The 461,373-nt window shown below is 39.5% G+C and carries 335 protein-coding genes, 10 tRNA genes, 3 pseudogenes, 2 CRISPR repeat arrays and 1 riboswitch (2 of these 351 cut by a window edge); of the genes and pseudogenes, 176 read left to right on the forward strand and 172 right to left on the reverse strand.

The features are described 5' to 3' along the window. The 3 genes from BQ5338_RS07550 to BQ5338_RS07560 all read right to left on the reverse strand — a co-directional run. A protein-coding gene (locus BQ5338_RS07550) for an efflux RND transporter permease subunit (RefSeq protein WP_071146212.1) crosses the window boundary here: on the reverse strand, positions 1-209 show its start. The gene continues 3,634 nt to the left of window position 1, outside the view; the window shows 209 of its 3,843 coding nt (coding positions 1-209); the start codon lies at positions 207-209; the stop codon falls past the left edge of the window. 58 nt (positions 210-267) lie between these two features. Beyond that, positions 268-828: a DUF3347 domain-containing protein gene (locus tag BQ5338_RS07555; protein ID WP_071146213.1), complete on the reverse strand. Its 561-nt coding sequence runs from the start codon at positions 826-828 to the stop codon at positions 268-270. Between the two features lie 221 nt (positions 829-1,049). Further along, positions 1,050-1,436 (reverse strand): HYC_CC_PP family protein, encoded by a 387-nt coding sequence (locus BQ5338_RS07560; protein ID WP_071146214.1) that lies wholly within the window; start codon positions 1,434-1,436, stop codon positions 1,050-1,052. A 321-nt stretch (positions 1,437-1,757) separates the two neighbouring features. Here BQ5338_RS07560 and BQ5338_RS07565 point away from each other — a divergent pair, with 321 nt between their 5' ends. After that, complete coding sequence (locus BQ5338_RS07565; protein ID WP_071146215.1) at positions 1,758-4,238, forward strand: TonB-dependent receptor; 2,481 nt, start codon at positions 1,758-1,760, stop codon at positions 4,236-4,238. A gap of 136 nt (positions 4,239-4,374) precedes the next feature. Here BQ5338_RS07565 and BQ5338_RS07570 read toward each other — a convergent pair whose 3' ends face one another. The 5 genes from BQ5338_RS07570 to BQ5338_RS07590 all read right to left on the reverse strand — a co-directional run bounded on the left by BQ5338_RS07570 (position 4,375) and on the right by BQ5338_RS07590 (position 11,124). Continuing rightward, the gene (locus BQ5338_RS07570) at positions 4,375-5,430 is read right to left on the reverse strand and encodes a TQO small subunit DoxD (protein ID WP_071146216.1); all 1,056 of its coding nucleotides are present in this window, start codon (positions 5,428-5,430) and stop codon (positions 4,375-4,377) included. A gap of 587 nt (positions 5,431-6,017) precedes the next feature. Continuing rightward, complete coding sequence (locus BQ5338_RS07575) at positions 6,018-6,482, reverse strand: methylated-DNA--[protein]-cysteine S-methyltransferase (protein WP_071146217.1); 465 nt, start codon at positions 6,480-6,482, stop codon at positions 6,018-6,020. Between the two features lie 12 nt (positions 6,483-6,494). Next, entirely contained in the window at positions 6,495-7,310 is an 816-nt protein-coding gene (locus BQ5338_RS07580; RefSeq protein WP_071146838.1) for an inositol monophosphatase family protein, read from the reverse strand. Positions 7,311-7,329: 19 nt separating this feature from the next. Beyond that, complete coding sequence (locus BQ5338_RS07585; protein WP_071146218.1) at positions 7,330-8,616, reverse strand: hemolysin family protein; 1,287 nt, start codon at positions 8,614-8,616, stop codon at positions 7,330-7,332. Positions 8,617-8,745: 129 nt separating this feature from the next. Next, positions 8,746-11,124, reverse strand: coding sequence for a TonB-dependent receptor (locus tag BQ5338_RS07590; protein ID WP_071146219.1), 2,379 nt, complete (start codon positions 11,122-11,124; stop codon positions 8,746-8,748). 112 nt (positions 11,125-11,236) lie between these two features. Here BQ5338_RS07590 and BQ5338_RS07595 point away from each other — a divergent pair, with 112 nt between their 5' ends. Beyond that, complete coding sequence (locus BQ5338_RS07595) at positions 11,237-11,713, forward strand: putative signal transducing protein (protein ID WP_071146220.1); 477 nt, start codon at positions 11,237-11,239, stop codon at positions 11,711-11,713. A 7-nt stretch (positions 11,714-11,720) separates the two neighbouring features. Continuing rightward, entirely contained in the window at positions 11,721-12,539 is an 819-nt protein-coding gene (locus tag BQ5338_RS07600; RefSeq protein ID WP_071146839.1) for an alpha/beta hydrolase, read from the forward strand. A 506-nt stretch (positions 12,540-13,045) separates the two neighbouring features. Here BQ5338_RS07600 and BQ5338_RS07605 read toward each other — a convergent pair. Together BQ5338_RS07605 and BQ5338_RS07610 are read right to left on the reverse strand one after the other, a co-directional pair. Next, entirely contained in the window at positions 13,046-14,458 is a 1,413-nt protein-coding gene (locus BQ5338_RS07605) for a S41 family peptidase (protein ID WP_071146221.1), read from the reverse strand. Positions 14,459-14,472: 14 nt separating this feature from the next. Next, positions 14,473-15,726: a S41 family peptidase gene (locus tag BQ5338_RS07610; RefSeq protein WP_071146222.1), complete on the reverse strand. Its 1,254-nt coding sequence runs from the start codon at positions 15,724-15,726 to the stop codon at positions 14,473-14,475. A gap of 220 nt (positions 15,727-15,946) precedes the next feature. Here BQ5338_RS07610 and BQ5338_RS07615 point away from each other — a divergent pair, with 220 nt between their 5' ends. Genes BQ5338_RS07615 through mnmA form a run of 3 tightly spaced genes read left to right on the forward strand, consistent with a single transcriptional unit; the run spans position 15,947 to position 18,789 of the window. Further along, positions 15,947-17,233 carry an O-acetylhomoserine aminocarboxypropyltransferase/cysteine synthase family protein gene (locus tag BQ5338_RS07615; protein WP_071146840.1) on the forward strand — a complete coding sequence of 429 codons (1,287 nt, stop codon included), beginning with the start codon at positions 15,947-15,949 and terminating at the stop codon, positions 17,231-17,233. Between the two features lie 17 nt (positions 17,234-17,250). Next, the gene (locus tag BQ5338_RS07620; protein ID WP_071146223.1) at positions 17,251-17,718 is read left to right on the forward strand and encodes a GNAT family N-acetyltransferase; all 468 of its coding nucleotides are present in this window, start codon (positions 17,251-17,253) and stop codon (positions 17,716-17,718) included. 6 nt (positions 17,719-17,724) lie between these two features. Then, a complete protein-coding gene (mnmA, locus tag BQ5338_RS07625; RefSeq protein WP_071146224.1) occupies positions 17,725-18,789 on the forward strand; it encodes a tRNA 2-thiouridine(34) synthase MnmA in 1,065 nt (354 codons plus the stop codon). 27 nt (positions 18,790-18,816) lie between these two features. On the opposite strand, the gene BQ5338_RS07630 is transcribed toward mnmA, so the two are convergent. From BQ5338_RS07630 to BQ5338_RS07650, 5 genes are all read right to left on the reverse strand, one after another. After that, positions 18,817-19,476 (reverse strand): response regulator transcription factor, encoded by a 660-nt coding sequence (locus tag BQ5338_RS07630; RefSeq protein WP_071146225.1) that lies wholly within the window; start codon positions 19,474-19,476, stop codon positions 18,817-18,819. Between the two features lie 58 nt (positions 19,477-19,534). Further along, entirely contained in the window at positions 19,535-20,962 is a 1,428-nt protein-coding gene (locus tag BQ5338_RS07635) for a Na+/H+ antiporter NhaC family protein (RefSeq protein WP_071146226.1), read from the reverse strand. Positions 20,963-20,979: 17 nt separating this feature from the next. Further along, positions 20,980-21,852: a VIT1/CCC1 transporter family protein gene (locus tag BQ5338_RS07640; RefSeq protein WP_071146227.1), complete on the reverse strand. Its 873-nt coding sequence runs from the start codon at positions 21,850-21,852 to the stop codon at positions 20,980-20,982. Between the two features lie 176 nt (positions 21,853-22,028). Further along, positions 22,029-24,440, reverse strand: coding sequence for a TonB-dependent receptor (locus BQ5338_RS07645; RefSeq protein WP_071146841.1), 2,412 nt, complete (start codon positions 24,438-24,440; stop codon positions 22,029-22,031). 148 nt (positions 24,441-24,588) lie between these two features. Next, entirely contained in the window at positions 24,589-24,915 is a 327-nt protein-coding gene (locus BQ5338_RS07650) for a hypothetical protein (RefSeq protein ID WP_071146228.1), read from the reverse strand. A 339-nt stretch (positions 24,916-25,254) separates the two neighbouring features. Here BQ5338_RS07650 and BQ5338_RS07655 point away from each other — a divergent pair, with 339 nt between their 5' ends. Then, on the forward strand, positions 25,255-26,298 hold the full coding sequence (locus BQ5338_RS07655; protein WP_071146229.1) for a sugar kinase: 1,044 nt from the start codon (positions 25,255-25,257) through the stop codon (positions 26,296-26,298). On the opposite strand, the gene BQ5338_RS07660 is transcribed toward BQ5338_RS07655, so the two are convergent. From BQ5338_RS07660 to BQ5338_RS07670, 3 genes are all read right to left on the reverse strand, one after another. Beyond that, the gene (locus BQ5338_RS07660; RefSeq protein ID WP_071146230.1) at positions 26,278-26,718 is read right to left on the reverse strand and encodes a hypothetical protein; all 441 of its coding nucleotides are present in this window, start codon (positions 26,716-26,718) and stop codon (positions 26,278-26,280) included. The two genes, BQ5338_RS07655 and BQ5338_RS07660, sit on opposite strands and share 21 nt — an antisense overlap. 210 nt (positions 26,719-26,928) lie before the next feature. Continuing rightward, positions 26,929-28,023: a peptide-methionine (R)-S-oxide reductase MsrB gene (gene msrB, locus BQ5338_RS07665; protein WP_071146231.1), complete on the reverse strand. Its 1,095-nt coding sequence runs from the start codon at positions 28,021-28,023 to the stop codon at positions 26,929-26,931. A 163-nt stretch (positions 28,024-28,186) separates the two neighbouring features. Next, a complete protein-coding gene (locus BQ5338_RS07670; RefSeq protein WP_071146232.1) occupies positions 28,187-29,050 on the reverse strand; it encodes an MBL fold metallo-hydrolase in 864 nt (287 codons plus the stop codon). A gap of 222 nt (positions 29,051-29,272) precedes the next feature. Here BQ5338_RS07670 and BQ5338_RS07675 point away from each other — a divergent pair, with 222 nt between their 5' ends. Further along, positions 29,273-31,315: a M13 family metallopeptidase gene (locus tag BQ5338_RS07675; protein WP_071146233.1), complete on the forward strand. Its 2,043-nt coding sequence runs from the start codon at positions 29,273-29,275 to the stop codon at positions 31,313-31,315. A gap of 58 nt (positions 31,316-31,373) precedes the next feature. Next, a complete protein-coding gene (cas13a, locus tag BQ5338_RS07680) occupies positions 31,374-34,790 on the forward strand; it encodes a type VI-A CRISPR-associated RNA-guided ribonuclease Cas13a (RefSeq protein ID WP_071146234.1) in 3,417 nt (1,138 codons plus the stop codon). A 91-nt stretch (positions 34,791-34,881) separates the two neighbouring features. Then, positions 34,882-35,709: direct repeats of the CRISPR family, unit length 36 nt; unit sequence TTTGTGAATGATCCCAATAGTGAAGGGAACTACAAC. 622 nt (positions 35,710-36,331) lie between these two features. Here cas13a and BQ5338_RS07685 read toward each other — a convergent pair. From BQ5338_RS07685 to BQ5338_RS07715, 7 genes are all read right to left on the reverse strand, one after another. Continuing rightward, complete coding sequence (locus BQ5338_RS07685; RefSeq protein WP_205409939.1) at positions 36,332-38,755, reverse strand: phosphoketolase family protein; 2,424 nt, start codon at positions 38,753-38,755, stop codon at positions 36,332-36,334. Positions 38,756-39,076: 321 nt separating this feature from the next. Further along, entirely contained in the window at positions 39,077-39,853 is a 777-nt protein-coding gene (locus BQ5338_RS07690; protein ID WP_071146235.1) for an energy transducer TonB, read from the reverse strand. Between the two features lie 89 nt (positions 39,854-39,942). Next, positions 39,943-40,953: a GGGtGRT protein gene (locus tag BQ5338_RS07695; protein ID WP_071146236.1), complete on the reverse strand. Its 1,011-nt coding sequence runs from the start codon at positions 40,951-40,953 to the stop codon at positions 39,943-39,945. A gap of 19 nt (positions 40,954-40,972) precedes the next feature. Further along, positions 40,973-41,674 carry an iron-sulfur cluster assembly scaffold protein gene (locus BQ5338_RS07700; RefSeq protein ID WP_071146237.1) on the reverse strand — a complete coding sequence of 234 codons (702 nt, stop codon included), beginning with the start codon at positions 41,672-41,674 and terminating at the stop codon, positions 40,973-40,975. A gap of 304 nt (positions 41,675-41,978) precedes the next feature. Further along, a tRNA-Glu gene (locus BQ5338_RS07705) sits at positions 41,979-42,050 on the reverse strand. A 121-nt stretch (positions 42,051-42,171) separates the two neighbouring features. Then, positions 42,172-48,165, reverse strand: a complete 5,994-nt coding sequence (locus tag BQ5338_RS07710) for a carboxypeptidase-like regulatory domain-containing protein (RefSeq protein ID WP_071146238.1) — start codon at positions 48,163-48,165, stop codon at positions 42,172-42,174. A 246-nt stretch (positions 48,166-48,411) separates the two neighbouring features. After that, positions 48,412-48,498: transfer RNA gene (locus BQ5338_RS07715), tRNA-Ser, on the reverse strand. Positions 48,499-48,821: 323 nt separating this feature from the next. On the opposite strand from BQ5338_RS07715, the gene BQ5338_RS07720 reads away from it, so the two are divergent. Beyond that, positions 48,822-50,483, forward strand: a complete 1,662-nt coding sequence (locus tag BQ5338_RS07720; protein ID WP_071146239.1) for a putative transporter — start codon at positions 48,822-48,824, stop codon at positions 50,481-50,483. A gap of 112 nt (positions 50,484-50,595) precedes the next feature. On the opposite strand, the gene BQ5338_RS07725 is transcribed toward BQ5338_RS07720, so the two are convergent. Then, complete coding sequence (locus tag BQ5338_RS07725) at positions 50,596-52,254, reverse strand: AMP-binding protein (RefSeq protein ID WP_071146240.1); 1,659 nt, start codon at positions 52,252-52,254, stop codon at positions 50,596-50,598. A gap of 105 nt (positions 52,255-52,359) precedes the next feature. Further along, positions 52,360-53,520: a dicarboxylate/amino acid:cation symporter gene (locus tag BQ5338_RS07730; RefSeq protein WP_071146241.1), complete on the reverse strand. Its 1,161-nt coding sequence runs from the start codon at positions 53,518-53,520 to the stop codon at positions 52,360-52,362. Positions 53,521-53,634: 114 nt separating this feature from the next. On the opposite strand from BQ5338_RS07730, the gene gnd reads away from it, so the two are divergent. The 4 genes from gnd (at position 53,635) to BQ5338_RS07750 (ending at position 58,458) form a co-directional block, all read left to right on the forward strand. Next, a complete protein-coding gene (gnd, locus tag BQ5338_RS07735) occupies positions 53,635-55,107 on the forward strand; it encodes a decarboxylating NADP(+)-dependent phosphogluconate dehydrogenase (RefSeq protein ID WP_071146242.1) in 1,473 nt (490 codons plus the stop codon). Positions 55,108-55,164: 57 nt separating this feature from the next. Beyond that, entirely contained in the window at positions 55,165-56,646 is a 1,482-nt protein-coding gene (gene zwf / locus BQ5338_RS07740; protein WP_071146843.1) for a glucose-6-phosphate dehydrogenase, read from the forward strand. After that, positions 56,643-57,353, forward strand: coding sequence for a 6-phosphogluconolactonase (gene pgl, locus BQ5338_RS07745; protein ID WP_071146243.1), 711 nt, complete (start codon positions 56,643-56,645; stop codon positions 57,351-57,353). Before zwf ends, pgl begins: the two co-directional genes overlap by 4 nt. Positions 57,354-57,750: 397 nt before the next feature. Beyond that, the gene (locus BQ5338_RS07750; protein WP_071146244.1) at positions 57,751-58,458 is read left to right on the forward strand and encodes a DUF1003 domain-containing protein; all 708 of its coding nucleotides are present in this window, start codon (positions 57,751-57,753) and stop codon (positions 58,456-58,458) included. Positions 58,459-58,845: 387 nt separating this feature from the next. Here BQ5338_RS07750 and BQ5338_RS07755 read toward each other — a convergent pair whose 3' ends face one another. Genes BQ5338_RS07755 through BQ5338_RS07780 form a run of 6 tightly spaced genes read right to left on the reverse strand, consistent with a single transcriptional unit; the run spans position 58,846 to position 65,239 of the window. Further along, the gene (locus BQ5338_RS07755; RefSeq protein ID WP_071146245.1) at positions 58,846-59,544 is read right to left on the reverse strand and encodes a LytR/AlgR family response regulator transcription factor; all 699 of its coding nucleotides are present in this window, start codon (positions 59,542-59,544) and stop codon (positions 58,846-58,848) included. A gap of 3 nt (positions 59,545-59,547) precedes the next feature. Then, a complete protein-coding gene (locus BQ5338_RS07760) occupies positions 59,548-60,609 on the reverse strand; it encodes a sensor histidine kinase (RefSeq protein WP_071146246.1) in 1,062 nt (353 codons plus the stop codon). Positions 60,610-60,635: 26 nt separating this feature from the next. Continuing rightward, positions 60,636-61,856: an ABC transporter permease gene (locus BQ5338_RS07765; protein WP_071146247.1), complete on the reverse strand. Its 1,221-nt coding sequence runs from the start codon at positions 61,854-61,856 to the stop codon at positions 60,636-60,638. A gap of 17 nt (positions 61,857-61,873) precedes the next feature. Beyond that, complete coding sequence (locus BQ5338_RS07770) at positions 61,874-62,617, reverse strand: ABC transporter ATP-binding protein (protein ID WP_071146248.1); 744 nt, start codon at positions 62,615-62,617, stop codon at positions 61,874-61,876. A 36-nt stretch (positions 62,618-62,653) separates the two neighbouring features. Next, positions 62,654-63,853 carry an efflux RND transporter periplasmic adaptor subunit gene (locus BQ5338_RS07775; RefSeq protein WP_071146844.1) on the reverse strand — a complete coding sequence of 400 codons (1,200 nt, stop codon included), beginning with the start codon at positions 63,851-63,853 and terminating at the stop codon, positions 62,654-62,656. Positions 63,854-63,907: 54 nt separating this feature from the next. Next, positions 63,908-65,239, reverse strand: coding sequence for a TolC family protein (locus BQ5338_RS07780; protein ID WP_071146249.1), 1,332 nt, complete (start codon positions 65,237-65,239; stop codon positions 63,908-63,910). Between the two features lie 259 nt (positions 65,240-65,498). Between BQ5338_RS07780 and BQ5338_RS07785 the strand changes: the two genes are divergently transcribed. The 3 genes from BQ5338_RS07785 to BQ5338_RS07795 are packed head-to-tail and all read left to right on the forward strand — an operon-like array spanning position 65,499 to position 68,433. After that, complete coding sequence (locus tag BQ5338_RS07785; RefSeq protein WP_071146250.1) at positions 65,499-65,717, forward strand: DUF4492 domain-containing protein; 219 nt, start codon at positions 65,499-65,501, stop codon at positions 65,715-65,717. Positions 65,718-65,727: 10 nt separating this feature from the next. Then, positions 65,728-67,281, forward strand: a complete 1,554-nt coding sequence (locus tag BQ5338_RS07790; RefSeq protein ID WP_071146251.1) for a cytochrome ubiquinol oxidase subunit I — start codon at positions 65,728-65,730, stop codon at positions 67,279-67,281. A gap of 6 nt (positions 67,282-67,287) precedes the next feature. Next, the gene (locus tag BQ5338_RS07795; protein WP_071146252.1) at positions 67,288-68,433 is read left to right on the forward strand and encodes a cytochrome d ubiquinol oxidase subunit II; all 1,146 of its coding nucleotides are present in this window, start codon (positions 67,288-67,290) and stop codon (positions 68,431-68,433) included. 454 nt (positions 68,434-68,887) lie between these two features. On the opposite strand, the gene BQ5338_RS07800 is transcribed toward BQ5338_RS07795, so the two are convergent. The 4 genes from BQ5338_RS07800 to wecB all read right to left on the reverse strand — a co-directional run bounded on the left by BQ5338_RS07800 (position 68,888) and on the right by wecB (position 75,419). After that, positions 68,888-69,844, reverse strand: coding sequence for a D-2-hydroxyacid dehydrogenase (locus BQ5338_RS07800; RefSeq protein WP_071146845.1), 957 nt, complete (start codon positions 69,842-69,844; stop codon positions 68,888-68,890). 36 nt (positions 69,845-69,880) lie between these two features. Beyond that, positions 69,881-71,152 carry a replication-associated recombination protein A gene (locus BQ5338_RS07805; protein ID WP_071146253.1) on the reverse strand — a complete coding sequence of 424 codons (1,272 nt, stop codon included), beginning with the start codon at positions 71,150-71,152 and terminating at the stop codon, positions 69,881-69,883. Between the two features lie 12 nt (positions 71,153-71,164). Next, the gene (locus BQ5338_RS07810; RefSeq protein ID WP_071146254.1) at positions 71,165-73,738 is read right to left on the reverse strand and encodes a DUF5686 and carboxypeptidase-like regulatory domain-containing protein; all 2,574 of its coding nucleotides are present in this window, start codon (positions 73,736-73,738) and stop codon (positions 71,165-71,167) included. A gap of 595 nt (positions 73,739-74,333) precedes the next feature. Beyond that, positions 74,334-75,419, reverse strand: coding sequence for a non-hydrolyzing UDP-N-acetylglucosamine 2-epimerase (gene wecB / locus BQ5338_RS07815; RefSeq protein ID WP_071146255.1), 1,086 nt, complete (start codon positions 75,417-75,419; stop codon positions 74,334-74,336). Between the two features lie 85 nt (positions 75,420-75,504). Here wecB and BQ5338_RS07820 point away from each other — a divergent pair, with 85 nt between their 5' ends. After that, positions 75,505-76,116, forward strand: a complete 612-nt coding sequence (locus BQ5338_RS07820; protein ID WP_071146256.1) for a trimeric intracellular cation channel family protein — start codon at positions 75,505-75,507, stop codon at positions 76,114-76,116. Between the two features lie 6 nt (positions 76,117-76,122). Here the strand turns inward: BQ5338_RS07820 and BQ5338_RS07825 are convergent, their stop codons facing one another. Further along, the gene (locus tag BQ5338_RS07825; protein WP_071146257.1) at positions 76,123-76,614 is read right to left on the reverse strand and encodes a DUF4251 domain-containing protein; all 492 of its coding nucleotides are present in this window, start codon (positions 76,612-76,614) and stop codon (positions 76,123-76,125) included. Between the two features lie 434 nt (positions 76,615-77,048). On the opposite strand from BQ5338_RS07825, the gene BQ5338_RS07830 reads away from it, so the two are divergent. Then, complete coding sequence (locus BQ5338_RS07830; RefSeq protein WP_071146258.1) at positions 77,049-77,552, forward strand: RNA polymerase sigma factor; 504 nt, start codon at positions 77,049-77,051, stop codon at positions 77,550-77,552. 291 nt (positions 77,553-77,843) lie between these two features. Next, positions 77,844-79,619: a biotin/lipoyl-binding protein gene (locus BQ5338_RS07835; protein WP_071146259.1), complete on the forward strand. Its 1,776-nt coding sequence runs from the start codon at positions 77,844-77,846 to the stop codon at positions 79,617-79,619. A 1-nt stretch (position 79,620) separates the two neighbouring features. Here BQ5338_RS07835 and mtgA read toward each other — a convergent pair whose 3' ends face one another. The 3 genes from mtgA to BQ5338_RS07850 form a co-directional block, all read right to left on the reverse strand. Further along, positions 79,621-80,322, reverse strand: coding sequence for a monofunctional biosynthetic peptidoglycan transglycosylase (gene mtgA / locus BQ5338_RS07840; protein ID WP_071146260.1), 702 nt, complete (start codon positions 80,320-80,322; stop codon positions 79,621-79,623). A gap of 146 nt (positions 80,323-80,468) precedes the next feature. Then, on the reverse strand, positions 80,469-81,143 hold the full coding sequence (locus BQ5338_RS07845) for an OmpA family protein (protein WP_071146261.1): 675 nt from the start codon (positions 81,141-81,143) through the stop codon (positions 80,469-80,471). Positions 81,144-81,278: 135 nt separating this feature from the next. Beyond that, positions 81,279-82,634: an MATE family efflux transporter gene (locus BQ5338_RS07850; RefSeq protein ID WP_071146262.1), complete on the reverse strand. Its 1,356-nt coding sequence runs from the start codon at positions 82,632-82,634 to the stop codon at positions 81,279-81,281. Between the two features lie 208 nt (positions 82,635-82,842). Between BQ5338_RS07850 and BQ5338_RS07855 the strand changes: the two genes are divergently transcribed. The 24 genes from BQ5338_RS07855 (at position 82,843) to BQ5338_RS07970 (ending at position 128,492) form a co-directional block, all read left to right on the forward strand. Then, positions 82,843-83,745, forward strand: a complete 903-nt coding sequence (locus BQ5338_RS07855) for a TIM barrel protein (protein WP_235816393.1) — start codon at positions 82,843-82,845, stop codon at positions 83,743-83,745. 46 nt (positions 83,746-83,791) lie between these two features. Next, positions 83,792-85,282 carry a DUF4992 family lipoprotein gene (locus BQ5338_RS07860; RefSeq protein WP_071146264.1) on the forward strand — a complete coding sequence of 497 codons (1,491 nt, stop codon included), beginning with the start codon at positions 83,792-83,794 and terminating at the stop codon, positions 85,280-85,282. Positions 85,283-85,314: 32 nt separating this feature from the next. Continuing rightward, entirely contained in the window at positions 85,315-88,695 is a 3,381-nt protein-coding gene (locus BQ5338_RS07865; protein ID WP_071146265.1) for a SusC/RagA family TonB-linked outer membrane protein, read from the forward strand. A gap of 12 nt (positions 88,696-88,707) precedes the next feature. Continuing rightward, the gene (locus tag BQ5338_RS07870) at positions 88,708-90,888 is read left to right on the forward strand and encodes a RagB/SusD family nutrient uptake outer membrane protein (protein ID WP_071146266.1); all 2,181 of its coding nucleotides are present in this window, start codon (positions 88,708-88,710) and stop codon (positions 90,886-90,888) included. A gap of 284 nt (positions 90,889-91,172) precedes the next feature. Next, the gene (locus tag BQ5338_RS07875; RefSeq protein WP_071146267.1) at positions 91,173-92,861 is read left to right on the forward strand and encodes a polysaccharide lyase; all 1,689 of its coding nucleotides are present in this window, start codon (positions 91,173-91,175) and stop codon (positions 92,859-92,861) included. A gap of 4 nt (positions 92,862-92,865) precedes the next feature. Then, a complete protein-coding gene (locus BQ5338_RS07880; RefSeq protein ID WP_078063430.1) occupies positions 92,866-93,546 on the forward strand; it encodes a DUF3826 domain-containing protein in 681 nt (226 codons plus the stop codon). Positions 93,547-94,068: 522 nt separating this feature from the next. Further along, a complete protein-coding gene (locus BQ5338_RS07885) occupies positions 94,069-94,998 on the forward strand; it encodes a glycoside hydrolase family 43 protein (RefSeq protein ID WP_071146268.1) in 930 nt (309 codons plus the stop codon). A gap of 21 nt (positions 94,999-95,019) precedes the next feature. Beyond that, positions 95,020-98,349 carry an MGH1-like glycoside hydrolase domain-containing protein gene (locus BQ5338_RS07890; RefSeq protein WP_071146269.1) on the forward strand — a complete coding sequence of 1,110 codons (3,330 nt, stop codon included), beginning with the start codon at positions 95,020-95,022 and terminating at the stop codon, positions 98,347-98,349. A gap of 15 nt (positions 98,350-98,364) precedes the next feature. After that, complete coding sequence (locus tag BQ5338_RS07895; protein ID WP_071146270.1) at positions 98,365-101,136, forward strand: glycoside hydrolase family 78 protein; 2,772 nt, start codon at positions 98,365-98,367, stop codon at positions 101,134-101,136. A 3-nt stretch (positions 101,137-101,139) separates the two neighbouring features. Beyond that, positions 101,140-102,474 carry a glycoside hydrolase family 28 protein gene (locus BQ5338_RS07900; protein WP_071146271.1) on the forward strand — a complete coding sequence of 445 codons (1,335 nt, stop codon included), beginning with the start codon at positions 101,140-101,142 and terminating at the stop codon, positions 102,472-102,474. Positions 102,475-102,481: 7 nt separating this feature from the next. After that, positions 102,482-104,452, forward strand: a complete 1,971-nt coding sequence (locus BQ5338_RS07905; protein ID WP_071146272.1) for a 6-O-methylesterase — start codon at positions 102,482-102,484, stop codon at positions 104,450-104,452. Positions 104,453-104,471: 19 nt separating this feature from the next. After that, the gene (locus BQ5338_RS07910; RefSeq protein WP_071146273.1) at positions 104,472-106,916 is read left to right on the forward strand and encodes a glycoside hydrolase family 95 protein; all 2,445 of its coding nucleotides are present in this window, start codon (positions 104,472-104,474) and stop codon (positions 106,914-106,916) included. A gap of 26 nt (positions 106,917-106,942) precedes the next feature. Further along, the gene (locus BQ5338_RS07915; protein ID WP_071146274.1) at positions 106,943-108,403 is read left to right on the forward strand and encodes a glycoside hydrolase family 140 protein; all 1,461 of its coding nucleotides are present in this window, start codon (positions 106,943-106,945) and stop codon (positions 108,401-108,403) included. 12 nt (positions 108,404-108,415) lie between these two features. Then, positions 108,416-112,198: a family 78 glycoside hydrolase catalytic domain gene (locus BQ5338_RS07920; protein ID WP_078063431.1), complete on the forward strand. Its 3,783-nt coding sequence runs from the start codon at positions 108,416-108,418 to the stop codon at positions 112,196-112,198. Between the two features lie 17 nt (positions 112,199-112,215). After that, positions 112,216-114,303 carry an aceric acid hydrolase gene (locus BQ5338_RS07925; protein ID WP_071146276.1) on the forward strand — a complete coding sequence of 696 codons (2,088 nt, stop codon included), beginning with the start codon at positions 112,216-112,218 and terminating at the stop codon, positions 114,301-114,303. Positions 114,304-114,318: 15 nt separating this feature from the next. Next, positions 114,319-116,160: a right-handed parallel beta-helix repeat-containing protein gene (locus BQ5338_RS07930; RefSeq protein WP_071146847.1), complete on the forward strand. Its 1,842-nt coding sequence runs from the start codon at positions 114,319-114,321 to the stop codon at positions 116,158-116,160. A gap of 60 nt (positions 116,161-116,220) precedes the next feature. Then, on the forward strand, positions 116,221-118,410 hold the full coding sequence (locus tag BQ5338_RS07935; protein ID WP_071146277.1) for an alpha-L-rhamnosidase-related protein: 2,190 nt from the start codon (positions 116,221-116,223) through the stop codon (positions 118,408-118,410). 307 nt (positions 118,411-118,717) lie between these two features. Beyond that, positions 118,718-121,321: a xylan 1,4-beta-xylosidase gene (gene xyl3A, locus BQ5338_RS07940; protein ID WP_071146278.1), complete on the forward strand. Its 2,604-nt coding sequence runs from the start codon at positions 118,718-118,720 to the stop codon at positions 121,319-121,321. 242 nt (positions 121,322-121,563) lie between these two features. Continuing rightward, positions 121,564-123,891: a TonB-dependent siderophore receptor gene (locus tag BQ5338_RS07945; RefSeq protein ID WP_394331132.1), complete on the forward strand. Its 2,328-nt coding sequence runs from the start codon at positions 121,564-121,566 to the stop codon at positions 123,889-123,891. Positions 123,892-124,356: 465 nt separating this feature from the next. Beyond that, positions 124,357-125,142, forward strand: coding sequence for a HipA family kinase (locus tag BQ5338_RS07950; RefSeq protein WP_071146280.1), 786 nt, complete (start codon positions 124,357-124,359; stop codon positions 125,140-125,142). Further along, complete coding sequence (locus tag BQ5338_RS07955; protein WP_071146281.1) at positions 125,139-125,996, forward strand: DUF3037 domain-containing protein; 858 nt, start codon at positions 125,139-125,141, stop codon at positions 125,994-125,996. Before BQ5338_RS07950 ends, BQ5338_RS07955 begins: the two co-directional genes overlap by 4 nt. A gap of 164 nt (positions 125,997-126,160) precedes the next feature. Beyond that, positions 126,161-126,231, forward strand: a riboswitch (Fluoride riboswitch). 156 nt (positions 126,232-126,387) lie between these two features. Next, a complete protein-coding gene (gene eno / locus BQ5338_RS07960) occupies positions 126,388-127,671 on the forward strand; it encodes a phosphopyruvate hydratase (RefSeq protein WP_071146282.1) in 1,284 nt (427 codons plus the stop codon). A 3-nt stretch (positions 127,672-127,674) separates the two neighbouring features. Then, positions 127,675-128,055 (forward strand): fluoride efflux transporter CrcB, encoded by a 381-nt coding sequence (crcB, locus tag BQ5338_RS07965; protein ID WP_071146283.1) that lies wholly within the window; start codon positions 127,675-127,677, stop codon positions 128,053-128,055. Next, positions 128,055-128,492 (forward strand): universal stress protein, encoded by a 438-nt coding sequence (locus BQ5338_RS07970; protein WP_071146284.1) that lies wholly within the window; start codon positions 128,055-128,057, stop codon positions 128,490-128,492. Before crcB ends, BQ5338_RS07970 begins: the two co-directional genes overlap by 1 nt. 227 nt (positions 128,493-128,719) lie before the next feature. Here BQ5338_RS07970 and BQ5338_RS07975 read toward each other — a convergent pair whose 3' ends face one another. The 4 genes from BQ5338_RS07975 to BQ5338_RS07990 form a co-directional block, all read right to left on the reverse strand. Next, a complete protein-coding gene (locus BQ5338_RS07975) occupies positions 128,720-129,721 on the reverse strand; it encodes a DUF4373 domain-containing protein (protein ID WP_071146285.1) in 1,002 nt (333 codons plus the stop codon). Positions 129,722-129,798: 77 nt separating this feature from the next. Then, positions 129,799-130,224 (reverse strand): hypothetical protein, encoded by a 426-nt coding sequence (locus BQ5338_RS07980; protein ID WP_139265212.1) that lies wholly within the window; start codon positions 130,222-130,224, stop codon positions 129,799-129,801. Between the two features lie 336 nt (positions 130,225-130,560). Then, a CRISPR array of direct repeats spans positions 130,561-132,709; the repeat unit is 36 nt; unit sequence GCTGTAGTTACTCTATAAATCAAGAGCATTCCCAGC. A gap of 74 nt (positions 132,710-132,783) precedes the next feature. Then, positions 132,784-136,023 carry a hypothetical protein gene (locus BQ5338_RS07985; RefSeq protein WP_071146287.1) on the reverse strand — a complete coding sequence of 1,080 codons (3,240 nt, stop codon included), beginning with the start codon at positions 136,021-136,023 and terminating at the stop codon, positions 132,784-132,786. Between the two features lie 13 nt (positions 136,024-136,036). Continuing rightward, the gene (locus BQ5338_RS07990) at positions 136,037-136,603 is read right to left on the reverse strand and encodes a Pycsar system effector family protein (protein ID WP_071146288.1); all 567 of its coding nucleotides are present in this window, start codon (positions 136,601-136,603) and stop codon (positions 136,037-136,039) included. A gap of 234 nt (positions 136,604-136,837) precedes the next feature. On the opposite strand from BQ5338_RS07990, the gene BQ5338_RS07995 reads away from it, so the two are divergent. The 3 genes from BQ5338_RS07995 to BQ5338_RS08005 all read left to right on the forward strand — a co-directional run bounded on the left by BQ5338_RS07995 (position 136,838) and on the right by BQ5338_RS08005 (position 147,069). After that, positions 136,838-139,489, forward strand: a complete 2,652-nt coding sequence (locus tag BQ5338_RS07995) for an alpha-d-galacturonidase (protein ID WP_394331133.1) — start codon at positions 136,838-136,840, stop codon at positions 139,487-139,489. Positions 139,490-139,550: 61 nt separating this feature from the next. Beyond that, on the forward strand, positions 139,551-143,798 hold the full coding sequence (locus tag BQ5338_RS08000) for a beta-d-glucuronidase/beta-L-arabinofuranosidase (RefSeq protein ID WP_071146290.1): 4,248 nt from the start codon (positions 139,551-139,553) through the stop codon (positions 143,796-143,798). Positions 143,799-143,841: 43 nt separating this feature from the next. Then, a complete protein-coding gene (locus BQ5338_RS08005) occupies positions 143,842-147,069 on the forward strand; it encodes a glycoside hydrolase family 2 TIM barrel-domain containing protein (protein ID WP_071146291.1) in 3,228 nt (1,075 codons plus the stop codon). Between the two features lie 111 nt (positions 147,070-147,180). Here the strand turns inward: BQ5338_RS08005 and BQ5338_RS16850 are convergent, their stop codons facing one another. After that, entirely contained in the window at positions 147,181-147,318 is a 138-nt protein-coding gene (locus BQ5338_RS16850) for a hypothetical protein (RefSeq protein WP_159431320.1), read from the reverse strand. Positions 147,319-147,476: 158 nt separating this feature from the next. On the opposite strand from BQ5338_RS16850, the gene BQ5338_RS08010 reads away from it, so the two are divergent. After that, complete coding sequence (locus BQ5338_RS08010) at positions 147,477-150,353, forward strand: glycoside hydrolase family 2 protein (RefSeq protein ID WP_071146292.1); 2,877 nt, start codon at positions 147,477-147,479, stop codon at positions 150,351-150,353. A gap of 302 nt (positions 150,354-150,655) precedes the next feature. Here BQ5338_RS08010 and BQ5338_RS08015 read toward each other — a convergent pair whose 3' ends face one another. Next, a complete protein-coding gene (locus BQ5338_RS08015) occupies positions 150,656-151,783 on the reverse strand; it encodes an AAA family ATPase (RefSeq protein ID WP_071146293.1) in 1,128 nt (375 codons plus the stop codon). A 474-nt stretch (positions 151,784-152,257) separates the two neighbouring features. On the opposite strand from BQ5338_RS08015, the gene BQ5338_RS08020 reads away from it, so the two are divergent. The 15 genes from BQ5338_RS08020 to BQ5338_RS08090 all read left to right on the forward strand — a co-directional run bounded on the left by BQ5338_RS08020 (position 152,258) and on the right by BQ5338_RS08090 (position 180,058). Continuing rightward, positions 152,258-153,238, forward strand: coding sequence for a fimbrillin family protein (locus tag BQ5338_RS08020; RefSeq protein WP_071146294.1), 981 nt, complete (start codon positions 152,258-152,260; stop codon positions 153,236-153,238). A gap of 265 nt (positions 153,239-153,503) precedes the next feature. Continuing rightward, complete coding sequence (locus BQ5338_RS08025; RefSeq protein WP_071146295.1) at positions 153,504-156,848, forward strand: glycosyl hydrolase; 3,345 nt, start codon at positions 153,504-153,506, stop codon at positions 156,846-156,848. Between the two features lie 8 nt (positions 156,849-156,856). Continuing rightward, on the forward strand, positions 156,857-158,293 hold the full coding sequence (locus BQ5338_RS08030; protein ID WP_071146296.1) for a sialate O-acetylesterase: 1,437 nt from the start codon (positions 156,857-156,859) through the stop codon (positions 158,291-158,293). Between the two features lie 15 nt (positions 158,294-158,308). Then, the gene (locus tag BQ5338_RS08035) at positions 158,309-160,534 is read left to right on the forward strand and encodes a DUF5703 domain-containing protein (protein WP_071146297.1); all 2,226 of its coding nucleotides are present in this window, start codon (positions 158,309-158,311) and stop codon (positions 160,532-160,534) included. Positions 160,535-160,548: 14 nt separating this feature from the next. Next, on the forward strand, positions 160,549-163,308 hold the full coding sequence (locus BQ5338_RS08040) for a glycoside hydrolase family 2 protein (RefSeq protein ID WP_078063459.1): 2,760 nt from the start codon (positions 160,549-160,551) through the stop codon (positions 163,306-163,308). 232 nt (positions 163,309-163,540) lie between these two features. Next, a complete protein-coding gene (locus BQ5338_RS08045) occupies positions 163,541-167,953 on the forward strand; it encodes a hybrid sensor histidine kinase/response regulator transcription factor (RefSeq protein ID WP_071146298.1) in 4,413 nt (1,470 codons plus the stop codon). Between the two features lie 64 nt (positions 167,954-168,017). Then, complete coding sequence (locus tag BQ5338_RS08050) at positions 168,018-169,703, forward strand: thrombospondin type 3 repeat-containing protein (RefSeq protein ID WP_071146299.1); 1,686 nt, start codon at positions 168,018-168,020, stop codon at positions 169,701-169,703. Beyond that, positions 169,703-172,798, forward strand: a complete 3,096-nt coding sequence (locus tag BQ5338_RS08055; RefSeq protein WP_071146300.1) for a DUF6298 domain-containing protein — start codon at positions 169,703-169,705, stop codon at positions 172,796-172,798. Before BQ5338_RS08050 ends, BQ5338_RS08055 begins: the two co-directional genes overlap by 1 nt. Positions 172,799-172,968: 170 nt before the next feature. Then, positions 172,969-173,553 carry an RNA polymerase sigma factor gene (locus BQ5338_RS08060; protein ID WP_071146301.1) on the forward strand — a complete coding sequence of 195 codons (585 nt, stop codon included), beginning with the start codon at positions 172,969-172,971 and terminating at the stop codon, positions 173,551-173,553. Positions 173,554-173,623: 70 nt separating this feature from the next. Then, a complete protein-coding gene (locus BQ5338_RS08065; RefSeq protein WP_071146302.1) occupies positions 173,624-173,872 on the forward strand; it encodes a hypothetical protein in 249 nt (82 codons plus the stop codon). A gap of 242 nt (positions 173,873-174,114) precedes the next feature. Beyond that, positions 174,115-177,546, forward strand: coding sequence for an isoleucine--tRNA ligase (gene ileS / locus BQ5338_RS08070; RefSeq protein WP_071146303.1), 3,432 nt, complete (start codon positions 174,115-174,117; stop codon positions 177,544-177,546). Between the two features lie 37 nt (positions 177,547-177,583). Continuing rightward, positions 177,584-177,964, forward strand: coding sequence for a TraR/DksA family transcriptional regulator (locus BQ5338_RS08075; protein WP_071146304.1), 381 nt, complete (start codon positions 177,584-177,586; stop codon positions 177,962-177,964). A 106-nt stretch (positions 177,965-178,070) separates the two neighbouring features. After that, the gene (locus BQ5338_RS08080) at positions 178,071-178,694 is read left to right on the forward strand and encodes a lipoprotein signal peptidase (protein WP_071146305.1); all 624 of its coding nucleotides are present in this window, start codon (positions 178,071-178,073) and stop codon (positions 178,692-178,694) included. A gap of 15 nt (positions 178,695-178,709) precedes the next feature. Further along, entirely contained in the window at positions 178,710-179,654 is a 945-nt protein-coding gene (locus BQ5338_RS08085; RefSeq protein WP_071146306.1) for a DUF4296 domain-containing protein, read from the forward strand. A 35-nt stretch (positions 179,655-179,689) separates the two neighbouring features. Continuing rightward, positions 179,690-180,058: a hypothetical protein gene (locus tag BQ5338_RS08090; RefSeq protein WP_071146307.1), complete on the forward strand. Its 369-nt coding sequence runs from the start codon at positions 179,690-179,692 to the stop codon at positions 180,056-180,058. Here the strand turns inward: BQ5338_RS08090 and BQ5338_RS08095 are convergent. Then, positions 180,053-180,826, reverse strand: coding sequence for a TrmH family RNA methyltransferase (locus tag BQ5338_RS08095; protein ID WP_071146308.1), 774 nt, complete (start codon positions 180,824-180,826; stop codon positions 180,053-180,055). The two genes, BQ5338_RS08090 and BQ5338_RS08095, sit on opposite strands and share 6 nt — an antisense overlap. Before the next feature lie 143 nt (positions 180,827-180,969). Here BQ5338_RS08095 and tamL point away from each other — a divergent pair, with 143 nt between their 5' ends. Then, complete coding sequence (tamL, locus tag BQ5338_RS08100; RefSeq protein ID WP_071146309.1) at positions 180,970-183,279, forward strand: translocation and assembly module lipoprotein TamL; 2,310 nt, start codon at positions 180,970-180,972, stop codon at positions 183,277-183,279. A gap of 113 nt (positions 183,280-183,392) precedes the next feature. On the opposite strand, the gene BQ5338_RS08105 is transcribed toward tamL, so the two are convergent. From BQ5338_RS08105 to BQ5338_RS08115, 3 genes are all read right to left on the reverse strand, one after another. Beyond that, positions 183,393-183,941, reverse strand: a complete 549-nt coding sequence (locus BQ5338_RS08105) for a DUF3332 domain-containing protein (RefSeq protein WP_071146310.1) — start codon at positions 183,939-183,941, stop codon at positions 183,393-183,395. A gap of 91 nt (positions 183,942-184,032) precedes the next feature. Further along, a complete protein-coding gene (locus BQ5338_RS08110; protein ID WP_071146849.1) occupies positions 184,033-184,464 on the reverse strand; it encodes a DoxX family protein in 432 nt (143 codons plus the stop codon). 202 nt (positions 184,465-184,666) lie between these two features. Next, positions 184,667-185,605 carry a ribose-phosphate pyrophosphokinase gene (locus tag BQ5338_RS08115; RefSeq protein WP_071146311.1) on the reverse strand — a complete coding sequence of 313 codons (939 nt, stop codon included), beginning with the start codon at positions 185,603-185,605 and terminating at the stop codon, positions 184,667-184,669. Between the two features lie 205 nt (positions 185,606-185,810). Between BQ5338_RS08115 and BQ5338_RS08120 the strand changes: the two genes are divergently transcribed. The 4 genes from BQ5338_RS08120 (at position 185,811) to BQ5338_RS08135 (ending at position 192,619) form a co-directional block, all read left to right on the forward strand. Next, positions 185,811-190,268 carry a DUF5113 domain-containing protein gene (locus tag BQ5338_RS08120; protein ID WP_071146312.1) on the forward strand — a complete coding sequence of 1,486 codons (4,458 nt, stop codon included), beginning with the start codon at positions 185,811-185,813 and terminating at the stop codon, positions 190,266-190,268. A 6-nt stretch (positions 190,269-190,274) separates the two neighbouring features. Beyond that, positions 190,275-191,003 carry a DUF5932 domain-containing protein gene (locus BQ5338_RS08125; RefSeq protein ID WP_071146313.1) on the forward strand — a complete coding sequence of 243 codons (729 nt, stop codon included), beginning with the start codon at positions 190,275-190,277 and terminating at the stop codon, positions 191,001-191,003. Then, positions 190,993-192,447 carry an AbgT family transporter gene (locus tag BQ5338_RS08130; protein WP_139265213.1) on the forward strand — a complete coding sequence of 485 codons (1,455 nt, stop codon included), beginning with the start codon at positions 190,993-190,995 and terminating at the stop codon, positions 192,445-192,447. The genes BQ5338_RS08125 and BQ5338_RS08130 overlap by 11 nt, the downstream gene beginning before the upstream one ends. A 98-nt stretch (positions 192,448-192,545) precedes the next feature. Then, positions 192,546-192,619, forward strand: a tRNA-Arg gene (locus BQ5338_RS08135). A 401-nt stretch (positions 192,620-193,020) separates the two neighbouring features. On the opposite strand, the gene BQ5338_RS08140 is transcribed toward BQ5338_RS08135, so the two are convergent. The 6 genes from BQ5338_RS08140 to sigZ all read right to left on the reverse strand — a co-directional run bounded on the left by BQ5338_RS08140 (position 193,021) and on the right by sigZ (position 197,918). After that, the gene (locus tag BQ5338_RS08140) at positions 193,021-194,013 is read right to left on the reverse strand and encodes an LLM class flavin-dependent oxidoreductase (RefSeq protein ID WP_071146314.1); all 993 of its coding nucleotides are present in this window, start codon (positions 194,011-194,013) and stop codon (positions 193,021-193,023) included. A 201-nt stretch (positions 194,014-194,214) separates the two neighbouring features. Further along, positions 194,215-194,370, reverse strand: a complete 156-nt coding sequence (locus tag BQ5338_RS16495) for a helix-turn-helix transcriptional regulator (RefSeq protein WP_235816394.1) — start codon at positions 194,368-194,370, stop codon at positions 194,215-194,217. Between the two features lie 209 nt (positions 194,371-194,579). Beyond that, a tRNA-Pro gene (locus BQ5338_RS08145) sits at positions 194,580-194,654 on the reverse strand. A gap of 259 nt (positions 194,655-194,913) precedes the next feature. Continuing rightward, positions 194,914-195,732: a helix-turn-helix domain-containing protein gene (locus BQ5338_RS08150; RefSeq protein ID WP_071146315.1), complete on the reverse strand. Its 819-nt coding sequence runs from the start codon at positions 195,730-195,732 to the stop codon at positions 194,914-194,916. Positions 195,733-195,795: 63 nt separating this feature from the next. Next, the gene (locus BQ5338_RS08155) at positions 195,796-197,118 is read right to left on the reverse strand and encodes an MATE family efflux transporter (RefSeq protein WP_071146316.1); all 1,323 of its coding nucleotides are present in this window, start codon (positions 197,116-197,118) and stop codon (positions 195,796-195,798) included. A 209-nt stretch (positions 197,119-197,327) separates the two neighbouring features. Continuing rightward, a complete protein-coding gene (gene sigZ, locus BQ5338_RS08160; RefSeq protein WP_071146317.1) occupies positions 197,328-197,918 on the reverse strand; it encodes an RNA polymerase sigma factor SigZ in 591 nt (196 codons plus the stop codon). A 400-nt stretch (positions 197,919-198,318) separates the two neighbouring features. Between sigZ and BQ5338_RS08165 the strand changes: the two genes are divergently transcribed. The 8 genes from BQ5338_RS08165 (at position 198,319) to BQ5338_RS08200 (ending at position 205,943) form a co-directional block, all read left to right on the forward strand. After that, positions 198,319-199,683: an MATE family efflux transporter gene (locus tag BQ5338_RS08165; protein WP_071146318.1), complete on the forward strand. Its 1,365-nt coding sequence runs from the start codon at positions 198,319-198,321 to the stop codon at positions 199,681-199,683. Positions 199,684-199,686: 3 nt separating this feature from the next. Beyond that, positions 199,687-201,993: a bifunctional glutamate--cysteine ligase GshA/glutathione synthetase GshB gene (gshAB, locus tag BQ5338_RS08170; protein ID WP_071146319.1), complete on the forward strand. Its 2,307-nt coding sequence runs from the start codon at positions 199,687-199,689 to the stop codon at positions 201,991-201,993. Positions 201,994-202,349: 356 nt separating this feature from the next. Beyond that, positions 202,350-203,192, forward strand: a complete 843-nt coding sequence (locus tag BQ5338_RS08175) for an MlaE family ABC transporter permease (RefSeq protein WP_078063432.1) — start codon at positions 202,350-202,352, stop codon at positions 203,190-203,192. Further along, entirely contained in the window at positions 203,189-203,971 is a 783-nt protein-coding gene (locus BQ5338_RS08180; RefSeq protein ID WP_071146320.1) for an ABC transporter ATP-binding protein, read from the forward strand. The genes BQ5338_RS08175 and BQ5338_RS08180 overlap by 4 nt, the downstream gene beginning before the upstream one ends. 8 nt (positions 203,972-203,979) lie before the next feature. Further along, positions 203,980-204,723, forward strand: coding sequence for an MlaD family protein (locus BQ5338_RS08185; RefSeq protein WP_071146321.1), 744 nt, complete (start codon positions 203,980-203,982; stop codon positions 204,721-204,723). 126 nt (positions 204,724-204,849) lie between these two features. Further along, positions 204,850-205,245: a DUF134 domain-containing protein gene (locus BQ5338_RS08190; RefSeq protein WP_071146322.1), complete on the forward strand. Its 396-nt coding sequence runs from the start codon at positions 204,850-204,852 to the stop codon at positions 205,243-205,245. A gap of 4 nt (positions 205,246-205,249) precedes the next feature. Then, the gene (locus tag BQ5338_RS08195; protein ID WP_071146323.1) at positions 205,250-205,567 is read left to right on the forward strand and encodes a NifB/NifX family molybdenum-iron cluster-binding protein; all 318 of its coding nucleotides are present in this window, start codon (positions 205,250-205,252) and stop codon (positions 205,565-205,567) included. Between the two features lies 1 nt (position 205,568). After that, positions 205,569-205,943: a NifB/NifX family molybdenum-iron cluster-binding protein gene (locus BQ5338_RS08200; RefSeq protein ID WP_071146324.1), complete on the forward strand. Its 375-nt coding sequence runs from the start codon at positions 205,569-205,571 to the stop codon at positions 205,941-205,943. A 9-nt stretch (positions 205,944-205,952) separates the two neighbouring features. On the opposite strand, the gene BQ5338_RS08205 is transcribed toward BQ5338_RS08200, so the two are convergent. Further along, complete coding sequence (locus tag BQ5338_RS08205; RefSeq protein WP_071146325.1) at positions 205,953-210,017, reverse strand: hybrid sensor histidine kinase/response regulator transcription factor; 4,065 nt, start codon at positions 210,015-210,017, stop codon at positions 205,953-205,955. Positions 210,018-210,239: 222 nt separating this feature from the next. On the opposite strand from BQ5338_RS08205, the gene BQ5338_RS08210 reads away from it, so the two are divergent. The 5 genes from BQ5338_RS08210 (at position 210,240) to BQ5338_RS08230 (ending at position 220,535) form a co-directional block, all read left to right on the forward strand. Continuing rightward, positions 210,240-211,733, forward strand: coding sequence for a hypothetical protein (locus BQ5338_RS08210; RefSeq protein ID WP_071146326.1), 1,494 nt, complete (start codon positions 210,240-210,242; stop codon positions 211,731-211,733). Between the two features lie 31 nt (positions 211,734-211,764). Next, on the forward strand, positions 211,765-214,797 hold the full coding sequence (locus BQ5338_RS08215) for a SusC/RagA family TonB-linked outer membrane protein (RefSeq protein ID WP_071146327.1): 3,033 nt from the start codon (positions 211,765-211,767) through the stop codon (positions 214,795-214,797). A gap of 6 nt (positions 214,798-214,803) precedes the next feature. Beyond that, positions 214,804-216,432 carry a RagB/SusD family nutrient uptake outer membrane protein gene (locus BQ5338_RS08220; RefSeq protein WP_071146328.1) on the forward strand — a complete coding sequence of 543 codons (1,629 nt, stop codon included), beginning with the start codon at positions 214,804-214,806 and terminating at the stop codon, positions 216,430-216,432. Between the two features lie 75 nt (positions 216,433-216,507). Beyond that, the gene (locus tag BQ5338_RS08225) at positions 216,508-218,106 is read left to right on the forward strand and encodes a glycoside hydrolase (protein ID WP_071146329.1); all 1,599 of its coding nucleotides are present in this window, start codon (positions 216,508-216,510) and stop codon (positions 218,104-218,106) included. A gap of 11 nt (positions 218,107-218,117) precedes the next feature. Then, a complete protein-coding gene (locus BQ5338_RS08230; RefSeq protein WP_071146330.1) occupies positions 218,118-220,535 on the forward strand; it encodes a glycoside hydrolase family 2 TIM barrel-domain containing protein in 2,418 nt (805 codons plus the stop codon). A gap of 215 nt (positions 220,536-220,750) precedes the next feature. On the opposite strand, the gene BQ5338_RS08235 is transcribed toward BQ5338_RS08230, so the two are convergent. The 4 genes from BQ5338_RS08235 to BQ5338_RS08250 all read right to left on the reverse strand — a co-directional run bounded on the left by BQ5338_RS08235 (position 220,751) and on the right by BQ5338_RS08250 (position 222,196). Further along, positions 220,751-220,975, reverse strand: a complete 225-nt coding sequence (locus BQ5338_RS08235) for a hypothetical protein (protein ID WP_071146331.1) — start codon at positions 220,973-220,975, stop codon at positions 220,751-220,753. Continuing rightward, positions 220,972-221,448, reverse strand: coding sequence for a DUF3990 domain-containing protein (locus tag BQ5338_RS08240; RefSeq protein WP_071146332.1), 477 nt, complete (start codon positions 221,446-221,448; stop codon positions 220,972-220,974). The genes BQ5338_RS08235 and BQ5338_RS08240 overlap by 4 nt, the downstream gene beginning before the upstream one ends. After that, entirely contained in the window at positions 221,445-221,873 is a 429-nt protein-coding gene (locus BQ5338_RS08245) for a DUF3791 domain-containing protein (protein ID WP_071146333.1), read from the reverse strand. The genes BQ5338_RS08240 and BQ5338_RS08245 overlap by 4 nt, the downstream gene beginning before the upstream one ends. Before the next feature lie 250 nt (positions 221,874-222,123). Next, positions 222,124-222,196, reverse strand: a tRNA-Lys gene (locus tag BQ5338_RS08250). Between the two features lie 205 nt (positions 222,197-222,401). Between BQ5338_RS08250 and ettA the strand changes: the two genes are divergently transcribed. Both ettA and BQ5338_RS08260 read left to right on the forward strand, forming a co-directional pair. Continuing rightward, positions 222,402-224,090 carry an energy-dependent translational throttle protein EttA gene (gene ettA / locus BQ5338_RS08255; RefSeq protein ID WP_071146334.1) on the forward strand — a complete coding sequence of 563 codons (1,689 nt, stop codon included), beginning with the start codon at positions 222,402-222,404 and terminating at the stop codon, positions 224,088-224,090. Between the two features lie 402 nt (positions 224,091-224,492). Further along, entirely contained in the window at positions 224,493-227,735 is a 3,243-nt protein-coding gene (locus tag BQ5338_RS08260; protein ID WP_071146335.1) for a TonB-dependent receptor, read from the forward strand. Between the two features lie 116 nt (positions 227,736-227,851). On the opposite strand, the gene BQ5338_RS08265 is transcribed toward BQ5338_RS08260, so the two are convergent. The 16 genes from BQ5338_RS08265 to BQ5338_RS08340 form a co-directional block, all read right to left on the reverse strand. Continuing rightward, positions 227,852-228,934, reverse strand: coding sequence for an endonuclease/exonuclease/phosphatase family protein (locus BQ5338_RS08265; protein WP_071146336.1), 1,083 nt, complete (start codon positions 228,932-228,934; stop codon positions 227,852-227,854). Further along, positions 228,934-231,567, reverse strand: coding sequence for a PAS domain-containing hybrid sensor histidine kinase/response regulator (locus BQ5338_RS08270; protein WP_071146337.1), 2,634 nt, complete (start codon positions 231,565-231,567; stop codon positions 228,934-228,936). Before BQ5338_RS08270 ends, BQ5338_RS08265 begins: the two co-directional genes overlap by 1 nt. Positions 231,568-231,651: 84 nt before the next feature. After that, positions 231,652-232,848 carry a glycosyltransferase family 2 protein gene (locus tag BQ5338_RS08275; protein ID WP_071146338.1) on the reverse strand — a complete coding sequence of 399 codons (1,197 nt, stop codon included), beginning with the start codon at positions 232,846-232,848 and terminating at the stop codon, positions 231,652-231,654. A gap of 24 nt (positions 232,849-232,872) precedes the next feature. After that, complete coding sequence (locus tag BQ5338_RS17200; protein WP_071146339.1) at positions 232,873-233,922, reverse strand: acyltransferase family protein; 1,050 nt, start codon at positions 233,920-233,922, stop codon at positions 232,873-232,875. A gap of 9 nt (positions 233,923-233,931) precedes the next feature. After that, positions 233,932-234,780, reverse strand: a complete 849-nt coding sequence (locus BQ5338_RS08285) for a glycosyltransferase family 2 protein (protein WP_071146340.1) — start codon at positions 234,778-234,780, stop codon at positions 233,932-233,934. Positions 234,781-234,792: 12 nt separating this feature from the next. Further along, positions 234,793-235,956 carry a glycosyltransferase family 4 protein gene (locus BQ5338_RS08290; protein WP_071146341.1) on the reverse strand — a complete coding sequence of 388 codons (1,164 nt, stop codon included), beginning with the start codon at positions 235,954-235,956 and terminating at the stop codon, positions 234,793-234,795. Positions 235,957-235,967: 11 nt separating this feature from the next. Further along, positions 235,968-237,017, reverse strand: a complete 1,050-nt coding sequence (locus tag BQ5338_RS08295) for a glycosyltransferase family 2 protein (RefSeq protein WP_071146342.1) — start codon at positions 237,015-237,017, stop codon at positions 235,968-235,970. 12 nt (positions 237,018-237,029) lie between these two features. After that, positions 237,030-238,190, reverse strand: a complete 1,161-nt coding sequence (locus BQ5338_RS16705) for a glycosyltransferase family 4 protein (protein ID WP_071146343.1) — start codon at positions 238,188-238,190, stop codon at positions 237,030-237,032. After that, positions 238,187-239,314, reverse strand: coding sequence for a glycosyltransferase family protein (locus BQ5338_RS16710; protein WP_071146344.1), 1,128 nt, complete (start codon positions 239,312-239,314; stop codon positions 238,187-238,189). Before BQ5338_RS16710 ends, BQ5338_RS16705 begins: the two co-directional genes overlap by 4 nt. Beyond that, positions 239,311-240,759 (reverse strand): lipopolysaccharide biosynthesis protein, encoded by a 1,449-nt coding sequence (locus tag BQ5338_RS08310; protein WP_071146345.1) that lies wholly within the window; start codon positions 240,757-240,759, stop codon positions 239,311-239,313. The genes BQ5338_RS16710 and BQ5338_RS08310 overlap by 4 nt, the downstream gene beginning before the upstream one ends. Positions 240,760-240,770: 11 nt before the next feature. Next, complete coding sequence (locus BQ5338_RS08315; RefSeq protein ID WP_071146346.1) at positions 240,771-241,703, reverse strand: glycosyltransferase; 933 nt, start codon at positions 241,701-241,703, stop codon at positions 240,771-240,773. A 519-nt stretch (positions 241,704-242,222) separates the two neighbouring features. Further along, positions 242,223-243,350 (reverse strand): glycosyltransferase family 4 protein, encoded by a 1,128-nt coding sequence (locus BQ5338_RS08320; RefSeq protein WP_071146347.1) that lies wholly within the window; start codon positions 243,348-243,350, stop codon positions 242,223-242,225. Between the two features lie 17 nt (positions 243,351-243,367). Further along, entirely contained in the window at positions 243,368-244,537 is a 1,170-nt protein-coding gene (locus tag BQ5338_RS08325; RefSeq protein ID WP_071146348.1) for a glycosyltransferase family 2 protein, read from the reverse strand. Beyond that, positions 244,534-245,823, reverse strand: a complete 1,290-nt coding sequence (locus BQ5338_RS08330; protein ID WP_071146349.1) for an O-antigen ligase family protein — start codon at positions 245,821-245,823, stop codon at positions 244,534-244,536. The genes BQ5338_RS08325 and BQ5338_RS08330 overlap by 4 nt, the downstream gene beginning before the upstream one ends. Positions 245,824-245,992: 169 nt before the next feature. Further along, a complete protein-coding gene (locus BQ5338_RS08335) occupies positions 245,993-248,191 on the reverse strand; it encodes a GumC family protein (protein WP_071146350.1) in 2,199 nt (732 codons plus the stop codon). 12 nt (positions 248,192-248,203) lie between these two features. Further along, a complete protein-coding gene (locus BQ5338_RS08340; protein WP_071146852.1) occupies positions 248,204-248,959 on the reverse strand; it encodes a TolC family protein in 756 nt (251 codons plus the stop codon). Between the two features lie 209 nt (positions 248,960-249,168). On the opposite strand from BQ5338_RS08340, the gene BQ5338_RS08345 reads away from it, so the two are divergent. The 13 genes from BQ5338_RS08345 (at position 249,169) to BQ5338_RS08400 (ending at position 263,636) form a co-directional block, all read left to right on the forward strand. Continuing rightward, positions 249,169-250,569, forward strand: a complete 1,401-nt coding sequence (locus BQ5338_RS08345) for a C1 family peptidase (protein WP_071146351.1) — start codon at positions 249,169-249,171, stop codon at positions 250,567-250,569. Between the two features lie 55 nt (positions 250,570-250,624). Then, positions 250,625-250,804 carry a hypothetical protein gene (locus tag BQ5338_RS16715; RefSeq protein WP_139265214.1) on the forward strand — a complete coding sequence of 60 codons (180 nt, stop codon included), beginning with the start codon at positions 250,625-250,627 and terminating at the stop codon, positions 250,802-250,804. Positions 250,805-251,023: 219 nt separating this feature from the next. After that, positions 251,024-252,382: a Na(+)-translocating NADH-quinone reductase subunit A gene (locus BQ5338_RS08350; RefSeq protein WP_071146352.1), complete on the forward strand. Its 1,359-nt coding sequence runs from the start codon at positions 251,024-251,026 to the stop codon at positions 252,380-252,382. A gap of 31 nt (positions 252,383-252,413) precedes the next feature. Continuing rightward, positions 252,414-253,592, forward strand: coding sequence for an NADH:ubiquinone reductase (Na(+)-transporting) subunit B (locus BQ5338_RS08355; RefSeq protein WP_071146353.1), 1,179 nt, complete (start codon positions 252,414-252,416; stop codon positions 253,590-253,592). Positions 253,593-253,604: 12 nt separating this feature from the next. Then, complete coding sequence (locus BQ5338_RS08360; RefSeq protein ID WP_071146354.1) at positions 253,605-254,306, forward strand: Na(+)-translocating NADH-quinone reductase subunit C; 702 nt, start codon at positions 253,605-253,607, stop codon at positions 254,304-254,306. A 3-nt stretch (positions 254,307-254,309) separates the two neighbouring features. After that, positions 254,310-254,942 (forward strand): NADH:ubiquinone reductase (Na(+)-transporting) subunit D, encoded by a 633-nt coding sequence (locus BQ5338_RS08365; RefSeq protein ID WP_071146355.1) that lies wholly within the window; start codon positions 254,310-254,312, stop codon positions 254,940-254,942. 19 nt (positions 254,943-254,961) lie between these two features. Then, on the forward strand, positions 254,962-255,561 hold the full coding sequence (gene nqrE / locus BQ5338_RS08370) for an NADH:ubiquinone reductase (Na(+)-transporting) subunit E (protein ID WP_071146356.1): 600 nt from the start codon (positions 254,962-254,964) through the stop codon (positions 255,559-255,561). Positions 255,562-255,582: 21 nt separating this feature from the next. Beyond that, on the forward strand, positions 255,583-256,827 hold the full coding sequence (gene nqrF / locus BQ5338_RS08375; RefSeq protein ID WP_071146357.1) for an NADH:ubiquinone reductase (Na(+)-transporting) subunit F: 1,245 nt from the start codon (positions 255,583-255,585) through the stop codon (positions 256,825-256,827). Positions 256,828-256,940: 113 nt separating this feature from the next. Further along, complete coding sequence (locus BQ5338_RS08380; protein WP_071146358.1) at positions 256,941-258,275, forward strand: DEAD/DEAH box helicase; 1,335 nt, start codon at positions 256,941-256,943, stop codon at positions 258,273-258,275. A gap of 994 nt (positions 258,276-259,269) precedes the next feature. Continuing rightward, the gene (gene serC, locus BQ5338_RS08385; protein WP_071146359.1) at positions 259,270-260,337 is read left to right on the forward strand and encodes a 3-phosphoserine/phosphohydroxythreonine transaminase; all 1,068 of its coding nucleotides are present in this window, start codon (positions 259,270-259,272) and stop codon (positions 260,335-260,337) included. 120 nt (positions 260,338-260,457) lie between these two features. Then, the gene (locus BQ5338_RS08390) at positions 260,458-261,378 is read left to right on the forward strand and encodes an NAD(P)-dependent oxidoreductase (protein WP_071146360.1); all 921 of its coding nucleotides are present in this window, start codon (positions 260,458-260,460) and stop codon (positions 261,376-261,378) included. Between the two features lie 219 nt (positions 261,379-261,597). Beyond that, entirely contained in the window at positions 261,598-262,845 is a 1,248-nt protein-coding gene (locus tag BQ5338_RS08395; protein ID WP_071146361.1) for a DUF1015 domain-containing protein, read from the forward strand. A gap of 179 nt (positions 262,846-263,024) precedes the next feature. After that, positions 263,025-263,636, forward strand: a complete 612-nt coding sequence (locus BQ5338_RS08400) for an IMPACT family protein (RefSeq protein WP_071146362.1) — start codon at positions 263,025-263,027, stop codon at positions 263,634-263,636. Positions 263,637-263,717: 81 nt separating this feature from the next. On the opposite strand, the gene BQ5338_RS08405 is transcribed toward BQ5338_RS08400, so the two are convergent. Further along, positions 263,718-263,915, reverse strand: a complete 198-nt coding sequence (locus tag BQ5338_RS08405; RefSeq protein ID WP_071146363.1) for a CDGSH iron-sulfur domain-containing protein — start codon at positions 263,913-263,915, stop codon at positions 263,718-263,720. A gap of 130 nt (positions 263,916-264,045) precedes the next feature. On the opposite strand from BQ5338_RS08405, the gene BQ5338_RS08410 reads away from it, so the two are divergent. Together BQ5338_RS08410 and BQ5338_RS08415 are read left to right on the forward strand one after the other, a co-directional pair. Further along, positions 264,046-265,131 (forward strand): HpaII family restriction endonuclease, encoded by a 1,086-nt coding sequence (locus BQ5338_RS08410; protein WP_071146364.1) that lies wholly within the window; start codon positions 264,046-264,048, stop codon positions 265,129-265,131. Positions 265,132-265,818: 687 nt separating this feature from the next. Further along, the gene (locus BQ5338_RS08415; RefSeq protein ID WP_071146365.1) at positions 265,819-266,382 is read left to right on the forward strand and encodes a nitroreductase family protein; all 564 of its coding nucleotides are present in this window, start codon (positions 265,819-265,821) and stop codon (positions 266,380-266,382) included. Between the two features lie 78 nt (positions 266,383-266,460). On the opposite strand, the gene gcvP is transcribed toward BQ5338_RS08415, so the two are convergent. From gcvP to BQ5338_RS08435, 4 genes are read right to left on the reverse strand one after another with little or no spacing between them, the layout of a single operon-like run. Continuing rightward, positions 266,461-269,310, reverse strand: a complete 2,850-nt coding sequence (gcvP, locus tag BQ5338_RS08420; RefSeq protein ID WP_071146366.1) for an aminomethyl-transferring glycine dehydrogenase — start codon at positions 269,308-269,310, stop codon at positions 266,461-266,463. Between the two features lie 30 nt (positions 269,311-269,340). Next, positions 269,341-269,979: an MBL fold metallo-hydrolase gene (locus BQ5338_RS08425; RefSeq protein WP_071146853.1), complete on the reverse strand. Its 639-nt coding sequence runs from the start codon at positions 269,977-269,979 to the stop codon at positions 269,341-269,343. Between the two features lie 21 nt (positions 269,980-270,000). Then, complete coding sequence (gene rsmG / locus BQ5338_RS08430; RefSeq protein ID WP_071146367.1) at positions 270,001-270,621, reverse strand: 16S rRNA (guanine(527)-N(7))-methyltransferase RsmG; 621 nt, start codon at positions 270,619-270,621, stop codon at positions 270,001-270,003. 37 nt (positions 270,622-270,658) lie between these two features. Continuing rightward, complete coding sequence (locus tag BQ5338_RS08435; protein WP_071146854.1) at positions 270,659-271,510, reverse strand: DUF3298 and DUF4163 domain-containing protein; 852 nt, start codon at positions 271,508-271,510, stop codon at positions 270,659-270,661. A gap of 147 nt (positions 271,511-271,657) precedes the next feature. Here BQ5338_RS08435 and BQ5338_RS08440 point away from each other — a divergent pair, with 147 nt between their 5' ends. The 5 genes from BQ5338_RS08440 to lipB all read left to right on the forward strand — a co-directional run bounded on the left by BQ5338_RS08440 (position 271,658) and on the right by lipB (position 277,859). Then, positions 271,658-272,125, forward strand: a complete 468-nt coding sequence (locus BQ5338_RS08440; RefSeq protein ID WP_071146368.1) for a hypothetical protein — start codon at positions 271,658-271,660, stop codon at positions 272,123-272,125. Positions 272,126-272,234: 109 nt separating this feature from the next. Further along, positions 272,235-274,451, forward strand: coding sequence for a TonB-dependent receptor (locus BQ5338_RS08445; protein WP_071146369.1), 2,217 nt, complete (start codon positions 272,235-272,237; stop codon positions 274,449-274,451). Next, the gene (locus BQ5338_RS08450; RefSeq protein WP_071146370.1) at positions 274,448-274,759 is read left to right on the forward strand and encodes a heavy-metal-associated domain-containing protein; all 312 of its coding nucleotides are present in this window, start codon (positions 274,448-274,450) and stop codon (positions 274,757-274,759) included. Before BQ5338_RS08445 ends, BQ5338_RS08450 begins: the two co-directional genes overlap by 4 nt. Before the next feature lie 173 nt (positions 274,760-274,932). After that, a complete protein-coding gene (locus BQ5338_RS08455) occupies positions 274,933-277,146 on the forward strand; it encodes a heavy metal translocating P-type ATPase (RefSeq protein ID WP_071146371.1) in 2,214 nt (737 codons plus the stop codon). 44 nt (positions 277,147-277,190) lie between these two features. Further along, positions 277,191-277,859, forward strand: coding sequence for a lipoyl(octanoyl) transferase LipB (gene lipB / locus BQ5338_RS08460; protein ID WP_071146372.1), 669 nt, complete (start codon positions 277,191-277,193; stop codon positions 277,857-277,859). A 139-nt stretch (positions 277,860-277,998) separates the two neighbouring features. Here the strand turns inward: lipB and trxA are convergent, their stop codons facing one another. From trxA to BQ5338_RS08495, 7 genes are all read right to left on the reverse strand, one after another. Next, positions 277,999-278,466: a thioredoxin gene (gene trxA / locus BQ5338_RS08465; RefSeq protein WP_071146373.1), complete on the reverse strand. Its 468-nt coding sequence runs from the start codon at positions 278,464-278,466 to the stop codon at positions 277,999-278,001. Next, on the reverse strand, positions 278,463-278,675 hold the full coding sequence (locus BQ5338_RS08470; protein ID WP_071146855.1) for a DUF6132 family protein: 213 nt from the start codon (positions 278,673-278,675) through the stop codon (positions 278,463-278,465). The genes trxA and BQ5338_RS08470 overlap by 4 nt, the downstream gene beginning before the upstream one ends. A gap of 594 nt (positions 278,676-279,269) precedes the next feature. Then, positions 279,270-280,046: an N-acetylmuramoyl-L-alanine amidase-like domain-containing protein gene (locus BQ5338_RS08475; RefSeq protein WP_071146374.1), complete on the reverse strand. Its 777-nt coding sequence runs from the start codon at positions 280,044-280,046 to the stop codon at positions 279,270-279,272. Between the two features lie 79 nt (positions 280,047-280,125). Continuing rightward, positions 280,126-283,341 carry a beta-galactosidase, LacZ type gene (locus BQ5338_RS08480; RefSeq protein WP_071146375.1) on the reverse strand — a complete coding sequence of 1,072 codons (3,216 nt, stop codon included), beginning with the start codon at positions 283,339-283,341 and terminating at the stop codon, positions 280,126-280,128. A gap of 45 nt (positions 283,342-283,386) precedes the next feature. After that, positions 283,387-284,247: an alpha/beta hydrolase gene (locus BQ5338_RS08485; protein ID WP_071146376.1), complete on the reverse strand. Its 861-nt coding sequence runs from the start codon at positions 284,245-284,247 to the stop codon at positions 283,387-283,389. 10 nt (positions 284,248-284,257) lie between these two features. Then, the gene (locus BQ5338_RS08490) at positions 284,258-286,246 is read right to left on the reverse strand and encodes an OPT family oligopeptide transporter (protein WP_071146377.1); all 1,989 of its coding nucleotides are present in this window, start codon (positions 286,244-286,246) and stop codon (positions 284,258-284,260) included. Positions 286,247-286,379: 133 nt separating this feature from the next. Further along, positions 286,380-286,775 (reverse strand): DUF1573 domain-containing protein, encoded by a 396-nt coding sequence (locus BQ5338_RS08495; RefSeq protein ID WP_071146856.1) that lies wholly within the window; start codon positions 286,773-286,775, stop codon positions 286,380-286,382. Between the two features lie 132 nt (positions 286,776-286,907). Here BQ5338_RS08495 and BQ5338_RS08500 point away from each other — a divergent pair, with 132 nt between their 5' ends. Further along, positions 286,908-288,044: an aldose epimerase family protein gene (locus BQ5338_RS08500; RefSeq protein WP_071146378.1), complete on the forward strand. Its 1,137-nt coding sequence runs from the start codon at positions 286,908-286,910 to the stop codon at positions 288,042-288,044. Positions 288,045-288,175: 131 nt separating this feature from the next. Here BQ5338_RS08500 and BQ5338_RS08505 read toward each other — a convergent pair whose 3' ends face one another. Genes BQ5338_RS08505 through BQ5338_RS08515 form a run of 3 tightly spaced genes read right to left on the reverse strand, consistent with a single transcriptional unit; the run spans position 288,176 to position 290,857 of the window. Then, positions 288,176-288,784: a DUF4923 family protein gene (locus BQ5338_RS08505; RefSeq protein ID WP_071146379.1), complete on the reverse strand. Its 609-nt coding sequence runs from the start codon at positions 288,782-288,784 to the stop codon at positions 288,176-288,178. 9 nt (positions 288,785-288,793) lie between these two features. Beyond that, complete coding sequence (gene yihA / locus BQ5338_RS08510) at positions 288,794-289,399, reverse strand: ribosome biogenesis GTP-binding protein YihA/YsxC (protein ID WP_071146380.1); 606 nt, start codon at positions 289,397-289,399, stop codon at positions 288,794-288,796. A gap of 12 nt (positions 289,400-289,411) precedes the next feature. Beyond that, positions 289,412-290,857: a sodium:solute symporter gene (locus BQ5338_RS08515; RefSeq protein WP_071146381.1), complete on the reverse strand. Its 1,446-nt coding sequence runs from the start codon at positions 290,855-290,857 to the stop codon at positions 289,412-289,414. A 126-nt stretch (positions 290,858-290,983) separates the two neighbouring features. Here BQ5338_RS08515 and recR point away from each other — a divergent pair, with 126 nt between their 5' ends. Genes recR through BQ5338_RS08530 form a run of 3 tightly spaced genes read left to right on the forward strand, consistent with a single transcriptional unit; the run spans position 290,984 to position 292,609 of the window. Beyond that, the gene (recR, locus tag BQ5338_RS08520) at positions 290,984-291,601 is read left to right on the forward strand and encodes a recombination mediator RecR (RefSeq protein ID WP_071146382.1); all 618 of its coding nucleotides are present in this window, start codon (positions 290,984-290,986) and stop codon (positions 291,599-291,601) included. Positions 291,602-291,603: 2 nt separating this feature from the next. Beyond that, entirely contained in the window at positions 291,604-292,047 is a 444-nt protein-coding gene (locus BQ5338_RS08525; protein ID WP_071146383.1) for a hypothetical protein, read from the forward strand. Between the two features lie 25 nt (positions 292,048-292,072). Beyond that, a complete protein-coding gene (locus BQ5338_RS08530; protein ID WP_071146384.1) occupies positions 292,073-292,609 on the forward strand; it encodes a GNAT family N-acetyltransferase in 537 nt (178 codons plus the stop codon). 18 nt (positions 292,610-292,627) lie between these two features. Here the strand turns inward: BQ5338_RS08530 and BQ5338_RS08535 are convergent, their stop codons facing one another. Further along, positions 292,628-293,218, reverse strand: coding sequence for a YqgE/AlgH family protein (locus BQ5338_RS08535; protein WP_071146385.1), 591 nt, complete (start codon positions 293,216-293,218; stop codon positions 292,628-292,630). A gap of 71 nt (positions 293,219-293,289) precedes the next feature. Continuing rightward, positions 293,290-294,606, reverse strand: coding sequence for an aminotransferase class I/II-fold pyridoxal phosphate-dependent enzyme (locus tag BQ5338_RS08540; RefSeq protein WP_071146386.1), 1,317 nt, complete (start codon positions 294,604-294,606; stop codon positions 293,290-293,292). A gap of 179 nt (positions 294,607-294,785) precedes the next feature. On the opposite strand from BQ5338_RS08540, the gene BQ5338_RS08545 reads away from it, so the two are divergent. From BQ5338_RS08545 to BQ5338_RS08555, 3 genes are all read left to right on the forward strand, one after another. Beyond that, positions 294,786-294,862: transfer RNA gene (locus tag BQ5338_RS08545), tRNA-Asp, on the forward strand. A gap of 102 nt (positions 294,863-294,964) precedes the next feature. Continuing rightward, positions 294,965-295,552: a sugar O-acetyltransferase gene (locus BQ5338_RS08550; RefSeq protein WP_071146387.1), complete on the forward strand. Its 588-nt coding sequence runs from the start codon at positions 294,965-294,967 to the stop codon at positions 295,550-295,552. 230 nt (positions 295,553-295,782) lie between these two features. Further along, positions 295,783-296,910, forward strand: a complete 1,128-nt coding sequence (locus BQ5338_RS08555; protein WP_071146857.1) for a hybrid sensor histidine kinase/response regulator — start codon at positions 295,783-295,785, stop codon at positions 296,908-296,910. 12 nt (positions 296,911-296,922) lie between these two features. Here the strand turns inward: BQ5338_RS08555 and BQ5338_RS08560 are convergent, their stop codons facing one another. The 6 genes from BQ5338_RS08560 to BQ5338_RS08585 all read right to left on the reverse strand — a co-directional run bounded on the left by BQ5338_RS08560 (position 296,923) and on the right by BQ5338_RS08585 (position 307,235). Continuing rightward, positions 296,923-299,784 carry a PD-(D/E)XK nuclease family protein gene (locus BQ5338_RS08560; RefSeq protein WP_071146388.1) on the reverse strand — a complete coding sequence of 954 codons (2,862 nt, stop codon included), beginning with the start codon at positions 299,782-299,784 and terminating at the stop codon, positions 296,923-296,925. Between the two features lie 12 nt (positions 299,785-299,796). After that, complete coding sequence (locus BQ5338_RS08565; RefSeq protein ID WP_071146389.1) at positions 299,797-300,870, reverse strand: energy transducer TonB; 1,074 nt, start codon at positions 300,868-300,870, stop codon at positions 299,797-299,799. A gap of 12 nt (positions 300,871-300,882) precedes the next feature. Then, positions 300,883-301,494, reverse strand: coding sequence for a radical SAM protein (locus BQ5338_RS08570; protein WP_071146390.1), 612 nt, complete (start codon positions 301,492-301,494; stop codon positions 300,883-300,885). A gap of 4 nt (positions 301,495-301,498) precedes the next feature. Beyond that, a complete protein-coding gene (locus BQ5338_RS08575) occupies positions 301,499-304,693 on the reverse strand; it encodes a UvrD-helicase domain-containing protein (RefSeq protein ID WP_071146391.1) in 3,195 nt (1,064 codons plus the stop codon). Positions 304,694-305,059: 366 nt separating this feature from the next. Further along, positions 305,060-305,680, reverse strand: coding sequence for a NanQ anomerase/TabA/YiaL family protein (locus BQ5338_RS08580; RefSeq protein WP_071146392.1), 621 nt, complete (start codon positions 305,678-305,680; stop codon positions 305,060-305,062). A 106-nt stretch (positions 305,681-305,786) separates the two neighbouring features. Continuing rightward, positions 305,787-307,235 (reverse strand): potassium/proton antiporter, encoded by a 1,449-nt coding sequence (locus tag BQ5338_RS08585; RefSeq protein ID WP_071146393.1) that lies wholly within the window; start codon positions 307,233-307,235, stop codon positions 305,787-305,789. Positions 307,236-307,409: 174 nt separating this feature from the next. On the opposite strand from BQ5338_RS08585, the gene BQ5338_RS08590 reads away from it, so the two are divergent. Further along, a complete protein-coding gene (locus tag BQ5338_RS08590) occupies positions 307,410-308,597 on the forward strand; it encodes a uracil-xanthine permease family protein (RefSeq protein ID WP_071146394.1) in 1,188 nt (395 codons plus the stop codon). Positions 308,598-308,917: 320 nt separating this feature from the next. Here BQ5338_RS08590 and hcp read toward each other — a convergent pair whose 3' ends face one another. Further along, positions 308,918-310,549, reverse strand: a complete 1,632-nt coding sequence (hcp, locus tag BQ5338_RS08595) for a hydroxylamine reductase (protein WP_071146395.1) — start codon at positions 310,547-310,549, stop codon at positions 308,918-308,920. Between the two features lie 255 nt (positions 310,550-310,804). Further along, the gene (gene fldA / locus BQ5338_RS08600; protein WP_071146396.1) at positions 310,805-311,314 is read right to left on the reverse strand and encodes a flavodoxin FldA; all 510 of its coding nucleotides are present in this window, start codon (positions 311,312-311,314) and stop codon (positions 310,805-310,807) included. A 195-nt stretch (positions 311,315-311,509) separates the two neighbouring features. Here fldA and BQ5338_RS08605 point away from each other — a divergent pair, with 195 nt between their 5' ends. Together BQ5338_RS08605 and BQ5338_RS08610 are read left to right on the forward strand one after the other, a co-directional pair. After that, on the forward strand, positions 311,510-312,214 hold the full coding sequence (locus tag BQ5338_RS08605) for a hemerythrin domain-containing protein (protein ID WP_071146397.1): 705 nt from the start codon (positions 311,510-311,512) through the stop codon (positions 312,212-312,214). Next, complete coding sequence (locus tag BQ5338_RS08610) at positions 312,204-312,812, forward strand: response regulator transcription factor (protein ID WP_071146398.1); 609 nt, start codon at positions 312,204-312,206, stop codon at positions 312,810-312,812. The genes BQ5338_RS08605 and BQ5338_RS08610 overlap by 11 nt, the downstream gene beginning before the upstream one ends. 142 nt (positions 312,813-312,954) lie before the next feature. Here the strand turns inward: BQ5338_RS08610 and gpmA are convergent, their stop codons facing one another. From gpmA to trpB, 14 genes are all read right to left on the reverse strand, one after another. Further along, on the reverse strand, positions 312,955-313,644 hold the full coding sequence (gene gpmA, locus BQ5338_RS08615; protein ID WP_071146399.1) for a 2,3-diphosphoglycerate-dependent phosphoglycerate mutase: 690 nt from the start codon (positions 313,642-313,644) through the stop codon (positions 312,955-312,957). Positions 313,645-313,919: 275 nt separating this feature from the next. Beyond that, positions 313,920-314,546, reverse strand: a complete 627-nt coding sequence (locus BQ5338_RS08620; RefSeq protein ID WP_071146400.1) for an acyltransferase — start codon at positions 314,544-314,546, stop codon at positions 313,920-313,922. A 15-nt stretch (positions 314,547-314,561) separates the two neighbouring features. Next, positions 314,562-315,470, reverse strand: coding sequence for a glycosyltransferase family 2 protein (locus BQ5338_RS08625; RefSeq protein ID WP_071146401.1), 909 nt, complete (start codon positions 315,468-315,470; stop codon positions 314,562-314,564). Continuing rightward, on the reverse strand, positions 315,463-316,602 hold the full coding sequence (locus BQ5338_RS08630) for a sugar transferase (protein ID WP_071146402.1): 1,140 nt from the start codon (positions 316,600-316,602) through the stop codon (positions 315,463-315,465). Before BQ5338_RS08630 ends, BQ5338_RS08625 begins: the two co-directional genes overlap by 8 nt. A 9-nt stretch (positions 316,603-316,611) precedes the next feature. After that, on the reverse strand, positions 316,612-316,977 hold the full coding sequence (locus BQ5338_RS08635) for a response regulator (RefSeq protein ID WP_071146403.1): 366 nt from the start codon (positions 316,975-316,977) through the stop codon (positions 316,612-316,614). 189 nt (positions 316,978-317,166) lie between these two features. Next, the gene (locus BQ5338_RS08640; protein WP_071146404.1) at positions 317,167-319,527 is read right to left on the reverse strand and encodes an LruC domain-containing protein; all 2,361 of its coding nucleotides are present in this window, start codon (positions 319,525-319,527) and stop codon (positions 317,167-317,169) included. 306 nt (positions 319,528-319,833) lie between these two features. Further along, positions 319,834-320,880, reverse strand: a complete 1,047-nt coding sequence (locus tag BQ5338_RS08645; RefSeq protein ID WP_071146858.1) for an asparaginase — start codon at positions 320,878-320,880, stop codon at positions 319,834-319,836. 192 nt (positions 320,881-321,072) lie between these two features. Further along, positions 321,073-321,846 (reverse strand): tryptophan synthase subunit alpha, encoded by a 774-nt coding sequence (trpA, locus tag BQ5338_RS08650; protein WP_071146405.1) that lies wholly within the window; start codon positions 321,844-321,846, stop codon positions 321,073-321,075. A 29-nt stretch (positions 321,847-321,875) separates the two neighbouring features. After that, positions 321,876-322,490: a phosphoribosylanthranilate isomerase gene (locus BQ5338_RS08655; protein ID WP_071146406.1), complete on the reverse strand. Its 615-nt coding sequence runs from the start codon at positions 322,488-322,490 to the stop codon at positions 321,876-321,878. 14 nt (positions 322,491-322,504) lie between these two features. Continuing rightward, positions 322,505-323,290: an indole-3-glycerol phosphate synthase TrpC gene (gene trpC, locus BQ5338_RS08660; protein WP_071146407.1), complete on the reverse strand. Its 786-nt coding sequence runs from the start codon at positions 323,288-323,290 to the stop codon at positions 322,505-322,507. A 4-nt stretch (positions 323,291-323,294) separates the two neighbouring features. Beyond that, on the reverse strand, positions 323,295-324,290 hold the full coding sequence (trpD, locus tag BQ5338_RS08665) for an anthranilate phosphoribosyltransferase (protein WP_071146408.1): 996 nt from the start codon (positions 324,288-324,290) through the stop codon (positions 323,295-323,297). 4 nt (positions 324,291-324,294) lie between these two features. Beyond that, on the reverse strand, positions 324,295-324,861 hold the full coding sequence (locus tag BQ5338_RS08670) for an anthranilate synthase component II (protein ID WP_071146409.1): 567 nt from the start codon (positions 324,859-324,861) through the stop codon (positions 324,295-324,297). Between the two features lie 17 nt (positions 324,862-324,878). Then, entirely contained in the window at positions 324,879-326,285 is a 1,407-nt protein-coding gene (locus BQ5338_RS08675) for an anthranilate synthase component I family protein (protein ID WP_071146410.1), read from the reverse strand. Further along, positions 326,282-327,475, reverse strand: a complete 1,194-nt coding sequence (trpB, locus tag BQ5338_RS08680; RefSeq protein ID WP_071146411.1) for a tryptophan synthase subunit beta — start codon at positions 327,473-327,475, stop codon at positions 326,282-326,284. Before trpB ends, BQ5338_RS08675 begins: the two co-directional genes overlap by 4 nt. Before the next feature lie 349 nt (positions 327,476-327,824). Between trpB and BQ5338_RS08685 the strand changes: the two genes are divergently transcribed. Then, the gene (locus tag BQ5338_RS08685) at positions 327,825-328,979 is read left to right on the forward strand and encodes an iron-containing alcohol dehydrogenase (protein WP_071146412.1); all 1,155 of its coding nucleotides are present in this window, start codon (positions 327,825-327,827) and stop codon (positions 328,977-328,979) included. Positions 328,980-329,053: 74 nt separating this feature from the next. Further along, positions 329,054-329,632: an HdeD family acid-resistance protein gene (locus BQ5338_RS08690; RefSeq protein ID WP_071146413.1), complete on the forward strand. Its 579-nt coding sequence runs from the start codon at positions 329,054-329,056 to the stop codon at positions 329,630-329,632. A gap of 375 nt (positions 329,633-330,007) precedes the next feature. On the opposite strand, the gene BQ5338_RS08695 is transcribed toward BQ5338_RS08690, so the two are convergent. The 10 genes from BQ5338_RS08695 to gltB form a co-directional block, all read right to left on the reverse strand. Continuing rightward, positions 330,008-332,197, reverse strand: coding sequence for a glutamine synthetase III family protein (locus tag BQ5338_RS08695; RefSeq protein ID WP_071146414.1), 2,190 nt, complete (start codon positions 332,195-332,197; stop codon positions 330,008-330,010). A 107-nt stretch (positions 332,198-332,304) separates the two neighbouring features. Beyond that, complete coding sequence (locus BQ5338_RS08700) at positions 332,305-333,735, reverse strand: ammonium transporter (RefSeq protein ID WP_071146415.1); 1,431 nt, start codon at positions 333,733-333,735, stop codon at positions 332,305-332,307. A 47-nt stretch (positions 333,736-333,782) separates the two neighbouring features. Further along, the gene (locus BQ5338_RS08705) at positions 333,783-334,139 is read right to left on the reverse strand and encodes a P-II family nitrogen regulator (protein WP_071146416.1); all 357 of its coding nucleotides are present in this window, start codon (positions 334,137-334,139) and stop codon (positions 333,783-333,785) included. A 159-nt stretch (positions 334,140-334,298) separates the two neighbouring features. Then, positions 334,299-335,012, reverse strand: coding sequence for a hypothetical protein (locus BQ5338_RS08710; RefSeq protein WP_071146417.1), 714 nt, complete (start codon positions 335,010-335,012; stop codon positions 334,299-334,301). Between the two features lie 113 nt (positions 335,013-335,125). Then, the gene (locus BQ5338_RS08715; RefSeq protein ID WP_071146418.1) at positions 335,126-336,358 is read right to left on the reverse strand and encodes an LL-diaminopimelate aminotransferase; all 1,233 of its coding nucleotides are present in this window, start codon (positions 336,356-336,358) and stop codon (positions 335,126-335,128) included. 66 nt (positions 336,359-336,424) lie between these two features. After that, a complete protein-coding gene (gene dapF, locus BQ5338_RS08720; protein ID WP_071146859.1) occupies positions 336,425-337,273 on the reverse strand; it encodes a diaminopimelate epimerase in 849 nt (282 codons plus the stop codon). 272 nt (positions 337,274-337,545) lie between these two features. Continuing rightward, complete coding sequence (locus BQ5338_RS08725) at positions 337,546-338,310, reverse strand: glycerophosphodiester phosphodiesterase family protein (RefSeq protein ID WP_071146419.1); 765 nt, start codon at positions 338,308-338,310, stop codon at positions 337,546-337,548. 129 nt (positions 338,311-338,439) lie between these two features. Then, positions 338,440-340,104, reverse strand: coding sequence for an asparagine synthase B (asnB, locus tag BQ5338_RS08730; RefSeq protein WP_071146420.1), 1,665 nt, complete (start codon positions 340,102-340,104; stop codon positions 338,440-338,442). Positions 340,105-340,155: 51 nt separating this feature from the next. Next, the gene (locus tag BQ5338_RS08735) at positions 340,156-341,496 is read right to left on the reverse strand and encodes a glutamate synthase subunit beta (protein ID WP_071146421.1); all 1,341 of its coding nucleotides are present in this window, start codon (positions 341,494-341,496) and stop codon (positions 340,156-340,158) included. 39 nt (positions 341,497-341,535) lie between these two features. Then, the gene (gltB, locus tag BQ5338_RS08740) at positions 341,536-346,080 is read right to left on the reverse strand and encodes a glutamate synthase large subunit (RefSeq protein ID WP_071146422.1); all 4,545 of its coding nucleotides are present in this window, start codon (positions 346,078-346,080) and stop codon (positions 341,536-341,538) included. Between the two features lie 363 nt (positions 346,081-346,443). Between gltB and glmS the strand changes: the two genes are divergently transcribed. Genes glmS through carB form a run of 4 tightly spaced genes read left to right on the forward strand, consistent with a single transcriptional unit; the run spans position 346,444 to position 354,556 of the window. Further along, entirely contained in the window at positions 346,444-348,288 is a 1,845-nt protein-coding gene (gene glmS / locus BQ5338_RS08745) for a glutamine--fructose-6-phosphate transaminase (isomerizing) (protein ID WP_071146423.1), read from the forward strand. A gap of 24 nt (positions 348,289-348,312) precedes the next feature. Beyond that, complete coding sequence (locus BQ5338_RS08750) at positions 348,313-350,196, forward strand: amidophosphoribosyltransferase (protein WP_071146424.1); 1,884 nt, start codon at positions 348,313-348,315, stop codon at positions 350,194-350,196. Positions 350,197-350,230: 34 nt separating this feature from the next. Beyond that, on the forward strand, positions 350,231-351,316 hold the full coding sequence (carA, locus tag BQ5338_RS08755; protein WP_071146425.1) for a glutamine-hydrolyzing carbamoyl-phosphate synthase small subunit: 1,086 nt from the start codon (positions 350,231-350,233) through the stop codon (positions 351,314-351,316). A 9-nt stretch (positions 351,317-351,325) separates the two neighbouring features. After that, a complete protein-coding gene (gene carB / locus BQ5338_RS08760; RefSeq protein WP_071146860.1) occupies positions 351,326-354,556 on the forward strand; it encodes a carbamoyl-phosphate synthase (glutamine-hydrolyzing) large subunit in 3,231 nt (1,076 codons plus the stop codon). Between the two features lie 165 nt (positions 354,557-354,721). Here the strand turns inward: carB and BQ5338_RS08765 are convergent, their stop codons facing one another. From BQ5338_RS08765 to BQ5338_RS08775, 4 genes and pseudogenes are all read right to left on the reverse strand, one after another. Then, complete coding sequence (locus BQ5338_RS08765) at positions 354,722-355,384, reverse strand: Crp/Fnr family transcriptional regulator (protein WP_071146426.1); 663 nt, start codon at positions 355,382-355,384, stop codon at positions 354,722-354,724. A 14-nt stretch (positions 355,385-355,398) separates the two neighbouring features. Next, positions 355,399-355,728, reverse strand: a pseudogene (locus tag BQ5338_RS16505) (ATP-binding protein); the annotation flags it as partial. A 71-nt stretch (positions 355,729-355,799) separates the two neighbouring features. Continuing rightward, the gene (locus tag BQ5338_RS08770; protein ID WP_235816419.1) at positions 355,800-356,405 is read right to left on the reverse strand and encodes a hypothetical protein; all 606 of its coding nucleotides are present in this window, start codon (positions 356,403-356,405) and stop codon (positions 355,800-355,802) included. A 19-nt stretch (positions 356,406-356,424) separates the two neighbouring features. Continuing rightward, positions 356,425-357,231 carry a metallophosphoesterase family protein gene (locus BQ5338_RS08775; protein ID WP_071146428.1) on the reverse strand — a complete coding sequence of 269 codons (807 nt, stop codon included), beginning with the start codon at positions 357,229-357,231 and terminating at the stop codon, positions 356,425-356,427. A gap of 283 nt (positions 357,232-357,514) precedes the next feature. Between BQ5338_RS08775 and BQ5338_RS08780 the strand changes: the two are divergent. Beyond that, positions 357,515-357,709: pseudogene (locus BQ5338_RS08780) on the forward strand (ABC transporter ATP-binding protein); the annotation flags it as partial. Here the strand turns inward: BQ5338_RS08780 and BQ5338_RS08785 are convergent. Continuing rightward, complete coding sequence (locus BQ5338_RS08785; RefSeq protein ID WP_071146430.1) at positions 357,671-359,032, reverse strand: MATE family efflux transporter; 1,362 nt, start codon at positions 359,030-359,032, stop codon at positions 357,671-357,673. The pseudogene BQ5338_RS08780 and the gene BQ5338_RS08785 overlap by 39 nt on opposite strands. A 128-nt stretch (positions 359,033-359,160) precedes the next feature. On the opposite strand from BQ5338_RS08785, the gene BQ5338_RS08790 reads away from it, so the two are divergent. The 4 genes from BQ5338_RS08790 (at position 359,161) to BQ5338_RS08805 (ending at position 363,306) form a co-directional block, all read left to right on the forward strand. Further along, on the forward strand, positions 359,161-359,811 hold the full coding sequence (locus tag BQ5338_RS08790) for an HAD family hydrolase (protein ID WP_071146431.1): 651 nt from the start codon (positions 359,161-359,163) through the stop codon (positions 359,809-359,811). A gap of 115 nt (positions 359,812-359,926) precedes the next feature. After that, positions 359,927-361,213: an NAD(P)/FAD-dependent oxidoreductase gene (locus BQ5338_RS08795; RefSeq protein WP_235816397.1), complete on the forward strand. Its 1,287-nt coding sequence runs from the start codon at positions 359,927-359,929 to the stop codon at positions 361,211-361,213. Between the two features lie 106 nt (positions 361,214-361,319). Further along, positions 361,320-362,141 (forward strand): 3-methyl-2-oxobutanoate hydroxymethyltransferase, encoded by an 822-nt coding sequence (panB, locus tag BQ5338_RS08800; protein WP_071146432.1) that lies wholly within the window; start codon positions 361,320-361,322, stop codon positions 362,139-362,141. Further along, positions 362,122-363,306: an MFS transporter gene (locus BQ5338_RS08805; RefSeq protein WP_071146433.1), complete on the forward strand. Its 1,185-nt coding sequence runs from the start codon at positions 362,122-362,124 to the stop codon at positions 363,304-363,306. Before panB ends, BQ5338_RS08805 begins: the two co-directional genes overlap by 20 nt. A gap of 182 nt (positions 363,307-363,488) precedes the next feature. On the opposite strand, the gene BQ5338_RS08810 is transcribed toward BQ5338_RS08805, so the two are convergent. The 3 genes from BQ5338_RS08810 to BQ5338_RS08820 are packed head-to-tail and all read right to left on the reverse strand — an operon-like array spanning position 363,489 to position 368,607. Then, positions 363,489-365,966 carry a glycosyl hydrolase family 95 catalytic domain-containing protein gene (locus tag BQ5338_RS08810; RefSeq protein WP_071146434.1) on the reverse strand — a complete coding sequence of 826 codons (2,478 nt, stop codon included), beginning with the start codon at positions 365,964-365,966 and terminating at the stop codon, positions 363,489-363,491. 26 nt (positions 365,967-365,992) lie between these two features. Beyond that, a complete protein-coding gene (locus tag BQ5338_RS08815; RefSeq protein WP_078063435.1) occupies positions 365,993-366,397 on the reverse strand; it encodes a diacylglycerol kinase family protein in 405 nt (134 codons plus the stop codon). Next, on the reverse strand, positions 366,397-368,607 hold the full coding sequence (locus BQ5338_RS08820; protein ID WP_071146435.1) for a RelA/SpoT family protein: 2,211 nt from the start codon (positions 368,605-368,607) through the stop codon (positions 366,397-366,399). The genes BQ5338_RS08815 and BQ5338_RS08820 overlap by 1 nt, the downstream gene beginning before the upstream one ends. Positions 368,608-368,795: 188 nt before the next feature. On the opposite strand from BQ5338_RS08820, the gene BQ5338_RS08825 reads away from it, so the two are divergent. From BQ5338_RS08825 to BQ5338_RS08875, 10 genes are all read left to right on the forward strand, one after another. Further along, positions 368,796-370,313, forward strand: coding sequence for a DUF4301 family protein (locus BQ5338_RS08825; RefSeq protein ID WP_071146436.1), 1,518 nt, complete (start codon positions 368,796-368,798; stop codon positions 370,311-370,313). A gap of 84 nt (positions 370,314-370,397) precedes the next feature. Continuing rightward, positions 370,398-371,564: a formate-dependent phosphoribosylglycinamide formyltransferase gene (gene purT, locus BQ5338_RS08830; protein WP_071146437.1), complete on the forward strand. Its 1,167-nt coding sequence runs from the start codon at positions 370,398-370,400 to the stop codon at positions 371,562-371,564. 256 nt (positions 371,565-371,820) lie between these two features. Then, positions 371,821-373,338 (forward strand): F0F1 ATP synthase subunit beta, encoded by a 1,518-nt coding sequence (atpD, locus tag BQ5338_RS08835; protein WP_071146438.1) that lies wholly within the window; start codon positions 371,821-371,823, stop codon positions 373,336-373,338. A gap of 42 nt (positions 373,339-373,380) precedes the next feature. Beyond that, entirely contained in the window at positions 373,381-373,626 is a 246-nt protein-coding gene (locus tag BQ5338_RS08840; protein WP_139265216.1) for a F0F1 ATP synthase subunit epsilon, read from the forward strand. A 414-nt stretch (positions 373,627-374,040) separates the two neighbouring features. Then, the gene (gene atpB, locus BQ5338_RS08850) at positions 374,041-375,135 is read left to right on the forward strand and encodes a F0F1 ATP synthase subunit A (protein ID WP_071146441.1); all 1,095 of its coding nucleotides are present in this window, start codon (positions 374,041-374,043) and stop codon (positions 375,133-375,135) included. A 56-nt stretch (positions 375,136-375,191) separates the two neighbouring features. Next, on the forward strand, positions 375,192-375,449 hold the full coding sequence (atpE, locus tag BQ5338_RS08855) for an ATP synthase F0 subunit C (RefSeq protein WP_071146442.1): 258 nt from the start codon (positions 375,192-375,194) through the stop codon (positions 375,447-375,449). Positions 375,450-375,461: 12 nt separating this feature from the next. Next, positions 375,462-375,962 carry a F0F1 ATP synthase subunit B gene (gene atpF, locus BQ5338_RS08860; protein WP_071146443.1) on the forward strand — a complete coding sequence of 167 codons (501 nt, stop codon included), beginning with the start codon at positions 375,462-375,464 and terminating at the stop codon, positions 375,960-375,962. Positions 375,963-375,975: 13 nt separating this feature from the next. After that, complete coding sequence (locus BQ5338_RS08865) at positions 375,976-376,542, forward strand: F0F1 ATP synthase subunit delta (RefSeq protein WP_071146444.1); 567 nt, start codon at positions 375,976-375,978, stop codon at positions 376,540-376,542. A gap of 44 nt (positions 376,543-376,586) precedes the next feature. Continuing rightward, complete coding sequence (atpA, locus tag BQ5338_RS08870) at positions 376,587-378,173, forward strand: F0F1 ATP synthase subunit alpha (RefSeq protein WP_071146445.1); 1,587 nt, start codon at positions 376,587-376,589, stop codon at positions 378,171-378,173. A 122-nt stretch (positions 378,174-378,295) separates the two neighbouring features. After that, complete coding sequence (locus tag BQ5338_RS08875; RefSeq protein WP_071146446.1) at positions 378,296-379,162, forward strand: F0F1 ATP synthase subunit gamma; 867 nt, start codon at positions 378,296-378,298, stop codon at positions 379,160-379,162. 86 nt (positions 379,163-379,248) lie between these two features. Here BQ5338_RS08875 and BQ5338_RS08880 read toward each other — a convergent pair whose 3' ends face one another. From BQ5338_RS08880 to BQ5338_RS08895, 5 genes are all read right to left on the reverse strand, one after another. Then, entirely contained in the window at positions 379,249-379,629 is a 381-nt protein-coding gene (locus BQ5338_RS08880; RefSeq protein WP_159431321.1) for a hypothetical protein, read from the reverse strand. A 75-nt stretch (positions 379,630-379,704) separates the two neighbouring features. Beyond that, on the reverse strand, positions 379,705-380,892 hold the full coding sequence (locus BQ5338_RS08885; RefSeq protein ID WP_205409934.1) for an IS256 family transposase: 1,188 nt from the start codon (positions 380,890-380,892) through the stop codon (positions 379,705-379,707). Positions 380,893-380,999: 107 nt separating this feature from the next. Further along, on the reverse strand, positions 381,000-381,167 hold the full coding sequence (locus tag BQ5338_RS16855) for a hypothetical protein (protein WP_159431322.1): 168 nt from the start codon (positions 381,165-381,167) through the stop codon (positions 381,000-381,002). A 12-nt stretch (positions 381,168-381,179) separates the two neighbouring features. Then, the gene (locus BQ5338_RS08890) at positions 381,180-381,875 is read right to left on the reverse strand and encodes a response regulator transcription factor (protein ID WP_071146448.1); all 696 of its coding nucleotides are present in this window, start codon (positions 381,873-381,875) and stop codon (positions 381,180-381,182) included. A gap of 178 nt (positions 381,876-382,053) precedes the next feature. Then, positions 382,054-383,541, reverse strand: a complete 1,488-nt coding sequence (locus BQ5338_RS08895; protein WP_071146449.1) for a sensor histidine kinase — start codon at positions 383,539-383,541, stop codon at positions 382,054-382,056. A gap of 153 nt (positions 383,542-383,694) precedes the next feature. Here BQ5338_RS08895 and BQ5338_RS08900 point away from each other — a divergent pair, with 153 nt between their 5' ends. Both BQ5338_RS08900 and BQ5338_RS08905 read left to right on the forward strand, forming a co-directional pair. Further along, positions 383,695-385,809, forward strand: coding sequence for an outer membrane beta-barrel family protein (locus BQ5338_RS08900; RefSeq protein ID WP_071146450.1), 2,115 nt, complete (start codon positions 383,695-383,697; stop codon positions 385,807-385,809). 211 nt (positions 385,810-386,020) lie between these two features. Continuing rightward, positions 386,021-387,688: a formate--tetrahydrofolate ligase gene (locus BQ5338_RS08905; protein WP_071146451.1), complete on the forward strand. Its 1,668-nt coding sequence runs from the start codon at positions 386,021-386,023 to the stop codon at positions 387,686-387,688. A 223-nt stretch (positions 387,689-387,911) separates the two neighbouring features. On the opposite strand, the gene BQ5338_RS08910 is transcribed toward BQ5338_RS08905, so the two are convergent. Beyond that, positions 387,912-388,412 (reverse strand): GNAT family N-acetyltransferase, encoded by a 501-nt coding sequence (locus tag BQ5338_RS08910; protein WP_071146863.1) that lies wholly within the window; start codon positions 388,410-388,412, stop codon positions 387,912-387,914. Positions 388,413-388,567: 155 nt separating this feature from the next. Here BQ5338_RS08910 and BQ5338_RS08915 point away from each other — a divergent pair, with 155 nt between their 5' ends. From BQ5338_RS08915 to BQ5338_RS08925, 3 genes are all read left to right on the forward strand, one after another. Continuing rightward, positions 388,568-388,894: a PadR family transcriptional regulator gene (locus tag BQ5338_RS08915; protein WP_071146452.1), complete on the forward strand. Its 327-nt coding sequence runs from the start codon at positions 388,568-388,570 to the stop codon at positions 388,892-388,894. A gap of 21 nt (positions 388,895-388,915) precedes the next feature. Then, entirely contained in the window at positions 388,916-390,025 is a 1,110-nt protein-coding gene (locus tag BQ5338_RS08920; protein WP_071146453.1) for a PspC domain-containing protein, read from the forward strand. A 194-nt stretch (positions 390,026-390,219) separates the two neighbouring features. Beyond that, on the forward strand, positions 390,220-392,757 hold the full coding sequence (locus BQ5338_RS08925; RefSeq protein ID WP_159431323.1) for a BamA/TamA family outer membrane protein: 2,538 nt from the start codon (positions 390,220-390,222) through the stop codon (positions 392,755-392,757). 31 nt (positions 392,758-392,788) lie between these two features. Here the strand turns inward: BQ5338_RS08925 and BQ5338_RS08930 are convergent, their stop codons facing one another. The 3 genes from BQ5338_RS08930 to BQ5338_RS08940 form a co-directional block, all read right to left on the reverse strand. Beyond that, positions 392,789-393,187 carry a hypothetical protein gene (locus tag BQ5338_RS08930; protein WP_071146454.1) on the reverse strand — a complete coding sequence of 133 codons (399 nt, stop codon included), beginning with the start codon at positions 393,185-393,187 and terminating at the stop codon, positions 392,789-392,791. Positions 393,188-393,225: 38 nt separating this feature from the next. Continuing rightward, positions 393,226-393,555, reverse strand: coding sequence for a GNAT family N-acetyltransferase (locus BQ5338_RS08935; protein WP_235816398.1), 330 nt, complete (start codon positions 393,553-393,555; stop codon positions 393,226-393,228). 329 nt (positions 393,556-393,884) lie between these two features. Beyond that, positions 393,885-394,106, reverse strand: a complete 222-nt coding sequence (locus tag BQ5338_RS08940) for a hypothetical protein (RefSeq protein ID WP_071146455.1) — start codon at positions 394,104-394,106, stop codon at positions 393,885-393,887. 257 nt (positions 394,107-394,363) lie between these two features. Here BQ5338_RS08940 and nspC point away from each other — a divergent pair, with 257 nt between their 5' ends. From nspC to cysN, 8 genes are all read left to right on the forward strand, one after another. After that, the gene (gene nspC, locus BQ5338_RS08945) at positions 394,364-395,497 is read left to right on the forward strand and encodes a carboxynorspermidine decarboxylase (RefSeq protein WP_071146456.1); all 1,134 of its coding nucleotides are present in this window, start codon (positions 394,364-394,366) and stop codon (positions 395,495-395,497) included. Between the two features lie 109 nt (positions 395,498-395,606). Next, positions 395,607-395,679 (forward strand) — tRNA-Gly (locus BQ5338_RS08950). Between the two features lie 20 nt (positions 395,680-395,699). After that, positions 395,700-395,782, forward strand: a tRNA-Leu gene (locus BQ5338_RS08955). A 31-nt stretch (positions 395,783-395,813) separates the two neighbouring features. Continuing rightward, positions 395,814-395,900: transfer RNA gene (locus tag BQ5338_RS08960), tRNA-Leu, on the forward strand. A gap of 11 nt (positions 395,901-395,911) precedes the next feature. After that, positions 395,912-395,984: transfer RNA gene (locus BQ5338_RS08965), tRNA-Gly, on the forward strand. Positions 395,985-396,262: 278 nt separating this feature from the next. Beyond that, positions 396,263-397,072: a sulfite exporter TauE/SafE family protein gene (locus BQ5338_RS08970; RefSeq protein WP_071146457.1), complete on the forward strand. Its 810-nt coding sequence runs from the start codon at positions 396,263-396,265 to the stop codon at positions 397,070-397,072. An 11-nt stretch (positions 397,073-397,083) separates the two neighbouring features. Further along, positions 397,084-397,989: a sulfate adenylyltransferase subunit CysD gene (cysD, locus tag BQ5338_RS08975; RefSeq protein ID WP_071146458.1), complete on the forward strand. Its 906-nt coding sequence runs from the start codon at positions 397,084-397,086 to the stop codon at positions 397,987-397,989. Between the two features lie 4 nt (positions 397,990-397,993). Next, complete coding sequence (cysN, locus tag BQ5338_RS08980) at positions 397,994-399,919, forward strand: sulfate adenylyltransferase subunit CysN (protein WP_205409940.1); 1,926 nt, start codon at positions 397,994-397,996, stop codon at positions 399,917-399,919. Between the two features lie 25 nt (positions 399,920-399,944). Here the strand turns inward: cysN and BQ5338_RS08985 are convergent, their stop codons facing one another. From BQ5338_RS08985 to BQ5338_RS09025, 10 genes are all read right to left on the reverse strand, one after another. After that, complete coding sequence (locus BQ5338_RS08985; protein WP_071146460.1) at positions 399,945-401,789, reverse strand: asparagine synthase-related protein; 1,845 nt, start codon at positions 401,787-401,789, stop codon at positions 399,945-399,947. An 18-nt stretch (positions 401,790-401,807) separates the two neighbouring features. Further along, on the reverse strand, positions 401,808-402,224 hold the full coding sequence (locus tag BQ5338_RS08990) for a lasso peptide biosynthesis B2 protein (RefSeq protein ID WP_071146461.1): 417 nt from the start codon (positions 402,222-402,224) through the stop codon (positions 401,808-401,810). Then, a complete protein-coding gene (locus tag BQ5338_RS08995) occupies positions 402,221-402,484 on the reverse strand; it encodes a PqqD family protein (RefSeq protein ID WP_071146462.1) in 264 nt (87 codons plus the stop codon). Before BQ5338_RS08995 ends, BQ5338_RS08990 begins: the two co-directional genes overlap by 4 nt. Before the next feature lie 10 nt (positions 402,485-402,494). Then, on the reverse strand, positions 402,495-403,355 hold the full coding sequence (locus tag BQ5338_RS09000) for a sulfotransferase domain-containing protein (RefSeq protein WP_071146463.1): 861 nt from the start codon (positions 403,353-403,355) through the stop codon (positions 402,495-402,497). Continuing rightward, positions 403,352-404,185: a P-loop NTPase family protein gene (locus BQ5338_RS09005; protein ID WP_071146464.1), complete on the reverse strand. Its 834-nt coding sequence runs from the start codon at positions 404,183-404,185 to the stop codon at positions 403,352-403,354. The genes BQ5338_RS09000 and BQ5338_RS09005 overlap by 4 nt, the downstream gene beginning before the upstream one ends. A gap of 125 nt (positions 404,186-404,310) precedes the next feature. Next, the gene (locus tag BQ5338_RS17125; RefSeq protein ID WP_262483082.1) at positions 404,311-404,436 is read right to left on the reverse strand and encodes a hypothetical protein; all 126 of its coding nucleotides are present in this window, start codon (positions 404,434-404,436) and stop codon (positions 404,311-404,313) included. Between the two features lie 77 nt (positions 404,437-404,513). After that, complete coding sequence (locus tag BQ5338_RS09010) at positions 404,514-405,422, reverse strand: methionyl-tRNA formyltransferase (protein ID WP_071146465.1); 909 nt, start codon at positions 405,420-405,422, stop codon at positions 404,514-404,516. Between the two features lie 14 nt (positions 405,423-405,436). Further along, entirely contained in the window at positions 405,437-405,982 is a 546-nt protein-coding gene (locus BQ5338_RS09015; RefSeq protein ID WP_071146466.1) for a phage tail protein, read from the reverse strand. 32 nt (positions 405,983-406,014) lie between these two features. Next, positions 406,015-406,548 carry a phage tail protein gene (locus BQ5338_RS09020; RefSeq protein WP_071146467.1) on the reverse strand — a complete coding sequence of 178 codons (534 nt, stop codon included), beginning with the start codon at positions 406,546-406,548 and terminating at the stop codon, positions 406,015-406,017. Between the two features lie 26 nt (positions 406,549-406,574). Beyond that, positions 406,575-407,159 (reverse strand): phage tail protein, encoded by a 585-nt coding sequence (locus BQ5338_RS09025; protein WP_071146468.1) that lies wholly within the window; start codon positions 407,157-407,159, stop codon positions 406,575-406,577. Positions 407,160-407,501: 342 nt separating this feature from the next. On the opposite strand from BQ5338_RS09025, the gene BQ5338_RS09030 reads away from it, so the two are divergent. Both BQ5338_RS09030 and BQ5338_RS09035 read left to right on the forward strand, forming a co-directional pair. Beyond that, entirely contained in the window at positions 407,502-408,515 is a 1,014-nt protein-coding gene (locus BQ5338_RS09030; RefSeq protein ID WP_071146469.1) for a nucleotidyltransferase family protein, read from the forward strand. Then, a complete protein-coding gene (locus tag BQ5338_RS09035) occupies positions 408,508-410,238 on the forward strand; it encodes an ABC transporter ATP-binding protein (RefSeq protein WP_071146470.1) in 1,731 nt (576 codons plus the stop codon). The genes BQ5338_RS09030 and BQ5338_RS09035 overlap by 8 nt, the downstream gene beginning before the upstream one ends. Positions 410,239-410,250: 12 nt before the next feature. Here BQ5338_RS09035 and cobI read toward each other — a convergent pair whose 3' ends face one another. Beyond that, complete coding sequence (gene cobI / locus BQ5338_RS09040) at positions 410,251-410,952, reverse strand: precorrin-2 C(20)-methyltransferase (protein WP_071146471.1); 702 nt, start codon at positions 410,950-410,952, stop codon at positions 410,251-410,253. 115 nt (positions 410,953-411,067) lie between these two features. Here cobI and BQ5338_RS09045 point away from each other — a divergent pair, with 115 nt between their 5' ends. Genes BQ5338_RS09045 through BQ5338_RS09055 form a run of 3 tightly spaced genes read left to right on the forward strand, consistent with a single transcriptional unit; the run spans position 411,068 to position 414,331 of the window. Next, complete coding sequence (locus BQ5338_RS09045) at positions 411,068-412,222, forward strand: ABC transporter substrate-binding protein (RefSeq protein ID WP_071146472.1); 1,155 nt, start codon at positions 411,068-411,070, stop codon at positions 412,220-412,222. A 9-nt stretch (positions 412,223-412,231) separates the two neighbouring features. After that, positions 412,232-413,269, forward strand: coding sequence for an iron ABC transporter permease (locus BQ5338_RS09050; protein WP_071146473.1), 1,038 nt, complete (start codon positions 412,232-412,234; stop codon positions 413,267-413,269). Between the two features lie 6 nt (positions 413,270-413,275). Further along, entirely contained in the window at positions 413,276-414,331 is a 1,056-nt protein-coding gene (locus BQ5338_RS09055; RefSeq protein WP_071146474.1) for an ABC transporter ATP-binding protein, read from the forward strand. Positions 414,332-414,699: 368 nt separating this feature from the next. Here the strand turns inward: BQ5338_RS09055 and BQ5338_RS09060 are convergent, their stop codons facing one another. Further along, positions 414,700-415,596 (reverse strand): helix-turn-helix domain-containing protein, encoded by an 897-nt coding sequence (locus tag BQ5338_RS09060; RefSeq protein WP_071146475.1) that lies wholly within the window; start codon positions 415,594-415,596, stop codon positions 414,700-414,702. Positions 415,597-415,704: 108 nt separating this feature from the next. Further along, positions 415,705-416,457 (reverse strand): GNAT family N-acetyltransferase, encoded by a 753-nt coding sequence (locus tag BQ5338_RS09065; RefSeq protein WP_071146476.1) that lies wholly within the window; start codon positions 416,455-416,457, stop codon positions 415,705-415,707. A gap of 285 nt (positions 416,458-416,742) precedes the next feature. On the opposite strand from BQ5338_RS09065, the gene BQ5338_RS09070 reads away from it, so the two are divergent. The 6 genes and pseudogenes from BQ5338_RS09070 to BQ5338_RS09095 all read left to right on the forward strand — a co-directional run bounded on the left by BQ5338_RS09070 (position 416,743) and on the right by BQ5338_RS09095 (position 422,806). Continuing rightward, positions 416,743-418,005 (forward strand): TolC family protein, encoded by a 1,263-nt coding sequence (locus BQ5338_RS09070; RefSeq protein WP_071146477.1) that lies wholly within the window; start codon positions 416,743-416,745, stop codon positions 418,003-418,005. Between the two features lie 4 nt (positions 418,006-418,009). Next, complete coding sequence (locus BQ5338_RS09075; protein WP_071146478.1) at positions 418,010-418,909, forward strand: HlyD family secretion protein; 900 nt, start codon at positions 418,010-418,012, stop codon at positions 418,907-418,909. Then, a complete protein-coding gene (locus BQ5338_RS09080) occupies positions 418,909-419,829 on the forward strand; it encodes an ABC transporter ATP-binding protein (RefSeq protein WP_071146865.1) in 921 nt (306 codons plus the stop codon). Before BQ5338_RS09075 ends, BQ5338_RS09080 begins: the two co-directional genes overlap by 1 nt. A gap of 10 nt (positions 419,830-419,839) precedes the next feature. Beyond that, positions 419,840-420,571: pseudogene (locus tag BQ5338_RS09085) on the forward strand (ABC transporter ATP-binding protein); the annotation flags it as partial. A gap of 3 nt (positions 420,572-420,574) precedes the next feature. Beyond that, entirely contained in the window at positions 420,575-421,678 is a 1,104-nt protein-coding gene (locus BQ5338_RS09090) for an ABC transporter permease (protein ID WP_071146479.1), read from the forward strand. 12 nt (positions 421,679-421,690) lie between these two features. Then, complete coding sequence (locus tag BQ5338_RS09095) at positions 421,691-422,806, forward strand: ABC transporter permease (RefSeq protein WP_071146480.1); 1,116 nt, start codon at positions 421,691-421,693, stop codon at positions 422,804-422,806. 108 nt (positions 422,807-422,914) lie between these two features. On the opposite strand, the gene BQ5338_RS09100 is transcribed toward BQ5338_RS09095, so the two are convergent. The 7 genes from BQ5338_RS09100 to BQ5338_RS09130 all read right to left on the reverse strand — a co-directional run bounded on the left by BQ5338_RS09100 (position 422,915) and on the right by BQ5338_RS09130 (position 430,909). Then, positions 422,915-423,343, reverse strand: a complete 429-nt coding sequence (locus BQ5338_RS09100; protein WP_071146481.1) for an Hsp20/alpha crystallin family protein — start codon at positions 423,341-423,343, stop codon at positions 422,915-422,917. A 217-nt stretch (positions 423,344-423,560) separates the two neighbouring features. Next, positions 423,561-424,649, reverse strand: coding sequence for a glycosyltransferase family 9 protein (locus BQ5338_RS09105; RefSeq protein WP_071146482.1), 1,089 nt, complete (start codon positions 424,647-424,649; stop codon positions 423,561-423,563). A 199-nt stretch (positions 424,650-424,848) separates the two neighbouring features. Then, positions 424,849-425,310: an alanyl-tRNA editing protein gene (locus tag BQ5338_RS09110; protein ID WP_394331130.1), complete on the reverse strand. Its 462-nt coding sequence runs from the start codon at positions 425,308-425,310 to the stop codon at positions 424,849-424,851. 32 nt (positions 425,311-425,342) lie between these two features. Beyond that, positions 425,343-426,575, reverse strand: coding sequence for a transglutaminase domain-containing protein (locus tag BQ5338_RS09115; RefSeq protein ID WP_078063441.1), 1,233 nt, complete (start codon positions 426,573-426,575; stop codon positions 425,343-425,345). 37 nt (positions 426,576-426,612) lie between these two features. After that, positions 426,613-427,335: a hypothetical protein gene (locus BQ5338_RS09120; protein ID WP_071146485.1), complete on the reverse strand. Its 723-nt coding sequence runs from the start codon at positions 427,333-427,335 to the stop codon at positions 426,613-426,615. Between the two features lie 248 nt (positions 427,336-427,583). Continuing rightward, a complete protein-coding gene (gene uvrB / locus BQ5338_RS09125) occupies positions 427,584-429,614 on the reverse strand; it encodes an excinuclease ABC subunit UvrB (protein WP_071146486.1) in 2,031 nt (676 codons plus the stop codon). Beyond that, positions 429,614-430,909, reverse strand: a complete 1,296-nt coding sequence (locus BQ5338_RS09130) for an NCS2 family permease (RefSeq protein ID WP_071146487.1) — start codon at positions 430,907-430,909, stop codon at positions 429,614-429,616. Before BQ5338_RS09130 ends, uvrB begins: the two co-directional genes overlap by 1 nt. 185 nt (positions 430,910-431,094) lie before the next feature. On the opposite strand from BQ5338_RS09130, the gene BQ5338_RS09135 reads away from it, so the two are divergent. From BQ5338_RS09135 to BQ5338_RS09155, 5 genes are all read left to right on the forward strand, one after another. Continuing rightward, positions 431,095-432,393 carry a phenylacetate--CoA ligase family protein gene (locus BQ5338_RS09135; RefSeq protein WP_071146488.1) on the forward strand — a complete coding sequence of 433 codons (1,299 nt, stop codon included), beginning with the start codon at positions 431,095-431,097 and terminating at the stop codon, positions 432,391-432,393. A 19-nt stretch (positions 432,394-432,412) separates the two neighbouring features. Next, positions 432,413-432,838 carry an amino acid-binding protein gene (locus BQ5338_RS09140; RefSeq protein ID WP_071146489.1) on the forward strand — a complete coding sequence of 142 codons (426 nt, stop codon included), beginning with the start codon at positions 432,413-432,415 and terminating at the stop codon, positions 432,836-432,838. 182 nt (positions 432,839-433,020) lie between these two features. Further along, entirely contained in the window at positions 433,021-433,827 is an 807-nt protein-coding gene (locus tag BQ5338_RS09145) for an outer membrane protein assembly factor BamD (RefSeq protein WP_071146490.1), read from the forward strand. Between the two features lie 15 nt (positions 433,828-433,842). Next, a complete protein-coding gene (locus BQ5338_RS09150) occupies positions 433,843-434,178 on the forward strand; it encodes a DNA-directed RNA polymerase subunit omega (protein ID WP_071146491.1) in 336 nt (111 codons plus the stop codon). A gap of 155 nt (positions 434,179-434,333) precedes the next feature. After that, positions 434,334-434,783, forward strand: coding sequence for a DUF4293 domain-containing protein (locus tag BQ5338_RS09155; protein WP_071146492.1), 450 nt, complete (start codon positions 434,334-434,336; stop codon positions 434,781-434,783). A gap of 150 nt (positions 434,784-434,933) precedes the next feature. Here BQ5338_RS09155 and BQ5338_RS09160 read toward each other — a convergent pair whose 3' ends face one another. Both BQ5338_RS09160 and BQ5338_RS09165 read right to left on the reverse strand, forming a co-directional pair. Continuing rightward, positions 434,934-435,617: a porin family protein gene (locus tag BQ5338_RS09160; protein WP_071146493.1), complete on the reverse strand. Its 684-nt coding sequence runs from the start codon at positions 435,615-435,617 to the stop codon at positions 434,934-434,936. 26 nt (positions 435,618-435,643) lie between these two features. Then, entirely contained in the window at positions 435,644-437,428 is a 1,785-nt protein-coding gene (locus tag BQ5338_RS09165; protein ID WP_071146494.1) for a PBP1 and LysM peptidoglycan-binding domain-containing protein, read from the reverse strand. Between the two features lie 164 nt (positions 437,429-437,592). Here BQ5338_RS09165 and uvrA point away from each other — a divergent pair, with 164 nt between their 5' ends. The 5 genes from uvrA to BQ5338_RS09190 all read left to right on the forward strand — a co-directional run bounded on the left by uvrA (position 437,593) and on the right by BQ5338_RS09190 (position 444,629). Then, entirely contained in the window at positions 437,593-440,418 is a 2,826-nt protein-coding gene (gene uvrA, locus BQ5338_RS09170) for an excinuclease ABC subunit UvrA (protein ID WP_071146495.1), read from the forward strand. 11 nt (positions 440,419-440,429) lie between these two features. After that, positions 440,430-440,909, forward strand: a complete 480-nt coding sequence (ybaK, locus tag BQ5338_RS09175; protein WP_071146866.1) for a Cys-tRNA(Pro) deacylase — start codon at positions 440,430-440,432, stop codon at positions 440,907-440,909. Positions 440,910-440,993: 84 nt separating this feature from the next. Next, the gene (locus BQ5338_RS09180; protein ID WP_071146496.1) at positions 440,994-442,505 is read left to right on the forward strand and encodes a peptide MFS transporter; all 1,512 of its coding nucleotides are present in this window, start codon (positions 440,994-440,996) and stop codon (positions 442,503-442,505) included. A 144-nt stretch (positions 442,506-442,649) separates the two neighbouring features. Continuing rightward, positions 442,650-444,041 (forward strand): protoporphyrinogen oxidase, encoded by a 1,392-nt coding sequence (gene hemG / locus BQ5338_RS09185; RefSeq protein WP_071146497.1) that lies wholly within the window; start codon positions 442,650-442,652, stop codon positions 444,039-444,041. An 18-nt stretch (positions 444,042-444,059) separates the two neighbouring features. Next, positions 444,060-444,629: a cob(I)yrinic acid a,c-diamide adenosyltransferase gene (locus tag BQ5338_RS09190; protein ID WP_071146498.1), complete on the forward strand. Its 570-nt coding sequence runs from the start codon at positions 444,060-444,062 to the stop codon at positions 444,627-444,629. 1,113 nt (positions 444,630-445,742) lie between these two features. Here the strand turns inward: BQ5338_RS09190 and BQ5338_RS09195 are convergent. The 4 genes from BQ5338_RS09195 to BQ5338_RS09210 form a co-directional block, all read right to left on the reverse strand. Further along, entirely contained in the window at positions 445,743-446,444 is a 702-nt protein-coding gene (locus BQ5338_RS09195; protein WP_071146499.1) for a type 1 glutamine amidotransferase, read from the reverse strand. Between the two features lie 135 nt (positions 446,445-446,579). Further along, positions 446,580-448,643, reverse strand: coding sequence for a dipeptidyl-peptidase Dpp5 (locus BQ5338_RS09200; RefSeq protein ID WP_394331134.1), 2,064 nt, complete (start codon positions 448,641-448,643; stop codon positions 446,580-446,582). Between the two features lie 209 nt (positions 448,644-448,852). Further along, positions 448,853-450,682 (reverse strand): membrane protein insertase YidC, encoded by a 1,830-nt coding sequence (gene yidC / locus BQ5338_RS09205; protein ID WP_071146501.1) that lies wholly within the window; start codon positions 450,680-450,682, stop codon positions 448,853-448,855. A gap of 29 nt (positions 450,683-450,711) precedes the next feature. Further along, on the reverse strand, positions 450,712-452,313 hold the full coding sequence (locus BQ5338_RS09210; RefSeq protein ID WP_071146502.1) for a CTP synthase: 1,602 nt from the start codon (positions 452,311-452,313) through the stop codon (positions 450,712-450,714). Positions 452,314-452,516: 203 nt separating this feature from the next. Here BQ5338_RS09210 and BQ5338_RS09215 point away from each other — a divergent pair, with 203 nt between their 5' ends. The 8 genes from BQ5338_RS09215 (at position 452,517) to rsxA (ending at position 459,807) form a co-directional block, all read left to right on the forward strand. After that, positions 452,517-453,887: a DUF3078 domain-containing protein gene (locus tag BQ5338_RS09215; RefSeq protein ID WP_071146503.1), complete on the forward strand. Its 1,371-nt coding sequence runs from the start codon at positions 452,517-452,519 to the stop codon at positions 453,885-453,887. A gap of 407 nt (positions 453,888-454,294) precedes the next feature. Beyond that, positions 454,295-454,717: a SoxR reducing system RseC family protein gene (locus BQ5338_RS09220; RefSeq protein WP_071146504.1), complete on the forward strand. Its 423-nt coding sequence runs from the start codon at positions 454,295-454,297 to the stop codon at positions 454,715-454,717. A gap of 7 nt (positions 454,718-454,724) precedes the next feature. Further along, positions 454,725-455,591 carry a Fe-S cluster domain-containing protein gene (locus tag BQ5338_RS09225; protein ID WP_071146505.1) on the forward strand — a complete coding sequence of 289 codons (867 nt, stop codon included), beginning with the start codon at positions 454,725-454,727 and terminating at the stop codon, positions 455,589-455,591. 36 nt (positions 455,592-455,627) lie between these two features. Next, positions 455,628-456,962, forward strand: a complete 1,335-nt coding sequence (gene rsxC, locus BQ5338_RS09230; RefSeq protein WP_071146506.1) for an electron transport complex subunit RsxC — start codon at positions 455,628-455,630, stop codon at positions 456,960-456,962. Positions 456,963-456,971: 9 nt separating this feature from the next. Beyond that, positions 456,972-457,967, forward strand: coding sequence for an RnfABCDGE type electron transport complex subunit D (locus BQ5338_RS09235; RefSeq protein WP_071146507.1), 996 nt, complete (start codon positions 456,972-456,974; stop codon positions 457,965-457,967). Continuing rightward, positions 457,964-458,611, forward strand: coding sequence for an RnfABCDGE type electron transport complex subunit G (locus tag BQ5338_RS09240; RefSeq protein WP_071146508.1), 648 nt, complete (start codon positions 457,964-457,966; stop codon positions 458,609-458,611). Before BQ5338_RS09235 ends, BQ5338_RS09240 begins: the two co-directional genes overlap by 4 nt. Positions 458,612-458,627: 16 nt before the next feature. After that, on the forward strand, positions 458,628-459,212 hold the full coding sequence (gene rsxE, locus BQ5338_RS09245) for an electron transport complex subunit RsxE (protein WP_071146867.1): 585 nt from the start codon (positions 458,628-458,630) through the stop codon (positions 459,210-459,212). A gap of 22 nt (positions 459,213-459,234) precedes the next feature. After that, complete coding sequence (gene rsxA / locus BQ5338_RS09250; protein WP_071146509.1) at positions 459,235-459,807, forward strand: electron transport complex subunit RsxA; 573 nt, start codon at positions 459,235-459,237, stop codon at positions 459,805-459,807. A gap of 128 nt (positions 459,808-459,935) precedes the next feature. On the opposite strand, the gene thiD is transcribed toward rsxA, so the two are convergent. Together thiD and tenA are read right to left on the reverse strand one after the other, a co-directional pair. Further along, a complete protein-coding gene (thiD, locus tag BQ5338_RS09255) occupies positions 459,936-460,745 on the reverse strand; it encodes a bifunctional hydroxymethylpyrimidine kinase/phosphomethylpyrimidine kinase (protein ID WP_205409941.1) in 810 nt (269 codons plus the stop codon). Positions 460,746-460,790: 45 nt separating this feature from the next. Then, positions 460,791-461,373, reverse strand: partial view of a thiaminase II gene (gene tenA, locus BQ5338_RS09260; RefSeq protein WP_071146511.1) — the 3' portion only. It continues 74 nt past the right edge of the window; only the last 583 of its 657 coding nucleotides appear in the window; its start codon lies beyond the right edge, outside the window — the gene reads right to left on this strand; it ends in the stop codon at positions 460,791-460,793.

Genomic DNA, 461,373 nt, shown 5'->3' on the forward strand with positions numbered 1-461,373 from the left:
TTTGGGGAACGTCCCATCCATTCGGTAGCCACAATTTGCTGGTTATCACCAATATCGGGAATTGCATCTACCGGTATTGGGTCTCTGGGTATAATCCCTCCGTGCCAATTGAAGGGTGAAGTCGATATACCCCACACCACAATCAACAATAATAAGAGTATTGTAACCAGCCTGTTATCAAGGAAATAACGAATGATTTTATTAATCATGAGTTACTGATTTTAAAGATGAAACAAATGAAGAAAATACTCCGAAACGTAAGGTCTCTTATTTTAGGGTCTCTTTGATGCTTCCACAAGTGAGCATTTGACTTCCAAAATAAGGATTGGCTATTTTCTTTTCACTTGTTAGCCAGTAGGCTCCTTTTTCGTCATTAGCCATGGGGCAGAAAGCTGCATAAACAGCTCCTTTATTCAGCACACCTTTCCTGAAAATTGAAATTAGTTCGTTGCTAATAGATGAGAATTCCTTACGCTGAGCATCTATTGTTTTTGCTGACGCTATTTTCTTTGCAGTGATGGTTATGCTTGCGGCAGCCGGAAGTACTTTAGCTGTTGCTGATAAAGAAAGAGCGGCCTTTTGTGCTGCTTGGAGATTGTCTGTTATTAATGCCTCATATAGCACGTGGTAGCTTTTATAGAGGGCTTCTACTTTAAGATCTTTAAATTCTACACTTGTTTGCGCACTTGCACCGGATGTGGCATCATAATGTGCCGAATGACGAATGTCTGCTGTTTGCTGGATATGAAGATTATTTGCGGAAAATAGTGTAGTAGTAAAAGCCAGGCTGAAAAGTATAATACAGCTTTTGTTGAATAGATTTTTCATTTTGTAAATGTTTAAATCGTTATAGTATATGATAATTGAATTTCATACTTATTTAGCTTTAGGACGTGGGGCACTTGTACAAGAACCGTTATTATCCTATAGTAGAAAAGTTGAAATATAAGGCTATACTTCTTGTCTCTCTTGTGTGGAAACAAAAATAATACAGCAATAGTTTCATGATACTTTAATTAATTACCGTAAAACTAATATACATGAGCGATTTAAATCAGAAATGTGCAATTATGAATGAATAGCGGAACGCTACTGCAATCAGGTGGAGATTTTTGCGGAACATAAGCTATATTGCATTGTTCGGGAGCGAGCAATGAATTCCATTCGGAGATGTCAAATAATAAAGTTGTAACGGAAGGAACGAAATCGGTGATGCTTAAATGCGCTACCTCCTGATCTAATGATAGCTTAATCAGTTTTGTATCAGTGGAACAACATTTGTGAGTATCGTGCTTCATGCCACATGCCGGACATACTGCTTCCTGCCATAGACTTACATCGGCAAGTTTGCCCATGCAATAATGGTAGTTAATCGTTATTCCTGAAGAAATAACGATGTACAGCAACATGAATATGGTTAGCAGATACTTTCTCATTTTGATTCTACAGATTCTAGAATACTTTTATAAAGATAACGCTTATCGCTTTATTTAAGTTGAAAATCGCCTTCTTTTTATATTTAATTATTATAATGTGTTCCAATGAGAATATCGTTAAATCGTTATAATATCTATTGAAGTTTTAATTTATAGTTAAAGCGTTGATCCTTCATTAAACTTTTTCTCTACTATTGGTATCAAAGTTAAATTAATAATGGAAGGGCCTGTTTGATTGACAGAAAACAATATTGATGACTTAACTGTTTCTTTGATTCTATTATAATAGCAGGCCTTTGAAATTCTAGACTAATTAATTGTATGAGACGAATAGCAATCTTTTTTTTATTAGCTTTATCCGTGTTAACTGTTTCTGCCGAATCAGTTAAAGGCGGTCTAATTATCGGCAAAGTATTGGATGCCGGAAGTAAACAACCTCTTGAATTTGCCAATATTAGTCTTCGTAAGGCCAATGGGAATAAAGAGTTTATTAAAGGTGCGGTGGCTGACCAGACAGGTTTATTTCGTCTGGATGCGCTAACGAACGGAAATTTTATAATTAGCATCACAGTAGTTGGTTACACGCCATTTGAGAAAGAAATTTCTATTGGAAGTAATCAAAAGAATATAAATCTGAAGAATGTATTGCTGAAGGAAGACACTCATTTATTGAGTGAGGTTCAGGTTGTGGGACAACGTTCTCAAATGAAATTTGAGATTGATAGAAAAGTCTTTAATGTGGATCAGAATTTGGCTACTACCGGAGGATCGGCCAGCGATGTATTGAGTAATATACCTTCGGTGCAAGTCGATCCTGAAGGAGAGGTGTCGTTACGCGGAAATGCTAGCGTGACGGTATGGATCAATGGAAAAGAATCGGGCCTTTCCGCCGAAAATAGAGCTCAGGTATTGGAACAGCTTCCTGCAGAATCCATCGAAAGAGTGGAAATTATCACAAATCCTTCGGCTAAGTATAATCCTGAAGGAACTGCTGGTATTATCAACATTGTACTGAAGAAAAATAGAAAAGCAGGCTATTATGGTAGTGTTCAAGCGGGGGTGGATACAAAAGGTGGATATAATGCCGGTGCTAACGTTAATTATAGTAGTGGAAAATTTGAGACTTTCCTAAACATAGGAAAACGTTTCAGAAAGCGAGATGGAGAAGGATATACAAATCGTACTAATCTCAATGAGGATGGCTCATCTTCCAGTTATTTAAATCAGTTACGTAGTAATGAGGATGCTGGAGGCCCTTATATGGCACGGACAGGTGGCACTTATCATCTTACCGATAAAGACCATTTAGGCCTTAATCTTTTCGGGTTGCTTGGGAGTGGAGATGAAACTGATCGATTGATCTACGAAGGTAATATACCTTTATCCTTTACTAAAAGTCAGCGCATTTCAAAAGCAAATAGAAATATTCATGTAGGTAATATAGAGTTAAATTATAAACGGGATTTTAGTGAGAAAAGTAATTTGGATGTTTCGGCTTCTTATAATATTTTTGCTTTTAATCCTAAAAGTAACTACAGCCAGAATTCGATTTTTGCTGATGGGAGTGAATCTTCTTCTTATCAGTTCCAAAATAATGATATGAACCGTACTCAATGGGAGTTTCAAGCTGACTATGTAAATGAGTTTGGCAATCAAAATAAGATAGAAGCCGGCTATAAAGGCGATTTTACCAAGATGAAAAGTCCGGTGGAGACGTATGGTGGAATATCAGAAGCGTCGGCCGTATTTAATGAAGATTTATATAACCGATTCACATATGATCAGGATGTGCAAGCTTTGTATACTACTTATTCAAAGAAAATTAATAAATTTGGATTGCAGTTAGGTTTGCGTGGGGAATATACGCGAACAACTACAAATTCTTTAGGCTATGGACAGACGAATGCTCAGCAACCATCTTATAAAGATAATTATTTTTCTTTGTACCCGAGTATGTTCTTGTCGTATCAGTTGCCGGATAATAATGAAGTTCAGCTAAACTACTCTCGTCGCGTATCCCGACCATGGGGTAGGCAACTTAATCCATTTATGGATCTTACCGACTCGACTAGTATCTCTTATGGTAACCCTTACTTGGTACCTGAATATTCTAACTCATTGGAGTTGAATTACATCAAGAATTGGGAGAGCCACACTTTGTCAGCTTCACTTTATTATCGGAGTACAGACAATGTGATTCAGCACATTAGCTATCGTGATGGCGATATCATGAAGAGAACTTATGACAATGTGGCTAAGTCGCAATCTGCAGGAACGGAGTTAATACTTAAAGATAATCTTTTCCGTTTTCTTGATCTTACCACTACGTTGAACTTTTATTATAACAAGTTGGATGGCTTTACTTATCTTCCTGAAGGAGTTACTACATCAATTGTGGGCAATGCGGATGAAAACTTTTCTTGGAGTGGACGAATGATAGCCAATGTAATGTTACCTTATGCTGTTTCTCTACAGGCTACAGGAAACTACGATTCTCGTCAGATAGTGGCTCAGGGATATACGAAGCCTAGCCATTCTATTGATTTGGGGCTTAGAAAATCGTTTCTTGATCGTAAATTAAGCTTGACCATTAATACTCGCGATATACTAAATTCCCGCAAGCGTATTACTGTGACTTCCGGATCAGGTTTCTCGCAAGAGTCTATGTTTGCCCGTTCGGGACGTGTTGTAGGTTTTACACTTACTTATAACTTTGGTAATATGAATGCCGGAAAGAAGGGAATGAAGCAAGACAAGCAACAGCAAGGAGCGGAAGATAATTCCATGGAAGAAGGTTTTTAGGTAATCGAACTTTTTCGCAAATATATATAATACAACTGAGAGGAGCGGAACATTTTCACAAGAAATGCTCCGCTTTCTCTTTTATAGTAAACCAAAGGAAGATCGTAAAACCATTTCTTTTGATATTAACAGGCTTTTAATGAGTAGATTGAGAAGAGAGTGTAACCTGTTGTTCCCATGTTATTCCACTTATATCTGTCAGTTTGATTTTGTAATTGCCTTCCGGCAGATTTAGTAGAACAGCGTCTTTTATACTCAACCTAGCTTTAGCACCCAAAGGTATAATGAGACTATGCTTGCCAGGCTTTACCTTTGTTACATAGCTGTTTTTTATATCTTCTTTTGGGAATGCTGCTAAATGATTATTATCCCGTTCCAAAACAATATTCCCTTTACTATCTGTTAGCGTGATGCCTATTAGGAAAGAACCATAAACATCCACTCCCTCTACTCTGTAGACCGTAAATGCCAATTCATTCTGGTTGAGGCTTGCTTCTGAAAGTTCAATCTTAGGAGTGACTGATTTATTATGTAGCTTACCCCATACTCCGTTGTGAAAATACTGATTGGTAAAGAGTGCTATGAAGAGAATGATAAGAGAACCTGTTAGCACACTCCTGTTGAGTAGTTTCGGGGCTAAAGGAAGATTCCCTGAAGCAATCCACGGAAACCATCTACTCTGGACAATGCCCAGTTTCTTATTTATGAGCAGTTGATCTAACGAATACTTTCCACTGCCTGAAAGGAAAATAGTAAAACCTGCGGCAACGCCTAGTATACCTATTTGCCATTCGTCCAGGCAAGTAGTGCCGAGCCAACCGGAACCTAATAAGATACCAGCTGCAAGGCTTAGTACTCCGAAACTCATTAATCGTGTGAAGAGTCCTAACATGAACAATAGGCCTACTATGCCTTCTATGATGGTGAAAGCCACCATAGCCCACCACAAAGATTCGGGATTGCTAACTAAATATTCGATGATTGGCTTAATGCCCAATGCGTTGGGGAGAAAATGATTAAATTTCTCTCCGATATATCCTGCTTCATCCGGAGAGAGTTTATTCTCGAGGATTAAGCGTCGCCAGAAAGCGGAGAAATAGGTCCAGCCAACAACCAGACGAAGGGATAATGTAAAAAGAGCAAGAGAGGAATACGCATGTTGCATTCCTGTCAGATGATTTGATTGTGTCATATTTGATCTGATTTAAATTTGTTTTCTTCAATAAAAAAAAAGAGGAAGTTTTGTGCTATTTTCTTTGAAGTAATAGAACAAAATTAAACAGATGAATCAAATCAGTAATGTTCTAAAAAGGATAAATAATGGAGCTCGGCAAGCAATATTATTTACTGTTTGCGATCGCAACGAAGGTTGGATTGTGGATAAGGGGGTGAATGAATAGAGAAAGGAAAGAGTTGCACAAGTTTTCCGAGAATTATCCGGATGTCCTTGTTGTGTAGAGGTTTTTTTTGTTTTTTGCAACACAACGATACAACTCCTTGTCTGGTTAGGCTTTTCTTTAGCTGTTTGCGAGCTAAAGGGTATGCCTAGCTGTTGCTTAATCTCTTGCTTTATAGGGCAATTGATCAGCAATAAGACCAGCAGTGGGTAGAGGATGGACGAAATTATATATTTATTCTTTTGTTGCATTATTCTTTCTCACTAACTCACTGTATCTGTGAATATTACAAATATAGGAAGTATTTTCTGAAGCTCGTTTGTTAGCATTCATTTTTTAAGAAAGAATAAAGCTTTTTTATTCGAAGTATTGATGTTACGGGCTATGGCTTTTTCTTCTCTACTTCGAGTAGCCTCTTTTTAATCTCCAAACCACCGGCATAACCAACCAAATCACCACTCGCTCCTATTACCCGATGGCAGGGTACAACTATGGGGATAGGATTACGGTTATTTGCCATTCCCACTGCGCGGGATGCTTTTGGATTTCCCGCTGCTATAGCTACCTGTTTATAACTCCATGTCTCTCCGTAGGGAATACTTTGGAGTACATGCCATACAATCTTTTGAAAAACGGTTCCCTGCGGATTGAGTGGCAAGTCAAATTGTTTTCTCGTGCCACTGAAGTACTCATTAAGCTGTTGAAAAGCTTGCTTGGTAAGTGCTGTTTCCTGTTCAATTCCGGTACCTTCGACAGCATCTTTAAAAGATATTTGTGTAATGCTCTTTTCGTCGGCGAAGATGCAGAGCTTGCCGATGGGTGTGGAGTAGGTGTAATAGTAAATCATTATAGTAAGGTGTTAAGGGTGAAACTGTTGAATAATATTTAGCAAATCTTGGTGAAGTTTGCCATTACTAGCAAGGACTTCCCGGCCGGAGTAAAATGAATCACTATTAGAAAAATCCGTTACTTTTCCACCTGCATTCATTAAAATAAGAGAGCCGGCAGCAATGTCCCACGGTCCTAAAAAAGCTTCGATGCGAGCCTCAAATCGTCCGGCAGCAATGTAGCAAAGTTCTGCGGCAGCAGCCCCTTGTATACGAGTACCACCCACTTTTCCGTAAAGACTATGTATTAGATAATCGGCCATGGGTTTATAAGCATTGAAATTATAGGGTAGGCCTAATTCAATAAAAGCGTCGTTTATAGAAGATATGTCAGACACTCTGATCTCTTCCTCGTTCAAATAAGAGGGTGCATCTTTATACGTCCAAAAGCATTCGCTGCGGCATACCTCGTAAACAACACCGAGCAATATTTCATTTCGGTTTCTTAGGGCAATGCTTACACAATACGGTGCATTATCGTGAATAAAGTTGGTTGTTCCATCTAGTGGATCAATTACCCAGCAGTATTCTTCTGTAGAAAGTTGGCCGGAACCCTCTTCAGCTATAAAACCAGCTTCGGGCAGTAATGCCGAGAGTTGAGCTACTAAGCGCCTTTCCGATTCTTTATCTACATACGACACATAGTCGTGGCTGTTTTTCTCTTCTACACGTTCTCTGCGAAAATTCTTTCGCTCCTCGCCTAAGAAAGTACCTCCTTCAATGGCTATGTCACGAACTTTTTCGGTGAGCAAGGCTAATTCGGAACTATTGTTGGGATCTAAATTCATTGCAATTCGTTTTTTTATATTATTTCTCTTTTTTGATGACGAGTAGTTTATCCACTCTGCCATTATCCATATCGATGATTTCAAATAGGAGATTCTTGTAAGAAAATGCATCTCCTACACGGGGAATGCGGCCAATAAAAAACATCGCCATTCCACCTAAAGTAGTAAAGCCTTCAGCTTCTAGGTCTTCATTATTTGAAATTCCCATTTCATCCATGAAATCGCTTACATTCATGGAGGCCTCTACAAGCATGGAACCATCCTGCCTTTTTACTATTTCTTCTTCCTCCGTCTCATCTTCTTCGAGTATATCTCCAAAGATGCTCTCTGTCAGATCGTGTAGGGTAATAATCCCTTCGGTGCCGCCATATTCATTCACCACTACACCAAATTTATTTTTATTCTTTTTAAATAGTTCCAATACTTTTTTCGCATATAGGCTTTCAGGAATGTATAATGGTGTACGAGCGATGCTCTTGAGATCAAATTCTCTATTACTACCTATCATCAGAATAATATCTTTTACCGAAACCACTCCAATGGTTTCGTCTTTGTTCATATCTACCAGCAGATAGTTACTGAAATGTCTTTTATCTATCGTATCCAATGTTTCTTCTAGCGTGTCTGTGGGAGATAGCACCACCAGATCTTTGCGGTAAGTCATTAGTTCATTAGCTCGTTTGTTTGAGAAGCGAAATACGTCTCGGAGCATTTCGGTTTCGTCTTTATCTATTACTCCCTGTTGAGAACTTTGGTGCAGAATCGTGCGAAGTTCTTCGTGAGTTAAAGGGCGCTCTTCGGTTTCTTTCATGCCTATAATCTTGTTTATGAAGCGAGTAGAAATACTCAGCAGCAAAACGAATGGAAATGAAATTTTGGTGAGTAAGGTCATGATCGGACTTAGTGCTAAGGCGTAACGTTCGGGATTGGCAAGCGCGATAGATTTGGGTACCAGTTCACCTATAATTAGTGACAGGTATGTGATAATGGATATCACAGTTATCATCGATAAATCACTTGCGTAAGGAGCAGTAGCAGGCATTTTCTCGAAAAGAGGAGTTACGTAATCGACCAACGTTACTCCACCGAATGCTCCCGTAATGATACCGATGAGCGTGATACCTATTTGAATCGCGGAGAGAAACTTTTCGGGCTGCTTGAGTTGCTTTAATACTGTTTTTGCAGCTTTGTCTCCTTTTCCGGCTAAGGTTGCCAATCTAGTTTTGCTGGATGCGACAAGTGCTGTTTCATACAAAGCGAAAACGCCGTTTAAAACAAATAAAAGAAGAATGATAATGAATTCCATAAATGTTTAGGATGGATTTGAAAGTGGAAATTTAGCTGATTTTAAGATACTACGCAAACAATTGCACTGATTATTGATAATTTTATCTGAAAGTAATTTATTTATAATGGAACAAGGCTCTTAATACTTTTAGAGTTCAACTGTAATTCCTATTGTGGGTAGTATAGTGCCGCTTTCTTTCTTGATGTATTTCATTTGGTATCGTTGTTCGGCTAGTGGCGCTGTGGGGTTCTCGATTACCCCTGTACTCATAAGTATATCCGGTTGCTTGAACTTACTGCCACTTATATTTTGTATGTCAATATAAAACCCTAACATGCAGCGACCAATATAATATGTTTTGTCTACCCTAACATCTATCTGTCCAAAGTTAGGCAGGCGTTCAGTGTTGTATCTTGAATAGTCATAATAAGGTTTACCTTGAGCATTCCATGCGCTGACGAGTGATGACCTATCTGTATCATACGGAGTATAAGGCGCACCTCCAATGTAACTAATCTTCATCCCCGCACTCCAGTTGCGCGGCAGATTATAGGTACCATTGAGATTGAATATGTAGCGATTATCCCAAGCAGAAGCCATGTATGGTGCTTCTTTACTGTTCCGATATTCACTTTTGAAGAGCGTGAAAGAAGACGATAAGTTAATCTTTTGCGCTACAATCCATTTCAGGAGTAACTCCATACCGTAGGAGCGACCTTCAGCGGTGGATAGTAATGCTTCGTTGCCTACTACTCCATAGTCATTGCCTTTGCAAGCCAGCGGAATGCCGTCTGCAATAGAGTAGGGGATGTTATCGTAATCTTTATAAAAACCTTCGGCCGAGAATTCCATTTTATTATTAATGCGCCAGCTCAGTCCAATGTTCTTTTGGCTGACGGACATGTAGCGGAGGTTTGCTTTATTGACTAGTACTCCGTCATTATCTTTAAATCCTATACTTGTATAGGCTGGAAGTTGATAGTATAGCCCGACACTTCCATTCAGATAGAGTTCAGTAGTTAAACGATAAGAGAGTGATAAACGTGGAGAAAGCTGCTTGCTAATATCCTTCATTTCATCGGAATAGTTGTTAGCGTCCGTTCGCATACCGAGTGATGCACTAAAGCGATCGTCTGTTGATTCGTAGGTTATCTTGCCGAAGATTCCCCATTTTACCAGGTTCATCCATGCGTGATAGTCTATGGTTTCTGCTTCGTTAGTGTATCTCTTTTGATAGGTATCATTTGAGTATTGCACATAGTCTACTTTAGCTCCGAAAGAAATTTTGGTAGATCCTATGGTAGAAGAGTTCTCCATGCGAAACTTTGTTTCTTGTTCGGTGGATCGCAGTTTCAAAGAAAGATTCTCTTCACTGCTTTCATCATTATCAGTGTACTTTGTGTTTCGGTTGTTCATGTAACTATGACTTAGCACGATCGTTTGCACATGGTGTCCCGCAAAATGTTTGTACACACCGCCCAGAGTAAAGGTTTCCTGTTGAATTTTTGGTAAATATCCTAGGATATACTTCGCATCTTCACCGTCCGGATCTTTATTTAAGCGCATGTTATCGATGCCGGCAAGTCCTAATAGCGTTAGCTCGTTGGCGGAGTTCAAACGGGTTTTCAACTTGAACTGCGCATCAGTATATGTAGGCAAAAAGGGCAGACCAAGTGCCTTGAAAAGAAATTGTAAATAAGATTGGCGAAGAGAAACCAAATAAGAAGTCTTTTTCCCCAGATGTCCGTTCGACGTCAGCGATGCCTCGGATGCACCTAAAGTCGCTTTAAATGAATTCTTTTCCATGTCTCCGTCACGAAGTTTAAAGTCGAGCACGGAGCTCATTGCATTACCTTTTTCAGCAGGAAAGGCTCCTGTATAGAAGTTTACTTCACGAATGAGATCAGCATTGATAATGCCTACCGGTCCTCCTGATGCTCCTTGTGTACTAAAATGATTGATGTTGGGAATCTCGACCTCGTCCAGATAAAAACGATTTTCTGAAGGTGCACCTCCACGGACTATCAAATCATTGCGATAACCTGCGGGAGAGAAGGCCACGCCGGGATAGGATTGTACTATGCGAGAGATGTCGCGATTTGCTCCCGGACTTTTCTCTATTTCTTGCAAACCGATGGTGCGAAGGCTAACAGGACTTTCAGCTCTTCGCCGAAAAGGAGAAGCAGTGACGGTGATGCCGGATAGTTCTGTTGGATTCTCCTCGAGCTCTATGGTGATATGAAGGTCTTTGGTGGAAAGAATGTATTCCGAGGTTATTGTTTCTTTGTAGCCAAGGGCAGAGGCTTGTAAGCGATAGATACCCGGCTTTAACAGAGGAATAGAAAAGTGCCCCGTAGAATCGGTACTTGTACCTGTGCTTGTGCCCAGTGCCACAACATTCACGAACTCCAGCGGTCGCCGACTAGTATTGTCAATCACTACACCTTTTATCCGATGCATTGGTTGAGCCAAAGTAATGAAAAGAGTAAAACTCAGAAGAATGGATGATACAATGATACGTTTCATATATTCGTAGTGGTTTTATGTGATTATTCAACAAACTAAAGTAAAAAAAAGTTTTCATTTTCGTTTTAAACCCTTACTTTTGTCTTTTCAAACCTCTAAATTTCAGACGCTTATGAAAACTATTCGACTGACTACGTGTGATAATGCAATACAAGCTCATTTGTTGCAGGGAGCTCTTGAGAACGAAGGGATCAAATCTATTTTGCATAATGAAAACTTTTCGACCTTGCTTCCTGCTTTAGCCAATATTATGGGTGGTGGCGTACAGGTGCTAGTGATGGAATGTGATCTAGAGAGAGCACTTGAAATACTATATCGCAACACTCCTCTAGATAAGAAGTATTGTCCTTATTGTGGTTCGGAAGATATTTATATTTCATTAGGTAAACGCAAATATTCAAAACTCTTTTTTGCTCTCTTTTCAGGTTTGTTAGCAGGTACACCATTGGGTAACATACGCAGTGTATATCAATGTAGTGTGTGTCGTAAGGACTTTGATGTTCCCGCCGAATATCCTTGCATTGAAAAACCGAATGAGGTGGCTGATGAAAGTTTCAACAATGTAACAGTTAATGATTCTAATAAATAAAAAAAGTATGCTTAGAAAAAGAAATCTTTTACTTGCCTTGCTTTTATTGGCGGGGCTTTCGGTACAAGCGGCAAAAGTCGATACCTTAATGGTAAAAAGTCCTTCGATGAATAAGGAGGTACAGGTAGTGGTGGTTACACCCGATGCGGCAATGGGAAAAAAAGCGGTGAGTTGTCCGGTGATTTATTTGCTTCATGGATATAGTGGCAACGCGCTTTCGTGGATAGCTCTGAAACCCGAATTACCGCAGATAGCCGACGAGAAAGGCATTATCTTTGTCTGTCCTGATGGTAAGAATAGCTGGTATTGGGATAGCCCCAAGAATCCTCAATATAAGTATGAAACATTTGTTTCGTCAGAGTTGGTACAATTTATTGATCAGCATTATAAAACGATAGCTGATCGTAAAGGACGTGCTATCACGGGACTTAGCATGGGGGGACATGGTGCTTTGTGGCTCTCATTTCGTCATAAAGATGTGTTTGGTGCAGCAGGAAGTACCAGTGGTGGAGTAGATATTCGTCCCTTTCCTACCAATTGGGAAATGACTACTCAACTGGGCGAATTTGCTGCTAATAAGAAATCGTGGGATGAGCATACGGTTATCAACCAGATAGATAAAATTCAGAATGGAGATTTAGCTCTTATCATCGATTGTGGAGAGAGTGATTTCTTTCTGGCGGTAAATAAAGATTTGCATGAACGTCTTTTGGGACGCGGCATCAATCACGATTTCATTACTCGCCCCGGGGTGCACAATGGCCCATATTGGCAAAATTCTATTGATTACCAGATTCTCTTCTTCAGCAAATACTTTACGAAGTAAGGAATCATAGAACATATCATCCAGTTATAAAGCCTGCCTTGCCGATACTTTGTTGGTAGGGCAGGCTTTAGTAATAATAGTACTAAAAGTGCTTTTTTGAGCTCATTCTTGTCAAGACTAGATTTATACATTCTTAACGGTGGGCATTCTTTATGCTAAAATATGCTCTTATGCTAACGAGTAATAGGAGGTGTTTTCGATGAAGAAGGGTGAAGTAGCAAGAGACGGTAGCAGATTCTAGAAGTGCAACCGTCTTTTTGAAAAGTGCAACCGTCTTTTGAGTAATCACAACGGTTCATTTGGGTGAAAATAAAGGTTCTTTGGAAGAGAATACGGTTGAGAGTAATAAAAAAAGGAAGAACTTTGAGCTTCTTCCTTTTACCGTAGTTTAATTTGAAACTACTTAATGATTATGTTGACAAAGATAATACATTAACTCACCAAAGTCAAGTCTTTCTGTTGAAAAGATGCATGCGCTCATACATTAATATAAGTACATTGTCAGCTTATCGAATGATCACTCCGTTGCTGTCCTTTCTATCCAATGAAGAAGCGATTTTCTTTAAATTCATCGAACTACGTGTAACGGATTTTGTAGCAGTTACCGTAGGAGTCCCGCCTATTAAGCCAAGAGCAGTACTTAAGAGCAATTCATTCGTGTCACCAAATGGGAGAAATTTATCCAGTGTTTCAGCTTCGTCACGTTTATAATCAGGAATAAAGCCTACTTTACCATATTCTGATTTACCACTTGCATTGTATAGTTTGCACACAATAGGTTGGAGAAGCCAAGGATACTTATCATCAGTGTAACTTACAGAACCTACATTCTTTCCTTCTGTCGTTTTACCTATCACAACTACCTCCATGTATGGCTTTAAACAATTGATAACCAGTTCGGAAGCGGAAGCTGTTTCAGCACTCACTAAAACATAGATTGTTTTTAAGTCAAGGTTTATTCCGCCGTTCAATAAACTAGATCTCAACGTAATCGATTCACTTTGAGGACTTTGATTATCATTGTATTGCAATGTACAGAACGTTTTTCCTAATGCACTTGCAGGGGCCAATATAGTTGAGAGTAACTGTGCCGAACTTAGCAAGCCACCATTGTTGTACCGCAGGTCGAGAATAAACTCATTTATACCTTTAAATGTATTTGATAAAGAAAGAAGCTCTTTGTTATATTTGGTGTCTTCATCAGTCTGCCCGGCTGTAAAATGATTATAGACCAGGTAGCCGACTTTTCTCCCATTCCAAGGGATAATTGTGTGATAATGCACTGGATCATCTTCTATTTTACGTGCAGCGCCTAGTTGAGTCTTTTCAGTCTGCGTGACAAATTTGCCATTACTATATTTTGCAATACTCAATTCCATTGCACTTGAACCATATAATACTTTATAATTACTTGTTGTGATAGAATCTGCATTCATTGTGAGAATCCAGTCGCCACGTTTTAATCCAGCTTCATCAGCGGGGCTATTGGGAGCTACATAAAGCAAATGCGCAGCAAACGTAACTCCATCACGTCGCAGTTTATAGAATATAAACTCAAATCCATAACTCTGCTCTAAGTTACTGATAGCTTTTGTGATCGTAGAGGTGCTCTCTATGTATGAGTAATAATAATGTTTTCCGTTTGAATCTTCATCTCCATCACTAGTCGATAGAAGCGATGAAAAGAACGTTTCCGGATCAGCGCTAAAATTAAGTTTACTTTGAGCAGGCATATCCGCATACCAGAGGTAGTTTTCACGCATGGTACTTTCAATCCATGCGTTCACACCAGTTTTTTCTGTAGGATCTATAATAAGTCCTGAATCATCGTCGTTGTCACCATCTTTGCAAGATGCATTCCCAATTAGCAGAACAATTAAGAGGAGAAATATGGGTAATTTATCTTTTATTTTATTCATAATATTAAGGAGGATTAATTAGAGGTTGTTGTAGGGGGAGTGTAAGTACCGTCGATGATGCTTAGTGCCGTGCCAAGAAGCAATTCTTTTGTGTTTCCAAAAGGTAAGAAACTTTCGAATGTCTCTCTACTTTCTATAACCACATAGTTGGGAATGAATCCGCTTTCGTAAGTGTCACCTTTTGCATTGGATAATTTGCATACGGCAATGTGAATAGCCCACATATATTTACTGTTTGTATAAGTGTCTAAGCCAAGATTGTTTCCTTTGGTTGCTGCTCCAATAACCACTACATTCATATACGGTTTGAGGGCACTGATCAGTAACTCTGCATTTCCGGAAGTCGTAGCGCTTACTAGCACGTATATTGTTTGTAGGTTTAAATTGGTTCCGGTACTTATCAAACTAGCATCAAAAGTGTTACTTACTTCCTGAGGGCTTTTTTTGTTATTGTATTTCATTGTACAGAAAGTTTTTCCAAGTGCACTTTCCGGTGCAAGTATTGTTCCCAATAGCCTGGCGGAGGGCATCGTACCGCTGTTGTTATAGCGAAGGTCGAGAATAAAGTTACTGACTCCTGAAAATTCTTTAGATAGACTGAGTAATTCGTTATTGTATGTCTCATCGGAATCGCCGATTCCTGCCGTGAAATGGTTATATACCAGATAACCAACTGCCTTTCCATCCCATGTAAAAACACTGTGGTAATAAATCGGATCATCCTTTGTGGCGCGAGCTACACTGAGTTGTTTGATCTCTGATGTTCCCAACTTACCATTGGCGTACTTGGCAACGCTAACTTTCAACGTACTTCCCTCGTCAAGAGCTGTTGAGGTGGTTGTCGTGATGGAGTCTCCGTTTATCGTTGTAATATAGTCTCCTCTGCTTAATCCAGCTTCAGAAGCCGGAGAATCTGCTATAACATAAAGCACTTGCGCTACATAGGCTTTTTTTGTTAGTTCGTATAGCTTATATTTTAGCCCGTAGTTATAATTGGTTGCTGTAAGGTCTTCTACAAAGGAATAACTGTCTTTACTCGTTGATACCGATTTGAGAAAGGTTGCCGGAGCGTTGAAGTAATTTAACTTAGATGTGGCCGGTATGTCTTCATACCAGTAATACTCTTGACGCATGGTGCTGTCAATCCAATGGTCTAATTCCGTTTGTTCTACATATTCTTTTCTCCGGTCTTCACCGCTACATGATGCGAAAGAGGTACAAACTGTCAGAATAAGCAAGATGGAATATATACTATTTTTAGCGTTCATTTCTTTACGATATTATTGTACGTGTTGCAAATATAGTTGATTCTATTCTCATCAGCTTAGATTATTCATTGAAAAAACAATAATTATAGACCAACTACCATAATCGTGGTATGAAAATGCCTTGAATGTGCGATTTTACCACTATGCATCTGCTGCTATCTTTGCATTATCAGACTTTAATCAAATAGATTATATAGAACTAACAAAAATAAGGAAGCTCATGGGAACAAAGAAATTGCATTTTGAGACACTACAACTACATGTAGGACAAGAAAATCCGGATCCGGCAACAGATGCACGCGCAGTGCCTATTTACCAAACCACATCGTATGTGTTTCGCGACTCGGCTCATGCGGCTGCTCGTTTCGGTCTGCAAGACCCGGGAAATATTTATGGTCGGCTGACAAACTCCACGCAGGGGGTACTTGAAGATCGCGTGGCAGCTCTCGAAGGAGGAGTAGCCGGATTAGCATTAGCTTCGGGTGCAGCGGCAGTGACGTATGCCATCGAGAATATTACCCGTTCAGGAGATCACATAGTAGCTGCTAAAACAATCTATGGAGGGTCTTATAATCTATTGGCTCATACATTGCCAACCTACGGAGTGACCACTACGTTTGTTGACCCGTCTGATCTTGGCAATTTCGAGAAAGCTATTCAACCTAATACCAAAGCTGTCTTTATTGAAACTTTAGGTAATCCTAATTCCAACATTATTGATATTGATGTTGTAGCAGCTATTGCGCATAGGCACAAAATTCCGCTTATTATAGACAATACTTTCGGCACTCCTTATCTCATTCGTCCCATCGAGCATGGTGCAGATATTGTTGTTCATTCGGCTACTAAGTTTATTGGCGGACACGGTACTTCACTGGGAGGCATCATCGTAGACTCCGGCAAGTTCGACTGGGTAGCTTCCGGTAAGTTCCCTCAACTTACTGAACCCGATCCGAGTTATCATGGCGTTCGCTTTGTGGATGCAGCGGGTTCCGCTGCTTATGTGGTAAGAATACGTGCCATATTGTTGCGTGATACGGGTGCTGCTATCAGTCCTTTTAACGCTTTTATTTTGCTACAGGGCTTGGAAACGCTATCTTTGCGTGTAGAACGTCACGTGGAAAATGCTTTGAAGGTGGTAGAATACCTTTCGAAACACCCCAAAGTGGCTGCTGTGAACCATCCTGCATTACTCGATCATCCGGATCATGCACTTTATAAACAGTATTTCCCTAAAGGGGCAGGTTCTATTTTTACTTTCGAGGTGAAAGGCGGTACCAAGGAAGCGCAGACATTTATTGATAGTTTGGAGATCTTTTCATTGTTGGCCAACGTGGCTGATGTGAAGTCACTGGTTATACACCCGGCAACTACTACTCACTCTCAGTTGAATGAGAAGGAGTTGGCCGAGCAGGGGATCAACCCCGGTACAGTTCGCCTTTCTATCGGAACGGAACATATTGATGATATTATTGATGATTTAGAACAAGCATTTAGCAAAATTTAATTAATAATCAAGCATGAATGACTGAGCTAAGAATTGAACTATATAAGTCCGCTTATCTCAGAGATTTTGTCCGCCTTAATTCAGAATGGATACAGACTTTCTTTCATTTGGAAAGCTCTGACCGAGTCGTACTTAACGACCCCGAAGGATACATTCTGAAGCAAGGTGGACAAATATTCTTTGCCGTAAACGAACAAGGAAGGCCTGTGGGATGTTGTGCACTTATCAATCATCCTTCAGAAGAATGCTTTGAGCTTGCAAAGATGGCCGTTTCGCCTCATTACCAAGGAAAAGGCGTTGGACGTTTACTCGGAGAAGCGGCGCTTGCTTATGCAAGGGGGCAAGGAGTGAAAACTGTTTTTTTGCAAGGAAATACTCGTATGGTAGCTTCCATAGTGCTTTATCGAAAGTTGGGTTTCAAGGAAGTACCTATTAGCAGAGCTGCATATAGTAGATGTAACATTATGATGGAATTGGATTTATAAGAAGATATGAATATTGCAACATTATTATCGGGAGGTGTAGACAGCTCTGTTGTCGTACACCTTTTGTGTGAACAGGGCCATAAGCCCACTCTTTTTTATATAAAGATAGGTATGGACGGAGCGGAATACATGGATTGCTCTGCCGAAGAAGACATTGAACTAGCTACGGCCATTGCCCGCAAGTACGGACTGAAACTGGAGGTGATAGATCTCCATAAAGAGTATTGGGATGGGGTGGCGAGTTATGCTATAGATAAAATAAAAAAAGGGCTTACTCCGAATCCGGATGTGATGTGCAATAAACTCATTAAGTTTGGTTGCTTTGAGCAGCAGGCAGGCAAGGATTTTGATAAAACAGCTACCGGACACTATGCTACTACAGTAGAGAAGGAGGGTAAGATATGGCTGGGTACTGCCAAGGATCCGGTGAAAGATCAAACAGACTTTCTTGCTCAGATAAATTATCTTCAGGTATCTAAATTGATGTTTCCCATTGGAGGATTGATGAAGCATGAGGTTCGAGATATTGCTTTGAAGGCTGCATTGCCTAGTGCTCGCCGTAAAGATAGTCAGGGAATCTGTTTCCTTGGAAAGATTAACTACAATGATTTTGTTCGTCGTTTCTTGGGGGAGAAAGAAGGCGCGATTATCGAATTAGAAACAGGCAAGCGTATCGGCACGCATCGTGGATATTGGTTTCATACCATCGGACAGCGTAAGGGACTAGGCTTGAGTGGCGGTCCATGGTTCGTCATCAGAAAGGATATTCAGGAAAATATTATTTATGTGTCTCATGGGTATGACGTTGAGACACAATATGGTTATCAATTCCGTATGCACGACTTCCATTTTATCACCGATAATCCTTGGGAAGAGCAGGGAGAGGAACACGACGTTACCTTCAAAATACGTCATACTCCTGAATTCCTGAAAGGACGACTAACTCGCATAGGAGATGATTATCAGCTTGTTTCTTCAGAGAAGTTACAAGGCATTGCTCCCGGACAGTTTGGTGTAGTATATGACAAAGATGCACGCATCTGTTTCGGTAGCGGAGAAATAGCTGGTTAAACAATCAAATAAGTGCCGGATATTACGCTAGATGTAATATTCGGCCAAATCTATAATTCCCGCACGGATGGCATACTTAGTCGCTTCGTGCACATTGTTCACTCCCAACTTGCGAAAGATATTCTTGCGGTGACTATTAATGGTATGAAAACTTAGATTCTTCTCTGCCGCAATTTCTTTTGTCGTCTTTCCCAATGCAATTTCTTTTAGTATTAACTTTTCACTTTGTGTTAGCAAACGATCGTCTTGTATAGCCGAGGATGTAGGTACACTGTTGCCGCTAATCAGCATGTTGCTTACGTGATTGCAGATGAAACGCTCTTTTCGAGAGGCACATTGCAGGGCTGTTGTTATCTCTTCTTTCGAATTATCTTTCATGGCAACACTGAAGGAAGTACCAGAGAATAAAACCTGACGCAAGAAATTCATGCTCAGCTCCTCAGAAAAGAGCAACCAATCCACTTCTTTGAAGCGCTCGTGTAGCACGATTAACTCTTCTGCTCCTCCAAAATCAAAAAGGGTATAATCCAGTACGACCACTGCTTCCTGATGTAGACGTAATTCCTTTATCAACTCAGCTTTGTTGTCAGCTTCCAGTAGTAAACTAACATCTTTCTGCCTGCTAAGCAGAAACATCAATCCTGCTTTGGAAATATCTTGGTTATCTGCAATGATATACTCTCTCATGTTTTTCCTTATTTAAAATAAAGCTCTACGTGCAAAAATACACTTTTCTATGAATTATTTACTGCTTCTTCACTATTTTATATCCGATGGTAGCAATGAAAATGCTCATTAGCGGACTAATAATATTGAAGAAACAATAAGGCAAATACGTCAAAGTAGGGACACTTAGAATCGTTGCTTGAGTCATTCCACAGGTATTCCATGGAATGAGTACAGAGGTCACTGTTACCGCATCTTCCGTAGTTCTGCTTAAGAGTCTACTCTCATATCCTTTATTCTTATAGATATTATTGAACATGTTTCCGGTGAGGATGATCGAGATGTACTGATCGGCAGTAGTTAGATTCAGAAATATGCCGGAACAGACAGTCGACGTTACCATGCTAACTCTGTTTTTCATGAATCGGACAAATACTGAGGTGATGCTACCTAGCATACCGCTGGCAGTCATGGCTCCACCAAAACACATGGCGCAAACAATGAGCCATACGGTATTTAGCATACCAGCCATACCTCGGGTAGCTATTAAATCAGTGAGTTCTACATTGTCAGTATGCAATCCTGTTGGCCCGTATAGGGTCATCATTAGGCCTTTATAGGCAGACTCGGCACCTCCATTTGGGAGACCGGAAATCTCTTGAAGCAAATCCGGTTGAAAGATGATAGCAAATATTCCTGCTAGCGCTGTAGAAATGAAAAGAGTAATGAGCGAAGGCACTTTTCGAGCTATCAAGATAGCGGTTGCCAGAGGCACTAGTAATACCCAAGGAGTAATATTGAATCTGCTGTTGAGTGCTGCAGAGAAGGAAGCAATGTGTTCTGTATTACTTGCCTCGTGTGATAAGCCGGCGATGGTAAAGATGATAATTGTGATGACCAATGACGGTATAGTGGTTATCATCATGTAACGAATATGCTTGAAGAGAGGAGTGTCTGTTACCGAAGAGGCTAGGATGGTCGTGTCTGATAATGGAGAAATTTTATCTCCGAAGTAAGCTCCTGATATGATCGCTCCTGCAATCCAACCTTCATCGAAGCCTTGCGCTTTTCCTATCCCCATCAATGCAATGCCGATGGTAGCAATGGTAGTCCACGAACTACCAGTCATCACCGACACTAACGCACAGATGATGCAAGTAGATGCCAGAAAAAAGTGTGGATGAATAATCTGTATTCCATAATAAATTAACGTAGGAACTATTCCACTTATCATCCAACTACCACTTAAAGCTCCAATAATAAGCAAGATGATAAGAGCCGTTGCTATACCTGCTATGTTATTGGTGATAGCTATTTCAAAATCTTTCCACCCTATTTTGTAGATGCCCATACCAATGACTACACATACCGATGTGGTGGTGAGGAGTGCTATCTGGCTACCACCATTCAGAGCGTCACTTCCAAATATACGTATGGTTGCGGCAAGTAGGGATACTAATAATAAAATGGGAATGATGGAGACTATTGGAGAAGGGGTCTTCTGCATATTTTAGGGTGTAGAGGTTAGGCTTCTATTCCGGTAAATGTTTTGAGGGCATACCCAATTAAGAAACTGACTCCGGCTACACTAAAGCTAAGCACTGCCATTTCAATGAAACGCTTTTGGAAGCTCTCTCCACGTGCCACAGCAGAGTAATAGTTAAATATAGCAATAATGAATAATGCCATCAGTAACATTAGCCCCAGTGCAATAAGTACATTGTCGATAAATACGAAAGGAGCAACCAATGCAGCAACTGTGATAATATATGCTATCCCTGTGTAAACAGCGGCTTTCACCGGATGCTTTTTATCTTCTTTTTCGGATTTTGTGGAAAGGTATTCTGATGAAGCCATGGATAGTGCAGCAGCAATTCCGGTAATACTTCCTGTAAGAGCAATTAGATGTGAATTATTGAGTGCCAATGTAAAACCAGCCAATGCGCCGGTAAACTCTACAAGTGCATCATTAAGCCCCAAAACGACAGAACTCATATATTCTAATCTCTCTTCATTAATCATGTCGATGAGCTTATGCTCATGATTCTCCTCATCTTTGGCCAGTTTTGTCAACTCTGGATATTCAGGATGTTCATAATACAATGCTTGCGCATCCTTTTCGTCTGCTTCCAACAATTTGATAGCGAATGTGAGTCCCAGAATACGTGCCAACCAATAATATTTGGCTATGCGCATGCGTTTGGGCTTAACGTCTGTTCCTGTAAGTTTCTTTAATATCTCATAGTGAGCTTTCTCTTCAACCGATATCTGTAAGAGTATTTTTTTATTTGCGTCATCCTTAACAATTGAAGCTAGTTGCGCATAGACAATGCTTCCGGTTAGTTCGTCTTCCTCGAAACGAATAAAGCTTTTAAGGGTCTCTTTATTTAGGCTCATGATTTTCTATAAATTAATGTATGCACAAAGGTATGATATTTATGGAAAAGGATTACATGCGTGTATCCTTTTTATTGATTATCTGATAAAATAATAGCAGGCTGCCTCGAAATAATGTTCTCGGAACAGCCTGCTTATTTATAATTCCTGCTATTCTATTTCTTACTTATTTTATCTTAAAAGCTTAGTGGAATCAGTAGTTTTATACCAAAGTTACGTCCCATATTATAGATACCTTGTCTTCCTGTTACAGAATTTTCATCGGCATATTTTAGCCTGCTCAAATGACTTTGATACGCCTTGTTAGTCAAGTTATTGGCTGTGAAATATAGCGAAGCCAACGTATGTCCTTTGTGCATGAAGTCCGTTCCGATAGAAGCGTTCAGTAGGGTATATGCAGCTGTTGCTGTTTCAGTTCCAAAAGCAGAGTATATATGATCTTGCTTCAAATTACACTCAACGCCAAACGAAACATAGGTATTATTCAGTGTTTTACCATGGCGGATTATGTCGTAACGAAGATCTGACATTAATTTAGGTGCAGGAGTAAAAGGTAAGTACTTAGTAGAATCAGGTTGATTGAGCTGAACTGAATTTACATAAGAGAAAGTGTTTTGAAAATGTAATCTTTCTACCGGATGAATGTCAACGCTGACTTCTCCTCCTAATATGCGGGCATTACCGGATACGAATTGATAGGTCTTATATCCGTCGGCCAACATATCTTCACCGTTACTGTTGAGCAGTTTGTGTGAGAAGATATAGTTGTTTATCCGATTTGCAAATAGCGATAGCTCTCCAGAGATGAATGGTGAAGAATATCCCAATCCCCAGTCGGCTTGCCAACTGTTTTCGGCTTTCAATCCAGTATTTCCTTTTTCGTAACGTATGGTTCCCTCATGAGCTCCATTGGATGCCAGTTCACTCATGTTAGGAGCTCTGAACCCTCTTGAAACATTCAATTTAGTATGCCATGAATCAAAAATCTGATAGGTTAATCCCACACTACCACTAATGCCACTAAAATTACGGGAGAAGTCGGCGAACTTCTCTTCTGCTCCAGCAGCATTTGCGTTTACTACTTCTTCGTCCTTATTTAAATACAGTGATTTTCCGTGATTGTGGCGATTATCGAAGCGCACACCCCCGCTTACGTCCAATTTGCCAAAGCTCCGGCTAGCCAAAGCGAAAGCACCAACATCAAATAAATTATATTCAGGAATGAGGAACTCTGTTCCTTTATTCATTGATTTTTGATACATACCGTTTACGCCCGCTACTATTTTGTAGCCACTTATCTCGGGTAGGGAATAGCGTATGTCATAGTTTACCGTATGCAATTGAAAGTAAAGTCCATAATCATTTGGCGACAGTATATTAGCGAATTCCTGACGACGGTTTTGCTGATAGCCGATGATTGTTTTCAAGTTTCCTTCTCCTAACACGATATTGTTATTCAAAACAGCTTTATAGTGATATACCTGTTGATAAGGCATCTGATGCTTATACGACTTACTATCCTTATCTGTTGCGACAACTTGCCCTTCTTCACCATCAATAATGGCAGGTTTCAGAAATCTACCAGTTGCTTCGTCTCGTTCACCTTCTACTATTCCAGGTGTGAGGTGATAGTAATCGAGTGTGAGGTGAGAATATCCCCAATTGCGATTGATTCCAAGTAAGCCGGAGACCGCTCTCTCCCTAAAGCCCGAATTATAAACATATCCATCGTATTTATTCTTGTAGGAGTGAGCCATTTTATCACTATATCTCCAATTCCAGACAAACCCGTTTTTGTTTCCGGCAGTGTTAACGGAGTAATTGAATAAGCCGTTGTTACTCTGATATTCCGTTGCCACATTTGCCTTTATTGAACCTACTGGTAGTATGGGATCCGATTGGAAATTGATAACGCCTGCCATTGCATCCGAACCGTAGGTTAAACTTGCCGGGCCCTTTAGTATCTCTACAGAGTTTACACTTTGAGCGTCTATCTCTATTCCATGCTCGTCTCCCCATTGCTGTCCTTCCTGACGTATTCCGTCATTTACGACCACTACTCTGTTGTATCCCAAACCTCTGATGACAGGCTTTGAGATGCTACTTCCGGTTGTTATTTCTGATACACCCGGTTGCTTTGCAATCGCATCTATAATGTTAGTCGATGATTGTCGTTCCAATTCTTTCTTTGAAACGTAAGATATCGGCGACGGAGTCTTTTTTATCAGCGAATTTCCTGTTAGTGATGTGATGACTACTTCGTTAATTTCAGCATTCGATTCTTTTAGTGAGAAATTAAGAATCTCAACGGTTTTCAAATCTATTGTCTGCACAATTGTTTGATGTCCTAGATAAGTCACTTGCAGAGTTGTCTTTATCGCAGGCAGATTGTTTATATGATAGTCTCCCTGGTTGTCACTTACGGCTCCTTTCTTCAATTCCGGGAAATAAATGTTCACACCAATTAATGGGCTTTTGTCTATTTCATCGATGATTTTACCTTTCAGTGATTTATTTCCCACCGGAGCGCTTGCAAATGCAGACGTTAGGGAAAGTAGAAATATAGCGATTATATATATTCTTTTCATTGTTATATAGTTATGAGTATCAGCCTCCAAATTGATCATTTGAAGTCTACTATCTGATTAATGGATATTTTTATTCTTAATCTGGATATACGAAACAGCTTCTATTACACATATAATAGAAGGTTATAAGAAAATAAGCAAAATAGGATCAAGCAATAGCAGGGGGAGCACGTAAACCGTGAGAATAAGAGATATTGAATGTTCCCTTATTCTGGTAGATCGGAACTTTGTAAGGAAGAAGTTCCGCTATGAATAATGTTACGTGAATAGATTCTGATTGAATAAAAGGGGATAGAGTGAAATCACAAATGGGACAATTATGATGTTCGTGTCCGGTGGCATTTGAAGATTGCTGTTGAGAAGAGGTTGTATCAGTATCGTTGTGATGATGAAATGACTTCACCACATTTATTGGCATGAATGCTAATATTAATAGCCATGCTATACTGATTCTCTTCCTGTTTTCTCTTTTCACCTTCTTAAAGAATAGCTCGTCAAAAGTAGAACTTTTACTTTTTTATGCAATGATGTCTTCACTTAATAAAGACTAATTTTATTCTTATTTGACTTAACAATAAATTTGCCCATAATGTTTAGGGAACAGGTCTATGGAGTGAAAAATTAGGGAAAAGCTTAAGGATTGAGAAGGTTTCAAAAGAATTAAGCGGATTTCTGGCGAATGATTTGCAGATCTCATTAAAATTGGGGAACATTGTATTCAAATTGAGCATGAAAGTTTCTCTTTTGATCGTTTGCATACTGTCTAAATAGCGTATATCAACGATGTGCCCAACTTTTATAGAACATTAAAAAAATGACAATGAAAGTAGTTACGTTTGGAGAAGTCTTGCTGCGCCTTACTGCACCCGAGAATCTTCGTTTTTCTCAGGCTAAAGATTTTATCGTTACTTATGGAGGCAGTGAAGCCAATGTTGCCGTTTCGCTGGCTAACTATGGTGTTCACACCAAGTTTGTTACTCGTCTGCCGGAAAATGAGATCGCCCGTGCATGTGTCATGACTCTTCGCTCACATCATCTCTCTACGGAAGGTATCGTGTATGGGGGTAATCGTTTAGGCATTTACTTTCTTGAGAATGGTGCTGTGGCTCGTAGCTCTAGTGTGGTTTATGATAGAGCTGATTCTTCTTTTTCCACTCTTCGTCCGGGTATGATTGACTGGAAGAGTCTTTTCGCTGATGCTTCTTGGTTTCACTGGTCGGGCATCGCAGCCTCTTTAACCCAAGGTGCAGCAGATGCATGTAGGGAAGCAATTGAAGTAGCCAATGAAATGGGATTGACCATCTCTTGCGATCTTAATTATCGAAGAAACTTATGGAAATATGGTAAATCGGCTAATGAGGTCATGCCTGAATTGGTAAAATACAGTGATGTGCTTTTTGGCAGTGAAGGAGAATATATGAATGTATTGGGAATCAATCCTGTAGGATTTAAGGCGCTTGACACTTCATATCCTATAGATATAAAGGGATTTGAGCGGGTAGGAGATGAAGTTCAGGCGATGGTGCCCAGATGCAAGAAAGTGTTTATTGAGTTAAGAAACTCAATGAATGCTAATCATGATTTGCTAGGCGGAATTCTCTATTCTGATGGAGCAGTGAAGCAATCGTGTATCTACGATGTGACGCATGTGGTAGATAAGGTTGGTACCGGAGATGCTTTTGTGGGAGGAATGATCTATGGCTTGATCGCTTATCCACAAGATGATCAGAGAGCTCTCGATTTTGCTTTGGCTGCTTCTTGCCTGAAAACGACCATTTATGGAGACTTTAATTTAGTAACTGTTGAGGAGGTAGAGAACCTGATGAAAGGCGATGGCTCAGGAAGGGTTTCCCGTTGAGCAAATGTAAAATTGCCACCAATGTTTAACGAATAGAAGCCCGGTCATTATTAGTGCCACCGATAGTCCTGTATAGAAGTATGCAATAAACGAGTCAGGGAGTAGGTGAAATGTACGTATGGTAATACCCATAGTCATCATAAATGCCATAATAATCCATCCTTTGGCATCAAAAAAGGCCAGCGGATGGTTTCTGTCATCTTTCTCAGCTATTCTGCGTGTATGTTTGCCATACAGTCTTTTGAAGATGAGGAAAAAGAAGATTGTGAATATTGCAATAGCTCCGGCAACTTTCCAAGGCCAGTATAGCGAATCACTCATCCAAGTAGTAATTCCTATTTTCAATATGTTGGCTCCCGCTATGATCCATACAATACCTGCGGTGATGATCAGTGTCTGTCTGCTTACTTGGTAACTCATTATTGATGTTTTGCATTATGGTTAATAAACAAGTTTCTTAATATTATCCGCATAAGAAACAAAAAACATCTGTGATTGTTGTATCGCAAGAATTTTACTACACCCGCAAGCCTCCTGAGAATGGTAAATAAAAGCAGTTAATTAAGCGTATTGAATTCACTACTTCAACGTGCTTAATTAACTGCTTCCACACTTTGAACTTATAGCGTTTTATTTCTTTGTCAAAAGAGGTATGTAATCAGCATATCCTTCCTCTTTCATCTTCTCTATTGGAATGAAGCGCAGAGAAGCACTGTTGATACAATAGCGTAATCCACCTTTTTCTGCGGGTCCGTCATTAAAGACATGCCCCAGATGGCTATTACCTGACTTGCTACGAACTTCTATCCGCTGCATACCAAAAGAAACGTCTTTATTTTCTTTAACCAGATTACTCTCTATCGGTTTAGAGAAACTTGGCCATCCGCAGCCGGAATCGAACTTATCGGTTGAGATGAATAACGGTTCTCCGCTCACGATGTCAACATAGATACCCTGCCGATGCTCATTCCAGTATTCGTTCTTAAAAGCCGGTTCAGTCGCACTTTTTTGCGTTACAGCATATTGTTCTGCAGTTAACTTAGTACGTAATGTGGCATCATCTGGCTTTTTGTAACTTGGCTCTGTTGCCAAAGCAGGAGGATTGGCCTTTTTTGCCACTTCGAACAACGAAGACGGAATGTGGCAATAGCCTCCAGGGTTTTTATCCAGATAATCTTGATGGTAATCTTCTGCTTTGTAGAAGTTTTCCATCGGCTTTATTTCCACAACAATAGGTTTAGAGTATGCTTTACCCAATTCTTGCACAGCCGATTGAATGACGGGTAAGTCAGCCGGATCAGTATAATAAATACCTGTTCGATACTGAGAACCTCTGTCGTGACCTTGCATATTGATGGTGGTAGGATCAATGGTCTGAAAATAAAGATCGATCAACTGTTTTAGCTTTACTTCCTGTGAATCATACTTCACTTTCACCGTCTCGGCAAAGTTAGTGCTCCCTGTACATACTTGCTCATAAGTAGGATTCTTGATATTACCATTGGCATAACCTACCTGCGTCTCTTTCACTCCTCGAATCAGTTTTATAAAATGCTCTGTTCCCCAGAAACAGCCGCCTGCAAAATAGATATCTTTCTCTATATTCATCGTTTTGTTTTTTAATTGTTCTTTCTTTTTTTTATTAGAATCATTTGGCGCCGAAGCAAAACTATACAAAAGTAATAATATACCCAGTATTAATAAAGGCTTAATAATCTTATTCATCTTACTTGGTTTTTTATATATAACAAATAGTTTAGGAAAAAGGAATCATAATAATTCGTAATATATAGTCGACGCTTATTCCGAATCCTGACATAATACTCTGGGATACTTAAATACATGCCAACAAATCAAGTATGGGAAGGGATCTGAAAAAGAGCGAATATCAATGATCGGATACAAACTTTTTGAAACTAGCCGATTTGTTTAATAGATATAATTCAGGGAAACTCTTCTTCAACTCTTCTGTTTTACTCTTCCATTCTTTTGTCAGATAAAGAGGCACATGCATGATGACGATTTTCTTTGGGTGCAGTGTTGAAATAATATATTTTAAATTGTCTTCAGTATTCAGCATGCCATAGTATAAAAAGGCGATATCTATATTCGGTTTCCAATCTTTGTTTTGTTCTAAATAAATCTTCATGTTCTCAATACTGGTGTCGCCCGAATGGAAAATCTGTACCCCATCCATCTCTATTGTATAAGCTACGTTGTACATGTATTGTTCTATATCAATATCCTTACGAAAAAAAGACAAATGCTTCATAGCATGAGCTGTGATATATACGCCATTGACATTTTTTGATTCATTTCTGTTTTGTTCGGGGGTAAGTTCTACGAACTGATTTTTATAGCTTACAAACCCAAACTGATCTCCATCAATAAAAACTAATGCCGGTCTATTGGTAACCAACTTAATATTGGGGAATTTATTTAGGTATTTTACCATCAGTTCCGGGCTACAATGATCTTTATGATAATGCGTCAGTAAATGCATTTCTATATGATCGAATGGAGTAGTTCCCTCCATTATGGCATCTACTGTATCTTTTTCAGGTACATCAAAGATACCGTAGCTTTCTGTGAAAAGTGCATCAATAAGTACTTTGTGATGATCCGTTTTTAGCAAATAACCTTCATTGGCTATATAAGTTACTTCAAGGTTGTATTTCTCCTTTTGGGCATGCAATTTTATGTGTAAACTTGGGATAAAAAGAATTGCAAGTAATAAAAAAGTGTGTTTCATATTATACTATTGTTTTAAAAGTTTATTTGAATTTTATTCAATAGAAATGTAGTGGCAATATATAGATAAAATGTTGAATATGGAGATAGGCAAGAAGGAAATTTGATTTGAATTTCATCGCAGATGAAATATTATGGATAGTGTATATACTTTCTTAGTACATGCGATTGTTGCATTGAAATATTATTGTACTTTTGAATATAATCTAACAAATAAGGAAAAATGAAATTTAATCCACTTATCTGTGGTCTCATTTTGGTGGCGACTGCAACAGCATCTTGCAAGCAGGCAAAGTCTTCAATAGAAAAAGGCGATGCTCTTGCTTCACACATTGACTCTACAACGAATGCCGGAGATGATTTCTTTCAATTTGCTAATGGCAAATGGTTTAAAGAAAATCCAATTCCGGCCAGTGAACAGAGTAACGGAATTTTTCAATTGGTTCAGGATACAATTAATGAACAGGTTCGTAAGATATGCGAATCATCTGTAGCAACTAAGAATGAACCAAAGGGAAGTAACAAACAGAAGATAGGTGACTTTTTTTATTCGGGGATGGATAGTCTTTCGCTCAATAAAAAAGGAATCAATGATCTGAAAAACGATTTGGATAAAATAGATAAGATCAAAGACCTGAATGGCATTATAACAGAAGCATCTTATATTCACACCGTCTCGTCGGCTCCACTGTTTAATATGTATGTTACTCAGGATGATAAGAATAGTAGCAAATATCAGGTGTATATCACACAGGGTGGATTGAGTATGCCAGACCGTAACTATTATCTTGATATGGACGCGAGCACTAAATCTATTCGTGAAAAATTTGTTACTTATGTGGGTAATATGTTTGGGATCATGGGCTACGAAAAGACCAAAGCTAAGCAAGCAGCCGACCGATTGATGGAAATGGAAACGGCCTTGGCTAAAACCTCCCGTAAGCGTGAAGATACCCGCGATCCATTGACAAACTATCATAAAATGGCGTTCGGTAAACTAGAGACACTAACATCAAACCTCGACTGGAAGTCTTTTATGAATGGAGTAGGACTGGCAAAGGTGGATAGCGTAGTGGTTGGCCAACCGGAATTTCTTACTGCCCTGAACGGTTATCTTAAGAAATATACAATAGAGGACTGGAAGAACTACCTTAAATTCCATCTGGTGAATGGATTGGCTTCCTATCTAGATGATAAGACTTATATGGAGGACTTCAACTTTTATTCCTCTACTCTACGTGGAATAAAAGAACCGAAGCCTAGATGGAAGAGAGTAGTGGAGAATACTGACGGATATCTTGGAGAGCTTATAGGACAGGTGTATGTAAACGAATATTTACCTAAAGGTACCAAAGAGAAATTAGAAGAAATAGGGAATGCTATTAAATCGGTTTTTGCTCAACGCATTAAGGCACTCGACTGGATGAGCGCAACTACCAAAGAGAAAGCATTGAAAAAACTCAATGCAGTGATTATGAAAGTGGGTTATCCCGATAAATGGAAAGATCTTAGCAGTATGCAGATTGATCGTACGTCTTATGTGAAAAATGTGATGAGTGCCAACAAATGGGCATTCAGCTACATGATAAATAAATATGGTAAGTCGGTAGATCGCACAGAATGGGATATGCAACCGCAAACTTACAATGCTTATTACAATCCGTCTAACAACGAGATCGTCATTCCGGGTTGCAATATCATTGTTCCGGGTTACGAAAGAAAAATGGCTGATGATGCTATCTTATATGCCATTATTGGTGCAACCTTTGGGCATGAAATCACTCATGGTTTCGATGATCAGGGTTGCAAGTATAATGAGTTTGGCAACCTGAGTGACTGGTGGACAAGCGAGGATAAAGCGCAATTTGAGAAAAAAACAAAGATGATCGTAAAGCAATTCAATGACTATGTGGCTGTTGACAGTCTGCACATCAATGGTGAACTGACTCAGGGAGAGAATATAGCCGACTTGGGTGGAGTGATTATGGGATTTGAAGCATTTAAGAAGACTAAGCAATACACGGATAACGAAATGATTGCCGGATTGAATCCCAGCCAACGTTTCTTCCTTGGTTACGCACTGACATGGATGCTCAATATGCGTCCTGAAGCCATGGCAAATCAGATAAAGAGCAATGAACATGCTCCTGCAAAATGGAGAGTTCTTGGTCCTCTCTCAAATATGCCTGAGTTTTACCAAACCTTTGGCGTGAAACAAGGCGATAAGATGTGGCGTCCGGATAGCTTGATTGTGAAAATTTGGTGATAAGTATTTTTTTTGTTGAGATAAGAAATCCTTGCAACTGTTGCTAATAAGAATAATTATGCGAATAACTAAAGTTAAAGTTAAGGAGAGCAGTGATCAAAAAGATAAAATGGTTTTGATTCATCGGAAGGTTGGGGAGGGAACGCTAGTTTTAGACGAGAATCTAGCGGACCTAACTGCTCCTATTATTGATAAATATAAAGATAAAAGCTTTGAACTTAGCCTTTTGAAGCAAACTCTTGTGAGTGAAAAGGAAATGAATATTCCTAAATGTGATAAATGCACTGCTAAAGAACGCTGCCTAAGTTGTAAACAGAGGGAGAAAAGACTGAAAGAGGTTAGGGGAGCGATTGAAAAAACGATTGGAGCAGTCATCGCAGGACGAGATATTATTCCAAGATTGAATATCTTTAACGAGGACGAAATTTGCTGGCTTATTAAACCAAAATTAAGAAATGAGTTTACTTTTAAAGACGTAAACAAGCAAGTCGTTAAATTAAATCTCCCAAAGGTATTAGTAGAATATTCAAAGAAAAATGATCCTACATTGTTTTTAGCCTATCAGCAGTGGATTGCTGCATATCTGAAAAATAAAAAAGGGCACATTAAAAAATCGATACTTAACAATCGAGTCGTTATTGATTATTCCGACGAAAGTAAACTAAGTAAAAGGAAACAGGCACTTGAGCTATGGGGAGAAGAATATGAAACTAATCAGAGAATTGCTCTTGAGTCATACCATACTTCCTATAATATCGGAGAATTAGTGACCTTATTGCCTAATCCAGAGGAATATGTGAGCGATAAGGGAGAAATTAGACCCGCATTTCACTACAAACTTAAAAATGTATTGCAGATGCATCAATCTACAGTGTTTGGGACTAATGAAATATTGTGTATTAACCCTATTTTCAATGAGAATAGGGCTAATATACAACTATCTGCCTATAATCTTGAAGTAGTGAAATACTTTGAACATTACTTTCCGATCAAGAAAAAGAAAAAAAATCTGAGCTTGAATCAAGCTATATATTATCTAAAAGTGGAAACTCTAAAAGAACGGCTTAGCCTACAGTTGGAGAATGCGCTACGTATGAATTTATTGCAGAAGGGAAAAATCAAAAAGCATGAATTCGATAAAAATACATGTAGTAATACTTTATCTCAGATCAAACGCGATGAATTCTTTGTCCTAAATCTTGTTGAAATGTGCGCTTTTGCAGCCAATAATATTCGTAATATAGTTGATAAGGAACAAGTGAATGAAATCTTAAGCAAAAAAGATTTATGTAATAGTTTAAGCAAAAACACGATTGATAAAGAGCTATGTACAAAGTTTTATGGTGCTGACTTTAGCCAAATTCCTGTGGCTATTTGGGCGATGAGAGGATCGGTGCAACAGATTAGAAACGAAATCGTACATTATAAGGCGGAAGCAATTGATAAGATTTTCGCTTTGAAAACCTTCGAATATGATGATATGGAAAAGGATTATAGCGATACTCCTTTCAAGCAATACCTGGAATTATCTATTGAAAAAATAGATTCTTTCTTTATAGAGCAATTGAGTTCAAATGACGTGTTGAACTATTACTGTACAGAAGATGTAAATAAACTGTTGAATAAATGTAAATTATCTCTTCGAAGAACATCTATTCCCTTTGCTCCAGGGTTTAAAACGATCTATGAGCTAGGTTGTCATTTGCAAGATTCGAGTAACACTTATAGAATTGGTCATTACTTAATGCTCATTGGAGGTAGAGTTGCTAACTCTACAGTAACCAAAGCATCGAAAGCTTATCCGGCTTATCGTTTCATGTTGAAATTGATTTATAATCATCTCTTTCTGAATAAATTCCTTGATAATCACAATAAAAGATTTTTCATGAAAGCAGTAGCATTTGTACTCAAAGATAATCGAGAGAATGCTCGCAATAAATTTCAGTATGCCTTTAAAGAAATTCGGATGATGAATAATGATGAGTCTATTGCTTCTTACATGAGCTACATACATAGTTTGTCTGTTCAGGAGCAGGAGAAAAAGGGTGATAAAAATGATAAAGTACGCTATAACACTGAAAAATTCATAGAGAAGGTATTTGTTAAGGGTTTTGATGATTTTTTGTCTTGGCTTGGTGTCGAATTTATTTTATCTCCTAACCAAGAGGAAAGAGATAAAACGGTTACTAGAGAAGAATATGAGAATTTAATGATTAAAGATCGGGTTGAACATTCCATAAATTCCAATCAAGAATCACATATTGCATTCTTTACGTTTTGCAAACTTCTTGATGCTAATCATTTGAGCGATTTAAGGAATGAATGGATAAAATTCCGGTCGAGTGGCGATAAAGAAGGCTTTAGCTATAATTTCGCCATAGACATTATTGAACTTTGTCTATTGACTGTAGATAGAGTGGAACAAAGAAGGGATGGATATAAGGAACAGACTGAATTAAAAGAATATCTAAGTTTCTTTATCAAAGGCAATGAGAGTGAGAACACGGTTTGGAAGGGATTCTACTTCCAACAGGATAATTATACTCCCGTTCTATATAGCCCAATAGAACTTATTCGTAAATATGGTACTTTAGAGCTCTTGAAGCTCATTATTGTGGATGAAGATAAAATTACTCAGGGTGAATTTGAAGAATGGCAAACACTAAAGAAAGTCGTAGAAGATAAGGTGACGAGAAGAAATGAGTTACATCAAGAATGGGAAGATATGAAAAATAAATCATCTTTTTCTCAGGAGAAGTGTTCTATATATCAAAAGCTATGCCGTGATATTGATCGTTATAATTGGTTAGACAACAAACTGCATCTGGTACATCTAAGAAAGTTGCATAATCTTGTTATTCAGATCCTCAGCCGTATGGCTCGTTTTATAGCTTTATGGGATAGAGATTTTGTCTTACTTGATGCTTCCAGAGCTAATGATGACTATAAACTGTTGTCTTTTTTTAATTTTAGAGATTTCATCAATGCCAAAAAGACTAAAACTGATGATGAGCTTTTAGCTGAATTTGGATCTAAAATAGAGAAGAAGAATGCTCCTTTCATTAAAGCCGAAGATGTTCCTTTGATGGTGGAGTGTATCGAAGCAAAAAGATCTTTTTATCAAAAAGTTTTTTTTAGAAATAATCTTCAGGTCTTAGCTGATAGAAATTTTATAGCCCATTATAACTATATATCTAAAACAGCAAAGTGTTCACTCTTTGAAATGATTATTAAATTAAGGACATTGATGTACTACGATAGGAAATTACGTAACGCTGTAGTGAAGTCAATAGCCAATGTTTTTGATCAGAATGGTATGGTTCTTCAGCTTAGTTTAGATGATTCTCATGAGTTGAAAGTAGATAAAGTTATCTCGAAGAGAATTGTTCATCTGAAGAATAATAATATCATGACTGATCAAGTGCCCGAAGAGTATTACAAGATTTGCAGAAGATTATTAGAAATGAAAAAATGAAGTTATTCTGCTTGTTATTAATAATAAAATCGTAATTTTGCTTTGGACTATTTTTGTATATCTCTGTTAATCAATGGAATATACAGTTCGTTTTGTGAATGATCCCAATAGTGAAGGGAACTACAACTAATTCTTAAACGAATCTTTTTCGTTGAGTTTTGTGAATGATCCCAATAGTGAAGGGAACTACAACGTCGTAATTAGTACTAAACATTAGCCTATTTTTGTGAATGATCCCAATAGTGAAGGGAACTACAACTGTGGGAACTATTTCTTTCGGAAGCTTAAGTTTGTGAATGATCCCAATAGTGAAGGGAACTACAACGTAAAAGTGCTGTTTGCTTCGTCCACCTCGTTTGTGAATGATCCCAATAGTGAAGGGAACTACAACGGGCGTATGCGAATAATGATTCTGCGTCTTTTTGTGAATGATCCCAATAGTGAAGGGAACTACAACGTATTTTACCAACTGCTTTCAAGTGTTCCATTTGTGAATGATCCCAATAGTGAAGGGAACTACAACCCCGGTATTTCTTACCTCCCAATTTATTGGTTTGTGAATGATCCCAATAGTGAAGGGAACTACAACAAAGGTAGACGAATGAAAGTAGAATTTAAATTTGTGAATGATCCCAATAGTGAAGGGAACTACAACACCTTTGCCTTGTACCAGTATGCGCCGGATTTTGTGAATGATCCCAATAGTGAAGGGAACTACAACCAATTACTACACCTTCTCCAGCACAGAGTTTTTGTGAATGATCCCAATAGTGAAGGGAACTACAACTAAGAAAAAACGCAAGAAAAATAAAAATAATTTGTGAATGATCCCAATAGTGAAGGGAACTACAACCAGAAGCGTAGCGATAGGTAAACGTATAATTTTGTGAATGATCCCAATAGTGAAGGGAACTACAACTTTAGCGCTTCTTTTCCAATCAAAGTTGTTTTTGTGAATAATCCTAATCGCTTGCGTCTTTAAACTTTACAAATAGGTCTGATTTAGTATATCATATAACTTCAGCGTGGTGAATTAACTAGTTCAGCGTGGTGAAGTAGTTAATTCACCACGCTGAACTAGTTAATTCACCAAACCCCTCTCAGGAGGCCTGTAGCGGTATGCCTGTAATCTTTACATTCTACACTACTAAACCTATGAATAACTATTCTTATCCGGTGAAATATGGATTTATAAAACAGCAATGTTTCTAGAATTTGCTCTTGGGTTCTGTACTGAAGAACCTACTGAACCAATATGGGTATATTCTAAAAAATGTGTTGTGGAAGGTTGAGAAATAAAAAATAGGAGGAAATAAGCCATCTTATTTTCCTCCTATTCAATTGATTCTAATCTTTGCAGAGATTCGTGAATTGGTTATCTATTTGATCTCACTTTTTTTAATAGGATCGAAGATTTTGTAAGCCAATAATTTTAGTCGATCATTGATAAGGAACCAGATTAGAGCATAACCCCAAACAAATATGGCCCAGTTCCAACCGAGTGGAGTCATAAATAAACCATATACGGCAATTAAAGTGGCTTATTTTGAATTACTCCATTTCCAGTTCAGGATTTCGGGCATATCCAGACCATTTTTATCAATATACTTCTTATGCTCAACCAGCTTATCTTGTACCAGCTTTTTCAGTTGGGCACCTCTTGCTCCTAATTGAGGAAGGCGATCAATGACATCCTCTACCAGATGGAATCGGTCTAGTTCATTTAATACAGTCATGTCGAAGTAAGTTGTAATGGTTCCTTCTTCTTTGTATCCTCTTACATGCATGTTTTCGTGGTTGGTGCGGCGGTAAGTCAATCGGTGAATTAGCCAAGGGTAACCGTGGAAAGCAAAGACGATGGGTTTGTCTTTCGTAAACAAGGCATCAAAGTCTTGTTCGCTCAGCCCGTGGGGATGTTCGGTAGCGGGTTGTAGCTTCATTAAATCGACTACATTAATTACTCGGATTTTTAGTTCGGGCAGGTGCTCTCGAAGAATGGAAACGGCAGCCAATGTCTCAAGGGTAGGCACATCACCGCAACAAGCCATCACCACGTCGGGTTCTTTGCCTTTATCACTGCTGGCCCATTGCCATACGCCAATTCCTTTGGTACAATGTTCAATTGCCTCATCCATAGTTAGCCATTGAGGTGCTTGATATTTACCTGCAATGACTACGTTAACGTAATGCCTGCTCCTTAGGCAATGATCCCATACGGATAACAAACAATTGGCATCGGGTGGAAGGTAAACGCGAACAATGGATGCTTTCTTGTTGACTACATGATCTATAAAACCGGGATCCTGGTGGGTAAAACCGTTATGAGCTTGCTGCCAAACGTGTGATGCGAGTAAGTAGTTGAGTGAAGCAATTTTCCGTCGCCAAGGCAATCCGGCAGTTACTTTCAACCATTTGGCATGTTGATTGAACATGGAATCTACGATATGGATGAAAGCTTCGTAACAGTTAAATAGTCCGTGTCTTCCGGTAAGCAAATAACCTTCGAGCCAACCCTCACATTGATGTTCGCTCAGCATTTCCATGACGCGACCCTCCGTGGCTAGAAATTCATCGTTCTCTTTTGTACGGGCGTCCCATTGTCGGTTGGTGGTTTCAAATACAGCGTTCAATCGGTTCGATAGAGTTTCATCCGGACCGAATATTCGGAAGTTTCGTTGTTCTTTATTGAGGTTGATTACTTCGCGCAAAAACACTCCAAGCTCGTGTGTGTCGGCAGCTTCGATGCCTCCCGGAGTAGGCACTTTAACGGCAAACTTTCGAAAGTCGGGCATAACGAGGTCCTGCAATAACAGTCCGCCATTAGCATGAGGATTAGCACCCATTCTTCGTTCTCCCTTAGGAGCTAGTTCGGCCAGCTCAGGCAGAAGACGCCCGTTTTTATCGAAGAGCTCTTCGGGCTTATAACTTTTCATCCAATCTTCAAGCAACTTTACATGAGTCGGGTGTTGGGCATCTGCCAATAATGGAATTTGATGGGCACGAAAAGTGCCTTCAATTTGTAGGCCATCCACTTCTTTCGGTCCTGTCCATCCTTTGGGTGACTTTAACACAATCATTGGCCAACGTGGTCGGGTGGTATCGTTATTGCTCCTTGCGTTGTTCTGTATGTTGCGGATCTTTTCAATAGCCTGATCCATTACGGAAGCCATGAGTTGATGCATGGTTTCCGGATCATCACCTTCTACATAATAAGGCGTCCAACCACATCCTCTAAGAAACTGATCTAATTCTTCAGGCTCTATACGAGCCAGTATGGTCGGATTGGCTATTTTGTAACCATTGAGGTGAAGGATAGGGAGTACGGCACCATCGTTAATCGGATCCAGAAATTTGTTAGAATGCCAAGAAGTGGCCAATGGTCCGGTCTCTGCTTCACCATCTCCAACGACGCAGGCTACTATGAATTTAGGATTATCGAGTACAGCTCCGAAAGCGTGACTAAGTGAATAGCCCAATTCTCCCCCTTCATGAATCGAGCCCGGACATTCGGGTGAAGCATGGCTTGGGATACCTCCCGGAAAGGAGAATTGAGTAAATAGTTTTTTGAGTCCTTCTTCATCCTGAGTAATGTTAGGATATATTTCGCTATAGGTTCCTTCAAGATAGGTATTACCCACTACAGCAGGTCCGCCATGACCGGGGCCAGAGATGTAAATCATATCCAGATCATACTTTTTGATGACTCTGTTTAGATGTGCATAGATGAAATTTTGTCCCGGGGTGGTGCCCCAATGTCCAAGTAGCATCGACTTTATGTGCGATAACTTCAGAGGTTCATGTAACAGAGGATTGTCGCGCAGATAAAGCTGGCCGACTGAAAGATAATTGGCAGCACGCCAATAAGCATTTATTTTCCGTAAAAACTCTTTTGATAATGGAGTATTCGCTCCATCCATCATTTTTGCAGACATATCTTCTTCAGCTATTTCGTTTGTTCTCATCATATAAAAGTTTTATTGATTAAGTGAAATGCTATTATGAAATGAGTAAATAGTAGATTACTCTATTTTTAGAACGTTATGGCTGTTATTTGTGTTTCGGATTAGAGCGTTTTTCTTTTTTATTTAAATTTTAGAAGGACTAGCTACCGATCAAAGTAATTCACATAAAGGACATGTCTTAGCAGGATGTGTTTAGGATCTACCTGTCTCTATTGTTGCATGTTCAAGGGGCACAATAAAGTTTTATCCCTCTGGTTAAGAGTCATTTTATTAATTAGAATGGATATTTTCTCAATTTGGGGTACTGTTTCAATGGAAGCTTTGTTACGGCCTGAATATAATGGGGAGTGTATATTTTACTGGAGTAAATTCATAATATCGTTTTTCATAATTCCGTATCTTTCCAGGTTTCCACTTGGGCATGGTTGAAAGAACTCGTACCGCTTCAGCATCTAATATAGGATTAACCTTACGAACTACTTCGATATGACTAATTGAGCCATCTTTCTCTATTGTCATCTGGCAAATAACTCTTGCTTTAGCATCAGCCTTTAAATGGCGTACCTCTTTGTTAATAAATGGTATAACAGCTCCCATTCCTCCTGGAAATTCAGGGAGAATTTCAAAATTGTCAATAAATATATGTTCATTATTCTCCTCTTCTTTTTCTCTTTTTAGTTTTTCTCTATATTGGTGGTGCTTTTCACTATTGAAAACAATCATGAGTTCATAATCGAAGGCTTTATTCTTTCCTTTCTTCTGTGCTGGTATTATATATGGAAAGCCGTAGATAATACTTAATGCTTCGTTCCTTAATCTAGGCTCTTTGCTTTTAATGACTCTAGCTTGCTCAACATAACCCGATTTATTTACTGTGAATTTGCACAATACGGTGTCTATTTTATTTTTCATGCGTATAGGCCATGACATGTTTCCCATGACAATATCATAAATATCCGATGGAAATATTGGTTCGGTAGATACTTTCTGTTTATTGCATGCAGTGAGATGTATAGACATTCTGCTCAGGTTATCGTTTTGAGCATACATTTGTAGGATGCTAAGCGATATTAATAATAATAAAAGGGTTCGCTGTCTCATATTATTAGGTTTATTTGAGGCAAATATATAAAAAAACTCCTACAATCATAAAGATCGCAGGAGTTATTTATATATAGTAATTACTTAAATTACTTGCCTAAAGCTTGAGCTACGTCTACAGCTACAGCTACAGTAACACCTACCATTGGGTTGTTACCAATGCCTAGGAATCCCATCATTTCTACGTGAGCAGGAACAGATGAAGAACCGGCGAACTGAGCATCTGAGTGCATACGACCCATTGTGTCTGTCATACCATATGAAGCAGGACCGGCAGCCATGTTGTCTGGGTGAAGAGTACGACCTGTACCACCACCTGAAGCAACTGAGAAATATTTCTTACCCATCTCGATACATTCTTTTTTGTATGTACCAGCAACCGGGTGTTGGAAACGTGTTGGGTTGGTAGAGTTACCTGTGATTGATACGTCTACACCTTCTTTATGCATAATGGCTACACCTTCACGAACGTCGTCGGCACCATAACATTTTACTTTTGCACGGTCTCCGTCAGAATAAGCTATCTCGCGAACAACTTTCAACTCTGATGTATAATAATCGAATTGAGTTTGTACGTAAGTAAAGCCGTTGATACGAGAGATGATCTGTGCAGCATCTTTTCCAAGTCCGTTCAAGATGCAACGAAGTGGCTCTTTGCGAACTTTGTCTGCTTTAGCAGCAATCTTGATTGCTCCTTCAGCAGCAGCGAATGATTCGTGTCCTGCAAGGAAAGCAAAACATTTAGTCTCTTCACGAAGCAGACGAGCAGCCAAGTTACCATGGCCAATACCTACCTTACGGTCGGCAGCAACAGAACCGGGAATACAAAATGCTTGAAGACCAAGTCCGATTGCTTCAGCAGCATCAGCAGCTACTTTACATCCTTTTTTCACAGCGATGGCAGCACCTACTACATACGCCCATTTTGCGTTTTCGAAGCAGATAGGCTGAGTTTCTTCACACGTTTTATAAGGGTCAAGTCCATTAGCGTCGCATATTGCGTTCGCTTCTTCTATGTCTTTGATGCCGTTAGCGTTCAAAATATCCATGATACCTTTGATACGACGGTCTTGACTTTCAAATTTTACTTCTCTAATCATTGTTTCTTTCCTCCTTATATTATTCGTGACGTGGATCAATGTGTTTAACTGCTCCCTGTTCCGCTGTTACGCGTCCGTACGTGCCGGTTACTTTCTTCAAAGCTTCGTTAGCATCTGTACCCTTCTTGATTTCGTCCATGAACTTGCCCATGTGTACGAATTCGTATCCGCAGATTTCGTCATTCTTATCAAGAAAGATGTTTTTGATGTAACCTTCAGCCATCTCGAGGTAACGAGGGCCTTTAGCCAAGGTTCCGTACAAAGTACCTACCTGGCTGCGAAGACCTTTACCTAAGTCTTCTAGACCTGCACCGATGATAAGACCGCCTTCAGAGAAAGCACTCTGAGTACGTCCGTACACAATTTGCAGGAATAGCTCACGCATAGCAGTGTTGATAGCGTCGCAAACAAGGTCAGTGTTCAAAGCCTCAAGAATTGTTTTTCCCGGAAGAATTTCGGCAGCCATTGCAGCAGAGTGAGTCATACCAGAACATCCGATAGTCTCAATTAAAGCCTCCTGAATGATACCTTCTTTAACATTAAGTGTTAGCTTGCAAGCGCCTTGTTGAGGAGCACACCAGCCAATACCGTGTGTTAAACCTGAGATGTCAACAATTTCTTTTGATTTTACCCATTTGCCTTCTTCGGGTATGGGAGCCGGTCCATGATTAGGACCTTTCTTCACAACACACATGTGTTCCACTTCGTGTGAATAAGTCATAATTAGCTCTTTTTTTTAGTGAAATAATATAATTTTGTAACCACAGAAATCTAATTGCCCGCAAAGTTACTCGTTTTATTTGGTTTATGCAATCGAGCCTTGATTCGTTTTTTAAGAAATCAATCAAATAAAAGACTGTAAATCTGGGTATTGCAAAGTGGAGATTGCACTTGTCTTCCTCCTGTTATTATAAATTTCGTTTTGTTGAAGACTTTTGTTTTTAATGGCTGTTTTCACTTGGCTGGAAAAAGTAAATCCCTGATAATAAAATTACCAGGGATTTACTTTTTAGCTTGTCAGCAAGTAGTGCGTCCGGGGGTCGAACCCGAGTTACCGCCGTGAGAGGGCGGCGTCCTAGCCACTAGACGAATGCACCATTATTTCTTTTCGGCTGCAAAACTACTAATACTTTTTTAAATGAACAAGCATTCATGCGCAATTATCTGATTTTTATTCATCTTCTCTCTTGTTAGAGGGAGGAAGCTTTATGCTAAAGGTCACTTAATTATCACCGATTTCATCTTTTCATTTCCATAGAAGGTAGGAAAGTACATTAACTCTGCCTTTGCTGGATTGAGAGAATATTTTCCGGTATATCTCGGAATAAGTTCGATGGTGAAGTGATGTTCACTTTTAGTGAGTTTGTTGCTGAAAATGACAATCTTTTCTTTGAAATATTCTCTATGCATTTCTTGCCAGTAGTTACCTCTCTCTTTTGTTTCGTAGGAGCATCCGGCAGGAATAGGTATTTCTATTTGAACATATTCGGCATCGGCATCGACCTTTACACTCACTTCGAGTTTAGCTACTTTGCCTGCTTTTAGATATGAAATGGTATCTTTATTTTCCATAAAGAAGGTTTTTACTGTAAAGCCTTTCTTTGATTCAGGTAGCGGTTTTTTATTCCATTCTTGTTGATAGGCTGTTACAAACAGAGGTAATGTGCCTCCTTTTTTAATATTGATAAGTCCTTTAGACTTTATTTGTTCAGTATAAGGGAACTTTGAAATTCTGTGCTCATTCACATACATATATGTTTCCTTATATTGATCATTTTTGCTCAACATATCTGGCATGATCGTTTCGATGATGCCAGATGACTCATAAGTATTCTGCCATGATCCATCTTGACGGCGTTCGAAAAAATAGTTTCTTATGTTATTCAGCTCCGTTTCATGTCCGTCAATATTCCTTAGAAGCCTATAAGCTATCAATGTATTTTCGGTATTGTTCTCATAAGGTAGGATGAAGCTAAGAGACTGTTTATCACCTTCTTTCGTATTTCCCCAATACATTGCCCCAAGCATAGTTTTATACGAGTCTTTCATTAAAGAATCTATATCTATCTGATCTTTCAATCCAATAGCAGACATCGTTAGCATCGATTTTAGCTTATCATTCACAGTACGGCTTTTTAGCTGCTCGTTAATTTGTTTAAAATATAGAGCGTAGTCGATTGGAGCATTCATACGTTTCAATAGCATAAGTCTGTCGAGTAACTCTTGCTTGGCCAATGGTATTTTATCCGGAGTAGTTAATCTCAAATTAGCGAGTCCGTCTTTTAGCTCCGCTTCGAACGTATTACATAAGCTGTTCTTATTCAAATAGGTTTTATATCCTGCATTCTCAGCATCTAGCATCGCACTTATGACCTGCTTCGATATCCATGATACGGTTTTTTCTTTATTCCACCATCCCCATAAGCCTTCTGAATTGCGATTTTTATTCAGAGAGTTAATCAGATTATTTATTTTTTGATCGTCTTTAAATTCTTTTCCCAACATCTCAGCGATTCGTTTCTTCGATAGCATCGCTTTTATTTTAGAAGCCATTTGCTCATTACACATATACGGATAACGCTCTACTTTATCAATCTCCCGAAGAAATACCTCGAGACTCGAAGCTTCGGCATGAATTGTAGTTGTACCTAATGTAGGATCTATATTGAGAGCATGCGTCGTTGTATCATTGATCACTCTAAAGTCGCCATGAGTTTGCAACATGCCCTGTTCAAGTATAGGAATAGATTGTTCTTCTCCATCAAAATAGCCATTCTGCATTTTCAATGAATAAGAGACTGTAAGACTGTCTCCTGTTTTAGCTTTGACGGGAATATAATCTATATGTGATGTAAGTAGTTTTATCTTTTCTTGCTGTATACTTCCTTTTAGATCAATACTTCGATCTACTTGAATCGTATCACCAAAATGATTGATTATTCGCCCAACAGCATTCAAACTATCGTCTCTAATAGCAAAGCGCGGAGTAGAAAGACGTGCGGTCAGGGCTTTAAACGATTTTATTGTCATTTGTTTTTTGTCAGTCTGCTTTTTGTTGCCAATGGCTATAAAGTAAGCATTCCAAGTTGTAATATCGTCAGGATAGGTGATCTCAAATGACGCTTCTCCTTTTTCGTTCGTTTTCAACTTTGGTTGCCAGAAAGCATCATCATGAAAATTCCGACGCATGGAGTTTCCAGCTTGTGTTGGCATAGACTTTGTATCATCATTTTTGTCAGTTGCCGTTGCACTCAAAGTATTGGTTTGAATCATAATAACACCATCTTTAGCTCTAGTGCCGTATATTGCTGTTGCACTATTGTCTTTCAATATATTTAGAGATATAATAGAACTTGCATCGATGTCTTCTAACTTGCCACTATACGGTAAGCCGTTAACTAAAATAAGAGGATTGGAATTTTTTGAATCACTCGAAGAACCTCTAATTGTTAGCCCTGCAATGCGTCCTTGTAATGTCTGTCTATCTAGTGCAGTATTTGAAGAATTATCATTGATAGTAATAGTAGACCCTGTTAAGAAGGATTTCTGCTCGCTTCCATATCCAACGACAACCACTTCCTGCAAACTTTGAGAATCCTCATTAAGCACGATTTTATAATTGTAACCTTCTGAGTATTTTACTTTTTTAGGAACATATCCTATATAAGTAAAAATGATTTCATCGCCTGCCTCTCCTGCCAATTCGAAATATCCGTCTAAGTCGGTAGTTGTCCCTACTTTGGTCTTATTTATAGTAACTGAAGCTCCAATAATTGGTTCCCCAAAATTATCGTATACTATACCTGTTATGATGCCTTTACGAGCATTGCTTTTTTTATAGCTTCCTGTTTCTTGTGCCGGAACGCTTATAATACTATCTATCTTAAAAGAATTATTGATGTATGGATTTCGACTAAAAACCTTTCTTGTATCTCGCTGAAATAAATTAAATGCTGTTTTAGCCAATTTGCTATTGGTGTCATATTCTATAGAGTCTAGTCTAAGGTAGTTTTGTCCGTTTGGGTGTAACGTTACTATTTTGCTATATGATGTAGAATCATTGAGTGCTATAGTTACGACCATATTGCCTACAGATAAGCTGTTGAAATTTCGAGTACCTCCGTAGAATAGCTGATAATCTTTGATCTCTTCTTTTTTCTCCGGTACAATAAGTATTAAAGAAGGCTTTATGTCCAAACCTTTGGTATCTTTTCCTAGATATAGGCTTAATCGACATTTATTATAATGTCTGTAGTTAAAGTTGGCAGAACCATTTGAGCTAGACAATGTGGTGATTAAACGCTTATTGAATTGTTCCCGAATGTTACTTGGGGTGAGTAGCTGTTCCTTGAAATTTGTTTTAGGAATATATTTTGGAATAGATCGCTGAAAGGGTAGGGCATTCCAGCTTTTTATCTTCTGATAATTGTTATATAAAAGATATTTGTTTCCTCCTTCAATTTCTATATTTGAAACTAGCTTATCATCAATATATAGAGACGCCATATTAGAGATACCATTCATGAAATTGCGAGAAGGAAAGGGTCCTGCAAGAATAGCAGAATTTATAGATCCTCTTAATGTACCATTATAACTGTTTCTCTTTATGTTGTTCAGATAATAATTTGTGTTACCTGAACTTATATAAGCCGGTAGCTCTAAATTTTCCCTTAAGTTAGGTAGTGCTAATCTGCCAAAGGTATTGTCCACAGTGATTAATTGCGATGATAACTGCTCAATCTCTTTTTCGCTCAATTCATTCTGCTCTTTCTTTTTTAATAGTTTCGATACCAACACAAATGGAGCAATGTCTTCATCTTGAATAGCTGTGCGAACATATGGAATCTTAGCATTAAAAGATAGAATATTTTTTGCTCCCTCCTCAATGCTCACATTATATACAAATATTTCTCGGTCATGCGTACGAAATTTCAGATTGTGTTTACCGGGAGTTACACAGAATGAATAGACATCAAGTTGCTGTGCCTGATCAAAATAATACAATCGTTGATCAATCCATAACATATGTACTCCTTGTAAAGCTCCATCTATAACGATGTATGGTGAAATTTGAGTTGTACCATCTATACTAGGCTCTGCATAAGAATAGTAGGTGTTGGGGTATAAGAATTTATAATATTCGACGGTATCCAATGCCATCTTGTCTTTCCATTTTCCCCATGTCATTTCAGCGCTTCCGGCAATGGAATTCTCTTCTGGATCATATTTTTTATTTGTAAACCCTTTGGCTTGTACGTATTTCCCTTTTATTGCTAAATCAGGCATTGAGTAGCTCTCAAATTTGGAAGTAAATGAGTAAGCAGTAATATCAACGTTGTTCACGGGCATTCTATTCTTATCGGTTACTGATACCAGAACATTTGTTTTTTGTCCCGGATATACGGAGGTTGGAGTAGAAACATCTATTGATATATTCTTCTGTGCGAAAGGAAGAGATTGCTTTATGCTTTTGCTCTCCTCTCCGAAAAGATAGGATAGTTGCATACTATAACCTTGCTCCTTTTTAGCTTTTACTGAGTAATTCAATTGTGTTGTATATCCTTTTGCTATTTCTTTATCTTTTCTGCGTATAATAGCATACCAAAAGGGTATTTGTGCAGGGTTATCCACAACGAGATATATCGAATCATTTTGGCGATAGAACTTGTATGCAAGTTGTTCTTCTCTTATATCGTCTAAAAAATAAGATTTTGTAGTATGCTTTGTTTTGATTGTAACGTCTGATGCTATCCAAGATACGGGCATGGAGTGTGGCAGCATGACAGAATCTACAGATAATATTGATCCATTTTCTCCTGCGATACTAATTTCAGCCATTATCTCTTGTGATTTGGCTTTATTCAACTCTTTCATCGTCAAGATGCCTTTCGATAAAGAGAAATCAATTGTATAGTCATCCGCCTTTTGTGAGAGTCTTTTTGATATAGTTCTTTTTTCGTTATCAGCACTCACGTATGTACACCTTACTTGATAATTGATAGATACATTTGCAGGGAAAATAGAATCGGGCAAGATAATCTCTTTTTCAGATAATCCGCTCATATCTACAGTCTGTGTCCATAATGTGTCGGGGATAAAGACTGACTGTGCCTTTTTTATTTTGTATTGATCAAATGGATTGGGTGTGACCAGAACGTCTACTTTACCATCATATACAGCCATCTCGTTTTCGTCTGTTACTTTAAATTTAAGTTTGACAGAATCTCCTTTTTCGTATTCTTCTTTCTCCGTTTGTGCGGTAAATTGAAGGCTCTTCAGTTCATAATCTTCGTATCTGAACCGGGAGCTGATTTCGTTATCTCTGTCTTTTCTTGTATTTAAAGCAATGGTATAATTGTTATCTAGCTTCAGATTAAGACTATCTGATAGCTTAAATTGATATTCATACATTCCTTGGCGATAGGATTTAAGATTTGCTAATGTAGTGTCTATCTTGTTCGGATAATAGCTGAATAGTTTTATATCAATAGGCTTGTCATAAGGTTCTCCGTTACGATTAGCCATGTAAGCTTTAAGTTTTACTGTTTCTCCTGGTTTATACTTTGGTTTGCTGAATACAATAAATCCTGTATATTTATTTTTTGTTGGACGATCATTGGGGTTGAATAACCTGTGAAAATTATACTTCGTTCTGCGCCATGTAGTTTTAAACATGTTGCTTTTATAGCGATATAGGTTCTGTTTTTCTATCTCAATATAATGATAAACCCCTTTATTGTTGACCTCTATTATTTGCTTGTTTTCTGCATTTTTTGTGTTGTAAGTCTGAGTGTTTTTGTCGAACTTGAGCGTTCTCGATCCACACCTCACTGTGGCATCATCTATCATATTGCCTAATGAGTCGTATAGGCAAAGCATCATTTGTTTGGCTGTCACAATTTTAAAGTATAAATCGTCGACGATATGATCTGTATACACAAGCTTATTACCTTCTGCTTTTACAATGATATAATTACCTCGAGAGAGTTTGGGGATATTGCCGTCTAAAGGGATTTTGTTTACCAATAATCGTAGCATATCCTCTTCAATAGGCTTATTCTGAAGGTGAATCTTTCGTAAATCATCTTTGCTTATACTATATATATATCGCTCTGATGAGTTACGTCTACTGTCGGATAATCGGGTTTGTCCAAATGCGGTAAATGAGATAACTAATAGTATAGTTGCTATGATAGTTGAATGTGTTTTCATTGTAGTATTTTATAAAAGAAGTCTATCAATTGCAAATCTAGAAAATAATTGGCTAAAAGGAAAAATATTGTCGTGCTTTTATTATACTCAAAGTCATATTTATACGATAGGTCACACTGTTTAATTAAGAAAATAAATGGTGTCTCTGTCTTATCAAAAAAAGAAAGATCCTTATAAAACTTTCGTCTTACAAGGATCTTTCTTTTTTGGCTTTGTTTTGGTGTCACTATTGTTTCACCTCCGTTGCGGAAGCGGGGGGATTCGAACCCCCGGTACAGTTACCCGTACGTCAGTTTAGCAAACTGGTGGTTTCAGCCACTCACCCACACTTCCTTTACCCGCATTTTCTCTCAAATGCGGTGCAAATATAGGATGAACTTTTGGACTACGCAAGTCTTTCTCTAATATTTTTTTAACTGTAGGCGCGTTAAACACTCTAATAATCTAATTTTCAAATAGATAAGAAATTGTTAGAGCTTTCATTTTTTTAGAGTTACAATGTTTTTATAATTACCTCTGATGGTAACTCTTTGTTCGTTGAATGGAACGATAGAGTAAGTAGCATGCTTTTGTAAAATTCGTTATGCCTCTTCTCTGTAGAATAGATGAATAGTTGTATCTTTGCAGCCCGATAAACCAGTTAATCGGTATAACACATGGAATGGATCTATAATTTATTCGTCGAGCATTCGGCTTTGCAAGCGGTGGTAGTTGTCTCATTAATTTCTGCCATTGGGCTCGGATTGGGTAAAATACATATATTTGGTATCTCTCTTGGAGTGACCTTTGTCTTTTTTGCCGGTATTCTCGCCGGGCATATAGGATTGTCAATAGATAGCCAAATGCTCAATTATGCGGAAAGTTTTGGATTAGTGCTTTTTGTCTACGCACTTGGTTTACAGGTTGGTCCCGGTTTTTTTGCTTCTTTTCATAAAGGAGGGGTGAAGCTAAATATGTTGGCTATGGCTATTGTACTAATGGGTACTATGCTTACAGTACTGGCTAGTCTCACTATCGGGATTTCGCTACCTGATGCAGTAGGCATCTTGTGTGGAGCAACAACGAACACTCCTGCGCTGGGTGCGGCTCAGCAGACACTCAAACAGTTGGGCTTGGGGAGCAATTCACCTGCACTAGGATGTGCAGTGGCCTATCCGCTGGGAGTGGTTGGTGTTATTCTTGCTGTGCTGGTCATTAGAAAAATATTTGTAAAGAAGGCTGATTTGGAAGAGAAACAGAAAGATGATACTAATAAGACATACATTGCCGCCTTTCAAGTACATAACCCTGCTATCTTTAATAAGAGTGTTAAGGATATTGCGCATTTTAGTTATCCAAAGTTTGTAATATCTCGTTTGTGGAGAGATGGCAACGTTAGTATCCCTACAAGCGAAAAAGTAATGAAGGAAGGCGACCGATTGCTGGTTATTACTTCGGAGAAGGATGTGCTGGCACTTACGGTATTGTTTGGCCAGCAAGAGAATACAGACTGGAATAAGGAAGATATTGATTGGAATGCGATAGATAGTCAGCTGGTATCTCAGCGTATTGTTGTGACTCGTCCCGAGCTGAATGGAAAGAAGCTTGCTTCTCTGCGCTTGAGAAATACTTATGGTATCAACATTAGTCGCGTCTATCGTTCGGGAGTGCAGCTGCTCGCTACACCTGAGCTAACTTTACAATTTGGCGATCGTCTTACGGTGGTAGGTGAAGCTGCTGCCATTCAAAACGTGGAGAAAGTGTTGGGTAATGCTGTTAAGAGCCTTAATGAACCTAATATGGTGCCTGTGTTTATTGGTATTGTGCTTGGATTGGCCATAGGCGCTATTCCTTTGGCTATTCCTGGTGTAAGTGCTCCGGTAAAGTTGGGGCTAGCTGGTGGGCCTATTATTGTGGGTATTTTGATTGGAACTTTCGGTCCGAGACTTCATATGGTAACTTATACTACGCGCAGTGCTAACCTGATGCTGAGAGCTTTAGGTCTTTCTATGTATTTGGCTTGCTTAGGGCTAGACGCAGGTACCCACTTCTTTGAAACGATCTTTCGCCCTGAAGGATTGCTTTGGATAGGAGTCGGTTTTGGTATGACGGTTATTCCTGTTTTACTTGTGGGCATCGTTGCCTTTAAGTTTATGAAGGTAGACTTTGGTTCAGTAGTGGGAATGATTTGTGGAAGCATGGCCAATCCGATGGCACTTAACTATGCCAATGATACCATTGCGGGTGATAATCCTTCTGTAGCTTATGCCACCGTTTACCCTTTGAGCATGTTTCTGCGAGTAATTATAGCTCAAGTAATTCTGCTCTTTTTCTTATGACACTCACATTTGTTTAATGAATAAACCTTGGCAATTTAGCGAATCAAACTTGTAGGTTTATCGTTAAATGGCCAAGGCAGTAGGTTCATTTATCTCTTGTCCAAAAGCTTTCTTAGCCTTTTGCTTCTTGATATAAGAATCTTTTAATGCTCTTCTTTGGAGTCTTCTCAAACTCTTCAGGATATATTTTCATTTTTGCAATCTGCGAGTAGGAAGGTAATGATTCATTGAGAGTTATGCGATTCTCTTCCATAACCCGTTCCATGTCTCCATTTCCTAATCCATGAGCAAATGCGTCTTCAAAGTCCGGGTAGACTAATCCGACAAGTTTCTCGTTTTGTTGTACAATGATACTCTCGGCAACATAGGGTAGATTGTTGAGCCTGTCTTCTATTTCTTCTGGATAGATATTTTGTCCGCTACCACTAAGCAGCATATTTTTGCTTCTTCCTTTGATGGTGATGTTACCTTCGGCATCCATTAAGGCAAGGTCACCGGTGTGTAGCCATCCATCTTTATCGATCACTTGAGCGGTAGCTTCTTCATTTTTATAGTAACCCAACATCACGTTGTCCCCGCGGCATATAATTTCGCCTACTACATTCTCCGGATCAGGGGAGAGAACTTTCACTTCCATACGTGGCACTGGCTTTCCGCATGAGGCCGGTTTAAATTTTTTCCAATCTTCGTAACAGATGATAGGGCCGCATTCAGTCATACCATAGCCTACGGTATAAGGAAATTCTATCATTTGCAAGAATTGTTCCACATCTTGATTGAAAGCGGCGCCACCAATTACTACTGCTGCAAAGTTTCCACCAAAAGCGTTTATCATTTCTTGGCGGACGGTAGCTTTTATTTTATCATTGATGATAGGTACTCTAAGTAATATCTTCATAGCCAAGCTCTCCAACTTAGGCAACACATTCTTCTTAATAATCTTCTCGATAATCAGAGGTACCGCGACTACCAGATTGGGTTTAACTTCGGCAAAAGCCTGGAAGATAATTTTAGGGCTGGGGGTGCGTGTCAGAAAGTATATTTGGCAACCTACGGAGAACTCATATAGAAACTCGAATGCTAATCCGTACATGTGAGCCATGGGAAGCATTGATACTATCTTATCACCGGGATTTAAATGTAATACCTCGTAAGCAAATGTCGTATTTGACCATAGGCTACGGTAGGGCAGCATCACACCTTTCGAATAACTTGTTGTTCCCGATGTATAGTTGATTGCTGCCATTTCTTCGGGCTGATCTTTATGATAATTGATATGTTCTTGCCGGAAGTTCTTGGGATATTTTTTGCCAAATAACTCGTTCAGATGTTCGCGCGCATTGGTTAGTTTTTCGCTTCTCGATAGTAAAACGGAGAAATCATTTACCAACACGATACCCTCGAGTAGCGGCATGGCACTTTCATTTAGATTTTCCCATACCACATCACCCACAAAGAGAAGTTTGGCTTCGGAATGGTTAACGATATGGTGTACATTGTCTGCTTTAAATTCATGCAGAATAGGAACAATAACTGCTCCATAAGTTATCGTAGCTAAGAAAGCGACTCCCCAGTGGGAGCTGTTTTTGCCGCAAATGGCAATCTTGTCTCCTTTCTGAATTCCGCTCTCTTCAAAAAGAATATGTATTTTTTCAATTTTGCGGGCTACGTCTTTATATTGAAGAGTGGCTCCTTTATAATCGGTTAAGGCATCCAAATCCCAGTTATTTATGATACTGTTTTGAATGTATGCGATAAAACTGTGTTCCATTGTTTTTTGCACATTTAGTTTAAAACTGCGCAAATATAGGCTTTTATCTGTGCATCACAAATAAAAAGAGTAGAAAAGTATCGGAGGCTTCACTTATTCCTGGCTCTATGCTTTCTTCATTATTTTATCAATAATAAGTGCAATGGCTCCGTCACCTGTAACGTTACAAGCCGTACCAAAACTATCCATGGCAATATAAAGAGCAATCATCAATGCTTGCGCAGACTGGTCGAATCCAAGAATAGATTGCAAGATACCTAATGCAGCCATAATGGCTCCACCCGGAACTCCGGGAGCAGCAACCATGGTGATACCTAACATGAAAATAAATCCGGCAAACATCGGGAAATCATGAGGCATGCCTTGCATTATCATTAAAGCTAAGGCGCAGGCTACTATTTTGAGAGTACTTCCAGATAGGTGTATAGTGGCACAGAGAGGAATAACAAACCCGGCTATATCTGCAGAAACGCCATTTTTCTTGGTTTGTTCTAATGTTACAGGAATGGTGGCTGCAGAAGATTGTGTGCCCAACGCGGTGAAATAAGCAGGCATCATGCGGCCTAGTAGCTTGAAGGGATTTCGTTTTACGAAAAGTGCGGCAATGGAATATTGAAATATGAGCAAAAAGATGTGAAGAAAGAAAATGATTCCGATGATTTTGATAAATACTATTAAAATAGAATAGACCTGTCCGGTAGAGGTCATGCTCAGAAAAATGCCAAATATATAAATGGGCAGTACAGGCAAGATGACGGAGTTGATCAACAGAAGAATAATATCTTGGAAATCTCTTGCTACTTCTTTGAGTGCATTGCTCTGTAAACTGGCAAGTCCCAACCCGAGGGTGAAAGCAAGAACGAGAGAGGTCATCACGCTCATTAGCGGAGGAATGGCTACTGAAAAGTAGGGAAGAATACTTTCACTTTGTTTTGCTATCTCAAGTGGCACTCCGGGAGTAATTAGCATTGGAAATACGCTTTGCCCCACAAAGTAGGACAGAAAGCCGGAGAATAGTGTGGCTCCATAGGCAATGAGCACAGTGATGAGGAGCAATTTACCTGCTCTATTGCCAATGTCGGCAATGGCGACGGTCACTAAGCCGAGTATAATAAGAGGTATAGAGAAACCAAGTAGCTCGCTAAAAAGTCCGTTGAAAGTGCTAAACAAGCGCACTATTGGAGATGGGAGGAAATAGCCGGAAATGATGCCTAACATAATGGCAATGATAATACGAGGCAACAGACCTATACGCTTTATTTTCATATTAAGATTGTATTGATGGATGCAAAAGTAGTAAATTCTCCCGAACAAATGCATGAAGCATATCGTTATACTCGAAAATAAGAATAAGAAACATACATTCCAAATATAAAAAATATGGATAATAAGAAATCGGATATAGGTCTTATTGGCCTAGCAGTGATGGGAGAGAACCTTGCTTTAAATATGGAAAGCAAAAATTGGCAGGTTTCAGTGTATAATCGTACGGTAATCGGAGTAGAAGAAGGTGTGGTCGATCGTTTTGTGAATGGGCGTGCCAAGGGAAAGAATGTACAAGGCTTTACTGAGATCAAAGATTTTGTTGAATCATTGGCGGCACCTCGCAAGATAATGATGATGGTGCGTGCCGGAAGTGCTGTGGATGAGTTGATGGACCAACTATTTCCTTTACTTTCTGCAGGAGATATACTGATTGATGGTGGTAATTCGAATTATGAAGATACTAACCGGAGAGTTGAACTGTCAGAATCGAAAGGTTTTCTTTTCGTTGGCTCCGGAGTATCCGGTGGAGAAGAAGGAGCTTTGAATGGGGCTTCTATTATGCCTGGTGGTTCTGCAAATGCATGGTCTCAGGTTAAGCCTATCTTGCAAAGCATTGCGGCTAAGACATCGGATGGTACTCCCTGCTGTGAGTGGGTAGGTCCTGCCGGGTCAGGACATTTTGTGAAGATGATTCACAATGGTATTGAGTATGGAGACATGCAGCTAATAGCTGAGGCTTACTGGATGATGAAGAATCTTTTGAGTGTTGATCATGAAGAAATTGCTTCTATCTTTGCTGGCTGGAATGAAGGAAAACTACGGAGCTACCTCATTGAAATAACGGCCAATATATTGAAGCATAAAGATAAGTCAGGTGACTATCTGGTAGATAAAATATTGGATGCTGCCGGACAGAAAGGAACAGGCAAGTGGTCGGTGATTAATGCGATGGAACTCGGTATGCCACTGGGGCTTATAGCCACTGCTGTATTTGAACGTAGCTTGTCTAGTCAAAAGGCTTTGCGCGAAACTGCTTCACATAGCTATAAACACGGACATCTGCAAGCGGTATACAACAAACCGGAGTTGGTGAAGGATGTTCATTCGGCACTTTATGCTTCTAAGTTAGTGTCTTATGCGCAAGGGTTTGCCGTATTACAGAAAGCATCAGATGCATTTGGTTGGAACTTGAATCTTTCATCAATCGCTCGTATGTGGCGGGGTGGGTGCATCATTCGTAGTGTATTTCTTAATGATATTGCAGCTGCATTCGAAGCTAAAGAAAAGCCCGAACATTTGTTGCTCGCTCCTTACTTTAAAGAAGAGATGAGACAGTTATTGCCGGGTTGGAAAAATTTGGTCGCTGCAGCAGTACGCGAAGAGCTACCTGTACCGGCATTTTCTTCTGCTCTGAATTATTTCTATTCTTTGGTCTCGGAAAAGTTACCAGCCAACATGGTTCAGGCACAGCGCGATTACTTTGGTGCCCACACCTTTGAGCGTACGGATAACTTGCGCGGAGTATTTTTCCACGAAAACTGGACCGGACATGGAGGGGATACGAAGTCGGGTACTTATAATGTATAACAGTTTATTTAAAATGAGATTATGGTGAATGATAAATATACAGAACGCCCTTTCGTTATGGTCATCTTTGGTGCTTCAGGCGATTTGACCAAGCGTAAGTTGATGCCTGCGCTCTATTCTTTATATAAAGAAGAGCGTTTGCCGAAAGAACTTTCAATACTAGGTATAGGGCGAACGGTATATACCGATACTGACTATCGCTCTTATATATTAAAAGAAATAAAGCTTTTTCTGAACTCATCTGAGCAAGATGGACCGATGATGGAAAGTTTTGTTTCACACCTTTATTACCTCTCTATTGATCCTGCGATTGAGAGTGAGTATGGCCAACTAAGTTGTCGCCTTGAGGAATTGAGTGGCGAAGAGCGCCCCGATAATTTACTCTACTATTTGGCTACTCCACCATCTTTGTACGGAGTGATTCCGTTACATCTTAAAAAATGGAGACTGAATAGTAAGCATGCGCGCATCATTGTAGAGAAGCCTTTTGGATACGATCTAGAGTCGGCTCAAGAGCTCAATCGCATTTATTCTTCGGCATTTGATGAACGCCAAATCTACCGTATTGATCACTTCTTGGGTAAGGAGACTGCGCAGAATCTGTTGGCTTTTCGTTTTGCAAATGGTATATTTGAACCGTTGTGGAACAGAAACTATATTGACTATGTGGAAGTTACGGCCGTGGAAAATCTCGGTATCGAGCAGCGTGGCGGATTTTATGATACAACAGGAGCATTGCGCGATATGGTGCAAAATCATTTGATCCAGTTGGTTGCACTGACGGCTATGGAACCGCCTGCTGCATTCAATGCGGATAGCTTCAGAAACGAGGTGGTAAAGGTTTACGAATCTTTAACTCCCCTCAATGAAGTGGATCTGGACGAGCACATTGTGCGCGGACAATATACAGTATCCGGTTCAAAGAAAGGTTATCGTGAGGAGAAGAATATTCCTGAGGATTCTCGTACGGAAACCTATATTGCCATGAAGTTGGGAATCAGTAACTGGCGTTGGAGTGGAGTACCTTTCTATATTCGTACTGGTAAACAGATGCCTACGAAGGTGACTGAGATAGTGGTACACTTCAAAGAAACTCCTCATCAGATGTTTCGCATGGCGGGAGATAAAGCACCCATTGCCAACAAGCTTATTTTGCGCTTACAGCCCAATGAAGGTATTGTGCTGAAATTCGGGATGAAACTTCCCGGCCCCGGCTTCGAAGTAAAACAGGTGATGATGGATTTCAGTTACGATAAATTGGGTGGTGTGCCTTCCGGTGACGCTTATGCTCGACTGATTGAGGATTGCATACAGGGAGATCCAACCCTCTTCACGCGGAGTGACGCTGTTGAAGCATCATGGCGCTTTTTCGATCCGATACTTCAGTATTGGAAAGAACATACGGAGGCACCTCTGTATGGATATCCAGCAGGCACATGGGGGCCGCTTGAAAGTGAGGCAATGATGCATGAGCATGGAGCTGAGTGGACTAATCCTTGTAAAAACTTAACGAATACTGATGAATATTGCGAGCTATGAAAAAAAATATTTATTCCTCTTCTATAGAGACGGCACGCGCATTAATTCTGCATATCGTTAACTTGGTATTGAATGAACCGGACAGGATGTTCGATATTGCATTTAGCGGTGGTAGCACTCCTGCATTGATGTTCGATTTGTGGGCCAATGAATATAAGGCAGTGACGCCTTGGGACCGTATCAGGGTTTGGTGGGTAGACGAACGTTGCGTGCGTCCTGAAAAACCAGACAGTAATTATGGTATGATGAGGATGCTTTTACTGGATGTGGTTTCGATTCCAGAAGCTAATATCTTTCGTATCATGGGAGAGAATAAGCCTAAGGAAGAAGCAGCTCGCTATTCAGCACTAGTGAAGGAGCATGTTCAGTCACAGGGTAATTTTCCTGTATTTGACATCGTATTGCTTGGTGCCGGAAACGACGGGCATACCTCTTCTATTTTTCCGGGGCAAGAGCAATTACTTATTTCCCCCGAGATTTATGAGGCTACCTACAATCCGAATACAGGGCAAAATAGAATAGCCCTTACCGGACAACCAATTATTAATGCTGCTCAAGTCATCTTCTTTATTATGGGTAAAGACAAAGCTGATGTTGTTTCTGAAATTTGTCAGTCGGGAGATACGTGTCCGGCTGCATATATAGCCCATCATGCCGGCGAAGTATTATTCTTCTTAGATCAGGCAGCAGCAAGTAAGCTTCAATAGCTTATTCTTTACAAATTGCTTTATTCTTAGATATCATATAAGTTCAGCGTGTTGAAGTAGTTAATTCAGCACGCTGATCTAGTTAATTCACCGCGGTGAATTAACTAGATCAACAAACCCCTCTCAGGAGGCTTGTATCGGTACCTAACTTATCTTTACATTATTCCTTCTTTATCGTTTAATTCTGGTATAACTCAATAGATATTATCACGAAGAATTTCCTTTTGTAATCCTTCTGATTAACCATTACTTTTCCATTCGTTAGCTATTTTTGTTTTATTATTTGTGTACGTAGTACTTTCTGTCTATATTGGTACGTCAAAATATAAATTTTGAATACAAGGAGTAAACGCCTGATTTAGATATTGCTAAAGAAACTAATTTAATAACAAATAGTATGGAAACCTTCATTAGTGATTTGTCTAACAAAGAATATCCGATTGCGGATAGAGTATCAGCAAAATCAGTAAGACTACCTATCATGCAATTGATAAGAAATGAACATTCCAATTTTGCAGACAACCAATATTTATCTTTGAGTGAATTGGATGTTTATAGAGAGAAACACATTGAGATTTTTATGAAAAAGCAAGTTGGTAAGATTACCAAATTAGAAAAAAGAGTCTTAACATCGCTGAAGGATAAAAAAACTATTTCTGATACAATTGAACGGGAAGATGAGCCTGTTTTAACTTTCGGACAGCGGGTTGCCGATAAGATTGCCGATTTTGGAGGTAGTTGGACCTTTATTATTTCGTTTCTGGTATCTTTGTTGGTCTGGATTTGTTTGAACATTCTCTGGCTTGCCAATAAGGGGTTTGATCCATATCCTTTTATTTTGTTAAATCTGATTTTGTCCATGTTGGCAGCCTTGCAGGCACCTGTTATTATGATGAGTCAAAACAGGCAAGAATCTAAAGATCGAGATAGGGCAAAGAAGGATTATATGATTAATCTGAAGTCTGAATTGGAAATAGAGATGCTTCATGAAAAGATTGACCATCTAATAATTAATGAGCAACAGGAATTGCTCGAAATTCATAAAACCCAGTTGGAAATATTATCTGAAATCTTGAAGAGAGTTGAGAGTATGCAAGAAAAGTGATTCTTCTAATTATTTCAATATATTTTAAACTTAGCTTAGTTAGTCCAGTTAGCATCTTTTTTAGTTTTTTGTATTATTACTCCGACAACTTTTCGACAACTTAAACCATCGTCCGACAACTTTTCGACAATTATTTAATGTCATATATGGAGCTATTCTCGGAATATCATTTCGCCTGTAGCGCCCTGTGGCAAACAAAAAATACTCCCTGATCCGTTCGCTTACGGGGGGAGTATTTACACAAAAACTAAACTAGACTTAACTAAACTATTCTATTGCGGAGTTTCACAACCCCTATCTGTTCTCTGCAAAGATATGTATTTGTTTTCTTTTGTGCAAACAGTAATCGACAAAAGAGCGTTTTCCATCGATAAAACACTTGTTGATTTAACTTCTTTCATCCAAGAAAAGCTGAAAGGCTTGTTTATAGCTGTCACTAATAGGAATATAAGTTTTATCGAAGACTATTCTTCCGCGATCTATGATCCGTATTTTCTCTTTCTGAACGATGAATGAGCGGTGTACACGCATGAAATGGCTACTTGGTAGCAATTCTTCCATTGACTTCATACTCATTAAAGACAAGATTGGCTTGACGCTATCTTCAAGATATATCTTTATATAATCTTTTAACCCTTCTATATAAAGGATCTTTTTTAATTCTATTTGTATGAGTTTATAGTCGCTTTTTACATAAATACTCTCTTTTTCTTCGGGTTTGTGTACTAGTTCGAACCACTGCACAGCTTTGTTGGCTGCCTGAAGAAAATCGACATACGAAATGGGCTTCAAAAGATAGTCGAGTGCGTTGACTCGATAACCATCTATCGCATATTGACCGAAGGCGGTAGTAAACACGATACGTGTATGAGGGTCTATCATTTGAGAGAATTCCAAACCATTCAGTTCGGGCATCTGTATGTCCAGAAATAACAGGTCTGTTTCATTAATTGGCAGTTCCTTCATTGCCTGCATGGCGCTAGAGTATTTTCCTATTAACTTCAGAAACGGAGTCTTATTGACGTAACTTTCCAATAAGCTGAGTGCTAAAGGTTCGTCATCTATAATTGCGCAATTGAGTACCATAATTTAAATTTTTGAAGGCATGAGGTATAATCTTGATATATATTCTTTTCCATTTTCTGAGATATATTTATCCCAAGTATAGTGCTTCGAATAGAGCAATTCTAAGCGTTTTTGCACTTGCTCCAGACCAATGCCCGAACCGCTTTTATCCATCTTTTCGTTTTTAGGATGGTAACTATTGATTATTTCGCAGCATATTTTGTTCTTATGCTCGGAAAGGAGGATGCGTATGAAACTGGGTTCTGTAGGAGAAATGCCGTGTTTGAAGGCGTTCTCTATCAGTGATATGAAAATCAAAGGAGCAATTTCAGTTTTACTGTCAGAACGGATATCTATTTGCGTCTCTACTGTAACGTTGCTGGTAAGGCGTATGCGCATCAATTCAATGTAGTTGCGAATAAAATCAGCTTCTCTGCCTAGTGGTACAAAGGTTTGCTGATTCTCGTAAAGCACATGGCGGAGTAGTTTACTAAGTTCCTGAACTGCTTGTTGAGCCTTATCGGTGTCGAAAGTTATTAAGGCGTAGATATTATTCAAGGTGTTCAGTAAGAAATGAGGATTTAATTGGTTGCGCAAGTTTTTTAGTTCTGCTTCCGTACGATTTTTTTCTGCTTCGCGTCGAGCTGATTCCGACACTCTCCATCGACTACTCATGCGAATAGCTATACTAAGTCCTATGGCAAATATTAAGCTGACGATGTCGCGAATGAAAAAGATCAATCTTGGGGGACGCTTATATTTATACATCGAATTTGGATCGATAACGGGTGGCATATCCATCTTTTGCCATACTTGTAAGGCTGCTCCGATGCCAATTAATAGTATTACATTATATATTATGTATTTTCGGGTTTTTTCGTTGAATAAAAGACGAGGAATTAGAAAGAAATAGTTTACATAAAAAATCACCAAAAAGGAAAAGAGTACTGAGGTATGACGAAAGTAAGCATTCCAGTCAACACTGTTGTTTTCTCGTTCCATGAAGAATGGGTAGCCAAACACAATGCTCCAGCTGATGATATGTATCATCGCTTCGAGTGTACGATTGGTGGTTTGTAATTTCATGTTTACAAATATAATGTTTTATTTCATTATTCGTATCTGATAGCATCTATTGGATCAAGATCGGCTGCTTTTTTTGCAGGATACCATCCAAAGAATACTCCGGTTACGGTACAAACAGCAAAACTCAGAACGACACTCCATGGCTGTATGTAAATAGGCCAATGAGCGAATATCTTTACTCCGAAGGATGCTCCAATACCGAGAATAACACCGATGATACCTCCGGTAATACTGATTAAGATTGCTTCTATGAGGAATTGACTCAAGATGTCTATTCCACGGGCACCAACAGACATACGTAGTCCGATTTCACGAGTACGCTCTGTAACACTGACGTACATGATGTTCATGATCCCGATTCCTCCTACAATAAGGCTGATGCCAGCAATGCATGCAAGCAGAGTTGTCATTAAGTCGGTCGTAGAGTTGAGCATAGTACTTAACTCTTGCTGAGAGCGAATATTGAAATCATCGTCGTCTGTTATTCTAAGTTTGTGATTGGTACGTAAAATAGAGCTTACTTCCGTGATGGCTTGCTCGGTCATATCTTCGGTGAGGGCAGATGCCATAATCCCTTGTAGATAAGTCACTGCGAGCATACGTTTCATTACCGTAGTGTAGGGAGCCAAAACAACTGCGTCCTGATCTTGCCCCATCGTATTATAGCCTTTTGCTTTGAGCACACCTACTACACGAAAGGGTATCTTGTTGAAGCGGATCACGTGTCCTATAGGGTCGCTTCCATCAGTAAACAGATTGTCGACAATGGTTTTTCCGATGACACACACTTTGGCGCTGCTCTGTATGTCGGCATCAGTAAACATATCACCGTTTTCTACCGTAAGTTGTCGAATAGAGAGATATTCAGTGTTTACTCCATTGACGCTGCCTGGATAATTATTGGCTCCATAGATAAATTGTCCAGAGCTACTAACGTTTGGGCTAATGGCTGCAAGATATTTTGTGTTATTTTGCAGAGACTGATAATCTGTTAACTTCAATGTTTGCATAGCAGAGGGATCTTGACGTACACCACCTCGCATATCGGCTCCGGGGTTAATCATGATCATATTCGATCCCATTTCGGCTATCTGGCTTTGGATACTTTTTTTCGATCCTTGTCCGATGGCAAGCATGGTGATGACCGAGGCCACACCAATGATGATACCAAGCATGGTAAGGAAGGCGCGAAGCTTATTGTTGGCCAATGCCCGTAGGGCTATTTTAAATAAATTTGTTCCATTCATAATGTGTGGTGGATATGTTAGAGTTCTTGGGGCATCGGTAGTGCAGCTAGTGTTGCAGCGGCCGAATGTATACTCGAGTTGATTTTATCTTCCTTGACTTGCCCATCTCGCAGCACAATGTTGCGACTGCTATATTGTGCTATTTCTGGGTTGTGAGTGACGAAGATAATTGTACGCCCTTCTTTATGCAATTGCTGAAAGAGAACCAAGATATCGAACGATGTACGTGTGTCGAGATTACCGGTTGCTTCATCGGCCAATATCACGGCAGGATTATTAACCAATGCTCGGGCAATAGCTACGCGCTGCATCTGTCCTCCACTCATCTGATTGCTTTTATGCATCAGACGATCTCCTAGTCCTACAGCTTCTAATGCTTCTATGGCTCGCTTTTTCCTTTCGATGCTATTCACACTAGCGTTGTACATCAAAGGTAATTCCACGTTTTCGATTGCTGTGGTTTTGGCAAGCAGGTTGTAACTTTGAAACACAAAACCTATTTTCCGATTGCGAAGTACGGCGCGTTCATTTTTACTCATGCTGCGCACAGATATGCCGTCGAGCAGATACTCTCCGCTGGTAGGAGTATCAACGCACCCCAACGTGTTGAGTAAGGTTGACTTTCCTGAACCGGATGTACCCATAATGGTTACGAATTCTCCTTCTTCGATAGAAAACGAAACGCCCCGGAGGGCATGTACCGTTTCTTCGCCTACCTGAAAATAGCGCTTAATATCATTCAGTTCTATAATTTTTTTCATTGCTTACTTCGTTGTAACATTTACTAGCTTAGACTATTATTTCTTTTTGTTGCCTCCTGGACGGGTAGGCATGAATGGAGATGATTCTTTTTGCTCTCCGCCTTTTACTGCTGATGTGTCACTCATCTCTCCAGGCATTTTACCAGCTACAGCATCGGTTATGATGAGTGTACCTTCGGCTATACCGCTTGTTATTTCTGTTAAAATGCCGTTACTAATGCCGACTTGTACTTCATGTGCAGTGAAAGTATTTCCTTCTCGTGTCCATAACTTATGCTTGCCCTGGCAATCTACTACTTTATCTTCAGTGCCAATGAATGATTTTTCGGGAGTGAAGCGCAATGCTTTGGCAGGAACGGATAATACACCGTCTCTTTCAAGTGTGTAAATAGTGATGCTGGCCGTAAGTCCCGGTTTCAACTTTAGATCCAGGTTTGGAGCAGATACTACCACTTCGTAGGTTACAACATTGCTCGTGGTGGTTGCTTCCTGACGCACTTGGGTCACTTTTCCTTCAAAGGTATCGTTAGGATAAGCATCAACGATAAAAGTAACGTGGAGTCCTTGACGAATATCGCCTATGTCGGCTTCATCAACGTTGGCCACTACTTGCATATTGGTCAAATCTTTGGCTATGGTAAATAGTGTTGGTGTGCTGAAAGACGCAGCTACGGTCTGTCCTTCCTCTACGGCTCGGCTTAACACGATGCCGTCGATAGGAGAATAAATAGTAGCATATCCAAGATTTGTCTCGGCTTTAGCCAAATCGTTCTTACTAATATCATACGAATTCTTTGCTTTCTCATAAGTATACAAAGATGTCTCGTAGTCAGTGTCCGATACTAATTGTTTGGCATGTAGAGTCTTTATACGGGTATAGTTCTTTAGCTGATATTCGTATTCGGTTTTGGCATTTGCCAATGTACTCTTCTTACTAGCCAACTCATTCAACAAATTGGTTTTATCAAGCTGGGCAATGATTTGCCCTTTTTTTACCACGCTATTGTAATCGGCATAGATTTTATTGACTATACCGGATACCTGTGTACCGACTTCTACTTGTGTAACAGGCTCTATTGTCCCCGTGGCCGTAACAGAGTTACTAATATTGCTCTTGATAACTTTGACTGATTCAAAAGTAACTTTATTCTTAGGTGTTGGTCCCCAGAACAACCATATAAGCGTTCCGGCTATCACCACTGCGACAATGATGAGAATGATTTTCTTCTTATTCATATATTGTTCTTTTATTGATAATGCTGACTTGTGCTCCTGCATTGATATTGCAATTTATAATTTGATGCTTTCTCCTTGATAGAAATGTAGCAATTGTGTGTTTAATATCGCCATATATTTAGCTTGAAGAACCTCTTGTTTGGCAGCCAACAGATTGTTTTTTTCAGTGAGTAATTCTACTGTATTCTTCATTCCCAAGTTAAACTGTTCGTCTATCAGATCATAACTAACTTGAGTACTGCGCAGTTTCTCGCTTGCAGCAGCATAACTTTGCTGTGCGCTGTTGGCATCAAGCCAAAGTCCTTCGATGGTTTTGAAGAGATTCTTTTCTTCATCCAGCATATTTAAAAGGCTTGTTTCTTTTTGCAGTTTAGCCTTCTCTACAGCGCTTTTCGTTTTTCGGTTATTAAATATAGGTACGGATAAAGTGAGGCCAACCGAGTTATTCCAGCCATTTTTTACTTGCTGCTCGAAGGTGAAGTCGCTGCCACTGGTGTGACTGGTTCCTGTTCCCGCTGTCAAATCAAGAGTGGGAAGGTATCCTGCGCGTGCAATGGCTACCTCCATTTCGGAAGTCTTAATGCTAAGCTTGCTTGCCTCGATCTCCGGTCGTAATGTTAGGGCAGCTTTGTACACATCTGTTTTTGTGGGAAGCAGGGTTAGTACGTCTTGGTCGCTAAGAGCAGGCATGGAGATTTGCATCTCTTCTTCTCCATCCAGCTCCAGCAACTGTTTTAATTGTAACTTGTAGTTTTGTAAAGTGGCTTGTGCTGTGACGAGTTGATATTTATCTGTGCTGCATTGCGATTCCAGCTGTGCATAATCACTCTGGGCAATGGAGCCGGCTGCTAACAGTTCTTTGGCGCGATCTCTCTGTGCTTCCGATACCTTTAAGGTGTTTTCGTTGATTTTAGCTGATTCGGCTGCATAAAGAATCTGCACATATATTTGTGTGATTGATGTTTCTATTTCATTCTTCGATTGTTCTACGGTCAGTTCGGCTATTTGCTTGTTTAGCTTCTCTTGTTCAACCGTTTTGAGCAGTTTGCCTCCGTTGTACACCGTCCACGAAGCATTTAGACCATAACTTCCGTTATAGCTATTTTTTTTCTGATTCGTATCTTCTGTTAGTTGGCGGTTTACATAGTTGTGACTACTGCTGAAAGATAGGTTAGGAAAGAGGGCTGCTTTAGCTGTCTTTATATCAACACTGCTGCTCTCTGCAGTAATACGATTTTTGCGGATGCTGATATTTTGCTGCATGGCATAATCTATACAGGTAGCGAGAGTCCATTCTGTTGGACGATCTTGTGCCTGTACATTTATGCCTAGCCCCATTGTTGCTATACAAAGCATTGTTACTGTCAATCTTCTTAGGTTTATCATATTCTGCTTCTTTTGATTTCTGTAAACAAAGATATCTCTGTTATATACCTCTTGCAAAAGCGATAGACCGTTGTTCACTATCTATCTGCCAATGCATCTAATTCATCGATATTCAATTGTCTATTTGACTTATATTTTAGCTTTTATTCGACTTTTCTTCTTTTACATCGATCATTCTTTGTCGATAATTGGTTTATTCTAAACTTATTTATTAGTTTTGCAATTGTTGAATAGATGTCAATATTGAATAGATAACAAGATGAAACAAATAATATTACGTGTATGGTATTTCTACCTCGAGGGCTTTCGAAGTATGACGCTTGGGCGAACTCTGTGGTTAATTATTTTAATTAAACTCTTTATTATGTTTTTTGTTCTTAAAATATTCTTCTTCCCTAATTTCCTTAATAACCGCCCTGAGGGTGAAAGTAAAGAAGAATATGTGGGTAATGAACTTATTAATCGTGCAATTCCTTAATATTTAATATATGATAGATAGTATTGATACTTCGTTGATTGATTGGTCGAGGGCGCAATTTGCTCTTACGGCTATGTATCACTGGATTTTTGTTCCGCTTACGTTGGGACTGGCTGTGGTGATGGGTGTAATGGAAACTGTTTATTACAAAACAGGTGATGAATTCTGGAAGCACACAGCCAAGTTCTGGATGAAGCTTTTTGGTATTAACTTCGCAGTGGGCGTTGCTACCGGTCTTATTCTGGAGTTCGAGTTTGGGACCAATTGGAGTAATTACTCATGGTTTGTGGGCGACATCTTTGGTGCTCCTCTTGCCATAGAGGGAATTTTGGCTTTCTTTATGGAAGCAACATTTATTGCAGTGATGTTCTTTGGATGGAACAAAGTGAGCAAAAGGTTTCACTTAGTATCTACCTGGCTCACAGGTCTAGGAGCTACGATATCTGCTTGGTGGATTCTGGTGGCTAATGCCTGGATGCAGTATCCTGTTGGGATGGAGTTCAATCCTGACACGGTACGTAATGAAATGGTCGACTTTATGGCTGTTGCCACTTCGCCCGTTGCAGTAAATAAATTTTTTCATACGGTACTTTCCAGTTGGGTGCTGGGTGCTGTGTTTGTAGTGGGTGTGAGTTGCTGGTTCTTATTGAAGAAGCGAAATCAAAAGTTTGCTTTGGCAAGCGTTAAAGTTGGCGCAGCTGTAGGATTGGTGGGTATTCTATTAACAATGTGGACCGGAGATGGTTCAGCTTACCAGGCAGGTCGTACGCAACCGATGAAACTGGCTGCTATGGAAGGTTATTACCATGGACAGAATGGTGCAGGATTAGTTGTTGTAGGTATGCTGAATCCTGACAAGAAAACATATGATGATGGCAAAGAGCCTTTCATATTCCGTATTGCTGTTCCTAATTTACTTTCTTTACTGGCTCAGCGTGATTTCAATGCATTTGTTCCCGGAGTGAATGATATCATGGAGGGAGGTTACATGTTGAAAGACGGTACGATTGCACTTTCTGCTTCTCAAAAGGTAGAGCGTGGTAAAAAGGCCATTGCTGCATTGGCGTCTTATCGTTTGGCTAAAAAGAGTGGAGACAAAGCGACTGCCGATTCAGCTTATGCTATTTTGCAAAGTAACGTTGCTTACTTCGGTTACGGCTACATTAAAGATGTGCACGAATTGGTGCCGAATGTTGCTATTACGTTTTATGCTTTCAGGGTGATGGTCTTACTCGGAGGTTATTTCCTACTCTTTTTTGTTGTTGTTTTGTTCTTGGCTTATAAAGATAAGTTGGCTTCTTTGAAGTGGATGCAATGGGTCGCTCTGCTTACTATTCCGCTAGGTTACATAGCTTCTGAAGCCGGATGGGTCGTTGCCGAATGTGGCAGACAGCCATGGGCTATACAAGATATGCTCCCCACTTCTGCGTCAGTATCAAGACTGGGAGTTGGTTCTGTACAAACTACATTCTTTATTTTCCTTGTTTTATTCACCGTTATGCTGATTGCCGAAATAGGCATTATGCTTCGTGAAATAAAGAAAGGTCCTCAAATTAATGATTAAAAAACTATGGATACATATATATTACTTCAGCATTATTGGTGGTTTGTGATTTCTTTGTTGGGAGCCTTGTTGGTACTTTTGCTTTTTGTACAGGGTGGCAATTCGATGTTGTTCTCTCTTCCGAAGAACGAGGAGCAACGTAAGATGATGGTTAATTCGACCGGACGCAAGTGGGAGTTTACTTTTACCACGCTGGTAACTTTTGGTGGAGCATTTTTTGCTTCGTTTCCTATGTTCTACAGTACAAGCTTCGGCGGAGCCTATTGGTTATGGATGATTATTCTTTTTAGCTTTGTGCTTCAAGCTGTTAGTTATGAATTCCAAAGTAAAGCGGGTAATCTGCTGGGGAAAAAGACATATCAAACGTTTTTGGTGATCAATGGAGTGGTAGGCCCTGTTTTATTGGGCGGTGCAGTAGCCACATTCTTTACCGGATCAGACTTTTATGTGAATAAGGACAATATGACGGAGTTGATGCCTATTATTAGTAGTTGGGGAAGTGCATGGCATGGACTCGATGCATTAGCTAATCCGTGGAATGTAGTGCTTGGTTTGGCTGTGTTCTTCTTGGCCCGAATTCTTGGTGCGCTATACTTCATTAATAATATCAATGATGACGACTTTGTGGCTCGTTGCCGTCGTTCTCTGATTATTAATGGTGGATTCTTCCTGGTGTTTTTCCTTGCATTTGTCATTCGTACATTGTTTGCAGATGGATTTGCGGTTAACCCCGATACTCAGGAAGTTTACATGCAATCATACAAGTATTTTATTAACTTTATTCAGATGCCTGTAGTACTTGCAGTCTTTTTGATAGGAGTGGTGCTTGTCTTGTTTGGTTTGGCTATGAGCATCTTGAAGAAGACTTTTGATAAAGGAATATGGTTTACAGGTGCGGGCACTGTGCTTGCTGTACTTGCTCTATTCCTTTGCGCAGGATTCAATAACACAGCTTATTATCCGTCTACAGGAGATTTACAGAGTTCACTTACTTTAGCTAACAGTTGCTCTAGTTTGTTTACACTCAAAACGATGGCTTATGTATCCATCCTTGTTCCTTTTGTGGTGGCTTACATCTTTTATGCATGGCGCAGTATTGATAATAAGAAGATTGATGCTGAAGAGATGAATGAAGGTGGGCATGCTTATTAATTGAACTGATTTATTTGAACGAAAAACTTGACTTTGGTACTTAAATGTGTTATCTTTGTCAATGTAATCATATAGTAGTTTTGATTTATACTACAGTAAAAGGGAGAAGTTGGTGCTTCTCCCTTTTTTTCGCCAATTACTTTGATCGTTTTAATAAAACCTTTCATTTCTCTTTATTTCGGTCGCTTTTAAGCAAAAAAGAACCGAGCAGTTGGTTATCTGCACGGTTCAGTTGACTCATTACACGGTTGCACTTTAGTTGGAAGACGGTTGCACTTCACCAACCTGCTTACTTTATCTCATTAAAGTGCCTTTATGTTTTTGCAAAACGCTTATTTGCTTGCCTGAAAACACCTCTGTGCTTTGAAAAGCTCTGTTCCTGTTAATAATAAATAAATCGTCTCTTGACAAGAATGAGTTCGCTCTTATGGTTTTCTGTAATTAATTGCTCTGTTTACTTAACAATATTATTGGTTGGCTTACCTGCAATGTAAGCTTTCACATTATCAAGCATGATACCCATTAATCGCTCGCGAGCTTCAAAGCTTGCCCAGGCAATGTGTGGAGTGATATAGCAATTCTTGGCTGTAAGCAATGGGTTGTCTGCTAAAGGAGGTTCGGACGAAAGTACATCCACACCTGCTGCATAAATCTTTCCTGTGTTCAGTGCATCGGCCAGAGCTTGCTCATTAACCAATTGCCCGCGAGCTGTGTTAATAAGGACTGCTGTGGGCTTCATTAGTGACAATCGGCGAGCACCAACAAGCTCCTCTGTTTCTTCGGTAAGTGGACAATGTAGACTGATAAAGTCGCATTCGCTAAATAATTCATCCAACTCCATCTTCTTTATCTCAGGAGGTAATTGTAGTGATAGCTTTGATGTAAAAGCAAACACTTGCATACCGAACCCGATAGCTATGCGAGCTGTGGTATATCCGGTATGTCCCAGACCAACTAGTCCTATCTTCTTTCCACGAAGTTCGATGAGTGGAGTATCCCAAAAACAGAAATCAGGGTTGTTGCTCCATCTTCCTTTGTGAACTTCATCCGAATGGTGTCTCACTTGCTGAGCAATGTTCAGGATGTGGGCAAATACCATTTGTGCTACCGATGGAGTGCTGTAGGCCGGAATATTGGTCACCACAATGCCGTGTTCTTTGGCGGCGGCAATATCTACTACGTTGTATCCCGTGGCTAGTACGCCAATATATTTTAGTTCGGGTAGTGCAGCCATGACTTCGGCTGTGAACAACACCTTATTAGTAAGGGCTACTTCAGCGCCAGCCAAACGTTTTAGAACTTCTTCGGGAGAAGTTCGCTCGTAGATGGTACACTCGCCTAAGGCTTTTAATTCATCCCATGAAAGGTCACCGGGGTTTGTTGCATAGCCGTCTAATACTATAATTTTCATCTTTTTATCTACTTTACTTGTTAAATTGCATTGCATTTACTTGCTATATTTCTCATTCCACAGTTTTTTCATCTGCTCCAGATGTTTGTTTTCTGCAGCATTGTTTTGTGGTTGCCAAATGCGGCGCTCTTTTAGTTCGTCGGGCAGATATTGTTGAGTAATGAAGTTCCCTTCATAGCTGTGAGCATATTTATAATCTTGTCCGTAACCCAGCTGTTTCATTAATTTAGTGGGTGCGTTGCGTAGATGTAGAGGCACGGGTAGGTTACCTGTTTCTCGTACCAACTCTAACGCACTGTCAATGGCAGTGTAGGCTGAATTACTTTTAGGACTTGTGGCTAGATAGATCGTTGCTTCTGCTAAAGGAATGCGTCCTTCGGGCCAACCAATTTTCATCAGCGTGTCAAAGCAGGCATTGGCTAGTAACAAGGCATTGGGATTGGCCAGGCCGATGTCTTCGGCAGCAGAGATGACAAGGCGGCGAGCAATGAACGCAGGATCCTCTCCACCTTCCACCATCCGGGCCAGCCAATAAATAGCTCCATCGGGATCACTTCCACGAATCGATTTAATGAAAGCGGAGATAATATCGTAATGCATTTCGCCATCTTTGTCATAGGCCAAAGGATTTTGTTGGAGTCGCTCGGTGACTAAACTATCGGTAATTACGACGATATTTTCTGTTTCCGAATCGACTACAAGTTCTAGTATATTGAGTAATTTTCGGGCATCTCCACCCGAAAAACGAAGGATAGCTCCAGTCTCTTTCAGCTCAATCTTACGTTCTTTCAAAACCGAGTCCGTTACAATGGCTCGTTGAAGTAATTCCAGTAGATCTTCTTGCTCCAGTGATTTTAGCACGTATAGCTGGCAACGGGAGAGGAGTGGGCGGATGACTTCAAAAGAGGGATTCTCGGTGGTTGCACCAATTAGCGTTACAGTACCGTGTTCCACAGCACCCAGCAATGAGTCTTGCTGTGACTTGCTGAAGCGGTGAATTTCATCAATAAAGAGGATAGGACTACTTTGTGAGAAGAAACGGTTACTTTTGGCTCTTTCTATCACGTCACGTACATCTTTCACACCTGAGCTCACAGCACTGAGACTGTAGAATGGTGTTTCCAACTTATTGGCAATAATTTGTGCCAAGGTCGTTTTCCCTACTCCCGGTGGACCCCATAAAATGAAAGAAGAGATTCGTCCGGCATCAATCATTTTGCGCAAGATAGCGCCTGGGCCAACCAAGTGCTTTTGCCCGATATATTCATCCAAAGTCTTTGGTCTGAGCCTTTCCGCTAGTGGTTGCATATGTATGTGGGTCTAAAATGTTACCATCATCATAAATCGGATACCATCTTTGTTGATGTTTGGATTATTGAGATATGTTAGTCGGCGCACATATTCTATATGCAATATTTTGAAGATGTTATGAATGCCGACACTTGCTTCTAAATAAGGAGTACCAGGGTCCATCACAAAACTGGTCGTGATTCCATCTCTTGTAGGAAAGCGGAATAAGTCACCGTCATTTGTATTCTTGTATGGATTATTTTTATCACTAAGTGATCCATACAGCGCACGGAATCTAAAAACCTCGCGCCATTTCAATTTCTTTAGAAGTGGTATGCGATTGAATAGCTTACCATTCATATCATACGTTAAAGACATGGAAGCATAACGATCATTGAGGAATTCCATGTTATTAATTAAGTTGAACGTTTCCCGTTGGGTGATGTATGACAAGTTTGCCTCTGGCAATATCAATAGCGGGAAAGGAACTTTGTTCCATTGTATGCCACCTTTAAAAGTTATGTCTACTTTTCCCCATGATGATAACCAGAAACGTTTCCAAGCACTTGCTTCGGTGAGATTGAAATTGTACTCTCCACCTAGCGCACCTTTTAATCCACTTGTTTGCGAAAGGGTAAATACGGGAGAGTCCAGAGAAACAGGCACGCGCCGTTGTTTGGTATTGACAAATGTTTCGCCCGGAGCGTAGCGTAATGTCACTCCAAGTTCACTCGTTGTTATATCATGTACGAGGGTATTGACCGTTTCGTCTGCGTTGTTACGTATATATTGCAGTTTCCCGGTTGGTTCGTCGTTACGCCGACGGCCCATCAACTTAACCGAAAAACCCCAATTAGTCTCCATTTCGTATTGGAGAGTCGCATCTCGTATATATGACATCTGGTCAACAGGTGCTGTTTTCCATGCTACGAATACATTGTCCTTATCCGTTGCGAGGAATTTATCCATAGGAGACATTACGTCAAAACTGTAGGATGCGGATATATTGTTTTTGGGAAATTCCCAAGGCAAATAAGTGCATTTAGGGAATGAATAGAGTACTTGTCCGCTATATTTCCATTTCTGATCTTTAAAGCCATAAGCTCCATAGCCGCTGAGGAACCAGTGTGGATCAAAATTTCCTGTGGTCTGTCCACTTAATCGCAGACGGGTGCCATCAATATAGTTACTAGAAACCATGGTGTTGATAGGGCCAAAGTCAAATTTACTGGGATGTTCCTTAGAGCCTGTTTCAACAAAATTTTCGATTAATGCTTTTGCGCTAAAAAGGACGAGCTTAAAGCCGGGTATTTGTTCTAACTGATTCATGAATAGATCCATGCTATTTTCGGTCTTAGTCAGTGGTACTTGCCTTACACTAGCCCAATAATCATCACTTTTGGTTAGCATATCTGTCTCTTTCATTACATCTCCCCGAAATTTGAATAATCGTTGTTCTATTGGGGTAAATTCGTAGTTGGTGTATTTTGTGGTACGCTTTACCTGTAATCCTTGCTGCGATTTAAAAAGAGAGAGATCAACTGTCATATCGTCATCCGTGAGTACCCAGTTCCCATTGGCTAATTGTTTATAGTCTTGAGTAATATCTAAATTATCAACATAATTGACTCCTGTTTTCTTTGGCAAGTTCATAAGGCATCTCTTTACCGCGTATGTAGAGTCTTTGAGTACGTATAGGTGTCCGGTAAAACCAAAATCCTGCGAATTTTGAGGCACAAATGTTAAGTGCACGCACTCGCGCTTATCTACCATAACAGTATCCATTAGATAATACTTATAGAAAGAAATGCCCGATTCAGAGATGGGACTAACGAAAGGAGTTTGTAACAGACGGATATTGTTATCGTATATATTTACGTCCGAAAAGACATCTTTAAGAATGGTCCCAACCATATCTCCAGTTGAAAAGAATTCTTCAATGCCACTTGAATTCATTCCTTTGATAATCGTCTTCTTGCTTTCCGGGTTTTTGCGGTAGATCGTTTGTGATGCTGTTTCTTGTATCGATATGGGCAAAATCATTTTATGGGTCTCAGGAGAAACTTCTACTTGCTTTGATAAGAACTTAAATTTCTTGTAGATGCCCTTTTGGAGACTTTCAGGAGTTACGTTGTTAATGGACATCTTCATCTTTTGGTACTTGTCGTACTGATAATACTCATTCTCTTCAAGCTTTTGAGCCGATTTATGATCAATTACTTTACGCATAAAGTCCACTGCCGGATTATTCTTTCGCGAGTATTTTTCCTTCTTAGGTTTTACTACTACTTCATTCAACTGAATGGATGCCGGAGATAGTTGTACGTTCAATTCTTTGGTGTCAGGGAGAATTTTGATTACTTTACTAATATATCCTATAGCAGAGAATGTTACTTTGTTCCACCCTTTTTTCGTTTCAATCTTGTAGGCGCCGTTTACATCAGTAATACCTCCCACACCCTTACCTTCGTAGAATACGGATATATACATCAAAGGCTCATGTGATATTGAATCAGTAACAATTCCCCTTAATTGTGCAAAAGCATTCGGGGTAAGGAATGCAAGTAAAAATAGTATAATAAATTTGTGATATTTCTTTTTCATACATGTCATAATCAAGGAGACAAAGTTAGTAAAATTGTTGTTATATTGATTATTGCTATAACAGTTTTTATGCTACTTTTTTGAATTCTAAGTATTTAACAAAGGTTTGGCTTTACATAATACTCATTAATATAAACAGTTCTTTTCCTTGCGTTGCACGATACAACAGCTACCCTTATATGTAATGAGGTATTGCATAGGGGTATGGCGATAGCATATTATCCAATGACATTTAGTTGCGCGCAGTACAATTGGAATGAATAAAAAAGAAGTTTTTAGCAAGTCGTTTGTCAATGTTTAGGAAACTGTTCAATACCCCTCTACAAGCGTTGTGAGAGGGGGTTGCTTAATTAACTAGTTCACCGCGGTGAATTAACTACTTCACCACGCTGAACTAGTTAATTCACCGCGGTGAAGTAGTAAGATCTATTTCGACTGTATTATATGTAAATAAATAGTGGTGATGAGGTTGGTTAAATGATATTGATATGTCACCTATTAATAAGTGTATTTGCACCTTTCTATTTTGATAAAAATAGGTCTTGTAAAGAGGTTCAAATAAGTAAACCAGCCCGTCTGCTCGAATAGAGAGGAATTATTCGTTCAGAAGTATTTGCACAATCCTTTCGGCTGTGCGTCCGTCCCAGCGTTCGGGCAATATGCCTTGTTTCCATTCTCCTTTCGCTAATTTATCCATGGTTTCACCCAATACAGACGGATTTTCTCCTACCAACTCATTGGTACCGATTTTCCAAGTCTCCGGATGTTCGGCGTAAGTGTTGAGAGTGATACAAGGAATGCCTAGGAAAGTTGCCTCTTCGGCTACATTGCCTGAATCGGTAACAATTGCTTTTGCCTTATTCATAAGAAAGCCAAAGGTAAGATAGCTTTGTGGTAATAGTAGGTGTAGATTAGGAGCTTTTATCTGCATTTCTTTAATTGCATCACTTACATATGAGTGTAATGGGGCTACAATGGGCATACCATTTGCTTTTTCAATAAGTGTCTCGAGCAATTCTTTGAAGTTCGCCTTGTTGGCTAGTAATGCATGGCGGTTGATAGTAAGTAGAATGTAGTTTTGTTCTTTCAATCCCAATACGCTGAACCACATAGGGCGAAGCAATCGGTTCCGATTATAGCGTATCGTGTCCACTAGAATATTACCTACATAATATACGTGTTCGTTCTCTGTTCCGGATTGATTCAAGTTACGATTTGCTATCATTCCGGCCGTAAAGAGGTAATCGGAGAGACCGTCAGTTATCATTCGGTTCACCTCTTTAGGCATGCTCATGTCAAAGGAACGTGTACCGGCAACTACGTGAGCAACTTTTATATTTTGTTTTTTTGCTACGATGGCGCAACTCATAGTCGAAGTCAAATCATCTACAACCAGAACCACATGTGCGGGATTCTCAGCCAACTCGCGCTCAAAAGCAATCATGATACCTGCCGTAAGTTCGGTAGAGTTATTGCTATTTACGCCCAAGTAGACATCAGGTCCTTTCATGTTCAGGTCAGCAAATAGGGAAGCATCCAGGCTACTATCTCTTTCTGTTCCCGTGTATACTAATCTGTAAAAAATTCGTTTACCTTGCGCCTGTGCAGCCTCGATGGCACGTACAATGGGCGCTATCTTCATGAAATTGGGGCGAGCCCCGGCCACGATTGTTATTTTCATCCTAGTTTTTTGCTATTATTCGGAATGCAAATGTACGGCTTCTTTTGGAAATTATTCGTTTCTTTGCAAACAAAAAGCTTAGAATATGCCAACATTTGTTCAGATTATAGAGTTCGTCGGTACGTTTGCTTTCGCTATCAGTGGCATCCGTTTGGCTTCTGCCAAGCAGTTCGACTGGTTTGGAGCCTATGTCGTTGGATTAGTCACTGCTATTGGCGGTGGAACCATTCGGGATTTATTGCTTGGTGTTACTCCGTTTTGGATGACAGATCCTGTATATCTCGTGTGCTCTGGATTAGCCTTGCTTTGGGTTATCTTCTTGGGAAAATATCTTATTCATTTGCACAACACTTTTTTTATTTTTGATAGTATTGGATTAGCTCTTTTTACAGTGGTGGGAGTGGGAAAAGCACTTGCTCTGGGTTACCCCTTTTGGGTTGCTATTGTTATGGGTAGCATAACTGGCGCTGCCGGCGGGGTTATTCGTGATGTGTTTATTAACGAAATACCTCTTATTTTTCGCAAAGAAATATATGCCATAGCTTGCGTCGTTGGTGGAATGGTTTATTGGGCGTGCGACTTTGCTAGTCTTAATCCGATGTTCACTCAGATTACTAGTGGAGTTAGTGTTTTCATTGTTCGTATTCTTGCCGTGAAATATAAAATCTGCCTTCCTATTCTAAAGGGAAACCAATAATTAATTTTATTTCTTTATTTTAAGTTCTCCAGAAAAGTCGATGGAGTCTCTATTCTGCATATCCACACTTATACTTGATAAACCTGAAGTAAAAATTGATATGTAGAATTTAAAAACATCTTCTTTGGTCCGGGCGGTGAATTCTATTTTAGCTGTACCTTTCTTATTATAAGTAAGTTTGTAGTTCTCTATAGGTGCTTTAAACGTGAGGCCGTCACCTCCGCCGTATGGGATAGAGTAAGCTCGTCCGTAGTAAGGGAGCCATGAGGATGCGGAATCATTCTTTATCTCAAGAGAGTAAGAAGAGGTCAATTGTACGTTAAGACCTCTGCGTGGAAGGGCTGTGTTCACTTCAATACAGTATCCTTTGGACTCAATCTCCCTTTTTACAGTTTGTTCTTTCTTCGCTCTTTTTTCCTCCTTACTCTGTGCTATGCTCCATTGTGTTCCAGTCACTAATAATAAAAATAAAACGAATAAGCGTATACTTCTTTTCATGTTCTTTTCTTTTTCGACACTCTAATGTAACACTAACACTAATACTCGATGCTTTGATTAACCAAAGGCTTCTTTTAACTATTTTCGAGCTTTTACGATCTTTCTTGTTTCCTAGGCTATTTTTATAATATAATTGACGTTTTTGGGTATTCTGCTTCTTTTGAGGCTCTTCTGATTACTTCTAAAGAGGAATTAAGCATCTCTCTTTACCTTCTCTAATTGTGAAAAATAAAAAGGAAAGACTTCTATTGTTTAAAATAAATTTTAAACGACGTTCTATTACACCTGATAGTTATCAAAAAGCGCCTGAAAACTATTATTTATCAGTTTTCACCCTAAATATAAACGGAATTTCCCTTGCTTTTTTCAGAAAAAAGGTTTATACTTGCATTCAGAGAATCACAATTTATATTCACTTATAAAATTAGCAAAGTATGAAAAGTTTAAGTTTTAAAAAAGATCTGATTAGTATTCAGGATGAGTTATTTCGCTTTGCATATAAATTAACTTCCAATAGGGAAGAAGCAAACGACTTGTTGCAGGAAACTTCATTAAAAGCTTTAGATAATGAAGATAAATATATCCCCGAGACAAACTTTAAAGGTTGGATGTATACCATCATGCGCAACATCTTTATAAATAACTATCGTAAGATTGTCCGTGATCAGACTTATGTGGATCAAACAGATAATTTGTATCATCTTAATTTGCCTCAGAATTCAGGCTTTGAAAGCACAGAAGGGGCATACGATCTCAAAGAAATGCATCGTATAGTGAATGCATTGCCTAAAGAATACAAAATACCATTTTCAATGCATGTGTCAGGCTTCAAGTATCGTGAGATTGCAGAAAAACTTGATTTGCCTCTTGGTACTGTGAAAAGTCGCATCTTTTTTACCCGACAGAGATTACAGGAAGAATTGAAGGATTTTGTATAATTAAATATACTTATCAACTAGATATATAAATGATTTATCATATCTAAGTCTTTTAATATGAGTAGGTTATATTAATTTGTGTGACTTTTGACTTGGAAATATATATTTAGTATAGATCATAAGGAGCAAGCAGTTTGAAAGTTCTACTTGCTCCTACCTTTTTATAAGGATGGTATATTATACATATTTTATGTAAAAAACGAGCTTGATTGTTGTCTTTATGTTATTTGAATGACTATATTTGTGGACACAAATTTCCCAAGTCAAGTCAATAGCATATAACCTAAAGCAATGAAAAAAGAGATTAAATTCAGCCTCGTCTATCGAGACATGTGGCAATCTTCCGGTAAGTATCAACCCCGGGTAGATCAACTAGTCAAAATTGCTCCCTTAATTGTAGAAATGGGCTGTTTCGCCCGAGTAGAAACGAATGGCGGTGCCTTCGAACAAGTGAACTTGTTGTATGGTGAAAACCCTAATAAAGCCGTGCGTGAGTTTACAAAACCTTTCAATGATGCAGGTATTCAGACCCACATGCTCGATCGTGGATTAAATGGACTGCGTATGTATCCTGTTCCTGCTGATGTTCGCCAACTCATGTACAAAGTAAAGCATGCACAAGGAGTCGATATTACGCGCATATTTTGTGGATTAAATGAAGTAAGGAATATTATTCCATCTATTAAGTATGCACTTGATAGCGGAATGATTCCTCAGGCTACTCTTTGTATTACTTTCTCTCCTGTGCACACTGTAGAGTACTATGTTAGCATTGCTGATCAACTGATAGCTGCAGGTGCACCTGAAATCTGTTTGAAAGATATGGCTGGTGTCGGACGTCCTGGAATGTTGGGGCGGCTAACTAAGGCAATTAAAGAAAAACATCCAGAAACTATTATTCAATATCATGGGCACTCGGGTCCGGGTCTCTCTATGGCCTCTATTCTTGAAGTCTGCGAGAATGGCGCTGACATCATTGATGTGGCAATGGAACCGCTATCTTGGGGTAAAGTACATCCAGACGTAATTTCTGTTCAGGCGATGCTCAAAGATAAAGGTTTTCAGGTTGCTGAAATCAATATGAAGGCATATATGAAAGCGCGTGCCATGACTCAAGAATTCATTGACGACTTTCTGGGTTATTTTATTGATCCAACAAATAAACACATGTCTTCGTTGCTATTAAAATGCGGATTGCCGGGTGGAATGATGGGGTCTATGATGGCTGACTTGAAAGGTGTACATTCGGGCATAAACATGATTTTGCGGAGCAAAAACGAGCCGGAATTGCACTTGGATGATTTGTTGTTGATGCTGTTTGATGAGGTGGAATATGTATGGCCTAAACTAGGATATCCTCCATTGGTAACTCCTTTTAGCCAATATGTGAAGAATGTGGCATTGATGAATGTCATGGCTTTGGTTAAAGGCGAAAGTCGCTGGAGCATGATAGATACTCATACTTGGAGTATGATTCTAGGTAAGAGCGGTAAACTACCGGGTGCCTTAGATGCTGAAATCATTGAGCTTGCTAAATCTAAAGGGTATGAATTTGTAGATGAAGATCCTCAAAAAAATTATCCGGATCAATTAGAAGAATATAGAGCTGAGATGAAAGAGAACGGATGGGATTGTGGCCCTGATGATGAGGAACTATTCGAATTGGCTATGCATGATCGTCAGTATCGTGATTATAAATCGGGTGTTGCTAAGAAGCGCTTTGAAGAAGAACTTCAACGGGCTAAAGATGCTGCGCTTGCTGTGCAAGGATTCTCTGAAGAAGAAGTGAAGAAAATCAAACGTGCTAAAGCTGAACCTATTACGGCCTTAGAAAAAGGACGTATTATTTGGGAAATTGACGTAACCTCACCTTCAATGCCTCCCGAAGTAGGACGGAAGTATACTCCAGATGACACTGTATGCTATATAGCAACGCCTTGGGGCACTTACGATAAGGTGATGGCTCATTTTGCAGGACGGGTTGTCGAAGTCTGTGCTAAGCAAGGTGAACTAGTGAATAAGGGCGATGTGTTGGCTTATATTGAGAGAGGTAGAGATATAGCATAAATTATTGTTTCCCCTTTTCTTTCTCAGGGAAAGGGGGAAGCATTCGCATCAAACGTAGTATTTGTTGTTGTCTTCGTTTAATATATGGCGAGGGTCGAGAAGAATCAAAACGTATAGGATTGGGCAATGTTGCAGCTATTAATGCACATTGCCCTTTATTTAGTTTAGAGGCTTGCGTGCCGAATTTATATTGGGCTGTTGCTTCAACTCCATAAAGGCCTTTTCCCATTTCAATAGAATTTAAATACACTTCCATTATGCGCTCTTTAGACCATGCTAGTTCAATCAGAGCCGTAAAATACACTTCAAACCCTTTTCTGAGCCATGACGATTGTGGCCAAAGGAATACGTTTTTTGCAGTTTGTTGACTGATCGTACTAGCTCCACGCTTCTTCTTCCTTTTTTCATTTTCTTTTATTGCTTTTTTTATTTCAACCATGTCAAAGCCATTGTGTGTTGGGAAGCGATTATCTTCAGAAGCAATTACAGCCATTGGCATGTAGGGGGACATCTCTTCGAACGATATCCATTCATGTTTCCATATAGGTTTAGTGCCATCAAAAAGTTGTTGTATACATCTGATAGGCATCAAGGGGGTGGCATAAACAGGTATATAGCGGTAGGCCACTACTGCAAAGATGGTAGAAAGAAAGAAAAAGATAATTAAATTACGGATACTGCGGAGTATTTTTTTTACGATCATAGTAGCGGTTTTGCTTTTGGATGTGATTGACAAAAAAACAGATTTCACAAATTACAAAGTCCAGTTTTTTTGTGGTCGAAGTAATCTGTGAAATCTTTGTTTTGTATTCAGCTAAGTAGTGAAAGAGTAAAGCTTCTCTAAATAGGTTACTTTCCTGCTTCAGCGTTTTTAATCATTTGCTGGCTGGCATACATGTAGATTTCTACACGACGGTTTTGCTCAGCACTAACAGCTTCGTTATATTGAGCGTATCCTACACCTTCTACAGATTTGAATTGAGAACTAGATACACCGGCTAGTTGAAGGTAATTACCGACTGCTTGTGCACGTTTGGTCGAAACAGTTTGATTAGCTTCATAGGTACCAACTTTATCGGTATGGCCAATGATTGCAATATCTAATGTTGGGTCAGCTCTTAAAATTCCGGCAAATTCGCTCAATGATTTTTTAGATGTAGCGCTCAAGGTAGAGGAGTTGAAACCAAAAAGGATACCTGATTCGAAAGTAACTTTCACAGCAGCTAGTCCATTGGAATCAGTAATTTTCTCTACATTTGCACCATCGATTGCAGCAGCAGCAGCAGCATTCTTGTCCATTTTACGGCCGATTACTGCACCAGCTGTTCCACCAACAGCGGTACCTATAGCTGCACCAATCAAGGCACCTTTTCCTTTACCTGCTATCCCACCGATTATCGCTCCTAATGCCGCGCCTGAACCTGCGCCAATAGCGCCTCCCTTTACAGTGTTACTTGTAGTACTACAACTTCCAAATATTAAGGAAGCACTTAAAAATAATGCTAAAAATTTGATCTTTTTCATAATCAGTTGTCTACGGTTTATTTTTAATGATTTCTTTTATTAAACAATACAAAGATACGAATAGTTTGTATATTGCAAATATTAATTTTGTCTAAATAGAAAATGTTAGATTGTAATTGCTTGGCACACAAAGAATTATATACTTTTTTTGAAATCAAGTTTTAGAGCTTTCTTTTTTATGATTGCAAACCAAAGGGCTAAAACGATTCCTTTAGCGATACTCGTAGAACTAATTGCCCACCATATACCTTCAATTCCCATACCCATTTGGGCAAAAAGAATAGCCAATGGTATTCTTATATAATTGAATATAATGCTTATTACAGCAGGAGGTACTGTGCGCCCAATGCCATAGAATACTCCTTGAGTGGTAATTTCTAACATCATGAAGAGTTGAGAATAGCCTGATATTCTTAGATATTCTCCTCCTGAGAGGTATGCCTTTTGTTCGGGAACGAATATCGAAAAGATCTCACTACCAAAGAAAACGAATAAAAGCGTGCAGAGAGTACCAAAAATGAAAGTCATCCATAGAGTTGTATGCCAAGCTTTGATTACTCGCGTGGTATATCCTGCGGCATAATTTTGTGCAATGAATGCCCCTAAAGCGGTAGAGAATCCTTGTGATGTATTCCATGTGATTGCTTCAATTTGCCCACCTGTGGTGAGTGTCATTAATCCTATATGTCCGCCCACTTCGGATGCCGTCCGACAAAGGAACATATTGACAAATGCAAATAAAACGTTAAATCCGGCTACCGGTGCACCTAACTTTAGAATGCGATAAGCGTATTTTTTGCGTAGTTTGGTGAAAAAAGGAAACCCTCCAAGGAGAACATCTCTCTTGCGCAACTGATATACGAATAAAACAAATACAATGGCCTGTGAAATCCAAGTAGCATAAGCCGCTCCATTTGTGCCTAAATCAAAACCGAAAATAAAAAGTGGGTCTAGAAGGATATTAAGAATCAGTCCGGTTCCGCTAATAAAAAATGGAACTTTGCTTCTCCCTGCTGCATTGTATATTCCGATAAATGCGGCTGATATAAAAACAAAAGGCAAGCTTGTTGAAACAATTCGGAGATAAGAAATAGCATTTTCTGTAATATGCTCTTCTAGAGCATATATATTAATGATTGGTCTTGCTAAGAAAAAAAGTATTCCTCCCCAAATAATGGAAATAATGAGCGCGATTGAAATGTTATGTGAAGCGAAACATCTTGCATCTTCCATATTCTCGGCGCCAATAGACTGGGCTACACTGACTTCAGAACCAACCTTATTGAGTAGGGATATAGATACCGACATCCACATCAATATTGCTACTGATCCTATAGCTGCAACAGATTCACTCCCTAATCTTCCTACCCATGCCATATCCGTTAGGCTATATGCCATTTGGATGAATGCTGTAGCCATAATTGGCATTGCCAGATTAAATAATTGACTACGAATGGGACCTTGTGTTAGCTTTTTAACTCCGATGTTCATATAAAGTTATCCTAATAATGTATTACTTTTGCGGCCCAATTGCGGAAATTATGGCAATGTTATAAGAGCGTGCAAATGTAGCTAAATTATGCGGCATAACCATTTATTCTTTTTTTTATAAGTTTTTCACCTTTAGTGATTACATAATTAATCATGCATCGTCTTTATGTATAAGGCTCTAAAAAAACAATAAACGAATTTGGCTATTATGCTTTCTAAATGCACTTTATTATTAATGCTTTACCTCTCTTCTACGTTTTCTTTGGAAGTAGAAGCAAATACGCTCAAGAACGAGAAGGATGGGCAACGATATAAAATAGCAGTGTGCGATTGGATGATAATGAAGCGTCAAAAGATAGGTTCATTTGAACTAGTCAATGAGCTAAAAGGTGATGGTGTAGAGATGGATATGGGAGGACTTGGTAAGAGAGATTCTTTTGATAACAAGTTGCGTCAACCATCTTTTCAAAAGTTGTTTAGAGAAAAGTCTAAAGAATACAATGTAAGTGTCTCTTCAGTTGCTATGTCAGGTTTTTATGGGCAATCCTTTGTCGCTCGTCCTAATTACAAGGATTTGGTTAAAGATTGCCTCAATACAATGAAAGTGATGGATGTTAAAGTTGCATTTTTACCTTTAGGTGTGCAATGTGATTTGAATAAGTATCCTGAGATACGCCAAGAATTGGTTTATCGTTTAAAAATAGTTGGCGATATGGCTTTAAAAGAGGGCCGAATAATTGGGGTTGAAACCTCGCTTGATGCGAAGGGTGAAGTTGCGTTGCTGAAAGACATTAATTCAAAAGGAATAAAGATCTATTATAAATTTCAAAACTCACTGGAAGCCGGTCGTAATCTGTGTGATGAACTTAGAATTCTAGGCAAAGATAATATATGCCAGATTCATTGTACAGATACTGACGGTACTTTGTTAGCCGATAATAAGAGATTGGACATGAATAAGGTTAAGCGAACTCTTGACGATATGGGATGGAGTGGTTGGTTAGTCGTGGAGCGTTCGCGAGATGCGAACAATGTTCATGATGTGAAAGCTAATTATGGAGGTAATATATCTTATTTGAAAAGTATTTTTCAAAAGAAAGATAGAATTTAACGTTATAAATATAATTTGTTTCAATTTAAAATTTAATCTATGAATTATGAAGAGTAAATTTAAGAATCTTGGTAGTCTTTGTTGCCTATCGATGTTTCTCTTTGTTATTTCTTGTGCCGATGGCATTAATGATAACGAAAGATTTTCGGGAGGCGTAAGTAATGCTCAATTGGAATCACCGAAAATTGATGATACTTGTTTTGCAACATTAGCTAATGACGATGGATCGGAGAGTGTGAAAGTTACTTGGCCTATAGTCTATGGTGCTGGTGGCTATTTATTTAATCTAAATATAGTGGATGATCCTTCTAATCCTATTGTACTCGTTAAGGATAGTCTTGTAGACGGATGCTCTGCCATCTTTCATAAACGGGCAGATACAAAGTATGAGGTCAGTGTTAAAGCATTGGGCAATGTGAAATTGAATAATAAAGAGGCTGCGTCTGCAACTGTATTTGCTTATTCTACGTTGGTTCCTGCTATAACGATTCCAGAAGGAGAGGATATTGCTGAATATATTATGGCAAATATCCAGCCGAGTGATAAAGAACAAGGTTTTGAACTTATTGGAGGTAAAACTTATACGTTAAATAGTCTTGTTGACTTTGATTTGAATACAGTTACATTCCGTGGTGATAAAACTAATAGAGCAACTGTTGTTGTTGGCCCCGATGGAGGATTGATGACTCAAGGCGGGCTAAAAGTTAAGTTTATTAATTTTGACTGTACAGAGATGCTTCAGACGGGAGTACTAACATTAAGTGCTAATCCTTCTGAGACTATATCTACTTTTGCATTGGGTTATAAAAACGATGGTGCAAATCAAGATGGTTTTGTGATTGAAAATCCTGTTATCTTTCAGGAATGCAATTTTAAAAACGTGAAGAACAGTTTCCTTTATGGAAATGGGAAAAACTGGAGCTTACGCGATTTTCGAATTACTGAATGTATTGTTCAACTTGATAACTCTGGATCTAATCCTGTAATTAATCTACAAGGATCAAGTAATGGCTTGATTAAGAATCTGACAATAAAAAACAGCACTTTTTATAACTTAAGTGATAATAGTTCTGCTTATTTTATTCGTTATGGTAACTCAAGTAATGCTCAGCCAAAGAAGATTTTTGGAGACTCGGGTAATTCTTCTGTTTTTGATATATTCAATAACACATTCAGTAAAACAATGAACGGCAAGGATTTTGCAAATAACCTTGCAAACACTAATACGCTAGTGTTTAATGTTCATCATAATATTTTCTACGATACATATCGCTTGAATAAGCTATTATCTTCTCAGGGCAAAAGATATACAAAGGGTAATACAATTTTTGGCGTCCTGAAATCAGTTGATTCCAGTGATACGGGTAAAAATGATTCTAGTGGGAATCCTTATGCTATTCTTGAAGATCCGGAATTCTCAGGCCCTATAGACCTTGCGTTTGATTTGAGCCGATCTGAAGGTGGTGTGAATTTCAAGCCTGCTGCTACAGTAGCTAATGATTATAAGAGTGGAGACCCTCGCTGGTATGGAGAATAATTATATGAACTACAAATTTTAATGCTATAATAATGAAATATAATAATAGTATAATCAAAATGTGTTTGGGCATTTTTCTGGTTTTTGTTCTGACTCTGTCTGCCCATGCCCAGAAGACCCAAACCTATAAAGGGGTTGTTCTCGATGAAGCGGAACAGCCAATAATAGGTGCTGCTGTAAAAGTAGTAGGTACGACTATAGGAGTGATTACTGATTTTGATGGTAAATTTTCGTTGTCAGTGCCTGAAGGAAAAATAGTTGAAGTCACTTTTGTAGGATATGTTCCACAAAAAATCTCCGATTTTAAAAAGGCAACTATTATACTCAAAGAAGATGCACAATTGCTTGATGAAGTTATTGTCGTTGGTTATGGAACTCAAAAAAAGGCTCATTTAACTGGAGCAATTTCTACTGTGTCGATGAATGATATCCAGGATCTTTCAGGTGGTGGTTTGGCCTCTTCGTTGAGTGGTATGGTTAATGGTTTGAGTGTTAGTGGTGGTCAATCTCGCCCGGGTGAAAATGCCCGTATTTATATTCGTGACACTAAGTCTTTAGGAGATGTGAATAGTGATTCTCAAGAACCTTTGTATGTAATTGATGGATATATTTATCCCAATGATATGAAAGTTGGTAATTCATCGGAAAATTTAGGAGCTGCTGCTTTTAATAACCTAGATCCTTCGGTCATCGAGAGCATTTCCGTTTTGAAGGATGCTGCTGCTGCTGTATACGGAGCCCGTGCTGCAAATGGTGTTATTCTTGTAACAACAAAAAAAGGGCAGTTGGGCGCACCTCAAGTTTCTTATAATGCAACTTTGGGTATTGCTGACGAAGTTTCACGTACCAAAATGTTAAGTGCATATAACTATGGGAGATTGTATAATGCAGTAGCTCTTGCCGATCCGACCCTTACTTCAAACCATACTACTGATTTGTTTCAAACAGATGAGTTGGAAGCAATGAAGGGACTTAATTATGATTTGCTCGATAAATATTGGAAAACCGCTTTCACCATGAAACACAGTGTCAACATCAGTGGAGCTACGGAGAAAGCTAGTTATTTTGCGGATATTTCTTATTTTACCCAGGATGGTAACTTGGGTAGATTAGACTATAATCGTTGGAATTTTCGTTCAGGTGTAGATGTGAAGGTTAGTAAATGGTTGAGAGCCAACTTAACTGTTTCCGGTGATTATGGAAAGAAGAACACACCAAATGTAAAGGTGGGTGGTACCAGCGATGAAAAAGATTATAATCTATTACTTACTCGCCCCTATTATATTCCGGAAGAAATAAATGGAAAACCGATTACTGCTTATGGAGTAAGTAATAAAGAAGTCGATGGGAATCAGAATTATTCATATTCAGTTCTTCAAAATTCAGGAGACTATAGTCGTAATATGACTTCAAACATGAGTGTCAATGGTAGTCTGGAATATGATTTTGGTTGGAATAATCTATTGAAAGGTTTGAAAATGAGGTTTTCGTATTCAAAGAGTATTAACTCAGATAAGAACAATCAATATGGTTCTGAATATAACATCTATCATTTGGCTGACCGTTCAGGAAGTGGCTCTCACTTATATACTCCGGTATCAGGTCAAGACTATGATAGCATCATCTCTGAAGATAATTTTAGTAGTTCTACGATCTCTAATGGCTCTCCCTCTTATCTGTCTCGTAACACGAGTCGTACGGACAATTATCAGATGAATTTCACCGCTTCTTATGCTCGTGATTTCGGTCAACATCATATAGGCGGATTATTTTCAATTGAGAAATCAGAAGCAGAAAGTGAGTACTTATACGGTTATGTATCTGATCCTTATACATTTACTACCGGTCAGTCTAATTCTGCAGAGGCTAATACAGAATCTACTACATTTACTCGTTCCGAATCAGGGACTATGTCTTATATCGGACGTTTAAATTATGCTTATGCTGATAAATATTTGTTTGAAGCCTTGCTTCGTTCCGATTCATCAACCAAATTTGCTCCAGAAAACTATTGGGGAATGTTTCCTTCCGCTTCTATCGGCTGGATTATTTCACAAGAAAGCTGGATGAAGAAAGTAAGCTGGGTGGATTATTTAAAGGTACGTGCTTCATTTGGTTTGACGGGTCGTGACAATACATATGCATGGCAATGGATGCAGGTGTATGCTCAAGATGCCAACAAAGGTCCAATGTTTGGGACGAATACTGGTAATGGTACTGAAAATCGTATCACCATCAATAAAACCAATTCAGCTGTAAATCGTGATGTACATTGGGATAAATCATATAAAGCAAATTTTGGTATTGATTTGAATACATTAAATAATCGTTTATCCTTTAATGTTGATGGATATTATACAATGAACCGTGAAATGTTGATGAATATTTCGCAGTCTATTCCCGGTATAGTTGGAACTCAATCGGCGGCACTTAACGTGGGCGAGATGGATAACTATGGCGTTGAATTTTCTGCGACATGGAGAGATAAGATTGGAAAGGACTTTAAATACAAGATAGGCATTAACACTGGCTATACAGATAATAAGGTACTTAATATGGACTGGGATACTCAATATCTTTATCGCCAGATTACTAAAGGACATCGTTCAGATGTTGGGACATGGGGTATGCAATGTGTTGGTATGTTCCGTAGTTTTCAGGATATTGAAGAGTATTTTACCAAGAACAATATTACCTCTTACATGGGGCGAACAAAGGACCAAGTGCGTCCCGGTATGTTGATGTATAAAGATGTACGCGGCGCTCAACAGGCAAATGGATCATATGCAGGGCCAGATGGTATTGTTGATAAAGACAATGATCAGGTTCAGTTGTCTAACCGTTCTAATCCTTATGCATTTACTACTAATTTGAGTGCAGAGTGGAAAGGTATTTCTTTAACAGCGCAGATTAGTGCTAGTTGGGGAGGTTACAGTATGATTCCGTCGGCAGCCTTAAAACCAGGTAGTAGTAGTAGTAGTAGTAGTAGTACTGATACTGATAATAATAATAGTAAGATTGGTTTGGAATACACAAATATGCCTTCTTTTTGGGATCCAGACAATATGTTTGTGTATAATGATATTTACGATGGCTCTGGTAATTTAGTGATGGCTGCTAATCGCGATGCTAACTTACCTAATTTGAGATATTCTAGTGTTAATAGTGTTGCATCTACTTTTTGGAGAGTGAGTGGCACTCGTGTTCAGTTGAATCGTCTGACTTTAGCTTATGCAATACCTTCCAGGTATATTAAGTTACTAGGTATTCAGAGTTGCCGTTTCAATGTTACGGGTCAAAATCTGTTGAGCTTTTATAATCCGTATCCTGATAATTTTATGGATCCGATGAATAGTTATGGAAGTTATCCTACTCTAAGAAAATTGACTATTGGTGTTAATCTTACATTTTAAACGAAGTTGACAATGAAAAGAAATAATATAAAATTGCTTAGTAAAGCTTTGATTTCAGTTCTTGCTTTATCTTCATGCAGCGATAGCTTTCTTGGTGATAAAAAGAATTATGATAATGTGAATGTTGGGATCTATGATTATTATACAGGCGCTAATGCCCGCGTATCTGATGTGTATTCTTGGTCGTTGCCTGATCCTAACTCAGATGCAAATTGGAAATACAATTGCACAGGAAATGCTGATGACCAATCAAAATCTACAGAAGAATATAGTGGATTCGGAGCATTTGTAGACCCTCAGGCTGAAATGACTGTAATGGGTGGAACTAAAGTGGTGGATTATTTTCACAATCAGGCTAATAATATTCAAGCTTCTGTTTGGGGACGCATTCGTAACATCAACGATGTAATTCAAGGTATTAGCGATGGCTCGCTGTCGCAAGAGGATAAGAATAAACTGTTAGGGCAAGTTTATTTTTTCCGTGCTTGGTGTTATTATAATTTAGTAAAATGGTATGGCGGTGTGCCTATTGTTAAAGATGTATTGGAACCGGTTGAGTCTTCAGCTGTTCCTCGTTCTTCGGCAAAGGCTTGCATTGAGTTTATTTGCGAAGATCTGGATAAATCTGCTGAAATGTTGACTGCTGCAACCACGAGTAATGGTTGGACGTCAGAAGATTGGGGACGTGTTACTTCCGGCACGGCTCTTGCACTGAAAGGACGTGTATTGCTACTTTGGGCAAGCCCTATGTTCAATAGATCGAATGACGTAGAACGTTGGAATACAGTTTACGAAGAAATTAAAAAATCAATTCCAATTATTAATTCATGTGGTTACAAATTATATCAAACCACTAGCAATATTAATGGTTCCGATTTTGCCGGAATATTTTCTACTGTTAACAATCCTGAAGCAGTCTTTGTTACGCTCTTTAACACGGTACAGTCAGGAGATGGAATGAAGAATAACAGTTGGGAACGTGGAATTCGTCCGAAAAATGCGACAGGTAGTGGTAAGGAGGCTTCTGCTATGTTAGTTGATATGTTCCCGATGGCAGATGGAAAGAAACCGGCACTTGCCAGTACTTATACGAAATTGGAAGGCTCAAGTTATACATACGATGAGAATTATCCTTTCATGAATCGTGATCCGCGTTTCTATCGTACGTTTGCTTTTCCAGGTGTACGTTGGGCCTATTCTGGTGACCCTACAGCTGCAAATGCTGATAATCCTTCTTACGGTGGTGGTCAGAATTATGAACTATGGAACTATGTGTGGTATACCAATGCTGACGATCAAACTGATTCAGAAAGTGGCAAGTCTTATGGTGCTGACAATCTGCTGTTAAACAAAAAAGGACTTTATGTACGTAAGCGTTCCGATGATCGTGATGTAAATGCTAATCCGCTATACACTTGGGCTGCTAGCGATAATAATGGTGGATTTGCATACTCAGCAGCTCCTTATATTGAAATTCGTTATGCAGAGGTGTTGTTGAATTATGCTGAAGCAGCTTGTGGCGCTGGACACATGGATGAAGCTGTTGCACAATTACAAGCAATACGTGCTCGTGCAGGTTATACTTCAGTTGATAATTATGGTTTGCAATTGAACTTATCATCTGATCAGGCAGCTTGTATGTCGGCAGTTCTTTATGAACGTCAGATAGAGTTGGCTTATGAAGGGAAGCGTTTTGATGACCTTCGTCGGTGGATGTTGTTTGATGGCGGAACCGGTAAAGCCGATGGAGCTCCTTCAACATGGACTCTAACTGGTTGGGGAGGAAATACCTGCACCTATTTAGGATTTAATCCAATGAACGGTCAACGTCGTGAAAATATGGAATTCCGTGTACAAGATTCTTATGGGTTAGGCAATACCACTATGGCTTCAGACCCTTTAGTTAATGCAAGTGTTGTTCGCCCCGCTGCTGTTGATTATCGTAAAGAATTGACAACTCAGTTAGAACAATTGAGAGAATTTTATGCAACTAAATTAGTTCGCAAGTTAAAGAAGGGGGACGCTCGTGATCTGAATCATATTAATTTGACTATGATGTTTTTCCCTAAGTATTATTTCTTAGGATTTGCTCAAGGAGCACAGAGTAGTAATAAAGATTTGGGACAAACTATTGGTTGGGAAGATTACAATCAAGCCGGTACTAATGGAACATTTGATCCATTGGCCGAGTAATCTCTGTTCTAATGTTCTTATGATTCTATAAAATTCTCTTTTTAGAGTTAACATATTATTAGTATATTTACGGGACGAGAGTCTGTGTGTGGTACTATTGATATTAGTGGGTTGGGATACTATATAAGTAACCCAATCCACTTTTTATTAAAGGTCTTCTTTCATCAGAATCTTTGAATTTTGATTTTTTTATAAAAAAGATCCCTTTCACCGATTACAAATGCCTAAAAAATTAGTCTAATTAGTAAAGCCGAACTAAGAAACTCAATACAATTCAAGACAATATGAAGAGAAAATGGATTTTAGTGATTTGTGCCGCAGCTTTGATGGCACCAATTTCCGTAGTTAAAGCGCAGTACCCCAAAGAACCTAAAGAGGTTCAGGAAGCTGTGAAAAAAATGATGAATGAAGAATACAAGCTGTCTGACGAAGCTTGGGCAAAGGCTCTGCCCCAAGTAGAAAAAGAAGCTAAAGAAGGTAAACCATATATTCCTTGGGCAGCTAGGCCAACAGACCTTCCTCAGGCAAAGGTTCCTTCTTTCCCCGGAGCAGAAGGAGGTGGCATGTACAGCTTTGGTGGTCGTGGCGGAAAAGTGATCACGGTAACTAACCTAAATGATCGTGGACCAGGCTCACTTCGTGAAGCTTGTGAAACTGGTGGAGCGCGCATTGTGGTATTTAATGTGGCGGGTGTGATTCGCATCAAAACTCCAATTATTGTTCGTGCACCTTATATTACTATTGCCGGACAAACGGCACCTGGTGATGGAGTTTGTCTTGCTGGTGAATCTTTTTGGGTAAACACACACGATGTGGTTGTTCGCCATATGCGTTTCCGTAGAGGAGAAACCAATGTTGGACGTCGTGACGACTCATTTGGAGGAAATCCGGTTGGTAACATTATGATAGACCATTGCTCATGTACATGGGGGTTGGATGAAAATATCTCTTTTTACCGTCACATGTTTAGCCCGGGAGAGGGTTACAAGGATCTGAAACTTCCAACAGTGAATGTGACTATTCAGAATACGATCTCTGCAAAAGCTCTTGATACATACAATCATGCATTTGGTAGCACGCTTGGTGGCGAAAACTGTTCTTTTATGCGTAACCTTTGGGCAAGTAATGCCGGACGTAATCCTTCTATCGGATGGAACGGAGTATTTAATTTTGTGAATAATGTAACCTACAATTGGGTGCACCGCTCTGTTGATGGTGGCGACTATACTGCACTTTATAATATCATAAATAATTATTATAAACCGGGACCCCTCACTCCGAAAAATACTCCTGTGGGACATCGTATATTGAAACCGGAATCAGGACGTAGTAAACTAGGCTATTATGTTTTTGGTAGAGTGTATTGCAATGGTAATATTATGGAAGGTTACGATGCCATCAGTAAAGATAACTGGGCTGGTGGAGTACAAGTACAAGAACAGCCTAATACGGATGGCTATACTGAAAACATGAGATGGAACGAGCCTTTCCCAATGCCTTCATTAACCATCATGCCAGCTAAGGATGCTTATAAATTTGTGATAAAGAATGCGGGTGCAACGATTCCTAGCCGTGATATTGTTGATCAACGCATTATTGAGGAAGTTGAGACAGGAAAAGCTTACTATAAGGAAGGTTTAGATCCAAACTCTTTCTATCAATTTGAACATCGTCGTTTACCAAACGATTCTTATAAGAAAGGTGTCATTACAGAAATCGTGCAAATGGGCGGGTATCCTGAATATAAAGGTACTCCTTATGTTGATACTGATAAAGATGGTATGCCTGATGCTTGGGAAAAAGCGAATGGCTTGAATCCGAATGATCCTTCTGATGCAATTAAAGATTGTACAGGTGATGGATACACTAATATAGAAAAATATATTAATGGAATTAGCACAAAGAAGAAAGTTGACTGGACAAATCTCAAGAACAACGATGATACTTTGGCTAAAAAAGGAAAATTAATGTAAGCTTATGAATAGGATTTATTTAAAAGGACTACCATTGTTCTTCTGTTTTCTGATTCTTACAGCTACTTCAGCTTTTGCGGTAGATTTGGATAAGCAAAATAGAGATCCAAAATATGTGGAGACAATTGTTGGTCGCTCTCAGAAGATAGTAGATAAGCTTAATCTTTCAGACAAGAAAGTGGCGGAAGATGTATGTAATGTGATTGCTAATCGCTATTTTGAACTGAATGACATCTACGAGAAACGTGATGCTAAAGTAAAACAGATAAAAGAATCAGGTGTAACGAGTACTGCTAAAAAGGATGCTCTAAGTGCAGCCGAATTTGAAAAAGACGCTGCTCTGTATCGTTCTCATTTTGCTTTTCCGGCTAATCTATCTCTTCTTTTAGATGAGAAGCAGATTGAGGCAGTGAAAGATGGTTTGACTTATGGAGTTGTGATGGTGACTTACGGTGCAACACTAGATATGATACCTTCTTTGAAAGAAGAAGAAAAAGCACAAATTCTAGCTTGGCTAGTTGAAGCTCGTGAGTTTGCTATGGACGCAGAGTCTTCAGGCAAAAAACATGAAGCTTTCGGCAAATACAAAGGTAGAATCAATAATTATCTCTCGAAGAGAGGGTATGACTTGGTCAAAGAACGTGAGCAATGGTACAAAAGGATTAAAGAAAAGGAATCCAAATAAGAAGCGATTATTTACAATATAGTCTTGATGGGAATGCGATTCAATAAAATGATTGCATTCCCATTTTTTTATGAATAATGAGAGTTATTACAGCGTTTTATTTTAATGCTTTGTAAATGTTTGAGAAAATCGAGCAAAACCCTTCTACAGGCGTTGTGAGAGGGGGTTGGTGAATTAACTAGATCAGCGTGGTGAATTAACTACTTCACCACGCTGATCTAGTTAATTCACCACGCTGATCTAGTTAAAACAGTTTTGATCCTATGTAATACCCCGTTAATGTTGACTATTTTCTTTTTTTTATTCTATGGTGGGCTGAACGTTTTGATCTAATACTCTAGCTTCGGTTGGCTATGATTTAAAAATAAGCCTTTTATTTTTAAATCATAGCCAAATGACTTTAGTTGCTCAAGGCTACAGTTAAAGAGAAATTGTAGTAAGTGATTGCAATGCGAATGAGTACATAAACCCCTTAAATCCGTCCTTTTTAAATAAAGAATTAATAGAAACTGTCGATAAAGCATGAATAAATATTTTAATCTTCTGGTTGTTTTCTGCCTCTTCTGTATCATGACATCTTGTCAAAAAGAAAAGGAGTATTACGTATTCACTTCTTTTCATGAGCCTGCTAATGAAGGCTTACGCTATCTTTATAGTGAGGACGGCATTCACTGGGATAGTATTTCGGGAACTTGGCTAAAACCGGAAATAGGGAAACAACAATTGATGAGAGATCCCTCCATGGTTCGTACTCCTGATGGCACTTTCCATCTGGTGTGGACCACTAGCTGGAAAGGTGATTTAGGCTTCGGATATGCTTCTTCAAAAGATTTGATACACTGGTCGGAACAAAAGATGATTCCTGTTATGGAACATGAACCTACTACGGTAAACGTTTGGGCACCGGAGATTTTTTATGATGATGAAAAGGAACAATTTATGGTCGTATGGGCCTCATGTGTTCCAGGTCGTTTTGCTCGTGGTATCGAAGAAGAAGATAATAATCACAGGTTATATTACATCACGACAAAAGATTTTAAAACAATTTCGGAAGCTAAGGTTTTGTATGACCCGGGCTTTAGCAGTATTGATGCTACTATCGTGAAGCGTGCATCAAAAGATTACGTAATGGTGCTAAAAGACAATACTCGGCCTAACCGTGATCTGAAGATAGCTTTTGCTTCTTCTCCTTATGGCCCTTATTCTCCTGCTTCTAAAGCCTTCACTCAACCATTTGTAGAAGGTCCTACTGTCGAAAAGGTTGGTGAGGATTATCTGATTTACTTCGATGTATATAAAAAGAAGATTTATGGAGCGGTGAAGACACGAGATTTTATTAATTTTACCAACGAGACAAAAGTTGTGAAGGTGCCAGAGGGACATAAACATGGAACGATTTGTAAAGTTCCTAAATTTGTTATTGAGAACCTTATTAAAAATCAAAAGAAATAACTCTTACCTATACTACAAGCCATGAAAAAATTAAGTAAATATCTCACTGCACTTACATTTGCTAGCTTTTTATCTACCTATTCTTTTGCGCAAGATAAAATTCATTATACAGGAACAGAACTCTCGAACCCTACATATCATGACGGTCAACTATCTCCGATTGTAGGAGTGCATAATATTCAAGTAATGCGAGCTAACCGTCAATTACCGGATGCTTCAAACGGAAACGGATGGACCTATAACCATCAACCTATGTTGGCATACTGGAATGGACAATTCTATATGCAGTATTTGTCTGATCCTGCTGATGAACATGTTCCACCATCGCAAACTTTTCTGACTACCTCTAAAGATGGCTACCATTGGACTAATCCAGCAATACTTTTTCCTACCTATAAAGTACCTGATGGATATACAAAACCGGGACGTACAGATGTATCTAAGAACTTGATCGCCATTATGCATCAACGCGTAGGCTTTTATGTTTCGAAGTCGGGTAGACTAATAACTATGGCCAATTATGGAGTGGCTTTGGACAAAAAGGACGACCCAAATGACGGTAATGGAATAGGGCGTGTAATACGAGAGATAAAGAAAGATGGAACATACGGACCAATTTACTTTATTTATTACAACCATGGTTTTAATGAGAAGAATACAGATTATTCTTATTTCAAGAAGAGCAAGGATAAAAGTTTTGTAAAGGCTTGTCAGGAGATTCTTGATAATCCCCTTTATCGTATGCAATGGGTAGAAGAGGCCGATAGAAATGATCCGATCATCCCTCTAAATAAAGAATATAAAGCATTTAATTATTATACATTGCCTGATGGTAAAATAGCTTGTTTGTGGAAACACGCTTTGACTTCAATTAGTGAAGATGGTGGCAATACATGGGCAGAACCTGTATTACGTGCTAAGGGCTTTGTGAACAGCAACGCTAAGATATGGGGACAACGATTGAGTGACGGTACGTATGCCACCGTTTATAATCCTTCCGAATTTCGTTGGCCGCTTGCCATTTCTTTGAGTGCAGATGGATTGGAATATACAACCTTGAATCTCGTTAATGGTGAAGTTCCTCCAATGAGGTATGGTGGTAATTATAAATCTTATGGGCCTCAATATGTACGTGGCATACAAGAGGGTAATGGCAAACCAGCAGATGGAAATCTTTGGGTAGCTTATAGTGTGAACAAAGAAGATATGTGGGCTGCTCGTATTCCTGTTCCTGTCCGTACAAAGGCTACGGCACATGCCAACGATGATTTTTCGGCATATTCGGATTTGTCTCAACTAACCGATTGGAACATTTATTCTCCACTTTGGGCACCAGTTTCTTTAGAAAAGGAAGAGGGTGTATCATGGCTTACATTAAGAGATAAAGATCCATTTGATTATGCTAAAATAGAAAGGAAAATACCGGCGACGAAGATGCTAACAGTTTCGTTTGATTTGTTGGCCGGGCAAAATGATAAAGGTACATTGCAGATTGAGTTCTTAGATGAAAATGGAATTGCATGTTCTCGTCTGGATTTGACGAATGACGGACTGTTTCGTGCCAAAGGTGGATCTCGATTTGGTAACATGATGAAATATGAAGCAGGAAAGAAATACCATGTTGAAGCGATTTTATCTGTAGCCGATAGAAATATTTCTGTATTTGTAGATGGCAAAAAGGTTGGTTTGCGTATGTTTTATGCTCCGGTAGCTTCAATAGAACGGATTGTGTTTAGAACCGGAGTACAACGGGACTTTCCTACGCCAGATACTCCTGCTGATCAGGATTATGACTTGCCGAATGCAGGATCTGAGGAACCAATGGCTTTCTATCGAATAGCTAATGTAAAGACATCATCTGCAGATACTGATGCTACGGCTACTTTTCTGAAGTATGCAGACTTTAGCCATTATGTTTCCTATTTTAATAATATGGAAGACGAAAACATTGCTCAAGCTATTCCTAATGCAAAAGCATCAGAATGGATGGAGAAAAACATCCCATTGTTCGAATGTCCGCAAAAGAACTTTGAAGAAATGTATTATTTTCGTTTTTGGAGTTTGCGCAAGCATATTAAGAATACGCCTGTCGGCTATGGTATGACAGAGTTTTTGGTTGATCGCAAGTATGCTGATAAATATAATCTTATAGCTTGTGCCATTGGCCATCATATCAATGAAAGTCGTTGGCTTCGAGATTATACTTATCTGGACCAGATTATTCACACGTGGTATCGTGGAAACGAAGGTGGTGCGATGGCGAAGATGAATAAGTTTAGTTCATGGAATGCGGATGCTATTTACAATCGTTATCTGGTAGATGGTAACAAGGCATTTTTGATTGATATGCTCAATGATTTAGACACTGAATATAAACGTTGGGAAAGTACCAATCGTTTGAAAAGTGGCCTTTACTGGCAGGGTGACGTGCAGGATGGCATGGAAGAATCTATTAGTGGAGGGCGCCGAAAGAAATATGCGCGTCCTACAATAAATAGTTATATGTATGGCAATGCTAAAGCTCTTTCTACTATTGGCTTGTTGGCCGGAAATGAGAATGTTGCGATGAAGTATGCTTTGAAGGCTGATACACTTAAAGATCTTGTAGAAAATAAGTTGTGGAACACTACGCATCATTTCTTTGAGACGCTGCGTACGGACTCATCAGCAAATGTGCGTGAAGCAATTGGATATCTTCCTTGGTACTTTAATTTGCCGGCAAAAGGTCAGTATGATGATGCATGGAAAGAGGTAATGGATGAAAAAGGTTTTTCTGCGCCTTATGGATTAACCACAGCTGAACGTCGCCATCCGGAATTTCGTACACACGGAGTCGGTAAATGCGAGTGGGATGGAGCTATCTGGCCGTTTGCCTCCGCTCAGACACTCACAGCAATGGCTAATTTTATGAATAATTATCCTCAGACAATTCTTTCGGATAGTGTGTATTTTCACCAAATGGAATTGTATGTAGAATCTCAATATCATCGTGGTCGCCCTTATGTAGGAGAATATCTTGACGAGGTAACAGGTTATTGGTTAAAAGGAGATCAGGAACGTTCACGTTACTATAATCACTCCACATTCAATGATTTGATCATTACGGGAGTGGTTGGCTTGCGTCCGCGTGTAGATAATACTATTGAGGTTAATCCGCTTATACCTGAAGGCAAATGGAACTGGTTCTGTCTTGATAACGTGTTGTATCATGGTCACAATGTTTCAATTATTTGGGATAAAGATGGGAGTCGTTATCATTCAGGAAAAGGACTGCGTGTCTTTGTTAATGGAAAACTAGTAGGACATACCGATAAACTTGAAAGATTGATCTGTAAGGATGCACTTAAGTAAGAATCGCTAATAATAATGATAAGAAATAGAATATTATTCCTGTTTGCTATTGCTTTGTTTTTATTCACCGGCTCGGTTAGAGCTATTGAGGTAACAAAGACAACCTGTGAAATGGCTGTTAATCCGCTTTGTGTGGCTGTTAAATCACCTCGTTTTGGTTGGCAAATGCACTCTTCTCAACGAGGGAGTATGCAGAAGGCTTATGCCATTGAGGTGTACGCTGTACAGAATGGCAAACGTAGTCTTGTTTGGCAAACAGATAAAGTTAATTCTACTCAAAGTCAGTTAGTTCAGTATGCGGGAGAAGCTTTACAACCCCTAACTAAGTATGTCTGGAGAGTTCAGGTGTGGGATGAAAATAATCGCCTCTCTTCTTGGAGTAAAGAATCTGAATTTCGCTTAGCTCCAGACTATTCATTCTTTGATGCCCAGTGGATAGGTGCTATCTCACGCAAAGATGCTAAGCTGCCTCAGGGACGGAAATTTCATGAAACGGACATGAGGAAACCTGAAGTAAAAGCATTGTGGGCAGCTGTAGATACCTTATCGAATAAGAGTATTTATCTTCGTAAATCATTCGTTGCAACAAAGCAAGTGGACGAAGCGATTGTATATGTTTGCGGGCTCGGCCATTATGAATTGAGTCTGAATGGCAATAAGATTGGTGAAAGCGAGTTTGCTCCATTGTGGAGTGATTACGATAAAACGGTTTATTACAATGTTTATGATGTAACTTCAAATATCCGTAAAGGAGAGAATACTGTCGGCGCTCTTTTAGGTAATGGATTCTATAATGCACAAGGTGGAAGATATAGAAAACTACAGATTAGTTTCGGGCCGCCGACTCTGTTGCTGAAACTCGTTATTAAATATAATGATGGAACAAAGAAGGAAATCCTTTCGGATGCTGATTGGAAGTACAGCTTGAGCCCGATTACCTTTAATAGCATTTATGGTGGTGAAGATTACGATGCTCGCTTAGAACAGGTTGGCTGGAATACTGTTTCTTTCAATGATTCTACTTGGAAGCCTGTGGTGCTGCAACAAGCTCCTAAAGGGCAATTGCGTCCACAGATGGCTACTCCGGTTAAAATAATGGAACGGTATGGTATTCAGAAAGTGACTAAACTGACTCCTGAACAAATAGTTGCCGCATGTAAATCGACCAAACGAACGGTCGATGCTTCAGCTTTTGTTCTTGACATGGGGCAGAATCTGGCCGGATTTCCTGAAATAACTGTCAGTGGTAAAAAAGGCCAGAAAATAACGTTGCTTGTTGCAGAAGCCTTAACGGATGAAGGTGCTGCAAATCAGCGCCAGACAGGTAGGCCATATTATTATGAATACACTTTGAAAGGTGATGGTGATGAAACTTGGCATCCTCGTTTCTCTTATTACGGGTTTCGTTATATTCAGGTGGAAGGTGCTGTACTTAGAGGACAAAAGAATCCCCAAAAGTTAGCTGTATTAAAAAGTATAAAGTCTTGTTTTATCTATAATTCTGCGACCAAAGTTTCCTCTTTTGAAACATCTAATGCGATATTCAATAGTACACATCGCATTATAAAAATGGCTATCCAAAGCAATATGCAGTCAATCTTTACTGATTGTCCGCATCGTGAAAAACTAGGATGGTTGGAAGAAACTCATTTGAATGGCCCCGGATTATTATATAACTATGACCTTACTTCATTTTTCCCTAAAGTAGTTCAGGACATAGCTGATTCTCAACATGATAACGGCATGGTACCGACTATTGCTCCTCAGTATGTCGTTTTTGAAGGTCCGGGAATGGATGATTTTGCAAATTCGCCTGAATGGGGTTCAGCAATGATAATATTACCGTTTATGTATTACGAGACTTATGGTGATAAGTCACTCATTCAAAAATATTATCGCAATATGCGTGCTTACCTTGATTATCTGACTTCGCGTGCAGAAAATCATATTCTTTCATTTGGATTGGGCGATTGGTATGATTATGGTGATTTCAAAGCAGGCTTCTCAAAGAACACTCCTGTACCTTTAGTGGCAACAGCCCAATATTATATGGATGCTTGTTATATGGTTCGTGCAGCGGAAATGGTTGGCAATAAATATGATCTTGAATATTATACTCGTTTAAGCCAAGACATTAAAGCTGCATTTAATGAGAAATTCTTCAATGCGGAGACGAAACAATATGGTACAGGGAGTCAGTGTAGTAATGCGCTTCCATTATTTCTAGAGATGGTTAATTCAGAATTTCGTCAAGCTGTATTAGATAATTTAGTGAAAGATATAAAAGCTCATGGTAATCGTTTGACTACAGGTGATGTGGGAAACAGATATCTTTTTCAAACTTTGGCTCGCAATGGACTAAATGAACTGATGTACACCATGCACAATCATGAAGATGCTCCGGGTTACGGTTTCCAGTTGAAGTTTGGTGCAACTACGTTGACCGAACAGTGGGATCCCAGACAGGGTTCTTCTTGGAATCATTTTATGATGGGACAGATTGATGAATGGTTCTTTAACTCATTGGCTGGAATCAAAGCAGATGCTGCTACTCCAGGATATCAAAACTTTATTATTGCTCCGCAAGTTGTTGGCGATTTAAAATATGTGAGAGCATCTTATGAAACACTTTACGGAGCGATTTCTGTTCATTGGGTACGCACTGACAAAGTATTTACTCTGAATGTAGAAGTACCCGTAAATTGTACTGCTAAAGTATACTTACCTGGCGAAGAAGAAGCCAAGATTGTAAAAAGCGGAAGTTATTCATTTACCAAAAAAATGTAGAATATGAGAATACGTATCTTGACTTTATTCATTGCAGCCGTATGTTTGGCATTGCCACTTCGTGCAGAGCGAGTAGATATGCAGAGGGCGGGTGCTAAAGCAAATGGTGTTACTCTGAATACAAATCTGATTAATAAAACCATTTTACGTCTGAGTAAGGCGGGTGGAGGTACACTTTTCTTCTCAGCAGGTAAATATCTGACGGGTGCTATTGTGATGAAAAGTAATATCACGATTGAACTGGAAGCTGGAGCAACATTGCTCTTCTCTGATAATTTTGATGACTATCTTCCTTTTGTTGAAACCCGCCATGAGGGAGTCGTGATGAAGAGCTTCTCTCCGCTTATATATGCTGTTGATGCAGAGAATATAACCATCAAGGGAGAAGGAACGCTTGATGGGCAAGGGAAAAAGTGGTGGACAGAGTTTTTTCGAATCTTAGTTGACTTGAAGGATAATGGTGTACGCGACTTAAATAAATATCAATCTCTTTGGGAAAAGGAGAATGATACAAAGTCAATTTATGCGGAAACTAATTCAGATTATGTTGCTACTTTGCAACGTCGTTTTTTTCGTCCTCCTTTCATTCAACCCATTCGATGCAAGAATGTGCGTATTGAAGGTGTCAAAATAACAAATTCACCTTTCTGGACAGTAAACCCGGAATTTTGTGACAACGTAACGATTAAGGGAATTACCATTAACAATGTTCCTTCTCCAAATACGGATGGGATCAATCCTGAATCATGCAAGAATGTACATATCAGTGATAGCCATATCTCGGTTGGTGATGACTGTATTACTCTAAAATCGGGCCGTGACCTTCAAGCTCGCAAGTTAGGTGTTCCGTGTGAGAACATAACTATAACCAACTGTACAATGCTATCCGGTCATGGAGGAGTAGTCATCGGTAGTGAGATGAGTGGAAGTGTACGTAAGGTAGTTATTAGTAATTGTATTTTCGACGGAACAGATAGAGGTATTCGTTTGAAGTCAACTCGTGGAAGGGGTGGAGTAGTAGAAGATATTCGCATCAGTAATATTGTAATGAGCAACATCAACAATGAAGCCATTGTAATGGATTTAATGTATAGCAATATGCCTGTTGAACCTTTAAGTGAGCGGACACCGATCTTTAGAAATATTCATGTGTCGGGTCTTACTGCTACAGGTGTGAAAACTCCGATTGTGATAAGAGGGTTGGATGAAGCACACATTACTGATGTATCTCTTCGTGATATCAATATAGAAAGCAAGGAGAAGCCTCACTTTCAGAATTGTGATCGCATAACTCTTGATGATGTTATAGTAAATGGTCAAAAGGTAATCTTAGAATAAAAAACAAATGAAGAAGATTTTTCTTATTGTATTATTAGTCAGCTTTGTTGGTGCAAATGCTCAGAACCTGACTTTCGAGAATAAGTTTGCTCGTCCCCTCAGTGAAGTGCTTACTGATATACAAGCACGTTTTCATATCCGTCTGAAATATGATGTAGATACGGTTGGTAAAATACTCCCTTATGCCGATTTTCGTATTCGTCCATATTCGGCTGAAGAATCTTTGACGAATGTTTTGTCTCCTTTTGATTACAAGTTTGTGAAGCAAGAAGGTAATCTGTATAAGATAAGGAATTATGAATATGCACGTCGTACTTCTGAAGACGGACAAAAGGCTTTGATTTATTTAAAATCATTGTATTCTGATAAAGAATCGTGGGAAAAAAGAAGGGCGAATTTGCGTAAGGAAGTTCGTGCAAGACTGGGTCTTGATTCATTACTAAATAAAAGAGTAAATGCGAAGCCTATTCTTTCCAAGATAAGAAAATTCGATGGATATACTGTTCAAAACTTTGCGCTCGAGACGCTTCCCGGATTGTATGTCTGCGGTTCTATCTATACCCCGAACTCTAAAGGCAAGCATGCTTTGATCATTTGTCCGAATGGTCATTTTGGAGGTGGGCGCTATCGTGAAGATCAACAACAACGTATGGGTACGCTTGCACGTATGGGAGCTATTTGTGTTGATTACGATCTCTTTGGATGGGGAGAGTCGGCCCTACAAGTAGGTAGCGCAGCGCATCGTTCGAGTGCGGCACATGTAATACAAGCTATGAATGGGTTATCTATTTTAGATTACATGCTCTCGTCACGTAAAGACATTGATAAAAGTAGAGTGGGAGTAAATGGAGGCTCAGGTGGTGGAACGCAAACGGTGCTACTTACTGCTTTGGATCAACGTTTTACAGCTGCTGCTCCTGTTGTAAGTCTATCTTCTCACTTTGATGGCGGATGTCCCTGTGAAAGCGGCATGCCTGTAACAATGGCTTGTGGGGGTACTAATAATGCTGAATTAGCAGCAATGTTCGCACCTCGCCCTATGTTGGTTGTGTCCGATGGTAAGGATTGGACAAGCAGTGTACCTGAACTGGAATTTCCTTATCTGCAATACGTATTTGGCTTTTATGGAGCAGTTGATAAGGTAACAAATGTGCATCTTCCTAAAGAGGGGCATGACTTTGGTCTGAATAAGCGCAATGCTGTATATGATTTCTTTATTTCAGCTTTCTCTCTGGATAAAACGAAACTGGATGAAAAACGCGTAACGATTGAGCCAGAAGAAGCGATGTATAGCTTTGGTAAGGATGGAATTCTTCTTCCGGCAACAGCTATTCGCTCTTTTGATAAATTGGCTGTTTATTTTGATAAAGGTCGCTTCTCTGTATTACAATCGAATATTAGCCTTGAAAAAAAAACTACAGATTGGGTCTCTTTTCTCAATTTGGAAGATAAAAAGAAAATCTCTTTTGTGACGACATTGGTTTATAACCACCTGCGTAGTGTACGTGAGTGGCACAATGAACATCCATATAGTACTGTTCCTGAAGGAATAAATCCATTGAATGGTAAACCTCTTAGTCAACTTGATCGTGAGATGATTGCTGATTCTGCTATGCCTAAAGAAGTGCATACAAAATTAATGAATGGTTTGCGAAAGGCTCTTACCGAAGAACAGGTTGAAGCTATCCTCGATAAATATACAGTTGGTAAGGTCGCTTTTACGCTGGCTGGATATCATGCTATTGTTCCTGATCTTACTGAAAAGGAAGAAGCTTTCATCTTGGAGAACCTGAAACTGGCACGTGAGCAGGCTATTGATTATAAAAGCATGAAACAAATCTCTGCTGTATTTGAAATATACAAAAACAAATGTGAAGAGTACCTTAATAATAATGGACGTAGTTGGAGGCAATTGTTTAAAGACTATGTGAATAAGGTAAAAGCGGAGAAGGCAGCTAAAGCTGCTCAAAAAAGATAATGTTTGAAAGATAAAACTGATGAATAGAATAAAAGCTTCTCTACTTTTTTTGTTGTGTATGTTGGCTGTAGATGCTTCTGCGGTTGACTACAAACTCTGGTATGATAAACCGGCTACTGTCTGGACTGAGGCTCTTCCTTTAGGTAATGGAAGGCTGGGTGCTATGGTCTTCGGTACTCCGGGGATGGAACAAATTCAGCTGAATGAAGAGACTATTTGGGCGGGGCGTCCTAATAGTAATGCCAATCCGGATGCGTTAAAGTATATACCTAAAGTTCGTGAGCTTGTCTTTGCCGGCAAATATCTGGAAGCGCAAACATTGGCTACAGAAAAGGTTATGGCCAAAACGAATTCGGGCATGCCTTATCAAACTTTTGGCGACTTACGTATCTCGTTTCCCGGGCATACTCGTTATACTCATTATTATCGTGAACTAAGTCTTGATTCAGCTCAGACGGTAGTGCGTTATCAGGTCGATGGGGTAAACTATAAAAGAGAAACAATAACTTCATTTACTGATCAGGTTGTGATGGTTCGCCTTACAGCAGATGTCCCCGGAAAGATCACTTGCACTTCTATCCTGACTACTCCTCATCAGGATGCCGTGATTGCTTCTGATGGAAATACCGTTACCTTGTCAGGTGTCTCATCCTGGCATGAAGGATTGAAAGGTAAAGTTGAATTTCAGGGAAGATTAACCGCTAAGATAGAAGGTGGTAAGATGAGCTGTAAAGATGGTGTGTTGGCTATTGAAGGAGCTAATGAAGCTGTACTGTATGTCTCTATTGCAACAAACTTTAATAACTACAACGATATTACCGGTAATCAGGTAGAACGTGCAAAAGCTTATCTTGACAAGGCACTGAAACATACTTATATCGAAGATAGAAAAGCACATGTTGCTTTTTTTAAGAAATATATGGATCGCGTCTCCTTCAATCTGGGAGAGAATCAATATAAGGATGTGACAACAGATGTTCGTATTGAGCGTTTCAAAGAAACTAATGATGCACACTTGGTCGCTACTTACTTCAAATTTGGTCGTTATTTATTGATCTGTTCTTCTCAACCTGGTGGACAACCGGCTAATTTGCAAGGTATCTGGAATGATAAACTTTTTCCGTCGTGGGATAGCAAGTATACTTGTAACATTAATTTGGAGATGAACTACTGGCCGGCAGAAGTGACTAACCTGACGGAATTAAATAAACCGCTTTTTCAGTTAACGAAGGAAGTGAGCGAAACAGGAAAGGAAACAGCTAAGACGATGTATGGTGCTAAAGGTTGGGTGCTACATCACAATACGGATATCTGGCGGGTAACAGGAGCGATAGATAAAGCGCCTTCGGGGATGTGGCCTTCGGGCGGTGCTTGGTTGTGCCGTCATCTATGGGAACATTATTTGTATACAGGCGATCTTGAATTTCTTCGTTCTGTTTATTCTATTTTGAAAGGAGCCGGACATTTTTTTGATGAGATTATGGTGAAAGAGCCGGTACACGGATGGTTAGTCGTTTGTCCAAGCAACTCTCCCGAGAATACACATGCCGGAAGTAATGGAGATGCAACCACAGCGGCTGGTTGTACAATGGACAATCAATTGATTTTTGATTTGTGGACTTCTATAATAAGCACTGCTAAATTACTGAATACAGATGAAGAGCTTGTTGCCCATTTAAAAGAACGTCTGAAAGAAATGCCGCCGATGCAAGTCGGTCGATGGGGACAACTGCAGGAGTGGATGTTTGACTGGGACGATCCTAATGACATTCATCGCCACATGTCTCATCTTTACGGCATGTTTCCCAGCAATCAGATATCCCCATATCGTACTCCGAAACTCTTTGATGCTGCACGTACTTCACTGATTCATCGTGGCGATCCTTCTACAGGATGGAGCATGGGGTGGAAAGTCTGTCTATGGGCACGCTTGTTAGACGGTGATCATGCATATAAATTAATTACCGATCAACTGTCATTGGTTCGTAATGAAAAGAAAAAAGGCGGAACATATCCGAATCTGTTTGATGCGCATCCACCTTTCCAAATTGATGGAAACTTTGGCTGTACGGCAGGTATTGCAGAAATGTTGATGCAGAGTTATGACGGTTTTATTTATCTTCTTCCGGCCCTTCCCTCTTTATGGAAGGAAGGAGAGATAAAAGGCCTTGTTGCCCGCGGAGGTTTTGAGATGGATATGAGTTGGAAAGATGGGGAGATTTCTCGTTTAGTAATTAAGTCACGTATTGGTGGTAATTGTCGCTTGCGCTCATTGGCAAAACTTTCGGGTAAGGGCTTGAAGCGTGCGAAAGGAGTAAACCCTAATCAACTATATGCTGTGCCGGAAGTTACTCAACCTTTGGTAAACGGAAAAGCTAAATTAAATAAGATAGTGTTGAAAGACACCTATCTTTATGATCTTGTTACAGAGGCGGGTAAGGAGTATATCCTTATGGGAAAATAATAATGATATAATTAAAAGACAACGATATGAAGACAAATGTTTTTAGGTATTTATTGATCCTTTTAGTAGTAATGGCAGGCAATACTGTTTCTGCTCAGAATAAAGCATATATTCCCTGGAAAAACGGGAAGTTGCTCGTTTCGAAAGAAGGACGCTATCTGAAACACGAAAATGGAGTGCCTTTTTTTTGGCTTGGAGATACAGGATGGCTTTTGCCTGAACGCTTAGATCGTGATGAAGCGGAATACTATCTTGAACAATGCAAACAACGTGGTTACAATGTCGTTCAAGTGCAAACCATAAATAATATTCCTGCAATAAACTTTTATGGACAATACTCTCATCCGGATGGTTTTAACTTCAAAGAAATAAATAAGAAGGGAGTATATGGCTATTGGGATCACATGGATTATATCATTAAGACAGCTGAAAAGAAAGGCATATACATCGGGATGGTTTGTATTTGGGGTAATTTGGTGAAAAGTGGACAAATGACAGTTAAAGAGGCTCAGGCTTATGGCAAGTTTCTTGCTGAAAGATATAAAGACCAACCTAATATTATTTGGTTTATTGGAGGAGATATTCGTGGAGATGTGAAGACGGCAGAATGGGAGGCTTTGGCTAAAAGTATTCGGGCTATTGATAAAAATCACCTGATGACTTTCCATCCACGTGGAAGAACTACTTCAGCTACTTGGTTTAACAATGCCGAATGGTTAGATTTTAACATGTTTCAGAGTGGACACCGTCGTTACGGACAACGTAATGGGGATGGTGATTATACTATTAAGGAAAACACAGAGGAAGATAACTGGCGATATGTTGAAAGCAGTCAATCAATGACTCCTTTGAAACCAATTATTGATGGCGAACCTAGCTATGAAGAGATTCCTCAGGGTTTGCATGATCCTAACGAAACTTTATGGAATGATAATGACGTACGTCGTTACGCTTACTGGTCAGTCTTTGCAGGGTCATTTGGTCACACGTACGGTCATAATTCTATTATGCAGTTTCTTAAACCGGGTGTAGGTGGAGCTTATGGTTGTACAAAGCCTTGGTATGAGGCACTCAAGTCACTGGGCTTCAATCAGATGGAGTATATAAAGAATCTGATGCTCACTTTCCCATACTTTGAACGCGTTCCTGATCAGACCGTGATTGCCGGTACTAACGGTGAACGATATGACCGCGCTATTGCTACGCGGGGTAATGATTATTTGTTGGTTTACAACTACACCGGTCGTCCTATGGATATTGATTTGAGCAAAATAAGCGGGTCTAAGAAGAATGTTTGGTGGTATAGTGCTAAAGACGGTAAATTGGAATATGTTGGCGAGTTTGATAGCAAAGTTGTTAATTTCCAACACGATAGTGGTTATTGCAGTGGAAATGATCAGATACTTATCGCTGTCGATTCTTCTAAAAATTATGTAGAGAAGGGCTGGGTAGCACTTCCTGATGCACAACAAAAATGGAATAAATAATATCTCCTGTCTATGAGTAAGAATAGAGCACTTTGTCTTTTTATTATCTGCTTACTTCTTCCACTCTCTATGTGGGCAAAGGTAGATATCACTTATTTACGTACCGAGCAGATGGTTAATCCGATGGGGATTGATGCCGAAACTCCTCGTTTGAGTTGGAGACTTGTTTCATCCGAACGTAATGTGTTGCAAACAGCTTACCATATTCTTGTTGCATCTTCTTTGGAGAAGCTAAAGAATGGTGAAGGTGATTTATGGGATTCCGGTAAGGTTCATTCCGATGCTTCTATTTGGGTGCCTTATAATGGAGCGCTCTTAAAGAGTAATATGTATTGCTATTGGAAAGTGAACAGTTACACTACTCGTGGAGAAACCGGCTGGAGTGAACCTGCTCGTTGGAGCATGGGACTTCTTTCTGAAAATAATTGGAAAGGACAATGGATTGGTGCTGATAAAGCTTTCGCATGGGATAGTGAAACACAGTGGAGCAGACTGAGTGCACGTTATCTACGTAAAGAATTTAAGCTTACCAAGAAAGTAAAACGGGCAACTGTTCATATAGCGGGTTTGGGAATGTATGAGCTATTAATCAATGGAGAGAAGGTGGGCGATCAAGTGTTGGCTCCTGCTCCTACAGACTATAGAAAAACGGTTCTTTACAATAGTTTTGATGTCACTTCTATGCTTAAAGCTGAGAATGCTATCGGAGTAACGCTAGGCAATGGTCGTTTCTATACTATGCGTCAGAATTATAAGCCGTATAAAATATCTACTTTCGGATATCCAAAGATGCGTTTGAATTTGATTGTGGAATACTCGGATGGTAGTAAGGAAACGATTGCAAGTGATTCTAGCTGGAAGCTGACTGCTGATGGTCCTATTCGTAGTAATAATGAATATGACGGTGAAGATTATGATGCCCGCAAGGAACTGAAAGGTTGGGCACTTATCGGTTACGATGATTCACAATGGGAGAAAGCTCAACGTGTAAGCATACCCACGGGAACTTTGCATGCTGCCATGGCTCCCAACATGAAAGTGATGGAAACAATCAAGCCTATTTCTATAAAGAAAGTGGAGAAAAAGTACATCCTTGATATGGGACAAAACATGGTCGGCTGGATTCGTATGAAGATTAAAGGCAATGCCGGTGATTCCATTCGTTTGCGTTTTGCTGAATTGCTGCAAAAGAATGGTGAACTCTATGTTCGAAATCTTCGTGATGCTCGGGTAACAGATACTTATATTGTTCGTGGAGATGAGGCTGGTGTTCAATGGTCACCTCGCTTTGTCTATCATGGCTTTCGTTATGTAGAAGTTTCGGGCTATTCAAATGCCCAACTGAGTGATTTTGTAGGTGAAGTGGTAAATGATGAGATGGAGACTCTTGGTTCATTTGAAACATCCAATTCGATTCTGAATCAAATCTATAAAAATGCTTATTGGGGTATTCGTGGCAATTATAAAGGATTGCCTGTTGACTGTCCTCAACGCAATGAACGTCAACCATGGTTGGGCGATCGTGCTACTGGTTCATTGGGAGAAAGTTTCGTCTTTGAAAACGGGCCTCTCTATGCTAAATGGATGGATGACATCCGTGAAGCACAGCGTGAAGATGGGTGTATTCCTGATGTGGCTCCGGCTTACTGGAATTACTATTCAGATAATATGACTTGGCCTTCTGTCTTGCTACTCTCTTCTGATATGATTTATACCCAGTTTGGCAATATGAAACCGATTGTGAAGAACTATTTTGCTATGAAACTTTGGCTTTCTCACATGAAGAAGGAGTATATGACAGAAGATTATATCGTAACAAAAGATAAGTATGGTGACTGGTGTGTTCCTCCAGAATCATTAGAACTGATACATAGTAAAGATCCTAATCGTCAGACAGATGGACAGTTGATTGCTACTGCTTATTATTTTAAGATGTTGAGCTTGATGGTTCGTTTTGCTAACCTTCAGGGATTTAAAGAAGACGCTGCAGAGTTTGATGCTTTGGCTGTAAAGGTTAAAAAGGCTTTCAATAATAAGTTTCTGACTGTAAAGAATGGAACATCACGTGTTCCGGGACATTTACTTTATCCGGATAGCATTTATTATGGTAACAATACTGTTACGGCAAATATTCTGCCATTGGCATTTGAGATGGTTCCTTCGCAATACCTTGATGAGGTCTCTAAAAATGTAATTGCTACTATTATTACGACCAACAACGGACAGATTAGTACCGGAATGATTGGAGTGCAGTGGTTGATGCGTGAGCTAAGTAAGATAGGGCGCGGAGATATCGCTTATCTATTGGCTTCGAATAAGAAATATCCAAGTTGGGGATATATGGTTGAGCAAGGTGCTACTACCATCTGGGAGTTATGGAATGGAAATACTGCTAATCCGGAAATGAATAGTGGTAATCACGTAATGTTGTTGGGCGATTTAATTCCATGGTGTTATGAAAATCTGGCCGGTATCCGTTCAAGCCGTGAAGAAGTAGGTTTTAAACACATCGTTCTTCGTCCTGACTTTGGAGTGCAAGAGTTGAGTAAGGTAGATGCTTCATATATAACCCCTTATGGTAAGGTAGTTAGTAAATGGACAAAGACTCCGATGCAGTTGGAATGGGATGTTACTATTCCTGCTAATTCCACGGCAGAAGTTTATTTGCCGAATGGAAAGAAGGAGCAGATCGGTTCAGGAAGTTATCATTATAGTGTTAATATTCCAACGCGTGATAAAGCGATACTTACGGATGAGTTTTTGTATGAAGAGGCTTCTTTCCCTGAATGCCATGCATCGACGATAGCTGAAATGCCCAATGGTGATTTAGTCGCTTCTTTCTTTGGAGGTACCAAAGAGCGCAATCCTGATTGTTGCATTTGGGTATGCCGCAAAGAAAAGGCAAGTGATAAGTGGACAGCTCCGATGCTTGCAGCTGATGGTGTGTTTAGTTCCACAGAGAGAAAAGCTTGTTGGAATCCGGTTTTGTTTCAAATACCCGGTGGTGATCTACTCTTATTTTATAAGATAGGTTTAAAAGTTTCCGATTGGAGTGGCTGGTTAGTCCGTTCCAAAGATGGAGGAAAAACATGGAGTAAACGTGAGGCATTACCTGAAGGATTTTTGGGTCCGGTAAAGAATAAACCGGAATTAATCAATGGTAAAATTATCTGTCCTTCTAGTACAGAAGGTAGCGGCGGTTGGCAGATTCATTTTGAAATATCAGATGATATGGGTAAAACTTGGCGTATGGTTGGGCCAATAGCTGCTTCAGAAGCGGTGTTGACGACTGATGCGAATAAAGTGAGTCTAAAAGAAGACCCCGAGGCAGGAGAAAATTTCAAAAATACAGGTAAGGTCGTTCAGGCCATTCAACCAAGTATCTTGAAACTTAAAGATGGACGTCTACAGATACTTTGTCGCACTCGTAACGGAAAGTTAGCAACATCATGGAGCCGTGACAATGGAGAAACCTGGGCACCACTTACTCTGTCTGATGTCCCGAATAACAATTCAGGAACAGATGCGGTTACTCTTAAGGATGGCCGTCACGTACTTATATATAATAACTTTGGAACCTTACCGGGGACTCCGAAAGGGGTACGTACTCCATTAAATATAGCTATTTCTAAGGATGGTGTGAAATGGGAATCTAAGTTGATACTCGAAGATAGTCCGATTAGTCAGTACTCTTACCCTGCTATTATACAAGGGAAAGATGGTAGAATTCATGCTATTTATACTTGGCGTCGTCAGCGTATTAAGTATCAGTGTATTGATCCTAAAAAACTTTGATCAATATTAGTAAGAAGATGAAAAGAATGAAATTAATATATCTATCGGCAATTGTTATGGTTGCCACTACTGTTTGTGCTCAAGATAAAGGGCTGACAGATATGAGTCATAGTCGCTTTGCCAAAATGCATAATACGGAGCTCGGAGCTGCTCGTTGGACAAATGGTTTCTGGGGAGATCGGTTTGCCGTTTGTCAGGATACGATGCTTCTTAACATGTGGAAAACATGGAATGCTCCCGAAATATCTCACGGATTCCGCAACTTTGAAATTGCAGCCGGTGTTTGTCAGGGCGAGCATTGGGGACCTCCTTTTCATGATGGCGATTTCTATAAATGGTTAGAGGCCGTTGCAGCTGTTTATGCGGTAAATAAAGATCCGAAGCTTGATGCGTTGATGGATAAAATGATTAAAGACATTGTTTTGGCTCAACGTGAAGATGGATATATTCATACTCCCGTCATTATAGAAGAGAAAAATAAAGGTGTGGACTCTCATAAAATAGAGAAAGAGACTGTTATCGGAACAAAAGTAGGAGCAGCAGATGAGAAAGGTGCATTTGCTAATCGTCTGAACTTTGAAACGTATAACCTTGGCCACCTGATGATGGCTGGTATCACTCATTATCGTGCAACCGGTAAGAAAACATTGTTCGATGTAGCTGTAAAAGCAACTGATTTCCTTTGGCACTTTTACGAAACGGCTTCGGCTGAGTTGGCCCGTAATGCTATTTGCCCCTCTCACTACATGGGTGTGGTTGAGATGTATCGGGCAACAGGGAATCCTCGTTATCTGGAATTAGCAGAGAATCTTATTAAGATTCGTGGCATGGTGGAGAATGGAACGGATGATAACCAGGATCGGGTGCCATTCAGTCAGCAGAAGACGGCTATGGGACATGCTGTTCGTGCCAACTACCTTTATGCAGGTGTTGCTGATGTGTATGCTGAGACAGGAGATAAGATGCTGAAGGAAAATCTGGAAAGTATCTGGAAAGATATTGTAACCCGTAAAATGTACATTACGGGAGCTTGTGGAGCGTTGTATGACGGAACTTCACCTGATGGAACCTGTTATGTGCCTGATAGTATACAGAAAGTACACCAGAGTTATGGTCGTCCTTTTCAATTGCCAAACAGCACGGCACACAACGAAACCTGCGCCAATATCGGTAATCTATTGTTTAACTGGCGTATGTTCCAGACTTCAGGCGAAGCCAAATATGTAGACATTGTAGAGACTTGTCTTTATAATAGTGTGTTGAGTGGCGTTAGTTTAGACGGTAAACGCTTTTTCTATACCAACCCTTTGCGCATCAGTGATGATTTGCCCTACACACTTCGCTGGCCGAAGGAAAGAACAGAATACATCAGCTGTTTCTGTTGTCCTCCTAATACCGTGCGCACCGTTTGCGAAGCGCAGAATTATGCTTATACTGTAAGTGACAAAGGAATCTGGTGCAACCTCTATGGAGGTAGCGAATTGGTCACTACTTTAACGAGTGGTGATAAAGTGAAAATCACTCAGGTATCTGATTATCCTTGGGATGGAGTCGTTCAACTAGCTGTTAATCAGGCACCTAAAAAGAAAGCTTTCTCAATTTTCCTTCGTATTCCGGAATGGTGCGAAAACGCCACGTTAAAGGTCAACGGGGAGGTCGTTAATAATCTGCTTAAAGCGGATACTTACGCTGAAGTGAACCGTGTATGGAAGAAAGGTGATCAGGTGGAGTTTGTAATGGATATGCCTGTGAAACTGATAGAATCCAATCCTTTGGTCGAGGAGACTCGTAACCAAACCGTCGTTAAACGGGGTCCATTGGTTTACTGCCTTGAAGGCATCGATATCGAAGGTGGACATAAGATTGACAACGTAGTAATTCCTGCTGATATTAAGTTCACTCCTAAGAAGATAGCAATAGCCGGAAGTCCGATGGTTGCTTTGGAAGGAATAGCTCAGTTGTTGCCTGAAGTGTCATGGAAAGGTACTCTTTATCGTGAAGTCGTTCAAAGTAACAAGCCGGTTAGAATTAGTTTGATCCCTTATTATGCATGGGGAAACAGAGGCAAAACAGAAATGACCGTTTGGATGCCACTGGGTAGATAATAACGAATGAAGAGAATGAATAAATCAATATATATGTTACTCTTGCTGATTCTGTCAGCAAGAGTTTCTGCTACAGATATATGGGTATCTCCTAATGGAAGTGATCTTGCTGTCGGAACCAAAGAAGCACCAAAACAAACACTTACGGCAGCGTTGCGTCAAGCACGTGAACTCCGTCGCTTGCAGTCAAAAAGCATAAAAGGTGGCGTTACCATCTACATGCAAGGTGGTAACTATTCGCTATACGAACCGATTTTTATTCGTCCGGAAGATAGTGGGACAGCCGATTCACCTACTCTTATTCGCTCTGTAGAAGGCCAACAGGCTGTGTTGAGTGGTGGCGTGCGTATATCTGGTTGGAAGAAGAGCAAAGGTAACTTATGGGTTGCGGATGTTCCAAACTTCAATGGGTATCCGTTGGACTTCCGTCAACTGTGGGTAAACGGCAGTAAAGCTGTTCGTGCTCGTGATGTGGCCGACTTTGAACAAATGGCTCGTGTCATCAATAACGATCCTGTAAAGCAGATACTTTGGGTTCCCACCAAAGCGATAGCTAAAATACGTAAAGCTCCATTTGCAGAAATGGTGCTTCATGAAATGTGGTGTGTAGCCAATCTACGCATTCAGTCAATAGAGGTACATGGTGATTCTGCTGCTGTACGATTTCATAATCCGGAAAGCCGTATACAATTTGAACACCCCTGGCCACGTCCAATGGTCACAACTGACGGGCATAATTCGGCTTTCTACTTGACTAATGCAATTGAACTTCTTGATCAGCCAGGAGAATGGTATCACGATATTCGTACCAATAAGCTTTATTATTACCCACGTAAAGGTGAAGTAATGACTTCTGCTGAGGCCGTTGTTCCTGCTATTGAAACGCTGGTTCAAGTAGAAGGTACACTCGATCGTCCGGTACAATATATTATTTTTAAGAACGTAGCTTTCCGTCACACTACTTGGATGCGTCCATCTCTTAAAGGGCATGTACCTTTGCAGGCAGGTATGTATCTGACAGATGGCTATCAGATAAATCCGAAGATCGTTCGCAATTACAATAATCATGAGCTAGATAATCAAGGATGGTTGGGGCGCCCTGCAGGAGCCGTTCAGATAATAGGAGGCAATCATATTGACTTCAATGGATGTAACTTCGAACAACTTGGTTCTACCGGACTCGATTATGTTTATGGTGCACAAGGTGGCAAAGTAGAGGGATGCCTCTTCCGTGATATTGCGGGCAATGGTTTGCTAGCCGGCAGTTTTTCTCCTGTATCGCTTGAGACACACTTGCCTTATGATCCTGCCGACCGCAGAGAAGTATGCAGTCACCTGACCATTGCCAACAATTACTTTACAGATGTTGCCAACGAAGACTGGGGTTGTCTGGCTATCTGCGCAGGCTATGTAAGCGATATAAACATAGAGCATAATGAGATATGTGAAGTTCCTTACAGTGGCATTAGCCTAGGATGGGGATGGACACAAACCGTAAACTGTATGCGCAATAATCGGATACATGCCAACCTTATTTACCATTATGCCAAACACATGTACGATGTAGCTGGTATCTATACACTGGGCTCACAACCGAAGTCGTTTGTTACCGAGAATTGTGTGCATAGCATTTATAAACCTGGATACGCTCACGATCCTAACCATTGGTTCTACCTTTACACCGATGAAGGTTCTTCCTTTATTGCAGTGAAGAATAACTGGACAGAAGGGGAGAAGTTCCTCAAGAATGCCAATGGCCCCGGTAACGAGTGGGAGAATAACGGTCCGATGGTGAATGATTCTATCAAAAATCGTGCGGGACTTGAACCTGAGTTTATATATTTGAAGAAGAAGTAAGTTTACTTTGAGCCATTTGTTTATTCGGAATCGTTATCGATAAATTTATTCTTAACTCTTATGAAAAAGAAATTAATAATTTCCCTTTTGACTTTAGCTTTTGCTGCACCCCTGTTGGCACAAACATGGATTTGGTATCCCGGTGATTACGAGTTATGGTTGGGAAACAAGATGAATAACCGTCGTACAGAACGCGGAACCTTTTTTCCACCCTTTTGGAAGATGGCTAGCCACTATGTTTTGGTGGAATTCAGCAAACAGATTGATCTGTTACAGCCCGAAGAGATAGAAATTGCTGTTGAAGGAAAATATAACGTGAAGCTAGACGGTAAATTACAGTTTGGCGCTCCTAAGAAGCTACTCTTGTCGGCAGGGAAACATAGTCTCAATATCAAGGTACATAATCAAGCTACTCCTCCGGCTATCTTTGTTAAGGGTAAGAGCGTCAATACCGATGCTTCATGGAAAGTAACTTTCGAAGATAAAGAGTGGATTGACGAAAGTGGTAAAGCCAGTGATACTTCTGCTACTGTTTATATGGCTGCAGGCTGCTGGAACTTCAATACTCCTCAAGAACTTCCTTCACAATTCCGTTTGGCTGTAGAGAAACAATCTGCAGTCAGCAAAAAAGAACTTGCAAGTGGCGAACTAATCGATTTCGGAAAAGAAACCTTCGGATACATTATTATTAAAGGATTGACAGGTGATGGAATTGTGAATATCTACTACGGAGAAAGCCCCGAAGAGGCACAGGATACAGAGCATTGTGAGACTCTCGATAAATTGCAGATAAAAGGAACATCTGTCATTAATCTGGCAACCGGCGTTTCTACTCCTTTGCTAAATGGCGAGTATACACTCGATAATAATAAAGCTTTCCGCTACGTTTATGTCACTACAGAAAAGGGTGTTCAGTTCAGCGATGTAAGTATGCTCTATGAGTATATGCCCGAAGAATATCGCGGTAGTTTCCGTTGTAACGATGAAGAGATAAATAAAATATGGGATGTTGGTGCTTATACGATGCACCTCACTACCCGTGAGTTCTTCATTGATGGAATCAAGCGCGACCGCTGGGTGTGGAGTGGAGATGCTCTGCAAAGTTACCTAATGAACTATTACTTGTTTTTCGATAGCGAATCCGTAAAACGCACCATCTGGCTACTTCGCGGCAAAGATCCGGTAACAAGCCATACCAATACCATCATGGACTATTCGTTCTACTGGTTCCTGAGTGTGTACGACTATTATATGTACACAGGGGATAAAGCCTTCGTGAGCCAACTTTATCCAAGAATGCAGACAATGATGGAGTATGTGCTTGGACGTACCAATAAAAATGGGATGGTAGAAGGTCTGACTGGTGATTGGATCTTTATTGACTGGGCAGATGGTTATCTTGAGAAGAAAGGTGAGCTTTCCTTCGAACAGGTACTTTTCTGCAAGAGTCTTGAGACAATGGCACTCTGTGCTAAATTGGTGGATGATAAAGAGGGGCAAACCAAATACAACGGTTTGGCATCGGCATTGCGTGCTAAACTCGAACCTACTTTCTGGAATGAATCGAAGAAAGCCATGGTACACGGTTGCATGAATGGTAAACAGAGCGAAGCTGTTACCCGTTACTCTAACATGTTCTCTGTTTTCTTCAACTATCTGAAAGACGATCAGAAACAGGAGATCAAACATTCTGTGTTGTTGAACGATAGCATCATGAAGATAACAACTCCCTACATGCGTTTCTATGAGCTCGAAGCCCTTTGTGCACTTGGCGAGCAGAATGCTGTTATGAAAGAAATGAAAGCTTACTGGGGTGGTATGCTTCGTGAAGGAGCAACTTCTTTCTGGGAAAAATATAACCCTGAAGATAAAGGCACTCAGCATTTGGCTATGTATGGCCGGCCTTACGGGAAAAGCCTTTGCCACGCTTGGGGAGCAAGCCCTATCTATTTGTTAGGGAAATATTATCTGGGCGTAACTCCGGTCAAAGAGGGTTATAAAGAGTTTGCTATCAAGCCTGTACTTGGCGGATTGAAATGGATGGAAGGTGATGTCCCTACTCCTAAGGGAAAGATACATATCTTTATGAATAAGCGTTTCATCAAAGTAGTGGCAGGCGAGGGCAGTGGCTATCTCTACTTCACAACTACCCGAAAACCGAAAGTTTCAGTAGGTAAGATTGAAGAAGTGACTAAAAATTCTTATCGTTTATGGATTGACACAAAAGAGGAAGTTATTGTAAAATACTAAATCTTAGCAAAACTTGTTTGTTGAACATAGCCCGGTACGGTGATTGCCTATAATCAGTGTATCGGGCTGTTTTTTTTGTCTTTTTAGGCAAACTAAATGTTTTGTCTTATCGTATTTTATGATACTATTGATAAAGAAAAGATCATGGAGATGATGAATTATTTGCTTGCTAATTAAGTAATTTCAACATTTTTTTGTTCATTCATCTGACATAAAAATCTATATTTGTAATCGTAAATAGTACAATAACTTGATACTATGATTGGATAGAAGAATTACCCTTGTTATAAAATAAACACATAATAGTATGAAAATCACAAACTTAATCAAACTACGGCATTTGGCTTTTACCCTCTGCCTATTACCAGTGGCGGCAATGGCGCAGGATGCTTATAAGAATCCTCAACTGACACCCGAACAGCGTGCTAAAGATCTTCTTCCACGCCTTACGCTGGAAGAGAAAGTCGGGCTAATGCAAAACACTTCCGTGGCCATTCCTCATCTGGGCATCAAGGCATACGATTGGTGGAGCGAAGCACTTCATGGTATTGCCCGTGCGGGAAATGCCACCGTTTTTCCTCAAGCCATTGGTATGGCAGCATCGTTTGATAATGCTCTTCTTTATAAAGTGTTCGATGCGGTAAGTGATGAGGCTCGCGTCAAATACCGTCAGTTCAGCAGCACCGGACAGCATGGACGCTATCAGGGACTTACCGTCTGGACACCTAATATCAATATTTTCCGTGACCCACGTTGGGGTAGAGGGCAAGAAACCTATGGAGAAGATCCCTACCTTACTAGTCAGATGGGGCAAGCCGTAGTTCATGGCTTGCAGGGAGATCCCAATGCCAAATACAACAAGCTACATGCCTGTGCCAAGCACTTTGCTGTACATAGTGGCCCAGAATGGAACAGACATACCTATAATGCTGAAAATATTTCGCCACGTGATTTGTGGGAAACCTATCTGCCTGCTTTCAAAGACCTTGTTCAGAAAGCCAAAGTAAAAGAAGTGATGTGTGCTTATAACCGTTACGAAGGTGATCCCTGCTGTGGTTCCAACCGATTGTTGATGCAGATTTTGCGAGATGAATGGGGATTTAAAGACATGGTAGTAAGCGACTGTTGGGCTATTGCCGATTTCTTTAATCCGATTCCCAAAGGGCATGGTACAGAACCCGACGCTGCTCATGCTTCCGCCAAAGCAGTGATGAGTGGTACTGATGTGGAGTGTGGCCCTTTTTATGGTAGCCTACCCGATGCAGTAAAGCAAGGACTAATCAAGGAAGACAAGATCAATGAATCGGTTATTCGCTTGCTCAAAGCTCGCTTTGAACTCGGTGAGATGGACGATCCATCCATCGTGCCATGGATGAAGTTGAAAGATGATGTAATCGGCAGTCCCGAACATCAACAGTTAGCTCTGGATATGGCTCGTGAAAGCATGACGTTACTTCAGAACAAGAACAATATTCTGCCACTCTCCAAAGATATTAAAGTGGCAGTCATGGGACCAAATGCAACGGATTCTGTAACCATGTGGGCAAATTATAACGGCTTTCCTTTCCATACAACCACTTTTTTAGAAGGAATACAAAGCAAGATTCCTGCTTCACAGCTTATCTACGAATTGGGATGTGGTCATACAGAAAGCAAAACACTCCTTAGCATGTTCGATCAATGCGCATTGAATGGTCAGCAAGGATTTGAAGCCATCTATTTTGGTAATAACACATTTGACGGTGAACCTGTTGCTAAAGGCTGGATAAATACCCCTTTTTATTTTAATGCAGCAGGTGGAACTGTATTTGCAAGTGGTGTTCCTTTGACTAATTTTTCAGCCCGTTATCATTCAATTTTCACTCCTGTAGAATCGGGCGATATATGCTTCTACCTCAATCTTGTCGGTGGATATAGCTTGTATGTTGACGGGGTGAAGCAAAATGGAGGAAAGAGTATTGGTCTTCCTACCAATGTCTATACCCTCAAAGCCGAAGCTGGCAAATCATACGATATTCGTTTGGAGTATAGCGTAAATTATGAAGGAGTGTTGGCCTTCAATATTGGCAAAGAGGTAGATCTTGACTTTGATAAGGTAGTAACTGCCGTTAAAGATGTCGACGTAGTCATTTTTGCCGGAGGAATTTCGCCTAAGCTTGAAGGAGAGGAAATGTCTGTTAAAATAGACGGCTTCAAGGGTGGAGATCGTACGAGCATTGAATTACCAGCGATACAACGTAACTTGCTTAAGAAACTGAAAGAAGCAGGCAAGAAGATCATCTTTGTGAACTGTTCCGGTTCGGCTGTTGGTTTGGAGCCGGAAAGTAAGATTTGCGATGCCATTCTTCAGGCGTGGTATCCGGGACAGGCAGCCGGAACAGCTCTGGCCGATGTCATCTTCGGAGATTATAATCCTGCCGGACGATTACCTGTCACTTTCTATAAGAATACAGCGCAGCTTCCCGATTTTGAGAATTACGACATGAAAGGTCGTACCTATCGCTTCTTTAAAGGCGAAGCACTCTTTCCGTTCGGTTACGGCCTAAGCTATACCACTTTTGCTTATGGAAATGCTGAGCTTGCCAAAACAACTGTAAAGGCAGGAGAGAAGGCTGTTCTAACCATTCCTGTAAGGAATACAGGTAAGAGAGACGGAGATGAAGTGGTGCAAGTGTACCTCAGTCGCCCGTCGGATATAGACGCCCCAATAAAAACTTTGCGTGGATTTAAACGCGTATTTCTTAAAGCTGGAGAAAGTCAACAAGTGAAAATAGAACTTTCGGCGGACGATCTTCAATGGTTTGATACAGCATCCAATACCATGCGCTGCCTTCCGGGGGAATATAAAGTACTCTATGGCAGTAGTTCTCTAGATAAAGATTTAAAGAGTTTGAAGCTTGTAGTGAAGTAGTCTAGAATCAAAGATCATTTATAAGAAGAGGCTGGGTCGTTATGACTCAGCCTCTTTCGATTGCCTACCTCATAGGCACTATTTATTTCACAGGGAATACCTGTAACAGGGTATTTTATCTCGCAGTTTAACTATTATATGCGATTGACACAAAGACTGTAAAAGCGGACCTTTGCCTGTGAAATAAATAATAACTTATGAATAAAAAAATCATCTTATTGAGTTTCATGCTCCTTTGTGTGATGCAGGTCTTCGCACAAATAAAAGGAATCGTAAGCGATGAAAACGGAGAACCTCTAGTTTCTGCCAGCATTGTTGTGCAAGGTCACAAAATTTATACCGTGACGGACGATAATGGTGCATATACATTAAACAATCTACCTAAAGGTACCATTCATGTTACTGTCAGCTACATTGGTTTTCAGACTATTACCCGACAGATAGATATGATTCAGGGACAACCTCAGAAAGCCGATTTTCGATTGAGTATATCTAATATTCTCTCTGAAATCGAAGTGTTTGGAGAACGTTACAAACAACCTGCTAAGCTTGATGCTATCACTCGTATGCCTCTTAGGCCGAGCGAGCAGATACAAAGTATCTCTGTTGTTTCTGATAAAGTGATTTCTGAACAAGGTGCTCTGAGCGTAACCGATGTTGCCCGTAATGTGCCGGGTGTGAGCTTATTTGGCTCTTACGGTGGCATTCGTGAAAGTATGTCTATTCGTGGTTACCGCGGTGTTCCTATCCTGAAGAATGGAGTTGGTATAGATTCCGATTTTCGCACCGCTTCTCTTACTTCTGACATGCAAGGCGTTGAGTCGGTACAGATCATCAAAGGTTCTGCTGCCATCACACAAGGCATTGGCAACGGTTTGGGTAGCCCCGGAGGAGTGATCAATGTAGTAACCAAAACACCTAAATTCGTCAATAGTGGTGAGGTTGCTTTCCGTACCGGTAGCTGGGGACAAGTACGCCCTACACTTGACGTACAGACTGTACTAAACAAGAAACGTAATGTTGCTTTTCGTTTGAATGGAGCCTTTGAGCGGGCGGACAGTTATCGCAAGTATATCAACAGCAACCAGATATATATTAACCCTTCGTTAGAATGGCATCCCGACGATAAAACGATTGTTACGCTAGAGTTAGATTATTTTAACCAAAACAAAACGCCGGACAGAGGTACTGTGAATCTGGCCGCCGACAGCGTGGAGGCTCTTTATAAACTACCTTATGACAGATTCTTAGGATTTAGTACTGATAATGCTCATACTAAAACGACGACTTATGCTGCCCGTGTCACTCGTTTTCTAACGGACAATATCTATCTAAGAGGTGCTTATTTCAAATCGGACTATAGTTTGGACAATACAGGTGCAAGCCTTTCCACAGTTGAAAAGGACAACTATAAAAAGCGTGCCCGTACTCTTGCTCGTTCATTGAGGGCTGATCGTAATTCTACACTACAACTTGACCTTATTGGTAAAGATCTCTATACTGGTCCTATCCGTCATACTTTTCAAGTAGGGTTTGACTACAAAACGACTGATCTTACTACTACCAGCTATACATCTGCAAAAGTAGATACCATTGATGTGACGCAGAACTTTACGAGTACCTTGCCTACGAGTGTGAAATCTCTCAAAATAGGCACACCCGTTTATTCCACTGAATCAAACTATGGCTTGATGGCACAAGAGGTCATGACCTTTAATCGCTACCTCAAAGCTGTACTCGGTTTACGTTATAGTTATAGTAGCAGTGAGAATGATACTTCTACGGGTACTACCACCGGTGATTCATGGAATCCCATGTTCGGATTAATGGTGACTCCGGTAAAGAACGTCAACCTCTTTGGCTCTTATACTACAACAACCAGTTTGCGTTCTGCTGCCCAGAAGAAAGAAGATGGCACAGCCATTGGTTCATCAAACTCTAAACAGTGGGAGTTTGGCGTCAAATCAGATTGGTTAGATAATAGACTTCGTTTCAACTTTACCTATTTCTATATCAAAAACTCGAATACTTCCTATGGTATATACGATGAATTGGGTAATAATGTGCTTTATTATGACAATGCCGGAGATTTGATTAGAGACGGGTTAGAAGTAGAGCTAAATGGACGTATCTTATCGAATTTGCAAGTAATGCTCGGTTATGCTTATGTTAACCCGCGCTATAAAAACAGTCCCGCATTTAAGGAAGGTTCAGCACCGATTAATACAACCAAGAATACTGCTAATGCCTGGCTTCACTACTCAGTAGAGAGAGGCTTCCTGAAAGGACTTTCTTTAGGAGCAGGAGCTTACTATGTAGGCAAGCGTCCGGTAAATGACTACACTATTAAGGTAGCGGTGCACAATACCACTCCTAATGTGAAACCGTTTGATATGCCGGCTTATACCACCATTAATGCTCAGGTTGCCTACACTTTCAAACATCTCACTACCCGTGTATTCTTTAATAATATATTTGATGAAATCGGTTATAGCTCTTACTATCGTGGAGGTTATATCAATCAGATTGATCCGAGAAATTTTGCCGTTAATCTGAGCTATTCATTCTAAGCAATAAGTTTCTTTTTTTTATAGCATAAGGAAGGGGTGCCAAATGGGTACCCCTTTTGCATCATCAGTTGAATGAAATGTGTTCATTAGAAATATCATCCCGCAATATTTTTACAATTAGACCTGATTTTATAGATCATATAACTTCACCGTGGTGAACTAGTTAATTAAGCACGGTGAACTAGTTAATTCACCGCGGTTAACTAGTTAGTTCAGCAAACCCCTCTCAGAAGGCCTGTAGCGGTAGGTGTGCAATGTTTACATTCGAATGCTGAGAAACCTATGAATTCAAAGAATTACAAGCGAAAGAAAAAAAGCATTGACCCTTGTCTTTATGCGTATTACTTACTTTGTGATGTCTTTTAGTACGCTTTATTTGTTGAATGTAATTTGCATGTTATATTTATTTTATACCTTTGTCACTCTTTATCATGTAAAAAAGAACATTAATAGTGAATACTTCTTATGAGTTTACCAGAATATAAGGCTATTGGATTTCAAGAGATTTTGGAAAGAGGAGGGCATTCAAAGCCTTGGATTGTACTTGTTGATCTTGAAGGAATGGCCAAACCCTATGTTGTGAAATTATATAAAACCATTGATATTGAAGCTCGCAATAAAATGACAGCTGAGGTGTTAGGTAATGTTCTGGCTGCTGAATTTGATTTGAATGCTCCGCCAGCTGCCATTATAGACTTTACTCCGGAGTTTCGTATGCAACTAAACTCTGAATGTGAGAATGTACTTCAGCAAATAGACGAACGTCCTAAATTCGGTTCCGAATATATAGAAGGAAGTTTCATTTATACCAACACTCTTGATAGAGAATACGTTAAAGAGCTGATTAATCCTGCAACATTATATGCGTATGATTATTTTATATGCAATGGAGATAGAACCTTTAATAAGCCCAATTTGTTGATTAAAGGCAGTGATGCCTATGTTATTGATCACGAAATGGCGTTAAACATAAAGCCTTTTTGTGACAATCTTAGAGAACGCATTCAGAATGATGGATTTGAATATCATGTCTTTCATAAATTTCTCACTAAGTATCGTGATAAAGAACATCTTTTTGATGAGTTTATAGAAAATCTTTATCATTTGAATTTGCAGCATATTGACTCTTATTTCTCTCAATTAGAGGGACTTGGATTTGATACACAAAAAGACTTAATTATCAGCTATTGGCAAGCGATTAAAGAAAAACCTAGTATATTTGTCGAAATATTAAGAACATCCATTCAATGAACAGACAACTCTTATATAGTATTTTGCAGTATAAGCACTCTGCCTTGTTAAAAGAAGCCGTGAATGTTGGTGTGCTCTTTTATTTTCCTGATGAAATTGAAAAACTGCATTTCCATTTTTCTACTCCCGAAAGAGTAAAAGCCATATATCCTGACTTTGATTCTCGTTACTTTAATGCTTTGCTAAGAGTTATTGAAAGTAATGTGGAAAAGTATTCAACAGATCTTATGGCCGACAAATTGTTGCAGAATGATTTTGAAGGTTTTATAAACTCCTATATACTTAAATATGACGATTCTGCTTTGCAATTCACCTCGATATATAGTGCAGTAAATGTATGGAGTAACATTCAGCAAGTTTTAGCAAATTATACATCTCTTTTATTACCTCTGACACAATCTGCTGAGTCGAAGCTAATTAGGCATGACGATAACTTTGTTATTAAGAAATTTAAGACATGCTTCATTTCCAATAATAAGAAAGAACTATTTGAACGCATCAATTCTCCCCAAATAGTTAGGGCAGAAGATTTTGAGCTTAAGTTCGATCTATCTTGGCAAAACGGAACACTGAATTTGATCAAGCCATTAAGTCTTGACTTATTGGATGAACAATCTATACAGCGAAAAACTGCTCAATATTGCGGTTACTTAGGGTGGATGGGCCGCTACTTGAGTGCTCATAATAGCCGTGTGGATTTTTTGCTATCAGAACCTCAAGATTCGAGTTTGCATAATACGTTTGAAAGATCTATCTCCTTATTGCAACGGGCAGATGCGAATAAGAAAATAGTCAGGTTGCAAGAAATAGAGGCGTATGCCGAAAAGGTGGAAAATGCATTACTGGCAAACTAGAAATTTAATGCTTTTGTTTCTTCATTATAAACTCTTTTGCTACCTGTCTTCGGTGACACTTCGTCTGGTCGATAAATTGTTGTTCTCTAACTTTGGTTGATAATCGATATCTTTGGGTTTTTAAAGATGCAAAAACTTTTTCTACCTTCAAGTTGTTATTGCTATATCACAGAGGGAATGGAACTTCCCTATAAATAAACCGCTAATATAAATAGCTGATAGTTCCTACTTAATTAATCAATAAAGATTATGATGGGTAGGAATTTTGTATTTATAGACTTCTCGGTTAGCGGTATAATTTCCGAAAACAGAATGAAAAAGAGACGCTCATGTAGTAGATACATGGGCTATGTTTGTTTGTATATATGTGTTTAATTAAAATAACTGAATTATGAAGATTACAAAAGTAGAAGCAATCGAGATTCTCGATTCAAGAGGAAATCCGACAATAGAAGCCGATTTAACATTGGAAGATGGAACAGAAGCCCGTGCGATGGTTCCCAGTGGTGCATCAACAGGCGAGCGGGAAGCAACCGAACTTCGCGATGGTGATAAAAAACGTTATGGAGGAAAAGGGGTTCTTAAAGCTGTAGAGAATGTAAATACTCTTATTGCAAAAGAAATTGTTGGCAAAAGTTTCGTAAGTCAACGAGAACTTGACTATCTGATGCTAGATTTGGATGGTACACCAAATAAGTCAAAACTCGGGGCAAATGCAATTCTGGCTGTCTCAATGGCTTATGCTCGAGCAAAATCTTTGAGTATGAAATTACCATTGTTCCAATATCTTGGTGGAAGCAATGCCTATGTACTACCTGTTCCCTGTATGAATGTCATTAATGGTGGGAAACATGCAGATAACAACGTCGATTTTCAGGAATTTATGATTGCTCCGCACAATGCTCCTTCTTTTAAAGAAGCTATACGTATGGGAGAAGAAGTGTTTCATTCATTGAAATCTGTGCTTAATGGCAAAGGTTACAGTACGGGAGTAGGCGATGAAGGAGGTTTTGCTCCTGATTTGAAATCAAATGAGGAAGCGGTCGAAGTCATTCTTGAAGCCATCAGCAAAGCAGGATATAAACCCGGTACGGACGTAAGTATTTGCCTTGATCCTGCAACCAGTGAATTGTGGGATAATGGTAAATATAAAATGTTTAAAAGCACAGGGAAACTTTTATCCAGTGATGAAATGATAACGTTGTGGGAAAGTTGGGTAAAGCAATATCCGATTGTCTTGCTCGAAGACGGATTGGCAGAAAACGACTGGGCAGGATGGCAGGCACTTACTAAAGAATTAGGCGGTAAGGTAGAACTCGTTGGTGATGATGTATTTTGCACAAATAAAAAGATACTGCAAGAAGGTATAAATAAAGGTGTAGCCAATTCCATACTCATCAAACTGAACCAAATCGGAACGGTGACGGAAACGTTGGAAACGATGGAACTGGCACGGAATAACGGTTACAACTGTTTTATTTCACATCGCAGTGGTGAAACCATCGATACGTTTATCTCCGACTTAACAGTTGGTTTGAATGCCGGTCATATTAAAACAGGTAGCGGATGTCGAGGCGAACGTATCGAAAAGTTTAATCAGTTCCTTCGCATAGAACATCAGCTCGCAGGCAACTCTGTATTTGCAGGAAAGAAGACCTTTAAGAATGCACAGTAGTAAATGGTTAAACAATTAGTATTAGTCTCGTTAGGCGGAGGTGTAGGAAGCGTTTTGCGTTACCTCGTAGCACTTGGTATTTCAAAGCTTTTTTCCTATGCCTTTCCTTTGGGTACTTTTATAACAAACATAACAGGGTGTTTCATTATCGGTATTTTAATGGGACTATCCGTTCGTTTTAGCCTTTTTGATAATGAGCTAAAATATTTATTAATCGTTGGCTTTTGCGGAGGGTATACGACTTTTTCAACCTTCTCATCGGAAAGCTTGAAACTATTTGAAACAAGCAACTATTGGACATTTGCTTTGTATATAACAGGAAGCATTATATCAGGCCTTATAGCAATATGGGGCGGAAATGTATTATCTAAAATAATAACATAATGACTTACAAGAAAATTTTAATAGCGGTAGATAGTAGGGAAAATTCTATTGATGTTTCCAAGAAAGGCTTTGAACTGGCAGAACAATTAAAAGCAGATGCAGCTTTGATTTTTGTCGTTGATAAGTCAAAAGCTACAGGTGATCCGGATGCTGGAATTATGCCGAACGAAGCATTAATGGTACTCAAAAAAGAAGCACAGGATACCTTGGAGCAATTGGTACGTCTGAATAACCAGACAAAAGAAACAATAAAATTTATGCCGGAAGGTTTTCCTAAAGAGGATATTTTAAAGACAGCCGAGGCTTGGGGTGCAGATTTGATCATTGTCGGTATACATGGAAGAAGTGGATTTACTCTTTGGGCGATGGGTAGCATCACACTACATATTACTCTACACTCTACAATACCTGTCATGATTGTACCTGTACGGAAGTAAAATTTTATTTAGACCGTGCAGTTGCCTCAACTGAACGGTTCTCTTTCACCATCTGAACGGCTCTCTTCCACCAACTGCACGGTTCTCTTGAACAGAGCATAGGTATTCATCTATCGACCATCCGAAATGCTACAGCAAATCGGTTGCCCCACTAAAGTGAAACTCTTGTGCCGGAGATCAAGAGAAGATGGTAGTGGCAGCATCAAGCAAGAGGTTGGCTCAAATACTTAATCCAACCACACGAGCTTCCTAGGAGGTGGACGAAGCGTTAAGTGAGCGATTGAGCTTGAGTGCAACAAGTTGAGTCGCCTATAACTACAATCATCATCGAAACAACCCGAAACGAGAAGTGGGTTTATATTGGATTGATTTGTCACCTCCCCAATATCAACATCAAAGCAATTTGAAACGAGGCATTTGGAAGTTGGCTTTTTGCTTCTTTCCTTTTTGCGGCAAACTAAAAATGGAAGAATAGAAACTTGGCAATTGTTGGTGGTTGTGGAAGTTGTTACGCGCGCAGTTGTTGTACCACAACAACCATACTTTTCTTTATCTTTTTCTACTTTACTTTCCTCTTCTAGAGAACGCATTGCAACTCGTTCATTATCAGTGTTTTGTAAAAGTGCATTTTGCGTTGTTTTTGCACTGTTTTGCATGTTATTTTGCGCATAGTTTTGTGCACTTTCAAACAGTTCAGTTGCACTGTTTTGCATCACTTTCGAGCAAGTTATATCAGACTCTTTTGCTGGTGAATTGACAACTTCCGAAGTGACAGTTCCGACAGTTTGTGTCTCCATTTTCGGTGCATACTCCTGTTGTGGCTCAGTCATCGAAACAGTTTTTTTCTGTCTCGCCACTCTTTTTGGCACTTTATTTGGAATTACAACCTCGGGCGTTTGAGCCTTTTTTGCAGCCATTGTTTTACGCTTTTCGTCAAGTGGCTTCATTCGTTTGCTGAGTCCGCGGGACGAGAAGTACTGCTCATCATCCAGCACAAACAAGTCGTATTTCTGGATAATGTCAGATAAATACTCTGTCGATAAACCAAACTCTCGAGCCAAGGCAGGAAGCAGAGAGAATGGCATCGAATAATTTTTCTGCATGCGCAGATACTCCAATAGACACCAATAAACACCGTATCCCTCAAGACCTTTATCGGCTTTGAGGCGTAATAGTTTAATGTTATAGTGCGCTGTTACATCGTGTGGAAAGTACTGATCATTTTTCATTCCCCAAAGGTCACGAAAAAGAAGAAACTTCCTGTTACGTTATAACGCAACAGGGATACAAATTATACTTAATTGGATTACAAATAATTGATAGTAAACACTATATCTTCCGCATTTGTTTTAGGTATGAGGTAGGCTACATGCCAAGGTTCAACTACAGTTGCTAAGTTCATCTTTACATTAATGATGACCTCATACTTATTATTCTCTGCTTTTGATATCTGCTTATCTATCTTCTCTATTCCACTCATAGAGATTCCTTCAATTAATAATAAGGTCGACTTTCCAAAATCGACAGACTCTAGATGGGGATAGTCAGAAAGTAATTTTTGAAATTCAATTTCATCATTGATTACAATAATCTTGTCTTCTTTGATTTTCGTATTATAATCGGAAGGAAGATTATAATAAGTATAGAACTCGGAAGTAGTATCATCATTACTACAACTGCTGCACAAGAATACTAGAGACAAAACGAGGAGTGACTTATTTATAAAATTCATAATGTAGTGTATATAGTTTGACATATATATTGTTGAATTGTATGATCACAAAGTAAATCAATAATTTGTTAGTTGTCATAGAAATCAGTTTCATTTTATGTTCTCCTCGTTACGTTTGATGAGATAGTATGTTAAACTCACTTCTTTTACAACTTTGCTTTATCTATAAATGAAGAATTAACTGATTTACTGCATTCTTTTTACTTTTATTTTTCCTCTTTTTTACTCTTTGGCCATCTGTAAGATCTGTATAGTTGTTTTGGTAAGTTATCTTCTATGCTGTTTAAGGGTTACAATAAGATTTTCCATGAACAAAACCTTTGTTGAGAAAGATGAGCTGTAGTTACTCTATAAATCAAGAGTATTCCCAGCTGTCGTACAAATTGGAGATCGATATTTGGCGCTGTAGTTACTCTATAAATCAAGAGCATTTCCAGCTCTAGGATGGAAACGATAATGAATCAGTTTGCTGTAGTTACTCTATAAATCAAGAGCATTTCCAGCTTTATACCGACTATGAGCTGAACTGCAATGGCTGTAGTTACTCTATAAATCAAGAGCATTTCCAGCAAGCTCAATAAGGGAGATAGTAAATTTATTGCTGTAGTTACTCTATAAATCAAGAGCATTTCCAGCTCATTGTCTTCTATATAGAGATGTAGCCAAGCTGTAGTTACTCTATAAATCAAGAGCATTCCCAGCGGAGGTGACGGATGGGATATAACGTTAACTGCTGTAGTTACTCTATAAATTAAGAGCATTCTCAGCTTGGTACGTACTTAGCATATTATATCAAGTGCTGTAGTTACTCAATAAATCAAGAGCATTCCCAGCTGCAACGAAAAAGATCACATGATCTATTGTGCTGTAGTTACTCTATAAATCAAGAGCATTCCCAGCAGTTGGTACAGAGATATCTATGAATTTTATGCTGTAGTTACTCTATAAATCAAGAGCATTCCCAGCAATCACAGCGTGTATAATCTTGTGAATCGTGCTGTAGTTACTCTATAAATCAAGAGCATTCCCAGCACGCTAGGACTATGGGAGATGATTACACGGGCTGTAGTTACTCTATAAATCAAGAGCATTCCCAGCTTAAATTCTTTGAAGGATAGTTATAATTGTGCTGTAGTTACTCTATAAATCAAGAGCATTCCCAGCTAAAACTCCACAAGAAGCATTAAAGCGTGCGCTGTAGTTACTCTATAAATCAAGAGCATTCCCAGCTATTGATGGCTATTACTGATGGTACTAGTAGCTGTAGTTACTCTATAAATCAAGAGCATTCCCAGCAGGAATGTACCACTGCCTCAACTGTTATTCGCTGTAGTTACTCTATAAATCAAGAGCATTCCCAGCTGGCCAATTAAATACTTAAATAAAATCTTAGCTGTAGTTACTCTATAAATCAAGAGCATTCCCAGCCCGTTCTTTATTTAAGCTCCACCGAAAAAGGCTGTAGTTACTCTATAAATCAAGAGCATTCCCAGCTTTTAAAGTTAGTACTTATTTCTCTAGCAGGCTGTAGTTACTCTATAAATCAAGAGCATTCCCAGCTTATCAAATTGGATTAAGTGAAATTGATTAGCTGTAGTTACTCTATAAATCAAGAGCATTCCCAGCTCCGTTGGTGCAATTTACAACGATGCTCTAGCTGTAGTTACTCTATAAATCAAGAGCATTCCCAGCCTATTTAAGATGCACTCCCTATGAAGTCTCGCTGTAGTTACTCTATAAATCAAGAGCATTCCCAGCCCTTCTGCTGAACTAGACTTCAACGGAAAGGCTGTAGTTACTCTATAAATCAAGAGCATTCCCAGCAGATATTGATAATAGATATCCTGAAGTCGGGCTGTAGTTACTCTATAAATCAAGAGCATTCCCAGCCGCGTTGAGCGTATGGAGTTGACTTCATGCGCTGTAGTTACTCTATAAATCAAGAGCATTCCCAGCACTATAAAGGCTAATGTCTGGTACACTTTAGCTGTAGTTACTCTATAAATCAAGAGCATTCCCAGCTGAGTACGTACACTGCACTGATGCGTTTATGCTGTAGTTACTCTATAAATCAAGAGCATTCCCAGCGCAAGGGGATTGAACCTACTAAGTTTGGCAGCTGTAGTTACTCTATAAATCAAGAGCATTCCCAGCGTTGCGCAAGGTGCTTATGATGCTGCACCAAGCTGTAGTTACTCTATAAATCAAGAGCATTCCCAGCGATGCAACTCACTATTACTTCTTCCAGTGCGCTGTAGTTACTCTATAAATCAAGAGCATTCCCAGCAGATGGTTGATATTGCCCTTTTGCATAAGAGCTGTAGTTACTCTATAAATCAAGAGCATTCCCAGCGTTACGTGCTCATAATAATTCGCTCTTTTCGCTGTAGTTACTCTATAAATCAAGAGCATTCCCAGCAAAGCTTAATGCAATCCTATCTACCGAGGCGCTGTAGTTACTCTATAAATCAAGAGCATTCCCAGCACAATTCTTTGCAATGGCTTACTAGAGCCATCTTAGTGTCAATTTGGTCTTTAAAATAAGAATAAAACTTCATACTAATGCTTGTATTTTTTCACTTTATCTTTTTCTAATGAATCGAGGCACTTATTAATCAAATCAAAGCCTGTGCCAAAGATGTCTATATATTCTTTAGTAGGATGAGTTTTGGTGAGTTTTATCAACTTTTCATTGTCTGGAATCAACAAATCGGCCGAAGGGACATCAGTATGAAATGCAGCATTGCGTAGCTGCACTAATTTAGCTACTTCGTCATCGTTCAAGATGTTGTAGGTACGCAGTGTCTCGGATAGTTCTTTAAAGGAAAGATAATTTTTATCGTTTTTCTTTTGCAAAGAATACTTGTTTATCACAACGTTTTCTAAATGGAATATTCTGTTTATAAATACTTTGCGACAGATGGTATAGGAATTTAATAATTCTGTTATGAAGTATTTCCTCTCACCTTTAACAGGAATGAATACGTTATCGGAACTCATCACAGATAGTTTTTCGTTTATCTTACTTATCTGTTCTTCTTTTGATAAGGTTTCATAAGCCCTCTCGCCAAAATGTGTTAGCTTATCTTCGTCGGTCAGCTCGTTTTTGGGCCTTAGTACTAATGTGTTGTGAGGTATTTCGCTGCCACATTCTATTAGTCCGCGCTCCACTAAAAGGTTGATAAGTCCCACGGTAAGCTTAGCCGGAAGCCTGTAGCGATTCTGCTTGTAGTGGCGGTAATAGAATGAGATGTTTGCCAGCAGTATCCCGTTTTCGGGATGAGCGATGGGCATTTGCAAGGACAAGTCTTGAAAGTCTTTACCAATAAGTTCCATGTTGTGCGGTGGCAAGCCCGCTTTTAGAGCATAGTAATAGGCGAAGTGGGAAAGTAAAGTGTCTTCACGGCGTATTTGGTAAAGACGCTTTTTTTGAGGGCCCGACATAGATTCCCATACGGAGTGATTCTGCAATGCATAAAAGTCGGGGATGAGCAGGACATTGTTGCCTGGCGAGGGGTATAATCCTTGGTGCAATGGCTGCTTAGCCTCGCCAAACCATTTGGTAAATAGCTCTTTGCTTATTAACTCCCTTAATTCAGACGGCATGCCTACGGCTGTGTGTTGGTGTCTGTCTACATTCAGTATGCCTGTCTGTAGCGGTTTGGGTGGCTGCTCTTCGTTTTGCGCAGCCTGTGGAGTGCGTGTATCTCTTAACCCCAGCCAGCGCATTTCGGTGTTGGGTTTCCACAATTCCGGATTGAATAGCCCACTTTTCAATTTGTCTGAATATACTTTCAAGGTACACATCCGGTACTCCATGCATTGCCTGAATAGTTCGGCAATGGTGTGGCAACTTGCTACATCTTTTTTATTAAGAGTGTTTGATAAACGCTTATCGATCCCGTGATTTAGGCTATTGTTTATCTGCTGATAATAGTTGTTTTTGGTTTTTGTTCCTCCTAACTGCTTCAGCAGGGTAATCAAATCAGATGCTTTTTCCTCTCTTATCTTTTGTGTTTTCTTGTATTCTCTGCTCCTATAGCTATTATCTTCTTCATCTTCGCGCTGGATGTAGGTGATGGGAGCCGGGCTCATGAAAGATAAGTATTTAATGATTTCCTGATAACCGTTTTTCCCTCCCGTTACTCCTTTATCATCTAATGCGTGAGTTGGGTTGGTACGTGCAGCACAGGTTATCATTTGATTCCATGTGTCTGCAATGGTTATAATGCGTTTATGTAGATTGGTTTCTTCTTCTTGCTGTTTGTATTTTTGTTGTAGATAAGCAATGCGGTTTTCTATTTCCGGACGAGTGACGATGTGCTTCTCTTTTCTGCCTGTTAGTTCGGGATATTTATTTGCCACGTAGTTAATGCAGGCTTTGGTTATTTCCACAAAGAAATCTTTTTTTCTATCTGGGAAATTGATTTCTACCTTATCATCTAAGGGAAAAAGAGTAAGGTATGCTTCGAGAATGGAACAAAGAGTTTTGCGACTCATCAGTCCGATAATGATTCGTCTACCTTCGCCTTTGCCTTGAATACATTGAAATAAAGCTTGAGAATATTCTCCTTTATCGTCTTTCTCAAAATAATAAGGGAAACCGCTTTCATCTCCGCGATCGTTTAATCGTGAGTTTTCATCATCAGGAATTTGCCATACTACTTTTTCATGGCGACGCAGAGGCTGTATACGCTCCGAAACTTTGCCTGGTTGCTGTTGTCTTTCTGCGGTTTTTTGTTTTACTGCCTTCTTATCTTCTACAGATGCATGGCGTGCCCATTTCCAGTTTATTTCTTTTCCACCTGCTCCACAAGCTTTATATTCTGTTTCCCAAAATTCCAGAGCCCATTCCATAAATTTATTCTTTTCTCGAATATCAAAGGAATATACCCTTTCATCTCCTTCGAGCCTTTCTTGGGGAATTCGTTTCAAATGTTCGAGTATGGAAAAGTATTTCTCTTTGAGCACAGAGTCTGCGGCTAATGAAAGATGGCTACGATGTCCTCTGGCTGCCCAATAGGTGTAAATATCTCGCGCATAGAGTACTTGTTTATACGGAGCACGCAGTTCTTCGGGGTAAGGTTCTCCGGGGTTAAGCAGACGAAAGTTTGTTCGCGCTTCTTCCGATCCGTCGGGCAGATGAGCAATCTCTATTGCTTCAAGAAACTCGTTAACACTATCTCTGTCCAGAAATAGACAGATAATGAATACTTGTGCTGTGAAGCTGAAGTAGGTGTTATTGATCTGACGATATTTATCCCTATGCTTAGTTGTCCGTTCGTATTTGCTCTCTTTAGTGCAAGTTTCGAATAGGCTGCAAGCATCTCTGAATTTATCAGGTACGGACGTTTTTGAATGATTTACGGCCTCCTGATACAGATTTTCTAACAGACTTTTAACTGATGATTCATGATAATTGGAAACGAGAGGTTCGGAATGGATGTTATGTGTACAATAGCAGCGAATGTCGAAGAGTAAATTTAACCAAGTAATAACTTCTTTGGCTTGTAAAGTTTGAATGCTTTGTTCTTCGTTTACTCTGTCTGTCTGATTTTTATTGGCTTTGAACTCGGTGTCGCTAAACAGTCGCTCTATGAAATAGAAATTGGTGTAGAGTTTGCGTGCCACTGTAATTTGGCGTTCAGTATTCCAACCTTTCACTTCTTCTGCTAATTCTTTCTTTGATGTACTGATACTATCGGTTTGATTGTCGCAAAGTTTCTCTATGGTATTAAGAGCAATGTTTGCGTAAAGAGCCATTGTTGGCTTTAAATTGACTATTTTATATTTCTCCATAGTGAATAAGATTTTAATTGAAAATGTATAGTGCAAGTGATAGAAAACTAAATAAGACTCCCGCACAAGTAAAATAGAGGGCGTAACGGAAAAGGTTGTATTTCCGTGAAGAGACACGAGCTGTGTGCATCGTGCAAGTAATCAGTGCTTCATCAGCATCGGTTATCTCGTAATCGGGCTGAGTCTTTTGCAGGAAAGAGATAAAGGCCTCATTCCCCAGATTGCTGAGTCCTTCGGTAGAATAGATACTTTGTAGTAAATCGTTTTTGTCCTCTTTATTACTCTCACTGCTTGTGTTTTTCTTCTTCTTTTCTTTGCTGGTTTTTTTTGGCATAAATGACCAGAGTGCAAGTAGAAGTGAAATGATTAGCAGAGTGCAAGAGAGTATAAAAAGGAAGCAATAAGTAAGATAGCAGAAGAACCAACTACTTTGGGATGTTTGCAACAAACCTAACAGAAGTGCTGTGTTGAATACAACCAAACTACCATTCTTGGCTTCAATGAAAGAGAGGGATCGGTTTACATACTCGTACACACTTTGGAGTGTGCTCTGAAAGGAGGAGTTGTGTGTGCTGCCCATAATGTATTACTTTTATTTATTTTCCCAAAAGTAAAGGTTATTTTCAGTGACGCCAAATTTATCAATGTAAGTTTGCGCTGTATGTTGTGAAATGAGCCAGCTTACCCACTGTATTGAGTACAAAACCCTTTCCTTACCGTCTCTTTTAGTATATAACGGAATTGAAATAGTAAATATCAAAGGTAAATAGAGATGGTGAAACTAAAAGGTCTTCTGGTGGGCATGGGAGCATTCCTGCTTTGCTCGTGCGGAGAAAAAACTGTAAGTATTATAACTACCCCGAATGCTACCAATCGTGCGCTGTTTGGAGCCGAACAATTGAAAACTACACTTGAACAATCGGGCTACAAAGTGGATTGGCGTACGGATGCGAATGGTAAAAAGCTAAAAGGGAAAACGATCTTTATTAATCAGGCAACGGATTCCATTACTAAAAAGGAGGGCTTCCGTATTACTACTAACGGTGATTTTACTGAACTTACCGGACAAGATGGTAACGGTGTGATCTATGCTTGCCATGAATTGATTGACCACATAAACAATAATAAGAACCTGAATTTTCCTACTTCGATGACAGATGCGCCTGAGATGGTGCTTCGCGGGTCGTGCGTAGGTTTGCAGAAAACAACTTATCTGCCCGGGCATGGTGTGTACGAATATCCTTATACTCCCGAAAACTTCCCTTGGTTTTATGACAAGGCACAGTGGATAAAATACCTCGATATGTTGGTGGCTAACCGTATGAATACGCTCTATCTATGGAATGGGCATCCGTTTTCTTCATTGGTGAAGTTGAAGGAGTATCCTTTTGCGTTGGAAGTAAGCGAGGAGACATTTAAGAAGAACGAAGAGATGTTCTCGTTTCTGACCAAGGAAGCCGATAAAAGAGGTATCTTTGTTATTCAGATGTTCTATAATATTTTGTTGTCAAAGCCTTTTGCTGATCATTATGGACTGAAAACGCAAGATCGTAACCGTCCTATCACACCGCTTATCAGCGATTATACCCGCAAGTCGATCGCTGCTTTTATAGAGAAGTACCCCAATGTGGGCTTGCTTGTTTGCCTGGGTGAGGCAATGGATACGTATGAGGATGATGTGGAATGGTTTACGAAAACGATTATTCCGGGTGTGAAGGATGGTTTGAAGGCACTTGGTCGCACAGATGAACCTCCTCTCTTACTTCGTGCACACGATACTGACTGCAAGATGGTGATGGACGCTGCTTTGCCATTATATAAGAATCTATATACGATGCATAAGTACAACGGTGAGTCTCTTACCACGTATGAACCTCGTGGCCCATGGGCTAAGATTCATAAGGATTTGAGCGAACTGGGTAGTATACATATCAGTAATGTGCATATTCTGGCTAATCTGGAGCCGTTTCGTTGGAGCTCTCCCGACTTTGTTCAGAAGGCTGTAAATGCGATGCACAATGTTCATGGGGCCAATGCGTTGCACCTTTACCCTCAGGCTTCATACTGGGATTGGCCGTATACTGCTGATAAATTGCCGGATGGCAAACGTGAGTTTCAGCTGGATCGCGACTGGATGTGGTACAAGACTTGGGCCAGATATGCTTGGAATTGTCACCGTGACCGTAAGGATGAAGTGTCTTACTGGGATAGCCAGTTGAGTGATTATTACGGGACTGATTCGGTAGCCTCACGTGAGATTCTGGAAGCGTATGAGCAATCGGGTGAAATCGCTCCGAAGTTGCTTCGTCGTTTCGGTATTACAGAAGGTAACAGACAGACATTACTGTTGGGAATGTTTATGAGCCAATTGGTCAACCCATATAAATATACCATTTATCCGGGATTCTATGAGAGCTGCGGACCGGAAGGAGAAAAGCTCATTGAGTATGTGGAGAAGGAGTGGAAGAAACAACCGCACGTAGGTGAGTTGCCGCTTGATATAATTGCCCAGGCAATTGAACATGGTGATAAGGCTGTAGCTGCTATTGACAAGGCTGCTGCGAATGTAACTAAGAATAAGGAGGAGTTTGAACGTCTTCAAAATGATATGCATTGCTATCGGGAATTTGCGTATGCTTTCAACCTGAAGGTAAAGGCGGCTAAGTTGGTGCTCGATTATCAATGGGGAAAGGATTTGAAGAACCTTGACGCAGCGATACCTTTGATGGAAGAGGGGCTTGTTCACTATCGCAAGTTGGTGGATTTGACTAAAGATCATTATCTGTATGCCAACAGTATGCAGACGGCTCAGCGTCGTATTCCTATTGGTGGTGATGGTGGCAAAAATAAAACTTGGGCGGAGATGTTGCTGCACTATGAGAAAGAGCTAACTAACTTTAAAGCTAATTTGGCTATGCTAAAGGAGAAACAAAGCGCTAAAACGGTTGCGGCTGAGGTGAAAATAGCTCCACTTACTCAGGGGAACGTTACTTTGTTAAGCAAACCATCTGTGGTGAAGTTGACCCAAGGGGCTTCGTTATTCTCTAACGTACCGGGTAAGGTGGAAGCTTTGGCTCCTGAATTGGAAGGACTTTATGCTTTCAATCTGAATGGCGACAGGCAGCGTGAAGTGGGAACCATGATTGAGTTCGAAGCTCATGAACCCGTTCAATTGCTGGTTGGCTATTTTCGTGATGACCAAAAGAAATATGCCAAAGCACCGAAACTAGAAATAGATGCAGCCGCTAATGACTATGGACAAGCAGAAGCGAAACTGACGAATGCTGTTCGCATTGATGGTATGCCTTTGGCTGATGTACATGCTTATAGCTTTGCGGCTGGCAAACATCAATTGCTTTTGCCTAAAGGGTATTTGCTGGTGTTTGGATTTACAAATAAAGAGATTACTCCTCGCAATGCTGCTTTGGCAGGAGCGGAGGAAACAATGGACTGGTTGTTTTACTAGTCCTTAAACTTGCAATTAGATAAGGAGAATCATCACTCTGGTTTTATTAATACTGACTACGATGAAAAAAAATGGTGTGCTTGTTCTGTTTTCGTTGATTGTTTGTTCTCTTTTTGCGCAAAACAGCGTTTCTCAAAAGAAGATGGAGGAGGTGTATGAAAAGATCAAAACGCCCTATAAATACGGACTTGTTCTGGCTCCGGAAACAAACAATTACAAAATGGATTGTCCCACCGTGTTTCGACAGGGCGATAAGTGGTACATGACCTTTGTTATTTACAACGGTCGTTCGGGCAATGATGGTCGTGGATATGAAACATGGTTGGCCGAAAGCGATAATCTGTTGGAATGGAAGACAAAAGGACGCATTCTTTCTTTTCGTAATGGTACTTGGGATACGAACCAACGGGGAGGATTTCCTGCTTTGCCGGACATGGAGTGGGGAGGTAGTTACGCTCTTCAACCTTATAAGGGAAACTATTGGATGACTTATATCGGAGGGGCCAATGCCGGTTATGAAGCCGGTCCACTTCGCATAGGCATGGCTTGGACGAAAGAGAAGAATCTGGGCGAAGCGGTGGAATGGGAATCAATGGACAAACCGCTTCTTTCTTCGGAAGATAAAGATGCACAGTGGTTTGAGAATCTGACGCAATATAAAAGTACGGTATACTGGGACAAAAAAAAGACGTTAGGTTATCCATTTGTGATGTTCTACAATGCGGGTGGTCGCCATCCGCAAACGCAACTGAAGGGGGAACGGATTGGTATCGCTCTTTCAAAAGACATGAAGAAATGGAAACGCTATGCCGGTAATCCTGTCTTTAGTCATGAAACGCAGGGAACGATTACGGGGGATGCGCAAATTCAAAAGATGGGTGATGTATATGTCATGTTTTACTTCTCTGCTTTTGCTCCTTCTCGTCAATATAAGGCGTTTAATACGTTTGCCTGTAGTTATGATTTAATCCATTGGACCGATTGGACGGGGGATGATTTGATTATTCCTTCCAAAAACTACGATAATTTGTTTGCTCATAAAAGTTGTGTGATTAATCACGATGGAGTGGTTTATCACTTCTATTGCGGGGTAAATAAAGATGATCAACGTGGCATTGCTGTAGCAACGAGTAAACCGATGGGGCGTTCGGCCGTTCGTTTCCCTCAGCCGGAAGAGAAGAACAGAAGAACGGTTCTGCAACTGGATAAGAATTGGAAGACTACGTTGCTGCTTGATCAGGAGAAAAAAAAGCTAACGGATAAGGTTTTGCCATCATCATTTACCAAAAGTGAACTTTGGCAGATAGTGAACATCCCTCATAACTGGGATGACTATTATGGCTATCGGCAGTTGACTCATGGCAATCTGCACGCTACTGCTCTTTATAAAAAGTCATTTACTGCTCCGAAAGCTCAGGCAGGAAAGCGTTACTTTCTACACTTCGAAGGGGTAGGGACTTATGCTACCATCACATTGAATGGGAAGAGTTACGGTCGCCATCCTGTTGGTCGTACCACACTGACACTTGATGTGACGGATGCTTTGAAACCCGGAGAAGATAATCTGCTGGAAGTGAAGGCGGAGCACCCTGAAATGATTTCGGATATGCCTTGGGTTTGTGGTGGTTGCTCTTCGGAGTGGGGCTTTAGTGAAGGCTCTCAGCCACTGGGTATCTTTCGTCCGGTAGTGCTTGAGGTTACCGATGAAGTACGCATCGAACCTTTTGGCGTACACATCTGGAATGATGATAAGGCGAAGACTGTGTACGTGGAAACGGAAGTAAAGAACTACAGTTCGCAGACTGAAAAGATTCAAGTGGTGAATAAACTCAATAATGCAGATGGCTTGAAGGTTTTCCTATTGGTGGAGGAGGTAACTCTTGCTCCGGGAGAAACAAAAATAATCAGGCAATCGGCTGTAGTAGAGAATCCTATCTTGTGGAGTGTGGAGAATCCTTATCTCTATAATCTGGCTTCGATGATTAAACGAGGCACGGCTACAACGGATGAAATAACGACTCCTTTTGGCATTCGAACAATCAGTTGGCCTGTAAAGCGTAAGGATGGCGACGGACGTTTCTACTTGAATGGAAAATCTGTCTTCATCAATGGTGTGTGTGAGTACGAACATCAATTCGGACAAAGTCACGCTTTCAGTAAAGAACAGGTCGCTGCCCGAGTGAAGCAAATAAAAGCTGCCGGATTCAATGCTTTCAGGGATGCACATCAACCGCACCATTTGGATTATCAGAAATATTGGGATGAAGATGGTATCCTTTTTTGGACGCAATTCTCTGCACACGTCTGGTATGACACGCCTGAGTTTAGAGCGAACTTCAAACAATTGCTTCGTCAGTGGGTGAAGGAACGTCGCAACTCTCCATCGGTAGTGATGTGGGGATTGCAGAATGAGAGTGTTCTCCCTCGTGAGTTTGCCGAAGAGTGTAGTGCTATTATTCGTGAGATGGATCCAACAGCGCAAAGCATGCGTGTGATTACTACTTGCAATGGGGGTGAGGGTACGGACTGGGATGTAGTGCAGAATTGGAGTGGCACGTATGGTGGCAAACCGGAAAATTATAAAGCTGAATTAGCTCAGTCGGATCAATTACTCAACGGTGAATATGGTGCGTGGAGAAGTATTGACCTGCATACCGAACCGGGAACTTTTGAGCAAAACGGGGTGTGGAGTGAAGATCGTATGTGTCAGCTGATGGAAATGAAGATCCGTTTGGCGGAACAGGCAAAAGATAGTGTTTGCGGACAATTTCAATGGATATTCAGCAGTCACGATAATCCGGGTCGCCGTCAGCCAGATGAGGCTTATCGGAAGATAGACAAAGTGGGACCATTCAACTACAAAGGATTAGTTACGCCATGGGAGGAACCGCTGGATGTGTATTATATGTATCGGGCTAACTACGTACCTGCTGCCAAAGATCCGATGGTTTACCTCGTGTCTCACACATGGCCGGACAGGTTTGCTACCGGTAGACGACGGACAACTGTTGAGGCTTATAGCAACTGTGATTCTGTATTGCTTTATAATGATGCGACAAATACTAGTCTTTTAGGACGTAAAAAGAATAATGGCATTGGTACCCATTTTATGTGGGAGCACAGAGATGTTCGTTACAATGTGCTTCGTGCAGTAGGTTATTACAAAGGTAAGCCTGTTGCTGAGGATGTACTTGTGCTCAATGGTCTGGAACGTGCTTCTCATTTTGATGCACTTTATAAGGACGTGAAACCTTTATTGAAAGCGGAGAGTGGACACGATTACTTATATCGGATAAACTGTGGAGGGGATAGCTACACGGATGAGTTCGGGCAGGTTTGGGCGCAAGATAATACAGCTGTATCTCACAGTTGGGCGCAAGATTTTGAAGGATTAAGTCCTTATTTGGCTAGCCAGCGTATGACCAATGATCCTATAAAAGGTACACGAGATTGGTCGTTGTTTCAGCACTTTCGTTTCGGCCGTCATAAGTTATTCTATGATTTCCCTGTCCCCGACGGAACATATCGGGTAGAATTTTATTTCATTGAACCTTGGCATGGTACGGGTGGCAGTGAAAAGACGGATTGTGAGGGTTTGCGTATCTTTGATGTGGCAGTGAATGGAAAGACTGTACTCAATGATTTGGATATTTGGGCAGAAGCCGGACACGATGTTGCTCTGAAGAAAGTGGTAACGGCAGAGGTGAAAGGTGGTAAATTGGAAATTTCTTTTCCTGAAGTGAAGGCGGGGCAAGCTGTTATCTCTGCCATTGCCGTGGCTAGAATCTCTTCTGCAAAATCAGGATCCGACAATAGTGTCGGGAGAATAGTTATGAATAATAGTACTTGGAGTTGGGCCAAAGCAAATACTGATACGATTGCACGAACGCCGAAAGAGTTGTTGCCTGAAGATAAAAACGCACGTAGCACTGTTACTTATGAAGCTGAAAAGGCAAAAATACAAGGTGCGTATAAAAAGATAGAGCACCGCAAACAGACTGGCATTTCTTTTAATAAAGTAGGCAATGGTAGCATTGAGTGGAACATTTCTACCGGACTGGCTCAGGTATATGCCCTTCGCTTTAAGTATATGAATACAAGTGGTAAACTGATAACAGTTCGCTTGAAGTTTGTAGCTGCTAACGGTACGGTATTGAAGGATGATGAAATAGCATTCCCCGAGGCTCCTGAGAAATGGAAATTGATGAGTACCACTACGGGAACATATATCAATGCAGGACATTACAAGGTAATACTTTCGTCTGCCGACATGAATGGGTTGTGGCTGGATGCTCTGGATGTGCAATAAGTATGTCGATTCAAGAAATTAAAGCTTTTAATAAGAAGAAAAGATGAAATTAGTTAATACACTACTGGGCACATTTTGTTTGCTGAGTGCTTTCTGTCAGGCACAGCAACCGCATGATTGGGAAAATCAACATGTGCTTCAGATAAATCGTGAGCCTGCCAGGGCTGCATTTTATGGATATGATAAGAAGGCGGGAGACCGCCTTTTATCTCTTGATGGAACATGGAAATTTCGCTGGACGCCTACACCTGATGGTAAGGTGGCTGATTTCTATACTACTGCTTTTAATGATCGTTTATGGACAGACTTCAAGGTGCCTGCCAACTGGGAGAACAATGGATATGGAACTCCTATTTATATCTCCTCCGGTTATTCTTTTAAGATTGACCCACCTAGTGTGATGAGCGAACCAAAGCAGACTTACACCACTTATAAAGAAAGGAATCCGGTAGGGCAGTATCGCCGTACATTTACGTTGCCGGAGACTTGGAAAGCCAATGGACAAACTTTTCTTCGTTTTGATGGGGTGATGAGCGCATTCTATGTTTGGATAAACGGTGAACGTGTGGGTTATAGCCAGGGAAGCATGGAACCTAGTGAATTTAACATCACTTCTTATGTGCATAACGGGAAGAATCAGATAGCTCTTGAAGTCTATAAATATAGCGATGGTTCTTATCTCGAAGATCAGGACTTTTGGCGCTTCGGAGGTATTCATCGGAGTATCACTCTCTTTCACACTCAAGATATTCGAATCAGTGATTTCGCTGTACGTACCTTGCTGGATAACACTTATACGAATGCTACCTTGCAGATAGATCCGAAATTCTCTGTTTTCGGAAGCGAAAAAGGGAAGGGATATAAGTTGGTTGTCACATTGATGGATGCGGAAGGACGATTGATCTCTTCTACTCCGGCCGATGTGGAGCCTATCCTCGATTTGGACCATAAGGCTTCTGTGATGAATGAATGGTTTCCGCAACGGGGGCCTCGTAAGATGGGGCGCATCAATATCCCTGTGATCAATCCGAAGAAATGGACCGCCGAAACTCCATCTCTTTATACTCTCCAATTGTGTTTGAACGACAGCACAGGACGTACCCAAGAGGTAGTAAACACCAAAGTGGGTTTCCGTAGTATAGAAATTAAGAACGGACAGATGTTAGTCAACGGAAAACCCATCCGCTTCAGAGGAGTAAACCGTCACGAACATGACCCGTTTACTGCTCGTGTCATGACAGAAAAACGCATGCTGCAAGATGTGCTGCTTATGAAACAGGCGAACATCAACGCTGTTCGCACCAGTCATTATCCGAATGTGCCTCGCTGGTATGAGCTGTGCGATAGCATCGGACTCTATGTCATGGATGAAGCTGATATAGAAGAACATGGTTTGCGTGGCACATTGGCCAGTACACCTGATTGGCATGCTGCCTTTCTGGATCGCGCTGTACGCATGGCCGAACGAGATAAAAACCATCCGTCGGTGGTGATGTGGAGCATGGGGAATGAGAGTGGTTATGGGCCTAACTTTGCTGCTATATCGGCATGGTTGCACGACTTTGATCCAACCCGTCCGGTGCATTACGAAGGAGCGCAAGGCTTGGAGGGTTATCCTGATCCGGCTACGGTGGATGTGATTAGTCGTTTCTATACACGTGTACAACAAGAATATTTAAACCCCGGCATTGCAGAGGGAGCCGATAAAGAACGTCCGGAGAATGCTCGTTGGGAACGCTTGCTAAGCATTGCTCAACGTACAAACGATAACCGTCCGGTGCTGACAAGCGAGTATGCACACAGTATGGGCAATGCGCTGGGAAACTTTAAGGAATATTGGGATGAGATGTATAGTAACCCACGCATGTTGGGTGGCTTCATTTGGGATTGGGTAGATCAAGGAATCTATAAAACACTCCCCGATGGTCGCACGATGGTGGCTTACGGAGGTGACTTTGGCGACGTACCTAATCTGAAAGCTTTCTGTTTTAATGGAGTGGTGAGAAGCGATCGGGAGATTACGCCTAAGTATATGGAGGTGAAAAAGGTTTATGCACCTGTTTATCTCAAATTGCTTGATGGTTCTTCTTTGCAGGTTGTTAACCATAACCATCACATCGGACTTGAAAATTATCGCTGTTTGTGGACGCTATCTGTCGATGGTAAAACCCGTAAACAGGGAGAACTTACTCTTCCTGAAGTTGCACCCGGTGATAGTGCATCGGTTGAACTTCCTTCAGCTATTCGTGATTTTTCTTCTCCTAAAGGAACAGATGTTCGTCTTTTGTGTCGCATCGTATTGCGTGAAGATGTTCTTTGGGCTAAAGCGGGGTACGAGGTTAGCTGGGAGCAATTCTGCCTGCAACAAGGCAAGCTCCCCGAAGCTGAAATGATTAATAAGGGTAAGTTGCAAGTGGATGAAAGGGATAAAAATCTGACTGTGAAAGGAAAAGGGTTTTCTGCTTCTTGGAATACACAGAGTGGAACACTTGTATCGTTGAATTATGATGGTCGTGAAATGTTGGCGCAAGCTCCTGTTACGCAAGCTTTTCGGGCACCGACAGACAATGATAAAGGTTTCGGCAACTGGTTAGCCAAAGATTGGGAACTTAACGGGTTGGATAAACCGACCTATGAATTGCAATCGTTCACTCATCGTTTACGAGAAGACGGTGCGGTAGTTGTGGAATCTAAAATAGCCAATAAATACAAGAACGGAGGCATTGTTACGACAACAACTTATACGGTTACCACGGATAGTGAGATAGATGTAAAATGTAAGTTTCTGCCTGTAGGTAACTTACCGGAGTTGCCTCGTCTGGGCATCACAATGGCTTTACCTGCCGGCTATGAAAACCTTACGTGGTATGGGCGTGGCCTGTCGGATAGCTATCCTGATCGGAAAACAGCTTGTACTATTGGTCTGTGGAGTGGTAAAGTAGCAGATCAATATACGCATTACCCTAGTCCGCAAGAAAGTGGCAACAAAGAAGACGTGGCTTTTCTGACCTTGACGAATGCCAAAGACCAGGGAGTGAGAATACAAGCGATCGAAAACAACTTCTCTGCATCGGCTTTGCACTATACTGCTCAGGATCTTTACACTACTGCACATGATTGTGATCTGGTCGCACGCAAAGAGGTAATTCTGAACCTTGATGCGGCAGTATTAGGTTTGGGCAACAGCAGCTGTGGTCCGGGAGTCTTGAAAAAATATGCGATTGAGAAGAAAGAACATACCCTTCATATACGCTTTGTACGAGTGAAGTAATGGATAATGTTGCTCATACAACAAACGGGGCTTTGTGTAGTCATTAACGCTACACAAAGCCCCTTTCTTTCTAACACTACCATGCAAACGGATAGATTTCTTTTTGGCGGCCTATTTCACTCTTCTGTTCAATTGGTTGCTAGCCTTGCTTGGTCTGGATTTACCAATACGTTTTCCGGTAGGCTGCACGTCTTTACCGTTTTTCTTAGGTAACACCCTTGTTGGCTTTGCTGGAGCTTTCTCTGTCATCTTATCTATTTATTAGAATTATTTCAAATCAGCTACAAAGATAGATAAATTTTGAAAACAACGCTTGTTCTTTATTTCTTTAAACAAATGTTGATGGGTACAAATGGACTTATACAGCGTCTATCTAAATAGAATAATGAACAAATATACGAATTATAATGATTGACAGACGATTAAAATGGCATCGCATTCTATCGGCTTTTTCGCTTTTGTTAGCGTCCGTAGCCACAGGAAGTGCGCAAAACAAGGTTCCGGTAACTGAAACTCACTATCTGTCGGGCCATGGAGCTGACGATATGGTACAGTGGGATTTCTTTTGTACGGAAGGACGCAATTCGGGTAAATGGACGAAGATAGGAGTGCCTTCTTGTTGGGAGTTGCAAGGTTTTGGTCAGTATCAGTATGGCATCAGCTTTTATGGAAAACCTTTTCCTGAGGGCATTGCGAATGAGAAGGGCATGTATAAATATGAATTTGATGTGCCTCAGCAATGGCGGGGCAGCCAGATAGAATTGCTGTTTGAAGCTTCGATGACAGACACTGAAGTGAAGGTGAACGGTCGTAAGGCTGGAAGCAAGCATCAGGGTGCATTCTATCGTTTCTCATACAACGTAACTGACATGCTGAAGTATGGAAAGAAGAATCTGCTGGAGGTAACGGTGAGCAAGGAGAGCGAGAATGCCGGAGTGAATCTGGCCGAACGTCGTGCTGATTATTGGAACTTTGGAGGTATCTTCCGTCCTGTATTCCTTGAGATAAAGCCCGCATTAAACATTCAAAGAACGGCTATCGATGCAAAGGCCGATGGTAGTTTTATAGCCAATTGCTATTTGAATAGTGCTGCCGATAATGTGAAGCTTCGTACGGTAATTTTTGATAAGAAGGGAAAGAAGGTCTCTGAAACGGTAACTCCGGTGAAAGCGGGAAGTGACTGGACAACCGTACGAACAAGCGTAAGCAATCCATTACTTTGGACAGCCGAAACCCCAGACCTTTATAAGGCCGAGTTCTCTCTTTTAGCACAGGATGGTAGCACTTTTCATCGTGAAACGGAATCATTCGGTTTTCGCACCATCGAGGTAAGGGAAAGTGATGGCTTATATATAAATGGCGTACGTGTGAATATCCGTGGAGTGAATCGTCACAGTTTCCGTCCCGAAACCGGACGAACATTGAGCAAAGCCAAGAACATAGAAGACGTGCTACTGATTAAGAGCATGAATATGAATTCTGTTCGTCTTTCGCACTATCCTGCAGATCCTGACTTTTTGCAAGCTTGCGACTCTTTGGGATTGTATGTGATGAGTGAATTGGGCGGTTGGCATGGTAAATATGATACCCCTACCGGAGTGAAGCTGATTGAAAGCATGGTGGAAAGGGACGTGAATCATCCTTCTATCATCTGGTGGAGCAATGGAAATGAAAAGGGATGGAACACGGAACTTGACTGTGAGTTTCACAAACACGATCCTCAAGCCCGTCCGGTGATCCATCCACAAGGAAACTTTAGCGGTTTTGAAACGATGCATTACCGTTCGTATGGCGAAAGTCAGGAGTATATGAGACTTCCGCAAATCTTTATGCCTACAGAGTTTCTGCACGGTTTGTATGATGGTGGTCATGGTGCCGGTTTATGGGATTATTGGGAAATGATGCGTAAACATCCTCGTTGCATCGGTGGATTCCTCTGGGTGCTGGCCGATGAAGGAGTGAAGCGTGTGGATATGAATGGTTTCATTGATAATCAGGGTAACTTTGGTGCCGATGGCATTGTGGGCCCTCATCACGAAAAAGAGGGTAGCTACTATACAATCAAGCAAATCTGGAATCCTGTTCAGGTGATGAATAAACAATTGACGAAGGCATTTGATGGTGTGCTACAGATAGAAAATCGCTATGACTTCCTGAATCTGAACACTTGTACTTTCAATTGGAAGTACGTGACTTTCCCTTTGGCTACGGATGGAAAGAAGGAGGTGAAAGTATTGAAGCAAGGTGAGGCAAAGGGTGAGAATATTGCTGCTCATCAAGCCGGAACCATGCGGATTGCTGGGGCGGTGAAAGATGCTGATGCGTTGATCTTAACTGCCGTTGATGCATTTGGTAAGGAACTATTTACCTGGAGTTATACTCTTGGCGAGATTGCTACAGCCAAAGAACTTACAGCAGATGGTGTTAAGCCAACTTACACAGAAACAGCTGAGGCGGTAGTTGCTAAGGCAGGTGGACGTGAATTTACTTTCTGCAAGAGAGATGGACAATTGAAAGCGGTAAAGGTAAGCGATAAAATTATCAGTTTTGCCAATGGCCCTCGTTTCATTGGTGCTCGTCGTGCAGATCGTTCTCTGGATCAATTCTATAATCACGATGATGAGAATGCCAAGCAAAAAGATCGCACCTACAGTGAATTTGAAGATGCCGGCATCTTTACCGGATTTGATATAAAGGAAGTTGAAGGTAAGTTGCTTGTTACAGCCAACTATAAGCTCGGCAACTTTGATAAGGCTCAGTGGAGCATCTTGGCTGATGGAACTTTAGTACTGGATTATACCTATAATTTCTCCGGAGTAGTAGACTTGATGGGTATTCGTTTCGATTATCCGGAAGATAAAGTGTTGAGTAAGCAATGGTTGGGTGACGGTCCTTATCGTGTATGGCAAAACCGTTTGCATGGTCCGCAATACAACCTTTGGGAGAATGATTACAATGATCCCGTTCCCGGTGAAAGCTTTACGTATCCCGAGTTCAAAGGCTATTTTTCCCATGTTTCGTGGATGAACATTCGTACAAAAGAGGGTGAAATTAGTATTACCAATGAGACTCCGGACACTTATGTGGGTGTTTATCAGCCACGTGATGGACGTGACAGATTGCTCTATACACTTCCTGAAAGCGGAATTTCTCTGTTGAATGTAATTCCTGCCGTACGTAACAAGGTGAATTCAACTGATCTCTGTGGACCATCATCACAACCTAAGTGGGTCGATGGTCAGCAATATGGACGTATTGTTTTCCGTTTTAACGGAACAAAATAATCTTTCAATCTTGAATCAATGTCGTTTAGTTAAGTGCGGTGTACCATTAGAATGAATAAAAAAGAAGCATTCAATAAGTTATTTGTTAACTTTTAAGAAATCATTCAATGCCCTTCCACAGGCCTTGTGAGAGGGGGCTGGTTAACTAGTTAGTTCAGCGCGGTTAACTAGTTAATTCACCGCGTTGAACTAGTTAATTAACCGAGGTGAACTAGTAAGATCCATTTGGACGATGTTATATGTAAATAAATAGTGGCAATGAGCTTAACTAAACGACATTGATTCAAGATTGACCAATTTACTTAAAAGCGTTGTTTCTTTAGCCATTGTCCGAAGAATCGATCATATACAGTATAAGTCTCTTCATTTTTGTATACCAACTCTTTGTCTATCAATGTTTTTAAGGCCGTATTCACACTACTTGCTGCTTTCAGGTTGTGTTTGCTGATAAACTTGTTCGAATTAACGGCAGACACAGATTCTTCCTTTGCTATTGCCTTGATAATTTTCGCCTGATTATTAGTCAGTAGGGATAGATAATTTTGGAAGATAAATTCATTTTCTAGAATGATCTCTTGTATGGCATTCTCTACTATCTCCGTTGTAATCTGTTTTATATTATAGCCATACAATCTATTTAGTATCGACTGTATATACCAAGTATGTCCGCTGAATTTTTGGTAGATGTACTGAAAAGCTTCTGGTAAAAGTACCTTCCCTTCTTTCTCAAAGAAACTTTTAGCAAAATCATAATACATCTCTTCGTTGATTTCTGTGAGTGCCATCATTTGTGTACTTTGATAGAAGGGTCTTTTGGCAGAGACAAATATTTCAGTCATAATATGCTGTTTGCTTCCTGCAAAAATAAAATGTACATTAGGAATAAACTGGATGTAAGAGCGGATCATTGCCTCCACACCTTTTTCCGGGTATTCTGTGATCTGCTGAAACTCATCGATGGCGATATAGCATTGTTTACCCGAAGCTGCCAGATAATCGAAAATTTCCTTTAACGTAATGCCTTCCTGTTCGGGTACTATTTCTAGTGAGACGGTTGGCATACCGGTCGCTTCATCTACCGTGATGGTGGGTCTGCAACTTTTAAAGAATCCTGTGATCTTTTTCAAAACTCCCTGTGATAAAGTATCCAGCTGTCCTAATACGGTACTCCCCACTAATGATACGAAATCATTCAAATTATTGGTCGGATAAATATCAATATAGAAACATTTGACATCCACTTTTGCCTGCTTCATTAGATAAAACGTATTCTTGATAAGCCCTGTTTTTCCCATTCTTCGAGGAGCAATCAGAGTCAGGTTTCGTTCATTTTCAAGTGCAGATAAGATCGTATCTGTTTCTTTCTTCCTGTCGCAGAAATATTCAGGACTGGTATATCCGTATATTAGAAATGGATTATTCTGTTTCATATTACGCTATTTACGTTACGTTAATTCCGTAACGCAAATAACGCAACTAATTAGGATTTTTCCTAAGAAATCGTCGTTTTCTTGCTCTCTCAGAACTGTAAAGCCCGAAAATAAGATGGGACTTTGGAAAGGAGATAGGCTTTATTCGGATATAAGCATAAGGATTTATTTATTCGGAAAATAATGAGACAAAGTTTAACTTTTAAAGAATAACCTCTGTAAGGTCTACTATGAAGTGTTGTATCTACATTGTGCTACAGCAAATAAGAATGTTATGAAAAGTAACCGCCTTATTATTAGTCTATATGCTATTAATCCCTTAACTTCGGAAATAAGAGGTCTATTTTAAAGATGCCATTCATATTCCTTCACTGATATTTGATTCAGCAAATCGAATCCTTTATTCAGTCTTAAAAGATAACTAGAATTATATAGCATTTATATAATAAATTTCCAATAGAAACAAAAAAACAAATGAAAAAGATTTTTATGTTCGCAGCTATCGCTTCCATGATGTTAGCGAGCTGTTCAAACGAAGATGAAGCAACTACAACACCGGCGGGAAAGAGTGAGCTTGGTGTTTCCGCCGTTATCACGGGGGCAGTGGTTACTCGTGGATTAACAGATGCTTTCGCAGCTGCAGATACAATTGGAGTTTTTATCGATAATCAAATAGGAGGTGAAACTGATTATACACCTGCAGCAGCTACGTATACTTATGGTGCTACAAATTGGGCCGCTCCTGAATTAGGTAAAATTTATCTGACTAATCAGATAGCTACCGTATATGCTTTCTATCCTAGGGGAATTGCGGGAGATGTTAATTTTACGACTAAAACACTTAAAGTGAATGTTGACTCTGTACAGAACTTTAGTGCTACTTCTCAAGAAGATTATATGTATGCTACTGCCAGAGCAGGAGTAGAAGAATCATATACATATCCTTTAGCGGTAGCGAGTAATGCTGTCGATAGTAATGATGTAGATTTGTTCTTTCACCATGTATTGAGTAAACTGTCTTTTATCGTTAATAAAGATGCTACTTATGCAGGAGCAGGATTATTGACTTCAGTAAGGTTGACAAAAGATGCAGGATTTCTTGCGGGTTCTGATCTTGGAACTGTTAGTTTGGGCGATGGTGTCATCTCAGGATTACATGCAACGTATGGCATTGTCTTTACCGGATCAACAACGATAAATGCGGCGGCTGGTACTACTGTTCTTGTTGAGGGATTGGTTGCTCCTATCGTTGCAACTACGGGCATAAGCCTTACATTAACTATTGACGGTAAAAACATGATTGTAACTCTTCCTGCTGTTGCTCCAGCTGATGCATGGTTGCAAGGGAAGAATTATACCTATACTATTAATGTTAAAGGTACTGAATTGAGTGTTGTTTCTGTTGCAATAACAGCTTGGGATGATTTAGCCGGAGGAGCAACAGACGCAAACTAATTAAAATTGACTTTATTTCAAATAAAGATCATGATGAAAGAACTTTAGAATTTATCTTCTTATAGTTCAAACGCCTCAACCCTGCAAAAGCAGTAGTTGGGGCGTTTCTTATAATCTGCTTTTTCTTGAAGTGATGATAGGAGATATTACCAATTGGATCTGGAGTGAGAATCAGTGGTCTTTGCTATAAGTAAGTTGAAATAATATATAAGGGGATGGGTACAACTCATCCCTTTTTTCGTCCTTTTATGAAAGGTGAACAGTCATGAATAACACTAAATCCCGTATACTACTGCTAGTTATCTGTTTGAGTGTCTTTGGCAATCTGATGTCCCAAGAGACCCTTCGTGAGTCTTTCCGTAATCCATCAGAGGAAGCGAAACCATGGACATTCTGGTACTGGATGTATGGTGCTGTTTCTAAGGAGGGTATTAAGGCTGACTTGGAGGCAATGAAGGAAGTGGGTTTAGGAGGTGCTTATCTGATGCCAATCCGTGAACCATCTCGATGGCCTAACTACGAAGGTGCGGTGAAACAACTTACTCCGCAATGGTGGGAGATGGTGCGCTACAGCATGCAGGAGGCTGATCGTTTGGGTTTGAAGCTTGGAATGCATATTTGTGATGGTTTTGCATTGGCAGGCGGTCCGTGGATCACTCCGAAAGAATCGATGCAAAAAGTGGTGTGGAGTGATACGATTGTCTCCGGAGGAATGATTAAGAAACTGGTATTGGCCCGCCCCGAAGCTTATGAAGGTTATTATGAAGATATCGCTCTGTTGGCTCTACCCGTTTCAGAAGAGGGTGACCAGCCTTTATTAAAAGGAGGACTGCAAAAGAATTCGGCGGATCTTTCGGTGAACGAGGTTTCTATCTCTCCGCTTTATAAAATCACTTGCGGCAATACGGATACCGGAAAATCCATTGATCCATCCAAAGGAGTAACGATAGCAGAGGATGGAGTGATTCGCTCTTCTCTTCCTTGCTGGATACAATACGAATATGCTCAGCCTTTTACCTGTCGCAACATCGAAATTGTACTGAATGGTAATAATTATCAGGCTCACCGACTGAAGGTGACGGTAAGTGATGACGGTGTGAATTTCCGTGAGGTAAAGCAACTGGTTCCTGCCCGCCAGGGTTGGCAAAATACGGATGAGAACTCAACGCATTCTATACCTGCTACCACAGCACGCTATTTCCGCTTTTACTGGACTCCGGTTGGTAGCGAACCGGGCAGTGAAGATATGGATGCTGCAAAATGGAAACCAAACTTAAAGATCAAACAACTTATCTTGCATAGTGAACCTCGTTTGAACCAATGGGAAGGGAAAGCGGGACTGGTATGGCGTGTGGCTCCCCGAACATCGTCTTCGGAAATAGGGGCGCAAGACTGCATTCGCAAAGAGCAAATCATTCATCTGACTGCTTTCATGAAGAATGGAGTACTTACTGCTAAACTTCCTGCGGGCAGATGGAGACTTCTTCGTATGGGGCATACTTCTACGGGGCACACCAACGCAACAGGCGGTACCGGAATGGGATTGGAATGCGATAAGTTTAGTGAAACAGCGGTTAAGAAGCAATTCGATAACTGGTTTGGTGCGGCTTTTGCTCAAACAGATTCCGTGTTGGCACGTAAGGTGCTGAAGTATATGCATGTGGATAGTTGGGAGTGTGGCAGTCAGAATTGGAGCGATAACTTCCCTGCCGAGTTTCTGAAACGCCGGGGTTACGACCTTATGCCTTATCTTCCTTTGTTGGCAGGTATCCCGATGGATAATGTGGCAAAGTCGGAAGAGGTGCTTCATGATGTACGTACAACGATTGCCGAATTAGTTGTGGATGTATTCTATAAAACGCTGGCTATGTGTGCAAAATCTTATGATTGCGAATCTTCTGCCGAATGTGTGGCACCAACGATGGTCAGCGATGGATTACTTCACTACAAGATGGTTGACCGTCCAATGGGTGAGTTTTGGCTTAATAGTCCCACCCACGATAAACCGAATGACATGCTTGATGCCATAAGTGGGGCACACATCTACGGCAAGAACATAGTACAAGCAGAAGGATTTACGGAACTTCGCGGTACGTGGAATGAAACTCCTGCCATGCTGAAAACGTTGCTCGATCGCAATTATGCGTTGGGCATTAACAAGCTTTTCTTTCATGTAAATGTGCACAACCCATATACAGATCGCAAACCCGGTATGACACTAGACGGTATCGGTCTTTTCTTTCAACGAGATCAAACATGGTGGAAAGATGGAGCGAAAGCTTTGGTTGACTATGCTTCCCGCTGTCAGGCTTTGTTGCAATACGGGCATCCGGTGGCAGATATTGCTGTGTTTATAGGAGAAGAAATACCCAGTAGGGCGGTGTTGCCTGAACGTTTGGTTCCCTCACTTCCCGGTATCTTTGGTACAGAACGGGTGAAGAGTGAACAAGTGCGTTTGGCTAATGTCGGTCAGCCCTTACGCGAACAACCTGTGGGAGTAAGTCATTCAGCTAATATGGCCGATCCCGATAAATGGGTAAATCCTTTGCGTGGATATGCGTACGATTCCTTTAATAGAGATGCATTGCTTCGTTTGGCCAAGGCAGAAAACGGACGGATGATACTTCCTGGTGGAGCATCATACAAGGCATTGATTCTTCCGTTACCTCATCCGATGAGTCCGGATAGTATTCCTTTCTCTGCCGAAGTACAAGCGAAGTTGGATGAATTAAGAAAAGCAGGTGTTTTGATTCCTCAGCTTCCCTATAAAGATGATGACTTCTCTGCTTATGGATTGCAGCGTGATGCAATTGTTCCCGAAGAGGTAGCATGGACACATCGCCGTGGTGAGGCAGCTGATCTTTATTTTATTTCTAATCAACAAGATAAGGAACGTACTTTCACCGTTAGTTTGCGCATTGCAGGAAAGAAACCTGAACTGTGGAATCCGGTGACAGGTGAGATTGATAAAGAAATAGCTTGGAAAGAAGTTGATGGTCGCACGGAGGTGTTGTTGACATTGGCTGCGGGAGAGTCTGTTTTTGTTGTTTTTCACAATCACATAACTACTTCTGAATCTGATTTGGCGAAAAACGTTTCAACTGCATCAACCGATAAGAATAAGAAGAAAACGATCTCTGAACCAATGGCGTTAGGTAATAGGGCGTGGACTGTTAGCTTTCCACTTATCAATAAGGTACTCATTAAAGATACACTTTTCGATTGGAGCCAATCGGAAGATGAACAGGTGAAATATTATTCGGGAACAGTTACCTATAAGACTTCTTTTAAGTGGAGTAAAAAGCCCAAAGGACGCATATTCTTATCGTTAGGTAAGGTAGCGGATGTGGCGACTATTCGAATGAATGGAATCAGTTGCGGTATTGTGTGGACTGCCCCTTACGAGGTGGATGTGACAGATGCTTTGAAGAAAGGTGTAAATATCTTGCAGATAGAGGTGACCAATACTTGGGCGAATGCGATTAAAGGTGCCGATAGCGGAAAAGCTCCTTTTGAAGGAATATGGACGAATGCGAAATACAGAATGAAAGAGGATGTACTGATTCCGGCCGGATTATTCGGTCCTGTGCAACTTCTTCAACAGAAATAAAGATAAACATGAATAGAAAAAACATTCAAAGAGAGACGCTGATTTTGTCTTTCTTTTTACTAGCAATGCTTAGTGCTCGGGCAGAAGTGAAACTACCCGCTATTTTTTCGGATGGTATGGTGATGCAACAGCTGTCAAATGCTAATTTTTGGGGAACGGCAACAGCCGGCAAGCAAGTGGTTATCATCACAGGATGGAATGCCAAGCAGTATCGCACGAAAGCGGATGCCGCAGGTCATTGGGCTGTTTCTGTGGCAACTCCTAAAGCAGGTGGTCCATACACCGTTTCTTTTAATGATGGAAAAGTAACAATATTGAAGGATGTACTTATCGGTGAAGTGTGGCTGTGCTCGGGACAAAGTAACATGGAAATGCCTATGAAGGGATTTAAGAATCAACCGGTAGAAGGTGCTAATATGGATGTGCTGAAGAGTAAGAATCCGAAAATCCGTCTGTTCACCGTGAAGCGTACTTCCACTTTGTTGCCTCAGAACGATGTGGTAGGCAACTGGCAGGAAGCTACTCCTAAATCGGTTTATGAATTTAGTGCTACAGCTTATTACTTTGGTCGCTTAGTGCAAGAGTTACTCGATGTTCCCGTTGGCTTGGTGGTTACCGCTTGGGGCGGATCGGCTGCCGAAGCATGGATGACGGAAGATATGCTGAAAGCATTTCCTGATGCAAAAATCCCTCGCACGGATGAAGACATCAAATCGAAAAACAGGACACCGACTGTGCTCTACAACGGTATGCTTCATCCATTGATTGGATTGACAATGAAAGGTGTAATCTGGTATCAGGGAGAAGATAACTATAACCGTGCGCATACGTATGCTGATATGTTTGCCACACTGATAAACGGATGGCGTGTAGCATGGAAGCAAGGAGATTTTCCTTTTTACTATTGCCAGATAGCTCCTTATGATTATGGAATTATCACTGAAAAAGGGAAAGAAATCATTAATTCTGCCTATCTTCGTGAGGCTCAGGCAAAAGTGGAGCAACGCGTGCCGAATACAGGGATGGCTGTTTTACTCGATGTAGGAATGGAAAAAGGCATTCATCCGGTGAAAAAACAAGTAGTCGGGGAGCGTTTGGCTCTATTGGCGTTGAGTAAAACGTATGGTGTTGAAGGAGTCAGTGGTGATAGCCCTTACTTTGATTCATTTGAGATAAAAAACGATACGGTGATGGTGCATTTCGCGAATGCTCCGATGTGGATCACGGGAAAGAGTTGTTTCGAATCCAAACTGTTCACCGTGGCGGGAGCCGATAAGGTGTTTCATCCTGCTAAAGCATGGATTGTACGTAGTAAAATGTACGTGAAGAGTGAGGAAGTGCCTCATCCGGTGGCTGTGCGCTATGCTTTTGATAACTATGTGGATGGCGATTTGTTTGGTGGCAATGGTTTGCCGATATCCTCCTTTCGTACGGATAACTGGTAGATATAAAAGATATTTATGAGGAAACTCTTTTCTATAATAGTTGTGTTAATGATTGGCGTGCCGTCTCTTTGGAGTCAGCATGCCAATGTTGTTTGGAACAGTCCGAGTCGTAATTCTTCGGAATCGATGCCTTGTGGCGGCGGAGACATTGGATTGAACGTTTGGGTAGAGAAGGGTGATTTACTTTTTTACATTAGTCGGAGTGGCACGTTCGACGAGCATAACTGCCTCCTCAAACAGGGAAGAGTAAGGCTTCGCTTGTCTCCGAATCCATTTTTGAATGCGTCTGATTTCCGACAGGAACTGAAACTGAACGAGGGTTATGTAGAAGTATCAGCCGGTGGAACGACCATACAACTTTGGGTGGATGTTTTTCATCCATTGATACATGTAGAGTTACAAAGTCGGCAGGCGCTTTCGGCAGAAGTCTTTTACGAAAACTGGCGATACAAAGACCGCCTTATTCGCAAAGGGGAAGGACAGCAAAATTCTTATAAATGGGTGATGGCAGAGGGGCTTGCTACGACAAAAGATTCTGTTGTGGCAAGTAAGAATGAAGTAATGTTTTACCATCATAATCCTTCCAATACAGTATTTGACGTAGCAGTGGCTCAGCAGGGAATGGATGCTGTGAAGGATAAGATGATGAACCCAATAAAGCATCTTACTTTTGGCGGCAAACTTTGGGGAAGCAACTTATCGTTTCTTGGGACGAAGGAAGATGTGTATGCCGGTACTGATTATCGGGCATGGCACTTTCGTTCTGTGAAGCCGACTCGCAAGCAGCAGATCCATATTGCTTTATATACGCAGCAAACTGCTGATATTGAGACTTGGAAGGAGGGGCTGACGCAGGTTATTACAGGAGATTTCCAAAAATATAAGAAGAGATCACATGCCTGGTGGAATGCTTTTTGGCAACGTAGTTTTATTGTTGCGAAGGGCGAAGCGGAACAGATTACCCGCAACTACACTTTGTTTCGCTACATGTTGGGTTGCAATGCATATGGCAGTGCACCTACGAAGTTTAATGGCGGTCTCTTCACGTTCGATCCTCTCCATGTAGATGAAAAGCTAAACTTTACGCCCGACTTTCGTAAGTGGGGTGGTGGAACGATGACGGCTCAAAATCAGCGATTGGTCTACTGGCCCATGTTGAAAAGTGGAGATGCCGATTTGATGATTCCCCAGTTTAAATTCTATCTGGCTATGCTCGGCAATGCGGAACTTCGTAGCAAAGTATATTGGAATCATCCGGGAGCTTGCTTTGCCGAACAGATTGAGAACTTTGGACTCCCCAATCCTGCCGAGTATGGATTTAAACGACCGGACTATTTTGATAAGGGAATAGAATATAATGCTTGGCTGGAATATGAATGGGACACGGTGTTGGAGTTTTGTCAAATGATATTGGAAACCAAAGATTATGCAGGGGCAGACATCTCTCTATATCTGCCGCTGGTAGATAGTGCATTGACTTTCTTCGATGAACATTACCGCTATCTGGCTCGGCAACGCGGGCGCAAAGAACTAGATGGCAATGGTCATTTGATTTTGTTTCCGGGTTCGGCTTGTGAAACGTATAAGATGACTAATAATGCTTCGAGCACCATTGCAGCTTTGCGTACGGTGTTGCAAACGTATGGTCGTAAACCGGAAATGCTAGCTAAGATTCCTCCTATTTCTCTGCGTACGGTCGGTGGGAAAGAGATGATTTCTCCCGCTAAAACGTGGGAACGAATCAATAACGTGGAGACTCCTCAGCTATATCCTGTTTTTCCATGGAGAATATATGGTGTGGGCAAAGATAGCTTAGAGATAGCTCGCAATACTTATTTATATGATGCCGATGCATTGAAGTTTCGCAGTCATGTGGGCTGGAAGCAAGATAACATCTGGGCAGCTTGTTTGGGACTGACAGATGAGGCTAAACGTTTGACTCTTTTGAAGTTGGCTGACGGGCCGTATCGTTTTCCTGCTTTCTGGGGACCGGGCTTTGATTGGTCACCCGATCACAACTGGGGAGGTAGTGGCATGATTGGTTTGCAAGAGATGCTGTTGCAGACCAATGGAGACAAAATATTGCTGTTTCCTGCATGGCCACCTGAATGGGACGTGCACTTTAAACTACATGCGCCTATGCAAACTACCGTGGAGGCAGAGTTGAAAGCAGGTAAACTAATCAACCTCAAAGTGACGCCGGAAAGCCGTCGGAAAGATATTGAATTATGGATAAAATAAACCCTATATACATCATGAAACATACGTTATTTGATAATGATAATTCATTCCAAGGATATAAGCATATCACTGAAAATGCAGTGAAGTATACGTTGTTCGTTCTTTTACTCGTCTTGTTCCCCAGCTCTATTTGGGCAGACAATTATCGTTCCGAAACATCGGTTGCCGGATTTATTCCTTTGTCCGGTTCGGGCAGAAAGGTGTATAACTTCAATCCGGGATGGCGCTACTTTAAGGGAGACGTGAAGGATGCAGAGAAGGTGAACTTTAATGATGCTACTTGGGCTGTAGTCTCCACTCCGCATACGGTGCAGTTGGAACCGGCAGAGTCTAGTGGAGGCCGCAACTATCAAGGAGTGGCATGGTATCGCAAGCATTTTATTGTTCCTGCGGATACGAAAGGGCAACAAGTAAGCATTTACTTCGAAGCCATTATGGGTAAGCAGGAAGTTTATCTTAACGGCAAATTGCTGAAGAAGCATTTGGGTGGCTATCTTCCGTTCTCTGTCAACCTCAGTGAAAACAGAGTGCAGGCAGGTGATTCTTGTGTGTTGGCTGTAATGGCAGATAATAGCGATGATAAAAACTTTCCTCCGGGCAAACCTCAATATACACTTGACTTTGCTTACCACGGGGGAATCTATCGGGACGTCTGGCTTATTGGGAAATCGGCCGTTGCCATAACCGATGCGGTAGAAGCCGGCAAAGTAGCTGGTGGAGGCGTGTTTGTACACTTTGATGGCATAACTGATAAAAGTGCTCTTGTATATGTGGATACGGAAGTGAAGAACAGTGGAACGATTAGAAAAGTAGTAACTGTAGAGACCATCTTTGCTGATGCTCAAGGGAAACCGTTAAAACGTGCATCGAATAGAGTCGTGCTGAGGCCGGGTGAAGCTCTAACGGTAAAGCAACAAATATCTTTGCATAAGCCCAATCTATGGTCACCGGATGCACCTTATTTATATAGGGTGGAATCCAGAATTAAGGAAGGCAAGGTATCGCTGGATGGAGGAATAACCCGTGTAGGTATTCGTAAAGCGGAATTTAAAGGTAAAGAGGGTTTTTTGCTTAATGGAAAGCCTTTCGGGCAGTTGATAGGAGCAAATCGTCATCAGGATTTTGCCTATGTAGGTAATGCTTTGCCCAACTCGCAACAATGGCGTGATGCAAAAAGATTGCGTGATGCCGGATGTCGCATCATACGTGTGGCTCACTATCCACAAGATCCCTCCTTTATGGATGCTTGCGATGAATTAGGATTGTTTGTTATTGTGGCTACTCCAGGTTGGCAGTATTGGAATAAAGATCCTGAATTTGCTAAACTTGTTCACCAAAATACGCGTATGATGATTCGGAGAGACCGTAATCATCCGTCGGTGTTGATGTGGGAACCTATCTTGAATGAAACCTGTTATCCGGAAGACTTTGCTCTCGAGGCATTGCAAATAACAAAAGAGGAATATCCGTATCCCGGACGTCCCGTAGCTGCAGCAGATGTACATTCGGCAGGGGTAAAAGAAAACTATGACGTGGTGTACGGTTGGCCGGGTGATGACGAAAAAAACATTGCCCAACAATGCATTTTTACCCGCGAATTTGGCGAGAACGTAGACGATTGGTATGCACACAACAATAATAACCGTGCCAGTAGAAGTTGGGGAGAGAGTCCGATGTTGGTGCAGGCACTTTCGCTGGCAAAGAGTTATGATGAAATGTATCGCACCAACGGGCAGTTTATCGGTGGAGCACAATGGCATCCTTTTGATCATCAACGAGGTTATCACCCCGATCCTTATTGGGGAGGTATATTTGATGCTTTCCGCCAACCAAAGTATGCGTATTATATGTTCCGCAGTCAGACGGCAGCCGATTTAAAGCTTCCGTTGGCTGAAAGCGGACCGATGGTTTACATCGCTCATGAAATGTCTCAATTCTCAGACAAAGATGTCGTTGTATTCAGTAATTGCGATTCGGTGCGCCTGTCTATATATGATGGAACTAAAAGTTGGACTAAACGGGTAATGCATGCAAAAGGGCATATGCCTAATGCACCGATTGTTTTTGAAAACGTATGGGATTTCTGGGAGGCTCGTGGATATAGCTATACGCAAAAAAACTGGCAGAAGGTAGATATGGTCGCTGAAGGAATTATCGATGGTAAAGTGGTGTGCTCAATGAAGAAGATGCCATCTCGCCGTTCTACCAAACTACGTCTCATGATAGATTCACAGAAACAATCACTTGTAGCCGATGGATCTGATTTTGTGGTGGTGGTGGCCGAAGTAACCGATGATAGCGGTAATGTTCGTCGATTGGCCAAAGAAAATATTGTTTTCTCAGTAGAAGGTGAAGGGCAGATCATTGGTGATGCTTCCATCGGGGCTAATCCTCGTGCAGTAGAATTTGGTTCGGCGCCCGTTCTAATCCGCTCTACCCGCAAGGCAGGCAAGATAATAGTAAAAGCGAGAGTGCAATATGAAGGTGTACATGCACCTTCGTCGGCGGAGATTGAATTGGAAAGTGTTCCGGCCCCATTACCTTTTTGCTATATGGAGGAAGACGCTCCAACTGCACCGTCCAGTTTGGTCAACAGAACCGTGCAGTTGACCAAAGAGAACCGTGCAGTTGACTCAACAGAACCGTGCACTTCAGTGAAGAGCACAGAGCAGTCGGCCAAGGAGGGAAAGAAAGTTTTAACCGAAGAAGAAAAGCGCCAATTGCTCATTGAGGTAGAAAGACAGCAGACCGAATTTGGCGAGAAGCATGAATAATATTCACGTATTTTCTTAATATTGACAAATGAGTATTTGCATTTGGATCTTATAACTTCAGCATGGTGAAATAGTGAATTAAGCGTGGTGAATTCACTATTTCAACGTGGTGAATTCACTACTTCTATTTACCCCTTTCAGAAGCCTTCTGTGGCATACTCTTGAATATTGACACAATATGCCTTTTTTTTAGTATCTTTGGAGCCACTTATTTAATAAAACTTCTTTTATTATGAAAAGAGTTCTTTTATTAATTCTGTTTTTCTTGTGTCTGCTATTCTCTGTATCGGCCTATCCTAATATGATTGTGGAGCATTATACGGTTGAACAAGGATTGCCTAACAACATTGTGCACTGCTCACTTAAAGGTAAGAATGGCTTTATGTGGTTTGGCACATGGTATGGCTTATGCAGTTTTGACGGCACAAAATTCAGAGCTTATAATAATCGAGACGGACTATATTCAGATCTTCCTCCCCGTAAAATACAGAGTATGCTTGAAGATAAGAATGGCTTTCTCTGGATGAAAACGGTCGATAGGAAGCTATATGTCTTTGACAAAGTGCATGAACGTTTTCATGCCGTCTACGATGATATGAAGGAGTATTCGGAGAACATTCAGATCATAAAGATTCAGAAGACTCTCGAGGGAGATGTGTTACTTCTTACTAAGGATAAGAGTTTGCTTCGCGCTTCAACTACAGTCGATGGTAAAATTGAAATTAAACTTTTGCATGATTCAGGTGTGAATGTGGCATTGTATGACTGGAAATTGCGCAACAATGTGTTTAGCGAAACGAAAGAATACATCAACTGGATTGGTACGGATTATAAAATATTCTCATATAGAAAAGGTCGTCAGATGTACTCTAAACCGGCCAATTTTATCACTGAGAAAATGGGTATTGATGCGACTACCGAATTTACTTGCGCTTTTGGTTCCGGAAAAGCTGTATGGATGACTGATAAACATGGTAATCTTTATCACATAGATTTATCCTCTGGGGTGGTCAGCAAACATCAACTGCCGGGAATAACGGCAGGAATAGAAAATTTGCTTGTAACCACCGATGCAGCTATTGTTTACATAAGTGTGGCTGGTCAGGGTATTTATGAATATAATCAGAACAGTCAATCTTTGAGGAAACTTCCTGTTTCGATGTTTCGAACACCGGTTTCTAGCTCATTCATAGACAAGTATGACAAAGCATGGTTTCAAGCAGGCAATGAAGGAATAATCTGCTACGATCCGTTGAATAATAACAGCAAACAATATCCTTTCCCTTCGGGGACACCTATTGGTGACTTCAATGTACAAGATGCTGATGAACAGGGACTCTTCTTCCTTACACCATCCGGAGAAGTGTTACTTTTTGATCGTGAAACGCATGCGATGATGCGTATGAATCAGATGAAGCAACTCTCAATAGATGAGGGTAATCATTTGTTTTTGGGACAATTTCTGGATAAAGATGGTATACTATGGCTTCTCTCTTCCACAGCAGGTGTGTATCGTGTAAACTTTCCTAAAAAGCAATTTAAGATACTTGATCCGCATAAATTTACTTCCGATGCTCAAAGCCCCAGTGTCACGTCAGCTGGAATAAAGGCTTTGTTTCAGGCACGAAACGGTGATATCTGGATTGGAACGCGCTGGCAGAAGGTTTATCGACTTGATAAAAATGGTAAGTTGAAGCAAATCTTTTCGGCTGAGAATTATCAGATAGGAAATGTATATCATATAATGCAAGACGACAAGGGCAATCTCTGGTTTTCGACTAAAGGGAATGGCTTAGTAAAGGCTGAACCCGATGAATCTTCTTCTCTTGGATTTCGATTTACCCGATATATAAATGATCCGCACCGCTCCAATTCTATTAGTGGAAATGATGTATATTTTAGTTTCCAGGATACGAAAGGGCGTATTTGGGTAGGGGTGCTGGCTGGAGGGCTCAATCTTATTATTCAAGAAAAAGGGCAAACGGAGTTTAAGCATAAATATAATGGATTGAAACAGTATCCATCATACGGGCTATATATGGATGTGCGCAATATGGCTGAAGATAAAGATGGTCGTATTTGGGTAGGGACAATGGATGGCTTGATGTCTTTTGATAGTAAATTCAAATCTCCTGATCAGATTGTGTTTGAGACATACAGGAGCGAAAGTGCGAGCTCAAACATTGCTGATAATGACATCTATGTGCTTTATAAAGATGAGGATGCCAACATTTGGGTGAGTGTATTTGGTGGTGGTGTGAATAAATTAACTGGCTATGATAAAGTAACTCATCGGCCACTGTTCAAGTCGTATGGACTGAAAGAAGGGTTAAACAATGATGTAGTGGTATCTATTGTAGAGGATAAGGATAAGAACCTATGGTTCGCTACAGAAGATGGGCTTTCTCTGTTTGACAAGAAGACTGAAAGGATAAGGAACTTCGACAAATATGATGGTTTTCTGAGTGTAAAGATGGAAGAAAACTCGGCTCTAAAAACATTGAAGGGTGAACTTTGGCTTGGTTGTAAGCAAGGAGTGCTGATCTTTGCGCCGGATAAACTGCAAACATTAAATGTGAGTTATCGAACTTATATTGTCGACTTCCTCATTTCCAACAAAGATATACGCAGCTTCAAGGACAAGCCAATTTTGATGGAATCCATTAAATATGCCGATTCGATAACGCTAAAACATAACCAATCGATGTTTACCATTGAATTTGCTGCTTTAAATTATTACAATCAAAATAGGGTTTCGTATCGCTATATTCTTGAAGGATACGAAAATGAATGGCACTCAAATGGGAAGAATCGTATAGCCTCTTATACCAATGTTCCTCCGGGAGACTATGTCTTTCGAGTTCAATCTATTGATGAGGCTAATCCTGAGTTGCTCTCAGAGAAGAGACTTGCCATAACTGTTTTACCTCCATGGTGGTTTACTTGGTGGGCATATTGCATCTATGCTGTTTTAGTAATGGCACTGTTGTGGGGTGTTCTTAAAGTATCTTTTTTCATGATAAAAATGAAGAATGAAGTCTATATAGAGCAACGTTTATCGGATTTAAAGATAAAATTCTTTACGAATATTTCACATGAACTTCGTACTCCACTTACGCTCATTAAAGGACCTATACAAGAAATTAAAGAGAAAGAAAAACTTTCTCCTAAAGGCGTGCAGTATGTAGAACTGATGGAGAAGAATACGAACCAAATGCTTCAATTGGTTAATCAAATTCTTGATTTTAGAAAGATACAGAGCGGCAAGATGCGCTTACATATCTCTCAGATAAACCTGAACAGTATGGTAAAATCCTTCCAAAAGGAATTTAGGGTACTGGCGGAGGAAAATGAAATAAGTTTCTCCTTCCAAGTGCCCGATGAGGTTATCTATCTTTGGGCAGATCAGGAAAAACTAGGTATTGTTATTCGAAACATTATCTCGAATGCGTTCAAGTTTACTCCTTCGGGCGGCAGTATCTTTGTCTCTATTGGCTTGGTAGAAGGTGCGGAACGTTGCTATGTGCGTGTAGAAGATACGGGAGTGGGCATACCTCAAAATAAATTGTCGGAGATATTCGAACGTTTCTCTCAAGGTGAAAATGCTCGTAATGCCTATTATCAAGGTACAGGAATTGGTTTAGCTCTCTCCAAAGAAATAATCAACCTGCATCATGGACTTGTTGCGGCAGAGAGTCAGGAACAGGAAGGTGCTGTCTTTACTGTAGAATTACTGTTAGGTAAGGATCATTATAAACGATCCGAAGTAGATTTCTATGTAGGTGGAAGTGAATTGGATGCTGACCAACCTGAAGAACAAACGGATGCTCTTGATGAAGAGGAATCTGACAAGGAAGATGAAATGGATTCTTCGTTGCCTACTTTGTTGTTGGTGGAAGATAATAAAGACTTAGGCAACTTGCTGAAACTCCAATTGGAGGATCGGTACAATGTTTACTTAGCCGTAAATGGGGTGGAAGGGTTAAAGAAGGTTCATCTGTATCATCCGGATATTGTTGTCACAGATCAAATGATGCCTGAAATGTCCGGAACAGAAATGCTGCAACGTATCCGCAAAGATTTTAAGATTAGTCATATACCGGTTATCATTCTTACTGCTAAAAATGATGATGAAGCTAAGACAAAAGCGATCAGTATGGGTGCTAATGCATACATCACCAAGCCTTTCAGCAAAGAGTATTTGATAGCCAGAATGGAACAGCTATTGGGCGAACGAAAACTTTTTCGCGAACGAGTTTGGCAGCAGTCGGATGAAAAACAACCGGATAGTTATGAACAATATCTAGTTAAGAAAGATATTCAATTACTTGATAAGATTCATCAGGTGATAGAAGAGAATCTTGATAACAGCGACTTTAATATTGATACTATAGCAGTTAATGTAGGTCTCAGTCGCTCGGCCTTTTTCAAGAAGCTGAAAAGTCTTACAGGATTGGCTCCAGTGGACTTGGTGAAGGAGATACGGTTGAATAAATCGATCGAATTAATTAAGAATTCGGACATGAGCATCTCAGAAATAGCTTTTGCCGTAGGGTTTAAGGATTCGGGTTACTATGGTAAATGTTTCCGCAAGAAGTACAATCAAACTCCGAAGGAATACATGAATGAATGGAGAAAAGTGTAGGACTACGATTACAATAAGTTTTCTTAATCGTCTTCATAATAATAGAACATAGAGAGTTTATAATATGAATAACATTAAGAAATTACTATCTGTTTTGGTATTAACAACCGCTTGTGCGTCATCGGTTGTTGCACAATATCCCATTATTCCAGATTCAACAAAAGCCAGGGCGGCACGTCAAGAGGCTGAGTTTGAACAAAAGTCTGATGCAGCTTGGCAGAAAGCTTTGCCAATTGTGCTTGAAGAGGCTGCTAAAGGGCACCCCTACAAGCCATGGGCCTCTAAACCAGACGATTTGCTGAAAGTAAATATACCTGTTTTTCCTGGCGCTGAAGGTGGTGGAGCTTATACTCCCGGTGGGCGCGGAGGAAAAGTAATTGTTGTAACTTCTTTGGACGATGAAGGTCACGGTACTTTTAGAGAAGCTTGTGAAACAGGTGGTGCACGTATTGTTGTGTTTAATGTTTCGGGTGTTATTCGTCTTAATAGCCCTATTCACTTAAGGGCACCTTACATCACTATTGCTGGCCAAACTGCTCCGGGTGATGGCATCTGCGTAACCGGTGCTTCTTTCCTAATTGATACACATGATGTGGTGATGCGCCACATGCGATTTCGTCGCGGAGTGCGAGATGTGGCTTTTCGTGATGATGCTGTAGGAGGAAACGCAGTAGGTAATATTATGGTTGACCATTGTTCGGCGAGTTGGGGATTAGATGAAAATATGTCCATCTATCGCCACGTTTATAATCGTGATGAAAAGGGTTATGGTCTGAAACTCCCAACTGTAAATATCACCATTCAGAATTCTGTTTTCTCAGAAGCTCTCGATTCATATAATCATGCTTTTGGTGCTACTATTGGTGGACATAACTGTATGTTTGCCCGTAATCTCTTTGCATCCAATATCAGTCGTAATTGTTCGATAGGAATGAACGAAGGATTTAATCTTGTGAATAATGTGATATATAACTGGTGGAATCGTTCGGTGGACGGTGGAGACCATACCAGTTTCTATAATATAATCAATAATTATTATAAACCGGGTCCTATCACGCCACTTGAAAAACCAATCTCTTATCGTATTCTTAAACCTGAAGCAGGAAGAGATAAAACTAAATCGCTATCATTTGGAAAAGCTTATGTAAATGGAAACATTGTGTTTGGCAACAAAAAAGTTACAGCCAATAATTGGGACGGTGGAGTTCAGCTGGCTGAAGATGTAAATGCGGAAGAATTTCTTGGAAAAATAAAAGCAAATGAACCGTTTGCCATGCCACACGTTACTATTATGTCTACAAAGAAAGCGTATGGTTTTGTATTGGATAATGTGGGAGCAAACTTTCCTAAGCGTGATGCTGTTGATGTACGCGTGATTAAGACTGTACAGACCGGGAAGGCTATTTATGTGGATAATGCATCGGAGTTTGTCTCTCCTTATGTAAAGAGAAGACTGCCGATTGATTCTTATAAGAAAGGAATCATTACTGATATTCGTCAGGTTGGTGGTTTACCTCAATATAATGGAACTCCATATCTGGACTCTGATAATGATGGTATGCCCGATGCGTGGGAAATCAAAAACGGTTTGAACCCGAATGATCCTTCCGATGCTGTGCTCGATTGTAATGGCGATGGCTATACTAATATTGAGAAGTATATTAATGGAATAGATACAAAGAAAAAGATCGATTGGACGAATGTGAAAAACAATCACGACACTCTGGCCGGACGTAAAAGCTTGTTATAATGAAAATATTGAATGTGAAATTTCTCCTTCTGGGATTACTGAGTATGGGGTTTGTGCAGGCTGCTGCACAAACTTTTGCTTTGCAGGTAAAGAATGATAAGTTGATTTACTCGAAAGATTCGAAAGGAAACCGAATTTTGGATTTTTCTTTTTGTGGTTATCGAAATTCGGATCAAGACATTCCGGATGTAAACACAGCTGTATTTGTCCCTTGTAAGAAAGGTGATAGTTCGGCTGAAATACAGAAAGCGATAGATTACGTTTCTTCTCTGGCACCCGACAAGAATGGTTTTCGTGGTGCTGTTTTGCTGGATAAGGGCGTTTATACTCTTTCTAAAGAATTGCGTATAAGCACTTCGGGTGTGGTGCTTCGTGGAACTGATAAGGAGAAAACGGTCTTACTGAAAAAAGGAGTAGATCGTGGTGCATTAATTTATGTAGAAGGAAAGAATAATAAGATCGTTCAAGATACGTTGAGCATTAAGTCGGCTTATGTGCCGGTGAACGATTGTACCATGGAGGTCTCTTCGGCAGTACAGTTGAATAAAGGTGACCGTGTGATGGTGTTGAGACCTTCGACTAAAGAATGGATTGCTTCCATTGGTTGCGATATTTTTGGTGGTGGAATTAGTTCGCTGGGGTGGAAGCCCGGCGATACGAACTTATACTGGGACAGAACAATTACGTCTGTAAACGGAAATAAGGTAACGCTTAATGTTCCCTTGACAGTAGCACTTGACGCTGTTTACGGTGAATCTAAAATATTACGTTATCGATGGACGGGACGTCTTTCTAATTCCGGTGTCGAGAATATGACTTTGGTGTCCGACTATAACAAGGAGTATCCAAAAGATGAAGATCATTGTTGGGTGGGTATTTCAATAGAGAATGCAGAAGATTGCTGGGTGCGTCGTGTGGACTTCAAGCACTTTGCGGGTAGTGCCGTAGCACTGCAGCGTAATGCTTCCAGAGTTACGGTAGAAGATTGCAAGTCGAAAGAACCTGTTTCTGAAATAGGAGGGATGCGCCGATGCGCCTTCTTCACTATGGGGCAGCTTACTCTTTTTCAACGTTGTTATTCAGAACAAGGTATTCATGATTTCTCGGTAGGATTTTGTGCTCCAGGTCCTAATGCGTTTGTGCAGTGTGACTCGAAAGAATCTTTGGGTTTTAGTGGTTCTATCAATGCTTGGGCTTGTGGGCTGCTGTTTGATGTGGTCAACATTGACGGACATAACCTGACGTATAAGAATTTGGGACAAGATAAAAATGGAGCAGGTTGGAATACGGCTAATAGCCTTTTTTGGCAGTGTAGCGCTGCCGAGATAGAATGTTATACTCCTTCCAAAGATGCACCAAACCGTGCTTATGGTTGTTGGGCGCAATTTTCGGGTGATGGTGAGTGGGGCGAATCGAATAATCACGTTCAACCACGCAGCATTTTCTATGCACAGTTGGAAGATAGATTACAGAAAGACTACTCTTTACGCGCACGTATTTTGCCAAGAAACACAAATGCCACCAGCAGTCCTGAAGTGGAAGAGGCTATGAGATTGACCCAAGAAGCCTATATTCCTCGCTTGACTTTGGAGGCATGGATAGGTCAAGGTACTTTTACTGCGGATGTAAATTCAGAGAAGGTTAGATCAATTGATAATATAAAATTTAAGCAGTTTGCTAGTACACAGAAGAAGCATTCCATTGGGATAGTAGATGGTCGTCTGGTGATGGATGGAGCTTTGATGGTAGGTGGCAGACAGGAAGTGCCTTGGTGGAATGGGCGATTAAGAACAAATTTTCTTTCTTCTGCCAAACCTCATATTACCCGTTTTGTGCCCGGAAGAGAGGGTTTGGGACTGACAGACAGGATAGACTCAGTTGTCAGCTATATGAAAACGAACAAATTGTTAGTACTCGACCATAATTACGGTTTATGGTATGATCGCAGAAGAGATGATCATGAACGTATTCGTCGTCGTGATGGAGATGTTTGGGGGCCTTTCTATGAACAACCTTTTGCTCGTAGTGGTCAGAGTACCGCATGGGAAGGATTGAGCAAATACGATCTTACTCGTCCTAATGCTTGGTATTGGTCGCGTTTAAAGCAATTTGCTGATAAGGGCGAACAAGAAGGCTTGTTGCTGTTCCATGAGAATTACTTTCAACATAATATCATTGAGGCAGGAGCCCATTGGGTGGATTGTCCTTGGCGTTCGGCTAACAACATAAACAGTACCGGATTTCCGGAACCTGTTCCTTTTGCCGGAGATAAACGTATCTTTATGGCAGATATGTTTTATGATGTGACGAATCCTGTTCGCAGAGAGTTGCATAGGCAATACATCAGGCAATGTCTGAATAATTTTGCCGATAATAATAATGTAATCCAATTGATCGGTGCTGAATTTACAGGACCACTACACTTTGTCCAGTTCTGGCTAGATGTGATAGCAGAATGGGAGAAAGAAACAGGTAAGCATCCACTTATCGCACTGAGTACTACGAAAGATGTACAAGATGCTATTCTGAATGATAATCAACGTTCTGCACTGGTCGATATTATCGATATACGCTACTGGCACTATAAGAGTGACGGTACGACTTATGCACCCGAAGGTGGTAAGAATATGGCTCCGCGCCAACACATGCGCAAGATGAAAGTTGGAAAGATTACATTTGATGAAGCTTATAAAGCGGTGAATGAATACCGTCAATTTTACCCTGGAAAGGCAGTAACATTCTATTCGCAGAACTATCCCGATATGGCATGGGCCATCTTTATGGCAGGAGGATCCTGTCCTCAACTTCCAATTACTGACGCGACCTTTTTTAAAGACGCAGCTGCTATGAAAGTGGAAGAAACAGATACTACTTCTTATAAGAAAATGGTAAATTCTGATATTGGAGCGATCATTTATTCCCAATCAGGAGCTAATGTTGATCTCTATTTAACAACAGGTAAATATCAAGTATCTCGTATTAATGCTCGTACAGGTGCAATTGAGATTGTTCATAAGTCCTTGAAAATAAAATCTTTATATCAGATCAAAGCTCCTTCGGATAAAAATGGAGTTTACTGGTTTCATAAATTATAGATAAAAAAAAGCCTGCTACGTTAGTTAGTAGGCTTTTTTTTATCTATATGTAATAGAAACGTCTTATGTTATAAAACATAGTACCTATTTTTTCAATCCAATAACCAAATATTCCCTAAATAACATTGCCTCTATCCATACTTTTGCATTAAGAAACAACCCAGTATGCCATGATAGAACAAAATTGCAATACTAATACTCTGTCTAATGATTCTTGTGAATTGAATGCACAATTGTTTGCTGACTTTCAGTCTGGTGATATGAATGCCTTCTCTCGTATATATGATTTGCATATTAATATTCTGTTTAATTACGGCTGCAAATTAACTTCTGATAAGGAACTTCTGAAAGATTGTATTCACGATATTTTCGTAAAGATGTATGTGAGGAGAAATAATTTGAGCGATATTAGCAATTTTAGATCTTATCTTTTCATTTCTTTAAAAAATAAATTGTGTGATGAGATGCGGAGAAGGGTGTATATGTCTGATACCCCTGTGGAGGAATTTAGCTACGTTTCGAGTGAGGATGATGTTGAAGACTCTTATATAGCTGCGGAATCTAGGAAAAAAGATAAAAATATTGTTGGTGATATTCTTGGTCAACTTTCCCCACGACAACGTGAGGCGCTTACGTTGTATTATATAGAAGAAAAGAAATACGACGATATTTGTGAAATCATGAATATGAACTATCAATCGGTTCGTAATTTAATGCATCGAGGATTGGTTAAATTGAGAACTTTGGCCGGTTAATGATTTTGTTTTGCTTTTTTGAGTACATAAGATTTGAACCTCCGTCTTTATTATATAGATTTATTTGGAGATGGATAAAAGAACAAATTATAATATAGATGATTATCTGAAAGATGACAATTTTATTTTGGCTATTGTGGGTAGTGATTTTGATAAAATTGCTGAATTGGAGGAATTTATGCGGCTGTGTCCGCAACAAAGGAGAGTGATAGAGATGGCAAAGGGTATTTTGTTAGACTTGCCTGAAACGTCAGATCTAACGAGTGAGGAGAGTAGCTCACTAAAACAAAGCATTTTCAAGGTGATAGAAATATTCTAAATGACCTCAATTAAAAGATAGTATAGTTAATAAATATAGAAGTAGGTGTTTTCAATAGCTTAAGGTTAAAGATTGCTTAAGTGTAATAATGATTAATAGATTGTTAAGAAAAAAAGGGTTGTTTACTGATGTGATATCAGGGCAACCCTTTTTTTTTGCAATTAAAAGTTTCTACCTATCTAATGTTTTTGTAAATTTGCACCCTTATAAAATAGAATAATAGAAAATTAGTATATACAGTGATGAGTAAAAGATTTGCTGAACATTCCCAGTTGGACCTCTCGCAGGTAAACAAAGAAGTGCTGAAGAAATGGGACGAAAACGAAGTTTTCGCCAAAAGTATGACAGAACGTGAAGGTTGTCCCTCGTATGTGTTTTATGAAGGACCTCCATCGGCTAACGGAATGCCAGGTATTCACCACGTAATGGCTCGCTCCATTAAAGATATCTTCTGTCGTTACAAAACGATGAAAGGTTTTCAGGTAAAGCGTAAAGCTGGATGGGATACACATGGTCTGCCTGTGGAGCTAGGCGTTGAAAAGAGCTTGGGTATTACAAAGGAAGATATTGGCAAAAAGATCACTGTAGCCGAATACAATGCTGCCTGTCGCAAAGATGTGATGAAGTTTACCAAAGAATGGGAAGATTTGACGCATAAGATGGGTTATTGGGTGGATATGAACGATCCTTATATCACTTATGATAATCGTTATATTGAGACTCTTTGGTGGCTACTTAAGCAACTTTATAAGAAAGGGCTGCTATATAAAGGATACACCATTCAACCTTATTCTCCGGCTGCCGGAACGGGATTGAGTTCACACGAACTGAATCAACCTGGTTGTTATCGTGATGTAAAGGATACTACTGTAGTAGCTCAATTTCGCATGAAAAATCCCAAACCTGAGATGGCTGCATGGGGAACTTCTTACTTTATTGCGTGGACTACCACTCCGTGGACATTGCCTTCGAACACAGCTTTGTGTGTGGGACCTAAAATAGATTATGTTGCTGTACAATCCTATAATGCTTATACTGGTCAACCTATCACTGTGGTACTGGCCAAAGCATTGCTCAATACACATTTTAATCCGAAGGCTGCTGAGTTGGCGTTAGAAGATTATAAGCAAGGCGACAAGTTGATTCCTTTCAAAGTGGTTGGCGAATATAAAGGTGCCGAGCTTGTTGGCATGGAATATGAACAACTTATTCCATGGGTGAATCCGGGCGAAGGAGCTTTCCGGGTGATTTCGGGTGATTACGTTACCACAGAAGATGGTACGGGTATTGTTCATATAGCACCTACCTTTGGTGCAGACGATGCTCAGGTGGCTAAAACGGCTGGTGTTCCACCGTTACAGCTTATCAATAAGAAAGGTGAACTTCGTCCGATGGTTGATCTTACCGGTAAGTTCTATCTTTTGGATGAGCTGGATGAAGCGTTTGTAAACGAGCGGGTAAATGTAGAATTATATAAGGAATATGCTGGACGTTTCGTGAAGAATGATTATGACCCTACTTTGACTGAAAAGGATGAAACGCTGGATGTTTCTATCTGCATGATGATGAAGGTGGCTAATCAGGCCTTTAAAATAGAGAAGCATGTGCATAGTTATCCTCATTGCTGGCGTACGGACAAACCTGTACTCTACTATCCGTTAGATAGTTGGTTTATCCGCTCTACTGCTTGCAAGGAACGCATGATGGAGCTTAACAAAACGATTAATTGGAAACCTGAATCTACAGGGACGGGTCGTTTTGGTAAATGGCTCGAAAATTTGAATGATTGGAACTTGAGTCGTTCACGCTATTGGGGCACTCCATTACCTATCTGGCGTACGGAAGATAATAGTGAAGAAATCTGTATTGAGTCAGTTGAGGAACTTTATAATGAATTAGAAAAATCGGTTGCTGCCGGATTTATGAAGTCGAATCCTTACAAAGACATGGGATTTGTTCCTGGAAAGTATAATGCTGATAATTATGAAAAGATAGATCTTCATCGTCCTTACGTGGATGACATTGTTCTGGTATCCAAAGAAGGTAAACCTATGAAGCGTGAGGCAGACCTGATTGACGTTTGGTTCGACTCAGGTGCTATGCCTTATGCGCAAATTCATTATCCGTTTGAAAATAAAAAACTACTAGATGATAGTCACGATGTGTATCCAGCCGACTTTATTGCTGAGGGCGTGGATCAAACTCGGGGGTGGTTCTTTACTTTGCATGCCATTGCGACCATGGTGTTTGATAGCGTGTCTTATAAAGCTGTTATTTCAAACGGTTTGGTACTCGATAAGAATGGTAACAAGATGTCTAAGCGTTTGGGTAATGCTGTCGATCCTTTTTCCACAATTGAAAAGTATGGTTCTGATCCACTTCGTTGGTATATGATCACAAATTCATCGCCTTGGGACAACTTGAAATTTGATGCGGAAGGAATTGAAGAAGTTCGTCGTAAATTCTTTGGTACACTATATAATACTTATTCATTTTTTGCTCTTTATGCCAATGTAGACGGATTTGAATATAAAGAAGCTGAGGTTTCGATGTTTGAACGCCCTGAAATTGATCGATGGATTCTTTCTGTATTGAATTCATTGGTTAAGGAAGTGGATACTTGCTACAATGAATATGAACCGACTAGGGCTGGTAGATTAATTTCAGATTTTGTGAATGATAATCTGTCTAATTGGTATGTTCGTTTGAATCGTAAACGTTTTTGGGGTGGAGAATACTCGCAAGATAAACTTTCGGCTTACCAAACGCTCTATACTTGCTTGGAGACTGTGGCTAAGCTGATGGCGCCTATCGCACCTTTCTATGCGGACCGTTTGTACACAGATCTGATCTCTGTTACGGGAAGGGATAATGTGGTTTCTATTCACTTGGCTAAGTTCCCCGAATGCAATGCATCGTTGATAGACAAAGAATTGGAGGCTCGTATGCAAATGGCTCAAGATGTTACTTCTATGGTGTTGGCTTTGCGTCGTAAGGTGAATATCAAAGTGCGCCAACCGCTGCAATGCATTATGATTCCTGTGGTCGATGAAGAACAGAAGGCGCATGTTGAAGCAGTGAAAGCACTGATCATGAATGAAGTAAATGTGAAAGAGATAAATTTCGTGGATGGTGCTGCCGGAGTTTTAGTGAAGAAAGTGAAATGCGACTTTAAGAAACTTGGCCCTAAATTTGGCAAACAGATGAAAGCTGTTGCTGCGAGTGTAAACGAATTATCTCAGGAAACAATTGCTGAGCTGGAGAGAAACGGGAAATACACGTTGAGTCTTGGCAGTGAAGAGGTTGTTATAGAGGCTGCTGATGTTGAGATATTCAGTGAAGATATACCGGGATGGCTTGTTGCAAATGAAGGAAAACTTACCGTTGCACTTGAAGTAACTGTGACTGAAGAACTTCGTCGCGAAGGTGTTGCTCGCGAATTGGTCAATCGTATTCAAAATATTCGTAAGTCAAGTGGCTTTGAGATTACAGATAAAATAAGAATTACGTTATCTAAAAATCAGCAAACGGATGATGCAGTGAATGAATATAATACCTATATTTGCAATCAAGTTTTGGGTACGTCACTGAAATTGGCAGATAAAGTCGAAGATGGAACAGAATTAAATTTTGATGATTTTTATTTGTATGTCAGCGTGATTAAGGAACTATAATAAAAAAACTACTAACCTTTAAAATTTATCAGGAGTTATGGCAGAAAAGACGAGATACTCGGATACGGAATTAGAAGAATTTCGTGCGATCATAATGGACAAATTGGAATTAGCTCAACGTGACTATGACCAATTTAAGCAGAGTATCATGAACAAAGATGGCAATGATACAGATGATACGTCTCCTACATATAAAGTTTTGGAAGAAGGAGCCAATACGCTGTCTAAAGAGGAAACAACCAGACTGGCACAGCGTCAGTTGAAATTCATTCAGGGACTACAAGCAGCTTTGGTACGTATCGAGAATAAAACTTATGGCATTTGCCGTGAAACAGGTAAACTAATTCCTGCAGAGCGTTTGCGTGCTGTACCTCATGCTACGCTAAGTATTGAAGCGAAAAATGACGGAAAAAAATAACGAAACACAAGTTTAATTATTGGGGTGTTGAGTCGTTTCATGATTTTGTTAACGATTCAACACCTCAGTACTTATGAGACATAATCTCTCAATTTTCTAATTTAGAATGAAAAATATACTAACAAAAGGACGCATATCCTTGCTCACTATTTTTTCGATACTTCTAATAGATCAACTGATCAAAGTCGCTGTGAAAACAAGTATGTATTTTCACGAAAGTATCCATGTTACTGACTGGTTCTATATCTATTTTACTGAAAATAACGGAATGGCTTTCGGTATGGAAATATTTGGAAAATTGTTTTTGACAAGTTTTCGTATCATAGCTGTGGGGCTTATAGCTTGGTATTTGATGAAAATCATTAAACGTGGAGCAAAGACCGGATACATTGTTTGTATATCTCTTATTTTCACAGGGGCTTTGGGCAATATTATTGATAGCGTATTCTACGGTATCTTATTTAATGAAAGTACTCATTCTTCTATTGCCAACTTTATGCCTGCTGGGGGCGGCTATTCTACTTGGTTCTATGGTAAGGTTGTAGACATGTTCTATTTCCCTATTATTGATACTACTTGGCCTGCATGGATACCTATGATAGGAGGAGAACATTTTATCTTTTTTAGTCCAATTTTTAACTTTGCTGACGCAGCTATTAGTTGCGGTATTATTGCATTACTTTTGTTTTATAGTAAGTATTTGAATGAGACTTACCATTCTCATGAATAAAAGAGAGAGTAGTAGATGAAAAACGTATGTTACGTGCTCATATTGTTGTTAGCTCTGGCTGGTTGTAAAATAAGAAGGCCTGATAGTGTGATACCTGAATCTCAGATGGAAGAGCTGTTGTATGACTATCATTTAGCTAAAGCAATGGGCGAAAATCTCTCTGGCGAAGATAATTATAAAAAGGCTCTTTATGTGGAATACGTATTCGAAAAATATGGAACTACAGAGGCCGCATTTGATTCATCGATGGTATGGTATACGCGGAATACAGACGTGTTAGCCAAAATTTATGAGAAAGTAAATATTCGCCTGAAGGCACAACAAAATGACATTAATCATCTGGTGGCTATTCGTGATAAAAAGCCTCCTGTTTCTGCTCTTGGGGACAGTATTGATGTCTGGTTTTTGGAACGTGTAGCTTGTCTTACTGATTTTCCTCAGAACAACAAAATTACCTTTACCATTCCTGCGGACGCTAATTTCGAAGAGAAAGATGCTTTGGAATGGCAGGCTAATTTTCATTTCTTGAAGCATAATTTGCAAGCGTCTTCTAAAAGACCAATTATGGCTATGCAGATAGTTTATACGAATGATAGCGTTATTAGTTCTATAAAGAAGATAATGAGGCCTGGTATAGAAAGCATTCGCTTGCAAACAGATACGTTAGGGCCTATTCGTGAGATAAGAGGCTTCATTTATTTTGAAGGAGTAACAGAGACTAATATGCTAATCAGTGAGATTTCATTGAAACGTTATCGTACGAAAGCTAAAACTCCAGAGGAACAAGCAAAGGCAGATTCTATTAAGAGGATTAAGCCATCTACTACAATCAAACCTGATACGACAAAAATGCAGGAACCTGTGCAAGCACCTCCTAGAAGACTGAATCCTGAAGAGCTAAATCACAGACGTAATAATATGCAACCCCGCCCGATGAATAATCAACCTCAACGACGATAGTTCTTATGTTTGAATAACTAATATAGATTATTTAGATGAAACGATTTGCTTCACATTATTTACTATTGCCTGGATACGGATTGTTGAAACAATACGTCGTTGAAATTGAAGGAGGATGCGCCGTGCGTGCATTTTCTTTAAGTGAGGAATCGGAACGTGTTCAATGGATGCCCGGAGTAAGCATTTTGTTGCCAAAAAAAGAGGGCGAAAGTTTGCATGAAAAACCTATATTGTTGTTGGATGCTATATGCTCTATGTTACATTGCAGCAATCAACTAACTGAGATTCCTATTGATATACTGACTGATTTTACTAGCAGAAAGCTTTCACTGTATCGTCTCTATCCGTTTGATTTTACCGCTATGCTCCCTACTGAGTGGACTAAGATAACACCCTTGTTATAATAATTGCGAAGGTGCAACCATTTGTCTGCGAAACTCACCGCATACTACAGCTGTAGCTATTGCAACATTCAGTGATTCGGATGTTTCTCTTTCCTGAGGATAATTAGGAATATACAAACGGTGGTTAATTAGATTTTCTACTTCTTTGCTAATGCCATTTCCTTCATTTCCCATAATAATGATTCCCGATTCGGCCAAAGGCTTTTGATATATATTTTCTCCATCCAAAAAAGTACCATATACAGGAATATCTTTTAGCAAAGCAATTAAATCGGGGAGTGATGTATAGTGTACTTTTACGCGAGCAATAGCTCCCATGGTGGCTTGTATGGTTTTGGGATTATATACGTCTACTGTTCCGAGTGAGCAAAAAATTTGTTCAATGCCAAACCAGTCCGCTAGTCGTATGATTGTTCCTAAATTTCCAGGATCCTGAATATCATCCAAGGCCAATGAAAGAGATTTCTTTGTTGTCTCTATCTCTATTTTTGGGTTTGATTGCTCGAATATAGCAAGTACTTGTTGTGGCGTCTTCAGTAGACTGGCGCGAGAAAGCTCTTCGGCAGAGACTTCTACTATTTCGTTGGCAACAACAGAAGGGTGTTTACTTAGCCATTCGGTAGTAGCAGCTAGATAGCGGCAAGGAAAATGCCCTAATAGATCACCTACTAATTTGGGCCCCTCACCTAAAAATGAATTTTCTTCTTTGCGTATTTTCTTTTGTTCCAGTGAATGGATGTATTTTATTTTATTTTTGCTTAATGGCATAATATTATTTATGTTTGTATTTTTTTTGCAAATCTATGAAGATATTCTTAATTCATCTCAATACTTCCAGTTCTTTTTCTTTTCTCAAACGGAAAATATGGCTTATCTTTGTAAACCATTACATGAAATTTATATAAATGTGCATGAGAAGAAGCTTCTTTCACACGATACAGCTTGCAGTTATTTTGGCACTTGCTTCATGCTCTGCCACAAAATTTGTACCCGATGGCTCGTATCTGTTGGATGAAGTTGCCGTACAGACGGATAACAAGAAAATAAAACCCTCAGAACTAAAAAAATATCTACGTCAAAATCCCAATACAAAGTGGTTTAGTTTAATTAAGACGCAATTATACATATATGATCTTTCGGGAAGAGACTCTACGAGATGGTATAATAAAACATTTCGGAAGATGGGTGATGCCCCTGTGATATATAGCGCTATAGATGCTGAGCGTTCTAAGGAGGAATTGACCAAAGTGCTCCAAAATATGGGCTATATGGGAGCGAAGGTTGACTATGCAACAACAATTAAAAAAAAGAAGTTGAAGCTAACTTATCAGGTTACTTCAGGAAAACCTTATATAGTACGTCGCCTCAAATATGATATTGAGGATAAAAAAATAGCCCATTTTATGCAAAGTGATTCGCTCAATTCTTTGCTTAACGAGGGAATGTTGTTTAGTGTAAATGATTTGGATGCTGAGCGCCAGCGGATCACCAATAATTTGGCACAAATAGGCTACTATAAATTTAATAAAGACTTTATTACTTATACAGCGGACACTGTTAGGAATACTTATCAAGTTGATCTTACTCTTCATCTGTTGCGCTATAAAACATATGTAGCCGATGTGCCAAAAGACCATGAACAGTATAAAATAAATAAAGTCAGCTTTATTACTGATTATGATGTACTTCAGTCTTCCGCACTGAGTAGCATTGAAATCAATGATTCCTTGCATTATAAAGGATATCCAATCTACTATAAAGATAAGCTGTATTTGCGTCCCAAAGTCTTGACGGATAATTTAAGAATTCTTCCGGGAAGCTTATATAACGAACGTGATGTTCAGCGTACTTATACCTATTTAGGTAGACTTTCAGCATTGAAGTATACAAATATTCGTTTCTTCGAGACACAAATAGCTGATAGTACTATGCTGAATTGTTATGTGATGTTGACTAAAAGTAGGCACCAATCGGTTTCTTTTGAAATCGAAGGTACGAATTCGGCGGGTGATCTTGGTGCAGCAGCTTCTGTCTCTTTTCAACATCGCAACTTGTTTCATGGTTCTGAAACTTTTATGCTTAAGTTCAGAGGTGCATACGAAGCTATCTCTGGATTGCAGCAAGAATATAAAAATAACAACTATACAGAATACGGTGCTGAAGCGAGCATTCGTTTTCCTAATTTTCTTTTTCCATTTCTTTCTACTGATTTTAAAAGACGCATTAGAGCTACTACTGAATTTGGACTGCAGTATAATTCTCAGTTAAGGCCCGAGTTTTCGCGTAAGGTAGCCTCTGCATCATGGAGTTATAAATGGTCAAATCATCCACGAGTTCAGCATCGTTTTGACTTGCTCGATGTGAGTTTTCTTTATATGCCGTGGATGTCAGATACGTTTAGACAAAAGTATGTAGATGCTGGCCAAGCTTATATTCTAGAGTACAATTATAAAGATCGTCTGATTGTGCGTACAGGTTATACGTACAACTATAATAGTACAGGTGGAGTATTAACCAATAATACGATTGCTTCTAATTCATATTCTATTCGTGCAGGAGCAGAATCGGCAGGAAATCTTCTTTATGGAATTTCCCATATTATACACCAATCAAAGAATAGTGATGGTGAATATACAATTCTTAGTATACCTTATGCACAATATTTGAAAGGCGATTTCGATTTTGCGAAAAATATCGTTATCGATGAACGTAATTCAGTAGCTTTTCATACAGGATTTGGTATTGCGGTTCCTTATGGGAATGCGAAAATTGTTCCTTTTGAGAAACAATATTTTTCAGGTGGTGCTAATAGTGTGCGTGGATGGTCCGTTCGTGGATTGGGACCTGGCTCTTTTCCCGGAGATGGTAATTTTTTGAATCAGTCTGGTGACATAAAATTCGATGCAAGTATTGAGTATCGAAGTAAATTGTTTTGGAGAATGCAAGGAGCTGCATTTGTTGATGCCGGGAATATTTGGACGATACGCAATTATGAGAATCAGCCGGGAGGGCAATTTCACTTCGACAAATTTTATAAGCAAATAGCATTCGCTTATGGATTAGGAATCCGATTGGATCTTGATTATCTTATCTTTCGTCTTGATGGTGGAATGAAGGCTATTAATCCTGTATATAGTACTGGAAAGGATCGTTATCCGATACTCAACCCAAGTCTAAAGCGTGACTTTACATTTCATCTCGCAGTAGGTTACCCTTTCTGATATTTATGTTTTGATTGTTGTTTTCTAATGGATTAAGGCTGTTTACAATAATATAAAATCCCTCTTGAGTAGAGTTTTGTACTCTAGACAAGGGGGATCTTAAATATTATGGCCTATCGTGCAGCGAAGAATGCATTATTCATGGCAACTTTTCGTGCAGCCATCATTCCCTGAGCATCCAGTGTTACATTCATTGTTTCACCATCAGGTAGATATAATTCGGCTGTTCCGTCATTGTTCATTTTCAACAACTTAGTGCTATTACCCTCATAAACAGCATTCCAAGTATTAGCCGCTTTATTATAAATCAAATTCATCGTTTGGCCATCTTTACTAATGCTATAACCATCTTCAAGAGTTTTGACCATATAATCACCATTTTCTCCTTTTACAATTTTTGTGGTGCCTACATTAGCACTAGCAGGGTTGGACCCTGTCCAGAACTCAATAGAATTGAGTACAACGATATCAACTAATGCTGCTATAGGATAGATCGGAACAATGTTGCAAGCAACGAAAACGAGTTCGTTAACAAATTTATTACCTATTGTTTGATTCCAGTCGAGTACTTTATGCCATAAAGTGAAAGACCCGATACATGAACTGAACAGCAGTGTGCCACTTAAGAGATAGGCACAAAGAGATATTTTCCTTCTTTTCATAAATACTTTTTTAATTAATGGGTGTAAATATAGTCATATTTTTGTGATAGGGGTGTTTAAACAATGCTTATATTATCTATCGGGCATTATTCTATTTCTTGTGATTGCATATTTTAATAAGTAGTCTGTCAAAGGAAAATTTGCCAGGACCTACAAAATACATCAAGACAAATACGCTTAAATAAATGAAGGCCATCTCTTTAACTGCAAATGTATCGTTATCATGAATCACAAAGAGGGCTACTGACATAGTAATAATCATGGGGATCATTGATAATCTATATAAAAAACCGAAAATAAAAGCTACAGCACAGACCAATTCTCCAAAGATTGCTAGTGTCAAGGATGCGGAACTTCCTATTCCAAGAGGATCTGGAAAGGCTGCCGACATTTGATCAAAGGCATTCCATTTCTGTATGCCATGGTTTATAAGCAACATTCCAAACAGTATTCTCATGGCTAAAAGAAAAAGCGAAACTTTTGTGTCATTTGGTTTTATGGGGAATAAAAATTTGTAAATCATCATATTTCTTATGCTTTTTAGTTAATATGAGTTTATAACGAAAAGAATGCTAAAATTGTTTGACAGCCAGTCAATATATTAAAATGATACATTTTGGAAGGTAAAAGTAGCTCAAAGAAAATCCCTGATTATACTTGAATAATAATCATATTCAAAGAATAATCAGGGACTGTATAAAATGCCGTTATATTAGAATCTGAAATCAGATAATATATTGAGAACTGATAGATTCGTTGTTTACTACTCGCTTGATCGTTTCCGCAAACATTTCGGCTATACTAAGTTGCTTTACCTTGGAGCTATTCTTGCAATAGGGTATGCTATCAGTAAATACGATTTCTGAAAGGGCTGATTCAGTTACTCTTTCCGACGCTGGATCAGACATTACACAATGACTTGCGATGGCTCTTACTGATTTTGCGCCTGCTTCCAACATTATGTTGGCTGCTTTTGTTATTGTGCCTGCAGTATCTACTATATCGTCGATTAATACAACATTTTTCCCTTCTACATCACCAATAATTTGCATTGTTGCTACTTCATTTGCTTTTACGCGAGATTTATTACAAAGTACTAATGGAACACCCAAGTATTTTGAGAAAGTACTTGCTCTTTTAGAGCCACCAACGTCAGGAGTGGCAATAACCAGATTTTCTAATTGTAATGATTGAATGTATGGCAGGAAAACTGCAGAGGCATATAAGTGGTCCACAGGAATATTGAAAAAGCCTTGAATCTGATCAGCGTGTAAATCCATTGTAATTAAACGGTCAATCCCTGCTACTGCAAGCAAATCGGCTACTAATTTGGCACCAATAGAAACACGCGGTTTGTCTTTCCTATCTTGACGGGCCCATCCAAAATATGGAATTACGGCAATGACGCTTTTTGCAGAGGCTCTTTTTGCTGCATCAACCATTAATAGAAGTTCCATTAAATTGTCTGAGTTGGGATAGGTGGACTGAACCAGAAATACATGAGAACCCCGAATAGACTCTTCGTAAGAAACGGCGAATTCACCATCAGCAAAGTGGGTGATATTCATATTTCCTAATGGACAATCAAGAGTGGTGCAGATTTTCTCTGCCAGGTATCTCGATCTAGTGCCCGAGAATACCATGAAAGGTGTTTTTTCGCTCATTATTGTAATAGTTGTAACCTATTTGTTAATTTGCATGCAAAGGTATGAATTCTCTCATCAATCTAAAAGACTTATGTGGAAAAAATATTTCTGCTCTTGTTTTCTTGGCTCTATGCTTGTATTGGATCGATAATAAAACAGATTACATGAGCTGTTTATTTGGAAAAAATAGTAGATTTGCTTTCTTAAAACAAGATTTTGCAAAATGAATCCCCGCTTATCCATAATTACTTTGTGCCTGCTGTTTGCGTCAGCCTTTTTTTCATGTGTAGACATGGCACCTACCAAAGAAGTGCGATTCATTGATTCTCTCAATCAACAAGCTTATCTTTTCCGTTATAAGAATATTGATTCATCGTTTTGGTTTGCTCAAGAAGCTTATCGTGAAGTTAGTTTGTATAGCCAAGGGAAAGCCGAAGCTTGTAATAACTTGGCCTTTTGCGCTTTTATGCGGATGAATTTTGAGATGGCCGAACGATTGCATAAGCAAGCGTATGATCTGACCAAAAATGAGCTTGAACTACTGATTGCTGATGTTGGACTAATGAAGGTCTATCAGCGAACAGCAATGAATAAAGAATTCTATGATTATCGTAACAGTGCCATTAGACGCATGAAACGAATAGATGAGGACCGTAATTTATTTGTAGATAGTCATGAGCGAACTCGTTTAAATTACGCTTTTTCCGAATTTTCCATCGTTTCGGCCATTTATTACTTTTATCTTCAACAACAGCCTGAGGCTGTGGCTTCGCTCAACGAAATTAAATTGGAGGACGATTTGGCTGCTGATACAAGTCAGTTACTTTATTATCATTATATTAAAGGATCGGCAGCCCTGTGTGGCGGTGAAACCCCTGAACTCCGTAAGATAAACGAGTTTGATGAATTGTATACTACGTGGCGTATGGCTTCTCAACATAAATATGTCTATTTTGAAGGTAATGGTATACAAGGGTTGGCCAATCTTATGATAACTCCTGGCAATTTTGCTTTATTTCAAACCAGGCGTCTGCATGCATTGAATCAATTTGGAGTTAACATCGATACTTTATTACCTCTACGTTTAGCCGAAATTTCATTGAAAAAGTTTCGCCGCTACAATGATCTCTATCAAATAGCAGCGGCATACGTTACTATTGGGAAATATCTCAATACTCATGGCCGCTATTCTGAAGCACTCGATACACTCACTAAGGCACTTAATTGCGTCAACTATCATCATCAACTTTATTATTCACAACATCATGATTCGCTGCATGTAGATATCTTAAGGCCTTTTATTGACAGAGATACTCTTTATACCGAACTTAGCTGGATGGGTAAAGGGAAAATAAAGACTGTACCCGAATGGATATCTCGCATTCGTGAACAGTTGAGTGTATCGTATGCAGGTATGGGCATGAAAATTCCTTCGGACTATAATCGTAATATCTACCTTGCTATCTTGGAATATACCCGGCAAGATAAATTATTTGAGAGCCGTTATCAAGCGCTAGAACTGGAATCAAGGCAACTCAATTTACTACTTTTTTTTGTAATACTAGGATTACTGTGTGTACTTGTTCTATTTTGGATATTTAATAAGCGTTCTAAAAAACGGAACTTGATGCATATATCCCGATTGAAACTCACGTTAGATATTTGCCAAAAAATAACAGCATCTATCCCTGCTACGATTTCTGAAGAGGAGGAAATAGTGCAGGCTATTACTGTGGCTATTCAGCCAGATATGGAGAAACTGTTTGGAGTCAGAGCTATCTCTGTTAAGTTGGGAGATGGAGAACGTATGGCTGTAGATGATCATATTATCAATGAATTTCTAAAGTCGGATTTTAGTCTCTATGTGCCAGATAAAGAATTGCCTATCGGATTACTAACGCTTTATACCCTTCGTAAATTGACGAAAGATGAACACGCACTGATTCGTGTTATCACGCCCTACATAGCGTGGGCTCTTGATAATGGCATGACGTTTATATCTTTGGGTGATGAACAAAAGATACTAGAAAAGCAACGTTACGTTTACGAACAGCACATTGCACGGAATAAACGTCAAAACCTAATAAAAAAGTCGTGTATGGCTATTGTTAATGGTATAAATCCTTATATAGACAGAATTATCAATGAAACACATAAGCTTACTAATAAAGGATTTATCAATAGTGCGACGATTAAAAATGAAAAAATTCAGTATATCGATGAATTAGTAACGACCATCAATGAATACAATGATATACTGGCACTTTGGATAAAGATGAAGCAAGGTACACTGAGCTTGAATATAGAAAACTTTATGCTTGATGAGCTTTTTCTTCTGGTTGGTAAAGGGCGCAGAACATTCGATATGAAACATCAGGTACTTGATATAAGACCTACAGATGCCGTTGTAAAAGCTGATAAAGCACTTACGCTCTTTATGATTAATACACTGACCGAAAATGCTCGTAAATATACTGCAGAAGGTGGTACAATACGTGTCGGTGCGCGTGTTACGGATGAATATGTGGAAATTTCGATAGAAGATAACGGAAGTGGACTTTCGGCTGCTGATGTGGCTCGTATTTTAGGCGAAAAGGTATATGACTCTCGCATAATAGGTCTCGATAATACCGCTAATCCCGAAGAATTGAAACAAAACAAGGGAAGTGGCTTTGGTCTGATGAACTGCAAGGGAATAATTGAAAAATACAGAAAGACAAATGGCCTGTTTCGTGTATGCCAATTTAGTGTGGAGAGTACTGTCGGTAAGGGGAGCCGCTTTTATTTCCGTTTGCCTCAAGGCGTGCGAAAAATGCTAAGTGTTCTAACGTTTTTTCTGTTATCTGCAACATTTGTGTCATGTAATAATGACTCTTCTTCGATGAAAGATTCTGTCTCAACAGACTCTGTTACTACTGATTCTGCAAAAGGATATGAAACATTGCTTAATGAAGCTTCGCTCTTTGCCGATACGGCTTATTATTGCAATGTGATAGAAGATTATTCACTTGCTCTGCAGTTTGCTGATTCGGCTATAAATCGATTGAATCGTCATTATAAAAAATATGCCCGTTTTCCACATGCTTACATGAGTTTGTATGGAGATGGAAGAACACCTGCCGAGATTGAATGGTGGAATACGATGTTTGATTCCGATTTTCATGTTATTCTTGATATTCGTAATGAAGCATCCGTTTCGCTGTTAGCTTTGAAGAAATGGGAAGCTTACGGTTATAACAACGCTGCTTATACTTCTCTCTATAAACTGTTGGGTGAAGACCAATCGCTCGAAGACTACTGCAGGCAGTTAGAAAGATCCACAACAAACAAGTCTGTAGGCATCATTCTTTGTTTGTTTTTGCTTACTTCTTTGCTTATAGGTTACTATATTATATATGTGCGTAAGAGGTTAATCAATAGATTTAATCTTGAGCAAGTGCTGGAAGTCAATAAGACTGTATTTGCTTCCTCTCTGTTGCGCTCGCAAGAAACAACGGAAGTAGTGCTTCGGGAAGAAGAAACACTGAAAGAAATCCCTCAACATATTGTAGATAAGTCGTTTGATTCAGTCAACGAACTCTTGATGATAGACAGTATTGGAATTGCTGTTTATAACGAAACGGCTCATAAGTTGGAGTTTACGTCCAATCCTCGAAGCGAAGCAATGCCGCATGTTGTGCAATGTTGCTTCGATGAACAAACTCATTTGTATGAGGATACTCTTCAAGCACTTCCATTGATCGTTGATGCGGGAAGTAATAGACAATGTGTGGGCGTGCTTACTATTGGTAAACAAGAGCGGGGAGATCAAGAAGCTGATCGTCTGCTAATAGAACTAATCGCTCGATACGTAGCTATTGTGGTATTTAATGCTGTAGTAAAACTGGCAATGAGATATAGGGATATTGAATCGGCCCATGAAGAAACCCGTCGCGCGTCTTTGGAAGATAACTTGCTACATGTGCAAAACATGGTGTTGGATAATTGCCTCTCCACCATTAAGCACGAAACCATCTATTACCCGAACAAGATAAAACAGATTATAGATAAGACCCAATTACAGAATCTCTCACCTGCAGAAGAAAAAGAAAATATAGAAGCAATTGCCGAATTGATAGAATACTATAAAGGAATTTTCACGATACTCAGTTCGTGTGCTTCACGACAGTTAGAAGAAGTTACTTTTCGTCGTTCGACTATATGTGTCACAGATCTTTTTGAACATGCAGAGAAATATTTTCGCAAGATGAGTAAGAATCATCCGAATCGGATCTTTCTTTCTTTTCAACCAGTGGAAGCTTTGGTGATGGGGGATTTACAATTGCTCTGTTTTTTATTCGAAAATCTTATAGACGAAGCTTTATCTGCTCCTTGCGATGGAGAACTAGAATTGCAAGCCCGATTCGATGGAGAATATGTACGATTCTTATTTACCGACAAACGTCGGCAGAAGACCGTAGAAGAACTGAATCAACTATTTTATCCCAATCTTAGTCGAATGACAGCTGGTGTGCAAGGTGAGTTAGCCGGTACGGAATATTTGGTGTGTAAGCAGATTATTCGTGATCATGATGAATTTGCTCTTCGGCGCGGTTGTCGCATCAATGCCGAGCCTGCAGTTGGTGGAGGATTCACGGTTTATTTCACTATTCCTAAACGAGAAACTAAAGTAATAAAATAAAGAAAGATGGAAAAAAAACAGTTTAAAGTAATTATAGTGGAAGACGTTAAACTCGAACTGAAAGGAACCGAAGAAATCTTTCGTCATGAAATACCCAATGCAGAAGTCATCGGCACAGCTATGACCGAGAAAGAGTTTTGGCCTCTTATTGATGACCGGCGGCCCGATATGGTTTTGCTTGATCTTGGCTTAGGGGGTTCTACTACGATAGGTGTTGATATCTGTCGCAACATCTATAAGCGATATCCTGATGTGCGAGTACTTATTTTTACCGGCGAAATTTTGAACGAAAAACTTTGGGTAGATGTGCTTGATGCAGGAGCTGAAGGCATTATTCTAAAGACAGGTGAATTGCTTACTAAAACTGACGTACAAGCTGTAATGGACGGTAAAAAATTAGTGTTCAATTATCCAATTCTTGAAAAGATAGTAGATCGGTTCAAAAAATCTGTATCCAATGATGCGCGTAGGCAAGAGGCTGTTATCGGCTATGATATTGATGAATATGATGAACGCTTTCTGCGTCACTTGGCTTTGGGGTATACCAAAGATATGATCGCAGCTCTCAAAGGTATGCCTTTTGGGGTGAAGTCGCTCGAGAAAAGACAAAACGATCTTGTGGGTAGGCTTTTTGCAGAAAGAGATAGGATAGGAGTGAATGCTACCCGCCTCGTTGTTAGAGCTCTCGAACTTCGCATTATCGATATTGATAACCTTGAAGCAGATGAAGAATAAGTGGCGCATGCCTCATCCCGCTACGATGTTCTTCTTGCTTACGTTGGTCATCGTGTTTTTTTCGTGGATCTTTGATATCTACGGGCTGAATGTTGTCCATCCTCAGACAGGAGATGAAATTCGTGTGCAAAGTCTGCTGAGTCCTGAAAGTATCCGTTGGTTACTGCGTAATGTAGTTACAAACTTTACAGGCTTTGTTCCCTTGGGATTGGTCATTGTCGCTCTTTTTGGTGTTGGAGTAGCTCAACATTCAGGCTTCATCGGAGCATGCATTCGCCGCGGAGTAAGGAAGCGGCCCAATCCACGCCGAATCATCCTTTGGGTTATCTTTTTGGGAGTGCTTTCCAACGTGCTGGGTGATGCAGGATATATTATTCTGCTACCTATAGCAGCCACCCTATTCTATTCCGTCGGGCTTCATCCGATAGCCGGTATTATCACTGCTTATGTCTCTGTGACTTGTGGCTATAGCGCTAATATAATGCTTGCTACACTGGACCCTTTGATGGCAACTATAACGCAAGATGCAGCCTTAAACACATCGCGCTTCAGTGAGAATATTGGCCCTCTTTCTAATTACTATTTTATGTTCGTTTCGACTTTTCTAATAGCTGGTATCATCTACTTTGTTACGCGTAGGCACCTACTTCCCATTCTAGGAGAGTACAATGGTAATATACATGCTGAAGGGTATAAACCACTCTCACGTAAAGAGCGCAGAGCACTTATCATATCTTTACTGATAGGTATACTTTACCTAATCGTAATTCTTTTAGCTACTTTCTCTCCCTGGGGTATACTGCGTGGCGTAAATGGAGGACTTATTCGCTCTCCTTTTATCATGGGTATTCTATTTCTTATCTCTTTCGGTGCAGGACTTATGGGCATGGTTTACGGTTTTGCTTCTGGGCGCTATCGTACTGATGCTGATGTTATCGAAGGTCTGATAGAACCAATGAAGATGTTAAGCATTTATTTGGTGATAGCTTTTTTTGCCGCTCAAATGTTTGCTTGCTTAGAGTATTCTCATTTAGATAAATGTTTGGCTATTGGTGGTGCTGATATTCTTTTATCTTTTGATATAAGTAATATGGGAATCCTTTTATTATTTATATTGTTCACTGCTGTAATCAATCTTATAATGGTGTCATCCACAACTAAATGGGCTTTTATGGCTTTTATTTTCGTTCCAGTATTTCAGCGGCTTGGTATTGCTCCTGAACTAACGCAGTGTGCTTATCGGATAGGTGATAGTTCAACCAACGCTCTTACACCTTTCTTATTTTATATGCCATTGGTGCTTAGTTATATGCAGTATTACGAACGACAAGTCAGTTACGGAATATTGCTCAAGTACACTTGGCGATACTCTGTTTATATCCTTCTAGTTTGGACACTTCTTTTTTTTCTTTGGTACATAAGTGGTTTACCCTTAGGATTATAGCTTTGGTTCGGGAGAAAAGTAGATAAAAAAGTAGCTGAATCATTTTGAAATTTCATAAAAAGCACTACCTTTGCACCGCATTTAAGGCATTTAAGGCCGGTTCCGTAGCTCAGCTGGATAGAGCAACGCCCTTCTAAGGCGTGGGTCGCGCGTTCGAATCGCGCCGGGATCACATCAGTTAACGAGCTGTAAGTCAATGATTTACAGCTCGTTTTCTCATACTCAAAATATTGAAATATTTTCCCAAGAAATGGCTAATTTACCCATATATAAGCAAACTGCTTGTCGAAATGTTTGTCGAAAAATACTAAGATTATGGCAGTACTTCATTTAGCAATCTTGAAGTCAATACAAAATTCAAATGGAAAATCCCCGTACTTATCGCAGTTACACAGCGTAGAGAGGTTCGTTGCATTAAAACCGGTTATGTAGTAGATGAGCTCTATCGGCTCGATAATGGGTTGATTGCTTGTCGAAAAGACGCAAAAGCGATGAATCAGCATCTAAAGTATGTTCTTTCAGGGTATCATGGAGAAGCTTGATAGCATTCTGGATCTGCATGTGTGTAATATGCTACAAATCAATAGCATCATGAAGTATTGAAAATGACTTCAACTTCGCGTCCCTATCGTAAATATTGCTCGAAACCATCAGTTCATCAATTCCGGTTTCAGAGATAAATTGGGACAGCTTGTTTCTCAAAGTATCCTTTCCTCCTGTAAAAGTGCAAGCCATCATACTATTTACTGCTGAACGCACTGCTGAAATTCGATAAGCTTCTGGTAATTTCCCCGGCGGCTGTATGGGTTTGCGTGAATTAGTAACCAGCCCAAGAAATAGCATTATTAAGCTTGTTGACAGAAATTCTGCTTCTTCATCGGTTTCACCGGCAAACACATTGACACATGCCATTACATAAGGCTGCTTTAACTGTTTGGAGGATTTGAAGTTATTACGGTATATCTCGATTGCCATACGGAATTGTGCAGGAGCAAAATGAGCGGCAAACGCATAAGGCAATCCCATTTCTGCTGCAAGGTAAGCACTGTCAGTACTTGAACCTAGAATCCAAAGCGGTATGTCTAGTCCTTCGCCCGGGAAAGCTCGTACCTTTGAGGAACTGTTCTCTTTGCTAAAATAAGCCTGCAATTGCTTAATATCGCTAGGAAAATCATAGGTTGTAGCCATATTGTTTCGCCTTAATGCCATAGCTGTTAACTGGTCTGTTCCTGGCGCACGACCCAACCCGAGATCGATCCTTCCCGGATAAATTGTGTCCAAAGTTCCAAATTGTTCCGCTATCACTAATGGACTGTGGTTCGGTAACATGATCCCTCCTGACCCAACACGAATGCTACTCGTTTTAGAGGCAACCTGACCTATTAATACCGCTGTAGCAGAACTCGCGATATATTCAATATTATGATGTTCTGCCATCCAAATACGTTTGTATCCTAGGGATTCAGTGTGTTTAGCTACTTCAACAGTCCGTTCGATGGCACTGCGCAGATTTCCTCCTTCAACAACTGTTGCCAATTCAAGGACGGATAAGGGTATTTGATTCATTATTAGTGCTTTAATGGGAAATGTGCCTTGTATTATATGAAATGAATTTCTAACTGTTAATCGGTTAGGAAAGTTAGAACAGTTGTAGACTTGAATAGTTCGGTTTTCTCACTAGTAAAAACAGGTAAATGTAGGAGCAACTGGAAGAGAGTGTTTCTTTGAGTGTCTGGTTCTAAATTTCAGCCTCTCTGATTTCAGAAATCACCAACTTTCTCGTCTGGGTGGTACAAAGAGCATCGTGTATGACACAGATATAATTTCTGCGAATCGTTTTTGGCTGATTCCACGTGCTTGTAATTCATCTTTCAGCACATCGCCGGGATGTGTGGGTGCGTATGGTCTTAACTTGTTGCTCATAGTTATTTTGTATTGCTCTTTAATCAGTTATTAATGCTGTCGAACAATTTGGCCGAAATCTGTCATAAGATAGTTATAAGAAATACCCCATTTATATGCCCCGTAGAGGGTGCAAATAGCGTCTTTTTAACATAAAAAAGAAGAGCCGGCACAAATTGTACCAGCTCAACACTCTTCTAAATCATTGTATGTCAGGCTTTTAAGCCTTGTCGGGGTAGCGGGATTCGAACCCACGACCCCCTGCTCCCAAAGCAGGTGCGCTAACCGGACTGCGCTACACCCCGAATACTTTATTTGATTACCATCTTTAAAGCGAGTGCAAAGGTAGGGTTATTTTTTAAACTTGCAAATAATTGGCTAAAAAAAGTGCTTATTTATTTGACTTTTTTTTAGCCAATTTCATAAATCGTTGATTAGCAGTGTTTTCTATATTTGGCTTTATATAGCTCAATGTAGAAAGTTTTATGGCTCTTTTTCTGAGTGCTCGCAGTAGTCGTAACAACTGATGGGATGATAAGAGGAAATATTGTATAAAAGAGACTTTTAGTATTCCAGATGAATTACTTTCACTACATTTTCTATGAGAGGATTCAAAAAAGCATAAGGAGTATTTCCGGAAAGTCTTTTTATCTCTCTCGACAAATGTGGTACATCATAGTAACCAGCTTCAACAGCAACCGATAGTAGGCTATTAAAATAAGTATTGTTTCTTAGTATATCAATGGCATTCCAAAATTTCACAATCTGACTATATTCTTTTGGGGAATATCCTGTGTATATCTTAAATTTACGTTCAAAATGTCTTTGACATAAGCATATATCGGATGATAATGTTTTTATGGAGATCTTACCTTTACCTTGTTTTATACGGCTAACTGCTAATATAATTTGTTTATCACTATTTCTATTTGAATGAATCAACTGTTGTATAAGACACTTCTCTATCATATTGATTCTTTGCTGAATATTATTGTTTTCGCATAGTCTTTCTGCAAAAGAGTGTTCGAATATAGTCGGTAAATCATCCGTGTATAATTTCTGATTTACCAGTTCAGACAAAGGTAGTTCTATAAATTTAGAAAGTCCGCAAGGACGAAATCGAACGCCTAGGATATGTACATTTTGGGTATGTGCGACTAACTCAGTGTAAGTATTCATCGGACCAACAAAGTACGAGCAGTGTGAATGCATTGTCAATGATTGGTCTACATAAGCAGCTGCATTTCCTATCGTGAAAACAACATCAGCACAACCATGTGGCGGAACACTGAATTTTATTCCATATTTCGTTTCTCCTTCATATTCCCAATATCTGTCAATATATGGGGACAATATGTTACATGGTTGATATTCTTTATACATAATGCAAAGATAATTATAGTCATACATATTTATGTAGAACCTAGGGTTTTAGTGAGTCTTGATTTATAATTTTGTTTGCTTCCAATTACAGTGAAGCAGAAAATACAGGGATAAGATTAATAATCCCGAAAAATAGATATGCTCAGATGTCCAAAGTAACGTTAGCTTTGGTGTATAATTAGCAATTATGGTGATATAACCAATATATATAATCAGTGAAATGATAGCTATCCATAGTGATGATAGAGTGTTTCCGGTTCCTGATACAGCACAGAACCAAACAAATGTCGGTATTGCAATTAAATAGGAAGAGAGCATCACTAACAAGGGAGGAATTGAGCTAGTAATCAGTTCGATATTATCTGTATAAATTCGCAATACAAAAGTTGGGCATATTGCAATAAAGAAAACTACTGGGAGTATGAAGGCATAGCATAAATAAATCATTTTCCGACAAAGTTTCATCACTTCGCTGTGTTTTCCCTCTCCGATTAGATTGCTTACTAAAGAACTGTTTACAGAAGCAAATGATTGGACAAACATAAATAAGAAAGACGATATATTGCGGACTATATTTGTGGTTGCCAGTGATCGCTCTCCTAAATGCTCTACTGCAATAAAAAACACAAACCAACCGCCAAAAACTAATCCATGTTGAATCATCATCCAAATAGAAACGCCCAAGACTTTTTTCAATATACTTGTGTTTATAGTGTATGACTGAAACAAACCGTATTTTTTATAATCAATTTTTAGTCTGATATAGATTAAGAAGAAGATAGTGGCTGCCGCTTCTGAAATAGACGATGCGATGGCTGCACCTGTTATGCCAAGAACAGGAAAGCCAAACTTCCCAAATATTAGAACATAGTTTAGGATTACATTTGTCAGTACCATCACAATAGAGTTGACTGTAAGAATTTTAGTGTTAACTGTTCCAATAAAAAAGGCTCTGAGCATTACGATGATGAAAGAAAAGAAGAATCCATAGATACGCCAATTCAAATAGCTCATTGTTGCTTGATAAACTTCTTTGGAATCTATCAGAAATCTTAATAGTGACGGCGAATACAGATAAGAAGATATAAATAATAGTGTTGCAACCAATAACAAAAAAATAGTTCCTTGTGTAAATACTTCACCTGTTCGAAAATATTGTTTATTTCCATTGTAACGGGCAATTAGCACTTGTGCTCCGATGCTAAAGCCAAAACCTATCATATAGATAATCATGTAATATGTTCCGGCTAAAGCAGAAGCAGCCAACTCTGTTTCTCCAACTCTTCCTAAGTAAGCGGTGTCTGTAAAACCTATTAAGTATTCTAGTAATAGGCTAACCAAAACAGGAAAAGTAATCTTACAAATGTGTTTATAGGATATTTGCATCTTTGTTTTCTTGAGGGCAAAGATAGCTTGCGTAAAACTTGTGAGGTTGTATAAATTCGACTTTGTATTTCAGTTCTGTTAGCCATTACTGAGCTTCTATAAAAACTTAAGTGTTGCATAGATAATCTATCATATTTACTTTGCGTAAGTATGATATGATGGGGGCGACGTTATAAAGCTTTTAAATAAAGGAATTTATAAAAGGATTCTTATTCCTTTGCTGTATGCTCGGTGCAGCAACAGCAACTGATGGGATGATAAGAAATAAGAGTGCCATATTTATCAAATTCGTAGTGGCAACAGTTCATCAGGGCATCTTTCAGCATCTGCCTTCCACGCTGAACGCGCGATTTTGCACCTGATACTGAAATGTTCAACTCTTTGGCTAACTGAATCTGAGATAACCCCTGAAGTTCCACCATTTTTATTGCCTGAGCATATTTCTCCGGTAGAGAGTTGATCATTCTCTGCAGACCGGATGCTATTTGTTCTATTTGATTCTCTTCCGTTTGGCTCTCCATTTCATCACTGGCACTTAATTCTTCTTCAGAAACCACTTCAATATCCGAAAGTTGCATCTTCTGTTTTCGATAGTAATCATTAATGGTGTTTTTGGCTATCTGATAGACCCAGATACAGATCTTTGTATCGTCTTTTATCGAATGAATATTCTCATGTATTTTAATGAAAACTTCTTGTAGAATATCATCAGCAAGTGAAGCTTCCGGCATTCGCTTAACAATATAGACTTTTAGTTGGTCCGAGCATGCCCGCCAAATTGATTCAGTATTATGATCCATAATTTTATTCTTTACTGTAATTCAGATATTTGTGAATCCCGAGTGGGCTTATGCAAAACGAACTTTTGGCTTTCTAAGCTTATCCTATCACAAAAGTAGAATAAAGAATTAATCTTTAGAAATATTTGATCGTATTTTCAGAAACTTCGGGCAAGCGACTTTTGCTAAGTAAAGGATTGCATTTAATCATCAAATAAAATCTGAACGATGCAGTTGCCTCAACTACGGCGTTCTCTTTCATTAACTGCACGGTTCTGTTGACGCAACTGCACCGTTCTGTTGAAACACTTTGTGGATGTGTGTGTTCTTGTTAGATAAAAACATTTTTAGTATAGACTTTGCGTCTTTTTTAAGAAACCTGCGTCTATATAATTAAAAGATAAATTCAGTAACAACCTATATGGCATTACATAGCAAAGACTTCTCAGTGGCTGTAAACAGGGCTCGTCCTAATTTAATCACCATTCAATTAATACGCCTGGCATTACCGGTCATTGCATCTTCCTTTATGACTATGGCTTATAATTCTATCAATATAATCTTTGTTGGTAAGTTTGGTAGTGAGGCAGTTGCCGCAGTGGGGTCCGCTGGATTTTACATGAATTTAAGTTGGGGCGTATCTTCTCTATTGACAGTTGGTGCAGGAATAAAAGTCTCCCATGCTATTGGTGAAGGCAATATACACCTTGCGAAGAGTTATGTAAAGAATGGCATCTGGGCTGTTATCATGCTAGCTTTACTCTGTAGTGTTTTGTTGATTATTAGCAGAACCTATCTGATTGGTTTGATTCAACTGAATAATCCCGCAATTGAAAAGGCGGCAGCGGGCTATTTGCTTTTGATTGCTATGAGCATTCCTTTCTTGTTTCAAAATTTGTTTTTCACCAGCATATTTATTGGTTATGGAGATAGTCGATCCCCATTTCGAATTAATGCAACTGCGCTGATAATGAATATCTTGCTAGATTTTATTTTTATATTCCAGATTGGTTTAGGCATCAGAGGGGCTGCTATTGCCACCATTCTATCTCAGGCAACTGCTACTTTGCTATTCTACCGAAAATTGAATAAGACAGACGATTTGAAGCCCATGGGCACCACGTATCAATATGCATTACTGAAAGATATTCTAAAGTTGGGGCTGAGTCCCACAATTCAGCGCATTTCTTTCACCGCTGTGGCTATTATGATGGCTCGTATCATTAGTGATTGGGGCGCCACAGCCATCGCTGTTCAAAAGGTGGGGATACAGATTGAAGCAATTTCGTTTATGACGGCAGGTGGATTTGTTTCGGCTTTATCCACCATTTCAGGGCAGGCTTACGGAGCAAAAGATTATCGGAAACAATGGACAGCCTTTCGATCCGGAATGTATCTCGCTTTTGTAATTGGTAGTATTACCTCCGTTTTGTTGATCACTTTTCCCGGTTTTTTGTTCTCAATATTTTTAAGTGATACAGAGAGTATAGCTATGGGACGAGAGTATCTAACAATTTTAGGTTTTTCTCAACTTTTTATGTGTATGGAGTTAATGGCCACCGGAGCTTTCTTTGGTTGGGGGCGAACGAATATACCGGCAATTACAGGAATCCTGTTTACAGTACTCCGAATTCCGATGGCTCTTATTTTTATTGACTTCTGGCAACACTCGCTCTCATCTGTTTGGTGGAGCATTAGCATAAGCAGCATTGCAAAAGGCGTAGTACTTGTAACACTGTATATTGTCCTTTTTAAATTATTTATAAAAAAACATCATTCAAACTAAGATATGAAAGAGGAACTATTTAAATCAGCAGATCATTCATTGAAGGGAAATATCTGGCTGGACGCATTATTTGGTCTTGAAAAAGAGAATATCCGTGTGAATAAAGACGGGAAGTTAGCTCTAACTCCGCATCCGAAGGTTTTTGGTAGCAAATTGAAGCACCCTTATATCACAACTGATTTCTCTGAGAGTCAGGTCGAAATGATTACTCCTCCATTGCCTGACATCAAGCAGGCAATAGGTTTTGTGGAAACTATTCATGACATTGTTAGCCTTGAATTAGACGACGAATATTTATGGCCCCAAAGCATTCCGCCAATCTTGCCCGATGATGAGCAAATACCTATTGCCCAATACGACGAAGAAGGGAAGGCGGCGCAACATTACAGGGAATTTCTTGCCAAGAAATATGGATCGAAAACTCAACTAATCTCCGGCATTCATTTTAATCTCTCTTATAGTGAGAAATTAATAGAGATACTTTATCGCAAAATCAATCCTTCATTGTCGTACGAAGAATTTAAAGACGAAGTCTATCTCAAAACTGTTAGGCAAATGCTTCGCTTTCGCTGGTTATACGTCTTGCTCTATGGCAATAGTCCAGTGGTAGACTCTTCACTGGAACTTAAATGTAAACTTGCACCTTACACCATCACCAAGCATGTCGTGGCTCTCTCCATCCGAAATAGCTGCTATGGATACCGAAATATCAGTGATTTGTATCCCGATTACAGTTCGGTTACGAGCTTCAGAAACAGTGTTGAACAAATGGTGAAAGAGCAACAAATAGCCTCCTTTAAGGAACTATATTCTCCGGTGAGGCCTAAATTTGTGAAGGATCCGGAGCATATCTCTTATGTCGAACTGCGGTTTATTGATATTGACCCATTGAGCAAAGCCGGGATAACTGAAGACGAACTATCCTTCTTACATGCGTTGGCTCTATATGGATTACTGACCGAGGAACCGGATAGTTTTGATGCGGCGGCTCAGGCAAAAGCAAACAAATATTATGGATCCGTGGCGCTGTATGGATTGGATGAAGTGCCTTGTATGTTTGAGGAGAAGGGTGAACAGATGAATATCTGGCACAAAGCTAAAACACAGATTCAGGAGATAATCGCTTTATTCGAAAAACTCGAAATAAGCAAGAGTGAATACCTCGATTCATTGTCGCATGCAATGCAGTTGGTTGAGCATCCCGAAAAACGTAAAGTTTACGAGGTACTTAATGGAGTTCATGCGATAGGTTATGTTCCCTTCCATCTTGAGAAGGCGGCTCATTACCTAACCGAAAGTCAACAGAAAAACTATAATTTTATTGGCTTGGAAGATATGGAGCTTTCCACTCAGCTGCTGTTGCGAGAAGCTTTAAGGAGGGGCGTTTCTTTCGATATCATGGATCGAAAAGAGAACTTTATCCGACTCGAAAAGAATGACAACATACAGTATGTAAAGCAGGCCACTAAGACCTCATTGGATAATTATGCCAGCATATTGGCTATGGAAAATAAGCTGGTCACTAAGAGAATACTCAAGGAGCACGACATTCGAGTTCCGAAAGGAGAGGAGTACACCCTGGCAGAAGTGGCGAAGGCCGATTTCTTACGTTTCCAAGGCCGGCCTGTAGTTATCAAACCCAACCAAACTAACTTTGGAACCGGAATAACCATCCTAAAAGAGAATACGGATGAGACTACTTTTCAGCGGGCTATTGATATTGCATTTCAATATGATTCTACCATCCTGATCGAAGAGTTTGTGGCAGGGAAAGAATATCGTTTTTTCGTGTTGAAAGGTGAGGTTGTAGGCATTCTGCATCGTGTACCAGCCAATGTAACCGGTGATGGCATTCAGTCGATTAGAGAATTGGTACAGATTAAAAATCAAGATCCATTGCGAGGCAAAGGTTATCGTACTCCGCTAGAGAAGATTCAGTTGGGTGAAGCTGAAGCCATCTTTTTGCAAGCACAACGCAAGACTTTTGAATCTATACCGATGCCCGATGAGACCGTCTATTTGCGAGAGAATTCAAACATAAGCACTGGTGGCGATAGCATTGACTTTACGGACGATATACCCGATTCTTATAAGCAGGTAGCCGTACGTGCAGCAAAAGCTTTAAATGTATCCATTACGGGTCTTGATATGATGATACCCGATTATACAGAAGAAGCGTCAATTAGTAACTATGCAATCATTGAATTGAATTTTAATCCTGCTATTCATATCCACTGTCATCCATTCAAGGGAAAGAATCGAAGATTGAATGAGAAACTAATGGAAGTCTTAGGATATCAATTGCTTTAGGCTATAGACTACAGATAGAACATCCCCATGTTGTTCATGAAGACATCCTCATGTTGTAATATTCAATATGGGGATGTTTTTGTATATAACATGGGGGTGTTGTGCTATATCAATAACTATTTTCTATAGATAAAGGAACTGTTTTCTAAAGAATGAATAAGAATAGAGTAATGCGATCTGAATATATAAGATAAATAAAATTCTTATTACTTATTATTTAATATAGCTATTTTGTGTTTTTTAAATATTTGATTATCAAATATTTATTTTAATAAAGATAAACTATAATCTGGTTGAGTGTGTTCTATTTTTATCTAATACGATATGAGAAAGACTACACGTAAACTATCCGATAAATGAAAATTAAAATTCCTGTGTCAAAAGCGAAAGAAATAGCACGGCTTCAAGCTCTGAGGCTTAGTGAAACTACTCTTTCTAAAGCGGTAATCGCCAACAACTTCTTAACTGATTTTGCTGATGCTGTTTTATTTATAACAAACGTTGTAAGAGAGACGTTTTCCCGTAAATTCGAAGTACGTGAATTCTTTCATCAATGTTTTGCAATCGGTTACAAATCCTTGTCTCTCATATCAGTTACTGGTTTTATTATGGGATTTGTACTTACCATCCAGTCGCGTCCGGCACTGGTGAGCTTTGGTGCTGAAACCATGCTTCCGGGGATGGTGGCCATTTCGCTGATTCGTGAAATGGGTCCTGTGATAACAGCACTCATCTGCGCTGGTAAGGTTGCATCCGGCATGGGTGCCGAATTGGGTAGTATGAAAGTTACCGAACAAATTGAAGCTATGGAGGTGTCTTCCACTCATCCAATGCGATTCTTGGTTGTGACCAGAGTTTTGGCTGCTACGGTCATGATTCCTCTTTTAGTTCTTTATGCTGATGGACTTGGTATTGTAGGCAGTTGGTTTGGTGCTAATATAAAAGGCGATGTGTCATTCGTCTTATTCTTTTCGCAAGCATTTAAGAATGTAGGTTTTGTTGACTTACTGCCTGCGGTAATAAAAACTTTTTTCTTTGGAACAGTCATCGGTTTGGTGGGTTGTTACAAAGGATATAATGCAGGACGAGGAACGGAAAGTGTAGGTAGAGCGGCAAATTCGGCTGTGGTACTGGCTTCTCTCTTGATCTTGATCGTTGATATGATCGCAGTACAAATCACTGATATGCTAGCATTATGAAAACAGAACAAACAGATGTGTTATTGCAAGATTCGCCTGAAGTTGAAGCAAAAGATATTGTTGTTGAAATTGCAAATCTGACAAAATCATTTGGAGCGCTAGAAGTTCTTAGAGATTTCTCTTTAACCCTCTATAAAGGCGAAAACTTAGTAGTGTTGGGTAAGTCAGGAAGTGGAAAGTCAGTTTTGATAAAATGCATTGTTGGACTGCTCAGAGCAGATGCAGGAATAATCAAAGTGTTTGATCGTGATGTAACCGCATTAACTGCCAGAGAAATGGACGAAGTGCGTCAAAACATCGGTTTCTTATTCCAAAGTGGAGCTTTATATGATTCCATGACGGTAAAGCAAAATTTAGAATTTCCATTGCGGAGAATTAGAGAACATCTTAAGCAGAAAGAGATTGATGCTAAAATAAAAGAAGTATTGGAGAATGTTGGTCTGTTAGATGCATTGAATAAAATGCCTGCTCAATTATCCGGTGGGATGAGGAAGCGAATAAGTTTGGCACGAACCATTGTCGTTGATCCCAAAATCATTTTATATGATGAACCCACAACAGGGCTTGATCCGGTAACATCTGATGAGATAAGTCTACTAATTAATGATGTTCAGAAGAAATATAAAGCATCATCAATTATTATCACTCATGATATAGAATGTGCTCGTATGACAGCCAACAGGCTTATTATGTTGCAAGATGGCAAGTCATATAAAGAAGGTACTCTGGCTCAATTTGAGAAGTCGACCGATAGCACTATTAAATTATTCTTCAAATAAATAACAGAATGGATATGCATACTCAAAAATTTAAAATTCGTTTAGGACTTTTTGTTGCCGGAGGTTTGACACTCTTTGTACTCGCCATATTTATTATTGGTAAGCAAAAGAATTTGTTTAATCCGGTATTTCAACTCTCTTCCAACTTTTATAATGTTGGTGGACTCCAAGTAGGAAATAATGTTCGTTTCTCTGGTATAAACGTTGGCACGGTAGACAATATACAAATCGTCAATGACTCAACGGTGCGGGTCAGTATGTTTATAAAGAAAGATGTCTGGAAGTTCATCAAGTCAGATTGTAGTGTTGCTATTGGTTCTGAAGGAATTATAGGTGATAAACTTATCAATATATTGCAAGGAACTGCTGAGGCCCCTTTGGCTCGTGAAGGTCAATTACTCGAATCTACGGAACCGATAGAGACAGATGCCATCATCGCTAGTTTGAGTGTTACTGCGGAGAATGCAGAAGTCGTTACTCAGCAATTGGCTGAGATAATGATGAAAATAAATGGGGGAGAAGGAACACTTGGTAGGCTAGTTCAGGATACAACACTTGCTGAAAATCTGGATAAAACCATTCTTAATCTTAGAAGGGGTTCCAAAAGTTTAGACGAAAATATGACGGCTGCAAAGCATAATTTCTTGCTCAGAGGATATTTTAAAAAGCAAGCAAAGGAAAAGGCTAAAAAGAAAGAAGAAGCACAGGAAGCTGCTGAAAAGAAAGCGAAAGAACTGAAGAAGAAGAAGTAACGCTTAGCAGTATGTTGTTTGAATAAACTAGTCGAGAACACGAATATATCAAATATTTAGGATTTAATTATGAACTAATGTTCATAATTAAATCCTTTTTCGTATGTTTGCACAAACATTAAAAGTATGGCACGTACAAAGAAAAATAGGCTTATACAAATGGCTCCTCATTTCAGTGGATTTAAGCCACAAGGATTGCAACATAAGCCCAATGTTGAGGTTTTAATAAACTTTGAAGAGTACGAAGCATTAAAGCTTTGCGATTATGAATTCCTTACGCAAGCAGAGGCGGCAGATTTAATGCTTATCTCCCGGCCCACATTTACGCGGATTTATGAAAGTGTACGTAGAAAAATAGCAAAGGCATTTATTGAGGGCGCTTTGATTGTATTTGAGGGAGGAAATGTAGATGTAGCTCACTGGTATAAATGCGCTGAATGCGATATCACATTTACTTTGATCGATGATTCTGTCCAGTGTTGTCCGTTGTGCAAAAGTACCGAGATAAAACTAAATAACTAACACTATGATTATCGCTATTTCTACAGACAATAATAACGTAAAAGCACCTGTTGCTAGTCATTTTGGCCGATGCAAATGGTTTTGTTTGTTTGATACTGAGAAAAAAGAATGTCAGTTTGTTGAGAACACGTTTCTTGCTCAATCCGAACAAGCGGGTTATGATGTCGCGGACTTTTTGATGAAGCAAGGAGTTAAGATCGTTGTGGCAGGACGTTTTGGCTCAAAAGTAATGAGTGTTTTTATGAAGCACAGTATTCAGATGGTTATCCCTGAATCTGTAAAAACAGTAACAAAGATTATTAATCAATTAAATATAGAATAAAATGAAAATTGCTGTACCTACTAGAGCGCATGCTGTTGATGACCACTTTGGCCATTGCGAAGCCTATTCTGTTTTCACAATAGGCGAGAATAAAGTGATCGAGAAAATGGAAATTTTACCTTCTCCTCAAGGTTGCGGATGTAAAAGTAATATCGCATCGGTTTTACAGGAACAAGGCGTTGGTGTAATGCTTGCCGGTAGCATGGGAGACGGAGCAATGAATGTCTTGACCAATCACGGCATAAAAGTCTATAGAGGATGTAGCGGAAATGTAGCAGAACTTGTGAATCAATTTTTAGTTACCGGACTGAAGGATTCAGGAGAGAGTTGTCACCATCATGATGATGCCGATGGCGAGCATCAATGTCATTCTTAATAGAATCATTTATGATGTTCTTTCTTGGGAAACATTTTCTTTCAGCTTTTTTAGATACTCGGATGGAGTGTCGTTGAATTCTTCTTTGAAACATTGACGGAAGTAGAAGAGGTTATTGATGCCTACTTTAAAAGCGATTTCGGAGATATTATATTTACCTTCTAGCAGAAATTGTTCGGCATACTTCATCTTCATCTTACGAATGTATTCATTAGTTGAAAGCCCCGTGAGAGCTTTCATTTTGCGGTAAAGGGTAGAGCTGCTCATGCACATATTATCGGCAAGGTAACTGATGTCAACTTTGTCTGAGGAGAGTCGTTCTTCAATGAGTTGGTTGATTTTTTGAATGAATTCATTGTCTATTTTATTGAGTGACTCAGTAATGGTGGCTGCTTTACTATTCATCTTGCTGGCTATGGCACCAAAGTGCTCGGCTAGCTTGATGCGCGACTGCAATAGGTTGTCTATGCGACTGTATAGAAGGCTGGCGCTGAATGGCTTCGTGAGATAGGAGTCGGCTCCTACTTGATAGCCTTCTTCTTTGTCTTGCAAGGAGTCTTTAGCGGTAAGCAATATGATAGGGATGTGGCTGGTACGAACGTCTTTCTTCAGCTCTCGACACATCTCATTTCCATCCATCTCTGGCATCATGATGTCTGAAACAATGATGTCTGGAATGCTCTTTAGTGCGGCTTTCTTGCCTTGCTTGCCATTGTGGGCTGTTTGTACCTCGAAACTGTCACTAAATGATTCGGCAATGTAGTTGCGAATGTCAGGATTATCTTCTACAACCAATAGAATAGGTTTTTGATTACTTGATACTTCAACTTCCTGAATGGGTTCAGCAGGAAGGTTTTCTTCTTTCTCATTTGAATCTGCATGTAACACATTGGGGTAGGAGTTGTCTCTTTGTAAGCTGACACTGAAAGTACTTCCTTTATTGGGGGTACTTTCTACATGGATTTCTCCTTCGTGCAGCGTGACGAGGTTTTTCACTAATGAGAGCCCGATGCCACTTCCTGAGGCCTGATGTTTGCCACCTTCCTGATAGTAACGTTCAAAAATATGTGGTAACGCTTCGGGTTTGATACCATGACCTGTATCGGCTATCCAAATGTCAATATAATTCTTCCCTGAACGTTCGGCATGTTGCATGCCGATGGTAATACTGCCTTTTTCGGTATATTTGATAGCATTGGATATGAGGTTGTCAAGGACAATGTTGAGTACCTCTTTGTCAAAATACATTAGTATGTTCTCTTCTTCTATTTTTAAACGGATATCTACCTCGGATTTTTGATTCAGTTCCTGATATTTTAGTCCGATTTCCTGAACTTGGCTTACAATGTTGTCTCGGCTCACACAGAGCTTTTTGTTTTGAGTCTCTGTTTTTCTGAACTCCAAAATCTGATTGATCAGCTTAAGTAACCTCACAGCGCTTTGATTAATCATGGATATCTTTTGCGCATCTTTTGTTGATAGCGAGCTGCCTTTTAAAATATCTTCCAATGGGCCCAATATCAAGGTGAGTGGGGTTCGTAGCTCGTGCGTAATGTTGGTGTAAAAACGTAGGCGCTCGTTGTTCAGGTCTTGTTCTTGCTCATGGCTTTGTCTCTCTAACTTATACAAGATTTCCGCATCTATCCGTTTCTTGTAGGCATAAAGAATGAAGAATAAGGTTCCGAGGCAGATTGAAAGATAAACAGCTTTAGCCCACCAAGTAAGCCATAGTGGAGGTGCAATGTAGATGTTTAGTGGTGTTATTTCGTTTGACCATTTTTGATTGCGCATGCGTGTTTTCACTTGAAACTGGTATTCTCCGGGAGGAAGGTTACGAAAGGTGACATTGTTGAGATCTGTCACTGTGTACCAAGTGTCTTCGAGTCCTTTCAGCATGTAGGCATATTCTACCTGATTGCCTAATGCATAGTTTTGAACGTTGAAAGATACTTTAAAGCTGTTTTGTTTATATTTCAGTTTAACTTCTTCTCTTTCGTTCAGTAAGATGGCATACTGACTGTTTGGGTTATTGAGAGAATTGAATATTTCGATGTTAGTGATGAAAGCCGGTGGAGACTGACGTTCTCTTAATACTTGTTCGGGGTTGAAGCAGCATAACCCGTTGATAGAACCAAAATAAAAGTTTCCTTTTCTATCGCGGACTAGGCTACCGCTACTGAAGCTACCCATGGGAAGATTATCGCGATGATCATAGTTATAAAAGCTGCCTTTGGCATCGATAAAGCAACTGATTCCTTTGTTGGTGCTCACCCAGATGTTGCCTTGTTTGTCTTCGCCGATGGCTTGTATGTGTGTGTTGACAAGTCCGTTTTTGCGTCGGTAAACTTTATAGTTGAGTTCTGAGAGAGAAGGGAAGCATACCAAACCTTCTCCTGTAGCAACCCATAGGCGCTTTTTTCTGTCCTGATAGAGGGCATTGATGGTGTTTGATGGGAACTTGTTCATTACATTGAATTGCTTGATGGCATTGAGTTGAGAGTCGTACACGACTAGACCGCTACCAAAAAACCCTACCCAGATGCGCCCTTTGGAATCTTTCAATATACATCGTGCGAGGTTGTTTTCTTTGTCATAATGCGCCTTGATGGATAGTTTATCACGATCTATCAGATAAATGCCTTCGCTAGTCCCGGTCCAGATATTACCTTGATTGTCTTCATAAAAAGAGCGCACATCTGTTTGTGACTTTTCTTTGGGTAATATTTGGCGGAAGTTTTTGTTCTTCGGGTTGTAGTAGGCAATGCCTCCATTGAAAAAACCAAACCAAAGACCGCCTTTCGAATCACATAAAACAGTCTGAACGGTATTTGTGTGCAGATTGGAATTCTCTGTATTGTAAACAGCAACACGCCTTTCTTGTTGGAATACGTTGATGCCTCCTCCTTCTGTTCCTACCCATATTTTACCATTTTTATCAATACTGAGGCCTAGAGCAACTCTGCTGGTCATGCTGTAATTACCCGATGATCGTGGAGAATACTTGTAGGAGTTGAATAGTGCGGGTTCATTGCTGATGAAATTGATTCCGCCTCCCCAAGAACCTATCCATATATTATTGAAAGAGTCTTGAAGCAGGCAGCGCATGCTGGAACTGGATAAACCGTATTCATCGTCTCCTTCTTTTATAAATTGGAAAGATACTTCTTCGCCAGAACTGAATAAGTGTTGTGAAAGGTCAATAATGGCGATGCCTCCGAGCTCCATTGCTACCCATAGTTTATTATCTTTCGTCTGTTTGATATCGTGTACGCAGCGGGAGAGATTGTTATTCTTATCGTTGATTGGGACAAATGTTTCTGTTTTATGATTGAACAGAGATAAACCTTTGTTGGTACCTACCCAGATATTACCTATATGATCTTTATAGATGCAGGTAACTTCGTCGCTGAGCAGACTATTCTTGTTTTGAGGATTGTGGGTGAAGTTTTTGGCTGTCCTGTCTTTAATGGACAATACAGTGAATCCTTGATGTACATGCCCTATGTAGAGTAATCCGTTTCCGTCATCAGCTGCTGACCAGACTTGATCACTGGCCAGTCCGCGAACCGTACGGGTGTTAAAGTGGGTAAAGGTGCCAGTTTGCTTGTCTAAATAATCAATTCCTTTCCAATAGGTGCAAATCCACAAGTTGCCATCGGCCGCAGGAACGATTTTGGTTATGTCGTCTGTAATCAGACTGCTGGGGTTATTCTTGTCGTGCCTGAAATTTTTGAATGTATTGTTGGTGTAGTTGTATGCGTTGAGGCCTGCCCTTTGGGTAGCTATCCATAAAATAGAATCTACAGGATCATCGAGTAAGCAATTCAGCTCATTGCCGGTGATGCTTTCTCCGTTATCTTGTTCTTCCGTATAATAAGGTATGAAGTGTATGCCGTCGAACTTATTCAGTCCTTCTTCGGTGGCAAACCATATAAATCCTCTCTTATCTTGAGCAACGCTTACAACGTGGTTATTGGACAACCCTTCTTTAATACCCAATTGCTTTATTTTATAAGGTTGTGCTGCTACAAAAAGTGGTAGGCATAATAAAATGGCATGGAGTATTTTTCTCATGATAGGTGGTTTGTTAAAAGTGTCTCAAAAATACGAATAAATTCGTTACTAAGGATATACAAATCGGTCAATGCACGATTTATACGCCTTTAACGCACGATTTGCGGTCTCTATTATATCTAGTAAGGTATATATTTGCGCTGTCGGACTAGGGAACAAAACATAAATTTGGGAAAATAGCAACCGGCAAAAACCTAATTGTTAAACTTAAAAATAATATTTATGAAGAAGCATTCATTTAATGCTCTGATGTTCGGAGTGTTTCTATTGCTGACTTTATGGACTGCAGGATGTAGCGACGATAATGGCTATGCCGACGTTGACGGACAGAATCCTACTGTTGCACTTACAACGGAGCACATTCAGAGCGGAGCCGGCCGAACCTTTACTATTGCGGGAACTGCTACAGATAAGGATGGCATTTCATCGATCAAATTGGAATGTGCCGATTTGAATCTAGAAAAAAACCTTGATCTGATTGAGATTTATGACAAACCTCTCGAAACGTATGAATTGAGTTACAAGTTCAGCATCCCTAAAGATGAGATAGGCGATAATTTCACTGTTAAAGTTACGGTGATCGATGTGGGTGGACGTTCTGTGTCTCATGATTTGTTGATCACAATGGATGGCGACTTTGAAAATCCTGTCTTTACTGTATCACCTAGTAAAAACATCACGGTACTTATTAAGTCTGATACGAAGTTCAACTTGCGCTTCTCTCTTTCTGATGATCGGGCGCTTGATTCTGTGAAAGTAGTAATTCCAGGTATTGAAAACTACAATCCTCTAATCATGACTCTCAATGGTCAGAATACTTTCGATTTTAGTGAAAAGATTACTTTACCTAATGTATCTCAACAATACACGGCTACTATTACGGCTATTGATAAGGCGGGTAATCGCACTGTTTTGAATAGTGTGATCTCTGTCTCTGCAATGCCTGACTTTGAGGATATGTATCTTGCTGATGTAGCTACTGCCGCTGAACTAAACAGTGACGTATTTGGTGTGCCTATGCGCATTACGCACACAGGTGAATACCAATATAAGGCCAACTATTATTGCCAGAAAGCAGGTACTGAAATTTATTTCTTACCGCAGAAGACTGACTTCTCACCGATTTGTTTCGGTCTTGATCCTACAGACAGCAGTAAGCTGACTGATGATCCTGAAACGGCTAAACCGATTGTACTTGATCAGGCTAATGTATATTATGAAATTACATTCAATGTGATTACAGGTGTGTATGCCCTGAAAACTTATTCTATCGCTGAAGCTATTGATCCGATACCTCACAAAATTGGTACCATAAGCATGCACCAATGGTTTGATGCTAACAACACTACTGATCTGACTGAATTCTGGATTGGCTATAGTACTAGTGGTCCGTCGAACGTTACCCGATTTGTTCAGGATGCGACAAATCCTCACCTCTTCTACTTGGAAGACCCGTTGGAACTAGAGGCTGGCAAGAGCATGAACTTCATCGTCACAAGCTATCACAGTGATGGATGGTGGAACTATTGTACATGGCGTGTGGACGATAGTGCAGAACCTGAGATTTTCAACTATTACGGTCAGTTTGTAAATCCCGCGTGGACTGGTCCAACAGCGAAAGACAACTGGGCTAAGCCGACAGTGACCGTATCGGGCAGTTACAAGCTCTCGTTTGATGCTCATCTTGGCAGAGCAAAACTGGTTCCCGCAAAGTGAGTGAAATATTAAATTTAAAATCGTAAATTATATGAAACAAATCATATTTATATTTCTGTGCCTGCTATCCCTAAACGGCAATGCGCAGCAGGTCACGGTGAAAGGTGTTGTAACTTCTGCCACCGATAATGAATTGATGATAGGAACAACGGTACAGGTTAAAGGTACTAGTAATGGTACTATAACAGGACTCAATGGTGAATATTCATTGATGAATGTTCCTAAAAATGCGGTGCTGGTATTCTCTACAATTGGCTTTAAAACTCAAGAAGTTCAGGTGAACGAACGGAGTGTCATAAATGTATCGTTAAAAGAAGCTACTGAGTTGCTGGACGAAGTGGTCGTTATTGGCTATGGTGCTGTGAAGAAAAGTGACTTAACCAGTTCTATCTCTACCGTGAAGGGTGAACAGATTACAGAAACTACTACCGGCAATGCAATGGATGCTCTTCAGGGTAAAGTTAACGGTGTGCAGGTGATGAGTGGTGGTGGTCCGGGTACCCAGCCTAAGGTCTTAATTCGTGGTGTAACCACTGTCAACGGCAGTGATCCGTTATATGTTGTAGATGGCATGCCTGTGGGTACTAACATCAACTTCCTGAATAGTAATGATATTGAATCAATGGAAGTGCTGAAAGATGCTTCGGCAGCAGCCATCTATGGTACACGTGGGTCAAATGGCGTTATCTTGATCACGACAAAGAAAGGAGCTGTAGGCAAAACACGTTTTAATTTCACAAGCTCTGTTGGCTTCCAGACTATTAGTGACCCTAATATGGCAAAAGCTTCGGAATACGAACAGGTTTTTAAGACTCGCTATACGAATGAAGGGCGTACGCCGGTATGGAATAGCAAGGAAAACATTACTGATGCTGAAGGCACTGACTGGTGGAAGGAAGTGGTGAATAAAACTGCGCTTGTGCAAAACTATGCTTTTAGCGTATCTGGTGGAAATGATAAGATTGTATATAATTTGAGCCTTGGATATTTCCGCAATAAATCACAATTGGACGTTGGTTATTGGGATAAGATTAATGCTCGCTTGAATACAGAATATACTTTTAATAAATATATAAAGATGGGTTTTGACATTGCTCCGCGCGTTGAATCGTGGGATGATACTCCCGATCAATTTGGCAGTGCCATGTCAATGGACCCTACTACTCCTGTGTTTCGTGACGAATCGGAATGGGTGGATAACGAGTATAACAATTATGCCCGTTCACACAACAACCAGACCTGGAATCCGGTGGCATCCATTGCTCGCGCCAATGCGTATAGCCGTGAATATGGTGTTATTTTGAATCCTTACTTGCAGCTAACTCCCATCAAAGGCTTTATTCTGCGCACGCAGTTTGGTGTCAATGCACATATTCGCAGAGTGGATAAATTCACTCCTGAGTTTGAAATTGATCAGCTGGAAAAATCCACTTATAGTAACGTGTCACGTAAGATGACCGAGTGGCTTGACTGGAACTGGACCAACACAGCAAGCTACATGACAACGATTGCTGAGAAGCACAATCTGAATGCAATGGTAGGCTTTACTGCAGAACGGTTTGCGGAATATTGGGTTAGCGGAGCACGAGATGACACACCTAACAATTCTGATAATCTGCAAGAAGTGCATGCCGGTACACTGAATCAAAAATCAGATGGTAATACTAGCTTCAGCACATTGCTTTCTTATATCGGACGTGTGATGTATAATTACGATAATAGATATTACCTTACAGGTTCATTACGTGCCGATGGTTCTTCTAAGTTCCCCAAAGGTAATAAATATGCTTTGTTTCCTTCTGTTTCTGCAGCTTGGCGACTGATTGGCGAGAAGTTTATGGAGGATCAAACCATTTTCGATAACTTGAAAATACGTGCCGGCTGGGGACGCGTTGGTAATCAGAGCATCTCAAACTCCGCTTATCTGACTCTCCTAGATAGTTCAGATGCTGTGTTCGGCTCAGATCAAAGCCGCGTGATAGGAACAACAATCTCTTCTGTTGGAAATAACACACTGAAATGGGAGACTGTAGAAGACTATAACCTCGGATTGGATATGTCGCTCTTGAATTCTCGCTTGGACGTTACATTCGATATTTACCAGAAGAAGTCAAGTGATATGCTATATGCTAAGCAAAATATTTTAGCAATTGGTTATCCGAATTGGAATAGCCAGGTAACCATGAATATTGGTAGTATGAAAGCTACCGGTTGGGAACTGAGCTTTAACTGGCATGACAAAATCGCCAAAGATTTCAACTATAACGTTGGTTTAAATTTATCAGCAGTGAAGAATAAGGCTATCAAACTTTCGGGTGATGGACCTATCTATACCGGTGGTTTTAACTCTGACCAGATTATCCGTAATGAAGACGATTCAGAAATTGGTCGCTTCTACGGATACGTGGCCGACGGATTGTTTCAAAATGAAACGGATGTGCAGGCTCATACAAATGAATATGGAACTATTTTGCAGCCGAATGCTGAACCGGGTGATATCCGTTTCAAAGATTTGAACCATGACGGAACGTTGGATGATAAAGATAAAACTTATATTGGTAATGCCTATCCTGACCTGATGATGGGATTGAACATGGGCTTTAACTATAGGAACTTTGACTTTTCTGCCAACTTCTATGGAACGTTTGGAAACGATATATTCAATACAACTCGTAACTTGTATTCGGGTGCAAATGGTAGTAATGTATATGCCGGAACATTGAACAAGGCATGGCATGGTGAAGGGACCAGTTACGACATTCCCCGCTTGACGGCCAATGACAACAATCTGAATTATACCCGTGTTTCAAGTTTTTATGTGGAAGACGGCTCGTATTTCCGTTGCAAGTTACTTCAAGTAGGCTATACATTGCCAAAGAAAGTGCTGGGCAATGCTGAGCTGCGCCTTTCGTTCTCTGCTCAGAATCCTTTTACCATCACGGGTTATTCAGGCATGGATCCTGAACGTCCGCAACTTGGAAAAAGTGTTATTGAGACGGGTATTGACTGGATTGCATACCCTAATCCGCGTACATTCTTATTTGGTATTGATTTAAAATTCTAATTCCTTATGAAACAGTTATTCATTATATTGGCATTCCTTGCCACCGTGACCTTCTCGTCATGCTCCGATTTTCTGGAGGAAGATGTGAGAGGACAAGAGAATCTTGACACCTACTTCCAAAGTGAAGCAGATGCAGAGGCGTTCCTTACTGGCTGCTACAATGCAATCACTTACCATGGTTGGTGGCAGATTGAAAATTTCTGGATATTATCCGATATGTGTAGTGATGACCTTTGGATGGGTAACACCACGCAGGATCAAAGCGGATATCTCTCTCTTGCACACTATCAAGGTGTAGGACAGAGTAACGGTACTGTCTCAAACTTCTGGCAATATCGCTACAAAGGCATCTTGCGTTGTAACATTGCTATTGAAAACATTCCAAAGGCGCCCATTCTCGATGAGAATAAAAAGAATCGTCTGATAGCTGAGGCAAAGTTCCTACGTGCTTACTTCTACTTTGAACTAGTGAAGAACTTTGGTGGTGTACCTATTATCGATGGTTTCTTGTTGCCCGAAGAGGTGACTGGCATCACTCGCTCGAGTGTGGAGGAGGTTTATGCACTTATAGAAAAAGACTTGACAGATGCTGCTGCTGCACTTCCGCAACCCAGTGAATTGTCTGCAAGCGATGTAGGTCACGCTACTCGTGGTGCCGCGCTGGGAATGTTGGGCAAAGCATATCTCTATCAAGATAAATTTGAAGAGGCTAAAACGACTCTCCAAACAGTTATCGATGAAAAGGAATATGAGCTGATGCCCGATTTTGGTGATGTATGGAGCATTGATGCAGAGAACAATAAAGAATCACTCTTTGAAGTTCAAAATGCTTATGATGAAACGTATGATCTCGGAGGTAGCTTGTCTATCGTGACAGGTAACCGTTCGGGTGGTGATCAAGATGGTTGGGCATGGGGATTGCCTACTGCTAACCTCGAGAATGCTTTCATTGAAGCTGGAGATACAGAACGTTTGAAGTGGACAATCATCAAGAATGGTGCAACAGAAATTGCAGGAGAAGATAATTTTACTGAACTCATTGCCGCACAAGGTGACCAAAATGGGGATGGTACTTATTGTATTGAACCAGCTAAACATAAGTCGGCTCGTATCAACCGCAAATTCTATTTGCCATATGCCAAACGTCCCGAAAATTATAATCAGCCAAAAGTTCCATTGAACCACCGCATCTTGCGTTATGGAGATGTTTTGCTGATGTATGCTGAAGCGTGCAATGAAACGAATGATGATGTAAATGCGCGCAGTGCCTTGAACCAAGTGCGCAATCGTGTTCACTTGGGTAATGTTGAGACTAGCGGTAATGAACTTCGTGATGCTATCCGTGCAGAACGTCGTCTTGAATTGGCATGTGAGAATCACCGCATCTATGACCTTCGTCGTTGGACGGATGATAATGGCAAGAAGGATATCTGCAATGTAATGGGACCAAATGGATCATTTGTTGCGTATAATACGAATGAGGCAACAGCCGACTCGTATGAGTGGGAAAATCAATACGAGCCTAGTAATAAAGGCTATACTTTTGATGAGAACCGGGACTTACTCTTCCCAATTCCTTTGTATGAAATAACAATGTCCAATGGCTCTATTGTACAGAACCCTGGATGGAATTAATATTTCAATAGGTTGTTTATATGCTGTCGCGGGTAGTTTGCGGATTATCCGCGACAGTTCTTTAAATGAATAATTATGATAAAATTTAAATATTTACTTTGTGCCCCTTTACTATCTGTAGTTTTGGCTTGCAGTGACGACTCTCCGAAGAATGAAACGTCTGACACAGATCCTGGAACTACAGTCAGTGTGGAAAAAGTGATCAAGATAGATGTTGGACAAACTTTTCAGACAATTACTGGTTTTGGCGCCTCAGACTGTTGGTCGCCCGCTTATGTAGGAAAGTATTGGACTACGAATCGGGATAAAATAAGTGAGCTACTTTTCTCTACTGAAATTCAATCTGGTGATCCCCAAGGAATAGGATTGTCCATGTGGCGCGTTAACTTGGGGGGCGGTAGTGCCGAACAGGGAGATGCGAGTGGCCTCGTAGATAAATCACGTCGTGCAGAATCTTATCTGACGGATAATTTGACTCTTGACTGGATGCGCTGTGAAGGACAACGCTATTTTCTGAATCGTGCCAAAGAATTTGGTTGTGAGAGCGTTGTCCTTTTCAGTAACACTCCACCTGTGCAATATACGTACAATGGTAAAGGCTTTTCTGCCCGTGGCGGTGTGTCCAATCTGAAGAGTGAGCATTATGATGATTTTGCGGCTTACATGTCTGATGTAGCACAACACTATGTAAACTTGGGTTATCCGGTGACGCATATTTCGCCTGTCAACGAACCTCAGTACAACTGGGACAGTGGTCAGGAAGGAAGCGGTTGGACAAATGACGAGGTGGCATTATTGACTCGTGAACTGAATGGATCTTTAACTTCCCGCAATTTGTCCACAAACATCTTGCTGGGCGAATCGGGAGATTGGGAATATTTGTATAAGACGAAGAACGACGCTAATCGCAGTAATGTGCTTTCAGCTTTCTTTGATCCTGCTTCTTCAGCCTATGTAGGCGGATTAACTCATCTGGAAAAACTAATTTGCGGTCATAGTTATTGGACGGACGGCACGTGGGATGGCATGCGCGATGTGCGCTCAAAGGTTGCCCAGGCAGCGCAGCAGTACGATATAGATGTATGGCAAAGTGAGTGGAGTATGCTGGGTGATGGTTACAGTTCTTCTGAATTCGTAGGTTATGACGCAGCTTCTGAAATGGACATTGCATTGTATATGTCTAAAGTTATACATAATGACCTTACAGTGGCGGGTGTGTCTTCATGGAGTTATTGGACTTCGATGGATGTGTCTCGTTGGGGACATAAAAATCGCTTTTTACTAATATCATTAGTTCCGTCGGGAGGAGTTGATGGTGATATTCAGCAAGAAGGAACTTTTCAGGCTACTCCTACGCTTTGGGTATTAGGAAATTATAGCCGCTTCATCCGTCCCGGATACCGTCGTGTTTCTATTGAGCTGAATGAATCACGCAGCTTTTTCGCTTCAGCATGGATATCTCCAACAAGTGATAAAATTGTGATTGTTTATACCAATTTGTCCGATAAGGGCGTACGCCTTAACGAAACGCATGTAGGATGGAAGAGCGACGTAAAATCAATCAATACCTATACTACGACGGGCAGTAAAAGTTTGCTAGAAGGTAGCGTGACCGTCGGCCAGCCCGTCGTATTGGATGCTCAAAGTGTAACCACTGTCGTTTATAATCTATAATGATATAATTTATGAAGAAAGTCTTATACTTTATCGCCTTATTTACAGTGGTTATTTTCGCTGCTGTGCCTGCGAAAGCGCAAGTCTCGTTTGGTGACGCTAAAAGGTTTAATGACCGATGGCTGTTTAGCTTGTCCGATGATTCAACGTTTGTTCAATCCTCTTTTGATGATAGTCAATGGCGAAAGCTGACATTGCCACACGACTGGTCTATTGAAGGACAGTTATCTCCTTCTTTGGCTAGCTGTACCGGTTATCTGCCGGCAGGAATAGCTTGGTATCGCAAACACTTCAATATAGCGGATAAAGCCGCACGCCATTATATTTATTTTGAAGGAATCTACAATCGCAGTGAAGTTTATTTGAACGGACACCTTTTAGGCAAACGCCCCAATGGATATATTTCTTTCTTATACGACATGACATACTATCTGAAAGAGGGGGATAATGTATTAGCTGTTCGGGTTGATCATAGCCGTTATGCAGACTCACGTTGGTACACCGGGTCGGGTATTTATCGTGATGTATGGATGATCGCTGCTCCAAATACACACTTTGCCCAGTGGGGAGTTGCCTGGCATGCAACTTCTTTGACTGATAAGATGGCTACGATTGCTGTAGATATGGATATAGAGAAACATGTAGATGCTGCTGGTAAACTGGAATTGCAAGCCACACTCTTTGATGCCGAAGGAAAACAAGTAGCTAAACGAAGCGTTCGTGTTTCTGACGGGAAAAAAGGAATAACCAAAGAAACACTTTCACTGAAGGTGTTGAGGCCGCAGCGTTGGGATTTGGACTCTCCTTATCTTTATACATTGAAAACAGAATTGTTAAGTAATGGAAAGCGTATTGATGGTAGTGAGATTAAAGTCGGCTTACGTACGCTGAAGTTTGATGCAAATAAAGGTTTCGCACTGAATGGCAAGTGGATGAAAGTAAAAGGAGTGTGTCTGCATCACGATGCCGGCGTACTTGGTGCGGTGGTGCCTCGCGATGTGTGGAAACGTCGTTTGAAAAATCTCAAAGAGATAGGAGTGAATGCTATTCGCATGAGCCATAATCCTCAAGCTCCGGTCGTTTATGACCTGTGCGACCAATTGGGGTTACTTGTTATGGATGAGGCTTCTGATGAGTGGGAATTCCCCAAGCGTAAGTGGATAAAAGGCTGGAATGTAGGCGAACCCGGTTTTGACGGCTCTTTTGATTTCTTTGAGGAGTGGATAGAGCGAGATGTGACTGATATGGTACGTAGAGACCGTAATCACCCATGTGTCTTTTTATGGAGCATAGGTAATGAGGTGGATTATCCGAATGATCCTTATTCTCATCCTATATTGAATGGTTCCACTATCAGTCAACCGATGTTTGGTGGATATAATCCCGATGCTCCAAATGCAAAAAGAATAGGAGCTATCGCTAAGCGATTGGCAGCTTGTGTGCGTGCTGTCGACACTTCACGAGCTATAACCGGAGCACTTGCCGGTGTTGTCATGTCTAATCAGACTGAATACCCTCAGGCAATAGATGTTGTGGGATATAATTATACGGAGGATCGCTACGACTTAGATCATGCAACTTATCCTAACCGCGTCATCTATGGCAGTGAAACTCGTTCTGATTACGAAGCTTGGTGCTCTGTACGTGATAAAGAATTCATCTTCGGTCAATTCATCTGGACGGGTACAGATTATCTTGGTGAATCAGGTCGTTGGCCTTCTCGTGGACTTTATACGGGATTACTTGATTTGGGAAGTTTTACCAAACCTCGCGGGCATTTCCGTGCTTCATTGTGGAGTGAGAATCCGGTTACTTATATCGGAACCTATCCTAAACACAATAATCTATCTATTGATGCTTGGGATAGCTGGAACTATGAAGCAGGTCAGGAAATTCGCGTAGTATGCTATACCAATGCTCCCCAAGCTCGTTTATTGTTGGATGGTGAAGTAGTGGGAGAGATGAAGTCTTATGATATGAATACCGGAATAATCTACTGGGATATTCCTTATCAGCCCGGAGAGTTGAAAGCAGAAGGTTGCACTAAGGCAGGTGACGTTTTATCGAGCTATTCGATAAAAACATCCGGACGTCCGTATGCATTAAGAGTGAGTGCTGATCGTCAGATACTTTCCGGTGAAGGCTCTACTGCCCATATTACTATAGAGGTGGTTGATGAGAACGGTATCGTAGTGAAACTTGCCGACAACAATATTACATGCGAGATCGAAGGTCCTGCTCGTCTTTTAGGGCTTGAAGGCTCAGACAATTATGATATGGGCGATTATACCGACCACCGTCAACGTGTTTTCCGCGGTCGTCTGCTGGCTTATGTACAAACTGTTGGAAAGGAAGGAGAAGTGCGGGTTAAGTTTTCGTCACCATTATTGAAAGGGGCTGAGGCTGTTTTGCAGGTTGAGAATAAGTGATAATGATAAGGTTGCCTATTAAAACTCTGAAAAGGAGCTAACATGGGCTTTCGGGGTTTAACTTCTGGCGCTTTATCAGTAAATCATTTAAAAAAGGCTTGGAGATTTTTCTCTAAGTCTTTTTTTGTTAAGAGTCCAGATTATGTAGATTCCTCATTTATTACACCCCTCAAATTCTCTATTATTGCTATTCAATAATTAGAACGATGTCGGAACTATTGTTGTATTTTTCCCATCTTCAATTCTGTTTTAAGAATCTCGTACACGTAGGCTGAACTCTCAATATATAGTCCGGTGGATTCGTTCGAGAGCTTTTCAAATGTTTCTGAATTATGGAATAGGCTTATTGCCGTAGGGAGATCCATATCATTTTCCTGCATCAGGTAGGCAACGATATCCTTGGTAATTCCCTCTATAAGATATTGCACTTTCTTGTTCATAGTTTTTTCAGATATGCATTTGCTTTCTGCGTGTGAAAGAAATACTGAGATGATATTTTCTTGTACTTGAGTCCGTTTACTAACATAGCCAAATCAATAATACCATCATCAAAATTACGAAATAGCGTAGCAATAGTATCATCAGCTACCGGACCAATAACAATGTCGTATTCATGAGTTGAATGTTTTTGCTTTTTGCTTCGATTATCCATCACAAATAATGCCCACTCCTCATTGGGTTCGTCAAAACGCTTAATCGACAGTGAAGTGTCGTTCAATGCACCTTCTTCGTCAAACTCAAAACAGGAAACGAGAGGATCTCCACCGTAAATTGATGCTGTACGCCGAGCCATAAGTGTTGCTTGTTCCTTCATTTCTGTCAGATAGAAACCTTGTCCGAAATCCTTGTAGGGTTTGCATTTGGTAAAGTCGATGACTTTGATATCCGTATTTGATCCGTGATATAACCTCATAATATTCCCCCTCCATTATTATAGCAAACACGAGCCAAATCCTGTACACTATCATCCATAGACAGTAGATGCTCTGCTTCGTAATGCTCGGTAAGAAAATCAAATCCTTTGTGACGATTCAGGTAGTTGCTTGCCTCTCGGATAGTCATATTATATGCTTTGGCAAACTCGCTGATAACGGCAATCACGTACCCAATAATGTGTTTTTCAATATTGCGAGAGCCGACCAGGCGTATGGTTGCCGACATATTCAAAGCCTCCAATACTTTGGTTACGGTTTTTATGGTTAAGCCTTTACCGCTCTCGATTTTTGATATCTGAGCTTTGCCCACGCCGACTCTTATACCAAGCTCCTCCTGCGTCAGACCACGTCGGATTCTCTCTTCACAAATCAATGCTCCGATTTTATTAATGTCTACATTCATATGCTATCTCATTTCCTACAAAGATATATAAATGTTTCCGATTTAGGAAACTTGAAAGAGATAATTTTACTATAGATGGTTCAATCTGTTGTTCAAACTGGGACGAAATTTCAATAGAACATAGTAACCGCTCTGGATGAATATCTAATTTTAGTGGAAAAGTGGACACTTAGTCATTGGTCGTTATTATTTAATGTCGTAGTAACAAAAAAAGGCTTAGAGAAATTATCTCCAAGCCTTTTTTCTTAAGTGACCCGCCTGGGGCTCGAACCCAGGACCCCAACATTAAAAGTGTTGTGCTCTACCAGCTGAGCTAGCGAATCAATCCTTTATCGCTGTTAAGCGGGTGCAAATGTAGATCGAATTATCGAAACATCCAAATGATTCTAACTTTTTTTATTATCTTTGTGTCGGAGATCATACGCTTTATTCATGAGGTACCAATAGCTATTTACTTGATTATCAACTTTGAATAAAGCTTATTTAATGAATCGTTTTTATACCTAAAATTATTTATATTACTTGTTTATGGCTGACGATAAAAAGATTATTTTCTCGATGGTTGGGGTTAGCAAAGCTTTTCAACCAAACAAAAATGTACTAAAAAACATCTATCTATCATTCTTCTATGGTGCCAAGATCGGTATCATAGGTCTCAATGGTTCGGGTAAGTCTACTGTGCTAAAAATTATTGCCGGTTTGGAGAAGTCATATCAGGGAGAGGTCGTTTTTTCTCCTGGTTATTCAGTTGGCTATCTGGCACAGGAACCTCATCTTGACGATAACAAAACGGTGAAAGAGGTGGTGATGGAAGGGGTGCAATCTGTAGTAGATGCACTTGCGGAATATGAAGCAATCAACCTGAAGTTTGGCGAACCGGAGTATTATGAGGATGCTGATAAGATGGAAAAACTCTTTGCCCGCCAGGCAGAGTTGCAAGATATTATCGATGCTACTGATGCGTGGAATCTGGATAGCATGCTAGAGCGTGCGATGGATGCTTTGCGTTGTCCGCCCGAAGATCAGCCCGTGAAGAACCTTTCAGGAGGAGAACGTCGTCGAGTGGCACTGTGCCGCTTACTACTGCAGAAACCCGATATCTTGTTGCTCGATGAGCCTACCAACCACCTTGACGCAGAGTCTATCGACTGGTTGGAGCAACATCTGCAACAATATGCAGGAACGGTTATTGCCGTGACCCATGACCGCTACTTCCTCGATCATGTAGCCGGATGGATTTTGGAGCTCGATCGTGGCGAGGGCATTCCATGGAAAGGAAACTACTCTTCTTGGTTGGAACAGAAAACCAAACGTATGGAGATGGAAGAAAAAACAGTCAGCAAACGTCGCAAGACACTTGAACGTGAGCTCGACTGGGTACGCATGGCTCCCAAAGCTCGTCAAGCAAAGGGTAAGGCTCGTCTGAACTCTTACGACAAATTGCTCAATGAAGATCAGAAAGAGAAAGAAGAGAAATTGGAAATCTTTATTCCCAACGGACCACGTTTGGGAAATAAAGTCATTGAAGCCAAAGCTGTAGCCAAGGCGTATGGCGATAAGTTACTGTTTGATGATCTGAACTTCATGCTTCCTCCCAATGGCATTGTAGGTATAATAGGACCCAATGGTGCCGGTAAAACGACTCTTTTCAGACTTATTATGGGTATGGAGAAGGCCGACAAAGGCGAGTTTGAAGTAGGAGAGACTGTAAAAGTAGCCTACGTAGACCAACAGCACAAAGATATTGACCCCAATAAGAGTGTCTATCAAGTTATCTCAGGTGGCAATGAACTGATGCGTTTGGGTGGACGAGACATCAATGCTCGTGCATATCTCTCTCGCTTCAATTTCGCAGGAGGTGACCAAGAAAAGCTTTGCGGAGTTCTCTCGGGTGGTGAGCGAAATCGTCTTCATCTGGCCATGGCTCTTAAAGAAGAAGGTAACGTGCTCTTACTCGATGAGCCAACCAATGATATTGACGTGAACACCTTGCGCGCACTCGAAGAAGGTCTGGAAGATTTTGCCGGCTGTGCAGTGGTGATTTCCCACGACCGTTGGTTCCTCGACCGTATCTGTACACATATTCTTGCTTTCGAGGGCGATTCTAACGTATTTTATTTTGAAGGATCTTATTCGGAGTATGAAGAGAATAAAATGAAACGTTTAGGTAATGAAGAACCCAAACGTGTGAGATATAGAAAGCTGATACAAGGATAATTTGGTTTTCAATCATACTATTTTAGATTGATAATTCTCAATTTGTATTCTATAAAGTTAGGGCTGAACTCGCATAAGTTCAGCCCTTTTGATGAGTATACCTTTTGTTTTAAAATGAAACACTTTCGTAACAAATAATTCGAAATGAGTGAGATAAAGAAAACTGATGCATAGGCGTTTTTTTTAGTATTTGCAGATTTTTTATTATTTAATTAGCTAAAAATGAGCATTTTAATTATGCTTGTCGACGAAGTGCATTAATCTAAAGCTTTAGTACCTTTTGTTTCTTAATGGGAATGTAATATATTAGGTGCTCCATGCTTTGGTTTATTTGCACTTTTTTCATAATTTTGCATCAATTAAATAAAGAATTTCTAGTTTATCACTAAATCTTTTCATTTTATGTTAAAAAGAGTCTTATTTTCGGCTTTAATGGCTGTGTTGGCCTTTACGGTCAATGCACAGGTTACAACTGCCAGTATGAACGGTAAAGTGACTGCCGGTGGCGAATCTGTTATTGGAGCTACTGTTCAGGTAGTACACGAGCCTTCAGGTACAAATTATGGTACGACTACGAATGCTGATGGTCGTTTTTCATTGCAAGGTATGCGTACGGGTGGTCCGTACAAGGTGACGGTTTCTTATATTGGTTATCAATCAGCAGTTTACAAAGGAATCGCTCTTCAGCTTGGTGAAACATATAGCTTGAATGTGATACTGAAAGAATCTACTGAACTATTAGATGAAGTTGTGATACAAGCTAGCCGATCTAAGTTTGCTGGAGAAAAAACGGGTGCAGTTACCAATGTTAATAATGAGCAGATGCGTATGCTTCCTTCTATTACTCGTAGTTTGGGCGATTTTACGCGTCTATCTCCCTATTCTGGTAGTGGGAAGAGTTTTGCCGGACGTGATGGTCGACTGAATAATGTGACTATCGATGGAGCTAATTTCAATAATAATTTCGGCCTTAGTGATGCACTTCCGGGTGGTGGAAATCCAATTTCTATCGATGCTATTGAGGAACTACAGGTGAGTATCGCGCCTTATGATGTACGTCAGGCTAATTTTGTTGGTGCTGGCATTAATGCCATTACTAAGAGTGGTACTAATACATTTAAAGCCTCAGTTTACCATTATTTTCGTAACGAAAAGATGAGAGGTAATACTGTTGACGACTATGACTTAGGAACTCGTTCACCTGAATCAACTAAGACATCTGGATTTACTTTTGGCGGTCCTATTATAAAAAATAAATTGTTCTTTTTTGTAAATGCTGAAAAAGAAGATTCTCCACAACCTATTCATAAGTGGAAATTATCTACTGATGGAGTTGCCAATGCTGGTGCAATGATAAGCCGTGTAACTGAAAAAGACATGTCGGATTTCGCTTCAGTCTTGAAAGATAAATATGGCTACGATGCAGGATCATATACAAATTATGATGGTGGTACGGTAAATAAAAAGTTATTGGCTCGTATTGATTGGAACATCAATGCAAATCATAAATTTACAGTTCGTTATAATTATACTAAGAATACATCGGATGTAGCTACGAACGGTAATTCGGCACCTAATCCCAGAACTACAAGTAATCGTATTTCGCAAAATGGGATGGCCTTTTTAAATAATTGCTATACGATGGATAATCTGGTGAAGTCAGTGACTGCAGAGTTAAATAGCCGTTTCAATGCTAAAATTTCTAATCAAATTTTGGGAACATATACTAAGATCGAAGATATGAGAGGATCTGGTTCGAGTCCATTCCCTCATATTGATATCTTGAAAGATGGTGACGCTTTTATGAGTGCAGGCTATGAACTCTTTTCTTGGAATAATGGTGTAAAGAACGACATTTATACTATTGTTGATAACTTCTCTTATTCGGTAGGTAATCATAAGTTTACTGCTGGTGTCAGCTACGAGGATCAGTCTGTCTCTAACTCGTTTATGCGTTATGGAACAGGATACTATCGTTATGCTAGTTATGATGACTTTGTGAATGGTGCTGCTCCTAATGCATTTGGCCTTACTTACGGGTATGGTGGAAAAGCTAATCCCGCTGCTGAACTAAGATTTGGCCAACTAGCTTCATACATTCAAGATGAATGGAATGTAAATGATAGATTCAAATTAACCGCAGGTTTGAGAGTAGATTATACTATGTATTTGAACGATTTAGAAGAAAACATAGCTGTTTCTAATCTTTCTTTTATTAATGGATACAAGATTGATACAAGCTTATGGCCAAAATCTAAAGCTTTACTCTCTCCTCGTGCTGGGTTCAATTGGAATGTATTTGGAGATAATTCTCTGAAGGTGCGCGGAGGTACAGGTATTTTCACTGGACGTATTCCTTTGGTATTCTTTACTAATATGCCAACTAATAGTGGAATGGTTCAAAATACTTATGAAACGACTAGTGCTGCAGTTCTAAGCAAACTTGCCGGTGGTGTGTTGACTGATGTAAATAAAATGAAAGAAGTTCTTTCATTACCTGATCAAGCAGCAGGTACGGCTCCTAGTTCTTTAGCAGCTGTTGACCGTAATTTCAAGTTGCCACAGGTTTGGAAAAGTACATTGGCAGTTGACTATCAACTTCCTGTAACCATCCCAATGACACTTACTCTTGAAGGTATGTATTCTAAAGACCTTAATGCAGTATCTCAGCAAAACGTGAATATGATTAATACTGATGGATTATCAAAATTCTCTGGTGTCGATCAACGTTTTATTTATCCAGGAAGAGATGCTTCAAGAATCAATGCCCCAATATCTGAAGCAATGGTGCTGAAAAATAATAGCAAAGGATACGGTTATACATTGAACGCCACACTGACTGCTGATCCATTGAAAGATTTGAATGTAATGTTGGGATATACTCATACTGTTGTTAAAGAGATCTCTGGAAACCCTGGTAGCCAAGCTTCATCTGCATGGAGCAACCAACCTTCTGTTAATGGTCCTAACCAAGTTGGTTTGCAAAATTCTCAATATGTAACTCCTAATAAGATTGTAGCATCGTTATCTTATCGTTTACCTTCTTGCTCTGTTTGGAATGGTACTACTATCGGAGTGTATTATGCTGGTTATAGTACTGGTCGTTATAGCTATGTATATTCTAACGACATGAACCAAGATGGAATTAATATGGATTTATTGTATATCCCGGGTTCTAAAGATGAACTCAAGTTTGCTGATGCAAATGGATTCACCGCTGCTCAGCAAGCTGATGCATTTTGGGCTTTTGTTGAACAGGACTCTTATTTGAAGAACCATAAAGGAGAATATGCTGAAGCTTACTCTGCATCTCTTCCTTGGGTTAATCGCTTTGACTTAAAATTCGCAAAAGAATTTTATGTAAATGTAGGAAAAATGAAGAATACTCTTCAGTTCAGTTTTGATGTGCTCAACATCGGGAATTTATTAAATGATTCATGGGGAGTTACAAAAACAACTTCTTCAAGTAACTATGGTAAAGTTCTAAAGTATGCTGGTAAGGATGCTAATAATGTTCCTATTTATAACATGAACTATAACACTGTAGATGGTAAAAAAGAGTTGATATCCAAGACATTTGAGAAATACAATAATTCATCTAACTGCTGGCAGTTACAGATAGGTGTCCGTTATATCTTTAATTAATGGAATCTATTTAGAAAGATTACTTTCTTATTGAATAATAGCTCAAGCTTGGTAATACAATGCTTGGGCTATTTTTTTATTGATATAAGCTGATTTCACTTTTGATAGAGACCTTTTTATATCCCCACTTCCATAATCACCGGATTGTGATCGCTACACAAGTCCAAATTTGGAGAGAAGTACCGGATGCCTTGTAGTTCGGCGGAGTGGAAGATGTAATCAATGCGTAGCATGCGTTTGTAATAGCGATAAGTATACGCATACCCATGCCCACAAGTTTTAAAGCCATCCTTTAGGTTACCTTTGATCTTATGATATGCATGCGAGGAAGGTATTGAGTTGAGGTCATTACAGAGTAATACAGGGTGGGGGCTTTGCAGAGAAAGCTTGTGTATAATCTGAGCCTGCTGTTCTCGTTTTATGAAATTCTCTTTTGTGATCCTCATTATATCATATATAACACCTTCTATACTCTCATTTCCCATTTCCAATTCTTCCTGTAGCCTTTTTCTGTTCTGTGATAAGCTGGTGGTCTGCAGATGGTTATTGAATATACGCACCTTTTTATTGCCTATTGATATATCGCACCATAAGCTACAGTTATTGCTGTTAGTGTACATCGTTAGCTCATTCTTTGCAATGGGGTATTTACTGAATATGGCCAGAGGGATCAGGTCTAAATTAGCGGGAGTCATCACATTATATTTCCATGTCGAGAAAGCTGTCTTGATACTGTCTACTGTAAATTCTTTGGTTGCCATGAACTCCTGAAAGCAGATCACATCCACCTTCTGTTCGTTCATGTATCGGGCTATTTCTTTGCAAGAGTGTCCGTCGGTTTCCTTACCAAAGTTATGCACGTTGTAAGTTGCTACTGTTAGGCTTTTATGTCCGGGTGGTAATGCCTTCTCTCTTAGTTGAAATTGGAGTATGCTGCTTAAAAAGCCTGAATTGGCAATAATGGCCATAATAGGAATCCATACCCAAAAACGTCGGCGTATGGCCCAATAGATGATAAAAAAAATATTTAATAGGATTAATGCAGGCAAGAATAAGCCCAAAAAAGCTAAGAACACAGATTGTGAGGGAGGTACATAGCGTGCAAATGCTCCAGCTATGGTTATGCCTCCTAAAAAGATAGTGATTGATAAGAACAGAGTGTGCAAGAATTTGCGTAAGGTTACAGTTGTTCTTTCCATTAGCTACTCAGCCATTTGTTAAGTGTTTCTTTGAGATCTGTTTGCGAAATCGGTTTCGTAAGAAATTCATTGCATCCAGCCTCATTGGCAGCCTCTCGATCATACGCATACGCATACGCACTGAGTGCTATTATAGGAATGTCGATAGAAGACTTACGAATCTCTTTCGTGGCACTTAGCCCATCCATGTTAGGCATCTTGATATCCATTAAAATCAAGTCCGGTCTTATTTTATCGTACATTTGAACAGCTTCAACGCCATCTTTGGCACGTAGTAAGTTATATGTCTTGCCCAAAATGGCATTCAATAGATCGAAGTTACTGTCGGTATCTTCCGCAATCAATATGGTAGCAGTCGTTCTTTCTTTATTAGAGCAATCATCCTGTTTTGTTGCTATCTTCTCCATTTCTAATTCCTTTCTTCTCTTTTCTTCATCTGTCTCAGGTGTTTGACAAGGTATGCAGAAGGTAAAAGTTGATCCTTGGCCAACTTTTGATTCTACCGAGATGGTTCCGCCCAGTCGTTCCACAATCGTTCGGCAGATGGCCAATCCTAGTCCCGTACCTTGAGCAAAATTATTTACTTTTACAAATCTATCGAAAACTTGTCCCACTTTATCTTCAGATATGCCTATTCCGGTATCTTTTACATAGAAAAAGATAAACTCTCCTAATTTCTTGTATCCGTAGTGAACGCTCCCTTCTTTTACAAATTTAAAGGCATTGCCGATTAGATTGGATAGCACCTGAAATATGCGATTTTTATCTGAAGTTATTTCTAATCCCGGATCCGATTCATCAAATATCAATGTTACATTTTTCGGGCAGCGGAATACATGTGCGTCATAAGTTTCGCGACATAGCACGTGTAGGTTAACATTGTCTAATGTAAATTCCACAATTCCCGACTCAATTTTTGATAGATCCAGAATTTCATTAATCAATTGTAGCAGTCTCTCATTGTTTGCTTCAACGATGTTATAGTATTCCATTCTCTCGTCGGTGTTGTCACTGTCGGCTATAATTCTGGAGAATCCTACGATGGCATTGAGCGGAGTTCGTATTTCGTGGCTCATGTTGGCTAAGAAAGCTGATTTTAGTTTATCGGACATTTCAGCTCTTTCTTTTGACGCCAAAATCTCTCGTTTCATCATTTCCTGCTGCGTGATGTCCCATTCTATATTGATGATGATAGGCGAGAAATCTTTATTTTCGATAAAAAATTTCCGTCTGTCCAATATGATTGGCATCCCGTGCTCATCTACACTTTCAAAGATATCATGAATCTCTTTCTTGCTTTTGACCACATTCATATCCTCTACTCTTTTTTGTTGTGCTGCTTCGAAAGGGTGGTAGTCAAAATCACTCTTCCCTATGGAGGAGTTGTAATCTTCAATTATTTTGTAATTAGCTTCTCTATTTCGGTATATATATTTGAAAGCATTAGTGACGTCTTTCACAACAATGCTGGCCGGTAGATTCTTCATTGTTGTATCCATTATCATATTAAGCCTTTTCACCTGAGACTCATACTTGATACGCTCTGATACGTCACGTCCGAACACCCATATACTTTTTTCTCCGGTATCGCTGTTAACGCAGTATACTGTTTCTTCAAAAGCCAGTATTTCTTTATTTTCGGGAAAAGGATTGTAGGTAATAAAATTCTTGCTACTTCCCGTTTGGGTGCAGGCGAACACTTTATTCCATTTTCCCATATTTATGGTGCCATAGGGCATCTGGTCTACTTTAATTTCAGATAAACTTTTATAGTTAGGAATTCTATGATGCTGCTTAAACTTGCGATTGCCAAAGATTAGCGTCCCATCTTTTTTTGCAGCAAAGATATCTTCGGTAGCATTGTTAATGGCGCGGGTAAGTATATTGATATCATGCTCTCGCCTTTTAATGTCGGTAATGTTTTGTGTGTATCCTTCAATCATATCGAGGGATCCATCATCATTTAATTTAATAACAAGCTTCTCTGTTTTGAGATAATCAAGTTGTTTGTTGTGATACACTTTGAATTCAAAACTATTCTCTTCTGGCGTCTTCGCATTGTTCAGTAACCATTCTTCCAAAGGCTTTCTATCTTCTTCTAGTACGTTTTTTAAGTATTTTTTGAATGGCATTCGTTGAATTTCATCTCCAGGTAAAAAGGTATTACTATATCCATAAAATTCTAACATGGCATCTTCCTGAGTGTAGATCCATTGTCCTATGAGTGATGATTTTTGTATGACCTTGAGTTTTTGGTTGGCTTTTTCCAACTCTAATCTAACATTGCATCGTTCGGTGATGTCTCTAAATTGGCAGAGTACCATATCATCGAGTGGGTACATGACGCATTTAAAGTAGAAGGTTTCTTTCTCCAGTGGTAATTTATAATTCTTGTTGACGACGGTTTTTTCGTTTTGTACACGTTTAAATTCAGGGTATATTTTATTATACGTATGCTTAGGTAATATTTCAAATATGTTTTTGCCTAATAATATATCTTCTTGCAGAAACCATAAGCTACTGTGTGTGGCGATATCTTGACAGATCCCCTTTGAATCGATTAAAAGCATCGTGTCAGCAGTCATTTGCAATATCCTGTCGGAATAAGTTGCATCGTGTAATATTCTTTTCATACCGTATTTTGGATCTGAAGAAACCTGGAAATGGCACAAAAGTACATAAAATAGTTTATACTTGTACGGATGTAATGTTAAAAATTAGCTTTTATTATTTGATCTTCTTGCTTTTTCCCATACACCACTGTCCTTGTGTGCCCATAAATATGCAATACCTTTGAATACACTAATGTTCATAAAGAAGAAGTAGTATGGTATGAAAAGAACTTTAGCTTTTATTTCCTTAGCCGATAAATATTGTCCGTAAATTGCAGTCAGATAAAATAATATCTGTAGAACCATTATTATTCCATATGTAATGTACGATTTTCCATACGAGAGCAAGATTACATTCAGGGGGAAAAGCAAAAAGAGTAACACTGGTGTGAGTGACCAACGCAATACCCGGTGAGATATATACTGGAAATTTAACATTCCATACTTCAAAGGATTGAGTAACGCTCGTAGTCGCCAGATAGATTGCAATCCTCCGGCTGAAATACGTATTTTTCGTTTTTCTTCTTCTTTTATGTCCGCTGATCCACTTTCTACAGCATACGCCTCGCTGCAATAATCAATCTTATAACCTTGCATGGCAATGCGTAGAGAAAGCACAAAGTCGTCCAAAAGCGTGTCCGGATCCATCTCGCAGAATAACTCCCTGCGTACGGCAAATAGTTCACCCGCTGCCCCTACAGCAGAATAGAGTCTTGCATCTAAAGCTTTCAGTGTAGATTCATACTTCCAATAAAAGCCTTCACCACCTGCCGCCGCTCCATCCTTTGTTTGCACAGTGATGCGCTTTTCTCCCGCTACGCATCCCACTTTAGGGTCAGCGAAAGCTTTTACAATGTTGCGTACTGCCTCAGCGTTTATCATTGTGTTAGCATCCGTAAACACCACTATAGGTGTTTTCACTAACTTCATACCTCTGTTCATGGCTGCTGTTTTGCCTTGCCGCTTTGGCTGAAATAACACTTTCGCTTCCGGCCACCTTTTCAATCGTTCATTGGTAGCGTCACTGCTTCCGTCCGTCACCCATACGATGTGTAATTTTTCTTCCGGATAATTTAGCTCCAGCGAATTACTCATCTTCTCGTCTACTATCATTTCTTCGTTGTAGGCAGTGATGAACAGCGTCACTTCCGGTAGCTCTTCGTCTTTCGGCAGGATGAAACTTTTGGGCTTAGCAAAAGCCTCTTTTATCTTTACCATTGCATACAGAAGTATGCCATAACCTATGTAGGTATAGAATACGATAAACAGGGATATCCAGAAGATTATTTCAAGAGTTTTCATTGGGTGTTTTATTATGGTCTATCTTTATTTGTAAGGGGCTCCTAAGAATAGAGTGTTGAAGAATTTATTTCTTTGAATCAGCTTTATTATAAATATGCAGATTTGAATAAGTATAATTGATATTATGGGTGTAATTACTAAATTATATAATAAGAAATTTATTCGAGATAGATCTAGAAGCTTAAGTATATTTCCTTCAAAAAACAAATGAATCACATATATGCCGAGCGTGTATTTTCCTACATTATTGATCCGTTTTAGCTGAGGTATATAAATACTTTGTAACATTAAGAAGATTGATATACTTCCTAATACTCCTATAAGATATCTATATGAAATAATTTCAAATCTAGGGATAAAGTCGAAAAAAAGAATACTTTGATCTTTTATGTCGTAGAAACTCATTCCTGTTATATAGATGTAGTATTCTTTTTTCCAATTTAGAAGCAAAACAATAAAGAAAATAGATGATAGGATCATTATCTTTCTTCTGTTCAAAGTAACCCATTCAATATTTTTATGTAAAAAATATCCCATCCAGAAGAATGGATACATAAACTTGTCCAAACTGATCCTAAACATATCTGGAAGAAGTAGCATAAGTATAATAGATATAACACAAGCTAGGTAGTCTTTACGAAAGATGAGTATGCTCACAGAAACTGCTATATAGCAAATAAATACCGATCTTAGGAACCAAAAACGTGTAGCTGTTTCGTAGAGTAAAGTTTGAATTCTTTCTGTAATATAAATCGGTTTTCCTTCGTTGTATATGTAACAAGTTGTTAGAATGAGTAAGATTATTGACCACCCGAAACAAGGAATAATGAGCTGTCTGAATTTCTTTTTTGTAAGTTTGAAGAGGTTACTGCTTGCACTTCTATCAAAGAAGAAGCCACTCATTACCATGAAAATGGGCATATGAAACGAGCATATAAATATGTAAATAGGGTTGTACCAAAAGTCATTGTCACTTCCCATATTTTGTATGGAATGCGCCCAAACTACCAAGAAGATGCATATTCCTTTGATAAAATCAATAGATTCTATTCGTGCATGTTTGCCTAATATCATTAATTGTTGCTATTTAATAAGGTTTGATTTTTTATCTTTATACCTCTTTTTTGAGAAAAATAGCCCTGTTGCATTTCTTACTCCTTTAACTAATCTTTTAGCAAAACTGTTGAGTAGAGATCCGTCAGCTCCCACAGTACCATATCCGGTTATGGCTCGTGCTTTTCTGCTTCGTACAAATGCTATTTTACCAAATTTCTTCAGACCCAAGGCCAGTGATCCGTCCTCACCTCTGATGATGTCTACACGTATGCCTACTGTCTTTGCATAGGCGGTGTTGTAAGCAAAAACCAACCCTCTAACACTTAATTCAGGACGTTTGAACGATTGGATAAATAAATAAAGATCTCTTGATAGCTCATAAGCTTTGAGACCTATCCAAGAATGTTGCTTGTCCGGAATATAGCTCCATAAAGAACTTACTGCAACAATGCCTGGCTTCTCCAATTTATTCACCATCGTCTCCACATATTTAGCTGGATACATGCTATCCGCATCAATATTGATGTGATATTTTCCTTTTGCATGTTCTAATCCGCATCGTCTGGCATATCCGCAGCTATGCTGAAACTCGTTGTAATAAGGTATGCCTAGTGCTTTGAAAACTTCTTCCGTTTTATCTTTGGAGTCATTATTTACGCCAATAATTTCCACCGGATATTTGCACTGCATTTCGCTAAGCGACCACAAGCAAGCCAATAAATGTTTTTCTTCGTTGTAGGCTATCACCGATACCGTAACCAAAGGTTCCTCGCTTTGTGTTATTTGCAGTTTATTGCGTACATCGTTGACAATCCGTTGTGGAGCTTCACTAAATGGTTTTTCGTATACTTCGATGTATTTATTATACCAAGACATATTGTGCTGATTTTAGTTATTAGGCTTGTTTTTGAGTAATTCCAGAAATAGCTCTGACCATTGAGACATTACATTGTTGGGTAAAAACTTTTTCACATTTTCTCTAGCTCTCTTTCCCATCTGTTTTCGTAATTCTTCATTTTCAATAAGGAAATTGATTTTTTCGGCTAATTGTTTTATGTTTCCGTTTTCTACAATTATTCCATCTTTTCCATCTTCAATGATGTCTGATGCTCCGTATGGGCAATTGAATGCAATACATGGAATTGCGCACGACATTGCTTCTAATAATACTAATGCGAAGCCTTCCCATCTAGAACTTAATACATAAATACTGCTTTCCATATACTTCTCATAAATATGTTTAGTCGGTTTATGTATTGTAATAACACTATCTAGTTGTTTTTCTTTTATTTCTTGTAGAAGTGCCTCTTTCATTTCACCTTCGCCATAAATTTCCAAAATCCATTCTGGGTGTATCTTATTTACTAATTCCCATACTTTAATGAGCATATCGTATCCTTTTTGCTCCGTTAATCTTCCGACACTTATCACTTTCTTCTGATTATTTAATGTCTTTATTTCGGAAGGATAATTAGCAATCATGTTAGGAATTATAACTGCTTTTTTTATCGCTCCCCATTCTTTGGCATCGTCTTGAGTCAATGTAACTAGAGCATCGCAACGTTTAATATATCGGTATAATTGTCTGTCAGCTATTGATGATGCCAATTTGAAAATAAGATTTCTTCGTTGAATAGATCTTTTTCCTATAGCCATTTTAGCTGAATGCGACTCTATAATTTTTTTAGATGTATCTTGTAAATGTATAATAGCATTTATGTCTAGGAATGAATATGTTGTGCAGATAGTAATATCAGGTTTTATCAATTTCACATGATGAGCAATTTCTTTTTTGAACCGATGTTTCATTTTGATGTAAATGAAAAAACGTTTTAATAAACCATATTTATATCTTGTGTGAAATGGGATTCCAAGATCAATATGTTTAACTTTGGGAGAAAGAGGAAATGCGATGGGATGTAACCCTTGTTCGTAAGTAATAACGGTAATATCATATCCTAATTTCTCCGATAAATAATTCATCTTGTTTATTAGAATTTTTTCGACTCCGCCAATTATTGCGAATGATCGAAATATATAAATAATTTTCATTCTACGGTTGGTTAAGATGTTGTTTTATTACGTTTTCGATATGTCTTCAATAGTTTGATGTATGATAAGAGTAGAATATTGATGATAGGATTTGGCAATTTACTAAAGACATAAAAACAAAGATTGAGCATTTTATATTTTTTGAAGTTTGCTATTTCTGTAAGAGGAAGTGGGTGATTTAGCAATTCTTTGATACTGAAAAATTGTACTTTAGGCTCTATGAAGTTTCTTTTATCAATAATGACTGCTGCAGCATCAAAACATTGCTTTGTAGACTTTGTTACTACGTTTTCATAATATGGTTTGTTTTTAAATATAATGCTTTTCGTCTTGCAATAATTTCGAACGTACATACGTTCCATTATTTCTTCTAGTGGAATTTTGTTTCTAGCTTGATATTGAGATAAGGAACCCTGATGTTTTACGTATGTATATGTCACGTTAGGTAGAAATGTAGCTTTTTTAATGAAAGGGACTATATCAAAAGAAAAGAGTTCATCTTCACCGGAAATAATTGATTTAAATTCCAATTGGGTTTTGTGTAGAAAAGAAGTACGGAATAAAATATTCCAAATAAAAAGTGAACGAAGGTTTATGCGTAAATTTTCATTCATAAATGCAGCTAATTGATCATCACCATCAAAGATTAATTGAGGAAGTATATGCTTCTTACTGTTTTTATCGGATATTTCTTCATATGATGAATAGGTTGCTTCTGAATCAGTTTCTTTGATCGACTTATAAAGAATTTCGATACAATCAGGAGTTATTAAATCATCACTATCTTGAAAAAACAAGTAATTACCTTTTGCTTCTTTTAAAATAGTGTTTCGAGCAGCCGCTACTCCTCTGTTTCTATCGTGTGCTACAATACGGATAGCTTCACCACGTTCATGTTGTCGCTGTATATCTTGAACAATATTAACGGAATTATCTGTACCCTTATCGTCAATAATAAGAAATTCAATGCTTTCAAAGGTTTGATTTAAAGCTGACTCTATAGATTGTTTGATATACTTTTCGGCATTATAAAGTGGCATTCCAATTGTTACTTCATACATATTTATTTAGATTTAGTTTTTTTTAGCTACTTTTATCAATGATTCAAAAAGCTCTTTCCATTGCATACCTATATTTTCTATTTTAAAAAGTTCTGCATTAATACGAGCTTTTTTTCCCATTTCTCTCCTAACTTCATCATGTTCAATTAGGTAGCAAATTGCTTCTGCTAATTGTTCAATATTTCCATTTTCTACAAGTAGTCCATCTTGTTTATCGTGGATGATATCTCGTGGTCCGCAAGGACAGGCAAACGAGATCGGAGGAACACCGCAAGCCATGGCCTCAATTATAACCATGCCAAACCCTTCGTATCTGGATGAGAGAACAAAAATGGAACTTTCGGTGTATTTATCTGTAATTTGTTCAGTGGCATCTTCTAGATGTAACGATTCGAGACTATACTTTTCTTTTAGAGTATAAAACTCGTCCTTATCCCCATCTCCATATATATAGAGTGACCAATCAGTGTGCCGTGGGGTTACTATTCGCCAAGCTTCAATGAGCATATCGAACCCTTTCTGATGAGTATATCTTCCAACAGCTATTATTTTTTTTTGATTGCAATTAGAAGTTTTGGAAGGCAAAAAAGGTAAAGGATTGTGAATGACACTTGTGTTGTTTAGGTATGCCCAATTTTTTTGGTCTTCTACTGTTAGTATCACAAACTTATCAAGTGTTCTAACCTTTTGATTGAGTTGCCACATCCAAAGTATTGATAATACTCGCTTTATAAAGCCAATTCCTTTTTCACTAGATAGTTCTCGGTAATTTTGTTTGTTAACGTGGAGTTCACCTATTTTAATGCTACCGTCTTTTATTGTTGTGATAAAGTTTATTTCTCTTCTGAGCATTGAAACTGTAATGTCTGGGCGTATGCGCATAAGACAATCTGTCAGGCGTTTTTTGTAGAATCTTTGTTTTCTCAGATATATAAAGACCTTTCTATATAGCGTTTTATTCCACAATTCGTTATAGTTTATATCCAGATGCTCTATGTGAATTTTGGAAGATAACTCGTAAAAGGGCTTTTCGTTCGCTCCGTCTGTTAGAATGATAGTGACATCATAGCCCATTTGCTCGGCAAAGTAGTTTGCTTTGATGGTCAGCACACGTTCCATTCCTCCGGCAATGTAGAGTGATGGTAGGCAATAGGCTATTTTTAGTTGTTTCATTTGGCCGTCATTTTAAAGAGAGCATTAATTACTTTGTTCATTTGTTCTTTCCAAGAGAGATGGCTGATGGATGAGCGTATCTCATTTGGGTGCCACATATTGCTTCGATAGAAATCAATTAATTGGCTGATGTCTACTGCCGATTCGTCGGCTGGTACCTTAATAACATAAGGTTGATCATCGAAGTCACGATCTGTTTCGGAATATATAAATGGAATTCCTCTTGCAGCATACTCTCTGTTTTTTAGCGTTTTAATATGTGTGATACCACTCCTGTGACGTCCTAAGCTTCCTATGGCAAAGTCTGCTTGTTCAAATAGTTCATCCAGTTCTCTCCCATGTTTTGCTCCATGCAATATTACAAATCTCTCTAAATGATTTTTAATTATAGAAGATAAGATTTCTTCTTTTTCTCGTGAACCACTGAAGTTGCCAACGATATGAAAATAAACATTGTAAGTGCTAAGGTTAGAGAAATCGGCTATTCCTTCAATGATTCGGTCAAATCCGTGCCAATAATGTATTTCGGCTACTCCAATCAAATGAATACTATGACTTGTATCATTGGTTTTCTGTTTTAACTTTATGGCAGAAAAATCAATTCCATTAGAGATTTGTATAGTTCGTTGTCCAAAAATTACTGCTTCGCTAGAAAAGGTGATAATGGCATCAAGTTGCTTAGCCAAGGACTTTCTGAAGCATCTATCTATTAGGAGATCCCATTTTGCGCCTAAAGTGATATATTCCTGGTCGTATGGATAAGTAGGTATTTCCATGACCACTTTGGCACCGTGCTTTTTCAGTTGTTTTACTAAATGAATGGTGAATGGATTGGAGTTGTGATAAGAGCGCATGTAAACAAATAATATGTTTTCTTTTTTAACATAATCGCTAATGGCACTATAACAGCATCTTTTCCTTATCTTAGCAACCGTACCTGTGCCGAGATCTACAAGAGTTTCTTCGTCTATCATCCATTTGCGATGTCCTAGGTCATCCACAGCATAATAGCAGGTACGCACATCCAATCCGCACTCCTGAAGTGCCTTTACCTGATAACGAATCTTTTTACTAATGCCGTTAAATTCTTCGAAACCATGGAAAATGAGAAAGAGTGCTTTCATCGCTTTATCCAATTTTTTATTGTTCCTACTATGTCATACTCTTTGGTAAACTGTATGTAACATCCAAATATAATAAGAAAAAGAAGACCTTTTACACAAAGGGTAAAAAAAATATTCATTCCGTTTACAAATTGGTTGACGGGTAGCAATACTGCTACAAGCAACAGGCTAATTAAGAGTGGTGAGCGCAGCTGACTGACAAAGGGGATCAGGCTGCGACGCTTAAAGGTGACGTGGTACATCTGCCAGTAACACTGCACAAAGTTGATGGTAAAGGTGATGCAAATGCATGCGGCTAGAGCTTCTAGTGTGCCGAAGAAAAAGATACCGATTAGCATTCCGGATACGTTGAGTATGGAAGAGAAGAGCCCACAAATGAAGAGGCTGCGCGTGTCTCCGGAGGCCTGAAAGATGGAGCCTGAGGAGGATAGCATGATCTGTATGCCTACTGAGAGGCTGAGTATGCGAAATACCGGAACGGAGGGCATCCATTGATCACCAAAAATGATTAGGGTAACTTCTTGGGCGGTGAAAAACAGCACTACACTTAGCGGCAAACCAATGAAGGCGAGGAAGCGAACAATCTTTTCGTAAGATGATGACAGTCGCTCGAGGTCATTCTGGAAGTCGCTCAGCACAGGGTGCATTACAGGGGTGATCACTTGCGTGATGTTTTGCAAAGGAAGCATCATCAGGCGATAGGATTTTTCGTAGTATCCCAACGGGCTCATGCCCATGTATTTACCTATAAGAAGTTTGTCGAGGTTGCGGCTGAAGTAATTGATGACGTTGAACAAGAATTGGTAGGCCGAGTAACTGAATATCTTACGAAGTGATTCGAGTCCTAATGTGAGGCGCATTTGTTGCGGGTATCTGCGAAAGGAAATACCCCAAATAAGCATACTCGATAGGATGGGACTGACGATGAGCGCATATAGTCCTGCTCCGGCTAAGGCCACACCAACGGCTAGTGCACCGGTGGCTATCTGAACAAGAAAACTACGCCAGGCAATGTATTTAAACTCTTTATTCTTATAGAATAGGGCATTGGGCACAATATTGATCGATGCAAAAAACAAGTTGATAGCAAGTAGCTGGCAAAGCGTGCGCAGAATGGGGCTGCCATACCATGCGGAAATGGGCCACGAGGCTCCGAAAAAGAGTAGAGCTAGTAAAATTCCCATCCAGATGGTGAACGAAAATATGTCCGAAAGATCACTCTTGGTTAGCTCCTTGTTCTGCACAATGGCAGGTGATATGCCCATATCAGTGAAGATGCCAAAGAATCCAATGATGACCGTGGCAATGGCTACCACCCCGAAGTCGTCGGGTGAGAGCAATCGAGCTAGTACACCTGCCACTACTAGCGAAATGATGATGCCTGAATATTTGGCCACGGCGGTGTAAAACACACCTGAGAATATTTCTTTCTTTATATCTGTCATTTTTATGAATGCTATTTGAGAGCTAATGATTTGAAAAGTAATGTGGACAATGTTCGTTTACTTACATACTGTTTGTATTTGGATGCAGATTTACAGAATAATCGTATACGTTGTCTGAATGGTAGCACATGTGCTTGCCACACAGCTGCATCAAGCATCTGCTTTAAGAATAAGTCAATAACAGGGCGTATCTCCTGGTTAGCTTTAGCATAGGTAAGTAATTCGTCACTGACAGTGAGGTATCCTTGCATATTTCTCCATGCAAATTTGCGGGTCATAATAGAATCTCTGCGTACTCTTCTTTTGAAAAAAGCTCGATGAATAAAACCCACTCGTTTTGATTGCAGATAAATCAATGTAGTGAAAAGTTGATCCTCGTGTAAAATGTTTGGATAAAAAGTGATTTGATGGGTGATGAGAAATTCTCGGTAGATGATGTTTAAACAAACGGAGGATTTGAATTCATATCTCTGTAGCTGTATTTTCAGTATATCCGTTCCTAAGTAGATTTGTTCTACTAGCCCTTCTGTTCGTCTGTAGTCAAAACGATTATTTAAGTCATCGCCGTCGCCACTGAAGCTTGTTGCATCAAAAAAAACGAAATCCAGTTTGTCATTTACGCATTTGTTATAACACAGCTCTAAAGCATCAGTCTCAAGTAAATCATCACTATCCATGAAGTAAACATACTTTCCTCTAGCATGATTGAGCCCAATATTGCGTGTAACAGATAGTCCCTTATTCTCTTGGCTATAGACTTGTATTCGCGAATCTTTTCCTGCCAATTCTTGGAGAATTTGCAGGCTACCATCAGTGGAGCCGTCGTTCACTACAATGATCTCTATCTCCCTGAGTGTTTGCTCGGTGATGCTTTCCACTGCTTGGCGGACGTACTCTGCGGTGTTGTACACGGGGATGATGATGCTGACTTTGGGCTCGTTCATAACTGCTTGTTTTGTATCTTGTCTTTAGCTTCGCTATTTTGCAAATATATACATAATATCCTGACTTCAATAACATTTTTTATAGAATACATTCACTATCATCTCTTTAGTGATTAGATATTAAAAGTGTAAATGAAGTCAAGGAAAGAAAAAGAAAACAGTCTACCTTTTTAGCTTGAAAGACTAAAACTGTCTACTCAATTCAGTAAAAGTCACAGGAGTACATCTTCTCATTAGTTTCCTCGTGATAAACCAAAAGTTTCCTCGTATTGAAACTAAAGGTTTAACGGTTAGATACGAACAGTTTCCAAGCGTGAAAACAAAAGTTTTATAGCACATAAAACTAATAAAACTACCGTTACCTAGAAAGATATGACTTATACTGAAAATGGTTGTTACTATTAGCGGCTTGTTACTAAATAAGTTGTCACATACTATTATTATTTCCTAAAAAGGTTGTCAGTTTATATCCGTTACCCCTAAAAGGGCTTTATGTGGTCATCACGATCTTTGTCCGTGTTACGCCGTTTCAGATGAAACCTTCTCGTAGATATTTAGTAATGCTTTAGCCGCTGAGCGCCATGAGAAGAGCTTGACGCGTTCTAATCCATAGTCAACTTGTTTTTTGTAAAGAGTCTCATTCTGCTCAAGCAGCAATAATTTTTCAGCTATCTCTTCGGTATTAAACGGGTTGACTAATAGGGCACCTTCACCAGCTATCTCAGGCATGGCGGAGGTATTTCCTGCTATTATAGGTGTTCCACAAGCCATAGCTTCTAACATGGGAATACCGAAACTTTCACGCAACGAAGGATACAAAAATGCGAATGCTCCATTGTAGAGTGCCGGTAGATGTTGGTTGGGAATATAGCCGGGGAAACTTAGGTAAGGTTTTATACTCTCAATCTCTTCTTTTTCGAGAATGCCATCTATGATTTCTTCCTTTAAATCAGCAATTAGCAGTGGACGTTTTTTTGTAGATTGTTGGAGATATATACTATATGATTTCAAAACACGGGAAGTGTTTTTTTTGGGATCAGTATTTCCTAAAAAAAACAGATAATCTTCTGACTGAATATATTTTTTCGTGATAGAAAGATCTTTTTTATCAGGAGAAAAGCAGGAACTATAACCATTATATACGGCAGCTATTTGCTCAACAGGAAGTTGGAGTGTAGTGCGAATACGGTTGCACTCAAAATTTGATACAGTAATAATTCGTTTGCATTTGGATAATATGCGTGGCACAACGATGCGTCGGTAATACCAACCCATTTCCTGATACCATGATTTACTTGCCGATTGCCGTTGTTCTAGGAAAATTATATCGTGCAGAGTCAATATCAGTGGAGTGGCACATATCAGTGGAGCAGTATTACTTGTACAATGTAGTATATCTGGTTCTAGTTTGGATATAGCATAGGGCAGGGCTATTTGTTCCCATAGTGGATAAGTTGGGCATTTGAGCTCGATGATGTGTAGCTTTTCTGATTCAGACAGGCAATGATCTGCACCGGGACTTACGAAAATAAAATATTCATTGACTTTATCTATTTTTTGTAATTCCCTTATAGTCTCTAGTGCGACAAAATCCATCCCATGCTTATTGGTACGGAAAATCCGTTGTGCTTCAATGGCTATTTTCATTTTCTACATTTTTTCTTCTATAACGATTGATTGCCATGCTCAGTATGAATAAATTCCTTATTGGCCTTTTTAATATGAAAGAGGTTGGTTAGCATAATAAGAGCTAATAAGGGTATTCTAGTAATGGCTTTAAGCGTTCTTTTGTTGAAAAAAGGTGGTGGGATGGCAATAATAAGTGTAAACACTAGAATTGAGAATAGTATCCACCATTTTAAACTTGATTGTAAACTGATAATACTCCTTAAGCAGCTAAACACAAATATAACGAACAGTAGTATTATTCTTGGTGGCAACATCCATTGCAATACTTTATCGCAATAATCGAAATTGCCGGTAAATAACGCTTTCGGAAAGTAGGGTAGAGCAGTTCTTAATGTGGCAAATTGAGCTGCTATCCAACGTTTACGTTGATTCTTTAATCCTTCTTTTTTCTGTGTTTTTTCATCAAATACCCGTACATGTTCCAAGTATTCTATATATATATTCTCTTTAAGTAGCAAGGTTTCTAACTCTTTGTCCTCGCCTGCTGTTTGCAGTAGCTTTACGTTCTTCCTGAACCAATTAGCTTCCAATGCCATACCTGAACCAATGAGTGCCGATGAAAAGCCGATGGCTACGTGTCCTTTGCGGAAAAGAGCATTGTTGATTTCTTCGCTCACTGCATCGAGAATGGCAATACTAGTATTTGTATTCTTAGCCATACGATGAGCCTGAACAGCTTGCAAACCGGCATTGCAGGCTTGGTTCATCTCTTGTAGAAAATCGGGTGTGGTGGTGTTGTCAGCATCCATAATAACAATCATATCATATTCCTCGAGAGCAGTGCTTTCCATGGCCAAAGTCATCGCTTTAGCTTTCGAACTATTCTCGTAGTTAGCGATAAGAAGTCGGATAGGAAGCTGGTTTAATTGTTCGTTGGTGACATGCTCCATTTGGTCCGAAATGACGATCACCTCGTATTTATCAGTAGGATAATCTTGTTGTAGAAAGGAAGTGACAGATTGCAAGATAACCTTATCTTCTTTGTAAGCAGGGAACAAAACAGCAAATCTCTTGACTTTTTCAGTTAGTGGATACTTTCGGCGATGATAGAATTTGGACGCTACAGCAAATACAAATAGGTAGCTCACCGACAATGTCAGGAAGTAGAATAGTAATATTTCCGATATTTGTAATAGGTTGATCATAATTCGAGGAATTCATCTTTTTTCTTTTTAGCTATTCGTTTATCAATATGAGGACCCGCAAAACAAAGCGCAAAACCGGTATAAACGACGATTGAATTGGGATATTGCATCACATCATTGGTATAAGTAGACACAAAGAATCCCGCATTGACGCATAGCCAAGCCATAAGTAATCCTCTGAGTTGTTTATTCATTATCTTAAATCTCAATATCCAGGCACACCAAGCGAACAGAATGCCATGCAGAATGAGATATAAGCTGAGGCCCACAACTCCCGTATCGGTCCAGACACTTACTAACCACGAATCAGGAGGCAAAGGGAGTAATTCTTTTGGCTCGAAGCGTTCTGCCTTTCCACCCAGACCAATTCCGTATCCAAAGGGCTTGTCTGCCATATATTCTTTTATCTTTTTTCTGTTTACTATGCGTAATTGATAAGATGCATCTTCAGTAGGAGTGAATGCTGTTCTCATTCTGCTAACGTATTGGTTGCCTTCTCCTATACTACTATATCTGAAAAAAATAAAAATGGAGAGAAACATAAGAAGGCCTAGTACAAAATTTTTCCAGTGGTAAGATAATAATATAAAAAGAGCCAATCCTCCAAGTGGGATGGCTATGGCCCCACGGGTTCCAGAGATTCCCATACCATAAATACCAGCAATGATAACAATGGCAAGATATATTTTTAACCATATATTTTTCACATAAAATAAAGATATACCAAGGCCGGTAATCCCCATTGCCATATGTACACCGAAATTGGTAGCATCACTGAAAAATGAAAAAAAACGAATGCCCGACCAAATGATATGTGTTTTTGCTCCCCCTAATACATAGAGAAAATAAAGCTCGTGTGCGTTAAATCCGTGGTTCTTCTGCCAATATCCTTTCATGGCAAAGATCAATATAAATACTGACCAAATGATTAGTAACCATTCTATATTACTCGTCTTTTTGATGAATACGGGCACCAATAGCGCACATACGATTGGGTAGACAGCATATTGTGTGATAGAAATATTCCATGCTTCTTGAACATTATTTGGATTTATTATTTCTGCAATACAGAAAGCTAACCAGATGGAATAGAGTAGCAGCATGCCATTGCGACTACTTTTCCAATTAATATTTTCATAAATATTTCTCATTAACATTAGAGAAACAACGGAAAGCGTAATAATGAGGGAAAACATACCTATTTTAATGTCAGCGAAACCTCCTCCTATGACCAAAATGAAGTGAGAAGCAAACAAAAGATAGAATGCACTGTTGGAGTGCTTCATTAATAACACAATGGCTACAGCTAGGAGAGGCAAAGCGGCATAAATCATGGATACTGACATGCCTTGACTAATCGTGCATTTATAGAATAAATATAAACCCACAATTAGCATAAGCGGCAACCAGCTTTTGCTGATAAAATGGTTGAATAGTAAGCAGTAAAACTTTTTTTTACTCATCTTTCTCTAATATGGCTTTTTCTCCTGTTTTTTCAGTTAGCCCTAAATGAGCCAAACGGTATCCTACTTTGCGGAGAGTAGTATAGGGGGGGAGCAAACCAGTGAAGTCTTCTACAACATCGTTTGCGGCTTTATTGAGATAAATAGATATCGAAGAAGTATCAATCTGCTTCTTTACTTTTTCGTAGGCCTGGCTATCTGAGGCCTTCCATGCGCGGGTAGCACTAGTTATAAGTAGATTTAAATCGGCTTGTTCTAATAATTTGTTTGAAATGGTGTTATCCTTAAGGGCGGGATATTCTATGAGTAAGATATCTTCTCCTGCAGGGGTGTAGAGATCTTCGATGCTTTGTGCTAATAAATATTCGCGTGAAGAAGTCTCGAAATCTTTGTTCCATTCCAATCTGCGCACTTTTAACCCCAATTGGCTCCAATAGTCGTGTAAATGCTCGGCTAAATAACTCTTTCCGTCTCCCGATTCTGTACTAAGAAAATTAACCACGTAAGGTGAATTCTCTTTTTTATGGGTGAAGAATCTGAGTATGGCACTGCTGAGGTATCTGGTTGCAATTAAGGCGTATGCTTTGCTGTATTTGCGGTTCTTCAATAATGGTTTTACAGGAAATGCTCCCAAGACTTTTCCGTCTGTAAGCCTTTCTGTACGAGCTTTATCGCGTAGGGTTCTATCGAGCAACTCTATCAGCAGGAAGAAGCCAAAAATAAAGAGTATGCTTCCAATAAAGGCTGCCATCACAATCTTTTTTCGATCGGTTGCTGCGGCAGAAATAGGAAAAGCAGGAGGATTGAGTACCTTCAGTGTGGCTGAAGTCATCTCTAGATTTTTCTTACGCATCAATGCGTCGTTGTAACTTTTGAGTAATGCGAGATAGTTGGATTCAGTAAAGGTGATACTTCTTTCTTTCCGTTTTATAGTAGAGCCTACAGGTGCAAAAAATACGTATTTGTCATTCAAATCTTGGCGGCTTTGTTGAATAATCTGCAAATCGGATTTGGCTTTTTCAAACCGAAGAGTCTGTTCCAGCCATTGATCTACAATAGAAGCTTGTGCAATTCCCTCTTTGGTGTGTTTCTGGCTTACATATCGATCGGATATATCCGAAAGCTCTTGAGTGGCTTGCTGAAGCCTGTTTTTATAGGTCTGTAGCGATTGCTCTTTACCACTTTTATCGGTTGAGAAGGATTCTATCTCGGAGATTTTACCGGTCAGACCAGAGGCTTCATTAAGTTTATTAATGAAGGAGATGTTGTTGCGCATTTGCTTTACATTGTTATCCATGCGTTTTTCTAATTCGTCGATCATTACTTTGGAATTGTTGTAAGCAAAAAGAATGTCTTGCTCACGAAGTTCAAATTCCTTGTTGATAGAAGCAACTTCTTTGGTTTCATCATAATAGTTGATGATACGTTTTTCTATGTTGTATTCCGTTAGCGAATCTTCGGCCATTCTTAAATCATGCCCTATTCGAGCCAATTCACTGCGAAAGTATTCTATGACTTTATCCGTTTCTCCGTAACGAATGGTGCGATATTCGTTTACGAATTCTTCCATCAGTATACTGAGTGTATTGTAGGCTATGCCCGGATCGTTGGAGGCATAGCTTACTTCCAACAAATCACTGGATCCTATTTTATTTACCTTGATTCTTTTCAGGGCATTGTAGCTGTAATGAGGGTGATTCCAATAGAATAATCCATAGATAAAGTTTTTTTTGTTTGGGCGTTCATATTTTAAGAGGTTTTCTAAGGTTTTTTCTTCGCTGTTTTTATCGATGAGCGCCAAAAGGGCTTCCCCATCTTTGCTGTTAACTGTTCGATTGTATATTTCTCGATAACTATTTGCAGTAATGTATTCATTGTCTTTTTTTAGATCACCATGAATCATGTTACGGGCATAGAGGCGATAAGAGACTCTTTTCAGAGTACTTTCTGCCTGAATGATATTGATCAGGTTGTCCATTGCATTGTTGGCAGTAGCCCAATTAATTGTTCCGTTATCACTCTCAATGGTATATCCGGACATCACTCCGGTGTAAAGAGTTGCTTCTACATTGTAGGTCCTGCCCATATTTTGAGTTGCCAAAATAACAGCAAGAGTGATGAGAACTGTTCCTATGATGATCCACCAACGGATGCGGTAGAGGAAACGGGAAAGATAAAGGATATATTCCATAGTTGATTTGTGTTATTTAAGGATAGGGGTATGTGTGATTACTTCGAGGATCATCAGGCTTTTATTTAATTCTGATCTACTACTTTCAAAAGCCTCGAGAGCACTAGATTGACGGCCTTTTTCAATAGATAAGACAGCAGAATCAATTGTACCATTCGTAAAATCTTTTTCAGTAATGGCATATTGTGCATTGGCTAGGATAATGGCTTCTGATCTTAACTTTAGCACATTGAGTTGGGCGGTGGCAGTGGCATACAAGATGATAATTTCTTTTTTCATCTCGTCAAATTTCATCTCTTTCTGAAGTTCAGCACTACGGATGTTTAACTTCTGTCGCTTGACACGGGCACTAAGATCGAACAACGCATCTAAGGGAATATTAATTCCGCCACCTACATTATAGCTGTTTTGGGCTGCTGTGGTATATGTGTTGATGATTGGTGTGGTAACATCTGAATAAGTGGCATCGTTGCCAAACATACCGTATTGATAGCTACCTCTAAGACTGAAAAAACCAAGCCATGCCCGTTTCTCTTTTTTGAGCATACGTTGCTGTAGCTGTTCTTCTACATCAGCAAGTTTGTAAACTGCTCCTTGCTTTGCGTTCTCAAACAATACATCGAGTGGGGGAAGAGTGATGTTGGTGTAATCTTCCGGTTTTAAACTCGAATAGTCACTTATTTTTAGTTCTTGGGCGTGCAGGTTACAACTTATGGCTAAACATAATAAAAATGTAGCGATGCCGCATGTAAAAGCCGTGTGGTTCATTGAACTGAATGTTTTGTTGAGTATTCTGTTTCCTAAGTTGCAAATATAAGCCATTTATTTCTAAGTTTTAATCATTTTAATCTTGTTTTTTGAAACAATTGTATTGAATACAAAAGAAATTTTGTTCTGTTTCTGTCGTAATATTCTATTTCTCTAAGGAAAATTGTACTTTTGCCAATAGATTTTTCATAATATAACATATTATTATAATGAATAAACGACTATTAACGATTTTTGTTCTGGGAAGTGTCTTGTTTTCTGCACATGCACAACAGAGCAAGGGAGGCATAAGCGATGAAATGCTTCGGGAGATTAAACAAAGTTATCAGGCTACGGCAGCAGACAAGGCCATTCGTAATGCAATTGGCGGAAGTGATATTCGCACATTGGCTCTGAATCAGGAGAATATGCAAGCAGTGGATACTTATTTCTCTAACAAGGTAGACTCGAAAGGAATAACGAATCAGCAGTCGTCCGGACGTTGCTGGCTTTTTACGGGGCTCAATGTGATGCGTGCTAAAGCGATTGCGAAGTATGATATGGGAGCATTTGAATTTTCACAAGCGTACATATTCTTCTGGGATCAGCTTGAAAAATCAAATCTTTTTCTACAAGGAGTGATAGATACGAGTACTAAGCCTATGGATGATAAGATGGTGGAGTGGCTCTTCAAAAATCCGCTGAGCGATGGTGGACAATTTACAGGTATCTCGGATCTGGTTAGTAAATATGGATTGGTACCCAAAGAGGTGATGCCGGAAACGAATAGCAGTGACAATACGGCTCGTATGGCCAATCTGCTTTCACTGAAACTGCGTGAATATGGATTACAACTGCGTGATGAGTGGGCAAAAGGGGGAAAAGTAGCGACTTTGGAGAAGAACAAAACGCAGATGCTGGGAAAGATCTACCGGATGCTGGTGTTGAATCTGGGGGTGCCCCCTACGGAATTTACCTGGACACGCAAAGATGCCAAAGGTAATCCTGTAGAAACAGAAATGTACACGCCGATGTCCTTCTTCAAGAAGTATGTGAATGAGGATTTAACCAACAACTATGTGATGCTGATGAATGACCCGAGTCGGGAGTATTACAAAACTTATGAGATAGATTATGATCGTCATCGCTACGATGGTAAGAACTGGACGTATGTGAACTTGCCTGTAGAGGAGATAAAAGAGATGGCGATAGCTTCGATAAAAGATAGTACAATGATGTACTTTTCGTGTGATGTGGGTAAATTTTTGAACTCGGATCGTGGATTGCTGGATGTTAAAAACTACGACTATGAATCACTTATGGGAACGACGTTTGGCATGGATAAAAAACAACGTATACAGACATTTGCCAGTGGCTCATCTCATGCCATGACGCTGATGGCAGTTGACTTGGATAAAGCGGGGAAGCCCCAAAAATGGATGGTAGAGAACAGTTGGGGGCCCACAAAAGGCTATCAGGGATACCTCATTATGACAGACGAATGGTTCAAAGAATACATGTTTCGCCTAGTGGTGAATAAAAAATATGTAACTACAAAAGTACTGGAACTGATGAAACAAAAACCAATCCGCTTACCCGCATGGGATCCCATGTTTGCCGCTGAAGAGTGAGAGAAAAAGGAGAGGGTAAGAACTAGTGGCGGCGAAGCAAAGCCAGTGTGGAGGAATGAACTTGAAAGTTAGTGATGGTATTAGCGAGCGAAGCAAAGCGAAAAAAAATCACGAGCGAAGCAAAGTGGAGCAAAAAAGAAGGACCGGCCTCTTGTGTGAAGCGTTAAGCGGAGACAATGTCCGAAGCGTTAAGCAAGCGATTTTGTTTGAGCGAAGCGAGTTGAATCGCTTGTAGCTCCGAGCATTGTTGGAGTAGCTTCACGCAAGAAGCCTTGACTTTTTCTTTGGTTCTTTCTTTTGCGTCAAGGCAAAAGAAAGAATATTCTCCCACTGTGTACGCAAACGGAAATAATTAAAGAAATAAATCCTTAATTCTTTAATTATTTCCTATCGATTAACATTATTATTTATTACTTTTGCGGGCAAATTTATGAAACCATTATTTTATAATAGCATGGCAAATGTAATAAAGTTACGCAAAGGCCTTGACATAAACCTGAAGGGAAAAGCAACTGAGGAATATTTCTTAGTAAAAGAGCCGGGATTTTATACCCTGGTGCCTGATGATTTTCCTGGTGTGACCCCAAAAGTGGTGGTGAAAGAGCAGGAATATGTAATGGCCGGAGGACCCTTGTTTGTAGACAAGAATCATCCTGAATTGAAATTCGTATCTCCGGTGAGTGGCGTGGTTACCAGCGTAGAGCGTGGTGAGCGTCGTAAAGTGATGAGTATCACTGTGCAAGCTGCCGAAGAGCAAGATTATGTGGAATTTGGAGCTCAAAAAGTCTCTGAACTTTCTACTGATGCAGTGAAAGCCGCGCTTCTGGAAGCCGGCTTATTTAGTTTTATGAAACAGCGTCCGTATGACGTAATTGCAGACCCTAATATAACTCCTAAGGCTATTTTTGTATCGGCATTCGATAGCAGTCCTTTGGCTCCCAGCTTTGAGTTTGCTCTGAAAGGAGAGGAAGTTAACTTCCAAACCGGACTTGATGCGCTGGCTAAAATGGCTAAAACGTATTTGGGTATTAGTGTGAAGCAAAGTTCGTCTGCACTTACGCAAGCAAAGAATGTTACGGTGACCGTGTTCGATGGTCCTCATCCTGCAGGTAATGTAGGTATTCAGATACATCAAATATCTCCTATAAACAAAGGTGAAACGGTTTGGACTATCGGTACTCAGGAGGTGATCTTCATCGGTCGTTTGTTCGCTACCGGTCGGGTAGACTTTACACGTACGGTAGCTGTAACCGGCTCAGAAGTGTTGAAACCTGCTTATTGCAAATTAGCTGTAGGTGCGTTGCTTACGAATGTTTTTGCCGGTAACGTTACCAAGGATAAAACATTGCGCTACATCAGTGGTAATGTCTTAACAGGTAAGCAGATATCTCCAAACCAATATTTGGGAGCATTTGATAATCAATTAACGGTGATTCCCGAAGGTATTGAAGTGCATGAATTGGCTGGATGGATTATGCCGCGCTTTGATCAATTCAGCGTGAATCGTTCGTATTTTAGTTGGATACTTGATATGTTTAAAAAGCGTGACTACGTGCTTGACGCCCGTATTAAGGGTGGAGAGAGGCACATGATCATGTCTAACGAGTATGACAAGGTCTTTCCGATGGACATCTTACCGGAGTTTTTGCTGAAGGCAATCATTGCCGGTGATATAGATCGGATGGAGCAACTTGGTATCTATGAGGTTGCACCTGAAGATTTTGCTTTGTGCGAATTTGTATGCTCGTCGAAGGTACCGGTGCAGCGCATCGTACGCGAAGGGCTTGATGGACTTCGTGAGGAGATGTGCTAATGACTAATTATAATAAACAGAAAATAGATAAATGAAAGCGTTAAGAAATTATCTCGACAAGATAAAGCCGAACTTTGAAGAGGGCGGCAAGTTCCACGCATTTCACTCAGTGTTCGACGGGTTTGAAACGTTCTTGTTTGTACCCAACCGCACTTCGAAATTAGGAACGCATATCCACGATTCGATTGATAGCAAGCGAATCATGTCGATCGTTGTGATAGCCTTGATACCGGCACTGTTGCTCGGTATGTACAACGTAGGTTATCAGCATTTCACTCATACAGATGCCCAAGGTGGTTTTCCTGAAATGTTTGCTTACGGCTTTTTGGCTGTATTGCCTAAATTGATTGTATCTTATGTAGTGGGTCTGGGTATTGAATTTGTGATTGCCCAATGGAAGAATGAAGAGATTCAGGAAGGATTCCTTGTATCGGGTATCTTGATACCGATGATTGTTCCGGTGGACTGTCCACTTTGGATTTTGGCTGTAGCTACTGCATTTGCTGTTATATTCGCCAAAGAAGTATTTGGTGGTACGGGAATGAATGTATTCAACGTAGCGTTAGTAACCCGTGCCTTCTTGTTCTTTGCTTATCCGGCAAAGATGTCTGGTGATGCCGTTTGGGTATCTGGAGAGAGTATCTTGGGTTTAGGCAAATCAGTTGACGGATTAACAGCAGCTACTTCGCTAGGTATAGCTTCTACGGCTACTGCTTCGAACGGATATCCTCCTTTTTCGTGGGATATGGTGACGGGGCTTATTCCCGGTTCCATTGGTGAAACGAGTGTGATTGCTATCCTTTTGGGTGCAGCCTTGCTACTCATCACCGGCATTGCCAGTTGGAAAACAATGTTCTCCGTGTTTGTTGGTGGAGCATTTATGGCTATCATATTTAATACGATTGGACCTAGCACAGCAATGGCGCAAATGCCTTGGTATGAACATCTTGTGTTGGGTGGTTTCTGTTTTGGTGCGGTATTTATGGCTACAGATCCTGTTACGGCTGCCCGTACGGAGACTGGTAAGTATATTTATGGATTCCTGATTGGCGCAATGGCTATCATTATCCGTGTGCTCAACCCTGGCTATCCTGAAGGTATGATGCTTGCCATCTTGCTGATGAATATTTTTGCTCCGCTGATTGATTACTGCGTGGTACAGAGCAACATTAGCCGTAGAGAGAAACGTGTAACTAAGTCGAACAACTAAAATCGAAAGATAATGAATACAAATAGTAATTCTTATACTATCATTTATGCTTCGGTAATGGTTGTTATCGTAGCATTTGTTCTCGCATTTACTTCTGCTTCGCTCAAGAGTACTCAGAATAAAAATGTGGAACTGGACAAGATGAAGCAGATTCTTCATGCATTGAATGTCGATACGAAAGGGCAGGATGCAGAAAAGGTATATAAACAATATGTAAAAGCTGACCAGATAATGAATGCTACCGGTGAAGTGGTGGCGGAGACCGGAGGCTTTAAGATTGAATTGAAAAGCGAACTAGCTAAGCCGTTGGAAAAACGTCAACTTGCGTTGTACGTGTGTGAAGTAGACGGTAAAACAAAATATGTACTTCCACTATATGGTGCCGGACTTTGGGGACCAATCTGGGGATATGTTGGTTTGAACGAGGATAAGAACTCTGTGTTTGGGGTTTATTTCTCGCATCAGGGCGAAACTCCGGGATTGGGAGCTGAAATTACTACGGCTGATTTTCAAAATCAATTCTTGGGTAAGCATGTACTGAAAGAGGGAGCTGTTGCTCTCGGCGTAGAGAAAAACGGTAAGGTGACTGAACCGGAGTATCAAGTAGACGGGATCTCGGGTGGTACAATTACTTCAAAAGGTGTAGATGCCATGTTGAAGAGCTGCTTGGGACAGTACAATATATTTTTAACTACTAATAATGGAGGGAAATAGAATATGAGCCAATTGTTTTCTAAAAAGAATAAAGAAGTATTCTCTTCTCCGCTTAGCATGAACAATCCGGTTACCGTTCAGGTACTTGGTATCTGCTCGGCACTGGCTGTAACAGCCAAGCTGGAACCGGCTATCGTAATGGGTTTGTCGGTAGCGGTAATTGTAGCTTTTGCTAATGTGATTATTTCGTTACTTCGTAACACAATACCCAATCGTATCCGTATCATCGTTCAGTTGGTGGTAGTGGCTGCGTTGGTTACTATAGTAAGTGAGATTCTGAAAGCTTATGCTTACGATGTAAGTGCGCAGCTTTCGGTCTATGTGGGCTTGATTATTACTAACTGTATATTGATGGGACGATTGGAAGCTTTTGCTATGGCAAATGCTCCATGGGAGTCTTTCCTCGATGGACTTGGTAATGGTTTAGGATATGCTAAGATTCTGGTGATTGTAGCTTTCTTCCGCGAAATATTGGGTTCGGGTTCTTTACTTGGTTTCCGTATCATCCCGAAAGCGGTTTACGAATGGGGATATATCAATAACGGATTGATGCTAATGCCTCCAATGGCATTGATCATCTGTGCGTGCATCATTTGGTATCAACGTAGTAAGAACAAAGTATTACAGGAGAAGTAACCTAAATTCTTAAGAAATTATGAACGATTATTTGAGTTTATTTGTAAAGTCGATTTTTGTCGACAATATGATCTTCGCTTACTTCCTGGGAATGTGTTCTTATCTGGCAGTGTCGAAGAATGTGAAAACAGCATTAGGGTTGGGTATAGCGGTGACTTTTGTATTATTGGTTACACTGCCTGTGAACTACTTGCTGGAGAATTATGTATTGAAAGCTAATGCGATAGTGGAAGGTGTAGACCTCGGTTTTCTGAGTTTTATTCTTTTTATTGCTGTTATTGCAGGTATCGTGCAGTTAGTAGAAATGGCGGTAGAACGTTTCAGTCCGTCGCTTTATGCTTCATTGGGTATCTTCTTGCCACTTATTGCTGTGAACTGTGCCATCATGGGTGCATCACTGTTTATGCAACAAAGACATTTTGTTGACTTTGGCGAGGCGGTTACTTATTCGTTAGGTTCAGGTGTGGGTTGGCTGCTTGCTATTGTTGGCCTGGCAGCTATTCGCGAAAAAATGGCTTACTCTGATGTTCCCGCTCCACTTAGAGGATTGGGTATTACGTTTATCACGGTAGGACTGATGGCAATGGCCTTTATGTGTTTTTCAGGATTGAAGTTATAAATAATAAAACAGAAATATACGATGACGTCTTTAATATTAGCGAGTGTAGGGGTATTTCTTGGAGTGATTCTCCTGCTCGTCATTATACTTCTGATAGCCAAGAGGTATCTCTCTCCTTCGGGAACAGTGAAGGTTACCATTAATGGCGAGAAGGAAGTAGAAGTAGAGGTAGGCTCCAGTCTATTATCTACACTGGCTGCAAATAAGATTTTCTTACCTTCGGCTTGCGGTGGAGGTGGTTCGTGCGCACAGTGCCGTTGCCAGATAGAAGAGGGCGGTGGTGAAATTCTCCCTACGGAGACGGTGCACTTCTCTCGCAAGGAGCAACAGGCTCACTGGCGTTTAGGGTGCCAGGTAAAAGTAAAACAGGACATGGAAATTAAGGTGTCCGAATCGGTACTGGGTGTGAAGAAGTGGGAATGTGAAGTGGTTTCTAACAACAACGTGGCTACGTTCATCAAAGAGTTTGTGGTGCGCTTGCCTGAAGGTGAACACTTGAACTTCGTTTCAGGAGGGTACATTCAGATTGATGTTCCGAAGTATGATATTAATTATGCTGATTATGCGATAGAAGATCGTTTTCGTGGCGACTGGGATAAGTTTAATATGTGGGATCTGAAATGGAAGAATGAAGAAGAAACCATGCGTGCTTACTCTATGGCTAACTATCCGGCTGAGGGTGATATCGTGATGCTGAACGTACGTATTGCTACGCCTCCGTTCGACCGCGTGAATGGTGGTTTCCAGAAAGTTCCTCCGGGAATTTGTTCTTCGTACATCTTCTCTCTGAAACCGGGTGATAAGGTAATGGTTTCCGGGCCGTTTGGTGAATTCCATCCGCTTATTAACTCCGAAAGAGAAATGCTTTATATTGGTGGTGGTGCCGGTATGGCTCCATTGCGTTCGCATATTCTTCATTTGCTAAAGACGTTAAAGATTACTGATCGTAAGATTTCTTACTGGTATGGTGCTCGTTCAAAGAACGAAATCTTCTACGAAGAGGACTTCCGCGCGTTGGAGAAGGAGTTCCCAAACTTCTCATTCCACATTGCATTGAGTGATCCATTGCCCGAAGATAATTGGACGGGACCTGTAGGATTTATTCACAATGTAATCTTAAACAATTATCTGAAAGATCACGAAGCACCTGAAGATATAGAGTACTACATGTGTGGTCCTGGCCCGATGGCTAAGGCAGTAGAAAAAATGCTGTATGATCTGGGAGTGCCACGTAATATGTTGATGTTTGATGATTTTGGTGGTTAAAATCCGATTTCTTATGGATCGTTAATATAGAACGGCAGAAGACAATAGCTCTTCTGTCGTTTTTTTTATTTGTACATGGTTGCTAAATGAAAACAATGCCGTACCTTTGCGACATGCTATTAAACAATGAAACAATACGGACAGCACTCGATAACTTGAAGATCGAGGCGCTGAACCCGATGCAGGAAGCCGCACTAACTTCTGCCACTGGCAGAGAAGATTTAATTTTACTCTCGCCTACAGGGTCGGGTAAGACTTTGGCTTATTTGCTTCCTTTATTACTTATACTGAAGCCTGAGATAGATGGCGTTCAAACTTTAATTTTGGTGCCATCCAGAGAGCTGGCTTTGCAGATAGATACGGTGTTTCGTGAAATGAATACGGTTTGGAAAACTGTTTGTTGCTACGGTGGTCACCCCATAGCAGAAGAGAAGAAAACCATTCTGGGTAGTCATCCGGCTATTGTTATTGGTACCCCTGGGCGTATTACCGATCATCTCTCAAAAGGTAACTTCAATACTGATAATATTAATACGCTCATTATTGATGAGTTCGATAAGTCTCTTGAATACGGTTTTCATGATGAGATGGCGGAGATCATTGCGCAACTTCCGGGCTTGAAGAAGCGAATGCTTCTATCGGCTACGGATGCGGAAGAGATTCCTCAATTTGCAGGATTGAACAATCGTGTCGTGAAACTGAACTATCTCAATACTGATGAGCAACAAGAATCTCGCCTGCATTTAATGAAGGTGCTCTCTTTATCAAGAGACAAAGTAGATGCACTTTTTTCGCTCCTTTGTGCGCTAGGTAGCACAGCGAGTATTGTGTTTTGCAACCATCGCGAGTCAGTGGACAGAGTCAGTGCTTTGTTAAAAGAGAAGGGACTTGATAATGAATCTTTTCATGGTGGTATGGAACAACCTGATCGTGAAAGGGCGCTTTATAAGTTTCGTAACGGTAGTTGCCATGTGCTGGTATCTACGGATTTGGCAGCTCGTGGGCTAGATATTCCGGAAGTAGAGCATATCATCCATTATCATCTGCCGGTAAATGAAGAAGCTTTTACTCACCGTAACGGTCGTACTGCCCGTTGGGATGCGAGGGGTACATCATACCTCATTCTTCATGGAGAAGAACAGGTGCCTGCATATATTTCGGAGGATATTGATCTGTTTACTTTACCCCAAAATCCATCTCGTCCGCCGAAGCCTCTCTGGGCTACTTTATATATAGGCAAGGGAAAGAAGGATAAGCTCAACAAGATTGATATCGTGGGATTTCTCTATAAAAGAGGGAATTTGAGTAAAGAGGATGTCGGTCGTGTGGATGTAAATGAGCATTATGCTTTCGTTGCAATTCGCCGTAGTAAGATGAAACAGTTATTCACTCTTGTTCGTGGAGAGAAGATTAAGGGCATGAAGACTATTATTGAAGAAGCTGATTGATATTTACTTTCTTTTGCCTTGGCGCAAAAGAAAGTAACAAAGAAAAAGTCAAGGCTTCTCGTGTGAAGCTACTCCGACAACGCTCGAAGCTACAAGCGATTCAACTCGCTTCGCTCAAACAAAATCGCTTGCTTAACGCTTCGGGCATTGTCTACGTTTAACGCTTCACACAAGAGGCCGGTCCTTTCTTTTTACTCCTCGCTTTCAGCATTGCTTCTACTTTGCTTCGCTCGTTATTTTGTTATGCTTGCTTTCAGTCTTGCTTTGACTTTGCTTTGCTCGTGATTCTGTTATACTTGCTTTCAACATCGGTTCTACTAGTGCTATTCGCTTTGCTTCGCTCGCTTTTGGTTATTCTTCCTTGCTTTCTACTTTTCTCTTTTCTTTTCTTGATTTTCAATTGGCTTTTTCATTATTGGCTTTTGCGACACGTGAATGTCTGATGTGATTCGGTCTTTGGTTTCTTTGCTATTCTTATCGTGTTTTTAGAAATTTCATCTTTTTGCTCATTCATTTATTGTTTTATTGTGACCTATTTTGGTGTTCATCTGAAAATAAACGTATTCTCTTTTTATATATCTTCTTTTGCGGTTGAATGATTACTGTTTGCTTTTAATTTTAGTTTACGGATCAGTATTTATTATCTTTATTCATTTAGTGGAAGAATGCTGGGTAAACATCGGCTATTTTAGTGTTTGTTTATCCTGTTTTATTAATTTATTTAACTATGATATTGATTTTGAGTTGCTTTGTGAATATGATCACAAAACAGCTTTTGATTATATAGATTTATCCGTATATACTATGCTTTTTCTTCTTATAAGCGTAACAATATGGTGTATATATAGTGTATAAACCAATAAAAAGAAAGGTAAAAAGGGCTTGTAGCTATAATTTTATAGGGAAAGATTTGGCATAAGGAAAATATTTTGTAATTTCGCCCTGTCTTAAGACTTCTTATAACTGAATTTGTTTAACAAAAACCAACTTTCGAATGAAAAAGCATAATTTCAATGCCGGACCTTCCATTCTTCCACGAGAGGTAATAGAGGAGACAGCAAAGGCTATTTTGGACTTCAATGGTTCTGGCCTCTCTTTAATGGAAATCAGTCACCGTGCTAAAGACTTTCAACCTGTGGTTGACGAAGCTGAAGCATTATTTAAGGAACTACTTAACATACCCGAGGGTTACTCGGTACTTTTCCTTGGTGGTGGTGCCAGTTTGGAATTTTGCATGGTACCGTTCAATTTCCTTGAAAAGAAAGCTGCCTATCTTAATACTGGTACATGGGCTAAAAAGGCTATGAAAGAAGCAAAAGGTTTTGGTGAAGTAATAGAAGTAGCTTCTTCGGCTGATGCAAACTTCTCATTTATTCCTAAAGACTATACAGTACCAACCGATGCTGACTACTTCCATATCACGACGAATAATACTATTTTTGGAACTGAAATAAAAGAAGATCTTAATTCTTCTATTCCAATGGTGGCCGATATGTCATCTGATATTTTCTCACGTCCGATTGACGTTTCAAAGTACATCTGCATTTACGGTGGAGCTCAGAAAAATCTTGCTCCGGCTGGTCTTACATTTGTTATTGTGAAAAATGATGCTTTAGGTAAAGTTTCTCGTTATATTCCTACTATGTTGAATTATCAGACACATGTTGATAATGGTTCTATGTTCAATACTCCTCCTGTAGTACCTATCTACTCGGCATTGCTCACTCTTCGTTGGGTTAAAGCACAAGGTGGAGTGAAGGAAATGGAACGTCGCGCTACAGAAAAGGCAGACATGCTGTATGCTGAGATTGAACGCAATAAACTGTTTGTAGGCACTGCAGCCAAGGAAGACCGTTCACGTATGAACATTTGCTTCGTGATGGCTCCTGAATATAAAGACCTTGAAGCTGATTTCCAAAAGCTTGCTACAGAAAAAGGTATGATAGGTATCAAGGGACACCGCTCGGTAGGTGGCTTCCGTGCTTCATGCTACAATGCCCTGCCCAAGGAAAGTGTTCAAGCTTTGATAGACTGCATGCAGGAATTTGAGAAGCTGCACTAAGCGAATCATAAATAAAGTTTTCACCACAGATTGCACAGGGCGCAGATAGAGAAAAGGACTTAATCTGTGAAATTTCTCTGCGCAATCTGTGGTGATTCATTTAATAATATTGATATTACTATGAAAGTACTTATTGCTACAGATAAACCGTTTGCCAAAGTGGCTGTAGACGGTATTCGTAAAGAAATTGAAGCTGCTGGATTTGAGCTTGCTTTGCTCGAAAAATATACTGAAAAGGCACAATTGCTTGATGCAGTGAAAGATGCCAATGCTATCATTATCCGCAGTGACATTATTGATGCAGCGGTTCTGGATGCTGCGAAAGAGCTTAAAATAGTAGTTCGTGCCGGTGCCGGATATGACAATGTAGACTTGGATGCTGCTACAGCTCATGGCGTATGTGTGATGAATACTCCGGGACAAAACTCGAATGCGGTAGCCGAGTTGGCGTTAGGTATGATGGTATATGCTGTTCGTAACTTCTATAATGGAACTTCGGGAACTGAATTGATGGGTAAGAAACTGGGTATCCATGCTTATGGAAATGTGGGACGTAATGTTGCTCGTGTTGCCAAAGGTTTTGGGATGGAAATCTATGCTTATGATGCTTTCTGCCCCAAAGAAGTAATCGAGAAAGACGGAATAACGGCTTGTGCTTCTGCTGAAGAATTATACAAAACTTGCAACGTCGTTTCTCTGCATATTCCTGCTACTGCTGAAACGAAAAACTCTATTAACTATGCTTTGCTAAAAGAGATGCCCAAGGGCGCTATGTTGGTAAATACTGCTCGTAAAGAGGTGATTAATGAAGCTGAACTGTTGAAATTGATGGAAGATCGTGCAGACTTTAAGTATGTAACGGACATCATGCCTGCTGCTCACGCTGAGTTTACTGAAAAATATGCAGGACGTTACTTCTCCACTCCTAAGAAAATGGGAGCACAAACTGCTGAGGCAAATATCAATGCAGGTATTGCAGCTGCACAGCAGATTGTTGGCTTTTTGAATGACGGATGCGAAAAATTCAAAGTAAATAAGTAACAAGATCAACTTGTGAGAAAAAAGATATTACCGTACGTAATACTAATTTGCTACGCAATAGGCTTGTTAATTTCTTCTCTGACTATTGTGTTTAGAGATAGCTTATCCGATTTTGCTAAAGGTTTTTGCGAGGGTATCTCGCTTGTCTTTATCTTTGTCGGGTTTGTTTATATGTGTTGGTGTTTTATTAAGAAGAAAAAACCTTTATAAATTTAACTTATGGCAATAATTAAACCTTTTAAAGGCATTCGTCCTCCAAAAGATTTGGTTGAACAGGTGGCTTCACGTCCTTACGATGTGTTGAACTCTGCTGAAGCCCGTGAGGAGGCTGCCGGTAATGAGAAATCTCTTTACCATATTATTAAACCGGAAATAGACTTTCCTGTTGGGACTGATGAACACGACGAAAGTGTGTATGCTAAGGCTGCCGAGAACTTCCATATGTTCCAAGATAAGGGATGGCTGGTGCAGGACGATAAAGAACTCTACTATATCTATGCTCAAACCATGAATGGTAAAACGCAATACGGATTGGTGGTAGGTGCTTATGTCCCCGATTATATGAACGGTATCATTAAGAAGCATGAGCTTACTCGTCGTGATAAGGAGGAAGATCGCATGAAGCATGTTCGTGTGAATAATGCCAACATTGAACCTGTATTCTTTGCTTATCCGGATAGTGATACTCTTGATGCACTTGTGCTGAAATATACAGCACAGAAACCTCTTTACGATTTTATTGCTCCAGGAGATGGCTTTGGTCATACATTCTGGATTGTTGATGATGCAGCGGATATAGCTACCATCACTAAAGAATTTGCTGCTATGCCGGCTCTTTACATTGCCGATGGACATCACCGTTCGGCTGCTGCTGCATTGGTAGGAGTTGAAAAAGCAAAACAAAATGCAAATCATACTGGCGAGGAGGAGTATAATTACTTCATGGCTGTTTGTTTCCCTGCGAACCAACTTACCATTATCGATTATAATCGTTTGGTGAAGGATCTTAATGGACTGACATCTACTGAATTCTTATCTGCACTGGAGAAGAACTTCACGGTAGAGTTGAAGGGGACAGAAATATACAAGCCCAATGCGTTGCACAATTTTGGCCTTTATCTGGATGGTAAATGGTATAGCCTCACAGCTAAAGCAGGTACCTATAATGACAATGATCCTATTGGTGTACTTGATGTTACAATTTCGTCTAATCTGATTTTGGATGAAGTATTAGGACTCAAAGATCTTCGGTCGGATAAGCGCATCGACTTTGTAGGTGGTATTCGCGGACTTGGTGAGCTTAGCAAACGAGTGGATAGCGGTGAGATGAAAGTCGCTTTGGCTCTCTATCCTGTTTCTATGAAACAGTTGATGGACATTGCCGACTCAGGTAATATTATGCCACCAAAAACCACTTGGTTTGAACCAAAACTTCGTTCAGGATTGGTGATACATAAGTTGGTATAACTGTTTGCCATTATGCCGTCCTGATTATATTTTTTGGTGATCCTACGGATCTTATTGTGTTTCATCAAAACAATAAATATCTGCAAATGTCACTACATATAGCATTACTTTTTATAGCTTGTTTTTAGGCTGTACGAACTAGGTGCTACTTGTAGTGACATTTTTTATATCTTTGCAACATGGCAGAAGATACATACAAAACCATCACTGAACTTTCTGAAAGCATCTACACTGAAAAGCGGAGTAAGTTTATTGCTCTCGCTCTTCCTGTTTGTACGCTTGAAGAAATAAAACTACATTTGGATACATATCAGAAAAAATACTACGATGCGCGGCATTTGTGCTATGCCTATATGTTGGGGCATGAACGGAAAGATTTCCGTGCCAACGACAATGGTGAACCTTCCGGTACTGCCGGGAAGCCTATTCTAGGACAAATAAACTCCAATGAACTGACCGATATTCTGATTATTGTTGTTCGCTATTTTGGTGGAATAAAGTTGGGTACGAGTGGGCTTATTGTAGCTTACAAAGCTGCTGCGGCCGAGGCTATCGCTACTGCTACAATAGTAGAAAAAACAGTGGATGACGGTATAACTGTGATGTTCGAATATCCGTTTATGAATGATGTGATGCGTATTGTGAAAGAAGAAGAACCTACGATTTTGAGCCAGTCGTATGACATGGATTGCTCCATGACGCTGCGTATTCGTCAATCATTGATGCCTCGCCTACGTGCTCGTTTAGAGAAAGTGGAAACAATACGCTTTCCGAAAAATGAAGATGAATGAACTTTCCTCTTTGCCTATTATGAAAACAGCCTCTGATGAAAAAAGGTCAGAAGCTGTTTCAAAAGATTGTTTTGAGCAAGACTATTCTTTGTCAAACTCTACTTTGTGATGTGAGCCGTCACAAAAAGGTTTGTTTTTGGACTGTCCGCAGCGACAAAGGTGTGCGCTGTTCATAACCTTTTCTTTTCCATCTTTGTCGATAAGTTTAATCTCACCCTCGATCAAATAAGGGCCACCTGCAGCTACTTTTACAGTAACTAAATCTTTTTTATTGTCCATGATTTTATTTAATTAGTCGCTTGATAGAACAGACCGCAAATCTTTTTGTTCGCCTCTAGGAGGTTTGTTTTAACAGATTTCCATATATTTGCATTTACGAAGGAAATAATCTTAATTATTATTTATCAATATGGCATTTGAAGGAACTAAAAAGGAGTGGAGTGAACTATATACATTTTTTCGTCTGTTGGCAGACGGATATGTTTGTTTGGGCACTCCGCAAGGAAAAAGAGATGATGAAAAGCGATGGCCGATAGCAATGATTCAACGAGAGGAGCATGACGGTTCCAGACGTTACTACATTGAAAACGAAGAGATCCACATCGTTGGTGAGCAGATTGATAAAAAACTGCCTCGCGAGGACTTCTTGGCAGTAGCCGAATTGATCTTGACTGCCATTAAATCTTCTTCGGAAGAGGAAGTGACTTCTCCTGATGGGGTAGAGGAGTTTCTGGATGAAGCTTCCATCTTTGATTTGGAAGCAAGAACAACAGATCGTACCGATTTTTCCGTTGCTTTTTGGCACTCGGACGCACCACTTACAGGTTTTAATGTGCGTTCTCGTTTGGGGAAGATGAATCCGCTACTGGATGGTGGACGCTCAGCCAACTTGAAGTTTGAACTTTCCGGAGTTAAATTTGCCACACCTACTGTGAGCAAGGTAAATGCCTTGGAAACTCAAAATGAAGTAGTCGACCGCATGATGTTGATAGAGCAACTAGGTGGGATTCTGAAGTATACGGATGTGGCTGATCGTGTGTTTCGTAGTAACTTATTGATGATTGATTTACACTTCCCTCGTTTGCTGGCAGAGATGCTTCGGACGATGCAAGTAGACGGCATTAATCGCGTCAATGAGCTTACCGAACTGATGAAAACCGTAAATCCACTTAAAATAAAGGAAGAACTGATTGTAAAACATGGGTTTTATGAGTTCAAAATGAAGCAGTTCCTATTGACTCTTGCTTTGGGCATGCGTCCGGCAAAGATCTATAACGGTACAGACTCTGCCGTAGAGGGATTTTTTATCCTTGATGGCAGTGGTGAGATACTTTGTTATCACAAATCCGAAAAGAAGACGTTCGAGGACTTTCTGTTCCTCAATTCTCGTTTTGAGAAAGGATCAACTGAAAAGGATAAATATGGTTTCTTGGAACGTGAAAACGGAATCTATTATTTCAAACTGAATGCCAAGATTGGATTGTTGAAACGATAAATCATCGTCACATCATGATCACATTTTCTTGAGTTGTTGCTGTGCATCGTCACATTTGCGTCACAAAGAGTTGATGATTAGTGATTGATCGTCACATCATGATCACATTTTCTTGAGTTGCTGCTGTGCATCGTCACATTTGTGTCACAAGGAGTTGAGAATTAGTGATTGATCGTCACATCATGATCACATTTGCTTGGGTTTGTGCTGTGCATCGTCACATTTGCGTCACAAAGAGTTGATGATTAGTGATTGATCGTCACATCATGATCACATTTTCTTGAGTTGTTGCTGTGCATCGTCACATTTGCGTCACAAAGAGTTGATGATTAGTGATTGATCGTCACATCATGATCACATTTTCTTGAGTTGTTGCTGTGCATCGTCACATTTGCGTCACAAAGAGTTGAGGATTAGTGATTGATCGTCACATCATGATCACATTTTCTTGAGTTGCTGCTGTGCATCGTCACATTTGTGTCACAAAGGAGTTGAGAAAGAAAAGAGCCGTGCTCTTTGCCAAGAGAAGGGTGCAGTTGGGGAAACTGCACCCTTCTCTTTGAGCAACTGCAATATGCGGATTTTGATGTACTAAGTGACTCGTTGCCTAGGTTAAGTAGCTAGCGTGCAATGCTCCATGTATAACCCATAAAGGAAACAATCGTATAAAAATAAGCGATATTTAAGATGAAAACGAATGAAGTTTTAGAAATAATAAAGTTGCGTCGCAGTGTGCGCAGTTATACCTCACAGGAAGTGGCGGAAGAAGATTTGCTGACTATACTGGATGCTGCAACGTATGCTCCTAGTGGTATGAACGACCAGACTTGGCACTTCACAGCTATGCAAGATGCAGCCAAACTAGAAGAATTGAATAAACGAATAAGAGGTGCGTTTGCAAAATCGGATGAGAAACATTTGCAGGAAAGAGGACATAATGAGAATTACTGTTGCTATCATCATGCTCCGGTGCTCGTTATTGTATCTAACAAGAATGAGCGCTTGTGGGCTGGACAAGATTGTACAGCTGCCTTGCAAAATATTTTTCTAGCAGCAACTTCGCTGGGTATTGCTTCTTGTTGGATCAATCAGCTTGGATCTACTTGCGACGATCCTGAAGTGCGAGCTTTTCTAACTTCACTCGGTGTTCCCTCGGATCATAAAGTATTTGGTTGCGCTGCTTTGGGCTATGCCGACGGCTCTCCGCTTAAAGTAAAAGTGCGTAAAGAGGATACAATATCATTCGGATAAGGATGTCCTTAAAACAATTCACGCAGAGAGACTAAAAGAAAATTAGCTCCCGCGTGAATTATTAAAAAACTATTCGCTCTATTCAAACGAACCGTATAGCGTTGGTAGCAACTTACGGTCGCCCAATGTATTATCAATACGGGCAACGTTTATCCAGAACTTATTATCGCGTACACTATCAATAGGATAAGCTGCTTTCTCACGTGAATAAGAGTGCTGCCATTTGTTCGCTACCACCTCGTATTCGGGGTGAGGAGCATTTACCAGTACATTGTCCGCTTTGTCTGCTTCGCCATTCTTTACCTCTTCTATTTCCTTCCAGATGCTCAGCATCACATCAACAAAATTGTCTAGTTCTGCTAAACTTTCACTCTCGGTAGGTTCAATCATCAATGTGCCGTGAACCGGGAAAGAAAGAGTAGGGGCATGATAACCATAATCCATCAGACGTTTGGCTATATCACTTTCAGTAATGCCTGTTTCTTCGTGAATCTTTCTGCATTCCAAAATCATCTCATGCCCTACGAAGCCATTGGCACCCCGGTAGACAATACCATACGTGTCTTTTAGGCAAGCTGCCAGATAGTTCGCATTGAGTATCGCTGCTTTGGTCGCATTTGTCAGCCCCTCACTGCCCATCATGCGGATGTATCCGTATGTAACAGGAAGTATGCCTGCGCTGCCGTATGGAGCTGCAGCAACAGTATTTGCGGCATTATCAAAGAAAGTATGGCCCGGTAAGAAAGCCACCAAATGTTCGGCCACACAGATCGGTCCTGCTCCCGGACCACCTCCACCGTGAGGGATACAGAATGTTTTATGCAAATTGAGGTGACATACATCCGCTCCGATAAAGCCCGGATTGGTGAGCCCTACTTGCGCATTCATATTAGCACCATCCATGTATACCTGTCCGCCGCACGAATGAATCAGCGTACAAATATCTCTAATTTCTGTTTCGAAGATACCATGTGTAGAAGGATAAGTGATCATTAACGCAGCCAATTGATCACGATTGGCCTCCACTTTGCTGCGAAGATCATCCATATCTACATTTCCCCGTTCATCGCAACCGCAGATAACTGCGCTGAATCCAGCTTGAACAGCTGATGCAGGATTGGTTCCATGAGCAGATGCAGGAATAATCACTTTGTCGCGATATCCTTGTCCGATGCTCTCAAGATAAGCACGTATCACACGTAGGCCCGCATATTCGCCTGCAGCACCCGAGTTCGGTTGGAAACTAACGCCCGCAAAACCAGTGATTGTTTTCAGCTCTTCACCCAGATTAGCGATTAATTCCCGATAGCCCTCTGCCTGATCTAGTGGAACTAACGGATGCAAGCTACCAAATTCAGGACGACTTAATGGTAACATTTCAGCAGCAGCATTGAGCTTCATGGTGCACGATCCGAGTGAGATCATGGAGTGGGCCAGCGAAATATCTTTGCGGTCAAGACGTTTGATGTAGCGCATCATTTCTGTTTCAGTGTGATACTTGCAAAAAACAGGATGCGTAAGGAAGCTGCTTCTTCTTTGCAAGCCTTCGCTGATGGCTGATATTTGCTTAATGTCCTCAATCTTAGAGTAATCCTTTTCAGCAGCGATGGCGAAGATGGAGATAAGTGTATTCACCGCGCACACGTCGGTTGTCTCATCAATACTTATCCCTACATTGCCGTTCTCAAAATAGCGCAAGTTGACCTCCTTGCTCGTAGCAATGGTGCGCATTTGTTGAGGTGAAACCTGTGCCGGGAGAGCGAAACGAAGCGTATCAAAGTATTGTTCGTTAAGTTGCTTATACCCGAGCTTTGATACTTCTTTGGTGATGAATGCAGCTATGCTGTGAATACGAGATGCAATAGTTTTGATTCCTTCTTGTCCGTGATAAACAGTATAAAAACCCGCCATAGTAGCCAGTAATGCCTGTGCTGTACAAATGTTAGAAGTCGCTTTTTCTCGTTTGATGTGTTGTTCACGAGTTTGCAGCGCCATGCGATAACACAGTTTGCCATACTTATCCTTAGACCATCCGATGATGCGTCCCGGCATGTTTCGTTTAAATTCATCCCGTGTTGCAAAGTAAGCTGCCGAAGGACCACCGTAGAACATTGGCACACCTAGTCGTTGGGTACTACCAAACACAATGTCAGCTCCCCATTCTCCGGGTGGAACAAGTAGTGCAAGGCTTAAGATATCTGCGGCTACAGCTACTTTACAGTTTGCCGCATGTGCCTTCTCGGTAAACGCACGATAATCTTCCGCACTGCCATCAGAGTTAGGATACTGCACGATGCATGCAAACACATCGGGGGTAAATTCAAATTCACTGTACTTACCTGTTCTTATTTCTATACCTTGAGGCACAGCTCGGGTCTGCATCACCGCCAGCGTTTGTGGAAAGACGTTTTCGTCAACAAGTACCACATTCGCATTTGTTTTTTGCTGTTCTCGAGTGCGCAATCCGTACATCATTGTCACTGCTTCCGCAGCCGCTGTTGCTTCGTCGAGTAATGAACTGTTAGAGATCGGCATGGCAGTGAGGTCGCAAACAGCCGTTTGGAAGTTCATCAATGCCTCCAGTCTCCCTTGTGATATTTCTGCCTGATAAGGCGTGTACGAGGTGTACCAAACGGGATTTTCGAATACATTTCGTTGAATAACAGCCGGAGTAACAGTATTGTACCATCCCATACCGATGTATGTGGTGTACAATTTATTTTTCATACCCAGATCTGCAATATGTTTGCCATAAGCATATTCTGTGAGCGGTGCAGGTAAAGCTAAAGGCTTTTTCAGTAAAATATCAGAGGGGATGGTTTTTTCTATCAGCTCATCCAGAGATTTCACACCGATTTTGTTCAGCATGATCTCTGCTTCTTTTTCATTAATGCCAATATGTCGGCAAGCTAATAAATCAGTTTTCATGTTTATATTTAAATATAGGGTTTCTATTTATTACCTAAAAAACGGATTCTCTGATTTTTCGATGCCAATGGTAGTTGGTGCACCATGTCCGGGATACACGATTGTTTCATTGGGCAGAATAAATAAACGACTGCAAATATGCTCTTTTAGTTCCTCAAAGTTACCTCCTGTAAGGTCGGCACGACCAATGCTACCCTGAAAAAGCACATCACCGGAGAACATACAATTTTCTTCTTTACAGTAGAATACTAAGCTTCCCGGAGAGTGTCCCGGTACATGTATCGCTTCCAGTTTCGTGCTTCCAAAGGTAATGATATCACCATCTATTAGATATTTGCCCAGAGGCACAGGTGCTTCTTTGAGGTCAAAACCAAACATGCGCGATTGTTTCGGAGCACTTTCCAGCCAGAACTCGTCAATCTGGCAAGCTTCAGCCTGCAAACCAAATTCTTTGAGCATGAATGGGTTTCCGAAGATATGATCTAAATGCAAATGCGTGTTGAGCAAATGTTTTACGTTTAGTTCATTAGACAGAATGAAGTTTTTCAATGCTTGCTTCTCTTCATCGTAGAAGCATCCGGCATCTATTACTACCGCCTCCTTTGTTTCGTCCCATATCACATAGCAGTTTACGGGAAACATATTGAATTCAAATCTTTTTATCTTCATCATTGTTTGTTTTGATTAATACTATACCGCTACATAGACTACTTTCTTTGTTTGAAAGAACTCCTCTTCAAAGTCCTCACTCAGATTGTGCATCACGGCTTTATGTTTAAAAGGCATAGCCTCATGTTCCAATTCGCCCCCTTTGAGGCAAATCAGTCCGTTGGGCAATGCGTTTTGTTGCTTCACTGATATGTTTTTTCTGATAATCTTAATTAAATCGGCCAATGGCATCACAGCTCTGCTCACCACAAAGTCGAATGTTTGTTTCTCTTCCTCAGCCCGTGCATGGCGAAAGGTTACATTCTTCAATCCAATGGCATTCGCTACTTCCGTTGCTACTCGCACTTTCTTCCCAATGCTATCTACCAAATGAAACTTGACCTCAGGAAAAAGTATGGCTAGCGGGATGCCCGGAAATCCACCTCCAGTGCCCAAATCCATTATAGACGTTCCGGCACGAAACTGAATGACACGAGCAATGCCTAACGAATGAAGCACATGATGCTCATAAAGATTTTCGATATCTTTGCGTGAGATGACGTTGATTTTCGCATTCCAGTCGGCATAAAGATCATATAACGCTGCAAACTGTTTGCATTGCTCTTCCGTTAAGTTCGGAAAGTATTTAAGTATAATATCCATTGAATGAGGTTCAGGTTAATGCCGTAATCGGCTTGTTTTAGTTTCTTAATTCGTTGATGATGGCGTTGTCCGTTACCATGATATGCTCCATAATTTCATACGGGAGTTTGATTTCTACCGGTCCCATTACATAAGGAGTGAACTCATATATATTGAAGTAGAAGACAATACCATCTTTTACCGGATAGAAATTATCCGTCGGCACAAGCTCGCCTGTAGAGCCATAACCAATATCTTCCAACTCTTTGTGTGAAGCTACTTTTTTATCAGCCATCAATTGATTCCAAAGCAGATCGGTAAGCATTTCCATGTAATCGCCCGTGAAGATATCATCCAGATGAATGGTGCGGAGAGTAGCCAAGTTAACATTCAGATAAGTAGTGGTGTACATGCCGTGCGCACCACCAGTGTATTCATTATAGTTAACTCGATAGGTGAGTAGGTTACCTTTATATGTTTGCACGTGCCCCTCAATACCTTTATAGTAAGAGTACCAAGCACCTACAGACGATTCATCCTCTTTATTCTTCTGATCTTCGGTGTACATCGGTTCCAAATCGCGGCGATATTCCGCTACATAAGTGTCAGTAAACTGTTTGATCGCTTCTTTTGTAGAGAGAACATTGTACTTGTCGCCAAAGCATGCCGAGATGAAAAAGCGATTCAGACTGTCCTTCAATTTTTGATCCGACGACTTCACCGGGTAGGCATAGTTGATAACCAAATTACAGGCCGGCTTGGCAGTGTCGCCAAAAAGATGTACTGTTTCATTTATCTGAATGCTGTCGAACGCTAGAGCGCCTGTATCTTTCACCTTGTTACCACATGAAAATAAAATACCGCTAACTGAAAGTATAACGGCAAGTCGGATTACATATTGTTTTTTTATCATGGCAATGCCTTTTAATTCTATTACTACAAGGCTACAATTTCGCCTTGCTTATCGACAAATATAGAACATATTCACGAATCGGACGAATAAAAAATTAATTTTATAAGTAGTCATTTCCTTTTCTTCTTATCTTTGCAAAGAATTATGAAGAGACTTCGCTACATATTCGCTTGCTTTATTTCTTTTCTCATTATATATATGGGAGCAGGAGTAGCTGTGATGCAGTATTGCTGTGCGCAGTGTGAGTTAATGGATCATAGCACTACTGCTCAAGAAACTGGCTGTGCTGCTTGTCGGGTGCACCAACAAACAGCTAGCTGTTGCGCTTCTTCTGTTTCTGATGAATGTGACGTAAAGCATTCTCCTGAGTCAGCATCTTGTATTGGAAAAGGTTGTTCAGCTAAGATTTATGAGCTCGATTTTATGGAGCATTCTGTGTCTACGGCAGTCTTTGCTCCTCCTGTTATTCAATTGTTTCTTCAAGAATTTCCCGATATATTGTGTGCATTGCAAGGCAATGATAAATCAAGTGACGCATTTCACATCGATTTGTCCCCACATCCTGCTAGTTCGCGACATTATCTTTCCCTCTTTTCCACTCTCCTTATTTGAAAAATTCTATCGTCATTTAATCGGGGCAGTATCTCTGCTCTGAGGATTTTTATTGTCTGCAAGAAATTGCAGAAGATTAATCAATATAAAACGAATAGAATTAAGAAGAATGAAATATTTATCTATACTCATCCTCCTTTTGATGCAAACCGTTGTTTATGCCCAAGTACGCGGAACGGTGAAAGACATTAAAGGAGAATCCATTCCCGGAGCCAATGTCTTTTGGATGGAAACTTCCAGTGGAGTTTCTACGAATGAAGAGGGTCATTTTTCTATTGAAAAACCGACCAAGAGCCATCAACTCATTATCAGTTTCATCGGTTTTGTAAACGACACAATTGTGGTTGATGGTAAACATGCCACACTAGATGTTGTACTTCGCGAAGGAGTAGAACTCAAAGAAGTCAACGTAGTGACTCGGAAGCTCGGTACCATGAAAGTACGTACCAGTGTGATGAATGAAGAGATGATCAGCGGTGCCGAACTCTGTCGTGCTGCCTGTTGCAATCTGGGTGAAAGTTTTGTAACCAATCCTTCCGTAGATGTCAGCTACTCTGATGCAGCCACGGGAGCAAAACAAATCAAGTTGCTCGGTCTTTCGGGTACCTATGTGCAGATGCTTACCGAGAATATTCCCAACTATCGCGGCGCTGCAGCTCCTTATGGTCTTGGCTATGTGCCGGGCCCGTGGATGCAGAGCATTCAGGTATCCAAAGGAACTTCATCGGTAAAGAACGGCTATGAAGCTCTTACGGGGCAAATCAATGTGGAATTTAAAAAGCCTCAGGTGGAAGAAGCTGATTGGGTTTCGGCCAATCTGTTTGCCAGTTCCACCAACCGCTACGAAGCCAATGCCGATGCTTCCGTTAAGTTATCCGATAAATGGAGTACCATGTTGTTGATGCATTATGAAAATGAAACAAAGGCACATGATGGTAACGGTGACGGCTTTGATGACATCCCTCGTGTGGAACAATATAATGTATTCAATCGATGGGCATACATGGGAGAACACTACATTTTTCAAGCAGGTGTCAAGGTGCTGAGAGAAGAACGCAACAGCGGGCAAACTTCTCATAATAACAGGATGATGGACGATCCTTATCGGGTGGGCATCACCACCGATCGTTATGAAGCTTTCGCTAAGAATGCTTACATCTTTAATAAGGAGAAGAATACGAATCTTGCATTAATCCTTTCGGGGAGCATTCATAATCAAAATGCGATGTATGGTCGTAAACTCTATGATGTTGATCAAAAGAACTTTTATGCCTCACTTCTCTTTGAAACGGAACTGACCAAGCAACACAGTCTTTCGTCAGGATTGAGCTTCAATTATGACGCTTTCGATCAAAACTATCGCCTCACTAACGATGCGACATTACCCCGCACAGATGCCTTCGCCAAAGAAGCTGTGCCGGGAGTCTATGTGCAATATACCTACAACTGGAGAGATAAATTGATTGTGATGGGAGGACTGAGAGGCGATCATAGCAATGAATACGGTTTTTTTGTAACTCCGCGTGCGCACATTAAGTATACTCCCAACGAGATTGTGAATTTTCGTCTTTCTGCCGGAAAAGGCTATCGCACCAATCATGTACTAGCTGAAAACAACTTTTTGTTGGCTAGCAGTCGACGGGTATCAATTGCCGATAAGTTGGATCAGGAAGAGGCATGGAACTACGGTGCAAGTGTCTCTACTTACATCCCTCTTTTCGGCAAAACGCTGAATGTGAATGTGGAATATTACTACACCGATTTCTTAAAGCAAGTAGTCGTTGATATGGATAGCAATCCGCATGAGATAGCATTTACCAATCTTGATGGTCGTTCTTATTCAGGCGCCTTTCAAGTAGAAGCGTCTTATCCTTTCTTTGAAGGATTTACTCTTTTGGCAGCCTACCGCCTGACGGATGCGAAGACTACCTACAATGGCGAATTGCTAGAGAAACCTCTCACAGGGAAGTACAAAGGGTTACTGACAGCATCTTACAAGACACCACTGGGACTTTGGCAGTTTGACGCTTCCTTGCAACTCAATGGTGGCGGCAGAATGCCCAATTATTATATGTTGACTGATGGCTCTCCATCATGGGATGCCAGATATGCCTCATACGAACAGTTGAGTGCTCAGATTACTCGCTATTTCCGTCGTTGGTCCGTGTACGTGGGTGGTGAGAATTTGACTAACTTTAAACAGAAGAATCCTATCGTAGATGCTGCCAATCCGTGGGGAGAGAACTTTGATTCTTCCATGATTTGGGGGCCTGTACATGGAGCAAAATATTATATTGGAGTACGATTTAATTTAGCAAGATTATGAAAACAAGAAGAATCATGGCGGCTATTGCCGTAGTACTGTTGAGTGTAGCGAGTGTGTATGCAAAAGACTTACGCACAGCAGTCTTTAAGGTTGTGCAGATGGAATGTCAGAACTGCGAAAAGAAAGTAGTGAATAACATGAAATTTGAAAAGGGATTGAAGAAAGTGAATACCGATTTGGAATCACAAACGGTGACCATTACTTATGATGCCGAAAAAACAACAGTAGAGAAGTTAAAGGATGGTTTCAAGAAATTCAAGTACGAAGCTGAATTCTTGAATGAAAGCAAGGAAGCTAAGACTAAGTAGGTCTTTAAAGCACTAATAGTCTTTAATAAATGGCTACATGAAGTGTGCAAATCTTGCATTGTTTCATGTAGCCAATTTTGGCTTTCTATACCTTTATTTCTTCTGAACAATTGCTAATAGTGCTTGTTTACTACTCAATAGAACACTAACAGACTAAATAATAGCGAATAATAATGGGCAAAATAGATAAAAAAGCATTTCCCGTACTGAATATGCACTGTGCTGCATGTGCAAACAACGTAGAACGCACAGTAAAAAAGCTACCCGGAGTATCGGAGGCTTTGGTTAATCTGGCTACTAATACGCTTTCCGTTACTTACGAAAGCGAACAACTTAATCCCCAAGAGATGCGCGAGGCAGTAGTGGCTGCAGGTTACGATCTTATTATTGAAGAAGCGCACAAACAAGAACGTCAGGAAGAAGAACAGCAGAAGAGCTATCGCAATCTTAAGCGCAAGGTTATTGGAGCCTGGATCTTTGTTGTGCCGATGTTGCTCCTCTCGATGGTCTTTATGCATCTTCCTTTTGCAAACGAAGCGATGTTGGTGCTTACACTGCCGGTTTTGTTGCTCTTTGGCAAATCCTTTTACGTCAATGCTTGGACGCAACTTCAATTAGGCCGTAGTAATATGGATACATTGGTGGCACTGAGCACCTCTATCGCTTTTCTCTTTAGTGTTTTCAATACGTTCTTTCCTCAATTTTGGTATAGTCGTGGCTTAGAACCGCATGTGTATTATGAAGCTGCTACGGTTATTATCGCTTTTGTGCTTACCGGCAAACTGATGGAAGAGCGAGCCAAAGGAAATACCTCTACTGCTATTCGCAAACTGATGGGGCTTCAACCCAAGACTGCCCGTGTACTGCGTGACGGAGTAGAAACAGATATACTTATTGAACTTTTGCAGGTGAACGAACAGGTGATCGTTCGCCCCGGAGAACAAATACCTGTTGATGGTACGCTTGTCAATGGAACATCTTACATCGATGAAAGTATGATAAGCGGCGAACCCATTCCGGTAGAGAAGAAATCGGGCGACCGTGTATTGGCGGGTACGATCAATCAGAAAGGATCATTCGTGATCAATGCTACCAAAGTAGGCAATGAAACGGTGCTTGCGCGTATCATCAGTATGGTGCAGGAAGCGCAGGGCAGCAAGGCTCCTGTGCAGCGAATAGTGGATAAAGTTACGAGCATTTTCGTACCTACAGTACTGATCATTTCAGTACTAACATTCATTCTTTGGCTTTTAATTGCCGGTCCCGATTACTTTTCGCATGCCATTCTTTCTGCAGTCTCCGTACTCGTCATAGCCTGTCCCTGTGCCTTGGGACTAGCTACCCCTACAGCTCTTATGGTAGGTATTGGCAAAGCGGCCGATTATCATATTCTGATAAAAGATGCTCTTGCCTTAGAGCAGATGCGCAAAGTCAACGTGGTGGTACTCGACAAAACGGGTACGCTTACCGAAGGACATCCTACGGTATCTACTATGTTGTGGGAACGCACTGAAGATGAACATTATAAAAACGTGTTGCTTGCTGCCGAACTGAAATCGGAACATCCTCTTGCTGAGGCTATTGTAACCATTTTGCAGAAAGAAGAGATTCTTCCGGTTGCGCTTGATAGTTTTAATAGCATTACCGGAAAGGGAATCAAAGTTTTCTATGAAGGACAAACGTATTGGGCAGGTAGCCATAAACTATTAAAAGATTTCTGTGCAGGAATTTCTGATGTGATGGCCGGAATGCTGGCACAGTACCAATCGGCCGGAAACAGTATAGTTTATTTTGGACGCGAAAACGAATTATTAGCTGTCATACCTATTACCGACCAGATAAAATCGACTTCTGCTGAAGCCATCAAGGAACTCAAACGACAAGATATTGAGATTTGTATGCTCACCGGAGATGGCGAGCGAACGGCTTCTGCTGTAGCCAAACAATTGGGCATTGATCGCTTTGTTGCCGATGCGTTGCCTGATGACAAAGATCTTTTTGTTCATGAACTTCAGTTACAGGGTAAAACAGTAGCAATGGTGGGTGATGGTATTAATGATTCTCAGGCTTTGGCTCGTGCAGATGTAAGCATCGCCATGGGCAAGGGAACAGATATTGCTATGGATGTAGCAATGGTTACACTGATGACTTCAGATTTGCTGTTGCTTCCTAAAGCTCTTGTCTTGTCCAAGCAAACCGTTCGTCTGATTCATCAAAACCTCTTCTGGGCATTTATCTACAACCTTATAGGCATACCGATTGCGGCAGGATTACTCTTCCCGCTCAACGGAGTGTTGCTCAATCCAATGCTTGCCAGTGCGGCAATGGCATTCAGCTCGGTTAGTGTGGTGCTAAATAGTTTGAGCTTAGGACGCAGGAAACTTTAATATTTACCTAATATTTGATTTAAAATCGCTTATTTGATCATAAAATGAATACAACTTATATTGATTGGGGACTTACCCCTTATTCTGAAGCCTGGAAACGGCAGACGGAACTGTTTGATGCGCTCGTTGAAGCCAAACAGAATGGTGAACCTTACGAAAATCATATCATCCTTTGTGAGCATCCACACGTTTATACACTTGGGCGCAGCGGCAAAGATAACAATATGTTGCTTGGCGAAGAACAACTCAAAGCCATTGATGCTACACTCTTTCATATAGATCGTGGTGGAGATATCACTTATCATGGGCCGGGACAGTTGGTTTCTTATCCTATAATTAATTTGGAAGAGTATAAACTTGGTCTAAAAGAGTATATACATTTGTTGGAAGAAGCCATCATCCGGGTATGTGCTTCTTATGGCATCACAGCGGGCAGACTAGAGAAAGCTACAGGTGTATGGCTGGATATCGACACTCCACGTACACGGAAAATTTGCGCGATGGGAGTGCGGTGTAGCCACTACGTCACGATGCATGGATTGGCTTTCAATGTAAATACAGACTTGCGCTATTTCAGCTATATTCATCCCTGTGGATTCATTGATAAGGGCGTTACCTCTTTACAACAAGAGCTAGGACGACCGGTTGATATGGAAGAAGTGAAGCTCCGATTTAAAGGTGAGATGGAAAAGCTGTTTCAAAAGAGTCTATGAGTCGACACGATGTATAACATATATTGTTATCAAACAGACTTTAAATGTAAACTCCCCTGCCAGCTACCAGATAGAGTAGAATAGGCAGGGGAGTTTTATGAAAATGAAAGTAAAAAAGTATCTTGTTTTTTCTGATTCGCTATTTCTTAAGTAAGACCTTCTCTATTGCTTCTTTCAACGAAGCTTTTGGCAAAGCTCCTTGTGCCATTTGAGGTTCTCCGGTCATGGGAACAAAAAGTAGGGTAGGGATGCTACGAATTCCAAATGCAGCAGCCAGTTCCTGTTCTTCCTCTGTATTTATCTTATACACATAAATTTGATCACCATATTCGGCAGCCAACTCTTCGAGCAGAGGAGCTATCATTTTGCATGGACCGCACCATGAAGCGTAAAAGTCAATCACCGCAGGTTTGTCGCCCAGATATTTCCATTCTTCGGGACTTTTTTCGTAATTGGCTACTTTGCTTAAGAACTCTTCTTTTGTCAATGGAATCGTTTTCATTTCATTACCTGTTTTAGTTGTTTTTTCTTCGTTGCTTTTTTGTTTTCCACTACATGATGAAATGACCATAGTCATCATGGTGAAGGCAAGTAGTATCTTTTTCATTTTTTATTTTTGTTTTTTTGAAACATGCTAAGTAACAATCCTCCCAGTATGGCTCCCCAGATAACGCTCATCACGGGTGATGATGTGATGGGACAGGTTCCGGTAGAGCACCCCACGTATAGCCAATAGAAATATCCCCCAATTCCGCCTACTGCTGCTCCTATAAGGAACAGAATGTTTTTCCGTATCAATTCTTTTAGTTGCTTCATGTAGTCATTCATTTTCTGAGTTTACCTTATAACAAGTTTCCTGTGGAAAATGATTTTGCGCTTAAGGTTAATTAAGATATAGCATTATTTTATAGATTCTATGATTACCAGATAATATAACCTCCTTTAGCCAAAAATAGCTTAAGGGTTTGTTGTCGTTTTATTGATGCTTTGATCGACTACATGTTCGGTATAGTCTTTTTGCTTACTGTTTGCTAGTGGTATATGTGTACGTATTCGTTGCGCATCCAAACAAATCATTAATTGTAATACTCTGTGGCAAATTTAGTAAATTAGATGTAGCGCCAATTATTCCTTTATTCAAATCTCGCATTTAAGCCATAGAAATATTCTTCAATAGCAATAAAGTTCTATTAATTTACAGTCAATGGAAGATATAAGATCAGCGCGGTGAATTAACTAGATCAGCACGGTTAATTAACTAGTTCACCGCGGTGAACTAGTTAGTTAACCAAACCCCTCTCACAAGGCTTGTGGAAGGGGCTATAAATGTTGACAAATGAAGTGAGTTATAGGCTTGTCAACCTAAGGGTAGGGCTTATATTTATGATCGACAGATTTCGTTGACCATCGTTATTTTTTCATTCTTAGCACACGAATTCCTGTCCAAGTATTCTTGCTATCTAGTTGTTTACGTAAGCTTTGTTCTTGAACGATCACTTTTTTCTGTAGTGAAGAGGCGTGAAGCAGGTGCAGCTCATCTTTGATGTAGATGGCAATGCCCAGATGACTGACATCTAACCCCGGAGTATTCGTTGTTATGGCTATGATATCACCATTTTTAATCCATTGAAATCCTTTCTCTGGAATGAGTTCTTTGGGTACGTAATAGATTTCGTGTCCCGATAATGCTTTTTCGTATCCGGCCATTTTTGCTACATTCTCAGGAGAATTTTTTAGTTGTTTATATAGCTCCGGATGTGTAGACATGTAAGATAATTGAACGGTCATTGTGGACGGACTGTATTTCTTTGCTATATCTTCAATAAGTCCTTTGCGGATGTTATCGTTTATCCAATCGGTCATATAATGAAGGCGTGAGGTGTATCCGTCAATCTTTCCATCACGATAACGAATTTGTTGCAGGTTTCTCATGAAATCGGCTTCACTCATTTCATCTCCTTGGGTGGGACAGAGGGACATGGCGAGTACATTCTCTACAAAAGTAGTACAATCTACCTCATCACAATTGACGACGAGTTCTTCGTCATTATTCACTTCGAGCGTGTTGGCCACATAGGGCACACCAATCAACTTGAGCGCATTGTTGAGCATGGCGCTAGTTTCTTGTGCAGCGGCTGATAGTGAAAACAGTCCCGTACAAAGTAAAAGAAATGCAATTTTTTTCATGCGTAAATGAGTTATAAGTTTAGAATCGGGAATAAAACGATCAGATAATTGAAAGGTTTGTTCCCGATTCTGGATAATTCTAATAAGTATTTAGCAAGGCTTTGACATTTGCTTTCTTAGCGAAAGGAACCAGCGTGAAACCATATTCTATGGCATTTTTTTCGCCGGCATGAATCAGATATTTTCCGTGTGGAATAGCTCCCCAACTATTGTCTCCACCCAATCCCATCATGCGATAATCGATAAATAGGTCTACTTGCTTTTCGGGCTTGGGGTCGGTGAGGTGCCGATGGTTTGTTTTCTCGGTACGAGGTTGTCCATTGTCAATAGTGTCTCCGTTATCCAGACTTTCAAGTGGATAGTTGGATGCATTCATTTCAAATGTTTTGTCGGCAACGAAAAGCAGACCGGCACCTGATTTGTTGGTAAGCGCACACCATTGCACGTCAGTACGGTGATTATTTTCTTGGGGACGGATATAAGGCTCATACATCTCTTTGATAGGAATGCTGTATTCTCCTACAAATTGTGAGGTATGGCGATCGATGTAGTTCTCCTTCGGTCCACGTCCGTAGTAAGCCAGCTTGGTGAAACCTTCAGGCATCTGCATACGCAATCCTACACGAGGAATCATAGGCGTGTTCTCATTTGTTGCTACAAAGTGGTTGTTAACTTTGATAACTCCGTTATTAAATACCTTGTAGCTGATTTCCCATTTCGCTTCTGCTTGTGGAAACTGATAAGTACACTTCACTTCGCTGAAGGTGCTTTGCTTTGTCACGCTGAATGCTGTGGCAACTACTTCCTGATAGCTGGCTTCTTTCCATACCTTCAACTTCACAGGCAGATTGGCACCATAATCATTATCCGTCGGTGCACGCCAGAAGAAAGGATGCAATCCCTCTTCCTTACTGATATACTCTGTCCCTTTGTAGGTATAAGAAGTCAGTAGGCCACTTTTTTTGTTGAATGTTGCATGGAAATCTTTGCCTGATAAGACAGCCTGTGTCTGTGTTTCGCTTATGTTTGCCGGAGCTTGTGCCACAGCGGTAGCTTTCACAAATGGATAAGCGCATACTTGTTCGCGAGCCACAACATAACCAACCGGGAGGAACGGTTCTGCTGTGCGGATAGTCGCATAAAACTCTACTCGCACGTCTCCTGAAGCAGGTGCTTCTTGAGGAATGTTCTGCAATTGGACGGTGATTGTTTCACCGGGTGCGATGTTGACGTTAAGCTTATCGCTAAATATCTCTTTTCCGCTACTACGAATGGTGTAGTGAAAATCATATTTATCGAGGTTGGTAAAGGAGAATCCGTTGTGAATTTCGATAGTTCCTTTTGCTCTATCGAAATTCAAGAATTTAATATTCTGATAGACTTTTCCCATTTCCTCGGTTTGTGGTTTCACACTACGGTCGGGGTAAACAATACCATTAATACAGAAATCTCCATCGGAAGGTGTGCCTACAGCACCGTAATCTCCACCATAGGTCCAATACTTACGTCCATCTGGAGTTGTTTCGGCAAATCCCTGATCTACCCAGTCCCAGATGCAACCACCTTGTAATAGAGGATATTTCTCTATGATATCCCAATAATCCTGAAAATTACCCAAACTGTTGCCCATAGCATGCGCATATTCGCATAAGATAAGCGGACGATTGGATGCAGGGTTTTGAGCATATTTCTCTATATAAGAAGGAGTGGCATACATGGGGCAGAAAATATCACTGTTCCATTCGAATCCTGCACGTTCATATTGCACAGGACGTGTATCGAGATTTTTCAGCAGTTCGTAGGTTGTATAGAAATTAATTCCATTACCAGCTTCGTTGCCCAGTGACCATACGATGACAGAAGGATGATTCTTATCACGTTCGTACATATTGAGGGTACGGTATACATGTGCATTTCTGAATAATGGATTGTTGCCCAGTGTGCCGCCTACCTTAAGATCATAGCCCATGCCATGAGTTTCTATGTTTGCCTCGTCAATGACATACATGCCATACTGGTCACACAGTTCGTAAAAACGTTCTTGCTGTGGATAGTGGCAAGTACGCAAGGTATTTACGTGATACTTTTTCCATAACTCAAAATCTTTTAGCATCAATTCTTCGGATACATAATGGCCGGTATATTCATCGTGTTCATGAATATTTACCCCTTTCATCAAGATGGCTTTGCCATTCACCAACAGTTGTTTATTTTTCATCTCCACCGTGCGGAAACCAACCTTTACATTGACGGCTTCGATTACTTGTCCGTTTTCATCTTTCAGGCTGATGATGAGTGTGTAGAGATTAGGAGTCTCTGCTGTCCATTGTTGGGGAGAGGTAATAATGTTGGGTTTGAAGGCGACTTCTCCTTGCTTATTGACTGTTGCGTTTGCGCTCGAAGAAACGACAGTTTGCCCTTTGTCCAACAGTTTGTAAGCCACTGCGCACGTTTTTTTGCTGTCGGTAGCGTTGCTTAACTTCACATTTACATCCAGCACACCATCTTTGTAAGCAGCATCGAGTGGTGATTGTACTTTAAAGTCGGCTATCCGCAGTTTAGGTTGAGCATAAACGTATACTTCTCGTTCGATGCCACTGATGCGCCAAAAGTCTTGGCACTCCATGTAGTTGCCGTCCGAGAAGCGATAAACCTGTACGGCAATGATATTATTTCCCTTCTTGGCAAGCTTGGTGATATTGAAACGTGCAGGAGTTTTAGAATCCTTGTTCATACCAATAAATTCGCCATTCAGATAGAAGTAAGCAGCACCCCGCGTACCGTCGGCACTCAGGAAGATTTCTTTTCCATCCCAATTGTCGGGTATTTTAAATTCATGGCGATAAGTGCCCGTAGGGTTCCACTCTTTCGGCACGAGTGGTGGGTTGGGAGCATCCCAGTGTGGTGCATATCCCGGAGAAACAAATGCCCAAGATGTATTGACGTATACCGGAGCAGCAAATCCTTGACGTTCCCAGTTACCCGGTACTTTGATGTCCGCCCAGTTCTTTACGTCCACTTCCGGTTTCATAAAGTCTGTAGGGCGATCAGCAAAATTTTCTGCATATTTGAATTTCCACTTGCCGTTTAGTGACAGACGGAATGTACCATCTTTACGATTGTTTACCTCAGCATCTTTCTCGTTGGTGTACGAAGTAAATGTACTGCGAGGTGTTTCTTTATTGATGTTTGTGAGGTTGGGATCAGTGAGTTGCTCATAGCGATTCTCTTGCTGAGCTGTTGCGTTGACAGCCAGTAAGGAAAATAAGGATAAAAGTAAAGTATACTTCTTCATATTAGTATTATTGAGGTGTTATAATATAAAAAGATAGTGAATGGATTATAGCTTTACGCCATCACGAAGCCATTTTTCCAACTCTTCCGTCCATTGACGTTTGTAAGTGAAATTATCACGGAAGCCCCAGCCATGACCACCTGTAGGGTAGATGTGCATGGTAGCAGATACATTGTTCTTCAACAAAGCCAGATAATAGTTCACACTATTTTGAGGTGGAACAGCTCCATCATCCGATGAGAGAGCGATGAATGCCTGTGGCGTTTTGGCTGTGACTTGTAGTTCATTGGAGTATTTCTTTTGCAATTCTTCCGTGGGAGCTTTGGTTATCAGGTTTTCACGAGAGCCGGCATGTGTGTAGCTTGGATTCATCGTGACTACCGGATAGAGTAATATCTGAAAATCGGGGCGGGTCTCTTTGCTGCTATAGTGAGTAGCCAGTGTAGAGGCGAGATGACCTCCGGCCGAGGCACCCATGATACCTACTTTAATCGGATCGATCTTCCATTCGGCAGCATGCTGGCGTACTAAACGGATTGCTTGTTCGGCATCCGAGAGAGGAACTTCATTGTGTCCGTTGGGCATGCGATATTTCAGTACGATATATGTAATGCCTTGTGTGTTGAACCATGCTGCCATGTCGTGACCTTCATGATTCATTGCCAGGCGTGCATAACCTCCACCCGGACACATAATGATAGCCATACCATTCGGTTTATCTGCACAATAAACGGTAATGTCGGGTTTAATAATGTTGCTAACTCTTCCGTTTTCTCCATCTTTTTCTTCCCCTTTTTGCCCGTTTGTATTAGGCGCACCATTGGGCCATAAAGGAAGTTCGATAGGCTTTTGTGCCTGTACACTCATAGCTAAAGATAATAGAACTGTAATTAAAATTGTTTTCATATTATTCGGTTTATTTTTTCATAGATGCTTTGACAAAATAGAGGATAAGTAAAGCATAAGCACCGAGTGACAATACTTCCGACCAACTGTTTTGCAACCATGTTTCTTGTACCATATTTATGCCTCCGAAGCGCATAGCAGCACTAACAACGCCCATCAAAGCACCTCCGGCGATAAATCCTGAAGCAAGTAGCGTACCTTTTTCGCCACGTGCTGTGTTCAGAGCCACATCTTTGCTGCGTGTGGTTACATACCAGTTAACTGCTCCACCTACTACAAGCGGCACATTCAGCTCTAAAGGAATGAACATACCCAAGGCAAAAGCAAGAGCTGGAATTTTAAAGAATGTGAGTACGATAGCGAGAATAGCACCAATGCCGTAAAGCAACCATGGAGCAGCTACACCATTCATCAATGGCTCGATGACAGCTGCCATTGCATTCGCTTGTGGAGCAGCTAGTTGTCCGCTTGTGAATCCGTATGTTTTATTCAGGATAATCATTACGCCACCCACGGTAGCCGCAGAGACAAGTGTTCCAAGGAATTTCCATGTTTGCTGTTTAGAAGGGGTGCTTCCCAGCCAATAACCAATCTTTAGATCGGTGATAAAACCGCCTGCCATAGATAGTGCGGTGCAAACCACACCTCCCATTACTAACGCAGCTACCATGCCACCAGGCCCTTTTAATCCTACGGCAACCATCACTACGGAGGCCAGAATAAGTGTCATCAACGTCATGCCTGATACCGGATTTGTTCCTACAATGGCTATGGCGTTGGCTGCTACTGTGGTAAACAAGAATGCGATAACAGCTACCAATAGAATGGCAACTACAGTGTGCAACAGGTTACCTTGCATTACGTCTAAATAGAAGAATAAAAAGATCAGTGCTAAGGTTACTAGTGAACCAATGGCGATGATCTTCATTGGAAGATCCAATTGCGTGCGTTTTACTTTTACTGCGCTTGCAGCTTTGCCACGCATTTCTTTACCGGCCAATCCCACAGCATCTTTGATGATAGGCCATGATTTGATGATACCAATGATACCTGCCATGGCAATGCCACCAATACCAACACTCTTGGCGTAATATCTAAAGATTTCTTCCGGAGACATGCTACCCACTGTGGCTGTGATTTGAGGATTCCACATATTTAATACGCTATCTCCCCAAATGAATGACATGCCGGGAACGATGATCCACCATACAGCCAATGAACCTGCGCAAATGATAGAGGCGTATTTTAGTCCTACGATGTATCCCAATCCCATTACGGCAGCGCCTGTGTTTACTTTAAATACCAGTTTGGCTTTATCGGCTAGCATTTCACCAAGGCCGCATACACGAGTGGTAAAGTTCTCGTTCCACCAACCGAAAGTAGCTACAATAAAGTCGTATAGTCCGCCAATAATACCTGCCATAAGCAAAGGTCTGGCCTGACTGCCACCTTTTTCTCCTGATATAAGTACTTGTGTGGTGGCAGTAGCCTCAGGAAAGGGATATTTGCCATGCATATCTTTTACGAAATATTTGCGGAAAGGGATTAAAAACAAGATACCTAGTATGCCGCCTAGCAGCGAACTGACAAATACTTGTAAGAAGGTAACGGTAATTTCTTGTGGATAGCTTTCCTGAAGAATATATAATGCCGGTAATGTAAAGATGGCTCCGGCTACGATGACACCTGAACTGGCTCCAATAGACTGGATAATCACATTTTCTCCTAAAGCGTTTTTCCGTTTGGCAGCTCCTGATACTCCTACCGCGATAATAGCGATGGGAATAGCAGCCTCGAATACTTGCCCAACCTTTAGTCCTAAGTAAGCTGCGGCTGCAGAAAATAGAACAGCCATTCCGATACCCCACAATACTGACCAGATATTGACTTCAGCATACTGTTTGTCCGGGCTCATAATGGGGTTGTACTCTTCTCCGGGTTTCAATTCACGGAACGCGTTTTCCGGCAGACTTACCGGTTTTTCTTCTTCGTGTTTCATAACTTAAACTAATCTTGTTTTATTTAATTTAATTGATCTTCTGAATGAGTTTCGTCTATAATAAATAGTTTCAAAGAAAGCAAAAAAAAAGGAGAATCGAAAGATTCTCCTTAGGTTGTTATTCATTATTTGCTTATTTTGCGTCTTTGGCTGTCATATCTCCTTCAATATAGAGGCGCATCATTTCGGTTTTTGCATTGGTGCGTAGTGTAATTGACTTTTTGAAATGACCCGGATATTTGCCTGTTCCGTTATAAGTTACTTTAATAGTACCTTTTTGTCCCGGCATAATTGGTTCTTTTGTGTAGTCGGGAACAGTGCATCCGCATGATGCTACAGCTTGGTTAATCACCAATGGGGCATCTCCTGAATTGCTAAATGTAAATACGCAGGTTACGACCGGACTATTTTCAGAAAACGTACCGAAATTATGTGTAGTTTGGTCAAACTTTATTTCGGCGCTTTTTTGTGCTGATGCATAGCTAATACCTATAGCCAACATAGTAACAAGAAATAATATTTTCTTCATCATCTTTAGCTTTTAGTTCATTTATAATAGGCAAAGGTAGAGCTTTTATTTAGAAATAATCCTGTATATTTGCGAAATTGTATTAAATCTGTTACAGATACGTTCAACAAGATAGAATTTATAATAATAAATATGAAAAAGATAGCCTTATTGTCATTTTTGATCGGTTGTTTGTGCTTCTCATGTAGTATGAAAAACGAAAAAACACTTTCGAACTTATCTGTTAGGAACTTTCAGACGGATGTAAATGATCAGCTGACTAATCTTTATATACTGAAGAACAAGGCCGGGATGGAAGTCTGCATTACTAATTATGGGGCTAGAGTAGTCTCTGTTATGGTACCTGATAGGAATGGAAAGATGGAGGATGTGGTTTGTGGTTTCTCTGATATTGCTAGATATATAGAGAAGAAACAAAATTTCGGAGCTACTATTGGCCGATACATTGGCCGTATTATTAATGCTACGTTTACTCTCGATTCTCTAACGTTTCATTTGGCTGCCAATACCGGCAAGCATTGCGCTCATGGAGGGGAGCCTGGTTTTGCTTCACGCATTTGGCAAGCCGAAAAGTTGGATGATAATTCGTTGAAGTTATCTTATTTCTCTCCTGATGGAGAGAATGGTTTCCCTGGTGATCTGACTGTTGAGGTGTATTTTTCGGTGACAGATAAGAATGAATTGGATATCCGTTATGAAGCTACTACTGATAAACCTACGGTACTTAATCTCTCTAACCATTCTTTCTTTAATCTTTCGGGGGATTTCACTACAACGGTAGAAGATCAGTTATTAATGGTGAATGCGGATGCTTATACCCCTTATGATTCGACAAAGTGTGTGACTGGGGAAATTCTTCCGGTAGCTGATACTCCGTTTGACTTTACTACTCCTCATCGTATTGGCGAACGTATTAATGAAGATTGCTTGCAACTGAACATAACCAAAGGATATGATCATAACTGGGTACTTAATACAAAGGGAGATGAAACAAAACCGGCTGCTCGGCTTGTAGATGAGAAAAGTGGTCGCACACTAGAAGTGTATACCAATGAACCTGGTTTACAGGTGTATACAGCTAATGGTTTGAAAGGAGATCTTATAGGCAAAAATGAAGTGGCGTATGGCAAGCGTTGTTCTGTTTGCTTAGAAACTCAGCATTTTGCAGATAGCCCCAATATACCCCAATTTCCTTCTACAGTGTTGCGCCCGGGTGAGAAGTATTACAGCCATTGTGTTTATCGCTTCGGAGTACTTGCCGGGAAGTGATAGTTGCTCATAGCTAAACTTTTATAATGAGGTTTTTGAGGAGCTTCAGGCTTGATACATATCCTTTAAAACTTAATATATTAAGGCTTTAACCTTAAATCTATTAGTTTTAAAGGGATATCTTGTTTTCTTTATTTTGTGGATTTCTTCAGATCGAAGCCCATTAGCATACCATCGTATGTTTTGGCTAACGCACTAATTGTTTTCATTGATGTACTATTTGATTTGCTACCCATTAAAGTGAGTAATTTTAGTAATTTCTTGGCATCAAATAATAGAGTCATTTTATCCGAAGAACAATCTATCTTGGCACTCATACCCAAAAGAGTCAAATATCTCAGACTTACTTTTTTAGTACTAGAACTATAAGAATAAGTACCACTCATTGTACGTTTGCCCACAGTACTGGTAAATGTGCTGTCAGCATTGAAAACAAAGTTTAGTTGGCCTTCTTTTATGCCGAGCTTGGCCAACTGGGTGTTCAGTTTTGTTTCGGCAACAGTGGATGCAAGTGCTCCTCCGGCTTGTTGCAAGATATTGTCTGATTCTAATTCTACAGCTGCACCGGTATATTTCCAGTTGCCTACCATATTAATTGATTCTCCTTTACCCGTTACCGTATTCATGAGATTCGATAAGTTTCCCGAGTTGAAGATATCCTTCAATGACTGTGCTTGCATATTATTTGCAGTTAGTAATAATATAGTCGCTGCAAAAAAATGAGTTCTAAAATGTTTCATTCTATTTACTTACTTTGATTTTAAATTTTTATTAATTGTTTCTATATAAGTGAGTATTTCCTCCCTTCCCAATCGCGTTTCCGATGAAGTTACAAAATGTGGAGGTAATTCTTCCCATTGAGTACGTAGCTTGCGTAGATACATGTTCACATTGTCTCGCATTTTACCACCATTTAGTTTATCTGTTTTAGTGAAAACAATAGAAAATGGGATTTCATTCTCACCGAGCCACTCCATAAATTCCATATCTATCTTTTGCGGTTCTAAGCGGCTGTCGATAAGCAGAAAGAGGTTACTCATCTGCTCCCGCTCCAATATGTAATCTTCAATGATGGTACGAATCTGATCTTGTCCTTTGATTCCTCTTCGAGCATATCCATATCCGGGTAGATCGACGAGATACCAATTCTCATTGATGAGGAAATGGTTGATGAGCATTGTCTTTCCGGGTGTTGCCGAAGTCATGGCTAGACCCTTGCGAGCGGTAAGCATGTTTATTAGGCTGGATTTCCCAACATTAGATCGGCCGATGAAAGCGTACTCAGGCATTTCGCTTACTGGGCACTTTAGCACATCGGTGTTACTTATTATAAATTCAGCACTTTTAATTTCCATGTTCTTTAATTATTATAATGTATTTAATTTCTTAATAGAGAATATCCACAATCCTGAGAATGTCAATATTCCATTCAGCATCAGCATTTCGTAACCAAATTTGTATCCGGTTTGTTGCTGTACCGTCCAGTCAATTGCATAGCACACTAAGGGTGAAGCAACAGCAATAGCAGGCACCAGGCGATCATTTGTTTCTCTGCGAGTAAAGAGTCCGAATGCAAACATCCCTAATAGAGGCCCGTAAGTATAGGATGCAATGATGTAGATAGCATCAATCACACTTTTATCGTTCACCATGCGAAACATACAGATAAATGCCACAAGCACTGCCGAAAATAAGATGTGAACTTTGTTTCTTTTATTGCGGGCTACCTCTTCTGTCTCCTTCTCTGTGTTCAGTATGTCAACACAGAAGCTGGTTGTCATTGCTGTTAGTGCAGAATCGGAATTACTAAATGCTGCAGCTACGATACCTATGGTGAATAGCACCAATACTGATTCTCCCAGATAACCTTGTGTGGCAAACATAGGCAAAATATCATCATTTACCGCTGGAAGATCTATCCCAGTCTTGTTTGCTAAGGCGATTAACAGAACACCTAGGCACAGGAATAAAAGGTTGAGTGGTACAAAAGAGAATCCATAGCAGTACATGTTCTTTTGTGCTTCTTTCAGATTGCGGCAAGAGAGATTTTTCTGCATCATGTCCTGATCAAGTCCTGTCATTACGATTACAATGAAAATCCCGCTAAAAAATTGTTTGAAGAAATTTTGGCGTGAAACCCAGTCATCCATTACAAACATACGGCTGTGCTCGCTGTTCGATATCGTCCGCATTACTTCCGAAAAGTTAAGCTCCAACTTATTTATAGTGAAGAAGATAATGCAAATTAGTGCAGCTATGAGACAGAACGTCTGCAAAGTGTCCGTCCACACAATAGTCTTAATGCCACTTTTGTGAGTATAAACCCATACTAGTCCTACCGCGCCTGCCGCTATCGCCCAAAAGGGAACACCCATTTCTTGAAATACATATGTATGTAGGATGAGACAAACGAGATAGAGCTTAGCTGCTGTGCCCAGCATGCGAGAAAGTAAAAAAAAGAGGGAACCTGTGCGGTAGGCTCTGATACCAATGCGTGTGTTCAGATATGTGTATATGCTTGTCAGATTGAGTTTATAGTATAGAGGTAATAGAACAAGTGCTACAACCAGATAACCGAAAAAAAAGCCTAAAACAGTTTGCATGTAAGTCATGTCCATACCTCGAACCATTCCGGGAACGGAAATAAAAGTAACTCCTGATATAGAAGCCCCAATCATGCCAAAGGAAACCACATACCAAGGCGATTTGTTTTCGCCTTTGAAAAATGCGGCATTGGATCCTCCTTTTCTCCCGGTGATGCGGGCTATAAGGAGTAAAATCGCAAAGTAACATATGATGGTGACTAATATCATGGCGTGCATGTTTTGCTGGCAAAGATACGACTTATTTTGCAAATGGTAATTTGTAATTCGTAATTGATTGCTATCTTTGCCGCACTTAAAGTGTAATCAATATCTATAAATAATTTACAATATATAGTGAATCAACAATATTCGTCTTTATTATTAGAGAAAGCTGTAAGCGAGTTTGCTAAACTACCGGGAATCGGAAAGAAAACGGCCATGCGGTTGGTGCTTCATTTGTTGAGGCAAGATGCTGCTACTGTGGAAGCTTTTGGCAATGCTGTCATCACCTTGAAGCGGGAAGTGAAATATTGCAAAGTTTGTCACAACATCTCTGATACTGAAACGTGTCAGATCTGTGCTAATCCGCAGCGAGATGCATCTATTGTCTGTGTGGTAGAGAATATACGTGACGTGATGGCTGTAGAAGCTACTCAGCAATTTCGGGGTCTTTATCATGTGTTGGGTGGTGTTATCTCTCCTATGGATGGGGTGGGCCCCGGTGATCTTGAGATAGGAAGCCTTGTTCATCGTGTCTCCGAAGGAACAATTAAAGAAGTTGTTCTGGCGCTCAGTTCTACCATGGAAGGGGATACAACCAACTTTTTTATTTATCGTAAACTAGAAAAATTAGAAGTGAAACTCAGTGTGATAGCTCGTGGTATCTCTATTGGCGATGAATTGGAATATACAGACGAGGTTACCTTGGGACGTAGCATTATTAATCGAACATCATTTACCGGAACTATCTAATTATGGAACAACAAATAAAACATATCACAAAGAATCTTCAGTTACAATACCTGTTTTTCTGGCTACTTCCTGCTTTTTTAGTCCTCGGATACGAATGCGATTGGCTTGAAGTGGGTATCTATGCAACCGATTTTCGTATGCAGTACTATATTGAATCGGCAGGCATCTTTCTGTCTATTGCCAGTGTGCCATTGGCTCTCAAACTCTTCCGTTTTGTGCTGAAAAAAAAGGTTGATGAGATTTCCTCTCCAGTAGCGTTGAAACAATACTTGTATTGGAGCGCTTTGCGCTTGTGTATCCTCGAAGTTGCTGTACTATTTAATATTGTGGTTTACTATCTCACCCTCAATAACCTTGGTGCCCTTTCTGCACTGATTGTCTTAACGGCTTCTGCATTTTGCTTACCTAGTGAAAAGCGCTTACGTGAGGAAATGAATATGTATTAGTCATCTTAGCAAATTTTGATAGCAGATGAAAAAAGAATATTTACTTAATGAACATATTTATCTTCGTGCTGTAGAGCCTGAAGATCTTGATCTTATGTATGAAATGGAGAATCATCCTTCATTTTGGGAAATCAGTAGCTTTACCGTACCTTATTCTCGTTATGTACTGAAAGAGTATATTGCGAATTCTCAATCCGATATGTTTGCCGATAAACAATTGAGGCTAATGATTGTGCAAAAAGAAGATCATAAGGTGGTCGGTGCCATTGATGTAACAGACTATGTGCCTTTGCATGGACGAGGTGCGGTGGGTATTGCTATTTTGGAAGAATATCGTAAGAAAGGATATGCCATCGACGCTTTAAAGCTGCTTTGTGAGTATGTTTTTGGTTTTCTGCACACAAAACAGTTGTATGCACACATTCCCGTTGACAACGAGGCTAGTTTACATCTATTCACTTCTTGCGGATTTGTTCAGTGTGGATTACTCAAACAATGGCTACGTATTGATAATACGTATAAAGATGTCATTCTGATGCAATGCATCAACAATGAGGACTAATGATATGGCCAGAACTCTTTAATTTAGTGAAGGAATCTGAGGAAAGCGAGACCAAGTTTCATATTTGCTGCCCAGTTTACCTAATGATTTCTTCCACAGGTTATTTGCATTTTCGTTCATGAGGCTATGCTTGTCTCCCTTGCCGATAAGCCATGTGTTTTCTTGTATTTCTTGATATAATTGATTGAACTCCCAGCCCGAATAACCTAAGAAGAAACGTATCACTCCTTTTATAGGGTTTCCCTGCAACATATATTCTTTTAGTACATCGAAATCTCCATTCAGGAACAAGCCCTTACTCACAGGCAAAGCGTCCGGAATATCTTGTAACGTGTGCAGGTAAAAGAGAGTGTCAGTAGCCAACGGGCCACCTTTATATACAGGTATATTTTGCAAGTCTTGGAAATCTTTGATCACATCATTTAATAGTAGTGGAATCTCTTTGTTCATAACAATGCCCATACTTCCTTCATTGGTATGATCGATGAGTAACACCACAGAACGTCCGAATGTAGCATCAAGAAGAAAAGGTTCCGAAATAAGGATCTTTCCACGTGAAGGTGCTATATTATTTGACTCAATTTTGAATATGTTTGTATCAATCTTCATGCCCCTAATATATGCTCTTTTTCTCAGGGACAAAACTTTTTGCTGTTCTTTTTGGTATTTTGGCCGTTTTTTTAAGAAATGGGGTGATCTCTTGCGAACAAGGTCATTCTTTCGTCTAGTTGCTGATATTGATGGTCTTTAATAAAAGAGGTGCATGCTCGCAATCCTTCTTGCTGGCTACCTGTTGTAATTAGAGAGATTGCACTCACGCCGTAGTACATTAGTTCCCTTGTAAGTTCTCCACCTGTCATTCCGAGATAGCCTATGGTGAAATAAAATCCATCAGCTACCGGATCACCCAAATCATTATCGTAGACTAAGTGAAAGCCGTGACGCAGAAATATGTCTTTTAATTTTCGCGCCCGCTCACCATATATTTTTATTTCATCCAGAAAATGATATTTTCCATCATTAGCTGCTTTAAGCATGGCCGCCAAGGCATATTGAGCGGAGTGGCTTGTACCAGATGATAGAGCATAAAGTACCCGATGAATGAAAACGGTACCAAAGGTCCCTCCACCATAGCGTTTTGTTAGTCCCGGATAGGTACGGTGATAGAGTTTATCTGAAATGCAGCTCACCCCGATGCGTTGTCCGGCATAGCTGAAAGCCTTTGAACCGGAAATCAGTAACACATAATTATCCGTATACTTAGCTACGGACGGTTGATAGGGTGGCTGGAAAGGAGTGCCCAGATTTTGGCGAAAATCCATAGCAAAGTAGGCGAGGTCTTCGAGTACAATCACATCATATCGTGTAGCTAATTGGCCAATAATGCGTAGTTCTTTTTCTTTCAAACAAATCCAACTGGGGTTATTCGGGTTAGAGTAAACAATGGCTGAGATGTTTCCCTTACGTAGATAGCTTTCAAGTTTCTCTTTCAATTTGTCACCTCGAAAGTCATACACGTCGAATGTCTCATATTTCTGGCCCATCACCATTAATTGCTGCTTCTGCACAGGAAATCCCGGATCTATAAAGAGTATAGTATCTTTTTCTTCGTTGCACTGGCTGCAAGTAAGGAATGATGCAAAAGTTCCTTGCATAGAGCCTGTTACCGGCACACAACCCTCCGGCTGAATATCCACATCAATAAAAGCCTTCACAAATCGGGCAGCTTCAGATTTTAATTCTGGCAGACCGTTTATATCCGGATAAATGCTCGCTACTCCTCGTTGCAAAGCCTCTATTTCAGCTCTTACGCCGATAGCAGACGCAGGAAGTCCCGGAACTCCCATTTCCATTTTAATAAATTCTATACCTGATACTGCTTCAGCTTCAGCTGCTATGGCTTTAACTTCACGGATGGTTGCTTTGGAGAAGTCTGCTATTTCAAATTTTCGAATAGCTTCATCAATGATCTCTTGCTTGATAGGAGTGTTTTTCATAATCTTTTAGTCACATGTTAATTACGATATTGTGCTAACAAATGTACTTCATATTCTTTTTAAATCTCGCAGCGAAGAGATAAATTCTAAAAATCGTATTTTTTTTCGGCCTAACTATTGCAAATATGAGAGAATTGTCTACCTTTGCATCCGCAATCAGAAATGATAGCACTTGTCTTGGTTTGGTAGTTCAGTTGGTTAGAATACATGCCTGTCACGCATGGGGTCGCGGGTTCGAGTCCCGTCCGGACCGCCAAGGATGAAAAAGTCGTTGATACTTAGGTGTTAGCGACTTTTTTATTTGTATCTATAGCTAATTTAATCGTAATTTTGGGGCACCTTATTTAAATAGAAAACAATGACTGATTTAGATAGAATGGAAGCCGGAGAACTTTATTGGGGCTTCAATCCCGATTTTGAACAACCTTTGAAAAGAGGGCAGGAGCTTTGTTTTCGCTATAATCAACTGTCTCCATCGGACATGGCAGGTAAGCGTCGTATAATGGAAACTTTCTTTCGGAAAGTAGGTGATAATATAACTCTTCATGCACCTATACATATTGATCTTGGTAATATAGAGATCGGTGACAGTACGATAATCAATTTTAATTTTGTGGCACTTGATGAAGCTCTTATTTCCATTGGAAGCCATTGCTTTATTGGTCCTAATTGTTCCATCTATACTGTGACGCATTCTCTTTGTTACGAAGATAGGAATATGGGACTTATGACTGCTAAACCTGTTGTTATCAGCGATAATTGTTGGTTGTGCGGTAACGTGAGTGTACTGCCTGGCGTCACTATTGGCCAAGGTTCGGTTATTGGTGCCGGAAGTCTGGTGACAAATGATATCCCTGCCGGGGTGTTGGCATACGGGAATCCTTGTCGTGTTATTCGCTCTATAACAGATGCTGATCGTCAATATCTGGAAGGTGTTAATAAGTAAATTAAAACAGCTATAGTCTCTATTTTTGTTGTTTTTTTTAAGTAGCTGATTCATAGGATCACCAGCAAAACCTGGTGTTCGTTTTTATTATAATACTAAAACGCTCTAGTCGAGCCTATCAGTAACAAATTTGTTTTTGAGCAGTGAATAAAATCGTGTTGTGCTTTGGTGTTTTAGTAGAATCTTCTACATTTGTAAAGTGTACTAAGTACATTAAAATAAATTTGAAAATAATCATGAAAATAACTCCTTCGGAATATAAGATTCTTATTGTTGATGACGTTACATCGAATGTTTTGCTGCTAAAGGTACTTCTTACAAATGAAAAATTCAATGTAATAACTGCTAATGGAGGTTTGCAAGCTATTGATTTGGTAGATAAAGAACATCCGGACCTGATATTACTCGATGTGATGATGCCTGAAATGAATGGATTTGAGGTGGCTTATCATCTGAAACAGAATGCTGAAACGGCTGAGATCCCTATTATCTTCTTGACTGCGCTTAATAGCACTCCTGATGTAGTAAAAGGATTTCAGGTGGGAGGAAATGACTTTATTTCGAAGCCTTTTAATAAGGAGGAGCTTATTATCCGTATTACTCACCAAATCTCTCTGGTTGCTGCCAATCGCATTATTCTGGCTCAGACAGAGGAATTGCAGAAGACAATTATGGGTCGTGATAAACTATATTCGGTTATCGCGCATGATCTTCGCTCTCCGGTAGGTTCTATTAAGATGGTCTTGAATATGCTGATTTTGAACTTGCCTAGCTCTAAAATAGGCGATGAAATGTATGAACTACTCACTATAGCGAATCAAACGACTGAAGATGTGTTCTCCCTGTTGGATAACCTGCTGAAGTGGACGAAGAGCCAGATTGGTAGAATGAAAGTGGTTTATCAGGATATTGATTTGATTCAACTAGCTGAGGGAGTTGTTGAAGTATTTGCAATGGTTGCCGCTGCAAAGAAGATAACCATTAGAACTGAAGTACCTGAAAAAATAGTTGTATACGGAGATACTGATATGATGAAAACCGTTGTTCGAAATTTCTTGAGCAATGCTATTAAATTTAGTAATATGGGTGCGGAGATATTACTTAGTGTAGAAATAAAGGGTGATATGGCAGTGGTTAATGTAAAAGATTATGGTTGTGGTATTGATGAAGAGAGTCAGAAAAAGCTGCTGCATACTGATACTCACTTCAGTACCTTTGGCACGAACAATGAAGAAGGATCCGGTCTTGGTTTGCTTCTATGTAAAGACTTTGTTCAGAAAAATGGGGGAGAGCTTTATTTTGTATCCACAAAAGGGCAAGGCTCTACATTCAGTTTTTCTGTTCCTCTGAAAAAATAAGATTCATCATGATCATCGGCGACACATAGCCTTAAAGTCACAATATTCGCACGTTTTTGTAAACTCTGTTTGTGTAAAGGCTTCTTCAGGATTGTAGATTTCTTCAAGCAGATGTTGCAGCCGTTCACGAAAATTATCTTCAAAGAAAGTGAAGTTGTTTACCGGAATCTTTGGTTTGCGTGGCTCACCCATCTCGATAACGGGCGAATAGGTTTCTGCAGCAGCACGGTGTATATAGAGTAGAGCAGGAGCTACTTTTAATGGTTGCTGCTTACACATGATTGCTGCGTACAGGAAGGTTTGGAAGATATAGTTCGGCCGGCCCTCTGCTGGAGTGAAGAGTTGCTCTACATTGATTGGCGTTTTGGGGCTGCCTCCTGTTTTATAATCCACTATGCGGAGCGTATCATCTTTACTATCTATCCGGTCTATTGTACCACCTATCTTAAGAGCGATAATACCTTCAGAGGTACTTATTTCTATCTTTTCATCCACTTTCTTTTCCATGGCAATCATCTCGAAAGGAGCATATTGCAAGTCATTGCGTAGTAACTGACGTAAGTAGGAAGCGATTACTTTGGAATTTATTAGTTGGATTCCATTGTACTCGGGCTTTTCATCAGTAGCTAGATGAAAGAATTCTTCATTGAAAGCCCTGTCTACAAAGCTCTGTAATTTTACGTCGTTACGTAGTATTTTCTCCAAGTCTTCTTTGCGAATGAGTTGCCCAACTTGGGTTAGTTCCGTATATGCCAATTCTGCTGAACGGTGAAAGATGGTACCAAACTTAGCTGAATCAATTTCGGCACTTACCTCATCTGGTGTTTTCAAACGAGCCACGTAGCGGTAGTAGAATTTTAGTCGACAATCCATATAGGTGTTGAGTGCGGATGGAGAGAAGGAAGCTTTCGGGTTGCGCTGAATATTGTAATTATGATGAAGCACTTGCATAACGTCTGGCGTTTTTTTAATGCATATATCCACTCCGCTTTGGGGAGATTGTCCTGCTTCTAGAAATTCCCTACTTACTTCGTGTGGCCACTCAATGAGGAACTGAAGCATGAATCGAGACCATTCTCCACGGTTTAGCCCATCCGATGAAGTGTTGTACATCAATGTGATATTTTCAGCTCGCTGGATAAGTCGGTAGAAATAGTAAGCATACACTGCATTCTTATGCTCGATGGTAGTCATGCCGAAAGCTTTGCGCAAGTTATAAGGAACGAATGATGACTCTCCACCTGCTTTAGGTAGTTGCCCTTCGTTGAGTGACATCAATATAAGGTTTTTGAAATCAAGATTGCGAGTTTCCAGTACTCCCATTACTTGCATACCGATAGCTGGTTCGCCATGGAAGGGAATGTTGGAAGCAGAAAGCAGTTTACCTAATAATCTTTTGAATGTATCCGTTTGTATCTGTAGGTCTCCGCTTTCAATGAGGTTGAGTAAGCGATTGACCATGGTAAAACTTTTAAAGAGCGATTCACGATAGAGTTGATTGAATATGTCGTCTTCTTGTTTCTCTTTTGCATATAGTGTGGCAACCTCTTTCAGTAGCTCTGTGAGGTATTGGCAGATAGTAAGTAGTCCGTTGCATGGAGTGAAAAGGAGTCCCAGAAAATCATCTTGTTTCAGTTCGGAAGGCAGAGGATAGAAACGATTTTTATTGGTTAGTTCCTTCTCCAATGGTTCGGCATTCTTTGATAATTGTCGGGTATAAGGATGTTTTAGTACAGACAAGACTGCCTGGTAAGCATATCGTCCTGTGTCAGCGCGATAACCGGATGTTTGTAATTCGAGCAACGCAGTGATAAAACTGTAGACAGGTGTCTGTGCCAATGGAAATCCCATAGTGATATTTACATTCTTCACTTCCGATGGAATAGAATGTAGCACAGGTAGCAACAATGATTCGTTGCAAAGCACTACTGCGTTCTCTTTTTCGTTTTCAGTAAGCGTGGAACGAACCCATTCCGGCAAGTAGCGTGCTTGTCCGTTCTCGGTAGGTGAAGAGATAAAACGTACAGTCTTTGGTTTGTTTAAGGCATCAAATAATCCTTCCGGTAGTTCCGAAGGGAAACGTTTCAGGTTGCGGTTGATAAATTCTCCGGCTTCGTGTTTTTGTTCGGGCATACGGGTGTAGAACACATCATAATCCCAGTAGAACATAGCCTTTCCTACCTCCTGCAACAAATCAAAAAACTTCGTTTCTACTTTATTAAGTACATTGAAACCTACGAATACATATTTGTCATACTTCAACGCATTTACGTCCAGTTGCTCAATAACTTTCCGATAGAGCATACCTTCGTAGGCTATGCCCTGCGTTTCGAGGTTTTTCCGATAACGAGAATAAATATCATTGAGCTTGTCCCAGAGAGAAATAAACTTCTCTTTCAGTTGCGTGCGGCGTTCGATGGAAAAGTTGAGAAAGAACTGTTGGATGGCTTCTTCTTGTTCTTCGTCGAGGAAGTCGTATCCAGACATAATATTTTTCAAATCCTGCAAATTGCTGAAGAGTTTGTGGGCATCGACTAGATTCTTATCCACATCGTCGAAATCACTGATAAGGAGTTCACCCCAGAAATAAAATTCATCCAAAGATTCTTCGCTCTTTGTCTCTTCACGAAATACTTTGTAGAGTTCGCATACCAAGCGGATAGGATCACCCGATTTCAGCTCAGAGAGCTGTTGAAAGAGTTCGCTAATGCTAACGTAAGCCGGAGACCAGATTGGATCAGTGGATTCATCGGCTAGGTAGTCGCTGAAGAACAAACCGGCACGTTTATTGGGGAATACGATAGCTACACGAGATAAATCGTTTCCTATTTTAGCATATATATCTTTGGCTACTAATTGCAGAAATGGTTGCATACTTTTTATACTTTATTGTAAACTGAAATTAATCGGGAGTTTGTATCTGACGGCTACTTTCTCCCCTTTATTAATACCGGGTTTCCACTTAGGCATGAGATTGACAACCCGTAATGCCTCCCTATCCAAATAAGGATCAACGGAACGTACTATTTGGGGGTTAATAATACTCCCATCTTTATCGACCACAAACCCAACGATGGCACGTCCTTGAGTACCATTCCCTTCCAAGTAGGCATTGGGATGGATAATATTCTGAGATATAAAATCCATTAGTGCCGATGCTCCTCCCGGGAACTCAGGCATGGTGTCTGCTATGTCCAGTGTATCATTTTCTAATATAGTGTTTTCTTTTGCCTCTATCTTCTTTGTTGCTTCTAGCTTAAAAGTAATTGGAACTGTATATTTGCATGCATATTTTTTATTGTCTAAAATAGCAGGTTTCCATTTGGGCATAAGACTGATAACCCGTAGCGCTTCTTTATCGCAATCGGGGTTTAAAGCGTGTACAATTACAGGTTTGATGATATTTCCCTCCTTATCAACGATGAAAGTCACAATAACACGATTTCTCGTTTTGATACTGTTCATATTGACATTGGAGTAGTCTATATTCTGAGATATGAAATTAAATAGTGCCACCATTCCTCCAGGAAACTCAGGCATGGTGTCTGCTACGCTAAGTGTATCATTTTCTGATGGCTTTTTTATTTCAGAGAAGTCAGTCGAAATCATTCCAAGTGTAACCTTTATCTTGGTATCTATGTCTTTCTTTGAATTTGTTATTGTATCATAGACTATTTTTTGATTTGTTTGTGTACTTGCCAAGTTGGCGCTGTGAGCTATTATTGGTGTCATTGCAATCAAGCCTGCTGATATGCCCAACACGCTAATTGTTCTGCCCGCTATTCGTTTGTGTTCCAATTGTTGTTCCAAATAACGAACTTCAGCTTCGCATTTTGGACAAGTACCTAGACAATCACCTTGATATTGGCATTCGGAGGTGATAAATTCAATCTCATTCGCTTCTGCGATTTGCTTGCGGATCTCTTTGAGTATCTTGCAGGTTTGTTTTCCTCTTTTCATGGTTCTTCGTATTTAGTAGGTTACGTACGTAAATAAGTCGAAACGAGATAGTCCCATCCCTTTTAGTTGCTGTATACTTCTTTCTAGGTCTTCTTCATTATTATAAAGAGGAATAAGTGGGATACGGACTGAAATTACATCTTTTTTTCCACATTTTATTAAGTAATGCAGATTGTTGATCACTTGCTTATTGCTTGTTCCAGTGTAGTACTTGTAGATGGAATCGTTCATGTCTTTGATATCTACAATATAATGGTCAACTATGGGAAGCAACTTTTCAATGTTTTTTGTTGGTACGTTGAGTGAGGTCTCTAGAGTGAGTAACCATTTTGGACCACAAAGTTCTCGAAAATCAAGAATAAAGTCGCTTCGCAAGTAAGGTTCTCCTCCGCCAAAGGTTATTCCGCCATTAGTTGCCAGAAAGTATAATTCATCCTTTCTTACTTCTTCATAAAGGGTTTCGGTGTCGTAATGTTTCCATATTCCCTCTTTACGTAAAGATTGTGAATTTAGACAATAGTTACAACGAAGTGTACAGCCATGGAAAGCTACCAGAGTGGTAATACCTTCACCATCTGTAGCAAGTCGGTGCCTGCTGATGCCAATCAATGGAGCTGTTTTCATTGGCTTACTGATTATTGGTTACTTTGTAGTCTACTTTTTCTATCACATCTTCTTCCACATACCATAGGTATCCCGAAATGTGAGTGTATTTCATTTTTGCGAGCAATGACATGTATCCTTGCACTTGCTCGTTATATTTCTTTTTTTGTTTACCGAATTTAAAATCGACTACCACGACTTCTTCGTCCTTCATCATCACACGGTCCGGACGTCGGGTTTGCAATATCCCTTTCTCCTTATATATAATGGCACATTCGTTGAATAGTCTCCAATCACCGGAATACCAATTGCGTATTTGTGGTTGATTAAATGCTTTCTGAGTAAGGAGACGTATTTCTTCTTCCGTTTCATGACTTCCGATAACGCCTTCGAATACCAGACGTTCTATAGCTACCTCAATGTCCGCCTCGGTTTCGATGGCAGAGAACAATGTATGCAATAATTTTCCGTGATCAATAAATCGACTTTCAGATTCCTCTTCGTCAAGACCTTTTATGAAGTCGGCCGAGCGGTTAGATTGCCTAAACTCAATATCGTGTCGCATTGACTCCATTATTACAGGTCGCTTTTCTGGTCTTTGAAGTAACTTATTGGTTTCCTTATTCGTCTTTTCTTCTTCCGAGGGGCAGAGCTCTCCATATTCGTACGATGTTTCCTCATCCCATTCTATGTCACTTTGGGCAGCGACTTGCGGAAGGGTATTGAGCAGCAGGTCGGATATGGTTCCTCGTTGTCCCTTCTTAGACCATACAATTAGATTCTTTCCGGCACGTGTAAAGGCTACATAAAGCAGATTTAAGTTATCTACCCATAATTGTAATCTTTCTTGTAAGTAATCCTCTTTATATACAGACTCTGCCATTTGAGACGAATAATTGATCGGCACAATATCAAGTCCGTCGAAAGGAGCGGTGGTAGGAACACACCACACCAACTGGTTGTTTGTTTCGTTCTCCAACTTCCAATCACAAAAAGGTAGTAACACCGTATGAAACTCTAATCCTTTAGATTTGTGGATGGAGAAAATACGAATGCCGTCAATCTCACCGCTGGGAATGGTTTTGCTGCATAACGTCTCTTCCCAGAAGCGAATAAATGCATCCGTGTCCGAAGAGTTGCTTTGCACATAATCCGTCACGGCATCAAAGAAGGCAAACAGATAAGCATCTTGTTGTGTGATTCGGTTCATTTCGAAGATGCTGAATAGCTCTTCCAATACTTCGTATAAAGGCATAAGGTGTAAGACATCCTTCATCTCAATAAACGTTTTCGGTAGAAATTCTTCCGCAGTGTGAAGCAATATCGTATTGATGTCAGTCTCTTTTTTCACTATTTCCGTTTGATAGCTCACAGCCAATTGGGCAGCAGCTATCTTATTTTCAGGATTCGAAAGATAGCGCAGAGAATCTATCATCATGCAGATGGAGAGCGATGCATCGAGACGGAATGCCTCGTCGGAGACCACCTTGCAATTCAGTTCTTTATCAAAATAGTCGGCTATTTGAGGAATGTTTTTATTTTTACGTACCAAGATGGCAATGTTGTTCATACGGATACCGCTGCTCAACAATCGTTCCACCTCTTCGCCCAAGCTGATGAGTGTTTGCTCTGTGTAATTATGTTCTTCGTCTGGTTCAAGGAAAGATACTTTGATGTAGCCTTTATCCTCTTTGCGAGGCGATTCTTGTTCCACGTCAGCATACGCTCGTTGCAGAGCTTCACAGTCTGTGTTCAATTGCGACTTATAGATTTCATTCAGATAACCTACCGCAGCTTTGAAGATGAGGTTGTTGAAGCGTATGATATTTGTTTCACTTCGTCGGTTGGTCTTTAGGGTTTCCTCACGAATAGGGAAATGTCCGATATACTCGTTCAATCCATTCAGTATCCCCCAATCACCATTTCGCCAGCGATAGATAGACTGCTTCACATCGCCTACAATGAGGCTATCTGCTCCTTGCGATAAACCTTCTAGTAGTAATAATTTAAAGTTGTTCCACTGCATTCGACTGGTATCCTGAAACTCATCTATCATCACATTGCGGATGTTGGTTCCTATCTTTTCGAATACGAAAGAGGAATCACCATCTTTCACTAGTCGATGAAGCAAAGCATTGGTATCTGACAGGAGAAAACGATTGTTCTCTCTGTTCAGTTCGCGAACTTCCTCGTCGATGCCCGCTAGTAGCTGCACTTTGTTGAGGTGCTGCATAGATAAGCGGCAACTGTTCACTATCCCATTATTACGTGTGCGAAACTCTTCGGCATCTTTTAGTAAAGGTATCAGGCTTGATGAAGCCAACGAAAGAATGTCGCCATAGCGAGGCGAGGTCTTTGCTGCCCAGTTTTTCTCATCTTCAATACACTTCTCTACAGTAGCGTTACGGATGTCGTCGCCCAAGATACCATTGTTCAGTTTGCGAAAATAGCTGCCTATTCCTCTTGAACCACCTTTCAGGTCATCAGCATTGAGGGCGTGTCCATCCAATTCCCCTTCAAACTGATCGTAGAAACTTTTCATCTGTTCCAAAGCCTCTTTCAACATTTCATCCAATTGGCGGCGATAATCCTTAATGGTATTTGGGTTCTTAAGTCGTTGTCGAAGTCCTTCTCCTTTTTCAATATACCCCTCATCGAAGATATTTCTTCCAAAGCTTTTCACTTCGTCGGCAACGTTCCATCGCTTGTCGTCTGCTATTCGTTCATTGATATAATCTAGTAGCCAGGCAAGCATAGGAGAGGTGGGACCAAGCTTTTCTATCATCGAATCGACAGCATTACTCAGCACTTCAGCATTGTTTAACTCTATATTCAGGTTGGGGCTTAGTTCCAGTTCGCGAGCCAGATTACGCATTACCGACTGAAAGAAAGAGTCGATTGTCTCTACGCGAAAGCGACTGTAATCGTGTAGCATGTAATTGAGCGCTTTTCCGGCAGCCTTGCTGACTTCCTCTTCTGTTTTATTTGTTTCGCTGCATATTCTTAACAAATAAGCGTTAGAACCTTCGTCTTTTGTCCATATCCCATATAGTTGGCTGAGGATGCGTTCTTTCATTTCCGCTGTAGCCTTATTTGTAAATGTCACAGCTAGTATTTGGCGATAAGCCATAGGATTGAGAATGAGAAGCTTTATATATTCCACGGCTAGGGTAAATGTTTTACCCGATCCGGCAGATGCTTTATAGACAAGAAGTTCCATGTATTATTCTAATCAGTCGTGATCGTTATTAAAAACTTATTATTGCAAATGTACAAAATTATATCAAACGAGTAGTATGCTTTAAAATATTTGATGTTTTTCTTATTCTTCGTTATTGGCTGATATAGTAATCATAATTAGGAGAGGGAAATATAGGGCAAAAAAAAAGGAGTCACGCCTGACTCCAACCTTTGTTAACCTTAAATCTAATACTATGAAAAACACACTGCAAATATACGGACTTTTTTGATATCTGCAAGCACTGTGTACGAAAACATGTGTTTTATAACATAGATTAATAATTCTTGTTTCGAAATCTATTTTTATTAAGAAAAAAGAACTTATTGCCTTTCTGTGCAACTCATTTTAAGGTAAATACTCTATTTTGGCTACGATGAGTCTTACCACTTCTTCTTTTTCTGCCTTTACCATGGCTTGGTGGTAGTCGTTAGGAAAGAATAAAAAGAAAAAGTCGGGTTTTGAATCTACGTATTTAATCTTTTTTGCTTGATAGTGAATCACATCCGGCTTATACTCTGTGATGGGTGTAGCGTCTTTGACCTTAACTAGCCCGAAACGCTCGGTTCCTTTTGCTACATACTGCAAGTCAATGTAATGACGGTGAGATTCTACTTTGCTCTTGCTTGCATCTCGTGTTTGGCTATCAGATACTTTGATAAAGCAACGTTTGCCATCTATTTCGTAGGTTCCTTGTGGCATGGTAAGTAAGTCGTTCTCGCCCAACCATCGAAACATTTTATCCCACAATTCTTTGTTCTTCTGATACTGAGTGGCAAACTCAATAGAGTTGGTTGCTTTGTATGGCACGGCTTTAAATCCGTTAGACCATTCTCCTTTATGACACCATTGGCATGCCTTTTTCTTGCTCCAAGGGGTGCTTTCAGCTTGAACATTCGATAAGAAAGCGCAAAAAGCGAAGACTGAAGCAACACATAGTATGCGGCTTAAGAAAGATTTGTTTTTCATTTTGCGAAGTTTTTTATTCAGATATTATTTTAATGTAAAGCTTACGTTGTCTCCAAAAAGATGGATGATTGAGTAATTCTATTCTTCAGGTTACAAATGTAGAGACTTATTTCTTTTCTTTCTCCGATATGAGCAGAAGTTTATCACCAACATGCAATTTTAGACTACCGTTGGGTATCAAAAATTCATCTCCACGCTTAACTATCATTACCAGTGTACCTTGCGGCAGATTCATGTCTTTCAAATTTTTAGCTTCTTCAATCATCTCGGAAGTAACGACCATATCCGAGAGTTTGGAATCTATCTCTTCGGGCAGTTCTACGCCGAATTCATTACCTGTCTTTTCGAGAGGAGAGGAGAGATGCAGCAGGCGAGCTACATAAGAGACTGTTGTGCCTTGCAAAATCAGTGATATGATCGTAATAAAAAATACAATATTGAAGATAGCCTTAGAACCTTCTACATTTGCCACCACAGGATAGGTGGCAAAAATAATGGGCACAGCTCCGCGTAGTCCTACCCATGAAACAAATAAGCGTGATTTGAATTTCATTTTTCTGAAAGGGAGTAGGCTTATAAATACACTAAGTGGACGACCTACAACAATCATAAAGAGACCGATTAGCGTGGCTATAATAGCAACTTGTAGCATCTCGTGCGGGTTGACCAGCAATCCAAGAGTAAGGAACATAATGATTTGGAACAACCAAGTGAGTCCGTCCATAAAGGTGGAAATTTCCTTTCGATAAGGAATTTTATTATTTCCTACCAGCATTCCCGCAATGTACACGGCTAAATAACCATTTCCATTGAGGCGATCTGTGATGGCAAAGGTGAAAAAGACAAATGCTAGTAGTAAGATTGGATAGAGTGATTGATTATCAATATTTATTTTATTAAGGAAAAGGATAATCAATTTGCCTAGTAAATATCCCGCCGCACCGCCTACAATGAACTGAATAGCAAAAGTTCCTAATATTTCTCCGATGCCCATACCACCCAATTGAATGAACTGAATGAGTATGATGGTGAGCATATAAGCCATAGGGTCATTACTTCCACTTTCCATCTCAAGCATGGGACGAAGATTGTGTTTTAGATTCATCTTCTGAGAACGGAGTATGGCAAATACGGATGCGGAATCTGTGGATGACATAGTAGCAGCTAATAGCAAAGAGGTAGTAAGAGGGAAGCATATATTAATGAAACTCATGCCGGAGAGTGCCCAGATAAATAATCCCGTGAACAGGGTCGTAAGCAGTACTCCAAGGGTAGAGAGGACAATGCCGTGTGGAAGGATGGGGCGTATTTCGGAGAACTGAGTACCCATGCCACCCGAAAAAAGAATGATGCTTAGAGCAATCATGCCAATGGATTGTGCTTCTTTGGCATTGTGAAATTGTAACCCTAGACCATCACTCCCGAAAATCATACCTACTACTAGAAATAAGAGAAGGGCAGGTATTCCAAACCGATATCCGGTCTTTCCAAAAACAATGCTGACAATTAATAAAACAGAACCAATCAGTAACATATTTTCTGCAGAAAAGAGCATAGGCGATAAATATAAATATGGTTTATAAATTGTTTTTTTTATTGTTATTGCGCTAAGTTACTTCTTTCTTTCAAAATAAAAAAGTGCGTTTAATATTCATTTTTTAATAAAAGTGCTTCTGAATGGCTTTAATATACTATTTTTGTTCTCTAAAAACAGATTTTATCTTTATTTATGGATTCAAACAATCTTTCTCCTTTGCGTAAAGGGGTGGTAGGAATACAATTTCTTTTTGTGGCTTTTGGTGCTACGGTACTTGTACCTTTGTTAGTGGGTCTCGACCCTTCTACCGCTCTTTTCACTGCTGGTATTGGTACTCTTATTTTCCATTTGGTAACCAAAGGTAAGGTACCTATTTTCTTAGGCAGTAGTTTTGCTTTTATCGCACCTATTATTAAAGCTACTGAGCTTTATGGATTGCCAGGCACGCTATCAGGTATGATGGGAGTAGCTTTGGTTTATTTCCTGATGAGTGCATTGGTTAAATGGCAAGGGATCAGATTCATCGACCGTTTGTTTCCACCTATTGTCATTGGCCCTGTAATAATGCTCATCGGCTTGTCATTGGCTGGTACAGGCGTAAATATGGCTAAAGATAACTGGATATTGGCATTGTTATCTCTGATTACGGCTATTTTGGTTTCTATACGAGCTAGAGGATTATTTAAACTGATACCTATCTTTTGTGGTATTATAGTGGGATATGTGGCCGCATTATTATTTTTTGATGTCGATTTATCTGGTGTGCGAGATGCTGCTTGGTTTAGCTTACCTCCGTTTACATTCCCTGCTTTTTCGTGGGAACCAATATTGTATATGATGCCTGTAGCCATAGCACCTGTGATAGAGCATATCGGTGATGTATATGTGGTCAATACGGTGGCTAAAAAAGATTTTGTGAAAGACCCTGGTTTGCATCGCACTTTGTTGGGTGACGGATTAGCTTGTTTTGTTGCAGGGTTTCTTGGCGGTCCTCCTGTTACCACTTATTCTGAAGTGACGGGTGCTATGTCTCTCACTAAGGTCACTAATCCTCAAGTTATCCGTATAGCTGCGGTTACTGCTATTATCTTCTCGGTCATAGGAAAAGTCAGTGCTTTACTTAGATCTATACCTAGTGCTGTGTTGGGAGGCATTATGTTGTTACTATTCGGAACTATTGCTTGCGCGGGAGTTACAAACCTTATTAATTGCGCTGTAGATTTGAGTCGCACGCGTAATATTATTATATTCTCACTGACACTGACGGTAGGTATTGGCGGTGCAGTATTAACATGGGGTAATTTTTCTCTTTCGGGCATTGGACTTGCTGCAATTGTGGGTGTGCTACTTAACTTGCTGTTACCTCAAGAAAAGGCATAAGAATATTGAAATTGCTATGTAGGCATACTAAATTTTAATGCCTATATTGTTTAAAATATTTACAAATTGTTTTATTCCGTTGAGTTCGGAACTTCAGCTTGGTGAAGACACGTCTTCACCAAGCTGAAGTAGTTAATTCACCACGCTGAACTAACTAGTTTTATAAATCCTTCTCACAAGGCTTGTAAAGGCGTTTTTAAATTTAAACATTTCTTGCTGTTTAGTCCAAATGCGTATACAAAATAGTTTAAGTCCATCTGCTATTTTGAGTGCAAACTTTCTTGAACCATACTTTTGCAATTTCCTCTTGCATGTTTACTTTAGCTTAAAAACGTTGCAATGTCTTCGTCGGCCGTACTGATGCCACCAATGCCAAAATTATCGACAAGCACTTGGGCTACATTAGGAGATAGAAAAGCCGGTAGGGTAGGACCCAGATGGATTTTTTTCACACCTAAGTGAAGTAAAGCCAGTAACACAATAACAGCTTTTTGTTCATACCAGGCAATGTTATACACTATGGGTAAGTCATTGATATCTTCTAGCCCGAATACTTCTTGTAACTTCATGGCGATTACTGCAAGGGAATAGCTGTCATTACACTGACCGGCGTCGAGCACACGTGGGATGCCATTGATATCACCCAACGGCAGTTTATTGTAACGGTATTTAGCGCAACCTGCTGTGAGAATCACTGTGTCTTTTGGTAACTTCTCTGCAAACTCAGTATAATAACTACGACTCTTCATCCGTCCGTCGCAACCCGCCATAACAAAAAACTTGCTGATAGCTCCGCTCTTCACAGCATCTACCACTTTATCAGCTAAAGCCAACACTTGTGCATGGGCAAAACCACCTACTATAGTCCCCGTTTCTATCTCTACCGGCGGCTGACAACGTTTGGCGTGTTCTATAATAATGGAGAAGTCTTTCGGTTGACCATCTTTACGTTCTGGGATATGTATTGCACCCTCTAAACCCGAAGCGCCGGTTGTGTAGATGCGATCTTTATAAGCTGCTTTTGAAGTGGGAGGTACGATGCAGTTTGTAGTAAAGAGAATGGGACCGTTGAAACTTTCAAATTCTTCTTTTTGTTTCCACCAAGCGTTTCCGTAGTTTCCAGCCAAGTGTTTGTGCTTCTTCAGATGTGGATAATAATGAGCAGGAAGCATTTCGCTATGCGTATACACATCAATGCCTGTTCCTTCAGTTTGTTGCAGTAACTCCTCTAAATCTTTCAGATCATGTCCACTGATAAGTATTGCCGGATTGTTGCGTACGCCGATGTTAACTTCGGATAGTTCCGGATTGCCATAATGACTGGTGTTAGCGGCATCTAGTTGAGCCATAGCAACTACACCGTATTTTCCGGTTTCCAATGTAAGAGCAATCAATTCATCGACAGAAATATCTTCGCGAGTGATTTCGGCTAATGCACGTTGCATAAATGAAAAGATTTCAGGATCGGCCGAATCTAAGTTATAGGCATGCTCTGCGTAAGCGGCCATACCTTTAATGCCATAGTGCACCAATTCTTTTAATGAACGTATATCTTCATTTTGAGTACGAAGTACACCCACGCTTTGCGATTTTTCTTCAAATTCCTCTTCGGTCCCGTTCCATGTACATTCGTCCGGTGCATTGGATAACGTTATCTTTTGTGCCAGATTGTTTCTCAGAACTAGTCCATTCTTTATTTTCTCTATAATGGCTGCTTTGTCGAAGTTGGCATTGGTGATGGTGATAAAAAGGCCATCGAATACAAATTTATCAGCCTCTGCAGAAGGTTTTCCTATCTTGCGAAGCTCTTGATTATAGACTGCAACACCTCTCACTACGAACAATAGAAGATCTTGCATATTGGCTACTTCTGGCGTTTTTCCACACACACCACTTAGTATACAGCCGGTACCTTTTGCGGCTTCTTGACATTGAAAACAGAACATACTCATAATCTTTACGTATTAAGTGTTTTAGTAACTTTAATGCAAAGATAGAGCGGTGCGGAGAGTTATTTTGTAACCAAGGTTACAAGAAGGGTGTTTTCTTAGATCAATAGCCTTATTCTTAGCTTAAAAAGAACACAATTTCCTCCCTTTAGCTGATAGTTCTTTTCTCTAAAGTAAAAGAGCTGCCTCTTTACGAGGTAGCTCTTTACACAAAAACATACAAGCTAAACAAGAAAAATTAAAATATAATCTTTAGGGTTACTTGGAACATTCTTTTTTAAGTGTTTCAATCCATTGATCAATTCGTTCGTCGCTTTTGTCATCCTCATTTACATCATCCAGAGCCAAACCAACAAATTTGCCATCTACTACAGATTCTGATGAGTCAAAAGAATATCCTTCGATATCTGTTGCTCCGCAGAATGTGCAACCAGTATCTTTCAATTCTTCATAAAGAGCTCCCATGCCGCCGCAGAAGGTATCACTATATGATTCTGAATCTCCACAACCGAATAAAGCAACATATTTGTTAGATATACCTGCTTTTTTTAGCACTTTTACGCCATCATACCAGTCGTCTTGTAACTCACCGTCTCCCCAAGTAGATGTACCTAGTAATAAGATATCATACTCCTTAACGAGTTCTTCTTTTATTTTAGCTGCATCATGTATATCTGCTTTAGCAAGACCTAATTTTTCTCCTATTTTGCGCGCTATTTCTTCAGTGGTTCCGGTAGTAGAACCATAAAATATACCTATTTTATTCATGATCTAATTTGTTTTTTTATTATTATGTTGCAAAGATACACTAATTCGAAGAGGTGGAGAATCACTATTTATAGTGATTTATTGACCTGCCGGTAATCATTTATAGTGATTACGGAAAAAAATACCTAATAATGGTGATTGTGTGCGCACAAAATAATGTGTTAATTTGTTGTGCTAATATTAAATAGGTATTTTATGAACAAATTGCAGAAATATAAACCTACGGACAAGATGAGCGATCTCATTTGCAATAACTATTCATTATTACAAGTAATGAGTCGTTTTGGATTGTCTTTAGGTTTTGGCGACAAAACAGTGAAAGAGGTTTGTACTATGAATAATGTAGATTATTCTACATTTCTTACAGTAGTGAATTTTGTAGAAGAAGGCTTCTCTCGGATGAATGATGAAACTGAAGATATATCCATACCGGCTTTGGTCGATTACCTCCGACAGACTCATCTTTATTTTCTTGATTTTTCGTTACCTAGTATACGTCGGAAATTAATTGATTCCATTGATTATTCAGAGAAAGATGTAGTATCTCTTATTCTTAACTTCTTTGACATATATGTGCGTGAGGTTAGAAGACATATGGAATATGAAGAGAAAACGGTTTTTAGATATGTCGATGATTTGCTTCAAAATAAGACCCAGAAAAATTATCAGATATGTACTTTTTCTAAGCATCACGAGCTCATTAGCGAGAAACTTACGGAACTGAAAAATATTATCATCAAGTACTGTCCTTCGAAAGCAAACAATAATTTATTGAATGCTGCTCTTTTCGATATTTTTGCTTGCGAAGAAGCACTGGACTCACATTGTAAGGTGGAGGATTATCTGTTTGTTCCTGCTATTTTGAAACTCGAAAGGAGGCTTGGTAATGATGAAAAATAACGAAACAATTCGGATTGGCATTGCAGAAACATCTGTTATTATCCGTAGTGGATTGACCGTTGTTCTGAGGAGGTTACCGAATCTTAAAATTCAGCCGGTAGAATTAGGATCTACTGATGCTTTAAATGACTGTTTGCGTACTCAACCGCCAGATATTTTGATTGTAAACCCAGCGTTTGGCAATTATTTTGATGTAGCTCGCTTTCGTGATGAAGCTTCGGGAAAAGGTATTCGTCTAGTGGCTCTGATTAGTTCATTCATAGATTCTGCCCTATTGACCAAATATGATGATTCAATATCTATTTGTGATGATTTGGAGACTTTATCAAATAAAATTAGTCGTTTACAAAATATTGCACCGGATGAGGAGAATGATAATCAAGAAACTTTAAGCCAGCGTGAGAAAGAGATAGTGGTTTGTGTAGTCAAAGGGATGACCAATAAAGAAACTGCTGAGCAACTTTTTTTATCTATTCATACAGTGATTACTCACCGACGAAATATTAGTAAGAAGTTACAAATACATAGTGCCGCCGGCCTAACTATTTATGCAATCGTTAATAAGCTAATCGAAATAGGAGAGATACAGAATTTATAAGGTTCTTATGACTTTCTTGGAATCTCTTCATGGTTTTGGCGGAGGATAACATGAAATTCTTTCGCACAGGAGAATATAGCAATTGCCAAGTACACTGCTCCCTTTTTGTAAGAAGTCGTGTAGCTTGGCTTTTTTTGATTATTTACTTCAAATAGTAGTGATTCACCGGATTTAATGTATCGTCAAGTTCATAGACTTGAGGAACACCTGTTGGTATTTCTAAACTTACGATTTCTTCGTCACTAATTCTATCCAGGTACTTTATTAGTGCTCTAAGACTATTTCCATGAGCGACTATAAGCACAGTTTTTCCATCGAGCAGAGCAGGAGCAATGCTGTCATACCAGAAAGGAAGTACACGATTGATAGTAAGTTCTAATGATTCTCCCAAAGGAAGCATGCTTTGGTCAAGTTTCTGATATTTAGATTCTAAAGAGGCGGACCGGTCATCATCAACAGGTAGCATGGGAGGAGCAATATCATAGCTTCTTCTCCATATATGAACTTGCTCATCACCGTATTTCTCGGCTGTTTCCGCTTTGTTGAGGCCTTGCAGTGCACCATAATGACGTTCATTCAATCGCCAATGATGGATTTCAGGTATCCACATCTGGTCAGCTTCCTCTTGCAAAAGATGTTGAGTTTTAATAGCCCGTTTTAGTACTGATGAAAACGCTATATCGAATGTTATTCCTGCTTCTTTTATTAATTGTCCGGCTCTACGGGCTTCTTCTTCTCCTTTTTCACTGAGAGCTACGTCGGCCCATCCGGTAAAACGATTTTGTTGATTCCATTGGCTTTCGCCATGTCTTACTAAAATTAGTTTCTTCATAATTGGTTCTATCTTTAATAATTGTACTTATATATAACATCTCTGAGAAAAGATTGTTTTTTAGCTTTTGTTAACTAATGTTAGAAAAAATAAAATCCCGACGAAATCACTTCGGCGGGATTTATCTAATTTTATTTTATGTGGCTACGTAATAAAATTATGACTAATTAATTAAATTCTGATAGTGCAAAGATAAAGGGATTATACATAGTACGCAATCCCTTTTATATGGTATATTTTAGCCTTTTACTAACTATATGTAGTTACGTGGTAGCTTATTGGGGATTCTTCTCCCACATCTGGGTTTCAAAATTGTACCTTTTGATTATGCGAGCGGGGATTCCTGCACAGACGCAATAAGGAGGGATGGAATGTTTCACTACACTGCCGGCAGCCACAATGCAATGTGTCCCGATTGTTACTCCCGAAAGTATCACTACATTAGCCCCTATCCAAACATCATCAGCAATAGTGATAGGGTCCGTTGTTACACCTTGTCCGTCGATAGGTACGTCTACCTTCTCGAAGTTATGATTGAGGCCACTTATAGTGATATTTTGTGCCAGATTAACATGGTCTCCGATGGTAACCGGACCGATAATTGTATTTCTCAACCCAATGCGCGTATAGTTGCCAATGATTAAATCACCCACGGCATTGTTCAGACAACTGAAATCTTCGACTACAGAATAACTCCCTAAAGAAAATAAGTTGAAGGGTGGCAGATCTTTGCGTACACTATGGTAAATAACCGATCCTTTGCCTCGTTTGAGATAGATGAAGTAGAACAGTCGAATCCACCATTGAGGTCTCGCCTTAGTGGGGTGCATAATGAGGCGGTGAAGTATCTCCTTCAAAATCGGATGGCTATTTATTTTTTGTTTTAAAGTAAATAGATTCATGTTGCTATAAGGTTTTTACTTTAATTTATGGGGTATATTGATGAATGCAATGATTCCTTTATAAGTAGCTGCGGCAAGATCTGCTCTTCCTTTCGTCATGAATTGAATACTGTTTTTACTTGCTGCTATGGTACTCAGATAAACGATTGATAACCATTTCGTTATCCCTCTTTTATGCCTCCAAGCATACAATAGTCTATTACGCATCATATAAAAGGTTCGTAATGGGCTCTCTTGTCCGGTGCTTTGGCTTTCTTTATGAAATACGGTGCAATTACCATTATACCATATTTCATATCCTTCCTCTTTTAATTTTGTACTCCAATCAATTTCTTCATAATAAAGAAAGAATATTTCGGGCATTAGACCTATTTGATCTATTGTTTTTTTTCTTATCATTAACGCAGCCCCATGCGCATAGGCTGTTTTATATTGGAGATTATATTGCCCTTTGTCTTTTTCACCCAAGCCAATGGCCTTATTTCTTAGCGTAATATTGCTTAATGTGGTGTAGCCTGCATATTGAATGTTTTGTTTTCCGGCTGCGAAGCATATCTTTGGGCATACCATTCCGGCAGAAGGATTTTCTTGGAAACTGTCTATTAAATAGTGAAAACAGTCACTTGTAATGTAAGTGTCATTATTTAGGAGGAAAATGAATTCTCCCTTAGCTTGTTTAATACCTAAGTTATTTCCTCCTGAAAAACCTAGATTACTTGGGCTGGCAATTACGTTTACAACTGGATACTTCTCTTTAAGTAAGGATGCTTCGTCTTTTTTAGATGCATTGTCTACCACAATGATTTCGTAGCTAGTTGAATGTATGTAGGCTTGGATAGATTCAATTAGCTCGGATGTGTCATTTAGACCATTGTAGTTAATCGTTACAATAGATATCAGAGGACAAGAGGGATCTTTACACATCTTCCTTTTGAATGAATGCAGTTAGAGTTCTCAAAATTATTTTTATATCTAACCAGAAAGAGAACGTTTTTGCATATCGTATGTCGAGCAGTTTTCTCTCTTCAGCCGATAATTTGCCAGATTCTCCTCTCTTTTCAACTTGCCACAATCCTGTAAGTCCTGCGGGAGCCATAAAACGATCTATATACTCGTCACTGGTTAGTAGTTCTGCTTCATAGATAGGTAAAGGTCGATTGCCGACAATAGACATATCTCCTTTCAGAATATTGATGAGTTGCGGTAATTCATCTATGCTATATTTCCTTATGATATGTCCCACTTTCGTAATTCGAGGATCATTTTCCAGCTTCATGAAGGCATTCTTCTTTTCTATACTTTTTTGATTAATATAGTCATGTTCGGATATCAAAAAATCGTCAGACACAAGAACGATCTCTTCATTTAAGAGTTTTTTGTTTTCTTCGGAAAAGTCTTGCGAGGCTTCTTCTAATTGATACTGATTAAGAGAATTTAAATCCTTTAATCGTTTATCGGCATTGGTATACATAGAACGAAATTTCAGGAAGTCGAAAATTAGATAATTACTGCCAACTCGTTTTGACTTGTAGATAATACTTCCTTTACTTTCTAGCCTGATAGCAACTGCAGTGAAAATTAAGATGGGTGACAAGCAAATCAGTGCTGTGCAAGAAAACAGAATATCAAATATTCTTTTCCAGAGGGGGAGTTTAAACGTTTGAATAGAAACGTTCTTATCCCGTTTGTTTGCGTTTAGTTTTCTTTTGTTTATATATTCACTTAAAAAATGGATAGATTCCTTATCGGCCAGAGAAGAAATCGTGTTGCATATTCCTGCTTTTAGATATTTTAAAGCTTCATCTTTCTCCAGCGACTCTGTGACCAATATCATATAAATTCTAGGATATTTTTTCTTCAGATAGCTAATATCTGAAAGGTCTTTATGAAGTGTCTTTTGTTCATACAAGAGTGATATTTCATCTTTTTCTTTTATACTATCAATCAGCTTTGTCGCTTTGGTACACGAAGATGTGGCACAAAATATACCTTCGGACATTTTAGAATAATGTTCAATAGTCTTGCTGTTTTCTCCAATGTATATGAGGTATTGCATAGATGAGTTTTACTCTATTATTTTCTTAATTCGTACTTTTAGCTCAAGCGGGTTAAAGGGCTTTAGTATGTAGTCTGCAGCTCCTTCTTCTAATAGCCTAATCCTTTCAGTAGTACTTTCTTCGCTAGACAGCATGATGATGGGAATTGACTTGAATAATTCATTTTTCTTCATGTAGCTAAGAAATTCGTCCCCTCTCATTTCAGGCATACGAATATCAGAGATTATTAGATCGGGCATTTCCCCTTTTTGTAAGGACTCGATAGCTTTGATCGGATTTTCAAAATAAGTGAAATCATATTCTGCACTGAGATAAATAGATACAACTTTACCAATAGAGGCTTTATCGTCAATAAGTACAATTTTTTTCTTCATGATAATATCAGAGATTTGATGTTTTTCCTTCGATGGTTATACTATGCTTGTTCTGTATACTCGCAAAGATATATAATCTTTTTAAAAGTTAATAGATTGGTTTCGATATTTGTTCAGAATGTTAGTGTTATACGCATAAAAAAAAACGGGAAAAGCTTTTCCCGTTTTTTTTTATATTGGAATTTTGTTTTAATACGTTTTATTAGAATCAAATGTATTATACCAATCTTGGTCTTGAGCGCCACCAGTCTTTAACCAATTAGAGAATTTGCTATATACATCGGTGATTTTTTTATATTCCTTAGGATATTTAAAGTCTTTAGGTACAATGATTCCCCATGCAAGATTGTCTTGGCTAATATAATATTTATTGCTTGATACAGAAGAACCATCATTATTGTTACCAAAATATGTTGTGTTAGCTTTATCTGTAGGTTTATAGCCAGCTACATGAATTTCTTTTCTACTATCGCTTCTTCCATCTGTGATAATGAAGAAATTTAATTTGCTATTAGCAAAATCGGCAGCAGTAAGAGTTGTGTTATCAAATTTGATTGAGACATTAATACTAGGTGTGTCGTTTACATTATTACTACTTCCATCTACAGTGTTTACGAAGGTATAGGTAGAACTGCCTAATAACTTATGGGCATCAGCAAATAATGGAATAACAGCTTTAGTTTGTCCTTTCTCAATATTCATTGACGTGAAATCAAATAGAGTGGTAGGCTGCTTATTGTATTCTACAGCCTGAGTTATATTAGAAGCTGAAACATTATCCAATTGTAAGCCGGCAGCTAATACTTTAGTTGCTCCAGTAGCCTCAAGCTCTATTTCGAACTTAATTTCTTTTACAGTGTTATTACTATTTACTTTTATCGTTTTTTTGTTTAGTTTTAACACGAGGTCATTCATGTCATAATCTCCATATAGAGGCCATTGATCTTCGAATATATAGGTATAATTAGTGTTATCTTCGACACTGATTGGGAATGTGGGGTTCGTAGGATCTGTTCCTGGATTACCTCCATTAACTGTTCCTGTGCAAACCTCAATAATAATGCTTGATGTGCCATATGCGGCCATTTGGGCAGGACTATTTAGATAATAATTGTTCCACCATGGGCTCAATGCTGGATGGTTATCCACTTCTACCATTAGATTACCGTTGTATGAAAATCCTTGTCCCATCATAGTCGGAGCTTTCAGTATGGACCAATCAGTAGAACCTCCATTGTAAGTATCTGCATTGGTTGTATGGTTTAATGTATTTGTTGCTTCAAGCATTGAACCATTACTGAAGTTTATAATGGCTCCATCTATAGTCAAGTCTTGTGCTTTAATATAGCCTTTGTTTAAATTAACAGTAGAACCGCTAATCTTTGCTGTAGACTTACTTTCAATATAACAATTATTATAAATGATACTCTTATTCCAATTAGTTATTTTATCAAAAGTCATTTTCCCATCATTTGTAATGACTGCATCACTGTTGGTCTCCATATCAGCGGCAGATATTTCTCCACTATTGGTTAATGTCGAGTTTGAGGGTATTGATAGTTTGCCACTGAGCGTAATTACTCCTTCATTTTGTATAGGTGAAGTGCTATTGAAGGACGCATTTTTAGCTTTAATAGTGCCTTTAGTGTAGAATAAAGCACCAGAGCTCGCTGTAAAAGTATTTGTTATATTGGCCGTTCCCCAGTTTTTAAATTCATTGCCAGTATCACTTAATGTCAGAATATTAACATCTACTGTTCCACTAGACATTATCGTTAGATATGAAGTATTTACAAATTGTAAAGTATGCGTAGTCTCTATTTCTCCACCAGCCATAACTATAACTTCTAGACCTGATTGTACGGCGAAATCTGATGGAATATTCCATGTGCCTGATATATATAATTTTATACCACTAAACGTTCCCCAGTGAGTGAATGTTCCATTATAAGTACCTGTAATTTTATAGTTACTATTAGCTTGTAATACAGTGCCTGAATTACTACTGTTAATTTCGGTAGCACCAGTAGGAATTGTTGTATAGTCTGGCATAGTTACAGTAGCTCTGGTCGAAACAGATCGAGTGGCTACACTTGCTTTTGTGCTAGTAGTTGTTGTGCTGAAATTGCATGAAATATTTTCAGCAACCGGATACTGTTTAATAACACTTCTTCCTCTTGGGTCAGTTTGTTGAACATAAATGTGTCCAAGAGTTTTTGGAACCACTATTTCAGTAGAATATGGTTCTCCTGATTTAGCTACTCCAGCTGCTAATGTATTAACTATAGTATCAGTGGCTAATGGATTATTATCGAATATTTTCACAGTATAATAGTACTGTCCGCTATATTCATCATTAACATCCACAGTTACTTTGCTGGTTACTGTCGTAGAGAAGTCAAATCCGTTAGGAGCAGAGAGGTCGCCTAGTGGATTTTCTGTTTTTATGCTCGAATCATAGACATCTTTTTCAGAGTCAATACAGCTAATAAAGGCTGTAGATTGTGCTAATAACACGATGGCAATTGCTTGTTTTGCTGTAATTTTCATATCAATTCACTCTAAATGTTTAGTTATAAAGACTATAATAATCTTGTTCTTTTATGAGTATGCGACAAAATTACGACAAATCTTTAATTGAATAATGAAAAATATTGCGTTTTGTTGACTAAGTTAACTTATTTTATGTTTTAAATGGATGAATATGACAACTTTGAATGAGAAAGCAATAAATACCCTTAATCATTCTATTTATGGATTATACGATATATACTGTTAATTTGAAATTTACTAAAGTTGTATATTCTGTCTATACTGCCAATAGAGATCTATTTTATACGGGCATTGAAAGTATTGCTAATGCTTTGTTTTACTTATTTCTCCCGAAATAGACGAAATCATTTTGTATCTTACTTCTTGGTTGCTTAATTTATGACCTAATAGGAACATCAGTTTTGTGAGAGCCGACTCGGGAGTACTGTCATAACCACTAATCACGCCAGCCTGAAGTAGCTGAATGCCCGTTTCATAGCGCTCCATCTCTACAGCTCCTGAAGAACACTGGGTGATGTTGACTATAATGATGCCCCGATCGTTTGCTTCTTTTAATTCACGGATAAACCATTCCTTCTGTGGGGCATTGCCCGATCCAAAGGTTTTTAGTACAACTGCTTTGAGGCCGGGCACATGCAGCAGGGCAGAGACTATGCTTTCTTGTATTCCCGGAAATAGTGTGAGTATCACAACATTGGTATCGAACAGGAAATGAGGTTTTAGAGGTTTTGTTGTGTCTGGTTTGCGAATTAGATTAGACTCATATTTAATATGTATGCCTACTCGTGCCAGCGGTGGGTAGTTATAAGAACGAAAAGCATTGAAATTTTCAGCATTAATTTTGGTCGTCCGATTGCCTCTCATTAGATGATTTTCGAAAAAGATGCAAACTTCTGGTACCATAGGAGTGTCATCGGGGTTCTTTGCTGCGGCAATTTCGATGGAGGTGATCAGATTTTCTTTTCCGTCTGTACGGAGTGTGCCGATGGGTAGTTGTGAACCTGTGAGTATAACTGGCTTGTTTAGATTTTCAAGCATAAAACTCAAGGCAGATGCGGTATAAGCCATAGTATCTGTGCCATGTAAAATGACAAAACCATCAAAATAATCGTAATTGTAATTGATTATTTTTACCAACTTTGCCCAAAAAGCCGGTTCCATATCTGAAGAATCAATAGGTGGATCAAACTGATAGGACGCTATTCGATAATTAAATTTTTTGAGCTCCGGTACATGTTTAAGTAGGTGATCGAAGTTAAAATTTTCCAGAGCACCAGTCTCTGAGTTCTCGATCATTCCGATTGTTCCACCGGTGTAGATTAATAAAACTGAAGGGTATTTAGTAATCATATACATGGTTGTTTCTGTTGATTCGTGTGCAAATATACGATTTAATAAGGAGTCTGGAAATAAATATATGAGTGATTACTTTTATAAGCTTTGTTTCTGGATGAGTTTTTAATAAAAAAGCGCAGATTACTATTAATTATATAATAATCTGCGCCTATAGATATTAATCTATGTTTTGCCTAATCAGACATTTTAGTCTTTAAGTCCCTGAATTAATTTCACAATAGCTTTTTCCGGATCTTTTTCTTCATCTAGCAAAGTAATAAAGCGACTGCCTATTATAGCTCCTGTAGCAAATTCGCATGCAGCTCTGAATGTTGTTTTATTGCTAATCCCAAAGCCGACCATACGAGGATTACGTAGTTTCATGTCTTCAATTCTTTTGAAGTATGCACGCTTTTGACTATCAAAATCTTGTTGGGCTCCTGTAGTAGATGCTGAAGAGACCATATAAATGAATCCGTCTGTATGATCATCTATTTCGCGTACTCGTTCATCGCTAGTTTCGGGAGTGATGAGCATTATTATGCGTAAACTGTAGCGTTCTGCTATCAAACGATAGCGTTCGTGGTAATCTTTAAAAGGAAGATCGGGGATAATCATTCCATCGATGCCACTTTCTACACATTTCCGACAAAAGCTTTCAAAGCCAAACTGAAGGATTGGGTTTAGATAGCCCATCAATATTAATGGAATTTTCACATTGCGACGGATGTTACGCAATTGCTCAAAAAGAATCTTAAGAGACATTCCGTTCTCTAATGCTTTAGTGGCAGCATTTTGTATCACAACGCCGTCGGCCATAGGGTCGCTGAAGGGTATGCCTATTTCTATCATGTTTACTCCGTTTGCCTCTAATGCGCGAATAACATCTACAGTTCCTTCGAGCGTAGGGTGTCCTGCGCAAAAATAGATAGATAGAAGATCTTTCTTATTACTGTTGAATAAATGATTAATTCTGTTCATTGTTTCTTATATTTGAAATATTTCTTTTTCTAGATTTGCTGTAGGAAGCTTTCTAGTCTTTTTATGTCTTTCTTACCAGGGGCTAACTCAAAACGGCTGTTAAGGTCGAATCCTATTAGTTTCGGGGCTGTGAATTCCTTTAAAGCTTTGATGCTATAAAGATTGATGCCACCACTTAATAAGAATGGAGTCTCTCCAGTGTATGATTTTAGGAGATTCCAGTCAAATTGGTTACCAGATCCTCCATGTTGCTGAGACTTAGTATCGAATAGATAGTAGTCGCAATACCCTTCATAAGCTTGGGCCGCTAGTACGTCTTTTTCATTACTTATTGAAAATGCTTTGATGAGGTGTAACCCTTTTAGCTGTAATGAGCGGCAATAACTCGGTGATTCTTTTCCGTGCAACTGTATGTACTCTAAGTCGAAACGGTCGGCCATGGTTTGTATCATTTCTTTGGTTTCATTGACGAAAACACCTATTCGCTTTGCTTTAGTGGGCATATATTGAGGCATTTCGGAAACACAGCGAGGTGATTTATGATAAAAAATGAATCCTATCATGTCGACCCCTAACTGCTCTACTTCTCGAATATTTTGAGCTTCGCGCATACCGCATACTTTTATCAATTTACCGTTTATCATCTCGAATGTTTCTTTTACACGTTAATTTGATGAATGAATGTTCGCAACACTTCTCCAGGATTATCGACTTTCATAAATGTTTCTCCTATAAGAAACCCTCTAAACCCGCTTTTTTGAAGTCTTCTTACTGTTTCGGGGTTGGAAATGCCACTCTCGGATACCAAAATAGCTTCTTGAGGGAGTTGCTCAGCCAAGCGGAAGGAGTTTTCAACATCAGTAAAGAAAGTACCCAAATTTCGGTTATTAATGCCTATTACGTCTATATTTCTGCTAAGGTACGACAATTCTTCGATATTATGTATTTCCAGCAGTGTTTCTAATCCCAACTGGTGTGCTTTTTCGGCCAAAGCATGGCAGACTTCTTTTTCGAGCGCTGCGGCAATTAATAAGATAGCATCGGCCCCAACAATTTTTGCTTGATAGAGTTGATATTCGTCGATGATAAAGTCTTTACGCAATATTGGTATGTTTACCAAAGGGCGTGCCATTTTGATATCTCTCAAGCTGCCACCGAAGAATTTTTCATCAGTCAAAATGGAAATGGCTGCTGCTCCACCGGATTCATAAGAGGGAATGATTTCTTCAATTGAAGCACTTTCTTTGATCCATCCTTTGGATGGTGAACGACGTTTAAACTCGGAGATAATTCCGGAGGATGAAGCAACTAAAGCTTTACTTAAAGAGTGTTGAGTTTGAAAATTGTCGAAGCTATCCTGCAACTGTTCAATAGTTATAGTTCGCTTCTGTATATCAACCTCGAAACGTTTATTAGCAATAATCTCAGATAGTATATCTTTCATTTCATTAGCTGTTTAGTTCAATGTATGTTTTCAATGTTTTAAGTGCTTTTCCACTTACCAAAGATTCTCTGCTTATGTCCATGCATTCAAATACTGTTTTTTCAGGATGAATAACATTGATTGCGAAAGCAGAATTGACAATTACCACATCTCTTTGTGCTTCAGTTGCTTTGTTATTCATCACATTATCAAATATTTTGGTTGCATCTTCAACTGTAGCTCCTCCATCAAGATCTATTTCTTTATAACGTGTGAAGCCAAGAGATTCGGGTGTATATATCTTCTCATTTCCATTGGTTGCTACTTTGAATTCTGAAGTCAATGATATTTCGTCGTATCCGTCCAGACTGTGAACGACTGCAAATTTGGTAGAGCTTTCTTGATAGGTGTAGTTGTATAGGCGGAGTAATGCGAGATTGTACACACCGAGTAGTTGGTATTTGGGGAGTGCTGGATTGACTAAGGGACCTAGCATATTAAAAAAAGTACGTACAGCAAGTGCTTTTCGGACCGGAACTACTGCTTTCATGGCTGGGTTGAACAAGGGTGCATGTAGATAAGCAATATTACACTTCTCCATGTTACGGCGCAGTTTGTCGTTGTCGTTGGTAAACTTGATGCCGTGTTGTTCCATCACATTGCTTGCTCCGCTCACTGAGGTAGCACCATAGTTGCCGTGTTTTACTACAGGAAAGCCAGCACCTGCTACCACGAAACAGGAAGCCGTAGAGATATTAAAGGTGTTTTTGCCATCACCACCGGTGCCAACAATGTCAATTGGCTCAAATTCGTCTAATTTTATAGGAAGGCGCATCTCTAGAAGAGCATCTCGAAAACCACAAAGTTCTTCTACGGTGATGTTGCGCATCAGGAAAACGGTAATAAGTGAGGCTACTTGTGCCTCATTATATTTCCCCTGTGCAATGTTTTGTAGTATTTCTCTAGCTTCATCTCTTCCCAAGCATTGGTGCCCAAAGAGTTTATATAATATTTGTTTCATCGATTTATAAGCTTAAGAAGTTTTTAATAATAGTTTTTCCTTGCGGAGTCAGAACCGACTCGGGATGAAATTGAATGCCATATACTTTGTAATCTTTGTGACGTAATGCCATAATCTCTCCCTCATTGCTTTCTGTAGTTATTTCCAGACAGCTTGGAAAGTTGCTTTTACTTACAATCCAAGAGTGATATCGGCCTACAAGAATTTCGTTCTTGAGATTGCTGAATAGCACATCTTCTTTTAGTATTTGTACGGGTGTCTGTACGCCGTGGTGTACTTCTTTCAGATTCTCGAGCGTACCTCCAAAAGCTTCTCCTATAGCTTGATGACCAAGGCAGACACCTAGTATCGTTTTAGTAGGAGCGTAGCGCTTAATGATGGGGAGAAGCAATCCTGCTTCTTCGGGAATGCCCGGGCCTGGTGAAAGAATGATTTTATCAAAGCGTTCAACTTCGTCAAGTGCTATTTGGTCGTTGCGTATAACTTCAACATCGGTTGCTCCTAATTCTTTTACCACATGAAGTAGATTGTAGGTGAAGGAATCGTAGTTGTCCAAGAGTAATATTTTCATTTTCTCAATTATTAAAGTTAGTTTTTTATTGTAGCGGCCAAGTCAATGGCTTTTTTGAGAGCTCCCAGTTTGTTATTCACTTCCTGTAATTCATACTCGTCTTGGCTGCGAGCTACAATGCCGCCACCAGCTTGAAACCACAGTTCATTATTACGACTCACAAAAGTACGGATGGTGATGGCTTGATTCAGATCACCATTTAATCCGATAAATCCGATACAACCACCGTATGCTCCACGATTATGCGGTTCGATTTCACTAATCAACTGCATGGCGCGTACTTTAGGAGCGCCGCTCAATGTTCCTGCAGGAAAAGTGTCAATGAAAGACTTGATCGTATTGGCTTCATCATTCAGTAATCCACTTACTCTGGACACTAAGTGAATGACGTGACTGTAGTATTGTGGTTCCTTATAAAATACTACGCGTACATCGTGGCAATTGCGACTTAGATCATTCCTTGCCAAGTCAACCAGCATAACGTGTTCTGCATTTTCTTTGGGATCAGCAAGGAGTGCCTCTGTCAATTCCTTATCTTTCAAGGCATCGCCAGTACGTCTAGTAGTACCGGCAATCGGATCAATATAGGCGTGTCTTCCATCTATTTTACAATGAGTTTCGGGTGAAGAACCAAAGATGCGGTAACCACCGAAGTCGAAATAGAATAAATAAGGAGAGGGATTGATGCTTCGCAAGGCACGGTAAACCTTGAAGTCGTCGCCTGCATAGGGTTGCACAAAGCGTCGCGAAAGTACTATCTGAAACACATCACCACGCAGACAATGAGCGATACCTTTACGCACATTGGCTTTGTGCTCTTCATCGGTGATTGTGCTTGTTACAGGGCCTACTGCGGAAAAGTTATATGATGCGTAATTACGGTTCTCAATGGCATTTTCTAATTTGTCTAAGTCACTCTCTTCTCCATCGACCAGCATCTCTACTAGCTTTAACTCATTTTTAAAGTGATTAAAGATGATGATATACTTATATAATATGTATAGCATGTCTGGAGCATCGTTCTGTTCATCGTGACTCTCTTTGACAGGTATATTCTCAAAGTATTTCACGGCATTGAAAGTGGTATATCCATATAGCCCACATACATTATTCTCCTGTCCGCTTACCTTAAATTGACCAATAAATTGATTTAAAGCTGCTTCTACCGGAAAAGTGGGAGTTAGCTGCTTTTCTTCGCGTGTATTGTCAGGGTATGTCATTGTTACTTTACCGCTGTTTATTCCTATACTAGCCAGCGGACAGAGAGCGATGAATGATTGACTGTTCTCTGTAGCATGGAAATCCGAACTTTCCATAAGGGCCGATTGTGGATACATATCTCTTACTTTGAGATAAATGCTCACAGGTGTATGTAAATCACCAACTACCTGCTTGCTATTGGTGTGATATGTAAATTGCTTCATAGTGTTTCTTTTTTGTAGTTGTCCAAATAGGTTTCTATGTCTTTATCTCCACGGCCCGAAACAGTAAGTACTACTACATCTTCGGGTTTGAACATTATTTTTTTTAATGCGCCTAAGGCGTGAGCTGATTCCAGTGCAGGAATTATTCCTTCTAAGCGAGTTAACTCATAGGCTGATTCTATTGCTTCGTCATCATTGATGGCTACTACCGTAGCACGATGTTTTGCGGCCAAATTAGCGTGTATGGGCCCGATACCCGGGTAGTCAAGTCCGGCCGATATAGAATATGGTTCCTCTATTTGACCATCTTCATTTTGAATAACGAAAGTGCAGGCGCCGTGTATGATCCCTATTTTTCCGAGTTGTATGGTGGCAGCTGTCATTCCGGTTTCTATCCCTTTTCCACCAGCTTCAGCTAGTACAATCTTAGCTCGTTCGTCATCTATGTAATGGTAAATTGTTCCCGCAGCATTACTACCTCCACCTACGCAAGCGATCAGATAATCAGGATAATCACGTCCCTCTTTTTCTAGAAGTTGCTTCTTAATTTCTTCGCTGATAATTGATTGCAAACGTGCCACCATATCTGGGTAGGGATGAGGTCCGACAGTAGAACCGATGATATAGAAAGTGTCTGCCGGATGACAGCACCAGTCGCGAATAGCTTCATTGGTCGCATCTTTTAGTGTCATATTACCTGACGTAACAGGTACAACTGTAGCACCCAGCATCTTCATCTTTTCAACATTGATGTGCTGTCTTTCTATATCCGTTTTTCCCATATACACAACACATTCCATATCCATTAGTGCGCAAACGGTAGCTGTTGCCACACCATGCTGTCCGGCACCAGTCTCGGCTATGATACGTTTCTTACCCATGCGTCTAGCGATTAGTATCTGGCCTACGGTATTGTTTATTTTGTGAGCACCCGTATGATTCAAATCTTCTCGTTTCAGATAGATTTTGCAGCCATACTTCTTTGATAGCCTATTGGCCAGATAGAGTGGGGAAGGGCGTCCTACGTAGTCTCTGAGCAATAGCTCAAATTCTTGCTTAAAGCTTTCACTTTGCAATACCTCTAGGTAGGTGTTTTTTAATTCTTCCACGCATTTATAAAGAATTTCAGGAATATAGGCTCCGCCAAATTCTCCATAATAACCATTCTCGTCTACTAAATAACTTTTCATAATGCTACTATAATATTGTTGTTATAAATTGCTTGAAAAAAGAAAGAGCCCTGTCGCAGGTGCGACAGGGCTCTTAGGTATATCTTAAATTAATTTAGTATATATACATGAGGCTGCAACCTTACGACTTATTTAGTTGTAAGTAACGCCACCAATATGTATTAACTAATATACTTCTCATTGCATTTTGCTTTTATTCGGGGCAAATATAAACACATTGTTTGAAATTGCAAAATATTTAAAACTATTTTTCTGTATTTTTTTTCCAGAGAATGAAACATATAAAAACTTTTTAACCTTTTGGCTGTTTTATAACTAAACGGTTTATCAAATATAGATATAGAAAAGTATGAATAATTTTGTTTTTCAAAATCCCGTAAAGCTTATTATGGGTAAAGGTATGATTGCGAACTTAAATAAAGAAATTCCTACAGGTAAGCGCGTGATGATAACTTTCGGCGGTGGCAGCGTTAAAAACAATGGTGTGTATGATCAGGTTAAAGAGGCATTGAAAGACTATGATACTGTTGAGTTCTGGGGTATTGAGCCTAATCCTTCAATTGAAACCCTGCGTAAGGCTATTGAATTAGGTAAGAAGGAGAAAATTGATTTTTTATTAGCTGTAGGTGGTGGATCCGTTATTGATGGCACCAAACTTATTTCTGCAGGGTTACTGTACGATGGTGATGCATGGGATCTGGTGAAAGCACGATTCATTGCAGGCGAAACGATTCCTTTGGGTACAGTGCTTACTCTTCCGGCTACTGGTTCGGAAATGAACAATGGCGGTGTGGTGTCTCGAAAAGAAACGAAAGAGAAATATGGATTTTTTGCCAACTTTCCTCTTTTTTCTATTCTCGATCCAGAGGTAACGTTTACTCTCCCTCCTCATCAGGTTGCCTGTGGTTTAGTCGACACATTTGTACATACTGTGGAACAGTATATGACTACTCCGGGGCAATCTCGCTTGATGGATCGCTGGGCTGAAGGAATCTTGCAAACACTTGTAGAGGTTGCACCTAAGATTCGCCAAAATCAAAATGACTATCAGTTAATGGCCGACTTTATGCTTTCGGCTACAATGGCGCTGAACGGTTTCATCTCTATGGGGGTATCGCAAGACTGGGCCACTCACATGATCGGTCACGAGCTCACTGCATTGCATGGCCTTTCTCATGGTCATACTTTAGCAATTGTTTATCCGGCTACATTACGTATTTTGCGAGAAGCAAAGGGAGATAAGCTAATACAATATGGTGAGAGAGTGTGGAACATCACTTCTGGTACTCATGATGAACGCATCGATGCTGCTATTGTATGTACCGAAGAATTCTTTCGTTCGCTAGGGCTTACCACTCGTTTATGTGAAGAGAAAATAGGTGTTGACACAATTGATGAGATCGAACGTCGATTTAATGCCCGCAATGCCGCTTATGGTGAGAATGCTAATGTTACGGGTGCGATGGCAAAAACCATATTGAATAGTTGTTTAAAGAGCTTTTAACTTCTATGTCGTTAAACCGGCACATGATTACTCTTGCAATAAATAGGATAGTATAAATATAAATAAATGAATGAATGAAAGCAATTAACAATTTTCTGATGCGTAGCGTTTGTGCTCTTATAGTAGGCCTTGTGTTGGTTATATGGCCTGATGCCGCTGCAGTTTACATTGTAATTACTATTGGTGTCTTATTTATGATCCCGGGATTGATCGTTACCATTGGTTATTATACTAAAAAAGTGGAGTTGGAAGTTCCTCGTCGCTTCCCTATAGAAGGAGTGGGGAGTTTCCTCTTTGGTCTTTGGTTAGTCATTACCCCTGCATTTTTTGCTGACGTATTGATGTATTTGCTTGGCTTTATTTTAATGATGGGCGGCGTTCAACAAATTGCTTTGCTCATTATGGCTCGGAAATGGGTTCGGGTATCAGGGGGTTATTATGTTATTCCTTTACTCATTTTATTGGCTGGGTTGTTTGTAATTCTCAATCCTACAGATGCACGTAATACAGCATTTATCATCATTGGAGTTACTAGTTTGCTTTACGCTCTTTCTGAGTTAATCAGTTGGTTTAAGTTTATGCGTCGTAAACCAAAACCTCCTGTTGCGGCTAGTTTACTAGAAGTAGAAGATGCTGAGATTATTGATGAATGAAGATAAAGCAATATAGAGGCAAGCCATTGGTATAGAAGCTATAAGTATATAAACCACGAATACTAAGGAGAAAAGCTTCATGGACTAAGTTCTTAAAATGAACGAAGTAAGTGGTCACGCAGCTGCGTGACGATGGTCCCACAGCCGTGTGATCATGGGCCCGCAATTGCGTGACCATGATCATGCAGTTGTGGGACTACTTATTTTATGAATCAAAGACACTTAAAGAATAGGTTGTCTGAGCTTAATGTATAGCTTGAGTTAACTTAGCTCATATATAAAAAGAGAAGAGGACTATCTCACGATACCCCTCTTCTGCAAACTTAAAACAACCAACAAAAGAAATAGATAGTCGAAACTATCTACTTTTCTTCTTTATCTTATAAATAAGAGTTCTCTGTATTTAGGAAGTGTCCACATTTGATCATCAACGATAAGTTCCAACTTATCGATATGATAACGTATTTCTTCCAACATTGGAACAATCTGATCATGGTATGCGACTGCTTTCTCGCGTTCGCATTCAATCTTATTAGCTACTTTGCGAGCTTCAACCATTGCATCTACATGTTCCTTAATATAAGCGGTGCGATCCGATATTTCTTCGATAAGTTCCAGGTTCTTAGCTGATAATTTAGCTGATTTTTCACCAGGGAACAAATCTTTCATCTTATATACGTTATCAATCAAATTCGTTTGATATTGTGTAGCAACCGGAGTGATGTGGTTCATGGCCAAATCTCCTAGTACACGTGCTTCAATTTGAATTTTCTTTGTATAAGTTTCCCATTTAACCTCGTTGCGAGCTTCCAGTTCTTTCTTAGTCAAAACGCCGGTAGACTCAAACATTGCGATTGATTCAGGTTTCAGGTAATTGTCAAAGATAACAGGTACACTTGTTTCGCAATCTAAACCACGTTTAGCAGCTTCCACTTTCCATTCGTCACTGTAGCCGTTACCGTCAAAGTGAATAGCTTTGCACTCTTTTACATAGCTACGAATGATTTCCAAGATAGCAGAGATCTTAGGCTCTCCTTTTTCAATAAGAGCATCAACATCTTTTTTGAATTTAGTCAATTGTTCTGCAAGAGCTGCATTCAATGCGATCATTGCAGATGCACAGTTTGCTTCTGAACCTACTGCACGGAATTCAAAACGGTTTCCAGTGAAAGCAAAAGGAGAAGTACGGTTACGATCTGTATTGTCTATCAACAATTCAGGAATTTGAGGAATATCAAGTTTCAAACCTTGTTTCCCACTTAAGCTGATTAAATCATCTTTAGTGCTTTCTTCAATGTGCTTCAATACTTGCGACAATTGTTTGCCTAAGAAAGAAGAAATGATTGCTGGAGGTGCTTCATTGGCTCCCAAACGGTGAGCATTGGTAGCGCTGGAGATACTAGCTTTCAATACACCATTGTGACGGTAAACAGCCATAAGAGTATTGACTACGAAAGTGATGAAGCGTAAGTTATCTTCTGGTGTTTTACCCGGAGCCATCAATAGAATACCGGTATCGGTTCCGAGTGACCAGTTATTATGTTTACCTGATCCATTCACACCTTTGAATGGCTTCTCATGCAATAAAACACGGAATCCATGGCGACGAGATACTTTACGCATCACAGCCATGATGAGCATATTGTGATCTACTGCTAAGTTGCACTCTTCATAGATCGGTGCAAGTTCAAATTGGTTTGGAGCAACCTCGTTATGACGTGTTTTTACAGGAATACCAAGTTTCAATGATTCGATTTCCAAATCTTTCATGAAGGCGGCTACGCGAGTAGGAATAGCGCCAAAGTAGTGGTCTTCCAATTGCTGATTTTTAGCACTATCATGCCCCATCAGTGTACGGCCGGTAAGAAGTAAATCTGGGCGAGCGGCATACAAGCCTTCGTCAATCAAGAAATATTCTTGTTCCCATCCTAAGAAAGCAATTACTTTTTTTACGTCTGGGTTGAAATAATGGCATACATCAACAGCAGTCTTATCAACTGCTCTCAAAGCTTTTAAAAGAGGAGCTTTATAATCTAAAGATTCTCCAGTGTAAGCGATGAAGATTGTAGGAATACAAAGCGTGTCATCGATGATGAAAGCAGGTGAAGACGGATCCCAAGCTGAATAACCTCTAGCTTCGAATGTATTGCGAATGCCACCATTTGGGAAGCTCGATGCGTCTGGTTCTTGTTGAACAAGAAGCTTTCCTGAGAATTCTTCCATCATGCCACCTTTGCCATCGTGTTCTACAAAAGCATCGTGTTTCTCGGCTGTTCCTTCTGTTAATGGGTGGAACCAGTGAGTGTAATGTGTAACACCCATTTCAATGGCCCATTTTTTCATACCGGCTGCAATGTCATCAGCTATCGAACGATCCAATGGAGATCCATTGTCAATAGCATCGACCAATTTTTCATATACCTTGCTCGGAAGGTACTTGAACATCTTAGCACGATTGAATACATACTTTGCGAAGTATTCCGATGGGCGTTCTGCCGGTACGGGTACTTCCACTGCTTTCTTTTTGAAAGCTGTCTCTACTACTCTGAATCTTAGTTTTGACATAATAATACCTAATTTTGATTTGTTGTTAAATATGTTAGAGTAAAATTTGCTCTTGGTTTATTTTGTTCCCGGACAGGTGATCAAGCCCATCCGGGATATTTTAGTAATTAGTTATAAGCAGATTCGCCATGTTCGTAAATGTCGAGTCCCTCTTCTTCAATACGAGCAGGAACGCGAAGTCCATGAACAGCATCAAGGATTTTGAATAATATGAAGCCCATTCCGGCAGCCCATACACCGACAACTACTGCACCAAATACTTGTGCACCAAGAAGTCCTGCGCCACCTCCAAAGAATAGACCTCCATTAGTAGCAAAAAGTCCGGTCATGACAGTTCCTAAGAAACCACATACACCATGTACGGAAGAAGCTCCAACGGGATCATCAATCTTAAGGGTCTTTTCAATAAATTCAACCGAATAAATCATCACTACTCCACAAATAGCACCAATAATGACTGAACTTAGTGCCGATACCGCATCACATCCGGCAGTAATTCCTACCAAGCCGGCCAAGATGCCATTCAAAGTTAGAGAAAGCGATGGTTTTCCATATTTCATCCAACTGATAGCTAATGCCATTACACCACCGGCGCAGGCTGCTAAGTTTGTTGTCAAGAATACGTGCGATATAGCAAATCGATCAGCTTCTCCTGCTGCTGCAAGTTGTGATCCGGGGTTAAAACCAAACCAACCAAACCATAGAATAAACACACCTAATGCGGCAATTGTTAAGCTGTGCCCCGGAATAGCTTTAGATTTTCCATCTTTAGCATATTTTCCGATACGTGGGCCTAATATTGCAGCACCAACTAAAGCGATCCATCCACCAACAGAGTGAACAATGGTTGATCCGGCAAAGTCATGGAAAGTTGTTCCAAAAAGATTCATCATGAAGCTTCCTTCAGAAGCATCCATTAACCAGCCACCGCCCCACGTCCAATGGCCTGAAACAGGATAGATGATTGCGCTAATGACTATTGTGTATACAATATACATGGAGAATTTTGTGCGTTCAGCCATTGCTCCAGATACGATTGTTGCTGCTGTTGCGCAGAATACAGTTTGGAAGACGAGGAATCCTTCTGTAGGTAGACTGCCTTGATAAAAGGATAAGTCAAAGAAATGAGGCATTCCTACAAAGCTTCCTACTCCAAACATGAGACCGAATCCGATGGCCCAGTAAAGGAGTGAACCTACTAGAAAATCTACGAAGTTTTTCATTAAGATGTTTGCAGTGTTTTTTGAGCGGGTAAAGCCTGCTTCCACTAAAGCAAATCCCGGCTGCATAAAGAATACAAGTGCAGCGGCCACTAACATCCAAACGGTGTTTAATCCTAAAACAAGATCTCCTACAGTATCTGGAGCTTCTTCGGCAGGTGCAGCAACTACTGATGCTTCAGTTACTGTTGATGCTAAAGCTGTAGTATCTACAGCAGCAGAATCTTGTGCGAATGCACTAGTTGCGAAAAAGAGTGCCATCATCAAGGCACCTGCTATCCACAGTTTCGCTATGCTATGTTTCTTATATCTATCCATGATTATATTATCTTATTTATTGATACCTATTATTGTCCTATCGAAAACTATTTTTCCTGCTCAGCATTATATAATGCTATATCTCCTCGTTCGCCTGTACGGATACGAATAGAATCGTCAATTGGTATAACGAAGATTCGTCCATCACCTATCTCACCAGTCTGAGCTGATTTTAGAATAGCTTGCACGGTCTTTTCGGTATTCTTGTCGCGAACGACAATAGAAATAAGAATTCTTTCAATGTAACTAGTGTCATATACCACACCACGGTAGATACGGCCTTGTCTTGCTTTTCCCACGCCTCTTACATCATAATAAGAGAACCATTCAATGTCCGCTTCGAGGAGCGCGTCTTTCACCTCTTCGAACTTAGTTTTACGGATAATCGCTTCAATTTTTTTCATATACTTTAAAATTAGTGTGTCACAAACTTGAAAAAAGAGGTATAAAGTGATGACAGCCATAGCAGGTTACCATACAACAAACCGATAAAATCAATAAACTCTAACTACCTCACTTTATACACTCTTTGTCTCTTTCTATAATTTTGTAATTCTATTCATTTAAAAGCTTACACCAAATGTAAAATAGGCTTTTTCAGAACACGGATTCCATGTTGTTTTTGCGAATGCAGGTATACTGAAAGAATCTGTGATCTTTATCTCCTTAGAGACCTTAAAACCTATATTTGTTACAGCAAATCCAGATGCTCCATAAAAAGAATTTTCCCATGGTGTTGCACCTAATTCGGCTGAACAATCAGTGCCACCCAATTTAAAGGGAGCACTAACTTCAAAGTATGATGAATATGCTCTATCACCATTAGCTTTAACCCCGTCATCGCCAGCTATATTAGTGTTCCAGACGAGAGCTAAGGGACCAAAATCATACCCAATAGTTGTTTCAAAAACATGTTTGGTGGAATGCGCCGAGTAATTAAAATATTTATTCTCGTCGGTATTGAACCAATAGTCCGTCAGAGCTATATTAAAACCTCCGGTACTGTAACCCAAGGTTAAATCAAACTCTTTTGTGTCAGTACTTTCGAGACCAACTGATCCCCATCCAGTTAAAGAGAAACCTTTTTTCCCAATAGAGATGCTTGGCTGAATACTTACTCCACCAAGATCTTGTCCTCTCCAAATATAGCCACTTACCACGTCGGCTCCCATGGATACCTCTACCTTGTCTTGTGCCTTCATAGTTGATGGCGCAAGAACCGTTAGTAATGCTGCTGCTATTACCCCCCATTTTTTGTAAATCATCGTTTTTTTCATCGTTTTTTTCTTTTAAGTTAGAAATATTGTGGATTTATAGTCCATGATTATATAGTAGCGCGCAAATACTATCGTTTCTTAGAGGTATGAAGGCAATTGTTATAGCCTCCTCATTATTTTATCCAATTTCGCAATCGTCGCATAGCTTCGATGCAGTTTTCTCGTTCTCCAAATGCTGTAAGGCGGATATATCCTTCGCCACTAGGCCCAAATCCTACACCCGGTGTACCTACTACATTGGCTTCATAAAGCATTTGGTCAAAGAATCGCCAAGAACTTGTGTCATTAGGTGTTTTTATCCAAAGGTAAGGAGCATCAACTCCTCCATAAACTTTCAGTCCTGTGGCTTCAAGTCCCTCTTTCATTATTTTGGCATTCGTCATATAATAGTCTATGGTCTCCTTTACTTGTGCTTTACCTTCGGGACTGAAAATAGCTTCGGCACCACGCTGTGTAATATATGATGTTCCGTTAAATTTTGTACATTGACGTCTATTCCATAAACGATTCAGAGGAATGCGGTCTCCTTCAAGTGTTGCTGCTGTCAGTTCTTTCGGCACAACAGTATAACCACAACGAACTCCTGTAAATCCTGCCGTTTTCGAAAAACTACGAAACTCGATAGCACACTTTTTAGCTCCTTTTATTTCATAGATTGAGTGTGGAATATCCGGATTTTGAATATATGCCTCGTATGCTGCATCAAACAAAATAAGTGTGTCGTTAGCTAATGCATAGTTTACCCACTTTTTCAATTCCTCTTTAGACAATGTTGTTCCGGTAGGATTGTTTGGATAGCAAAGATATAGAACGTCAATTCGTTTATCCGGAATTTGAGGTATAAAATCATTTTCGCTAGTGCAGGGTATATATACCACATTACTCCATTTCCCATTCTCTTCTAACGTTCCAGCGCGTCCGCTCATTACATTGCTATCAATATATACAGGATATATGGGATCGGTCACTCCTACACTGTTATCATGACGAAGGATATCGCCAATGTTACCTGTATCACTTTTGGCACCGTCACTTACAAAAACCTCCGTTGGACTAAGGTGGATGCCACGAGATGCATAATCATTCTTTATAATAGCTTCTATAAGAAAATCATATCCTTGTTCCGGTCCGTATCCACGAAAGGTCTTTTTATTAGCCAGTTCCTCAACAGCTTTATGCATAGCTTCTATACAAGCTTGTGGCAACGGACGTGTTACATCTCCGATTCCCATGCGTATGATATCCTGTTTCGGATGTGTGATTTTAAAAGTGTTTACTTTCTTTGCAATGTCCGAGAATAAATAGCTTCCCGGGAGTTTTAAATAATGTTCATTAACTAATGCCATAATTGTTTTTGTTTTAAGCTTGTCCTATTGTAGGAACTGTTTTTTTGTTGGTTAAACTATTATATGTCAGTCGTTTATATCTATTTCTCCATCAAATACTTTAGTGGCTGGCCCTGTCATTAATACATGACCAGATTCTTGCTCCCAGTCAATTGTTAGCGTTCCACCATCCATGATTATATCCACTTTTCGTCCAGATTTGTTATTGATAAATGCAGCCACTGCAGTAGCACAAGCTCCGGTTCCGCAGGCTTGTGTAATACCCGAACCGCGTTCCCATACCCGCATTCGTATTTCTTTATCGTTTAATATTTGGGCAAATTCTACATTGATGCGATCAGGGAAGATTGGCAGATTTTCAATTTTGGGTCCTATTTCAGGTAGGTTAATACTATTAATATCTTCAACAAAGATAACTAGATGAGGATTTCCCATTGATATGGCTGTGGCAATAACTGTTTTTTGACCAACGCTGATAGGCTGCGATATCATTTCTTTTTTTCCTTCTCCTGCAAAGTCCACCAATTCCAGAGTAGGTGTGCCCATGTTTACAGTGACAGCAATTACTGCTTTATCCTTGATCTCAAGTTTTAATATTTTAATTCCGGAAAGAGTTTCCAGAGATATTTCCGGCTTTTCAGATAAACCATATTCATAAATGTATTTTCCAATGCAACGACTTGCATTACCACACATCATAGCTTCAGAACCGTCAGCATTAAAAATACGCATGCTGAAATCGGCTACATTTGATTTGCCTATTAAGACAAGGCCATCGCTGCCGATTCCTGTGTGTGGCGTGCTCCATTCTATTGATAGTCGTTCAGGATTTAGGATAGGGTATTTAGTATTATCTACATATATGTAGTCATTGCCCGCTCCATGCATTTTAGTAAACTTAATCCTACTTGTCATTTTGAGGTTTATTGGTTGGTTGTTGTATCCTTTTGTTTTACTACATTGCAAATATACGACATTTTGGTTATATTTGTTGTAAAATAGCTTTCTTATATCTATTTATTTTATTCGATATTTCATTTTTTTTAAATAGGGGCTATAAAAATATCATATTATTAAAAATTAGAGGCTAAATTTTCAATATTGTTATTTTTAGAGATGTTTTTGCATATTATTTCTTTAAATATAAATGTAATATCTGTTTTTTAAGTAGATATAAGAAGGTTTATTTACTTGTTTTTTAGTATTTCCTGCAATAATGCAGGCTCATTTGTTGTGATGTAGTCTACTTCATTGTTTATAAGCCACTGAAAGTCTTCGCTCTTGTTTACTGTCCAAACGTTTACTTTTAGTCCTAATTCATGGCATTTTGCTATCCAGTCTGGATTTTTTTTGAATACATTTAAATGATAATCTGCTCCAGTTGCCCCAATTTCTTTAAGCTGTTGCGGAGAAAGGCCTCCTTCTAGATAAAAAATGGGAGTGCCTTCTGGAGCCAAACGAATAAATTCTTTAATTGCATGTAGTGAAAAGCTGATATATTCCATTCTGTTTGTTAAGCCCATACCTCTTACCATTGAGATAATTTTTTGTATAGCTTCGGTCTCTCGCTCTGGGGTGCTATGTGCTTTTAATTCTAAAATAAAGCGAGTTTTAAGTTTTTTTCCTTTTTTGAGATATTGTTTTAAAGTAGGTAAGTTTTCCCCGTTTTTAAGTTTTAACTTTATCAGTTCAGAAGAAGGAGTCTTTTCCATGTTTTTTCCTTTATAGGAACCATCATGATTTACCACTAATTCATTATCTTCAGCAAGCCATACATCAAACTCACTGCCATAACAACCAATTGAATCGGCTTTTTCAAGAGAGGTGAGGCTGTTTTCTGCAGAGCCATCGGTTTTCCAGAATCCACGGTGGGCTATTGCCTGTGTTTGCGCCATTGCAGAATGAGTAGTAATGAATAACGATGTAATAATAATAAGTCTTTTAATTTTCATAGCTATAATTTTATTTATTTTTGTTAAGCAAAGATAGATAAAAAAAATACAGATGACACAGAATCTACAAATTTGTAACTAATTTGTAATTTCTATGCCATCTGTGCTACCGCTATGTAATGCTACTTATTAATATGCTTCAGTATGCACACCTTTTACAGCTCGGCCTGACGGCTCATTGACGTTTTTAAATGAAGCATCCCATGCTAAGGCTTCAGCTGTTGAGCATGCTACGCTTGGAACGCTTGGCACTGTATGTGCTGCACTTTGGCTTGGAAAATGTTCTTCAAAAATGCTTCTGTAGTAATATTCTTCTTTACTTCTAGGAGTATTGAAGGGGAATCGATTGCTTGCATGATCCATCTGCTCATCGCTTACAGCATTGGAAGTCACTTCCTTTAAAGTGTCAATCCAATTATAGCCTACTCCATCGCTAAACTGCTCTTTTTGTCTCCATGCTACACTAGCAGGAAGTACATCAGCAAATGCTTCGCGAACGATCTTTTTTTCAATTACTTTTCCAGGAGCCATTTTAGCTTCGGGATTAATTCTCATTGCTACATCCAGAAATTCTTTGTCCAAGAATGGCACACGTCCTTCAACTCCCCAAGCTGCTAAACTTTTATTTGCCCTGAGACAATCGTAAAGGTGCAACTTAGTTATCTTACGTACTGTTTCCTCATGAAAAGACTTTGCGTCAGGCGCTTTATGAAAATATAAATATCCTCCGAATATCTCATCAGCACCCTCTCCACTAAGTACCATTTTGATACCCATGGATTTAATAACACGAGCTAAAAGATACATTGGAGTTGACGCGCGCACAGTTGTTACATCATACGTTTCTATGAAATAGATGACGTCGCGAATGGCGTCAAGGCCTTCTTGAACCGTATAATTGATTTCATGGTGAACGGTGCCGATGTAATCTGCAACTTCACGAGCTTTAGATAAATCAGGAGCATCTTTTAACCCTATAGCAAAAGAATGCAATTGTGGCCACCACGCTTCACTTGCTCCGTCGGTTTCAACTCGTTTAGCAGCATACTTTTTTGCAATAGCAGAAATAACACTACTATCAAGTCCGCCACTTAGCAAAACGCCGTAAGGTACATCACTCATTAGTTGTCTCTGAACAGCATCCTCTAATGCATCATGCACATCACTTACTTTGGCTTCGTTATTTTTAACGGCATCGAATTCTGTCCAGTCTCGTGTATACCAAGGCTTCATAACACCTTCTTTGCTCCAGTAATAATGTCCCGGCAAAAATGGCTCGTATTCTTCACAAAAGCCTTCAAGAGCTTTTAATTCGCTAGCACAATAAACTTTTCCATCTGCGTCTTTACCTATATACAATGGTATGACTCCGATAGGATCGCGGGCTATAAGAAATGCATCTTTTTCTTCATCATATAGAGCAAATGCAAAAATGCCACTTAAATCTTCAAGGAAATCAATCCCTTTGTCTTTATATAAAGCTAATATGACTTCACAGTCTGATCCTGTTTGAAAATCATATTTATCTGCATATTTTGCACGAATATCACGATGATTATAAATTTCACCATTAACAGCAAGAATTTGCTTTTTATCTGGCGAATATAATGGTTGTCCACCACTTTGAGGATCAACTATTGATAAACGTTCATGAGCAAGTATTGCTGTAGGGCCTACATAGATTCCACTCCAATCGGGACCACGGTGGCGTATCTTTTGCGCCATTTTAAGAGCTTTTTGTCTTAGCTCTTTATTCTGTTCTTTTATATTAAATATACCTGCTATTCCACACATAGTTTTCTTAGTTTGGGGGTTATTGATTTATTTAGTTTTTTTTGCGTAATCTCATTTATTGAAAAATGCATCAACTTTACTAACCATAATCTTAGCATCAGCCATAGCTCGCACAACCAGGCTTGGTCCGCTTACAAAATCTCCGGCTAAGAAAACATTTTGAGGGAATTGAGGAATCTCCGGTTTTAGAAACCCCATAGCCAGTAGTACCAAATCAGCTTCAATGATTTCAGTTTTTCCGGTTGGTTTCATAGTAGAACGTCCTCCATTTGTTGATGGTATCCATTCAACTTCTTCTACTTCAACCCCTGCTACTTTTCCATTTTTTCCGATGAACTGGTTAGAAGTAAGGCTCCAACGACGAGTACATCCTTCTTCATGGCTAGTACTGGTCTTTAGTACTAGAGGCCATTGCGGCCAAGGTGTAGCATCATTATGTCCAACAGGAGGTTGAGGCATGATTTCTATTTGAGTAACGCTCTCTGCTCCCTGACGGATACTTGTTCCAATGCAATCAGAACCGGTATCTCCACCACCAATCACTAGCACTTTCTTACCTTTGGCATTGATTAATTTATCTTTTGAGAAAGTCGCTCCTTCTAAAATACGATTTTGCTGACTCAAAATATCAAGTGCAAAGTGAATTCCTTTTAATTCACGCCCCGGAATAGTTAGGTCTCTTGGCGTTTCTGCACCAATACAAAAACAGTATCCATCAAATCCTGCTGGCAGTTTCTGAGGGTCTATTTCAATACCCATTTCAAAGATAATACCTTCTTCCTTCAGAATTTTCATGCGGCGGTCAATAATATTCTTGTTCAATTTGAAGTTTGGAATACCATAGCGCAACAAACCTCCCGGGGCTTCTGCCTTGTCAAATATAGTCACTTGATACCCTTTGTGATTCAATCTGTTTGCAGCAGTTAAACCGGCAGGACCAGCACCAATAATCGCAATTTTCTTACCATTTCTTTTGGGAATTATTGCTTTAATATATCCCTCACGAAAAGCGACTTCTACAATAGCAGCTTCATTTTCGCGTATAGTAACAGGTTCGTCAGATGATAGTTTTAACACACAACTTTTTTCACAAGGAGCTGGGCATATTCTCCCAGTAAATTCAGGAAAATCGCATGTGGAAGAAAGTACATCATAGGCTTCTTTCCAATTTCCTCTATATAATGCATCTTGCCATTCTGGTTGCTTGTTAGCAACCGGACAAGCCCAATGACAGAATGGTATACCGCAGTCCATGCAGCGTGAAGCTTGTAATCTGCGATCATTTGTATTCAAAGTTTGTTCAACTTCACCAAAATCGGTTATTCGCTCGTGGATAGGCCGATAACCAGCCTCTTGTCTTTGTATCTTTAGAAAAGCTTTAGGATCTCCCATAATATATCTCCTTTCGAAATTCTTTTGTACTGGTTTGTTTTAATAATCTCTCTGCATATCAGCAATTTTCTGCTGTAATTTGCGCATTTGTTCTTCTTGCAATACTTTTTTATATTCTATTGGTACTATCTGAATAAACTGATCAACATAATGCCCCCAGTCGTCAAGCATTGTGCGGGCCAATTTTGAGCCGGTGTAAAGATAATGCTGGCGTATTAGTTCATGTAGTTCTTTTCTATAGCTAGCTTCCTCAATGAGAGAGAGCTCTACCATTTCCATATTACAGAAGAAATCAAAGTTTCCTTCTTTGTTCCAAACATAAGCGACACCGCCACTCATCCCTGCAGCAAAGTTCTTTCCTGTCTGTCCAAGGACTACTACGCGTCCACCTGTCATATATTCGCAGCAGTGGTCACCTACACCTTCAACAACAGCTATTGCACCAGAATTGCGTACGGCAAAACGTTCACCAACTCGTCCGTTTATATAAACTTCACCTGAAGTTGCACCATAAAGCAGCGTGTTGCCTGCAATTGTATTGTGTTCAGCTTCAAAGTTGCTTCTAACAGGAGGTAAGAGAGCAATACGTCCACCGCTTAGTCCTTTTCCCAAATAGTCATTGGCTTCACCTTCAAGCTTAAAGTTTACTCCTGATACGAGAAATGCACCGAAACTCTGCCCGGCAGATCCTTTAAATTTTATGCTTAAAGTATGCTCTGGAAGCCCTTTATCTCCATGCTTGATTGCAATAGCTCCAGATAACATAGCTCCAACAGCACGATCCGTGTTGGCTATGGTGTATTCTAGAGACATTTCCTTACCACGTTCTATTGCGGCACTAGCTGCATGGATGATTTCTACATCTTTCACCTTTGAAATGGCATGATCTTGATTTGTCATGTGGCGAAGTGAAGCTTTATTATCTATGCGTACTAATAATCTAGAAAAGTCGAGTAGGGAGTGTTTCTCGATACCATCTTCTGCTTTACGTTCTATAAGATCAGTACGGCCGATGATATCATCTAATTTCTCAAATCCCATCTCTGCAAGATGTTCGCGAACATTTTCTGCTAAGTAAGTGAAAAAGTTTACCAAATATTCACTTCGTCCTCGGAAACGTTTTCTGAGTTCCTCATTTTGAGTCGCAACACCGACTGGGCAGGTATTCATGTGACATTTACGCATCATGACACAACCTAGTACAATGAGTGCAGAAGTTGCAAATCCAAATTCCTCAGCTCCTAACATCGCCATCAATACAATGTCACGACCAGTCTTTAACTGACCATCTGTTTGTAGTTTAACTTGTCCCCGCAGCCCGTTTAAAACCAATGTCTGTTGAGTTTCGCTTAATCCCAATTCAGGAGAGATTCCGGCATAACGGATAGAAGAAGCAGGTGATGCACCCGTTCCTCCTTCAGCGCCAGAAATAACAATTAGGTCAGCTTTAGCTTTTGCTACTCCAGCAGCAATAGTACCCACACCCGTTTCTGCTACAAGTTTTACACTTACTACAGCTTTGGGGTTAACATTTTTAAGATCAAAAATGAGTTGAGCTAAATCTTCAATCGAATAAATGTCGTGATGTGGGGGAGGAGAAATTAAAGAAATTCCAGGAATACTATGTCTTGTTTTAGCAATGACCTGATCTACTTTGTATCCAGGTAGTTGTCCTCCTTCTCCCGGCTTTGCTCCTTGGGCTATCTTTATTTGAATTTCGTCTGCGTTAACAAGATATTCAGTAGTAACGCCAAAACGTCCTGAGGCTACTTGTTTAATAGCACTACGTAGGCTTGATCCGTCTTCACGTGGAATGAAGCGAGCAGCATCTTCTCCACCTTCACCGGTATTGCTTCGGCCATGTATCTTATTCATAGCAATAGCCATCGCTTCGTGAGCTTCTCTGCTAATAGAACCGTACGACATGGCTCCTGTAACGAAGCGTCTCATAATATTTTCTACTGGTTCTACTTTATCTATGCTGATTGGTTTACGCTTAAAGTCTAAGAAATCTCGCAAAAATGTGGAAGATTCCTTCCCATCGACCATGGCTGTGAACTCTTTGAACTTTTTATAACTCCCAAGGCGAGTGGCAAGTTGCAATGTACTTATAGTCTCCGGATTCCATGCGTGGTATTCTCCATCTTTTCTATAAGCATATATACCTTTATTAATAAGTTGATTATCTATGACTTCAGATCCAAATCCATCATTATGAAAGATTATTGCATCGTTGGCAATCTCTTCTAAGCGGATGCCACCAATACGAGAACCGATTCCTCCAAAATAAGTGCTGCTTAATTCTTCACTTAACCCTACAGCTTCAAAAATTTTAGCTCCACGATAAGATCTTATTGTGCTAATCCCCATTTTACTAATAATCTTCAATAATCCCTTGCAGATTGCTTTGATATAATTTTTCTCAGCAGTAGCATAGTCTAGTTGGATATTTTTATCACTTACTAGTTTATCAAGGATAGCAAAGGCCATATATGGGTTAATCGCGCTTGCTCCAAATCCTAAGAGAAGAGCTGCATGCATTACTTCACGGATTTCGCCTGATTCTACCACTAAGGCTGTTTGTACACGTTTCCCTACAGAGATGAGGTGATGGTGTACTGCACTTACAGCTAATAATGACGGAATGGCGGCATGAGAAGCATCTATGTCACGGTCTGTTAAAACGATATAATTCACACCTTCAGAAACTGAATCTTCTGCTAATTTGCAGAGTTCTGCTAAAGCTTCCTGCAATCCGGTTTTTCCTTTTGAAACCTCAAAAAGCATTGGCAATTTTACCGTCTTGAATCCTTTATAGCGAATATTGCAAAGAATATCAAGTTGTGTATTGCTTAATATAGGATGATTGACACATACCATCTTGCAGTGGCTCTCGCTAGGTGTCAGTATATTCATTCCAACCGCACCAATATATTCTGTGAGAGACATAACTAATTCTTCTCTTATTGGATCTATAGGAGGATTGGTAACTTGCGCAAATTGTTGACGGAAATAATTATATAGCAATTGTGGTTTCTCCGAAAGAATAGCTAGTGGCGTGTCATTTCCCATGGAGCTTGTAGGTTCCGCACCTGTAGTGCTCATAGGTGTGATGATTTTTTCAACATCTTCTTTCGAATAACCAAATGTGCGTAGCATTCGTTCGTAGTTTTCTACTTTATGAGATATTTTACGACCACTTTTCAATTCGTCAAGTTCGATTCTGTTATTATCGAGCCATGTACGATAAGATCTTGCTTGAGCTAGTTCTTTTTTTAGTTCACCGTCATAGTATATCTTTCCTTCTTCAGTGTCAATTAGCAATATTTTTCCTGGTTCAAGACGCCCTTTCTCTTTAATATCTCCGGGCTCAAAATCCATAACACCTACTTCAGAAGCTACAACCATCATGTCATTGTGTGTGATCAGGTAGCGAGCAGGTCGTAAGCCATTTCTGTCTAACATTCCACCTGCATATCTTCCATCACTGAACAGTAGCGCAGCAGGACCATCCCAAGGTTCCATTAAGATAGAATGATACTCATAGAAGGCTTTTAGATCATCGCTTATCGGATTTTTGTCATTAAAAGATTCAGGTACGAGCATAGCCATTGCATGTGGCAGACTCAAACCCGACATTACTAAGAATTCTAATACATTATCCAGAGAGGCACTGTCGCTCATACCTTGTTGAATAATCGGACGTATATTTTTTATATCACCCAATTTAGGGGAAGACAAGACACTTTCTCGAGCTTCCATCCAGGCACGGTTGCCACGAATTGTATTAATCTCACCGTTATGAGCTAGCAAACGAAATGGTTGTGCTAAACTCCATGTTGGGAATGTATTAGTACTAAAACGAGAATGTACCAACGCTAATCCGCTGGTGAAATAACTATTTGTTAAATCAGGAAAATAGGTTCTCAGTTGCAAAGAAGAAAGCATTCCTTTATAAATAATGCTTTTTGTAGAAAGAGAAACAATATAAAATTCCTTTTTTGTTGCAATTGTAGAGTCCTTTATTCTGTTTTCTATTTTTTTTCGGATGATATAGAGTTTGCACTCAGCCGTTTCTGTTTCTGCAAAGCCCGTGATAAATATTTGTTTAATATCTGGCTCGCTTTCGAGAGCGTCATGACCCAAAATTTCAGGATTAGTAGGCACATTTCTTAAGTGCATTAAAGTCAATCCTTCTTTCTCTATTTCTTCTATAATAATGCTAAGGATGTTTGCCTGATCTTTTTCGTTCTTAGGTAAAAACAATAATCCTGTTCCGTATTTACCTTTTTCAGGAACCGGAATACCTTGTAATAAAATAAATTCGTGAGGAATCTGTAGCATGATACCGGCGCCATCCCCAGTCTTGTTATCGGCCCCTTCGGCACCTCTGTGGCGCATATTTTCAAGCACTTTTAGTGCTGATTCAACGATGTCATGTGACTTACCTCCGTGAATGTTTACTAACATACCAACACCGCATGCATCATGCTCGTATCTAGCATCATATAAACCTAGTTGCTCAGGTTGTTGCTGGTAAGGTATTGCTTCTGTTTTGTTGTTAAAAAGTTCTTTTTCTTTCATTCCATTTAGCTTATTTGTATGATAATACCTATTGTTGTATCAAAATGTCCTGCAAATATACGAATCTAATTTCATAATGTTATCTTAAATCTTCTTTTGTGTTTTATTAATTGAGTTTTATTTTGATTTTACTTATAATTTATCGCAAATAGAGGCATAAAAATTATAAATTGAAATGTATTATCTTTATTTGTGTTTTAATTTGAATATTTTATTGCTATTAATTTGATATTGTATATAAATAAGCCCTTAAACAAAAAAGACGTTCTATTGCATGTTTATGTCAATTTTTTAATTGCTAATATAATCCTAATGTAATTCAGAATATGTATCTTTGCACTCGAAATAAAAACATAATTAAATATGTGTGGAATAGTAGGCTATATTGGTAAAAGAGATGCCTATCCCATCCTAATCAAAGGGTTGAAACGACTGGAGTATCGTGGATATGACAGTGCGGGGGTGGCATTAATCAGTAATAACCAAGAGTTAAACGTGTATAAGACGAAAGGCAGGGTGTCTGACCTCGAAAATTTTGTTATCCAAAAAGATCTTTCCGGTAATATAGGTATTGCCCATACACGCTGGGCTACTCATGGAGAACCTTGTTCCCTAAATGCTCATCCTCATCTTTCTTCTTCAGAAAATCTAGCTCTTATTCACAACGGCATTATTGAAAATTACGCCGTTCTCAAAGAAAAGCTCCAATCCAAAGGTTATATATTTAAGAGTAGTACTGATACCGAAGTACTTGTTCAACTCATTGAATATATAAAGATATCCAATAATCTTGATTTACTTACGGCTGTTCAACTTGCACTGGGTGAGGTTATAGGGGCATATGCGATTGCTGTATTGGAAAAAAATCATCCAGATGAGATTATTGCAGCCCGCAAAAGTAGCCCACTGGTTATAGGAATCGGTCAAGATGAATTTTTCTTAGCTTCTGATGCTACTCCTATTGTAGAATATACTGATAAAGTTGTATATTTGGAAGATGAAGAGATAGCATTGATCCGACGAGATAAGGATTTGAAAGTCGTGAATCTTAATAATGTTGAGATGACTCCTGAAATTAAGAGTGTGAAACTTAATTTAGGGCAATTGGAGAAAGGGGGATATCCTCACTTCATGTTGAAAGAGATTACAGAACAGCCGGACTGTATTCATGATTGTATGCGAGGGCGTATCAATGTTGAAGGATCCAGTGTTGTGCTTTCGGCTGTTATTGATCATAAAGAAAGACTATTAAATGCGAAACGCTTTATAATAGTAGCTTGTGGAACTTCATGGCATGCTGGATTAATAGGTAAGCACCTTATAGAAAGCTTTTGTCGTATTCCTGTAGAAGTAGAATATGCCTCTGAATTTAGATATCGTGACCCGGTAATTGATCCCAGTGATGTTGTCATTGCCATTTCTCAGTCGGGTGAAACAGCTGATACGTTGGCTGCTATTGAACTGGCCAAAAAGAGAGGTGCTTTTATCTACGGTATATGTAATGCAATTGGTTCTTCTATTCCTCGTGCTACTCATACAGGTTCCTATATACATGTTGGTCCTGAAATAGGTGTAGCTTCTACAAAGGCTTTCACCGGGCAAGTTACGGTACTTACTATGTTAGCATTAACACTTGCAAGAGAGAAACATACTATTAGTGAAGAAGAATTTCTTCGGATAGTGAAAGAATTAAATAAAGTACCTGATAAGATGAAAGAGGTACTTAAACTGAATGATAAGATTGCTGAATTATCGAAGATATTCACGTATGCTCATAACTTCATTTATCTAGGTCGTGGATATAGTTATCCTGTGGCACTTGAAGGAGCTTTGAAATTGAAAGAAATATCTTATATACATGCTGAAGGCTATCCGGCGGCAGAGATGAAGCATGGTCCAATTGCACTAGTTGATGCTGAAATGCCTGTGGTAGTGATTGCTACTCAGAATGGCTTATATGAAAAGGTACTTAGCAATATTCAGGAGATTAAGGCTCGTAAAGGAAAAGTTATTGCTTTAGTTACGCAGGGAGATACATTTATGAGTAAAATAGCTGATTATTGCATTGAGTTACCGGAAACGATAGAATGTCTTGATCCATTGATCGCTACTGTACCACTTCAATTATTAGCTTATCATATCGCTGTATGTAAGGGTATGGATGTTGATCAACCCAGAAATTTAGCAAAATCTGTAACTGTAGAATAAATTGTTTAATAGCAAACATAAAAGATGGAACAATTGAAACATGAATGTGGTGTTGCCATGATTCGCTTACTTAAACCTCTGGAATATTATCAGAAGAAGTACGGAACTTGGATGTATGGTTTGAACAAACTCTATTTATTGATGGAGAAACAGCATAATCGTGGGCAAGAAGGAGCTGGTTTGGCTTGTGTAAAATTAGAAGCTAGTCCAGGAGAAGAATATATGTTTCGTGAGCGAGCTTTGGGTTCGGGAGCCATTACTGAGATATTTGGGAACGTCCAGAATTATTTTAAAGATGTCTCTCCAGACAAATTATCTGATGCTGATTATGCCAAACGTTGTCTTCCTTTTGCCGGAGAAGTTTATATGGGCCACCTAAGATACAGCACTACGGGTAAATCAGGTATTACATACGTTCACCCTTTTCTTCGTCGTAATAATTGGAGAGCAAAAAATTTAGCTCTGTGCGGTAACTTCAATATGACCAATGTAGATGAGATATTTTCAAAGATTACTGCAATTGGTCAACACCCTCGTAAGTATGCAGATACTTATATTATGCTTGAGCAGATGGGGCATCGTTTGGATAGGGAAGTTGAACGTTTGTATCGTGAATGTGAAGATGAGGGATTAACAGGGATGAATATAACGCATGAGATAGAAGAACGCATTGATCTTTCAAATGTTCTCAAGACTACTACTAAAGATTGGGATGGAGGATATGTTGTCTGTGGTGTTACAGGTAGCGGTGAATCTTTTGCTGTGCGAGATCCTTGGGGTATTCGTCCAGCTTATTGGTATATAGATGATGAAGTAGCTGTTCTGGCTTCTGAACGTCCGGTTATCCAGACTGCTTTTAACGTATCGGCTGATTCTATAAAAGAACTACAACCAGGTGAAGCTATCTTTTTAAATAAAGCCGGAGGGATGCGTCTTTCTCAGATCAATAAACCTAAAGAGGTAAAGGCATGCTCTTTTGAACGTATATATTTCTCTCGTGGAAGTGATGTAGAGATATATAAAGAGAGGAAGATGTTGGGCGAAAAATTGGTTGAACCTATTTTGAAGGCAATCAATTACGACGTAGAACATACCGTTTTTTCTTTTATTCCTAATACCGCAGAAGTAGCGTTTTACGGTATGCTCGAAGGTTTTGATAACTACCTGAATGAGCTAAAAGTGAAGCATATTGAAGCTTTAGGACACAATCCTACGCATGATGAACTGGAAAAAATACTTTCTATGCGTATCCGCAGTGAGAAAGTGGCAATCAAAGACATAAAGCTTCGTACCTTTATTGCTGAAGATAATAGTCGTAATGATTTGGCTGCTCATGTTTACGATATCACATACGGAAGCCTGAAGCCCCATGAAGATAATTTAGTGATAATAGATGATAGTATTGTGCGTGGAACCACTCTAAAACAAAGTATCATAGGCATATTGGATCGCTTGAATCCAAAGAAAATAGTAATAGTATCCTCTTCTCCTCAAGTTCGTTATCCTGATTATTACGGAATCGATATGGCTCGTATGAATGAATTTATAGCCTTCAAAGCTGCTATAGAATTATTGAAGGAGAGAGATATGAAAGACGTGATTGAACGCGCATATAATAAGGCAAAAGAACAAGTTGATCTTCCTAAAGATCAGATGGTGAACCATGTAAAGGATATATATGCACCTTTTGCAGATGAAGAGATCTCTGCCAAAATGGTAGAATTACTTACTCCTAAAGGTACCAAGGCTAAGGTTGAGATTGTTTACCAACATTTAGAAGGACTGCATGAGGCATGTCCCAAGAATAAAGGAGATTGGTACTTTAGTGGAGATTATCCTACACCTGGAGGTGTGAAATTAGTGAATCAAGCATTCATTAATTATATAGAACAAGTATATCAATTTTAAATTTTTTAGCTACTTAGTATATAGATAGACTGCAATGCAACAAAGAAATGTAACTTTAATCCTTGACGACGGGAGCCGTTTCCACGGTAAGTCGTTTGGCTATGAAAAGCCGGTGGCAGGTGAGGTGGTTTTCAATACTGCTATGACCGGTTATCCGGAAAGTTTAACTGATCCTTCTTATGCGGGACAGTTAATGACGCTTACTTATCCGTTAGTAGGTAACTATGGAGTTCCACCCTTAACACTGGAATCTAATGGTTTATCAACTTTCATGGAAAGTGAGAAAATTCATGCTGAAGCTATTATAGTAAGTGATTATTCTTACGAATATAGTCATTGGAATGCCAAGGAAAGCCTTGCTGAGTGGTTGAAGCGAGAACAAATTCCCGGAATTACGGGAATTGATACGCGGGAACTTACCAAAGTACTTCGCGAGCATGGAGTAATGATGGGCAAAATTATTTTTGATGATGCTGCTGACAATGTGCCAGAAGCTACTTATAGTGGCACAAATTATGTAGATAAAGTCTCTTGTAAAGAGGTAATTCGCTATAATGAGGGTAAGGGTAACAAGAAAGTAGTTCTTGTAGATTGCGGCGTGAAAGCAAATATTATTCGCTGCTTCCTTAAGCGCAATGTTGAGGTCATTCGTGTGCCTTGGGATTATGACTTCTCTAATCTTCAGTACGATGGCTTATTTATTAGTAATGGACCGGGTGATCCTGATACATGTGATGCAGCTGTGCAAAACATTCGTAAAGCAATGCAAAATCCTAAATTACCTATTTTTGGCATTTGTATGGGCAACCAGCTACTCTCTAAAGCGGGTGGAGCATCTGTTTACAAGCTGAAGTATGGTCATCGTAGTCATAATCAACCAGTGCGTATGGTCGGAACTAACCGTTGCTTCATAACTAGTCAAAACCATGGCTATGCTGTTGATAATAATACGTTGACTAATGACTGGGAACCGCTGTTCATTAATATGAACGATGGATCGAACGAAGGAATTAAGCATAAAACCAATCCTTGGTTTTCCGCTCAGTTTCACCCCGAAGCTGCAAGTGGGCCTAAAGATACAGAATTCTTGTTCGACGAATTTGTTAACCTGCTAAAATAACCGATAATGATGATGAAAGAAGATATAAAGAAAGTATTGTTGTTAGGTTCCGGAGCTTTGAAAATTGGTGAAGCCGGTGAATTTGATTACTCTGGTTCCCAAGCGCTCAAAGCTTTGAAAGAAGAAGGAATAGAGACAATCCTTATCAATCCGAATATTGCTACTGTGCAAACGAGTGAGGGAGTGGCCGATCAGATTTATTTCTTGCCTGTCACCCCTTATTTTGTGGAGAAAGTCATTCAGAAAGAGAAACCTCAAGGTATTCTGCTTGCTTTTGGTGGACAAACAGCACTCAATTGTGGCGTGGAATTATATAGAGCGGGAATTCTTGAAAAGTATAACCTTGAAGTACTTGGAACTCCGGTACAGGCTATTATCGATACTGAAGATCGTGAATTATTCATCAATAAATTGAATGAAATAGATGTTAAGACGATAAAAAGCGAAGCGGTAAAGAATGTGGTTGATGCTCGTCGTGCTGCTAAAGAACTTGGCTATCCGGTTATCATTCGTGCTGCATACGCACTTGGAGGATTAGGTTCAGGATTTTGTGATAATGAAGATGAACTTGATATCATTGCAGAAAAAGCTTTTTCTTTTTCCCCACAAGTTTTGGTGGAGAAGAGCTTGAAAGGTTGGAAAGAAGTGGAGTACGAAGTTGTGCGTGACCGTTTCGATAATTGTATCACTGTTTGTAACATGGAGAATTTTGATCCATTGGGCATTCATACAGGTGAATCTATCGTTATAGCCCCTTCGCAAACACTTACCAATGCTGAATATCATAAACTTCGTGAATTAGCCATTCGTATCATTCGCCATATAGGTATTGTAGGAGAGTGTAACGTGCAATATGCATTCGATCCTGAATCGGAAGATTATCGCGTTATCGAGGTGAATGCCCGTTTGAGTCGCTCTTCTGCTTTGGCTTCTAAAGCAACTGGTTATCCGCTTGCTTTTGTTGCTGCCAAGTTAGGATTAGGATATGGACTTTTTGAGTTGAAGAACTCCGTTACTAAAACAACTTCGGCTTTTTTTGAACCGGCTTTGGATTACGTTGTTTGTAAGATACCACGTTGGGACTTAGGCAAATTTCACGGAGTTGACCGCGAATTAGGTTCTTCGATGAAATCGGTTGGAGAAGTAATGGCTATTGGTCGTACTTTTGAAGAAGCCATACAGAAAGGACTTCGCATGATCGGCCAAGGTATGCATGGTTTTGTGGGCAATAAGGAATTGGTTATTTCTGATGTAGATAAAGCTCTGCGCGAGCCGACTGACAAACGTATTTTTGTTATCTCTAAGGCATTCCGTGCCGGATATACTGTTGATCAGATTCATGAACTAACTAAAATAGACAAATGGTTCCTTCAGAAACTGATGAATATCATCGTAACATCGGGTGAGTTGCACCAGTGGGGAAATAATAATAAGCAATTATCAATGCTTTCTGCAGAGTTACTGCTTAAAGCTAAACAACAAGGATTTTCTGATTTCCAGATTGCTCGCGCTACGGGTTTTGGTGAAGATATGGAAAAGGGTATACTACTTGTACGTAACTACCGCAAGAGCATTGGTATTGTGCCTGTTGTGAAACAAATTGATACGCTTGCTGCTGAATATCCTGCACAGACTAATTATTTGTACCTAACATATTGTGGTACAACTAATGATGTTAACTATCTGGGAGACCATAAATCTATCGTTGTGTTGGGTTCGGGAGCTTATCGAATTGGTTCATCTGTCGAATTTGATTGGTGTGGAGTGCAAGCGCTGAATACCATCCGCAAAGAAGGATTTCGTAGTGTGATGATCAATTATAATCCGGAAACGGTTTCTACTGATTATGACATGTGCGATCGTCTTTACTTTGACGAACTTACCTTTGAACGTGTTATGGATATCCTTGAATTGGAGAATCCGCATGGGGTTATTGTGTCTACCGGAGGGCAAATACCAAATAATCTTGCTATGCGATTGGATGAACAGAAAGTCCACATCTTGGGTACAACAGCCAAGAGCATTGACAATGCCGAAGATCGTGAAAAGTTCTCTGCTATGCTAGATCGTATTGGCGTTGATCAACCTCGTTGGAGAGAATTGACTTCACTTGAGGACATCAATGTGTTCGTTGAAGAAGTTGGATTCCCAGTGTTGGTGCGTCCATCATATGTACTTTCTGGTGCAGCGATGAATGTGTGTTCTAATGACGAAGAACTGGAACGCTTCCTCAAATTGGCTGCTAACGTTAGCAAAAAACATCCGGTAGTGGTGAGTCAATTCATAGAGCACGCCAAAGAGGTTGAAATGGATGCTGTAGCTAAAGACGGAGAAATTGTAGCTTATGCTATTAGTGAACATATCGAATTTGCAGGTGTGCATAGTGGCGATGCTACTATACAATTCCCTCCGCAAAAACTTTATGTTGAAACAGTGCGTCGCATCAAACGTATCAGTCGTGAAATTGCTAAAGAACTTCACATCTCTGGACCCTTCAACATTCAATTCCTTGCACGAGAGAATGACATCAAAGTAATAGAATGTAATTTGCGTGCATCACGTAGCTTCCCTTTCGTGAGTAAAGTATTGAAAATTAACTTCATCGAACTAGCTACTAAGGTAATGCTTGGTTTGCCAGTAGAGAAACCATCGAAAAATCTTTTCGAACTTGATTACGTTGGCATAAAAGCTTCACAGTTCTCATTCAATCGCTTACAAAAGGCTGACCCGGTATTAGGTGTTGACATGGCTTCTACAGGAGAAGTTGGCTGCATCGGTTCCGATACTTCGAGCGCAGTGTTGCAATCTATGCTGTCTGTAGGACATCGTATACCAAAGAAGAATATTCTTCTTTCAACGGGTACGCCTAAGCAGAAAGCCGATATGATAGATGCTGCTCGTCTATTGGCTGAGAAAGGGTATAAACTATTTGCTACCAGAGGTACGCACAACGCACTTCTGGAAAATAACATTGAAAGCACTCTTGTCTATTGGCCAAGCGAAAGTGGGCATCCGCAGGCATTGAATATGCTTCATAATAAGGAGATAGATATGGTGGTTAATGTTCCAAAGAATCTTACTGCAGGAGAATTGGACAACGGATATAAGATTCGTCGTGCTGCCATCGACTTGAATATTCCGCTTATTACCAATGCTCGTTTAGCAAGTGCCTTCATCTTGGCATTCTGCACTATGACTATTGATGATATTGCTATAAAGAGTTGGGAAGAATATAAATAACCCTTTCAGATATTTTTCAGAAAATGGGTGAGCTTACACAAGTTCACCCATTTTTTGTTTGTCTTTGGGATAATAAGAAAGTTTCAATAATAGAAAGGCTATTACATAAAAGTTTACTGCTACATGCATGACTCCTTCATTAAACGTATACGTTTAAAGAGGTGCTTACTTTATTAACAGCTTTAGCGCTTCCTTATTTAAAAGAGTAATTCGCTTTCTGTCAGTAAGTATGAGTCCATCGTTTTGCATGTGGCCCAACTCTCTTGCTAGCGAAGGCCGAGATATGCCAAAATAATCAGCTAGCTCCTGTTGCGAACGATCCATTAGAAAACTACTGCTTTGCTCTGAAAGACGGAGTAAATAGGAGGCCAGCTTTTGTCGTATAGTTTTAAACGATAAGAAGAATAATTTATCCGATAGTGTACGAGCATAATTGGCTGAGATATTCATGTAGTTCTCCAAAAAAGTTTCATTTCGGCGGAATAGTTTTAAGATGCTTTCTCGGGGAATGATGATTGTTTCTGTGGTTTCGTTGGCTGTAACCTCTACGGGGTAGCGATTGGCTGCACCAAAAAGGAAGAGTGGTGCTATAGCTCTAGGTGCAGCGATATCTTCTATCTTAATTAAACGACCGGAATAATCAATCATCTCTCCTCGCACACTTCCTTTTGTGAGAATTACGAGACGATTGCATACATCGCCTTGTTGAGCGAGTGTTTCTCCTTTATCAAATATTTTTATACGATAACTGAGCCCATCAAAGTCTCTGTGGAGATCAGCGATACTAATGTTATGGAAAAGTGGGTTAGACAACAATTTTTCCAGCATAATTTACAAGTGTTTCATTTAAACTTTAACAAGAAGACTGTCTCATTTGTTTGCAAAGATAATGCTTGGTTTACAGTGTTTGGAGTAAAAGGTGCTGTAGCTGTAGTGAGCAATGTCGTTTGAGTAATACTTCCACCAGACAGTCGCATAATTTGTCTGGAAAGGCTTAATCCGATCCCATTTCCATTTTGCTTTGTGGTAAAGAATAGAATAAAGATATGATCTGCTACTTTGGACGAAATAGGAGTGCCATTGTTCCGTAGCTCAATGTGCGCCTCTTCTACTTTGTTGCACCAAGAATGAATGGCTATTTTACCATTTTCTTGTTCACCAATAGCTTCTATGACTCAAAGATAAAAGTTCTATTACTTACCTCCTGGTTATTGTCTAAAAATTAGACAATGTTTTATCTTGTTTAAAATAACTGAAATTTTATTCCAAATGAAAGGCTGAGATAATCCTTCGGTCGAAGATAACTATTATTAAATGCGCTAGCAATGTAAATATCGGATGTACTGAGCTCATAGAAAAAAGTGATTGCTTTCGCTGTATACCGTTTGTGAGGAGCAATATTGTATGTTAGTCTTTGCCCCAAGAATATATGCGTACGTATTTTAGTGGAGAATCCGTAATAACCCTTCGGATATCGTTCGGGTTCTTTTACCCAAAAATCATCTCCGAATATAGTGTTGAAATAAAGTCCACATGCCAATGGTTCTGTGGAAAAGCCTTTTCCTAAATCGATACTCCATGGCATATAATTTTGTTTTAGAGTCATCGTAATCTTAGCTTTGTCCGACGAAAATTTTGGTAAAAAGCCCAAGAGTATGTCTGTTTCCCATTGATTTTTCTTTCCGTAATCCCATCCGGTGCCGACTGATAGTAGTCCCATGTTACCCGCAAATTGGATCTTGGTATGGGTGGGGATAAGATTCTCCCACCTTTTACGATAATGGTGTACTCTTCTATCATATCGGTTTTCTTGAGCACTTGCGTTGTAACAAAATAGTAATAACGCCATTCCTAATGTAAAACTATATTTAAAAATAAACCACTTCATATGTATATCCTTCAGGAGTAATTGTAAATACTAGATAATTTCGATGTGCCATGCTATCACTGCCATAATACATGATGCCATTGTTGAATAGGTCATCAGCAGTCAAACGATGATCATGTGCTACCGTACAAAACTGCAATCCAGGAAACTCTCTGGTATAACGATCAAAGATACGTGCCACGTTGTTGTTAAATTCATCGGCAAATGGACGTACATGCATTGAGAATACCGTTTTTTGAAATTCTTCTTTTCTGTTTGTTAGTTCGTTTTCGATAAAGTTAAAGTTTGGTATTGGGTTTGAGTAGTCATATTCAATGGCGTTGGTGTTTAAGCAGATGAATTTAACGTTTCCGGCAATAAAAGCAAAGTCTGTTGCCCCGAAAACTTTTGTATACACTTCTTCGCCGGTACCAAGAACATCGTGGTTGCCAATAAGAACAACATAAGGAACATTGAGCTTATTCATAATATCTCGTTGCCAGAGAAACTCATCTGTTATTCCAAAGTCACTTACGTCTCCCCCGTGAATTACGAAATCAATATCATTGCGTTTATTCACATGTTTTACAAAATCCTCTGTCTCGTCATACGAACGTTGAGAATCACCCATGGTCACAAAGCGTATGCTTGACTTGTCTTTGCAATTAGCTTCTATTTTAGCAATGTTCTTAGCATTTATGCCTGTTTCACCAGTAATGCGCACATCATATGGATGATAATCGATCAGTTCACAAGAGGATACTAGTAAAAAGGAACATAGGGAATAGAGAATATTTTTTTTCTTCATAATCTTTCGATAAAACTAAATACAAAGATAGAGTTTTCTATTTGACTAACCAAAGAGCTGTCTAAATGTTAGACGTTGTTGTCTATGATTTAGACACTATTAGTGCTTATGAAATCTACTAACATGTTGATAATAAGCTTTTTATTATTTTGGTACACTTTGTGTTTTTTAAAGAATAAACGCTTAATTTTGCATTTATATGAAACAACTTTACTACACATTCCGCCTGATTTGGGATATGACCCCCAAAGGGTGGCGCATGTATATCACTTTTTTGGAGTCTAAAGTTATTTTGGCTGATGAGTCTACGGGAAATCTGGATTCAAAAAATGGTGCTGAAGTAATGAGACTATTGACTGCATTGAATCAGCAAGGTATAACTATTGTGATGGTAACACACGCTCAGCATAATGCTGCTTTTGCACATCGAGCTATTCATTTATTCGATGGTAGCATAGTGGCTAGCATTACGGCGTAAGTAGATTATCAAACAAGCAACTGCAGTAAAAAAGGCAAAGAAATCCGACATTGGCATGCTGGCCCACACTCCGCTTACCCCGTATTTTTTGGGGAGAAGCAGCAAGAATGGCAACAAATACACCAGTTGGCGAGAAAGTGAAAGGAAAATGCTAACTTTTACTTTGCCTATGCTTTGGAAGAAGTTAGAAATCACAATCTGACAACCCACAAATGGGAATAGCATAATCGTAATTCGTATTCCGGCTGCTGCCATATTTATTAATTCATTACTATTAGTAAACATGGCCGAAACGGCATGTGGAAATAGCTCGCAGATAAGAAAACCTGTACTGGTTATACTTACCCCACTAATAATACCTAAGCGTAAAGCCTGTTTGACGCGTTTCATCTTCTTTGCACCATAGTTATAACCGATAATAGGCTGTAATCCCATAGTTAGCCCCATGACAGTCATAACGAAGAGTGTCATCAAACGATTAATAATTCCATAAGCACCAATCGCCATGTCTCCTCCATACTTTTGTAGGCTTACATTGATAACGATTACTATAGTACATGTGCATAAATTCATGAGAAAAGGCGCCATGCCAATAGAGAATATATGACCCACTATGCGAATATTCATTTTCCAGAAATCATTTCTCAAATGCACATAACTTTTTTGACTAATGAAATGACTTAATACCCATACCATACCAATGGATTGAGATAACACTGTAGCTATAGCTGCTCCACGTATCCCCCAATGAAAATGAAAGATGAAAATCGGAGCAAGAATTATATTTGCTATCACGGTTACCATTGAGGTCATCATCGCTTTCTTTGGATATCCGGTTGCACGCATCACATTGTTGAGCCCGATCATGATATACGAGATCGGCGTTCCAAAGAGAATGACCTGCATGAAATCTCGCGCATATGGCAATGTTACTTCGCTAGCTCCGAAAAAAAGTAATATGTCATCCAGAAAGATTAAAGAAATTGTTCCGAAGAAAAGGGCATTCGTAATGCAAAGCATCAATGTATTTCCTAGTACAGATGTAGCTCCGTCGAGATTTTTTTCTCCTAAGCGTATGGATGAAATAGTAGCTCCTCCACCTGCGACAAGGGTACAAAAGGCCATCACAAGGTTCATGAATGGGAAAGTGATGGCAAGGCCGGAAATCGCCATAGGTCCAACGCCATGCCCAATGAAAATACTGTCGATAATGTTATAAATTGAAGTAAGCGTCATACCGATAATAGCTGGTATGGAATATTGTAGCAGTAGCTTTCCGATGCTCTTAGTCCCAAGTGTATGCGGATTGTTTTGTTGTGACATGCGTTTTCCTTTATTTTTTTAAAGAGAACAAAGGTACTAAATATTTGTCTCTTTCAACGATTATTAAGAACTTTGCATTTCGTTTAATGAATACGTTTAATGAATTTTAATATGAGGAGATAATTAATATGGATAAGATAAATACGATTGCTGCACTATTTGATTTTGATGGAGTTGTGATGGATACCGAGGGTCAATATACTGTTTTTTGGAATAAGCAAGGTCAGAAGTATCTTGGTATTGCTGATTTTGGTCAGTTGATCAAAGGGCAAACTTTAACTCAGATCTATGATAAACACTTTGCGGGTTTGGATGATATTCAGCAGCAAATTCGGAAGGATCTAAGTATATTTGAAGAAAACATGTCTTATGAATTCATACCAGGAGTTGAGACCTTTTTGGCTGATTTAGGACTTCATGAAGTAAAAACGGCTGTAGTAACAAGTTCTGACGGAAAGAAGATGGCCAATGTATATCGTGCACATCCCACTTTATGTGAAAAGTTTGACCGCATTATTACTGCAGATCTTTTTACTCATTCCAAACCTCATCCAGAGTGTTTCCTTTTGGGTATGGAGTTGTTGGGTGCATCGGCTGAAAATACTTTCGTTTTTGAAGATTCTTTTCATGGTTTGCAAGCTGGTATCTCTTCCGGAGCCACTGTAATTGGTCTAGCTACTACAAATTCTCGTGAAAAAATAGTAGGCAAAGCAGATTTCATCATTGATAATTTTATAGAGATGAACTTTGATAGATTGATTAGACTAAGAAAAAAGTGATTTTTTTCTGTTAATACATTCTATTGATAGACTTTATTGTACTATAAGTGTTAATTCAGTGAACAACAGATATTAGGGGGTGTTCTTTTTATATTATTAAAGTCAATTTTAAGATATGATGAATATTCAAATACCTGTTACAAAAAAGAAGCGAATAGTTATTATAGGTGGTGGTTTTGGCGGATTAGCACTGGCTGATAAAATACGTAGTGAAGAATTTCAAGTTGTGTTAATAGATAAACACAACTATCACCAATTTCAACCGCTTTTATATCAAGTTGCTTCTGCTGGCTTGGAACCTAGTTCAATTTCCTTTCCTTTCAGAAAGAATTTCAGGAAGAAAAAAGACTTTTACTTTCGCTTGGCAGAGGTTAAAGATCTTTTAATCGAAGAACATGTTGTGGTAACGAGTATAGGTAACTTGTCTTATGATTATTTGGTTGTTGCTGCCGGCACTACAACTAATTTCTTTGGGAATGAGACAATTCGCAAAGTTGCTTTGCCTATGAAAAGCGTAGAAGAAGCTTTGACCTTGCGCAATACTTTATTGTTACGTTTAGAAAGGGCACTTGATTGCTCTAATCCTGATACAAAACAATCATTACTTAATGTGGTTATTGTAGGAGGTGGAGCAACGGGGGTTGAAATAGCTGGTGCCATATCAGAAATGAAAAAATACATCATTCCGAAAGACTATCCTGATTTAAAAAAAGACGCGTTGACCATTTATCTTGTTGAAGGATCTACGAAATTATTGGCTTCAATGTCAGAAGAAGCATCAGGAAATGCTTTGAGGTATCTTACTGATATGGGAGTAATAATATACCTCCAAAAGCGTGTAGTCAATTATGAAGCTGGGCGTGTATTGTTAAATGATGGACAATCATTACCTGCTAGTACGCTTATTTGGGTCAGTGGGGTAGTAGCAGAACATTTCAATAATATCTCTCCTGAATTGATCGGGCATGGAGGTCGTTTGTTGGTTAATGAATTCAATCAACTGAAAGATCATCAAGATGTATTTGTAATAGGCGATATCTGCTTACAAAAGAACGAAGCTTCATATCCTAACGGCCATCCACAAGTTGCTCCAGTTGCTATTCAGCAAGGAGAACTATTGGCCGACAATCTGGAGAGAATGCTAAAAGGATCATCTTTAGTTCCTTTTGCTTATAAAGATAGAGGTGCATTGGCTACTGTGGGACGCAACAAGGCTGTGGCTGACCTCAAAAAACTAAGACTTCATGGCTTTATGGCTTGGGTAGTGTGGATGCTTGTACACTTGCGTTCCATTCTGGGGGTTAAGAATAAACTGATAGTACTAATTAATTGGATTTGGAATTATATTACTTATGATAAGTCCGTTCGATTTATTTTCAAGTCCAGCCCCAAAGGGTACTAATATAATTCTCAGTAATCAAATGACCAAAAAACATCGAAATATTTCCTAATTCCGTATGAATGCTATAACTTTGCCTGGAATTTACAAAATTTAATAGTATAAAATTATGGCTGGTTATATCTCTGATGATACACGGAAAGTGACAACTCATCGCCTTATCGAGATGAAAGAAAGAGGTGAAAAAATATCAATGCTTACCTCGTACGACTTTACGACTGCAAAGATTGTAGATGGTGCAGGTATTGATGTTATTTTGGTAGGTGATTCTGCATCCAACGTAATGGCAGGTAACGTAACAACTCTTCCTATCACTCTTGATCAGATGATTTATCATGGTAAGTCAGTGGTTCGTGCGGTAAATCGTGCAATGGTAGTGGTAGATATGCCTTTTGGCTCTTATCAAGGAAACTCAAAAGAGGGATTGGCTTCTGCTATTCGCATCATGAAGGAAAGCCATGCGGATGCTTTGAAACTGGAAGGTGGCGAAGAAATTCTCGAAACGGTTAATCGCATCCTTTGTGCAGGTATTCCTATCATGGGGCACTTGGGCCTAATGCCACAATCAATAAATAAATACGGAACTTATACTGTGCGCGCTAAGGACGAGATTGAAGCTGAAAAGCTGATACGTGATGCGCATCTTTTGGAAGAAGCTGGATGTTTTGGACTGGTATTGGAAAAGATTCCTGCTAATTTGGCAGAGCGAGTAGCTAGTGAACTAACCATTCCTGTGATAGGCATCGGCGCTGGGGGAAAAGTAGATGGACAGGTATTGGTGATTCAGGATATGCTGGGTATGAGCCAAGGATTTAGTCCTCGTTTCTTGCGTCGCTATGCCGATTTGCACACGACTATGACAAATGCTATTCAGCAATATGTAACTGATGTAAAGAGTTCCGATTTTCCCAATGAGAAAGAACAATACTAGTCCATTATTATCTTTAAACTACCTACAAGTTTGTTTAGGTAACTTTCTACTGTTTGTAGCTCGATATATGCTACTTCCTGTACTTCCTAGTGTGATGGCCAATCGCTTGGGAGTGTCTTTAGCTCTTACAGGTAGCCTCTTTATCTTTCTTACGGCAGGCATGTTTATCGTTGGCCCGTTCTACAGTTATATAGTGGATGCTTACAAGCGGAAGTACGTCTGTGTATTTTCTTTTGCTTTTATGTTATTAGCTACAATCGCTTGTACGTGGGTTACTACCACTACGGAATTTTTGCTCTTGTGTGTTTTACATGGCATGGCTTTCGGATTGGCAACGACTTCCGGTATTACACTAGCCATTGATTTAACCAACCCTAATTGCCGGAGTGTGAGCAATATTATCTTTGGATGGACTTCACGTTTAGGCATGATGTTCGGTATTGCTGTTGGTATATATTTGTTTATGCTCAAAGGGTTTGATACAGTTATTTATGTTTCAGCAGCTGTTGGTGGTTTGGGAATATTGCTATTTTGGATGCTTTACGTGCCTTTTCGCGCACCTATTGGTACGAACTTTTGTACTACAGATCGTTTTCTACTGTCCCGTGGTTGGGTGCCTATGCTAAACATGATTCTTATTGCATTTGTGCTTGGTGTGTTAATCCCTTTAGTACCTCATACCTTTCGTTGTGTAGAAGTAATGGGAATTATTATTCCGTTTTTTGCTGTAGTTGGATTGAGCTTCTTTTGCTCAGTATTGTTTGTGAAGCTATGGTTTAAAAAAGAGCATATGAGAGAATTAATAATTGTAGGGATTGTGCTTATTATAGTTGCCATTGGGTTATTGATTTTTCCTATAATTTACTTAGGACTGATTCCTGCTGCAGCACTATTAGGTGTTGGCTTAGGTCTGGCTACTCCCGAATTTCTACTCATGTTTGTGAAGCTGTCTCATCACTGTCAGCGAGGCACAGCAAATACTACCCATTTGCTAGCTTGGGAATCAGGAATTTCTTTGGGCGTGGCTGTTACTTGTTATCTTACAGTACATATTAGTGATTCTCCTGCTGTTCCTTATCGTATTGCTTTGGTCTCCGCATTGTTGGCACTAGCGTTCTTTATTTTTATTACATATCCTTATTTTATGAAGAGGAGAATGCGATAAATAATCGATGGTGCGCAATCTTTACAGTCAGTATGCTAAAAATAGAACTCGGAACTTCAGCGTGGTGAACTAGTTAATTCACCGCGCTGAAGTAGTTAATTCACCACGCTGATCTAGTTAACTCAACAAACCCCTCTCACAAGGCTTGTGGATGGACTTATGTAATGGCGATAATTGTTTACTTATAAGGCTCCTTTAAAAGTTTCAAAGACCAATTCAACTTGTTCATCTTTGCTTAATTTCAAATCGAAAAAAGTCACTGGGTATTGATATACCTGAACTTGTTTATCGCTAATCACTTTAACTGAAGAAATTCCTTTTGGTATTTTGACTCTAAATTTATTTGCGTTTGTTGCTTTTATAGTGGCTAATGTTGCTTTCCCCTCTTTCCAATGAAGACTTACTCCAGCTCCACCACGTACTTTGAATCCTTGGAAACTTCCTTCTTTCCATGATGTCGGCAGTGCAGGTAAGAAGTCTATAAAACCATCATGACTTTGCAATAGCATTTCTCCAATACCTGACGTGCCTCCCCAATTACCATCCATCTGGAAAGGAGGATGCGAACAAAACAAATTAGGAAAAGTCCCGCTTCCTCTTTGTTCAGGTGTTTCGGGAGCATAAGCCGGAATCAATAAGCTTTTAAACAACTTATATGCTCGGTCGCCATCACCTAAACGTGCCCAAAAGTTAATTTTCCATGCACGGCTCCAGCCTGTACCTTCGTCGCCTCGACGATTGAGCGTTGAGCGGCAAGCTTCTGCCAATTCAGGTGTCTTTGTCAGTGTAATCTGATTGCCGGGATGCAATCCGTAAAGATGGGATACATGCCGATGGTGTATATCTGTTTCTTTATAATCTTCTAACCATTCCATTAGGTAGCCCTCTTTGCTTATCTGCAGTGGTGGAAGTTGTTTACGCGCACTTTCCAGCTGGCGTCTATAACTACTGTCGACACCAAGAATGCGAGATGCTTCTATTACGTTAGTGTAGAGTTCATTCACTAGCTCAGTATCCATCGTTGGCCCCATGCACACGCTGATGGGTGTTTTATCATCACCCATATAAAAAGAGTTTTCGGGCGAAGAAGTAGGAGCGGTTACCAACCATCCATGAGTAGGTTCTTTAACCATCGTTGAGAGGAAAAACTCTGAGGCTCCTTTCATTACGGGATATACTTCCTTTAGGTATTTTTTATCTCCATTGTAGAGATAATGTTCCCATAGATGCGCACATAGCCATGCACCACCCGTATTTGTGGCTCCCCATGAAGGGCGTTCGCCCGGTGCGGTAAATTGCCATACGTTGGTCATCATGTGTGCCACCCATCCTTTGGCATCTTTGCCATAAAACGCTTTGGCTGTGAGTTCTCCACTCTTAACTAGCCCTTTAGTTAACTCTATAAGCGGTAGATGTAGTTCTGACAAGTTGCCTTGTTCCACAGGCCAATGATTCATTTGCACATTAATGTTCAGATGATAATCGCCATTCCATGGCGTGCTGCATTCATTGGCCCATAATCCTTGTAAATTAGGTGGGAGTGATCCCGGACGGGTGCTACTAATAAGTAGGTAACGCCCATAATTGTAATAGAGCGCTGCTAGTGCAGGATCATCTTCTTTTTGAAAACGACGGATGCGTTCGTCAGTAGGCAATTGCCAAGGACCTTCTGCATCATTGGCATAATCATCCTTTCCGATAAAGAGCGATGTGCGTTTAAAAAGTTTCTGATATTCGTTGATATATTCTTTTTTTAAATCACTGTAGGGAAGTGCCGCTATATCTCTTAGTTGTTGATCGGCTTGCTTTCGGTATTCCTTATTCTCGAAACTAGTTGCAGCAGACAGATAGATGGTCGCTACGTCGGCATTTTGAATTTGTATACCTTTATCGGTGACACTGATGCATTCTTTTGGAGCATTGACTACCATCTTTACGATGAAACGTACTCCTTCCACTCCCTCTTTTCCACTATCTAAACTTCCTTCCATGATCAGTGTGTCGCCACATGTTTTCACTGTTGCCCGTTCAGGACGATTTAACTGCGCTAAAAATGAAATCTGTTTCTCGCCGGGATTGAGTGGAGTACTCAAGCGAATTACCATCGCATCTTTAGAATGCGACACAAAATAGGTACGTACATAATTGAGACCTTTAGTGAAGTGTGTAGCAGACAAACCTTGTTCTAAATCTAAAAAACGCTTGTATGCTTTGCTGCGAGAAGGTGTATTGTAATAATATTCAATATCCAGATTGCCCAACATTTGATAGGCTCCGTATGTACCGCCTTTCTCTGGTTTTACCGGAACGAAGTGTTGATACATCAATTCTTGCGCTTCTTTATTTTTGCCTTGAAATAAAAGTTCTCTGATGGCCGGCAAATAAGAAGAGGCTTCAGAATTGTTGTAGTCTGCTTTCGATCCACTCCACATGGTGATGTCATTCAAAACAATACGTTCTTTTTCAACACCTCCATCAGGCATCATTCCCAATCGACCGTTGCCTAGAGGTAATGTTTCTTCCCATTGAGTGGCAGGTTTATTATACCATAGGGTATTATTAATTTGAGAGATAAGTTTTTGACCATCTTCGGCATATATTGTATTTATTGCCGCGAGGCTGAGTAGGAATAGAGTTAGTAATTGCTTCTTTCTTATCATACCTTGATGTGTTTTTGATGGTGAAATTAAATAAAATAGGGCATAAAGATGAGTAATCCTATTATTGCTGCAACGATGGCACAAATTAATACGGCACCTGCCGCTATATCTTTTACATCACCTGCAATAGGATTTTTTTTTGGCGAAACGAGGTTCACCAAGCGCTCGATAGCAGTATTAAACGCCTCGGCAGCAAGCACCAATCCGAAGCAAAAAAGAACGGCTATCCATTCCATTCGGTTGATATTAAAATAGAAACCTGCAATTGTTACCACTACGATTGCGCAACAATGAAACCATCCATTACGCTCTGTACGGAGAAAGCTAATGATTCCTTTCGTGGCATAAAAGAAACCTTTAAGAAATTGAGTAAATAGACTTTTTTGTTTTGTCTCTTGCTCCACGGTAGTCTCCTTAATGCATGTTTTCATTAGCTTCTGTTTACCTGCTTTACCCCTTTGACTGTTCTCAGTTTTTTTATAAGAGCTTCGAGTCGTCCGGTATCGCTTACCATGATAGTGAGAGTACCTGAAAAAAGGCCATCATTGGATTCAACGCTAATAGAGCGTAGTGCGATTCCATTCTCTTTAGATATGACAGAGGTGATATTGGTAACAATACCTATATCATCGTGCCCCACTACTCGGAGAGTAATGGGATATTGTGTACCTTGCGATTTACCGGCCCAACGTGCTTTTACTATGCGGTAACCAAAACGTTCCATCATCTGGTGCGCATTGGGGCAGTCGTGGCGATGAATTTTTATTCCTCCCGATACAGTTACGAATCCAAAAACCTCATCCCCATAGATTGGATTACAGCATTTGGCAAGTTTAAAGTCAATACCTTTTAGATTCTGATCGATGACCAACACATCTTCTTTTCCCGCAGTCTCGTCTATTTGATTCTGAAGGTTATATCCTTCTGCACTACGATATACGAGGTCTTCATGCGGATCATTCTCTCGTCTTTTCTGTTCGATATATTTATCTAAAAGATCATTTACTTCCAGTGAGCCTTCTGCTATCTTTTGGTAGAACTCCGTAACGGTTTTGTATCCCATCCGTTTGATAAGACGCATCATCACACCTTCGTCATACTCCATTTTACGATTCTTGAACTTCCGTTCAATGGTTTCTTTCGCAAAATCATGCTGTTTGGAAGCCATTTCTTTAAGAGCCTGACGAATTTTGGTTCGTGCTTTTGAGGTAGTGACGATATTCAGCCAGTCTTGCTTTGGAGTTTGAGTGTTCGATGTCATTATCTCAACTTGGTCTCCACTATTCAATTTTTGTTTTAGCTGGACATTTTTGCCATTTACTTTTGCTCCAATACATTTGCTCCCCAGTTTGCTGTGTATGTGAAAAGCAAAATCGAGTACTGTAGCACCAGCAGCTAGTTTGAACAGATCACCTTTGGGGGTAAAGACAAAGACCTCATCCTCATACAAGTCCATTTTAAACTGATCCATTACTTTCATGGAATCAGCATCGGGGTTTTCCAGAGCCTCACGAACAGAAGTTAGCCATTCGTCCAGTCCCGTTTCCCCTTTAACTCCTTTGTATCTCCAATGAGCAGCCAATCCTCGTTCGGCTATTTCATCCATGCGGCGGGTACGGATTTGTACTTCTACCCATTTTCCTTCGGGGCCCATCACAGTGATATGCAATGATTCATAACCATTGCTTTTAGGAATGGAGAGCCAGTCGCGTAGCCTTTTGGGGTTAGGTTGATACATATCTGTTACGATAGAATATACTTGCCAACACTCTTGCTTTTCTTTATCGGGATCAGCATCGATAATGATGCGGATGGCAAACAAATCGTAAATACCTTCAAAAGGTGTTTTTTGCTTTTGTATTTTGTTCCAGATGGAATGTATGGACTTTGTTCTTCCTTTAATGTCGAATTTCAACCCGGTATCCTCTACCTTTTTCTGAATTGGTTCAATGAATGAAGCAATATAGGTGTCTCGAGAAGACTTTGTCTCGTTGAGTTTATCTTTAATGAAGTAATAGGTTTCTCGTTGCGTGTATTTTAAGGAAAGATCTTCTAATTCGGATTTTAGCTTGTAAAGCCCTAACTTATGCGCTAAAGGGGCATATAGATAGACAGATTCATTGGCAATCTTCAAACGATCTTCGTTGTTTTCTGTGTTCTTGATTAGCCGCATAATGTTCACTCGGTCGGCAATCATAATCAATATCACTCGCATGTCTTCGGCAAATGAAAGCAGAAGATTGCGAAAGTTTTCTGACTCAATAGCTGCACTTTTTGCGTATAAATCATTTGCTTTAACTAAACCTTTAATAATGCTTGCCACATCACCTCCGAATTCAGATTTAATTGCTTCAAGTGTAACTGTGTTATTCTTAATAATATCGTGTAGCATAATACCTATGAGGCAAGAACCTTTCATTCCTATTTCATCGGCTACGATTACAGCTGTTTGCATATCCCTAATAATGGGATTCATTCCAAAATTATTGCGTTGTAAGTTATTGTTATTGACTGCTGATATAAGATGTTTTCTTAGTTTTCGTGCATCCTCTTTAGCAATGCTGTCTCCAGCAGATTGCAAGAGCTTCTTATATAAAGCAAGTAATTCTTTTTTTTCTGTTTTTGTGAAAAATGCATTCATAATTTGCCGAAGTATTAATATGCAAAGCTAATTCTATTGATTTTACCATATTTATGTTACAACAGTATTTTAGTACCGAGGTTATGGTGTATAAATTTCGTTGTAAAAATAGCTTTTTTTGTTTAGTATGCCGCACAAAGTAAATAACATTTTGTATTTTTGGGCATCAATTAATAAAATTACATAGGATGATTACACTACAAGACAAAGAATTGCTTGCTAAGAAGGGTATCACCGAATCTCAGATATCCGAACAACTAGCATGTTTCCGGACTGGGTTTCCTTATTTGAAATTAAGCGCAGCAGCATCTATAGAACGAGGCGTTTTATCACCTGAAGCTAGTGATGAAAAGTGCTATCTTAAATCATGGGAAGATTACACTCATACGGATAAAACGATAGTTAAATTTGTTCCTGCATCTGGTGCAGCCAGTCGAATGTTTAAAGACTTATTTGAGTTTTTGACTGCAGAATATAATAAACCTACCACTAATTTTGAAGTAACCTTTTTTACAAATCTCACTAAGTTTGCTTTCTATAATGATTTGGATGTGGCTTGTCTCAAGATAGAAGGTAAATCAATATCTTCTCTCTTGGCTGATGAAAATTATAAAGCAGTAGTGAATGCATTGCTTTCTGAGACAGGATTAAATTATGGTGGACTGCCAAAAGGGTTATTGAAATTCCATAAATACGAGGATGGTGTACGTACTCCCTTAGAAGAGCACTTAGTAGAAGGTGCTTTGTACGCTACCGGCAATAGCTCCCATGTTAATGTCCATTTCACAGTCTCTGCTGAACATCGCACTCTCTTTAAAGAATTGGCTGAAGAAAAAGTAGATGCTTATGGCCAAAAATATGATAGAAGTTATAATGTTACTTTTTCTGAACAGAAGTCGAACACAGATACTATAGCTGCCGATATGAAGAATGAACCTTTTCGCGATAAGGACAAATTATTCTTTCGTCCTGGAGGTCATGGAGCATTGATTGAAAACCTGAACGACTTAGATGCAGATATTCTATTCATTAAGAATATAGATAATGTAGTGCCCGATAAGTTGAAGGAGGACACGGTACGATATAAAAAACTTCTAGCAGGGGTATTGGTTACGCTGCAAAAGCAGGTATTTGAATATATGGAGTTACTTGATAGTGGACAATACACACACGAGCAGGTGCTAGAGGTCCTTCAATTTTTGCAGAAAAAGCTTTTCTGTAAAAATCCAGAGACGAATATATTGGAAGATGTGGAACTTGTACTTTATCTGAGGAGCAAACTAAATCGTCCGATGCGCGTTTGTGGGATGGTTAAAAATGTAGGTGAACCAGGTGGGGGACCATTTCTTGCGTACAATCAAGATGGAACCATTTCGTTGCAAATATTAGAAAGCTCGCAGATAGACATGACAAATCCTATAAGCAAGGAAATGTTTGAAAAAGGAAGTTACTTTAATCCGGTGGATTTGGTCTGTGCTGTTCGTGATTATAAAGGACATAAATTTGATTTAAGTAAGTTTGTAGATAAAGCTACTGGCTTCATTTCTTATAAATCAAAAAACGGAAAAGAGCTCAAAGCTCTTGAATTACCTGGATTATGGAACGGAGCAATGAGCGATTGGAACACAGTGTTTGTTGAAGTACCTCTAACAACGTTTAATCCCGTGAAGACAGTAAATGATTTATTGCGTGATCAGCATCAATAAAACCATAAATTGTTAATCAATAGATTAAAGGAACTACATCTTACTGTCATATTTCCGAAGAATATTTTAAAGTTGAAATATAAAATGAAAAAGATACTTTTGCTCGGATCGGGCGAATTGGGAAAAGAATTTGTTATCTCTGCACAACGTAAAGGACAATATATTATTGCTTGCGATTCGTACGTCGGGGCGCCGGCTATGCAGGTCGCAGATGAGTACGAAGTACTGGATATGCTTAATGGTGAAGAACTAGAACGTGTAGTAAAGAAACATCAACCAGATATCATTGTTCCAGAAATAGAGGCAATACGTACAGAACGTTTGTATGATTTCGAAAAAGGAGGTATTCAGGTTGTTCCAAGTGCGCGTGCAGTGAATTTTACAATGAATCGTAAGGCTATTCGCGATCTTGCCGCTAAGGAACTAAGGCTTAAAACAGCTCGCTATTTCTATGCTACTTCTTTTGATGAATTGAGAACGGCAGCTGATAAAATAGGTTTTCCTTGTGTTGTGAAGCCTCTCATGTCCTCGTCCGGCAAAGGACAATCGTTGGTGAAAAGTGCTGATGAGCTGCAACATGCTTGGGAATACGGTTGTAGTGGTAGCCGTGGCGATATTCGCGAACTAATTATTGAAGAGTTTATCCGTTTTGATAGTGAGATAACGCTGCTTACCGTAACACAAAAGAATGGCCCGACTCTTTTCTGTCCGCCAATAGGTCATGTGCAAAAAGGAGGAGATTATAGAGAAAGCTTTCAACCGGCTCATATTGACCCTGCTCATTTGCTAGAGGCACAGGATATGGCTGATAAAGTGACACGTTCACTTACAGGCGAAGGTTTGTGGGGAGTAGAGTTCTTTTTAAGTCATGAAAATGGAGTTTATTTTTCAGAATTGTCTCCTCGCCCCCATGACACAGGCATGGTAACACTGGCTGGAACACAGAACCTGAATGAATTTGAACTTCATTTGCGGGCAATTCTAGGATGGCCTATTCCTTGCATTAAACAAGAAAAAATAGGAGTCAGTGCGGTTATTCTTTCAACGATTTCTAGTCAGGAAGCCCCTCAATACAAAGGAATGGAAGAGGTTACTAAAGAGGAAGATACTTATCTACGCATCTTTGGCAAGCCATTCACTCGAGTAAATCGCCGTATGGGCGTAGTTCTATGTTATGCACCTCTGAATACTGAGATGAATGGATTGCGTGATAAAGCCAAACGTATAGCGGCTAAGATTGAAGTATATTAAATGGAACGTTATATTCATTGTCGATTCTAACTAATTTCAGAATGAGGATCGACTTGTTTCTATAACATGTTTACTCTTAATAGGCTTCAATATTGGTCTGTATGGCCTTAAAACAGGGCTAACGAATGTTATCTAAAAACAAAAAAAAAAAAACTGAAACAAGGATTCATTTTTGTTTCTATATTTGCAAAGTTGTTTGTCTAACTATTGAACAAACAGATAGAAATTACGTTTTTACCTAAAACATATTTTGCTTATGTCACAGATTATAGGGCATATTTCTCAGGTTATTGGCCCAGTGGTCGATGTCTTTTTTGACGGCTCTGAAACCGACCTGATGTTGCCAAGCATTCACGAAGCGTTAGAAATAAAAAGGTCTAACGGTAAAAAACTAATAGTAGAAGTACAGCAACATATTGGCGAAAACACAGTTCGTACCGTTGCGATGGATAGTACTGATGGATTGCAACGTGGAATGAAAGTTGTTCCAACTCATAGTCCTATTACCATGCCTATAGGCAATCAGATTAAGGGACGATTAATGAATGTGGTGGGGGAGTCTATCGATGGTATGAAAGATCTTAATAAAAAAGGGGCATATCCCATACATCGAGATCCACCTAAGTTTGAAGACTTAACGACTGTTCAAGAAGTCTTGTTCACTGGTATAAAAGTGATCGATCTGCTAGAGCCTTATTCTAAAGGTGGAAAAATTGGCTTGTTTGGTGGTGCTGGTGTAGGTAAGACGGTTCTTATTATGGAGCTTATCAATAACATTGCTAAAAAGCATAATGGATTTTCCGTTTTTGCCGGAGTAGGTGAACGTACTCGTGAAGGGAATGATTTACTTCGGGAAATGATTGAGTCAGGAGTTATCCGCTATGGAGAAGAGTTTAAAAAGAGTATGGAAGCTGGTCACTGGGATTTATCGAAGGTCGATTACGATGAAGTGGCTAAATCTCAAGCAACTTTGGTTTTTGGACAGATGAATGAACCTCCCGGGGCACGTTCTTCCGTAGCATTGTCTGGATTAACTGTAGCAGAATCATTTCGCGATTTGGCAGCTCAATCTGGTTCAAAAGATATCTTATTCTTTATTGATAACATATTCCGTTTTACTCAGGCAGGTTCTGAAGTTTCAGCACTATTAGGCCGTATGCCTTCTGCGGTAGGTTATCAACCTACATTAGCTACGGAGATGGGAGTTATGCAGGAACGCATCACTTCTACGAAAGCAGGTTCAATTACTTCTGTTCAGGCAGTTTATGTTCCTGCAGATGACTTGACTGACCCTGCGCCTGCTACAACTTTTACGCACCTTGATGCAACGACAGTACTTAGTCGTAAAATCACTGAGCTTGGTATCTATCCTGCTGTAGATCCTTTGGAATCAACTTCTCGTATTCTTGATCCGCTTGTTGTAGGACAAGAGCATTATGAAGTAGCTCAACGTGTAAAGCAGATATTGCAGCGTAATAAGGAATTGCAGGATATTATTTCTATTTTAGGTATGGAAGAACTTTCTGACGAAGATCGTCTGACTGTGAATCGAGCTCGTAGAGTACAACGTTTCCTTTCTCAACCATTTACAGTTGCAGAGCAGTTTACAGGTGTTCCAGGTGCTATGGTATCTATTGAAGATACGATTAAAGGATTTAAAATGATCCTTGATGGTGAAGTGGATTATCTTCCGGAATCGGCATTCCTTAATGTGGGTACTATTGAAGATGCAATAGCGAAAGGTAGGCTGTTATTGGAACAATCAAAAGAATAAGCGAGAGGCTTTTAAGAATATTTCAAAGATTATAAAATTTCGATAATGAATCTACATCTAAGTATAGTATCCCCTGAACGAGAATTGTTTGATGGAGAAGTAACTAGTGTCACTTTTCCGGGTACAATTGGTCTATTTACCATTTTACCTCAGCATGCTCCCATCGTTTCTTCGTTGATTAAAGGTGAGATTTTGTATATCAGCGATGGCAAAGAATCTACATTGAATATTCAGGATGGTTTTGTAGAATTGAGTAATGGAATTGTTTCAGCATGTGTTTCATTATAAACTAAATAAATATGGGTATAGATAGAATGAAATTTAATTATTTCACTTTTTTATCGCTGTTTACAATACTAACGAGTGCTATAGGAATATTAGTTTTTAAATATCTTCTACCTGGTCACTATTTTAGTTGGTTCCCTTTTATACCTGTTTATTTTGCTACACTCGGCGTGTTAACAACTTACATCTCTGATGTTTGTCGGAAACATGCACCAGAGAAATTGATACATTTGTATTTGGCACTAAAGATACTCTGGATCATATTCTCTATTATTGTTTTGCTTGTTTATTGTGTCGTAGTAAACGTCTCTATCAGAGATTTCTTACTCACTTTTATGGCGTTTTATTTAGTAAACTTGATATTTGAGACTTGGTTTTTTTCTGCATTTGAACGGAACCGAAAAAGAAAAAGAGAGAATGAAAAAGAAAAGATTGCATAAAATATTTGCCGTAATATTCTTACTGCTTGGCTTTGTTGCACTTCCTGCATCTGCCGAAAGTGAGCATGAACCTGTAAATGTGAAAGAAATTGTTTTTGGTCATATTGGAGATTCTTATGAATGGCATATCACAACGTGGGGAAATACAGCGATTCGTATTCCTTTGCCTGTTATAGTCTATAGTCAAACAACAGGTTGGCATTCGTTTATTTCATCTGAATTTGAAGAGAATAGCGGTAACTACGAAGGATTTTCTATTGCACCTGCAGGCAGTAAATATGAAGGGAAAATTGTAGAGCATGACGCTACTGGTAGCGAGATTCGTCCTTTCGATATCTCTATTACCAAGGTTACACTTTCTTTATTAATAAATACTTTCTTATTGGCTTTTATTATTTTAGGTGTTGCTCGTTGGTATAAAAAGAAACAAGCAAGTACTGCAGCTCCTGGTGGTTTTGTCGGTCTTATGGAGATGTTTATTATGATGATACACGACGATGTGATTAAAAGTTGTGTAGGTCCTAACTATAAAAAGTTTGCACCCTATTTGTTGACCGCATTCTTTTTTATCTTTATTAATAACATAATGGGGCTCATTCCTTTTTTTCCCGGAGGAGCCAATGTAACTGGTAATATTGCTATTACGCTTGTACTTGCTTTATTTACTTTTGTTATAGTGAATGTATTTGGAACTCGTGCTTACTGGAAAGATATTTTTTGGCCGGATGTTCCTTGGTGGCTAAAGGTACCTATACCTATGATGCCTGTTATCGAATTATTTGGAATATTTACAAAACCATTTGCTCTAATGATTCGTCTTTTTGCAAATATGTTGGCTGGGCACATGGCTATGTTAGTATTGACTTGCTTGATTTTTATTTCAGCAAGCATGGGACCATTTATGAATACTAGCCTCACTATCGCTTCGGTGCTCTTTAATATTTTCATGAATCTACTGGAATTACTGGTTGCATTCATTCAAGCCTATGTGTTTACGATGCTTTCAGCAGTATTTATAGGTTTGGCTCAAGAAGAACATCATACTCAAGAAGAAAGTGCTTCGGATCATTAACAACTACAATATAAATTTACAGATCAAAAATATCAATAATTTAAAAATAGAAAATTATGTTACTAACAGTATTATTACAAGCAACTGCAGCAGCAGTTGGAATAAGTAAATTGGGGGCAGCAGTAGGAGCTGGTCTCGCAGTTATCGGAGCAGGTATAGGCATTGGTAAAATTGGTGGTTCTGCTATGGAAGCTATCGGACGTCAACCTGATGCTTCAGGCGATATTCGTATGAATATGATCATCGCTGCTGCTTTGATTGAAGGTGTAGCTTTGTTGGCTATCGTTGTTTGTTTATTGGTGTTCTTTTTATAACAGACGAAATATATGTCATTATTATTGCCCGAAGCTGGGCTCTTGTTCTGGATGCTTCTTTCTTTTGGAATTGTATTTGCTTTGTTAGCAAAATATGGATTCCCTGTTATTATTAAGATGGTAGAGGATCGGAAGCTATACATCAATCAATCTATTCAAGTGGCTAAAGATGCTCATGAGCAACTTTCTAAACTGAAAAGCGAGAGTGAATTGATTATTGCCACTGCGAACAAAGAACAGGGACGAATTTTGAAAGAAACGATGCTCGAACGTGATAAAATCATCTATGAGGCTCGTAAACAGGCAGAAGCAGTTGCTCAAAAAGAATTGGATAATGTAAAAGCCCAAATTCTCTTGGAAAAAGAAGAAGCTATTCGTGATATTCGCCGTCAGGTTGCTGTTTTGTCGGTTGATATAGCTGAAAAAGTTATTCGTAAGACCATGAAGACTGAAAAAGAGCAAATGGAAATGATTGATCGTATGCTCGATGAAGTGTTATCTCCTAAATCATAAATGAGGTAGTAGTATGGAAGTAGGTATAATCTCAATGCGTTATGCAAAGGCACTAATTGCATATGCTAAATCAAATGGCGTAGAAAAACGTCTATATAAGGAGGTGTCTTTGTTGGCAAGTAATTTCGAATCATATCCAAACTTAAGGAAGGTTTTGGATAATCCGATTCTTCCTGCTGAAGAAAAATTGAAGGTTATTACTTCGGCGGCTACAATCGACGGAACTCAAGGAATCAGTAATGAATTGCAGCGTTTTATAAGACTTGTACTGGAGAAACGAAGAGAATCATATTTGCAATTTATCTGCTTGATGTATCAGGATTTATATCGAAAAATGAAACATATTGGTGTAGGGAAACTAATTACAGCAGTACCTGTTGACGAAGAAACCCGAACCCGAATTAAGAGTTCTGCAGCTCAACGACTACATGCACGTATGGAATTGAAAACAGTAGTTGACCCGTCTATTGAGGGAGGATTTATATTTGATATAAATGGATATCGGATTGATGCCAGTATTGCGACTCAACTAAAAAAAGTAAAGCGACAATTCATTGAAAGAAATAGAAGAATCGTATAATTTATAGTTGTAAAGGGATGTTTTTCAAAAATAAATAAGAAAATATGTCAGAAAATATAAAGGTGAGTGAGGTTTCCGATGTATTGCGCAAGCAATTAGAAGGTATCGAAACTCACATACAACTCGATGAGGTAGGTACTGTCCTACAGGTAAGTGACGGTGTGGCACGTATCTATGGATTGAATAATGCCGAGGCTAATGAGTTATTAGAATTCGACAATGGTATCAAAGCCATTGTGATGAATTTGGAAGAAGATAATGTCGGTGCTGTGTTATTGGGCCCTACAGATAAAATTAAGGAAGGTTTTACCGTTAAACGAACAGGTAGAATTGCTTCCATTCTTGTTGGTGAGAGCATGTTAGGACGTGTTATTGATCCACTGGGGGAACCGCTTGATGGCAAAGGAAGGATTGGCGGTGAACTGTTTGAGATGCCTTTGGAGCGTAAAGCCCCGGGAGTTATCTTTCGTCAACCCGTGAACCAACCGTTGCAGACTGGATTAAAATCGATAGATGCAATGATTCCAATAGGCCGTGGACAACGTGAATTAATTATCGGTGACAGGCAAACTGGAAAAACGTCCATTGCTATTGATGCGATAATTAATCAACGGGCTAATTATGACGCTGGAGATCCTATTTACTGTATCTATGTGGCAATTGGCCAAAAAGCTTCTACCGTTGCTACTATTGTAAATACTCTTCGAGAACATGGAGCTCTGGATTACACTGTTGTTGTAGCTGCTACAGCTGGTGATCCTGCTGCATTGCAATACTTTGCACCATTTGCTGGTGCTTCTATTGGCGAGTATTTTCGTGATACCGGTCGTCATGCATTAGTGGTTTACGATGATTTGTCTAAACAAGCTGTATCCTATCGTGAGGTGTCATTGATTCTTCGTCGCCCTTCCGGTCGTGAAGCGTACCCAGGTGATATTTTCTATTTGCACTCACGTTTGCTTGAACGTGCTGCAAAGATAATCAGCCAGCAAGAAGTAGCTTGTCAGATGAATGACCTTCCACCAAGTTTGAAAGGAAAAGTAAAAGGTGGTGGATCGCTAACAGCGTTGCCTATTATTGAAACACAAGCTGGTGACGTTTCTGCTTACATCCCTACAAATGTTATTTCTATCACTGATGGTCAGATATTTCTTGATACCGATTTATTTAATCAAGGTAACCGTCCTGCTATCAATGTGGGTATATCTGTTTCTCGTGTGGGTGGTAATGCTCAGATTAAAGCAATGAAAAAGGTTGCCGGTACATTGAAAATTGATCAAGCTCAGTTTAGAGAATTGGAAGCGTTCTCTAAGTTTAGTGGAGATATGGATCCGATAACTGCCCAAACTATTGATAAAGGACAGAAGAATGTACGTTTATTAGTTCAACCTCAATATTCTCCAATTCCAGTAGAGAAACAGATTGCTATTTTGTATTGCGGTACACACGGCCTTCTGAAAAATGTTCCTCTAAATAAAGTCCACGATTTTGAACAAAACTTTGTTAAGTCTTTGGAACTGAATCATCAGGTGGACGTTTTAGATGTGTTGAAAAGTGGAGTTATCAATAGCGAGGTATCAAAAGCTATTGAAGCAACAGCTGAAATGGTTGCTAAACAGTTCCTTATTTAAGAACTGCCTCTTTCTCGCTTATATCTTGATTCGAATCTATATCGTGTAGAAGATATTTTATTATATATACGATCACTGAATTCTTAATCTATATGATGTTTAAACTCTAAGATTGATTAATCATGGCTTCATTAAAAGAAATAAAATCGAGGATCACTTCGGTAAAAAGTACCCGACAGATCACATCGGCTATGAAAATGGTGGCTTCTGCAAAACTGCATAAGGCGCAGGGAGCCATTGAGAATATGTTACCTTATCAGTCGAAACTGAATGCTATTTTGACTAACTTTTTGAGCAATGACTCTACTATTGAATCGCCTTATATTGTTAGCAGGCCTGTTCATCGTGTGGCTATTGTAATCTTTTCTTCAAACAGTTCACTTTGTGGCGCTTTCAACGCTAATATAATTAAGCAGTTTGAACAAGTTATGGAGAAGTATAGCAGTTTAGGTCAAGATAACATTCTGATTTATCCCATTGGGAAAAAGATAGAGACGAGTGTTAAGAAGAAGGGATATGCAACTCAAGGTAGCTTTCAGCATTTGGCTGATAAGCCGTCATATCAAGAAGCATCCGAATTAGCTGTTCAACTGATGGGGCTTTTTGTCTCTCAAGAGGTAGATAAGGTTGAGCTTATTTATCATCATTTCAAGTCGGTGGGAAGCCATACTCTTGTTCATGAAGATTATTTGCCTATTGATTTGACAACTCAAAAAGTGGATGTTGAAAAAAGTAATATAGATTATATTGTAGAACCTTCTGCATCGGAATTTATAACAAGTCTACTCCCTCGGGTGATTACTTTGAAGATATTTACTGCGTTGCTTGATTCTAATGCTTCAGAGCATGCTGCTCGTACCATGGCTATGCAAGTTGCAACAGATAATGCGAATGAACTGATTTTAGACTTAACGAAACAGTATAATAAATCACGTCAGCAAGCTATTACCAATGAACTACTTGATATCATTGGTGGTAGTATGAAATAAGATAAGATACTTTAAGATTAATCACGTATCATCTTGAAGGCTTCTAATGGGCTTTCGAGAATACGTGATTTTTGTTTGCTCTTTTTTTAGTAAACATAAGGATTATATCCTCCACGTTGTACTTCCACACGTATTCCGAAGTTTTTGTTCACTTTTAATTCCATACCTCCTTTAAAATAGTTCTTGTCCCAAGGAAGCAGATTGTTTCCGGGCAGTTTGCTGCCATCAGGTGCATATTGCCCATAGAGGTTTAGTCTTAAGTTGCCGTTCAACTTTATTGTGCCCATTCCTAAGTTTTGCATTGGAGATTGAAAGCCAAATGCATTATATCCATACGTTAGAGTAGGTAGAGCGTCTGGAGTGACTTTAGTGAACATCCATTGAGGAGAGTGTTCAAGCGATTCGAGAAAATTCTCCATACTGGGAGTTGTTTTCAACATATCAGTATAAGAGGGTAATTGAACCATTGGCATGGTATATAAATTTGGGCACTATCCATAATTCTGTGTAAACTATGTTCGGGTTCGAGCTTTAGTCGAGTGCTAAAGTTCGATTCTGTTTTCAAAGATAACTAAAAATTGATTCATAACCACACCCCAATTTCTTATAGGCATCGTCCATTTCTTTTCAATCTCACTAATAGCCAACCAAACGGACTTTCTGAGGGCATCGTCAGTAGGAAATGATAATTTTGTTTTGGTATATTTCCGTATCTTGCCATTCAGATTTTCGATTAAATTGGTTGTATAAATGATAGTACGTATCTCTATGGGAAAATCAAAGAAAGCAGTCAGATCGTTCCAGTTGCGATGCCAACTTTGTACGGCATGACGATATTTAGCACCCCATTTTCGCTCAAATTCTTCCAATGCGATGGCTGCTTGGTCTCGATTGACGGAGGTATAAATCTCTTTCATATCAGCCGTAAACTCTTTTAAATCCTTCCATACAACATATCTACATGAATTACGTATTTGATGTACCACACATATTTGAGTTGTGGATTGGGGAAATACAGCACGTATGGTTTCGGTAAAGCCATTTAGGTTGTCAGTTACCGTTATAAGTATATCCTCCACACCACGTGCTTTGAGATCCGTTAGAACAGACATCCAAAAAGAAGAACTTTCAGTCTTCCCGATCCACATACCAAGAACTTCTTTGTAGCCACGGTTATTAAGCCCCACACATAGATAAACAGTCTTGTTTATCACTTTCCCAGATTCTCTAACCTTGAATACGATGCCATCCATCCAAACAACCATATATAATCGTTCTAGCGGGCGATTCTGCCATTCAATTGCAGCCTGAGTGACTTTATTGGTAATGATTGATATTGCACTGGTAGAGAGGTTTATTTGATAAATGTCTCGTAACTCATCCTCAATATCAGATACGCTCATTCCCTTTGCATAAAGAGAGATAACCAGGCGTTCTATAGATAAACCACGACTTTGATGTTTGGGAACTACAATAGGTTCAAACTCTCCTTTGCGATCACGAGGAACTTCGATTAGATGCTCACCATGCTCGCTCTGAATCTTCTTGCTAAAGCTTCCATTGCGAGAGTTACCACTGTTATAACCATCAGTACTATGCTTGTCATAACCTAAATGGGCATCCATCTCACCCTGAAGCATTTGTTCCAATACTTGAGAATGAAGATCTTTGAGAAACTGACTAACATCTTCCTCTGTCTTGAATTGACTCAAGAACTCTTTACTGAGCATCTCGGCAGGAACTGCCTGGCGCTTTTCTCGTTTTGACATAACACTATCCATATTTTTATTTTTAAAGATAAAAAAAATAACTCGAATCTAAAGACCCGAGCTAGAGTTTACACAATATATTGGATAGTGCCTAAATTTGCATCAAGCATATAGTCTCCAAAATGCTTATTGTTATTCATTCTAAGAGTAATGCTGTCCGATAGCACTTCGGATTGTGCCATAGCTGCTGTGATTGATACTGTCAACATAGCAAAGAATAGAATTGTTTTTTTCATATCAGCCTGTTTTTAGTTTACTATTAGTTTATAGCCAATGCCACGAACATTGACTATGCGTATTCGTTCATCTTGCGATAGTTTATGGCGAAGTTTAGTCATAAATACATGTAAGCTGCGCGAATTAAAAAAACTATCGTCTCCCCAAAGATCGAGCAATACGTCTTGCGCGTTGACCACTTGATTGCGATTTTCGCAAAGCCTATGCAATATTTCAGCTTCTCGGTGTGATAATTCCTGCCTCACCCCTGCAAAGGTAAGTATTTGTGTGGTCGAATCGAATAAATAATTACCAATTTCAAATTTGGAACTTTTCTCTTCCTCTGCATTATTAAATGCTTTGCCTACCAATGCTTTAATACGTACAATCAGTTCTTGCATGCCAAATGGTTTTTTTAGATAGTCGTTGGCGCCAAGTTCAAATCCTTCCACCACATCATTGATAGCAGAGCGGGCAGTGAGAAAAAGCACTGGTGTTTTCTTATCTATCTGACGAATGCGGCGAACCATTTCAAAACCATCCATTCGTGGCATCATTACATCTGCAACCATTACATCCGGTCGATGTTCAAAGAAGAGTCTTAAACCCTCTTCTCCATTGAATGCAGTGCGAATAATGAAGTTTTTTTCTTCAAGTGTATCTTTTATGATCATAGCCAGGGTCTGCTCATCTTCTACTAATAAGACGTTGATTTTTTTATTCTCCATACTTTTTTAATCTTAATTTGTAGGTTAATACATTTTTATAGAAGCTTCTGTTAATGTAACTTTGTTCTATAGTTAAATCGTTGATTGCAAAAGTTTACTATCTAGTCACTCATTAATCGAAACACATATAATTTCTATTCGTTAATGACCTTTGCTTTAAAAATTTATAAGGCTTAAATCATTCTTCATTTAGCAGTCTTATAGTAAAGCAACTTCCTTTACCCGGTTCACTCTCTACGCTAACTGTTCCCCCATGTTTTTCTATCATCGTCTTTACATAATATAATCCCAAACCATAGCCTTTTACATTGTGTAGATTTCCTGTTGGTACCCGATAAAACTTATCGAATATGTTTTTCTGTTTTTCTTTTGAGATTCCGATGCCCTTGTCTATTACGGATATTTCTACTTCTCCATTATTTTTTCGACATTCTATTGTGACTTCCGCTTTATCAGCAGAATATTTAATGGCGTTATCTATTAGGTTACTGATAATGTTACTGAAGTGTATTTTGTCGACCATGATCTCACAATTATCTGATTCCGGGTTACAAGAAATTTTGGTCGGTTTATCAGCTTTCATCTTATGTTGTTCTATTAAAGGCTTTATCAATTCCTGAAGTTGTATCTTTTCCGGACGCAAACGAAAGGCTTTTCGCTGCTCCATGCTCATGGATAAGATATGCTCCACTAGACCACTTAGTCGTTGTAATTGTTCCATACAGATGCGCAAGTATTTATCTCGTTGAGCTTTTTCCTCAGCTTTGCCAAAGTTTAGCAAAGCATCGTTGGCTGCATAAGCCACTGCTATGGGTGTTTTGAGTTCGTGCGTAATGTTATTGGTAAAATCACTTTTCATTTCTTCGAGAGTCTTTTGCAGTAAAATGGTGCGAATGAGATACCAAAAGGAAAAAGTTAAGATTATGAGAATAATCAGCGAAGTGGTAAGTATACCTGCCATCTGTAGCAGAATCACCGTGCCAGTAGGCTCTGTATATACAACAAATGCACGTGTTTTTTGTAGATCATATATAAATTCGTGACGAATCAAATTCGTTGTATCTACAGAAGCGGGTAGGGATGAAGCTATGATACTATCACCTTTGATCTTCACTATCTGTGTGTAATGCTTAATGTCTAAGTTCGATTTGATAAGGTCGCTACGTAAAATGCTATCAAAGCGAGTGAGGTTTATTTGTTTAATTTCTTCGTCTACTGCCATGTGCAATGCCATTTGCATTTGCTCTGCCATTACCAGCAAAGAAGAGTAGTTATATCCTATATTAACACCATCGGTCAACTTACCGTCCGATTGTACTATCTGCTCAGTTTCATATAAAGCAGAATCTCGTAATATTTTTTTCTTTATAATGGTCTGAGACGTTTTTTTAACTTCATCTTCTTTATATGATGTAGAACAAGAAATCTCTCCAGAAGCATTTGCTTCAATACCAAGTTTTCTTCTTTCCTTACCTGCGCTACTGATGCTGTCTGCTCGTAGGAAGAGCTCAATATGGTCTGCGTTTTTTATAGCAGAGAGAATGGCGACTTCCGTTTGCGACTTCATATCGCGATACAAGCTTGTGAGCCAGTATGCCTGGTAAGCAAAGATGCCCACCAAGGAAAGAATAACCAATATGGCGATAGGCTTGAAAGGTAGATTCATCTTTTGATTATAAATTGTACATGCAACAAAGATAATGAAACCTAACACTATTTGTTTTTTTGATAAGACTAAATAACACTTGGTAAGTTACTGATAACGCAGTCTGGATATTATTATGTCGTACTTTGCAGTAATAAAAAAACAAAATGCGATATGAAACGAATGTATCTCTTTGCTTTCTTGTTAAGCGTAATTCTACTAAAAGCTTTTTCACAAACAACTTCGTCAGTTTCTGCAGGCAATCCTATTCACGTGAATGACTCTACCCATCTATTTCTCGATAGCATCTATATGCAATTACCTGAAGTGATGGTAAAAGGCGAACGCCCTGTTGTGAAAGCTGAAAAAGGAAAATTGGTGTACGATTTGCCTCGTTTGGTCAGTAATTTACCGGTAGATAATGCCTATGAAGCCATAAAAGAACTTCCCGGTGTTGTCGATATGGGCAGTGGACTAATCTTGGCCGGCACAAGTCTAACGGTTGTGATTAATGGAAAAGTAAGCACAATGACTACCGAACAGTTGAATACTTTATTGAAAAGCATGCCAGTATCGCGTATTGAAAAGGCAGAAGTGATGTATTCTGCTCCGGCTCAATATCAAGTGCGGGGACCGATGATTAATCTGGTATTGAAATCGGGTGTTGGAGATGCTCCTTCATTGCAAGGAGAACTCTACTCTGCATGGTCACAAGAACGCTATGCAGGCTTTACGGAGCGTGCAAGCCTCCTTTATTCTTCTCCTAAATTCTCTGCTGATTTTCTTTACTCTTACAATCACAACCGCAGTTATTATGGAATAGACAAGGAGGCTTTGCATACCGTGAATAACCAGGTATATCCAGTTAACATTCTTTCTATTGGGCGTGGTAGGGGCAATGAACATAATGCTCGGTTGGGTATGGATTATAACTTTGGTAAGGATCATACATTGAGCTTGGTTTACACTACTCAGATCAATGATAATAGCATGAATAATACTTCTTCAGGAACGGTTAACTCCAATGTAGATAGTAATGGAGATGATGCGTTACATAACGTGAAGCTTGACTATCAGGCTCCTTGCGGTCTAAAAGCAGGTGCAGAATACACCTTTTATCGTGCGCCCGGAGATCAGATTCTGCACAGTACAATGGACGGAGAAAAACAGGATTTTCGCTATGAAGACGAGCAGCGCATCAATAAATGGATGTTTTATGCTAAACAAAACCGTGACTTGAAAAATGGTTGGGGGATAAACTATGGAATCAATTATACTACAGCTACTGATAACAGCTTTCAGTATTATTATGACACTGAGACCGGAGAACTGCTTCCTGAAAACTCGATGAGCGCTCATCATCGTGAGCAAACATTTAATGGATTTGCAGGATGCAATAAGAGTTTTGGCGAAAAGTTTTCGATGGATGCTTCTTTGGCTGCAGAACTTTATCATACCGATGTGTGGAATGAGTGGAACGTTTATCCCACACTTAATATGAATTATACGCTGGCGGCGGGTCATATTCTTCAGTTGGCATTTACGGCCGATAAAACGTATCCTTCATATTGGTCAACTAATAACACAGTAGCTTATTCCAATAACTATACGGAGATACACGGAAATCCGCTGTTAAAGCCTTCGCGATCTTATGAATCAAGCCTTACATATATCATGAAGAGTAAATACGTGTTCACTGCATATTTCAATCATCAACCCGATTATTTTACGCAAGTTCCTTACCAGTCGCACGAAAAGCTCGTGGAAATAAATAAATATCAAAATTTCGATTTCAGACAGGAATCAGGTCTTCAGGTAGTAATACCTTTTAAAGTGAAAGAGCGGTTAAACTCTCGCTTCATAGTGGTAGGTAACTACACGCGTGAGAAAGATAGCGACTTTTGGGATATACCTTTCGATCGTCACGCATACTCTTTTATGCTCGTTATGAGCAATACACTCACGCTCTCCACCAAGCCCGATTTGAAGTTCACCCTTTCCGGCTTTTATCAAAATGGAACCATTCAGGGCATTTATGATCTTAGTCGTTCCGGTAATTTGGATGCAGCGCTTAAATGGACTTTTGCTAAAGAAAGAGCACAGCTAACCATTAAGGGAGCCGATCTGTTCGATACTTCGCTTATCACTCCCGAAATTCATTTTGCCAACCAAAGTGTGACTAATCGTTATTTACAAAACACGCGTACTTTTAGTGTGTCCTTAAGTTATAAAATAGGCGACTATAAGGAAAAGAAACGGCAAGAGATAGATACTTCACGCTTTAAATAAGGACTTGACGGTTAGGCCATTTTTAAGAATCTGGATACAAAGCGAATGTTTTGTGTCCAGATTCATCGTTTATAGGAGGTTTAAAGTTATAAAGCGTTATATTTATCCATATCGGACGATATTTCTGTGTCTAAATGTAAGTCAGTCAGTCAAATAAACAAAGTTTATTATTATTTTTGCAACTTCAAAATAGAAAATCAAACCACTTCATATGAAATCAGATATAGAGATAGCACGTACTACAGAGTTAAAGAAGATAAAACAAGTTGCCGAAGAAATCGGTATTCCGCGAGACGAAGTCGAAAACTATGGACGTTACATCGCTAAGATACCCGAACATCTGATTGATGAAGAGAAAGTAAAGAAGAGCAATCTAATTCTGGTTACTGCCATCACTGCCACAAAAGCCGGTATTGGTAAAACAACCGTTTCCATTGGTTTAGCTTTGGGATTAAGTAAGATCGGAAAGAGAGCCATTGTTGCCCTACGCGAACCCTCTTTAGGCCCCTGTTTCGGCATGAAGGGTGGAGCAGCCGGAGGTGGATATGCGCAGGTACTTCCGATGGAGAAGATTAATTTGCACTTTACTGGTGATTTTCATGCCATCACTTCGGCACACAACATGATTTCGGCTCTGCTCGATAATTACCTCTATCAAAATCAGTCGAAAGGATTCGGATTAAAAGAAATACTTTGGCGCAGAGTGCTAGATGTGAACGACCGTTCGCTGCGTAGCATTGTTGTGGGATTAGGGCCTAAGAGCAACGGTATCACTCAAGAGTCTGGCTTTGATATTACTCCTGCCTCCGAAATAATGGCTATACTTTGCCTTGCCAAAGATGTAAGCGACCTTCGTCGTCGGATAGAGAACATCTTACTTGGTTTTACTTATGATAATAAACCCTTTACGGTGAAAGACCTTGGAGTAGCTGGCGCTGTAGCTGTACTATTAAAAGATGCCATTCATCCCAATTTGGTGCAAACTACTGAAAATACACCCGCTTTTGTTCATGGAGGCCCATTTGCCAATATAGCTCACGGGTGTAATTCGTTGTTGGCTACGAAGATGGCTATGACTTTTGGTGACTATGTTATTACAGAAGCAGGCTTTGGTGCCGATCTTGGTGCTGAGAAATTTTATAATATCAAGTGCCGCAAATCAGGCCTTCAACCTCGCTTAACTGTTATCGTTGCTACTGCTCAAGGATTGAAGATGCATGGTGGTGTGAGTTTAGATCGTATTAAAGAGCCCAATATAGAGGGACTTTCTGAAGGGCTACAGAATTTGGATAAACATATCCGCAATCTACGTTCGTTTGGACAAACCATCATTGTGGCGTTCAATAAATATGCCAGCGATACAGAAGAGGAGATTGAACTGATTCGCACCCATTGTGCCGAACTTGGCGTGGGCTTTGCTATCAACAATGCCTTTACTGAAGGGGGAGATGGTGCTGTTGATTTGGCTAATCTTGTGGTGGAAACTATTGAGAAGACCCCATCTCAACCATTGAAGTTTACCTATAAAGACACTGACACCGTTCAACAAAAGATAGAAAAGGTAGCTACCGGCATTTATGGTGCCAGCATTGTTACATATAGTAGCATTGCTCGTAACATGATTAAGCAAATTGGTGAACTGGGAGTTTCTCATTATCCTGTTTGCATTGCCAAGACGCAATACTCTTTCTCCGCCGACCCCAAAATATATGGTGCGGTAAACAACTTCGAGTTTCACATCAAAGACATTGTGATAAATAATGGAGCTGAGATGATTGTGGCTATTGCAGGAGAGATACTTCGTATGCCCGGATTGCCGAAAGAGCCACAAGCACTGCACATTGATATTGTGGACGGAAATATAGAAGGTCTTAGTTAATGACAGGATCTTTTTATTTACAATTAAGAGTCTATTTATAAAACATATAACTTCACCGTGGTGAATTAACTAGTTCAGCACGGTGATCTAGTTAATTCACCACGGTGATCTAGTTAGTTCAACATGCCCTCTCTCAGAAGGCCTGTAGCGCATTATTTGCGTTTTTCTTAAATTTAAACAAAAGAACAAACGACTAACCTCTAAACTTCGCATAAGATATTCTTCAGCGTCCTATTTCTATCCCCATAATATAGTCGTTCATGTAGTATCCATTGCCAATGGGAAAATCTCCTTCGCGCATTTTCTTCATACCCATGTGTTCGTAAAACTGTATTGCTGGGTTATTCCTATTCACATTAAGTTCCATCTTACAAGGAGACGGGTGTACTTTCTTTATGTATTTAACTGCTTCATGAAACAAAAAACTGCCTGCGTGCGTACCCTGAAAAGAAGGTAAAACATAGATCTTTTGCAAATGGAAAAGGTCTGCATTTTCCTGTTGAACAGATAGATAGCCGCAAACCTCACTTTCAGCATATGCAATGAAGTAAACGTGCCCTTCTTTCATCTGTTTACACAGGTTATCGGGAGAATACATCCATTCAAACATATAATCAAGCTGATCTTGAGATAGAATCTCTTTGTAGGTCTCTGGAAATACTTTGGATGCTAATCGATTGATTAGTAAGCAATCATCAGTTGTTGCTATTCGTAGGGTAAACATCTGCATAAGGTTTTATAACTTATGCGAATATAGATATTATTTCCTCTTTTTACAGCTTAATAGATACTTTAAAAGTTAAATATAACGAAAATAGAGTACTATGTATAACAAGGTACCAAATAATACATATATTTGCAGTGTAAATATATAAAGCAATGAATGTAGATAATGTAAAATCGCAGATGCGCAAAGGGATGCTTGAATATTGCATCATGTTGCTGCTTCACAAAGAACAGGCTTATGCTTCGGATATTATTCAAAAGTTGAAAGAAGCCAAACTGATTGTGGTAGAAGGGACATTGTATCCATTGTTGACTCGTCTTAAAAATGATGATTTGTTATGTTATGAATGGATAGAATCAACTCAAGGTCCGCCTCGTAAATACTATCGGATAACAGAAAAAGGTGAGATTTTTCTTGGAGAACTTGAATTCTCGTGGAAGGAATTGAACGAAACGGTAAATCATATTGCAAGTATTTAATTCTAATAAATAAGAAAAAAAATGAAAAAAACATTGACTGTAAACTTAGGCGGAACTGTTTTTCATATAGATGAAGATGCCTATCGGTTGTTGGATGACTATTTACGTAACCTTAAACTTCATTTTCGTAAGCAAGAAAGCGCTGACGAGATTGTAGAAGATATTGAAAACCGTATATCCGAACTCTTTGGTGAGAAAATTGGCATGGGAGTACAAGTAATAAACATTGCTACAGTGGAAGAAGTGATTGCTCGTATGGGCAAACCTGAAGAATTCCTAGGAGAAGAGCCGGACGAAAAAGAAGATGGAGCAACGCATACCACTGCGCAAGATTCTGCAAACAAAGAGAATTCAAACATTCACAGGCGTTTATTCCGTAATCCGGATGATAAGATTCTTGGTGGTGTTGTTGGAGGACTGGCTGCTTACTTTGGATGGGATGTGACAATACTACGTATCATTTTGCTGGTATTGATGGTATGCGGTGTTGGAACAATAATACCAGTCTATATTGTTTGCTGGATTGTTATTCCCGAGGCATTGACGGCAGCCGATAAATTAAATATGCGAGGAAAGGCTGTGACGGTTGAGAATATAGGAAAAACTGTGACCGATGGTTTTGAAAAAATAACCAATGGCGTGAATAATTATATGCGCTCAGATGAACCTCGTACCTTCATACAGAAGTTGGGAGATGCCCTCGTGTCCATTGCCGGAGTGTTTTTAAAAGTCTGCTTGGTGATGTTGCTTTTAGTGTTTAGCCCCTTGCTGTTTGTTTTGGCCATTGTCTTTATGGCGCTGGTAATAGGAGCAGTGGCTGTTGCTGTAGGAGGTGGAAGCGCACTCTATCACGTGCTTCCGTCTATGGATTGGTCACTATTTTCAGCTTCTCCGTTTGCCGTTATTGTAGCAAGTATTGCAGGTGTTATGTTGGTTGGCATTCCTCTGGCATCGATGCTTTATGCTGTGCTTCGGCTTATCTTTAAATGGGAACCCATGGTTTCGGGTTTAAAGATGACTTTACTCATTTTGTGGGTTGTTAGTTTAGTGACTTTTGTGCTTTGCTTCTCTCAGATGAACTGGAATATACCTTATCTGAATGATACTTTATTTTACACATCTAATTGGTAGAGAATGTCTTCAGCTGATTTTATACGATAAAAAAAGGTGCAAGCTTTACATATTGATCATTTATTGGAGCTCTAATTTATCCAATGACGTTTTATAGCAAATGCGAATGCAACTATATCTAAGCTTTATTTGTTATACTATACGACTGATTCTACTCCATGAACTATCTTATAAAAGTTTGCTTTCTTTTTTTAATGTTTTTATCTTTGTCTCCGTATGCTTCGGCAGTAGCTGAATTCGGAGGAACAAGCAGTGATACCGATACAATACCTTTGTATTCGGGTGGGAAAATACGAAAGTCGATTTATTCACAATCTGAGCATAAGCGCAGTGGGTTCTATAATTATTTATGGGGGAAACATTATCGCGATTTATATTTTATTCCGATAACTATTCAAGCCGCCAGACTGCATTCTATCTATGGTGGGCTCAAGTTTGTCAGTCAGTTCCCACGCTTTCAGGCTATGTTTCTTGAGAATAAGTCGGGACATCAATATTTGTTGAAACCAGTTGGAGGATCGACTACTTTTCTTGAATCAGATTTTTTCAGAAAAACATACAGCAAGCAAGAATATAAAAACACCTATTTAGATAAATTTGTTGGAGATGCTTACACCATCACCCATCCTTATGCCTTTCTGGTTGCCAATGCATTAGCCAATAATGTCGGTGTAAGTTCCTTTGATCCTAAAATAGTTTACATTCCCAAACGAACAACGACAGACACTATTGTTGATGGCACAGGCATTGAAGATCGTTTGGTGATTATCTATGACCTGAAAAAGTTTACCGTTCGCTCTAAATTTATTGAGACCGAAGAATTGCTGGCTAAACTGCAAGAGGATAAATCCGTTATTGTGGTGCAAGATAAATACATTCGTGAACGTCTTTTGGATATATTAATCGGGGACTGGAATGAAACAACCGAGAACTGGAAGTGGTATGAAGAATCTCGTGGAGACAGTATTATTTACACGCCTTGGGTAATGGACAGAAGTCATGCATTTACGAAGGTCGACGGGTTATTATTCAAGGGAATATTAGGAATGTTCGGAATTAGTAATATCACAAATTATAGTAGTGAATATAAACATCTAAAGAAAGTAAATTCCGCTAGTTTGCCTTTGGATATGGTGCTTACCTCTGAAAGTAGTCGTGATGACTGGGTCAAACAAGCTCGAGATATCAAACGTATATTAACCGATAAGGTAATAGATAAGGCTTTTACCGAATTGCCCAAGGAGATTTATGGCTTGAAAGAGACCGAGAGTATCAAAAAGAAACTCAAGAAAAGGAGAAACTCTCTTGATCGGATCGCCCAACAATATTATGACATATTGCAAGAAAATCCGGTGATTACGGGCACGAATAAAAACGATCTTTTTGTAATAAATCAGAAAGAGAATCGCACTACAAAAATTGAGATATACGATAAACAGTCTGGCCGTCTGGTATTTGATAAAAACTATGACAAGACGACGAAAGAAATCTGGCTGTATGGCTTGGGTGGAGATGATGAATTTAAACTAAACGATCCATCGAAAAAAGATGCTCATATCGTCTTAGTTGGAGGAAAGGGAACGAATACTTATCAGATTGAAAAAGGTAAAAGAACAAGAGTTTACGAGTCTGAAGCGTATAAAGAGGCGGATGATTTGCTTGCAGGAGCGAACCTTATTAAAACGAATGTAGAGAAAGTGCATGCTTATGATTATGAAAAATTGAAATATAAAACACTCTCTTTTACACCGTGGAGTATTTATGACTCAGACTTAGGACTGTATCTGGGTGCGTACGTTACCAGAAGCGTTTATGGATTTAAACGATCTCCTTACACGTATCAGTATCGGTTGGGTTATAGTTATCTTGACGGATTTATGTATCAAGGATTTTTTCCAACGTATGATGAAAAGAAGAGTTTCAACATCGAGGCTTTTATCGGTATGCCTTATAACTTTTTTAATTTTTTCGGATATGGAAACAAATCAGTTAGCTACGACGATGAGAGCAAGAATTACAATCGGGTAAACATTGCCAAATATACTTTGCAACCCTCTTTTTATTGGAAATTTAATCGCGGGCAGAAGTTTATTGTCCAGTTGATGTTAGAATCATTCGATATTAAGCAGCCAACAGGTCGATTCATAAATACTCTTTATGATAGGGACGCCGACATCTTCAAAACGAAAACATTTTTGGGCGTTAACCTGAAGTATGAGGTCACTCGTAAATTGGCGACTATGGTCCCTTTAGTAAAGTTTTCATTGATACCCGGATGGACATTCAATGTAAGTGATTTTGGCAGAAATATCCCTTATGTAAAATCTGAATTATCCTTCAATTTGGCTTATAACGATCGGTTATCTATGCTTACTGAAATAAAAGGAGCGGCTTTATTCTCCGATAAATACGAATTTTATCAAGCGGCAACGATCGAAGTCAGAGGCTTTAGAAACAATCGTTTCATCGGTAAACAATCGCTCTATGGGCATACAGATCTCCGACTCGATTTGGGCCATCTGAAAAATCCTTATACACCGCTTCTGTACGGAGTATTCGCCGGATTTGATTACGGACGGGTTTGGTATCCCGGTGAACAGTCACGGAAATGGCACACCTCTTATGGCGGTGGATGGTGGTTGACATTATTCAAAGATTACACCGGCAAGTTCTCTTATTTCGTATCAAAAGATGGCGGACGATTTTATTTTGGTCTGGGGCTTGGTTTTTAAAATTGAAGGGTATATAACAGACTCAGATGTCTCATTCTTTCTCTAGCTTTTTATCGGAATTTCCATCGCTGGGAGTTGTATTTCTCCATTTCATAGTTTTCGAGGTTAGTTTGAGAATATCATATTGTTCTGTATATCTGTTTTCTTCATTGAACAAAGTAAGCAAAGTTTGGTCTAAGCTGACTATGTACGTACGATTAATAGTCGTATCTCTATTTGATAATGCGTCGTAGCAATAAATTTTACAAGTCTTATCCTCATTGAAGGTGTATGTTACAAAACCATCAACTGATAAATTCGGATCATCGTAAACAACGCTCCATGTACCTTTTAATTGAGAAATATCTATTTTGTCATCTTTGTCACAAGATACAAAACTAGAAATAGCGAGAAATAACAAACAGACTTTGAATAAATTCTTTGGTTTCATAATAGTTTAATTTTAAGTCATTATATAGCTAATTTAGCTTATCTGTCAAATATCAAATCGCAATTCTGCTCGGTACTATCTACTTGAGCACCAATATTTTTATAAAAACCGATTGCCGGTTTATTCCATTCAGATACTTGCCAGCGTAGTTTGTGACATTCTGAATCTTTAGCAAACTCAATCACTCTATTTATGAGCTTAGTGCCGATTCCCATTGCTCGATATTCAGGCTTAACATACAAATCGTCCATATAGAGCGATTTGCCGATCCACGTGTAGTAGCCGAAGAAATACGTTGCATATCCTATAATCTGATGATCCTTTGTCTCGGCTACAAAGCAGTTGAAAAAAGCTTTCTCTTTATTCATTCTTTCAACGGAATTGGTCATCTTCTCAGGGAGTTTCTAAAATGTTGCAAAGTCTTTGAACAGGTTTACTATTTGTGAAAAATCACCTTCCTCAACTTGTCTTACCCTAATCTCTGCGTTCATTATTATAATATTCATTTTGTTCAAAAAACATCCAAATGTAATACTATTTTCGGAAAGTTGCAATATGAGCTATTTTTTTATTTATTCAATATCGTATTGACAAACCCAAAATATGTTGCATATCTGTTCTAGCTCCCAAAAAGGAAGAGAGGAACTCTCCTTTACGGAAAGCCCCTCTCTTCTCTAAGTACAAAATAGGAAGTTTCTTATTTAGCGCAAGCTTTTTTAGTAGCTTTAGTTGTTGCTCTCGTCTCAGCTTTTGTCGTTTTCATAGCCTTAACAGCTGACTTCTTAACTGTTTTGGCTTCTGCTTTCTTACTTGCAGTTTGTTCAGTTTTTGCTGGTTCTACTTTTTTAACTTGGGCGAATGCTACGTTACTTGCACAGATCATTGCTACCATGGCAGCTGCAAAAATAAACTTTTTCATAATCTCGGTTTTTTAATGGGTTATATATCTTGTTCTAATATTCATTGAGCTTTTATTGCCTTTCGACATCACAAAGAAAGGTGGTTATCTCCCTGCTTGTAGTTAGAAAACCATTATAATAAGATTAGAAATTCATTAGAGCCGTTGTCGATATCCTTGGTTGAGATCAATAAATTGACGAAGGTCTCTTTATTGTTTATGGAAACAGAAAAACATTCTGTACCTTTGCAGCACGTTTTAAACTAGTAGATGCAGTAATGATAGATTTTACCCAATTTCCTTCACCATGCTATATCATGGAAGAAGAACTCTTAAGAAAGAATTTAGGCCTGATTCAAAACGTAAAAGAAAGAACAGGAGTAGAGATTATACTTGCCTTTAAATCGTTTGCGATGTGGCGCTCGTTCCCCATTTTCAGGGAATATATAGATCATTCTACAGCCAGTTCGGTGTACGAGGCACGATTAGCTCTCGAAGAGTTTGGCAGCAAAGCCCATACCTACTCACCGGCATATACCGAACGGGACTTTCCTGAAATTATGCGTTGCAGTAGCCATATATCTTTCAACTCGTTGGCGCAATTCAATCGCTTCTATTCGATGACTGAAGGGCAGGACATTTCGTGCGGCATCCGCATCAACCCTGAGTATTCAGAAGTTGAAACAGATCTTTATAATCCCTGCGCTCCGGGAACACGGTTTGGCATAACGGCAGATTTGCTACCTGAGATTTTGCCTCAAGGCATTGAAGGTTTCCATTGTCACACTCATTGCGAGTCATCGTCTTATGAGTTGGAGAAAACACTGCTACACATTGAAGAGAAGTTTTCCGGTTGGTTCTCGCAGATTAAATGGTTGAATTTGGGTGGAGGACACTTGATGACACGGGCTGACTATGATGTAGAACATCTGATAGGATTGCTGTGCAAGCTCAAGATGCGTTACCCACACTTGCAAATTATTCTTGAACCCGGATCGGCCTTTACATGGCAGACAGGGGTACTAACCTCGGAAATAGTAGACGTGGTAGAGAATAGGGGGATCAAAACCGCTATACTGGATGTAAGCTTTACTTGCCACATGCCCGATTGCTTAGAGATGCCTTATCAGCCTGCTGTGACTGGTGCTGAGATAGGGGATAAGGGTGCTTTCGTTTATCGCTTGGGAGGTAGTTCTTGTTTGAGTGGAGACTATATGGGCAATTGGAGCTTTGATCACGAACTTCAGATTGGTGAGCGTATTGTGTTTGAGGATATGATTCATTATACTATGGTGAAAACAAATATGTTTAATGGAATTCATCATCCGGCCATTGGTTTGTGGACAAAAGAGGGGAAAGCTGAAATCTATAAACGATTTAAGTATGAGGACTATCGGGATCGAATGAGCTGATAATCAATAGAATCGCCTATCTTAGGAATATTTTAGGTAATTATTGAACAAAAAAATAAGCGGATTATTTGCAGGTTTAAGAGAAATCTCTACCTTTGCATCCGCAATTGCGAAAGTAGCTCAGTTGGTAGAGCACAACCTTGCCAAGGTTGGGGTCGCGGGTTCGAGTCCCGTCTTTCGCTCAAAAAGTGTTTTATACCTTGCCCAGGTGGCGGAATGGTAGACGCGCTAGTTTCAGGTACTAGTGTTAGCAATGACGTGCAAGTTCGAGTCTTGTTCTGGGCACTAGGTGATAAAATATTTTGTTTGACGTACTGGAGGGATGGCGGAATTGGTAGACGCGCTACTTTGAGGGGGTAGTGACAGTTATGTCGTGTGAGTTCGAGTCTCATTCTCTTCACCAGTATAATGTTTGCGAAAGTAGCTCAGTTGGTAGAGCACAACCTTGCCAAGGTTGGGGTCGCGGGTTCGAGTCCCGTCTTTCGCTCTTAATTAAAAGCTTTTTTCTTCATATGAATTTTCACCCGTTTTAGGGTGTATCTACAGCTAACTTCTAATTTTATTTTTAAAATATATTTTACCAGACATATTTTTGTCTAGTAGAATTTTGTATTTTCTAAAAAGGCATTAACTTTACACAAATTCTTTACTGATGATTTTTTTATTGTTAACACAAATCTCATGAAGGCTATAAACCGGGTTAAAAGCGTAACATTGATATGGTTATTTTGCCTTATATTGGCATCAGTTGCTATTGTGTTATTTATGAATAATGAAACAATTGTTTTCAGTACTCCCAACTGGATGATCGTTGTTTTTCTTTTTTTAATCTCTGCTTTTTGCGAATACATTGACAGTTCTTTGGGTATGGGATACGGAACCACGCTCACCCCTTTGTTACTTACTTTTGGCGCTATAAGACAAGAAATAGTTCCGGTAATACTTCTCTCGGAACTGCTAACAGGTTTTTTTGCTGGTATTGAGCATCATCGACAAGGAAATGTTGATCTGTGGAAGAATAAAAATATAAAAACAGCTTTTCTTATTTTGACTGTTCCTTCTGTTGTTGGAGTTATGATTGCTACAGTTCTGAGTACTCAACTTAAAACAATTGGTCAGCACTATGCTAATCTGTATATAGGAATAATGATTGTAGCAATAGGAATTTATCTCATATATAGCCATTATTTCCGAAAAGTAGTATTCAAATCTATTAGTAAACCCAGACTATTGTTTTTGGGTACTATTGCTTCTTTCAATAAAGGATTATCAGGAGGAGGATACGGCCCTTTGATGACCGGAGGGCAATTAGCCGCAGGTGTTAAGGAGAAAGAGGCTATTGTGATAACTTCGTTATGTGAAGGTTTTACTTGTCTGACAGGGCTAATTGTCTTTTTTGTTTTAGGAGGGTCACTTAATTTATTTTATGTGGTTCCTCTTTGCATGGGGTCTATGTTGAGTGTGGTACCTGCTGCAAAAACCATAAAAATACTTCCTGAGGGAATTTTGAAAAAAACGATAGGTTGGGCTACCCTCTTACTCGGATTATTAACCCTATGGAAGTTCCTATCTTAAATTAAAAATACATGGATTTCAGAACAACACATTTAAAGCAACTTGAAGCAGAAGCTATTCATATTATCAGAGAGGTTGCTGCAGAATTTGACAATCCGGTGATGCTATATTCTATCGGGAAGGATTCATCGGTGATGCTACGATTGGCTCAGAAGGCCTTTTATCCGGACAAGATACCTTTTCCGCTGATGCATGTGGATACAAAGTGGAAGTTCAAAGAGATGATTGCTTTTCGTGAACAGGTATGCCGGGAAATAGGCTTTGATTTGATTGTGTTTACTAATCCGGATGGATTGGCACAAAATATTAATCCGTTTGATCATGGTTCGGAGATGCATACGCGTATTATGAAGACGGATGCGCTGAAGATGGCATTGAACAAATATCATTTTGATGCTGCATTTGGAGGAGCCAGAAGGGATGAAGAAAAATCAAGGGCAAAAGAACGTATTTTCAGTTTCAGAGATGAATTTCATCAATGGGACCCTAAGAATCAGCGTCCGGAATTATGGGATGTATATAATACACGAATAAAAAAAGGAGAGTCAATTCGTGTTTTTCCTTTATCTAACTGGACGGAACTGGATATCTGGCGATATATTCAATTGGAGAAAATTTCTATTGTTCCGTTATACTTTGCCAAAGAAAGACCTGTTGTAGAACGTAACGGTATGTTGATCATGGTGGACGATGATCGGATGAAACTGAAAGTAGAAGAAAAAATAGTCTATAAGAAAGTGCGTTTCCGTACATTGGGTTGCTATCCCCTTACAGGAGCTATTGAATCGGACGCTGAAACGATTGATGAGATTGTAAGAGAGATGCTTTTGGTCAACACATCCGAGAGACAGGGCAGGTTAATTGACTTTGACGGGAAAGCGAGTATGGAAGAGAAGAAACGAGAAGGTTATTTTTAAAACTATGGATAGAGACACGATGAACTATATAGTACGTGAACAAGAGTTGATTCATAATGATTTATCTACTTACCTGAAGCGTCACGAACAGAAAGAAATGTTACGTTTGTTGGTAGCGGGTAGTGTAGATGATGGAAAATCTACTCTGATCGGTAGACTGTTGTACGATTCTCATTTAATTTATAAAGATCATTTGGAGGCTATTCAGCAGGACTCTAAAGTGTTTAATACAACAGAAGATGAAATAGATCTCTCTTTGTTGACCGATGGACTAAGGGCGGAGAGGGAGCAAGGAATTACCATTGATGTGGCGTATCGTTATTTCTCCACGGAGAAAAAAAGCTTTATTCTTTGTGATGCTCCCGGTCATGAACAATATACGCGCAATATGGCTACTGGTGCTTCGCATTGCGAAATGGCGTTAATACTCGTTGATGCGCAAAACGGGGTAAAGGCTCAAACCAGACGGCACAGTCTGATAGCCTCTATCATGGGCATACGTAATATTGTAGTAGTAGTTAATAAGATGGACTTAGTAAGCTACCGTGAATCTATTTTTGAATCTATCAGGCAAGGCTACTTGGCCTTTGCTAATAAACTGGATATTGATTCCATTCATTTTATTCCAATTTCAGCTCTTACCGGAGAAAATGTGGTTATTCCGAGTACTAAAATGAGCTGGTATATGGGGGGGCCGTTATTGAACTACTTGGAGAATGTACAGCCGGTTAATGATCGTAACTTGATGGATTTCCGTTTCCCTGTGCAGTACGTCATTCGTCCAAATGCTTTTTTTCGAGGATATGCCGGTAGCATCGCTTCTGGGATTATTCGTAAAGGAGATGAAGTGATTGTTTTACCATCACGTCAGAAAACCAGAATAAAAAGCATTGAAACTTTTGATGGTAATCTGGAGGAAGCATTTGCATCAACTCCGGTAGTACTTACCATGGAGAATGAAGTGGATATCTCTAGAGGAATGGTATTGACTAAACCAAATAACGTTCCAGTAGTAGGTAATGTGCTGGAAGCAATGTTGGTTTGGATGGATAATTTTCCTTTGCAAATAGGTGGAGAATATCTGTTGAAATGTAATATGCAGTGCATGCCCGTGAGAATTAAATCGGTACGTTATAAGTACAACATCAATGAGTTGACCCGGATCTCTTCGGAGAACTTGGCCTTGAATGATATAGGAAGGGTGGAGCTGGTGTTACAACGTCCACTCATTTACGATTCGTTCAGGAGAAATAAAGCGATGGGTGCTTTTATTTTGATAGATAGAAATAGCAATGCTACAAGTGGTGGAGGAGTGATTTTGGATCAAGTAGCAGAGAAGGTTCAGGAGAAGCGCTATCTTTCTGAAGAGAAAAGTACGGTGACGACAAAGCAACGGGAGGAGTTATTTGGGCACAAACCTGCTACTGTCTGGCTGACTGGGCTGAGTGGTTCCGGTAAATCTACCATTGCCCGGTTGCTCGAGCCAACACTATTGGAACGAGGTGTTCATGCTTGTGTGTTGGACGGTGATAACCTGCGTCACGGATTGAACTCAGACTTGGGCTTTTCACCAGAGGATCGCTCTGAAAACATCCGCAGAGTTGCCGAGATAGCTAAGTTAATGAATGATGCAGGGCTAGTAGTCATAGCAGCATTCATCTCACCGTATGAGAAGGATAGGGAAGAGGCATCTCGCATTATTGGTGACAGGATGATAGAAGTGTATGTGGATGCAGATATTCAAACTTGCATGCAACGAGATCCTAAGGGTTTGTATGCTAAATTTGCCGCTGGTAAGTTTAAAGGACTTACCGGTATTGATGCTCCTTATGAAGTTCCTCAAAATTCTGCACTAATATTATCAACGGATAAGGAATCGGTTGAAGAATCGTTGGGGAAAGTTTTGGAAATGGTGCTAGAAATGATCTGAATATAACTCAGTTGGACTTCAAATGTTATTTGGGTTTGTGAGTAAAGTATTTTTTGCATAAACTATTATATCGTAGATAAAACTTTAGGTATATAAAATCGTTGTTGAATTTGACTCTATCGCTTAATTTATGTGTGTTTAAATCAACTCTTTCAATCGTTAATTTCTGAAACTCTTCTGAATTGAAAAATAATAGAAAGTCGTTATTAGTAAATAGTTCCAGATGCCTAGCCCATTGTTTCTTTATTTCTTGCTTGTGTCGTATGTTATTCTTCTGCAAAGCCCCTTCAAACTTATCTTTCCGGGTTCTAATTTCTTCAGGAAGAATTCCTTTTAATGACTCTCTATAAAGATATCTGGATATCTTTAATTCGTAGGTATACTGAACGGGGACTGTAAACCAAAACTCCAATAGTTTTTTGTCTAAAAGTGGATATTTATATTCAAATCCGTATTTCTCTGCAAAGAGAGCCCATGAGTCCATTCTGTCAGGGATATGATAGTTGTAAAGTAAATTTAGCATAAATCTAGTACGATTTCCCCAACCGTAAAATGATCCTTTCCAATTGAATAAAAATAGTTTCCAATGCCTGATTATAAAAGATTTCTCAAATAATTTGAATTCTGCTTTTATAGCATCTTTATTATTAAAAATAGAAGGTATGAGAAGCGGTACTATTTCCCCTTTCATTCTTCCAATGGTGTTTTTTATACCAAAATGTTTAATCCAACGATATAGAGCTGCAAGCTTAAAATGTAGAATAATATGGTTGAGCGATCCACGGTGACTTAATGAAACAAATTCATCTCCACCCCATCCACTGAAGAAAATTCGTATATTGTCTTTTCTCGCCTGTTTCATTGTCTGTTTCTCAATGTTCATATGTTCAAACTCCGGTTGGCATATCTCTTCAATCAAGCGATCTTCATCCCATGTATAGAACCTGACAAGTAGTTCTTTCTTTTTTGCGAAACTTTCGATCAGTTCTTTTTCATTAATGCCCCCCCCTACTAATCCAACAAAAACTTCGGGTGACCAGGAATAGCCAATCAAGCGTTCTTTGTCGCCAATATTATCTGCAAGTATAGCTGCTATTCCAGATGAATCGAGACCTCCACTTACATGAGTACCTATCATGCCGGGCTCCATTCTTCTTTTTGTTGCATTTATTAGATGTTGGCGAAGTTGAAAAACCGTTTCTTCTAGGGTGAGTTGCCGATTCTTCTTTATTCTTTCAGGAAACCAGTATTTTACATTTTTAATTTTTGAATTTGATATTGTCAGGCTATGTCCGGGAATTACTTTTAATATATTCTGAAAGGTGGTCAAGCAATATTTTTGTTTCTTAAATTTAGGAAAACGACGAATCAAATATTCTATTGAAATGGAATTTGTACTTAGGTTAGATTTAGCAATGCCAAACTCGTGCGAGGAAAAGATCAATTGTCTGTTTTGGATGATATAGCACAGAGGACGCACTCCAATATGATCACGAAAGAGAATGATCTTTTGCAACTTATGATCTATAATTACTACAGAAAAATCTCCATTGAATTTGTCAGCACATAAGTTACCCCATCTAGAATAAGCTTTAGCAAATGCTTCTTCCAAAGTAATAAAAGAAATATCTTTGTGCAATTCAGATATATTATAAACTCGGGCGTCACATATCACTGTAACGTGCTCATCATTGTAAATGCCCGCTTTGGGTGCTCTGTCTCTATTCCAACAATAACCTATAGCAAACTTGTTATGAATATCAATGCAGTCTTCAAAACCGTCCCATTTCACAGCGTTGCAAAGTGTACGAATATCTTTAGTGTCTATTGAGTCGTCATTAAGACTTACAATACCAAATATGAAGCTCATAACAATAGTTTCATTGAGTTAAAAATGATAGATTTCTTTATAATTCTCTTCCCCTTTGGGGGTAATATTGATATCTCCCACCATCAGCCATGCATGTGCTTCCATATTTGTCGAATTCTTGTATCGTAATCCAAGATGCATTACTGAAGCAATACCTCGACTTTGTAGCATCATTCGTGCTGCAAATGAATTGACTATACAGATGTTTTTCCAGAAGACTAATTTATTGGCTCTAAATATAGCCGTGCGGACATTTTTCAAAGTGCTGATATCTATACTATGATTTAATTGCTCAATGCTTTTGAATTGCCTAATACAAGTTTTAAACGGAAAAATGAAAAGAAGTATTTTTGAGTAAAGCAGAAACAACAGTGCTTCCATAAAAAGCGTTTTCTCTTTATATGATATTTCTATAAATCGATGGATAAGTTTCATATTTTTTTTATAATATCATACTTGATAGATTTGTCCAGAAAATCTTGCACTTCACTAATACATATATCTCTATTTACACTAAACTCTCCCAATAGAATTTCAATAATTTCTTCGAAGCTGCATGGCGTTTCCAAGAGTTCCCAAATTCGTTTACCTACTGGGTTTAATCCATAATATTTGCCTTTATCTAAGTGCATCATTACCTGATTATTGTCTAACTCGCCATCTATAATCTGCTGATTTCTATAGTACTTTTCCATTGCATTTATTCTAAATTGTTAATATATCATTTTTATCAATATAGCCTAATTGTTTCATCGTTTCATAGCTACTGTCTACTATCTGATTAATTTGATTTTCTGAAAGGTAGTTACGATAATTTCCAATCGTACCTTTCCAGAAAAAGCTTTTGGCCTTCTGTGTTTTTTCTTTAAATCCTTGTTCATGTTCCATTTGCTGTAATAGTTTAAAGTCACTATTTATAATAGCGCGGTTCAGACGATCTTCATTGTACTCAAGTTGCAGAAACTTAATAATAGAGCCGAATACTTCCAATGGTCTTTGCTGCATATCTTCGTATCTGACAGTATGTATTGGAATAGAATTTTGTTCATTCCAACTTTTATAGTGATCTTGCCAAGAGAGTAGTATTTGCCTTAGTTGACCATTCCTTTTTCCGCCAATTGTCGCATTTCTATTTTGTATAAGGTCTACCGTTTTACTGATTTCAGATGCATTATGATTAGCGTACGAAATGCATACATCCAATGGATTGCGAACAAAATAAACAGCTCCCATGGTAACATCTGCGGGAAAAATAGGCTCTTTATTAGAATTTAGTGTATAGGCATCATGTGTTTTCTTGTAAAGCCAACCATCTATATTTTCTCTTTGCTTTGAGAGATTTCGGTATATATCAGGACGATAAAGATCGACCTCTTCAGGCGTTAGTTCGAAAGAATTAAGCCCCGTCTCTTCTTCAAAATCGATGGCACTGCTTGCAATGGGACTCTCTTCTATTTTATTGAGAGACAAAGGTTGCTGTGCATTGAAAATATAGTTGGCTAAAAACATTCGGAACCAAGTATTTCCTGATTTTGGATATGATACTAGCCAAACGATGTTCTTCATGGAAGTAGTTGTTTGCGGATAAAATCCGTTGTTGAATATATATCGCTAATTTTAGGCCTGAATATTTGAATTATATCTACACAGCCAGCCAGTTTTAATAGTTGTTGAAAATAGTTCTTCTCAGTTTGAGGCATACCTCGTAAATACATTTTCCGATAAATATTCTTTTTTATCAATTTATATTTATCAATTCCTGTTGGTCTAATAACTTTATATGCCTCATCGTTGTGAGTGGAAAGAATAACTATTGTATCCAATTGTTTTTTCTCATTACATATTGGCAAAAGAGGGACATAGAATTTATCTATGGAAGGCCTGATTTTTTTCTTGTTTTCATTTTCAATTTGAAGTGCTTGAAGGGTATCATCCCATAATTTTACTTCTGTTCGTATAGGAATAATGATAGGGAATGAGTCAATAAAGCTTATTGGCGTGATATCGTCATTAATAAAATGTGCTCCATTTTGACAGAATGCAGCAGTAATTGATGATTTTCCAACTCCAGAATGTCCACAAATAAGGATTCTTTTCCCTTGGCATTCAAAAGAACTACCGTGAAAAGGAATGATACCTCTTTGATGAAGAACAGCACCTAATACGGAGCCATTCAAAAAAAGTTGTACGGAATCTTGATCTGCATCTTTTTCCGGAAGTACCTGAATTTTAGATCCGCTTTGTACACGATATTGAGCCACGTGTTCAATTTGTATTATAAAATCTGCTTCGCTAATTTTTAGCCTTTGAGTAGTGTAATTTGGATCTATTGCATCATCCGAGAACTTATTTACAATTTGAATGTCTACCAAATCTATAGGAAAATGTAGTCTCATGTCTTCTTATTAAGTGATTTTTGCTCAAAAAATAGAGATGTAATAATTATGATTTTTTTTAATCGAACTTTAATACAACTCTATTTTTTTGTTTACATCTCAGTCTTGTAATTTGGGATGATGATTTACGAGACGGGGCCACCCGCAGTATTCTCTGTAGGATGAGAATCTCCTGATGTAGTGTTTTCCACATCCAAATCAATAATCTCGGGTGTTACCCACTCTTTTCTTGTTTCTAGTTCTTCATTCATAACTTTAATTTTTAATTTGGGGTTTGAATTAATAAAAAAATATTTTAAGAGTCTCAATAATACGTATGAGCATATTTCTAATTAAAAGTGTCTCCAATATAACACTTAAGTAGTTTAAAGTTGTAAGATGGCTGATAACTATCCATATAATAGAGCATTGAAATTCCTATTGATTTGCCATCACTACAAGCAATCTGCATCTTGTTATCATAAGATATGATCGTTCCTGCAGATGCTTTACTATCTCCTAATACTATGGCATCCATGATTTTCAGCTCTTGTTTATTCCAGAAAGTAATAGCTCCTTTGTTCCAAGGGTTGCAAGCTCTTGTCAGGTTACAAATATCACTAGCTGTCATGTGTTTCCAATCAATTGAAACATCCTGTAATAATGGCCGTTTCTGAAAAGAAGGGTTAATGTGCTTTCTGTTTATTTCAATTAATGACAATCTATTCATAAGACATTGCAAGATAAAGAATGCTCCTTCTACACATAGCTCACTAAATAGTTGCATAACACTCCTAAAATTATAGTGTGCTTGGTTAGGGATCTCTTTTACCCATACTACAGCCCCTTCATCAAAGTTTTTATTTAATCTATGAATAACCATTCCCAATTTTTCCACTCCATACTTTAATTGCCAGAATACAGGAACAGGACCTCTGAAAGCCGGTAATGGTCCAAAATGAATATTGAATAGCTTAGCGGCTATATTCTTTAGCCTGTCTAGTTGAATCAATCGGCTATAACCAATTATAAAGCAGGCATCAAACTTTCCTTTTTCTATCCATTCATAGATATCGTTAGTCTTATTTTTCTCCTCAATAAACGGTATATGAAACTGTTCTGCAAACGCTTTCACTTTTTGATTGGTAAATAAATCAGGTGAAGGTGAATAGAACAAGTACACTTGTATCCTCTGAGATACAAGTGTACCCATTAGTGGGATACAGCAATCAGAATCGGATATTATGCCAATATACATAAACTCTTTTTTTATTACTGATGTTCAGGATATAAGTTGTTCTCTATACAAATAATGTAGTTAATTGCCATGCAAGGCATTACATTTCCATGCATAACATTATTTCCTGTAGGCTGTATGGTCGTAAGATCAAGCGAGACTTTTTGGGGAGTTGTCGCCGTTTCCGGTAAGTATCCGGCAACTTGAGCATCGGGAGATGACATGGCTCCTAAGAAAGTAGACGAAGATGGTATTGTAGTACTAACTCCTGTCGTGTTTAGCATAACAGCATGGCTATGACTTGGCAGATTATTACTAGTAAGCGATATATATTCTGCCCCTCCTTGCTCTCCTATACTACGAGGGGTAAGCCCTCTTCCCGTACCTTGTCCGACTAATAAGCGTCCTCTTAAATCGGGCAGATTAAAAGTTAAATTTCCTGAACCTCCATAAGTCTGGCCGATTAAGGCATATAAGGCTTGATATTCATTGATCGAAAGAGAAGCGCCGTTACATATACGCCAATTAACAGGTGCATAATCTCCTGCAAATGCACGAATTTCTCCAATAAATCCTTCCATAGTTGTAATTTATTTTATTATTATATATGATCTCATGGTCTCGGAGGATAATATCCGTTTAAGGCTATACAATAGTTTACCACCGTATAGGGTTGCATGTTACTATGCGCTGTACCTCCACCAGAATTATCTATTGTTTCAGGGTTTAACGAAGTATTGGGAATGCTTGCTGTTGAATAGATGTTAATTACTTCTGATTCGATTGAGGTAACATTGGGTATGGCAAGCATGTTTGTTGAAATGGGTGAATCGCCTTGTGCAGCTTCCACATGCATTAAATGGTTGTGATTTGTCTGACCCATTGTAAGTGATAAACTTTCGACTCCACCTTCCATTCCCTGTTCGTAGTCTGCTCCCCCGAAACGGCCAGCATTCATTATAGTTCTTCCACATAAGTTAGGTAAAGCAAAGGTTGTTATTCCATCTCCGCCAAAATATTTACCTAATAATGAGTAAAGTGCGACATATTGCTTTATCTGGAGCACTGTCCCATCACATAAGTGCCAATTTTTCGGTACGAAACCAAAGCTAAAAGTTCTAATTTCTCCAATATAGTTTTCTGACATAATTGTATTCTTTATATAGTTTCTAATTATTGAGGGCGCTGCGGATAATCTGCATCTGAAACACAAATGCAGTAACGAATAGCTAGAAAAGGTGAACGATTTTCATGAGGAGCTATGATATTACTACCATATTCGCAATTAGCTATAGTTGCCGGATGTAGCGTCACAGGTGATTTAGAGACATCACGGTATGCAAGGGCCACAAGAGCCTTTGTATCTGATGCTCTTTTATAACTAACATTGCTAAGGTATGAGTCGCCGGTTGTTGACGGAACGCTTGTTCTTGCTGCATCGGCCCCTCCTTTACCTATAAAATTATGTATGTGAACTGGTAAATTAGCATCAGTAAGAGTTATACTCTCTGATCCGTATCTATGGTTAGGTAGATAGGTACTTCCATATTGATTATTGGTTCCGACTCCTACTAAAGCGGCTGCCTGAAGATTAGGCAGATTAAAATAGTTCCTATAATCTCCTCCATAAGTCCATCCGATAATACTAAACAATGCCTGATACTGATTGATAGCTAAAGGTTGACCATAGCATGCATACCATCCTTGAGGAACAAAATTGTAGGGGAATGCCCTAATTTCTCCAATAAATGAATCCATAAGCTTAAATTTAAAAGGTTAATATTTTAAAAAAGGCTTTGTCATCTCCAATGAAAATATTCTTTCATTGTTAAATGAACGTTTGTATTTATATGATAATTTTTTGCCTTATATTTCATTCCATGGAAATAAATATGTTTTTGAAAAAAGCGCATAGCAAAACTATTGTTTTTTTTTAAATAAGTAGTACGTTCTAAAAGGAAATATATATACTTATTTGGTGTTTAACGTTTATTTGCACTTTATTGTCGAAAATATGCACTATAAGAACTAATTTTGATGCTATGGTGTAATATTAGGTTATAGTATGCACATTTAAACTATAATAATAAAAAGTTGGAGATGGAATATACACGGGACATATTGTTTCAAAGGCATCGGCTTAGTCAACAGCAGATAGACCGATGGCTTGGTGAAAACCGTAGCGTGGAATTTATACAGAATAAGGTGAAACAGCTGAATGCAATGAAGTATTTTATAGCTGTAACAGACCGATTAAGAGATAATCTGATTTCGTTTATCTGTATAAAGGGACCACTTCTTTCTTACCGAATATACAATGATCCTACGGTACGCTTTTCTCACGATATTGATCTGCTAATTAAACCGGAACAGCTTGACTCTACGCTAAATTTATTATTTGAAGATAATTTTCAATTTACGGAGGGAAATAGTTGGCCTTCGGAAAAGATAAAGCAGAATCTTATTACAAAGACTCTTCATCATGTCTCTTTGTATAATAAGGAGTCTAAGTTTTGTGTAGAGATTCATTGGACATTAATGAATGGTCTTCCTGTGAGTCAAAAAGAGTTGGCTAATCTGATTTCTCAGAATCTAACTATTCTTAATTATGCAGGTAGAGAATTTACAGTACTAAATAGAGAGTTTGAGCTTCTTTATTTAATGATTCACGGTGCAAGACATGGATGGGCTAGACTAAAATGGTTGCTTGATATCAATGACTATCCGATGGAGGGGATAAATCTAGATTTACTAAACAGTTTTATAAAACAATTGCATGCGGAGCGAGTTACTGCGCAAACGAATTATTTTTTGAACAAATATTTTGGTAAACAATTACCTTTTCATGAGGCAGTTCATCTGCCTATTAGCTTAATAAATGGTGCTCAACAATGTATTGACAAGATAGATATAGAGAGTTTATCAATAATCGACATTTTTCAAGATTTTCGATATAGATTAAATATGTTTTCTCAATGGTCATATAAATGGGAGATTTTTACTAACCTGTTGCTTAGTCCCGGTGATATTGATGACCATTATTTTTCTTCCGAAATAATGTATTATATTTATCGTCCATATAGCTTTATAAAAAGGAGGGTACTACATGTCTGAAAATCGTTTCGTTAGAAAAAGTTTTGGCGTTTTCTTTCATCATCATCCAGCGAAAATTATCATTTTGTTTCTGATAACTTTGCTTCAAAGCTTCTGTCAGGGCATATCTATTGCGCTATTAATCCCTTTGCTTGGTTTATTGGATTCTACTCATACTGCGGGTCAGACAAATAAATGGGCTGAACTCCTGAATGATTTTTTTGGCAAGAGTGGTATTGAAATAAGTATGGGGCTTATTTTGGCTTTCTTTACTCTTTGTCTTTTGTTTGTGGCTATTCTCAATTATTTTCAATCCATCTTGCAAGCAACTTATCAGCAGAGTTTTTCTTACGAAATGAGAAAACGACTTTTTAAGAAGATTATCGCTAGCGACTGGGCATTTCTTAATGGAAAGAGTAAGCACAATCACATTCAGATTCTTACCACGGAAATACCAAAGATGGCCAATTACTATTATTTCTATTTGTCATTGGTTACTAAAAGTCTTTTTATAGCTGCACATGTGTGTGTGGCAATCCTTATTTCTATACGCTTTACTTTATTTGTTGTTTTTATAGGATTTTTGGTCCTTTTTCTTTTGAGGAAATATATTATAAAGGCAGAGAAACTGGGTAATGCCAATATTCAGGTTTTCAGAAAAATGCTGAAACGTATTGACGATTTTTGGTTGACTGTTAAAATTGCAAAAGTGCATAACTCGGAAACATTCTATTATAAGAAGTTTGATGAGTCTAATATTCAAATGCTTGAATATCAAAATAAACAAGTAAAAAATAAGGCTGTATCTAATTTGCTATTTTCTCTGTCTGGGGTGCTTTCGCTGGTAATGGTGGTTTTCTTTGCATACAATGAGGTACATCTACCTTTTGCTCTTATTTTTGTACTCATTTTACTTTTTTCCCGCATTTTTCCTCAGTTTATGAGTATTAATGGCGATATAAATATGTTGTTTTCTAATGTGAGTTCAGTAAAGATGGTCTTAAAATTAGATCAGGAGCTAAATGAAAGCAGGATGGAAGAAGACAAAAGAATAGAAGAAGTAGGGTATGCTAATCAATTAGAAATTAAAGGTTTAAATTTTGCTTATCCATCCAAAGCACCTTTGTTTACTGATTTCTCGGTTATTATTCCGGCAAAAAAAATAACAGGTATTATAGGGAAGTCCGGATGTGGTAAAACAACGCTTATTGATATTATTGCTGGATTACAAAAGATAAGCAATGGAGTCATTGAAGTGGATGGAACTGCTTTAACGGAAGAAAAGTTATATTCATGGAGGAGTGGACTGGGGTATTTGCCTCAGGATTCGTTTTTTATAGATGGCACAATTAGAGAAAACCTTGTTTGGGATTCTAAACGAGTCTTATCCGATGAAGATATAATGGATGCTTTGAAGCTGGTTAATGCTGATCATTTAGTTATGGAACAGCAAAAGGGCCTGGATACCTCTATTGCAAATTATCAGTATCACTTTTCGGGAGGTGAAAGACAACGATTGGCTCTGGCAAGGGTAATGCTTCGTAAACCACAATTATTATTGCTTGATGAGGCTACATCAGCTTTGGACTATGAAAATGAATCTCAAATTATGGCATGCTTAGTTAACCTAAAAAAGGAGGTGAGTATTTTATTTATTACTCATCATTATAATTTGACAGATTACTTTGATGTGATTATAGATCTTGGCCGAATGAAATCTCCAGATTCTCTAGATACTAAATAAGCCGACGATAATTTACTTTCGTATAATCATCAAGGAGAAATAGGGATATACCTTCTCTATCAATTCCTTGTTATTCTGTGCATAATATTCCTTCTCAGTGCCCACGTTCTCGAAATAGTGATAGGCATAATCGGGATGAAGAGCAATGCATTGATGTACCGCTTCTTTACACTGTGAGAGTTTCATGATAACGATAACAACCCCTTTCTCTAAATAGTTTTCTAGTTCGGTCGTTGTCGTATTGCCAGGCAACACCATCAATTTTTCTTCCTGACTAACAATATGCATACCGGCCATAGCTCCTGAAGCGATGAATGCGGGAATTCCGGCTATTTGCTCTACCGATATGTTGGCAGCAATAAGCTTATCATAGATGTAATGTACAGAAGAGTAAAATCCGGCATCACCTTCGGCTACAATAACGACTTTTTTACCTTGCCTTTGTGATTCTACAGCAGTAGTATAGACCGTATCATAGGCTTGTTGAGCTTGTGACCGATCTTTGTTCATTGGCAAAAGAAAAGGGTGTATATGGAATGCTTCAATGCTGAGTGCTTGCAATATATTTGCGGAACGAGATGTTTGCTTGCCTGTAGAGGTTGAGGTAGCTGGACAAAAGATTATATCAGCTTGCTGCAGCGCTTTAAAGCCTTTCATAGTAATCAATTCCGGATCACCCGGACCGAGAGAAACAAATATAATGGGAGTGTTCATGCGATGATTCTTTAATTTTTTGAGATGCAAAAGTGCTTAAAATATCCGTAGGAAACAAGAATAATAAACTATCTTTGTTGATTATAAAACGAGTAGAAACACATTTATTCAAGGAATGAGAAAAAAAATATTGGTAGGCTATTGTCTCTTAGCTTGCCTGTTGTGTGTGAGTTGCCGACCGAAATCGGGCAGTAAGGGATCTGCGTCAAACGGAGCAGAGATAAGTACAGATACTGCTACAAGAATTACTCCGATGTACGCTAAAGGATTTAGAGTGAGATATACTCCGACATGTCGCTTGCTGGATATTCAAGATCCTCAAAAGAAGGGGAGTCGTTCTTTTCACTATGCACTGGTAGCCAGAGGAGAAAAACCTAAGGATATACCGGAAGGATATACCGTTATTGAAACGCCTGTGCGTAGCGTAATTTGTATGACGTCTTTACAACTATCCAACTTCATCAAACTGGATGCACTGAAATATGTAGTGGGTATTACCAGCTCCAGGCATCTGTTTAATAAAGAAATGAATGAACGACTGAAAAGTGGAGTTACGCAGAAAATTGGTATTGAAGGGAACTTCGATAATGAGGTGATTATGGGAGTAAATCCGGATGTGATTTTTATTTCGCCTTTTAAGCGGGGAGGATATGATGCAATCCGTGACGTGAATATTCCGTTGGTACCTCATTTGGGTTATAAGGAAATGACTCCTTTGGGACAAGCGGAATGGATCAAATTTATTGCATTATTTACCGGATTGGAAGCGGAAGCTAATCAGAAATTCAGCGCCATAGAAAAGCGATATAACGAATTAAAGAAGTTGACCAGTGAGGTGAAGAAGCGTCCAATAGTGTTCAGTGGCGAGCTACGTGGAGGAAATTGGTATGCTGTAGGTGGAAAGAGTTTCTTGGCTCAATTGTTTCATGATGCCGGAGCTGATTACTTCTTAAAAGATGATTCGACTTCGGGAGGTGTGACGCTCGATTTTGAAACAGTATACAGTCAAGCTGAAGGTGCCGACTATTGGCGCATTGTGAATAGCTTTAATGGAACGTTCTCTTATAACGCTTTGAGAGCGGAAGATCCTCGGTATGCCGACTTTCGTGCTTTCCGTAACAAGGGTGTTCTTTATTGTAACATGCGTGAGAAACCATTCTATGAAATCATGCCTACCGAACCGGAGGTTGTTCTGGCAGACTTGATCAAAGTGTTTCATCCTTCGCTGCTGAAAGATCATACTTCTACCTATTATGAATTGCTAAAGTAGGACAAACGCATGAAACGGCATACGACCCTTATTATGTTACTAATTGTAGCATCCATCTTTTTCTTCTTCCTACTGAACTTATTGTTGGGTTCGGTGCGTATTCCGCTACAATCGGTTTGTAATATTCTGATGGGCGGGAGTAATGAATCGGTGATTTGGGAAAATATTGTGCTCAAATCCCGCGTGCCTCAAGCTCTCACTGCTTTAGTTGCCGGTGCGGGACTATCTATCAGTGGTTTGCAGATGCAGACGGTCTTTCGTAATCCATTGGCTGGACCCTCAGTGCTGGGCATTAGTTCAGGCGCTAGTCTGGGCGTTGCGTTTGTCGTGTTGCTATCGGGTAGTTTAGGTGGAGTCGCTCTGAGTAATCTAGGTTATTTTGGTGAGGTAGCACTCTCTATGGCTGCTATTGCAGGTGCGCTTTCGGTAATGGCAATAATTGTTTATGTGTCGCAGAAAGTAAAAGGAAATGTAACGTTGCTAATTATCGGGGTGATGATTGGTTACGTGGCAAGCGCCATCATTGGTGTGCTGAAGTATTTCAGCGTGGAGGAAGATATTCGTGCGTATGTTATTTGGGGCTTAGGTAGCTTCTCCCGAGTATCCGGAGATCAGATGATGCTGTTTGTCTGCATCATGGCTGTACTTGTTCCACTTTCTTTCCTGCTAATAAAGACATTAAACTTACTCCTTTTAGGCGATGGATATGCGCGTAATTTAGGTTTAAATATAAAGCGTGCACGTTTACTGGTAATTACCTGTTCGGGTGTGTTGGTGGCCATCGTAACGGCTTATTGTGGGCCGATTATGTTTCTTGGACTTGCGGTGCCTCACTTGTGTCGGGCTATCTTCCATACATCAGACCATCGAATACTAGTGCCTGGTGTTCTGTTTACAGGTGCCTCTTTAGCATTGATTTGCAACCTGATAGCTCGTATGCCGGGTCTTGAAGGAGCGCTACCGGTAAACTCGGTGACGGCTTTGGTCGGTGCACCGATAGTAGCTTCAGTATTGTTCCGCAAAAGAAAAAATGAATTGAACGAATAAACGGATATGAAAAACGAAACCATTCATATATCTTCCCTTTCCATTGGTTATGCTGGGAAAAGTAACACAAAAGTAGTGGCTACAGGCATTGATGCGGGCATCAACAGTGGAGAACTGACCTGTTTGTTGGGAGCCAATGGGGTAGGTAAGTCAACCTTGCTACGCACACTTTCGGCTTTTCAACCCAAATTGAGTGGTAAGATTCTTATCCAAGGGAAAGATATTACCAATTATACGGATAGCGAATTATCTACCATAATCAGTGTAGTGCTCACCGAAAAGTGCGACGTGCGCAACATGACTGTAGATGAATTGGTAGGATTGGGGCGTAGTCCATATACAGGCTTCTGGGGTTCTCTTAGTGCTGATGACCGGGAAATTGTAAAGCGCTCTATTGAAATGGTGAAAGCGGAAGGCTTGACGCATCGGATGGTGCATACGCTAAGTGATGGCGAACGACAAAAGGCGATGATTGCTAAGGCATTGGCACAAGAGACACCTGTGATTTTTTTGGATGAACCAACTGCTTTTCTTGATTTTCCGAGTAAGGTGGAAATGATGCAATTACTCCACAGGCTGAGTCGAGAAACGGGGAAGACTATTTTTCTTTCTACGCACGATTTGGAGCTGGCTTTACAGATAGCCGACAAGATATGGTTGATGGACAAGACAAACGGATTAATGATCGGTACTCCAGAGGATTTATCGCTCAATGGTAGTCTTAGTAATTTTTTTGCTCGTAAAGGTATTGTCTTTGATAGAGAGACAGGGTTATTTCGAGTGGACAACACTCACACATCCGAACTACGACTTGTGGGACACGGACAGAAGTATTCTATGGCTCGAAAAGCTTTGCAGCGCAATGGCATTTTAGCCGGTCGGTCTGTTGAATCACAATTCTTCATTGAAACAGGAGAATTGAAGAACACGGAATACATCATTCATCCTTCTGAGGGTGAGTCGATTAATGTAGCGTCTATAGAGGAAATGCTAGAAGTTATAGAAAAGTACTTTAAGACTTTTGGAGAGAATAACTTAGTAGGAGCACATATATCGGATTAAGACCAATAAAAATCCAATCAGAAATATACTAGTAAAAATCTGCTTGTTATATTTAGCTAGCCAATTAGGTAAGAATATGTCGAAGTTATCTTTGGTGGAATTGGAATATTTTCTTGCAATAATCGTCAAAGGACATCTCCCTCTATAGAGACAGATAACGACTCCTTCCATAATGACTGCTAAAATAGCCGCCCATGTATATCGACTAATCTGATTTGTTATTCCACAATATAATGTATAGAATATTACAAAGACGAAGAATGCCCAGATAACTGTATGACTTAGCTTGAGCAATAAGAGTTTAGACTGCATGTTTCTGAGTATTTTAAGTGCTGTTTGCGTTTAGAGGGTTTGTTGATTTTAGCTCGTTATTGCTCTCGTTGATAGGTTAAGGGTGTCATCCCTGTCATCTTCTTAAAGAATTTGGAAAAGAAAGAGGGATTTGGAAAGTTGAGCTTATCGGATATTTGATAAACGAGCAAATCACTATGCTTTAGTAATATTTTTGCTTCCATCATTACCGATTGATTGATCCACTCCATCACTGTTTGATGGCTTGTTTGCTTGATTAGGGTATTCAGGTAGCGTGGAGTTAAGCAAAGTTTATCTGCATAGAAAGATACATTCCGCTCCATTATGCTATATTCATTGACCAACTTAATGAAACGATGAAAGAGCTCTTCTTGATGAGATTGCTGGGTGCTGATTGTATTAATGCTATCTTTATGAATATAGGTAATGTTGAACAATAATGCGGCAACTAGATTCTGTACGACTTCTTTTCTGAAGATATTTTCTTGAATAGTGTCCCAAATCAATGAAAAATAAGTTTTTATCTGTTTAAACTCTTTTTCATCAAGCAATATAGGATGCTCTTGTTGCTGTCCGATGTAGTGCTCAATTAGCTCATTCTTCTTTAGAAACGTTATGAAGTTGCTTTCTACAACTATAACCTGCATGTCGAAATCAGGTGTATACTCTAGTACTTCAACAATAGAGTTTGGTGGTATTAGACCTAAATACCCTGCTTTTAATGTGTACTCAATCAAGTTGATAGATATGCGTATTTCTCCTTCAACAATCAGTGTCACTCTGCCTTCCTTTAGTCGGTAAGGAATGCCTGCTCCGAAGATTCTACTTTCCATTCTCCTAAAGCTTTTGACAATGGCAAATTCGCTTGTGACAAAACGATATTCGGTATTTAATACGATTTTTGCCTCTTTCACCCGTTTCAGAGTAATATCAAGTGGTTCACTCTTTGACATTTGTTTCTTGTTTTTTTATTTGCAAACATAGAAAAAAAATGATTTAATCCCTATGTTTGTCATGGAATAAAAGTCTATAAGCGGATTTTCTCAACGTTAGTAGTAACTTCATTTTTTGAGTATTCTCTTTAAGTACTCAACATCTAACAACAAATTCACTGTCTCAAAATTCCCTTTATAAAACACAGCCCAATTGTTGAAAACACAAGGCAATTCCTTCGCTTTTTGTAGCGTATCCACTTGAATTAAAGAGACAGGAACATCATTCGTTTCACAATACTCTTTTATCATCTCAATGTTTTGATAGACATAAGGGCATTGCATATCATAATAGATAGTTAGCTCTTTGCTTTCAATTCCCTTGTTTTTAACATGTTGTGCAAACTTTGGTGTTGTTCCATCAAAAGAAAGTGCAAGCAATTCATATCCATTATCGGTAGTATCAACAACCTCAAAGCCGAACTTCTTCGCAAATGATTGGTTAGAAAGCCAAGATTTTTGTTTTTTTGCTCCGAGGATACAAATACCGGATTTACCCTTTTCTTTGGCATCAGCCAAACAATACTCCATCAGCGATTTTGCATATCCTCTTCCTTTGTAATTGCCTAAAACCCATAAGCAATAGATATAATAATAGTTGTCACCAATTATGGGAACCCAAGCTGTTTCAAGAGGTGCATATTCAATAAAAACCGTAGCCTTTGCATTTAACTTTCTAAAAACATGACCTTCGTTTAGTCGGTCAGAAAGCCATTGTCGCTTTGCTTCAATACCTGGGTGGGCCTTTCTACTGCGGATAATGCAGCATAAATGCTCATCAGCAAGGTTTTTTGTTGTTAAGTTTACAAAATCAGTATCCATATGCAGTTTAGCTTTAAATTAGATGCTATTTCTATTTAAACATACAAAGATACAAAACCAACTTGATAAATAACCATTTCATAAGAAAAACCAATTAACGAAATTTATTCGTTGATTTTAATGAAAAGACAATAAATTAAGAAGAATAATGCAATCTGTAGAACCATTATCGAACTAATGGGACATAAATGGAAACTTATGGGGTATTCTAGGCTTTTTTCTTGCCTTATCTTTGCATCGGTATTAAATGATTATTAGTAGATCAATATTTAAAGGGTAGAAGTTATGAAACGAGTCGTTTTTGGGATTCTTTTTATTTTGGCAACAGTCTTTGCGCAGGCTCAGATTTCGCTAGAAGCGTGTCAAAAGAAAACGCACGAGAATTATCCGCTGGTGAGACAGTATGGCTTAATTGAAAAGACAAAGGAGTATAGCCTTAGCAATGCTTCTAAGGGAAACCTGCCTCAGTTTACACTTTCGAGCAAGGGTACGTACCAGAGTGACGTTACTAAGATTGGAGCGAAGATTCCGGGGGTGGAGTTAAAGCCGCTATCTAAAGATCAATACCAAGTGATGTTGGAGATGCAACAGAATATTTGGGATGGTGGCAACATTCGTACACAGAGAGAATTGGCCAAAACGACCTCGGATGTGGATCGGGAGAAGTTGAGTGTAGATATGTATGCACTTACTGAGCGAGTGAATGATCTCTTTTTTGGCATTCTAATGCTAGATGAGCAGTTAAAACAGAATGCTTTGCTACAAGAAGAGTTAGAGAGGACTTTCCGTCAGATATCGGCTTATGTGGAGAATGGAGTAGGCAATTCAGCTGATCTGGATGCAGTACGTGTGGAACAGCTAAATACGACTCAGAAGCGGACGGAATTATTGGCTTCTCGTACTGCTTATCTGAAAATGCTTTCTATATTTACAGGAGATGCTATTGCAAATGATGCCACGTTTGCCAAACCAGAGGAGGATATTCCTGTACCATCAGGTACTGCAGGTATTTATCGGCCGGAAATGTTATGGTATGAGGCACAAAACGGAAGGTTAAATGTGAACGAGGAAGCTTTGAAAGTGCGCAATCGTCCTCGGATAAGTCTCTTTGCTCAAGGGGCTTACGGTAATCCGGGACTGAATGCGCTGAAGAATGAATTTACGCCTTACTACGTGGCCGGAGTTCGCTTGGCATGGAATTTTGGTGGACTATATACTTTGCACAATGATAAAAGGCTAATTGAAGCGAGTAGGCAACAATTGTTTAGCAATCGTGACGTATTTCTTTTTAATACTGAGTTGCAGGCTACACAGCAAAACAGTTCCATACAGTCTATACGCACATTGATGCAGAGAGATGACGAAATCATTTCACTGCGCATCAATATTCGTAAAGCGGCAGAAGCTAAGGTGGCCAATGGAACACTTACGGTGACAGATATGCTTCGGGAAATTACATCTGAAAGCCTTGCTAAACAGACGAAAGCACTACATCAGGTGCAGTTACTTATGACTATTTATCAACTGAAATATACCACCAATAATTAACGATATGAAATTAATTCAATTTATAGGAACTTTGTTTTCTGTTGCCTTGTTGGCTGCTTGCGGACGTGGCGGAGATGAGTATGATGCTACCGGAACGTTTGAAGCTACGGAGGTAACTGTCTCGGCTGAGGCAGCTGGACGTTTGCTAAACTTTAATGCCGAAGAAGGAACTGTATTGCATGCAGGTGATCAGATAGGGCTCATCGATACGGTACAGTTAAATTTGAAGAAGTTGCAACTCGAAGCTAGCATGAAGTCGGTACAAAGCCAGCGTCCGGACTTGAATAAACAGGTGGCTGCAACCAAACAACAGATTGCTACAGCAGAGCGTGAAAAGAAAAGAGTGGAGAATTTGTTGAAGGCAGGTGCTGCGAATCAGAAACAACTGGATGACCGGAATTCGGAGTTGGCTGTTCTGCGTAAGCAACTTAGTGCACAGACTTCTTCTTTGCAAAATAGCTTGCAGAGCCTCACAGAACAAGGTTCTTCTGTGGGCATACAGGTAGCACAGATTATTGATCAGTTGGAGAAATGCCATATCATGTCGCCCATTCAAGGTACGGTACTTGCTAAATATACCGAGGCGGGTGAATTGGCTACTATTGGCAAGCCACTATTTAAGATAGCAGACATGGAACAGATCTACTTGCGGGCTTATATTACTTCGGCTCAATTAACGGAAGTGAAGCTGGGCAATAAAGTAAAGGTCTTTTCTGATTATGGAAATGATATACGCAAAGAATATCAGGGAACAATAACTTGGATTTCTTCCCGTTCTGAATTTACACCGAAAACGATTCAGACCAAAGATGAACGTGCCAACTTAGTTTATGCTGTAAAAGTGACGGTGAAAAATGATGGAAATCTGAAAATAGGAATGTATGGAGGTTTGAATTTGAAATGATGAATGCTATTGAAGTCGAAAATATCACGAAGAGCTATGGAAAGGGCAAGATAAAGGCATTGAGGGGAATATCTTTCAATGTGAAGCAGGGAGAACTGTTTGGAATTATTGGTCCGGACGGAGCAGGAAAGACAACTCTTTTTCGCTTGCTGACTACCTTGTTGCTTCCCGATAGTGGTTCTGCTACGGTAGATGGATTGGATGTGGTAAAAGACTACAAAGCTATCCGTCAACAAGTAGGTTATATGCCGGGACGATTCTCGCTCTATCAGGATTTATCTGTAGAAGAAAATCTTGATTTCTTTGCAACGGTTTTTCAAACCACCGTGAAGGAAAATTATCATCTCATTGAGGATATATACAAGCAGATAGAACCTTTTAAAACTCGTAAGGCTGGTGCTTTATCGGGCGGAATGAAGCAAAAGTTAGCTTTGTGTTGTGCGCTGGTTCATAAACCGAACGTACTGTTTCTCGATGAGCCAACTACAGGGGTCGATCCTGTGTCACGTAAAGAGTTCTGGGAAATGTTGAAACGCCTGAAGATGCAAGGCATCACGATACTTGTTTCTACTCCTTATATGGATGAAGCTACTTTATGTGATCGTATCGCTTTGATTCAGCACGGGCAACTCTTGCAGATTGACACGCCACAGCAGATCATCAATGGATATGGACAACTTTTGTGGGCTGTGCATGCCAAGAATATGTATCGCCTGCTCAACGATTTGAGGCAACATCCACAAATAACGAGTTGCTTTGGCTTTGGAGACGTGCACCACATCACGATGAAAGAGGATGCGGACAAGGATAAATTGCTTGTTGACCTTGCTGAACGAGGACATGAGGAAGTAGAAATGCATCCCATAGAGGCAACTATTGAAGATTGTTATATGAAACTAGCAGTATCCAAGAATGAATGAGAATGATATAGTAATACGAACGGAACAGCTGACAAAGCGTTTCGGATCTTTCACAGCGGTAGATCACCTCTCGTTCGAAGTGCATCGCGGAGAAATATTTGGTTTTCTGGGTGCCAACGGAGCGGGGAAAACTACAGCCATGCGGATGCTTTGCGGATTGAGTAGACCGACTTCGGGAAAAGGCTTGGTGGCAGGTTTTGATATACACAAAGAGTCTGAACAAGTGAAGCGGAACATTGGCTACATGAGTCAGAAATTCTCACTTTACGAAGATTTGAAAGTGTGGGAGAATATCCGCTTGTTTGCGGGGATTTATGGAATGAGAGAGAAAGAAATAGAAGAAAAAACGGACGCATTGCTTCAACGGTTGGAATTCAGTGAAGAACGGGAGACACTGGTGAAACGTCTTCCGTTGGGTTGGAAGCAAAAGTTGGCTTTCTCCGTTTCTATCTTTCACGAACCAAAGATTGTTTTTCTGGATGAACCCACAGGGGGAGTAGATCCCGCAACAAGGCGACAGTTCTGGGAACTGATCTATCAGGCAGCTGATAGAGGAATCACCGTTTTTGTTACCACGCACTACATGGATGAAGCCGAATATTGCAATCGTGTGTCCATTATGGTAGATGGACGCATTGATGCGCTCGACACGCCACGCAACCTGAAGCAACAGTTTCAGACTGATAATATGGATGAGGTATTTCAGCAATTGGCCCGAAAGGCTGTACGTAAAGCAGATTAAACAATGAAACAGTTTAGAACATTTGTTAAGAAAGAGTTTTTTCATATTTTCCGGGATAAGCGTACGATGATGATTCTGCTTGGTATGCCTATCATTGAGATCATTCTTTTTGGTTTTGCCATCAGCACGGAAGTGAAGAATGTGCGGGTTGCTGTGCTCGATCCGTCGGGTGATGTCATCACTCGTAAGATTATTGATCGGATTGATGCCAGTGAATATTTTATTTTAACCACAAAACTTAATACGCCTCAAGAAGTGGAACAAGCCTTTCGCAGAGGAGAAATAGATTTGGCGGTCGTTTTTAGTCACCGTTTTCTTGACAATCTTTACACCGGTGATGCGAAAATACAGCTTATAGCCGATGCTACGGATCCGAATATGGCGGTTACTCAGTCGGGTTACGCATCGGGCATCATTAGTGCTGCACAGCAAGAGTTGCTTCCTGCGGGAGCGTCACCGGCAACGATTGTTCCTGATGTCAGATTACTCTATAATCCGCAGATGAAGAGTGCATATAACTTTGTGCCGGGTGTGATGGGTTTAATATTGATGTTGATTTGTGCAATGATGACCTCTATCTCCATTGTGCGCGAAAAAGAGATTGGCACGATGGAAGTTTTATTAGTATCACCCATGAAGCCGTTACTCATCATTTTGGCGAAAGCCGTTCCCTATTTCGTTCTTTCTTTCGTCAACCTGAGCACCATCCTGTTGCTCTCCGTCTACGTGCTTCATGTACCCATAGCCGGGAGTTTACTGGCACTTGTAAGTGTTTCACTGCTGTTTATTTTCGTTTCACTTTCGTTGGGACTTCTCATCTCAACCATTACTCAAACCCAAATTGCTGCCATGTTGGTATCCGGATTGATGTTGATGATGCCTACGATGTTACTATCAGGTATGATTTTTCCGGTAGACGGCATGCCAACTATATTGCAGGTTATTTCGACCATTATTCCCGCCCGGTGGTACATTGATGTGGTGAGAAAAATTATGATAGAAGGAGTGAGCATCACGCTGGTTGCTAAAGAAATAGGAATTCTGGCGTTGATGGCATTTGTGCTGGTTACTGTGAGTTTAAAGAAGTTCAAAACCCGATTGGAGTAATAGATTAAGAATATGATAAAGTTTCTGATTGAAAAAGAATTTAAGCAGTTGCTACGCAACTCTTTTTTGCCAAGACTCATCATCGGTTACCCGTGTATGATTATGATTCTCATGCCTTGGGCAGCCAACCTGGAAATAAAGAATCTCTCAGTGAATGTGGTGGATAATGATCATTCAACAATTTCGCAAAATCTGGTTCGCAAAATAGAAGCTTCTACCTACTTTCAGTTGAATGGGATATCTTCGTCTTATGATGAGGGGCTAGAAGCTATTGAGGTAGGGAAGGCGGATGTTATAGTAGAGATTCCGAGAGACTTTGAGCGCAACTGGAAGCGGGGAGATCAGGCACATGTGCTTATTGCTGCTAATGCCGTCAATGGAACGAAAGGCGGTTTGGGCAGTTCTTATCTCACATCAATAATGAATGAATATGCCGCCGGTTTGCGAGCTGAACATCCTTCGGTTGCGGTTGAAGCTGCTGCTGTTCCGTCAATAGGTGTCACAACTCAAAATCTATACAACCCCCACTTGAATTATAAGTTATTTATGGTGCCTGCACTAATGGTGATGTTGCTCACCATTCTTTGTGGTTTTTTGCCTGCACTCAATATTGTGGGTGAGAAAGAGGTCGGTACTATCGAACAAATGAATGTTACTCCGGTAAGTAAGTTTACGTTCATCTTAGCCAAACTCATTCCTTATTGGACAATAGGGTTTACCGTACTTACCATCTGCTTTGGTTTGGCATGGCTACTCTATGGATTGATTCCTGTGGGACATTTTTACGTGATCTATCTTTTTGCTACACTTTTTGTACTCGTTATGTCGGGTTTTGGCCTGGTCATCTCTAATCATTCGGGCACCATGCAACAAGCCATGTTTGTGATGTTTTTCTTTCTGATCATCCTCATGTTGATGAGTGGACTTTTCACCCCGGTTCGGAGTATGCCCGGTTGGGCAAGGATCATCACTCTATTCAATCCTTTGAGGTATTTTGTTGAGATGATGCGCATGGTTTACCTGAAAGGTAGTAATCTAAGCGACATGCTTTTGCAACTGGGTGCATTGAGTGCTTTTGCCGCTTTCTTTAATATCTGGGCTGTACGAAGCTATAGGAAGAATTCGTAGCATTATATATACAAAAAAAGAGTGTTGTCATTGTGTGGCAACACTCTCGTGATTTTTTTAATAGATGCAGCTATTGTTCTGATCTAAGCTGCCTCAATAACTAATACTTTATTTTACTTCTATGAGTTTTTGAGCTTTCTTGGTCTCTTCTTCCGACAATTTAGGAAGATCAATACAGAGAACTCCATGTTCTACTTTGGCCAAGATCTTTTCTTTATCCACATTGTCAGGTAGAACCATTGTTTGCTGGAATTTAGCGTATGAGAATTCGCGGCGTAAATATCGGCCATCTTTCTTTTCTTCCTTGTTCTCACTTTTCTTTTCCATGGAAATTACCAGATTCTCATCTTCATCAATACGAACATTGAAATCATCCTTTGTCATTCCCGGTGCAGCAACTTCAACTTTAAAGTCTTTTTCCGATTCAATTACATTAATTGCCGGAGCGGTAGTGTTTACTCTCTCTAGCCATTCGTTATCAAAGAAATCATTAAAGATACTTGGTAACCAATTTTGAGATCTTCTTACAGGCATCATAATTATAGTCTCCTATCTTTAAGTTAAACATTAAATTGATTCTGAATTTCGGATTTATTCTTTTATATCCAAAATTCATAGTAAGAAGGGCAAAAGATATGCCAAGGCTTTATATTGTCAATATGACATATTTAAGATACTTTTGAAGAAGGTTTGATGACATTTAGGTTTAACTGTTTTCCTCCCAGTTGAAGAAAATGACAATTTGTCTTTTTACTTAAACATTGGAGCAGTTTACATTACTATCTTTATGGCAACAGATTATTATTTTATCTATTTCAGACAGTAATTCATCTATGCTAAGCTCGTTGGTGTTTAATCCTTTGCTATTATTATTATAAGGAGTATATTTTATCACTTTGGTAATTGAAAACAAACCAATAGTGGGAGTTTTTACGGAGCTAGCCAAGTGCATGATACCACTGTCTGCTCCAATAAAAATAGCCGTATTTGCGATTACGGCACCAATCTCTCTAATGTCTTTACTATAAAATGATGGCTCACTAAACGCAATCTGCGAGACATTCTCCATGGGTAATACTTCAATGATGTTGAAGTGAGTATATTTTGATTTGAGGCACTGATGGAATTCCTCCCACCATTTTGAAGAATAGCATTTTTCGCCTGTTGCGAAGGTAAATAGGCAAATCGTTTTTTGCTCTTTATCTTTGATAAGCTCGTTGAGTAACTCTTTTCCTCTTGCAATTTCTTCGGCAGATAGGTGAAGATCTAGTGACGGAATAACCTTGCCGACGAATGATATCCCTCCTTTTTCTAAATAGGAGCGGAAGCAACAAACTGGAGATTTGGCTATATGTTGATTGTCTGCATCTTTAATAAGGAAGCCGTTCTCATCATCGCTATAGATTTTATACTTTGCATTAGATAACTTGGTAAGCAGTCTACCCGATGATGAACCACTGACAACGTTGATAACCATGTCATAATGTTGATTTCTCACATTTATCCAGCATAAGCAATATTGAAATAATTTGTTGAAAGGTTTCCGGGGCAGTGATATTATCTTTTCTATATTCTTATGGTTGTAGAAAACGATAGAGGCTATGCTTCCTTTTGCCAGCAAATCTATTTTGCAATTAGGAAATGTATCTATAACATCCTGAACGATTGGAGTAGCGAGCAATTGATTCCCTAATCTGTGATTGGGCCTGATTATCAGAACCTTTTTGACGTCTTCTTTATCCAATAGAGTGAGAAGGCAGATCTTGCCCGAATTGCCGATCTTTTTAGTAAGGTTTCCTAAAATAAATCGTTTTACATTGTTTACGCTTTTCAATAGAGGCATATATTTACTGCTTAAATTTAATGTATCATGCAGCAAATATAAATATAATCTTGTCATTTGCAACAGCTTGAATATAAATGCACTGCAATAATGAAGAATATTGGTAAAAAGACTTCATTATTGTTACAAAAGACGGATAATTTGGGCTTAACCTCTGTAATTTACTTCTAAAAGGTCTAGCTGGTTTGCAAGAAAAAGTCTAAAGAATTAACTTAAATCGGATCCTTAAATTGCCTTCGGAATAATCGCTACTGATTATTTTGAATTTGCCAATTTCAGAAGTGTTCTTTACATGTGTGCCAATGCATGCACATGCGTCATAATTTCCTACTTTTATAATTCTGAGTGTAGGACTAGCATCTTCGGGTAGTTTACTTAGATCGACTATTATTGCAGCTTCTTCGCGAGGCATAAAATTAATGGTGACAGGTAAATGTTGTGCGATGGCTTCATTGACCTTATCTTCAACGGCTTGTATTTGTTCTGCTGTAGGGCAGGAGGCGAGCAAGTAGTCACATTTGCTTTTTTTTCTTTCTATATGAGCGTTCTTTGAACGTGGGCAACCAAACATTCTAACCATCGTTTGATTTAGAATATGCTCAGTGGTGTGCATAGGAGGATACTCCTGCTTATTATGTTCGTTTAATGTTGGTTCTTCCATAATTTTGAAAATATTTATTAGGGTTTAATGATCTAATTAAGTGGTATTCCAAACCAAGAAACTTTGCCCATCAGCATCATTTTCCGTTTAAGCTTCCCTTTGCTAAAATAGACTTTTAGCCATTCTTGTTGCTCTGTTATGTGAGTTATTGTATCATCAATTGCTTTTGTAAATTGTATTACCATGTTGGTTGTGTTTGCATCTGTCGAGTTAATTTGTGCTAGTTTAGCCTTTTCTAGTTTAGCTTTTGCCTCTTTAAGCTTATTTTCTGCAGCATCGATTAATTGTTGGATGTCCGAATCTGCTCTTTGGGGGGTAAACTGTTTATTTCTGAAATCGACAAATTCATTGAATTTGTTGATTCCATCATTGTAATCTGCAGACGCGGCATTGTATAGACTGACTATTTTATTCTGCCTATCATTTTCTATTTCTACTTTTATATATTGAAGCATGTTGTAAGTCAATGAGTTTTTCACGCCGTTTTTTTCTATGCGGTTTGCCGATGAGATCAATTGATCAATATGATTCTGGCTTTCGTAAACTCTAATAGAGTCAATATAATTGAAATAGGGTTTGGCCTTGTTGATTTCTGTCTTGCCTTCCTGGAATTCCTGACTGGTTATTGGATAATTAAGGAATTGCCATAAGTAATCAAACGGAATATGAGATTTAATAAATCCTGATGGCTTTGCCATAAAATAGGCGTTGTTAATCTTCTTATAGTACTTCCCACCATTAACATAACCTGAACCAAAAGTCGGATCTAATAGACACCAATCTCCTTCAATTAATGCAGCACACCATGCATGAGGAAGGTTATTTATAACTCCATTTTGCTTTGTATATCCTTCAATAACGTATGACTTTATCCCTGATTTAGCACAAATATCGTTGAATAATGCTGCATAATTTTCACAGACTCCTTTCTTTGTTTTGAGTGGCTTTGCGATTTTATCTTCATATTTCTCTTGAGGATTGATTGCAAACATATTTTCAATATCATATTGAATGTTTGTAGCTATCCAGATAAATATAGCTCTTGATTTCTCCTTATCAGTGTTGAAATTAGTTTTTATGTAATCAGAGATCTTAGAAGTTGTCGTTGTTTGAGAGTCTGGAAGTTGAAGAGCCTTTTTATCAATGGCAGTGAACTCATTGATCGTCTTTTTTTGAGCAAAAAGTGTTTGAGAAAATAGTAATAGAATGGAGCAAATCATTGCTTGTTTTATTCTGTTCATGGTGCTGTATCGAATGGTGTTCATTTATCTAAAATTAATGTGATCACTGTTGTTACCAGCTTTACTTCAAGGGAAGTTCTTTAATATAAGCTTGTTTATATCTGATTGGCTGAATCATGTATTGGCTAGGCATTGCTATTTGAATTTCATCTGCTTCTCTTAACATTGGAAAACGAATCAATCCTTCCGTTTCTCCATTAGGTAAGAGTACTGTTGGCTTCAATGCTTTGTTTTGAAAAAAGTCAAGTTCACTATTAACTTCTCGCATACGCATTATCTGTTTTTCATACCATTCACGTTCATCATCTTCTCTCTGAGCTTCTAAGTCTTCCACTTTTTGTCCCAATAGGAGAGCTACGGTCCCAGTAATAATTCCTTCTCTAGCAATTGTTTTTGTATCCTTGTATCTTAAGGAATAAGGATTATTTTTTTTAGGTAAACTGTCTCTTTCAAGTTGCAACTCTGTGATGGCTTTTTGAGGATCAATGCATTGAATGCCAGTACGATGCAATGAATCGGTTATAGCACTCTTCTTATGATAGATAGGGATATAGCGGAATGAAGAAGGATCAATTTGTATTGTATCAGTTGAGTTGTTTTTTATCGATATGAAAAATTCGAGTTGTTCATTGGTAACACCTTCAAACAAGAGCTTTATAGAACACTGATTATTAGTAATGAAAGGCTCTGTCTGATCTATGCTTAGAAGTTTAAATGTAGATTGACGAACCGTTCCGCAGGCGGATAGAAATAGGGGTAATAATATGATGATAATGTATTTCATGATAGCTCATTAAACTAGTTCGCCGACAAAGTTAATACAAAAATAAATATTTACTTTAATATTGAATAAAAAAAAGGAGTCACGCCTGACTCCAACCTTTGTTAACCTTAAATCTAATACTATGAAAAACACACTGCAAATATACGGACTTTTGGGTGATCTCCAAATAAAGCAATAAAAAAAGTATGTTTTATAACATGATTTAATATTTCGGTAGCTTAATTGTTTAATTATGTAATGAAATGGAGCTATTTTGCCCACTTCTCTTTTAAGAGATCTTCTAGCTTCAACAATTCATCGCGATACTGAGCAGCTTCAATGAATTCCAGCTTCTTGGCAGCTTGCTGCATTAATTTACGAGTACGTTCAATGCTTTTTTCCATCTGGCTTTTATTCATATACTGAACGACCGGATCGGCGGCAATATTCAGCGTTTCGGGTTCTATATATGCTTTTGCCATAGCAGAAGATGATTCTGCATGATTATTCCCAAAGACAGACAGATTGCGGGCCTTGACAATTTGCTGAGGAGTGATGCCGTTCGCCTCGTTGTATGCCAATTGTTTTTCACGTCGTCTATTGGTTTCGTCAATGGTACGTTTCATGCTATCTGTTATTCTGTCAGCATACATAATCACTTTACCATTAACGTTTCGGGCTGCGCGTCCTGCAGTTTGAGTGAGTGAGCGGTGAGAGCGCAGAAAGCCTTCTTTGTCAGCATCCAGGATGGCTACGAGAGAAACTTCCGGAAGATCGAGTCCTTCGCGTAAAAGATTCACCCCAATGAGTACATCGTAGATGCCTTGACGCAGATCGTCCATTATCTTCACGCGTTCTAACGTGTCTACATCGCTATGGATGTAGTTGCAATGTACATTATTGTTTAGAAGATATTCCGTGAGCTCCTCTGCCATACGCTTGGTTAGTGTGGTAATGAGGGTACGCTCATGCTTTTCTATGCGTAGTTGTATCTCTTCCATGAGATCATCTATTTGGTTGAGGCTGGGGCGTACTTCAATAATAGGATCTAGCAATCCTGTGGGGCGGATCACTTGCTCTACAACCACACCTTCTGATCTGATTAACTCATAATCTGCAGGAGTGGCACTGACGTAGATTACTTGTTTGGCTAGTGTCTCGAACTCTTCAAATTGTAACGGACGGTTGTCCATTGCTGCCGGGAGTCGGAAACCGTATTGAACCAGATTTATTTTTCGCGCACGGTCTCCTCCATACATGGCTCGTACTTGTGGTACACTCACGTGACTTTCATCTATGACAATGAGGAAGTCTTTAGGAAAGAAATCGAGTAGACAGTAGGGCCGGGTACCGGCTTCACGGCCATCGAAATATCGGGAATAGTTCTCAATACCGGAACAATGCCCCAACTCACGAATCATTTCCATATCATAGGTTACACGCTCATAAATGCGCTTTGCCTCATACGGTTGACCCATCGATTCAAAATACGCTACTTGCTTAGTCAGGTCATCTTCTATCATGTGGATGGCTTTCTGCGTAGCTTCTTTAGTAGTCATGAAGAGGTTGGCCGGATAGATTTTGTATGAATCAAATGCGGCAGTTGTAACGCCTGATAGAGAATCAACCTCCTCAATGCCATCAATCTCATCGCCCCAAAAAATAATTCTCAGGATATTATCCGAATAGGCTAGCGAAATGTCTACAGTATCTCCTTTGACGCGGAAATTGCCCCGGCTCAAATCAATATCGTTCCGGACATAAAGGCTATCCACTAAGCGACGCAGGAATACATTGCGATTTATTGCCTTACCTTTGATAACCTCTATTACATTGCTGTAAAAGTCGGCTGGATTGCCCATACCATAGATACATGATACGGAAGAGATCACCAGAACATCCTTACGTCCGGATAGCAAAGACGATGTGGCTGCCAATCTTAACTTATCTATTTCATCATTGATGGCAAGGTCTTTTTCTATGTAGGTATCACTGCCTGGCAAATAGGCTTCGGGTTGATAATAATCATAATAAGATACGTAATACTCAACGGCATTATTGGGGAAGAACCCTTTGAATTCGCTATATAGCTGTGCGGCCAATGTTTTATTGTGGCTCAGTATCAGCGTTGGCTTATTAATGTTTTTAATGACGTTGGCAATAGTAAATGTTTTTCCAGATCCCGTAACCCCAAGCAATGTTTGTGCAGGAACTCCCTGAAGAAGTCCTTCAGTGAGTTGTGCTATTGCTTCGGGTTGGTCGCCGGTAGGTTTATAAACAGAAGTAAGTTCAAAATCCATTATCCGATAATTAGTTTGAGAATAAATAGCACGGACAAGATATATAAAGTTATTGAGATTTTCTTATATTCTCCGATGAATATTTTAATTAGTACATAACTGAGCATGCCGAGAATGATTCCATCTGCAATCGAATAGGTAAGTACCATCATCATCATAGTAACAAAAGCAGGTAGGGCTTCGGATATATCACTAAGATCTATTTTGGGAATGTTACTAATCATGAGTACACCAACAATGAATAGTGCTCCCGTAGTGGCTGGGCTTGGAATGAGAAGAAACAATGGAGCAAAAAACAAAGAGAGTAAGAAAAGTCCGGCAACAGTAAGCGATGTTAGCCCTGTACGACCTCCTTCGCTGATACCTGAAGCGCTCTCTACGTATGCCCCTACTGTGGACGTTCCGCATATTGCGCCAAAAGTAGTGCCTATTGCGTCTGCGAGAAGTGCTTCTTTTATATGTGGAATGTTCCCTTTTTTGTCCATCAATCCAGCTTTTGAAGTTACTCCGATTAATGTACCGATTGTATCAAACAGATCCATGAATATAAGAACAAAGACTATTATAAACATATCTATATTGAAAAAATGGCTAAAATCGAATTGCATAAAGGTTGGAGCCATAGAGTGGGGCATAGATATGGGTGAAAAGTGATCTGGCATTTGTGTCACGCCCATCGGTATACCAATTAGTGTACAGGCCATGATGCTATAGAACAAGGCTCCTTTTACATTTTTTTTCATCAAAATGCCGCTTAATAAAATACCTATAACAGCCAGAACTGCTCCGGGAGTAAACTTGCCAAGCATCACAAAAGTGGCTTCATTGGATACAATAATACCAGCATTTTTTAGGCCGATAAATGAGATAAACATACCTATACCCGCTGAAATGGCATATCGTAAGCTCATCGGAATACTATTGACTATAGCTTCACGAATATTAAATAAGGTGATTAAAATAAAGATCACTCCTTCTACCAGTACGGCAGCTAGTGCTGTTTGCCAGCTGAGTCCCATGCCTTGAACCAGCGTAAAAGCAAAAAAGGCATTCACTCCCATGGCAGGAGCAAGTGCTACAGGTAATTTGGCCAGAAAAGCCATGCAGATGGTGGCAACTGCCGAAGCGAGTGCTGTAGCTGTAAAAACGGATTCTTTGCTCATGCCTGCTTGCGATAGAATATCCGGATTTACGGCCAGAATATATGACATGGTAAGGAAAGTAGTAAGTCCAGCCACGCATTCTGTCCGAATACTAGTCTGTCCATGATAACCCAGTAGTTGCAAAAATTTCATCTTTAGAATTTTGATTTTGAATATTTATTAATAAAAAATAGATCGTGTTTACTGATCGTAAAATAGTCGGCAATATTCGGTAAAATAGTTGAGATAAACAAATTGTTATTCCAAATAAATCCTTTACTTTGCGTCATTATAACACGTAAATACTAATACTACTAATAAATAAGAGCAAGAAAAACATGATTTGGAATGAAAATATCGAATGCATGGATCGAGACAGCATTCGCAAGATTCAAAGCATCAGATTGAAGAAAATTGTAGAACACGTTTATCACAACACGCCTTTCTATCGAAAAAAAATGCAGGAGTTAGGAATTACTCCAGACGATATCAATGATCTTGACGATATTGCTAAGTTACCGTTTACTACAAAATTAGATTTAAGAGATAATTATCCTTTTGGTTTGTGCGCAGTACCCATGAGTCAAATTGTACGCATACATGCTTCATCGGGTACAACTGGTAAGCCAACAGTTGTCGGCTATACTCGCAAAGATCTTTCTACTTGGACAGAATGCCTGTCTCGTTGCTTCACCGCCTATGGTGCAGATAGTTCTGATATATTTCAGATCGCTTATGGATATGGACTTTTTACGGGTGGATTAGGGGCACATTATGGTGCTGAAAATATTGGTGCTTCGGTTATTCCAATATCAAGTGGAAATACTGAAAAGCAAATAACGTTGATGCACGATTTCGGGTCAACCGTATTGTGCTGCACTCCTTCTTACTCTCTTTTTATAGCAGATGCCATTAAAGATTCCATGATGCCTCGCAAAGACTTCAGGCTAAAAATTGGCGTTTTTGGTGCTGAACCATGGACGGAAAGTATGCGTAAAGAGATAGAGGAAAAGCTTCTCATTAAAGCATACGATATGTATGGTTTGAGCGAAATAGCAGGCCCAGGTGTTGGCTATGAATGTGAATGCCAGAATGGAACGCACTTGAATGAAGATCATTTCTTTCCCGAAATCATTGATCCAAAGACGCTACAACCTGTTGCTCCGGGAGAAACGGGAGAACTTGTGTTTACTCATTTAACAAAGGAGGGAATGCCTTTACTTCGCTATCGAACAAAAGATTTGACTGCTTTGCATTACGAAAAATGTAGCTGTGGACGTACGTTAGTTCGAATGGATAGAATATTGGGAAGAAGTGACGATATGTTGATCATTCGTGGAGTTAATGTTTTTCCTACCCAAATAGAGTCAGTTATTCTTGAAATGTCAGAGTTTGAACCGCATTATCTGTTAACTGTAGATCGAATAAACAATACAGATATGATGGAACTGAAAGTTGAAGTTCGCCCTGATTTTTATTCTGACGAGATCAATAAGATGATTGCTTTGAAGAAGAAATTGGTTGCTCGTCTTCATAGTGTTTTGGGGCTTGGCGTAGAGGTGAAATTGGTAGAACCAAGAAGTATAGAACGAAGTGTGGGAAAAGCTAAGCGAGTGATTGATAATAGGAAACTATAATCTAACTAAATCTATTATTATGGTAGCAAAACAACTCTCTATTTTTTTAGAAAACAAACAAGGACGTCTCACGGAAGTGACTAAAGTGTTGGGCGAAAAAGGAATTAATCTTTCTGCTTTATGTATTGCCGAAAATGCTGATTTTGGCATTTTACGCGGTATTGTGTCTGATCCGGATAAAGCCTATAAGATACTTAAAGATAATCATTTTGCAGTAAGCATAACAGACGTTGTAGGTATTAATTGCCCTAACATTCCGGGAGCATTAGCCAAAGTGCTTGATTACCTTTCTGAATCAGGTGTATTTATTGAATATATGTATTCGTTTGCCAATAATGGATCTGCCAACGTAATTATTCGTCCCAACGATATGGCCAACTGTATCCGCATACTTACGGAGAAAAAAGTAGATCTATTGGCTGCAAGCGATTTATACAAACTCTAGATAGAGATATTCATTGATAGTTCTTTTAATTATCAATGAATATTTTTATCTAGAGTTCCATGCTAAACTGGTCATTAAACTTCTATTCCATCTGTTTAAACTCTTTTTTAGTATTAAAAAACATTGATTAATTGATTTATTCGATGCGAATAAGTAACTTTGCATAATTATTTTAGATTAGGATGAAGAAAAATACCATTGTATATTTACTAGCAGTTTTTGTTTTTTCCTCGTGTGGAGAGTATAATGCACTGCTCAAGAGTACTAATTATGAGTATAAGTATGAGGCTGCTAAGAACTACTTTGCAAAAGGTCAGTATAACAAATCGGCTACATTGCTTAATGAGTTGATAACTATTCTTAAAGGTACCGATAAGGCTGAAGAGTCAGTTTATATGTTAGGAATGAGCTATTATAATCAAGAAGATTATCAAACTGCAGCTCAAACTTTCATCACCTATTATAATACGTATCCAAGAGGCACTTTTACCGAATTGGCTCGTTTTCATGCAGGTAAGGCTCTTTATTTAGATACGCCTGAAGCACGTTTGGATCAATCAGGAACTTATGCTGCTGTTCAGCAACTGCAGATGTTTATTGAATACTATCCAAAGAGCGAAAAAAAGGCAGAAGCTCAAAAGATGATTTTCGAGTTGCAAGATAAATTGGTACTAAAGGAATTTCTATCAGCCAAATTATATTACAACTTGGGAAATTATTTGGGTGGTAATAACTATCTGTCTTGCGTTGTAACAGCTCAAAACGCATTGAAAGACTATCCATATACTCACTATCGTGAAGACCTGTCTATCTTGGTGCTAAAATCAAAATACGAGATGGCTATCTACAGTGTGGAAGATAAGAAAATAGAACGTTATCGCGAAGCTGTTGACGAATATTATGCTTTTGTGAATGAATTTCCTGAAAGTAAATATCTAAAAGACGCTCAAGAGATATTTAAAGAATCAAATGACGTAATTAAAGACTAAATTATAAATAGATTTATGGATTACAAAAAATCAAATGCTCCGGGGAGTACTATTACTCGTGATATGATGGAATTGTGTGCCGATACTGGTAATGTTTATGAAACAGTTTCTATTATCGGTAAACGCGCTAACCAGATTAGTGTAGAGATTAAGAGTGATTTATCTAAGAAACTACAAGAATTTGCTTCGTATACAGACAACTTAGAAGAGGTTTTTGAGAATAGAGAGCAGATTGAAATTTCACGTTATTATGAGAAATTGCCTAAGCCTAATCTTATAGCTGCTCAAGAGTATCTGGAAGGAAAGATTTATTACAGAAATCCATCTAAAGAAAAAGAAAAATTGCAGTAAAAAATTGCAATATCTAATAAATTGAGTAGTCAAGTAGTAAGAAGTGGAAGAGGTTCTCTGTCATTTAACTACTTGACTATCTTTATTTTATAGTTTGTTTAATGACTTTGTATAGGGTTATTACTGGTAATGTTAACTTGAAATAATATAGATTTATGATTCAAAGAATTCAAACGATTTTTTTGTTGTTGGTAACAGGTTTGCTGGTTGCTAGTATGTGTTTACCTATTGGCTATTTTATGGGAGCTGACGCTGCTCAATATACGTTTATGCCTGCAGGAATTGTAGTAAAGGAGCAGTTCCATTCAACATGGGGCGTTCTGGCTATTTTACTGCTTAGTACGATCATATCATTTTCAACTATCTTTATGTATAAGAATAGAATGCTACAGATCAGAATGTCTGTTTTTTGTAGCGTTTTGTTGTTGGGCTACTATCTGGCGTTTCTGGCTTTCATGTTTATACTTAAGAGTGATTTGGAAGCGTCTTTCCGTATCTCATGGGCATTATGCCTTCCTGTAATTGCGATTATCTTGAATTACTTAGCTATTCGTGCTATAGGCCGTGATGAAGTGATGGTAAAGGCTGCCGAAAGATTGAGATAGAACAACGAAATGCTTTATAGATGTGTATGACATTCTCTAAACATATACAAGAACTACAAAACCTGAGATTCGGAAGAGTTGATAAATTACTTATTACTCTTCCGAATCTCAGGTTTTGTAGTTCTTGCTTGAAGTATTTTGATACAGCTTCTACTTTGTAATATCAAATAGATAAGTTACTCTTGCCGATAGTATAGAATGAGCAGCTCTCGAAAAGTAATCCTTCTTAGTGGTTTTGTAAAAGTCGGATAAGGCGAAATAATACCTACCTTCTACTAAAAAGTTTCCGGCTTTGGTTTTTAATTCTAATCCTCCGCCACCTGTAATTCCATAGTCAAATTTGTTTTCGGCCATTTTGCCATATTGTTTACTGGTGCGGCTTATTGGGCTAAATGAGTCACTCTTGTTCTCTTTTTCATTAAGAAGAAATGCGAACTGAGGACCCAAATTCAAGAAGAACTGTACTCCATTATCTTTTCCGAAAGCCAAGTGAGCTAAAAATGGAATTTCAAGATAATTCATGTTACGGCTATACGTATCAGTATTTTCTTCTATAACTTCTTCCCATCCACGTTGTGAGTAGTTTAACTCTACCTGGATGCCACAGATCATGGCAAAATACTTTTCTGTGATGTAACGGGCGGTAAGCCCACCGGTAAAAGCAGATAGATTTTTTTGTTTTATACTGGGAGAGAACGATACACTACTAAAATTTGCTCCTCCGTTAATTCCTACAGAGAAGTTACTACGCATCTCACCAACTTGTGCTGCTATGGGAAGACTGATCGCCACACAGAGTATTGCAGCACATCTTTTAATATTCTTTTTTATCATTTGATAAGTCGTATATCGGGTTTATGTTATTCAAAATCAAGTTTCACTAATTCAAAGTTTTTGGTAAATCGAACAAAGAAAACCTTCTTATTGATAAAACCTCCCCATGTATTCACTCGCTCAAATTTGAATCCAGTTTGTATGGGTGTAGGCTTTATCTTAGAGAGATTCTGCTCTAATCCTGATCCATAATCAGCTAGTCCTTTTAAGAAAAAGAAACCTGTATCAAATCCCAACATGCCATATTTAGGATAGGTGTTCGCCATCTCTTTACTGTACCAGCGGCGATATGAATTAGTGAATTTGATGGCGGCAGGCAATAAATTGTTGGTGTAGAATGAAGAATAAAAATAGGTATCCAGTTCAAAGAAATCATTCAAATGATCTTTGGTGTAGGTCTGCCATTCGGGATATCCAAATAGATGAATGCTCACTTCCGGATTCTCTTTTACCAGCATTTTAAGTTGTGGAATAAGTTTGATGAGTGTTAGATTACTTCCCGACGTAGGAATAAATAGATTCTCTTTGCCGGCTATAAGAGCGTCTTTTAGGGTTGTTGATGTAGCAGTGCGTAATACGTGTACGCTGATTGATTTGTTTTTAAGTTCTTGTTTTAGTCCTTTTATGAAGTCCGTTTTATCTTGATCGCTGCTTCCGGTCTCTAATATGATGACATTGGCATTGGAAAACTGACGTACGAAGTGGTCATATACTTCAGAATAGAGATATGATTGCGGGGTATTTATTTGATAAATAGCAGGGTTTTGAAATACTTCGGTGTCTTTTGATGTAAATGGTATGACTAAGCGAATATTATTTTTTTTTGCAAATGAGGCCAATGGATCAATATGCTCTTGATGAAGAGGACCAAAAATGATATCCATATCTCTCATTTCGCTTTTTGCTAAAATGGAATTGATCGATTTACTTCCATCTTTAGAATCATAGGTATATAAATCAATAGAAGTTCCGGTGCGTTTCAAGCTATCCATAGCTAAAAGGAAACCTTCATAGTATTCTATCATACGAGAGGACTCACTATTTTGATTTTCGTCGAGCATAAATGGGAGAATAACTGCTGCCTTTATCGTCGTTATTCTTTTATGCGATTTTCTTTTATTCGCACTGAACAGATCATTATCACTGGGTGTTATACTTACTTTGTTTTGCAATGATGCATTCTTTTGTGCAGGGTATGGAATGCACAAGAAATGTCCCTTTTTTAATTCTTTTTTTCTTAGCTCGGGGTTGGCATTAATCAGTTCTTCTTCACTAATGCCATAGTCGCGACTAATACTATAGATTGTTTCTTTACGCTCTGCTTTGTGCATATCTCTGCACTTAGATTTTACTGTCGGTAATGCGACTGATTTGGTTGGAGAGGTGTTTTCTTTTTCTTTATTAGTTTGAGAGATGGTGCCGAGTGGTATACGAATCACCGTTCCTGTCTGAAAGATTTGAGAGCTAAGCCCCGGATTTGCATCACATATTGCATCGGCAGAGACTTTGTATATTACAGATAATCGATATAGCGTTTCACCACTTTTAATCGTATGGAAAATATCTTCTTTTTGAACCGATTTGTTTTGAGGTATTTTTAGTGCTTGACCAATATATATTTTCTCTTCACAACCGGGGTTCAACGTGATAATCTCAGCTTTACTTACTCCATACATACTGGATATTGAATAGAGGCTTTGCCCTTTTTCAATGGTGTGAAGAAAATAAGAACTGTTTTCTTGTGCAGAAACAACTGAAAAGCAGAAGTTTAAAACGAACAATAGAATGGTTATTTTGCTTATGAACTTCATTAGTGATTATTTTATGTTATACTAATACTTGTAGGCAAAGGTACAAATAATGTCATATTATTGCACAATATATTGAGTTAAGAAAATAATAATGCATTTTTGAAACCATTTTTCGTGCGGAAACACTAATTTTGCTTTTTATTATTTAAGATAAGAATTAAGATATGCAGGAGACAGAATATATAAATGTATATGGTGCGCGTGTACATAACTTAAAAGACATTGATGCGGAAATACCTCGTGACAGTTTGACGGTGATAACAGGATTGAGTGGGAGTGGAAAATCTTCTTTGGCTTTTGATACTATATTTGCAGAAGGACAACGCAGGTACATTGAAACCTTTTCTGCTTATGCACGTAATTTTCTGGGAAATCTGGAACGGCCTGATGTAGATAAAATCACAGGCTTGAGTCCAGTAATCTCTATCGAGCAAAAAACAACAAATAAGAATCCGCGTTCTACTGTGGGTACTACCACGGAGATATACGACTATTTACGCTTACTCTATGCGCGTGCAGGTGAAGCTTACTCTTATCTCTCGGGTGAAAAAATGGTCAAATATACCGAAGAGCAAATTCTTGATCTTATTTTAAAAGATTATAAGGACAAGAAAATTTATATACTTGCACCTCTTGTTCGGGCTCGTAAAGGACATTACAAAGAATTATTTGATCAAATACGCAAGAAAGGGTATCTAAATGTGCGCATTGATGGAGACATCCGTGAGTTAACTTATGGGATGAAGCTGGATCGATATAAAAACCATGATATAGAGGTTGTAATAGACAAGCTCATCGTTGGAGAGAAAGATGACAAACGTTTGAAACAAAGTGTTGCAACGGCTATGCATCAGGGTGAAGGTTTATTAATTATTCTTGATGTACAAACAGAGAATATTCGCCATTATAGTAAACGACTGATGTGCCCTGTTACCGGATTGTCATATAGAGAACCTGCTCCTCATAACTTTTCGTTTAACTCGCCTCAAGGTGCTTGCCCTAAATGTAAAGGACTGGGTGTGATCAACCAGATTGATATAGATAAAGTGATTCCTGATAGAACACTTTCTGTCCATGACGGTGCTATTGCAGCATTAGGAAAATATAAGAACGCAATGATATTCTGGCAGATTGCTGCTTTACTCGAAAAACATGATGCGGATCTAAAAACGCCTGTATCGGAATTGCCGGACGATGCCATTGATGAGATACTCTATGGCAGTGATGATAGAATAAAAATAAGAAGTTCGTTAATAGGTACTTCTTCAGATTATTTTGTGACTTACGAAGGCGTAGTGAAATATATTCAGATGCTTCAGGAGAAGGATTCTTCAGCTACTGCTCAAAAGTGGGCAGAGCAGTTTGCTCGTACTATGAAATGCCCAGAGTGTAAAGGGGCCAAATTAAATAAAGAAGCATTACATTTCCGTATACACGATAAAAACATCAATGAAATATCCAATATGGATATCTCCGAACTTTACGAGTGGTTACAACATGTGGATGAATATCTCTCTGATCAACAGAAAAAAATAGCCGTTGAAATTTTGAAGGAAATTCGTACTCGATTGAAATTCCTTTTAGATGTAGGATTGGATTATCTTTCACTCAATCGCAGTTCGGTAAGTCTGTCAGGTGGCGAAAGTCAACGGATTCGTTTGGCTACGCAAATAGGCTCGCAACTGGTAAATGTTCTTTATATTCTTGACGAGCCCAGTATCGGGCTTCACCAACGAGACAACCTTCGTTTAATCAATTCACTGAAAGAATTGCGCGATATGGGCAATTCTGTTATTGTAGTGGAGCATGATAAAGATATGATGCTTGCTGCTGATTATGTAATTGATATGGGGCCTAAAGCAGGACGTTTGGGTGGTGAAGTCGTCTTTTCAGGGACACCTCAGGAAATGCTTAAAACAGATACGCTTACTTCTAAATATTTGAATGGGCAAACTAAAATAGAAATCCCTCTAAAGCGGCGGCCGGGGACAGGAAAATCTCTTTGGTTGAAAGGAGCCAAAGGAAACAATCTGAAAAATGTAGATGTGGAGTTTCCATTGGGTAAACTCATTTGTGTCACTGGAGTTTCGGGTAGCGGCAAGTCCACGCTGATTAATGAGACACTTCAACCAATACTTTCCCAAAAGTTTTATCGTTCGTTGCAAGATCCATTATCTTTTGAGTCTATAGAAGGTTTGGAACATATTGATAAAGTAGTCAATGTCGATCAATCACCTTTGGGACGTACACCACGTTCCAATCCGGCTACTTATACAGGAGTGTTCTCCGATATACGTAGTTTGTTTGTAGGGCTTCCGGAAGCAAAGATACGAGGCTACAAGCCGGGACGTTTTTCTTTCAATGTAACGGGAGGGCGCTGTGAAGCTTGTTCTGGAAATGGCTACAAAACGATTGAAATGAATTTTCTACCCGATGTGTATGTACCTTGTGAGGTTTGCCATGGCAAACGATATAATCGTGAGACGCTTGAGGTTCGCTTTAAAGGTAAATCTATAGCTGATGTACTCGATATGACTATCAACCGTGCGGTAGAGTTTTTTGAAAACGTTCCTCAAATACTGAATAAAATAAAGACGATTCAAGATGTTGGTTTAGGATATATCAAATTGGGGCAATCTTCAACAACGCTTTCCGGAGGGGAAAGTCAGCGTGTGAAGCTGGCTACAGAACTCTCTAAGCGTGATACTGGTAAGACTATGTACATACTCGATGAACCTACCACAGGGCTTCACTTTGAAGATATTCGTGTGCTTATGGGAGTACTTAATAGACTAGTTGATAAAGGTAATACCGTCATTGTTATAGAGCATAATCTGGACGTGATTAAAACGGCAGATTACATTATAGACATGGGACCTGATGGTGGCAAAGGGGGAGGAGAGTTGTTGAGTGTCGGAACCCCTGAAGAAGTTGCAAAGAGTAGCAAAGGATATACGCCTCATTTCTTATTGGAAGAATTAGGATTATAAATCTTATGGTTATGAAAGTAAGTAAGACTAATGCAGCCCGGCTGCTAGATAAAGAAAAGATCTCTTATGAATTGATTCCTTATGAAGTCGATGAGAGTGATCTGAGTGCTGTGCATGTAGCGGCCAACTTGGGAGAAGATGTCAACCAAGTTTTTAAAACGCTGGTGTTGCAGGGTGACAAAACTGGATATTTTGTTTGTGTGATACCTGGAGATAAGGAAGTAAACCTGAAGTTAGCTGCTAAAGTATCAGGCAACAAAAATTGCGAACTGATTCCCATGAAAGAACTGCTAGCTACTACGGGCTATATTCGTGGCGCTTGTTCTCCTATTGGCATGAAAAAGCATTTTCCGACATTCATTCATCAAACGTGTTCGGACTATCCGTATATATATGTAAGTGCCGGACAGAGAGGATTACAAATAAAAATCGAACCAAAAGAATTAATAAGGCTCGTTAAAGCAGAAGTTTGTATCCTTTTTGAGGAATAAATACGACAAAAAGTATATATTTGCAGAAAATATACTTTTTACGCATCTTTTTAGTAAATATATTAATTCAAAAAATAATAGTTTATGTTTGAGAAACATCCCAAAGGATTAGTGTCTGCTGCCTTGGCGAATCTTGGTGAGCGGTTTGGTTTTTATACCATGATGGCGATTCTGGTACTATTTCTTCAGGCCAAATTTGGTTTGAGTGGAAATGATGCCGGACTCATTTATTCGGTTTTCTATTTTTCAATTTATATTCTTGCTTTCGTAGGTGGTCTAATTGCCGATAAAACGCGTAATTATAAAGGTACCATTTTAGCTGGATTGATTATCATGGCATTGGGATATCTAATGCTGGCTATTCCTACTCCAACTCCGGTAGTAGATAAGACTCTTTTCCTTACTATCACCTGTTTTGGTCTGTTAGTCATCGCTTTTGGTAACGGACTTTTCAAAGGGAATCTTCAAGCACTTGTGGGTCAGATGTATGACAATAAGCAATATTCTAGTATGAGAGATTCAGGTTTCTCACTTTTCTACATGTTTATTAATGTTGGAGCCATTTTTGCTCCTCTCGCTGCTATAGGTATTCGTAGTTGGTGGCTTTCTGTTCACGGATATACTTATAATGCCGATCTACCTGCGCTCTGTCATGGGCAACTTGCCGGCACATTATCTCCTGAAGCATCTACGCTGTTTACTAATCTTGCCGGAAAAGTTTCTGTTTCTCCTACTTCAGATCTTTCAGCTTTTGCTGCCGATTACTTAAACGTCTTTACTACCGGCTTTCACTATGCATTTGGTATTGCTGTCTTGGGTATGCTTCTTTCATTGGTTATTTATCTGAAGAACAAAAATACTTTTCCAGATCCGAAGAATAAAGTCGCAGCGAACGCAGAGGGAGCTGTGACTGAAATGGATGTGAAAGAAATAAAGCAACGTATATACGCACTTTTTGCAGTGTTTGGAGTCGTTATCTTCTTTTGGTTCTCATTCCATCAAAACGGTTTGACGCTAACTTACTTCGCTAAGGAGTATACTGATCTTAATCTTTTTGGAACGGCTATTACGGCTGAATTATTCCAATCGCTCAATCCCTTCTTTGTAGTCTTCCTTACTCCAGTAATTATGGGCATATTTGCTTGGCAGCGTGCTCGCGGAAAAGAACCTTCAACGCCCAAGAAGATAGCTATTGGTATGGGAATTGCAGCATTTGCTTTCGTGATTATGGCTGTGGGTTCTTATTTAGCTAAGCTGCCATTGCACCATGAAATACTTGTGTTGGGATCTTCGCCAGTTAAAGTTACGCCATTCTTGCTGATATTTACTTATCTGGTACTTACGGTTGCTGAATTATACATCTCTCCGCTGGGCATTTCCTTTGTCTCTAAGGTTGCCCCTCCAAAGTATCAGGGAATCATGCAAGGTGGATGGCTGGGAGCTACTGCTGTAGGTAATCAATTATTGTTTATTGGTGCAGTTTTATATGATTCAATACCTATCTGGCTTACGTGGACAGTTTTTGTTGTAGCTTGCAGTATCTCAATGATTACCATGCTGTTTATGTTGAAGTGGCTTGAAAAAGTAGCTAAATAATAAATTTGAAAAGGATATATCTGAAAAGGGGTGAGTAGTTGATTGGCTGTTCAACCCTTTTCTCTTTTTAAGGAAAGTCAATCTTCATTAATTGAGATTGTGCGTCAAGATTAAATGTTGTACTTTTAGGGTTTAAATGGAAAGATGGATAGAAGTGTAGATGTAGTAGTTATTGGCGCAGGTATTACCGGCCTGACTACAGCTTTTTTGTTATTGGAAAAAGGTCTAAGTGTGCTTTTAATAGAAAAGAGTGATAGGATAGGTGGGCAGTTATGTACTGTGTCCGATGAAGGTTTCTTGTTTGAATCAGGTCCTAATACCGGCGTGGTGTCCAATATCGAGGTGGTAGAACTTTTTAGGAAATTAAGCACTGACTGCACATTAGAAATAGCCCGCAAAGAATCGAAAGTACGTCTTATCTGGAAGAAAGGAAAGTTTCATTCTCTACCGGGAAGTTTGGGTGAAGCAGTTCGCACTCCGTTATTTACATCGTACGATAAGATAAGAGTTTTATTCGAACCTTTTCGAAAAAAAGGAAATGATTCTTTGGAGAGCATTGCTTCTATGACCCGTCGCCGGTTAGGACAATCTTATCTTGATTATGCCGTAGATCCTTTTATATCAGGAATTTATGCTGGCGATCCTGACAACTTAGTTACTCGATTTGCCATGCCAAAACTTTATCAGTTAGAGGAAAATTATGGCAGTTTCGTTCGTGGAGCAATCAAAAGACATCCTATTTTAGCTCAGGAAAAAAAGCAAGGAATTTCTAAAGAGGTGTTTTCAGTGAAAGGTGGATTTAAAAATCTTGTGACAGCTCTTCGTAATAAAATAACAGATGATCAGATGATTCTTTCAGCTGGTAAGATCGCAGTATATCCGTCAGGGGATGGCTGGACCACTGAAATTCCGTCAACTGGAGAACAGATTTTCTCTAGGCAAGTCATATCTACTGTTCCCGCCTATGCATTGCCTTTGATATTCTCGTTTATTGATTTTGAATGGATGGAGCCTATCGCTTCACTGCGTTATGCTCCTGTAGTGCAAATTGGCGTAGGTTTGAAAGATGCTAGCCTCGTACCACAAGCTTTTGGTGGATTGATTCCTTCGAAGGAAAAAGAACAGTTACTGGGCATCTTGTTTAATTCTTCCTGCTATGCCGATAGAGCTCCGGAAGGAGGTGCTTCTCTTTCCTTTTTTGCCGGAGGTATAAAGTGCGCTGAGTTATTGCAACTTACTGATGCGGAGTTGAAAGAATTGGTTGTTGATGCGTTGCATCGCATGCTAGGATATCCTGCCGGCACACTACCTGATAAGATGCATATCTTTCGTCACGAATGGGCTATTCCTCAATATGGAGCAGATAGTGAGCTGCGCCTTAAGTGCATTACTTATCTTCAAAAGATTTATCCTGGACTGATTCTGGCCGGAAGCATTCGTGATGGTATTGGGTTGGCAGATCGCATAAAGCAGGCAACTCTTATTGCCCAGGAAGTGGGGGATTTTATGACCAAAGAGGGTAATGAAACAAAATAAATTGGGAGATATTTCAAAATGAGTAAGATCTATACAAAAGGTGGCGACAAAGGTCGCACAGGCATTCATGGAGGACAACGAGTAGAGAAAGATGATATTCGTATTGAAGCCAACGGCTGCATCGATGAACTGAATACCGTTATAGGCATTGTGCGTTCGTTACTGCCCCAAGAACATAACTATCAGGAAACGCTGCACGTCATTCAACGGGAATTGATGGTAGTGATGAGTCATGTAGCGACTCCTGCCGTCATTCGTCACGAGAACCCCAATGCATTGCAGCAGGATATATCTATTTTTTGTGAATCGGAGATAGACAGACTCACTGAGCTGCTTCAAGAGAATGAATATTTTGTATTACCCGGTGGTACCCCTGCATGTGCCCAATTACAGTTTGCCCGAACCGTAACCCGCCGTGCCGAACGCAGACTCTGGACGCTTCACCGAGAAGATCCTTTACCTGAAGAGATTCTTCGCTTTATGAACCGTCTTTCAGATCTATTCTTCGTTATGGCTCGTTACGAGTTGCAGCAACAAGGTTGGCCCGAAGAACGTTGGCAAACATTTGCCTACAAGAGAAAAAAATGACCAATTTATCCATAACTATTATTAGGTAATTTTTGTATAGTATAAAGTCTTTTATTTTCAATGTTAATAGCGAAAGATAAAAAGGTATTCCCAATAGATATAAATGTCTGTTGGGCTTTTTTTATTATGCTATTAAAAGCCTGTTATTAGCTGTAAATCAATGGGTTATCTAAATTTTGAAGAACATCAAAAAAGTCATTAAGTTTCAAAAGGTTCAAGGTTCACCTTTGGGTTTTACTCCCCCCTCCTTTCTTCGCGGGAAAGCTGTAAAATGTTATAAAAATTAAATTTATTATGATTATTTTAATTTACATATTTAGGCTGTGGGTACTCATTTAGTTCATTACTGAAGTTAACTAAGGAAAGGTAGCATACTCATTTGATTGATAAATCGAATATCACTAATGCTAGTTAAGCAGAATTCTATGAGTGAAAAGGACAAAATCAAGTTGGCTTTTTTGTTCTTTTTTAAATCTGATAGAAGTTTTTTTTCTCCGAATTCAGGTTAATAGAAGTTCCGGATGGAACATGGTAGTGTATAATTAAAAGGCCTAAGTATTTTGGAAAAACATTGAGGTCCTTCAAAATAACGCCTAGGTCTTTTACGTTCATTTATAATGCTCTTACCAGAATGCTTATCAAAAAATAAATAATATAGCTCAAGTAGACTACTGGACTGTCTGAAATCGTTTTTATAATGGATCTATATATTGAAAATAGTTTATTAGAATAGTCTATATATCTATATTGTATGCAATAAATTTTACTTTTATACAACTCGCCACTTTAGGGTTCATTTTAATTTCAGATTGACTAGATTGAAATATTAACGAGGCGATAATACAATGATAATTTATTGATAGTCAAGTAGTTAAATAATAAATATAAAAAAAGGGAGGGGGGTACAAAACCCAAAGGTGAACCTTGAACCTTCTGAACTCTAAATGATTTTTGAAAAGAGCTATAAATAGGGCTATTTGTAATTATTGAGCACTTAAATTATTATTAATAAAAATATTAATAATAAACAACTTTCGTATCAGTCTTAGAAAGTTAATATGCGATTGTTAACAAACAATCTTAAATCAGTTTTTTAGCATTCGTCTCAATAGCCTAGTTGTGGGGCAGCTTGAGCATCCACCGAGCTACTTCTAAGCCCTGTGGTGTGTATTTCAGTAAACTTTCCTTTGCTTGCTGTACAACCTCTGGCGACGCTCCAGTTTTACTCTCTAAAACGTATTGAGCGTATTTTATGCTATATTCAGGATGTCCCTGGAAAGAAAGGATATGATCGCCTATTAAAAAGGCCTCATTCTCACAAAAGTCACTTGTAGCTACAAGTTCTGCTTCCGCAGGCAATAACACGACTTGATCATTGTGATTATAGTGAAGAGAAACCTCTTTATTCGGAAAGTACTCAAATCCCTTAGGATGCACCACTTTAGAGACCCTTATCCCCGTGCCCCATCCTTTAGAAGATGCTTCAACCTTACCACCTAAGGCTTGTGCGATGGCTTGATGCCCAAAGCATACACCCGCCATCGGAGCCTTGGCAGCATGCGCTTGGCGAATGAATTCCAGCAGTCTTTTTATCCATTGATGGTCTTCATAGGCTCCTGCCCGGCTTCCGGTAATGACACAAAGCTCATTTGGTCTAAATTCTTCGGGAAACTCACCTTTCTGAACGTCGTATAGTTGGTATGTGACATGCGTGTCTAGTTCATTAAACAAATCGTAAAATAGTGTGGGGAAATGAGGCATGAAACCAGGCAAGATATCTTTGAACCAATCACATACAAGAATATTTATTTTCATGATCTTTCATTATTTAAAATTTTTAGCTGAATACAAATAAAGATATTTAATTGGAATTACACTTCATTTTGATCAAAAAAAGAAAGAGAGAAATAATCCATTTGACTATTTCTCTCTTTATCCATTATTGAAAATTTATTTTTTCAACCATTTGTCTAACCACTCGAAGAAAGTGCGTTGCCACAATATGCCGTTTTGTGGTTTCAGTACCCAATGGTTTTCATCCGGATAAATAAGTAACTCGGCAGGTATGCCTCGCAAGATGGCAGCATTGAAGGCAGACATACCTTGTGAAGCGAGTATCCGATAATCTTTCTCACCATGAATGCAGAGAATAGGAGTATCCCACTTGTCAACAAACTTATGAGGAGAATCGGCAAACGTACGTTGTGCAGTCGCATTGCTTTTATCCCAATAAGCACCGCCCATATCCCAATTAGCAAACCACATCTCTTCCGTTTCAAGGTATTGCATTTCCATATTGAAAATGCCATCGTGAGCAATGAAAGCTTTGAAGCGCTTATCGTGATGGCCGGCTAACCAATATACGGAGTATCCACCAAAACTGGCACCTACACAACCTAAGTTATCTTTATCAACGAAAGGCTCTTTACTCATCTCATCTATGGCAGTCAGATAATCCTTCATACATTGTCCGCTATAGTCACCACTGATTTCTTCGTTCCACTCTTTACCAAATCCGGGAAGTCCGCGACGATTGGGAGCCACAATAATATAATCGTGTGCAGCCATCATCTGGAAGTTCCAACGGTATGACCAGAATTGGCTAACAGGACTTTGAGGGCCACCTTCACAATAGAGTAGGGTAGGATATTTCTTGTTTGGATCGAACTGAGGAGGATAGATAACCCAAGTAAGCATCTTTTTGCCGTCGGTGGTCGTCATCCATCGTTCTTCTACTTTACCCATTTCCACCTGATCATAGATAGACTTGTTTTCAAAGGTCAATTGCGTGGCTTTACCTTTCAGATCAACGCTGTATATTTCATCAGCTATGCTCATCGAGTGTCTTTTAGCAATGAGATTCTTACCACAGAGAGCAATAGAAGCATAATCGTGCACACCATCAGTTAACGCTTTTACAGAGTTGTCCTTCAGGTTAAGCGAATAAATCTGGGAGGTAGCATGCCACACTCCGGTGAAATAGATCTTTTTAGCGTCGTTGCTCCAGCAAAATCCATCTACATTAGAATCAAAAGCTTTGCTGACAAAGTGTTTTTCACTCGTCTCCAAATTCATCACTACAAGGCGATTTTGATCTGACTCATATCCATCGTGTTCCATGCTAAGCCAAGCGATGTTTTTCCCATCAGGTGAATATTGCGGGTTCATATCATATCCCATCATTCCCTCGCTGATGTTCTTTGTCTGCTTTGTTTTTAGATCATATACGTAGATGTCTGAATTTGTGGACAGTGCATACTCTTTCCCGGTTTTCTTGCGACAAGTGTATGCCACTTTATCAGACGTATTATTCCAAGCCAGCTGTTCAATACCACCAAATGGTTTCATCGGGCTTTCATAAGGCTCTCCTTCAAGCACGTCCGTGATGCCTTGCAGAGATGAGCCATCAAAGTCGGCCACAAAAGGGTGCGGGGCAGTTGTTACCCATTCATCCCAATGTTTATACATCAAGTCGGTCACGATAATCCCAGTAGCTTTAGGCAGATCCGGGTATTTATCAGCAGTACTTTTAATGGTTTTAACCTGTGCAATGAATAATACCTTTTTTTCGTCAGGAGAAAAAGAGAACCCCTCAATATCTCCGTCATAGTTTGATAACTGCTTACGGTCGCTTCCGTCAGCATTGATCTCCCACAACTGGCTACTGCCGCTTTCAGTACTTAAGAAAGCAATCTTGCTACCCCCTTTAATCCATGCAGCTTCATTTTCAGAAACCTTGGTTGCAGTGATTTGCTTATTTCCACTCCCGTCGGCATTCATCACAAATACTTCGCGGTTACTCTTGTTCTCAGCTACACTGTAATAGCCCACAGTATAAACTATTTTATTCCCATTGGGCGAAATAGAAACTCCGCCTATGCGGCCCATGGCCCAAAGAGCCTCAGGCGTCATTCGCTTTCCTTCAATCTTGATATCCGATTTTCCGATAAGCGCTTGCTCTGTTTGTGCGGCCGCATTGGTTGAACAAACAGACAACGTCATTGCTGCCGACATCATCATTACGTTTACAGATTTCATACTAAATTATTTTATCGTTGAAATATTCTTTTGTAGTGCAGCAAAGATACAATTTATTTTGTGGGATAAAAAAACTCCGCCCGATGAAAATAACGACTTCATCGGGCGGAGTAAATAGATATAAACCGTATAAACTTTACACCTCTAAGAGAACAGACTGCTTTCCATAGTGTTTTTGCGGCCTTTTATTTTTTATCTTTTAAGCGTTGCTGTTCTTTCTGCATATTCTCCAAGCGAGCAGCAAATCCTGTTTTCTTTTTAGGCTTTGATTTTTTCACTTCAAGCTGAGCCAATAGTTTATCTTCATTTGTTACTCTGCGTAGAACAATCATGGTGATCACACTAATCAAAGTAGAGATGAAATAATAGTAATTCAAACCGGCAGGATAATCGTTTAGAACGAATAAGAACATAAGCGGCATCAGATACATCATCCACTTCATGGCTGGCATTTGTTGTTGTCCGGTATCTTGCTGAGACATCGTGAATTTAGTATTCAATATGTTCGTTGCTGTCATCAATAGACAGAACAGACTTAAGTGATTTCCCATGAATGGAACATGGAATGGGAATGTCACGATAGCATCGTATGTTGAAAGGTCATCAGCCCACAAGAAGCTTTGTTGACGCAACTCAATAGCACTCGGCACAAACATGAACAAAGCCATCAGGATAGGGAATTGTAGCAACATTGGTAAACAACCACCCATGGGACTTACTCCATATTGGCTATAGAGTGACATCACCTCCTGTTGTTTCTTCATTGCATCTTCCTGTTTTGGATATTTCTGATTGATAACATCTATCTGAGGTTTCAGTACACGCATCTTAGCAGATGAAATGTAAGTTTTCCAAGTAGCAGGAAACACCACGATCTTAACAATAATTGTCATTAGTAAAAGAACAATCCCCATACTCAATCCCCAACTAGAGAGCCAGTCAAAGATATTAATGGTGAACCATTTATTGATAGATCGTACAACAGGCCATCCCAGATAGACCAAATTATCAAGTTCCCATTTATCGCTGCGTCCTTTATCGTATGACTTTAAAGTTTTATAGTGATTAGGACCAAAATAAAAATGTAATTGAGTTGGTTCAGCGCCTTTTGGGTCAAAGAAAGTAGTCATTTGCGCTGAATAGTTTTTCAAATAACCAGTGCCCTCTTTTTCTGTTTTTGTCGTTAGTACATTCTTATTAAAGTCTTTATCGGCAATAATGACAGAAGAGAAAAATTGGTTTTTATAAGCAATCCAGTCAAGACTTTCAGTGATGGTTTTTTCCTCATCCTTTGCAGCAGATAGGTTGTCGGAACTATTACCTGCATATTTATATGTCAGATCGGATAAACGATTTTCATACGTAAACCCGCGTTCCAGTTGACGAGCACGTTGAGACCATTCCATATCCACGTAGTGAGTAGTAGACGATAGTCTATTGTCCATTCCTACAGCTTTGATAGAGCAGTCCATCATATAGTTATCTGCATGCAATACATACGTAAAGTCTATATAACTAGCGCTATCAGCAGCCAATCGCATGGTGACGCTACTATCTGTACGATTTACAGCTTCAAAGAAATAATTTTTCGTCTGGATGGCCCCTTCTTTATTATAAAAAGAGAAGTTCATCTTTGCATCATCATCGGCAAAGAGAATCAAAGGCTTCTTATCCTGTCCATTATACTCTTTTAGTAGAGCCGAATTTACGTATCCACCTTTATTAGTGACAGTCACTTTGAGTAGATTATTTTCGATAGTGGTCAGCTCTTCTTTTCCATTACTTGAAGTATGAAACATAGAAGTTGAGTCAAGCACCACATCTTCTTTTTTTTCATTGGCCAAAGCAGCTGTCGTTTTTGCTTTAATTGATTCTTCGTGTTGTTGAACAATAGCAATAGAGTCATTGTATCGCTTCAATGCGGCTTCTTCTTCTGAACTAGGTCGGCTCAGATAGCTGAAGCCAACCAGCAAAATACCTATTAAAACCAGACCTGTTATGGTGTTTTTATCCATAAATAATTTATTATATATTATGTTATTTATTATTTATCGATTGCAGCTTTGATGAAGGATACGAATAGCGGGTGTGGGTGTAGTACCGTGCTACTATATTCCGGATGGAATTGTGTACCGATATACCATTTTAAAGTAGGTATTTCTACGATCTCAACCAAATCCGATTCAGGGTTTATACCAACACATTTCATTCCGTTATCCTCAAATTGCTTGCGATAATCATTATTAAACTCGTAGCGGTGGCGGTGGCGTTCTTGAATATGTTCTTGTTTATAAGCTTCGTATACTTTAGAACTCTTATTAACGATGCATTCAAAAGCTCCCAATCGCATCGTTCCGCCCATGTTGGTTATAGCCTTTTGCTCTTCCATGATATCGATAACGTTGTATTTGGTCTTTTCATCAAACTCTACAGAGTTTGCACCTTCATATCCGAGTACATTTCGTGCAAATTCAATGGCAATGCATTGCATACCTAAGCAGATGCCAAATGTAGGGAAGTTATGTTCACGTGCGAATTTGGCAGCAACGAACTTTCCTTCAATACCTCTGGAACCAAATCCCGGACAAATGACAATTCCATCAGTATGCCCCAGCTTTTCTTCAACGTTTTCGGGCGTTAGCTGTTCTGATTGAACATACTCTATCTTAAGCTTTCTATCATTATAAGTAGCTGCTTGCGAAAGCGACTCTAGAATTGATTTGTATGCATCCTGTAATTCTACATATTTGCCTACTAAAGCAATCGTAACTTCTTCTGTAGCATTGGTGCGTCTATTAAGGAACTCTTTCCATGAATCTAATTTAGGCTGATCACCAATAAGCAATCCCATTTTTCTCAAAATGGTTTCGTCGAGTCCTTGTTCCTGCATCAGCAATGGAACTTCATATATAGTTGGAGCATCGATCGATTGAACGACGGCGCTTTCTTCTACATTGCAAAATAACGCAACTTTTTTGCGAAGATTCATACTTAAATCGTGTTCCGTACGAAGGACCAAAATATCGGGCTGAACTCCGAGAGATTGCAGCTCCTTGACAGAGTGCTGCGTTGGCTTTGTCTTCAACTCTTTGGCAGCTGCCAAGAAAGGAACGTATGTGAGGTGAACGCAAAGCGCATTCTGTCCTAGTTCCCATTTCAACTGACGGATACTTTCCAGATAAGGTAGTGATTCGATATCGCCTACTGTTCCGCCAATTTCTGTAATTACAAAATCAAATTTGTATTTATTTCCCAGTAACTTAACATTCCGTTTAATCTCATCCGTAATATGCGGAATTACTTGAATTGTTTTACCAAGATAATCACCTCTACGTTCTTTGTCGATAACACTTTTATAAATGCGTCCGGTTGTGATGTTGTTAGCTTTTGTAGTCTGAATTCCCAAAAAACGTTCGTAGTGCCCTAAGTCAAGATCGGCTTCATGGCCATCAACTGTCACATAACATTCTCCGTGTTCATAGGGGTTTAATGTTCCCGGGTCAATGTTAATGTACGGGTCAAATTTTTGGATGGTTACGTTATAACCTCTTGCCTGCAGCAATTTACCGATGGAGGATGAGATAATGCCTTTTCCAAGAGAGGAAGCTACACCACCGGTGACGAAAATATACTTTGTTTCTCCCACAGTTATACTGTTTTAATTAGTTGTTTACTACTCGTAAGCTAAGACTTAAAAAGCGCAAAATTATAAAAAAAAGAGGAAGTACATGGCTTTAATTGAACAAATTATTAAAAAAAAGCAATTAATGCAAGATTCGCTATGGGACGATAGTTTTTTTTTGTTATCTAAAGATTTTGATGTATTTTTGTGAAAAACTTAGAATATATATGAAGAATATTTATATTTCTTTACTCTTGTCATTAGTTCTTTCTTCATCAGTTGCGGCGCAGCATACTTCTAAAACTGCAAAGAACCGCACTACAAGAAGCTCTGATGCTGTGAGAAAAGATTCGGCTCATAGTTTATTATATCAATATTATTTCGGACAACTAGATTCATTGAATAATGATACGGTTCCGATGCGGTTTATTGAATCAGATCCGGATTACTATCGATTGTTTGTTCCTATAGCTTATTATTATTCGCCTATTAGGCAAGTTTCAGAGATGAAGTGGACCTTTCAAATGCCCAAGACTTTGCCTGATATAGGTTCTGAACTTCTAACTTATAATACTTCTCTTTTTTCTAAAACAAAACGTACTAACCGCATGGTAGATGCTGTTTTGCTTAAATTATATGTAACTCATCCTGAGCTTGTTACTACAACCGAGAGAAGCATTATGAGAAGAAAGGTATTCCGTGAAGATGTGAGGATAAAAATGTCTTCAGAAGCTAAAGTGATGAAGTTATTTAAGCCGGAAGGAGTAAAAGAGGATGTAGGAAAAGCTGAGATGTTTATTCGCAAACCTAATTGGTGGACTACGGGGGGGAGCGGATCCTTGCAGATGACTCAATATTACATCTCTGATAACTGGTATAAAGGCGGAGAAAGCACTAACTCTGTACTTGGAAATTTGAATTTGTATGCTAATTATAATGATCGCGAAAAACTTCAATTAGAGAACTTATTGGAAGCTAAATTTGGATTTAATACGGCTTCTTCAGACACGATACATCAATATAGGATCAATACCGATGCTATACGTCTATATAGTAAATTAGGTATTCAAGCTGCCTCCAAATGGTACTATACTATTTCGGGAGAATTCAACACGCAGTTTGCTCGCAATTATAAAACCAATAGCAATACAGTGGTTTCTGCATTCATGGCACCTGCTAACTTTATATTCAGTATTGGTATGGACTATAAATTGAAGACAAAGAAGGTTAATCTTTCAGTCTTCATTTCTCCGGCGACTTATAACCTGCGCTATGTAGGTAGTAGTGATGTTGATGAAACAAACTTTGGCTTGAAAGAAGGAAAGAGTGTATTGCATGATGTTGGTTCTAAGTTGCAGACAACTCTTTCTTGGACTATAATGTCTTCGGTTGTACTTGATTCCAGGCTTTACTATTTTAGCAACTATAAAAAAGTAGAAGCCGAATGGGAAAATACATTCAATTTTGTGCTTAATCGCTATCTCTCTACAAAAATTTTCGTACATGCGCGTTTTGACGATGGTTCTAAGCCTAATAAAGGTTCCAGCTATTTTCAGCTTAAAGAACTGCTTAGTTTTGGCATAAACTATACTTGGTAAAATAACAGGAACCCTACCTGCTGCCTATTTAGAATAAACGATCAAAGTGGTTTTAAACTTATATTCTTAACAAATAATGAAGAATAAATAGCTTAAAACCACTTTGGTTTTCTATTAAAAAAAATCAAAAATATAATTAAGGCTTTTTGTTCAACCGAACATCTTTTTGATTTTGCGGCTTTGATTGATGCTAAATGAATAACATTCGTTTCTTTATGATTTTCATAAGTCTTATTTCTATTTCAAAATAGATAAATTATTTCAAATAATCTATCTTATTGTAATCCGTGAAACTTTATTTTAGAATAAAAAAAAGCATTTTATGCAATATAAAAAACAGCTGAACGCTTCGTAGTTTCCGAATTATGATTAAATTTGCCGCAATTTGTAATGTTGACTTTGCAAAAATGGTAGATACAATCAAACATCAAGGTATTGTGGAAAACATAATTGGCTCTCAGGTATTTGTGAGAATTGTCCAAACGACAGGCTGCACCGCGTGTAGTGCTAAAGGTTATTGTTCTTCTTCTGAGAGTAAAGAGAAGGTTATTGAAGTTACTACTTCATCAGCAACTCTTTTTAAGTCTGGCGACAGGGTTACCATAATCGGTGAAACTTCGATGGGGATGATGGCCGTACTTTGGGCTTTTGTCATTCCGTTTATGTTATTAATCATTTCTTTATTTATTCTAATGTCTGTCACAAGTGGCAACGAATTATTCTCCTCCTCGCTTTCCCTTGCTTTTCTGATCCCTTATTATCTCTTTTTGTGGATGAATAAGGAAAAAATGAAAAAGATATTTTCATTTACTATAAAACCAATAAAATAACTAATTTATGAACTTGATTCTGATGGCAGTGATTTCATTGGGAGCTATTGCGCTTATTTCAGCCGCAATACTATATGTTGCTTCCAAAAAGTTTGCTGTATATGAAGATCCTCGTATTGCTAAAGTCTCTGAGGTATTGCCTCAAGCCAATTGCGGAGGTTGTGGTTATCCGGGATGTAGCGGATTTGCTGATGCTTGTGTGAAAGCCGATTCACTTGATGGGAAATTCTGTCCGGTAGGTGGACAACCAATAATGGCAGAGGTTGCATCTATCCTTGGACTGAATGCTGAGACTGCAGAACCGATGATTGCAGTGGTAAGATGCAACGGAACTTGCGAACACCGTCCCCGCCTTAACATGTATGATGGTGCAAAAAGTTGTGCCATTGCGGCTTCCCTCTATGGCGGAGAAACCGGTTGTAGCTATGGTTGTCTAGGCTGTGGCGATTGCGTTGAAGTATGTGCCTTTGATGCTATTCACATGAATCCCGAAACTGGCCTACCCGAGGTAGATGAAGAAAAATGTACTGCTTGTAATGCATGTGTTAAAGCCTGTCCGAAAGCTCTTATTGAACTTCGTGCCAAAGGGAAAAAGTCACGCCGAGTTTATGTATCTTGCATGAACAAGGATAAAGGTGCGCTTACACGCAAATCATGTGATGTGGGGTGCATCGGTTGTAGCAAGTGTGTAAAAGCCTGTCCTTTTGAAGCCATAACAGTGACTAGCAATCTTGCTTACATTGACTATGACAAGTGTAAATCGTGTCGCAAATGCGTAGAAGTTTGCCCTCAACACACGATTATAGAGCTTAATTTTCCTCCTCGCAAACCCAAAGAGGAAGTTCTGGAAACGGCTCCGGTTGCTGAAGCATAATTAAATGAATCATAAACAGATTAAATATATACATGTATGTTGAAGACATTTTCAATTGGTGGAGTTCATCCGCACGAAAATAAACTTTCAGCGCATCAGCCTATTCTAACGGCAGCTGTTCCCGAAAAGGCCGTTATCTTATTGGGACAACACATTGGTGCTCCGGCTAAACCAGTTGTCGCTAAGGGAGATCTTGTGAAAGTAGGAACAAAAATAGCTGAAGCAGGCGGATTTGTTTCAGCTGCCATTCATTCTTCCGTAAGTGGAAAGGTAACCAAAATAGATGCTATTGTGGATGCAAGTGGATATGCTAAACCAGCTATCTTTATTGATGTGGAAGGGGATGAATGGGAAGAAACGATTAATCGTACAACGACATTAGTGAAAGAATGCAATCTCACTGCTGAAGAGATTGTGAAGAAAATTGCAGAAGCAGGCATTGTTGGTCTTGGCGGAGCCTGTTTTCCTACACAAGTAAAATTGTGCCCTCCTCCTGCATTTAAGGCTGAGTGTTTGGTTATCAATGCTGTAGAATGCGAACCTTATCTTACGGCCGACCATCAACTGATGTTGGAACATGCCGAAGAAATTATGGTAGGAGTGTGCATCCTGATGAAAGCGGTAAAAGTAAACAAGGCGTTTATCGGTATTGAGAATAATAAACCGGATGCCATCCAATTAATGACTAAGGTTGCTTCAAACTATGCGGGAATCAACGTAGTGCCTCTGAAAGTGAAGTATCCGCAAGGAGGTGAGAAGCAGTTAATCGATGCTATTATTTCTCGCCAGGTAGGTAGTGGTGCACTTCCTATCTCTACCGGAGCTGTTGTTCAAAACGTAGGAACTGCCTTTGCTGTGTATGAAGCCGTACAAAAAAACAAACCTCTTTTGGAGCGTGTGATCACAGTAACCGGTAAGTCACTAGCCAAGCCTTCCAATTTTTTAGCTCGTATTGGTACTCCGATGAAGCAATTGATTGAAGCTTGTGGCGGATTGCCTGAAGATACAGGAAAGATTATAGGTGGTGGCCCAATGATGGGTAAGGCACTTGTGAATACGGATGTTCCTACTGCGAAAGGTAGTTCGGGCATTTTGATTATGACGAACAAAGAATCTAAGCGTGGACAAGTTCGTAATTGCATCAGGTGTTCAAAGTGTGTTAGTGCATGTCCTATGGGATTAGAACCTTATCTGCTTGGTGCATTAGCCGAAAACACGGATTTCGAGAGAATGGAAAAAGAAAAAATAATGGATTGTATTGAGTGTGGCTCTTGCCAATTTACTTGCCCTACAAACCGCCCTTTACTCGATTATTGCCGTTTGGGCAAATCGAAAGTAGGTACAATGATTCGTGCACGACAAGCTAAATAATAACGAAGTATGGAAAATAAATTGATAATATCACTGTCTCCGCATATTCATAATGGAGACAGCGTTGAAAAGAACATGTACGGAGTGCTCATAGCGCTTGCTCCTGCTTTCATTGTGTCGCTGATTTACTTTGGGTTAGGTGCCCTGGTTGTCACAGTTACTTCCGTTATTGCTTGCTTATTCTTCGAATGGGCTATTGGCAAATACATTATGAAGTCTGAGGTATCAACCATTTGTGATGGTTCAGCTGCCATTACAGGCGTTTTATTGGCCTTTAACTTACCCTCAAATTTGCCCATTTGGATTATTCTTCTAGGAGCATTATTTGCTATTGGAGTCAGTAAGATGTCGTTTGGCGGACTAGGTAACAACCCCTTTAATCCAGCTTTGGCAGGACGTGTTTTCTTGTTGCTCTCTTTTCCTGTTCAGATGACTACATGGCCTAAAATAGGGCAGTTGACCTCATACATTGATGCTGAAACAGCTGCTACGCCACTTTCTATAATGAAAGGAGTAATTAAAGGAGCACCTGGATTTTCACTTGATCAACTACCTGATGCTTTTAATTTGTTTATCGGTAATAATGGAGGTTGTTTAGGTGAGGTAAGTGCAGCAGCTTTACTTGTCGGTTTAGTTTATATGTTGATGAAGAGAATCATCACTTGGCACATACCGGGATCTATCCTGCTAGCAGTTACTGTCTTCTCAGGAATTATGTATTTAGTGAATCCTCAGATCTATGTATCACCTCTTACCCAACTACTTTCGGGTGGGCTGATGCTGGGCGCTATATTTATGGCAACAGACTATGTCACTTCACCTATGACTAATAAAGGAATGCTGATATATGGAACTTGTATAGGTCTTCTAACAGTTGTTATTCGCCTTTTTGGCGCTTATCCCGAAGGTATGTCATTTGCCATTCTTATCATGAATGCTTTCACTCCATTAATTAATACATATTGCAAACCTAAACGCTTTGGGGAGGTAGCAAAGAAGAAATGAAGAAATTAGAATCATCTCTAAAGAACATGTTGCTGGTGCTCACAGTAGTAACAGCTTTATCGGTTGCTTTATTGGCTTATGTAAATGAATTGACCAGAGAGCCAATAGCCAACGCCAATGCAAAAGCATTAAATGAAGCATTGAAGAGTGTAGTACCTCCATTTACGAATAATCCTGTAGCTGAATGTGATACCATTTTTAGCGAGAAAGACGGTAAGAAGATTGTCGATTTCATAGTGTATCCGGCTAAAGATGGCGATAAAATCGTTGGTACAGCAGTTGAATCAAAATCACTTGGCTTTGGTGGAGAACTGAAAGTACTTGTCGGTTTTGATGCGGAAGGAAAAATCTACAACTACTCTTTATTAGCCCATTCAGAGACTCCGGGGTTAGGCTCCAAAGCTGCCGACTGGTTTAAAGAAGGAGGTAAAGGAAGTATCAAAGGAATGGACCCGGGCGCAAAGCCTCTGTCAGTGAGCAAAGATGGTGGTGAGGTTGATGCGATTACTGCGTCTACGATCACATCCAGAGCTTTTTTGAAAGCAGTAAATGCTGCTTATGAGGCTTATAAAGGAAAGGGTGCTACGAATGCCACTTCAGGTGCTACATATGTTGAACACACTGACTCTGTCAGTGCAAATTAATAAAGGAGTATTGAATATGAATAACTTTAAAGTATTGATGAACGGGATTGTGAAAGAAAATCCCACGTTTGTGCTCCTGCTTGGTATGTGTCCCACATTGGGAACGACCTCTTCTGCCGTTAATGGTATGGGCATGGGGCTTGCTACAGCATTCGTGCTTATTTGCTCCAATGTTGTAATATCAAGCATTAAGAATTTAATACCCGATATGGTGCGTATTCCCGCATTTGTGGTTGTCATAGCTTCATTTGTCACCTTGTTGCAAATGGTTATGCAAGCTTATGTACCGGCACTTTATGCCACTTTGGGACTATTTATTCCATTGATTGTTGTGAACTGTATTTTGTTGGGTCGTGCTGAAGCTTTTGCTGCTAAAAATAACCCCTTGGCTTCCTTGTTTGATGGAGTCGGAATGGGATTAGGTTTTACTATTGCGTTGACGCTTTTGGGCGCTATCCGCGAACTACTTGGCACCGGCAAAATATTCAATTTTATCATCTTCCCCGAAGGATATGGTATGCTTGTCTTCGTTCTTGCGCCGGGTGCTTTTATTGCACTAGGCTATCTTATTGCTTTAATTAATCGCTTGAAGAAAGCCTAATCATCTAAATTCAAAAACAGTTATGGAATATATATTGATATTCATCTCGGCAATTTTTGTAAACAACATCGTGTTGTCTCAGTTCCTGGGTATCTGCCCCTTTCTGGGAGTGTCGAAGAAAGTAGAAACTGCGCTTGGCATGGGTGCTGCCGTTGCTTTTGTGCTTACTATAGCTACCATCGTAACATTCCTTATACAAAAGTATGTTCTCGATGCCTTTGGTCTGCAATATCTGCAAACCATCACTTTTATCCTTGTAATTGCAGCTTTGGTGCAGATGGTGGAGATCATCCTAAAGAAAGTTTCCCCCGCACTTTATCAAGCACTGGGAGTCTTTCTTCCATTGATCACAACTAACTGCTGTATTCTAGGTGTAGCTATCTTGGTTATTCAGAAAGACTTCAATTTGCTCACGGGTGTCGTTTACGCGTTCTCTACCGCATTAGGTTTTGGATTAGCCTTGGTCATCTTTGCGGGACTTCGTGAGCAAATGAGCTTGGTAAAGATACCTAAAGGAATGGAAGGTACGCCAATAGCACTCATTACAGCAGGTCTCCTTGCGATGGCATTTATGGGATTCTCGGGCGTTGTATAATTTGTAGCTTTAAAATATCACTTCTATCTCAAGCTACATAGCAGTAATACCAGATAGATGAGAGAGATTTAATAAGAGGGTGTAGATTTTTCTACGCCCTCTTATTATAATTAATGGAAATCATTCTTTTAATCCCAAAAAGTATGAAAATGGTGAACAGGTCCATGTCCTTTACCTATTTCATAAGTTGCTCCACTTTCTATTGCCTTTGTTATATATTCCTTAGCGCATTTCACAGCATCGTTTAGTGGTAGTTGATGTGCCAGAAAAGAGGCTACAGCAGATGATAGTGTACACCCAGTGCCATGCGTATTACGGGTTTCTATCCTCTTAGATGACAGTTTCATTACTTCATCTTTTTCGGCATTATAGAATATATCAATCAATAAATCATCCGTTAGGTGTCCGGCTTTAAGTAGTACGGACACTTTTCCGTTGCACGAAAGTGCTCTGGCAGCCTCCGGCAATTCTTCCTGACAAGTAATCTTTCTTCCTAATAAGATCTCAGCTTCCGGAATATTAGGAGTAATCACTCTGACAAGAGGTATCAACTCATTCTTTAGAGTACTGATTGCTTCTTCTTGCAGCAGACTGTCACCTGAAGTTGCTACCATTACAGGATCGAGCACTATGTTGCGAATGGAATAGGTCGATAACGTCTCTCTGACACTTCGAATCAACTCCGACGAGTGTAACATGCCAATCTTGATAGCATCAGCACCGATGTCATCTAATACAGATATGATTTGCCCTCGTACGAAAGAAACAGGTATGGGATGTACAGCAGTGACGCCTACTGTGTTTTCGTCGACAACTGCAGTTATGGCCGACATACCATAACAGCCACATGCCGACATGGTTTTTAAATCAGCTTGCACTCCGGCACCTCCGCTAGGATCACTGCCGGCAATGGTAAGCACTCGTTTATATTGTTTCATAATTGAAAAGTATTTGATTCTATGTTTAATTAGGTAAGGGATCGTTTAAATAGGCCATTGCTCCATGTTCCATGCACTATTCCAAAACATCCATTCCAATTTCGCCGAACGAATAAAAGCATCGGTCATTTCTTGTTGTTGTTCGTTGGTACACTGCTGAGCCAATTCATCGCATATATTTATTGCATTGGTCACAGCTTTCTCAAAGTCGGCTCCTCCATAAGTGTTTATCCATTGCTGATAAGGATTGTCGGAATTGTGAGTTTGGTTACTTAGTATATAATCTCCAACTTCTTTGTATATCCAAAAACAAGGTAACACACCTGCCATTGTTGCCTCTACCGATGCCGATGAAAGTAATTGACGCATATGACCGGTGTACAATAAGCAGCTGGGAGATGGCTCGGTGGTTACAGATGAACCTACCTGCTTTAAAAAGCTCTCATGCAAATCACCTTCTACATAAATTGTATCAGCAGCAAACTTCATAAATGCTTCAGCATGAGATTGTTTCTTTAATCGGACAACAATTCCGGCTAACACTTTTCCGAATTCGCCTAAATAGATAACATCTTGTTGAATATAGAAAAGAAACTTCTCTTTGGCTAATGTTCCATTCATCAATTCT

Source organism: Bacteroides ihuae (assembly GCF_900104585.1).
GTDB lineage: Bacteria > Bacteroidota > Bacteroidia > Bacteroidales > Bacteroidaceae > Bacteroides > Bacteroides ihuae.

Coding starts and splice junctions, on each gene's coding strand:
- BQ5338_RS07755 (WP_071146245.1), bottom strand. CDS start 59,544: ATGGTACTCAATTGCGCAATTATAGATGACGAACCTTTAGCACTCAGC.
- BQ5338_RS08060 (WP_071146301.1), top strand. CDS start 172,969: ATGATAGAACAAAATTGCAATACTAATACTCTGTCTAATGATTCTTGT.
- BQ5338_RS07855 (WP_235816393.1), top strand. CDS start 82,843: ATGCTTTCTAAATGCACTTTATTATTAATGCTTTACCTCTCTTCTACG.
- BQ5338_RS08390 (WP_071146360.1), top strand. CDS start 260,458: ATGAAAGTACTTATTGCTACAGATAAACCGTTTGCCAAAGTGGCTGTA.
- BQ5338_RS08455 (WP_071146371.1), top strand. CDS start 274,933: ATGGGCAAAATAGATAAAAAAGCATTTCCCGTACTGAATATGCACTGT.
- BQ5338_RS08735 (WP_071146421.1), bottom strand. CDS start 341,496: ATGGGAGATCCTAAAGCTTTTCTAAAGATACAAAGACAAGAGGCTGGT.
- BQ5338_RS08670 (WP_071146409.1), bottom strand. CDS start 324,861: ATGAAAATATTACTCTTGGACAACTACGATTCCTTCACCTACAATCTA.
- BQ5338_RS08985 (WP_071146460.1), bottom strand. CDS start 401,789: ATGAGCTTCATATTTGGTATTGTAAGTCTTAATGACGACTCAATAGAC.
- BQ5338_RS08020 (WP_071146294.1), top strand. CDS start 152,258: ATGAAAAAGATTTTTATGTTCGCAGCTATCGCTTCCATGATGTTAGCG.
- hcp (WP_071146395.1), bottom strand. CDS start 310,549: ATGAGTATGTTCTGTTTTCAATGTCAAGAAGCCGCAAAAGGTACCGGC.
- BQ5338_RS08920 (WP_071146453.1), top strand. CDS start 388,916: ATGAAAAAAACATTGACTGTAAACTTAGGCGGAACTGTTTTTCATATA.
- BQ5338_RS07980 (WP_139265212.1), bottom strand. CDS start 130,224: ATGAATTTTATAAATAAGTCACTCCTCGTTTTGTCTCTAGTATTCTTG.
- BQ5338_RS08345 (WP_071146351.1), top strand. CDS start 249,169: ATGAATAAACGACTATTAACGATTTTTGTTCTGGGAAGTGTCTTGTTT.
- BQ5338_RS07820 (WP_071146256.1), top strand. CDS start 75,505: ATGCCAACATTTGTTCAGATTATAGAGTTCGTCGGTACGTTTGCTTTC.
- BQ5338_RS08285 (WP_071146340.1), bottom strand. CDS start 234,780: ATGTCTTGGTATAATAAATACATCGAAGTATACGAAAAACCATTTAGT.
- BQ5338_RS08180 (WP_071146320.1), top strand. CDS start 203,189: ATGAAAACAGAACAAACAGATGTGTTATTGCAAGATTCGCCTGAAGTT.
- BQ5338_RS08130 (WP_139265213.1), top strand. CDS start 190,993: ATGAAGAATAAGTGGCGCATGCCTCATCCCGCTACGATGTTCTTCTTG.
- BQ5338_RS07615 (WP_071146840.1), top strand. CDS start 15,947: ATGGGAACAAAGAAATTGCATTTTGAGACACTACAACTACATGTAGGA.
- BQ5338_RS08075 (WP_071146304.1), top strand. CDS start 177,584: ATGGCAGAAAAGACGAGATACTCGGATACGGAATTAGAAGAATTTCGT.
- BQ5338_RS07870 (WP_071146266.1), top strand. CDS start 88,708: ATGAAAAGAAATAATATAAAATTGCTTAGTAAAGCTTTGATTTCAGTT.
- BQ5338_RS07595 (WP_071146220.1), top strand. CDS start 11,237: ATGAAAACTATTCGACTGACTACGTGTGATAATGCAATACAAGCTCAT.
- BQ5338_RS08110 (WP_071146849.1), bottom strand. CDS start 184,464: ATGATTTACAAATTTTTATTCCCCATAAAACCAAATGACACAAAAGTT.
- BQ5338_RS09080 (WP_071146865.1), top strand. CDS start 418,909: ATGAATGCTATTGAAGTCGAAAATATCACGAAGAGCTATGGAAAGGGC.
- BQ5338_RS07805 (WP_071146253.1), bottom strand. CDS start 71,152: ATGCAACCACTAGCGGAAAGGCTCAGACCAAAGACTTTGGATGAATAT.
- BQ5338_RS08560 (WP_071146388.1), bottom strand. CDS start 299,784: ATGCAACCATTTCTGCAATTAGTAGCCAAAGATATATATGCTAAAATA.
- trpC (WP_071146407.1), bottom strand. CDS start 323,290: ATGAAAGATATACTATCTGAGATTATTGCTAATAAACGTTTCGAGGTT.
- BQ5338_RS07565 (WP_071146215.1), top strand. CDS start 1,758: ATGAGACGAATAGCAATCTTTTTTTTATTAGCTTTATCCGTGTTAACT.
- BQ5338_RS07935 (WP_071146277.1), top strand. CDS start 116,221: ATGAAAAAGAAATTAATAATTTCCCTTTTGACTTTAGCTTTTGCTGCA.
- BQ5338_RS08685 (WP_071146412.1), top strand. CDS start 327,825: ATGAATAATTTTGTTTTTCAAAATCCCGTAAAGCTTATTATGGGTAAA.
- BQ5338_RS07600 (WP_071146839.1), top strand. CDS start 11,721: ATGCTTAGAAAAAGAAATCTTTTACTTGCCTTGCTTTTATTGGCGGGG.
- BQ5338_RS07830 (WP_071146258.1), top strand. CDS start 77,049: ATGAAAAGTTTAAGTTTTAAAAAAGATCTGATTAGTATTCAGGATGAG.
- BQ5338_RS08905 (WP_071146451.1), top strand. CDS start 386,021: ATGAAATCAGATATAGAGATAGCACGTACTACAGAGTTAAAGAAGATA.
- ileS (WP_071146303.1), top strand. CDS start 174,115: ATGAGTAAAAGATTTGCTGAACATTCCCAGTTGGACCTCTCGCAGGTA.
- BQ5338_RS08265 (WP_071146336.1), bottom strand. CDS start 228,934: ATGGAAAGAACAACTGTAACCTTACGCAAATTCTTGCACACTCTGTTC.
- msrB (WP_071146231.1), bottom strand. CDS start 28,023: ATGAATAAGATTATTAAGCCTTTATTAATACTGGGTATATTATTACTT.
- BQ5338_RS08530 (WP_071146384.1), top strand. CDS start 292,073: ATGAAAAAAGAATATTTACTTAATGAACATATTTATCTTCGTGCTGTA.
- BQ5338_RS09240 (WP_071146508.1), top strand. CDS start 457,964: ATGAAGAAATTAGAATCATCTCTAAAGAACATGTTGCTGGTGCTCACA.
- BQ5338_RS07780 (WP_071146249.1), bottom strand. CDS start 65,239: ATGATAAACCTAAGAAGATTGACAGTAACAATGCTTTGTATAGCAACA.
- BQ5338_RS08245 (WP_071146333.1), bottom strand. CDS start 221,873: ATGAATGTAGACATTAATAAAATCGGAGCATTGATTTGTGAAGAGAGA.
- cysD (WP_071146458.1), top strand. CDS start 397,084: ATGGATTTCAGAACAACACATTTAAAGCAACTTGAAGCAGAAGCTATT.
- BQ5338_RS07810 (WP_071146254.1), bottom strand. CDS start 73,738: ATGAAAAAGAAATATCACAAATTTATTATACTATTTTTACTTGCATTC.
- BQ5338_RS07920 (WP_078063431.1), top strand. CDS start 108,416: ATGAGTAAGAATAGAGCACTTTGTCTTTTTATTATCTGCTTACTTCTT.
- BQ5338_RS09035 (WP_071146470.1), top strand. CDS start 408,508: ATGTCTGAAAATCGTTTCGTTAGAAAAAGTTTTGGCGTTTTCTTTCAT.
- BQ5338_RS08010 (WP_071146292.1), top strand. CDS start 147,477: ATGATTGACAGACGATTAAAATGGCATCGCATTCTATCGGCTTTTTCG.
- BQ5338_RS08360 (WP_071146354.1), top strand. CDS start 253,605: ATGAATACAAATAGTAATTCTTATACTATCATTTATGCTTCGGTAATG.
- rsxA (WP_071146509.1), top strand. CDS start 459,235: ATGGAATATATATTGATATTCATCTCGGCAATTTTTGTAAACAACATC.
- BQ5338_RS09225 (WP_071146505.1), top strand. CDS start 454,725: ATGAACTTGATTCTGATGGCAGTGATTTCATTGGGAGCTATTGCGCTT.
- BQ5338_RS08480 (WP_071146375.1), bottom strand. CDS start 283,341: ATGAAGAAGTATACTTTACTTTTATCCTTATTTTCCTTACTGGCTGTC.
- BQ5338_RS09130 (WP_071146487.1), bottom strand. CDS start 430,909: ATGAAATTTTTGCAACTACTGGGTTATCATGGACAGACTAGTATTCGG.
- BQ5338_RS08795 (WP_235816397.1), top strand. CDS start 359,927: ATGATGAATATTCAAATACCTGTTACAAAAAAGAAGCGAATAGTTATT.
- BQ5338_RS09005 (WP_071146464.1), bottom strand. CDS start 404,185: ATGAGACTACATTTTCCTATAGATTTGGTAGACATTCAAATTGTAAAT.
- BQ5338_RS07785 (WP_071146250.1), top strand. CDS start 65,499: ATGAAACAAATAATATTACGTGTATGGTATTTCTACCTCGAGGGCTTT.
- BQ5338_RS08215 (WP_071146327.1), top strand. CDS start 211,765: ATGAAACAAATCATATTTATATTTCTGTGCCTGCTATCCCTAAACGGC.
- BQ5338_RS09200 (WP_394331134.1), bottom strand. CDS start 448,643: ATGTCGGCAGCAATGACGTTGTCTGTTTGTTCAACCAATGCGGCCGCA.
- BQ5338_RS07720 (WP_071146239.1), top strand. CDS start 48,822: ATGGAATGGATCTATAATTTATTCGTCGAGCATTCGGCTTTGCAAGCG.
- BQ5338_RS07910 (WP_071146273.1), top strand. CDS start 104,472: ATGAATAGAATAAAAGCTTCTCTACTTTTTTTGTTGTGTATGTTGGCT.
- BQ5338_RS08330 (WP_071146349.1), bottom strand. CDS start 245,823: ATGAAGCACTCCAACAGTGCATTCTATCTTTTGTTTGCTTCTCACTTC.
- atpB (WP_071146441.1), top strand. CDS start 374,041: ATGAAAAAGAAAAGATTGCATAAAATATTTGCCGTAATATTCTTACTG.
- BQ5338_RS08990 (WP_071146461.1), bottom strand. CDS start 402,224: ATGAAACTTATCCATCGATTTATAGAAATATCATATAAAGAGAAAACG.
- BQ5338_RS09100 (WP_071146481.1), bottom strand. CDS start 423,343: ATGATGCCTGTAAGAAGATCTCAAAATTGGTTACCAAGTATCTTTAAT.
- BQ5338_RS07770 (WP_071146248.1), bottom strand. CDS start 62,617: ATGAAAAAAATTATAGAACTGAATGATATTAAGCGCTATTTTCAGGTA.
- BQ5338_RS07880 (WP_078063430.1), top strand. CDS start 92,866: ATGAATAGGATTTATTTAAAAGGACTACCATTGTTCTTCTGTTTTCTG.
- BQ5338_RS08915 (WP_071146452.1), top strand. CDS start 388,568: ATGAATGTAGATAATGTAAAATCGCAGATGCGCAAAGGGATGCTTGAA.
- BQ5338_RS08875 (WP_071146446.1), top strand. CDS start 378,296: ATGGCTTCATTAAAAGAAATAAAATCGAGGATCACTTCGGTAAAAAGT.
- BQ5338_RS08550 (WP_071146387.1), top strand. CDS start 294,965: ATGACTGATTTAGATAGAATGGAAGCCGGAGAACTTTATTGGGGCTTC.
- BQ5338_RS08540 (WP_071146386.1), bottom strand. CDS start 294,606: ATGAAAAACACTCCTATCAAGCAAGAGATCATTGATGAAGCTATTCGA.
- BQ5338_RS08770 (WP_235816419.1), bottom strand. CDS start 356,405: ATGGCGTTATTACTATTTTGTTACAACGCAAGTGCTCAAGAAAACCGA.
- BQ5338_RS08320 (WP_071146347.1), bottom strand. CDS start 243,350: ATGAAAATAGCCATTGAAGCACAACGGATTTTCCGTACCAATAAGCAT.
- BQ5338_RS07580 (WP_071146838.1), bottom strand. CDS start 7,310: ATGAATTTAGATCCCAACAATAGTTCCGAATTAGCCTTGCTCACCGAA.
- BQ5338_RS09150 (WP_071146491.1), top strand. CDS start 433,843: ATGGATTACAAAAAATCAAATGCTCCGGGGAGTACTATTACTCGTGAT.
- BQ5338_RS07990 (WP_071146288.1), bottom strand. CDS start 136,603: ATGGGCAGCACACACAACTCCTCCTTTCAGAGCACACTCCAAAGTGTG.
- BQ5338_RS08935 (WP_235816398.1), bottom strand. CDS start 393,555: ATGAATAAAGAGAAAGCTTTTTTCAACTGCTTTGTAGCCGAGACAAAG.
- BQ5338_RS07955 (WP_071146281.1), top strand. CDS start 125,139: ATGAACAGACAACTCTTATATAGTATTTTGCAGTATAAGCACTCTGCC.
- ybaK (WP_071146866.1), top strand. CDS start 440,430: ATGAAAGTAAGTAAGACTAATGCAGCCCGGCTGCTAGATAAAGAAAAG.
- BQ5338_RS07750 (WP_071146244.1), top strand. CDS start 57,751: ATGGAAACCTTCATTAGTGATTTGTCTAACAAAGAATATCCGATTGCG.
- BQ5338_RS07950 (WP_071146280.1), top strand. CDS start 124,357: ATGAGTTTACCAGAATATAAGGCTATTGGATTTCAAGAGATTTTGGAA.
- BQ5338_RS08890 (WP_071146448.1), bottom strand. CDS start 381,875: ATGGAGAATAAAAAAATCAACGTCTTATTAGTAGAAGATGAGCAGACC.
- BQ5338_RS09215 (WP_071146503.1), top strand. CDS start 452,517: ATGAAGAATATTTATATTTCTTTACTCTTGTCATTAGTTCTTTCTTCA.
- BQ5338_RS08025 (WP_071146295.1), top strand. CDS start 153,504: ATGAATAACACTAAATCCCGTATACTACTGCTAGTTATCTGTTTGAGT.
- gshAB (WP_071146319.1), top strand. CDS start 199,687: ATGAAAGAGGAACTATTTAAATCAGCAGATCATTCATTGAAGGGAAAT.
- ettA (WP_071146334.1), top strand. CDS start 222,402: ATGGCTGACGATAAAAAGATTATTTTCTCGATGGTTGGGGTTAGCAAA.
- gpmA (WP_071146399.1), bottom strand. CDS start 313,644: ATGAAGAAACTAATTTTAGTAAGACATGGCGAAAGCCAATGGAATCAA.
- BQ5338_RS07660 (WP_071146230.1), bottom strand. CDS start 26,718: ATGAGTTACCAAGTAAGCAGACAGACACTGATCATCACCGCAGGTATT.
- BQ5338_RS09050 (WP_071146473.1), top strand. CDS start 412,232: ATGAAACGGCATACGACCCTTATTATGTTACTAATTGTAGCATCCATC.
- BQ5338_RS08185 (WP_071146321.1), top strand. CDS start 203,980: ATGGATATGCATACTCAAAAATTTAAAATTCGTTTAGGACTTTTTGTT.
- BQ5338_RS07825 (WP_071146257.1), bottom strand. CDS start 76,614: ATGAAAAGAAGTATACGCTTATTCGTTTTATTTTTATTATTAGTGACT.
- BQ5338_RS08240 (WP_071146332.1), bottom strand. CDS start 221,448: ATGAGGTTATATCACGGATCAAATACGGATATCAAAGTCATCGACTTT.
- BQ5338_RS09180 (WP_071146496.1), top strand. CDS start 440,994: ATGTTTGAGAAACATCCCAAAGGATTAGTGTCTGCTGCCTTGGCGAAT.
- BQ5338_RS09010 (WP_071146465.1), bottom strand. CDS start 405,422: ATGTATATTGGCATAATATCCGATTCTGATTGCTGTATCCCACTAATG.
- BQ5338_RS07765 (WP_071146247.1), bottom strand. CDS start 61,856: ATGAATGGAACAAATTTATTTAAAATAGCCCTACGGGCATTGGCCAAC.
- BQ5338_RS08315 (WP_071146346.1), bottom strand. CDS start 241,703: ATGAACGAGCCCAAAGTCAGCATCATCATCCCCGTGTACAACACCGCA.
- sigZ (WP_071146317.1), bottom strand. CDS start 197,918: ATGGATCATAATACTGAATCAATTTGGCGGGCATGCTCGGACCAACTA.
- BQ5338_RS08605 (WP_071146397.1), top strand. CDS start 311,510: ATGAACAAATTGCAGAAATATAAACCTACGGACAAGATGAGCGATCTC.
- BQ5338_RS08715 (WP_071146418.1), bottom strand. CDS start 336,358: ATGGCATTAGTTAATGAACATTATTTAAAACTCCCGGGAAGCTATTTA.
- BQ5338_RS08895 (WP_071146449.1), bottom strand. CDS start 383,541: ATGAATCTACCTTTCAAGCCTATCGCCATATTGGTTATTCTTTCCTTG.
- uvrA (WP_071146495.1), top strand. CDS start 437,593: ATGCAGGAGACAGAATATATAAATGTATATGGTGCGCGTGTACATAAC.
- BQ5338_RS07865 (WP_071146265.1), top strand. CDS start 85,315: ATGAAATATAATAATAGTATAATCAAAATGTGTTTGGGCATTTTTCTG.
- BQ5338_RS08995 (WP_071146462.1), bottom strand. CDS start 402,484: ATGGAAAAGTACTATAGAAATCAGCAGATTATAGATGGCGAGTTAGAC.
- atpD (WP_071146438.1), top strand. CDS start 371,821: ATGTCACAGATTATAGGGCATATTTCTCAGGTTATTGGCCCAGTGGTC.
- BQ5338_RS07760 (WP_071146246.1), bottom strand. CDS start 60,609: ATGAAATTACAAACCACCAATCGTACACTCGAAGCGATGATACATATC.
- cysN (WP_205409940.1), top strand. CDS start 397,994: ATGGATAGAGACACGATGAACTATATAGTACGTGAACAAGAGTTGATT.
- BQ5338_RS08655 (WP_071146406.1), bottom strand. CDS start 322,490: ATGATAAACGGTAAATTGATAAAAGTATGCGGTATGCGCGAAGCTCAA.
- BQ5338_RS08535 (WP_071146385.1), bottom strand. CDS start 293,218: ATGAAGATTGATACAAACATATTCAAAATTGAGTCAAATAATATAGCA.
- BQ5338_RS08220 (WP_071146328.1), top strand. CDS start 214,804: ATGAAACAGTTATTCATTATATTGGCATTCCTTGCCACCGTGACCTTC.
- BQ5338_RS07685 (WP_205409939.1), bottom strand. CDS start 38,755: ATGATGAGAACAAACGAAATAGCTGAAGAAGATATGTCTGCAAAAATG.
- BQ5338_RS08275 (WP_071146338.1), bottom strand. CDS start 232,848: ATGAAAACTCTTGAAATAATCTTCTGGATATCCCTGTTTATCGTATTC.
- eno (WP_071146282.1), top strand. CDS start 126,388: ATGAAGATTACAAAAGTAGAAGCAATCGAGATTCTCGATTCAAGAGGA.
- rsxE (WP_071146867.1), top strand. CDS start 458,628: ATGAATAACTTTAAAGTATTGATGAACGGGATTGTGAAAGAAAATCCC.
- BQ5338_RS08175 (WP_078063432.1), top strand. CDS start 202,350: ATGAAAATTAAAATTCCTGTGTCAAAAGCGAAAGAAATAGCACGGCTT.
- BQ5338_RS07610 (WP_071146222.1), bottom strand. CDS start 15,726: ATGAACGCTAAAAATAGTATATATTCCATCTTGCTTATTCTGACAGTT.
- crcB (WP_071146283.1), top strand. CDS start 127,675: ATGGTTAAACAATTAGTATTAGTCTCGTTAGGCGGAGGTGTAGGAAGC.
- atpA (WP_071146445.1), top strand. CDS start 376,587: ATGTCAGAAAATATAAAGGTGAGTGAGGTTTCCGATGTATTGCGCAAG.
- BQ5338_RS08585 (WP_071146393.1), bottom strand. CDS start 307,235: ATGCTCTTTTCTGCAGAAAATATGTTACTGATTGGTTCTGTTTTATTA.
- BQ5338_RS08495 (WP_071146856.1), bottom strand. CDS start 286,775: ATGAAGAAAATATTATTTCTTGTTACTATGTTGGCTATAGGTATTAGC.
- BQ5338_RS08625 (WP_071146401.1), bottom strand. CDS start 315,470: ATGTGTAAAGATCCCTCTTGTCCTCTGATATCTATTGTAACGATTAAC.
- BQ5338_RS08230 (WP_071146330.1), top strand. CDS start 218,118: ATGAAGAAAGTCTTATACTTTATCGCCTTATTTACAGTGGTTATTTTC.
- BQ5338_RS08805 (WP_071146433.1), top strand. CDS start 362,122: ATGAGAAAGAACAATACTAGTCCATTATTATCTTTAAACTACCTACAA.
- BQ5338_RS07690 (WP_071146235.1), bottom strand. CDS start 39,853: ATGAGACAGCGAACCCTTTTATTATTATTAATATCGCTTAGCATCCTA.
- BQ5338_RS08090 (WP_071146307.1), top strand. CDS start 179,690: ATGAAACGATTTGCTTCACATTATTTACTATTGCCTGGATACGGATTG.
- BQ5338_RS09055 (WP_071146474.1), top strand. CDS start 413,276: ATGAAAAACGAAACCATTCATATATCTTCCCTTTCCATTGGTTATGCT.
- BQ5338_RS08085 (WP_071146306.1), top strand. CDS start 178,710: ATGAAAAACGTATGTTACGTGCTCATATTGTTGTTAGCTCTGGCTGGT.
- BQ5338_RS08400 (WP_071146362.1), top strand. CDS start 263,025: ATGGCAGAAGATACATACAAAACCATCACTGAACTTTCTGAAAGCATC.
- BQ5338_RS08120 (WP_071146312.1), top strand. CDS start 185,811: ATGAATCCCCGCTTATCCATAATTACTTTGTGCCTGCTGTTTGCGTCA.
- BQ5338_RS08695 (WP_071146414.1), bottom strand. CDS start 332,197: ATGTCAAAACTAAGATTCAGAGTAGTAGAGACAGCTTTCAAAAAGAAA.
- nqrF (WP_071146357.1), top strand. CDS start 255,583: ATGACGTCTTTAATATTAGCGAGTGTAGGGGTATTTCTTGGAGTGATT.
- BQ5338_RS09140 (WP_071146489.1), top strand. CDS start 432,413: ATGGTAGCAAAACAACTCTCTATTTTTTTAGAAAACAAACAAGGACGT.
- BQ5338_RS08930 (WP_071146454.1), bottom strand. CDS start 393,187: ATGAAACCAAAGAATTTATTCAAAGTCTGTTTGTTATTTCTCGCTATT.
- BQ5338_RS08645 (WP_071146858.1), bottom strand. CDS start 320,880: ATGATTACTAAATACCCTTCAGTTTTATTAATCTACACCGGTGGAACA.
- dapF (WP_071146859.1), bottom strand. CDS start 337,273: ATGACAAGTAGGATTAAGTTTACTAAAATGCATGGAGCGGGCAATGAC.
- BQ5338_RS09090 (WP_071146479.1), top strand. CDS start 420,575: ATGAAACAGTTTAGAACATTTGTTAAGAAAGAGTTTTTTCATATTTTC.
- nspC (WP_071146456.1), top strand. CDS start 394,364: ATGATAGATTTTACCCAATTTCCTTCACCATGCTATATCATGGAAGAA.
- BQ5338_RS07975 (WP_071146285.1), bottom strand. CDS start 129,721: ATGAAAAATGATCAGTACTTTCCACACGATGTAACAGCGCACTATAAC.
- yidC (WP_071146501.1), bottom strand. CDS start 450,682: ATGGATAAAAACACCATAACAGGTCTGGTTTTAATAGGTATTTTGCTG.
- BQ5338_RS16715 (WP_139265214.1), top strand. CDS start 250,625: ATGAACTTGAAAGTTAGTGATGGTATTAGCGAGCGAAGCAAAGCGAAA.
- BQ5338_RS08525 (WP_071146383.1), top strand. CDS start 291,604: ATGGAACAACAAATAAAACATATCACAAAGAATCTTCAGTTACAATAC.
- BQ5338_RS09110 (WP_394331130.1), bottom strand. CDS start 425,310: ATGGAAGAACCAACATTAAACGAACATAATAAGCAGGAGTATCCTCCT.
- BQ5338_RS07620 (WP_071146223.1), top strand. CDS start 17,251: ATGACTGAGCTAAGAATTGAACTATATAAGTCCGCTTATCTCAGAGAT.
- rsxC (WP_071146506.1), top strand. CDS start 455,628: ATGTTGAAGACATTTTCAATTGGTGGAGTTCATCCGCACGAAAATAAA.
- xyl3A (WP_071146278.1), top strand. CDS start 118,718: ATGAAAATCACAAACTTAATCAAACTACGGCATTTGGCTTTTACCCTC.
- rsmG (WP_071146367.1), bottom strand. CDS start 270,621: ATGGATATTATACTTAAATACTTTCCGAACTTAACGGAAGAGCAATGC.
- BQ5338_RS09000 (WP_071146463.1), bottom strand. CDS start 403,355: ATGAAGAACATCGTTTGGCTAGTATCATATCCAAAATCAGGAAATACT.
- BQ5338_RS09120 (WP_071146485.1), bottom strand. CDS start 427,335: ATGAAATACATTATCATCATATTATTACCCCTATTTCTATCCGCCTGC.
- BQ5338_RS08125 (WP_071146313.1), top strand. CDS start 190,275: ATGGAAAAAAAACAGTTTAAAGTAATTATAGTGGAAGACGTTAAACTC.
- BQ5338_RS08490 (WP_071146377.1), bottom strand. CDS start 286,246: ATGAAACACGAAGAAGAAAAACCGGTAAGTCTGCCGGAAAACGCGTTC.
- BQ5338_RS09135 (WP_071146488.1), top strand. CDS start 431,095: ATGATTTGGAATGAAAATATCGAATGCATGGATCGAGACAGCATTCGC.
- BQ5338_RS08710 (WP_071146417.1), bottom strand. CDS start 335,012: ATGAAAAAAACGATGATTTACAAAAAATGGGGGGTAATAGCAGCAGCA.
- BQ5338_RS08450 (WP_071146370.1), top strand. CDS start 274,448: ATGAAAACAAGAAGAATCATGGCGGCTATTGCCGTAGTACTGTTGAGT.
- nqrE (WP_071146356.1), top strand. CDS start 254,962: ATGAACGATTATTTGAGTTTATTTGTAAAGTCGATTTTTGTCGACAAT.
- BQ5338_RS08690 (WP_071146413.1), top strand. CDS start 329,054: ATGAAAGCAATTAACAATTTTCTGATGCGTAGCGTTTGTGCTCTTATA.
- BQ5338_RS09165 (WP_071146494.1), bottom strand. CDS start 437,428: ATGAAGTTCATAAGCAAAATAACCATTCTATTGTTCGTTTTAAACTTC.
- BQ5338_RS08635 (WP_071146403.1), bottom strand. CDS start 316,977: ATGAAGAAAAAAATTGTACTTATTGACGATAAAGCCTCTATTGGTAAA.
- BQ5338_RS08155 (WP_071146316.1), bottom strand. CDS start 197,118: ATGCAAATATCCTATAAACACATTTGTAAGATTACTTTTCCTGTTTTG.
- BQ5338_RS07585 (WP_071146218.1), bottom strand. CDS start 8,616: ATGGAATTCATTATCATTCTTCTTTTATTTGTTTTAAACGGCGTTTTC.
- zwf (WP_071146843.1), top strand. CDS start 55,165: ATGGTCATCTTTGGTGCTTCAGGCGATTTGACCAAGCGTAAGTTGATG.
- BQ5338_RS08195 (WP_071146323.1), top strand. CDS start 205,250: ATGATTATCGCTATTTCTACAGACAATAATAACGTAAAAGCACCTGTT.
- mnmA (WP_071146224.1), top strand. CDS start 17,725: ATGAATATTGCAACATTATTATCGGGAGGTGTAGACAGCTCTGTTGTC.
- BQ5338_RS07775 (WP_071146844.1), bottom strand. CDS start 63,853: ATGAATAAGAAGAAAATCATTCTCATCATTGTCGCAGTGGTGATAGCC.
- BQ5338_RS16855 (WP_159431322.1), bottom strand. CDS start 381,167: ATGAAAAAAACAATTCTATTCTTTGCTATGTTGACAGTATCAATCACA.
- BQ5338_RS08810 (WP_071146434.1), bottom strand. CDS start 365,966: ATGATAAGAAAGAAGCAATTACTAACTCTATTCCTACTCAGCCTCGCG.
- BQ5338_RS08445 (WP_071146369.1), top strand. CDS start 272,235: ATGAAATATTTATCTATACTCATCCTCCTTTTGATGCAAACCGTTGTT.
- BQ5338_RS08150 (WP_071146315.1), bottom strand. CDS start 195,732: ATGTATAAAGAATATCAACCATGTAACATATTGTCCCCATATATTGAC.
- BQ5338_RS08065 (WP_071146302.1), top strand. CDS start 173,624: ATGGATAAAAGAACAAATTATAATATAGATGATTATCTGAAAGATGAC.
- BQ5338_RS09195 (WP_071146499.1), bottom strand. CDS start 446,444: ATGAAAATAAATATTCTTGTATGTGATTGGTTCAAAGATATCTTGCCT.
- tamL (WP_071146309.1), top strand. CDS start 180,970: ATGAGAAGAAGCTTCTTTCACACGATACAGCTTGCAGTTATTTTGGCA.
- BQ5338_RS07985 (WP_071146287.1), bottom strand. CDS start 136,023: ATGGAGAAATATAAAATAGTCAATTTAAAGCCAACAATGGCTCTTTAC.
- BQ5338_RS07905 (WP_071146272.1), top strand. CDS start 102,482: ATGAAGAAGATTTTTCTTATTGTATTATTAGTCAGCTTTGTTGGTGCA.
- purT (WP_071146437.1), top strand. CDS start 370,398: ATGAAAAAGATACTTTTGCTCGGATCGGGCGAATTGGGAAAAGAATTT.
- asnB (WP_071146420.1), bottom strand. CDS start 340,104: ATGTGTGGAATAGCAGGTATATTTAATATAAAAGAACAGAATAAAGAG.
- BQ5338_RS08750 (WP_071146424.1), top strand. CDS start 348,313: ATGGAACAATTGAAACATGAATGTGGTGTTGCCATGATTCGCTTACTT.
- gltB (WP_071146422.1), bottom strand. CDS start 346,080: ATGAAAGAAAAAGAACTTTTTAACAACAAAACAGAAGCAATACCTTAC.
- BQ5338_RS08055 (WP_071146300.1), top strand. CDS start 169,703: ATGAAAATATTGAATGTGAAATTTCTCCTTCTGGGATTACTGAGTATG.
- BQ5338_RS08575 (WP_071146391.1), bottom strand. CDS start 304,693: ATGGAACTTCTTGTCTATAAAGCATCTGCCGGATCGGGTAAAACATTT.
- BQ5338_RS07925 (WP_071146276.1), top strand. CDS start 112,216: ATGAAAAGAATGAAATTAATATATCTATCGGCAATTGTTATGGTTGCC.
- BQ5338_RS08005 (WP_071146291.1), top strand. CDS start 143,842: ATGAAATTAGTTAATACACTACTGGGCACATTTTGTTTGCTGAGTGCT.
- BQ5338_RS08015 (WP_071146293.1), bottom strand. CDS start 151,783: ATGAAACAGAATAATCCATTTCTAATATACGGATATACCAGTCCTGAA.
- BQ5338_RS08515 (WP_071146381.1), bottom strand. CDS start 290,857: ATGATATTAGTCACCATCATATGTTACTTTGCGATTTTACTCCTTATA.
- BQ5338_RS08440 (WP_071146368.1), top strand. CDS start 271,658: ATGAAGAGACTTCGCTACATATTCGCTTGCTTTATTTCTTTTCTCATT.
- BQ5338_RS08570 (WP_071146390.1), bottom strand. CDS start 301,494: ATGAAAACAGCTCCATTGATTGGCATCAGCAGGCACCGACTTGCTACA.
- BQ5338_RS07845 (WP_071146261.1), bottom strand. CDS start 81,143: ATGAAAAAGATCAAATTTTTAGCATTATTTTTAAGTGCTTCCTTAATA.
- BQ5338_RS08415 (WP_071146365.1), top strand. CDS start 265,819: ATGAAAACGAATGAAGTTTTAGAAATAATAAAGTTGCGTCGCAGTGTG.
- BQ5338_RS09220 (WP_071146504.1), top strand. CDS start 454,295: ATGGTAGATACAATCAAACATCAAGGTATTGTGGAAAACATAATTGGC.
- BQ5338_RS08505 (WP_071146379.1), bottom strand. CDS start 288,784: ATGAAACATTTTAGAACTCATTTTTTTGCAGCGACTATATTATTACTA.
- BQ5338_RS08405 (WP_071146363.1), bottom strand. CDS start 263,915: ATGGACAATAAAAAAGATTTAGTTACTGTAAAAGTAGCTGCAGGTGGC.
- BQ5338_RS07795 (WP_071146252.1), top strand. CDS start 67,288: ATGGATACATATATATTACTTCAGCATTATTGGTGGTTTGTGATTTCT.
- BQ5338_RS08565 (WP_071146389.1), bottom strand. CDS start 300,870: ATGAAAAGAGGAAAACAAACCTGCAAGATACTCAAAGAGATCCGCAAG.
- BQ5338_RS07655 (WP_071146229.1), top strand. CDS start 25,255: ATGACAATGAAAGTAGTTACGTTTGGAGAAGTCTTGCTGCGCCTTACT.
- BQ5338_RS08190 (WP_071146322.1), top strand. CDS start 204,850: ATGGCACGTACAAAGAAAAATAGGCTTATACAAATGGCTCCTCATTTC.
- mtgA (WP_071146260.1), bottom strand. CDS start 80,322: ATGATCGTAAAAAAAATACTCCGCAGTATCCGTAATTTAATTATCTTT.
- BQ5338_RS08785 (WP_071146430.1), bottom strand. CDS start 359,032: ATGTCACAACAAAACAATCCGCATACACTTGGGACTAAGAGCATCGGA.
- BQ5338_RS07945 (WP_394331132.1), top strand. CDS start 121,564: ATGCAGGTCTTCGCACAAATAAAAGGAATCGTAAGCGATGAAAACGGA.
- BQ5338_RS08260 (WP_071146335.1), top strand. CDS start 224,493: ATGTTAAAAAGAGTCTTATTTTCGGCTTTAATGGCTGTGTTGGCCTTT.
- BQ5338_RS09060 (WP_071146475.1), bottom strand. CDS start 415,596: ATGTCAAAGAGTGAACCACTTGATATTACTCTGAAACGGGTGAAAGAG.
- BQ5338_RS07700 (WP_071146237.1), bottom strand. CDS start 41,674: ATGACTTATTCACACGAAGTGGAACACATGTGTGTTGTGAAGAAAGGT.
- uvrB (WP_071146486.1), bottom strand. CDS start 429,614: ATGGATTTTGAACTTACTTCTGTTTATAAACCTACCGGCGACCAACCC.
- BQ5338_RS08395 (WP_071146361.1), top strand. CDS start 261,598: ATGGCAATAATTAAACCTTTTAAAGGCATTCGTCCTCCAAAAGATTTG.
- BQ5338_RS08325 (WP_071146348.1), bottom strand. CDS start 244,537: ATGATCAACCTATTACAAATATCGGAAATATTACTATTCTACTTCCTG.
- BQ5338_RS08035 (WP_071146297.1), top strand. CDS start 158,309: ATGAGGAAACTCTTTTCTATAATAGTTGTGTTAATGATTGGCGTGCCG.
- BQ5338_RS09065 (WP_071146476.1), bottom strand. CDS start 416,457: ATGGATACTGATTTTGTAAACTTAACAACAAAAAACCTTGCTGATGAG.
- BQ5338_RS08640 (WP_071146404.1), bottom strand. CDS start 319,527: ATGAAAATTACAGCAAAACAAGCAATTGCCATCGTGTTATTAGCACAA.
- BQ5338_RS08105 (WP_071146310.1), bottom strand. CDS start 183,941: ATGAAAAGAAGGAAAATATCTCTTTGTGCCTATCTCTTAAGTGGCACA.
- BQ5338_RS07730 (WP_071146241.1), bottom strand. CDS start 53,520: ATGAAAATAAAGCGTATAGGTCTGTTGCCTCGTATTATCATTGCCATT.
- BQ5338_RS08700 (WP_071146415.1), bottom strand. CDS start 333,735: ATGGATAGATATAAGAAACATAGCATAGCGAAACTGTGGATAGCAGGT.
- BQ5338_RS07860 (WP_071146264.1), top strand. CDS start 83,792: ATGAAGAGTAAATTTAAGAATCTTGGTAGTCTTTGTTGCCTATCGATG.
- BQ5338_RS07835 (WP_071146259.1), top strand. CDS start 77,844: ATGAAAAAAGAGATTAAATTCAGCCTCGTCTATCGAGACATGTGGCAA.
- BQ5338_RS09235 (WP_071146507.1), top strand. CDS start 456,972: ATGGAAAATAAATTGATAATATCACTGTCTCCGCATATTCATAATGGA.
- trpA (WP_071146405.1), bottom strand. CDS start 321,846: ATGAACAGAATTAATCATTTATTCAACAGTAATAAGAAAGATCTTCTA.
- BQ5338_RS09115 (WP_078063441.1), bottom strand. CDS start 426,575: ATGAACACCATTCGATACAGCACCATGAACAGAATAAAACAAGCAATG.
- BQ5338_RS17125 (WP_262483082.1), bottom strand. CDS start 404,436: ATGAATGAAGAACTAGAAACAAGAAAAGAGTGGGTAACACCCGAGATT.
- BQ5338_RS08705 (WP_071146416.1), bottom strand. CDS start 334,139: ATGAAAAAAATTGAAGCGATTATCCGTAAAACTAAGTTCGAAGAGGTG.
- BQ5338_RS08485 (WP_071146376.1), bottom strand. CDS start 284,247: ATGAAAACAATTTTAATTACAGTTCTATTATCTTTAGCTATGAGTGTA.
- BQ5338_RS08030 (WP_071146296.1), top strand. CDS start 156,857: ATGAATAGAAAAAACATTCAAAGAGAGACGCTGATTTTGTCTTTCTTT.
- BQ5338_RS09030 (WP_071146469.1), top strand. CDS start 407,502: ATGGAATATACACGGGACATATTGTTTCAAAGGCATCGGCTTAGTCAA.
- pgl (WP_071146243.1), top strand. CDS start 56,643: ATGAAAAAAAATATTTATTCCTCTTCTATAGAGACGGCACGCGCATTA.
- BQ5338_RS08610 (WP_071146398.1), top strand. CDS start 312,204: ATGAAAAATAACGAAACAATTCGGATTGGCATTGCAGAAACATCTGTT.
- BQ5338_RS08880 (WP_159431321.1), bottom strand. CDS start 379,629: ATGGTTCAATTACCCTCTTATACTGATATGTTGAAAACAACTCCCAGT.
- BQ5338_RS08340 (WP_071146852.1), bottom strand. CDS start 248,959: ATGAACCACACGGCTTTTACATGCGGCATCGCTACATTTTTATTATGT.
- BQ5338_RS07930 (WP_071146847.1), top strand. CDS start 114,319: ATGAATAAATCAATATATATGTTACTCTTGCTGATTCTGTCAGCAAGA.
- BQ5338_RS07575 (WP_071146217.1), bottom strand. CDS start 6,482: ATGATTTACTATTACACCTACTCCACACCCATCGGCAAGCTCTGCATC.
- trpD (WP_071146408.1), bottom strand. CDS start 324,290: ATGAAACAAATATTATATAAACTCTTTGGGCACCAATGCTTGGGAAGA.
- gnd (WP_071146242.1), top strand. CDS start 53,635: ATGGATAATAAGAAATCGGATATAGGTCTTATTGGCCTAGCAGTGATG.
- BQ5338_RS08580 (WP_071146392.1), bottom strand. CDS start 305,680: ATGAAAAACAAATCTTTCTTAAGCCGCATACTATGTGTTGCTTCAGTC.
- BQ5338_RS08200 (WP_071146324.1), top strand. CDS start 205,569: ATGAAAATTGCTGTACCTACTAGAGCGCATGCTGTTGATGACCACTTT.
- BQ5338_RS09160 (WP_071146493.1), bottom strand. CDS start 435,617: ATGATAAAAAAGAATATTAAAAGATGTGCTGCAATACTCTGTGTGGCG.
- BQ5338_RS07570 (WP_071146216.1), bottom strand. CDS start 5,430: ATGACACAATCAAATCATCTGACAGGAATGCAACATGCGTATTCCTCT.
- BQ5338_RS08865 (WP_071146444.1), top strand. CDS start 375,976: ATGGAAGTAGGTATAATCTCAATGCGTTATGCAAAGGCACTAATTGCA.
- BQ5338_RS08000 (WP_071146290.1), top strand. CDS start 139,551: ATGAAAAAAAATGGTGTGCTTGTTCTGTTTTCGTTGATTGTTTGTTCT.
- lipB (WP_071146372.1), top strand. CDS start 277,191: ATGAATACAACTTATATTGATTGGGGACTTACCCCTTATTCTGAAGCC.
- BQ5338_RS17200 (WP_071146339.1), bottom strand. CDS start 233,922: ATGATATTAGGCAAACATGCACGAATAGAATCTATTGATTTTATCAAA.
- BQ5338_RS07640 (WP_071146227.1), bottom strand. CDS start 21,852: ATGAGCCTAAATAAAGAGACCCTTAAAAGCTTTATTCGTTTCGAGGAA.
- BQ5338_RS08050 (WP_071146299.1), top strand. CDS start 168,018: ATGAATAACATTAAGAAATTACTATCTGTTTTGGTATTAACAACCGCT.
- BQ5338_RS08365 (WP_071146355.1), top strand. CDS start 254,310: ATGAGCCAATTGTTTTCTAAAAAGAATAAAGAAGTATTCTCTTCTCCG.
- BQ5338_RS09095 (WP_071146480.1), top strand. CDS start 421,691: ATGATAAAGTTTCTGATTGAAAAAGAATTTAAGCAGTTGCTACGCAAC.
- BQ5338_RS07710 (WP_071146238.1), bottom strand. CDS start 48,165: ATGAAAACACATTCAACTATCATAGCAACTATACTATTAGTTATCTCA.
- BQ5338_RS08210 (WP_071146326.1), top strand. CDS start 210,240: ATGAAGAAGCATTCATTTAATGCTCTGATGTTCGGAGTGTTTCTATTG.
- BQ5338_RS07890 (WP_071146269.1), top strand. CDS start 95,020: ATGAAAAAATTAAGTAAATATCTCACTGCACTTACATTTGCTAGCTTT.
- carA (WP_071146425.1), top strand. CDS start 350,231: ATGCAACAAAGAAATGTAACTTTAATCCTTGACGACGGGAGCCGTTTC.
- BQ5338_RS08080 (WP_071146305.1), top strand. CDS start 178,071: ATGAAAAATATACTAACAAAAGGACGCATATCCTTGCTCACTATTTTT.
- BQ5338_RS08355 (WP_071146353.1), top strand. CDS start 252,414: ATGAAAGCGTTAAGAAATTATCTCGACAAGATAAAGCCGAACTTTGAA.
- BQ5338_RS16705 (WP_071146343.1), bottom strand. CDS start 238,190: ATGAAACAACTAAAAATAGCCTATTGCCTACCATCACTCTACATTGCC.
- BQ5338_RS08115 (WP_071146311.1), bottom strand. CDS start 185,605: ATGAGCGAAAAAACACCTTTCATGGTATTCTCGGGCACTAGATCGAGA.
- BQ5338_RS07900 (WP_071146271.1), top strand. CDS start 101,140: ATGAGAATACGTATCTTGACTTTATTCATTGCAGCCGTATGTTTGGCA.
- BQ5338_RS07590 (WP_071146219.1), bottom strand. CDS start 11,124: ATGAAACGTATCATTGTATCATCCATTCTTCTGAGTTTTACTCTTTTC.
- BQ5338_RS08225 (WP_071146329.1), top strand. CDS start 216,508: ATGATAAAATTTAAATATTTACTTTGTGCCCCTTTACTATCTGTAGTT.
- yihA (WP_071146380.1), bottom strand. CDS start 289,399: ATGGAAATTAAAAGTGCTGAATTTATAATAAGTAACACCGATGTGCTA.
- BQ5338_RS07675 (WP_071146233.1), top strand. CDS start 29,273: ATGAAATTTAATCCACTTATCTGTGGTCTCATTTTGGTGGCGACTGCA.
- serC (WP_071146359.1), top strand. CDS start 259,270: ATGAAAAAGCATAATTTCAATGCCGGACCTTCCATTCTTCCACGAGAG.
- BQ5338_RS08295 (WP_071146342.1), bottom strand. CDS start 237,017: ATGTATGAAGTAACAATTGGAATGCCACTTTATAATGCCGAAAAGTAT.
- cas13a (WP_071146234.1), top strand. CDS start 31,374: ATGCGAATAACTAAAGTTAAAGTTAAGGAGAGCAGTGATCAAAAAGAT.
- BQ5338_RS08590 (WP_071146394.1), top strand. CDS start 307,410: ATGGATTCAAACAATCTTTCTCCTTTGCGTAAAGGGGTGGTAGGAATA.
- cobI (WP_071146471.1), bottom strand. CDS start 410,952: ATGAACACTCCCATTATATTTGTTTCTCTCGGTCCGGGTGATCCGGAA.
- BQ5338_RS07875 (WP_071146267.1), top strand. CDS start 91,173: ATGAAGAGAAAATGGATTTTAGTGATTTGTGCCGCAGCTTTGATGGCA.
- BQ5338_RS08040 (WP_078063459.1), top strand. CDS start 160,549: ATGAAACATACGTTATTTGATAATGATAATTCATTCCAAGGATATAAG.
- BQ5338_RS07915 (WP_071146274.1), top strand. CDS start 106,943: ATGAAGACAAATGTTTTTAGGTATTTATTGATCCTTTTAGTAGTAATG.
- BQ5338_RS16850 (WP_159431320.1), bottom strand. CDS start 147,318: ATGACAGAGAAAGCTCCAGCAAAGCCAACAAGGGTGTTACCTAAGAAA.
- BQ5338_RS08310 (WP_071146345.1), bottom strand. CDS start 240,759: ATGACAGATATAAAGAAAGAAATATTCTCAGGTGTGTTTTACACCGCC.
- BQ5338_RS08630 (WP_071146402.1), bottom strand. CDS start 316,602: ATGCAATACCTCATATACATTGGAGAAAACAGCAAGACTATTGAACAT.
- BQ5338_RS08470 (WP_071146855.1), bottom strand. CDS start 278,675: ATGAAGCAACTAAAAGAATTGATACGGAAAAACATTCTGTTCCTTATA.
- BQ5338_RS08290 (WP_071146341.1), bottom strand. CDS start 235,956: ATGAAAATTATTTATATATTTCGATCATTCGCAATAATTGGCGGAGTC.
- BQ5338_RS08410 (WP_071146364.1), top strand. CDS start 264,046: ATGGCATTTGAAGGAACTAAAAAGGAGTGGAGTGAACTATATACATTT.
- BQ5338_RS08765 (WP_071146426.1), bottom strand. CDS start 355,384: ATGCTGGAAAAATTGTTGTCTAACCCACTTTTCCATAACATTAGTATC.
- BQ5338_RS08205 (WP_071146325.1), bottom strand. CDS start 210,017: ATGAGAAAAATACTCCATGCCATTTTATTATGCCTACCACTTTTTGTA.
- BQ5338_RS08940 (WP_071146455.1), bottom strand. CDS start 394,106: ATGAAAAAGTTTATTTTTGCAGCTGCCATGGTAGCAATGATCTGTGCA.
- BQ5338_RS08815 (WP_078063435.1), bottom strand. CDS start 366,397: ATGAAAACATGCATTAAGGAGACTACCGTGGAGCAAGAGACAAAACAA.
- BQ5338_RS09015 (WP_071146466.1), bottom strand. CDS start 405,982: ATGGAAGGATTTATTGGAGAAATTCGTGCATTTGCAGGAGATTATGCA.
- BQ5338_RS08620 (WP_071146400.1), bottom strand. CDS start 314,546: ATGAATCTATTTACTTTAAAACAAAAAATAAATAGCCATCCGATTTTG.
- BQ5338_RS08270 (WP_071146337.1), bottom strand. CDS start 231,567: ATGAAAAGAATATTACACGATGCAACTTATTCCGACAGGATATTGCAA.
- BQ5338_RS08335 (WP_071146350.1), bottom strand. CDS start 248,191: ATGGAATATATCCTTTATCTTTCCCGTTTCCTCTACCGCATCCGTTGG.
- BQ5338_RS09075 (WP_071146478.1), top strand. CDS start 418,010: ATGAAATTAATTCAATTTATAGGAACTTTGTTTTCTGTTGCCTTGTTG.
- BQ5338_RS07970 (WP_071146284.1), top strand. CDS start 128,055: ATGACTTACAAGAAAATTTTAATAGCGGTAGATAGTAGGGAAAATTCT.
- BQ5338_RS07555 (WP_071146213.1), bottom strand. CDS start 828: ATGAAAAATCTATTCAACAAAAGCTGTATTATACTTTTCAGCCTGGCT.
- BQ5338_RS09105 (WP_071146482.1), bottom strand. CDS start 424,649: ATGCCTCTATTGAAAAGCGTAAACAATGTAAAACGATTTATTTTAGGA.
- fldA (WP_071146396.1), bottom strand. CDS start 311,314: ATGAATAAAATAGGTATATTTTATGGTTCTACTACCGGAACCACTGAA.
- BQ5338_RS07670 (WP_071146232.1), bottom strand. CDS start 29,050: ATGAAACACACTTTTTTATTACTTGCAATTCTTTTTATCCCAAGTTTA.
- BQ5338_RS08140 (WP_071146314.1), bottom strand. CDS start 194,013: ATGAATCAAATACCCTTATCCGTCCTTGAATTGGCAACAGTTGTTGAA.
- atpF (WP_071146443.1), top strand. CDS start 375,462: ATGTCATTATTATTGCCCGAAGCTGGGCTCTTGTTCTGGATGCTTCTT.
- BQ5338_RS07630 (WP_071146225.1), bottom strand. CDS start 19,476: ATGAGAGAGTATATCATTGCAGATAACCAAGATATTTCCAAAGCAGGA.
- atpE (WP_071146442.1), top strand. CDS start 375,192: ATGTTACTAACAGTATTATTACAAGCAACTGCAGCAGCAGTTGGAATA.
- BQ5338_RS07850 (WP_071146262.1), bottom strand. CDS start 82,634: ATGAACATCGGAGTTAAAAAGCTAACACAAGGTCCCATTCGTAGTCAA.
- trpB (WP_071146411.1), bottom strand. CDS start 327,475: ATGAAAAGTTATTTAGTAGACGAGAATGGTTATTATGGAGAATTTGGC.
- carB (WP_071146860.1), top strand. CDS start 351,326: ATGATGAAAGAAGATATAAAGAAAGTATTGTTGTTAGGTTCCGGAGCT.
- BQ5338_RS07800 (WP_071146845.1), bottom strand. CDS start 69,844: ATGAAAATTATAGTATTAGACGGCTATGCAACAAACCCCGGTGACCTT.
- BQ5338_RS07605 (WP_071146221.1), bottom strand. CDS start 14,458: ATGAATAAAATAAAAGATAAATTACCCATATTTCTCCTCTTAATTGTT.
- BQ5338_RS08885 (WP_205409934.1), bottom strand. CDS start 380,892: ATGCTCAGTAAAGAGTTCTTGAGTCAATTCAAGACAGAGGAAGATGTT.
- BQ5338_RS07695 (WP_071146236.1), bottom strand. CDS start 40,953: ATGATTAGAGAAGTAAAATTTGAAAGTCAAGACCGTCGTATCAAAGGT.
- BQ5338_RS08350 (WP_071146352.1), top strand. CDS start 251,024: ATGGCAAATGTAATAAAGTTACGCAAAGGCCTTGACATAAACCTGAAG.
- BQ5338_RS08095 (WP_071146308.1), bottom strand. CDS start 180,826: ATGCCATTAAGCAAAAATAAAATAAAATACATCCATTCACTGGAACAA.
- BQ5338_RS08045 (WP_071146298.1), top strand. CDS start 163,541: ATGAAAAGAGTTCTTTTATTAATTCTGTTTTTCTTGTGTCTGCTATTC.
- BQ5338_RS07725 (WP_071146240.1), bottom strand. CDS start 52,254: ATGGAACACAGTTTTATCGCATACATTCAAAACAGTATCATAAATAAC.
- BQ5338_RS09020 (WP_071146467.1), bottom strand. CDS start 406,548: ATGTCAGAAAACTATATTGGAGAAATTAGAACTTTTAGCTTTGGTTTC.
- BQ5338_RS09070 (WP_071146477.1), top strand. CDS start 416,743: ATGAAACGAGTCGTTTTTGGGATTCTTTTTATTTTGGCAACAGTCTTT.
- gcvP (WP_071146366.1), bottom strand. CDS start 269,310: ATGAAAACTGATTTATTAGCTTGCCGACATATTGGCATTAATGAAAAA.
- BQ5338_RS09025 (WP_071146468.1), bottom strand. CDS start 407,159: ATGGATTCATTTATTGGAGAAATTAGGGCATTCCCCTACAATTTTGTT.
- BQ5338_RS07885 (WP_071146268.1), top strand. CDS start 94,069: ATGAATAAATATTTTAATCTTCTGGTTGTTTTCTGCCTCTTCTGTATC.
- BQ5338_RS08725 (WP_071146419.1), bottom strand. CDS start 338,310: ATGAAAATTAAAAGACTTATTATTATTACATCGTTATTCATTACTACT.
- thiD (WP_205409941.1), bottom strand. CDS start 460,745: ATGAAACAATATAAACGAGTGCTTACCATTGCCGGCAGTGATCCTAGC.
- BQ5338_RS08235 (WP_071146331.1), bottom strand. CDS start 220,975: ATGAACAAGAAAGTGCAATATCTTATAGAGGGAATTACCAAGGATATC.
- BQ5338_RS08500 (WP_071146378.1), top strand. CDS start 286,908: ATGAAAAAGATAGCCTTATTGTCATTTTTGATCGGTTGTTTGTGCTTC.
- BQ5338_RS07645 (WP_071146841.1), bottom strand. CDS start 24,440: ATGAAAAGAATATATATAATCGCTATATTTCTACTTTCCCTAACGTCT.
- BQ5338_RS08900 (WP_071146450.1), top strand. CDS start 383,695: ATGAAACGAATGTATCTCTTTGCTTTCTTGTTAAGCGTAATTCTACTA.
- BQ5338_RS09145 (WP_071146490.1), top strand. CDS start 433,021: ATGAAGAAAAATACCATTGTATATTTACTAGCAGTTTTTGTTTTTTCC.
- trxA (WP_071146373.1), bottom strand. CDS start 278,466: ATGAAAAAGATACTACTTGCCTTCACCATGATGACTATGGTCATTTCA.
- BQ5338_RS08825 (WP_071146436.1), top strand. CDS start 368,796: ATGATTACACTACAAGACAAAGAATTGCTTGCTAAGAAGGGTATCACC.
- BQ5338_RS08970 (WP_071146457.1), top strand. CDS start 396,263: ATGAATAATGAAACAATTGTTTTCAGTACTCCCAACTGGATGATCGTT.
- BQ5338_RS07895 (WP_071146270.1), top strand. CDS start 98,365: ATGATAAGAAATAGAATATTATTCCTGTTTGCTATTGCTTTGTTTTTA.
- BQ5338_RS09190 (WP_071146498.1), top strand. CDS start 444,060: ATGAGTAAGATCTATACAAAAGGTGGCGACAAAGGTCGCACAGGCATT.
- BQ5338_RS08910 (WP_071146863.1), bottom strand. CDS start 388,412: ATGTTTACCCTACGAATAGCAACAACTGATGATTGCTTACTAATCAAT.
- BQ5338_RS08425 (WP_071146853.1), bottom strand. CDS start 269,979: ATGAAGATAAAAAGATTTGAATTCAATATGTTTCCCGTAAACTGCTAT.
- BQ5338_RS08675 (WP_071146410.1), bottom strand. CDS start 326,285: ATGAAGCAATTTACATATCACACCAATAGCAAGCAGGTAGTTGGTGAT.
- panB (WP_071146432.1), top strand. CDS start 361,320: ATGGCTGGTTATATCTCTGATGATACACGGAAAGTGACAACTCATCGC.
- BQ5338_RS08165 (WP_071146318.1), top strand. CDS start 198,319: ATGGCATTACATAGCAAAGACTTCTCAGTGGCTGTAAACAGGGCTCGT.
- BQ5338_RS07560 (WP_071146214.1), bottom strand. CDS start 1,436: ATGAGAAAGTATCTGCTAACCATATTCATGTTGCTGTACATCGTTATT.
- BQ5338_RS07635 (WP_071146226.1), bottom strand. CDS start 20,962: ATGCAGAAGACCCCTTCTCCAATAGTCTCCATCATTCCCATTTTATTA.
- BQ5338_RS08790 (WP_071146431.1), top strand. CDS start 359,161: ATGGATAAGATAAATACGATTGCTGCACTATTTGATTTTGATGGAGTT.
- BQ5338_RS08775 (WP_071146428.1), bottom strand. CDS start 357,231: ATGAAGAAAAAAAATATTCTCTATTCCCTATGTTCCTTTTTACTAGTA.
- BQ5338_RS08475 (WP_071146374.1), bottom strand. CDS start 280,046: ATGAAAAAAATTGCATTTCTTTTACTTTGTACGGGACTGTTTTCACTA.
- hemG (WP_071146497.1), top strand. CDS start 442,650: ATGGATAGAAGTGTAGATGTAGTAGTTATTGGCGCAGGTATTACCGGC.
- glmS (WP_071146423.1), top strand. CDS start 346,444: ATGTGTGGAATAGTAGGCTATATTGGTAAAAGAGATGCCTATCCCATC.
- BQ5338_RS09045 (WP_071146472.1), top strand. CDS start 411,068: ATGAGAAAAAAAATATTGGTAGGCTATTGTCTCTTAGCTTGCCTGTTG.
- BQ5338_RS07790 (WP_071146251.1), top strand. CDS start 65,728: ATGATAGATAGTATTGATACTTCGTTGATTGATTGGTCGAGGGCGCAA.
- BQ5338_RS08820 (WP_071146435.1), bottom strand. CDS start 368,607: ATGAATGCATTTTTCACAAAAACAGAAAAAAAAGAATTACTTGCTTTA.
- BQ5338_RS16710 (WP_071146344.1), bottom strand. CDS start 239,314: ATGAAAGCACTCTTTCTCATTTTCCATGGTTTCGAAGAATTTAACGGC.
- BQ5338_RS16495 (WP_235816394.1), bottom strand. CDS start 194,370: ATGAGCAACAAGTTAAGACCATACGCACCCACACATCCCGGCGATGTG.
- wecB (WP_071146255.1), bottom strand. CDS start 75,419: ATGAAAATAACAATCGTGGCCGGGGCTCGCCCCAATTTCATGAAGATA.
- BQ5338_RS09155 (WP_071146492.1), top strand. CDS start 434,334: ATGATTCAAAGAATTCAAACGATTTTTTTGTTGTTGGTAACAGGTTTG.
- BQ5338_RS08925 (WP_159431323.1), top strand. CDS start 390,220: ATGTTTTTATCTTTGTCTCCGTATGCTTCGGCAGTAGCTGAATTCGGA.
- BQ5338_RS08380 (WP_071146358.1), top strand. CDS start 256,941: ATGCTATTAAACAATGAAACAATACGGACAGCACTCGATAACTTGAAG.